The organism is Nocardioides zeae (assembly GCF_030818655.1).
GTDB classification, from domain to species: domain Bacteria; phylum Actinomycetota; class Actinomycetes; order Propionibacteriales; family Nocardioidaceae; genus Nocardioides; species Nocardioides zeae_A.
This window is the reverse complement of sequence record NZ_JAUTAN010000001.1, coordinates 1,481,662-1,943,034: the sequence shown is the minus strand read 5'-3', so window position 1 is coordinate 1,943,034 and position 461,373 is coordinate 1,481,662. Positions and strand designations below refer to the sequence as shown.

General features: G+C 73.5%; 424 protein-coding genes, 3 tRNA genes, 3 rRNA genes, 7 pseudogenes and 3 riboswitches (2 of these 440 cut by a window edge). Of the genes and pseudogenes, 296 read left to right on the top strand and 141 right to left on the bottom strand.

Going from position 1 to position 461,373, the window contains the following annotated elements:
- The 3 genes in view from QE405_RS09235 to QE405_RS09225 are tightly spaced (at most 35 nt apart) and all read right to left on the bottom strand, a layout consistent with a single transcriptional unit that may run on beyond the window.
- On the bottom strand, nt 1–974 hold the 5' portion of the coding sequence (locus QE405_RS09235) for a PP2C family protein-serine/threonine phosphatase (RefSeq protein ID WP_307199975.1). 382 nt of this gene lie to the left of the window's left edge; the window shows 974 of its 1,356 coding nt (coding positions 1–974); the start codon lies at nt 972–974; its stop codon lies off the left edge, out of view.
- Complete coding sequence (locus QE405_RS09230) at nt 971–1,384, bottom strand: ATP-binding protein (protein ID WP_307199973.1); 414 nt, start codon at nt 1,382–1,384, stop codon at nt 971–973. The genes QE405_RS09235 and QE405_RS09230 overlap by 4 nt, the downstream gene beginning before the upstream one ends.
- Before the next feature lie 35 nt (nt 1,385–1,419).
- Nucleotides 1,420–1,728 carry an STAS domain-containing protein gene (locus tag QE405_RS09225; protein WP_307199971.1) on the bottom strand — a complete coding sequence of 103 codons (309 nt, stop codon included), beginning with the start codon at nt 1,726–1,728 and terminating at the stop codon, nt 1,420–1,422.
- 124 nt (nt 1,729–1,852) lie between these two features.
- Between QE405_RS09225 and QE405_RS09220 the strand changes: the two genes are divergently transcribed.
- The 8 genes and pseudogenes from QE405_RS09220 to rplQ all read left to right on the top strand — a co-directional run.
- Nucleotides 1,853–2,914, top strand: a complete 1,062-nt coding sequence (locus tag QE405_RS09220) for an LLM class flavin-dependent oxidoreductase (RefSeq protein WP_307199969.1) — start codon at nt 1,853–1,855, stop codon at nt 2,912–2,914.
- A gap of 295 nt (nt 2,915–3,209) precedes the next feature.
- Nucleotides 3,210–3,431: a translation initiation factor IF-1 gene (gene infA / locus QE405_RS09215; protein WP_028473450.1), complete on the top strand. Its 222-nt coding sequence runs from the start codon at nt 3,210–3,212 to the stop codon at nt 3,429–3,431.
- A gap of 32 nt (nt 3,432–3,463) precedes the next feature.
- Nucleotides 3,464–3,577 (top strand): 50S ribosomal protein L36, encoded by a 114-nt coding sequence (rpmJ, locus tag QE405_RS09210; RefSeq protein WP_277501359.1) that lies wholly within the window; start codon nt 3,464–3,466, stop codon nt 3,575–3,577.
- A 180-nt stretch (nt 3,578–3,757) separates the two neighbouring features.
- Nucleotides 3,758–4,132 carry a 30S ribosomal protein S13 gene (gene rpsM, locus QE405_RS09205; RefSeq protein ID WP_163772482.1) on the top strand — a complete coding sequence of 125 codons (375 nt, stop codon included), beginning with the start codon at nt 3,758–3,760 and terminating at the stop codon, nt 4,130–4,132.
- A gap of 62 nt (nt 4,133–4,194) precedes the next feature.
- Entirely contained in the window at nt 4,195–4,602 is a 408-nt protein-coding gene (gene rpsK / locus QE405_RS09200) for a 30S ribosomal protein S11 (protein ID WP_163772483.1), read from the top strand.
- 30 nt (nt 4,603–4,632) lie between these two features.
- Complete coding sequence (rpsD, locus tag QE405_RS09195; protein WP_163772484.1) at nt 4,633–5,241, top strand: 30S ribosomal protein S4; 609 nt, start codon at nt 4,633–4,635, stop codon at nt 5,239–5,241.
- Nucleotides 5,242–5,359: 118 nt separating this feature from the next.
- Nucleotides 5,360–6,376 (top strand): DNA-directed RNA polymerase subunit alpha, encoded by a 1,017-nt coding sequence (locus tag QE405_RS09190; protein WP_307199963.1) that lies wholly within the window; start codon nt 5,360–5,362, stop codon nt 6,374–6,376.
- A gap of 113 nt (nt 6,377–6,489) precedes the next feature.
- Nucleotides 6,490–6,810 (top strand): annotated as a pseudogene (rplQ, locus tag QE405_RS20935) (50S ribosomal protein L17); the annotation flags it as partial.
- Here rplQ and QE405_RS20930 read toward each other — a convergent pair.
- The gene (locus tag QE405_RS20930; protein WP_373459502.1) at nt 6,801–7,016 is read right to left on the bottom strand and encodes a hypothetical protein; all 216 of its coding nucleotides are present in this window, start codon (nt 7,014–7,016) and stop codon (nt 6,801–6,803) included. The pseudogene rplQ and the gene QE405_RS20930 overlap by 10 nt on opposite strands.
- A gap of 143 nt (nt 7,017–7,159) precedes the next feature.
- On the opposite strand from QE405_RS20930, the gene QE405_RS09180 reads away from it, so the two are divergent.
- A complete protein-coding gene (locus QE405_RS09180; RefSeq protein WP_307205976.1) occupies nt 7,160–7,408 on the top strand; it encodes a hypothetical protein in 249 nt (82 codons plus the stop codon).
- 158 nt (nt 7,409–7,566) lie between these two features.
- Here the strand turns inward: QE405_RS09180 and QE405_RS09175 are convergent, their stop codons facing one another.
- Nucleotides 7,567–7,923: a GntR family transcriptional regulator gene (locus tag QE405_RS09175; protein WP_373459453.1), complete on the bottom strand. Its 357-nt coding sequence runs from the start codon at nt 7,921–7,923 to the stop codon at nt 7,567–7,569.
- 59 nt (nt 7,924–7,982) lie between these two features.
- On the opposite strand from QE405_RS09175, the gene QE405_RS09170 reads away from it, so the two are divergent.
- The 3 genes from QE405_RS09170 to QE405_RS09160 are packed head-to-tail and all read left to right on the top strand — an operon-like array spanning nt 7,983 to nt 10,372.
- Nucleotides 7,983–8,924 (top strand): PfkB family carbohydrate kinase, encoded by a 942-nt coding sequence (locus tag QE405_RS09170; protein WP_307199961.1) that lies wholly within the window; start codon nt 7,983–7,985, stop codon nt 8,922–8,924.
- Between the two features lie 10 nt (nt 8,925–8,934).
- Nucleotides 8,935–9,768, top strand: a complete 834-nt coding sequence (truA, locus tag QE405_RS09165; protein ID WP_307199959.1) for a tRNA pseudouridine(38-40) synthase TruA — start codon at nt 8,935–8,937, stop codon at nt 9,766–9,768.
- Entirely contained in the window at nt 9,761–10,372 is a 612-nt protein-coding gene (locus tag QE405_RS09160) for a class I SAM-dependent methyltransferase (protein ID WP_307199957.1), read from the top strand. The genes truA and QE405_RS09160 overlap by 8 nt, the downstream gene beginning before the upstream one ends.
- 108 nt (nt 10,373–10,480) lie before the next feature.
- Here the strand turns inward: QE405_RS09160 and bla are convergent, their stop codons facing one another.
- Complete coding sequence (gene bla / locus QE405_RS09155) at nt 10,481–11,437, bottom strand: class A beta-lactamase (RefSeq protein ID WP_307199955.1); 957 nt, start codon at nt 11,435–11,437, stop codon at nt 10,481–10,483.
- Nucleotides 11,438–11,558: 121 nt separating this feature from the next.
- Between bla and QE405_RS09150 the strand changes: the two genes are divergently transcribed.
- Together QE405_RS09150 and QE405_RS09145 are read left to right on the top strand one after the other, a co-directional pair.
- Nucleotides 11,559–12,440 (top strand): LysR family transcriptional regulator, encoded by an 882-nt coding sequence (locus QE405_RS09150; RefSeq protein ID WP_307199953.1) that lies wholly within the window; start codon nt 11,559–11,561, stop codon nt 12,438–12,440.
- Nucleotides 12,437–13,378 (top strand): serine hydrolase, encoded by a 942-nt coding sequence (locus tag QE405_RS09145; protein WP_307199951.1) that lies wholly within the window; start codon nt 12,437–12,439, stop codon nt 13,376–13,378. Before QE405_RS09150 ends, QE405_RS09145 begins: the two co-directional genes overlap by 4 nt.
- Nucleotides 13,379–13,458: 80 nt before the next feature.
- On the opposite strand, the gene QE405_RS09140 is transcribed toward QE405_RS09145, so the two are convergent.
- From QE405_RS09140 to trhA, 4 genes are read right to left on the bottom strand one after another with little or no spacing between them, the layout of a single operon-like run.
- A complete protein-coding gene (locus QE405_RS09140) occupies nt 13,459–13,908 on the bottom strand; it encodes a PaaI family thioesterase (RefSeq protein WP_307199949.1) in 450 nt (149 codons plus the stop codon).
- Between the two features lie 5 nt (nt 13,909–13,913).
- Nucleotides 13,914–15,005: an FUSC family protein gene (locus QE405_RS09135; protein WP_307199947.1), complete on the bottom strand. Its 1,092-nt coding sequence runs from the start codon at nt 15,003–15,005 to the stop codon at nt 13,914–13,916.
- 23 nt (nt 15,006–15,028) lie between these two features.
- On the bottom strand, nt 15,029–15,775 hold the full coding sequence (locus QE405_RS09130) for a hypothetical protein (protein ID WP_307199945.1): 747 nt from the start codon (nt 15,773–15,775) through the stop codon (nt 15,029–15,031).
- A gap of 58 nt (nt 15,776–15,833) precedes the next feature.
- Nucleotides 15,834–16,598 carry a PAQR family membrane homeostasis protein TrhA gene (gene trhA, locus QE405_RS09125; RefSeq protein ID WP_307199943.1) on the bottom strand — a complete coding sequence of 255 codons (765 nt, stop codon included), beginning with the start codon at nt 16,596–16,598 and terminating at the stop codon, nt 15,834–15,836.
- A gap of 99 nt (nt 16,599–16,697) precedes the next feature.
- Between trhA and QE405_RS09120 the strand changes: the two genes are divergently transcribed.
- The 3 genes from QE405_RS09120 to QE405_RS09110 all read left to right on the top strand — a co-directional run bounded on the left by QE405_RS09120 (nt 16,698) and on the right by QE405_RS09110 (nt 20,016).
- Nucleotides 16,698–17,477 (top strand): isoprenyl transferase, encoded by a 780-nt coding sequence (locus tag QE405_RS09120; RefSeq protein WP_307199941.1) that lies wholly within the window; start codon nt 16,698–16,700, stop codon nt 17,475–17,477.
- Nucleotides 17,478–17,781: 304 nt separating this feature from the next.
- Nucleotides 17,782–19,116, top strand: coding sequence for a PhoH family protein (locus tag QE405_RS09115; protein ID WP_307199939.1), 1,335 nt, complete (start codon nt 17,782–17,784; stop codon nt 19,114–19,116).
- 162 nt (nt 19,117–19,278) lie between these two features.
- Nucleotides 19,279–20,016: a lytic transglycosylase domain-containing protein gene (locus QE405_RS09110; protein WP_307199937.1), complete on the top strand. Its 738-nt coding sequence runs from the start codon at nt 19,279–19,281 to the stop codon at nt 20,014–20,016.
- Nucleotides 20,017–20,034: 18 nt separating this feature from the next.
- On the opposite strand, the gene QE405_RS09105 is transcribed toward QE405_RS09110, so the two are convergent.
- Nucleotides 20,035–21,462, bottom strand: coding sequence for an AMP-binding protein (locus QE405_RS09105; protein ID WP_307199935.1), 1,428 nt, complete (start codon nt 21,460–21,462; stop codon nt 20,035–20,037).
- A gap of 99 nt (nt 21,463–21,561) precedes the next feature.
- Between QE405_RS09105 and QE405_RS09100 the strand changes: the two genes are divergently transcribed.
- A complete protein-coding gene (locus tag QE405_RS09100) occupies nt 21,562–21,843 on the top strand; it encodes a DUF1490 family protein (RefSeq protein WP_307199933.1) in 282 nt (93 codons plus the stop codon).
- A gap of 4 nt (nt 21,844–21,847) precedes the next feature.
- Complete coding sequence (locus tag QE405_RS09095) at nt 21,848–24,064, top strand: heavy metal translocating P-type ATPase (protein WP_307199932.1); 2,217 nt, start codon at nt 21,848–21,850, stop codon at nt 24,062–24,064.
- Here QE405_RS09095 and QE405_RS09090 read toward each other — a convergent pair.
- The 3 genes from QE405_RS09090 to QE405_RS09080 are packed head-to-tail and all read right to left on the bottom strand — an operon-like array spanning nt 24,009 to nt 26,625.
- Nucleotides 24,009–25,409, bottom strand: coding sequence for a class II fumarate hydratase (locus QE405_RS09090; protein ID WP_307199929.1), 1,401 nt, complete (start codon nt 25,407–25,409; stop codon nt 24,009–24,011). The genes QE405_RS09095 and QE405_RS09090 overlap by 56 nt on opposite strands.
- A gap of 46 nt (nt 25,410–25,455) precedes the next feature.
- The gene (locus QE405_RS09085) at nt 25,456–26,127 is read right to left on the bottom strand and encodes a spermidine synthase (protein ID WP_307199928.1); all 672 of its coding nucleotides are present in this window, start codon (nt 26,125–26,127) and stop codon (nt 25,456–25,458) included.
- Nucleotides 26,128–26,136: 9 nt separating this feature from the next.
- Entirely contained in the window at nt 26,137–26,625 is a 489-nt protein-coding gene (locus QE405_RS09080) for a hypothetical protein (protein ID WP_307199926.1), read from the bottom strand.
- A gap of 239 nt (nt 26,626–26,864) precedes the next feature.
- On the opposite strand from QE405_RS09080, the gene QE405_RS09075 reads away from it, so the two are divergent.
- Nucleotides 26,865–27,344: a DoxX family protein gene (locus tag QE405_RS09075; protein ID WP_307199923.1), complete on the top strand. Its 480-nt coding sequence runs from the start codon at nt 26,865–26,867 to the stop codon at nt 27,342–27,344.
- A gap of 88 nt (nt 27,345–27,432) precedes the next feature.
- On the top strand, nt 27,433–28,950 hold the full coding sequence (locus tag QE405_RS09070) for an HNH endonuclease signature motif containing protein (protein WP_307199921.1): 1,518 nt from the start codon (nt 27,433–27,435) through the stop codon (nt 28,948–28,950).
- Between the two features lie 35 nt (nt 28,951–28,985).
- On the opposite strand, the gene QE405_RS09065 is transcribed toward QE405_RS09070, so the two are convergent.
- Nucleotides 28,986–29,204 (bottom strand): hypothetical protein, encoded by a 219-nt coding sequence (locus QE405_RS09065; protein ID WP_307199919.1) that lies wholly within the window; start codon nt 29,202–29,204, stop codon nt 28,986–28,988.
- Nucleotides 29,205–29,294: 90 nt separating this feature from the next.
- On the opposite strand from QE405_RS09065, the gene QE405_RS09060 reads away from it, so the two are divergent.
- Entirely contained in the window at nt 29,295–29,870 is a 576-nt protein-coding gene (locus tag QE405_RS09060; protein WP_307199917.1) for a DUF1990 family protein, read from the top strand.
- A gap of 63 nt (nt 29,871–29,933) precedes the next feature.
- Here QE405_RS09060 and QE405_RS09055 read toward each other — a convergent pair whose 3' ends face one another.
- A complete protein-coding gene (locus QE405_RS09055; RefSeq protein ID WP_307199914.1) occupies nt 29,934–31,658 on the bottom strand; it encodes a fumarate hydratase in 1,725 nt (574 codons plus the stop codon).
- A 121-nt stretch (nt 31,659–31,779) separates the two neighbouring features.
- A riboswitch (TPP riboswitch) is annotated at nt 31,780–31,890 on the top strand.
- Here QE405_RS09055 and QE405_RS09050 point away from each other — a divergent pair.
- The 8 genes from QE405_RS09050 to QE405_RS09015 all read left to right on the top strand — a co-directional run bounded on the left by QE405_RS09050 (nt 31,888) and on the right by QE405_RS09015 (nt 38,654).
- Complete coding sequence (locus tag QE405_RS09050) at nt 31,888–32,529, top strand: thiamine phosphate synthase (RefSeq protein WP_307199912.1); 642 nt, start codon at nt 31,888–31,890, stop codon at nt 32,527–32,529. (Overlaps the previous riboswitch by 3 nt.)
- A complete protein-coding gene (locus tag QE405_RS09045) occupies nt 32,529–33,755 on the top strand; it encodes an FAD-dependent oxidoreductase (RefSeq protein WP_307199910.1) in 1,227 nt (408 codons plus the stop codon). The genes QE405_RS09050 and QE405_RS09045 overlap by 1 nt, the downstream gene beginning before the upstream one ends.
- A complete protein-coding gene (gene thiS / locus QE405_RS09040) occupies nt 33,730–33,930 on the top strand; it encodes a sulfur carrier protein ThiS (RefSeq protein WP_307199908.1) in 201 nt (66 codons plus the stop codon). The genes QE405_RS09045 and thiS overlap by 26 nt, the downstream gene beginning before the upstream one ends.
- Nucleotides 33,927–34,700, top strand: coding sequence for a thiazole synthase (locus QE405_RS09035; protein WP_307199906.1), 774 nt, complete (start codon nt 33,927–33,929; stop codon nt 34,698–34,700). The genes thiS and QE405_RS09035 overlap by 4 nt, the downstream gene beginning before the upstream one ends.
- Nucleotides 34,697–35,299 carry a thiamine phosphate synthase gene (locus QE405_RS09030; protein ID WP_307199903.1) on the top strand — a complete coding sequence of 201 codons (603 nt, stop codon included), beginning with the start codon at nt 34,697–34,699 and terminating at the stop codon, nt 35,297–35,299. The genes QE405_RS09035 and QE405_RS09030 overlap by 4 nt, the downstream gene beginning before the upstream one ends.
- Nucleotides 35,296–36,153, top strand: coding sequence for a bifunctional hydroxymethylpyrimidine kinase/phosphomethylpyrimidine kinase (gene thiD, locus QE405_RS09025; protein WP_307199901.1), 858 nt, complete (start codon nt 35,296–35,298; stop codon nt 36,151–36,153). The genes QE405_RS09030 and thiD overlap by 4 nt, the downstream gene beginning before the upstream one ends.
- The gene (gene thiC / locus QE405_RS09020; RefSeq protein ID WP_307199899.1) at nt 36,150–37,919 is read left to right on the top strand and encodes a phosphomethylpyrimidine synthase ThiC; all 1,770 of its coding nucleotides are present in this window, start codon (nt 36,150–36,152) and stop codon (nt 37,917–37,919) included. Before thiD ends, thiC begins: the two co-directional genes overlap by 4 nt.
- Before the next feature lie 45 nt (nt 37,920–37,964).
- Nucleotides 37,965–38,654: a DUF1707 SHOCT-like domain-containing protein gene (locus QE405_RS09015; protein ID WP_307199897.1), complete on the top strand. Its 690-nt coding sequence runs from the start codon at nt 37,965–37,967 to the stop codon at nt 38,652–38,654.
- 491 nt (nt 38,655–39,145) lie between these two features.
- Here the strand turns inward: QE405_RS09015 and QE405_RS09010 are convergent, their stop codons facing one another.
- The 12 genes and pseudogenes from QE405_RS09010 to QE405_RS08960 all read right to left on the bottom strand — a co-directional run bounded on the left by QE405_RS09010 (nt 39,146) and on the right by QE405_RS08960 (nt 48,834).
- Nucleotides 39,146–40,351, bottom strand: a complete 1,206-nt coding sequence (locus tag QE405_RS09010; RefSeq protein ID WP_307199895.1) for an ABC transporter ATP-binding protein — start codon at nt 40,349–40,351, stop codon at nt 39,146–39,148.
- Between the two features lie 2 nt (nt 40,352–40,353).
- Nucleotides 40,354–41,199: a carbohydrate ABC transporter permease gene (locus tag QE405_RS09005; protein WP_307199893.1), complete on the bottom strand. Its 846-nt coding sequence runs from the start codon at nt 41,197–41,199 to the stop codon at nt 40,354–40,356.
- 3 nt (nt 41,200–41,202) lie between these two features.
- Nucleotides 41,203–42,162, bottom strand: coding sequence for a carbohydrate ABC transporter permease (locus QE405_RS09000; protein WP_307199891.1), 960 nt, complete (start codon nt 42,160–42,162; stop codon nt 41,203–41,205).
- Complete coding sequence (locus QE405_RS08995; protein ID WP_307199889.1) at nt 42,159–43,469, bottom strand: extracellular solute-binding protein; 1,311 nt, start codon at nt 43,467–43,469, stop codon at nt 42,159–42,161. Before QE405_RS08995 ends, QE405_RS09000 begins: the two co-directional genes overlap by 4 nt.
- 131 nt (nt 43,470–43,600) lie before the next feature.
- Nucleotides 43,601–44,635, bottom strand: coding sequence for an alpha/beta hydrolase (locus QE405_RS08990; protein ID WP_307199887.1), 1,035 nt, complete (start codon nt 44,633–44,635; stop codon nt 43,601–43,603).
- A gap of 40 nt (nt 44,636–44,675) precedes the next feature.
- Nucleotides 44,676–45,722, bottom strand: coding sequence for a class II fructose-bisphosphatase (gene glpX / locus QE405_RS08985; RefSeq protein WP_307199885.1), 1,047 nt, complete (start codon nt 45,720–45,722; stop codon nt 44,676–44,678).
- Between the two features lie 51 nt (nt 45,723–45,773).
- Complete coding sequence (locus tag QE405_RS20925) at nt 45,774–46,163, bottom strand: TOBE domain-containing protein (RefSeq protein ID WP_373459486.1); 390 nt, start codon at nt 46,161–46,163, stop codon at nt 45,774–45,776.
- A 138-nt stretch (nt 46,164–46,301) separates the two neighbouring features.
- Nucleotides 46,302–46,697 (bottom strand): annotated as a pseudogene (locus tag QE405_RS20920) (ATP-binding cassette domain-containing protein); the annotation flags it as partial.
- A gap of 59 nt (nt 46,698–46,756) precedes the next feature.
- The gene (locus QE405_RS08975) at nt 46,757–46,975 is read right to left on the bottom strand and encodes a hypothetical protein (RefSeq protein WP_307205723.1); all 219 of its coding nucleotides are present in this window, start codon (nt 46,973–46,975) and stop codon (nt 46,757–46,759) included.
- Nucleotides 46,976–47,087: 112 nt separating this feature from the next.
- Nucleotides 47,088–47,564 (bottom strand): annotated as a pseudogene (locus QE405_RS08970) (molybdate ABC transporter permease subunit); the annotation flags it as partial.
- Nucleotides 47,565–47,598: 34 nt separating this feature from the next.
- Nucleotides 47,599–48,375: a molybdate ABC transporter substrate-binding protein gene (gene modA / locus QE405_RS08965; protein WP_307199883.1), complete on the bottom strand. Its 777-nt coding sequence runs from the start codon at nt 48,373–48,375 to the stop codon at nt 47,599–47,601.
- Nucleotides 48,376–48,435: 60 nt separating this feature from the next.
- Nucleotides 48,436–48,834: a TOBE domain-containing protein gene (locus QE405_RS08960; RefSeq protein WP_444939682.1), complete on the bottom strand. Its 399-nt coding sequence runs from the start codon at nt 48,832–48,834 to the stop codon at nt 48,436–48,438.
- A gap of 98 nt (nt 48,835–48,932) precedes the next feature.
- Between QE405_RS08960 and QE405_RS08955 the strand changes: the two genes are divergently transcribed.
- Both QE405_RS08955 and QE405_RS08950 read left to right on the top strand, forming a co-directional pair.
- Nucleotides 48,933–49,571 (top strand): DUF4245 family protein, encoded by a 639-nt coding sequence (locus tag QE405_RS08955; protein ID WP_307199880.1) that lies wholly within the window; start codon nt 48,933–48,935, stop codon nt 49,569–49,571.
- 88 nt (nt 49,572–49,659) lie between these two features.
- Nucleotides 49,660–50,883 (top strand): glycerophosphodiester phosphodiesterase, encoded by a 1,224-nt coding sequence (locus QE405_RS08950; protein ID WP_307199879.1) that lies wholly within the window; start codon nt 49,660–49,662, stop codon nt 50,881–50,883.
- Between the two features lie 13 nt (nt 50,884–50,896).
- Here the strand turns inward: QE405_RS08950 and QE405_RS08945 are convergent, their stop codons facing one another.
- A complete protein-coding gene (locus tag QE405_RS08945; protein ID WP_307199875.1) occupies nt 50,897–51,220 on the bottom strand; it encodes a hypothetical protein in 324 nt (107 codons plus the stop codon).
- Nucleotides 51,217–52,554 carry a PspC domain-containing protein gene (locus QE405_RS08940; RefSeq protein ID WP_307199872.1) on the bottom strand — a complete coding sequence of 446 codons (1,338 nt, stop codon included), beginning with the start codon at nt 52,552–52,554 and terminating at the stop codon, nt 51,217–51,219. Before QE405_RS08940 ends, QE405_RS08945 begins: the two co-directional genes overlap by 4 nt.
- 178 nt (nt 52,555–52,732) lie before the next feature.
- Between QE405_RS08940 and QE405_RS08935 the strand changes: the two genes are divergently transcribed.
- The 4 genes from QE405_RS08935 (at nt 52,733) to QE405_RS08920 (ending at nt 56,894) form a co-directional block, all read left to right on the top strand.
- Nucleotides 52,733–54,124, top strand: coding sequence for an ATP-binding protein (locus tag QE405_RS08935; RefSeq protein ID WP_307199870.1), 1,392 nt, complete (start codon nt 52,733–52,735; stop codon nt 54,122–54,124).
- 68 nt (nt 54,125–54,192) lie between these two features.
- Nucleotides 54,193–54,834, top strand: coding sequence for a LuxR C-terminal-related transcriptional regulator (locus QE405_RS08930; RefSeq protein ID WP_307205717.1), 642 nt, complete (start codon nt 54,193–54,195; stop codon nt 54,832–54,834).
- 108 nt (nt 54,835–54,942) lie between these two features.
- Nucleotides 54,943–56,427 carry an APC family permease gene (locus QE405_RS08925; RefSeq protein WP_307199868.1) on the top strand — a complete coding sequence of 495 codons (1,485 nt, stop codon included), beginning with the start codon at nt 54,943–54,945 and terminating at the stop codon, nt 56,425–56,427.
- Complete coding sequence (locus QE405_RS08920) at nt 56,424–56,894, top strand: universal stress protein (RefSeq protein ID WP_307199866.1); 471 nt, start codon at nt 56,424–56,426, stop codon at nt 56,892–56,894. Before QE405_RS08925 ends, QE405_RS08920 begins: the two co-directional genes overlap by 4 nt.
- Nucleotides 56,895–56,988: 94 nt before the next feature.
- Here the strand turns inward: QE405_RS08920 and QE405_RS08915 are convergent, their stop codons facing one another.
- Entirely contained in the window at nt 56,989–58,824 is a 1,836-nt protein-coding gene (locus QE405_RS08915) for an NAD(P)/FAD-dependent oxidoreductase (protein WP_307199864.1), read from the bottom strand.
- Between the two features lie 214 nt (nt 58,825–59,038).
- Between QE405_RS08915 and QE405_RS08910 the strand changes: the two genes are divergently transcribed.
- From QE405_RS08910 to pcrA, 3 genes are all read left to right on the top strand, one after another.
- Nucleotides 59,039–60,232: a GAF domain-containing protein gene (locus QE405_RS08910; RefSeq protein ID WP_307199862.1), complete on the top strand. Its 1,194-nt coding sequence runs from the start codon at nt 59,039–59,041 to the stop codon at nt 60,230–60,232.
- A gap of 48 nt (nt 60,233–60,280) precedes the next feature.
- Nucleotides 60,281–60,640: a hypothetical protein gene (locus QE405_RS08905; protein WP_307199860.1), complete on the top strand. Its 360-nt coding sequence runs from the start codon at nt 60,281–60,283 to the stop codon at nt 60,638–60,640.
- 62 nt (nt 60,641–60,702) lie between these two features.
- Entirely contained in the window at nt 60,703–63,243 is a 2,541-nt protein-coding gene (gene pcrA / locus QE405_RS08900) for a DNA helicase PcrA (RefSeq protein WP_307199859.1), read from the top strand.
- Between the two features lie 229 nt (nt 63,244–63,472).
- On the opposite strand, the gene QE405_RS08895 is transcribed toward pcrA, so the two are convergent.
- On the bottom strand, nt 63,473–64,660 hold the full coding sequence (locus QE405_RS08895) for a M23 family metallopeptidase (protein ID WP_307199857.1): 1,188 nt from the start codon (nt 64,658–64,660) through the stop codon (nt 63,473–63,475).
- Nucleotides 64,661–64,991: 331 nt separating this feature from the next.
- Here QE405_RS08895 and sucC point away from each other — a divergent pair, with 331 nt between their 5' ends.
- Together sucC and sucD are read left to right on the top strand one after the other, a co-directional pair.
- Entirely contained in the window at nt 64,992–66,158 is a 1,167-nt protein-coding gene (sucC, locus tag QE405_RS08890) for an ADP-forming succinate--CoA ligase subunit beta (RefSeq protein ID WP_307199855.1), read from the top strand.
- 29 nt (nt 66,159–66,187) lie between these two features.
- Complete coding sequence (sucD, locus tag QE405_RS08885; RefSeq protein ID WP_307199853.1) at nt 66,188–67,084, top strand: succinate--CoA ligase subunit alpha; 897 nt, start codon at nt 66,188–66,190, stop codon at nt 67,082–67,084.
- 192 nt (nt 67,085–67,276) lie between these two features.
- Here the strand turns inward: sucD and QE405_RS08880 are convergent, their stop codons facing one another.
- The 3 genes from QE405_RS08880 to QE405_RS08870 form a co-directional block, all read right to left on the bottom strand.
- The gene (locus tag QE405_RS08880) at nt 67,277–68,818 is read right to left on the bottom strand and encodes a hypothetical protein (protein ID WP_307199851.1); all 1,542 of its coding nucleotides are present in this window, start codon (nt 68,816–68,818) and stop codon (nt 67,277–67,279) included.
- Nucleotides 68,811–69,320 carry an RNA polymerase sigma factor gene (locus tag QE405_RS08875; protein WP_307199849.1) on the bottom strand — a complete coding sequence of 170 codons (510 nt, stop codon included), beginning with the start codon at nt 69,318–69,320 and terminating at the stop codon, nt 68,811–68,813. Before QE405_RS08875 ends, QE405_RS08880 begins: the two co-directional genes overlap by 8 nt.
- Nucleotides 69,321–69,445: 125 nt before the next feature.
- Nucleotides 69,446–71,287 carry a hypothetical protein gene (locus tag QE405_RS08870; protein ID WP_307199847.1) on the bottom strand — a complete coding sequence of 614 codons (1,842 nt, stop codon included), beginning with the start codon at nt 71,285–71,287 and terminating at the stop codon, nt 69,446–69,448.
- A gap of 137 nt (nt 71,288–71,424) precedes the next feature.
- Between QE405_RS08870 and QE405_RS08865 the strand changes: the two genes are divergently transcribed.
- From QE405_RS08865 to QE405_RS08800, 14 genes are all read left to right on the top strand, one after another.
- Nucleotides 71,425–72,657, top strand: a complete 1,233-nt coding sequence (locus QE405_RS08865) for a cell division protein PerM (protein WP_307199845.1) — start codon at nt 71,425–71,427, stop codon at nt 72,655–72,657.
- Between the two features lie 18 nt (nt 72,658–72,675).
- Nucleotides 72,676–73,338 carry a phosphoribosylglycinamide formyltransferase gene (gene purN / locus QE405_RS08860; RefSeq protein ID WP_307199841.1) on the top strand — a complete coding sequence of 221 codons (663 nt, stop codon included), beginning with the start codon at nt 72,676–72,678 and terminating at the stop codon, nt 73,336–73,338.
- Nucleotides 73,339–73,347: 9 nt separating this feature from the next.
- Nucleotides 73,348–73,416: riboswitch (ZMP/ZTP riboswitch) on the top strand.
- 35 nt (nt 73,417–73,451) lie between these two features.
- Nucleotides 73,452–74,996: a bifunctional phosphoribosylaminoimidazolecarboxamide formyltransferase/IMP cyclohydrolase gene (gene purH, locus QE405_RS08855; RefSeq protein WP_307199839.1), complete on the top strand. Its 1,545-nt coding sequence runs from the start codon at nt 73,452–73,454 to the stop codon at nt 74,994–74,996.
- 46 nt (nt 74,997–75,042) lie between these two features.
- The gene (locus tag QE405_RS08850) at nt 75,043–75,891 is read left to right on the top strand and encodes a bifunctional methylenetetrahydrofolate dehydrogenase/methenyltetrahydrofolate cyclohydrolase (RefSeq protein WP_307199837.1); all 849 of its coding nucleotides are present in this window, start codon (nt 75,043–75,045) and stop codon (nt 75,889–75,891) included.
- Nucleotides 75,892–75,925: 34 nt separating this feature from the next.
- A complete protein-coding gene (locus QE405_RS08845) occupies nt 75,926–76,186 on the top strand; it encodes a DUF3017 domain-containing protein (protein ID WP_307199834.1) in 261 nt (86 codons plus the stop codon).
- Nucleotides 76,183–76,950 (top strand): hypothetical protein, encoded by a 768-nt coding sequence (locus QE405_RS08840; protein ID WP_307199832.1) that lies wholly within the window; start codon nt 76,183–76,185, stop codon nt 76,948–76,950. Before QE405_RS08845 ends, QE405_RS08840 begins: the two co-directional genes overlap by 4 nt.
- Nucleotides 76,951–77,087: 137 nt before the next feature.
- A complete protein-coding gene (locus QE405_RS08835) occupies nt 77,088–79,298 on the top strand; it encodes an NADP-dependent isocitrate dehydrogenase (protein WP_307199830.1) in 2,211 nt (736 codons plus the stop codon).
- Between the two features lie 78 nt (nt 79,299–79,376).
- Nucleotides 79,377–79,811 carry a hypothetical protein gene (locus QE405_RS08830; RefSeq protein WP_307199828.1) on the top strand — a complete coding sequence of 145 codons (435 nt, stop codon included), beginning with the start codon at nt 79,377–79,379 and terminating at the stop codon, nt 79,809–79,811.
- 95 nt (nt 79,812–79,906) lie between these two features.
- Nucleotides 79,907–83,467 (top strand): ATP-binding cassette domain-containing protein, encoded by a 3,561-nt coding sequence (locus QE405_RS08825; protein WP_307199826.1) that lies wholly within the window; start codon nt 79,907–79,909, stop codon nt 83,465–83,467.
- A gap of 144 nt (nt 83,468–83,611) precedes the next feature.
- On the top strand, nt 83,612–84,886 hold the full coding sequence (locus QE405_RS08820) for an MFS transporter (protein WP_307199824.1): 1,275 nt from the start codon (nt 83,612–83,614) through the stop codon (nt 84,884–84,886).
- A gap of 62 nt (nt 84,887–84,948) precedes the next feature.
- The gene (gene trpS, locus QE405_RS08815) at nt 84,949–85,989 is read left to right on the top strand and encodes a tryptophan--tRNA ligase (RefSeq protein ID WP_307199822.1); all 1,041 of its coding nucleotides are present in this window, start codon (nt 84,949–84,951) and stop codon (nt 85,987–85,989) included.
- Nucleotides 85,990–85,999: 10 nt separating this feature from the next.
- Nucleotides 86,000–86,521 (top strand): 2'-5' RNA ligase family protein, encoded by a 522-nt coding sequence (locus tag QE405_RS08810; RefSeq protein ID WP_307199820.1) that lies wholly within the window; start codon nt 86,000–86,002, stop codon nt 86,519–86,521.
- A 23-nt stretch (nt 86,522–86,544) separates the two neighbouring features.
- A complete protein-coding gene (locus QE405_RS08805; protein ID WP_307199818.1) occupies nt 86,545–87,639 on the top strand; it encodes a YihY/virulence factor BrkB family protein in 1,095 nt (364 codons plus the stop codon).
- Nucleotides 87,636–87,863, top strand: a complete 228-nt coding sequence (locus QE405_RS08800; RefSeq protein ID WP_307199817.1) for an SCO4848 family membrane protein — start codon at nt 87,636–87,638, stop codon at nt 87,861–87,863. Before QE405_RS08805 ends, QE405_RS08800 begins: the two co-directional genes overlap by 4 nt.
- A 152-nt stretch (nt 87,864–88,015) precedes the next feature.
- Here QE405_RS08800 and QE405_RS08795 read toward each other — a convergent pair whose 3' ends face one another.
- From QE405_RS08795 to QE405_RS08780, 4 genes are all read right to left on the bottom strand, one after another.
- Nucleotides 88,016–88,759: a succinate dehydrogenase/fumarate reductase iron-sulfur subunit gene (locus tag QE405_RS08795; protein WP_307199815.1), complete on the bottom strand. Its 744-nt coding sequence runs from the start codon at nt 88,757–88,759 to the stop codon at nt 88,016–88,018.
- Nucleotides 88,756–90,807, bottom strand: coding sequence for a fumarate reductase/succinate dehydrogenase flavoprotein subunit (locus tag QE405_RS08790; RefSeq protein ID WP_307199813.1), 2,052 nt, complete (start codon nt 90,805–90,807; stop codon nt 88,756–88,758). The genes QE405_RS08795 and QE405_RS08790 overlap by 4 nt, the downstream gene beginning before the upstream one ends.
- A 15-nt stretch (nt 90,808–90,822) precedes the next feature.
- Nucleotides 90,823–91,536 (bottom strand): succinate dehydrogenase cytochrome b subunit, encoded by a 714-nt coding sequence (locus tag QE405_RS08785; RefSeq protein ID WP_163772556.1) that lies wholly within the window; start codon nt 91,534–91,536, stop codon nt 90,823–90,825.
- A 148-nt stretch (nt 91,537–91,684) separates the two neighbouring features.
- Complete coding sequence (locus tag QE405_RS08780) at nt 91,685–92,788, bottom strand: glycosyltransferase (protein WP_307199810.1); 1,104 nt, start codon at nt 92,786–92,788, stop codon at nt 91,685–91,687.
- Nucleotides 92,789–92,971: 183 nt separating this feature from the next.
- On the opposite strand from QE405_RS08780, the gene QE405_RS08775 reads away from it, so the two are divergent.
- Genes QE405_RS08775 through meaB form a run of 3 tightly spaced genes read left to right on the top strand, consistent with a single transcriptional unit; the run spans nt 92,972 to nt 97,982 of the window.
- The gene (locus QE405_RS08775; protein WP_307199808.1) at nt 92,972–94,810 is read left to right on the top strand and encodes a methylmalonyl-CoA mutase family protein; all 1,839 of its coding nucleotides are present in this window, start codon (nt 92,972–92,974) and stop codon (nt 94,808–94,810) included.
- A gap of 50 nt (nt 94,811–94,860) precedes the next feature.
- Nucleotides 94,861–96,981: a methylmalonyl-CoA mutase gene (gene scpA / locus QE405_RS08770; protein WP_307205710.1), complete on the top strand. Its 2,121-nt coding sequence runs from the start codon at nt 94,861–94,863 to the stop codon at nt 96,979–96,981.
- On the top strand, nt 96,981–97,982 hold the full coding sequence (gene meaB, locus QE405_RS08765) for a methylmalonyl Co-A mutase-associated GTPase MeaB (RefSeq protein ID WP_307199806.1): 1,002 nt from the start codon (nt 96,981–96,983) through the stop codon (nt 97,980–97,982). Before scpA ends, meaB begins: the two co-directional genes overlap by 1 nt.
- A 167-nt stretch (nt 97,983–98,149) precedes the next feature.
- Here meaB and QE405_RS08760 read toward each other — a convergent pair whose 3' ends face one another.
- Nucleotides 98,150–99,283 (bottom strand): IS30 family transposase, encoded by a 1,134-nt coding sequence (locus QE405_RS08760; RefSeq protein WP_307198779.1) that lies wholly within the window; start codon nt 99,281–99,283, stop codon nt 98,150–98,152.
- Nucleotides 99,284–99,630: 347 nt separating this feature from the next.
- Here QE405_RS08760 and QE405_RS08755 point away from each other — a divergent pair, with 347 nt between their 5' ends.
- The 8 genes from QE405_RS08755 (at nt 99,631) to QE405_RS08720 (ending at nt 109,142) form a co-directional block, all read left to right on the top strand.
- A complete protein-coding gene (locus QE405_RS08755; protein ID WP_307199804.1) occupies nt 99,631–100,821 on the top strand; it encodes an amidohydrolase in 1,191 nt (396 codons plus the stop codon).
- 114 nt (nt 100,822–100,935) lie between these two features.
- Complete coding sequence (locus tag QE405_RS08750) at nt 100,936–101,985, top strand: BMP family lipoprotein (RefSeq protein WP_307199801.1); 1,050 nt, start codon at nt 100,936–100,938, stop codon at nt 101,983–101,985.
- 195 nt (nt 101,986–102,180) lie between these two features.
- Nucleotides 102,181–103,746 (top strand): ABC transporter ATP-binding protein, encoded by a 1,566-nt coding sequence (locus QE405_RS08745; protein ID WP_307199800.1) that lies wholly within the window; start codon nt 102,181–102,183, stop codon nt 103,744–103,746.
- Complete coding sequence (locus QE405_RS08740) at nt 103,743–104,930, top strand: ABC transporter permease (protein ID WP_307199799.1); 1,188 nt, start codon at nt 103,743–103,745, stop codon at nt 104,928–104,930. Before QE405_RS08745 ends, QE405_RS08740 begins: the two co-directional genes overlap by 4 nt.
- Nucleotides 104,927–106,192, top strand: a complete 1,266-nt coding sequence (locus tag QE405_RS08735) for an ABC transporter permease (RefSeq protein ID WP_307199798.1) — start codon at nt 104,927–104,929, stop codon at nt 106,190–106,192. The genes QE405_RS08740 and QE405_RS08735 overlap by 4 nt, the downstream gene beginning before the upstream one ends.
- 68 nt (nt 106,193–106,260) lie before the next feature.
- Nucleotides 106,261–106,641: a cytidine deaminase gene (locus QE405_RS08730; RefSeq protein ID WP_307205690.1), complete on the top strand. Its 381-nt coding sequence runs from the start codon at nt 106,261–106,263 to the stop codon at nt 106,639–106,641.
- A complete protein-coding gene (locus QE405_RS08725; RefSeq protein ID WP_307199797.1) occupies nt 106,598–107,830 on the top strand; it encodes a cytochrome P450 in 1,233 nt (410 codons plus the stop codon). The genes QE405_RS08730 and QE405_RS08725 overlap by 44 nt, the downstream gene beginning before the upstream one ends.
- Nucleotides 107,831–107,858: 28 nt before the next feature.
- Nucleotides 107,859–109,142, top strand: coding sequence for a thymidine phosphorylase (locus QE405_RS08720; protein WP_307199796.1), 1,284 nt, complete (start codon nt 107,859–107,861; stop codon nt 109,140–109,142).
- A gap of 123 nt (nt 109,143–109,265) precedes the next feature.
- On the opposite strand, the gene QE405_RS08715 is transcribed toward QE405_RS08720, so the two are convergent.
- On the bottom strand, nt 109,266–109,718 hold the full coding sequence (locus tag QE405_RS08715; RefSeq protein ID WP_307199795.1) for a MaoC family dehydratase: 453 nt from the start codon (nt 109,716–109,718) through the stop codon (nt 109,266–109,268).
- 74 nt (nt 109,719–109,792) lie between these two features.
- Between QE405_RS08715 and QE405_RS08710 the strand changes: the two genes are divergently transcribed.
- On the top strand, nt 109,793–110,899 hold the full coding sequence (locus tag QE405_RS08710; RefSeq protein WP_307199794.1) for an adenosine deaminase: 1,107 nt from the start codon (nt 109,793–109,795) through the stop codon (nt 110,897–110,899).
- Here the strand turns inward: QE405_RS08710 and QE405_RS08705 are convergent.
- The 3 genes from QE405_RS08705 to QE405_RS08695 are packed head-to-tail and all read right to left on the bottom strand — an operon-like array spanning nt 110,871 to nt 114,650.
- Nucleotides 110,871–112,160, bottom strand: coding sequence for a hypothetical protein (locus QE405_RS08705; protein WP_307199793.1), 1,290 nt, complete (start codon nt 112,158–112,160; stop codon nt 110,871–110,873). The two genes, QE405_RS08710 and QE405_RS08705, sit on opposite strands and share 29 nt — an antisense overlap.
- Nucleotides 112,161–112,182: 22 nt before the next feature.
- Nucleotides 112,183–112,890 (bottom strand): deoxyribose-phosphate aldolase, encoded by a 708-nt coding sequence (gene deoC, locus QE405_RS08700; RefSeq protein WP_307199792.1) that lies wholly within the window; start codon nt 112,888–112,890, stop codon nt 112,183–112,185.
- 53 nt (nt 112,891–112,943) lie between these two features.
- A complete protein-coding gene (locus QE405_RS08695; protein ID WP_307199791.1) occupies nt 112,944–114,650 on the bottom strand; it encodes a phospho-sugar mutase in 1,707 nt (568 codons plus the stop codon).
- Between the two features lie 32 nt (nt 114,651–114,682).
- On the opposite strand from QE405_RS08695, the gene QE405_RS08690 reads away from it, so the two are divergent.
- Both QE405_RS08690 and QE405_RS08685 read left to right on the top strand, forming a co-directional pair.
- Complete coding sequence (locus QE405_RS08690; protein WP_307199790.1) at nt 114,683–115,657, top strand: GNAT family N-acetyltransferase; 975 nt, start codon at nt 114,683–114,685, stop codon at nt 115,655–115,657.
- Nucleotides 115,658–115,663: 6 nt separating this feature from the next.
- A complete protein-coding gene (locus QE405_RS08685; RefSeq protein WP_307199789.1) occupies nt 115,664–116,176 on the top strand; it encodes an SRPBCC family protein in 513 nt (170 codons plus the stop codon).
- 79 nt (nt 116,177–116,255) lie between these two features.
- On the opposite strand, the gene QE405_RS08680 is transcribed toward QE405_RS08685, so the two are convergent.
- The 3 genes from QE405_RS08680 to QE405_RS08670 are packed head-to-tail and all read right to left on the bottom strand — an operon-like array spanning nt 116,256 to nt 118,853.
- Nucleotides 116,256–117,272 (bottom strand): aldo/keto reductase, encoded by a 1,017-nt coding sequence (locus QE405_RS08680; RefSeq protein ID WP_307199788.1) that lies wholly within the window; start codon nt 117,270–117,272, stop codon nt 116,256–116,258.
- A 50-nt stretch (nt 117,273–117,322) separates the two neighbouring features.
- A complete protein-coding gene (locus QE405_RS08675; protein ID WP_307199787.1) occupies nt 117,323–118,141 on the bottom strand; it encodes an NAD-dependent epimerase/dehydratase family protein in 819 nt (272 codons plus the stop codon).
- Nucleotides 118,142–118,193: 52 nt separating this feature from the next.
- A complete protein-coding gene (locus QE405_RS08670; RefSeq protein WP_307199786.1) occupies nt 118,194–118,853 on the bottom strand; it encodes a biliverdin-producing heme oxygenase in 660 nt (219 codons plus the stop codon).
- A gap of 213 nt (nt 118,854–119,066) precedes the next feature.
- On the opposite strand from QE405_RS08670, the gene QE405_RS08665 reads away from it, so the two are divergent.
- The 7 genes from QE405_RS08665 to QE405_RS08635 all read left to right on the top strand — a co-directional run bounded on the left by QE405_RS08665 (nt 119,067) and on the right by QE405_RS08635 (nt 127,828).
- Nucleotides 119,067–120,197, top strand: a complete 1,131-nt coding sequence (locus QE405_RS08665; RefSeq protein ID WP_307199785.1) for a heme/hemin ABC transporter substrate-binding protein — start codon at nt 119,067–119,069, stop codon at nt 120,195–120,197.
- On the top strand, nt 120,194–121,285 hold the full coding sequence (locus QE405_RS08660) for a FecCD family ABC transporter permease (protein ID WP_307199784.1): 1,092 nt from the start codon (nt 120,194–120,196) through the stop codon (nt 121,283–121,285). Before QE405_RS08665 ends, QE405_RS08660 begins: the two co-directional genes overlap by 4 nt.
- Nucleotides 121,282–122,148 carry a heme ABC transporter ATP-binding protein gene (locus QE405_RS08655; RefSeq protein WP_307199783.1) on the top strand — a complete coding sequence of 289 codons (867 nt, stop codon included), beginning with the start codon at nt 121,282–121,284 and terminating at the stop codon, nt 122,146–122,148. The genes QE405_RS08660 and QE405_RS08655 overlap by 4 nt, the downstream gene beginning before the upstream one ends.
- Nucleotides 122,133–123,269: a hypothetical protein gene (locus QE405_RS08650; RefSeq protein ID WP_307199782.1), complete on the top strand. Its 1,137-nt coding sequence runs from the start codon at nt 122,133–122,135 to the stop codon at nt 123,267–123,269. Before QE405_RS08655 ends, QE405_RS08650 begins: the two co-directional genes overlap by 16 nt.
- Nucleotides 123,266–124,753: a hypothetical protein gene (locus tag QE405_RS08645; RefSeq protein ID WP_307199781.1), complete on the top strand. Its 1,488-nt coding sequence runs from the start codon at nt 123,266–123,268 to the stop codon at nt 124,751–124,753. Before QE405_RS08650 ends, QE405_RS08645 begins: the two co-directional genes overlap by 4 nt.
- Before the next feature lie 34 nt (nt 124,754–124,787).
- Complete coding sequence (locus tag QE405_RS08640) at nt 124,788–126,491, top strand: HtaA domain-containing protein (RefSeq protein ID WP_307199780.1); 1,704 nt, start codon at nt 124,788–124,790, stop codon at nt 126,489–126,491.
- Nucleotides 126,492–126,718: 227 nt separating this feature from the next.
- Nucleotides 126,719–127,828, top strand: a complete 1,110-nt coding sequence (locus QE405_RS08635; protein ID WP_307199779.1) for a hypothetical protein — start codon at nt 126,719–126,721, stop codon at nt 127,826–127,828.
- Here QE405_RS08635 and QE405_RS08630 read toward each other — a convergent pair.
- Both QE405_RS08630 and QE405_RS08625 read right to left on the bottom strand, forming a co-directional pair.
- Complete coding sequence (locus QE405_RS08630) at nt 127,815–128,003, bottom strand: hypothetical protein (RefSeq protein WP_307205975.1); 189 nt, start codon at nt 128,001–128,003, stop codon at nt 127,815–127,817. The two genes, QE405_RS08635 and QE405_RS08630, sit on opposite strands and share 14 nt — an antisense overlap.
- Nucleotides 128,004–128,409: 406 nt before the next feature.
- Nucleotides 128,410–129,231, bottom strand: a complete 822-nt coding sequence (locus QE405_RS08625; RefSeq protein ID WP_307199778.1) for a purine-nucleoside phosphorylase — start codon at nt 129,229–129,231, stop codon at nt 128,410–128,412.
- Nucleotides 129,232–129,407: 176 nt separating this feature from the next.
- On the opposite strand from QE405_RS08625, the gene lpdA reads away from it, so the two are divergent.
- From lpdA to QE405_RS08605, 4 genes are all read left to right on the top strand, one after another.
- A complete protein-coding gene (lpdA, locus tag QE405_RS08620) occupies nt 129,408–130,805 on the top strand; it encodes a dihydrolipoyl dehydrogenase (protein ID WP_373459452.1) in 1,398 nt (465 codons plus the stop codon).
- 11 nt (nt 130,806–130,816) lie between these two features.
- Entirely contained in the window at nt 130,817–132,244 is a 1,428-nt protein-coding gene (locus QE405_RS08615) for an NAD(P)H-quinone dehydrogenase (RefSeq protein ID WP_307205677.1), read from the top strand.
- Nucleotides 132,241–133,704 carry a phytoene desaturase family protein gene (locus QE405_RS08610; RefSeq protein WP_307199777.1) on the top strand — a complete coding sequence of 488 codons (1,464 nt, stop codon included), beginning with the start codon at nt 132,241–132,243 and terminating at the stop codon, nt 133,702–133,704. Before QE405_RS08615 ends, QE405_RS08610 begins: the two co-directional genes overlap by 4 nt.
- 132 nt (nt 133,705–133,836) lie before the next feature.
- Complete coding sequence (locus tag QE405_RS08605; protein WP_307199776.1) at nt 133,837–135,069, top strand: SpoIID/LytB domain-containing protein; 1,233 nt, start codon at nt 133,837–133,839, stop codon at nt 135,067–135,069.
- A gap of 15 nt (nt 135,070–135,084) precedes the next feature.
- Here the strand turns inward: QE405_RS08605 and QE405_RS08600 are convergent, their stop codons facing one another.
- The 7 genes from QE405_RS08600 to QE405_RS08570 form a co-directional block, all read right to left on the bottom strand.
- The gene (locus QE405_RS08600) at nt 135,085–136,230 is read right to left on the bottom strand and encodes an FHA domain-containing protein (RefSeq protein ID WP_307199775.1); all 1,146 of its coding nucleotides are present in this window, start codon (nt 136,228–136,230) and stop codon (nt 135,085–135,087) included.
- A gap of 28 nt (nt 136,231–136,258) precedes the next feature.
- Nucleotides 136,259–139,654, bottom strand: coding sequence for a pyruvate carboxylase (locus QE405_RS08595; protein WP_307199774.1), 3,396 nt, complete (start codon nt 139,652–139,654; stop codon nt 136,259–136,261).
- 68 nt (nt 139,655–139,722) lie between these two features.
- A complete protein-coding gene (locus tag QE405_RS08590) occupies nt 139,723–140,439 on the bottom strand; it encodes a hypothetical protein (protein ID WP_307199773.1) in 717 nt (238 codons plus the stop codon).
- The gene (locus QE405_RS08585; protein ID WP_307199772.1) at nt 140,436–141,665 is read right to left on the bottom strand and encodes a hypothetical protein; all 1,230 of its coding nucleotides are present in this window, start codon (nt 141,663–141,665) and stop codon (nt 140,436–140,438) included. The genes QE405_RS08590 and QE405_RS08585 overlap by 4 nt, the downstream gene beginning before the upstream one ends.
- Complete coding sequence (locus QE405_RS08580) at nt 141,662–142,918, bottom strand: hypothetical protein (RefSeq protein ID WP_307199771.1); 1,257 nt, start codon at nt 142,916–142,918, stop codon at nt 141,662–141,664. The genes QE405_RS08585 and QE405_RS08580 overlap by 4 nt, the downstream gene beginning before the upstream one ends.
- A gap of 154 nt (nt 142,919–143,072) precedes the next feature.
- Nucleotides 143,073–144,059, bottom strand: a complete 987-nt coding sequence (locus tag QE405_RS08575; RefSeq protein ID WP_307199770.1) for an LLM class F420-dependent oxidoreductase — start codon at nt 144,057–144,059, stop codon at nt 143,073–143,075.
- A gap of 142 nt (nt 144,060–144,201) precedes the next feature.
- Nucleotides 144,202–145,992, bottom strand: coding sequence for an acetyl/propionyl/methylcrotonyl-CoA carboxylase subunit alpha (locus QE405_RS08570; protein WP_307199769.1), 1,791 nt, complete (start codon nt 145,990–145,992; stop codon nt 144,202–144,204).
- Between the two features lie 198 nt (nt 145,993–146,190).
- Between QE405_RS08570 and QE405_RS08565 the strand changes: the two genes are divergently transcribed.
- Nucleotides 146,191–146,697, top strand: coding sequence for a GtrA family protein (locus QE405_RS08565; protein WP_307199768.1), 507 nt, complete (start codon nt 146,191–146,193; stop codon nt 146,695–146,697).
- On the opposite strand, the gene QE405_RS08560 is transcribed toward QE405_RS08565, so the two are convergent.
- Nucleotides 146,642–147,241 carry a Maf family protein gene (locus QE405_RS08560; RefSeq protein ID WP_307199767.1) on the bottom strand — a complete coding sequence of 200 codons (600 nt, stop codon included), beginning with the start codon at nt 147,239–147,241 and terminating at the stop codon, nt 146,642–146,644. The genes QE405_RS08565 and QE405_RS08560 overlap by 56 nt on opposite strands.
- A 118-nt stretch (nt 147,242–147,359) precedes the next feature.
- Between QE405_RS08560 and QE405_RS08555 the strand changes: the two genes are divergently transcribed.
- The 13 genes from QE405_RS08555 to pyk all read left to right on the top strand — a co-directional run bounded on the left by QE405_RS08555 (nt 147,360) and on the right by pyk (nt 164,662).
- Nucleotides 147,360–149,207, top strand: a complete 1,848-nt coding sequence (locus QE405_RS08555; RefSeq protein ID WP_307199766.1) for an ABC transporter ATP-binding protein — start codon at nt 147,360–147,362, stop codon at nt 149,205–149,207.
- Complete coding sequence (locus QE405_RS08550) at nt 149,204–151,054, top strand: ABC transporter ATP-binding protein (protein ID WP_307199765.1); 1,851 nt, start codon at nt 149,204–149,206, stop codon at nt 151,052–151,054. Before QE405_RS08555 ends, QE405_RS08550 begins: the two co-directional genes overlap by 4 nt.
- Nucleotides 151,055–151,095: 41 nt before the next feature.
- Nucleotides 151,096–151,440 (top strand): phosphoribosyl-AMP cyclohydrolase, encoded by a 345-nt coding sequence (gene hisI / locus QE405_RS08545; protein WP_307199764.1) that lies wholly within the window; start codon nt 151,096–151,098, stop codon nt 151,438–151,440.
- Nucleotides 151,437–152,024, top strand: a complete 588-nt coding sequence (locus QE405_RS08540) for a Trp biosynthesis-associated membrane protein (protein WP_307199763.1) — start codon at nt 151,437–151,439, stop codon at nt 152,022–152,024. Before hisI ends, QE405_RS08540 begins: the two co-directional genes overlap by 4 nt.
- A 21-nt stretch (nt 152,025–152,045) precedes the next feature.
- Nucleotides 152,046–152,306, top strand: coding sequence for an HGxxPAAW family protein (locus QE405_RS08535; protein WP_307199762.1), 261 nt, complete (start codon nt 152,046–152,048; stop codon nt 152,304–152,306).
- A 5-nt stretch (nt 152,307–152,311) separates the two neighbouring features.
- Nucleotides 152,312–153,112, top strand: a complete 801-nt coding sequence (gene trpC / locus QE405_RS08530; RefSeq protein ID WP_307199761.1) for an indole-3-glycerol phosphate synthase TrpC — start codon at nt 152,312–152,314, stop codon at nt 153,110–153,112.
- Nucleotides 153,109–154,353 (top strand): tryptophan synthase subunit beta, encoded by a 1,245-nt coding sequence (gene trpB, locus QE405_RS08525; RefSeq protein WP_307199760.1) that lies wholly within the window; start codon nt 153,109–153,111, stop codon nt 154,351–154,353. The genes trpC and trpB overlap by 4 nt, the downstream gene beginning before the upstream one ends.
- Nucleotides 154,350–155,174, top strand: coding sequence for a tryptophan synthase subunit alpha (gene trpA / locus QE405_RS08520; protein WP_307199759.1), 825 nt, complete (start codon nt 154,350–154,352; stop codon nt 155,172–155,174). Before trpB ends, trpA begins: the two co-directional genes overlap by 4 nt.
- Nucleotides 155,167–155,850 carry an SCO family protein gene (locus QE405_RS08515; protein ID WP_307199758.1) on the top strand — a complete coding sequence of 228 codons (684 nt, stop codon included), beginning with the start codon at nt 155,167–155,169 and terminating at the stop codon, nt 155,848–155,850. The genes trpA and QE405_RS08515 overlap by 8 nt, the downstream gene beginning before the upstream one ends.
- A gap of 18 nt (nt 155,851–155,868) precedes the next feature.
- Nucleotides 155,869–156,858 (top strand): prolipoprotein diacylglyceryl transferase, encoded by a 990-nt coding sequence (lgt, locus tag QE405_RS08510; protein ID WP_307199757.1) that lies wholly within the window; start codon nt 155,869–155,871, stop codon nt 156,856–156,858.
- A 226-nt stretch (nt 156,859–157,084) separates the two neighbouring features.
- Nucleotides 157,085–161,632: a glutamate synthase large subunit gene (gltB, locus tag QE405_RS08505; protein ID WP_307199756.1), complete on the top strand. Its 4,548-nt coding sequence runs from the start codon at nt 157,085–157,087 to the stop codon at nt 161,630–161,632.
- Nucleotides 161,625–163,091 (top strand): glutamate synthase subunit beta, encoded by a 1,467-nt coding sequence (locus QE405_RS08500; RefSeq protein ID WP_307199755.1) that lies wholly within the window; start codon nt 161,625–161,627, stop codon nt 163,089–163,091. The genes gltB and QE405_RS08500 overlap by 8 nt, the downstream gene beginning before the upstream one ends.
- A gap of 125 nt (nt 163,092–163,216) precedes the next feature.
- The gene (gene pyk / locus QE405_RS08495) at nt 163,217–164,662 is read left to right on the top strand and encodes a pyruvate kinase (protein WP_307199754.1); all 1,446 of its coding nucleotides are present in this window, start codon (nt 163,217–163,219) and stop codon (nt 164,660–164,662) included.
- Between the two features lie 11 nt (nt 164,663–164,673).
- Here pyk and QE405_RS08490 read toward each other — a convergent pair whose 3' ends face one another.
- Nucleotides 164,674–165,417, bottom strand: a complete 744-nt coding sequence (locus tag QE405_RS08490; protein ID WP_307199753.1) for a helix-turn-helix domain-containing protein — start codon at nt 165,415–165,417, stop codon at nt 164,674–164,676.
- 62 nt (nt 165,418–165,479) lie between these two features.
- Nucleotides 165,480–165,552, bottom strand: a tRNA-Leu gene (locus QE405_RS08485).
- Between the two features lie 112 nt (nt 165,553–165,664).
- Between QE405_RS08485 and QE405_RS08480 the strand changes: the two genes are divergently transcribed.
- Nucleotides 165,665–166,267, top strand: a complete 603-nt coding sequence (locus QE405_RS08480; RefSeq protein WP_307199752.1) for an ANTAR domain-containing response regulator — start codon at nt 165,665–165,667, stop codon at nt 166,265–166,267.
- Between the two features lie 156 nt (nt 166,268–166,423).
- On the top strand, nt 166,424–167,749 hold the full coding sequence (locus QE405_RS08475) for an ABC transporter substrate-binding protein (protein ID WP_307199751.1): 1,326 nt from the start codon (nt 166,424–166,426) through the stop codon (nt 167,747–167,749).
- Nucleotides 167,750–168,100: 351 nt separating this feature from the next.
- Here QE405_RS08475 and QE405_RS08470 read toward each other — a convergent pair whose 3' ends face one another.
- The 5 genes from QE405_RS08470 to QE405_RS08450 all read right to left on the bottom strand — a co-directional run bounded on the left by QE405_RS08470 (nt 168,101) and on the right by QE405_RS08450 (nt 173,099).
- The gene (locus QE405_RS08470) at nt 168,101–168,910 is read right to left on the bottom strand and encodes an ABC transporter ATP-binding protein (RefSeq protein ID WP_307199750.1); all 810 of its coding nucleotides are present in this window, start codon (nt 168,908–168,910) and stop codon (nt 168,101–168,103) included.
- Nucleotides 168,907–169,833 (bottom strand): ABC transporter ATP-binding protein, encoded by a 927-nt coding sequence (locus QE405_RS08465; RefSeq protein ID WP_307199749.1) that lies wholly within the window; start codon nt 169,831–169,833, stop codon nt 168,907–168,909. Before QE405_RS08465 ends, QE405_RS08470 begins: the two co-directional genes overlap by 4 nt.
- Nucleotides 169,823–170,791: a branched-chain amino acid ABC transporter permease gene (locus tag QE405_RS08460; RefSeq protein ID WP_307199748.1), complete on the bottom strand. Its 969-nt coding sequence runs from the start codon at nt 170,789–170,791 to the stop codon at nt 169,823–169,825. Before QE405_RS08460 ends, QE405_RS08465 begins: the two co-directional genes overlap by 11 nt.
- Before the next feature lie 10 nt (nt 170,792–170,801).
- On the bottom strand, nt 170,802–172,163 hold the full coding sequence (locus QE405_RS08455) for a branched-chain amino acid ABC transporter permease (RefSeq protein ID WP_307199747.1): 1,362 nt from the start codon (nt 172,161–172,163) through the stop codon (nt 170,802–170,804).
- Between the two features lie 138 nt (nt 172,164–172,301).
- Nucleotides 172,302–173,099 (bottom strand): DUF554 domain-containing protein, encoded by a 798-nt coding sequence (locus QE405_RS08450; protein WP_307199746.1) that lies wholly within the window; start codon nt 173,097–173,099, stop codon nt 172,302–172,304.
- 184 nt (nt 173,100–173,283) lie between these two features.
- Here QE405_RS08450 and QE405_RS08445 point away from each other — a divergent pair, with 184 nt between their 5' ends.
- Complete coding sequence (locus QE405_RS08445) at nt 173,284–173,850, top strand: GNAT family N-acetyltransferase (protein ID WP_307199745.1); 567 nt, start codon at nt 173,284–173,286, stop codon at nt 173,848–173,850.
- A 15-nt stretch (nt 173,851–173,865) separates the two neighbouring features.
- Here the strand turns inward: QE405_RS08445 and QE405_RS08440 are convergent, their stop codons facing one another.
- Nucleotides 173,866–174,315, bottom strand: a complete 450-nt coding sequence (locus QE405_RS08440) for a hotdog fold thioesterase (RefSeq protein ID WP_373459451.1) — start codon at nt 174,313–174,315, stop codon at nt 173,866–173,868.
- Between the two features lie 60 nt (nt 174,316–174,375).
- Here QE405_RS08440 and polA point away from each other — a divergent pair, with 60 nt between their 5' ends.
- On the top strand, nt 174,376–177,087 hold the full coding sequence (polA, locus tag QE405_RS08435; protein WP_307199744.1) for a DNA polymerase I: 2,712 nt from the start codon (nt 174,376–174,378) through the stop codon (nt 177,085–177,087).
- Here the strand turns inward: polA and QE405_RS08430 are convergent.
- On the bottom strand, nt 177,025–178,368 hold the full coding sequence (locus tag QE405_RS08430; protein WP_307199743.1) for a lipopolysaccharide biosynthesis protein: 1,344 nt from the start codon (nt 178,366–178,368) through the stop codon (nt 177,025–177,027). The genes polA and QE405_RS08430 overlap by 63 nt on opposite strands.
- Before the next feature lie 113 nt (nt 178,369–178,481).
- Here QE405_RS08430 and QE405_RS08425 point away from each other — a divergent pair, with 113 nt between their 5' ends.
- On the top strand, nt 178,482–179,327 hold the full coding sequence (locus tag QE405_RS08425; RefSeq protein WP_163772931.1) for a class I SAM-dependent methyltransferase: 846 nt from the start codon (nt 178,482–178,484) through the stop codon (nt 179,325–179,327).
- Here QE405_RS08425 and QE405_RS08420 read toward each other — a convergent pair.
- Nucleotides 179,321–180,070, bottom strand: a complete 750-nt coding sequence (locus QE405_RS08420) for a class I SAM-dependent methyltransferase (protein WP_307199742.1) — start codon at nt 180,068–180,070, stop codon at nt 179,321–179,323. The two genes, QE405_RS08425 and QE405_RS08420, sit on opposite strands and share 7 nt — an antisense overlap.
- Nucleotides 180,071–180,176: 106 nt before the next feature.
- Between QE405_RS08420 and QE405_RS08415 the strand changes: the two genes are divergently transcribed.
- From QE405_RS08415 to QE405_RS08405, 3 genes are all read left to right on the top strand, one after another.
- A complete protein-coding gene (locus tag QE405_RS08415) occupies nt 180,177–186,026 on the top strand; it encodes an alpha-(1->3)-arabinofuranosyltransferase domain-containing protein (RefSeq protein ID WP_307205668.1) in 5,850 nt (1,949 codons plus the stop codon).
- The gene (locus tag QE405_RS08410) at nt 186,023–187,876 is read left to right on the top strand and encodes a hypothetical protein (RefSeq protein ID WP_307199741.1); all 1,854 of its coding nucleotides are present in this window, start codon (nt 186,023–186,025) and stop codon (nt 187,874–187,876) included. Before QE405_RS08415 ends, QE405_RS08410 begins: the two co-directional genes overlap by 4 nt.
- Before the next feature lie 69 nt (nt 187,877–187,945).
- Nucleotides 187,946–188,110, top strand: coding sequence for a hypothetical protein (locus QE405_RS08405; RefSeq protein ID WP_163772926.1), 165 nt, complete (start codon nt 187,946–187,948; stop codon nt 188,108–188,110).
- Nucleotides 188,111–188,197: 87 nt separating this feature from the next.
- Here the strand turns inward: QE405_RS08405 and QE405_RS08400 are convergent, their stop codons facing one another.
- On the bottom strand, nt 188,198–189,307 hold the full coding sequence (locus QE405_RS08400) for a glycosyltransferase family 4 protein (RefSeq protein WP_307199740.1): 1,110 nt from the start codon (nt 189,305–189,307) through the stop codon (nt 188,198–188,200).
- A 92-nt stretch (nt 189,308–189,399) separates the two neighbouring features.
- Here QE405_RS08400 and QE405_RS08395 point away from each other — a divergent pair, with 92 nt between their 5' ends.
- Together QE405_RS08395 and QE405_RS08390 are read left to right on the top strand one after the other, a co-directional pair.
- Complete coding sequence (locus QE405_RS08395) at nt 189,400–190,158, top strand: class I SAM-dependent methyltransferase (RefSeq protein WP_307199739.1); 759 nt, start codon at nt 189,400–189,402, stop codon at nt 190,156–190,158.
- An 86-nt stretch (nt 190,159–190,244) separates the two neighbouring features.
- Nucleotides 190,245–191,150, top strand: coding sequence for a DUF3068 domain-containing protein (locus tag QE405_RS08390; RefSeq protein WP_307199738.1), 906 nt, complete (start codon nt 190,245–190,247; stop codon nt 191,148–191,150).
- A 78-nt stretch (nt 191,151–191,228) separates the two neighbouring features.
- Here QE405_RS08390 and QE405_RS08385 read toward each other — a convergent pair whose 3' ends face one another.
- Entirely contained in the window at nt 191,229–192,524 is a 1,296-nt protein-coding gene (locus tag QE405_RS08385) for an acyltransferase family protein (protein WP_307199737.1), read from the bottom strand.
- A 133-nt stretch (nt 192,525–192,657) separates the two neighbouring features.
- The gene (locus QE405_RS08380) at nt 192,658–193,491 is read right to left on the bottom strand and encodes a class I SAM-dependent methyltransferase (protein ID WP_307199736.1); all 834 of its coding nucleotides are present in this window, start codon (nt 193,489–193,491) and stop codon (nt 192,658–192,660) included.
- 230 nt (nt 193,492–193,721) lie between these two features.
- Between QE405_RS08380 and rpsA the strand changes: the two genes are divergently transcribed.
- The gene (rpsA, locus tag QE405_RS08375) at nt 193,722–195,188 is read left to right on the top strand and encodes a 30S ribosomal protein S1 (protein ID WP_307199735.1); all 1,467 of its coding nucleotides are present in this window, start codon (nt 193,722–193,724) and stop codon (nt 195,186–195,188) included.
- Between the two features lie 395 nt (nt 195,189–195,583).
- Here the strand turns inward: rpsA and QE405_RS08370 are convergent, their stop codons facing one another.
- The gene (locus tag QE405_RS08370; RefSeq protein WP_307199734.1) at nt 195,584–195,727 is read right to left on the bottom strand and encodes a hypothetical protein; all 144 of its coding nucleotides are present in this window, start codon (nt 195,725–195,727) and stop codon (nt 195,584–195,586) included.
- 93 nt (nt 195,728–195,820) lie between these two features.
- Between QE405_RS08370 and QE405_RS08365 the strand changes: the two genes are divergently transcribed.
- The gene (locus QE405_RS08365; protein WP_307199733.1) at nt 195,821–196,795 is read left to right on the top strand and encodes a helix-turn-helix domain-containing protein; all 975 of its coding nucleotides are present in this window, start codon (nt 195,821–195,823) and stop codon (nt 196,793–196,795) included.
- Nucleotides 196,796–196,898: 103 nt separating this feature from the next.
- Complete coding sequence (gene coaE / locus QE405_RS08360; protein ID WP_307199732.1) at nt 196,899–197,492, top strand: dephospho-CoA kinase; 594 nt, start codon at nt 196,899–196,901, stop codon at nt 197,490–197,492.
- Nucleotides 197,493–197,495: 3 nt separating this feature from the next.
- Here the strand turns inward: coaE and QE405_RS08355 are convergent, their stop codons facing one another.
- The 3 genes from QE405_RS08355 to QE405_RS08345 all read right to left on the bottom strand — a co-directional run bounded on the left by QE405_RS08355 (nt 197,496) and on the right by QE405_RS08345 (nt 202,458).
- Nucleotides 197,496–198,461: a sigma-70 family RNA polymerase sigma factor gene (locus QE405_RS08355; RefSeq protein ID WP_307199731.1), complete on the bottom strand. Its 966-nt coding sequence runs from the start codon at nt 198,459–198,461 to the stop codon at nt 197,496–197,498.
- A 205-nt stretch (nt 198,462–198,666) separates the two neighbouring features.
- Entirely contained in the window at nt 198,667–200,913 is a 2,247-nt protein-coding gene (locus tag QE405_RS08350) for a S9 family peptidase (RefSeq protein WP_307199730.1), read from the bottom strand.
- Between the two features lie 9 nt (nt 200,914–200,922).
- The gene (locus QE405_RS08345; protein ID WP_373459450.1) at nt 200,923–202,458 is read right to left on the bottom strand and encodes a DNA polymerase IV; all 1,536 of its coding nucleotides are present in this window, start codon (nt 202,456–202,458) and stop codon (nt 200,923–200,925) included.
- 113 nt (nt 202,459–202,571) lie between these two features.
- Between QE405_RS08345 and QE405_RS08340 the strand changes: the two genes are divergently transcribed.
- Both QE405_RS08340 and QE405_RS08335 read left to right on the top strand, forming a co-directional pair.
- Nucleotides 202,572–203,621, top strand: a complete 1,050-nt coding sequence (locus QE405_RS08340) for a DUF4192 domain-containing protein (protein WP_307199729.1) — start codon at nt 202,572–202,574, stop codon at nt 203,619–203,621.
- Nucleotides 203,622–203,672: 51 nt separating this feature from the next.
- Nucleotides 203,673–205,169 (top strand): glutamate-cysteine ligase family protein, encoded by a 1,497-nt coding sequence (locus tag QE405_RS08335; RefSeq protein ID WP_307199728.1) that lies wholly within the window; start codon nt 203,673–203,675, stop codon nt 205,167–205,169.
- A 26-nt stretch (nt 205,170–205,195) separates the two neighbouring features.
- On the opposite strand, the gene QE405_RS08330 is transcribed toward QE405_RS08335, so the two are convergent.
- On the bottom strand, nt 205,196–205,624 hold the full coding sequence (locus QE405_RS08330) for a hypothetical protein (protein WP_307199727.1): 429 nt from the start codon (nt 205,622–205,624) through the stop codon (nt 205,196–205,198).
- Between the two features lie 123 nt (nt 205,625–205,747).
- On the opposite strand from QE405_RS08330, the gene QE405_RS08325 reads away from it, so the two are divergent.
- A complete protein-coding gene (locus tag QE405_RS08325; protein WP_307199726.1) occupies nt 205,748–206,122 on the top strand; it encodes a universal stress protein in 375 nt (124 codons plus the stop codon).
- Nucleotides 206,123–206,173: 51 nt separating this feature from the next.
- Entirely contained in the window at nt 206,174–206,734 is a 561-nt protein-coding gene (locus QE405_RS08320; protein WP_307199725.1) for an HhH-GPD-type base excision DNA repair protein, read from the top strand.
- A gap of 73 nt (nt 206,735–206,807) precedes the next feature.
- On the opposite strand, the gene QE405_RS08315 is transcribed toward QE405_RS08320, so the two are convergent.
- On the bottom strand, nt 206,808–207,665 hold the full coding sequence (locus tag QE405_RS08315) for a sigma-70 family RNA polymerase sigma factor (protein WP_307199724.1): 858 nt from the start codon (nt 207,663–207,665) through the stop codon (nt 206,808–206,810).
- A 182-nt stretch (nt 207,666–207,847) separates the two neighbouring features.
- Complete coding sequence (locus tag QE405_RS08310; RefSeq protein WP_307199723.1) at nt 207,848–208,321, bottom strand: DUF6328 family protein; 474 nt, start codon at nt 208,319–208,321, stop codon at nt 207,848–207,850.
- A gap of 146 nt (nt 208,322–208,467) precedes the next feature.
- On the opposite strand from QE405_RS08310, the gene QE405_RS08305 reads away from it, so the two are divergent.
- Nucleotides 208,468–209,493, top strand: a complete 1,026-nt coding sequence (locus QE405_RS08305) for an iron-containing redox enzyme family protein (RefSeq protein ID WP_307199722.1) — start codon at nt 208,468–208,470, stop codon at nt 209,491–209,493.
- Nucleotides 209,490–209,747, top strand: coding sequence for a CDGSH iron-sulfur domain-containing protein (locus QE405_RS08300; RefSeq protein ID WP_307199721.1), 258 nt, complete (start codon nt 209,490–209,492; stop codon nt 209,745–209,747). Before QE405_RS08305 ends, QE405_RS08300 begins: the two co-directional genes overlap by 4 nt.
- Nucleotides 209,748–209,750: 3 nt before the next feature.
- Here the strand turns inward: QE405_RS08300 and QE405_RS08295 are convergent, their stop codons facing one another.
- Nucleotides 209,751–210,461, bottom strand: coding sequence for a class I SAM-dependent methyltransferase (locus QE405_RS08295; RefSeq protein ID WP_307199720.1), 711 nt, complete (start codon nt 210,459–210,461; stop codon nt 209,751–209,753).
- Nucleotides 210,462–210,511: 50 nt separating this feature from the next.
- Nucleotides 210,512–211,381 carry an SDR family oxidoreductase gene (locus tag QE405_RS08290; protein WP_307199719.1) on the bottom strand — a complete coding sequence of 290 codons (870 nt, stop codon included), beginning with the start codon at nt 211,379–211,381 and terminating at the stop codon, nt 210,512–210,514.
- A gap of 125 nt (nt 211,382–211,506) precedes the next feature.
- Here QE405_RS08290 and QE405_RS08285 point away from each other — a divergent pair, with 125 nt between their 5' ends.
- Together QE405_RS08285 and QE405_RS08280 are read left to right on the top strand one after the other, a co-directional pair.
- Nucleotides 211,507–212,109, top strand: coding sequence for a cysteine hydrolase family protein (locus QE405_RS08285; RefSeq protein WP_307199718.1), 603 nt, complete (start codon nt 211,507–211,509; stop codon nt 212,107–212,109).
- A complete protein-coding gene (locus tag QE405_RS08280) occupies nt 212,106–212,837 on the top strand; it encodes a GAF and ANTAR domain-containing protein (RefSeq protein WP_307199717.1) in 732 nt (243 codons plus the stop codon). Before QE405_RS08285 ends, QE405_RS08280 begins: the two co-directional genes overlap by 4 nt.
- Before the next feature lie 93 nt (nt 212,838–212,930).
- Here the strand turns inward: QE405_RS08280 and QE405_RS08275 are convergent, their stop codons facing one another.
- Nucleotides 212,931–214,112: an alcohol dehydrogenase catalytic domain-containing protein gene (locus tag QE405_RS08275; RefSeq protein WP_307199716.1), complete on the bottom strand. Its 1,182-nt coding sequence runs from the start codon at nt 214,110–214,112 to the stop codon at nt 212,931–212,933.
- A 199-nt stretch (nt 214,113–214,311) separates the two neighbouring features.
- On the opposite strand from QE405_RS08275, the gene QE405_RS08270 reads away from it, so the two are divergent.
- Nucleotides 214,312–215,838 (top strand): RNA polymerase sigma factor, encoded by a 1,527-nt coding sequence (locus QE405_RS08270; RefSeq protein ID WP_307199715.1) that lies wholly within the window; start codon nt 214,312–214,314, stop codon nt 215,836–215,838.
- Nucleotides 215,839–215,935: 97 nt separating this feature from the next.
- Here QE405_RS08270 and QE405_RS08265 read toward each other — a convergent pair whose 3' ends face one another.
- Both QE405_RS08265 and QE405_RS08260 read right to left on the bottom strand, forming a co-directional pair.
- Nucleotides 215,936–216,409 (bottom strand): DUF456 domain-containing protein, encoded by a 474-nt coding sequence (locus QE405_RS08265; protein WP_307199714.1) that lies wholly within the window; start codon nt 216,407–216,409, stop codon nt 215,936–215,938.
- Between the two features lie 102 nt (nt 216,410–216,511).
- Nucleotides 216,512–216,745, bottom strand: coding sequence for a DUF7455 domain-containing protein (locus QE405_RS08260; protein ID WP_307199713.1), 234 nt, complete (start codon nt 216,743–216,745; stop codon nt 216,512–216,514).
- Between the two features lie 264 nt (nt 216,746–217,009).
- Here QE405_RS08260 and QE405_RS08255 point away from each other — a divergent pair, with 264 nt between their 5' ends.
- Both QE405_RS08255 and QE405_RS08250 read left to right on the top strand, forming a co-directional pair.
- A complete protein-coding gene (locus tag QE405_RS08255; RefSeq protein WP_373459449.1) occupies nt 217,010–219,142 on the top strand; it encodes a DNA gyrase/topoisomerase IV subunit B in 2,133 nt (710 codons plus the stop codon).
- 89 nt (nt 219,143–219,231) lie between these two features.
- Nucleotides 219,232–219,699 (top strand): hypothetical protein, encoded by a 468-nt coding sequence (locus QE405_RS08250; RefSeq protein ID WP_307199712.1) that lies wholly within the window; start codon nt 219,232–219,234, stop codon nt 219,697–219,699.
- A gap of 172 nt (nt 219,700–219,871) precedes the next feature.
- Here the strand turns inward: QE405_RS08250 and QE405_RS08245 are convergent, their stop codons facing one another.
- Genes QE405_RS08245 through QE405_RS08230 form a run of 4 tightly spaced genes read right to left on the bottom strand, consistent with a single transcriptional unit; the run spans nt 219,872 to nt 225,476 of the window.
- Nucleotides 219,872–220,366 carry a beta-class carbonic anhydrase gene (locus QE405_RS08245; protein ID WP_307199711.1) on the bottom strand — a complete coding sequence of 165 codons (495 nt, stop codon included), beginning with the start codon at nt 220,364–220,366 and terminating at the stop codon, nt 219,872–219,874.
- Between the two features lie 11 nt (nt 220,367–220,377).
- Entirely contained in the window at nt 220,378–222,141 is a 1,764-nt protein-coding gene (locus QE405_RS08240; RefSeq protein WP_307199710.1) for an MFS transporter, read from the bottom strand.
- Nucleotides 222,138–222,941 (bottom strand): LppX_LprAFG lipoprotein, encoded by an 804-nt coding sequence (locus QE405_RS08235; RefSeq protein WP_307199709.1) that lies wholly within the window; start codon nt 222,939–222,941, stop codon nt 222,138–222,140. The genes QE405_RS08240 and QE405_RS08235 overlap by 4 nt, the downstream gene beginning before the upstream one ends.
- A gap of 6 nt (nt 222,942–222,947) precedes the next feature.
- Nucleotides 222,948–225,476 carry a DNA gyrase/topoisomerase IV subunit A gene (locus QE405_RS08230; RefSeq protein WP_307199708.1) on the bottom strand — a complete coding sequence of 843 codons (2,529 nt, stop codon included), beginning with the start codon at nt 225,474–225,476 and terminating at the stop codon, nt 222,948–222,950.
- Nucleotides 225,477–225,555: 79 nt separating this feature from the next.
- Here QE405_RS08230 and QE405_RS08225 point away from each other — a divergent pair, with 79 nt between their 5' ends.
- The 5 genes from QE405_RS08225 (at nt 225,556) to QE405_RS08205 (ending at nt 232,656) form a co-directional block, all read left to right on the top strand.
- The gene (locus tag QE405_RS08225; RefSeq protein WP_307199707.1) at nt 225,556–228,285 is read left to right on the top strand and encodes a bifunctional acetate--CoA ligase family protein/GNAT family N-acetyltransferase; all 2,730 of its coding nucleotides are present in this window, start codon (nt 225,556–225,558) and stop codon (nt 228,283–228,285) included.
- A gap of 81 nt (nt 228,286–228,366) precedes the next feature.
- Nucleotides 228,367–230,556 carry a hypothetical protein gene (locus QE405_RS08220; RefSeq protein WP_307199706.1) on the top strand — a complete coding sequence of 730 codons (2,190 nt, stop codon included), beginning with the start codon at nt 228,367–228,369 and terminating at the stop codon, nt 230,554–230,556.
- Nucleotides 230,528–230,845, top strand: coding sequence for a hypothetical protein (locus QE405_RS08215; RefSeq protein WP_307199705.1), 318 nt, complete (start codon nt 230,528–230,530; stop codon nt 230,843–230,845). Before QE405_RS08220 ends, QE405_RS08215 begins: the two co-directional genes overlap by 29 nt.
- 75 nt (nt 230,846–230,920) lie before the next feature.
- The gene (locus tag QE405_RS08210) at nt 230,921–231,508 is read left to right on the top strand and encodes a DUF5998 family protein (protein WP_307199704.1); all 588 of its coding nucleotides are present in this window, start codon (nt 230,921–230,923) and stop codon (nt 231,506–231,508) included.
- Nucleotides 231,508–232,656: an alkaline phosphatase family protein gene (locus QE405_RS08205; protein ID WP_307199703.1), complete on the top strand. Its 1,149-nt coding sequence runs from the start codon at nt 231,508–231,510 to the stop codon at nt 232,654–232,656. The genes QE405_RS08210 and QE405_RS08205 overlap by 1 nt, the downstream gene beginning before the upstream one ends.
- A 118-nt stretch (nt 232,657–232,774) precedes the next feature.
- Here the strand turns inward: QE405_RS08205 and QE405_RS08200 are convergent, their stop codons facing one another.
- The 3 genes from QE405_RS08200 to QE405_RS08190 all read right to left on the bottom strand — a co-directional run bounded on the left by QE405_RS08200 (nt 232,775) and on the right by QE405_RS08190 (nt 235,646).
- Nucleotides 232,775–233,464 (bottom strand): PepSY domain-containing protein, encoded by a 690-nt coding sequence (locus QE405_RS08200; protein ID WP_307199702.1) that lies wholly within the window; start codon nt 233,462–233,464, stop codon nt 232,775–232,777.
- Nucleotides 233,465–233,563: 99 nt separating this feature from the next.
- Nucleotides 233,564–234,967, bottom strand: a complete 1,404-nt coding sequence (locus QE405_RS08195; RefSeq protein ID WP_307199701.1) for an ATP-binding protein — start codon at nt 234,965–234,967, stop codon at nt 233,564–233,566.
- A 1-nt stretch (nt 234,968) separates the two neighbouring features.
- Nucleotides 234,969–235,646, bottom strand: a complete 678-nt coding sequence (locus QE405_RS08190; RefSeq protein ID WP_307199700.1) for a response regulator transcription factor — start codon at nt 235,644–235,646, stop codon at nt 234,969–234,971.
- Nucleotides 235,647–235,733: 87 nt separating this feature from the next.
- Between QE405_RS08190 and QE405_RS08185 the strand changes: the two genes are divergently transcribed.
- The 4 genes from QE405_RS08185 (at nt 235,734) to QE405_RS08170 (ending at nt 238,980) form a co-directional block, all read left to right on the top strand.
- Nucleotides 235,734–236,390, top strand: a complete 657-nt coding sequence (locus tag QE405_RS08185) for a thymidine kinase (protein ID WP_307199699.1) — start codon at nt 235,734–235,736, stop codon at nt 236,388–236,390.
- A 113-nt stretch (nt 236,391–236,503) separates the two neighbouring features.
- A complete protein-coding gene (locus QE405_RS08180; protein WP_163772883.1) occupies nt 236,504–237,004 on the top strand; it encodes a SigE family RNA polymerase sigma factor in 501 nt (166 codons plus the stop codon).
- Nucleotides 237,001–237,849 (top strand): hypothetical protein, encoded by an 849-nt coding sequence (locus tag QE405_RS08175; protein ID WP_307199698.1) that lies wholly within the window; start codon nt 237,001–237,003, stop codon nt 237,847–237,849. The genes QE405_RS08180 and QE405_RS08175 overlap by 4 nt, the downstream gene beginning before the upstream one ends.
- A gap of 78 nt (nt 237,850–237,927) precedes the next feature.
- The gene (locus QE405_RS08170; RefSeq protein ID WP_307199697.1) at nt 237,928–238,980 is read left to right on the top strand and encodes an NAD(P)-binding domain-containing protein; all 1,053 of its coding nucleotides are present in this window, start codon (nt 237,928–237,930) and stop codon (nt 238,978–238,980) included.
- A gap of 10 nt (nt 238,981–238,990) precedes the next feature.
- On the opposite strand, the gene QE405_RS08165 is transcribed toward QE405_RS08170, so the two are convergent.
- The 3 genes from QE405_RS08165 to QE405_RS08155 are packed head-to-tail and all read right to left on the bottom strand — an operon-like array spanning nt 238,991 to nt 243,619.
- Nucleotides 238,991–241,024 (bottom strand): SDR family oxidoreductase, encoded by a 2,034-nt coding sequence (locus tag QE405_RS08165; RefSeq protein WP_307199696.1) that lies wholly within the window; start codon nt 241,022–241,024, stop codon nt 238,991–238,993.
- Between the two features lie 40 nt (nt 241,025–241,064).
- The gene (gene sepH / locus QE405_RS08160; RefSeq protein WP_307199695.1) at nt 241,065–242,132 is read right to left on the bottom strand and encodes a septation protein SepH; all 1,068 of its coding nucleotides are present in this window, start codon (nt 242,130–242,132) and stop codon (nt 241,065–241,067) included.
- 59 nt (nt 242,133–242,191) lie between these two features.
- Entirely contained in the window at nt 242,192–243,619 is a 1,428-nt protein-coding gene (locus tag QE405_RS08155; RefSeq protein ID WP_307199694.1) for an MFS transporter, read from the bottom strand.
- A 100-nt stretch (nt 243,620–243,719) separates the two neighbouring features.
- On the opposite strand from QE405_RS08155, the gene QE405_RS08150 reads away from it, so the two are divergent.
- Nucleotides 243,720–244,295, top strand: a complete 576-nt coding sequence (locus tag QE405_RS08150) for a helix-turn-helix transcriptional regulator (protein WP_307199693.1) — start codon at nt 243,720–243,722, stop codon at nt 244,293–244,295.
- Between the two features lie 53 nt (nt 244,296–244,348).
- Nucleotides 244,349–244,990 carry a trimeric intracellular cation channel family protein gene (locus QE405_RS08145; protein ID WP_307199692.1) on the top strand — a complete coding sequence of 214 codons (642 nt, stop codon included), beginning with the start codon at nt 244,349–244,351 and terminating at the stop codon, nt 244,988–244,990.
- 485 nt (nt 244,991–245,475) lie between these two features.
- On the opposite strand, the gene QE405_RS08140 is transcribed toward QE405_RS08145, so the two are convergent.
- Nucleotides 245,476–246,798 (bottom strand): D-arabinono-1,4-lactone oxidase, encoded by a 1,323-nt coding sequence (locus QE405_RS08140; protein ID WP_307199691.1) that lies wholly within the window; start codon nt 246,796–246,798, stop codon nt 245,476–245,478.
- 11 nt (nt 246,799–246,809) lie between these two features.
- Entirely contained in the window at nt 246,810–248,039 is a 1,230-nt protein-coding gene (locus QE405_RS08135) for an MFS transporter (protein ID WP_307199690.1), read from the bottom strand.
- Between the two features lie 72 nt (nt 248,040–248,111).
- Here QE405_RS08135 and QE405_RS08130 point away from each other — a divergent pair, with 72 nt between their 5' ends.
- The 3 genes from QE405_RS08130 (at nt 248,112) to QE405_RS08120 (ending at nt 250,620) form a co-directional block, all read left to right on the top strand.
- On the top strand, nt 248,112–249,278 hold the full coding sequence (locus tag QE405_RS08130; protein ID WP_307199689.1) for a ferrochelatase: 1,167 nt from the start codon (nt 248,112–248,114) through the stop codon (nt 249,276–249,278).
- Nucleotides 249,275–250,186: an inositol monophosphatase family protein gene (locus QE405_RS08125; protein WP_307199688.1), complete on the top strand. Its 912-nt coding sequence runs from the start codon at nt 249,275–249,277 to the stop codon at nt 250,184–250,186. The genes QE405_RS08130 and QE405_RS08125 overlap by 4 nt, the downstream gene beginning before the upstream one ends.
- A gap of 143 nt (nt 250,187–250,329) precedes the next feature.
- Entirely contained in the window at nt 250,330–250,620 is a 291-nt protein-coding gene (locus QE405_RS08120) for a DUF4193 domain-containing protein (protein ID WP_163772874.1), read from the top strand.
- A 124-nt stretch (nt 250,621–250,744) separates the two neighbouring features.
- Here QE405_RS08120 and QE405_RS08115 read toward each other — a convergent pair whose 3' ends face one another.
- The gene (locus QE405_RS08115; RefSeq protein ID WP_307199687.1) at nt 250,745–251,077 is read right to left on the bottom strand and encodes a DUF4235 domain-containing protein; all 333 of its coding nucleotides are present in this window, start codon (nt 251,075–251,077) and stop codon (nt 250,745–250,747) included.
- Between the two features lie 71 nt (nt 251,078–251,148).
- The gene (locus QE405_RS08110) at nt 251,149–251,610 is read right to left on the bottom strand and encodes a DUF3093 domain-containing protein (RefSeq protein ID WP_307199686.1); all 462 of its coding nucleotides are present in this window, start codon (nt 251,608–251,610) and stop codon (nt 251,149–251,151) included.
- An 80-nt stretch (nt 251,611–251,690) separates the two neighbouring features.
- On the opposite strand from QE405_RS08110, the gene dut reads away from it, so the two are divergent.
- The 35 genes and pseudogenes from dut (at nt 251,691) to QE405_RS07935 (ending at nt 287,917) form a co-directional block, all read left to right on the top strand.
- Nucleotides 251,691–252,197: a dUTP diphosphatase gene (gene dut, locus QE405_RS08105; RefSeq protein ID WP_373459448.1), complete on the top strand. Its 507-nt coding sequence runs from the start codon at nt 251,691–251,693 to the stop codon at nt 252,195–252,197.
- Nucleotides 252,194–252,856: a DUF3710 domain-containing protein gene (locus tag QE405_RS08100; protein ID WP_307199685.1), complete on the top strand. Its 663-nt coding sequence runs from the start codon at nt 252,194–252,196 to the stop codon at nt 252,854–252,856. Before dut ends, QE405_RS08100 begins: the two co-directional genes overlap by 4 nt.
- Nucleotides 252,857–252,886: 30 nt before the next feature.
- Complete coding sequence (locus QE405_RS08095; protein WP_307199684.1) at nt 252,887–253,264, top strand: OB-fold nucleic acid binding domain-containing protein; 378 nt, start codon at nt 252,887–252,889, stop codon at nt 253,262–253,264.
- The gene (locus tag QE405_RS08090; RefSeq protein ID WP_307199683.1) at nt 253,264–253,989 is read left to right on the top strand and encodes a DUF3159 domain-containing protein; all 726 of its coding nucleotides are present in this window, start codon (nt 253,264–253,266) and stop codon (nt 253,987–253,989) included. Before QE405_RS08095 ends, QE405_RS08090 begins: the two co-directional genes overlap by 1 nt.
- Nucleotides 253,986–255,356 carry a replication-associated recombination protein A gene (locus tag QE405_RS08085; RefSeq protein WP_307199682.1) on the top strand — a complete coding sequence of 457 codons (1,371 nt, stop codon included), beginning with the start codon at nt 253,986–253,988 and terminating at the stop codon, nt 255,354–255,356. The genes QE405_RS08090 and QE405_RS08085 overlap by 4 nt, the downstream gene beginning before the upstream one ends.
- An 11-nt stretch (nt 255,357–255,367) precedes the next feature.
- A complete protein-coding gene (locus QE405_RS08080) occupies nt 255,368–256,021 on the top strand; it encodes a hypothetical protein (RefSeq protein WP_307199681.1) in 654 nt (217 codons plus the stop codon).
- Complete coding sequence (locus QE405_RS08075) at nt 256,018–256,380, top strand: DUF6167 family protein (RefSeq protein WP_307199680.1); 363 nt, start codon at nt 256,018–256,020, stop codon at nt 256,378–256,380. The genes QE405_RS08080 and QE405_RS08075 overlap by 4 nt, the downstream gene beginning before the upstream one ends.
- On the top strand, nt 256,380–259,076 hold the full coding sequence (gene alaS / locus QE405_RS08070; RefSeq protein WP_307199679.1) for an alanine--tRNA ligase: 2,697 nt from the start codon (nt 256,380–256,382) through the stop codon (nt 259,074–259,076). Before QE405_RS08075 ends, alaS begins: the two co-directional genes overlap by 1 nt.
- Before the next feature lie 7 nt (nt 259,077–259,083).
- Complete coding sequence (ruvX, locus tag QE405_RS08065; protein ID WP_307199678.1) at nt 259,084–259,542, top strand: Holliday junction resolvase RuvX; 459 nt, start codon at nt 259,084–259,086, stop codon at nt 259,540–259,542.
- Nucleotides 259,535–260,761, top strand: coding sequence for an endolytic transglycosylase MltG (gene mltG / locus QE405_RS08060; protein WP_307199677.1), 1,227 nt, complete (start codon nt 259,535–259,537; stop codon nt 260,759–260,761). The genes ruvX and mltG overlap by 8 nt, the downstream gene beginning before the upstream one ends.
- Nucleotides 260,727–261,611 (top strand): shikimate dehydrogenase, encoded by an 885-nt coding sequence (locus tag QE405_RS08055; RefSeq protein WP_307199676.1) that lies wholly within the window; start codon nt 260,727–260,729, stop codon nt 261,609–261,611. The genes mltG and QE405_RS08055 overlap by 35 nt, the downstream gene beginning before the upstream one ends.
- 1 nt (nt 261,612) lies before the next feature.
- On the top strand, nt 261,613–262,347 hold the full coding sequence (locus QE405_RS08050) for a prepilin peptidase (protein ID WP_307199675.1): 735 nt from the start codon (nt 261,613–261,615) through the stop codon (nt 262,345–262,347).
- A gap of 46 nt (nt 262,348–262,393) precedes the next feature.
- A complete protein-coding gene (gene aroC, locus QE405_RS08045; protein WP_307199674.1) occupies nt 262,394–263,593 on the top strand; it encodes a chorismate synthase in 1,200 nt (399 codons plus the stop codon).
- Nucleotides 263,590–264,114, top strand: a complete 525-nt coding sequence (locus tag QE405_RS08040) for a shikimate kinase (RefSeq protein WP_307199673.1) — start codon at nt 263,590–263,592, stop codon at nt 264,112–264,114. Before aroC ends, QE405_RS08040 begins: the two co-directional genes overlap by 4 nt.
- Nucleotides 264,107–265,228 carry a 3-dehydroquinate synthase gene (gene aroB / locus QE405_RS08035; protein ID WP_307199672.1) on the top strand — a complete coding sequence of 374 codons (1,122 nt, stop codon included), beginning with the start codon at nt 264,107–264,109 and terminating at the stop codon, nt 265,226–265,228. Before QE405_RS08040 ends, aroB begins: the two co-directional genes overlap by 8 nt.
- Nucleotides 265,229–265,252: 24 nt before the next feature.
- Nucleotides 265,253–265,699 (top strand): type II 3-dehydroquinate dehydratase, encoded by a 447-nt coding sequence (locus QE405_RS08030; RefSeq protein ID WP_307199671.1) that lies wholly within the window; start codon nt 265,253–265,255, stop codon nt 265,697–265,699.
- Between the two features lie 84 nt (nt 265,700–265,783).
- Nucleotides 265,784–266,347: an elongation factor P gene (efp, locus tag QE405_RS08025; protein ID WP_307199670.1), complete on the top strand. Its 564-nt coding sequence runs from the start codon at nt 265,784–265,786 to the stop codon at nt 266,345–266,347.
- The gene (gene nusB / locus QE405_RS08020; protein ID WP_307199669.1) at nt 266,347–266,748 is read left to right on the top strand and encodes a transcription antitermination factor NusB; all 402 of its coding nucleotides are present in this window, start codon (nt 266,347–266,349) and stop codon (nt 266,746–266,748) included. Before efp ends, nusB begins: the two co-directional genes overlap by 1 nt.
- A 127-nt stretch (nt 266,749–266,875) precedes the next feature.
- The gene (locus tag QE405_RS08015) at nt 266,876–268,168 is read left to right on the top strand and encodes a MinD/ParA family ATP-binding protein (RefSeq protein WP_307199668.1); all 1,293 of its coding nucleotides are present in this window, start codon (nt 266,876–266,878) and stop codon (nt 268,166–268,168) included.
- Between the two features lie 94 nt (nt 268,169–268,262).
- A complete protein-coding gene (locus tag QE405_RS08010) occupies nt 268,263–269,273 on the top strand; it encodes an NADPH:quinone reductase (protein WP_307199667.1) in 1,011 nt (336 codons plus the stop codon).
- Between the two features lie 171 nt (nt 269,274–269,444).
- Nucleotides 269,445–270,044, top strand: a complete 600-nt coding sequence (gene pyrR / locus QE405_RS08005; RefSeq protein WP_307199666.1) for a bifunctional pyr operon transcriptional regulator/uracil phosphoribosyltransferase PyrR — start codon at nt 269,445–269,447, stop codon at nt 270,042–270,044.
- Nucleotides 270,041–270,991, top strand: coding sequence for an aspartate carbamoyltransferase catalytic subunit (locus QE405_RS08000; RefSeq protein WP_307199665.1), 951 nt, complete (start codon nt 270,041–270,043; stop codon nt 270,989–270,991). Before pyrR ends, QE405_RS08000 begins: the two co-directional genes overlap by 4 nt.
- Nucleotides 270,988–272,338: pseudogene (locus QE405_RS07995) on the top strand (dihydroorotase). The gene QE405_RS08000 and the pseudogene QE405_RS07995 overlap by 4 nt, the downstream one beginning before the upstream one ends.
- Complete coding sequence (gene carA / locus QE405_RS07990; RefSeq protein WP_307199664.1) at nt 272,335–273,471, top strand: glutamine-hydrolyzing carbamoyl-phosphate synthase small subunit; 1,137 nt, start codon at nt 272,335–272,337, stop codon at nt 273,469–273,471. Before QE405_RS07995 ends, carA begins: the two are co-directional and overlap by 4 nt.
- Nucleotides 273,472–273,474: 3 nt before the next feature.
- Nucleotides 273,475–276,939, top strand: a complete 3,465-nt coding sequence (gene carB, locus QE405_RS07985; protein ID WP_307199663.1) for a carbamoyl-phosphate synthase large subunit — start codon at nt 273,475–273,477, stop codon at nt 276,937–276,939.
- Between the two features lie 165 nt (nt 276,940–277,104).
- Nucleotides 277,105–278,025 carry a quinone-dependent dihydroorotate dehydrogenase gene (locus QE405_RS07980; RefSeq protein WP_307199662.1) on the top strand — a complete coding sequence of 307 codons (921 nt, stop codon included), beginning with the start codon at nt 277,105–277,107 and terminating at the stop codon, nt 278,023–278,025.
- A 52-nt stretch (nt 278,026–278,077) separates the two neighbouring features.
- Nucleotides 278,078–278,923, top strand: coding sequence for an orotidine-5'-phosphate decarboxylase (gene pyrF / locus QE405_RS07975; RefSeq protein ID WP_307199661.1), 846 nt, complete (start codon nt 278,078–278,080; stop codon nt 278,921–278,923).
- Nucleotides 278,924–279,012: 89 nt separating this feature from the next.
- Complete coding sequence (mihF, locus tag QE405_RS07970; protein ID WP_163772848.1) at nt 279,013–279,333, top strand: integration host factor, actinobacterial type; 321 nt, start codon at nt 279,013–279,015, stop codon at nt 279,331–279,333.
- Nucleotides 279,334–279,337: 4 nt separating this feature from the next.
- Nucleotides 279,338–279,943: a guanylate kinase gene (gene gmk / locus QE405_RS07965; protein ID WP_307199660.1), complete on the top strand. Its 606-nt coding sequence runs from the start codon at nt 279,338–279,340 to the stop codon at nt 279,941–279,943.
- A gap of 31 nt (nt 279,944–279,974) precedes the next feature.
- Complete coding sequence (rpoZ, locus tag QE405_RS07960) at nt 279,975–280,304, top strand: DNA-directed RNA polymerase subunit omega (protein WP_163772846.1); 330 nt, start codon at nt 279,975–279,977, stop codon at nt 280,302–280,304.
- A 28-nt stretch (nt 280,305–280,332) separates the two neighbouring features.
- On the top strand, nt 280,333–281,580 hold the full coding sequence (gene coaBC, locus QE405_RS07955) for a bifunctional phosphopantothenoylcysteine decarboxylase/phosphopantothenate--cysteine ligase CoaBC (RefSeq protein WP_373459447.1): 1,248 nt from the start codon (nt 280,333–280,335) through the stop codon (nt 281,578–281,580).
- 137 nt (nt 281,581–281,717) lie between these two features.
- Nucleotides 281,718–282,920, top strand: coding sequence for a methionine adenosyltransferase (gene metK, locus QE405_RS07950; protein ID WP_307199658.1), 1,203 nt, complete (start codon nt 281,718–281,720; stop codon nt 282,918–282,920).
- Nucleotides 282,921–282,936: 16 nt separating this feature from the next.
- Complete coding sequence (locus QE405_RS07945) at nt 282,937–283,785, top strand: hypothetical protein (RefSeq protein WP_307199657.1); 849 nt, start codon at nt 282,937–282,939, stop codon at nt 283,783–283,785.
- Nucleotides 283,786–283,919: 134 nt separating this feature from the next.
- Nucleotides 283,920–286,013, top strand: coding sequence for a primosomal protein N' (locus QE405_RS07940; RefSeq protein ID WP_307199656.1), 2,094 nt, complete (start codon nt 283,920–283,922; stop codon nt 286,011–286,013).
- Nucleotides 286,014–286,618: 605 nt separating this feature from the next.
- The gene (locus QE405_RS07935) at nt 286,619–287,917 is read left to right on the top strand and encodes an HNH endonuclease signature motif containing protein (RefSeq protein ID WP_307199655.1); all 1,299 of its coding nucleotides are present in this window, start codon (nt 286,619–286,621) and stop codon (nt 287,915–287,917) included.
- 67 nt (nt 287,918–287,984) lie between these two features.
- On the opposite strand, the gene QE405_RS07930 is transcribed toward QE405_RS07935, so the two are convergent.
- A complete protein-coding gene (locus tag QE405_RS07930) occupies nt 287,985–288,515 on the bottom strand; it encodes a GNAT family N-acetyltransferase (RefSeq protein ID WP_307199654.1) in 531 nt (176 codons plus the stop codon).
- Nucleotides 288,516–288,587: 72 nt separating this feature from the next.
- Between QE405_RS07930 and def (QE405_RS07925) the strand changes: the two genes are divergently transcribed.
- The 3 genes and pseudogenes from def (QE405_RS07925) to QE405_RS07915 all read left to right on the top strand — a co-directional run bounded on the left by def (QE405_RS07925) (nt 288,588) and on the right by QE405_RS07915 (nt 291,656).
- Nucleotides 288,588–289,133 (top strand): peptide deformylase, encoded by a 546-nt coding sequence (gene def / locus QE405_RS07925; protein WP_307199653.1) that lies wholly within the window; start codon nt 288,588–288,590, stop codon nt 289,131–289,133.
- Between the two features lie 56 nt (nt 289,134–289,189).
- Nucleotides 289,190–290,133, top strand: a pseudogene (gene fmt, locus QE405_RS07920) (methionyl-tRNA formyltransferase).
- A gap of 62 nt (nt 290,134–290,195) precedes the next feature.
- Nucleotides 290,196–291,656 (top strand): RsmB/NOP family class I SAM-dependent RNA methyltransferase, encoded by a 1,461-nt coding sequence (locus QE405_RS07915; RefSeq protein ID WP_307199652.1) that lies wholly within the window; start codon nt 290,196–290,198, stop codon nt 291,654–291,656.
- 18 nt (nt 291,657–291,674) lie between these two features.
- Here QE405_RS07915 and QE405_RS07910 read toward each other — a convergent pair whose 3' ends face one another.
- Complete coding sequence (locus tag QE405_RS07910; protein WP_307199651.1) at nt 291,675–292,400, bottom strand: AAA family ATPase; 726 nt, start codon at nt 292,398–292,400, stop codon at nt 291,675–291,677.
- A gap of 78 nt (nt 292,401–292,478) precedes the next feature.
- Between QE405_RS07910 and QE405_RS07905 the strand changes: the two genes are divergently transcribed.
- From QE405_RS07905 to QE405_RS07890, 4 genes are read left to right on the top strand one after another with little or no spacing between them, the layout of a single operon-like run.
- The gene (locus QE405_RS07905; RefSeq protein WP_307199650.1) at nt 292,479–292,700 is read left to right on the top strand and encodes a hypothetical protein; all 222 of its coding nucleotides are present in this window, start codon (nt 292,479–292,481) and stop codon (nt 292,698–292,700) included.
- Nucleotides 292,701–292,757: 57 nt separating this feature from the next.
- Nucleotides 292,758–294,212, top strand: coding sequence for a 3' terminal RNA ribose 2'-O-methyltransferase Hen1 (locus tag QE405_RS07900; protein WP_307199649.1), 1,455 nt, complete (start codon nt 292,758–292,760; stop codon nt 294,210–294,212).
- Nucleotides 294,205–295,050: an AAA family ATPase gene (locus QE405_RS07895; protein WP_307199648.1), complete on the top strand. Its 846-nt coding sequence runs from the start codon at nt 294,205–294,207 to the stop codon at nt 295,048–295,050. The genes QE405_RS07900 and QE405_RS07895 overlap by 8 nt, the downstream gene beginning before the upstream one ends.
- Complete coding sequence (locus QE405_RS07890; protein ID WP_307199647.1) at nt 295,047–296,762, top strand: polynucleotide kinase-phosphatase; 1,716 nt, start codon at nt 295,047–295,049, stop codon at nt 296,760–296,762. The genes QE405_RS07895 and QE405_RS07890 overlap by 4 nt, the downstream gene beginning before the upstream one ends.
- A 6-nt stretch (nt 296,763–296,768) precedes the next feature.
- Here QE405_RS07890 and QE405_RS07885 read toward each other — a convergent pair whose 3' ends face one another.
- Together QE405_RS07885 and QE405_RS07880 are read right to left on the bottom strand one after the other, a co-directional pair.
- Nucleotides 296,769–298,166 (bottom strand): MFS transporter, encoded by a 1,398-nt coding sequence (locus tag QE405_RS07885; RefSeq protein WP_307199646.1) that lies wholly within the window; start codon nt 298,164–298,166, stop codon nt 296,769–296,771.
- Nucleotides 298,163–298,795 carry an ArsR/SmtB family transcription factor gene (locus QE405_RS07880; protein WP_307199645.1) on the bottom strand — a complete coding sequence of 211 codons (633 nt, stop codon included), beginning with the start codon at nt 298,793–298,795 and terminating at the stop codon, nt 298,163–298,165. Before QE405_RS07880 ends, QE405_RS07885 begins: the two co-directional genes overlap by 4 nt.
- A gap of 81 nt (nt 298,796–298,876) precedes the next feature.
- Between QE405_RS07880 and ligD the strand changes: the two genes are divergently transcribed.
- From ligD to QE405_RS07830, 10 genes are all read left to right on the top strand, one after another.
- A complete protein-coding gene (ligD, locus tag QE405_RS07875; RefSeq protein WP_307199644.1) occupies nt 298,877–299,875 on the top strand; it encodes a non-homologous end-joining DNA ligase in 999 nt (332 codons plus the stop codon).
- A gap of 11 nt (nt 299,876–299,886) precedes the next feature.
- Nucleotides 299,887–300,549: a ribulose-phosphate 3-epimerase gene (gene rpe, locus QE405_RS07870; RefSeq protein ID WP_307199643.1), complete on the top strand. Its 663-nt coding sequence runs from the start codon at nt 299,887–299,889 to the stop codon at nt 300,547–300,549.
- 92 nt (nt 300,550–300,641) lie between these two features.
- Nucleotides 300,642–300,771, top strand: a riboswitch (FMN riboswitch).
- A 103-nt stretch (nt 300,772–300,874) separates the two neighbouring features.
- A complete protein-coding gene (ribD, locus tag QE405_RS07865) occupies nt 300,875–301,939 on the top strand; it encodes a bifunctional diaminohydroxyphosphoribosylaminopyrimidine deaminase/5-amino-6-(5-phosphoribosylamino)uracil reductase RibD (RefSeq protein ID WP_307199642.1) in 1,065 nt (354 codons plus the stop codon).
- A gap of 1 nt (nt 301,940) precedes the next feature.
- Nucleotides 301,941–302,588: a riboflavin synthase gene (locus tag QE405_RS07860; protein ID WP_307199641.1), complete on the top strand. Its 648-nt coding sequence runs from the start codon at nt 301,941–301,943 to the stop codon at nt 302,586–302,588.
- Entirely contained in the window at nt 302,585–303,322 is a 738-nt protein-coding gene (gene pnuC, locus QE405_RS07855; protein WP_307199640.1) for a nicotinamide riboside transporter PnuC, read from the top strand. Before QE405_RS07860 ends, pnuC begins: the two co-directional genes overlap by 4 nt.
- A gap of 11 nt (nt 303,323–303,333) precedes the next feature.
- Nucleotides 303,334–304,740, top strand: a complete 1,407-nt coding sequence (locus tag QE405_RS07850; RefSeq protein ID WP_307199639.1) for a bifunctional 3,4-dihydroxy-2-butanone-4-phosphate synthase/GTP cyclohydrolase II — start codon at nt 303,334–303,336, stop codon at nt 304,738–304,740.
- On the top strand, nt 304,737–305,231 hold the full coding sequence (ribH, locus tag QE405_RS07845) for a 6,7-dimethyl-8-ribityllumazine synthase (RefSeq protein WP_307199638.1): 495 nt from the start codon (nt 304,737–304,739) through the stop codon (nt 305,229–305,231). Before QE405_RS07850 ends, ribH begins: the two co-directional genes overlap by 4 nt.
- A gap of 11 nt (nt 305,232–305,242) precedes the next feature.
- Nucleotides 305,243–305,506, top strand: coding sequence for a phosphoribosyl-ATP diphosphatase (locus tag QE405_RS07840; protein ID WP_163772826.1), 264 nt, complete (start codon nt 305,243–305,245; stop codon nt 305,504–305,506).
- A 43-nt stretch (nt 305,507–305,549) separates the two neighbouring features.
- Nucleotides 305,550–306,431 carry an ATP phosphoribosyltransferase gene (gene hisG / locus QE405_RS07835; protein WP_307199637.1) on the top strand — a complete coding sequence of 294 codons (882 nt, stop codon included), beginning with the start codon at nt 305,550–305,552 and terminating at the stop codon, nt 306,429–306,431.
- Nucleotides 306,415–306,867: a PH domain-containing protein gene (locus QE405_RS07830; RefSeq protein ID WP_307199636.1), complete on the top strand. Its 453-nt coding sequence runs from the start codon at nt 306,415–306,417 to the stop codon at nt 306,865–306,867. Before hisG ends, QE405_RS07830 begins: the two co-directional genes overlap by 17 nt.
- A 202-nt stretch (nt 306,868–307,069) precedes the next feature.
- Here the strand turns inward: QE405_RS07830 and QE405_RS07825 are convergent, their stop codons facing one another.
- From QE405_RS07825 to QE405_RS07815, 3 genes are read right to left on the bottom strand one after another with little or no spacing between them, the layout of a single operon-like run.
- Nucleotides 307,070–307,699, bottom strand: coding sequence for a 4-amino-4-deoxy-L-arabinose transferase (locus QE405_RS07825; protein WP_307199635.1), 630 nt, complete (start codon nt 307,697–307,699; stop codon nt 307,070–307,072).
- On the bottom strand, nt 307,674–308,912 hold the full coding sequence (locus QE405_RS07820) for an amino acid deaminase/aldolase (protein ID WP_307199634.1): 1,239 nt from the start codon (nt 308,910–308,912) through the stop codon (nt 307,674–307,676). The genes QE405_RS07825 and QE405_RS07820 overlap by 26 nt, the downstream gene beginning before the upstream one ends.
- A gap of 1 nt (nt 308,913) precedes the next feature.
- On the bottom strand, nt 308,914–309,387 hold the full coding sequence (locus QE405_RS07815; protein ID WP_307199633.1) for a hypothetical protein: 474 nt from the start codon (nt 309,385–309,387) through the stop codon (nt 308,914–308,916).
- Nucleotides 309,388–309,468: 81 nt separating this feature from the next.
- Here QE405_RS07815 and QE405_RS07810 point away from each other — a divergent pair, with 81 nt between their 5' ends.
- From QE405_RS07810 to QE405_RS07785, 6 genes are all read left to right on the top strand, one after another.
- Nucleotides 309,469–310,002, top strand: a complete 534-nt coding sequence (locus tag QE405_RS07810; protein ID WP_307199632.1) for an SseB family protein — start codon at nt 309,469–309,471, stop codon at nt 310,000–310,002.
- A gap of 292 nt (nt 310,003–310,294) precedes the next feature.
- A complete protein-coding gene (gene infC / locus QE405_RS07805) occupies nt 310,295–311,023 on the top strand; it encodes a translation initiation factor IF-3 (protein WP_307199631.1) in 729 nt (242 codons plus the stop codon).
- Between the two features lie 108 nt (nt 311,024–311,131).
- The gene (gene rpmI, locus QE405_RS07800) at nt 311,132–311,326 is read left to right on the top strand and encodes a 50S ribosomal protein L35 (protein ID WP_163772821.1); all 195 of its coding nucleotides are present in this window, start codon (nt 311,132–311,134) and stop codon (nt 311,324–311,326) included.
- A gap of 62 nt (nt 311,327–311,388) precedes the next feature.
- The gene (rplT, locus tag QE405_RS07795; RefSeq protein ID WP_163772820.1) at nt 311,389–311,775 is read left to right on the top strand and encodes a 50S ribosomal protein L20; all 387 of its coding nucleotides are present in this window, start codon (nt 311,389–311,391) and stop codon (nt 311,773–311,775) included.
- Entirely contained in the window at nt 311,772–312,635 is an 864-nt protein-coding gene (locus QE405_RS07790) for a TrmH family RNA methyltransferase (protein WP_373459485.1), read from the top strand. The genes rplT and QE405_RS07790 overlap by 4 nt, the downstream gene beginning before the upstream one ends.
- Nucleotides 312,636–312,661: 26 nt before the next feature.
- Nucleotides 312,662–313,723 (top strand): sensor histidine kinase, encoded by a 1,062-nt coding sequence (locus QE405_RS07785; RefSeq protein ID WP_307199629.1) that lies wholly within the window; start codon nt 312,662–312,664, stop codon nt 313,721–313,723.
- Nucleotides 313,724–313,752: 29 nt separating this feature from the next.
- Here QE405_RS07785 and QE405_RS07780 read toward each other — a convergent pair whose 3' ends face one another.
- Nucleotides 313,753–314,250 carry a MarR family winged helix-turn-helix transcriptional regulator gene (locus tag QE405_RS07780; RefSeq protein WP_307199628.1) on the bottom strand — a complete coding sequence of 166 codons (498 nt, stop codon included), beginning with the start codon at nt 314,248–314,250 and terminating at the stop codon, nt 313,753–313,755.
- 40 nt (nt 314,251–314,290) lie between these two features.
- Between QE405_RS07780 and QE405_RS07775 the strand changes: the two genes are divergently transcribed.
- From QE405_RS07775 to rrf, 16 genes and pseudogenes are all read left to right on the top strand, one after another.
- Entirely contained in the window at nt 314,291–315,298 is a 1,008-nt protein-coding gene (locus QE405_RS07775; protein ID WP_307199627.1) for a DMT family transporter, read from the top strand.
- A 78-nt stretch (nt 315,299–315,376) separates the two neighbouring features.
- The gene (pheS, locus tag QE405_RS07770; protein ID WP_307199626.1) at nt 315,377–316,486 is read left to right on the top strand and encodes a phenylalanine--tRNA ligase subunit alpha; all 1,110 of its coding nucleotides are present in this window, start codon (nt 315,377–315,379) and stop codon (nt 316,484–316,486) included.
- Nucleotide 316,487: 1 nt separating this feature from the next.
- Entirely contained in the window at nt 316,488–318,995 is a 2,508-nt protein-coding gene (pheT, locus tag QE405_RS07765; RefSeq protein WP_307199625.1) for a phenylalanine--tRNA ligase subunit beta, read from the top strand.
- 175 nt (nt 318,996–319,170) lie between these two features.
- A pseudogene (gene argC, locus QE405_RS07760) lies at nt 319,171–320,212 on the top strand (N-acetyl-gamma-glutamyl-phosphate reductase).
- On the top strand, nt 320,209–320,676 hold the full coding sequence (locus tag QE405_RS07755) for a hypothetical protein (RefSeq protein WP_307199624.1): 468 nt from the start codon (nt 320,209–320,211) through the stop codon (nt 320,674–320,676). Before argC ends, QE405_RS07755 begins: the two are co-directional and overlap by 4 nt.
- A 92-nt stretch (nt 320,677–320,768) precedes the next feature.
- Nucleotides 320,769–321,920 (top strand): bifunctional glutamate N-acetyltransferase/amino-acid acetyltransferase ArgJ, encoded by a 1,152-nt coding sequence (gene argJ, locus QE405_RS07750; RefSeq protein ID WP_307199623.1) that lies wholly within the window; start codon nt 320,769–320,771, stop codon nt 321,918–321,920.
- A gap of 29 nt (nt 321,921–321,949) precedes the next feature.
- Complete coding sequence (argB, locus tag QE405_RS07745; RefSeq protein ID WP_307199622.1) at nt 321,950–322,915, top strand: acetylglutamate kinase; 966 nt, start codon at nt 321,950–321,952, stop codon at nt 322,913–322,915.
- Complete coding sequence (locus QE405_RS07740) at nt 322,915–324,114, top strand: acetylornithine transaminase (protein WP_307199621.1); 1,200 nt, start codon at nt 322,915–322,917, stop codon at nt 324,112–324,114. The genes argB and QE405_RS07740 overlap by 1 nt, the downstream gene beginning before the upstream one ends.
- The gene (gene argF / locus QE405_RS07735; RefSeq protein ID WP_307199620.1) at nt 324,111–325,076 is read left to right on the top strand and encodes an ornithine carbamoyltransferase; all 966 of its coding nucleotides are present in this window, start codon (nt 324,111–324,113) and stop codon (nt 325,074–325,076) included. Before QE405_RS07740 ends, argF begins: the two co-directional genes overlap by 4 nt.
- A 58-nt stretch (nt 325,077–325,134) precedes the next feature.
- Entirely contained in the window at nt 325,135–325,656 is a 522-nt protein-coding gene (locus QE405_RS07730) for an arginine repressor (protein WP_307199619.1), read from the top strand.
- A gap of 74 nt (nt 325,657–325,730) precedes the next feature.
- Complete coding sequence (gene argG / locus QE405_RS07725) at nt 325,731–327,161, top strand: argininosuccinate synthase (protein WP_307199618.1); 1,431 nt, start codon at nt 325,731–325,733, stop codon at nt 327,159–327,161.
- A gap of 2 nt (nt 327,162–327,163) precedes the next feature.
- Nucleotides 327,164–328,609 carry an argininosuccinate lyase gene (gene argH / locus QE405_RS07720; RefSeq protein WP_307199617.1) on the top strand — a complete coding sequence of 482 codons (1,446 nt, stop codon included), beginning with the start codon at nt 327,164–327,166 and terminating at the stop codon, nt 328,607–328,609.
- A 37-nt stretch (nt 328,610–328,646) separates the two neighbouring features.
- Nucleotides 328,647–329,249, top strand: a complete 603-nt coding sequence (locus tag QE405_RS07715; RefSeq protein WP_307199616.1) for a DNA-3-methyladenine glycosylase — start codon at nt 328,647–328,649, stop codon at nt 329,247–329,249.
- Between the two features lie 463 nt (nt 329,250–329,712).
- Nucleotides 329,713–331,238, top strand: a 16S ribosomal RNA gene (locus QE405_RS07710).
- A gap of 472 nt (nt 331,239–331,710) precedes the next feature.
- Nucleotides 331,711–334,839, top strand: a 23S ribosomal RNA gene (locus tag QE405_RS07705).
- Between the two features lie 228 nt (nt 334,840–335,067).
- Nucleotides 335,068–335,184 (top strand): 5S ribosomal RNA (gene rrf / locus QE405_RS07700).
- The 16S, 23S and 5S rRNA genes sit together here, the layout of an rRNA operon.
- 107 nt (nt 335,185–335,291) lie before the next feature.
- On the opposite strand, the gene QE405_RS07695 is transcribed toward rrf, so the two are convergent.
- Nucleotides 335,292–336,404 carry a DUF1015 family protein gene (locus QE405_RS07695; RefSeq protein ID WP_307199615.1) on the bottom strand — a complete coding sequence of 371 codons (1,113 nt, stop codon included), beginning with the start codon at nt 336,402–336,404 and terminating at the stop codon, nt 335,292–335,294.
- Nucleotides 336,405–336,448: 44 nt separating this feature from the next.
- On the opposite strand from QE405_RS07695, the gene QE405_RS07690 reads away from it, so the two are divergent.
- From QE405_RS07690 to QE405_RS07585, 22 genes and pseudogenes are all read left to right on the top strand, one after another.
- On the top strand, nt 336,449–337,495 hold the full coding sequence (locus QE405_RS07690; RefSeq protein WP_307199614.1) for an HAD-IIA family hydrolase: 1,047 nt from the start codon (nt 336,449–336,451) through the stop codon (nt 337,493–337,495).
- Nucleotides 337,496–337,505: 10 nt separating this feature from the next.
- Nucleotides 337,506–337,712: a hypothetical protein gene (locus QE405_RS07685; protein WP_307199613.1), complete on the top strand. Its 207-nt coding sequence runs from the start codon at nt 337,506–337,508 to the stop codon at nt 337,710–337,712.
- 2 nt (nt 337,713–337,714) lie between these two features.
- Nucleotides 337,715–338,608 (top strand): TlyA family RNA methyltransferase, encoded by an 894-nt coding sequence (locus QE405_RS07680; RefSeq protein ID WP_307199612.1) that lies wholly within the window; start codon nt 337,715–337,717, stop codon nt 338,606–338,608.
- Nucleotides 338,605–339,562: pseudogene (locus QE405_RS07675) on the top strand (NAD kinase). Before QE405_RS07680 ends, QE405_RS07675 begins: the two are co-directional and overlap by 4 nt.
- Nucleotides 339,555–341,327, top strand: coding sequence for a DNA repair protein RecN (gene recN, locus QE405_RS07670; RefSeq protein WP_307199611.1), 1,773 nt, complete (start codon nt 339,555–339,557; stop codon nt 341,325–341,327). Before QE405_RS07675 ends, recN begins: the two are co-directional and overlap by 8 nt.
- Before the next feature lie 101 nt (nt 341,328–341,428).
- Nucleotides 341,429–342,628, top strand: a complete 1,200-nt coding sequence (gene steA / locus QE405_RS07665; RefSeq protein ID WP_307199610.1) for a putative cytokinetic ring protein SteA — start codon at nt 341,429–341,431, stop codon at nt 342,626–342,628.
- Nucleotides 342,625–343,557 (top strand): copper transporter, encoded by a 933-nt coding sequence (locus QE405_RS07660; protein WP_307199609.1) that lies wholly within the window; start codon nt 342,625–342,627, stop codon nt 343,555–343,557. The genes steA and QE405_RS07660 overlap by 4 nt, the downstream gene beginning before the upstream one ends.
- Nucleotides 343,558–343,637: 80 nt before the next feature.
- The gene (locus QE405_RS07655; RefSeq protein WP_307199608.1) at nt 343,638–345,374 is read left to right on the top strand and encodes a CTP synthase; all 1,737 of its coding nucleotides are present in this window, start codon (nt 343,638–343,640) and stop codon (nt 345,372–345,374) included.
- Between the two features lie 3 nt (nt 345,375–345,377).
- Nucleotides 345,378–345,977, top strand: a complete 600-nt coding sequence (locus QE405_RS07650; protein ID WP_307199607.1) for an NUDIX domain-containing protein — start codon at nt 345,378–345,380, stop codon at nt 345,975–345,977.
- 68 nt (nt 345,978–346,045) lie between these two features.
- Nucleotides 346,046–346,948, top strand: coding sequence for a tyrosine-type recombinase/integrase (locus QE405_RS07645; RefSeq protein ID WP_307199606.1), 903 nt, complete (start codon nt 346,046–346,048; stop codon nt 346,946–346,948).
- The gene (locus QE405_RS07640) at nt 346,945–349,626 is read left to right on the top strand and encodes a DEAD/DEAH box helicase (protein ID WP_307199605.1); all 2,682 of its coding nucleotides are present in this window, start codon (nt 346,945–346,947) and stop codon (nt 349,624–349,626) included. Before QE405_RS07645 ends, QE405_RS07640 begins: the two co-directional genes overlap by 4 nt.
- A 68-nt stretch (nt 349,627–349,694) precedes the next feature.
- Complete coding sequence (locus QE405_RS07635; protein ID WP_444939681.1) at nt 349,695–350,591, top strand: ParA family protein; 897 nt, start codon at nt 349,695–349,697, stop codon at nt 350,589–350,591.
- Complete coding sequence (locus QE405_RS07630) at nt 350,576–350,929, top strand: hypothetical protein (protein ID WP_307199604.1); 354 nt, start codon at nt 350,576–350,578, stop codon at nt 350,927–350,929. The genes QE405_RS07635 and QE405_RS07630 overlap by 16 nt, the downstream gene beginning before the upstream one ends.
- The gene (locus QE405_RS07625; protein WP_307199603.1) at nt 350,926–351,792 is read left to right on the top strand and encodes a segregation and condensation protein A; all 867 of its coding nucleotides are present in this window, start codon (nt 350,926–350,928) and stop codon (nt 351,790–351,792) included. The genes QE405_RS07630 and QE405_RS07625 overlap by 4 nt, the downstream gene beginning before the upstream one ends.
- On the top strand, nt 351,789–352,412 hold the full coding sequence (gene scpB / locus QE405_RS07620; protein ID WP_307199602.1) for an SMC-Scp complex subunit ScpB: 624 nt from the start codon (nt 351,789–351,791) through the stop codon (nt 352,410–352,412). Before QE405_RS07625 ends, scpB begins: the two co-directional genes overlap by 4 nt.
- Nucleotides 352,409–353,167 carry a pseudouridine synthase gene (locus tag QE405_RS07615; protein WP_307199601.1) on the top strand — a complete coding sequence of 253 codons (759 nt, stop codon included), beginning with the start codon at nt 352,409–352,411 and terminating at the stop codon, nt 353,165–353,167. The genes scpB and QE405_RS07615 overlap by 4 nt, the downstream gene beginning before the upstream one ends.
- 42 nt (nt 353,168–353,209) lie before the next feature.
- On the top strand, nt 353,210–354,340 hold the full coding sequence (locus tag QE405_RS07610) for a prephenate dehydrogenase (RefSeq protein ID WP_307199600.1): 1,131 nt from the start codon (nt 353,210–353,212) through the stop codon (nt 354,338–354,340).
- An 11-nt stretch (nt 354,341–354,351) separates the two neighbouring features.
- The gene (gene cmk, locus QE405_RS07605) at nt 354,352–355,092 is read left to right on the top strand and encodes a (d)CMP kinase (protein WP_307199599.1); all 741 of its coding nucleotides are present in this window, start codon (nt 354,352–354,354) and stop codon (nt 355,090–355,092) included.
- The gene (locus QE405_RS07600; protein ID WP_307199598.1) at nt 355,089–355,835 is read left to right on the top strand and encodes a lysophospholipid acyltransferase family protein; all 747 of its coding nucleotides are present in this window, start codon (nt 355,089–355,091) and stop codon (nt 355,833–355,835) included. Before cmk ends, QE405_RS07600 begins: the two co-directional genes overlap by 4 nt.
- The gene (gene der, locus QE405_RS07595; protein ID WP_307199597.1) at nt 355,832–357,235 is read left to right on the top strand and encodes a ribosome biogenesis GTPase Der; all 1,404 of its coding nucleotides are present in this window, start codon (nt 355,832–355,834) and stop codon (nt 357,233–357,235) included. The genes QE405_RS07600 and der overlap by 4 nt, the downstream gene beginning before the upstream one ends.
- Nucleotides 357,236–357,336: 101 nt before the next feature.
- A complete protein-coding gene (locus QE405_RS07590) occupies nt 357,337–358,002 on the top strand; it encodes a ClpP family protease (RefSeq protein WP_307199596.1) in 666 nt (221 codons plus the stop codon).
- The gene (locus QE405_RS07585; RefSeq protein ID WP_307199595.1) at nt 357,999–358,595 is read left to right on the top strand and encodes a ClpP family protease; all 597 of its coding nucleotides are present in this window, start codon (nt 357,999–358,001) and stop codon (nt 358,593–358,595) included. Before QE405_RS07590 ends, QE405_RS07585 begins: the two co-directional genes overlap by 4 nt.
- An 84-nt stretch (nt 358,596–358,679) precedes the next feature.
- Here QE405_RS07585 and QE405_RS07580 read toward each other — a convergent pair whose 3' ends face one another.
- Nucleotides 358,680–359,102, bottom strand: coding sequence for a helix-turn-helix domain-containing protein (locus QE405_RS07580; protein ID WP_307199594.1), 423 nt, complete (start codon nt 359,100–359,102; stop codon nt 358,680–358,682).
- 171 nt (nt 359,103–359,273) lie between these two features.
- Here QE405_RS07580 and QE405_RS07575 point away from each other — a divergent pair, with 171 nt between their 5' ends.
- Both QE405_RS07575 and QE405_RS07570 read left to right on the top strand, forming a co-directional pair.
- On the top strand, nt 359,274–359,903 hold the full coding sequence (locus tag QE405_RS07575) for a hypothetical protein (RefSeq protein ID WP_307199593.1): 630 nt from the start codon (nt 359,274–359,276) through the stop codon (nt 359,901–359,903).
- A complete protein-coding gene (locus tag QE405_RS07570) occupies nt 359,900–361,492 on the top strand; it encodes a DNA polymerase Y family protein (RefSeq protein WP_307199592.1) in 1,593 nt (530 codons plus the stop codon). The genes QE405_RS07575 and QE405_RS07570 overlap by 4 nt, the downstream gene beginning before the upstream one ends.
- Here QE405_RS07570 and QE405_RS07565 read toward each other — a convergent pair.
- From QE405_RS07565 to QE405_RS07555, 3 genes are read right to left on the bottom strand one after another with little or no spacing between them, the layout of a single operon-like run.
- Nucleotides 361,483–362,136: a GyrI-like domain-containing protein gene (locus tag QE405_RS07565; RefSeq protein ID WP_307199591.1), complete on the bottom strand. Its 654-nt coding sequence runs from the start codon at nt 362,134–362,136 to the stop codon at nt 361,483–361,485. The genes QE405_RS07570 and QE405_RS07565 overlap by 10 nt on opposite strands.
- A 42-nt stretch (nt 362,137–362,178) precedes the next feature.
- Nucleotides 362,179–362,844, bottom strand: coding sequence for a dTDP-4-dehydrorhamnose 3,5-epimerase family protein (locus QE405_RS07560; protein ID WP_307199590.1), 666 nt, complete (start codon nt 362,842–362,844; stop codon nt 362,179–362,181).
- Nucleotides 362,845–362,880: 36 nt separating this feature from the next.
- Nucleotides 362,881–364,371 (bottom strand): HNH endonuclease signature motif containing protein, encoded by a 1,491-nt coding sequence (locus QE405_RS07555; RefSeq protein WP_307199589.1) that lies wholly within the window; start codon nt 364,369–364,371, stop codon nt 362,881–362,883.
- 111 nt (nt 364,372–364,482) lie between these two features.
- On the opposite strand from QE405_RS07555, the gene QE405_RS07550 reads away from it, so the two are divergent.
- Nucleotides 364,483–367,842 (top strand): error-prone DNA polymerase, encoded by a 3,360-nt coding sequence (locus QE405_RS07550; RefSeq protein ID WP_307199588.1) that lies wholly within the window; start codon nt 364,483–364,485, stop codon nt 367,840–367,842.
- Nucleotides 367,843–367,898: 56 nt separating this feature from the next.
- Here QE405_RS07550 and QE405_RS07545 read toward each other — a convergent pair whose 3' ends face one another.
- Both QE405_RS07545 and QE405_RS07540 read right to left on the bottom strand, forming a co-directional pair.
- Nucleotides 367,899–368,279, bottom strand: coding sequence for a DUF1304 domain-containing protein (locus QE405_RS07545; protein WP_307199587.1), 381 nt, complete (start codon nt 368,277–368,279; stop codon nt 367,899–367,901).
- A 108-nt stretch (nt 368,280–368,387) separates the two neighbouring features.
- Nucleotides 368,388–369,419, bottom strand: a complete 1,032-nt coding sequence (locus QE405_RS07540; RefSeq protein WP_307199586.1) for an NADP-dependent oxidoreductase — start codon at nt 369,417–369,419, stop codon at nt 368,388–368,390.
- 64 nt (nt 369,420–369,483) lie between these two features.
- On the opposite strand from QE405_RS07540, the gene QE405_RS07535 reads away from it, so the two are divergent.
- Nucleotides 369,484–369,780: a Dabb family protein gene (locus QE405_RS07535; RefSeq protein ID WP_307199585.1), complete on the top strand. Its 297-nt coding sequence runs from the start codon at nt 369,484–369,486 to the stop codon at nt 369,778–369,780.
- 68 nt (nt 369,781–369,848) lie between these two features.
- Nucleotides 369,849–371,348 (top strand): MFS transporter, encoded by a 1,500-nt coding sequence (locus QE405_RS07530; RefSeq protein ID WP_307199584.1) that lies wholly within the window; start codon nt 369,849–369,851, stop codon nt 371,346–371,348.
- Here QE405_RS07530 and QE405_RS07525 read toward each other — a convergent pair.
- Together QE405_RS07525 and QE405_RS07520 are read right to left on the bottom strand one after the other, a co-directional pair.
- Entirely contained in the window at nt 371,345–371,965 is a 621-nt protein-coding gene (locus QE405_RS07525) for an LOG family protein (protein WP_307199583.1), read from the bottom strand. The two genes, QE405_RS07530 and QE405_RS07525, sit on opposite strands and share 4 nt — an antisense overlap.
- Nucleotides 371,966–371,976: 11 nt before the next feature.
- A complete protein-coding gene (locus tag QE405_RS07520) occupies nt 371,977–372,270 on the bottom strand; it encodes a helix-turn-helix transcriptional regulator (RefSeq protein WP_307199582.1) in 294 nt (97 codons plus the stop codon).
- Nucleotides 372,271–372,337: 67 nt separating this feature from the next.
- On the opposite strand from QE405_RS07520, the gene map reads away from it, so the two are divergent.
- A complete protein-coding gene (map, locus tag QE405_RS07515; protein WP_307199581.1) occupies nt 372,338–373,129 on the top strand; it encodes a type I methionyl aminopeptidase in 792 nt (263 codons plus the stop codon).
- Here the strand turns inward: map and QE405_RS07510 are convergent.
- Nucleotides 373,126–373,758, bottom strand: a complete 633-nt coding sequence (locus tag QE405_RS07510) for an alpha/beta hydrolase (RefSeq protein WP_307199580.1) — start codon at nt 373,756–373,758, stop codon at nt 373,126–373,128. The two genes, map and QE405_RS07510, sit on opposite strands and share 4 nt — an antisense overlap.
- 60 nt (nt 373,759–373,818) lie before the next feature.
- On the opposite strand from QE405_RS07510, the gene QE405_RS07505 reads away from it, so the two are divergent.
- Nucleotides 373,819–374,829: a cation diffusion facilitator family transporter gene (locus QE405_RS07505; protein WP_307199579.1), complete on the top strand. Its 1,011-nt coding sequence runs from the start codon at nt 373,819–373,821 to the stop codon at nt 374,827–374,829.
- A 19-nt stretch (nt 374,830–374,848) separates the two neighbouring features.
- On the opposite strand, the gene QE405_RS07500 is transcribed toward QE405_RS07505, so the two are convergent.
- Nucleotides 374,849–375,271 carry a hypothetical protein gene (locus tag QE405_RS07500; RefSeq protein WP_307199578.1) on the bottom strand — a complete coding sequence of 141 codons (423 nt, stop codon included), beginning with the start codon at nt 375,269–375,271 and terminating at the stop codon, nt 374,849–374,851.
- A 101-nt stretch (nt 375,272–375,372) separates the two neighbouring features.
- Between QE405_RS07500 and QE405_RS07495 the strand changes: the two genes are divergently transcribed.
- The 4 genes from QE405_RS07495 to QE405_RS07480 all read left to right on the top strand — a co-directional run bounded on the left by QE405_RS07495 (nt 375,373) and on the right by QE405_RS07480 (nt 377,288).
- A complete protein-coding gene (locus QE405_RS07495) occupies nt 375,373–375,537 on the top strand; it encodes a hypothetical protein (protein WP_307199577.1) in 165 nt (54 codons plus the stop codon).
- 9 nt (nt 375,538–375,546) lie between these two features.
- On the top strand, nt 375,547–376,437 hold the full coding sequence (locus tag QE405_RS07490; protein WP_307199576.1) for a DUF72 domain-containing protein: 891 nt from the start codon (nt 375,547–375,549) through the stop codon (nt 376,435–376,437).
- Between the two features lie 38 nt (nt 376,438–376,475).
- Nucleotides 376,476–376,549: transfer RNA gene (locus tag QE405_RS07485), tRNA-Pro, on the top strand.
- Nucleotides 376,550–376,862: 313 nt separating this feature from the next.
- Nucleotides 376,863–377,288: a hypothetical protein gene (locus QE405_RS07480; protein WP_307199575.1), complete on the top strand. Its 426-nt coding sequence runs from the start codon at nt 376,863–376,865 to the stop codon at nt 377,286–377,288.
- A gap of 63 nt (nt 377,289–377,351) precedes the next feature.
- Here the strand turns inward: QE405_RS07480 and QE405_RS07475 are convergent, their stop codons facing one another.
- Together QE405_RS07475 and QE405_RS07470 are read right to left on the bottom strand one after the other, a co-directional pair.
- Entirely contained in the window at nt 377,352–377,588 is a 237-nt protein-coding gene (locus tag QE405_RS07475; RefSeq protein ID WP_307199574.1) for a hypothetical protein, read from the bottom strand.
- Between the two features lie 68 nt (nt 377,589–377,656).
- On the bottom strand, nt 377,657–377,908 hold the full coding sequence (locus QE405_RS07470) for a hypothetical protein (protein WP_307199573.1): 252 nt from the start codon (nt 377,906–377,908) through the stop codon (nt 377,657–377,659).
- Between the two features lie 63 nt (nt 377,909–377,971).
- Here QE405_RS07470 and QE405_RS07465 point away from each other — a divergent pair, with 63 nt between their 5' ends.
- The 3 genes from QE405_RS07465 to QE405_RS07455 are packed head-to-tail and all read left to right on the top strand — an operon-like array spanning nt 377,972 to nt 380,156.
- On the top strand, nt 377,972–378,754 hold the full coding sequence (locus tag QE405_RS07465) for a DUF1206 domain-containing protein (RefSeq protein ID WP_307199572.1): 783 nt from the start codon (nt 377,972–377,974) through the stop codon (nt 378,752–378,754).
- A 13-nt stretch (nt 378,755–378,767) separates the two neighbouring features.
- Nucleotides 378,768–379,415 (top strand): hypothetical protein, encoded by a 648-nt coding sequence (locus QE405_RS07460; RefSeq protein ID WP_307199571.1) that lies wholly within the window; start codon nt 378,768–378,770, stop codon nt 379,413–379,415.
- Nucleotides 379,416–379,424: 9 nt separating this feature from the next.
- Nucleotides 379,425–380,156: an acyltransferase gene (locus QE405_RS07455; protein ID WP_307199570.1), complete on the top strand. Its 732-nt coding sequence runs from the start codon at nt 379,425–379,427 to the stop codon at nt 380,154–380,156.
- 15 nt (nt 380,157–380,171) lie between these two features.
- Here the strand turns inward: QE405_RS07455 and QE405_RS07450 are convergent, their stop codons facing one another.
- Both QE405_RS07450 and QE405_RS07445 read right to left on the bottom strand, forming a co-directional pair.
- A complete protein-coding gene (locus QE405_RS07450; RefSeq protein ID WP_307199569.1) occupies nt 380,172–380,549 on the bottom strand; it encodes a fluoride efflux transporter FluC in 378 nt (125 codons plus the stop codon).
- Complete coding sequence (locus QE405_RS07445; RefSeq protein ID WP_307199568.1) at nt 380,546–380,941, bottom strand: fluoride efflux transporter FluC; 396 nt, start codon at nt 380,939–380,941, stop codon at nt 380,546–380,548. Before QE405_RS07445 ends, QE405_RS07450 begins: the two co-directional genes overlap by 4 nt.
- A 126-nt stretch (nt 380,942–381,067) precedes the next feature.
- Between QE405_RS07445 and QE405_RS07440 the strand changes: the two genes are divergently transcribed.
- Nucleotides 381,068–381,715 (top strand): TetR/AcrR family transcriptional regulator, encoded by a 648-nt coding sequence (locus tag QE405_RS07440; RefSeq protein ID WP_307199567.1) that lies wholly within the window; start codon nt 381,068–381,070, stop codon nt 381,713–381,715.
- 63 nt (nt 381,716–381,778) lie between these two features.
- On the opposite strand, the gene def (QE405_RS07435) is transcribed toward QE405_RS07440, so the two are convergent.
- Nucleotides 381,779–382,399 (bottom strand): peptide deformylase, encoded by a 621-nt coding sequence (def, locus tag QE405_RS07435; protein ID WP_307199566.1) that lies wholly within the window; start codon nt 382,397–382,399, stop codon nt 381,779–381,781.
- Between the two features lie 94 nt (nt 382,400–382,493).
- Here def (QE405_RS07435) and QE405_RS07430 point away from each other — a divergent pair, with 94 nt between their 5' ends.
- Nucleotides 382,494–383,855: an acyl-CoA dehydrogenase family protein gene (locus QE405_RS07430; protein WP_307199565.1), complete on the top strand. Its 1,362-nt coding sequence runs from the start codon at nt 382,494–382,496 to the stop codon at nt 383,853–383,855.
- Between the two features lie 29 nt (nt 383,856–383,884).
- Complete coding sequence (locus tag QE405_RS07425; RefSeq protein WP_307199564.1) at nt 383,885–385,096, top strand: acyl-CoA dehydrogenase family protein; 1,212 nt, start codon at nt 383,885–383,887, stop codon at nt 385,094–385,096.
- A 368-nt stretch (nt 385,097–385,464) separates the two neighbouring features.
- Here the strand turns inward: QE405_RS07425 and QE405_RS07420 are convergent, their stop codons facing one another.
- On the bottom strand, nt 385,465–385,770 hold the full coding sequence (locus QE405_RS07420; RefSeq protein ID WP_307199563.1) for a YiaA/YiaB family inner membrane protein: 306 nt from the start codon (nt 385,768–385,770) through the stop codon (nt 385,465–385,467).
- A 70-nt stretch (nt 385,771–385,840) separates the two neighbouring features.
- Here QE405_RS07420 and QE405_RS07415 point away from each other — a divergent pair, with 70 nt between their 5' ends.
- The 4 genes from QE405_RS07415 (at nt 385,841) to QE405_RS07400 (ending at nt 390,277) form a co-directional block, all read left to right on the top strand.
- The gene (locus QE405_RS07415) at nt 385,841–386,632 is read left to right on the top strand and encodes a HemK family protein methyltransferase (RefSeq protein ID WP_307199562.1); all 792 of its coding nucleotides are present in this window, start codon (nt 385,841–385,843) and stop codon (nt 386,630–386,632) included.
- A gap of 54 nt (nt 386,633–386,686) precedes the next feature.
- The gene (gene glpK / locus QE405_RS07410) at nt 386,687–388,204 is read left to right on the top strand and encodes a glycerol kinase GlpK (protein ID WP_307199561.1); all 1,518 of its coding nucleotides are present in this window, start codon (nt 386,687–386,689) and stop codon (nt 388,202–388,204) included.
- Nucleotides 388,205–388,271: 67 nt separating this feature from the next.
- A complete protein-coding gene (locus QE405_RS07405; RefSeq protein ID WP_307199560.1) occupies nt 388,272–389,708 on the top strand; it encodes a GuaB1 family IMP dehydrogenase-related protein in 1,437 nt (478 codons plus the stop codon).
- Nucleotides 389,705–390,277, top strand: a complete 573-nt coding sequence (locus QE405_RS07400; RefSeq protein ID WP_307199559.1) for a nucleosidase — start codon at nt 389,705–389,707, stop codon at nt 390,275–390,277. Before QE405_RS07405 ends, QE405_RS07400 begins: the two co-directional genes overlap by 4 nt.
- Nucleotides 390,278–390,389: 112 nt before the next feature.
- Here the strand turns inward: QE405_RS07400 and QE405_RS07395 are convergent, their stop codons facing one another.
- Both QE405_RS07395 and QE405_RS07390 read right to left on the bottom strand, forming a co-directional pair.
- On the bottom strand, nt 390,390–392,276 hold the full coding sequence (locus QE405_RS07395; RefSeq protein WP_307199558.1) for a BCCT family transporter: 1,887 nt from the start codon (nt 392,274–392,276) through the stop codon (nt 390,390–390,392).
- A 91-nt stretch (nt 392,277–392,367) separates the two neighbouring features.
- Nucleotides 392,368–392,964 carry a LysR family transcriptional regulator substrate-binding protein gene (locus QE405_RS07390; protein WP_307199557.1) on the bottom strand — a complete coding sequence of 199 codons (597 nt, stop codon included), beginning with the start codon at nt 392,962–392,964 and terminating at the stop codon, nt 392,368–392,370.
- 101 nt (nt 392,965–393,065) lie between these two features.
- On the opposite strand from QE405_RS07390, the gene QE405_RS07385 reads away from it, so the two are divergent.
- The 4 genes from QE405_RS07385 to QE405_RS07370 all read left to right on the top strand — a co-directional run bounded on the left by QE405_RS07385 (nt 393,066) and on the right by QE405_RS07370 (nt 396,168).
- Nucleotides 393,066–393,836, top strand: a complete 771-nt coding sequence (locus tag QE405_RS07385; RefSeq protein ID WP_307199556.1) for a hypothetical protein — start codon at nt 393,066–393,068, stop codon at nt 393,834–393,836.
- A gap of 72 nt (nt 393,837–393,908) precedes the next feature.
- Nucleotides 393,909–394,544 (top strand): SatD family protein, encoded by a 636-nt coding sequence (locus QE405_RS07380; RefSeq protein WP_307199555.1) that lies wholly within the window; start codon nt 393,909–393,911, stop codon nt 394,542–394,544.
- Nucleotides 394,545–394,606: 62 nt separating this feature from the next.
- Nucleotides 394,607–394,691: transfer RNA gene (locus tag QE405_RS07375), tRNA-Leu, on the top strand.
- 130 nt (nt 394,692–394,821) lie between these two features.
- Complete coding sequence (locus tag QE405_RS07370) at nt 394,822–396,168, top strand: M20/M25/M40 family metallo-hydrolase (RefSeq protein ID WP_307199554.1); 1,347 nt, start codon at nt 394,822–394,824, stop codon at nt 396,166–396,168.
- A 15-nt stretch (nt 396,169–396,183) separates the two neighbouring features.
- On the opposite strand, the gene QE405_RS07365 is transcribed toward QE405_RS07370, so the two are convergent.
- Nucleotides 396,184–396,408, bottom strand: coding sequence for a DUF5703 family protein (locus tag QE405_RS07365; RefSeq protein ID WP_307199553.1), 225 nt, complete (start codon nt 396,406–396,408; stop codon nt 396,184–396,186).
- Between the two features lie 24 nt (nt 396,409–396,432).
- Nucleotides 396,433–397,413 carry an aldo/keto reductase gene (locus QE405_RS07360; RefSeq protein WP_307199552.1) on the bottom strand — a complete coding sequence of 327 codons (981 nt, stop codon included), beginning with the start codon at nt 397,411–397,413 and terminating at the stop codon, nt 396,433–396,435.
- 103 nt (nt 397,414–397,516) lie between these two features.
- On the opposite strand from QE405_RS07360, the gene QE405_RS07355 reads away from it, so the two are divergent.
- Nucleotides 397,517–398,344, top strand: a complete 828-nt coding sequence (locus QE405_RS07355; protein WP_307199551.1) for an undecaprenyl-diphosphate phosphatase — start codon at nt 397,517–397,519, stop codon at nt 398,342–398,344.
- Between the two features lie 12 nt (nt 398,345–398,356).
- On the opposite strand, the gene QE405_RS07350 is transcribed toward QE405_RS07355, so the two are convergent.
- Complete coding sequence (locus QE405_RS07350; protein WP_307199550.1) at nt 398,357–399,334, bottom strand: magnesium and cobalt transport protein CorA; 978 nt, start codon at nt 399,332–399,334, stop codon at nt 398,357–398,359.
- Nucleotides 399,335–399,397: 63 nt separating this feature from the next.
- Between QE405_RS07350 and QE405_RS07345 the strand changes: the two genes are divergently transcribed.
- The 4 genes from QE405_RS07345 to mshC are packed head-to-tail and all read left to right on the top strand — an operon-like array spanning nt 399,398 to nt 402,744.
- Nucleotides 399,398–400,126: an MSMEG_4193 family putative phosphomutase gene (locus QE405_RS07345; RefSeq protein ID WP_307199549.1), complete on the top strand. Its 729-nt coding sequence runs from the start codon at nt 399,398–399,400 to the stop codon at nt 400,124–400,126.
- Nucleotides 400,127–400,136: 10 nt separating this feature from the next.
- On the top strand, nt 400,137–400,715 hold the full coding sequence (locus tag QE405_RS07340) for a DUF3090 family protein (RefSeq protein ID WP_307199548.1): 579 nt from the start codon (nt 400,137–400,139) through the stop codon (nt 400,713–400,715).
- Nucleotides 400,712–401,479: an SCO1664 family protein gene (locus QE405_RS07335; RefSeq protein WP_307199547.1), complete on the top strand. Its 768-nt coding sequence runs from the start codon at nt 400,712–400,714 to the stop codon at nt 401,477–401,479. Before QE405_RS07340 ends, QE405_RS07335 begins: the two co-directional genes overlap by 4 nt.
- A 26-nt stretch (nt 401,480–401,505) precedes the next feature.
- Complete coding sequence (gene mshC / locus QE405_RS07330) at nt 401,506–402,744, top strand: cysteine--1-D-myo-inosityl 2-amino-2-deoxy-alpha-D-glucopyranoside ligase (RefSeq protein ID WP_307199546.1); 1,239 nt, start codon at nt 401,506–401,508, stop codon at nt 402,742–402,744.
- A 132-nt stretch (nt 402,745–402,876) separates the two neighbouring features.
- Here mshC and QE405_RS07325 read toward each other — a convergent pair whose 3' ends face one another.
- Nucleotides 402,877–403,725, bottom strand: a complete 849-nt coding sequence (locus tag QE405_RS07325; RefSeq protein WP_307199545.1) for a PAC2 family protein — start codon at nt 403,723–403,725, stop codon at nt 402,877–402,879.
- 143 nt (nt 403,726–403,868) lie between these two features.
- Here QE405_RS07325 and metH point away from each other — a divergent pair, with 143 nt between their 5' ends.
- The 7 genes from metH (at nt 403,869) to QE405_RS07290 (ending at nt 414,115) form a co-directional block, all read left to right on the top strand.
- Nucleotides 403,869–407,597 carry a methionine synthase gene (gene metH / locus QE405_RS07320; RefSeq protein WP_307199544.1) on the top strand — a complete coding sequence of 1,243 codons (3,729 nt, stop codon included), beginning with the start codon at nt 403,869–403,871 and terminating at the stop codon, nt 407,595–407,597.
- A 2-nt stretch (nt 407,598–407,599) separates the two neighbouring features.
- A complete protein-coding gene (locus QE405_RS07315; protein ID WP_307199543.1) occupies nt 407,600–408,274 on the top strand; it encodes an HAD family hydrolase in 675 nt (224 codons plus the stop codon).
- A 129-nt stretch (nt 408,275–408,403) separates the two neighbouring features.
- Complete coding sequence (locus QE405_RS07310) at nt 408,404–410,038, top strand: ABC transporter substrate-binding protein (RefSeq protein WP_307199542.1); 1,635 nt, start codon at nt 408,404–408,406, stop codon at nt 410,036–410,038.
- A gap of 12 nt (nt 410,039–410,050) precedes the next feature.
- A complete protein-coding gene (locus QE405_RS07305) occupies nt 410,051–411,055 on the top strand; it encodes an ABC transporter permease (RefSeq protein WP_307199541.1) in 1,005 nt (334 codons plus the stop codon).
- A complete protein-coding gene (locus QE405_RS07300) occupies nt 411,052–412,005 on the top strand; it encodes an ABC transporter permease (RefSeq protein WP_307199540.1) in 954 nt (317 codons plus the stop codon). Before QE405_RS07305 ends, QE405_RS07300 begins: the two co-directional genes overlap by 4 nt.
- A 5-nt stretch (nt 412,006–412,010) precedes the next feature.
- On the top strand, nt 412,011–413,093 hold the full coding sequence (locus tag QE405_RS07295) for an ABC transporter ATP-binding protein (protein WP_307199539.1): 1,083 nt from the start codon (nt 412,011–412,013) through the stop codon (nt 413,091–413,093).
- Entirely contained in the window at nt 413,093–414,115 is a 1,023-nt protein-coding gene (locus tag QE405_RS07290; RefSeq protein WP_307199538.1) for an ABC transporter ATP-binding protein, read from the top strand. The genes QE405_RS07295 and QE405_RS07290 overlap by 1 nt, the downstream gene beginning before the upstream one ends.
- Nucleotides 414,116–414,228: 113 nt before the next feature.
- Here the strand turns inward: QE405_RS07290 and QE405_RS07285 are convergent, their stop codons facing one another.
- Nucleotides 414,229–415,065 carry a RecB family exonuclease gene (locus tag QE405_RS07285; RefSeq protein WP_307199537.1) on the bottom strand — a complete coding sequence of 279 codons (837 nt, stop codon included), beginning with the start codon at nt 415,063–415,065 and terminating at the stop codon, nt 414,229–414,231.
- A gap of 95 nt (nt 415,066–415,160) precedes the next feature.
- Between QE405_RS07285 and QE405_RS07280 the strand changes: the two genes are divergently transcribed.
- From QE405_RS07280 to QE405_RS07205, 16 genes are all read left to right on the top strand, one after another.
- Nucleotides 415,161–416,321 (top strand): site-2 protease family protein, encoded by a 1,161-nt coding sequence (locus tag QE405_RS07280; protein ID WP_307199536.1) that lies wholly within the window; start codon nt 415,161–415,163, stop codon nt 416,319–416,321.
- Between the two features lie 10 nt (nt 416,322–416,331).
- Complete coding sequence (locus tag QE405_RS07275) at nt 416,332–417,339, top strand: tRNA (adenine-N1)-methyltransferase (protein WP_307199535.1); 1,008 nt, start codon at nt 416,332–416,334, stop codon at nt 417,337–417,339.
- Between the two features lie 92 nt (nt 417,340–417,431).
- Nucleotides 417,432–419,081 carry a proteasome ATPase gene (gene arc / locus QE405_RS07270; protein WP_307199534.1) on the top strand — a complete coding sequence of 550 codons (1,650 nt, stop codon included), beginning with the start codon at nt 417,432–417,434 and terminating at the stop codon, nt 419,079–419,081.
- 49 nt (nt 419,082–419,130) lie between these two features.
- A complete protein-coding gene (gene dop, locus QE405_RS07265) occupies nt 419,131–420,639 on the top strand; it encodes a depupylase/deamidase Dop (protein WP_307199533.1) in 1,509 nt (502 codons plus the stop codon).
- A gap of 106 nt (nt 420,640–420,745) precedes the next feature.
- Nucleotides 420,746–420,943, top strand: coding sequence for a ubiquitin-like protein Pup (locus QE405_RS07260; protein WP_307199532.1), 198 nt, complete (start codon nt 420,746–420,748; stop codon nt 420,941–420,943).
- Between the two features lie 3 nt (nt 420,944–420,946).
- On the top strand, nt 420,947–421,849 hold the full coding sequence (gene prcB / locus QE405_RS07255; protein ID WP_307199531.1) for a proteasome subunit beta: 903 nt from the start codon (nt 420,947–420,949) through the stop codon (nt 421,847–421,849).
- Entirely contained in the window at nt 421,846–422,589 is a 744-nt protein-coding gene (prcA, locus tag QE405_RS07250) for a proteasome subunit alpha (RefSeq protein ID WP_307199530.1), read from the top strand. Before prcB ends, prcA begins: the two co-directional genes overlap by 4 nt.
- 96 nt (nt 422,590–422,685) lie before the next feature.
- Nucleotides 422,686–424,047: a Pup--protein ligase gene (gene pafA / locus QE405_RS07245; protein WP_307199529.1), complete on the top strand. Its 1,362-nt coding sequence runs from the start codon at nt 422,686–422,688 to the stop codon at nt 424,045–424,047.
- Nucleotides 424,048–424,134: 87 nt separating this feature from the next.
- A complete protein-coding gene (locus QE405_RS07240) occupies nt 424,135–425,286 on the top strand; it encodes an FKBP-type peptidyl-prolyl cis-trans isomerase (protein WP_307199528.1) in 1,152 nt (383 codons plus the stop codon).
- Between the two features lie 27 nt (nt 425,287–425,313).
- Nucleotides 425,314–426,345 (top strand): helix-turn-helix transcriptional regulator, encoded by a 1,032-nt coding sequence (locus QE405_RS07235; RefSeq protein ID WP_307199527.1) that lies wholly within the window; start codon nt 425,314–425,316, stop codon nt 426,343–426,345.
- Nucleotides 426,342–427,346 carry a helix-turn-helix transcriptional regulator gene (locus tag QE405_RS07230; protein WP_307199526.1) on the top strand — a complete coding sequence of 335 codons (1,005 nt, stop codon included), beginning with the start codon at nt 426,342–426,344 and terminating at the stop codon, nt 427,344–427,346. The genes QE405_RS07235 and QE405_RS07230 overlap by 4 nt, the downstream gene beginning before the upstream one ends.
- 48 nt (nt 427,347–427,394) lie before the next feature.
- On the top strand, nt 427,395–427,682 hold the full coding sequence (gene tatA / locus QE405_RS07225) for a Sec-independent protein translocase subunit TatA (RefSeq protein WP_307199525.1): 288 nt from the start codon (nt 427,395–427,397) through the stop codon (nt 427,680–427,682).
- Nucleotides 427,683–427,699: 17 nt separating this feature from the next.
- On the top strand, nt 427,700–428,539 hold the full coding sequence (tatC, locus tag QE405_RS07220) for a twin-arginine translocase subunit TatC (protein WP_307199524.1): 840 nt from the start codon (nt 427,700–427,702) through the stop codon (nt 428,537–428,539).
- A gap of 7 nt (nt 428,540–428,546) precedes the next feature.
- Nucleotides 428,547–429,413, top strand: coding sequence for a diacylglycerol/lipid kinase family protein (locus QE405_RS07215; protein WP_307199523.1), 867 nt, complete (start codon nt 428,547–428,549; stop codon nt 429,411–429,413).
- Nucleotides 429,414–429,424: 11 nt separating this feature from the next.
- Complete coding sequence (locus QE405_RS07210; protein ID WP_307199522.1) at nt 429,425–432,298, top strand: DEAD/DEAH box helicase; 2,874 nt, start codon at nt 429,425–429,427, stop codon at nt 432,296–432,298.
- Nucleotides 432,299–432,302: 4 nt separating this feature from the next.
- Nucleotides 432,303–432,887 carry a GNAT family N-acetyltransferase gene (locus tag QE405_RS07205; protein WP_307199521.1) on the top strand — a complete coding sequence of 195 codons (585 nt, stop codon included), beginning with the start codon at nt 432,303–432,305 and terminating at the stop codon, nt 432,885–432,887.
- On the opposite strand, the gene QE405_RS07200 is transcribed toward QE405_RS07205, so the two are convergent.
- Both QE405_RS07200 and QE405_RS07195 read right to left on the bottom strand, forming a co-directional pair.
- Nucleotides 432,868–433,527 (bottom strand): SDR family oxidoreductase, encoded by a 660-nt coding sequence (locus tag QE405_RS07200; protein ID WP_307199520.1) that lies wholly within the window; start codon nt 433,525–433,527, stop codon nt 432,868–432,870. The two genes, QE405_RS07205 and QE405_RS07200, sit on opposite strands and share 20 nt — an antisense overlap.
- 282 nt (nt 433,528–433,809) lie before the next feature.
- Entirely contained in the window at nt 433,810–434,748 is a 939-nt protein-coding gene (locus QE405_RS07195; protein WP_307199519.1) for a 5'-3' exonuclease, read from the bottom strand.
- A gap of 85 nt (nt 434,749–434,833) precedes the next feature.
- On the opposite strand from QE405_RS07195, the gene QE405_RS07190 reads away from it, so the two are divergent.
- Nucleotides 434,834–435,271 carry an Lrp/AsnC family transcriptional regulator gene (locus QE405_RS07190; protein WP_307199518.1) on the top strand — a complete coding sequence of 146 codons (438 nt, stop codon included), beginning with the start codon at nt 434,834–434,836 and terminating at the stop codon, nt 435,269–435,271.
- 21 nt (nt 435,272–435,292) lie between these two features.
- Here the strand turns inward: QE405_RS07190 and QE405_RS07185 are convergent, their stop codons facing one another.
- Nucleotides 435,293–436,690, bottom strand: a complete 1,398-nt coding sequence (locus QE405_RS07185; protein ID WP_307199517.1) for a KamA family radical SAM protein — start codon at nt 436,688–436,690, stop codon at nt 435,293–435,295.
- A 166-nt stretch (nt 436,691–436,856) separates the two neighbouring features.
- Here QE405_RS07185 and QE405_RS07180 point away from each other — a divergent pair, with 166 nt between their 5' ends.
- From QE405_RS07180 to QE405_RS07150, 7 genes are all read left to right on the top strand, one after another.
- Nucleotides 436,857–437,978, top strand: a complete 1,122-nt coding sequence (locus tag QE405_RS07180; protein ID WP_307199516.1) for an L-erythro-3,5-diaminohexanoate dehydrogenase — start codon at nt 436,857–436,859, stop codon at nt 437,976–437,978.
- The gene (locus QE405_RS07175) at nt 437,975–439,552 is read left to right on the top strand and encodes a lysine 5,6-aminomutase subunit alpha (protein ID WP_307199515.1); all 1,578 of its coding nucleotides are present in this window, start codon (nt 437,975–437,977) and stop codon (nt 439,550–439,552) included. The genes QE405_RS07180 and QE405_RS07175 overlap by 4 nt, the downstream gene beginning before the upstream one ends.
- On the top strand, nt 439,549–440,373 hold the full coding sequence (locus QE405_RS07170) for an OAM dimerization domain-containing protein (RefSeq protein ID WP_307199514.1): 825 nt from the start codon (nt 439,549–439,551) through the stop codon (nt 440,371–440,373). The genes QE405_RS07175 and QE405_RS07170 overlap by 4 nt, the downstream gene beginning before the upstream one ends.
- Nucleotides 440,370–440,798, top strand: a complete 429-nt coding sequence (locus QE405_RS07165) for a hotdog domain-containing protein (protein WP_307199513.1) — start codon at nt 440,370–440,372, stop codon at nt 440,796–440,798. The genes QE405_RS07170 and QE405_RS07165 overlap by 4 nt, the downstream gene beginning before the upstream one ends.
- A 473-nt stretch (nt 440,799–441,271) precedes the next feature.
- Nucleotides 441,272–442,930 carry an apolipoprotein N-acyltransferase gene (gene lnt / locus QE405_RS07160; RefSeq protein ID WP_307199512.1) on the top strand — a complete coding sequence of 553 codons (1,659 nt, stop codon included), beginning with the start codon at nt 441,272–441,274 and terminating at the stop codon, nt 442,928–442,930.
- A 117-nt stretch (nt 442,931–443,047) separates the two neighbouring features.
- Entirely contained in the window at nt 443,048–443,689 is a 642-nt protein-coding gene (locus QE405_RS07155) for a polyprenol monophosphomannose synthase (protein ID WP_307199511.1), read from the top strand.
- Nucleotides 443,686–444,240: an FxsA family protein gene (locus QE405_RS07150; RefSeq protein ID WP_307199510.1), complete on the top strand. Its 555-nt coding sequence runs from the start codon at nt 443,686–443,688 to the stop codon at nt 444,238–444,240. The genes QE405_RS07155 and QE405_RS07150 overlap by 4 nt, the downstream gene beginning before the upstream one ends.
- Nucleotides 444,241–444,261: 21 nt before the next feature.
- Here QE405_RS07150 and QE405_RS07145 read toward each other — a convergent pair whose 3' ends face one another.
- From QE405_RS07145 to QE405_RS07115, 7 genes are all read right to left on the bottom strand, one after another.
- Nucleotides 444,262–444,630, bottom strand: a complete 369-nt coding sequence (locus QE405_RS07145) for an RNA polymerase-binding protein RbpA (protein WP_163771969.1) — start codon at nt 444,628–444,630, stop codon at nt 444,262–444,264.
- Between the two features lie 127 nt (nt 444,631–444,757).
- Nucleotides 444,758–446,131, bottom strand: coding sequence for an MFS transporter (locus QE405_RS07140; protein WP_307199509.1), 1,374 nt, complete (start codon nt 446,129–446,131; stop codon nt 444,758–444,760).
- Nucleotides 446,128–446,955, bottom strand: a complete 828-nt coding sequence (locus QE405_RS07135; protein ID WP_307199508.1) for a glycerophosphodiester phosphodiesterase family protein — start codon at nt 446,953–446,955, stop codon at nt 446,128–446,130. The genes QE405_RS07140 and QE405_RS07135 overlap by 4 nt, the downstream gene beginning before the upstream one ends.
- A gap of 69 nt (nt 446,956–447,024) precedes the next feature.
- Nucleotides 447,025–448,581 carry a helix-turn-helix domain-containing protein gene (locus tag QE405_RS07130; protein ID WP_307199507.1) on the bottom strand — a complete coding sequence of 519 codons (1,557 nt, stop codon included), beginning with the start codon at nt 448,579–448,581 and terminating at the stop codon, nt 447,025–447,027.
- A gap of 79 nt (nt 448,582–448,660) precedes the next feature.
- A complete protein-coding gene (locus QE405_RS07125) occupies nt 448,661–449,326 on the bottom strand; it encodes a methionine ABC transporter permease (RefSeq protein ID WP_307199506.1) in 666 nt (221 codons plus the stop codon).
- A complete protein-coding gene (locus QE405_RS07120; protein WP_307199505.1) occupies nt 449,326–450,354 on the bottom strand; it encodes a methionine ABC transporter ATP-binding protein in 1,029 nt (342 codons plus the stop codon). The genes QE405_RS07125 and QE405_RS07120 overlap by 1 nt, the downstream gene beginning before the upstream one ends.
- An 84-nt stretch (nt 450,355–450,438) precedes the next feature.
- Entirely contained in the window at nt 450,439–451,353 is a 915-nt protein-coding gene (locus QE405_RS07115) for a MetQ/NlpA family ABC transporter substrate-binding protein (protein WP_307199504.1), read from the bottom strand.
- Between the two features lie 165 nt (nt 451,354–451,518).
- Here QE405_RS07115 and QE405_RS07110 point away from each other — a divergent pair, with 165 nt between their 5' ends.
- Nucleotides 451,519–452,010: a phosphoribosyltransferase gene (locus tag QE405_RS07110; RefSeq protein ID WP_307199503.1), complete on the top strand. Its 492-nt coding sequence runs from the start codon at nt 451,519–451,521 to the stop codon at nt 452,008–452,010.
- A 49-nt stretch (nt 452,011–452,059) separates the two neighbouring features.
- Here QE405_RS07110 and QE405_RS07105 read toward each other — a convergent pair whose 3' ends face one another.
- The gene (locus QE405_RS07105) at nt 452,060–453,070 is read right to left on the bottom strand and encodes a hemolysin family protein (protein ID WP_307199502.1); all 1,011 of its coding nucleotides are present in this window, start codon (nt 453,068–453,070) and stop codon (nt 452,060–452,062) included.
- Entirely contained in the window at nt 453,067–454,527 is a 1,461-nt protein-coding gene (locus tag QE405_RS07100) for a hemolysin family protein (RefSeq protein WP_307199501.1), read from the bottom strand. Before QE405_RS07100 ends, QE405_RS07105 begins: the two co-directional genes overlap by 4 nt.
- A 210-nt stretch (nt 454,528–454,737) precedes the next feature.
- On the opposite strand from QE405_RS07100, the gene QE405_RS07095 reads away from it, so the two are divergent.
- The 5 genes from QE405_RS07095 to QE405_RS07075 all read left to right on the top strand — a co-directional run bounded on the left by QE405_RS07095 (nt 454,738) and on the right by QE405_RS07075 (nt 459,273).
- Entirely contained in the window at nt 454,738–455,298 is a 561-nt protein-coding gene (locus QE405_RS07095; RefSeq protein ID WP_307199500.1) for a DinB family protein, read from the top strand.
- A gap of 28 nt (nt 455,299–455,326) precedes the next feature.
- Nucleotides 455,327–456,019: an aspartate/glutamate racemase family protein gene (locus QE405_RS07090; RefSeq protein ID WP_307199499.1), complete on the top strand. Its 693-nt coding sequence runs from the start codon at nt 455,327–455,329 to the stop codon at nt 456,017–456,019.
- 304 nt (nt 456,020–456,323) lie between these two features.
- The gene (locus QE405_RS07085; RefSeq protein WP_307199498.1) at nt 456,324–457,793 is read left to right on the top strand and encodes an HNH endonuclease signature motif containing protein; all 1,470 of its coding nucleotides are present in this window, start codon (nt 456,324–456,326) and stop codon (nt 457,791–457,793) included.
- A 178-nt stretch (nt 457,794–457,971) separates the two neighbouring features.
- Complete coding sequence (locus QE405_RS07080) at nt 457,972–458,562, top strand: hypothetical protein (RefSeq protein WP_307199497.1); 591 nt, start codon at nt 457,972–457,974, stop codon at nt 458,560–458,562.
- Between the two features lie 90 nt (nt 458,563–458,652).
- Entirely contained in the window at nt 458,653–459,273 is a 621-nt protein-coding gene (locus tag QE405_RS07075; protein ID WP_307199496.1) for a nucleoside deaminase, read from the top strand.
- A 21-nt stretch (nt 459,274–459,294) separates the two neighbouring features.
- On the opposite strand, the gene QE405_RS07070 is transcribed toward QE405_RS07075, so the two are convergent.
- A complete protein-coding gene (locus QE405_RS07070) occupies nt 459,295–460,887 on the bottom strand; it encodes a methyltransferase domain-containing protein (RefSeq protein WP_307199495.1) in 1,593 nt (530 codons plus the stop codon).
- A gap of 137 nt (nt 460,888–461,024) precedes the next feature.
- On the opposite strand from QE405_RS07070, the gene QE405_RS07065 reads away from it, so the two are divergent.
- Nucleotides 461,025–461,373 carry the 5' portion of a Pr6Pr family membrane protein gene (locus QE405_RS07065; RefSeq protein ID WP_307199494.1) on the top strand. It continues 305 nt past the right edge of the window, so 349 of the gene's 654 nt are visible here — the first part of the coding sequence; the start codon lies at nt 461,025–461,027; its stop codon lies off the right edge, out of view.

The window sequence follows — 461,373 nt, the reverse complement described above, 5'->3', positions numbered from 1 at the left end:
TCCTGGCGCCGCAGTCGCCCGCACACCGCCGTGGCGAAGCTCTCGACGGGCGACTCGGCCTCGTGCACCAGCACCTGGTTCGTCAGGGTGAGGACCCGGTCGGGGGAGCGGTCGACGAGGGCGGCGGTGCGCACCGACGTGCGGATCCGCTTCGCGGCGACCGCTGCGCCGACGCCCTTGCCCACGGCGTCGCCGAGCAGGAGGGTCAGGTCGGTCTCGGCGCCGTGGAGGTCGATGAAGTCGCCGCCGACGGTCACCTCCTCCTGCGCCACGCGGTTGTACGACGCGACGTCGAGCCCCGCGCTCGCCGGCAGCGGCGGCGGGAGCAGCGCCGTGCGCAGCGTGCTCGCCGCGTGCCGGTTGTCGGCGACGACGATGGTGACGTCGAGGGCGACGGCGAGCCGCTGGGCCACGTCCTCGAGGAACAGCACGTCGTCGGCGGTCAGGTCGCGGCCCCGCGCACGGGCGAGGGTCAGCAGGCCGATGCCCCGCCCGCGCGCCACCAGCGGCAGGCTCAGCACGGAGGCGGCGTCCAGCTGCGCCAGCTGGGCCACGAGCGGGCTCTCACCGAGCAGCTGCGTCAGCATGGCCTCGCGCTCGGGCGTCTCGGGCGGCAGGAGCCAGTGCTCGGGCGCCTGGCGGGACAGGACGTCCCGCACGGCCTCCGCCTGGCGGCGGCCGATCGGTCGGTCGCGCTCGCCGACGAGGTCGTGGCCACGGGTGCGGCCGACCGACATCCAGCCCTGGTGGCTGTGGAGGGCGACCTGGGCGAAGTCGACCGCGTGGTCCACGAAGGTGTCGACCGTCAGCTCGAGGGCCCGCGCGGGGCGGTGCACCGCGCCGAGCACCTCGCCCAGGTGCTGCTGGAGGGCCTCGCGCTCGAGGAGCACGGTGGCCCGGAGGTCGGCGTCGAGGTCGGCCTCGAGGTCGGCGTCGAGGTCGGCGCCGAGGGGTCGGCTCCCGGTGTCGGTCACAGGGCGATCCTGGCCGTGACCGTGGTCCCCGTGGCGCGGGTGACGCTCCAGTCGTCGCAGATGGCGGCGACCATGGCGAGCCCGCGGCCGCGCAGGCCGTCGTCGGAGACGGGCTGCACGGTGATGGCGGGCCCGGCGCCGCCGTCGGTCACGCGCAGCACCACGTGGGACGGCTCCACGCTCCAGGCCAGCTCGATCTGGTCACCGGGTCCGGGGGAGCCGTGCTCGACGGCGTTGATGACGAGCTCGCCCGCGACGATCACCGCGTCGTTGAGCACGTGCGTCGGGAGGTGGAGCGCCTCGAGCGCCCCCCGGACCACGTCGCAGGTCCGCCGGGCGGCCTCGTCGGAGTGGGGCACGTCGACGACGTGCCAGCCCGGCGGCGGGGAACTGAGGGGGCTCGTGGTCATGGGGGCGTCCGAGGGGGATCAGCGGGCGTGGGCCCTCAGGCGTCGACCTGCTGGAAGGGGATCTTGCAGACCGTGAGCACGCGCTGCGGCACGCTGCCCTCGGCGGCGACCAGCGTCACCTGCGCGCCGTTCTTCTTCGCCAGCACGGTGGCGCGGGCGAGGACGCCGACGATGATGCTCGGCAGGAACGTCACGGCGCGGAGGTCCACCGTGAGGTTCTGCGTGAACGTCTCGCTGGCCTGCTCGATGAGGTCGTTGAGGGCGCGGTGGTCAGCAGCGTCGATGTCTCCCGACAGGACGAGGCTCCCCGGCGCCGACGTGGCGGAGAAGGAGGTAGCGGTCACGGGGGCACTGTACGTGAGGCCCCGGAACGCCCTCGGGACCCCGGTCGCGCCGCTCACCCCGACGGGTGCCGCAACCGCGGAGCAGGCGGGAATATCCTGGCCCCCGGCGACGCTGCGCCGGACGATGTCCGAGACCACTGCCGCCCGCCCCCGCCTGTCCGTCCTCGACCTCGTGCCGGTACGGCGCGGGCAGTCCACCGGCGACGCCCTCGCCGCCTCCCGCTCGCTCGCCCGGGTGGCGGACGCCACCGGGTACGAGCGCTACTGGGTGGCGGAGCACCACAACATGCCGGCGGTCGCGGCCACCAACCCGCCCGTCATCATCGCGATGCTGGCGGCGGCCACGGAGCGGATCCGGGTGGGGTCCGGCGGCGTGATGCTGCCCAACCACGCGCCGCTCGCCGTGGCCGAGCAGTTCGCGCTGCTGGAGGCGGCCCACCCGGGGCGGATCGACCTGGGGATCGGACGCGCGCCGGGCTCCGACCCCGTGACGAGCTTCGCGCTGCGGCACGGCGGCCCCGCGGGCGGTGACGACGAGGCGGTCGCGCGCTTCGCCGAGCACGTGGGCAACGTCGTCGCGATGATGTCGCCCGCCGGTGTCGGCCTGCAGCTGCAGGGGCGCACCCACGAGCTCCGTGCCACGCCGGTCGCGACCTCGGTGCCGCAGCTGTGGCTGCTCGGCTCCTCGGACTACTCGGCGCACCTGGCGGCCCAGAAGGGCCTGCCCTACGTGTTCGCCCACCACTTCTCCGGCGAGGGGACGGAGCGCGCCCTGGAGATCTACCGCCGGGAGTTCCGGCCCTCCGAGGCGCTCGAGGCGCCCCGCACCTTCCTCACCGTGAACGCCGCGGTGGCGGGCACGGAGGACGAGGCGCGTCGACGGGCCCGGCCGCAGCAGCTGATGATGCTCGCACTGCGCACCGGGGCACCGCTGGGTCCCCAGCTGAGCGTGGAGGAGGCGGCGGCGGTCGAGCTGCCCCCGTCGCACCAGGAGTTCGTCGACGCCATGCTCGCGACGTGGGTCGTCGGTGACGCCGCGGCCGCGCGCACCCAGGTGGCGGCGCTGGCCGCGACGTACGGGGTGGACGAGGTGATGGTCCACCCGGTCGACGGGGCGACGGACGGCACGCCGACCAGCGCGTCGCCGGCGCGCGAGGAGACGCTGCGGCTCCTCGCCGCGGTCTGAGGGGACCGCTCGGGGAGCAGCTCCGGGGCTGTCCGGCCCGATTAGGAATTGTTGGGCCGTTTCCCTAGACTCGTGCGTCGGCCCAACGTGGGTCTGCTTCGCCGTGTCCCGCGGCTGCCCGGCTCGCCGGGATGGGACGCGACGGGCGGCTGCACGAGGTCCACTGGACTGCCCTCCCCGGAGGGCCCCAGGCGGTTCCCGGGCCAGCCGTTCGACCACCACTGGTCGAGCGGTGCACGACACGGTAGACGAGACGACCAGCACCGGTCAGCCGGTACGACGGATTGTGGAGGACATGGCCAAGAAGGAAGGCGTCATCGAGATCGAGGGCTCCGTCATCGAGGCTCTCCCGAACGCGATGTTCCGCGTGGAGCTGAGCAACGGGCACAAGGTTCTCGCGCACATCAGCGGCAAGATGCGCCAGCACTACATCCGGATCCTCCCCGAGGACCGCGTGGTGGTGGAGCTGTCGCCGTACGACCTGACCCGCGGCCGCATCGTCTACCGCTACAAGTGACATCAGCCGAGACACGTTGAAAGGACCTCCTCGTGAAGGTCAAGCCGAGCGTCAAGCCCATCTGTGACAAGTGCAAGGTGATCCGTCGCCACTCGCGCGTCATGGTCATCTGCGAGAACCCGCGTCACAAGCAGCGCCAGGGCTGACGCACCGGGCCGGTCCGCCGGCCACCAGCACCACCCCCACCCACGTGATCGCTCAACCCGCCGCACGGCGGGGGATGCACCTCCGGAGCAGAGGCCGGAGCCCGTGGTCGACCAGCCGGTCGACCGTCCGGGAGGCGACACGACCGAGACCTCTGTGCACATCGAAGGGAAACGCCATTCATGGCACGCCTCGTTGGTGTTGACCTCCCGCGCGACAAGCGCGTCGAGATCGCACTCACCTACATCTACGGCATCGGCCGTACCAGCTCCCAGCAGATCCTCGCGGCGACCGGGGTCGACCCGAACGCCCGCGTGCACACGCTGGGTGACGAGGAGCTGGTGAAGCTCCGCGACGAGATCGAGGCCAACTACAAGTTCGAGGGTGACCTCCGACGCGAGGTCCAGGCCGACATCCGCCGCAAGATCGAGATCGGCAGCTACCAGGGTCGCCGCCACCGCATGGGCCTCCCGGTCCGCGGTCAGCGCACCAAGACCAACGCGCGCACCCGCAAGGGCCCGAAGCGCACGGTCGCCGGCAAGAAGAAGGCCCGCTGATCCCGCTTCGCGGATCAACGGTCCACTCGTCACGAGCTCACCAGACTTTCAGGAGATAACGCATGCCCCCCAAGGGACGCGCTGCGGCTGGCGCCAAGAAGGTGCGCCGCAAGGAGAAGAAGAACGTCGCCGCCGGCGAGGCTCACATCAAGAGCACGTTCAACAACACCATCGTCACCATCACGGACCCCACCGGTGCCGTGATCTCGTGGGCCTCCGCCGGCACCGTCGGCTTCAAGGGCTCGCGCAAGTCCACGCCGTACGCCGCGCAGATGGCCGCCGAGGCCGCTGGTCGTCGGGCGATGGAGCACGGCATGAAGAAGATCGACGTCTTCGTGAAGGGCCCGGGCTCGGGCCGCGAGACGGCGATCCGCTCGCTGGGTGCGATCGGCCTCGAGGTCGGCACCATCCAGGACGTCACGCCGCAGCCCCACAACGGATGCCGGCCGCCCAAGCGCCGCCGCGTCTGACCGACACCAGAGACCTAGGAGACTGATCAGATGGCCCGTTACACCGGCCCCATGACCAAGAAGTCGCGCCGTCTCGGTGTCGACCTCGTCGGTGGCGACGCCGCGTTCGAGCGTCGCCCCTACCCGCCCGGCATGCACGGCCGCGCGCGGGTGAAGGAGAGCGAGTACCGCGCCCAGCTGCAGGAGAAGCAGAAGGCGCGCATCAGCTACGGCGTGCTCGAGCGCCAGTTCTACAACTACTACGTCGAGGCGTCGCGCCGCACGGGCAAGACGGGCGACAACCTGCTCCAGCTCCTGGAGTGCCGTCTCGACAACGTGGTCTACCGCGCCGGGTTCGCCCGCACGCGTCGCCACGCCCGCCAGCTCGTGAGCCACGGCCACTTCCTGGTGAACGGCAAGAAGGTCAACATCCCGAGCTACCAGGTGGCGCAGTACGACGTCATCGACGTGCGGGAGAAGTCGCTCGAGACGACGCCGTTCATCGTCGCGCGCGAGACCCACGGCGAGCGCGTCGTCCCGGCGTGGCTCGAGGCCGTCCCGAGCCGCATGCGGATCCTGGTGCACTCGCGCCCGGTCCGTGCGCAGATTGACGTGCCCGTCCAGGAGCAGCTGATCGTGGAGTTCTACTCCAAGAAGTGACCCAGCGGTGCGGGGTTCCCGGCTCCTCGAGCCGGGTGCCCCGCACTGTCGTTCGACCTTTCCTTCCATCACGTTCGGGCCCATCAAATAGTGGGTGAGCCCGGAAAGGAACCAACCAGTGCTCATCGCTCAGCGCCCGACCCTGGACGAGAACGCCGCCGGGGACTACCGGTCCCGGTTCGTCATCGAGCCCCTGGAGCCGGGCTTCGGCTACACGCTCGGCAACTCCCTGCGCCGCACGCTCCTGTCCTCGATCCCGGGCGCCGCGGTCACCAGCATCAAGCTCGACAACGTGCTCCACGAGTTCTCGACGGTCGAGGGCGTCAAGGAGGACGTCACCGAGATCATCCTGAACCTCAAGGGTCTCGTCGTCTCCTCCGAGCACGACGAGCCGGTCACCATGTACCTGCGCAAGTCGGGTGCCGGTGACGTCACCGCCGCGGACATCGCCCCGCCGGCCGGCGTCGAGGTCCACAACCCCGAGCTGAAGATCGCCACGCTGTCCGACAAGGGCCGCCTGGAGATGGAGCTCGTCGTCGAGCGTGGCCGTGGCTACGTCTCGGCCGTGCAGAACAAGGGTGCCGACAACGAGATCGGCCGCATCCCGGTCGACTCCATCTACAGCCCCGTGCTGAAGGTGACCTACAAGGTCGAGGCCACCCGTGTCGAGCAGCGCACCGACTTCGACAAGCTGATCATCGACGTCGAGACCAAGCCCTCGATCCACCCCCGCGACGCGCTCGCCTCGGCGGGCAAGACGCTGGTCGAGCTCTTCGGCCTCGCCCGCGAGCTCAACGTCGAGGCCGAGGGCATCGACATCGGCCCGTCGCCCGTCGACGAGCAGCTGGCCGCCGACCTGGCCCTGCCGGTCGAGGACCTGCAGCTCACGGTGCGGTCCTACAACTGCCTCAAGCGTGAGGGCATCCACACCGTGGGCGAGCTCATCTCGCGCTCGGAGCAGGACCTGCTCGACATCCGCAACTTCGGCGCGAAGTCGATCGACGAGGTGAAGGCCAAGCTCGTCGAGATGGGCCTCTCGCTCAAGGACAGCGCGCCCGGCTTCGACCCCGCCACGGCCCTCGCGGCCTACGGCGACGACGAGGACGACGCGTTCGTCGAGGACGAGCAGTACTGATCCACCCCTGCTCGGGCGGCCGACCGGCCGTCCGAGCCCGCCCCTGGGGTCGCACCGCGACCCCGTGTCTATCCCGGTACCTGGTACGGCCGGGAAGAAGGTAGAGATCTGCGATGCCCACCCCCAAGAAGGGTCCCCGCCTCGGCGGCAGCCCGGCCCACCAGCGCCTGATCCTGTCGAACCTGGCCACCCAGCTGTTCGAGCACGGCCGCATCGTCACGACGGAGTCGCGTGCCCGCACGCTCCGCCCCGTCGCGGAGAAGCTCATCACCAAGGCCGTCAAGGCGTACAAGGCGGAGCAGGCCGACGAGGCCGTCGTCTCGCTCCACCAGCGTCGCGAGGTCCTCAAGACCGTCCGTGACAAGAGCATCGTGCACGTCCTCTTCACGGAGATCGCGCCGACGTTCGCGGAGCGCCCGGGCGGCTACACCCGCATCACGAAGCTCGGCCCCCGCAAGGGCGACAACGCCCCCATGGCGGTCATCGAGCTCGTGACGGAGGAGTACGTCGCCAAGGCCGTCACCAAGCCCGCCGCGCCCGCCGCGCCGGTCGAGGAGCCCGCCGAGGAGACCCCCGCCGCCGAGGAGACCACGGACGAGGCCACCGAGGCCCCGGCCGAGGAGACCACGGAGGAGACCACGGACGAGGCCCCCCGAGGCCGAGGCCGAGGGCACCGACGAGGCCAAGGCCTGATCGGTCGGCTCCCGCAGCACCGCGCACGGTCCGCCACCCTCCGGGGTGGCGGACCGTTCCGCATTTCGGGGGCCTCCCTACGGTGGGCCCATGAGCACCGACAAGTCTCCCGCGGAGGAGCTGCGCACCGAGGACCCCACGACCGAGCCGACCCTCGAGGGCGATGCCCGCGAGGCCGAGGCGGGCCAGCCCGTCGCGGGCGCGGAGGAGGAGCCGGACGGCGGTGACGACCCGACGCCGGGCGCCGCCGACGTGGCGCCGACGACGGACGCCCCCGACGCCGCAGCCGCCCTCGAGGAGTCCGCCGGCGAGCACATCATCGAGGCGCGCCAGGACTGACCTCCCGTCGAGTTGGGTCGGACGGCGCGGCGTGCGCGTCGAGTTGGGTCGGACGGCGCGGCGTTCGCGTCGAGTTGGGTCGACGGCGCACTGCGCGGTCGCCACAAGTCCCATCTCGGCGCATCTGCCGCGGCGTACGACCCAACTCGGCGCGGGGGTCAGGGCCAGGCGCGGTCGAGCGCGTTGTGCGCCTCGGCGCGGGTGAGGCCGGCGCGGCGGGCGGCGGCGGCGTACGTCGCGGCCGCCGCTCCGACGTCACCCTCGCCTGCGGCGGCAGACTCGGCCACGAACGTGCCCGCCCGGCCGCGGGTCTCGACGACGCCGTCGGCCTCCAGCTCCCGGTAGACCCGGGCGACGGTGCCCGCGGCGAGGCCGAGCTGCTCGGCGAGACCGCGCACGGTCGGCAGGCGTTCCCCGGCGGCGAGGTCGCCCCCGGCGACGAGGGCCGCCACCTGGGCCCGCAGCTGCTCGAACGGGGGCGTGGCCGACGTGGGGTCGGGCGGCTGGATCGTCACCGGCAGCACGGTAGCCGCCCGCGCTCGCCGCGGCGTACGGCGTGTGATGAGGTGGCCCCGTGGCACAGGAGCAGCAGGTGGCGCTGGTGGTGGGCGAGGCCCTCGTGGACGTGGTGCGTCGCACCGACGGGGGCACCGACGAGCGGGCCGGTGGGAGCGCGGCCAACGTCGCCGTCGCGCTGGCGCGGCTCGGCCGCCCGACGTGGTTCGCCACCGCGATGGCGGACGACCGGTACGGCGCCATCCTCGCCGCCCACATCGGGCGCGACGGCGTGCGGCTGGCCGCCGATCCCGAGACGATCGAGCGCACCTCGTCGGCGGTCGCGACCATCGCGGCCGACGGTGCCGCGTCGTACGAGTTCGACCTCGAGTGGCGCCTCGGTGACGTCGCCGTGGGGGAGGGCGTGCCCGGCTGGGTGCACGTCTGCTCGATCGCGGCGGTCCTGCCCCCGGGGTACGAGGACGTCCTCGCCGTCGTGCGGCGGGAGCGGTCGCGCGCGCTGGTGAGCTACGACGTCAACGCCCGGCCCGCCATCACGGGGACGGGGCCCGAGGTCGTCGCGCGGGTCGAGGCGCTGGTGGCCGCGTCCGACGTCGTGAAGGCCTCCGACGAGGACCTGGCGGCGCTGTGGCCGGCGCTGACGGAGAGCGACGCCGTCGCGCGGCTCCTCGAGCTGGGCGCCCGGCTGGTCGTCGTCACGCGCGGCGCGGCCGGCGCGGAGTGCCACCGGACCGACCTCGTGGCCGGGGTCCCGGCCGTGACCGACCTCGGCGTCGTCGACACGATCGGTGCCGGCGACACCCTCGCCGCCGCGTTCGTCGACGCGCTCTGGGACCTCGGTGTCGTGGGGGCGGAGGCCCGGGAACGGCTCGACGACCTGGCGCCGGAGGAGGTCGGGGCGGCCCTCGCGTGGGCGGTCCGCGCCGCGGCGCTGACGGTGTCGCGGCCGGGGGCGGACCCGCCGTACCTCGCCGAGGTCGGCCCGCGCGACCGCTCGTAGGATCCTCCGCGTGCGCCTGCGGATCGACCTCGCCTACGACGGCACCGACTTCCACGGCTGGGCCACCCAGCCGACGCTGCGCACCGTGCAGGGCGAGCTCGAGCGGGGCCTGGCGACCGTGCTGCGCCTGCCGGAGCCGGTCTCGGTGGTCGTCGCCGGCCGCACCGACGCCGGGGTGCACGCGCGGGGCCAGGTGGTGCACGTCGACCTCGACGACGAGCGGGTCGCCGCGTCGGCGAGCCGGGGTGTCACCGACCCCGTCCCTGCCCTGACCCGCAAGCTCAACGGGGTGCTGCCGCCCGACGTCCGGGTCCACCGCACGGGCCTCGCCCCCGTGGGCTTCGACGCGCGGTTCTCGGCGGTGTGGCGCCGTTACGCCTACCGCATCGCCGACCGCACCGAGGTGGTCGACCCGCTCGAGCGGCGGCACGTGCTGGCCTGGGGGCAGCCCGTGGACGAGGCGCTCATGAACGCCGCCTCCGCCGACCTCGTCGGCGAGCAGGACTTCGCCGCCTTCTGCAAGAAGCGCCCGGGCGCCACGACGATCCGCACCCTGCTGGACCTGCACTGGGTACGCCGCGGGGACGGCCTCCTCGAGGGCACCATCCGGGCCGACGCGTTCTGCCACAACATGGTGCGTGCCCTCGTCGGGTGCCTGCTGGCCGTGGGGGAGGGCCGGCGATCGCCGGGCTGGGCGCGCGACGTGCTCCTCGCCGGCGTGCGGGACCCGTCGGTGCAGGTCGTGCACGCGCACGGCCTGGTGCTCGAGGAGGTCGGCTACCCCGACGACGCCGCGCTCGCGCTGCGCGCGGAGGAGACCCGGAAGGTGCGCACCCGTGACTGAGCAGCCCGACGAGCACTACTTCACCGCGGACCCCTCGGTCCCGTTCACGCGCGAGCGGATCGAGGTCGAGGTCTGGGACGAGCGCCTGCGGCTCGACACCGGGTCCGGCGTCTTCGCCCGCGGCCGGCTCGACGTGGGCACGGCGGTGCTGTTCCGCGAGACCGACCCGCCGACCGAGGTGGAGCGGGTGCTCGACCTCGGCTGCGGGTACGGGGTCATCGGCCTCGCGCTTGCCCGGTGCCTCCCCGACGCGCGGGTGACGGCCGTCGACGTCAACGAGCGGGCGTTGCTGCTGGCGCGGGAGAACGCGGCGGGCCTCGGTGTCGCCGACCGCTACGAGGCGCTCCGGCCCGACGAGGTGGCGCCGGACGCGACGTACGATGAGATCTGGTCCAACCCGCCCATCCGCATCGGGAAGGCGGCGCTCCACGAGCTGCTGCTGACGTGGTTGCCGCGGCTGGCGCCGGGCGGCCGTGCGGTGCTGGTCGTCGGTCGCAACCTGGGCGCCGACTCCCTGCAGCGCTGGCTGGGCGAGCAGGGCTGGCCGACCGAGCGCATCGCCAGCGCCAAGGGTTTCCGCGTGCTCGAGGTGCGCCGGGGCTGAGAGCCGCGGGAGGCGCGGCACTTTCCCCGGTCGACCGGGGAACACGCCGCTTAGACCATCAACATTGATGGTCTAAGTGACACCTTCCCCGGTCGACCGGGGAAAGTGTCACCCCGCGCGACCCACCCCCAGGCCCGCGAACGCGACGCGGGTGGCGTCGGCGACGAGCGCGTCGTGGGTCGGGTCGTCCACCTCGTCACCGCTGGTCAGCACGGCGATGACCACGGGCGAGCGGTCCGAGCCGGCGGGCGGCCAGGCGACGGCGATGTCGTTGCGCGTGCCGTACGACGCCGACCCGGTCTTGTCGCCGATCGTCCAGCCGTCGGGGGCTCCGGCCCGCACGAGGGCGTCGCCCGTCGTGTTGCGCACGAGGAGGTCGACGAGCTCCGCGCGGCGGTCCGGGGCGAGCACGCAGCCGAGCGTGTACGACGCGAGCGAGCGCGCGAGGGCGCGCGGGGTGCTCGTGTCGCGCACGTCGCCGGGGACCGCCGTGTTGAGGTCCGGCTCCTCGCGCACCGAGGTGGTCGTGGTGTCGCCGATCCGCCGGAGCTCGGCCGTCAGCCCGGCCGGCCCGCCGAGCTCGTCGAAGAGCAGGTTGGCCGCCGTGTTGTCGCTGTAGCGGACCGCGGCGTCGGCGAGCTCGCGCACCGTGAGGCCGTCGGCGACGTGCTGCTCGGTGACGGGGGAGTAGGTGACGAGGTCGTCCTCGGTCCAGCGCACGGTCCGGTCGAGGTCGGCGTCGCTGGCCGTGCGGAGCAGGGCGCCGACCTGCAGCGCCTTGATGGTGGAGGCGAATGCGAAGCGCTCGTCGGGCCGGTGGGCGACGACCCGGCCCGTGTCGACCTCCAGGGCGACGACGCCGAGACGCGCGTCGTACCGGCGCTCCAGCGCGGAGAACCGCGCCTCCGTGCTGCGTTCCGACGGCACCCCGGCCGCGGGCGCGGCGACGGCGACGGAGGGGGCGACGGAGCTGGCGGGGGTGGGTGCCGCGGACGCAGCGGGGGCGACGAGTGCTGCGCCGAGGACGGCGGCGAGGAGCACGGAGCGGGTGGGCAGGAGACGCATCGGTCGGACCTTCCGCGTGAGGGACGGGGACGGACGGCACTCTGCGGCCTCCCGACCCATGCCGTCCAAGACCGGATCGCGCCGAGCCATGCTCGACCGGCATGGGTGGCACACTCCTCCCGTGGACCTCGTCGCGGCGTGCCGGGTGCTGGTGCAGGTGGGCGAGCAGGGCAGCGTCACCCGGGGCGCGGCCGTGCTCGGCGTGCCGCAGTCGGTCGCGAGCCGACGCCTCGCGGCCCTCGAGCGCACCCTCGGCGCGGACCTCCTCGACCGGCGTGCCCGTCGGGCCCGGCTCACCCCCACCGCGCAGGACCTGCTGCCGCTGGCCCGGCGGCTCGTCCGCACGGCCGACGAGCTCGGGGTCGCCGCGGAGCGGGCCGGCAGCCGGCCGCGGTCGCTGCTCGTCGGTGCGGGTCCCCTCGTGACGCCCCGGGCCCTCGCCGACGTGGTCGCGGCCGGGCGCGACGCCGAGCTGCGCCTCGAGGTCGACGTGCAGGACGCGAGCGCGCGCCGTACCGCCGTCGACGAGCGCGTCGCCGACGCCGCCGTGGTGCCGGTGCCGCCCGACCGGGCGACGTGGCGCGTGCCCCTCGGGGTCGCGGAGGACGCCGTCGGCCCCGGCGCCCGGGTGCACCTCGCCGCGCTGCGGGTCGTGCGGGGCGCCGAGGGCGTACGCCGCGTCCACCTCCTCCCCGAGGACGACGTGCCCCACGTGCGCGACCCGCTGCTGCGCCTGCGTGACGCCCTCGGCCTGCGGCCCGGGCAGGTCGCCGTCGCGACCTCCGACGCCGCGGCGACCGCCGCCGTGCTCGCGGGCGACCTCGTGGTCTGCTCCGCCGCCGAGGCGCGGGCGCTCGACCTCCGCTGGCGCCCACTCGGCGAGCTGGCCGACGGCACGTGGGCGCGGGGCCACACCCTCGTGACCGGCGATAGGGGCGAGCAGGCGGCGCTGGGCGCAGCGCTCGCCGTGCCGCTCCGTCGCCTGCTGGGGGTGCCCGCGTGACCGTGCCCACCGAGGACCTGCGGGTGCGCCGCCTCCGCGCCCGCCTCCAGGAGGCCGGCCTGGCGGGCTCGTTCCTGGTCCGCGACCTCCGCACCGGGCGGCAGCTGGCGATCGACCCGCAGGAGCGGTACGCCGTGGCCTCCCTCGTGAAGGTCCCGTTGGCGATGGCCGTGCTGGAGCGGGTCGCGACCGGCGAGATCGACCCGGCCCGACGGCTGCGGGTGGGGCCGGGCGACCCCGCCCTCGTCGACCGGCCGGGACCGCCGGGCACGGGCCGCTTCCGGCACGCCGTGGATGTCGCGGTCGAGGACCTGCTCTACCTCGCCGTCGCGCTCAGCGACTCGACGGCCGCGGACGCGCTGTTCGGGCTCGTGCCGCCAGCGGACGTCGGGGCCTACCTGGCCGCGGTCGGGGTCGAGGGCATCGAGGTGCGGCACCCCGTGGGGGACCTGAACGCCACGCCGGCCGAGCGGCTGGACGCCGCGGAGGGCCACCTCGCCCACCGGCTGGCCATCGGGACCGGCACGGCCGACGGGGGCCACGCCGTGGCGCAGCTCGACCTCACCCGCGCCTCCACGGCCACCGCGACGGCGCTGGCCGACCTGCTGGAGGCCCTGTGGGCGCCCGTCGCGGGGTCGGCCGGTGACACCGCGGTGCGACCGGAGGTGGCGCTGCGCGTGCGCTCGCTCCTCGGCCTCAACGTCATGCGGCAGCGGCTCGCCACCGAGCTCGCCAGCGACGCGGCGCGGTGGTCGTCGAAGACCGGGACCCTGCTCAACGAGCGCCACGAGGCGGGGGTCGTCGAGCACGACGACGGGGGCGTGCTCGCCGTCGTCGCGCTCACGCGGTCACGGGTGCCGGCGGTCGTGCAGCCGGTCGCCGAGGCGGAGATGGCCGCCGTCGCCCGCGGTCTCCACGACGTGCTCCGGGCGGGCTGAGCGGCTCCGGGGCCGCGGACGTCATGCGTGCCGCGGGCCCCGGGCACCACGCCGCACGACGTCCCGGGGGTACGGCGCGGTCAGCGCGCCCGCCACCGCTTCCAGAGCGCGTCGGCCTCGGCGCGGACCTTGCCGTCGTGCTCGATCCGGACGTGGGCCGTGATCTCGTCCCGGCTCGCCTCGCGCACCTCGGCGACCAGCGTGAGCGTGGCCCGGAGCGGGGTCGGCCGGCGGTAGCGCACGTCGAGGCCCGCGGTCACGTAGGGCAGCGGGACACCCGGGTCGGCCGGCCATCCGCGCTCGTGCGCGGCGTGGGTGACGGCGGCGGCGGAGTGGCAGTCGAGCACGGTGGCGATGATCCCGCCGTTGAGGAAGCCCAGCCCGTTGTCGTGCTCGGGCCGCGGCGTGAAGGACGCCGTCACGCGGTCGCCGTCGACGAAGCTCTGCAGCTGCAGGCCCAGCGCGTTCGCCGGTCCGCAGCCGAAGCACGGCAGGTCGGGGAAGTAGGTCTGCTGGAGGCTGGTGTCCACCGCGCCTACCCTGCCACCTCGTCCGTGCCTGCCGCACCGGTCCCGTGCCCGGGTGGGTGCCCGGTCCCGTGCCCGGGTGCGGGGAGCGCGCCTCGCTCGCGCGTGGCCGCTGCGACGAGCATGCCGAGCAGCGTGCCGAGCAGGGTCTCGAGCAGACGGTCGAGGACGAGGCCGCCCACCGGCAGGGGAGCGGCGAGCTGCCCCATGAGCAGGGCCAGCGGGGTGATGAACACGAGCGCGGCCGCGTAGTTGCGGACGACCAGGAGCTCCGTCAGCCCCTGGAGGGCGGCGGCCAGCAGCACCGCGGCCAGCGGCGGGAGGTGCAGCGAGAGCAGCACGAAGGCCAGCCCCACGCCGAGCACCGTGCCGACCGCCCGCTGGGTGCCGCGCGTGACCTGGGCCCGCAGCACCGGGGCGCTGAGGGGCGCGACGGCCGCGACCATCGCCAAGTAGGGGTGGCCGATCCCCGATGCCGTGGCGGCCCCGCCCGCCAGGAGGACCGCGACCGCCACGCGCGCCACGTGCAGGCGGTGACGCTCGAGGTCGTGGGGGAAGGGGACGCGCCCGTGGTGCGGTTCCCGGGGCACCCGGGCGCGGCGCTCGTCGACCAGTCCGAGCGCGACCGCCAGGGCCGCCGTGCCCGCGGCGACGCCGAGCGCGGCCAGCAGGTCGCCGGGGCGGCTCGGGTGGGCCGCGCAGGCGCCGACGGCGAACACCCCGAACAGGGGGCCGGGCGGGACCCACCGCCGGCGGTCGGAGACGGCCGTGAGCACCGCGCCGGCGGCCGCCGCGGCCGGCACGACCAGCCAGGCGCGGTGGGGGCTGATGCCGATCGCGGTGCCGAGGAGGGTGGCGCCGACGAGCAGGGCGCCCGCGTGCACCTGGATGCGCCAGCGGCCGGTGAAGGGCGTGCCGCCGCCGTACACCGCGGCGAAGCCGCCGAAGACCGCGAAGAGCCCCCACGCCAGGTGGTCGACCGCCCAGAGGGCGAGGAGCGGGACGAGCACGGTCAGCGTGGCCCGCAGCGCCACCACCCGCGTGCCGCTCGCCGGGTGGAACCTCAGCACGTCCCTCAGGTGCGCACCGAACCGTTCCACCCGAGGATGGTGCCAGGTCCCTCTCAGGCCTCGACGCGCAGGTCCCCGTGGCCGAGGAGCGGGAGCGTGCGACCGAGCGCGCGGCCGAAGGCGGCGTACACGGGGTCGTCGAGCACCGGCTCCGCGCTGCTCGACGGCCCCGCGACGACGGCGCGCACGTGGACCGTCAGGTCCTCGCCGTCGGGGAGCGCGAGCACCCCGCCGTCCTGGCGGGTGGTCGGCGTCCAGCCCTGCGCGTGCCAGAGCACCGCGTCGGCGACGAGGTACGCCGCGAGCCCCGCGGGCGCGTCCGCGAGGAGGGCCGGCAGGGTGACCTCGTAGACGGGGTTGCCCGTGAGCGCCGCCATCGTCTCGGCCTGCTCGGCGGGCACGAGGCTGCTCCCGCCGTCGGTCCGGAAGCGGGTGCGGTGACCTCCGCGCCGGAGGCGGTCGTTCACGGCCTCGGCACCGCCCAGCAGCGCGACGAGGGTGGCGAGGGCCTGGTCCGGCGAACCGCTCGTGGGCCGCGCGGCGCGGGCGGACGCGTCGAGGACGGTCGCGAGGTCGGGGGCGTCGTCGGCGCCAGCCGCTGCGCCGAGGTCGACCGCCTGGGCGAGGAGCAGCGGGGTCGCGGCCCCGGCACCCGGGCCGGGACGGAGGTCGCCGTGGTTGAGCTCGACCTCGGGGCTGGAGAGCAGGAGGGACCACTCCCGTGCGACGGGCGTGAGCTCCGCGCGCCACACGTCGAGCACGCGCTGCGGCGTGCCGACGCGGTCGGGGTGAGTGGTCACGACTGATGGAACCACTTCCCGGGGGCCCGGAGAGGGCGAACGGCGAAGGTGGTGCCGCTCAGCGGAGCGCGTACGTCGCGAGCGAGACCCCGACGTAGTGCGTGGCGAACGCGAGGATGGTGAACGTGTGGAACACCTCGTGGAACCCGAACCACCGCGGGGACGGGTTGGGGCGCTTCAGGGCGTACACGACCCCGCCGATCGTGTAGAGCCCGCCGCCCGCGCAGATGAGCACGAAGACCGCGACGCCGATGCCCGTGCCGTACTGGTCGACGGCCCCGGAGGCGAAGTCGGGGATGAAGAACACGGCGGCCCAGCCGAGCGCGATGTAGATCGGCGCGCTGAGCCACCGGGGCGCACCCGCCCAGAAGACCTTCATCAGCACGCCGGAGACCGCACCCGTCCACACGACCGCCAGCAGGGCCTCCCGCTTCCACCCGTCGAGCAGGAGCAGCGTGAACGGGGTGTAGGAGCCGGCGATGAGCAGGAAGATGTTGGAGTGGTCGAAGCGCCGCAGGAAGGTCCACACGCCGTGGGACCACGTGCCGCGGTGGTAGACGGCGGAGACCGTGAACAGGAGGAGCGCCGACGCGGTGAACACCGTCGAGCCGATCCGGGTCGTCGCGTCCGGTGAGAGGACGATGAGCACGATGCCGGCGGCCAGCGTCAGCGGCGCGGTGCCGAGGTGGAGCCAGCCCCGCAGCTTCGGCTTCACCTCGTCCAGCGCGTCCCGCACGTGCTTGCTGGCGGCGTCGATGCGGTGGCCCGCCGAGTCGCGCAGGTCAGCGATGCTCTCGGAGAGGCGCTGGGTGGGGGCGTTCATGCCCCCCAATGTAAGCGCTCCGGGACCGCTCGCCGCCTCCGCCGGCATGAGTTCACCCACGCTGCGGCGCTCCGTCTCCGAGCCACTAGCATCGCCCGGGTGACCCGCAGCTGGAGGACCGTGGTGCGCCGTGCGCTCTACCCGGTCTACGAGGCACGGATCGAGAAGCACCTCGACCCGGCCGCCCTCCCCACCCACATCGGCGTCATGCTCGACGGCAACCGGCGCTGGGCCCGCGCGGTCGGTGCCGACACCGCCCACGGCCACCGCGCAGGAGCGGCCAACATCGAGCCGCTGCTCGGCTGGTGCGAGGAGATCGGCGTCCAGGTCGTGACGCTGTGGCTGCTGTCCACCGACAACCTGCACCGCGAGCCCGCGGAGCTCGAGCCGCTGCTCGAGATCATCGGGGAGGCCGTCGACAGCCTCGCCGTGCAGCGCCGCTGGCGCCTGCACCCGGTCGGTGCGCTCGACCTGTTGCCCGCCGCCGTGCGCACCCGCCTCAAGGACGCCGAGGCGGCGACCGCCGACGTCGACGGCTTCCTCGTCAACATCGCGGTCGGCTACGGCGGGCGGCAGGAGATCGCCGACGCCGTGCGCTCCCTGCTCGCGGAGCACGTCGAGCGCGGCACGCCGCTGGAGGAGGTGGCCGCCACCATCGACGTCGACGCGATCGGTGCGCACCTCTACACGAAGGGCCAGCCCGACCCGGACCTCGTCATCCGCACCTCGGGCGAGCAACGGCTCGGCGGGTTCCTGCTGTGGCAGAGCGCGGGCAGCGAGTTCTACTTCTGCGAGGCCTTCTGGCCCGACTTCCGGAAGGTCGACTTCCTGCGCGCCGTGCGGGCCTACGCCCAGCGCGAGCGGCGCCACGGGCGCTGACCCCGACGCTGACCGGGGCACGCCGTACGGCGGTGTCGTCGACGCTTAAACACAGCGTTCACGAACGACTTCCCCGACCTCCCGTGTCGTGCTGGCGAGCAGGAGTAGCGTCCCCGGCATCGGCGGGTGGGGAAGCCCGCCGAACTCGAGGAGGCCCGTTCGTGATCGTTCACGACCGCACCGTGTGGCGCTGCCGCCGCGCGGGAGGAGGCGGGCACTCCCGTCTTCGGGCGTGCCTGGAGTCCAACCGCTGGAGCTAGGGCCGGGACGACGAGTGCGCGTGCCGGTTCGTGAGGGGTAGACCGTGGCCTCGAACCCGACGCGCACCACGTCCGTCCGCACCTACGTTCTCGACACCAGCGTCCTGCTGGCGGATCCCGGCGCGTTGCGCCGCTTCGACGAGCACGAGGTCGTCCTCCCGGTGGTGGTCATCACCGAGCTGGAGGGCAAGCGTCACCACCCCGAGCTGGGGTACTTCGCGCGCACCGCGCTCCGCACCCTCGACGAGCTGCGCGTCGCCAACGGCCGGCTCGACGAGCCGGTACCGGTCGGTTCTCTCGGGGGCACCGTCCGGGTGGAGCTGAACCACACCGACCCGCAGTCGCTGCCGTCGGGCTTCCGCCTCGGTGACAACGACACGCGGATCCTGGCGGTGGCCCGCAACCTCGCCAACGAGGGCCACGCGGTCACGCTCGTGTCGAAGGACCTGCCGATGCGGATCAAGGCCTCCGCGGTCGGGCTCGCCGCGGAGGAGTACCGCGGCGAGGCCATCTCCGACTCCGACACCGGCTACACCGGCATGGCCGAGCTCGACGTCACCGCCGAGCTGCTCGACGACCTCTACGACGCGGGCGTGGTCGACGTCCCGACCGTCGACGGGGTGCGCCCCGACCTCGTGTGCCACCAGGGCCTCGTGCTCCTCTCCGACCGCGGTACGGCGCTGGGTCGCGTCGGCGCGGACAAGCGGATCCACCTCGTGCGCGGTGACCGGGAGGCGTTCGGCATCCACGGTCGCTCGGCCGAGCAGCGGATCGCGCTCGAGATGCTGCTCGACCCGGAGGTCGGCATCGCCTCCCTCGGGGGACGCGCCGGCACCGGCAAGTCGGCGCTCGCACTGTGCGCCGGGCTGGAGACGGTGCTGGAGCGGCAGCAGCACAAGAAGGTCGTGGTCTTCCGCCCCCTCTTCGCCGTGGGCGGCCAGGAGCTCGGCTACCTGCCGGGCAGCGAGAGCGAGAAGATGTCGCCGTGGGCCCAGGCGGTCTTCGACACGCTCGGCGCGGTGACGTCGCGCGACGTGATCGAGGAGGTGCTGGCCCGCGGGATGCTCGAGGTGCTCCCGCTGACGCACATCCGCGGCCGCTCCCTCCACGACGCCTTCGTGATCGTCGACGAGGCGCAGTCGCTCGAGCGCAACGTGCTCCTGACGGTGCTCTCCCGCATCGGCGCGAACTCCAAGGTGGTGCTGACGCACGACGTCGCGCAGCGCGACAACCTCCGGGTGGGTCGGCACGACGGCGTCGTGGCGGTGGTCGACAAGCTGAAGGGCCACCCGCTCTTCGCGCACGTGACGCTCACCCGCTCCGAGCGCTCGCCCATCGCCGCGCTCGTCACGGAGATGCTGGAGAACGTGGTGCTCTGACCCGGTCCCCATCCGGTCCCCGTCCGTGCTCCATGGTGGCGGCGGGGATCCCCGGGACCTGTCCGATCGGGCAGGTCCTGGGGATCCCCGGTTTGCCTCCTGCGGGGGCATCGGGCACGCTGGCTCGCGGTCCACACGTCCCCTCACGTGAGAACTCAGCTCTTGACGAAGCCCGAACCGAAGCACCGCAAGGCCAAGCACCGCGCCCCCGGGCGGGCGGTGCTGCCCGTCGACCCCGCGAAGGCGCTCCGCTCCGGCGTGGTCCTGACGTCCGTCGCCGCCGCGACGACCGGCGTGGTCGTGGGGGGCGGCGTCCTCGCGTCGGGCGCCTCCGGCGAGACCGCCGACGGCCGGCTGGCTGCGGCGTCCGCCGCCGAGGCGGCCGACTCCGCCGGCTCCACGGACTCCACGGAGTCCCCGGAGTCCCCGGAGTCGGGGGCGGCCGCCCGCGACGCCGAGGTCGAGGCCCTGCTGGCCGACCGCGACGCCGACGCGACCGTGTCGCGCTCCGACACCCGCAGCGCCACCGACCCGACCAAGGCCGTGTCCCTCTCGGTCGAGGCCGGCCCCGCCGTCACCCAGCAGGAGAACGGCTCCGACCTCGCCCCGCGCGAGCTGGGCCAGCTGCTGCTCGCCGAGGCGGGCTTCGGCCAGGACCAGTGGAGCTGCCTCGACTCGCTGTGGACGAAGGAGTCGGGCTGGCGCGTGGACGCGGACAACCCGTCCTCGTCGGCCTACGGCATCCCGCAGGCGCTGCCGGGCTCGAAGATGTCGTCCGAGGGCGCCGACTGGGCGACCAACGCCGTCACCCAGATCCGGTGGGGCCTCGGCTACATCGAGGACCGCTACGGCACCCCGTGCTCGGCCTGGGCGCACAGCCAGGCCAACAACTGGTACTGAGCCGCACGCCCGACCGGCTCACCCGGCGCTGAGCGCCGCCTTCTGCACCTTGCCCAGCGCGGTGCGGGGGAGCCCCGCCACGAACCGCACCTCCCGCGGCCGCTTGTGCCCGTTGAGCTCCGTGCCGACGTGGGCGACGAGCTCCGCGGCGAGGGCGTCGCCCGCGGCGTACCCGTCCCGGAGCACGACGTGGGCCACGACCCGCTGCCCCAGGTCGGGGTCGGGGACGCCCACGACGGCGACCTCGGCGACGGCGGCGTGCCCGAGCAGCACGGTCTCGACCTCGCCGGCGCCGATCCGGTAGCCGCCGGACTTGATGAGGTCGACGGAGGCACGCCCGACGATGCGGTGCCACCCGTCCGGGTCGACGACGGCGACGTCGCCCGTGCGGAACCAGCCGTCCGCCGTCCAGGCCTCCGCGTCGGCGTCGGGTCGTCCGAGGTAGCCCTCCAGCAGCGACGGGCCGCGCACCTCCAGCTGGCCGACGGACTCGCCGTCGTGCGGCACCGGGTGCCCGTCCTCGTCCCGCAGCCGTGTCGCGACGCCCGCGACGGGCACGCCGACCCAGCCGGCCCGCGGCTCCGCGTCGGCGCGCGTCGCCAGGGTCACGAGCGTCTCGGACATGCCGTACCGCTCCACCACCCCGTGCCCGCTCAGCTCCCGCAGGCGGTCGAAGACGGGCGCGGGGAGGGGTGCGCTGCCCGAGACGAGCAGGCGGGCGGGCCGCAGCGCGGCGGCGTCGTCGGGCGAGGCGGCGATCCGCGACCACAGGGTCGGCACGCCGAAGAGCACGGTCGCCCCCGAGCGGACGGCGTCGGCGTACGCCGCGGGCGTCGGCTTGCCGACGTGCAGCAGCCCGCAGCCGAGGCGGAGGGCGCCGAGCACCCCGAGCACGAGCCCGTGGACGTGGAAGAGCGGCAGGCCGTGCGCGAGCGTGTCGCTCGCGTCCCAGTCCCAGGCTCCGGCGAGCGCGTCGAGCCCGGCGGCCACGGCCCGCCGCGACAGCACGACGCCCTTCGGCAGGCCGGTGGTGCCCGACGTGTAGACGACCATCGCGGTGGCGTCCTCGGCCACGTCCCGCGGCTCGTGACATGCGTGTGCGCCGAGGTCGAGGTCGACCACCGGGAGGCCGGAGACGCGGTCGTCCGGCACCGGACCGGCCCACGCCTCGGCCGCGGAGTCGGTGAGGAGGTGGGCGAGCTCGCTCCGTCCGGCATCGGGCGGCACCGGCACCACCTCGACCCCGGCGAGCACGGCGCCGACGACGGCGAGCACGGTCGTCGCGGAGGGCGTGGCGTGGACGGCGACGCGGCGGTACGGCGCGAGCAGGGGCCCCGCGGCCGCCGCGGCGCCGAGCAGCTCGTCGTACGTCCACGTCGTGGTGGCGACGTGCACCCGCGCGGTGGCGTGCACGCCGCTCGTCAGCCCGGTCAGGAGATCGCTCACGGGGGTGACCGTATCGATCTACGATGCGTGGTGGGCGCCACGTCGCCTCCTGAGAACCGTTCCCGCTAAGGTGGCGGCTCCCGACTCGAGAGGACCTCAATGATCGCGCTGCTGGGCAAGGTGGGCTCGACCCTCGTCACCGGACTGGTCGGTGCGGCCGCCTGGGACGGGGTGAAGAAGGCCGCCGACTCCGGTGCCGTGCGCGAGGGCGCCGTCGGCGCCGTCGCGCTGGGCCTCAAGGGCAAGCGTCGTCTCGAGGCCGGCGCCGAGCGCGTGCGGCTCACGACGGGCGACATCGTCGCCGAGGCCCGTGAGCGGGTGGGGGAGCAGGCGCCCCCGCCGGGCTCCGACCTCGGTCACGGCCACGACCACGACCACTGAGCGCGTGACGGACCGGAGCGGCGCCCCGGCGTCGACGGTGGAGCAGGTCGCCCTGGCGGCCGGCGCAGGTCGGGTCCGCTTCGCGGTCGCCGGCATCCGGCACTCCGACGCCCGTGCCGTGGCGGTCGAGAACGCCGTCGACCTCGTCGAGGGCGTCCGCGCGGTCCACGCCTTCCCGCGCACGGGCGCGGTCGTGGTGTGGTTCCGACCGGGTCGCTGCGACCTGGCGGCGCTGGCCCGCGCCATCGGTGCGGCGGCCGTCGCGTCGGCCCCCGCGGTCCCCGCGCGCCTGCCGCGCTCGGCGGAGGTCTCGAACGGCGACCTGGCCCGCATGGTGGTCGGCGGCGTGGCGCTGCTCCTCCTCGGGGGCCGCCGCTACGTGCTGCGCCGGCCGCCCGTGCTCGGACCGACGAGCCGCACGTTCGCGACCGGCGTCACCATCTTCACGGGCTACCCGTTCCTCCGCGGCGGCCTGCGCAGCCTCGCCGGTGGGCGCGCCGCCGGCACCGACGCCCTGGTCTCCGCCGCCACGCTGGCGAGCCTGGTGCTGCGGGAGAACGTCGTCGCGCTGACGGTGCTGTGGCTGCTCAACATCGGTGAGTACCTGCAGGACCTCACGCTGCGCCGCACCCGCAACGCCATCCGTGACCTGCTGACCGGCACCCAGGCGGACGCGTGGGTGCGGGCGGCGGACGGCACGGAGACGCTGGTCGACATCGACCGCCTCGCGGTGGGCGACGAGGTCGTCGTGCACGAGCACGTCGCCATCCCCGTCGACGGCGTCGTCGTCGAGGGTGACGGGGTGCTCGACCAGTCCGCCATCACGGGCGAGACGCTGCCCGTCTCGGTGGCGACGGGCGCGCGCGTCCACGCGGGCAGCGTCCTCATGAAGGGCCGCCTCGTCGTGCGTGCGACCGCCGTGGGGCGCGACACCGCCATCGGGCGCATCATCACGCGCGTCGAGCTGGCGCAGGAGGACCGCGCGCCCATCCAGACGGTCGGCGAGAGCTTCTCGCGCCGCTTCGTGCCCGCGTCCTTCGCGCTCGCGGGGGCGACGTTCCTGGTGACCCGCGACGTACGGCGCGCCATGACCATGCTGCTCGTCGCGTGCCCCTGCGCGGTCGGGCTGGCCACCCCCACCGCGATCAGCGCCGCCATCGGCAACGGGGCGCGCCGCGGGATCCTGGTCAAGGGCGGGTCGCACCTCGAGGCCGCCGCCCGGGTCGACGCGGTGGTCTTCGACAAGACGGGCACGCTCACGGTGGGCCGGCCGGTCGTCACCAACGTCGTGTCCTTCGACGAGGAGTGGTCCCCGGAGCAGGTGCTGGCCTACGTGGCGAGCTCCGAGATCCACTCCCGCCACCCGCTGGCGCAGGCGGTGGTGCGCTCCACGGAGGAGCGCCACATCGCGATCCCCGAGCACGAGGAGTGCGAGGTGCTGCTCGGCCTGGGCATGCGCACCCGGGCCGACGGGCGCACGCTCCTGCTCGGCAGCGACACCCTGCTGGCCCGCGAGGGCGTGGCGGTCGGGGAGGACGCAGCACGCTGGGTGGCACGGCTGCAGCGCGAGGCGGAGACCCCGCTGCTGCTGGCCGTCGACGGGCGCCTGACCGGGCTCGTCAGCCTGCGGGACACGGTGCGTCCCGAGGCGCGCGACGTCGTCGAGGCGCTCCGGGCCGACGGGGTCGAGCGCATCGTCATGCTGACCGGTGACCACCCGCAGACGGCGGCCGCGGTCGCCGCGGAGCTGGGCATCACGGAGTGGCGCGCCCAGGTCATGCCCGAGGAGAAGCAGGACCTGGTCGGCGCGCTCAAGGCGGAGGGCTACACGGTCGCGATGGTCGGCGACGGCACCAACGACGCCCCGGCCCTGGCGCTCGCCGACGTGGGCATCGCGATGGGCCTCGGGGGCACCGACGTGGCACTGGAGACGGCGCAGGTCGCGCTGGTCGGCGACGACCTGCACCGGCTGCTCGACCTGCGGGACCTCTCGCGGCGGGCCGTCGACGTGATCCAGCAGAACTACGGGATGTCGATCGCGGTCAACGCCGTGGGCCTCGTGGTCAGCGCGGGAGGCGGGCTCTCGCCCGTCCTCGCCGCGCTGCTCCACAACGCGTCGTCGATCGCGGTGGTGGGCAACTCCTCGCGGGTCACCCGCTACCGGATCACGGGTGGGTCATCGACTCCAGGTCCAGCGCCGCGTCCAGCTGCTCCTCGGTGAGCTCGCCCCGCTCGACGTAGCCCAGCGCGAGCACCGTCTCGCGGATCGTCGCGCCGTCGGCCAGGGCCTTCTTCGCGACCTTCGCGGCGGCCTCGTAGCCGATGTGCTTGTTGAGCGGGGTGACGACGGAGGGCGAGGAGGCGGCGTACCGGAGCATGCGGTCGGCGTCGGCGGTGATGCCGTCGACGCAGCGCTCGGCGAGGAGCACCGACGAGGTCGAGAGCAGGCGGATCGACTCGAGCACGTTGCGCGCCATGACGGGCAGCATCACGTTGAGCTCGAAGTTGCCGGACAGACCCGCGACGGTCATCGCGGCGTCGTTGCCGATGACCTGGGCGGCGACCATGAGCGTGGCCTCGGGCAGCACCGGGTTCACCTTGCCCGGCATGATCGACGACCCGGGCTGCAGGTCGGGCAGGTGGATCTCGGCGAGGCCCGTCGTGGGACCGGAGCTCATCCAGCGCAGGTCGTTGCAGATCTTCGTGTAGCCCACCGCGATGGTGCGCAGCACGCCGGACAGCTCGACGAGCGAGTCGCGCGTGCCCTGGGCCTCGAAGTGGTCGCGCGCCTCGGTGAACGGCTGGCCGGTCGCCTCGGACAGGGTGGTGATGGCAGCGGCGGCGAAGCCGGGGGGCGTGTTGATCCCGGTGCCGACGGCGGTGCCGCCCAGCGGCAGCTCGCGCACGCGGGGGAGCACCGCGCCGAGGCGCTCGGCGGCGTAGCGGACGGTCGCGGCGTACCCCCCGAACTCCTGCCCCAGCGTCACCGGGGTGGCGTCCATGAGATGGGTGCGGCCGGACTTCACGAGGCCCGCGAACTCGCCCGCCTTGACCTCGAGCGAGGTGGCGAGCACGTCGAGCGCGGGGACGAGGTCCTCGACGACCGCGAGCGTGGCGGCGACGTGGATGGACGTCGGGAAGACGTCATTGCTGGACTGGCTGGCGTTGACGTGGTCGTTGGGGTGGACCTCGACACCGGAGCGGGCGGCCAGCGAGGCGATGACCTCGTTCGTGTTCATGTTGGAGCTGGTGCCCGAGCCCGTCTGGAACACGTCGAGCGGGAAGTCGGCGTCGACGTCGCCCGAGGCGATGACGGCAGCGGCGCCCTGGATCGCCTCCCCCTGCTCCGGGGTGATGACGCCGAGGTCGACGTTGACGGCGGCGGACGCCGCCTTGACGAGCGCGAGCGCCTGGATGTGGCGGCGCTCCAGCGTGGTCCCGGAGATCGGGAAGTTCTCGATCGCCCGCTGCGTCTGGGCCCGCCAGAGCGCGGTCCGCGGGACCTTCACCTCGCCCATGGAGTCGTGCTCGACACGGAACTGGTCCTGATCCTGGTTCTCAGCCATGCTGCCGAGGCTACGCCCGTCGCGGTGGGGGCAGGCGCCGCCCGTCTCAGCGGCGGGCGAGGTGGAGCCAGTAGCTGCCGACCCGCCCGTGGGCGGGCACCTCGACCTCCCGCTCCTCCGCCGCGCCGACGACGTCGGTGAGGGCGGTGGTCAGCGCGGGGGAGCGCGTGGCCGACCAGACGACGACGGTGCCGCCGGGCCGCAGCACGCGGGCGACGACGCCGAGCGCCGGGGCGGTGTAGAGCGCCGCGTTCTCGCCGTGCACCAGGTTGTCGGGGCCGTTGTCGACGTCGAGGAGGACGAGGTCGTACGACGCGTCCGGTGCCTCCTCGAGCACGGTCGCCACGTCGGCCTCGACCACCCGGAGGCGCGCGTCGGCGAGCAGGGCCGGCCCGTGGGGGATCGTGCCGTCCCGCATCCAGGCGGCGACCGCCGGCTCGATCTCGACGACGTCGAGGTGCGCCACGCGCCGGTCGGCGAGCACGGCGTGGGCGGTGTAGCCGAGCCCGAGACCGCCGACGAGCACCCGCTCGGGCGCCTCGACCTGGGCGAGCGCCGCCTCCGCGAGGAGCCGCTCGCTCGTCGTCTCGACGGTGTCCATGACGAAGACGCCGTTGACGCGCAGCTCGTACGCGCCGTCCTCGCGACGGCGGAGCACGACCTCGCCGCGGGGGGAGGTGGCGCGGGCGACATCTCCGGTGTTGTCGGTGGGGGGCACGGGGCGAGCCTAGGGGTGGGGGTCAGGGGGTGACGTGCCGGTGCTGCGGGGTGGGGTCGGGTGCCCGAAGCGCTGGATGGCTGCGAGGTAGCGCCCGCCGAAGCTGACGCGCTCGATCCGCGCCAGTGCGCGCCGTCCGGGCCCCGCGGCCCAGGTCCCGTCGCCGGCGATGGCGTGCAGCACGAGGTGCTTCTTGCCCACGCTGAGGATGTTGCCGACCTCGACCTGGACGTAGTCAGGGGCCACCCGCTTGTCCAGCATCACCAGCTCGCCCCGTTCTGCGATCTGCCGCAGCAGGGTGGTGAGGGTCGCGTCCGGCGCGGCGTCGAAGGTCGCGACGGGCACCCCGAGGCCGTCGACCACGCGTCGGGTGAAGTCGGGGACCGGGTCCTTCGACACACGTTCGAGGTCCTGCAGGCGGTGGAGCGCGACCTCGTCGAGGTAGTAGCCGTCCGTGAGCACCTGCACGACCACCCAGGTGTCGGTGAGGGCCAGCACGTATCCCCACGTGGGTCGCCAGCGTCCGCGGAATCGGAGCCGGACGGCTCCGTCCCGCTCACGTGCCCGTGCGAGTCGACGAACGACCTTGGCGGCAGGCTGACCCATGACCGCACCCTGCCCGACCGGACACCTGCTGATCGAACGCCTTTACGCGGCCGTTACCCAGCGGGGCGTCCCGAGTTGGGACCGGCCGCTAGCGTAATCGCTTGAACTGTCAACCTATCTCGGAGGTTCTCGTGTTCCGCAGTCTCGTCACGCCCGCACCTGCCGTCGTCCAGGACGCCGTGCTCCTGCTCGTCCGCCTCGTCACCGGTGTCGTGCTCATCGCCCACGGTTGGCAGAAGGTGTCGACCAACGGGCTGGACGCTACCGGCCAGGGGTTCGACGCCCTGGGGGTACCGGTGCCCGACGCCGCCGCCACCTTCACGGCCGGGGTCGAGCTCGTCGGGGGCGCCCTGTTGCTGCTCGGTCTCCTCACCCCGGTCGCCGGGGTGCTCGTCGCCCTCGTGCTCGCGGGTGCGTTCTGGTTCGCCCACCGCGGCACGACCGTCTTCGTCGGTGAGGGCGGCTGGGAGCTGGTCGCGGCCCTCGGTGCGCTGGGTCTCGTGCTGGCCGCTGTCGGTCCGGGCCGGCTGTCGGTCGACGCAGCCCTTGCCGGCGCTCGTCGCGGCGCCCGTGCCGAGACCGCCGTGCGGGAGGACGCCGGCGTGCGCTGAGCTCGTGTCGGGGTGCTCGTCCACAGTCGGACGTCCGGTCGGCCGGGGGCGCCCAGAACTGTCGGTGGGCTCGGGTTGAGTGGTCGCCATGACGGGGGTCAGCTCTTCTGGTGACGCCGATGGCGTCGGGCCACCGGTGCCGGAGCCGCCTGCCGACTTCCTGGTGGACCCACCGGAGCCGGACTGGTTGGAGCACGCGTTCGCGACGGGTGAGTGGCCCGTCGAGGCGACGCGCGGGTGCCGGGTCGTCGCGCGCGGTGAGGAGCAGTACGACGCGCCTCAGCCCGCGGCGGAGCCGGAGCCCGGGTGGGTGGTGCCGGGTGTCTCGTCGGATCCGGGCACTGCTGCGGTCGACGTGGCGCATCCGTTGCTGGAGGCGATCCGGGTGGCCACCGACGTGCTCGCTGTTGACGGTCGCGCGGGGCTCGGCTGGTTGAGCGCCCCGCAGACCGGCATCGCGCTGGTCGACGCCCATCGGCTCGTCGGGCGGGCCTCGGCGCTGGTGGCGGTGCTGGTGCAGCACGCCGAGAAGGTCGAGCTCCACCGGAGCAACGGGGCATCCACCTCGGCCGTGTGGCTGGCGAACGCGACGGCGAGCACCCGGCGCGACGCCTACCGGTTCGCGCGGATCGGTGACGCAGTCGCCGCGGACACGGGCCGCTATCGGACTCACCTGGCAACGGCGTGCGAAGCCGGGTCGGTGAGCACCGAGCAGACCGACGTCATCGTGAAGGCCCTCGACGCGCTGCCCGAGGACCTGGCTCCTGAGCTGCGGCTGGAGGCGGAGAAGACCTTGGTCGGGTTCGCCGTCGACCACGACGCCCGTGCCCTCCGCGCCATCGGAAAGAGGATCCTCACGGTCATCGCTCCCGAGGTCGGGGAGGCGCACGAAGCGGCGCTGCTCGAACGCGAAGAACGCGAGGCCCGGGCCGCGTCACGATTCTCGATGACGTCGGACGGCCACGGCACGGTGCACGGACGGTTCACCCTGCCCGAGCTCCACGGGGCCATGCTCCGCAAGGCCCTCGACGCCTATGCAGCCCCGAAGCACCTCGGCACCGCCGACGACCCCGCGCAGCGCTTCGTTGCCGGGCGTCCGACGCCGGAGCGGTACGGCCAGGCGTTCCAGCGCCTGCTCGAGATGCTCGACCAGAAGGACCTCCCGAGCACCGGCGGCACGGGCGCGACCGTCGTCGTCACCATGACCCTGGAGTCACTCCTCGGCGGCCTGGCGGCAGCGTCCCTCGACAGCGGCGGCGCCATCAGCGCGGCCGAGGCGCGACGGCTGGCCTGCGAGGCTGGCCTGATCCCCGCCGTCCTCGGCACGACGAGCGAGGTCCTCGACCTCGGGCGCATGGCCCGCTTCCACACGAAGGCGATGCGCACCGCCATGGCCATCAGGGACGGTGGCTGTGCCGCCGAGGGCTGCGACCGACCACCCCACCAGACCCAGGCCCACCACCTCACCGCGTGGTCAGCCGGCGGCCACACCAACGTCGACGACGGTTGCCTCCTCTGTGACCAGCACCACCGCTTGGTGCACGACCCGCTCTACCTCGTGGAGAGACTCGGCACCGGCAAGCTCCGCTTCACCCGGCGAACGTGACGAGACCGGTCAGGACAGGAACGCCTCCCCTGAGGTCAGCCGGCGAGCCGGCTCCGCGCGGCGCCGACCTGGGAGGGCTCGACGCCCTCCGTTGCGGCGAGCGTGTCACGCAACGCGCCTAGCAGGCGGTGCAGCGCGGTCGGCTCACCGTCGAGCAGCAGTCCGTCGAGCGCATCGGAGTCGTTCCACCGGCGCAGAGCAGCCCACACCACCAGCGCCTCGTCCTGGGTGAGCGTCACCGTCACGTCGTCCACGGGTGGACCCTACGGCCGGGTGCGCCGGCACCGGGTACGCCGGCCGGCGACACCACCCAGCAGCACCACCCCCGTGGCACCATCGCAGGCGTGTCTCCCCGCGCGCGCACGTTCCGACCGCTCGACGAGCCCGAGGCCGCCCGCCTGCGTGCGGCCGAGCTGACCTACGTCGCCGACAGGCTCGGCACGACGCTCGACGGCGAGGAGCCACCCCCCGGCTACCAGCGCCTGCGGGCCGCACGGGTGGTCGGCCACGGTCGTGACCACTTCGAGGCGGCGGTCGCGGCGCTCGACGACTGGCAGGTGCAGCGGCGGTCGGGTGCCGCCGTACGGGCGGACGGCGGCAGCCTCACCGTCGGGACCGTGGCGGTCGTGCGTCTCGCGCTGCCCGTCGTGGGCTTCGTCGGCGTCGACGCCCCGGTGCGCATCGTCGACGTCGCGGACGAGGACGACCGTCGCGGCTTCGCCTACGGGACCCTGCCCGGGCACCCGGAGGAGGGCGAGGAGTCGTTCGTGCTGTCGATCGCCGACGACGGCGTCGTCCGCTTCACCGTCGACGCGTTCTCCCGCCCGGCGTCGCGCCTGGCGCGCCTCGGCGGTCCGCTCACGTCGACGGCGCAGGCGATCATGACCCGCCGCTACCTCGCCGCGCTCGAGACGCCCTGAGACCCCTGGGACGCCCTGAGACCCCTGCGGGGCCGCACGCCGTCGAGCGAGCCGGACAGCCGCTCACTTCTCCCGCGAGCGCACCCGGATCCCGCTCAGCGGCACGGTGACCGCGCCCGACGGGTCGGTGAAGAAGTCGTTGCCCTTGTCGTCCACCACGATGAAGGCGGGGAAGTCCTCGACCTCGATCTTCCAGACGGCTTCCATGCCGAGCTCGGGGTACTCGATGATCTCCTGGCTCTTGATGCAGTCCAGGGCGAGGCGGGCCGCGGGGCCGCCGATGGAGCCGAGGTAGAACCCGCCGTGCTCGTTGCACGCCTCGGTGACCTGCTTCGAGCGGTTGCCCTTGGCGAGCATGACCATCGACCCGCCCGCGGCCTGGAACGACTTCACGTAGGAGTCCATGCGCCCCGCCGTCGTCGGACCGAACGAGCCCGACGCCATGCCCTCGGGCGTCTTCGCCGGGCCGGCGTAGTAGACGGGGTGGTTCTTCAGGTAGTCCGGCATCTCCTCGCCGGCGTCCAGGCGCTCCTGGATCTTCGCGTGCGCGATGTCGCGCGCCACGACGAGCGGACCGGTCAGGGACAGGCGCGTCTTGACGGGGTACTGCGACAGCTGCGCCAGGATCTCGCTCATCGGCCGGTTGAGGTCGACCGCGACGACCTCGCCGCCCTCGATGTCCTCGGCGGTGCCGGCGTCGGGCATGTACTGGGCCGGGTCCGTCTCGAGCTGCTCGAGGAACACGCCGTCGGGCGTGATCTTGCCGAGCGCCTGGCGGTCGGCGGAGCACGACACTGCGATCGCGACGGGGCAGGACGCACCGTGGCGGGGGAGCCGGACGACGCGGACGTCGTGGCAGAAGTACTTGCCGCCGAACTGCGCGCCGATCCCGAAGCCCTGCGTCAGCTTGAAGACCTCCTCCTCGAGCTCCGTGTCGCGGAACCCGTGGGCGGCCATCGAGCCCTCCGTCGGGAGGTCGTCGAGGTAGTGCGCCGAGGCGTACTTCGCCGTCTTCAGCGCGAACTCCGCGCTCGTGCCGCCGATGACGACGGCGAGGTGGTAGGGCGGGCAGGCGGCCGTGCCGAGCGAGCGGATCTTCTCGTCGAGGAACTCCAGCAGCCGCTTCGGGTTGAGGATCGCCTTCGTCTCCTGGAACAGGAACGACTTGTTGGCCGAGCCGCCGCCCTTCGCCATGAAGAGGAACTTGTACTCCGGCTTGCCCTTGCCGTCGGGACCGACGGCCTGCGGCGTCGAGTAGACCTCGATCTGCGCCGGCAGGTTGGTGCCGGTGTTCTTCTCCTCGTACGTCGTCAGCGGGGCGAGCTGCGAGTAGCGCAGGTTCAGCTGCGTGTAGGCGTCGTACACGCCCGCGCTGATGGCCTCGCCGTCGTCGATGCCCGTGAGCACACCCTCGGACTTCTTGCCCATGACGATGGCCGTGCCGGTGTCCTGGCACATCGGCAGCACGCCGCCGGCGGAGATGTTCACGTTCTTGAGCAGGTCGAGCGCCACGAAGCGGTCGTTCCCGCTGGCCTCGGGGTCGTCGATGATCTTCCGCAGCTGGGCCAGGTGCGCCGGCCGCAGGAAGTGCGAGATGTCGTGCATCGCCTCGGCGGTGAGCCGCCGGATCGCCTCCGGCGCGACCTTGAGGAAGGTCTGCCCGTCGACCTCGATCGTGCTGACTCCCTCGGTCGTCACGAGCCGGTACGGCGTCGTGTCGGGCCCGATCGGGAGGAGGTCGGAGTAGCGGAAGTCGTCGCCCGGGGCGGGGAGTCCGGAGGTGCTCACGGACACGCACCGTAGCCCCGCCGTCCGGTCGGCAGTTGGTAAGGCTCACCTCACCTGCCGGTGCGCCGGGCTCGGACATGGGCCCTTGACAGCCCGCGGGACGACCCGCGTACGGTGGCGGGCATTCCACCACGGGAGTCCACGGCAGTGGGCTGAGATGGGGCTGAGGCCGCTCCGACCGTCGAACCTGATCCGGGTCATGCCGGCGCAGGAAGTGAGGAGCGTTCTCGTGTCCGCTGTGCGCAGCGGCGCGGCCACCGGAGTGCCGCGCCTGACCATCATCGTCGCCCCGTCCGACCAGCTCGAGCTCGTCGGCGACCTCGCCGCCCTCGGTCCCACGGGAGCCGTCGGCTTCCAGGTGCGGGCCAAGGAGGCCACCACCGCCGAGCTCCTGGCCCTCACCACCGCCGTGCTGGCGGCCACCCGAGGGGCGGGCGCTCCCGTGCTGGTGAACGACCGGCTCGACGTCGCCCTCGCGGCCGGGGCCGACGGCATCCACCTCGGCGCCGACGACCTACCCGTGGCCCGTGCCCGCGCGATCGCCGACCGCGCCGCCCCGCCCGGCTTCCTCGTCGGGGCCACCTGCCGCGACCGCGACGCCGTGGTGGCGGCACGGGCGGCCGGCGCGGACTACGCCGGCTTCGGCCCGGTCGCCGCCACCACCTCGAAGCCGGGCCTGCCCGACCCGCTCGGCGTCGACGCGGTGGGCCGCGCCGCCGGCGTGCTCCCGCTCGTCGCCATCGGCGGGATCGGCCCGGACCTCGCCCGCGGCGCGGTGGCCGCCGGCGCCCACGGCGTCGCGGTGATCGGCTCCGTGTGGCGACAACCCGACCCCATCGACGCCGCGGAGGCCCTGCTCGGAGCCGTCTGATGAGCGCGCAGGGCCGCAGCGGCACGCGCGTCCTCGTGCGCGGCGCCGGCATCGTGGGGCTCGCGGTCGCCGACGAGCTGACCCGGCGCGGTCACGTCGTCCGCGTCGTCGACCCGTCGCCGGGCTCGGGCGCGTCGTACGCCGCCGCCGGCATGCTCAGCCCCTCCGCCGAGGTGTGGTGGGGCGAGGAGGTGCTCCTCGACCTCGGCGTGCGGAGCGCGGGGGAGTGGCCCGCCTGGGCGTCGCGTCTCGGCGTGGACCTCCACCCCCGCGGCACGCTCCTCGTCGGTCACGACCACGGCGACCTCCAGCAGGTCGAGCGCCAGGCGGCGCTCCTCGCGCGTCTCGGCCGGGCCGCCGAGCCGTGGACGGCCGCGGACGTGCGCCACCACGAGCCCACCGTGGGACGGGTGGCCGGCGGTCTCCACCTCCCCGAGGACCACGCCGTCGACCCGCGGGCCGTCGTCGCGGCGCTCCTCGCCCGCGTGCCGGTGGCCGCCACCGTGGCCGCCACGGTGTCCGACGGGTTCCGGCCCGACGTCGAGGTCGTCGCCACCGGCGCCGTCCTGCCCGGGCCGTGGGCGCCCCTGGTGCGGGGGGTGCGCGGCGAGGTGCTGCGCCTGCGCACCGACGACCCGCCGACGCGCGTCCTGCGGGGCTGGGTGCGGGGGGAACCGGTGTACGTCGTGCCGCGCGGCCCCGCGGACCGGCTGCGGCCGGTGGACGCGTGCTCGAGGACCGCGCCCGCCGCGGTGGAGGTGGTCGTGGGAGCGACCTCGGAGGAGCACGACGCACCGCCGGTCGTGACCGTCGGCGGCGTGGCACGCCTGCTCGATGCCGTCCGCACGCTGCTGCCCGGCCTCGAGCGGGCCGAGCTCGTCGAGGCCACCGCCCGTGACCGGCCCGCCACCCCCGACCACCTGCCGCTCGTGGGCCCGGCCCCCGGTCACGCCGGACCGGGAGCCCCCCGCCTGCTCCTCGCCGCCGGGCTGTTCCGCCACGGCGTGCTGCTCGCCCCGCTGGTCGCCCGCCTCGTCGCCGACCAGGTGGAGCACGACGTCCCGCCCGAGCCCGCGCTCGACCCCCGTCGCCTCACGCACCTGCTCGCCCCCACCGACCGGCCCACCGACGGGCCCACCGACCGGCCCACCGACCGGCCCACCGACGGGCCCACCGCATCCCGCACCGAAGGAGACACCCGTGCCCCTGCTCGCGCTCAACGGTGAACCCACCCCCACCGAGGCGACCACCGTCGCCGCCCTCGTCGCCGTCACGGTCGGCGACCCCGCCGGCCACGCCGTCGCGCTCAACGGTGTCGTCGTGCGGCGCGCCGACCACCACGACACCCCGCTGGCCGACGGCGACGTCGTCGAGATCGTGACGGCGGTGCAGGGCGGATGAGCGACCTCGTCGTCGCCGGGACCGTGCTGTCGTCCCGGCTCCTCCTCGGCACCGGAGGCCTGCCGCACCCGGCCCTCCTCGACCCCGTCCTCGACGCGGCCCGGCCCGGCATGGTGACGGTGAGCGTGCGCCGCACGTCGTCCCGGGCGGAGGCCGGGCTGCTCGCGGCGATCGTGCGCCGCGGCGTACCGGTCCTGCCCAACACCGCCGGCTGCCGCAGCGCGCGGGAGGCGGTGCTCACCGCCGAGCTGGCCCGGGAGGCGCTCGGCACCGACCTGGTGAAGCTCGAGGTCGTCACCGACGACGCGACGCTCCTCCCCGACGTCGTCGAGCTCGTCGACGCCGCCGCCCAGCTCGTGGGCCGCGGGTTCACGGTGCTGCCCTACACGACCACCGACGTCGGGGTCGCGCGGCGGCTCGTCGACGTGGGCTGCGCGGCCGTCATGCCCCTGGGGTCGCCCATCGGCTCGGGGATGGGTGTCGTCGACCCCGGTGCCGTCGAGGCCGTGGTCGCCGCCGTCGGCGGCGCCGTGCCGGTCGTGCTCGACGCCGGCATCGGCGCGCCCAGCGACGCCGCCCTGGCCCTCGAGCTGGGGTGCGACGCCGTGCTCGCGGCCTCCGCGGTGACGCGGGCCGCCGACCCCGTGGCGATGGCCGGCGCGCTGCGCCTGGCGGTCGAGGCGGGCCGGGCGGCGTGGGGCGCGGGGCGGATCCCGCGCCGTACCGTCGCCCGCGCGTCCAGCCCCACCCTCGGGCGGGTGAGCGCGTGAGCGGCGACCTGGTGCTCCTCACCGACCGCGCGCAGCTGCGCCTCGGACGGGGGTTGGTGCGGACCGTCCGCGAGTGCGCGGCCGCGGGGCTGCGCACCGTCGTCGTGCGGGAGCACGACCTCGCCCTCGCCGAGCGCGCCGCCCTCGTCGCGCGCCTCCGCGACGTCGCCGGGCTCACGGTGCTGGCCTCCCGCACGCTGGTGCCGGGCGCCCACGGCGTGCACCTGGCGGCCGGCCAGCCCGGCACCGGCGTCGGCCGTTCCTGCCACGACCTCGCCGAGGTGGCGACCGCCGTGGCGGCCGGCGCCTCCTACGTGACGCTGTCACCGTTCGCGGCGACGGCGAGCAAGCCGGGCTACGGACCGGCCCTCCCGCCGGCGACGTACGCCGCGGCGCGGCGCCTCACCGCCGGCTCGGCCACCCGCGTGCTCGCGCTCGGGGGCATCGACGCCCGCACCGCCGTGGCGGCCACGACGGCCGGTGCCCACGGCGTCGCGGTCATGGGGGCGGTGATGCGGTCGGCGGACCCCGCCGCCGAGGTGGCCGCCCTGCTCGCGGCCCTCGCCCGTCCGCGGGAGCCCCGAGGGGCGGCGGCGTGAGCGCGTCCCGGCACGTCTCCGCGACGGGCACGCCGCCCGTCGTGCTCAGCGTGGCCGGCACCGACTCCGGAGGAGCCGCCGGCACCGCCGCCGACCTCACGACGTTCGCGGCGCTCGGCGTGCACGGGGCCTGCGTGGTCACGGCGGTCACGGCCCAGGACACGACGGCCGTCCACGCCGTCCACCCGGTGCCCCCGGCGGTGGTCGCGGCCCAGGTCGACGCCGTGCTCGGCGACCTCCCGCTGGCCGCGGTGAAGACCGGCATGCTCGGCTCGCCCGCGGTCGTCGCACTCGTCGCGGAGCTCCTGGCCGGGTCGCCGTCGCGTCCGCTGGTCGTCGACCCCGTCCTGGTCGCGACGAGCGGCGCGGTGCTGGGCGACGCGGCGGTGGTCGCGGCGTACGTCTCCTCGCTGCTCCCCGTCGCCACCGTCGTCACGCCCAACGTCGACGAGGCGCGGGCGCTCCTCGCCCGCCCCTCCGACGACCGCACGCCCGCGCGGGACCTGGCCGGCGAGCTCGCCCTGCTGGGCGCGGCGGTGCTGCTCACCGGCGGCCCCGATCCGCGCCACGACGAACACGCGCGGTGCTGCACCGACTGGCTCGCGCTGCCCGGCGCGGAGCCGCGCGCCCTGCGCCATCCGCGCGTCGCGACGCGCAACGACCACGGCTCGGGCTGCACCTACGCGTCCGCCCTCGCCGCCCACCTCGCCCGGGGCGAGGGCCTCGCCTCCGCGGCCGACCGCGCCGCGGCGTACACCACCCACCAGCTCGTGCGCTCCGCACCCTGGCGCCTCGGACGGGGCCGCGGCCCCGTCGCCCACGTCCAACCCGACCCGGCAGGAGAACCCGCATGACCAGCCAGCCCGTCCACCCCGCCCACTCCCGCGTGCTCGTCGACGGCCCGCCCGGCCCCGACGGCACCAGCGTGCAGGTGCCCGTCACCCGCGTCGCGCTGACGAACGGCGAGACCTTCGACCGCTACACGACCGCCGGTCCCGGCTCGGACCCCGAGGTCGGCCTGCCGCCGCTGCGCGCGACGTGGATCGTCGAGCGGGGCGACACCGAGGAGTACGCCGGCCGCGCCGCCCGGCTCAGCGACGACGGCCGGGCCGCGGTGCGGCGCGGAGAGGCGAGCGCGGCGTGGCGCGGCGAGCGGCGCACGCCGCGGCGTGCAGTCCCGGGGCGTCGGGTCACCCAGCTGCACTACGCACGGGCGGGTGTCGTGACCCCGGAGATGCGGTACGTCGCGGCGCGCGAGAACTGCGACGTGGAGCTCGTGCGGAGCGAGGTGGCCGCCGGGCGCGCGATCATCCCGCTCAACGTCAATCACCCCGAGGCCGAGCCCATGGTCATCGGGCGGCGCTTCCTCGTGAAGGTCAACGCCAACATCGGCAACTCGGCGGTCACCAGCTCGATCGCCGAGGAGGTCGACAAGCTCACGCACGCCGTGACATGGGGCGCCGACACCGTCATGGACCTCTCGACGGGCGACGACATCCACACGACGCGCGAGTGGATCCTGCGCAACGCGCCGGTCCCGATCGGGACCGTCCCGATCTACCAGGCGCTCGAGAAGGTCGACGGCGAGGCCGACCGGCTGTCGTGGGAGGTGTTCCGCGACACCGTCGTCGAGCAGTGCGAGCAGGGCGTCGACTACATGACCATCCACGCGGGCGTGCTCCTGCGCCACGTGCCGCTCACCGCCGAGCGCGTCACGGGGATCGTGTCGCGCGGCGGGTCGATCATGGCGGGCTGGTGCCTCGCGCACCACCGCGAGAACTTCCTCTTCGAGCACTACGACGAGCTGTGCGCGATCCTCGCGGCGTACGACGTCAGCATCAGCCTCGGCGACGGCCTGCGGCCGGGGTCGGTGGCCGACGCGAACGACGCCGCGCAGCTCGCCGAGCTGCGCACCCTCGCCGACCTGACGGTGCGCGCGTGGGAGCACGACGTGCAGGTCATGGTCGAGGGGCCCGGCCACGTGCCGCTCGACCTGGTCGAGGAGAACGTGCGGCTGCAGCAGGAGTGGTGCCACGGCGCGCCGTTCTACACGCTGGGGCCTTTGGCGACGGACGTCGCGCCGGGCTACGACCACATCACCTCGGCCATCGGCGCGGCGACGATCGCGATGCACGGGACCGCGATGCTCTGCTACGTGACGCCGAAGGAGCACCTCGGGCTCCCGGACCGCGACGACGTCAAGACGGGCGTCATCACCTACAAGCTGAGCGCCCACGCGGCCGACGTCGCGAAGGGGCACCCCGGGGCGCGCGCGTGGGACGACGCGCTGTCGAAGGCGCGGTTCGAGTTCCGGTGGCGCGACCAGTTCGCGCTGTCGCTCGACCCCGTGACCGCCGAGGCGTTCCACGACGAGACGCTGCCGGCCGAGGCGGCGAAGACGGCGCACTTCTGCTCGATGTGCGGCCCCAAGTTCTGCTCGATGCGGATCAGCCAGGACGTGCGCGACCGGTTCGGGGCGGGCGGCGGGGAGGCCGCCGAGGAGGCCGCTGAGGAGGCCGCCGCGGGCATGCGCGCCAAGGCGGCGGAGTTCGTCGAGCTCGGCGGCACGGTGTACGTCGACGGTGCGGTCGGCGCCGGCCGTGCGGTCGGGGGTCGGTGACAGACGTCAGTATGCCGCGGGTCGCGGGTTGCCTAGGCTGGGTCCATGACGACCGACCCGTCGCAGCTGCGCATCTCCGACGCTGACCGGCACAAGGTGGCCGAGCTGCTCCAGGGGGCCGCCGGTGAGGGGCGTCTCGAGACCGACGAGCTCGAGGAGCGGCTCGAGGCGACCTACGCGGCGAAGGTCTACGCGGACCTCGTGCCGATCGTGGCCGACATCCCCGGCGAGGCGCCGACCTCGCCGGGGACGCCGGTGGTGCCCTACGGCGTGTCGGGGGCTCCGACGCGTCCGGCGCCGGTCTCGTTCGAGAAGGCTGCGGCGGGGTCGGCGGTGCCCGTCGTCCACTACCCCTCGAGCGTGGCCATCATGGGCGGCGTCGAGCGCAAGGGGGTCTGGGAGATCGGGGCCACGCACTCGGTCTTCACGCTGATGGGTGGCGCGGAGATCGACCTGCGCGAGGCGAGGTTCGCGCAGCGCGAGGTCACCATCCACGCGAACACGTGCATGGGCGGCGTCGAGATCACGGTGAACGCCTGGACCCACGTCATCGTCGACGGCGTCGGCATCATGGGCGGCTTCGCGCAGGACCGTGACCGCGTCGAGGCGCAGCTCGACCAGAACTCGCCGATCGTGCGGGTCAAGGGCGTCGCGCTCATGGGCGGCGTCTCCGTCGTCCGCAAGCCCATGCCCGGCGAGCGCAAGCGGAAGCGGAAACCGCTCGGCGGCCGCTGATCGTCGCGTCGAGTTGGGTCGTACGGCGCGGCGTCGGCGTCGAGTTGGGTCGAACGGCGCGGCGTCGGCGTCGAGTTGGGTCGAACGGCGCGGCGTCGGCGTCGAGTTGGGTCGAACGGCGCGGCGTCGGCGTCGAGTTGGGTCGAACGGCGCGGCGTTCGCATCGAGGTGGGTGAAACGCCCCGGTGGGCGTGACCGCGGGCCGGCTCGGCCCGTCGGGCACTTCGTGCAACTCGACGTATCCGCCGCGCCGTACGACCCAGCTCGAGGGATCTGCCGCGCCGTACGACCCAACTCGAGGGATCCGCCGCGCCGTACGACCCAACTCGAGGGATCTGCCGCGCCGTACGACCCAACTCGACGCACCTGCCGCGGCGTACGTGACAACTCGACGCACCTGCCGCGGCGTACGACCCACCTCGACGCGCATGACGAAGCGGGCCGCCCCCGACGACGTACGTCGAGGACGGCCCGCTGCGGTGCCGGGTGGGTCAAGCGGGGACGCCCGACTCGCGCGCCGGGATGCGGCCCGCGTTGGCGAGGTCGACCGTCAGGTTCTCGCCGGTCGCCGGGTCGAAGAGGTGCATCTTGGACGTGTCGACCCAGATCTCCGCCTGGTCGCCCTCCCGGACGCGGCTGGCGCCGTCGAGGCTGATGACCAGCTGCGTGCGGAGCGAGTCGCCGTCGAGGTCCTTCTCCAGCTGCTCGAGCTGCTTCTGGACCTCCGGCGGCGCCTCGAACGGCAGGTAGGCGTAGGTCTCGCTGCCCAGCCACTCGACGAACTCGACCTTGCCGGAGAACGTCGACCCACCGGCGCGGGCCTCGTCGACGAGCGACGCGTCCTCGAACGCCTCCGGCCGGATGCCCGCGATGAGCAGGCCCTTGCCGGCGGCCTTCTCGGCCTTGTCCGCGGGGATCTCGACCGTGCCGAAGGGCAGCTTGACGCTGGTGCCCTCGACCTCGGCCGGCAGGAAGTTCATCGGGGGAGACCCGATGAAGCCCGCGACGAACAGGTTGCCCGGGTTCTCGTAGAGCTCCCGCGGCGAGGCGAGCTGCTGGAGCACGCCCCGCTTGAGCACCGCGACGCGGTCGCCGAGCGTCATCGCCTCGGTCTGGTCGTGCGTCACGTAGACCGTCGTGATGCCCAGCTTCTTCTGCAGCCGCGCGATCTCGCTGCGCATCTGGCCGCGGAGCTTGGCGTCGAGGTTCGACAGCGGCTCGTCGAAGAGGAACGCGTCGGCGTCGCGCACGATCGCGCGACCCATCGCCACCCGCTGGCGCTGACCACCGGACAGGTTGCCGGGCTTGCGCTGCAGGTGCTCGTCGAGCTCGAGCGTCTTCGACGCCTCCTTGACCTTCGCGTCGACCTCGGAGTCCGAGGCGCCGGCCAGCCGCAGCGGGAACGCGATGTTCTCGTAGACGGTGAGGTGCGGGTAGAGCGCGTAGTTCTGGAACACCATCGCCAGGTTGCGGTCGCGCGGCGCGAGGTCGTTGACGCGCTTGTCGCCGATGATCATGTCGCCGGAGGTGATGTCCTCCAGGCCCACGATCATCCGCAGCAGCGTCGACTTCCCGCAGCCCGACGGGCCGACGAGGATGACGAACTCCCCGTCCGCGATGTCGATGGAGACGTCGTTGACGGCCGGGAAGCCGTCGCCGTACTTCTTGACGATGTTCTTGATCTGGATGCCGGCCACGATTACCCCTTCACTGCGCCGGAGGTGAGACCGGCGACGATCTTGCGCTGGAAGGCCAGCACGATGACGATGATCGGCAGCGTCGCGATGACGGCACCGGCGGCCAGCAGCGACGCGGGCCGGTTGAACGGGTCGCTCCCCACGAAGAACGACAGGGACGCCGGGATCGGTCGCGCCGCCTCGGTCGAGGTCAGCGAGATGCCGAACACGAAGTCGTTCCACGCGAAGAAGAACGTCAGGATCGCGGCCGTGAACACGCCCGGGGCGGCCAGCGGCACGATCACCTTGCGGAAGGCCTGCCACGACGTCGCGCCGTCGACCTGGGCCGCCTGCTCCATCTCCCACGGGATCTCCCGGAAGAAGGCGGCCAGCGTCCAGATCGCCAGCGGCAGCGTGAACGACATGTAGGGGATGATCAGGCCGGGCCACGTGTCGTAGAGCCCGATCGCCCGCCACATGTCGAACAGCGGGCCGACCAGCGACACCACCGGGAACATCGCGATGGCGAGCGCCGTCGACAGCACGAGCTTCTTGCCCTTGAACTCCAGCCGCGCGATCGCGTACGCCGCGAGCGTGGCCACGATGACGGAGAGCACCGTCGCGATGAGCGAGATGCCGATCGAGTTGAAGATCGCCCGACGGAACTGCTCGTTGTCCCAGGCCGCGACGTAGTTGTCCCAGCCGGCGAACCCGCCCTCGGACGGGAAGAAGCCGGGGGAGCCGTTGGTGACGGACTCCTGGGACTTGAAGGACAGCGAGATGATCCACGCGACCGGCAGCAGGCACCAGACGAGGATCAGCGCGGCACCGAGCACGATGCCGACCTTGCGGAGCGGAGTGTTACCCATCGCTCATCCCTCCTGCCGGGCCGCGGCCAGGTCGACACGGAACAGCTTGACGATGCCGAAGGCGATGACGAGCACCGAGAGGAACAGGAGCACCGACAGCGCGGACCCCATGCCGATCTGGAACTGCTCGATCACCTGGCGGTAGGTGAGGAACGAGACGGACTCGGTGTTCACCGCACCGCCCGTCATCACGAAGATGTTGTCGAAGATGCGGAACGCGTCGAGCGCGCGGAACAGGATCGCGACCATGATCGCGGCCCGCATGTTCGGCAGGATCACCTTCCACATGCGCTGCCACCAGGTGGCGCCGTCGACCTTCGCGGCCTCGATCATGTCCTCGCTGACCTGCGCGAGACCCGCGAGGAGCAGCAGCGACATGAACGGGGTCGTCTTCCAGATCTCGGAGACGCAGATGGCGAACAGGGCCGGGAACTGCTCCCCGAACCAGTTGAAGTTGTCCTCGACGAACGGCAGCCAGGCGTTGACGAAGCCGTTGGTCGAGGAGAACGCGAACTGCCAGGCGAAGCCCGACACCACGGTGATCACGCCGTAGGGGATGAGGATCGAGGTGCGGATGATGCCGCGCGCGAAGATCACGCGGTGCATCACCAGGGCGAACACGAACCCGATGACGAGCTCGAAGAACACCGTCACGACCATGATCCCGACGGTCACCAGCATCGTGCGCCAGAACAGCGGGTCGCTCAGCGCGGTGACGTAGTTCTGCGCGCCGACGAAGGAGCGGTCGTCAGGTGCGGTGAGCGCGTAGTTGGACAGGGACAGCCAGAGGGCCTGGAGCATCGGGAACGCGGTGACGAACAGCATCACCACGAGGGCCGGTGCGACCAGCTTCATGCCGAGACGGTTCTCGGCGACCGAGCGGTCGCTGGCGGCCCCCGCCCCGGCCTTCTTGGACTTCGGGGTCTTCGCGACCCCGGCGGGTGCGGTCGTCGTCGAGCTCACAGCAGTGCCTTCCCCTGCAGGACGTCACGGATGAACTCGGCCGACTCGCGCGGCGTCTTCTCGGGATCCACCGAGGCCGGCGGGTGCCACGTGCTCTGCACCGCTCCCGAGATCTGGTTGTAGAACGCGCTCTTCGGTCGGGTGCCGCCCGCCTCGATGCTCTCGCGGTAGAGGTCGAGCAGACCCGCGTCGTATGCGTCCACGAGCTCCTGCTCCTCGTAGACCGAGGCCCGGGCCGGCATGAGGCCGTCGTTGACGGCGAGCTGCAGCTGCGCCTCGGGGTCGGTGACGCACTGCGCGGCCTCGAGCGCCCAGTCGGGGTGCTCGCTGAAGGCGCCGACGCCGATGTCGATGCCGCCGACCGGGGGAGCGGACTCCTCGCCCTCGACGGTGCGCGGGTAGCGCGCCCAGGCGAGGTCGGCGAACTCCTCCTCGGAGACCGTGCCCTCGTAGTTCTTGTAGACGAACGTCCAGTTCGTCATGAACTCGCCGGGGCCGTCGCCGTACATCGCACCCAGCGAGGTGCCCTCGCGCGAGACGGAGAGGTCGGACTGCGCGGCGGGGGAGTCGGCGAGCTGCTGGACGACCGCGGCGGCGGCACGACCCGCGTCGGAGTCGATGTCGACCTGCGCGTCGACGCCCGCCTCGGTGTCGCTGACGATGTCGCCGCCGGCGCCCTGGACGAGCGAGTTGATCCACACCATGTAGGCCTCGTAGCGGTCCGCCTGGACACCGACGGTCGCACCGTTCTCGGAGGCCGCCTCGATGACCTGCGACCACGTGGCCGTGCCGTCCTGCAGGGCGTCGGCGATGCCGGCCTGCTCGGCGAGCGACTGGCGGTACCAGAGCACCTGCGTGTTGGCCCACTGCGGCGCCGCGTAGACCTTGTCGTCCCACTGCACCGTGTCGGCGGGGCCCGACAGCACGTCGTCGTCGACGACGGCGTCGGCCGCGTCGCCCTCGAACTCCGCGAGCCAGCCGGCGTTGGCGAACTCCGCGACGAACACCGGGTCGAGGCTCATGAGGTCGGTGGACGAGTCGTTGGCCGCGAGCCGCCGGGCGAGCTGGGTGCGCTGGTCGGTGGCACCCGTGGGGAGGAGCTGGATCGCGATGTCGTAGTCGTCGGTGCTGCACCGCTCCGCCAGTGACGTGAGCGTGGCCTGACCGTCGGGGTTGATGTACCAGTTCAGCGTCGGCTTCCCGTCGCTGCTACAGGCGGAGAGCGTGCCCGCGGCGAGCACGAGGGCGGCACCGATGCCGACCCTCCTCACCACGGAGCCCGCCACACGCCCTTGGGGGTCACCCATCTGCCACTCCCTCTCCATTGAGTTGTGTGCACCACAGGTCTAGACCGTGGTGCTGACAATTGCAAGGAGTCCGACCGCGTCGCGCCACGTCAGACGGGGTGTGACGGGTTTCGACGAGGTCGGGCCGGGCGTCACCCTGCCCGGGTGGCGGTGCGGCTAATCACGTCCACGAAGAGCGGCCAGAGACCGGCGGGGAGGTCGTGGCCCATGCCCTCGACGAGGGTGAGGCGGGCGCCGGGGACGGCGGCGGCGGTGGCGCGACCGCCCGAGACGTGGACCATCCGGTCCTGCTTGCCGTGGACGACCGCGACCGGGATGCGCAGGTCGCCGAGCGCGCGCGTGCGGTCGGGCTGCGTGAGGATCGCCAGCATCTGCCGCAGGATGCCGCTCCCGCTCACGCCGCGACCGTGGGTCTCCACGGCGCGGGCCCGGATCCCCTCGGGCGTGTCCGCGTAGGCCGGCGAGCCGATGAGGCGGGCCATGAGGGCGGTGCTCGCGACGTACGACTCCAGGTCGGGGCGCCGCGGCGACAGCAGGGACGGGAGGAGCCGGGGGTGCTGCCAGCCCACGCGACGGTTGCCGGTCGTCGACATGATCGACGTCAGGGACAGCACGCGGTCGGGGTGGTCGACGGCGATGGTCTGGGCGATCATGCCGCCCATCGACACGCCCGCGACGTGCGCGCGGTCGATGCCGAGGTGGTCGAGGAGGAGCACGCCGTCCTCGGCGAGGTCGGCCATGGTGTACGGCACGGAGACCGGCCGCCCGAGGAACGCCTGCACCACGCTGGCCTTGCCCACGCGGGAGCGGACGCGGGTGGACCGTCCGACGTCGCGGTTGTCGTAGCGGACGACGTGGAAGCCCTCGAGCGCGAGCATCCGGCACATCCGGTCGGGCCACCAGGTGAGGTGGCCGCCCAGCCCCATCACGAGGAGCACCGTCGGGTCGTCCGGGTCGCCGTAGGTCTGGTAGCAGAGCTCGACGTCGGCCCGGACCGGCGCGAACAGCTCCTCCGACCGCGGCACCGCGGCCAGCTCGGGCGAGAGGTCGGGCGGCAGCCCGCCCTCGCCGACGCGCTCCTCCTGCGGGGGCGCCAGTCCGGCGTCGAGGCCGCCGTCCAGCAGGGCCTCGGGGTCGGTCGCGCTGGGACGGTCGCTGCTCGCCATGAGCCCCATTATGGGGAGGCCGCCGAGGGCGGTCCCGGGCTCAGCGCTCGAAGTCGATGGCCGAGTAGGCCCGGAGCTTGCTGAGGCGGTGCTCGGAGGTGACCTGGCGGATGGTGCCGCTGCGCGAGCGCATGACGAGCGAGTCGGTGATCGCCCCGCCGCCCGAGTAGCGCACGCCCTTCATGAGGTCGCCGTCGGTGATGCCGGTCGCCACGAAGAAGCAGTCGTCGCCCTGGACCAGGTCGTCCGTGCCGAGCACGAAGTCGCGGTCGAGGTTGTGACCGGCGTCGAGGGCACGCTGGCGCTCGTCGTCGTCGGTGGGCCAGAGGCGGCCCTGGATGATGCCGCCGAGGCTCTTCATCGCGCAGGCCGCGATGATGCCCTCCGGCGTGCCGCCGATGCCGAGCAGCAGGTCGACGCCCGAGCCGGAGCGCGCGGCGGCGATGGCGCCCGCGACGTCGCCGTCGGAGATGAACTTGATGCGCGCGCCCGTCGTGCGGATCTCCTCCGCGAGCTGCGCGTGGCGCGGCCGGTCGAGCAGCACGACGGTGACGTCCTCGGCCGCCGACTTCTTCGACTTGGCGACGCGGGCGATGTTCTCCGCGACGGGCAGGCGGATGTCGACGGAGTCGGCGGCGTCGGGGCCGGCGACGAGCTTCTCCATGTAGAAGACGGCGGAGGGGTCGTACATCGAGCCGCGGGGCGCGACCGCCAGCACGGCGATGGCGTTGGACATGCCCTTCGCCGTGAGGGTCGTGCCGTCGATCGGGTCGACGGCCACGTCGCACTCGGGGCCGGTGCCGTTGCCGACCTGCTCCCCGTTGAAGAGCATCGGGGCGTCGTCCTTCTCGCCCTCGCCGATGACGACGACGCCGTTCATGCCGACGCTGGAGATCATGACGCGCATCGCGTTGACCGCGACGCCGTCGGCGCCGTTCTTGTCGCCCCGCCCGACCCAGCGCCCGGCGGCCATGGCCGCCGCCTCGGTGACGCGGACCAGCTCGAGCGCGAGGTTGCGGTCGGGCGCCTCCGGCTCGACGCGCAGTCCGGCGGGAAGGTCGGTCACCACGGAGGGGTCAGTCGCCATGGCCGGATGGTAGCGGGACGCGCGGGCCGGCGGTGGACCAGTCCGGCCACCTCACACCTCGACGGGGTAGCGCACGACCGCCGTCTCCTTCGTGCTCGCCCACACCGGAGCCCCCGGACGGAGCAGCAGCTCCGCCACCGCGGCCGCGGTGACGTCCGCGATGAGGTCCTGCCCGGCGGGCGTGCGCACCCCCACGCGCACACCGTCGCCGTACGGCGTCAGCTGGCTCACCTGCCCCGCCCACCGCAGGCGGGCCGACCCGCTGGGCTCGGTGGGCGACAGCGTCACCGCGCTGGGCCGGAACGCCAGCAGGCTCGCGCCGTCGGCGGCGGTGACGAGGTTGAGCCCGACGAGCCGCGCGACGTGGTCGGTGCGCGGCTGCGCCGCCACCTCGGCGGGCGTGCCCGTCTGGGCGACACGACCGTCCTCGAGCACCACCATCCGGGTGCCGAGCGTCAGGGCGTCGACGGCGTCGTGGGTGACGAGCACGGCGACCCCGTCGTACGACGCCAGGTGGCGCGCCAGCTCGACGCGCAGCGTGGCGGCGACGCCCACGTCCAGACCGGTGAACGGCTCGTCGAGGAGGAGCAGCCGCGGCTCGGTGACGAGCGCGCGGGCGATGGCCACCCGTTGCGCCTGCCCCCCGGAGAGCTGGTGGGGACGGCGGTCGGCCAGGGCGCCGACCCCGAGGCGCTCCAGCTCCGCGGTGGCCCGGGCGCGCGCCGTACGGCGGTCGACGCCACGGGCCCGCAGGCCGAACGCGACGTTCTCGCGGGCGCTGAGGTGGGGGAAGAGGTCGCGACCCTGCACGACGTGACCGACGCGGCGGTCACGGGGCAGCACGTGCGGGGCGGACCACGACCGGCCGTCGACCGTGAGGTCGCCGGCGTCGGGCAGCAGGCCGGCGAGGCAGCGCACCAGGGTGGTCTTCCCCGCCCCGTTGGGGCCGACGACGGCCACGACGTCGCCGGCGTCCGCCGTCAGGGCGGCGTCCAGCCGACCGGGCACGCGGAGCCGGGCCTCCAGGAGGGCGGTCACGCGGCCGCTCCCGGGGTGAGCCAGCGGTTGCGCAGGAGCAGCAGCACGCCGACCGAGGCGAGCAGCAGGATCATCGCGAGCGTGCGGGCCGCGGCGGGGTCGTCGAGGTAGACGGCGTAGATGCGCGACGGCATCGTCTGCGTGGTGCCCGGGTAGTTGCCGGCGAACGTCACCGTCGCCCCGAACTCGCCGAGCGAGCGGGCCCACGCGAGCACCCCGCCCGCGACGACGCCGGGCAGCGCCAGCGGCAGGGTGACGCGGCGGAAAGGTGTGCCACCGGGTGGCGCCCAGCACCGCGGCCGCCTCGTCGTAGGCCTCGCCCGCGCTGCGCAGCGCCCCCTCCACGCTGATGACGAAGAACGGGAGGGCCACGAAGGTGTGGGCGAGCACGACGGCGGCCGTCGTGTAGGGGAGGGTGAGCCCGGTCGCGTCCCGCAGGGGGGCGCCGAGGAGGCCGCTGCGGCCCAGTGCCGCGAGGAGCGCGACGCCGGCCACGACCGGCGGCAGGACGAGCGGGACCGTCACGAGCGCTCGCACCAGGCCGCGTCCGCGGAACTCGACGCGCGCGAGCACCCACGCCAGCGGGGTGCCGACGAGGGCGCAGGCGACGACCGTGGCCAGCGACGTGCGCAGGCTGAGCCACAGCGCGGCGCGCACCTCGGGCGTCCGCAGGTCGTCGAGGAACGATCCCCACGGAGTGGCGAGCACGAGGGCGACGAGCGGGACGACGAGGAAGACCACGGCCACGAGCGCCGGCACCCAGAGGAGGGCCGGCGCTCGTCCGAGGGGGGACCGCGCGGTCATGGGGAGAGTCTGCGGGTCGGGCACGTGGTCGGGCTCAGGGCGTGCCGAACCCCGCCGCGGTGAGCACGTCGGCGCCCGCGGTCGAGAGCACGAAGTCGATGAACGCCCGGGCCACCGCCGCGTTGCGGCTCTGGTCGAGGAGGACGATCGGGTACTCGGTCGTCAGCCGCTCGGGCAGGTCGATCTCCTGCACGTCGTCGCCCGCGGCCAGCGCGTCGGTGCGGTAGACGAGCCCGGCGTCGGCCTCGTCCTCCACCACGCGCGACAGCGTCGCCTTCACGTCGGGCTCGAGGCTCGCGGGCTCGCGCTCGACCCCCGCCTCGGCCAGCGCCTCGGCGGCGAGACCACCGCACGGCGCCGTCTCGACGCAGACGACGTAGGTGACGTCCGCGCCGTCGAGTGAGTCGATGCCCGTGACGTCGGCCGGGTTGTCCGCGGGCGTGACGAGCACGAGGTCGTTGGTCGCGAAGACGACGGGCTCGTCGGCCTGCGCGTCGGCGGCGCGCTCCATCGAGCGGAGGTCGGCCGTCGCGAGCACGTCGCCGGGCGCACCCTCGGCCGCCTGGTCGGCCAGCGTGCCGGAGGAGTCGAACACGAGGTCCACCTCGACGCCGTCGTGCTCGGCCTCGAACTGCTCGGCGAGCTCCTCGAACGTCTCGGTGAGCGAGGCGGCGGCCGCGACCGTGATGGAGCCGCTCAGCTCACCGTCCGCGCTTCCCGCGTCGGCGTCGTCGTCGTTGCCGCAGGCAGCGAGGGGGAGGAGGGCGAGGAGCAGGACGGGGGCGGCGGTGCGCAGGGTCGGGCGGTTCACGGTGCTCCTCGTGGGTGGGGAGGGGGCGGGGTCAGGGTGGGGACGGTTCGGCGGCGGGGGTCAGGGACGCTCGACGACGACGGTGGTCGACTTCACCGACGCGACGGCGCGGGCGCCGGGCGCGAGGCCCAGCTCGGCGGCGGCCTCGGCGCTCATGAGCGAGACGACGCGGTAGGGGCCGCACTGCATCTCGACCTGGGCCATGACGGTGTCGGCCACGACCCGCGTCACGATGCCCGGCAGCCGGTTCCGGGCGCTGACCGAGCGGGCCCGGGCGTCGGTGGGGGCGTCCGCCTCCGCCGCGAGGTACGCCGCGAGCTCGGCCCCGTCGACGACCGTGCGCCCGCCGTCGCGGCGTGCGGGCAGGCGCCCGGCGTCGATCCAGCGCCGCACGGTGTCGTCGCTGACGCCCAGGAGCTCGGCGGCCTCGCTCACGCGATACGTGTCCACCTGCGACATCATGCCTCATGTGCGGTAGTCATGGGCATGGAGAGCCGCATCTGCGGTGTCGAGACCCGCCCGTCGCCCGGCCTCCGCGGGGTTGAGACACTGGGGACGTGTCGCAGACGTCCCCGCCCGCCGGTCGGCCCGGTCGCTACAACCGCAGCTTCAGCGGCCTTGTCGTCTCCATGGTCGTGCTGGTCCTGGCGGTCGTCGCCTTCGTGGTCGTGCGCGACTTCGTGCGCTCCGACCCGGACATGCCGGTCGTCGAGGTCGACTACGTCGAGGCCGTGCGGGCCGGGCAGGAGGCGGGCTTCCCGGTCGTCTACCCGCCCTCGCTGCCGGACGGCTGGGTCGCCACGTCGGCCCTCTTCCCGCTCGGCCCCAACCCCGAGTGGACGCTCGGGATCCTCGTGGACGGCGACGACTTCGTCGGCGTCAAGGTCGTGCGGGGCGACTCCGGCGCCGTCCTCGACCGGGTGCTGGGCGACCCCTACGACGTCGACGGCAGCATCGACGTCCCCAACGACGACCCCCTGCTGTCCGGCGACTGGTCGGCGGCGAGCGAGGGCAAGGACGAGGCGCTCTACACCCAGGCCGAGGTCGCCGTGGCCGGGCCGGAGGGGGAGACGGCCGCACCCGGCGCCGAGCCGCAGACCGAGACCGCCGTGGTCGTGGTCTACGGGACGGTCGGTGAGGACCGGCTCGTCGACTTCGCCCGCACGCTGACCTCCGCGACGCTGCCCGCGCGCTGACCCGGTTCACCCGCCGCTGGGCCGGGCGTCACCCCCGAGCCACGCGCGGGACCGCGGGGCGTCGCCCGCGTCGGTTTCGGTGGCGCGCATGACCTCTCGGACCCCGTCGTCACCCCGCGCCCTCACCGTCGCGCTCACCTCCGCCGTCGCGACCTGCCTCGGCGCCGGTCTCCTCGCCCCGGCCGCCGCTACGGCGAGCCCGGCGAGCCCGGCCGCCCCCGTCGTCACCGGCGACCGTGGACCCGGTCCCGGCCACGGCCACGGCCACGGGCACCACGCGCAGCCCGAGGTGATCGCCCACCGCGGCGCGTCGGGGTACCGGCCCGAGCACACGCTCGCGGCGTACGAGCTCGCGGTCGCGCAGGGCGCCGACCTGATCGAGCCCGACGTCGTGGCGACGAAGGACGGGGTGCTGGTCGCCCGTCACGAGAACGAGATCTCCGGCACCACCGACGTCGCCGACCACCCCGAGCTCGCCGACCGCCGCACGACCAAGGTGATCGACGGCCGCGCCGTCACCGGCTGGTTCACCGAGGACCTCACCCTCGCCGAGCTGCGCACGCTGCGCGCCGTGGAGCGGCTGCCGCAGGTGCGGCCGGGGAACACGGCGTACGACGGGCTCCACCCCGTCCCGACCCTGGAGGAGGTGCTGGACCTCGCCGCCGAGCTGTCCGAGGAGACGGGCCGCGAGATCGGCGTCGCCCCCGAGACGAAGCACCCCACCTACTTCGACTCGATCGGGCTCAGCCTGGAGGAGCCGTTGGTGGAGCTGCTCGACGCCCGCGGCCTCGACGACGAGCGCGACCCGGTGGTCGTGCAGTCCTTCGAGGTCGGCAACCTCCGGGAGCTCGACGAGCTCACCGACGTGCGGCTCGTGCAGCTGGTGGACGCCGCGGGCGCGCCGTACGACCTCGTGGCCGCCGGCAGCGACGTCACCTACGACGACCTGCTGACGCGGAGCGGCCTGCGGGCGGTCGCGCGGTACGCCGACCAGCTCGCCCCGCACAAGGACCGGGTGCTGCCCCGGGACCCGGCCACCGGCGCCACCGGCCGACCCAGCGGCGTCGTGCGCGACGCCCACCGCGCCGGGCTCGAGGTCGTCGTGTGGACCCTGCGCGCGGAGAACCAGTTCATGGCGACGAACTTCCGCGTCGGGACCGACCCCGCCGCGCACGGTGACCTGGCCGCCGAGGCCACGGCGTTCCTCGACGCCGGCGTCGACGTGCTGTTCGCCGACCACCCGGACGTCGTCGTCGCGGCACGCGACGCGTGGGTCGACGAGCGGCGTCCGGGACGCGGCCACGGTCGCTGATCAGTGGGGCCGGTCAGCGGGCCGGCCGCCGCCAGACGGTGGCGGCCAGTCCCGCGGCGCCGGCGGCGAGCCACGGGATCGGCAGCAGCCAGCGGGTGTCGCTCGCGTCCGCGGCGCCCGACGCCAGCAGGGCCCAGACCCCGGCGAGCCCGAGGAAGGCGATGCCCATCACGAGGTGGCCGACGTTGACCGGGTGGAGGCCGGCGGCCCAGCCCGACGGGGTGGGCCGGTCCGCCAGGGGAGCGGTGTCGGGGTCGTGCGCGGGGTCGTGGTCCTGCATGGTGTCCTCCTCGGGCGTGCGGCGCGTGATCGGTGCGGTCGGCTCGTGCTCGGTCATCGGGTCACCACCACGACCTCGCCCAGCCCGAGCCGGACGTCGAGGGTCAGTGCCGTCAGCTCGTCGACGCCGGGGGTGGTGCCGGGCGCGTCGTACGCCTGGTTGAGCGACAGCCCCGGACCCTCGCCGGACCGGTCGAGCAGCCGCACGGAGCCGAGGCCCACGTCGGTGTGCACGGCCGCGTCGAGGCCCTCGGGCAGCACGACCTCGATCCGGCCGACACCGCCCTCCACCGTCAGTCGGCGTCCCTCGAGCCCGGCGACGTCGTGGACGTCCCCGAGGTCGACCACGGTCTCCCCGGCCCCTAGCACGTAGCGGTCGTCGAGGGTGGACGCCTGGGTGGGCCGCACCTCCAGGCGCGCGCCGGCCACGTTCTCCACGACCAGCGCCAGCGCGACGGCGGGGACGAGGGCCAGCCCGAGCAGGACCAGGCCGCCGGGGCGGCCGAAGAAGGAGCCGACGACGAGCACGGCGCCGACGACGGCGAGGGCGAGGGCCGGGTACGCCGAGGCGACGACGTCCGCGCCGGCCAGGTCGACGACGGCGAGCAGGCCGACGCCGAGGGACGCGAGCGCGAGGGTGAACCAGAAGAGGATCGGGCCCGGCTTGCGGGGGCGACGGACCGGGGGCACCGGGGGCACCGGTGGCACCGGCGGGACCGGGGCGTCGTGCTCCTTGGTGAGGGGCACGGCGGGCGGCGCGGCGTAGGGCGAGGTGGGCCCGTACGGCGAGGTGGGCCCGTAGGGGGAGCCGGGCGCGTAGGGCGAGCCGGGTGCCGCAGCTGCCTGAGCGGGGTCCGCCACGGGCGGCGTGGTGGGCACGTTCGGCATCGCGTAGGACGCCCAGTTCCGGGCCCGTTCCTCGGAGCGGCGCTGGTGCTGGCCCACGACGAGCGCGACGACGAGGCCGAGGAACAGCAGCGGCCAGGGCACCCAGCCGCTGACGAGGTCGCCGAGGAGGGCGAAGCCGGCCAGCGCGGCGGCGATGAGCAGCGCGACGTTGCGGCTGCGGTCGTCGAGGTGGACGACGGCCTCGTCGGTGTCGTCCACCGGGACCAGGAGCCAGAGCGCGCCGTAGAGCAGCAGCCCGCTGCCCCCGAAGAGCACCAGCACGGCGAGCGCCACCCGGGGCACGACGGGGTCGACGTCGAAGTGGCGGGCCAGGCCGCCGGCGACGCCCGCGACGTACCGGTCGCCGCGCGTGCGGCGCAGCCGCTGCAGGTCGCGCATCTCCGCACCGCCCACGCGGGGGCCGCCGGCGGACGGGCCGGGGGACGGGCCGGGGGAGTGGCTGCTGTCGGGCCCCGCGCCGGGCCCGTCCTGTGTCGTCATCATGGGATCCAGCGTGGTCGCAGGGGCGGCTCCCCACCATCGGGGACGCCCCTGATCCTGCCCCGGTCCGGGGTCGGCCGGGAGGAGGGGGCGGGCGGACCCGGTCGTGGCGGGACTCGGGGGCGGCTCGGGGTTCGTCCCGATGTGCGCGGCCGTGCGGGCGTGTGACGATGGCGGCACCATGACGACCACCGGCCCGACGACCGCTGCGCCCCCGGCGCCACGACGCGCCGGCCGCGACCTCGAGCGCGGTCTCGTCGGCGGCGTGGCCGCGGGCCTCGCCGACCACCTCGGGCTCCCGGTCCTGCCGCTGCGGATCGGCTTCGTGGTCGCGACGGTGCTCGGGGGTCTGGGCGCGGTCCTGTACGGCGCGTACTGGCTCTTCCTGCCCGCGGCGCCCCTCGGGGACGGCGCCGACCGCGCCGGCGCGGCGCCGGGCCTCGCCGGTGCGGCGCGGGACGGCCGGCGCCCCCGCGGCCTGCTCGGCCGGCCCGCCGGACGCACGGGCGACGCGGTCGTCGTGGGGGTGCTGTCGGTCGGCATCGTCCTCGCCGTCGAGGCCGTGGTGGGACGGGGTGCCCTCGTCTGGGCCGTGGCGCTCGTCGCCGGCGGCGTGGCCCTCCTGTGGCGCCAGGCCGACGAGGTGCAGCGCGAGCGCTGGGTCGAGCGCACCGAGCGGATGGATCCCGTCGGCATGGTGCTCGGGTCGGGCGGCTGGGCGGCGTGGACGCGCCTCGCGCTCGGCGCCGTCCTGCTCGGCACCGGGCTGGTGCTGCTGGGGTTCCGGGACGGCGGGATCGGCGCCGCGCGCGAGGTGGTGCTGGCCGTGCTCCTGGGCATCGGCGGCCTCGCCGTGGTGGTGGGACCCTGGGTCGCGCGCCTGGTGCGCGACCTCGGCGACGAGCGCACGGAGCGGATCCGCAGCCAGGAGCGGGCCGACGTCGCCGCCCACCTCCACGACTCGGTGCTCCAGACGCTCGCCCTCATCCAGAAGAACGCCGGGGACGCCGCGACCGTGGCCCGGCTGGCCCGCGCCCAGGAGCGCGACCTGCGGGCCTGGCTGTTCGCGGAGGAGCGACCGGGGTCCCCGGGCGCGGGCCGCGGCGCCGCCCCCGACACCCTGGCGGCGGCCGTGCGCGCCGTCGCCGCGGTCGTCGAGGACGACCACGGCATCGAGGTCGAGGTCGTCGCCGTGGGCGACGCGCCCTGGTCGGAGCGGGTGCAGCCCGTGGTGGCCGCGGTGCGCGAGGCCGTCGTCAACGCCGCGAAGCACGCGGGCACGGGCCGCGTCGACGTCTACGTCGAGGTGCTGGGCGGGGCGGTGGACGTCTTCGTCCGCGACCGGGGCGCCGGGTTCGACCCCGACGACCTGCCGGCCGACCGGCACGGCGTGCGCGGCAGCATCGTGGACCGCATGCTCCGCCACGGCGGTACGGCGCGGATCAGGTCCGCACCGGGCGAGGGCACCGAGGTGCGGGTGCACCTGCCCGCGCCGGACGAGCAGGCCCAGCAGGCCCAGGACGCAGACGACGGCGTCGGGAGCACCGACGCCGCAGGGAGGGGAGCGCAGTGAGCGGCGCAGGACGCGACGTACCGGGTCAGCCGGGGCCGACGGGCGAGCCGGGAGGAGCGGCACGGCCGGTGCGGGTCGTGGTCGTCGACGACCACCACATGTTCCGCACCGGGGTGCGGAGCGAGCTCGCGGCCGCGCCCGCGGCGGTGACGGTGGTGGCAGAGGCGGCGGACGTGGACACGGCGGTCGCCGCGGTGGAGCGCGAGCGTCCCGCCGTGGTGCTGCTCGACGTGCACCTGCCGGGCGGCGGCGGGGTCGAGGTCATCCGCCGCACGCAGACGACCGCGCCGGGGACGCGCTTCCTCGCGCTCAGCGTCAGCGACGCCGCCGAGGACGTCATCGGCACGATCCGCGGCGGGGCGCGGGGCTACGTCACCAAGACGATCAGCGGCACGGAGCTCGTCGACGCCGTCGGCCGCGTCGCCGACGGGGACGCGGTGTTCTCGCCGCGGCTCGCCGGGTTCGTGCTCGACGCCTTCGCCGGCGCGATCCAGGTGGCGGAGGTCGACAGCGACCTCGACCGGCTCTCCGAGCGCGAGCGGGAGGTCATGCGGCTCATCGCGCGGGGGTACGCCTACAAGGAGGTCGCGAAGGAGCTCTTCATCTCGGTGAAGACCGTCGAGACCCACATGTCGAGCGTGCTCCGCAAGCTGCAGCTGTCCTCGCGCCACGAGCTCACGCGCTGGGCCTCGGACCGCCGCCTGCTCTGAGGCACGGTTGACACCGGCTCGGCAGGTCGGTTCAGTGGCCGGTCTGCGGACGGGTGCACGCACCCGTGGTGGGTACCTCCCCGCCAGCAGCCTCTCGGAAGGCAGGACATGGCCGACCCCGCGCACGACCCCCTGCACGACCCGCTGACCAAGGCCGCGCACGCGGCCTCGACGGAGCTCGACGACGACAACCTGCAACGGTCGATCTCCGGCCGGCTGCTCTTCTTCTACGTGCTGGGCGACGTGCTCGGCTCGGGCATCTACGTGCTCATCGGCGCCGTCGCGGCGGCGGTCGGCGGTGCCTTCTGGCTGGCCTTCCTCGCGGGCGTCACGGTCGCCACGCTGACGGGTCTGGCCTACGCGGAGCTGGTCACGAAGTACCCCCAGGCGGCCGGTGCGGCGCTCTACGTCAGCAAGGCCTTCCGGAAGCCGTTCCTCACCTTCATCATCACGATCTGCATGCTGTCGGCGACCTTCGCGGCGGCGGGGTCGCTGGCGACCGGCTTCTCGTCGTACTTCGCGCAGGTCTGGGAGCTGCCGCCCCCGCTGCTCATCGCCGTCATCTTCGTGGCGTCGCTCGCGGTGGTGAACTTCATCGGCATCACCGAGTCGGTGGTCGCCAACATGGTGATGACGTTCGTCGAGGTCGCCGGCCTCGCGGTCGTCGTGCTCATCGGGATCGTCTACGTGAGCCGCGGCGAGGCGGACTTCTCCGTGCTCCTGCAGTTCGACACCGACGGCAGCCCGGTCTTCGCCGTGGTGGCGGGTGTCGCGCTCGCGTTCTTCGCGATGACCGGCTTCGAGAACGCCGCCAACGTGGCCGAGGAGACCGTCGACCCGTCCCGGAACTTCCCCCGCGCCCTCATCGGCGGCATGGTCGGCGCGGGCATCATCTATGTGGTCGTGGCCATGACGGCGGCGCTGACGGTGCCCGTCGACACGCTGGCCGAGTCCGACGCGGCCCTGCTCGAGGTCATCAAGGCCGACATCATCCCCGTGCCCGTCGGGGTGATGACGACGATCTTCGCGATCGTCGCCATGGTCGCGATCACCAACACGACGCTGGTCGCGCTGGTGACCCAGTCGCGCATCCTCTACGGCATGGCCCGGGAGGACGTCGTGCCCGGCGTCTTCGCGAAGGTGCACGCCGCGCGCCGCAGCCCCTGGGTGGCGCTGATCTTCTCGGCCCTCGTCGTGACGACCCTGCTCGTCGTCGGCCACACGCTCGACGCGGCCGGCATCGGCGGCTCCGACGGGGTGGTGGAGCGCCTCGCGACCGTCACGGTGGTCTTCACCCTGTTCATCTACGCCCTCGTCATCGTCGCGGCGTTCGTGCTCCGGCGCGACGAGCGACCGGCCGACACCTTCCGGGCACCGACGGTCCTGCTCGGTGTCGGCGTCGTCGGCAACGCGGCCCTGCTGGTCTACGTCGTCGTCGACGACCCGACGTCCCTGCTCTGGTGCGCGGGTCTCCTCGCGCTCGGGCTGCTCCTGTACGTCGCGGAGCGGGCCTTCGGACGCCGGGGCGAGACCCGGCCGCCGCCCGGCACGGCGGCTCGGACCGGTGACGCGACGACGGAGGAGCACCGATGAGCATGCACGTCGTCGTCGCCACGGACGGCTCGAAGCAGTCCCTCGCCGCCGCCCGGCACCTGCGGGCCCTCGCCGCGCCGGAGGCCCTGAGCGCCATCACGGTGCTCGCGGTCGTGCGCCCGCTCGCGGCCGTGTCCTTCGTCGACGAGCTCTCCGAGGCGGGCCGGGAGGACGCGGCGTCCTCCGTCGCGGGCTTCCGCGACGCGGCGAAGGCGTCGATCGACGTCATCGCCGCCGTCTTCGACGGCTGGGGGCCCAAGGTCCACCGCAAGGTGCGGTCCGGCTCGCCGGCCAACGAGATCATCAAGGTGGCCGAGCAGGTCGACGCGGGGCTCGTGGTCGTGGCCAGCGGCGGCCGCGGGCTGAGCGACCGGGTGCTGCTGGGCAGCACCGCCCAGCGGGTGCAGCAGTACGCGCCGTGCCCGGTGCTCGTCGTGCGCCCGGCCCCGAAGCGCCGCCGCACCTGACCGGCCGGGGCGCGCGCCCCTGAGGCACCGGGGGTACGACGCGGGTCGCTCCGCGTCGTACCCCCGGCTCCTCGGTCGGCTGGGCGGCCGGGGGTCAGGACCGGTGGTGCACCTCGGCCTGGCCGAACACCGGCGTCGCGATGCCCTCGAACCGCGCCTTGAGCTGGAGCGCCAGGTAGAGCGAGTAGTGCCGGGACTGGTGCAGGTTGCCGCCGTGGAACCACAGCCCGGGCTGCTGGGTGGGCTTCCACATGTTGCGCTGCTCGCCCTCCCACGGACCGGGGTCCTTCGGGGTGTCGGAGCCGAGGCCCCACACCTTGCCGACCCGGTCCGCGACCTCCGGGCTGATGAGGTCGGCGGCCCAGCCGTTCATCGAGCCGTACCCCGTCGCGTAGACCACGAGGTCCGCCGGCAGCGTCGTGCCGTCCTCGAGCACGACGGCGTCCTCGGTGAGGCGCGCGACATCGCCCTTCGCCAGCTTCACCTCGCCGTCGGCGACGAGCTCGGCGGCACCCACGTCGATGTAGTAGCCGGAGCCGCGGCGCAGGTACTTCATGAACAGCCCGGAGTCGTCGGCCCCGAAGTCGAGGTCGAAGCCGGCGGCCTCCATGCGGGCGTAGAAGTCGGCGTCCTGCTCGCGGATCCGGTCGTAGAGCGGGATCTGGAACTCGTGCATGATCCGGTAGGGGAGCGAGGCGAAGACGAGGTCCGCCTTCTCCGTCGTCATCCCGGCGGCGAGCGCGCGCTCCGAGTAGAGGTCGCCCAGCCCGATCTCCATGAGCGACGCGCTCTTGACGATGTGGGTCGAGGACCGCTGCACCATCGTCACGTCGGCGTCGTTCTCCCAGAGGGCCCCGCAGATGTCGAAGGCGGAGTTGTTGGAGCCGATGACGACGACCTTCTTGCCGCGGTAGGCGTCGGGACCGGGGTGCTGGGACGAGTGCTGCTGCTCCCCGCGGAAGACGTCCTGGCCCTCGAAGGTCGGCCAGTTCGGCTTGCCGGACATGCCGGTGGCGAGCACCAGCTCGGTCGGCCGCAGCGTGAGCGACTGCCCCTCCCGCTCGACCTCGACGGTCCAGGTCCCGGTCTCCTCCGAGTAGGAGGCGGAGGTGGCGGTGGTCGACGACCAGTACGGCACCTCCATGACCTTCGTGTAGAACTCGAGCCAGTCGCCGACCTTGTCCTTCGGCGCGAAGACCGGCCAGTTGTCGGGGAACTTCAGGTAGGGCAGGTGGTCGTACCAGACCGGGTCGTGCAGGCACAGCGACTTGTAGCGGCTGCGCCACTGGTCGCCGGGGCGCGGGTGCTTGTCGATGACGAGGCTCGGCACCCCGAGCTGGCGCAGCCGCGCGCCCAGGGCGATGCCGCCCTGGCCGCCGCCGATGACGAGCACGTGGGGCTGCGTCGTCGAGCCCAGCGACGCCGCCTCCTCCTGGCGCTTCTCGCTCCAGGTGCGACGGTCGCGCTGCGCGCCGTGCTCGGCGCCCATCGGGCGGCGGGTGCCGCGCGGCTCCTCGTGCCCGGTGAGCTCGAAGAGCGTCGTCAGGAACGTCCACGCGACGAGGCGGCCGTCCTCGTCCCGCAGGCGGGCCAGGCCGCGGCCGCGGCCGGTGGCGGTCGTGAACTCGAACCACGCGGTGACGACGCCGTCGTCCTCCGTCGCGTCCTCGCTGAGGCGGAAGTCGTGGGGGTCGGTGCCCTCGAGCGTCGCGGTGAGGAGGTCGGCGACCCCCGCGCGGTCCTCGACGGTCGTCAGGTTCCAGCTGAAGGCGACGAGGTCGCGCCAGAAGCTCGTCGTCGCGAACTGCTCGACGGCCCCGGCGACGTCGCGAGCGCGGAGAGCGGCCTCGAAGCGGTCGAACCAGGCGGTCGCGCGGGCCGTGGGGTCGGTCGGGCCCGTGGCGGTGGGCCGTTCGGCGATCTGGGTCATGGTGTTCCTTCCGATCAGGTGTGACCCAGGACACGCCCCGCGGGATCGGCCGCGGAAGCGTTGCGACGCGTTGCACCCCTCCCGCCGGTCGCGGCCCGTCACCCGGCGTCGAGCAGCGTTGCACGACGTTGCACCGTGACCCCGGTCACGGCGCGGGCCTATGCTGCCGGGGTCCGTACGACGCGGTGCGGGCCACGCGGCAGCGGGAGGCGGCATGGGGTTCAGCGCGGTGGCACCCGGCACCGACCTGACGGTCCACGCGCGCGAGCTGCGCCGCGTGCACGACGCGGTGCTCGGCGGCACCCGGCTCGCTCCCGGTGCCCGTCCCCGGGCGGTGGTGGCCCGGTCGTGGCGCCGCATGCTCGACCTCGGGCTCGACCCGGACGGAGCCGGCGCCCGCGACCCGCTGTCGTTCGCCGAGGTGGAGGCACGACGCCGGCGCTCACCGCTGTCCGACGTCATCGACGACCTGCGCCGCGCGCTCACCAGCGTCGCCGACGCGTCCCGCTTCCTCCTCGTCGTCACCGACGCGGACGGGATCATCCTGTGGCGCGAGGGGGCGAGCGCCGTGCGACGCCGGGCCGACAGCCTCGGCTTCGGCGAGGGTGCGCTCTGGTCGGAGTCGCAGGTCGGCACCAACGCGATCGGCACCGCGCTGGCCGAGCAGGCGCCGGTGCAGCTCTTCTCGGCGGAGCACTTCGAGGCGCAGCAGCACCCCTGGTACTGCACCGCCATGCCGCTCCACGACCCCCGCACCGGCGACCTGCTCGGCGTCGTCGACGTGAGCGGCCCCGCCCTGACCATGCACCCCGCCATCACCGCGCTGGTCGAGACGGCGGTCCGGCTCGCGGAGGCCCGGTTGGCGCAGCTGCACGCGGAGCGCCTCGACCGGCTGCGCCGCTCGTGCGACCACGTCATCGGCACGTCGACGGGCCCCCTCCTCGTCGTCGACGACGACGGCTGGGTGGCCCACCGCTCCGGCATCGCCGTGCGGGACCGCATCGCCGCGCCGCGGGCCGCGACCACCGTCGCGGTGCCGGGCCTCGGTGTCTGCCTGCCGGAGCGGCTCGACGGCGGCTGGTTGGTGCGTCCCGCCGCGGCCGAGCGGCGGCTGCGCATGCGCCTCGACCTCCGGGGCGAGCCGCTGCTGGAGGCCACCTCGGGCGGGGAGCAGTGGCGGCGCGCCCTGAGCCGACGCCACGCCGACATCCTCGTGCGCGTGGCCGCCGCGGGCCCCACCGGGCTCACGCCCGCGGCCCTGAGCCGCGACCTGTTCGGGGACGACACCCACGAGGTGACCGTCCGGGCCGAGGTCTCGCGCATGCGGCGCGTGCTGGGGGCGGTGCTCGGCACGGCGCCGTACCGCCTCGCCCCCGAGATCGAGCTCGAGGTCGTGCCCGCGGGCTGAGCGCCGCGCGTGGCCCTGCCCGCGGCGTACGCCGTAGGGTCCCGTCCCGTGGAGATCCTGCGGCTCGTCCTCCTGCTCCTGCACGTGCTCGGCTTCGCCGCGCTCATCGGCGGCCTCCTCGCGCAGGTGCGCGACGAGGAGAAGCGGATCACGCCCCCGGTGCGCGACGGCATCGGCACGGCCTTCGTGGCCGGGCTGCTGCTCGTCGGGGTGCTCGAGGCGGGGGACGCCGACGTCGACCACGTGAAGATCGCCGTGAAGTTCGCGATCGGGCTCGTGCTGCTCGTGCTCGTGATGGCGAACACGCGGAAGCCGCGCATCCCCGACGGCCTGTTCTTCGGGCTGCTGACGCTGACCATCGTGGAGGTCGTGGTGGCGATCTTCGTCTCGCCCGTGCACACCTCCTGACTCCTCCGGCCGTGGTCGCCGAGGCCAGGACCGTCGGCGCTCGGACGTACGCTTGTCCGACGATGAGCAGCTCCTCCATGATCCCCGGCCTCGAGCACCTCCTGCCCCCCGCGCCGTCCCCGTCGACGCCGTCCACGGACCGCGCCGCGACGGACGGGTCCGGCGGGGCCGGCGCGTCGGACCGGCCGAGCGGCACGGGTGCCGAGGCGCTCCTCGAGGGGCTCAACGACCCGCAGCGCGAGGCGGTCGTCCACGCGGGCGCCCCGCTCCTGGTGGTGGCCGGTGCCGGGTCGGGCAAGACCCGGGTGCTGACCCGCCGGATCGCGTGGCTGGTGAGCCAGCGGAAGGCCCACCCGGGCTCGATCCTGGCCATCACGTTCACCAACAAGGCCGCCGCCGAGATGAAGGAGCGCGTGGAGGCCCTCGTCGGTCGCCGCGCCCGCGTCATGTGGGTCTCGACGTTCCACTCGGCCTGCGTGCGGATCCTGCGCAAGGAGATCGAGCGGCTGGGGTTCTCCTCGAGCTTCTCGATCTACGACGCGGCCGACTCCCAGCGGCTGATGACCCTGGTGCTCAACGACCTCGACCTCGACCCGAAGCGCTACCAGCCGCGTGCCGTGCTGGCGTGGGTGTCCAACGCGAAGAACGAGCTGAAGGACGCCGAGCAGGCGGCCGCCGAGGCCGACAACGGTGTGGAGCAGGCCTACGCGTCGGCGTACGCGGAGTACCAGAAGCGGCTGCAGGCGGCCAACGCGCTGGACTTCGACGACCTCATCATGACGACCGTGCACCTCTTCGCGGCCTACCCGGAGGTCCGGGAGGTCTACCGGCGACGGTTCCGGCACGTGCTGGTGGACGAGTACCAGGACACCAACCACGCGCAGTACGCGTTGATCCACCAGCTCTGTGCCGACGACCCCGAGGCGGCCCGCGACTCGGTGCTGGCGGGTGCCGAGGCGCCCGGCGACGCCGGCGGGTCCGGCGGGGAGCGCGTCCCCCCGAGCGAGCTCATGGTGGTGGGTGACGCCGACCAGTCGATCTACGCGTTCCGCGGCGCCAACATCCGCAACATCCTCGACTTCGAGCAGGACTTCCCCAACGCGTCGACCGTGCTGCTCGAGCAGAACTACCGCTCGACCCAGACGATCCTCACGGCCGCCAACGCGGTGATCGGCAACAACGAGGGCCGCAAGCCGAAGCGGCTCTGGTCCGACGCGGGCGACGGGGATCCGATCGTGGGCTACGTGGCCGACGACGAGCACGACGAGGCCCGCTTCGTCGCCGACGAGATCGACAAGCTGAGCGACGAGCACGGCGTGCGCGCCGGTGACGTCGCGGTGTTCTACCGCACGAACGCCCAGTCGCGCGTGTTCGAGGAGATCTTCGTGCGGGTCGGCCTGCCCTACAAGGTGGTGGGCGGTGTCCGGTTCTACGAGCGCAAGGAGGTCCGTGACGCGCTGGCCTACCTGCGGCTGCTCGCCAACCCGGCCGACGAGATCTCGCTGCGCCGGGTGGTCAACACCCCCAAGCGCGGGATCGGTGACCGGGCCCAGGCGTGCGTCGCCGCGCTGGCGGCGCGGGAGGGCACGACCTACTGGGAGGCCCTGCGGGTCGCGCACCGGGCCGACGGGATCGCGTCGCGCTCGGTCAAGGCCATCCGCGGCTTCGTCGACGTGGTCGAGGAGCTGCAGCAGATGGTGGAGGCCGACGAGCGCCCCGACGTGATCCTCGAGGCGGCGCTCGACCGGTCGGGTTACCTGGCGGAGCTCGAGGAGTCCGACGACCCGCAGGACCACACGCGCGTGGAGAACCTGGCCGAGCTGGTCGCGGTCGCCCGGGAGTTCGCCGACGACCCCCAGGCGGGTCCGTCGGCCGACCCCGACGACGTCGAGGCGGGCACCGTGCAGCCGGGCCTGCGGGACTTCCTCGAGCGGGTCGCGCTGGTGGCCGACGCCGACCAGATCCCCGACGACGACGGTGGCGACGGCGTCGTCACGCTGATGACGCTCCACACCGCCAAGGGGCTCGAGTTCCCGGTGGTCTTCCTCAGCGGCATGGAGGACGGGGTGTTCCCCCACATGCGGGCCCTGGGGGACCGCAAGGAGCTGGAGGAGGAGCGCCGGCTCGCCTACGTGGGCCTGACCCGCGCCCGCGAGCGGCTGTACCTGTCCCGCGCGGTCGTGCGGTCCGCCTGGGGTGCGCCGTCGCACAACCCGGCCTCGCGGTTCCTCGACGAGCTGCCGGCCACGCTGGTCGACTGGCGACGCACCGCCGCTGCGATGACGACGTGGAACCGTCCCGACCTGGGCTCGTCCTGGGGCGGCTCGTCGCGGTCCGGCTCCACGCCCCTCGGGGCGCCCACCCCGGCCGGACGTCGGAACTTCTCGGCGGCCGCCGCCCGGGCCGACGCGGCGGCGAAGGCGAAGAAGACCCGCGAGGTGCCCCACCTGGCCCCCGGTGACCGGGTCGTCCACGACACGTTCGGGATGGGCACGGTCGTCACCGTCGACGGCGTGGCCGACAAGGCCATCGCCTCGATCGACTTCGGCAGCAGCGGCGTGAAGCGCCTGCTGCTGCGCTACGCACCGGTCGAGAAGCTCTGACGAAGCGAAGCGCGCGCCGGGATCCCTCCGTGGGGCCCCCGGGGGTAGTCCCTGACGTTCCGCACCGTGTCGCGTGCGTCGGCCGGCGTGTCGGGTGCAGAACGTCAGGGACCACGACGGCGGTACGGCGGGGGACGCACCCCTGACGAAGCGAAGCGCCCGCCGGGATCCCTCCGTGGAGGGTCCGGCGGGCGCTGTCGGCCGTGGTCAGGCCCCGGTCAGCCCTCGGTCAGGGGGTGACGCCGTTCTGCTGGAGCGCGGCGTAGGGGTCGACGGGGTCGCCGGCACCGGGGCGCACCTCGAGGTGGAGGTGGGGACCGGTGCTGTTGCCGGTCGAGCCGACGTAGCCGATCACGTCGCCCGCGGCGACCGTGTCGCCGACGGAGACGGCGATGGACGACTGGTGGGCGTACCACATCTCCGTGCCGTCCTCGAGGGTGATGACGGTCTTGTTGCCGTAGCTGCCGTTGTAGCCCGCCTGGGTCACGCGACCGCCGGCGACGGCCTTGATCGTCGTGCCCGACGGGGCGGCGAAGTCGAGGCCCGTGTGGTAGCCCGACGCGTAGTAGGACTCCGCCTGGCCGAACCGGTTGGTGAGCCGGTAGCTCGCCACGGGCAGCACCCAGGCGTTGGCGGCGACGCGCTGCGCCTCCTGCTCGGCCGCCTGGCCGAGCTCGCTGTAGGCCGTGCTGAACTGCTGGGCCATCGCCTCGGTCTGCTGGAGGTCGGCCTCGTCGACCGTGTCCTCGAGGGCGTCGCGCTCCGAGTCGCGGCTGACGGCCCGGTTGCGCTCCGTGAGGAGGTCGCCGCTCGAGGCCATCGTGGTGCCGGACATCGCGCCGCTGGCCGCGACCTGGGTCGTGGCCTCGTCGACGTCCGTGGTGGTGCCGGTGCCGCCGGCCGTGAGGGCGCCGCCGGTCGAGATCGCGAGCACCGCCACACCCGCGAGGACGGGGCCGGAGGGACGGACGGGGATGCGGAAGCCGGTGCCGGTGGAGGCGGGCTTCTGCTCCTTGACCGCGCGGCGACGTCCCGGCTCGGCGGAGCGGGCGGCGGCGGACTGGGCGCGGGCCTCGGCCTTCGCCTCCGCGCGGGCCTGCGCCGCGTAGCCACGCACGTCGTACGTCGTGGGGGCGGGGACGCTCGCGGTGACGGCGGGGAGCGTCAGCGTCGTGTCCTCGAACCGGGTGCCCTGGTGCGCCGGGCGGAGGGGTGCCGCCGGGGCGGGGCTCGTGGGGACGGCGTGCTCGATCGTGGGGGTGCTGCTCTCGGCGGTGACGCTCCGCTCGACCGTCGTGGCACGGCGGCGCGGCTCGGGGCGGGCCGCGCGCTTGCCTCCGACGGGGCGGGCTGCGTCACCAGAGGTCGATCCACCGAGGCGGCGGGAGCCGCGGTGATCTGCTCGGTGGTTGCCCATGTACCTCTTGATCCTCGTTCTTCTGCGGGGCGCGGGGGCACCCTGCAATCGGTCCTCGGGAAGTCAGCGCCCGACTGTAACGGACGTCGGAGCCCGCTGGAAATCGCGACACCGCGGTTTCTGTGGAGAAGACCCGTCCGATCGGACAGGTCCGGACGTCGTCCTCACCTCGTCTCCCGTGGCGCCCGCACGGCGCGGTCGCCCGTGCTTGTGACTGCCGTCACAAGGGTACGGCGAGGAGAGGACCCGTGTGTCGGCACGGGGGACGCGGGTCTATCGTGCGCCGAGGAATCCGGACTCTCACCCTCACTACCAAAGGAATGGTCGGATCGTGGACCTGATGGAGTACCAGGCGAAGCAGCTCTTCGCCAAGCACGGCGTGGCGACCACGCTCGGCACCGTCGTCGAGACGGCCGAGGCGGCGAAGGCTGCGGCCGAGGAGATCGGTGGTGTCACCGTGATCAAGGCGCAGGTGAAGGCCGGCGGTCGCGGCAAGGCCGGCGGCGTGAAGATCGCCAAGACCGCGGACGACGCGTTCGAGCACGCCTCGAACATCCTCGGCATGGAGATCAAGGGCCTCACGGTCAACCGCGTGCTGGTCACGCCCGCGACCCCGCCGGAGGAGGAGTACTACTTCTCGTTCCTGCTGGACCGGTCGAACCGTCAGTACCTCTGCATCGCGTCCGTCGAGGGTGGTGTCGAGATCGAGGAGGTCGCGAAGACCAATCCCGAGGCCGTCCGCCAGATCCCCGTGGACCCGGGCACCGGCGTCGACGAGGCCAAGGCCCGCGAGATCGCGACCGACGCCAAGTTCCCCGAGGCCGTGTTCGAGCAGGCCGTGGAGATGATCCAGGCGCTCTACAAGGTCTTCGTCGAGGAGGACGCCACGCTCGTCGAGGTCAACCCCCTCGCGCGCCTGGCCGGCGACAAGCTCGAGGCGCTCGACGGCAAGGTCTCCCTCGACGAGAACGCGTCGGAGTTCCGCCACCCCGAGCACGCCGACTTCGAGATCCGCGAGGAGGCCGACCCGCTCGAGGCGAAGGCCAAGGACCTCGGCCTCAACTACGTGAAGCTCGACGGCCAGGTCGGCATCATCGGCAACGGCGCGGGCCTCGTGATGAGCACCCTCGACGTCGTGGCCTACGCCGGCGAGGCGCACGGCGGCGTGAAGCCCGCCAACTTCCTCGACATCGGTGGCGGCGCCAACGCCCAGGTGATGGCCAACGGCCTCGACGTCATCCTCAACGACCCGCAGGTCAAGAGCGTGTTCGTCAACGTCTTCGGTGGCATCACCGCGTGCGACGAGGTCGCCAACGGCATCAAGGGCGCGCTCGAGCTCCTCGGTGACTCCGCGACGAAGCCGCTGGTCGTCCGCCTCGACGGCAACAACGTCGAGCAGGGCCGGGCGATCCTGGACGAGCTGGCCCACCCGCTCGTCACGCAGGTCGACACCATGGACGGTGCGGCCGACAAGGCCGCCGAGCTCGCCAACGCCTGAGCCGGGGAAAGAAAGAGACGAGAGAAGCAATGTCGATCTACCTGAACTCCGACTCCAAGATCATCGTCCAGGGCATCACGGGTGGCATGGGTGCGAAGCACACCGCCCTCATGCTCGACTCGGGCGCCTCGATCGTGGGCGGCGTGAACGCGCGCAAGGCCGGCACCACGGTCACCCACAAGGACGCGGACGGCAACGACGTGGAGCTGCCGGTCTTCGGCAGCGTCGCCGACGCCATCAAGGAGACGGGCGCCAACGTGTCCGTCCTCTTCGTGCCGCCGCCGTTCACCAAGGACGCGGCCATCGAGGCCATCGACGCCGAGATGCCGCTCATCGTGGTCATCACCGAGGGCGTCCCGGTGCAGGACACGGCCGAGGTCTGGTCCTACCTGCAGGGCAAGTCCACCCGGATGATCGGGCCGAACTGCCCCGGCATCATCACGCCGGGCGAGTCGCTGGCCGGCATCACGCCCCACACCATCACCGGCAAGGGCCCGGTCGGTCTCGTCTCCAAGTCGGGCACGCTGACCTACCAGATGATGTTCGAGCTGAAGGACTTCGGCTTCTCCACCGCCATCGGCATCGGCGGCGACCCGATCGTCGGCACGACGCACATCGACGCGCTCCAGGCTTTCGAGGAGGACCCGGAGACCAAGGTGATCGTCATGATCGGCGAGATCGGCGGCGACGCCGAGGAGCGGGCCGCGGCGTACATCAAGGAGAACATCAGGAAGCCGGTCGTCGGCTACGTGGCGGGCTTCACCGCGCCGGAGGGCAAGACCATGGGTCACGCCGGCGCGATCGTGTCCGGCTCGGCCGGCACGGCGCAGGCGAAGAAGGACGCGCTCGAGGCCGTCGGCGTCAAGGTCGGCAAGACGCCGTCCGAGACGGCGGCGCTCGCGCGGGAGATCCTGCAGAGCCTCTGATCCACGCACGACGGCGCCGGTCCCGCTCAGCGGGGCCGGCGCCGTCGCCGTTCTCGGGGATGGGCGGGCCGCGACCCGCCCGCCACCATCGACGTGTAACGCGGTGTCCGGGCTACTGGAGCAGCGGTCGACCACCGCACAGGTAGCACGAACACCGCGTTACACGAGGTGGGGGAGGGGGCGGCGGGAGCCTCAGCCCTCCAGCCCGTACGCCGCCTTCTGGACCGCCGCGGTGAAGATGGCGTCCATGCGGTCGTCCATCCCCTCGAGCTCGAGGGGGCCGGCCAGGTCGCGGTAGGAGACGAGCACGACGTAGGTGCCCACCAGCGCCGCGCCCTGGTGGTCGAACCACGCGGCGTCGCAGTCGTCCTCGGGGCAGGCCTCGGGGGCCAGGTACGACGTGGCCCACCAGTACCCCTCGGCCCCGTCGGGCACGACGATCGTCGGCTCGCGGTCCTCGACCGTGATGTCCTGGCCGCGGACGGGTGCGTCGCACGCGGAGATCCACGACGCGACGGTGTCGTACGCGGCGTCGGCCTCCTCCCGCGAGTCGAAGGCGAGCACGGCGGAGTTGATCGCCGAGTCACGCAGCTCGGGCACGTCCGGGTCCGGCGTCGTGCCCGGCTGCTCCGTGATCGGCGCGGTGAACTCGGCGTACGCCGCGTTCGCGAACCCGAGCACCTGGAGCGCCTGCGGTTCGCAGGCGAGCGTCGGCTCGTCCGACGGCTCGATCTTGGCCCACGGGTCGCTGCGCTCCGGCGGCGCCGGCAGGTCGGCCGTCGTGAGCAGCTGACCGGGCGCGACGGTGACCTCCGGGCCCGTCGTCCCGCCCTCGTCGCCCCCGTCGGGATCGACGGGGTCGGCGCCCGAGTACGACGGCAGGTCCTGCCCGGCGTAGTAGCGCATCGCCAGCACCGTCGGCACGTCGAGCTCGAACCCGTCCGACGTGAGCGCGTCCAGGTCCGACGGGCCGGCCGAGGCGTCCCAGTTGCTGCTGACGAGCACCGCGTTGGCGACCCGGTAGAAGCGGACGCTCCCGGCGCCGAACTCCAGCGCGTCCTCCGGCCCGTCGGTCGCGTAGGACTGCACCTGGAAGGTCTCGTCGAGCGGAGCGGCCGCCTCCGGTTCGCCCGCGACGACGTCGTCCATCGAGGAGGCCTCGTGGGCCTCGCCGCCCGCGAAGGGACACCGCGCGAGCGTGGTGCGGACGTCGTCGACGAAGGCCGTGGCCGCGTCGGCGTCGGCGAAGGTCGCGACGGAACGCGCGTACGCCAGCGGCTCGCCGTCGGCCTTGGCGATGGTGGACGCCCAGTCCACCACGCCGTCGGCGGAGACGAGTCCCACCTGCTCGTCGCAGGCGTAGAACGCCGTCGCGTCGAGCTCGTCGTCCCTCGCGCCGCCGGGCACCACCTCGAGGCCAGCCTCGAGCGGGAAGTCCTCGGGCACGTCGGTGCGCACGTCCGACGCCACGGAGGGAGCCGGCGTGGGGCTGTCGGCCGGGCCGGGCTCGTCCCGGTCGGACAGCATGTCGCCGAGGGCCACGCCGCCGGTGCCGACGACGCCGACGACCACGAGCGTGGCCGCGGCGGCCATCGCCCGGGCGCGACGGCGACGGCGGTCCCCACGACGGCGGACCTCCTCGGCGGGCAGTGCAGGCATGGGACGTCCTGAGCGGGAGAGCGAGCGGAGCCGGTCGAACGGGTCGCCGGAGGGGTCGGGGATCTGGTCAGGCATGGGTGGTTCCCTCCCGGAGGTCGGGGGTCTCGTCGGAGAGGAGGGTCACGAGGGCGGAGCGCCCCCGGGACAGGCGGGCCTTGACGGTGCCCTCGGGCGACCCGGTCTCGCGGGCGACCTGGGCGACGGGGAGGTCGCAGACGTGGTGGAGCACGAGGGCCTCGCGCTGGGCCGCGGGGAGCCGCCGGAGGGCGGCGACCACCGCGACGTGGTCCTCCGAGGGACCGTCGGCGGTCGTGGCGGCGCCGAGCGCCCGGTCCGGGTCGCGGCGGGACCGCGACGTACGCCGCCAGCGGCTCACCGCAAAACGGTGGGCCACGGTGCGCACCCAGGCCTCCGGGTGCTCGACCTTCGCCAGCTTGCGCCGGTGGGCCCAGGCCCGCACGAAGGCCTCCTGCACGCACTCGTGCGCCTCGTCCCTGTCGCCGATCATGGCCGACAGCTGGTTGACGACACGTTGGAACGACGCCTCGTAGAACGCGTCGAAGTCGGCCTCGTCCATCTCACCTCCCCGAGATCGTCCGGCCGGGGTGCCCCCGGCCGATCCGTCGGGGAGAAGACGCCCCGGGTGCCCGCCCGGTTGCACCGGCGGCCGAGATTCTCGCCGTCGGTGCCGACGGGCGGGGATCAGCCGGCCGGATCGGCGATGAGGAGGCGCTCGCGGGCGCGCTGCACGAGCGCGACGAAGGTGTCGTCGTCGAGGTCCGCGTCCCCGGCCGGCACGAAGGCGACCTGGGTGACGAGGTTGCCGGCGCGGGCCACGCCCATGAGCACGCGGACCGTGCTCTCCTCGTCGACCCGCACCTCGAGCTCCCAGGCGATCATGCGGCCGGACGCGTCGTCGCCGCTGCCGATGACCTCCGCCGAGGTGACGAGGTCCTGCTCGACGCAGGCGGCCAAGCGGTCCGCGATGGTGCCGACGAAGCCGTCGGCGACCTGCTGGTCGCTGAGGCGGCCGCTGGTCTGGGCGAGGCCGAAGGTCGCCGGCAGGCCGGCGTCGGGGATCACGAAGGTGCGCGTGGTCGGGTCGGTGAAGCCGTCGGTGAACCCGGCGCGGTCGCACACGGTCGCCGCGGGGTTGTCCTCGGGCGTCGTCGGACGCGTGCCCGACCACGGCAGCTCGATGCCCGGCACGGGCGGGAGGTCGACGGGGTCGAGCAGGGTCGGGGCGTCGCCCGTCGGCACCGGGAGGCGGGGCTCGAGCGCGGGCGAGGTCGAGCAGGCCCCGCCGGCCTCGGACTCGCAGACGCGGTCGACCGCGCTGGCGAGCAGCTCGACGACCGGCTCCCGGGCGTCCGACTCGGTCGAGGCGGCATCGGCGACCACCACCGTCGTGATGTCACCGGTGCGCGCGATCGCCGCGGTGACGAGCGACTGCGGTGGACCGCCGACCCGCACGGTGAAGGCCAGGGCCGTGTCGCCCACGCCGGTCACGTCGTAGGTGCCGAGCACCTGCGCACGCGGCTCGTCGCAGCCGCCGAACCACGAGGCCCAGGACTGCAGCGTCGCGGTCGCGGACTCCGGGTCGCGGGACAGCTCGCTGGCCTGGAACGCGCGCAGGGAGGCGCCCTCGGGGGTCGTCGCCCGGTGGGCGCTCACGAACCCGGCCAGGCCCTCGGCATCGGCGTACCGCGACTGCTGGCAGGGGAGCACGAGGCCGTCGCCGCTCGTGTTGTCGCTCGTCGTGCTCGTCCAGGCGCTGTCGGGGGACAGGAGCTCGATCTCGCTGGTGGGCAGCAGCTGCGCGGTGGTGAAGCTCTCGGCCAGCTCGGGGACCGGCCCGAGGACCGGGGTCTCTGCCGGCGCCTCGCGGTCCACCGAGCGCGCCAGCGAGGTCGCGGTGCCGTCGGCGTCGTGCACGACGGCACCGGAGACGACCAGGGCGAGGCACGCCAGCGCGACGCCGCCGACCGTGTGGACCCGGCGACGCCGCTGCCCGGCACGCCGCACGATCGACGGGCGGGGCCAGCGGACGTCGACGAGCGTCGCGGTCACGGCCGAGAGCGCGCCCTCCACCTCCTCGGGCGTCGTCAGCCCGCGGTGCTCGGCGAGCTCGGCGCGGCCGACGGCGAGGTGCTGCGCGCCGTCCTCGACGGTGACCCCGACCTCGCGGGAGGCCTCGGCCAGGGGGAGCCGGGCGACCTCGGAGGCCACGAGCATGCGGCGTGGCGCCCAGTCGAGGTCGCCGAGCACCTCGAGGGTGCGGGCGACCTCCGGGTCGATGTCCTTCTCGCGGTGCCACGGGCGCGTCGTGGCCCGTCGGGAGGCGTTCGCCCAGGCCCGGGGGCGCACCTCGGCCTCGGGCTCGCCCCGCGCGTTGACCTTCGTCCAGTGGTGCCAGCCGACGACGAACGCCTCGCGCACCGCGCTGCGGGCGGCCGGCAGGTCGCCCGTCAGCAGGTAGGTCTGCGCGAGCAGTCGGTCGCGCGCGTCCTTGTAGAACGCGTCGAACTCATCGGGGTCGGCCATGGCGGCGACCACGGTAGCGGACCTCCACGGGCCCGGTCGCCTCGCCGGCGGAGGCACGGGTCACGCCCGCCGGGGGCCCGGCGTGTCGGCGGGAGGCTCCGGGGAACGGCCCTCCGCCGCGGCGAGGATGGGCGGCGATGACCTCCGTGCTGCCCTCGTTCCGTCCCACCGCGCCGCCTCCCGGCGGCCAGCGGGGGCTCGTCCTGCTCGCCTCCGCCGGGGGTGCGGTGGCGGCCCTCGCGACGCTCGTCGTGTGCCTCGGCGTCGCCGTCGTCGGCTGGTTCGCCACCGACGCCGGCGCCCACGGCCGCCCCGTGGGGGCGATGCGGGTCGGTGCCCTCGGCTGGCTCGTCGGCCACGGCTCGGGGTTCCGCGTCGAGGGCACGTCCGTGACCCTCGTGCCGCTCGGCATCACGCTCGTCTGCGCCGCCGTCTGCTGGCGCTGGGGCCAGCGGGTGGGGGAGCGGCTCGCCGGCCACGGCCCCGATGCCGCCGCCCTCGGCCGGGGCGAGCGCGACCTCGTCGTGCCGACCGCGGTGGCGCTCTTCACGGCCGGGTACGTCGTCGTGGCCGTCCTCACCGCCGTGCTCGTGCCCGACCCGGAGGAGGGCGTCTCGCTCGTCCGGGTGCTCCTGGCCTGCCTGCTGCTCGCGGGCGGGGTCGGCGGGGCGGGGATCGCGGTCGGGTCCGGGCGGGCCGCGGTCTGGACGCCGCAGGTGCCGCAGGAGGTGCGGGACGGCCTCGTGGCCGGTGTCGCCATCGTGCTGGCCTGGACCGCCGTGTCCGGTGTCCTGCTGGCCGTCGGGCTGGGCCTCCGCTTCTCCGAGGCGGCGTCGGTGCTCTCCCGCTTCCAGACCACGCCGGGCGCGACGATCCTGCTCGCGGGGGTCGCCCTGCTGCTCGTGCCCAACGCGCTCGTGCTCGCCTCGTCCTACGGCCTGGGCGGCGGCTTCGCGCTCGGCACCGGGACGGTCGTGGCGCCGTCCGCGGTGCTCCTCGGGCAGGTGCCCCTCTTCCCGCTCGTGGCGGCGGTGCCCGACGCCGCCCTGCCGTCCTGGGCGGTCTCCTCCCTCGCGGTCGTGCCGTTCGTCGTCGCCGCGGCGGTGGTGGCGCTCGTGCAGCGCCACCGTCCCGTGCTGGCCTGGGGGACCGCGGCGGCGCGCGCAGCCGGCGCCGGAGCGGGCGCGGCCGTCGCCGTGGCGGTCGTGGCGGCGCTCGCCGGGGGTGCGATCGGCCCGGGCCTGATGGCGGACGTCGGGCCCCTCGTGGGCGACGTCGCGATGCGCGCCCTCCTGGCGTTCACGACGGGCGGGGTCGTCGGCGCCCTGCTGACGACCTGGCACCAGCGCCGCACCTCCGCCGGCGACTGAGCCCTAGACTCCCGCCCCGTGCCTGCTTCCCCCGCCGCCAGCCCGTCGCCGGAGACCGCGCCCGCTCGGCTGGTGGTCCTCGTGTCCGGCTCCGGCACCAACCTGCAGGCGCTGCTCGACGCCCACGACGACCCGGCGTACGGCGCGCGCGTGGTCGCCGTCGGCGCCGACCGCGACGGCATCGAGGGCCTGGCGCGGGCCGAGCGCGCCGGCGTACCGACCTTCGTCGAACGGCTCGGCGACGCTCCCGACCGGGCCGCGTGGGACGCCTCCCTGACGGCGGCCGTCGCGGCCCACCGACCGGACTGGGTCGTGCTGGCCGGTTTCATGAAGCTCGTCGGGACCACCTTCCTCACGACCTTCGACCAGCGGGTGGTCAACACCCACCCCGCGCTGAGCCCCGCGTTCCCCGGCATGCACGGCCCCGCCGACGCCCTCGCGCACGGCGTGAAGGTCAGCGGCGCGACGCTCTTCGTGGTCGACGCCGGCGTCGACACGGGCGTCATCGTCGCCCAGGTGCCGGTGCCGGTGCTCGAGGACGACGACGTCGCCGCGCTCCACGAGCGGATCAAGGTGGCCGAGCGCCGCATGCTCGTCGACGCCGTCGGCCGGCTCGCGCGCGACGGCCTGGTGGTGGAGGGCCGCACGGCGCGGTTCGGCCGCACCGCCGACGTGCACTAGCCTCGGGGGCACACGACTGGCGCAGGTGGGAAACCACCAGGGAGTGAAACGAGCGCATCGACCGCCTGGGTGCGCCTCGAGTCCGCTGCACCACCCCCCGCGAGGAGTCACCCGTGAGCACCGACCAGATCCCCGTCCGTCGCGCCCTCGTCTCGGTCTACGACAAGACCGGGCTCGAGGACCTCGTCCGCGGCCTCGCCGACGCCGGCGTCGAGCTCGTCTCGACCGGCGGCTCGGCCGCCCTCATCGCCGGTCTCGGCCTGCCCGTCACCAAGGTCGAGGACCTCACCGGGTTCCCCGAGTGCCTCGACGGCCGCGTGAAGACGCTGCACCCCCGGGTGCACGCCGGCATCCTCGCCGACCGCCGCCTCGACTCCCACGTCGCGCAGCTCGCCGACCTCGGCGTCGAGCCCTTCGACCTGGTGGTCGTCAACCTCTACCCGTTCACCGCGACCGTCGCCTCGGGCGCCACGCCCGACGAGTGCGTCGAGCAGATCGACATCGGCGGACCGTCGATGGTGCGCGCCGCCGCCAAGAACCACCCCTCGGTCGCGGTGCTCACGTCCCCGGCGGCGTACGACGCGGCCCTCGCCGCCGTCGCCGCCGGTGGCTTCACGCTCGAGGCCCGCCGCGCGCTGGCGGCCGAGGCGTTCGCGCACACGGCGGCGTACGACGTCGCCGTCGCCTCCTGGTTCGCGCAGCAGGCCGCGCCCGGGGGCTTCCCGGCCTTCGCCGGGTCGACCCGGCGCCTCAGCACGCCCCTGCGCTACGGCGAGAACCCGCACCAGCACGCGGCGCTGTACGTCGACGGCTCGGGCGGGCTCGCCGAGGCCGAGCAGCTGCACGGCAAGGAGATGTCCTACAACAACTACGTCGACACCGACGCGGCCCGCCGGGCGGCCTACGACTTCGACGCCCCGGCGGTGGCGATCATCAAGCACGCCAACCCGTGCGGGATCGCGGTCGGCGCCGACGTGGCCGAGGCCCACCGCCGTGCCCACGAGTGCGACCCGGTCTCCGCCTTCGGCGGGGTCATCGCGACCAACCGCCCGGTCTCGGTCGCCATGGCCGAGCAGGTCGCCGAGGTGTTCACCGAGGTCGTCGTGGCGCCCGACTACGAGGACGGCGCCGTCGAGGTGCTGGCCCGCAAGAAGAACATCCGCATCCTGCGCTGCCCGGAGGCGCCGGCCGCGCCGTACGAGTTCCGCACGATCTCCGGCGGCGAGCTGGTGCAGTTCCGCGACGCGATCGACGCCGAGGGCGACGACCCGGCCAGCTGGACGCTGGCCACCGGCGAGGCCGCCTCGGACGAGGTGCTCGCCGACCTCGCCTTCGCCTGGCGGGCCGTGCGGGGCGTGAAGTCCAACGCGATCCTGCTGGCGAAGGACGGCGCCTCGGTCGGCGTCGGCATGGGCCAGGTCAACCGCGTCGACTCGTGCAAGCTCGCCGTCGAGCGGGCCGGTGACCGGGCGCGTGGCTCCGTCGCCGCGTCCGACGCCTTCTTCCCCTTCGAGGACGGTCCCCAGATCCTCATGGACGCCGGCGTGACCGCGATCGTGCAGCCGGGCGGCTCCGTGCGCGACGAGCTCACGATCGAGGCCGCGAAGGCGGCGGGCGTGACGATGTACTTCACCGGCACGCGCCACTTCGCGCACTGATCGCACTCCCTGCGATCCCCGACGACCTGGTCACGAGAGGACGAACATGACCGCGCAGAAGCTGGACGGCACGGCCACCGCGAAGGCCATCAAGGGCGAGGTGGCGGCCCGCGTGGCCGCGCTGGCCGCGAAGGGTGTCGTGCCCGGGCTCGGCACCGTGCTCGTGGGCGACGACCCGGGCAGCCGGTGGTACGTCAACGGCAAGCACAAGGACTGCGCCGAGGTGGGCATCGCCTCGCTGCGCGTGGAGCTGCCCGCGACGGCCACGCAGGAGGAGATCGAGGCCGCCGTCCGCGAGCTCAACGCCGACCCGGCCTGCACGGGCTACATCGTGCAGCTGCCGCTGCCGAAGGGCATCGACGAGAACCGCGTGCTGGGCCTCATCGACCCGGCGAAGGACGCCGACGGCCTCCACCCGACCAACCTGGGGTGGCTCGTGCTGGGCGAGGACGCGCCGCTGCCGTGCACGCCCTTCGGCATCGTCGAGCTGCTGCGCCGCCACGACGTCCCGATCGCGGGTGCCGAGGTCGTCGTCGTCGGCCGCGGCGTCACCGTCGGCCGGCCCATGGGCCTGCTGCTGACGCGGCGCAGCGAGAACGCGACCGTGACGCTCTGCCACACCGGCACGCGCGACCTCGCGGCCCACGTGCGCAGCGCCGACATCGTCGTCGCGGCGGCGGGCGTGCCCGGCATCATCGCGGCCGACATGGTCAAGCCGGGGGCGGCCGTGCTCGACGTCGGTGTCTCCCGCGTCGACGGCAAGATCGCCGGCGACGTCGCCGACGACGTCTGGGACGTCGCGGGCTGGGTCTCGCCCAACCCCGGCGGCGTGGGCCCCATGACGCGGGCCATGCTGCTCGCCAACGTGGTCGCGCTCGCCGAGTCGCGGGCCTGACGTGAGCGGGCGGCGGCGCATCCTCCCGGCCCGCGTGGGGGGCTACGTCTACCTCGTGGTCGCCGCGGTCTGCGCCGTCGCGCTCTGGGTGGCGGTGCAGGACGACTGGCGTGCCGGCATCCGGTGGTTCTCCCTCGCCCTCGTGGCCGGCGGGGCCGCGCGTCTCGTGCTGCCGGAGAGCCAGGCCGGCATGCTCGCCGTCCGCAACCGCTTCCTCGACGCGGGCGTGCTCGTCGCCCTCGGGGTGACGCTGTTCGCGCTCGCCACCGACATCCCCGAGCAGCCGGGCGCATGAACCGTCGGCGCGGGTCGTCGACCGCCCCCGCCCTGGGGGCGGTCGCCCTCGCCCTCGCCCTGCTCGCCGGGTGCGGCACCGGCCCGGAGACCATCGGGCCCACGGGCGTCGACGAGCTCGTCGTGCCCTCCCCGAGCCCCGACCCGGCGGACTTCGTCGCCGACGTCGACAACGCGTGGTGGCCGCTCGTGGGCGGCTCCACCACGACGTACGACGACGGGACCGGCCGCCTCCTGCGCCGTACCGTCGCGACGGCGGCGGAGCGCGTCGGCGGGGTGCAGGCGGTCGCCGTGCGCACCGAGGCCGTCGCCGCCACGTGGGGCGACGACGCGCTCCCGGTGCCGCGCACCGAGTGGTTCGCGCAGGACCGACGGCGGAACGTCTGGCTCGTCGGAGGAACCCTCGCCGACGGCTCCCGCTGGGAGGCGGGTGTCGACGGTGCCGCAGCCGGCCTGGTGGTGACGGGCACGCCGCGCACCGGCGACGGCTACGTCCGGCGCGCGGCGCCCGGCCTGGCCGACGTGCGGGTGCGCGTGCTCGAGGTGGGGGAGACGACCACGGTCGGCGGCGAGGAGGTGGAGGTCGCGCGCCTCGAGGTGACGACCGCCGGCGCGACCGCGGCGGAGGCCGAGGCGGCGGAGGGCGGGCGGCCGAGCGCGGGACGCACGCGTGCCGAGCAGGTCGGCGAGGAGGTGCTGGCGCGGGGCGTCGGGCCCGTGCGCCTCACGGGTCCGCTGGGCGACTGGGTGCTGGTCGCCCCCTGATCGGCCGGTGACCCCCGTGACACCCGAGGGCCGACCTGCCAGGCTGTCCCAGGCGTCAACGGCCACCGCGGATCAGGTATCTTGACGTCGAGATTTCCGCCCGAACGCCTCGAAGAGCCCAGGAGTCGACCTCACCCATGGCCAAGATCATCTACACCCACACCGACGAGGCGCCGCTGCTCGCGACGTACTCCTTCCTCCCGATCATCGAGGCCTACGCCTCCACGGCGGGCGTGGACGTGGAGACCCGGGACATCTCCCTCGCGGGCCGCATCATCGCGCTCTTCCCCGACCTCCTCACCGAGGAGCAGCGCCTCGACGACGCGCTCGCCGAGCTGGGCGAGCTCGCGAAGCAGCCCGAGGCCAACATCATCAAGCTCCCCAACATCTCCGCCTCCATCCCGCAGCTCAAGGCCGCGGTCAAGGAGCTGCAGAGCCAGGGCTACGCGATCCCGGACTACCCGGAGAACCCGCAGACCGACGAGGAGAAGGCGACCCGCGCGAAGTACGACAAGGTCAAGGGCTCCGCCGTCAACCCCGTGCTGCGCGAGGGCAACTCCGACCGCCGCGCGCCCGCGTCGGTGAAGAACTACGCGAAGGTGCACCCCCACCGGAACAAGGCGTGGTCGGCCGACTCGAAGACCTCGGTCGCCACCCTCGGCCACGACGACTTCAAGACGAACGAGAAGTCCGTCGTCATCGGCGACGCCGACACGCTGACGATCGTGCACACCGCCGCCGACGGCACCGAGACGGTGCTCAAGGACGGGCTGGCCGTGCAGGCGGGCGAGGTCGTCGACAGCACCTTCCTGTCGGTGGCCGACCTCCACACCTTCCTCGCCGACGCCCTGGCGAAGGCCAAGGCCGACGACGTGCTGTTCTCCGTGCACCTCAAGGCCACGATGATGAAGGTCTCCGACCCGATCATCTTCGGCCACGTCGTGAAGGCGTACTTCGCGGACGTCTTCGCGCAGTACGGCGACGACCTCGCCGCCGCCGGCCTCAACCCCAACGACGGCCTCGGCTCGATCCTCTCCGGCCTCTCCGCGCTGCCGAACGGCGCCGAGATCCAGGCGGCGTTCGAGGCCGCGCTCGCCGAGGGCCCGCGCCTGTCCTACGTGAACTCGGACAAGGGCATCACCAACCTGCACGTGCCCTCCGACGTCATCATCGACGCGTCCGTCCCCGCGCTCATCCGCAACGGCGGCAAGCTGTGGGGCGCCGACGGCGGCGAGGACGACACGCTCGTCGTCATCCCCGACTCGTCCTACGCGGGCGTCTACTCCACGGTCATCGAGGAGAACAAGAAGAACGGCGCGCTCGACCCCGCCACGATCGGCAGCGTGCCCAACGTCGGCCTCATGGCGCAGGCGGCGGAGGAGTACGGCTCGCACGACAAGACCTTCGAGGCCCCCGCGGACGGCACCATCGAGGTGCGCGACTCCTCCGGCGCCGTGCTGCTCGAGCACGCGGTGCGCGCGGGCGACATCTGGCGCGCGACGCAGACCAAGGACGTCCCGATCCGTGACTGGGTGAAGCTCGCGGTCACCCGCGCCCGGGCGACCGGCGCGCCGGCCGTGTTCTGGCTCGACGAGGAGCGCGCCCACGACGCGAACCTCATCGCGAAGGTGAAGGAGTACCTGCCCGAGCACGACACCGAGGGCCTCACCATCGAGATCATGGCGCCGGACGAGGCGACGGCGTACTCGCTGGAGCGGATGCGTCGCGGCGAGGACACGATCTCGGTGACGGGCAACGTGCTGCGCGACTACAACACCGACCTGTTCCCGATCCTCGAGCTCGGCACGAGCGCGAAGATGCTCTCGGTCGTCCCGCTCATCAACGGCGGTGGTCTCTTCGAGACGGGCGCCGGCGGCTCCGCGCCGAAGCACGTGCAGCAGCTCGTCGAGGAGAACTACCTGCGCTGGGACAGCCTCGGTGAGTTCTTCGCGCTGGCGGCGTCGTTCGAGCACCTCGCGACCACGACGGACAACGCGCGGGCGCAGATCCTCGCCGACACCCTCGACCGGGCCACGGGCACCTTCCTCAACGAGGACAAGTCCCCGACCCGTCGCGTCGGTGGCATCGACAACCGCGGCTCGCACTTCTACCTCGCGCTCTACTGGGCCGAGGAGCTCGCGCAGCAGACGGAGGACGCCGACCTGGCGGCCGCCTTCGCCGCGCTGGCGGGCACGCTGCGCGAGAACGAGCAGAAGATCGTCGACGAGCTCGTCGCCGTGCAGGGCAAGCCGGTCGACATCGGCGGCTACTACCGTCCGGACGGCGCGAAGGCCGACGCCGTCATGCGCCCGAGCGCCACGCTCAACGAGGCACTCGCCTCCCTCTGAGCCCTCGCTCCTCCGCACCGGGTGCGGTCCGTCGTCGCGACGGACCGCAACCGGTGTGCGTTCCGGCATCATGGAGAGGTGAACCCGCGACGTACCCCCGCCTCCCGCTCGCTCCCGGCCCTCGCTGCGGCGGCCCTGTCCCTCGGCGCGCTCGTCGGCTGCTCCGAGGTGGAGGACGCCGTGCGCGACACCGCCTCGGAGGCGGGCTGCCAGGTGGCCCAGGAGGCCGTCGACGGCATCACGGGCGAGGCGCGCCAGGCCGTCGACGACCTGGGTGCCGACCCGGCCGCCGCCGAGCAGGAGCTGCGCAACCTCCGTGACGCGGTCGCGACCGCCGCCGACGGGCTGTCGGGCGAGGTCGGGACCCACCTGGAGGAGGCCGAGGCCGCGCTGGACGACCTGGTCGCCCAGGCCGAGGCCGCCGCCGACGGCACCCAGGTCGACGAGGCGGTCGTGCAGTCGGCGGAGAGCGAGCTCGACACCGCCGTCGACGAGCTGACGCAGGTCTGCTGAGGCCACCGGTCCGCGTCGGGTGAGGGGGCGTCGGGCGGGCCGGTGGAAAATGGGGCGCACATCGTCGGTGGGTGCACCTAGCGTGGTGCCTCGCCATGAGCGACACCTCCACCCTCTCGGACCCCTCCACCGCCCGCGACCGCGCAGCGGCGGAGCGCTCGGCGCGCGCCGCTGCGGACGGGCGGCAGCGCATCGACTGGCGACGCCTGCGCGGGCCGGCCGCGACGGTCGCGCTCGTGCTCTCGTTCCTCGGTGCGCTCGGCGAGACGCTGGGCACGGTGGTGGCCGGTCGCCTCGCGGCAGGCCCGTCCGGCCTGCTCGTCGGCGTGCTGGCGGCCTGCGTCGTCGGCGGCGCCGTCGTCGACGCCGTCGGGCGGGTCGTCTGGGCCGGGGTGGTCGACCGGGCCGAGGGGCGCCTGCGCGACGACCTCCTCGACGCGGCGCTCGACCAGCCGCTCGCCGCCCTCGGCGAGCAGGGCGTGGGGGAGATCCTCGACCGGGTCGACGACGACACCCACGACGTGGGCACGCTCGCCCGGCGCCAGGTGTGGAGCGCGTTGCGCACCGTGTTCGCGGCGCTGCCGATGTGGATCGTCGCGGGCGTCACCTGGTGGCCCGCCTGGCTGCTGTTCCCGGTGATGGCCGTGGTGGTCGGGGCGGCGGTCCGCCCCCTCCTGCCCGACCTCACCCGGCGGAAGATCGTCGAGGAGGTGGCCTGGACCGACCACGCCACGGCCTTCGAGGAGGGCATCGCCGCCCGGGACGACCTGCGCACGTCCTTGGGGCAGGCCTACGTGCTGCGGCGCGTCAGCGAGCTCGCCGCCGTCGTGCACGCGCGCCTGCGCTCGGTGGTGCAGCGCCAGATCCAGGTCACCTACCGCACGGGCCTCCTCCTCCACGCCCTCCTGGCGGCGGTCGGCGTCGTCGGCGTCGCGCTCGTGCTGCAGGACGACCTCACGGTCGCGCGGCTCGTCACCCTCTTCCTCGTCACGACCCTGTTCGTGGGCCAGGTCGAGGAGATGGCGCGCCACCTGCCCGACCTCCAGGCCGGCCTCGGTGCCCTCGTGCGCCTGCGCCAGCTCCACGAGGCCGAGCGGGAGCCCACGGACGGCCTCGCCGTCCCGGGCGGGGCCGTGGAGGTGCGCTTCGCGGGCCTGGACTTCACGTACGCCGAGGGCACCTTCCGTCTCGTCGTCGACGACCTGGTGGTGCCGGCCGGCGAGACGTTGGCCCTGGTCGGGCGCTCCGGGTCGGGCAAGTCGACGCTGGCGGCCCTGGTCTCCCGCGCCCAGGAGCCGCCGCGGGGGAGCGTGCTCCTGGGCGACGCGGACGTGCGCGATCTCGACCTGCAGGCCCTGCGCCGCACGGTCGGAGTCGTCACGCAGCGCACGGAGCTCGTCGCCGGCACGCTCGCGGAGAACATCGCCCTCTTCGGGGACGCGCCGCCGGGCGCCGTCGAGGCGGCTGTCGACGACCTCGGGCTGGGTCCCTGGGTCGCGGGCCTGGAGCACGGGCTGGACACCCGCCTCGGCCCGGGCGGCACCACGCTGTCGGCGGGCGAGGAGCAGCTGGTGGCGTTCGCCCGTCTCCTGGTCCGCGACGTGCAGGTGGTCGTGCTCGACGAGGCCACGGCGCGCATGGACCCGCGCACCGAGATGCTCGTCGTGCGGGCGGCCGACCGGCTCCTGCGCGGCCGCACGGGGCTCCTCGTCGCCCACCGGCTCTCCACGACCGAGCGTGCCGCGCGGGTCGCGGTGCTCTCCGACGGGCGCGTGGTGCAGCAGGGCGCCCGCGCCGTGCTCGCCCGGCGGCCCGGGCCGTTCCGCGACCTGCTCGACGCCGCCGACGAGGTCGAGGCGGCCGACGAGGTCGAGGCGGCCGCGGCGGATCCGTCCACGACGTCCGCTGACCCGACCGGGATCGGCGCGGTCCGCCGTCGGGGCGAGCCCCCGCAGAGCCGCGACCCCGGGCCGGGACCGAGCCTCGCCCGCGGGATCGTCAACGCACTGATGGTGCGCCCGTGGTGGGGCCTGTTCGCGACGGCCCTGTTCCTCGCCTCCGCGCTGGCGGGCGCCTTCGGTGCCGTCTCCGCGTTCCTGTGGGGGCGCATCGTGCAGCAGGTCGCTGCCGGCGACGCCGCCGTGGGGCTGCTCGTGGGCCTCGTCGTCAGCCTCCTGCTCGGCCCGGTGCTCCTCAACGAGGCGATGCGGCGCTACCCGCGGTGGTGGATCGAGATCCTCCTGCGGGTGCGCACCAACGTGCTGGTCGCCCAGACCGACCAGCGTCGGCTGCCGCGCGACCCGGCCGGGGAGATCGCGGCGCGTGCCATGGACGCGGACCGCTTCGCGCGGTACGCCGATCGCTGGGTCGACTTCACCAACGCGGCCTTCATCGTCGTCGTGACGACGGTCCTCGGCGGGAGCCTCCTCGCCGGAGGCGTGCTGCTCGCGGTGATGGTGGGAGCCGCCGCCGCGTCCGCGCTGGGCCGACCGGTCGCCGGTCGGTCGGCGGCCACCGCCGCGACGGCGCGGGCCGGCTTCGGGCGCGCGCTCGTGTCGGTGCTCGACGCGGCGCGCACGGTCAAGCTGGCCGCGGCCACCGACGACGTGCGGGCCCACCTGCGGCGGGTCGACGCGGGCCGGGTCGACGCGGCGGTGCGCGAGCACCGGGTGCAGGCGGCGCTCGACGGCGTGCCGCTCGTGATCGTCCAGCTCGGGGTGGTGACGGCGTGGGGCGTCTACCTCGCCGGGGGCTGGGACCTGGCGACGGCGCTGCTCGTGGCCGCGGCGGTCACCGGGTTCGACTACTTCGGCCTCGTCGTCGGCTGGGTCATCACCGAGGCGCCGGGCACCCGTGCCTGGCAGCGGGCCACGGCCACCTTCGCCGGGGGGCGCGACCTCACCAGGCTGCCGCGTGGCGTCGACCTGGTCGCCGGCACCGCGCCGGCTCCCGTGGTCCCGGAGCCCGTCGAGCCGCTCGAGGCGCTGCACCTGCGTGGCCTCACCGCCGTCCACGACGACGGCACGATCGGCGTGGAGGGGGTGGACCTCGACGTACGCCGCGGTGAGCTCGTGCTGCTCCTCGGTCAGGTCGGGTCGGGCAAGTCGAGCCTGCTCGGCGCCGTGGCGGGTCTCGTGTCGCACCGCGGGGAGCTGCGGTGGAACGAGCGGGCGGTCGACGACGCCGAGACGTTCCTGCGACCGTCGCGCGTGGCCTACGTGGCGCAGGTGCCCCGGGTGCTGTCGGGCACCTTCGCCGACAACCTCCGGCTCGACCACCCCCGCGAGATCGGGGTCGCGGCGCGCACCGCCCGCCTGGAGCGGGACCTGGCGGCCGCCGGGGGGCTCGACGCGATCGTCGGTCACCGGGGGGTGCGGCTGTCGGGGGGACAGGTCCAGCGCGTGGCGCTCGCCCGGGCCCTGGCGACCGAGGCCGACCTCCTCGTGGCCGACGACGTGTCCAGCGCCCTCGACGCGACGACGGAGCTCGAGCTGTGGCGGGCCCTCCGCGACCGCGGCACGACGGTCCTGGGCTCCACCTCGAAGCGGTCGGCGCTGGCCCGGGCCGACCAGGTGGTCGTGCTCGTCGACGGCCGCATCGCCGCCACGGGTCCCTGGAGCGAGCTGGCCCCGTCGTGGGGACACCTCGCGGGCTGAGGCCCACCCCGGACGTCATGCGTCCCGGCGGCCGGGGCGGCCGCCCCGCACGACGTCCCGGGTGGGAGCGGCCCCCTGTTGCCCCGGTCACGCCCGCTGCGCGGAATGGGTCCGACGCGGTCGGTCGTTGCAGGATGAGTGCCGATGACGACCTCGACCCCCGTGCCCCCGACCGACGGTGCCGTCCCGCCTCCCGTCGCCCCGACCGGCCCGACCGGTCCGACCGGAGCCCCCGTCTCGGGTGCGCGGGTCGCCCTGGCGATCGTCGCGCTCGCGCTCGGCAGCTTCGCGATCGGCACGACCGAGTTCGTGACGATGGGACTCCTGCCCGACATCGCGGAGGGCATCGACGAGTCGATCCCGACGACGGGGCACATCATCACGGCTTACGCCGTCGGCGTCGTCGTCGGGGCCCCGCTCATCGTGTCGCTGGGGGCGCGCCTGCCGCGGCGCGAGCTCGCGGTCGGGCTCATGCTCGCGGTGGCCCTCGGCAGCGCCGCCACGGCGCTCGCGAGCGGCTACCTGCCCGTGATGCTGGCCCGTCTCGTCGCCGGGCTGCCCCACGGCGCCTACTTCGGCGTCGCCTCGCTCATCGCCGCCTCCCTCGTGCGCCCGGAGGCGCAGGGACGCGCCATCAGCGGCGTCATGGTGGGTCTGTCGGTGGGCACCGTCGCCGGCGTCCCCGCGTCCACCTGGCTCGGCCAGGAGGTGGGCTGGCGCTCGGCGTACTGGATGGTCGTCGGTGTCGGCGTCGTCGCCGCCGTCCTGGTGCTGCTCGCCGTCCCGCATACGCCGGGCGACCGGACCGCGACCGTACGACGCGAGCTCACCGCCCTCCGCCGTCCTCCGGTGCTGTTCGCGTTCGGCACCGGCATGATCGGGTTCGGCGGCATCTTCGCGATGTACAGCTACGTGGCGCCGCTCCTCACCGACGAGACGGGCCTGGCGGAGAGCGCCGTGCCGGCGTTCCTCTTCGTCTTCGGGGTGGGTTCCGTCATCGGGTCCTGGCTGGCCGGGATGCTGGCCGACTGGAACATCGGGCGCACCGTGGTCGGGGGCTTCGTGGTGTCGATCGTGGCCCTCGCCCTCGTCGTCCCGCTGGCGGGCATCCCGGTGGCAGTGGGCGCGATCGTGTTCACGGTCGGGATGCTCGGCTCCGTCCTCGCGATCGCGCTGCAGGTGCGGCTGATGCGGGCGGCCGGCGACGCGCAGATGCTCGGCGCCGCGCTCAACCACTCGGCGCTCAACATCGCCAACGGCCTGGGGGCCTTCCTCGGCGCCATCGTCATCGACGCGGGCTACGGCTACCGGGCTCCGAGCGTCGTCGGGGCCGGTCTGGCCGCCGCGGGTCTGCTCGTGTTCCTGGTCTCGCTGGCCGTCCAGCGGCGCACGGCGTCCGCCGCGTCCGTCCCGGCCTGATCGCCGACCGCAGGCCGGACCCGTCCGTGGCGGCGGGGGAGCGGCCTGGAAGAATCCGAGCCATGTCCGAGCAGGCTTCCTCCGCACCGACGGGTGCGCCGCGGCAGCGGGTCCTCTCCGGGATCCAACCCACGGCCGACTCGTTCCACTTCGGCAACTACCTCGGTGCGCTGCGGCAGTGGGTGAGCCTCCAGGACGAGCACGAGCCGTTCTACATGGTCGTCGACCAGCACGCGATCACCGTGGAGCAGGACCCCAAGGTGCTGCGGGAGCGCACCTACCGCTCGGTCGCCCAGCTCGTGGCGATGGGCGTCGACCCGGAGCGCTCGGCGATCTTCGTGCAGTCCCACGTGCCCGCCCATGCGCAGCTCGCCTGGGTGCTCAACTGCATCACCGCGTTCGGCGAGGCGCGCCGCATGACCCAGTTCAAGGACAAGTCGGCGAAGGGCGGGGAGGGCGCCGCCAGCGTCGGCCTCTTCACCTACCCGATCCTCCAGGCGGCGGACATCCTGCTCTACCGCCCGGCCTACGTGCCCGTGGGCGAGGACCAGCGCCAGCACCTCGAGCTCACGCGCGACCTGGCCCACCGGTTCAACACGCGCTACAAGAAGACCTTCCGTCTCCCGGAGCCCTACATCCTCAAGGAGACCGCGAAGATCTACGACCTGCAGAACCCGACGGCGAAGATGTCGAAGTCGGCGTCGTCGCCGGCCGGCATCATCGACCTGCTTGACGACCCCAAGGTCAGCGCGAAGAAGATCCGCTCCGCCGTCACCGACTCCGACGCGGTCGTGGCGTTCGACCCCGCGGCCAAGCCGGGGGTCTCCAACCTGTTGTCGATCTTCGCCGCGCTCACCGGTCGTCCGGCCGAGGAGATCGCCGGGGACTACGCGGGGCGCGGCTACGGCGACCTCAAGGGCGACCTCGCCGACGTCGTCGTCGCGTTCGTGACGCCGTTGCGCGACCGCGCCCTGGCCCTCCTCGAGGACCGCCCCGCCCTCGACGAGGTGCTGGCCTCCGGCGCCGAGCGCGCACGGGCCGTCGCCGACCGCACCCTCGCGGACGTGTACGACCGCGTCGGCTTCGTTCGGCCGCTCCGCTAGGGTCGAGCGCGTGCCCACGATCGGAGTCGCCCTGGCCCTCCCGGAGCCCTGGGCGGAGGAGCTCCAGAGCTACCGCCGGTCCCTCGGTGACGCGACGGCCGACCTGATCCCGACGCACATCACGCTGATCCCGCCGACCGAGGTGCCGGAGCCCGAGCTCCACGTCGTGCGGGAGCACCTCGACCTGGTGGCCGGGAAGCACACGGCGTTCCGGATGCACCTGCGGGGGACGGGCACGTTCCGCCCCATCTCGCCGGTCGTCTTCGTGACCGTCGCCCAGGGGATCGGCGAGTCGGAGCAGCTGGCCGAGGACCTGCGCAAGGGTCCCCTCGAGGTCGAGCTCGTCTTCCCCTACCACCCGCACGTGACGGTGGCGCACCACCTCGGCGACGACCTGCTCGACCGCGCCTTCACGGAGCTCGCCGAGTTCGACTGCGCCTTCGAGGTGGACCGCTTCCACCTCTACGTCCACGACGAGGTGGCGGGCTGGCGCCGTACCGACGACTTCCCCCTGCAGCCCGCTGCCGGTTGACCCGAGGACGAGGAGGTCACGACGTGGCTGGAGCAGCGGAACGCGCGAAGGTCTGGTTCGCCGAGCAGCGGACGGCTCGGCCCTGGCTCGACCACACGGTGCGCATGCAGCAGCACTACGGCTCCGTGAAGGGCAACACGCAGGCCGGGGCGGTGACGTTCTTCGGCTTCCTGTCGTTCTTCCCGCTGCTGGCGCTGGCCTTCTTCGCGATCGGTTGGATCGCGCGGGTCTACCCCGACGCGCAGCAGCAGCTCGTGGACGCCATCACCGGCATCTTCCCCGGCATGATCGGCTCCGGTGAGGGCGAGATCTCGATCGACGACCTCGAGGGCGCGGCGAGCACCGCCGGCATCATCGGCCTCGTCGGCGTGCTCTACTCCGGGCTCGGCTGGCTCTCCGGCATGCGGGAGTCGCTGCTGGTGGTCTTCGACGAGCCGGCCGACGAACAGCCGAGCTTCGTCAAGGGCAAGCTGCGCGACCTCACCGCGCTCGTGGCGATCGGGGCCGTGCTCTTCACGAGCGTCGCCGTCTCGTCCGTCCTCAACGCCTTCTCCGCGGACGTCCTGGCGTTGGTCGGCCTCGGCGACGAGCTCGCCTGGCTGCTGCGGATCCTCACCATCTTCGTCGGCATCCTGGCCAGCTCGGTGCTCTTCACCGTCATGTTCCGTCTCCTGGCCGAGCCCGACATCCCGCGGATCGACCTGTGGAAGGGAGCCCTCCTCGGCGCGGTCGGCTTCGAGGTGCTCAAGCAGGTCGCAGGCCTCCTCCTGGCCTCGACGAAGGGCCAGCCCGCGTTCCAGGCCTTCGGCATCGCGCTGATCCTGCTGGTCTGGATCAACTACTTCTCCCGCGTCGTCATGTACGCCGCGTCCTGGGCCCACACGTCCACCTCGGCCCGGCTGCGCCGCGAGCAGGCGGCCGCCGAGGAGGAGGTGCGTCTCGCCGCGCTCCGTGTCGACCTCGACAAGCCCGAGGACGAGGTGATCACCGTCAACCAGGCGCGCGGCGCGGTCGTTCGCGCTGGGTGCGGCCACCGTCGTGGGCTTCGGCTGGCTCTTCCGTCGGGGCTGACCCGCCGTACGCCGCGAGGGTGCCCCGTGGGACGATGGCGCCCGTGAAGCTCGAGCGCAAGCACGCTGTCCTCCTGCTGGCGGTGGCGGTCTGGAACGTGGTGACCTTCGGCAACTTCGCGAAGAACCTCTACCAGACGTACGACGCGGGGGAGGAGCGCGCGACGGGCTACTGGGTGGCCCACATCGTGTTGATCGTCGTGAACTTCGTCATCGCCGGCGTCCTCGGCCGGCTGGGCTGGAGGGCCTTCCGCGCGACGCGTCCCGAGTGACGCCCGGTGGCCTCCGGCCGCCCTGCGAGCCGGCCGGTCACCGTGACCTTCGCGTGACCTTTTCGTGATCCGCCGTGACCATGCACCACCGGCCGCCACCCCGAGGGGTGGCGGCCGGTGGCGTCAGCGGCAGGTGCCGCCCACGAGCTCGGTCAGAAGCCCTTGAACATCGCGGTCCGCAGGTCCTTGTTGAGCTGGCTGATCACGTCGAGCGGGATCTCCTTGGGGCACGCGGCGGCGCACTCGCCGATGTTCGTGCACCCGCCGAAGCCCTCGTGGTCGTGCTGGGCGACCATCGAGGTCACGCGGCCGTAGCGCTCCGGCTGGCCCTGGGGGAGCTCGCCGAGGTGGGTGATCTTCGCGCCGAGGAACAGCGAGGCGGACCCGTTGGGGCACGCCGCCACGCAGGCGCCGCAACCGATGCAGGTGGCCACGTTGAAGGCGCGCTGCGCCTTGTCCCGCGGAGCCGGCACCGAGTTGGCCTCGGGCGCGGAGCCCGTGTTGGCGGAGATGAAGCCGCCGGACTGGATGATCCGGTCGAACGCCGAGCGGTCGACGATGAGGTCCTTGACCACGGGGAACGAGTCCGCGCGCCAGGGCTCGATCGTGATCGTGTCGCCGTCGGAGAACGAGCGCATGTGCAGCTGGCAGGTCGTGGTGACCTCCGGGCCGTGCGCCTGGCCGTTGATCATGAGCGAACAGGTGCCGCAGATGCCCTCACGGCAGTCCGAGTCGAACGCGACCGGCTCCTCGCCCGTGGTGAGCAGCTGCTCGTTGAGCAGGTCGAGCATCTCGAGGAAGGACATGTCCTGCGAGACGCCGTCGAGCTCGTAGGTGTGCACCGCGCCCTCGGCCGAGGCGTTGGCCTGGCGCCAGATCTTGAGGGTGAGCTTCACTTGTACGACCTCTGCTTCATCTCGATGGCGGTGTAGATCAGGTCCTCCTTGTGGAGCACGGGGGAGCCGTCCTCGCCGCCCCACTCCCAGGCCGCGACGTACGCGAACTCGTCGTCGTGGCGCAGCGCCTCGCCGTCCTCGGTCTGCGACTCGGCGCGGAAGTGTCCACCGCACGACTCGCGCCGGTTGAGGGCGTCGATGCACATGAGCTCGCCCAGCTCGATGAAGTCGGCGACGCGGCCGGCCTTCTCGAGGTCCTGGTTGAGGGACTCGGCGGAGCCGAGCACCTTCACGTTGCTCCAGAACTCCTTCTTGAGGTCCCGGATGAGGCCGATGGCCTTGATGAGGCCCTCCTTCGAGCGCTCCATCCCGCAGTACTCCCACATGATGTGGCCGAGCTCGCGGTGGAAGGACTCGACCGAGCGGGTGCCGTTGACCGACATGAACTGCTGGATGCGGGCCTCGACCTCGGCGCGCGCCTCGAGCACGGCCGGGTGGTCCTCGGCGATCTTCTCGAACGGTCCGTCCGCGAGGTAGTCGCGGATGGTGTTCGGGAGCACGAAGTAGCCGTCGGCGAGACCCTGCATGAGGGCCGAGGCGCCGAGGCGGTTCGCGCCGTGGTCGGAGAAGTTGGCCTCGCCCGTGCAGAACAGGCCGGGGATCGAGGTCTGCAGCTCGTAGTCGACCCAGAGGCCGCCCATCACGTAGTGGACCGCGGGGTAGATCCGCATCGGCGTCTCGTACGGGTCCTCGCCGGTGATGCGCGCGTACATGTCGAGGAGGTTGTCGTACTTCTCCTCGATCTTGTCCCGGCCGAGGCGCTCGATGGCGGCCCCCAGGTCGAGGTAGACGCCGCGGCTGACGAGGCGCTCCTCGCCGTCGGGGCCGATCTCCTTGACCTTGGGGCCGACGCCGCGGCCCTCGTCGCACATGTACTTCGCCGCGCGGGAGGCGATGTCACGGGGCACCAGGTTGCCGAAGGCCGGGTAGATCCGCTCGAGGAAGTAGTCGCGGTCCTCCTCGGGGATGTCCCGCGGGTCCTTCTCGCAGTCGGCGGCGTTCTTGGGCACCCAGATCCGGCCGTCGTTGCGCAGCGACTCCGACATGAGGGTCAGCTTCGACTGGTGGCTGCCCGTCACCGGGATGCAGGTCGGGTGGATCTGCGTGTAGCAGGGGTTCGCCATGTAGGCGCCCTTGCGGTGCGCGCGCCACGCGGCGGTGACGTTGGAGCCCATCGCGTTGGTCGACAGGTAGAACACGTTGCCGTAGCCGCCGGTCGCCAGCACGACGACGTCGGCGAGGTGGGTCTCGATCGCGCCCGTCACCATGTCGCGCGCGATGATGCCGCGGGCACGACCGTCGGCGACGACGACCTCGAGCATCTCGTGGCGGGTGAACTGCTCCACCGTGCCGGCCGCGACCTGGCGCTCCATGGCCTGGTAGGCGCCGAGCAGCAGCTGCTGGCCCGTCTGGCCGCGGGCGTAGAACGTGCGGGACACCTGCACGCCACCGAAGGAGCGGTTGTCGAGCAGGCCGCCGTACTCACGGGCGAACGGGACGCCCTGCGCGACGCACTGGTCGATGATGTTCGCGCTGACCTCGGCGAGGCGGTAGACGTTCGACTCGCGGGCGCGGTAGTCGCCGCCCTTGACCGTGTCGTAGAAGAGACGGAACGTCGAGTCGCCGTCCTCCTTGTAGTTCTTGGCCGCGTTGATGCCGCCCTGGGCCGCGATCGAGTGGGCGCGGCGCGGGGAGTCCTGGTAGCAGAAGGACTTGACGTTGTAGCCCGCCTCGCCCAGGGTCGCGGCGGCCGCGCCACCGGCGAGGCCGGTGCCGACGATGATGATGTCGAGCTTGCGGCGGTTCGCCGGGTTGACGAGCCGGTTCTCGAACTTGCGGGTCGTCCAGCGGTCCTTGATCGGACCGGTGGGCGCCTTGGCGTCGACGAGCTTCTCGCCGAGCGTGTAGTACCCGGCCGCGTCGTCCGAGGTCTGCTCGGGCGCGGCGTTCAGCGGGGTGAGACCGTCGTGGAGGGTGCTGCCAGCCATGGTGTCGTGGCTCCCTTACTTCTCGATGATTCCGGTGAGCACGGCCAGGGGCACGAGCGAGTAGCCGCCCGCGATGACGATGGCCAGCAGCCAGCCGGCCTGCTTCGCACGAGCCCGCGACGAGGCGGTGTTCGTGTAGCCGAGGGTCTGGATGGAGCTCCAGGTGCCGTGGTGGAGGTGGAACGCGAGGGCGAGCATCGCGACCAGGTAGATGATCGTCATCCACCAGACGCTGAACGTGTCCACCAGGAGCGAGTACGGGTCGCCGGCGGCGTCGCCCGTCTCACCGGTCTGCGGGTTGACCTTGCCGGCCGTGAAGTTGATCAGGTGCCAGATGATGAAGATCAGCAGCGTGGCGCCGCCCCAGCGCATCGTGCGCGAGGAGAGCGACGAGGCCACGTTGCGCTTCACCTGGTACTTGTCCCGGCGGGCCGCACCGGCGCGCCGGGCGAGGATCACCGCGGCGGTCACGTGGGCCACCAGCGCGACCAGCAGGCCCACGCGCGTGATCCACAGGAAGCCCTCGTAGGGGAGGATCGGCTCACCGAGCTCGCGCAGGTGGTGCGCGTAGTCGTTGAACTTCTCCTGGCCTGAGAACGCCTTCAGGTTCCCGTACATGTGCACGAGCGTGAAGGCGATGAACAGCAGGCCGCTGACGGCCATGACCAGCTTCAGTGCAATGGTCGAGCGTGTCGACCGGGGCGTCTTGACGAGAGTCGGGGTTGCCACGGGCGGCACGGTACCCCTCCGGCTGTCCAGGTCGTAATGAAGGTGAACCTCACCTGGTGTGACATATCCCCGGTTACCGCTGGGTTACAGGATCGACCGGTCCTGCCGCGGCGACCGACCTCGCACTCAGCGCCGTCTCAGTGCCCTCTCAGCCCGCGGCGGCCAGCGGAGACGCCGCTGGAGCAGGGGCCAGGACCGCCCCGTAGTGCACCTCGACCAGCTCGTCGACGGCGTCGCGCCACGTGCGCTGCTCGGCCAGGCCGCGTCCGTGGGCGCCCAGCAGGCCACGGCGACGGTCCGCGACGACCGCCCCCACGGCGTCGGCGAGGGCGCGCTGATCGGTGACGTCGACGAGCAGGCCCGACTCCAGGTGGTGGACGACGTCCCGCGCACCGCCGGTGCGCGCCGCCACGACCGGTACGCCGGACGCCCCGGCCTCGCGCAGGGCGTGGGCGCAGGTGAGCTGCTCACCGGGGTGGACGAGCACGTCGAGGGAGGCCACGGCCGTGGCCAGGTCCCCGGCCGCGAGGGGGCCGGCCAGCTTCCCGGACCCGGCCACGCCGGTGATCCGGTGGGCCAGCCAGTCGTGCTGCGTCCCCTGGCCGACGACGACCAGGCGGACGCCCGGCAGCGCGGCCAGGGCGGGCAGGCGACGTACGCCGTGGTCCTTCTCCAGCGCGCCGACGTAGCCCACGACGACCCGCGGTCCGCCTCGCGCGCGTGCGCGCGCCCACGAGTTGTGCAGCCACGTGTCGCGCAGCGCGGGGGAGAAGGCGGCGGTGTCGACGCCGGGGGACCAGAGCGCCGCGTCGACGTCGAGGGCCGCGAGGCGCTCCTGCATCCAGCGCGCGGTCACGAGCACCCGGTCGGCACGCTCGGCCACCTTCGCCTGCCACAGCGGCGCGGCCAGGTCGCTCACCGGCGTCTGCTGCACGACGAGGGTCGGCACGCCGAGGCGGCGCGCGTGCTTCAGCGCCTTCCGGCCGATGGTCGGTCCGAGCTCGAGGGACGACGTCACGTGCACCAGGTCGGGCGCGAAGCCCTCGAGGGCCGCGCGCACCTGGCGCCCGGGCTTGTCGAGCGCCCGGACCCGCACGATCTCGACGCCGCGGTAGGACGTCAGGCCCGGCGCCGGCGCGACGAGGCGCACGGTGTGGCCGCGGTCGACGAGGCGGTCGACGAGGTTGCGGACCGTCGTCGTGGTGCCGTCGGTCGCGGGGTAGAAGGACTCGGTCACGACTGCGATGCGCACGGACGCCACGGTGCGCCGTCCGGTCGTCCGCGGTGTGGCCGCGAGGTGGCCGGCGCGTGAAGGGCCGGAGCGCACGGCGTCCCGGCGGGGGGACCTCGGTGTGAGATATGTCGCCGACCGATCGCTCGGTTCCGGGCGGGGGCCGGGGCGTCCACCCGGGCGACCTCCCCTATATTGCGGCTCATGAGCGAAGTCGAAGGCGGGCTCGACGAGCCGACCGAGCTGCAACCCGACCAGGGTGCACTCGCCCTCGCCGACCCCGAGACCGACGCCTGGGTCCAGGCGGACTGGGAGGCCGAGACGGCGCGCGTGCTGCGCAAGAGCCGACGGTTGACCGACGAGGACCCCGACGCGTCGGTGTGGGACAAGCTGACCCGGTCCACGCTCGACGGGATCGCGGTCGCGCCCATCGGTCGGCCGCAGGACGCCGATCACCTGACGGCGGGTGTCCTCCGCCCGTCGCGCACTGGCGGCTGGGACGTCCGGGCCCATCTCGGCGCCCGGTCCGTGCCGGCGAAGGACGCCAACGAGACGCTGCTCGTGGACCTCGAGGGCGGCGTCACCTCGCTGTGGCTGCGCGTCGACGCGAGCACCGACCTCGACGCGGTCCTGAAGGGCGTCTACCTCGACCTCGCTCCCGTCGTGCTCGAGGCGCCCCGGGAGCCCGGCGCCGGCGTCGCGGCGGCGCAGGCGTTCCTCGCCCACCTCGAGGCGACCACGCCCGCTCCCGGCACGAACCTCGGCGTGGACGCCCTCGCGCCCGCCGCGGACCTCGTCGCCGTGGCCCGCCTGGCCCTGGACGCCGGGGTGCTCGGCATCGTGGTCGACGCGACGACCGTGCACGACCGGGGTGCCTCCGACGCGCAGGACCTGGCCTACGCCCTCGCCGTCGGGGTGCGCGCGCTCCGCGTGCTCACCGCCGCGGAGGCGGACGGAGGGGCCGGGCTCGACCTGGCCACGGCTGCCGGTCTGCTGGAGTTCCGCATCGCCGTGACCGACGAGCAGTTCCCCTCGATCGCGAAGCTGCGCGCCGCCCGGCGCCTGTGGGCGCGCGTGCTGGAGCTGAGCGGTGGCGCCGGCGGGGTGGAGCAGCGGCAGCACGCCGTCACCAGCCGCCCGATGACGAGCCGCTTCGACCCCTACGTCAACATGCTGCGCACGACCGTCGCCGCCTTCGCCGCGGGCGTCGGCGGCGCCGACTCCGTCACGGTGCTCCCCTTCGACGCGCCCCTGGGACGTCCGGAGGTGCTCGGCCGACGCGTCGCCCGCAACATCTCGCACCTCCTCATCGACGAGGCGCACCTCGGCAAGGTCGGCGACATCGCCGGCGGCGCGTACGCCGTGGAGCGGCTCACCGACGACCTGGCGGTCGCGGCGTGGTCGGTCTTCACGGAGACCGACGGCGAGGACGACCTCGACGCCGCCTTCGCACCCCTCGTGGACGCGACCGTGGCCGCCCGCGAGAAGCAGGTGGCGACGCGCCGGCGCCCGCTGACCGGTCTCTCGGAGTTCCCGAACCTGGCCGAGGAGCTGCCCGAGCGGGTGCGCGACGCCGACTGGCACGCCGAGTGGGGCGCCGTGCGCCCCTATGGCGCCAGCTTCGAGGCGCTGCGGGACACCCCCGCCGACCGGCCGGCCTTCCTCGCCACGGTGGGCACGGTGGCCACCCACACGGCGCGCGCGACGTTCGCGACCAACCTCCTCGCGGCGGGCGGCGTGGCGGTCGAGCCCGCCGGTGCCACCGACGACGCGGAGGCGCTGGCCGCGGCGTACGAGGCGGCCGTCGGGACCCACGGCCCGCTGCCGGTGGTCGTCCTCGCGGGCGCGGACGCGACGTACGGCGCGTGGGGAGCCGAGGCCGCGGCGGCGCTGCGCGCGGCCGGCGCGCGGCACGTGGTGATCGCGGGCAAGCAGACGGACTACGCCGACGACGCGTGCGCGATGGGGGTGGACGCCCTCGCGTTCCTCGGTCGCACCCGCGCGGCGCTGGGACAGGCGCTGGGACAGGAGAGCCAGGCATGAGCGTTCCGAAGAGCTTCCGCGGGGCCGAGCTGCGCGGCCCGGACTGGACGATGGGCTGGGACGACGCCGCTCCCGAGCCGTGGCAGTCGCCCGAGGGCATCCCGATCAAGCCGCGGTACGACGCGGCCGACGTCGAGGGCCTCGACGCCCTCGACACGTGGCCGGGCCTCAGCCCGTTCCTGCGCGGGCCCTACCCGACGATGTACACGACCCAGCCGTGGACGATCCGCCAGTACGCCGGGTTCTCGACCGCGGAGGAGTCGAACGCGTTCTACCGGCGCAACCTGGCGGCCGGGCAGAAGGGCCTCTCGGTGGCCTTCGACCTGGCGACGCACCGTGGCTACGACTCCGACCACCCGCGCGTGCGCGGCGACGTCGGCATGGCGGGCGTGGCCATCGACTCGATCTACGACACGCGCACGCTGTTCGACGGCATCCCGCTCGACGAGATGTCGGTGTCGATGACGATGAACGGTGCGGTGCTGCCCGTGCTCGCGCTCTACATCGTCGCGGCCGAGGAGCAGGGGGTGAAGCCGGAGCAGCTCGCGGGGACGATCCAGAACGACATCCTCAAGGAGTTCATGGTCCGCAACACCTACATCTACCCGCCGTCGCCGTCGATGCGGATCATCTCCGACATCTTCAGCTACACGTCGGCGCGGATGCCGCGGTTCAACTCCATCTCGATCTCCGGCTACCACATCCAGGAGGCCGGGGCGACGCAGGACCTCGAGCTGGCCTACACGCTGGCCGACGGCGTCGAGTACATCCGCGCCGGGCTCGAGGCCGGCATCGACATCGACAAGTTCGCCCCGCGCCTGTCCTTCTTCTGGGCCATCGGCATGAACTTCTCGATGGAGGTCGCGAAGATGCGCGCGGCCCGCGCCCTGTGGGCCCGGCTCGTGCGGCAGTTCGACCCGCAGAACCCCAAGTCGCTCTCGTTGCGGACGCACTCGCAGACCTCGGGATGGTCGCTGACGGCGCAGGACGTCTTCAACAACGTCGGGCGCACGGCGATCGAGGCCATGGCGGCGACGCAGGGCCACACGCAGTCGCTGCACACCAACGCGCTCGACGAGGCGATCGCCCTGCCGACCGACTTCTCGGCCCGCATCGCCCGCAACACGCAGCTGCTCCTGCAGCAGGAGTCGGGCACGACCGGCACGATCGACCCCTGGGCGGGCTCCTACTACATCGAGCGCCTCACCCACGACCTCGCCGAGCGGGCCTGGGGCCACATCACCGAGGCGGAGCAGGCCGGCGGCATGGCGGCGGCGATCGAGCAGGGCATCCCGAAGATGCGCATCGAGGAGGCGGCGGCCCGCACGCAGGCCCGCATCGACTCGGGTGCGCAGAAGGTCATCGGCGTCAACACCTTCCGGCTCGCGGCCGAGGACAAGCTCGACGTGCTCAAGGTCGACAACGACGACGTCTACCGGCGCCAGGTCGCGAAGCTCGAGCGCCTGCGCGCCGAGCGCGACGACGACGCCGTACGACGCTCGCTGGAGGCGCTGACGAGCTCGGCCGAGCGTGGCCCCGCGAAGGGGTCGCTCGACGGCAACCTGCTCGCCCTCGCCGTGGACGCCGCCCGGGCGAAGGCCACGGTCGGGGAGATCTCGGACGCGCTGGAGAAGGTGTACGGCCGGCACCAGGCCGTCATCCGTACGATCTCCGGCGTGTACCGCGACGAGTCCGGCCAGGGCGCCGACGGGGGGACCCTCGTGCAGCAGGTCGTCGACGCGACCGAGGAGTTCGAGGAGGCGGAGGGCCGGCGGCCCCGCATCCTCGTCGCCAAGATGGGCCAGGACGGTCACGACCGCGGCCAGAAGGTGATCGTCTCGGCCTTCGCCGACATGGGCTTCGACGTCGACGTGGGGCCGCTGTTCTCCACCCCGGAGGAGGTCGCCCAGCAGGCGGTTGACGCCGACGTCCACCTCGTGGGTGTCAGCTCGCTCGCGGCCGGCCACCTCACCCTGCTCCCGGCGCTCAAGCGGGCGCTCGCCGAGCAGGGCCGTGACGACATCATGGTCGTCATCGGAGGCGTCATCCCGCCGGACGACGTCCCCACGCTGCTCCAGATGGGTGCCGCGTCGGTGTTCCTGCCGGGCACCGTCATCGCGGAGTCCGCGCTCGACCTGCTGGCCAAGCTGCGGGAGCAGCTGGGTCACTGATGGCGGCTCCCACCGTCGAGGACCTCGTCGAGGGCGTCCGGGCCGGGCGGCGCGCCGCCGTGGCCCGGGCGATCACCCTCGTCGAGTCCTCGCGCCCGCAGCACCGGGCCCAGGCCCGGGAGCTGCTGACCGTCCTGGCGGCGCTGCCCGACGCGGGCGTGCAGTCCCGCGCCGTGCGCGTCGGCATCTCGGGCGTGCCCGGCGTCGGGAAGTCGACCTTCATCGAGGCGCTCGGCTCGCGGCTCACCGCCGCGGGCCACCGCGTCGGCGTGCTCGCGGTCGACCCGTCGTCGGTGCGCACCGGCGGCTCCGTGCTGGGCGACAAGACCCGCATGGGGCGGCTGTCGGCCGACCCGGGCGCCTACATCCGGCCGTCGCCCTCGGCAGGCACCCTCGGCGGCGTCGCCCGCGCGACCGTGCAGGCGATGGCGGTGCTCGAGGCCGCCGGGTACGACGTCGTGCTCGTCGAGACCGTCGGCGTCGGCCAGTCGGAGATCACCGTCGCGGGCATGGTCGACACCTTCCTGTTCCTGACGCTGGCACGCACCGGCGACCAGCTCCAGGGCATCAAGAAGGGCATCCTCGAGATCGCGGACGTCGTCGCCGTCAACAAGGCGGACGGCGACCGCGAGCTGGAGGCGCGGTCCGCGGCGCGCGAGCTCGCCGGCGCGCTGCGGCTGGTGCGGGGGAGCGCGGCGTCGGGGGAGTGGGCGCCTCCGGTCGTCACCTGCTCGGCCCTCACCGACGTCGGTGTGGACGACCTCTGGGAGCGCATCCTCGGCCACCGCGACCACCTCGGGCCCGAGGGCCTCGGCGCCAAGCGCGCCGAGCAGCAGCTGGAGTTCACCTGGGCGCTCGTGCGTGACGAGCTCGAGCAGCGCCTGCGCCACTCGGCCGGCGTGCGCGCCGTCCGCGACGACATCCGCACGGCCGTGCTGGCGGGCGACCTGCCCGCCACCGTGGCCGCCGACCGCGTGCTCGAGGCGTACGACGCGGGGTGAGCCGCGGCGTACCGGCGTGCGTGCGCGGGTGAAGAAAACGCGGACGGGCTGCGGGCCGGGGAGATGAGCGTGCGCCCCGGGCCGAGGAAAGTGCGCCCCGGGCCGAAGGAAAGTGCGCCCCGGGCCGAGGAAAACGCGGACCGCATCCCTGCCGGGATCGGGCGGCTTCAGGTGGTCGGTGCAACGTTGAGTAGTTGTTGGAGCCTATCGGCGGGGGTGTCCCAGTTGAGGGTTTGGCGGGGGCGGATGTTGAGGAGGCGTTCGGTCTCGGTGATGTCGGCGTCGCTGACGTGGTTGAAGTCGGTGCCCTTGGGGTGGATGTCGCGCACGAGTCCGTTGGTGTTCTCGTTGGTGCCGCGTTGCCAGGGGCTGTGGGGGTCGGCGAAGTAGACGGGGCATCCGGTGGCCAGGGTGAAGGTGGTGTGCGCGGCCATCTCGCTGCCCTGGTCCCAGGTCAGCGAGCGGCGCAACGACTCGGGCAGGTTGGTCATCATCGTGACCAGGGCAGCTGCGACGGTGGTGGCGTCGTGGGTCAGCGGCAGCCGTCGGATCAGGGCGTAGCGGGTCGAGCGTTCGACCAGGGTGATCAACGCCGAACGCCCGCCGGCGCCGATGACGAGGTCGCCCTCCCAGTGCCCGGGTACGGCGCGGTCGGCGGCTTCGGGTGGGCGGTGGCTGATGTGGGCCTCGGCACCGATCCAGGACCGGTTGGACCGTGGGGGCAGCGCCGAGCGGGGCCGACGGCTGGTGCGGCCGCTGCGCAACGCTTTCTCGACCTTCAGCTCCTCACGCAGCGATCCCTTGCCCTGCACGTAGAGCGCTTGGTAGATCGTCTCGTGGCTCACCTGCATATCGTCGCGCCCCGGATAGCACCGCCGCAGATCCTGGCTGACCTGCACGGGTGAGAACCGGTTGTTCAACCGGACCAGCACCGCTGCGCGCAGCACCTCACCGGCACCCCCATCCACACCCGCATCCACACCCGCATCCACGCCGGTGTCTGCACGAACTGCGAGCTTGGACGGGCGGGGCCGGGGCCGGCGCTGCTCGGTCATCACCTGCGCTGCAGCAGCGTGGTAGCGACCCAGGCGGGTGTTGCGGGCCAGTTCGCGTCCCACCGTGCTGCGGTGCACCCCGAGCTCGGCAGCGATCCGTGCTGGACACCGTCCCTCGCTGCGACGGATCTGGATCAAGGCCCGCCCGGCCTGGCTCAACCGGCCGTGCTCATCGACCCAGTCACCGTCCAGCGGGGGTGGATGGGCACCGACAACACCGCCGTGGCGGCCCTTGCGCAGTCGCATGCCAGCGACTGTGGCCCATGAAGCCACCGTGTCTCGATCCCACCCCAGCAACTCGGACACCTGCTTCGCCGGGACCCCGGCCGCCAACAGCCCCAGACCCCGCGCACGCGCCGCTTCTTGATCCCGCAACACAACCCCCACAGCCGTGTTGCACCGACCACTAGAAACCGCCTCGGCGTGTCGCGGGGTCGGGTCCGCGTTTTCTTCTCCCCGCCCTCGGGCCGGTCCGCGTTTTCCTCCGACCGGCGCCGCGCCCCCCGCACTCTCCCTCGCCGGGTGACGCGGACGGCCGGGGCCGGGGTCACCGGCCGCCCGACCCGGACGGCACTTCGCTAGGGTCAGCCCTCGTGCACGCCACCTCCGAGATCCTCACCGCGCTCGCCGACGAGCTGGTGGCCGTGCGCCGCGACCTCCACGCCCACCCCGAGCTGGCCTGGACCGAGACCCGGACCACCCGGCTGCTCGCGGAGCGGCTCCGGGCGGCGGGCATCCGCGTGCGCACGCTGAGCACCACGGGGCTCGTGGCGGAGGTCGGCACCGAGGACGACGGCCCCGTCGTGGCGTTGCGCGGCGACATCGACGCGCTGCCGCTCGACGACCGCACCGGGCTGGCCTGGGCGAGCACCGTGCCGGGGGTGGCCCACGCCTGCGGCCACGACGTGCACGCCAGCGCGCTCCTCGGGGCGGCGCTCACCCTCCAGCAGCTGCACGAGCGGGGGGCGCTGCCGGGCCGGGTGCGCCTGCTCTTCCAGCCCGCCGAGGAGGTCATGCCCGGTGGTGCCCTCGAGCTCATCGCCGCCGGGGCGCTGACCGACGTCTCGTCCGTCTTCGCCCTGCACTGCGACCCCTCGCTCGACGTCGGGGAGGTCGGTCTCCTCGAGGGTCCGATCACCGGCGCCGCCGACCACCTCGTCGTGCACCTCTCCGGCCGTGGCGGCCACACCTCGCGCCCGCACCTCACGGAGGACCTGACGTTCGCGCTCGGCAAGCTGCTCACCGAGCTGCCCGCCGTGCTCTCCCGCCGCATCGACCCGCGCGCCGGCGTCAGCGTCGTCTGGGGCCAGGTCGAGGCCGGCGTCGCGCCCAACGTGATCCCCGCCGAGGGCCGGATGTCGGGCACGGTCCGGATGCTCGACGCGGACGCCTGGGCGGTCGCCGAGGACGTCGTGCGGCGCGCGGTCCAGCTGCTCGCCGAGCCCTACGGCGTCGAGACCGTCGTGCACTACACGCGCGGCGTACCGCCCGTCGTCAACGCGGCCAGCGCCACGTCCGCGCTGCGGCGTGCGGCCCTGACGGTGCTCGGGCCCACGGGGGTCGCGACGACGCGGCAGAGCCTCGGTGGCGAGGACTTCGGGTGGTACCTGCAGCAGGTGCCGGGGGCCTTGGCGCGCCTCGGCACCCGCACCCCGGGCGGACGCACCTACGACCTCCACCAGGGCGACCTGGTGGTCGACGAGCGGGCGGTCACCATCGGTGCCGCGCTGCTCGCGGAGACCGCTCTCGAGGCGCTCGCAGGGCCTGCCGTCAACGCTAGGTAACAGTTCGATGGAGAACGACCAGATCGACGTGACGCCCCGATCCGCGCCGTTAGTGTGAGCGCGTTGCGCCCGACCAGTGGCGCTCCCGAGCACGATATTTCTTGAGGAGGCTTCGTGAGGCGCACGAAGTTCGCCGCGGTCCTTGCCGCGGGTGTCCTGGCCCTGGCCGGCTGCGGTGACAGCGGCAGCAGCAGCGACGACAGCTCGAACGGCGGTGGCGGCGACGGCGCCGGCTCCGACATCAAGGTCGGCCTGGCCTACGACGTCGGCGGCCGTGGTGACCAGTCGTTCAACGACTCGGCGGCCGCGGGTCTCGACCAGGCGATCGAGGAGTTCGGCGTCGAGTCGCAGGAGTCGGAGGCCGAGGACGGCGAGGCCGAGTCGGCCCGCGAGGAGCGCCTGCGCACCTTCGCCGACGCCGGCTACAACCCGATCGTCGCGGTCGGCTTCGCCTACGGCCAGGCGGTCGCGAAGGTGTCGGCGGAGTACCCCGACGTGGAGTTCGCGATCATCGACGACTCGAGCAACGACCTCGACAACGTCACCAACCTCGTGTTCGCCGAGGAGCAGGGCTCGTTCCTCGTCGGTGCGGCCGCGGCCCTCAAGACGGAGACCGACCACATCGGCTTCGTCGGCGGCGTCGAGACCCCGCTGATCCAGAAGTTCCAGGCGGGCTACGAGGCGGGCGCCGAGGCGGTCAACCCGGACATCCAGATCGACGTCACCTACCTGACGCAGCCGCCGGACTTCTCCGGCTTCGCCGACCCGGCGCGCGGCAAGACCGCTGCGCAGGGCATGTACGACGCGGGTGCCGACATCGTCTACCACGCGGCCGGCGGCTCGGGTGGCGGCGTGTTCGAGGCGGCGTCCGAGTCCGACAACCGGGCGATCGGTGTCGACTCCGACCAGTACAACACCGCCGACCCGTCGGTGCGTGACGCGATCATGACGTCGATGCTGAAGAACGTCGACGTGGCGGTCTACGAGTACCTGTCCGACATCGTCAACGGCGAGGAGGTCGGTGGCACCGTCACCTACGACCTCGCGGCCGACGGCGTGGGCTACTCGACCAGCGGTGGCTTCGTCGACGACATCGTCGACCAGCTGGACGACTACAAGCAGCAGATCATCGACGGCGACATCACGGTCCCCACGACCCCGTGACGTCTCCGGACCGAGCGGGCGGGGGACGCCCCCGCCCGCTCGGGCCAGGTCGTGCGCCCGGTCCCGACCGGGCACGCCGGTGTCTCCTACAGTGACGCCGGTGAGCACGCCAGTGACACAGCATCCAGTGCAGCGGGCCCGAGGACGACGCGTCGTCGTCCCCGGGTCCGTCGCCCGTTCGGGAGGTCCCCGCTCGTGACCACGCACCCCCAGGAGGCCCCCGTCGAGGGCGCGCCCCTGGCCGTCCGCCTCCGCGGCATCGGCAAGCGCTTCCCCGGTGTCATCGCCAACGACGACATCAACATCGACGTCCGCCGCGGCACCATCCACGCCCTCGTGGGGGAGAACGGCGCCGGCAAGTCGACGCTGATGAAGATCCTCTACGGCGTGCAGCCGCCCGACTCGGGCACGATCGAGGTCGACGGCCGCGAGCTGCGCCTGTCGTCCCCGGCCGACGCCATCCAGGCCGGCATCGGCATGGTCTTCCAGCACTTCATGCTGGCCGACAACCTGACGGTGCTGGAGAACGTCGTGCTCGGCGCCGAGAAGCTCCACGGCATCGGGGGCAACGCCCGCACGAAGATCCGTGAGATCTCCGACGCCTACGGGCTGGGCATCGACCCCGACCGCCGTGTGGAGGACCTGGGCGTCGGGGCGCGCCAGCGCGTCGAGATCCTCAAGGTGCTCTACCGCGGTGCGCGCACGATCATCCTCGACGAGCCGACGGCCGTGCTGGTGCCGCAGGAGGTCGAGGAGCTCTTCGACAACCTCCGCGAGCTCAAGCGCGAGGGCCTCAGCGTCATCTTCATCTCGCACAAGCTCGACGAGGTCCTGTCCGTCGCCGACGACATCACCGTCATCCGTCGCGGCACGACGGTCGCGACCGTCGAGCCCGCGTCGGTGACGTCGCGCCAGCTCGCCGAGCTCATGGTCGGCAGCGAGCTGCCGACGCCGCAGACCGAGGCGTCGACCGTCACCGACCACGTGCTCCTCGACGTCGTCGACCTGCGCCTGGACGACCCGGCGGGCGGCCGTGCCCTGCTCTCGGACGTCAGCTTCCGCATCCACCGCGGCGAGGTGCTCGGCATCGCGGGCGTCGAGGGCAACGGCCAGTCCGAGCTCGTCGAGGCCATCATGGGCATGCGCCCGGGGCTCACCGGCCGCATCCTGCTCGACGGGCAGCCCATCGGCCGGCTCAGCACCCGTGCGCGCCGCGAGGCCGGGATCGGGTACATCCCCGAGGACCGCCACCGCCACGGCCTGCTGCTGGACGCCCCGCTCTGGGAGAACCGCGTGCTGGGCCACCAGACCCGCCGGCCGAGCGCCCGGGGCGGTCTCATCGACGCCCGCGCGGCGCGCGCCGACACGCGGCGGATCGTCGAGAACTACGACGTGCGCACCCCGGGCATCGAGGTGCACGCCCGCGCGCTCTCCGGCGGCAACCAGCAGAAGCTCATCGTGGGCCGCGAGATGAGCGGTGACCCGGTGCTGCTCATCGCCTCCCACCCCACCCGCGGCGTCGACGTCGGCGCGCAGGGTGCCATCTGGGACCACATCAAGACCGCACGACGGGCCGGGCTCGCCGTGCTGCTCATCTCCGCCGACCTCGACGAGCTGATCGGGCTGTCCGACCGCATCGAGGTGATCCTGCGGGGCCGCCTCGTCGGTGAGTTCGACCCCGCGGCCGTGACGCCGCAGCAGCTCGGCTCGGCCATGACGGGTGCGGGCCAGGACTCCGCCGGGAAGGAGACGGACGCGTGAACGTCCGACTGACCAAGCTGCTCCTGGGGCTGGCCGCTCCGCTGCTCGCCCTGGGGCTGGCGTTCCTCATCACGAGCCTCGTGCTCGTGCTGGCCGGTGACCCGGTCGGAGCGGTGTGGGGCCAGCTGCTGCAGTGGCCCGAGCCGCGCAACCAGATCAACATCCTCAACAACGCGATGGTGCTGTTCCTCTCGGGCCTGGCCGTCTCCATCGGCTTCCGGATGAACCTGTTCAACATCGGCGTCGACGGTCAGTACCGGGTGGCGGTCTTCGTGGCCGCCGTCGTGGCCGGCGAGGCGTGGCTCCCGGGCTACGCCAACACCGCCCTCGCGATCGTCTGCGCGATGCTCGCCGGCGCCCTGTGGGCCGGCATCGCCGGTGTCCTCAAGGCGACCCGCGGCGTCAGCGAGGTCATCGCGACGATCATGCTCAACTTCATCGCGACCTCGCTCGTGGCGTACCTGCTGGCCAAGGCGGCGGTCCGCGAGGAGGGCAGCAACGTCATCGGCACCAAGGTGATCCCGGAGTCCTCGTGGATCCCGGGCATCCAGGTGTGGAGCGACGTGGCGACCGAGCTCTACGGCTTCGTCGTCATCACGGTGCTCGCGGGTGTGGGCTACTGGTTCGTGCTCAACAAGACCCGCTTCGGCTTCGAGCTGCGGGCCACGGGCCAGTCGACGACGGCGGCCGTGGCGAGCGGTGTCTCGGCCAAGCGCATGACCGTCGCGACGATGATGCTCTCGGGTGCCGTCGCCGGCCTCGTGGGCCTGCCGATCCTCTTCGGCGACTCCCACAGCTACGGCTCGACCTTCCAGTCGGGGCTCGGCTTCGCCGGCATCGCGATCGCCCTCCTCGGCCGCAACCACCCGATCGGCATCGCGCTCGGCGCCCTGCTCTTCGCGTTCCTCGACGAGCAGTCCAACCCGCTGCAGATCCTCGTGGGCGTCTCGCCCGACATCGTCGCCATCACGCAGGGCGTGATCGTGCTGACCGTGGTGGTGTCCTACGAGCTCGTCCGCCGCTACGGCGCGCGCCTGGAGCAGCGGCGCGTGGCCGCCGAGCTCGCCGCGGGCGTCACCGTGGCGCCGACCAGCGCCACCACCGACACCGACCCCTCGGCACCGGACGGGTCCGGCCGACCCGGCGACGGTGACGTCGACCTCTCGAAGGAGACGACGCGATGACCATGCCCTCGCTCGGCGCCGCCAGGCCCGGCCGCGCCCCGGCGTCGTCGAGGACGCGCCGCTGGCGCTGGATCCTCATCGGCTTCCTGCTCGTCATGCTCGCGCTCTCGCTGCTGCAGCTCGTGACCGGCGCGAACGACCTCACGTCGTCCGGCGCGTTGGCCGCGACCCTCGTCGCGATCATGCCGATCCTGCTGGCCGGTCTCGGCGGTCTGTGGTCGGAGCGCGCCGGCATCGTCAACATCGGCCTCGAGGGCATGATGATCCTCGGCACCTACGGCGCCGGGTTCTTCGGCTACCACTACGGAGCCGTGGCCGGCATCCTCGGCGCGGTCCTCATGGGCATGGTCGGCGGTCTCATCCACGCCGTCGCCACCGTGGTGTTCGGCGTCGACCACATCATCTCGGGCGTCGCGATCAACATCATCGCGCTCGGTGCGGTGCAGTACCTGGCGTCGCTGACCTTCGTCGGCCTCCCCGGCGGCGGGCAGACCCAGTCGCCGAAGATCGCGGACGTCCCGTCCCTCACCATCGGCCCCCTGAGCGACGCCTTCGGCACGGTCGAGGGCAAGGACATCTTCTTCGTCTCCCAGGTCGCGGCGCTCCTGCGGGCCCTGACGACGAACCTGTCCGTGCTCGTGATCGTCGGCTTCCTGCTCGTGCTGCTCACGTGGTGGCTGCTGTGGCGCACGTCGTTCGGCCTGCGCCTGCGCTCCTGCGGCGAGAGCCCGGCCGCGGCGGAGACGCTCGGTGTCGCGGTGCTGCGCTACAAGTTCATCGCCGTCCTCGTCTCCGGCGGCCTCGCCGGCCTCGCCGGCGGCTTCCTCGCGATCGTCGCCTCGAGCAACTACCGCGACGGCCAGACCGGCGGCCGCGGCTACATCGGCCTCGCGGCGATGATCTTCGGCAACTGGCGTCCGGGCGGCCTGCTCGCCGGCTCCGGACTGTTCGGCTACACCGAGACGCTGGGCCTCCGCCAGGGCGGCTCGTCCGTCCACGCGCTCCTGCTCCTCGTCGCGGTCGCCGCCATCGCCTTCGCGGTCTGGCAGGCGCGTCGCGGTGCCTCGTGGCAGCTGGTCGGCGGGCTCGTCCTGGCCGGTCTGCTCGTTGGCGCGCTGTACTTCTCGATCGACGAGGTGCCCGGCGACTTCACCCGCATGACGCCGTACGTCATCACCCTCGTGGTGCTGACCGCCGCGGCCCAACGGTTGCGGGCCCCGGCGGCGGTGGGTCTGATCTACCGCAAGGGCTCAGCCGGGTGACGGCCACGTCGTCCCCTCAGTCCCCCCAGCCCCCCGCGGGCCGGGGGGCCTGGGAGGGCTGGGCCGACCTGCAGGCCGCCGCGTCGACGGCGGCGGGGCGGGCGTACGCGCCCTACTCCGGGTACGCCGTCGGCGCCGCCGCGGTCGTCGACGACGGCCGCCTGGTGACGGGCTGCAACGTGGAGAACGCGTCGTACGGCGTCGGGCTCTGCGCCGAGTGCGGCCTGGTCTCCCAGCTCCACCTGACCGGCGGCGGCCGGCTGACCCACTTCGTCTGCGTCAACGGCGCGGGCGAGGTGATCATGCCGTGCGGCCGCTGCCGGCAGCTGCTCTTCGAGAACGGCGGCAGGGACCTGCTGCTGATGACGGTCGCCGGTGTGCGACGGATGGACGAGGTGCTTCCCGATGCGTTCGGTCCCGACGACCTCTCTCGACCTCACGGCGCCTGACCTCGTCGCGAACCCGTACCCGCTGCTGGCGGCGGAGCGGGAGCAGCACGCGGTGGCCTGGCACCCCGGCCGCGAGACGTGGTTGACGTTCGACCACGCCGCGACCAGCGCGGTGCTCCGCAACCGCCGGCTGGGCCGCATCTGGCGGGACCGCGAGCCGACGGACTACCTGGAGCCGTTCAACCTCCTCCACCGCAACCAGATGATGGAGAACGAGCCGCCCGACCACACGCGGCTGCGGCGGCTGGTGGCCGGCGCCTTCGCCCGCGGGCACGTCGAGCGGCTGCGGCCCCGGGTGCAGGAGCTCGCGGCCGAGCTCCTGGGCGAGGTCGACCCGGACGGCTTCGACGTCATCGGCGCCTACGCCGAGCCTCTGCCGGTGCTGGTCATCGCCGAGCTGCTCGGCGCTCCGACCAGCCTGGCGCCCGAGCTGCGGGACTGGTCGCAGGCGATCGTGCGGATGTACGAGCCGTCGCCGTCGGCCGAGGTCGTGGAGGCCGCGGTGCGGGCGGCCGAGGCGTTCGCCGGCACCGTGCGCGAGCTGGCGCGCGACCGTGCGGAACGCCCGGCCGACGACCTGCTGAGCGACCTGGTCGCGGCCCGGGAGGGTGACCAGCGGCTGAGCGAGGACGAGGTCGTCGCCTCGGCGGTGCTGCTGCTCAACGCGGGTCACGAGGCCTCCGTCAACGTCTTCGGCAACGGCCTCGTGGCGCTCCTGCGGTCGCCCGCGGCCGCCGACGTACGCCGCGCCGCCGCCACCGGCGACGTGAGCGTGGTGCCGACGCTGGTGGAGGAGATGCTGCGCTTCGACTCCGCGCTCCACCTGTTCGAGCGGACCGCCACCGCCGACGTGGAGCTCCCGAGCGGCGACGGCACGGTCGTGGTGCGGGAGGGGGAGCGCATCGCGGCCCTCCTGGGGGCCGCCAACCGCGACCCCGCGGTGTTCGCCGACGCGGACACGTTCGTGCCGACCCGTGACCCCAACGCGCACGTCGCCTTCGGCGCCGGTCTCCACTTCTGCCTCGGGGCACCGCTGGCGCGCATGGAGCTCACCGAGTCGCTGGGGCTGCTGCTCACCCGCATGCCGGGCCTCGAGCTCGCTGCCGAGCCGGTGTCGCGGGGCACCTTCGTGCTGCGAGGCTACGAGTCGGTCACGGTCGCCGCCGGAGCGGGCGTCGCGGCTCCCTGAGCACCCCCGCCGTGCGTAGGCTGCCCCGGTGAGCGCACACGACGTCATCGAGGTCATCACCACCAAGCGGGACCGGGGCACCCTGAGCGACAGCCAGATCGACTGGGTGGTCGACGCCTACACGCGGGGGCAGGTGGCCGACGAGCAGATGTCGGCGCTCGCCATGGCGATCCTGCTCAACGGCATGGAGCGCGCCGAGATCGCCCGCTGGACCGCGGCGATGATCGCGTCGGGGGAGCGGATGGACTTCTCGTCCCTCTCGCGCCCCACGAGCGACAAGCACTCGACCGGCGGGGTCGGCGACAAGATCACGCTGCCGCTCGCCCCGCTCGTGGCTGCCTGCGGCGTCGCCGTACCGCAGCTGTCGGGTCGCGGACTCGGCCACACCGGCGGCACGCTCGACAAGCTGGAGTCGATCCCGGGCTGGCGGGCGTCGCTGAGCAACGCCGAGATGCTGGCGCAGCTGGAGTCGGTGGGCGCGGTCATCTGCGCCGCGGGCGACGGTCTGGCGCCGGCGGACAAGAAGCTCTACGCCCTGCGGGACGTGACCGGCACGGTCGAGGCGATCCCGCTCATCGCGAGCTCCATCATGAGCAAGAAGATCGCGGAGGGCACGGGAGCGCTCGTGCTCGACGTGAAGGTCGGCTCCGGCGCGTTCATGAAGACCGCGGAGCGGGCCCGTGAGCTCGCCGAGACCATGGTGGCCCTCGGCACCGACGCCGGCGTGCGGACGGTCGCGCTGCTCACCGACATGGCGACGCCCCTCGGGCTCACCGCCGGCAACGCGATCGAGGTGCAGGAGTCGGTGGACGTGCTGGCGGGCGGTGGTCCGGCCGACGTCGTCGAGCTGACCCTCGCCCTGGCCCGCGAGATGCTGCAGGCGGCCGGCCGCGACGACGTCGACCCCGCCGACAAGCTGGCCGACGGCTCCGCGATGGACGTGTGGCGCGCCATGATCTCGGCGCAGGGGGGCGACCCCGACGCCGCGCTGCCCGTCGCGCGGGAGCGTCACGTCGTGACCGCACCCACGTCGGGCGTGCTGACGCGGCTCGACGCCATGGCCGTCGGTCTCGCCGCCTGGCGCCTCGGCGCCGGCCGGGCCCGCAAGGAGGACCCGGTGCAGGCCGGCGCCGGCGTCGTCTGGCACGCCCGCCCGGGCGACCGGGTCGAGGCGGGCGCGCCCCTGTTCACCCTGCTCACCGACACCCCGGAGCGCTTCGACCGCGCCCTGGCGGCGCTCGAGGGCGGGTACGACGTCGGTGACGCCGCGGCGTACACCGCGTCCCCGATCGTCATCGACCGGATCGCCTGACGCACCCATCCGCCCTCCGGGTCGTGGTGCAAGGCCTGCGGGAAGTGCAGGCCTCCCACCACGACCCGGAGTGGGACGGGGTGCCGGGACCGGGGCGGTGGCTCAGGCCTCAGGCCTCAGGCCTCAGGGCAGGAGCAGGACGACCGTCTCCGCGACGCAGGCGGGCTTCGCCTCGCCCTCGATCTCGATGGTGTAGCGGACGTGCACCTGCTTGCCGGCGGGTAGGTCGGCGACATCGCCCAGCGCGACGTGCGCCCGCACGCGGCTGCCCACCAGGAGCGGCTGCGGGAAGCGGACCTTGTTGACGCCGTAGTTGAGCTTGGCGCCGGGGGTGTCGAAGCCGAAGACCAGGCTGCCGAGCCACGGCACGAGGGAGAGCGTCAGGTAGCCGTGCGCGATCGTGCCGCCGAAGGGGCCCTCGGCGGCGCGCTCGACGTCGACGTGGATCCACTGGTGGTCACCGGTGGCGTCGGCGAACGTGTTGACCCGGTCCTGGTCGATCTCCACCCAGTCCGAGACCCCGAGGTCCTCGCCGGCGGCTGCCGCGACCTCGTCGAGGGACGTGAACGTGCGCATGGTTGCTCCTTCTCCCGGCCCGGAGCCGGTGCGTCGATTACCGCTGCGGACCCTACCGACTGCGAAGATGGACCATGGTCGAGACCACCCCTTCCGCCGCTCCCGCAGACCTCTCCCGCGAGCTCATCCGCCGCGTGCCCAAGGTGCTGCTCCACGACCACCTCGACGGCGGTCTGCGCCCGCAGACCATCGTGGAGCTGGCCGCCGAGATCGGGCACCCGCTGCCCGCCGCCGACGCCGCGGGCCTCGCCGACTGGTTCGCCGCGTCGGCCGACTCGGGCTCGCTGGTGCGCTACCTCGAGACGTTCTCCCACACCGTCGCGGTGATGCAGACCGTGCCGGCGATCACGCGGATCGCGCGGGAGTGCATCGAGGACCTCGCCGCGGACGGCGTGGTCTACGCCGAGGTGCGCTACGCCCCGGAGCTGATGACCGACCAGGGGCTGACCCCCGACGCCGTGGTGGCCGCCGTGCAGGCCGGGTTCGAGGAGGGCATGGCGCTGGCCCGCGAGGCCGGCACCCCGATCGTCGCCCGCCAGCTGCTCACCGCCATGCGGCACCAGGCGATGTCGCGCGAGATCGCGGAGCTCGCCGTCTCCTGGCGCGACCGGGGCGTGACGGGCTTCGACATCGCGGGCGCCGAGGCGGGCTTCCCGCCCACCCGCCACCTCGACGCGTTCGAGTACCTGCGCCGCGAGAACGCCCACTTCACCATCCACGCCGGTGAGGCCTTCGGGCTGCCGTCGATCTGGGAGGCGCTCCAGTGGTGCGGCGCCGACCGGCTCGGTCACGGCGTGCGGATCATCGACGACGTCGAGGTCGGTCCCGACGGCCAGGTGCGCCTGGGTCGGCTGGCCAACTACGTGCGCGACAAGCGCATCCCGCTGGAGATGTGCCCCAGCTCCAACGTGCAGACCGGCGCGGCCCCGTCGATCGCGGAGCACCCCATCGGCCTGCTCGCCGACCTGCGCTTCCGGGTCACGGTCAACACCGACAACCGCCTCATGAGCCGCACGTCGATGTCGCAGGAGATGTGGCTGCTCCACACCGAGCTCGGCTTCGGCCTCGACCGGCTCGAGTGGCTGACGACGAACGCGATGAAGTCGGCGTTCACCCACTACGACAAGCGCTACGCGCTCATCACCGAGGTCATCAAGCCCGGTTACGCGGCGTTGCGCTGAGCCCCGGCGCGAGCGCCCGCCGCCCGCGCGGCGAGCGCTCGCGCCGGGTCGTGCAGCGCGTCGGCACGGCGGTCTCGGCCGGCAGCACGCCGCCCCACACGCGCGGCCAGCCGAGAGCGCGGGCCTCGTGGCGGGTGACCTCGCCGCGCGTGACCCGCACGGTCCCGCCGCGCCCCGGCTGGTAGGCGACCAGGTGGTCGTCGCCCGCCTCCAGCACGAGCACGACGTGCCGGGGGAGGAGCCGCGTGCCGACGTACAGGGGCACGGGGTGCCCACCCGCGACGGCGGACACCAGCTGTTCCCAGAAGTCGTCGCGGCGCCGCACCCAGACGTACCCGGTGCCCGGCCGCCCCGAGACCAACCGCAGGTGGCGGGCGAGGGCCCAGGGCGCGGTGCCCAGCCGCCGCGGCCACGGCGCCTGCGTCTCGCCCGCGAGCCGCAGGCCGTTGGTGGCGGTGTGCACCGCGAGCGCCTCGTGGCGCAGTCGTGCCGTGACGTCCGGGTCCCCGAGCACGGCGGCGGCGTACGCCGCGGAGTGGTGCAGGTGCGCCACCACGAGGCAGCACGAGCCGCAGGTCGTGGGGTCGGGCTGGCGGAAGCCCTCGATCGCGGCGGCCAGCGACGACGGCGTGCGGCGGGGCCGCGACTCGACGTCCGCGGCCAGGTCGCGCAGCGCGGCGAAGGCGTCGTGGGTGGACGCCGGCACGCAGCCCACCGCGACCGCCCGCTCGACGATGCCGCGCTGGGCGCGGGCGAGCGCCGCGCCGCGGCGTACCAGCACGAGCGGGGGCTTGCGGTGCTCCCGGAGGTCGCGGGTGAGCCGCCGCCAGAAGGTGACGGTGGGCGGCTGGGTGAGGCAGTACGCCGCGGCCAGGAGCCCCCGCGCAGCGAGCTCCTCGACGACGTCGGTGGCGAAGATGCCCTCCGTCACCACGAGCGGTGACCCGCCCAGGTCGAGCACCCGGGAGCCGGTGCGGCCGTTGGCGGCGATCTCGTAGGTCGGCACCTCGACGCGGCCGGAGCGGCAGACCTCCTCCAGCGCCGCCAGTGCCTCGTCCCGCAGCCAGGAGCCGGAGTGGTCCCAGTCGACGATCCCGGCGTTGGGGCCGGACGCGATGCGTGGCAGGGCCGGGTCATCGCCGTCGCGGTAGAAGTCGTCGAGCCGCAGCACGGGCAGGCCGAGGCGCTGCGCGAGGCGGGACTTCCCCGACCCGGACGGGCCGGCGAGGACGATGACGCGAGCGGCGAGCGGGGTCGTCATGGGACCGGCGACGGGCGGGGGCTCAGTAGCCGCCGGCGGCGGGACCGCCGCCGAGCAGGGCGCGCGAGCCCGACACCCCGAGGCGGGTGGCGCCGGCCGCGACCATCGCGCGGGCCTGCTCGAGGGTGCGGACGCCGCCCGAGGCCTTGACGCCCAGCGCGGGCGCCACGGTCTCGGCCATGAGCCGGACGGCGTGCTCGGAGGCGCCACCGGCCGGGTGGAAGCCGGTGGAGGTCTTGACGAAGTCCGCGCCGGCCTCGGCGGAGGCGCGGCTCACGGCCACGATCGCCTCGTCGGACAGGGCGGCGGACTCGATGATCACCTTCAGCACCGTCGGCGCCGGGACCGCGGCCCGGACGGCGGCGATGTCGGCCTGCACGTCGGCGTACCGACCCTCGATCGCGGCCCCCACGTCGATGACCATGTCGATCTCGTCGGCGCCGTTCGCGACGGCCTCCGCGGCCTCGGCCGCCTTGACCGTCGAGGTGTGCTTGCCGCTGGGGAAGCCGCAGACGACGGCGACCTCGAGGCCCGCGGGGACGGTCAGCGGCAGCATGTTCGGCGAGACGCACACGGAGTAGACGCCCAGGTCGGCCGCCTCGGCGACGAGCGCCTCGACGTCGGCCCGCGTCGCCTCGGGCTTGAGGAGGGTGTGGTCGATGAGACGGGCGACCTCGGCCACCGTCGGCTCGTCGGCGGGCGTGGGCTCGGGGGTCTGCGCGTCGGTCACCGCGCCAGCATAGGAGGCGTCGGGCGGGACGGGGCGCGCAGGTTCGCCCCGCCTCAGAGGCCCGCCGCCGCCTTCACGCCGAGCTTGAGCGCGTCGAGGCGCTGGGCCGCGACGATGCGCGCGGCGGCGACGCCCCCGGCGTCGCCGTCCGGCCCGGCGTCCTCGTCCTCCACCGGCACGACGACCTCGAGGTAGCACTTGATCTTGGGCTCCGTGCCGCTCGGCCGCACGATCACGCGCGCGCCGTCGGCGAGGCGGTAGCGCAGCCCGTCGGTGGGCGGCAGGTCCGCGGTGCCCTGCGCGAGGTCCTCGGCGGTGAGCACCTCGAGACCGCCGAGCTCCGTCGGCGGGGTCGCCCGCAGGCGGGCCATCGCGTCGCGGATGACCTGGAGGTCCGCGACGCGCACCGAGAGCTGGTCGGTGGCGTGCAGTCCGTGCGTGCGGGCGATGTCGTCGAGCGCGTCGAGCAGCGTGCGTCCCTCGGCCTTGAGCGCCGCGGCCTGCTCGCACAGCATCAGCAGCGCCGACACGCCGTCCTTGTCGCGCACCGAGCCCGGGTCGACGCAGTAGCCCAGCGCCTCCTCGTAGCCGAAGGCCAGTCCCTCCACCCGCCCGATCCACTTGAACCCGGTGAGCGTCTCGAGGTGCGGCTGGCCCGCGGCCTCGGCGATCCGGCCGAGGAGCGACGAGGAGACGATGGAGCAGGCGAAGATGCCCGCGGCGCCGCGGTCGAGCAGGTGGGTCGCGAGCAGCGCGCCGACCTCGTCGCCGCGCAGCATCCGCCAGCCGGCCGGGTCGCCCGCGTCGGCCCCCGGCACCGGCACGGCGGCCGCGCAGCGGTCCGCGTCGGGGTCGTTGGCCACGACGAGGTCCGCGCCGGTGCGGGCGGCGAGCGCGATCGCCGCGTCCATGGCGCCGGGCTCCTCGGGGTTGGGGAACGCGACGGTCGGGAACGTGCCGTCCGGCTCCTCCTGCTCCGGCACCACCGAGGGCTCGTCGAAGCCGGCCGTCTCCAGCACCTGGCGCACCGGCACGCCGCCGACGCCGTGGAGCGGGGTGTAGACGACCCGCAGGTCGCGCGGGCCGTCACCCGCGAGCGCCGCGACGGTGTCGAGGTAGCGGTCGACGAGCTCGTCGTCGAGCACGGTGCCGGCGTCGCCGCGCGGCACGTCGGCGAACGCGCCGACCGCGGCGATCCGGGCGGAGATCTCGGCGTCGGCGGGCGGCACGATCTGGCAGCCGTCACCCAGGTAGACCTTGTAGCCGTTGTCCTCCGGCGGGTTGTGGCTGGCGGTCACCATGACGCCGGCGACGGCCCCGAGCTCACGCACCGCGTAGGCCAGCAGCGGGGTCGGCAGCGGCCGGGGGAGCACGTAGGCCCGCAGGCCCGCGCCGGTGACGATCTCGGCGGTGTCGCGAGCGAACACGTCGGAGTCGCGCCGCGCGTCGTACCCGACCACCACCGCGGCACCCGGCCCGGCGCCGTGGTCCCGCAGGTACGCCGCGAGCCCGGCCGCCGCGCGGGACACCACCACCCGGTTCATGCGGTTGGGACCCGGCCCCAGCGCGCCGCGGAGGCCCGCCGTGCCGAACTCCAGGGTGCCGTCGAAGCGGTCGGCGAGGTCGGCCAGCGCGGCGGGGTCGCCGGCCTCGACGGCGGCGAGGACGTCCGCCAGCTCCGCACGCGTGCGCGGATCGGGGTCCTCGGCCATCCAGTCCCGTGCCGACGCGATCAGGGCGCTGGTGTCCGTGGTGCTCATGCCGCTCACGGTAGTGGGTGCAGGATGGGGCCGTGCCCTCTCCGACCCCTGTCGACGACCTGGTGGGCGGCGCCCCGGACACCGCCGGCCTCCTGGCCCGGCTCCACGACGCCCACGTCGAGCGTCTCGCCGCGGTCGACCCGCTCGTCCGTCCCGCCGTGCCGAGCGCGGAGGAGGCCGACCGGCTCCTCGTCAGCGGTGACGTGGGGGGCCTGGCCACGGTGCGCGACAGCGATCTGCTCTGGGTCGCCCGGCGCGCGCACGTGCTCACCGTGCGGGCCGCGGCGCCCGACGCGCCCGCGTGGGCGGCGGTGCTCGACCGGTGGCTCGCGCGGGTGGGCGACGACCCGGCGGCGACCGACGCCGAGACGTCCGCGACGGTGGCGGTGGCCAGTCGCGACGTCGACCTCGTCGCCCCGCTCGTCGCCCGGCACTTCGGACCGGCCTCGGTCCTCGCGCTCCGCGCCCTCGACCGGCCGGACCCCGACGTCTGGCGGCGCCCGCCCCCCGGCGTACGCATCCGCCCGGCGGGGCGGGCGGACCTGCCCTGGCTGCTGGACCGGTCCGTCGACCTGCACGCCTGGGAGAGCCGGTTCGGCTACGTGCCGCCGCGGCCCGACGCGCGCGCCTCGCTCGAGGCCGAGCTCGGCGAGGCGCTGGAGCGCGACGAGGGCTGGACGTGGCTCGCGGAGCTCGACGGCGAGGCCGTCGCCTTCTGCCAGGTCAACCCGCCGGAGTCCGCCGCGTGGGTCAACGGGGCCACCTGGCTGGCGCCCGCCGGCTACCTCGTCCAGGCCTACGTCGAGCCGGTCCTGCGCTCGGGCGGCCTCGGTCGCGTCCTCGCGGCGGCGGCCCACGCCCGGGCCGCCGAGGAGGGCTGGGCGGCGATGCTGCTCCACCACTCCGGCGTCAGCGGCTGGTCCACCCCGTTCTGGGCCTCGATGGGCTACCGGCCGCTCGTCACGTCGTGGATGCGCCGGCCGGCGTTCCGCTCCGCGGTGGGCTGAGGGCGCGTGGCGGCGTACGTCTTCACCGAGCGCTGGGTCCTGCCCCACCCGCCCGACGTCGTCGCGGCCGTGCTGCTCGACCTCGCGGCGTACGTCGACTGGTGGCCGCAGGTCGTCGCCGTCGGCCGGCTGGGCGACGACGACGCGCTGGTGCTCTGCCGCTCCACGCTGCCCTACGACCTCGAGCTGCACCTGCGCGCCACGGAGCGGCGGCTCCCGACGCTGGAGGTGGCGATCGACGGCGACCTGGTGGGTACGGCGCGGTTCACCGTCGTCGAGGACGGCGCCGGGTCGCGGCTCGACTACCGGCAGGAGGTCGACCTGGGCGGCTGGTTCGGCCGGGTCCCCGCCCCGCTGCTGCGCCTCGGCGACCCGCTCCTGCGGTGGAACCACGCCCGGATGATGGCCGGGTGCGTGGCGGGCCTGCGGGCGCGGCTGGTGGAGCTCGCCGACCCCTCCCGGACGTCATGCGGAGTCGCGGCCGGAGCCACCGCTCCGCATGACGTCCGCGAGGGGTGAGCGGGGTCCCTATCCGGACGTCATGCGGAGCGGCGGCCGGGGGCACCGTCGCGCATGACGTCCGCGAGGGGTGAGCGGCTCAGGCGTCGATGCTCGACATGTCGCCGTACCGGCTGCCGACGACCGCGTCCCGCGGGACCGCGGCCTCGAGCTCGGCCAGCACGTCGTCGTCGAGGGTGAGGGCGCCGGCGCCCACGTTCTCCTCGAGGTAGGGGATGCGCTTCGTCCCGGGGATGGGGGCGACCCCGACGCCGTCGCGACCGGACCGGGCGAGCACCCAGGCGAGGGCGAGCTGGCCGGGCGTGGCCCCGAGCCGGTCGGCGATCGCCCGCACCCGGGCGACGAGGTCCAGGTTGGCGTCGAGGGCCTCGCCCTGGAAGCGGGGGAAGTACGCCGAGCGGCGCGAGTCGCCCTCGGCGAGGTCGGCCTCCGTCGTGATCGCGCCGGTGAGCAGGCCGCGGCCGAGGGGCGAGTAGGGGACCAGCCCGATCCCCAGCTCCGCGAGGACCGGCCAGATGGTGTCCTCCAGGTCACGGGTGAACAGCGAGTACTCCGTCTGCAGCGCCGTGACGGGGTGCACCGCGTGGGCGCGTCGAACGGTCTCCGCGGCGGCCTCGGACAGGCCGAGGAAGCGGACCTTGCCCGCCGTGACGAGCTCGGCCATGGCGCCGACGGTCTCCTCGATGGGGACGTCGGGGTCCACCCGGTGCTGGTAGTAGAGGTCGATGACGTCGACGCCGAGCCGTTCGAGGGACGCGTCGCACGCCCGGTGCACGTAGTCGGGGCGGCCGTTGATGCCCACGCGGGTGCCGTCGGGGAGGCGCTCGTTGCCGAACTTCGTGGCCAGCTGCACGCCGTCGCGGCCCTGGGCGCTCGAGGCGATCGCGGCGCCGACGAGCCGCTCGTTGGTGAAGGGTCCGTACATGTCGGCCGTGTCGAGGAAGGTGACGCCGAGGTCGAGCGCGCGGTGGATGACGCGCGTCGCCTCGGCCTCGTCGCCGGTGCCGTAGAACTCGCTCATGCCCATGCAGCCCAGGCCCTGGGCGGAGACGGTCAGGGGCGCGGCGGTGCCGAGGGTGGTGCGGGGGATCGTCATGACCCCAGTGAAGCGCGGCGACCCGAACGACCACGCGCCCCCTGAGCGCCTCAGAACGCCGGGCGCCAGAAGTCCTCGGTCGCGAACGGTCCGCCGACCCGGGCGTCCTCCACCTCGTCCTCGGCGCGGGGGGCGATGCCCGCGGCGTACGTCTCGGCGTCGTCGACCGGCTCGAAGCCGAGGGCCCGGCCGGGGGCCAGGTCCCACCAGCCGCGGGTGTTGGCCGACACGCCGTAGAGCGTGGCGAATCCCGGGGCGGGCACGGTGAGTGCCGCCAGCACCATGCGCACGCAGTCGCCGGGGGAGAGCCAGGTGGCGAGGTGCCGCTCGGTCGTCGGCTCCTCGAGGAACGACCCGATCCGGCAGGCGACGGCGTGCACGCCGTGCCGGTCGGCGAACAGCTGGAGCACGGCCTCCGCAGCGACCTTCGCCACGCCGTAGTAGGTGTCGGGACGCGGCGGGGTGGTCACCGGCAGGGGGTCGGCCGGCGACCACGACGCGTGCGGCGTGCCCCCGACCGCGTGGTTGGAGGACGCGTAGACGATGCGGTCGACGCGGTGCACGAGCATCGCCTCGAGCAACGCCGCCGTCGTGACCGTGTGGGACGTCAGCGAGTCCGCCAGGCTGCCCTCGCCGGGGTTGCCCGCCAGGTGCACGACGGCCTCGAGAGGGGCGCCACCGGCCGCCTGCTCGGCGAAGACGGCGGCCACGTCGTCCGGGTCGGCGCAGTCGGCGGTGTGCCACGGCACCGTCCAGCCGGTCGGGGCGGGGGCCCGGTCGAGGCCGACCACGTCATGACCGGCGTCGAGCAGCCCGGCGACGACGACCTGGCCGAGGGACCCGGCGGCGCCGGTGACGAGAACGCGCATGGCCCGACCCTAGTGGGCCTCGACGGCGACGGGTGCCGGCGCGGGCCGAGGCTCAGCGGCGGTAGCGGTCCAGGTCGGCGCTGAGCTCGGCGAAGAGCGCCTGGTTGAGGGTGAACGCCACCTTCACCTCGTCGACGACGCGGGACTTCTCCGCGGCGGTCAGGGCGAGCGCGTCGAGCCGCGCGCGGTAGCCGTCCTTGTAGGGCTTCGGCTTGGGGATCTCGGCGAAGTCGTAGAACGCCACGCCCACGCCGTCGGTGAGGCCGAACTCGCGGCTGAGGATGCGGCCGATGGCCTGGCCGCCCGAGAGGTCGCCGAGGTAGCGCGTGTAGTGGTGCGCCACGAACAGCGGCGCCCACACGGTCGCGGACGCGATCCGCTCCGCGTACGCCGCGGCGGCGGGGCTGTCCACGCCCGTCGCCCCGGGGGCCCAGTGCTCGAGGTCGGCGTCGATCGCGGCGAGGCGCTCGAGGGCGGGGTCCGCCACGGCCGCCACGGCCGGCTCGGCGCTCAGGGCCCGGGCGGTGGCCTCCAGCGCGGCGTACACCTGCCGCAGGCGCAGCAGGTACGCCGCGTAGCCGGCCTCGCTGATCCGGCCCGCCAGCAGCTCCGTCATGAAGGACGAGCCCTCGGCGGCGGTGTGCTCGGCCTGCGAGCCCTCACGCATGACGGTCGAGAGCGGGGCGTCGAGGTCGTGGGCGAGGACGGTCATGGGGGCTCCCGGGGTGGGTCGGGTGGGGCGGGGGGGCGTGGCGGGCCGTGCGGTTTCTTCTCGACAAAGTGTCGACATCTTCTCGACAGTCTGTCAAGATGCGTCCCGACCCAGGTTAGCCTAGCCTGAGTTTGATTAGGCTAACCTAAGTCCGCCCGCCGGTGTCACGACCGCCGAGCCCGACGCGCCCGACGAGAACGAGAGAACCCACGCATGCTCCGCACCGCTCCCCGCCCCCCGCAGCGGCGGCGTGCCTCCGTGCTCGTCGCCGGCGCCCTCGCCCTCGTGCTCGCCGGCTGCGGCCTCGACGGCGTCGGTGGAGCGGCGGAGGAGGGCCACGGCGGCGGTGACGGAGCGGTGGCGCCGCCGCTGGCCGACGTGACGGCCCTCGACGACGTGCGCGACTGGGAGGGCGAGGTGTCCGCCGTGCTGCCCAGCACGCCGGTCGAGCCGGTCGCCGACCCGACGCCGGAGCTCCCCGTCACCGTCACCGACGCCCAGGGCACCGAGGTGACGATCACCGACGTCGACCGGGTGCTCGCCCTCGACGTCTACGGGACGCTCTCGCGCACGGTCTTCGAGCTCGGTCTCGGCGACACGCTGATCGGCCGCGACGTCAGCACGCAGTTCCCCGAGGCCGAGGACCTGCCGCTCGTCACGCAGAACGGGCACGACCTGAACGCCGAGGCCATCCTCGAGCTCGACCCGACGCTGATCCTCACCGACACGTCGCTCGGCCCGTGGGACGTCATGCTCCAGATGCGCGACTCCGGCATCCCCGTGGTCGTCGTGGACTCCCACCGTGGCCTCGACAACCTGTCGTCGCTCACCGCCGAGGTCGCCGCGGCCCTGGGCGTCCCCGACGCCGGTACGGCGCTGGCGGAGCGCACCGAGGCGGAGGTCGCCGAGGTGGTCGACGCGATCGCGCAGGTCGCGCCCGCCGACGAGGGGGAGCGGCTGCGCACGGTGTTCCTCTACGTGCGGGGCACCTCCGGGATCTACTACATGTTCGGCGAGGGCTCGGGCGCCGACGCGCTGGTGCGGGCGATCGGCGGCTACGACGTCGCCGGCGAGATCGGGTGGTCCGGGATGCGTCCGGTGACGGACGAGGGCCTCATCGCTGCCCAGCCGGAGCTGGTGCTGATGATGACCGACGGCCTGGCCTCCGCCGGCGGCGTGGACGGGCTGCTCGAGCGGCTGCCCGCCCTGGCGGCCACACCGGCGGGGGAGCACCGCCGGTTCGTCGACATGGCGGACGCGCAGATCCTCGGCTACGGACCGCTCACCGCCGGGGTGCTCAACGCGCTCGCGGTCGCCGTCTACGCGCCCGGGGCAGTCTCGTGAGCCTGGCCGCGGGGGCACGCCCCGCACCGGTGGCGCCGCGGCGCCGGTTCGCGGCGTGGGCGGTCGGGCCCGGCCTGCTGCTCCTGCTCGCGCTCGCCCTGGTCGTGGCGTTCGTGGCCTCGGCGGCGACCGGTCAGTTCCCCATCCCGCCGAGCGAGGTGCTCGGCTCGGTCCTCCACCGCGTCGGGCTCGACGTCGGGCCGCTGCCGTCGCACCCACGGGCGGAGGACAGCCTGTGGAACGTCCGGTTCCCCCGCGCCACCATGACGCTCCTCGTCGGGGCGGCGCTGGCGACGGCGGGCGCGCTCATGCAGGGCGTCTTCGGCAACCCGCTCGCGGAGCCGGGGGTCGTCGGTGTCTCCTCGGGCGCGGCCGTCGCCGCGGCGGCCGTCATCGTCTTCTCGCTGGACTTCGCCGGCTCGTGGACGATCGCGGTCTGCGCCTTCGTCGGGGGACTCCTGACGACGATGCTCGTCTACGTCATGTCCCGCGACAACGGGCGCACCGAGGTGGTCACGCTGGTGCTCACCGGCATCGCGGTCAACGCGGTGGCCAGCGCCGGACTGTCGTTCCTGCTCTTCCTCGCCACCACCTCCTCCCGCGAGGAGATCGTCTTCTGGACCCTCGGCAGCTTCAACGGCAGCCGCTGGCCCGAGGTGCAGGTCGTGCTCCCGCTCGTCGCGGTCGGGATCGTCGCCGCGCTCGTGCTCGCGCGCCAGCTCGACCTCCTCGCCCTCGGCGACCGTGCCGCGCGGCACGTGGGCGTGGACGTCGAGCGCCTCCGCCTCGTCTGCATCGTCCTGGTGGCGCTGCTGACCGCCGCCGGTGTCGCCTTCTGCGGCGTCATCGCCTTCGTCGGCCTCGTCGTGCCCCACCTGGTGCGGCTCGTCGCCGGCCCGGGTCACCGGCTGCTCGTGCCGGCGAGCGCGCTCGGTGGTGCCGTCCTGCTCGTGCTCGCCGACCTGTGGGCGCGGACGGCCATCAGCAACGCCGACCTGCCGATCGGCATGCTCACGTCGCTCGTCGGCGGCCCGTTCTTCTTCTGGCTGCTGCGGCGCGCGCGGCGCACGGCGGGAGGGTGGGCATGAGCCCCCGCCACGTCGCGCCCGCGCTCGTCGCCCGGGCCGTCGGCGTCACCATCGAGGGTCGCGCCATCCTCGACGGGGTCGACCTCGACGTGCGTCCGGGCGAGGTGCTCGTGCTCGTCGGCCCCAACGGCGCCGGCAAGTCCACCCTGCTCGGCGTCCTCACCGGGGACCTCGAGCCGTCATCCGGGTCGGTCGAGGTCGACGGGCGGCCCGTCGGCTCCGTCCGGCCGCGCGAGCTCGCCCGGGCCCGGGCCGTGCTGCCGCAGCAGCAGCGGCTCGCCTTCGGCTTCCGGGCGCGCGAGGTCGTCGAGATGGGGCGGGCCCCGTGGCACCGCACGCCGGCCGCCGCCGACGACCTGGCCGTCATCGCGGCAGCCGAGGAGCGGGCCGACGTCACCCACCTCGCGACCCGGCTCTTCCCCACCCTCTCGGGCGGCGAGCAGGCCCGGGTCTCCTTCGCCCGCGTGCTCGCCCAGGCCACGCCCGTCCTGCTGCTCGACGAGCCCACCGCGGCCCTCGACCTCCAGCACCAGGAGGCCGTGCTCCGGGTCGCCCGTGACGAGGCCGCCGCCGGTGCCGCCGTCGTGGTCGTGCTGCACGACCTGTCCCTGGCCGCGGCGTACGCCGACCGCGTCTGCGTGCTCAGCGACGGCCGCGTGCGCGCCGTCGGACCGCCCCGGGAGGTGCTCACCGCCGCGCTGCTCACCGAGGTCTACGAGCACGCGGTCGACGTGATCGAGCACGCCGGCCACCTCGTCGTCGTCCCGGTGCGCGCGCCGCGCGCACCCGACCCCACGCCCGACCTCACGCCCGACCCCACGTCCAGCCCCCGTCCCGAGGAGGACCCGTGCCCGGCCGTCTGAACGCACCCAGGGCGAGCGCACTGCTCGTCGTCCTCCTGGCGGGCCTGCTCGTGCCGGTCGGTCTCGTCGCCACGGCGCCCGCCGCCCAGGCCGCGGCCCGCGTCAGCATCGCGAACCCCGACGGGGACGCGGTCGTCGACCCGACCTACGCCACGACGCTCACGGTGCGCGGGTCGGGCTTCCAGTCGATCGAGGGCGGCCACGGCGGGGTCTACGTGTTCTTCGGGACCGTCGGGTCCGGGTGGCAGCCCAGCGGCGGCGGTCGCACCGGGGTGGACTACTTCTACGTGCCCGACTCCGAGTCGGCCGACAACCAGGGCTTCCAGAAGTACGTCGCGTTCCCCGGCTCCGACACCGCCTCCTCGGCCAACGGCGGCCTCATGGACTCCGACGGCTCCTGGTCGACGACCGTCACGGTGCCCGGCGCGGTGTTCACCGCCTACGACCGCTCCAGCAACGAGCGCACCGTCGACTGCCGCGAGGTGACCTGCGGGATCATCACCGTCGGCGCCCACGGCGTCGCCAACAGCAGCAACGAGACCTTCACGCCGGTGCGCGTCGCCGACCTGTACGACGAGGACGACGCCCCCGCCGAGTCCGGTGCCGGCACCGCGAGCGGTGCGACGCCCACGACCGCGGCGCCCGGGGCGACCGGGTCGTCCGGGACGGCCCCCGCCGCCGAGGCGCCGGTCGCGGCCGGTCCGGCGACGCTCGAGGTCGACCGGGCGGGTGCGGTCGCCGGACGGGTGCTCCCGTTCCGTGCGACCGGCCTGCCGGCGGGGCAGCAGCTGAGCGTCACCTTCGACGACGGTGCGGCGGCGGCCGGGCCGTTCCAGGTGGCCGCGGACGGCACCATGGCGGGGGTCGTCAGCATCCCCGTCGACACGAGCGCCGGCACCCACGAGCTGCGGGTGTTCGGGCTCGAGGAGGAGCTCGCCGTCCGGTTCGCGGTGCAGGCCGACGGTTCCGCCGCCGACGACAGTGACGCGACCGAGGCGGTCGCCGCCTCCGCGGGGGCCCCGAGCCGGTACGCCGTGGCCTTCGTCGTGGCCGCCGGTCTGGTGGTGCTCGCCGCGGTCGCCCGGCTCCTGCTGGCGCGGCGCAGGGCGGTGCTCCGGTGACGCGCGCGTCCCGCGCCGCGGTGCTCGCGGTCCTCGGCGTCACGGTGGTGTGCCTGCTGGCGGTCGCCGCGGTGCTCGGCGTGCCCGGTGCGCGACCGGCGGGAGCGGCCGAGGTGGTGACGACCGGCGCGACCGGGTCGACGGTGCCGACCGCGACGTCCACCGCGACGTCCACCGCGACGTCCACCGCGACGCCCACCGCGACGACGGACCCCACCGGCCCGACGAGCGCACCGACGACGACGGGTCCCACCACCGACCCGACGGGCGAGCCGACCACGGAGCCCACGAGCGAGCCCACGAGCGAGCCGACCGACGGCCCCGTCGCGGTCGACGACGCCGTGCTGCGCTGGGGGCTGTCGAACGAGTCCAACAACGCGGCCCACGAGCCCGGCTCCTTCAACTTCTTCTCCGCCGGCAAGGTGCTCCCGGGCCTCGGGGCGCTGCTGCGGCAGGACCAGTGGCGGGCCTCCGCGGGCGACGTGAGCGTGGAGAAGTGGGACGGCTCGGCCTGGCGCACCACGGTCTGGAACGGCTGGCGGACGACCAGCGAGGGGACTCCCATCACCAACCCCGGCGCCGGGACGTTCAGCAACCACCAGGTCGTCGTCCGCGGCGGCACGGGCACCGTCGACCGCGCGACCGGCACGGCCCGCATCACCTGGGAGGGCACCTTCACCGTCCTCTACTACTCCGGCCGCTCGTTCTTCTACGTCACCGATCCCCGGCTCGACGTCGCCGCCGACGGGACGGGCACGCTCACCGGATCGATCAGCGGCTACGCCTCGTCCCGCGACGACCCGACGCAGCGCACCGAGGTCCCGGCCCGGGAGGTCGTGCTGGCGGACCTGCCGTCGGTCGACCTCGACGACCCCAGCGGGTTCACCGCGACCCCGGCCTACCGGGGCGTGCGGGTGACCGGCACCAGCCAGCGCACGGACGTGCCCGACGCCGGGTCCTTCCCGCAGTCCTACGTGACGATGATGGAGGAGCTCGGGACCGGACCGTTCTGGTACTCCAGCGGCGCCTCCACCGACCCCTTCAAGGTCGCGCTGCCGCTGACGGTGGCGTACGACGCGTCCGTCCCCGCCCCGGTGCCGACGCCCGCACCCGTGCCGAGCGCCGTGCCGACCGTCCCCGAGAACACGGCCCTCGCGCCCCCGGCCCGCTCGTCCTCGGGCACCGGTGGCTCCTCGACCCCGGTCCGGGCGACGCCCAGGGCCACCGCGCCCGCGGCCCTCGGCGTACCCGTGGCGGAGGCCGCCGTCGCGGCCCAGCCCCTGCCGGCCAGCCAGGACCTCGTGGCCGTGTCCGCGGAGTCCGGTGGCGACGCACCGTCCGGTCCGGACGACGCCCTGTGGTGGCTCGGGGGCGGGCTGCTCCTCGCCGCCGCCGCGCTGCTCTCCATCCCGCAGGACCGCCTGCTCCTCCGCCGCTCGGGCGGCGCTCCCACGGCACCCGCGGGTGCCGACCCCCTGGTCTGACGCACCCGGCGTCCGTCCCCGAGAAAGGAACACCATGTCCACCCTGACCCGAACGGGCGCCCGCCGCGGCGCCCGCGCGAGCGCGGCGCTGACGGTCGCCGCACTCGTGACCGCCCCGCTGGCCCTGGCCACCGCACCGGCCCAGGCGGCCGACGAGACCGCCGTGCCGCTCTCCCTGCAGTGGGAGATCTCCGAGCGCTTCGACAGCCACCTGTCCACCCACGTGCTGGGCGACGGCGCCACCGAGGACGCGTCGACGGGCGTCATCACCTTCCCCGGCGGCGTCGGCACCTACGACCCGACCACGAACGAGGCGTCGGTGGCCTACGAGGGTTCCGTCGCGGGGTCGTTCGCCTTCGGTGGCACGACCTACTACACCGTCACCCTGGCCGACCCGGTCGTCACGGTCGACGCCGACGGCGCGGGCGAGATCAGCGCGGTGGTCTCCGCGTGGAACACCAGCACCGGCCCCAGCAGCCCCGAGGCCAGCACCGACCCGACCCGGGTCGTCGTCACCACGTTCGACGCCGGCGACGGCTGGGTGGACGGCGAGGGTGTCGGCACGCTCGCGGCCACGCCCGACTGGGCCGGCGTCCTGCCGGCGGGATCCGCGGAGGCCACCGCGCTCGGGATCCCCTCGGGCCAGCCGGTGGACGGCCAGTCCTTCAGCGCGGACTTCCTCGGTGCGCTGACCCCGGGCGTCCGCGCCCACTTCTACGCGTCGGGTGCGGGCAGCGACAGCCAGAAGGACCCCTCGCCGTTCGTCGCGGAGGCGGCTCCGGTCGCCCCGCCGACGGTGAGCTACACGACCGTGGGTGCGAACCCGACCGAGGGCCTCACGCTCTCCGTCAAGGGCCAGGGCTTCCGCGCCGTCACGAAGCCGGGTGACAACGGGGTCTACGTCGGTCTCGCCGAGGCCGGCGGGCTGCCGCCGGTGGACGACCGCGAGGGCCAGGACGCCTTCGCCGCCGTCGACTGGATCACCCCCAGCCGCATCTCGGAGGGGGCGTTCTCGTCGGTGCTGAACGCGCCGACCGACGAGCTCGACCCGGCGAAGCAGTACGCGATCTACACGTGGCAGGCCCACACGCACTCGAACGAGAGCCAGGACACCGAGACCGCGGTCGAGATCGACTGGTCGCAGCTCGAGGCGCCGACGCCCGCGACCCTGACCTTCGCCGGCGCGGTCGCCCAGCGCTACGCCACCACCAACTGGGTCGGCGTGTCGGTCGACGGTGTCGAGGACGGCGCGGGCACGGTCACGCTCACCGGCGTGGGTGCCACCCAGACGGCGACCATCGAGTTCGGCCGGGCCGCGTTCCGCGTGCCCGCCAGCCTCAAGCCGGGCTCCTACACGGCGCGGTTCTCGCTGGCCACCGAGGGTGCCGACCCGGTCGTCCTGACGAAGGCCTTCACCGTCTACAAGGGCCAGCCGGTCCTCGGTCACTCGCTGAGCACCACCCCGTCCCCGTCGCGCACCGGCAACCTGCTCGTCGGCGTGTCCCACGCGGGCAACGGCGCGGGCCAGGTCGCCCGCCCGGCGGGCCAGGCCGTCGTGCGGCTCTTCACGTCCGCCGGCCGCGGCGTCTGGTACTCCGGCGTCAAGGTGCTGTCCAACGGCACCGTGCGGCTGCAGCTGCCCAAGCTGGCGAAGGGCAGCTACCGCCTCGACATCTCCTACGGCGGCAGCAGCCTGACCCTCGGCGCCTCCCAGCAGCGCACCTTCACGGTGCGCTGACGCGGCTCGTCCCGCACTGAGGGTCGTGGTGCGTCGAGTTGTCACGTACGCAGCGTCGCGTCACGGCGTACGTGACAACTCGGCGTCCGATCCACGGCGTACGTGACAGCTCGGCGCCAGCGTCGGCGCTGCCCATTCGTGACCGTCCCGTGGTGGTCGCGGTGTCGCGCCCGGGCTTAGGGTCGGCGGACGCGGTTCACCGACCTGATTCTCGGAAAGGTTCAGCCATGACCGACGCCCCCGTCACCCCTGCGCGCCCCGTCCGCCCGACCCGGAGACGTCTCGCGCTCGCGCCGGTGCTCGCCCTCGCGCTCGGCGGGCCGGCGCTCGTCGCGCCGGTCGCGGCCCACGCGGCCACGGCGAGCGCACCGGCGGTGACGGCGCGGGTGGCGGTGGCCGAGGCGTCGGCCACGGAGCTCGGGTCCCTCGACCACCGCATCCTGCGGCAGAGCAACGCCGAGGGCCTCGAGGTGCTCGCCACCGTCCGCGGCATCACGCTCCCGGCGGAGACGCCGGTGCACCTCGCCGTGGCGCCGGCCGGCACCGACGTGCTCACCGTCGATCCGACGACCCTCCCGGGCCACACTGTGATCCCCGCCGAGGACGTCGCGCCGGACGGAGCCAGCGAGACCGGCGTCGCGACCGACACCGTGCGGGCCGAGGCCGCGAGCCTGCGGCGGGGCACGACGTACGCGGTGTTCGCGTGGACCGACGACGGCTCGGTGCTCGAGTCGGCGCTCGACCTCGACTTCGACGCCCTCGAGCCGGGTGCCTCCATCGGGATCGAGGGGTCGAGGACGCAGCGGTACGCGACGACGTCGCGGATCTGGGTCGCGGTCCGCGGCAGCGAGGGAGCGTCGGTGACGCTCTCCGGGCTGGGGGCGCCCCAGACCAAGCGCGTCGTCGACGAGCTGGCCCGCTTCGACGTGCCCCCGGGGGTGCCGGTGGGCCGGTACGTCGCCGAGCTCTCCGTCAGCGCCGACGGTCCCGGCGACGGTCTCGTGGCGTCGTGGGACTTCCAGGTGACGCAGGGACTCACGCAGACGGGGGCCTCGGTGCAGCTGACGCCCACCCCGACGCGTGCGGGCCGGATCAAGATCGGCGCCTGGACGAACAGCTCGGCCGTCGCGCCGCCGCAGGGGCGGGCGACCGTCAGCATCTACACGTCGGCCGGCCGTGGGGTCTGGTACTCGGGCCAGGTGCAGCTGGCCGCCGACGGCACCCGGGTCACCGGCCTGCCGGTGCTGCCGCGCGGCAGCTACCGGGTCGACGTGCGCTACAGCGGCTCGCCGCTGTTCCACGCCTCGAGCCTCACGCGCACCCTCACGGTGCGCTGAGGGGGGCGCCGACGCCGCCGAGCACGAAGGCGACGACCGACTCCGCGGGGACCTGGCGGGGGTTGAGGCAGGCGTGGACCAGCGGCAGCACCGCGTCCACGTCGGTGAGGGCGAACTCGCCGTCGGCCACCCCGTCCTCCAGGATCCCGCGGAGCACCGCCTCCACGGCGACCACGTGCTCCCGGATCTCGCGGAGGGGACGCGTCGGAGAGCAGGCCGTAGACCTGCGGTCCCAGCCCGAGGTGGAACTGTTCGCCCTCGGCCAGGTGGTGCCGCACGTAGCGCCGCAGCCGCTCGGTCGGGGAGCCCGCGTCGTCGAGGACCTCGTGGAGCTTCTCGAGGTAGCGGTTGGTCTCGTGGGAGGCGAACGCCACGACGACCGCGTCCTTGTCGGGGAAGTGGTGGTAGATCGTCGTGCGACCGACCCCGGCCCGCGCCGCGAGCTGCGCCATGGTGACGGCGTCGAAGCTGCGCTCGCCGATCAGGTCGACGAAGGCCGAGAAGACCCGCTCGCGGATGTGCTCGCGATGGGCCGACAGGGACTCCCCGGTGATCTTCGGCAAGGGCCGGCTCCTAGACGCTCACAGGCGCGGGACGACCGCGCCGAGCAAGGATCCCATCCGGGTGGCGGCGGAGCGACCCGCCTCCAGCACCTCCGCGTGGTCGAGCGGCTCGCCGCTGATGCCGGCGGCGAGGTTGGTGACGAGCGAGATGCCGAGGACCTCGAGGCCCGCCTGGCGGGCGGCGATCGCCTCGAGGGTGGTGCTCATGCCCACGAGGTGGCCGCCGATGGCCCGCACCATGCCGATCTCGGCGGGCGTCTCGTAGTGGGGGCCGGGGAACTGCACGTAGACGCCCTCGTCGAGGTCGGGCTCGACCTCGCGGCACAGCGCGCGCAGGCGCGACGAGTAGAGGTCGGTGAGGTCGACGAACTCCGCGCCCTCGATGGGGGAGCGGGCCGTCAGGTTGATGTGGTCGCTGATGAGCACGGGGGTGCCGGGCGACCAGGTCTCCTTGAGACCGCCGCACCCGTTGGTGAGGACGATGGTGCGGCAGCCCGCGGCCGCGGCGGTGCGCACGCCGTGGACGACCGCGCGCACGCCCTTGCCCTCGTAGAAGTGGGTGCGGCTGAGGAAGACGAGCACCCGCCGGTCGCCGGCGCGCACCGAGCGGATCTTGCCCGCGTGGCCTGCGACCGCGGCGGCGCTGAAGCCGGGGAGGTCGGTGGTCGCGATCTCCGCGACGGTCTCGCCGAGCATGTCGACGGCGGGGAGCCACCCCGATCCCAGCACGACGGCGACGTCGTGCTGCTCGACACCCGTCAGCTCGGCGAGGCGCGTGGCGGCGGCCTGGGCGTCCTCGGCGGCGGTGGAGGTGGGGGCGGCGTGCTGGGCGGCGTTCACCCGGCGGACTCTAGGGCAGCCGCCCGCGCCGGAGCGCGGGAAATCCCGCGCGGCGGGCCGGTCGTAGCCCATTCGTGACCTCGCGCCGGTCGGTGTCGGCGACGTCACCCGGGTCCTACCCCCGGGTACGACCCGCGCGGTCGGGAGCGCCCGTCCGAGTGGCTAGGCTGGGGGTCGTGACCCACTTCGATGTCCTTGTCCTTGGTGCCGGCCCCGGTGGTTACGTCGCGGCGATCCGAGCTGCACAGCTCGGCAAGTCCGTCGCCGTCGTGGAGGAGAAGTACTGGGGAGGTGTCTGCCTCAACGTCGGGTGCATCCCCTCGAAGGCCCTGCTGAAGAACGCGGAGCTCGCGCACACGCTGACCCACGAGAAGGCGAAGTTCGGCATCGAGGGCGACGCCACGATGTCCTACGGCCCGACGCACAAGCGCTCGCGCCAGGTGAGCGCCGGCATCGTCAAGGGCGTCCACTACCTGATGAAGAAGAACAAGATCACGGAGATCGACGGCTGGGGCACCTTCACCGGTCCCAAGACGATCGACGTGAAGGGCAAGGACGGCGAGGTCTCCACCCACACCGCCGACAACGTCATCATCGCCGCGGGCGCGAAGGTCCGCACCGTGCCGGGCGTCGAGATCAGCGAGAACGTGGTGACCTACGAGGAGCAGATCCTCGACGAGAACCTGCCGTCCTCCATCATCATCGGCGGCTCGGGCGCGATCGGCGTCGAGTTCGCCTACGTGATGAAGAACTTCGGGGTCGACGTCACCATCGTCGAGTACCTCGACCGCATCGTGCCGACCGAGGACGCCGACGTGTCCAAGGAGCTCCTCAAGCACTACAAGAAGCTCGGCGTGAAGATCCTGACCTCGACCGCCGTCAAGGGCGTCGAGGACACGGGCTCCGGCGTGAAGGTGACGGTCGCCCCGGCGGCCGGCGGCGACGAGCAGGTGCTTGAGGCGGACAAGATGCTCGCGGCGTTCGGCTTCGCGCCCCGCACCGACGGCTACGGCCTGGAGGCGACCGGCGTCGAGCTCACCGAGCGCGGCGCGATCGCGATCGACGAGTACGGCCGCACCAACGTCGACGGCGTCTACGCGATCGGCGACGTCACCGGCAAGTTCATGCTCGCCCACGTCGCGGAGGCCATGGGCATCGTCGCCGCCGAGGTCATCGCCGGCGAGGAGACCATGCCGGTCGAGTTCGACTTCGTCCCCCGCGCGACCTACTGCCACCCGCAGATCGGCTCGTTCGGCTACTCGGAGCAGCAGGCGAAGGACAAGGGGTACGACGTCAAGACGGCCACCTTCCCCTTCAGCGCCAACGGCAAGGCCCAGGGCCTCGGCGAGGCCGTCGGCTTCGTCAAGGTGGTCGCCGACGCGGAGCACAACGAGATCCTCGGCGCCCACATGATCGGCCCGGACGTCACCGAGCTCCTCCCGGTGCTGACGCTGGCGCAGAAGTGGGACCTGACCGCGGACGAGATCGGGCGCAACGTGTTCGCGCACCCGACGCTCACCGAGTCGGTCAAGGAGGCCATCCACGGCATCTCCGGCCACATGATCAACCTGTGAGCCCCGCCACCATGGCCGATCGCTCCGACCGCGTCGTCATCGTCGGCGGCGGCCCCGGCGGCTACGAGGCGGCCCACGTGGCCGCCAACGCCGGGGCCGACGTCACGATCGTCGACACGGACGGCCCCGGTGGTTCCGCGGTCCTGACCGACTGCGTGCCGAGCAAGACGCTGATCGCGACGAGCGAGCTGATGGGCGAGCTGGCCGGGTCGGTCGAGCTCGGGGTCAGCTTCCTCGACCACGAGGGAGACGCCGCCACGGCGATCCGCGTCGACCTCGGCCGGGTCAACGCCCGGGTCAAGCAGCTCGCGGCCGACCAGTCGGCCGACATCGAGCGCCGCCTCGAGCGGGACGGCGTGCGCATCGTGCGCGGCCGTGGCCGCCTCGACGGGCCCCAGCGGGTCGTCGCCGAGCTCGCCGGCGGCGGCACGGAGACGCTCGACGCGGACGCCGTGCTGATCGCCACCGGGGCGGCGCCCCGCGTGCTCGACAGCGCGCTGCCCGACGGCGAGCGGATCCTGACCTGGGAGCAGGTCTACGACATCACGGACGTCCCCGAGAAGGTCGTCGTGGTGGGCTCCGGAGTCACCGGTGCGGAGTTCGCCTCGGCGTACCTCTCCCTCGGCATCGACGTCACCCTCGTCTCCTCGCGCGACCGGGTGCTCCCGGGCGAGGACGCCGACGCGGCGGCCGTGCTGGAGGAGGTGCTGACGCGCCGGGGCATGAACGTGCTGAGCCGCTCCCGCATGGAGTCGGTCACGCGCGACGGCGACGTCGTGACGGTGCGACTCACCGACGGCACCGAGGTCGAGTGCTCCCACTGCGTGCTGGCGCTGGGCTCCGTGCCCAACACGGCCGACCTGGGCCTCGCCGAGGCCGGGGTCCTCGTCGACGACGGCGGCTTCGTGCGGGTCGACCGCGTCTCGCGCACGACCGCGCGGGGCGTGTACGCCGCGGGCGACTGCACCGGCGTGCTGATGCTCGCGTCGGTGGCGGCCATGCAGGGCCGGATCGCCATGTCCCACCACCTCGGTGACGCCGTGGCGCCGCTGGACCTGAAGAAGGTGTCGTCCAACGTCTTCACGTCGCCCGAGATCGCGACGGTGGGCTGGACCCAGAAGGCGGTGGACGCCGGCGAGATCGCGGCCGAGACCGTGCTGCTGCCCCTCTCGGGCAACCCGCGGGCGAAGATGCAGGGCGTGCGTGACGGCTTCGTGAAGCTGCTGTGCCGGCCCGGCACCGGCATCGTCGTCGGTGGTGTGGTCGTCGGCCCCCGGGCCTCCGAGCTCATCCACCCCGTCGCCGTCGCCGTGGGGGAGTCCCTCACCGCCGACCAGCTGGCGAGCGTCTTCACCGTCTACCCGTCGATGTCGGGCTCGATCGCGGAGGCGGCACGCCGGCTCCACCGGTCCGACCCGGCCGCCCGACGCCTCCCGTGACCCGTTCCGCTGCCGGCACGACCGCGGTCGTCGTCGGCAGCGGGCCGGGCGGGCTCGCCGCGGCGGTCACCCTCGCCGCGGCCGGGTGCGACGTCACCGTCCTCGAGGCCGCCGCCACGGTCGGCGGCGGCCTCCGCTCCGGCGAGCTGACGCTGCCGGGGCTCGTCCACGACCACTGCGCGGGGTTCCACCCGCTCGCGGTGGACAACGCCTTCACCGGCGGGCACGACCTCGCGGGCCACGGCCTGGCCTGGGCGCGTGCCCCGATCGAGATGGCCCACCCCCTCGCCGACGGCACCGGCGCGGTCGTCGAGCGGGACCTCGCGACCACGCTGGCGGGGATCGCCGCGCTGTCGCCGCGCGACGCCCGCACGTGGCAGCGGCTCTTCGGGCCCGCCGCCGCCCACTGGGACGCGGTGCGCGCCGAGATCGCGCAGCCCGTCGTCCACCTCCCGCGCCACCCGCTGACGCTGGCGAGCTTCGGCGTCCGCGCCACGGCCCCCGCCGCCCTCGTGGCGCGCGCGTTCGAGGACCCGCGCGTCGCGGCGCTCTGGCTGGGCATCGCCGCGCACGGCTTCCGCCCGCCGTCCGAGCCCTTCACCTCCGCGGCAGGTCTCGCCCTGGGCACGGCCGCGCACGTCACCGGGTGGCCGGTGGCGGTCAGTGGCTCGCAGCGGTACGCCGACGCACTGGTCGGCGTCCTCCGCGCCCACGGCGGACGCGTCGAGACCGGACACCGGGTCACCTCGCTCGCCGAGCTCCGGGCCGGCACGGGCGCCGACCTCGTCCTGCTCGACACCTCGCCCCGCGACGCCGCGCGGATCCTCGGCGACGCGCAGCCCGACCGGCTGCGCCGGCGCTACGCCGGTTGGCGCCACCTCGTCGGGACGTTCGGCGTGAGCCTCGCCGTGGAGGGCGGGATCCCCTGGGCGCACGAGCCCAGCCGGCGCGCCGCGGTGGTCCACGTCGGCGGCACCCCCGAGGTCCTCGCGGCGTCGGCGCGCGCCGTACGGGCCGGTCGGGTGCCCGCGCACCCGTTCGTGCTCGTGGGGCAGCAGGCGGTCGCGGACCCCGGCCGCGGCCGGGACGGCGTCGTGCCCGTGGACGCCTACGCCCACGTGCCGGCGGGCCACGACGGCGACCTGACGGCGCTCGTCATGGCCGAGCTGGAGGCGCACGCGCCGGGGCTGCGCGACCGCGTCCGGGCGGTCGTGCCCCGCACGCCGGCGGAGACCGAGCGCGAGGGCATCAACTTCGTCGACGGCGACATCTCGACGGGCGCGGTCGACGTGCGCCAGCTGCTGCTCGGTCCGCGACCGGGCCGCTCGCCGTACCCGACCGGGGTCCCCGGGGTCTACCTCTGCTCCGCGGCCACCGCGCCGGGTCCCGGCGCCCACGGCCTCACCGGGTACGGCGCGGCTCGACGCGCGCTCGCGGACCTGGCGGGCGGCCGCGCATAACTACTCATCTGTAGTTCGCGCGAACCGATTGCACCCGCAACGACCGTGTGTTCGGATCACACGAACCCCACGCGTCCCCGCACCACCTCGAGTCACCTCCCGTCACACCCGTCTCGGCCCAGGAGTTCCCCCATGTCCCCCCGCTCCACCCGCGCCCGCCTGCTCGCCGTGCTCGCCGCCGTCGCCACCGGACTCGGGGTGACCTCGGTCGTCACGAGCAGCCCGGCGACCGCCGTGCCGGTGAACCAGACGTGGACCGTGCCCGCCAACGCCGCGATCACCGTCGACGGCCGGGGCTTCGGCCACGGCACCGGCATGTCGCAGTACGGCGCGCTGGGCGCCGCCCGGCAGGGCCTGACCTACAGCGAGATCCTGCGCTTCTACTACCCCGGGGTCTGGGCGGGCACGGCCACCGGCACCATCTCGGTGCGCATCACCGCCGACGACGACGGCGACGTGATCGTGCAGCGCCGCGGCGGCCTCACGCTCATCGACCGGGGCACCGGCAAGAAGACGCCGATCCCGCAGGACCTGGGCACGGGCGGGTGGCGGCTGAGCTACGGCGGGAGCGACACGACCATCGTCAGCTACTACGGCAACAAGAAGTGGAACTACTGGACCCGCACCCAGGGCGAGGCGGTGTTCTACGCCAACGGCGGCGAGATGACGCTGCACCGCAAGGGCGGCACCGCGAAGTACCGCGGCACGCTCCGCGCCACGATCCCCACGCCGGGCTCGACCCGCCGCGACACGGTCAACGCCGTCACGCTGGAGCACTACCTGCGGGGCGTCGTGCCCAAGGAGATGCCGTCGAGCTGGACGGCGGCCGCCGTGCAGGCGCAGTCCGTCGCCGCGCGCACCTACGCCGCGCAGGCGCGCACCACCCCGCAGGCGCGCACCTACGACCTCTGCGACACGACCAGCTGCCAGGTCTACGGCGGGTTCTCCGCCGAGGAGAGCGGCTCGAACGCCGCGATCGACCGCACGAAGGGCCAGATCCTCACCAACCGGGGCCAGGAGATCGCGTTCACGCAGTTCTCCTCCTCCAACGGTGGCTGGACCAACGCGGGCAGCAAGCCCTACCTCGTCGCCAAGCAGGACCCCTACGACGGCAACTCGGCGAACAAGAACCACACGTGGAGCGTCGCGATCACCGACCGCACCATCGAGGCCGCGTGGCCGCAGATCGGCAACCTGACCTCGATCGCCGTCACCGACCGGACCGGCAACGGGGAGTGGAGCGGGCGCGTCAACAGCGTCACCTTCCGCGGCTCGAAGGGCAGCGTGACCGTCACGGGTGCGACGGTGCGCTCCAAGCTCGGCCTGAAGTCGAGCTGGTTCAACTTCCGGGTCGCCGCGCGCTGACCCGGCGCGCTCCGGTCAGGCCGGGAGCGCGCGGAACGTCACGTGCGCGCCGTGGCCGAGGTCGAGGACGTCACCCGGCACGAGCTCGCGCGGCGTCTCCGTGAGGCGCTCGGGCGGGTGTCCGCGACGGTGCAGGTAGGTGCCGTTCGTCGAGCGGCGGTCCACCGCGAGCACCGACCACTCGCGCAGCCGGAGCTCGAGGTGCACCGCGGAGACGTGGGCCGCGGGCAGGACGACCAGCCGACCGGCCGGGCCGGCACCGGGTCGCTCCGCCCGGGGGGCGCGTCCGACGACGGTGTCGTCGGTGAGGTCGACCACCTCGCCCGTGCTGACGACGAGCTGACCGAGCGCCGGGCGGGGCACCGCCGTGGGGGGACCGGCCAGCGGGACGCCGCAGCGGGCGCAGTGCACGGCGTCCGGCCGGTTGGCGTGCCCGGCGTCGCACAGCAGCCCGGGCACCACCGGCCGCGGCCCGCGCGCGGGGGGACGCGCGGCCGGTCGGAACCGGCCCAGGCCGAGGGCGGGACCGGCGGGACGCAGCAGCGTGTCCGTGGGCGCGGCGTCGGTGGAGGGGTCCTCCGCAGCCCCCCGGGCCACCTCGGCCTCCGGTCTCGGTGCGTCGGGGCGTGCGCGCAGCCACCCGGCGGTCTGCAGGCGCTGGGCGGGCAGCACACCGCCGACGAGGGGCAGGGCTGCGGCGGGGGTCGCGGGGGCGGGCACGGAGGCGCCGCCGATGTCGGACGTCGGGTCACCCACGGCCCGCACCGTGAAGCGGATGGCGGCGGCGACCTCGCGCTCGTTCCAGCGCGCGGCCCCCGCGCCCGCGACGGACTGGTCGGTCGCGGCGCTCGCGCTCGCGACGTACCGCCCGCGCGCAGCGAGGTGCACGTCCACCGCGGCCCCGTCGGCGGGGGCGTCGGTCGCGAGGGCCAGGGCGAAGCCGGGCAGGCGGTCGGCGGGTCGTCCGGCCCCGAGGTGCTGCGCGAACGAGGTCACGTCGCCGCCCTCCGCCATGAGGTGCCAGAGCCGCACGGCGAGGTCCGGGTCGACGCCGGGCTCGAGGAGGGCGAGCCCCCGCGGCCAGGCCAGGCCGAGGCCCGCCCCCGGCACGCAGAGGTACGGCGCGGACCCGCGCCCGTCGGAGCCGTTCGTCCCGCGCACCGCAGCCCCAGCCCTCGCCCCTCGGTCCTCAGCCGATCACGACCACGAGGTCCCCGCCCTCCACGGCCCGGGTGCCGTTGACGGCCAGGCGCCGCACGGTGCCGGCGCGGGGAGCCGTGATCGAGGCCTCCATCTTCATGGCCTCGATGGTGGCGAGGGTGGCACCGGCCTCGACCGTGTCGCCCTCGGCGACCACGACGGTGAGCACGCCCTGGAAGGGGGCCGCGACGTGGCCGGGATCCGTCGGGTCGGCCTTCTCGCCGGCCTGGTCGTCGGCCTCGATCGAGCGGTCGCGGACGGCGATGGGACGGAGCTGGCCGTTGATGGTCGCCATCACGGTGCGGTAGCCGCGCTCGTCGGCGTCGCTGACGGCCTCGAGCCCGAGGATGAGCGTCTTGCCCTCGGCGAGGTCGACGAGGTGCTCCTCACCCTGGCGCAGCCCGTGGAGGTAGTCGCTGGTCGCGAGGCGCGAGACGTCGCCGTACTGCTCGCGGGCGGCCTCGTACTCCCGCGTCGGGCCGGGGAACAGGAGCCGGTTGAGCGCGGCGCGACGGGTCGGTCCGGTCTCCGTGAGGAGGGCGGCGTCCTCGGCGGCGAGGTCGGCGTCGGGCGCGGTCCAGGCGCGACCGGCGGGAGAGGAGAGCGCCTTGGTGCGGAAGGGCTCGGGCCAGCCGCCGGGCGGGTCGCCGAGCTCGCCGTGGAGGAAGCCGATGACGGAGGCGGGCAGATCGTAGGAGCCGGGGTCGTCGGCGAAGGCCTGCGGGTCGACGCCCTGGCCGACCAGGGCGAGGGCGAGGTCGCCGATGACCTTGGACGAGGGCGTGACCTTGGGGACGTTGCCGAGGATGTCGTTGGCGGCGGCGTAGGCGTCCTCGACGGCCTCGAACTTGTCGGCGAGGCCGAGGGCGATCGCCTGCTGGCGCAGGTTGGAGAGCTGGCCGCCGGGGATCTCGTGGCGGTAGACGCGGCCGGTCGGGGAGGCCAGGCCGGACTCGAAGGGGGCGTAGACGCGCCGCACGGCCTCCCAGTAGGGCTCGAGCGCGGAGACGCCGGCCAGCGACAGCCCGGTGTCCCGGGGGCTGTGGTCGGTGGCCGCGACGAGCGCGGTCAGCGAGGGCTGGCTGGTGGTGCCGGCCATCGTCGCGGTGGCCGCGTCGACGGCGTCGACCCCGGCGTCGATCGCGGCGAGGAGGGTCGCGAGCTGGCCGCCGGCCGTGTCGTGGGTGTGGAGGTGGACCGGCAGGTCGAAGCGCTCGCGGAGCGCGGTGACGAGGGTGCGGGCCGCGGGGGCGCGGAGCAGGCCGGCCATGTCCTTGATGGCGAGCACGTGGGCGCCGGCCTCGACGATCTCCTCGGCCAGCCGCAGGTAGTAGTCGAGGGTGTAGAGCCGCTCGTCGGGGTTCGACAGGTCGCCGGTGTAGCACAGGGCGACCTCGGCCACCGTCGTGCCCGTGGCGCGGACGGCGTCGATCGCGGGGCGCATCTGGGCGACGTCGTTGAGCGCGTCGAAGATGCGGAACACGTCGATGCCGGTCGCGGCCGCCTCGGCGACGAACGCGTCGGTCACGGCCGTGGGGTACGGCGTGTAGCCGACCGTGTTGCGGCCGCGGAGCAGCATCTGGAGGTTGACGTTCGGCACCGCCTCGCGCAGCTTCGCGAGCCGCTCCCAGGGGTCCTCGGACAGGAACCGCAGCGCGACGTCGTAGGTCGCGCCGCCCCAGGCCTCGATGGACCACAGCTCAGGGAGCAGCCGGGCGGTGGGCGCGGCGGCGGCCACCAGGTCGCGGGTGCGGACCCGGGTGGCGAGCAGCGACTGGTGGGCGTCGCGGAAGGTGGTGTCCGTGACCGCCACCTGCGTCTGGGCGCGCAGCCGTCGCGCGAGCTCCTCGGGGCCCAGGTCGGCCAGCAGCTGCCGGCTGCCGTCGGGCGCCGGGGCGTCGAGGTCGACCTCGGGGAGCTTGAGCGCCGGGTCGAGCACCGCGACGGGGGAGCCGTGCGGCTTGTTGACCGTGACGTCGGCGAGGAAGTTGAGCAGCTTCGTGCCGCGGTCGCTCGACGACTTCGCGGTCAGCAGCTCCGGGTGCGTCTCGATGAAGCTGGTGGTGATGGCGCCGCCGGCGAAGTCGGGGTCGGCGAGCACGGCCTGCAGGAACCCGATGTTGGTCTGCACGCCGCGGATGCGGAACTCGGCGACCGCGCGGCGGGCCTTCTCCACCGCGAGCTCGAACGTGCGGCCGCGGCAGGTGAGCTTGGAGAGCATCGAGTCGAAGTGGGGGCTGATCTCGGCGCCGGCGTACGTCGTGCCGCCGTCGACGCGCACGCCCGGGCCGCCGGGGGAGCGGTACGTCGTGATCTTGCCCGTGTCGGGCCGGAACCCGTTGGCGGGGTCCTCGGTGGTGATGCGGCACTGCAGCGCCGCGCCGCGCAGCCGGATCGAGTCCTGGCTGAGCCCGAGGTCCTCCAGGGTCTCCCCGGCGGCGATCCGCAGCTGCGACTGCACGAGGTCGACGTCGGTGACCTCCTCGGTCACCGTGTGCTCGACCTGGATGCGGGGGTTCATCTCGATGAAGACGTACTCGCCGTCGGGGTTGAGCAGGAACTCCACCGTGCCCGCGTTGCGGTAGCCGATCGCCCGCGCGAACTTCACCGCGTCGGCGCAGATCCGGTCCCGCAGCGCGGGGTCGAGGTGCGGCGCCGGCGCGATCTCGACGACCTTCTGGTGACGCCGCTGCACCGAGCAGTCCCGCTCGAAGAGGTGGATCACGTTGCCGGCGCCGTCGGCCAGGATCTGCACCTCGATGTGGCGCGGTTCGACGACGGCCTGCTCCACGAACACGGTGGGGTCGCCGAAGGCCGCCTCACCCTCGCGCATGCAGGTCTCGACCGCCTCCCGGAGGTGCGCCGGATCGTCCACGCGACGCATGCCGCGCCCGCCGCCACCGGCGACCGCCTTGACGAAGAGGGGGAACGGCAGCGCTCCGGCGGCCTCGACGATGGCGTCGACGTCGGTCGACGGGTCCACGGACGCCAGCGTCGGGACACCCGCCGCCTTCGCCGCCGCGATCGCACGCGCCTTGTTGCCCGTCAGCTCGAGGATGTCGGACGAGGGGCCGACGAAGGTGATGCCCGCCTCCGCGCAGGCCTCGGCCAGCGCGGGGTTCTCCGAGAGGAACCCGTAGCCCGGGTAGATGGCGTCGGCGCCCGCGCGCACGGCCGTCTCGACGACGAGCTGCGCGTCGAGGTAGGTGCGCACCGGGTGGCCGGGCTCGCCGATCTCGTAGGCCTCGTCGGCCTTCAGGCGGTGCTCCGACCCACGGTCCTCGTGGGGGAACACGGCGACGGTCCTCACGCCCAGCTCGTACGCCGCACGGAACGCCCGGATCGCGATCTCGCCGCGGTTGGCCACCAGCACCTTGGAGAACATGGCCAGACCCTAGCGATCGATCGGGGGGCGTGGTGGCAGGGTCCCCCGCTCGTGGACCGGGGGTGGGGTCAGGAGCGTTTGCGGAGCTCGACCGGGCGACGGGACGTCGGCCGCCTGGGCGCGCGGGCGAGGAAGCCGCGGCCCGCCCGCATCCGGACGAGCCCCGCCAGCACCCACACGGCGGCGACGATCGGTAGACCGACGAGGAGGCCGAAGGCGATGCCACCTCCCGGACCGCCGTAGTAGTCCGACGTCGACCGCTCCTCGAGGATGTCCGGTGGGACCGAGCCGAGCCACTCCGTCAGGGAGAGGCCGGCATCCCCCAGGAAGGTCGGCTCCCGCTCGAAGCTCTCCTCGTAGTCGGGGAACCGGTTGTTCCACCCGTCCGTGGTCGCGACGCTGCTGTCGTCCGGCCCCTGCCAGAGCACCAGGACCGTCGGGTCCGTCAGGCCGTCCAGGATCTGTTGGGCGGGCGAGAGGGTCGGGTGGTCGTACCCGGCCTTGGTCGACGGTTGCCACACGACGATGCGCACCGGGAGGTCGCGGTCCTCGATGAGCTCCTCCAACGCCGCCTCGTCGCGCTCGCTCAGCATGCTGCGCCCGTCGGGACTGACGTAGACCGGGCCATCGGCAAGAGCCGCGACCGCAGCCTCGACGCGGTCGCCGGGTTCCGGGACCGAGAACGGCTCGGCCCCCGCCATGCGCAGCACGACGACGGCCGCGGCCGCCGCGCCGAGCAGCAGGGCGACCGCGAGGTGCGCGAACGGGGAACGAAGCATCCTCATCGCGTCTCCCTGAGGTGGTCGAGCACCTGGAAGGGCAGGTCGTCGACGACCGCGCCGTACCCCGTGCGCGCCCAGACGGTGTCCCGTTCGTAGTACGGCCGCCGCCCGTCCCGCAGCGGCGCGATCGTGGCGAGCTCCCGGCGTGCGCAGATCGAGCAACAGGCCACGTCGAGGGAGGTGTCGGCCACGGGCACGCGGCGACGCTTCACGCCGCGGCCGTGCCGTGGGTCGAAGAAGCACGGGCGGTACGGCGCGTTCCGCCCGCGGGCGTTCTCGAGCGCGAACGACGCGCTCCGGGCCAGGACGAGTGCGCCCACCAGGTCCGGGACGTCGCGGTCGCGGGCGTCGACGCGCGCCAGCACCAGGCGGGCCGCCTCGTCGGACGCGTCGATGCGGGCCCACCGTGCCTCGTCGAACGCCCCGCGGTCGAGGGTCGCGCGCTGCTCCGCGACCGCGTCCAGCTCCTCCTCGACCCGTGCCCGCAGGGCCACCGGCGAGAGCGTGGTCGACTGGTCGCGCAGCCGCTGCTCGGGCACCGGGCGGTCGGCGAGCGTCGGGCGCGCGCCCCACGTGGCTGCCTGTCGTGCGAGGACCCAGGTCGCCCCGGCGGCCACCACGAAGGCCATGGTCCCGAACGCCCAGTAGGCACCGGGGTCGGGAGGCTGGTGGTCGTAGGAGCTCTCCCACCGCGGCGGCGACGCCCACGGGCTGGTCCGTGCGTAGACGTCGTACTCGTCCTGGCCGAAGCCCTCGCCCTCGCGGAGCTGGATGTCGAGGGCCATGGCCAGGTTGCCGGCGTCCGACGGGAGCAGGCTGCCGTCGTAGGTGCCGTTCGCGTAGGTGTCGGGGGCGAGGCCCTCGACCGTCCCGTAGACGGGGGTGTCCGGCACACCGATCGCCACGACCTCGCCGCTCGTGTGACCCGGGTCGACGTCGATGACGTAGTAGCCGTCGCCGAGCCCCTCCTGGCTGGACAGGAGGAGGGCGAGGTCGCGCTCGGGATCGTCGCCCGCCGAGGGAGGCATCGGCACCATCACGACGAAGACCTGGTGCTCGGTCTGGCCGACCAGCTCCCTGAAGCCGTCGCGCACGGCCTGCGTGGCCCCGTTGCCGAACATCGGATCGACCAGCACCGGGTCCGCCCGCAGCGCCTCGGCGACCTCCGTGGGCGTGGGCGGGTAGGGGAGCCCTGTCCCGAGCACCCCGGCGTCTCCCTCGGCCGTCACCCTCGACTCCTGATCAAGGTGAGCAGGTCGGGCTGCAGCGCGCCGTACCCCGTCGATGCCCACGGCTCGCGGTTCGTCTCGAAGTAGTGCTCGGCGCGTCCGTGCTCCACCACGTCCAGGATGTCGGGGCGACGACCCGCCTTCAGGTCCGCGTGGCAGCGGTCGCACACCGGCGCGTCGACCCGGAACCGGCCGTGCGTGACGGTGTCCTGGCGACGCCCGGTCCCGTGCAACGGGTTGAGGAAGCAGGGGGTCGTGAACACCAGCCCCTTCCGGCGCCGCGTGGCCGCCAGGGCCTGCTCGCCACGGTCGGCGAGGACGATGGCCCCGACGGCGTCGAGGACGTCGGGCTCGCTGCCGTCGTCGGGCACCAGACGTCCCGCGGCCTCGTAGTGGTCGAGGGCGCTCTGCCACGTCTCCGCGTCGTCGCGCGGACCCAGCTTCGCGCCGTCGATGCGCTCGCCGAGCACGACGACCGCGGAGCGAGCCCGCCGGCGCAGCTCGTCGGCCTCCGCCTCCCGCACGCGGGACAGCACCGAGTCGGGGAGGGCGAAGGTACGGCGGGATCCCCGGCGGCGGGACGCGGCGACCACGACGGCCACGACCACCAGGGCGGCGACGACGCCGCCGACGAGGGGGAGGGACGGCCCGTCGCCCTCGCCCGCTGCGCCCGGTGCGCTCGACGTGGAGCTGGCGTTCGTCTCGTTGGCCCGGTTCAGACCGTCGGACCCGTCGTCCCGGATCGTGGCCGCATCGCCCTCGGCGAGCCTGTCGGCCAGCTCCTGCAGACCGGCGGCCAGCTCGAAGGGTGTGCCGTCGCCGCCGCCGTGCCCGTAGGACAGGAAGAGCTCCGCGGGGAACTCGAGGTCGTCCGCGCCGTACTCGCTCGACAGCTGCGGTGAGACGTCGCCCCACTGCTGGAAGGCCAGCCGGAGCTCCGCTGTCTCGGTGTAGGGGTCGTGGGGGTCCTCGTCGCGCGGGCCGACGTAGTCGACCCCGACGTAGAGACCGGCGGAGTCGACGCCCGCGCGGTCCCGAGCCTGCTTGACCAGGGTGAGCAGGTCTGCACCGTGGTTGCTGGTCGAGGCGGGCGGCACCTCGAGGACGACGAAGAGCCCCAGGTCGTTCTCGGTGATCGTGGCCGCGAGGTCCGCGGCCGCCGCGTCGCTCAGCCATGCCTCCGTGCCGGGGGCGCGGTAGACGGGACTGGTCTCCAGCGCCGCCGCGATCTCCGCCGGGTCGTCCTCCGCCACCTGCTGCCCCCTCGCCCGTTCGTCCGCCTGCCGGCCCGCCGTCCCTTCCCGGCCGGTCAGCGCGGGACACCCATCCTCGACCACCGGTCTGGACCAGCGCGCAACCGGGTCCGGCCCCCGAGGGGACCGGACCCGGACGGAGGCCGGCGAGCGCTCAGGCGGAGGCGGCGCGCAGCTTCTCGAGCAGCGGCTCGGCGGCCTCGTCGAGGAACCGGTCGACCGAGTCGCCCCCCACCTGCACGAGCGCGACGTCGGTGAAGCCCGCCTCCCAGAACGGCTTGACCGCCTCGACGATGGCGTCGAGGTCGGGGCCGCACGGGATGTTCTCGGCGACGTCCTCGGGCCGCACGAACTGCGTGGCGCCCGCGAAGCCGGCCGTCGTCGGCAGGTCGGCGTTGACGGACCAGCCGCCGGCGAACCACCGGAACTGCTCGTGCGCCCGCTCGACGGCGGCGTCGCGGTCGGGGTCCCAGCAGATCGGGATCTGGCCGATGGCACGACCGGGCGAGCCGATGGTGGGCGCGCCGTCGGTCGCGTCCCACGCGGACAGCAGGTCGGCGTCCGGCTCGGTGGCGACGAGGTGGTCGGCGAGGGGTCCGAAGCGGCGTACCGCCTTCTGCCCACCCACCGCGACACCGATCTGGACGGGCTCGTCGGGGAGGTCCCAGACCCGGGCCGAGTCGATGCGGAAGTAGTCGCCCTCCCACGTCGTCAGCTCGCCCGTGTGCAGGGCCCGGATGATCTCGATGGCCTCGACGAGCATGTCCTGCCGCGCGTCGACGCTCGGCCAGCCCTGGCCGACGACGTGCTCGTTGAGGTTCTCGCCCGCGCCCAGGCCGAGGGTGAAGCGCCCGTCGGAGAGCAGCCCGAGGGTCGCCGCCTTCTGGGCGACCACCGCGGGGTGGTAGCGGATCGTCGGGCACGTCACGTAGGTCATGAGGTCCACCCGCTCCGTCGCGTGGGCGACGGCGCCGAGCACGGACCAGGCGTACGGCGCGTGGCCCTGCGCCGACAGCCAGGGGAAGTAGTGGTCGCTGGCGACCTCGAAGTCGAAGCCGATCCGCTCCGCGGCGACGGCGTGGCGCACGAGGTCCTTCGGGCCGGACTGCTCGGTCATGAGGGTGTATCCGAATCGCGTCATGCCGTCAGCGGACCACCTCGCCCCAAAGGGTGGGGCGACGGCCACGCCCGCCGGGGTCACGGCCGACGGTGGAGCACGGCCACGAACGCCACGAGGCCGGACCCCGCTGGGGGTCCGGCCTCGCGTCAGACGCGGTGCGGGGTCAGTCCTTGAGCTCGCACACGACGGCGCCGTTCGCGACCGTCGCGCCGACCTCGGCGGCCAGGCCGGTGACCGTGCCGGCCTTGTGGGCCTTCAGCGGCTGCTCCATCTTCATCGCCTCGAGGACGACGATCGTGTCGCCCTCGGCGACCGTCTGGCCCTCCTCGACGACGACCTTGACGATGGTGCCCTGCATGGGGGAGGCGACGGCGTCGCCGGACGCCGCGGCGCCGGCCTTCTTGCCGCCCGAGCGCTTGGGCTTCTTGGCGCCGCCCGCGGCGGGACCGGCGGCGATCCCGCCGAGACCGGCCGGGATGACGACCTCGAGGCGGCGACCGCCGACCTCGACGACGACCTTCTGGCGCTCGCCCTCGTCGTCGGCCTCACCCGGCGTGCCGCCGAAGGGCTCGATCTGGTTGTCGAACTCGGTCTCGATCCACTGCGTGAACACGGTGAACTCGCCCTCGCCGGATGGGGTCGACGAGCCGACGTACGCCGGGTCGTTGAGCACCGTGCGGTGGAAGGGGATCACGGTGGGCATGCCGTCGACGACGAACTCGTCGAGCGCGCGGCGCGAGCGCTCGATCGCCTGCGTGCGGTCGCGGCCCGTGACGATCAGCTTCGCGATGAGGGAGTCGAACGAGCCCGGGATGGTCTCGCCGTTCTCGTAGCCGCCGTCGACGCGGACGCCGGGACCCTGCGGCGGGTTCCACGCCGTGAGGGTGCCGGGGGCCGGCATGAAGTTGCGGCCGCCGTCCTCGGCGTTGATGCGGAACTCGATGGAGTGCCCACGGATCTCGGGGTCGCCGTAGCCGAGCTCCTCGCCCGCGGCGATGCGGAACATCTCGCGCACGAGGTCGATGCCCGTGACCTCCTCCGAGACGCAGTGCTCGACCTGGAGGCGGGTGTTGACCTCGAGGAAGGAGATGGTGCCGTCCTGGGCGACGAGGAACTCGCAGGTGCCGGCGCCGTAGTAGCCGGCCTCCTTGAGGATGCGCTTCGACGACTCGTAGAGCTCGGTGAGCTGGGCGTCGGTGAGGAACGGCGCGGGGGCCTCCTCGACGAGCTTCTGGTTGCGGCGCTGCAGCGAGCAGTCGCGGGTCGAGACGACGACCACGTTGCCGTGCTGGTCGGCGAGGCACTGCGTCTCGACGTGGCGCGGCTTGTCGAGGAACTTCTCGACGAGGCACTCGCCGCGGCCGAACGCCGTGACGGCCTCGCGGACCGCCGAGTCGTAGGCGTCGGGGATCTCCTCGAGCGTGCGGGCGACCTTCAGTCCACGACCGCCACCGCCGAAGACCGCCTTGATGGCGACCGGGAGGCCGTTCGCCTTGGCGAACTCGACGACCTCGTCGGCGTCGGCGACGGGGTCCTTGGTGCCGGGGGCGAGGGGTGCGTTCGCGCGGGCGGCGATGTGCTTGGCCTTCGCCTTGTCACCCAGGGCCTCGATGGCGGCCGGCGGCGGGCCGATCCAGGTGAGACCCGCGTCGATGACGGCCTGCGCGAAGTCGGCGTTCTCGGCGAGGAAGCCGTAGCCGGGGTGCACGGAGTCGGCGCCCGACTTCTCGGCGACGGCGAGGATCTTCGCGATGTCGAGGTAGGAGTCCGCCGGGGTCGCGCCCTCGAGGGAGTGGGCCTCGTCGGCCAGTCGCACGAAGAGGGCGTCGCGGTCGGGCTCGGCGTAGACGGCCACGCTGCCGATGCCGGCGTCCTTGCAGGCGCGGATGACGCGCACCGCGATCTCACCGCGGTTGGCGATGAGCACGCGACGCAAGGGCTTGATCTCGGGCACGGTCACTCCTCGAGGGTCTCGGTCGCGGTGCCACACCCGGGCACCGCCGGAGGGGAGTCTAGGGGCAACCGAGCGAACGATCGCCACGGGATCCGGTCCGTGGTACCTACTCCTTGGTACGGCGTACCACCTGGCTCGGGCGGCCGACACGGTGGGCGACCTGCGAGCGCGGGGCGACACGCGGATAACCTCCTGCCCATGGGGAGACGCTGGCGACGCCTGGCCGCCGAGGTGGGCAAGTTCAGCCTCGTCGGTCTCGTCGCCACGGCGGTCGCGGTCGTCCTCTTCAACTGGCTGCTCCACGGCTTCCTCCAGGGCGAGGCGCTGCTGGAGGACCGCCCCCTGTCGGCCTACGTGCTGGCCAACACCATCGGCATGCTCATCAGCTACGGCGGCACCCGCCGCTGGGTGTTCAAGCACCGCGCCGCGGCCACGGCGGACGGCGGGTTCACGGCGTACGTCGTCATCAACGTCGCGACGATGTCGCTGCCCGTCGCGTGCCTCTGGTTCAGCCGCACCGTGCTCGGGCTGACGGACCCGGTCGCCGACAACGTGTCCGCGAACGTCATCGGCCTGACGGCCGGCTTCGTCGCGCGGTTCTACCTCTTCCGCAGGTTCGTGTTCAGCACCCCGGCGCAGCCGCTGGCGGTCACCGCGACCACAGGTCCGTCCAGCGGTGCCCCATCTCGGCGAGCACGGTCCTGAGCAACGGCACGCTGACGCCCACCACGTTGTGCGGGTCCCCCTCGACGCCGCGCACGAACGCCGCCCCGAGGCCCTCGAGCGTGAACGCGCCCGCCACGTGCAAGGGCTCCCCGGTCGCGACGTAGGCCCGCACCTCCGCCTCGTCCACCTCCGCGAACTGCACGGCGGTCGTGGCGACCCGGGTACGCCGCTGGCCGGTCGCCGTGTCGACGAGCGCGTGCCCCGTGTGGAGCAGGCCGGTGCGGCCGCTCATCCGGGCCCACCGCGCGACCGCGTCCTCGGCGTCACGGGGCTTGCCGTGGGCGACCCCGTCGAGCTCCAGCACCGAGTCGCAGCCCAGCACGAGGGCTCCCGCCGGCACGTCGGGGCGCACCGCGACGGCGTCGCGCTTCAGCTCGGCGAGCGTCCCGGCGAGGTCCGTCGGCGCCAGGTGCTCGAGGCCCGACTCGTCCACCCCCGAGACGATCACGACCGGTTCGACGCCCGCCGTCCGGAGCGTGCGCAGGCGGGCGGGGGACGCGGAACCGAGGACCAGGGTGGGCACGGGCGCCAGCATGGCAGGGGATGTGAGGAATGTCGGTGGCTCCACCTACGTTGGCTGCACGGACCAGTCGGGCCGATCGGGCGAGCCCGGTCCGTCAGATCGAGGAGGAGTCGCGCGCGTGGCACCAGGGGAGACCGCACGACCGTCGGCGACACGGGCGGGCCTGCGGGTGCTGGGGGTCGCGATCCGGCGGGAGCCGTGGGTCTTCACCCTCGCGACCCTGGGCAGCGTCCTGTTCGGCGCGCTGACGGTGGCGGACGCCTGGGTGCTGGGGTGGTCGACGGACCACGTCGTGCTCCCCGCGTTCCGCGACGGCGAGATCGGCGCGGGCCTCCTCGTCGTGGTGGTCGCGCTCTTCGTCGGCGTCGCGATCCTGCGAGCCGTCGGCATCGTCGCCCGTCGCCTCGGCGCGGGGATCATGCAATACCGCATGGAGGCGCACGACCGGCGTGCGGTGACGCGGCAATACCTGGCGCTGCCCATGTCGTGGCACCACCGCCACCCCACCGGCGTGCTGCTCTCCAACGCGAACGCCGACGTCCAGGCCGCCTGGGGTCCCGTCGCGCCCCTGCCGATGGCCGTGGGCACCGTGGCGATGATGGTGATCGCCGTCGTGCAGATGGTGGTGACGGACCTCGTGCTGGCCCTCGTCGGCCTCCTCGTCTTCCCGGCCGTCATCGTCGTCAACCTCTGGTTCCAGCGCGTCACGTCGCCGCTGATGACGCGCGTGCAGGAGCTGCGCGGCGTGGTCAGCGAGATCGCCCACGAGTCGTTCGACGGTGCCCTGGTCGTGAAGACCCTCGGCCGCGAGTCCGAGGAGACCGAGCGGTTCCGGCAGCGCAGCGAGGAGCTGCGCGACGTCGCGATCCGCGCAGGGCGGCTCCGGGCTGCCTTCGACCCGATCCTCAACGCCCTGCCCAACGTGGGGGTGCTCCTCGTGCTCGTCGTGGGCGTGGCCCGCGTGCTCGACGGGTCCAGCGAGCCCGGCGCCGTCGTGACGGTGGCCTACCTGCTGACCGTCGTCGCGTTCCCCATCCGCTCCATCGGCTGGCTCCTGGGCGACCTGCCGCGCAGCGTCGTGGGCTACGACCGCGTGCGGCGCGTGCTGCACGCCGAGGGTGGCCTCGACTTCGGCGACGACCGTCTCGCGAGCCCCGGCCCCGGTGCGCGGCTGGAGGTCGAGGGCGTCCGCTTCGGGTACGCCGCGGACGCGCCCGTGCTCAGCGACGTCAGCTTCACGGTCGAGCCGGGGCGCACCGTCGCGGTCGTCGGGCCGACGGCCGCCGGCAAGAGCACGCTGACCTCTCTGCTGACCCGCCTCGTCGACCCGCAGGCGGGAGCCTTGCGGGTGGACGGCACCGACCTGCGCGACCTGGCCTACGGCGCGCTCGCCGACGCCGTCGCCGTGGTCCAGCAGACCGCCTTCCTGTTCGACGACACGGTGCGCGGCAACGTGGCGCTGGGTCTCGACGTCGACGACGCCGAGGTGTGGGCGGCGCTCGAGACCGCGCAGGCCGCCGACTTCGTGCGCCGGCTGCCCGCCGGTCTCGACACCGAGCTGGGGGAGCGGGGCACCACCCTGTCGGGCGGCCAGCGGCAGCGCCTCTCCCTCGCCCGGGCGCTCGTGCGGCGCCCCCGCCTGCTCGTGCTCGACGACGCGACCTCGGCCGTCGACCCGGAGGTGGAGGCGCGCATCCTCGCGGCGCTGCGCAGCGACGACCCGGAGCACGACGCGCCCGCCGCGGGCACCACGCTCGTGGTGGTCGCCTACCGCAAGGCCACCATCGGCCTCGCCGACGAGGTCGTCTTCCTCGACGAGGGCCGCGTCGTCGACCAGGGGCCGCACGACGAGCTCCTGACGCGCAACGCGGCCTACGCGCGGATCGTGACCGCCTACGACCACGACCCCGAGGCGCCGGACTCACCGGACCGCGCGTCGAGCCCCGCCGAGGAGGCGCTCCGATGAGCACGACGACGCCCGGTCCGGCCAGCGCCCCGACCCCGGGCTCGGCACGCGCCCGGGCCGCCACCGCCGTCGTCTCCGGCGAGGAGATCGGCGCGATCGCGACCATCCGACGCGGGGTGCGGCACTCGCCGGAGCTGGCCCACGGCATCCGGGTGACGCTGCTGCTCGCCGTCCTGGCCACGGCCGGCCAGGTCGTCGTGCCCGTCGCCGTGCAGCAGACGCTCGACCGGGGCATCAACGCCCCCGGCGGCACCGACGTCCGGTTCACCGTCGTGATGGCGCTCCTCGCCACCGTCGCCGTGGTCGCGACGGGCGTGGCGTCCTACCTGATGACCTACCGCCTCTTCCGCGCCGCCGAGACGGGGCTCTCGTCGCTGCGGGTCAAGGCGTTCCGCCACGTGCACGACCTGCCGCTGGGCACGCAGGACACGGAGCGGCGCGGGTCCCTGGTGTCCCGGGTGACGAGCGACATCGACCAGGTCAGCCAGTTCATCGTGTTCGGCGGCGTGCTGCTCGTGGTGAGCGTCGGCCAGGTGGTCGTCGCGACGATCGTGATGGCGGTCTACAGCTGGGAGCTGACCCTCGTGGTCTGGCTCTGCTTCGCGCCCCTCTTCCTGTCGCTGCGGTACTTCCAGCGCCGGCTCTCGGAGGCGTACGGCGTGGTCCGCCGCCAGGTGGGGCTCATGCTCTCCGCGATCGCCGAGCCGGTCGTGGGCGCCGCGGTGGTGCGGTCCTACGCGGTCGAGGGGCGCACCCAGGCCCGCATCGACACCGCCATCGACACCTACCGGGCAGCCGCCGTGCGCGCCCAGGGCTTCACCGCGGTGTCGTTCTCCCTCGGCGGCATCTCCGCCGGCCTCGCCAACGCCGGCGTCATCGTCATCGGCGTGCTGCTCGGCATCGCCGGTCGGATGACGGCGGGCGAGATCCTGGCGTTCGCCTTCCTCGTCACGCTGTTCGTCGGCCCCGTGCAGATGGGCACGCAGATCCTCACCGACGCCCAGAACGCGATCGCCGGGTGGCGTCGCGTCATCGGCCTCCTCGACACCCCGGCCGAGCTCGTCGACCCGGGTCCGGAGGGCGCGAACCTCCCCGACCGGGCCGTCGACGTCGAGCTCGACGACGTCTGGTTCGCCTACCCGGGCGGCGAGCCGGTCCTGCGCGACGTGTCGCTCTCGATCGCCGCCGGACGCCGCGTGGCCGTCGTGGGCGAGACCGGCTCGGGCAAGTCCACCATCGCCAAGCTGCTCACGCGGCTCGTCGACCCGACGTCGGGGTCCGTCCGCCTCGACGGCCTCGACCTGCGCGAGGTGCGCGGATCGTCGCTGCGCCGTCGGGTCGTGCTCGTGCCGCAGGAGGGGTTCCTGTTCGACGACACGGTGCTCGCCAACGCACGCTACGGCGACCTCTCCGCTGACGAGGCGCGGGTGCTCGCCGCCGCCGCCGAGATCGGGCTGGACGACTGGATCGCCGGCCTGCCCGACGGGGTGCACACCCGGGTGGGCCAGCGGGGCGAGTCCCTCTCGGCGGGGGAGCGGCAGCTCGTCGCGCTGCTGCGCGCGCACCTGGCCGACCCCGACCTCCTCGTGCTCGACGAGGCGACGAGCGCCGTCGACCCGGCGCTCGAGATGCGCATCAACCGCGCGCTGGAGCGCCTGATGGCCGGACGCACCGCCATCACGATCGCCCACCGGCTCTCGACGGCGGAGAAGGCCGACGACGTCGTCGTCGTCGACGCGGGTCGCATCGTCCAGCACGGGCCCCACGCGGAGCTCGTGGCCGAGGAGGGGTCGGTCTACGCCCGGCTCCACGCCTCCTGGGTCGCACAGCGGGCGGTGGCCTCGTGAGCGGGGTCGGGACCACGACCGCCAGCGGGGATACTGGACCGGTGAGCAGCCTGGCCCCCGAGATCGCCGCCCGTCTCAAGCGCACCGCCGACGGGCTCGTCCCCGCCGTCGTGCAGCAGCACGACACCGGCGAGGTGCTCATGCTCGGCTGGATGGACGACGAGGCCCTCGCCCGCACGCTCGGCACCGGTCGCGCGACGTACTGGTCGCGCTCGCGCCAGGAGTACTGGGTGAAGGGCGAGACCTCCGGCCACCGCCAGTGGGTGAAGGACGTGCGGCTCGACTGCGACGGCGACACCCTGCTGGTGAAGGTGGACCAGGAGGGCGCGGCCTGCCACACGGGCGACCGCACGTGCTTCGACGCCGTGCGGCTGGGTCCGGCATGACGGGCGACGCACGACGGACCTTCGGCCCGGTCGTGCTCCTCGGCCTGGCGGCGAGCGGTCTCGTCGCCTTCGGTGGCACCCGGGCGTGGGTCGACACCGGCGGTGCGACCGGCGGCGTGAACGGGCTCGGCCAGAGCGGCATGGCCACCACCGCCGACCTCGGCACGTCCCCGCTGGCGGGCGCCCTCGGCCTCGTGCTGCTGGCGTGCTGGGGCGTCGTGCTGGTGACGCGCCGCTGGTTCCGGCGCGCCGTCGCCGTGCTGGCGGTCGTCACCGCCCTCGGGGTCGTGGCCACGGTCGTCACGGGCGCACGCACGCTCCCCGACGACGTCGCCGCCCAGCTGGCGAGCACGGGCCAGTCGGTCGAGCCGACCCTGGCGCCCTGGCTGTTCGTGACCGGCGCGGCCGCCGTCGTCGTCGCGCTGGCCGCCGCCGCGGCCGTGCGCCTGGCTCCGGCCTGGCCGGAGATGGGGTCGCGGTACGACGCGCCCGCCGACGCCACCGAGGCCGCCGCCGTCGAGCAGCCCCGCACGTCGCTCGACCTGTGGAAGGCGCTCGACGAGGGGCACGACCCCACGCGCTGAGCCGCCCGCCGCGGCTCTAGGATGGACCCCGGGCCGCACGGCTCGCCCGACCGCTCGAACCCGATCACCGAGGAGCACACGATGGCCAACAACCACGGCAACACCCCCGCGGCCTGGACCGGGGTGTCGGTGGCGATGGTCGGCTTCGTCGTGGGTGCCGTCGGCCTCATGCTCGACCCCATCAGCCTGCCGGTGTTCTACGTGGGCCTGGCGCTCGCCGTCGGCTCGTTCTTCCTCTTCCTCGTGATGGCCAAGATGGGCCTGCACGAGGAGAAGCACTGACCCTCGTGACCGTCCTCGACGACATCGTCGCGGGGGTCCGCGAGGACCTCGCCCGGCGCGAGGCCGCCCTGCCGCTGGCGGAGCTGCGGGCCCGTCTCGCCGACGTGGCTCCCGCGCTCGACCCGATGCCGGCGCTCGCCGCCCCCGGGTCGAGCGTCATCGCGGAGGTCAAGCGGCGCAGCCCCAGCAAGGGGCACCTGGCGGACATCCCCGACCCCGTGGTGCTCGCCTCGGCGTACGCCGCGGGGGGTGCGGCCGCGATCAGCGTGCTCACGGAGGAGCGGCGGTTCGGCGGCTCGCTGGCCGACCTGGCGGCGGTGCGGGCCGCGGTCGACGTGCCCGTGCTCCGCAAGGACTTCACCGTGACGGACTACCAGATCGTCGAGGCCCGGGCGTGGGGCGCCGACCTCGTGCTGCTCATCGTGGCCGCGCTGGACGACGACACCCTCCGCCGGTTGCACGACCTGGCCCGCGAGCTCGGGATGACCGCGCTCGTCGAGGTGCACGACGAGGCCGAGACCGAGCGGGCCGTCGCGCTCGGGGCGCCGCTCGTGGGCGTCAACGCCCGCGACCTCAAGACCCTGGCCATCGACGCCGACGTGTTCGGCCGCCTCGCGCCGCTCGTCCCCTCCGACCGGGTGCTCGTCGCCGAGTCCGGTGTGGGCGGGGTCGGCGACGTCGAGCGCTACGTCGCCGAGGGCGCCCGCGCGGTGCTCGTCGGCGAGACCCTGGTGAAGGACGGCGACCCCACGGCCGCCGTCCGCGCGATGAGCGGCCTCGTGGCCGCCGGAGGAGCATCCCGATGACCTCGACGAGCCGGTACGACGCGGACGACCGCGGTTACTTCGGCGAGGGCGGGCAGTGGGGTGGCCGGTTCATGCCGGAGGCCCTGCTCGCCGCCCTCGACGAGCTGACGGCCGCCTGGACCGAGGCGATGGCCGACCCGTCGTTCATCGGCGAGTTCGAGGCGATCCTGCGCGACTACGCGAACGTCCCGAGCGCGCTCTACGAGGCCACGCGCCTCTCCGAGCAGGTCGGCTGCCGCGTGCTCCTCAAGCGGGAGGACCTCAACCACACGGGCGCCCACAAGATCCGCAACGTGCTCGGCCAGGCGCTGCTGACCAAGCGGATGGGCAAGAAGCGCGTCATCGCCGAGACCGGCGCCGGTCAGCACGGCGTGGCCAGCGCGACGGCGGCGGCCTACCTGGGGCTCGACTGCACCGTCTACATGGGCGCGGTCGACACCCGGCGGCAGGCCCTCAACGTCGCCCGCATGCAGCTGCTGGGCGCGGAGGTCATCGCGGTCGACACCGGCAGCGGCACGCTGAAGGACGCGATCAACGAGGCGTTCCGCGACTGGGTCTCGAGCGTGGACCACACGGCGTACCTCTTCGGCACGGCCGCCGGTCCGCACCCGTTCCCGACGATGGTGCGCGAGTTCTGCCGCGGCATCGGTGACGAGGCACGGGCCCAGGTGCTGGAGCGCTACGGTCGCCTGCCCGACGCGATCGCCGCGTGCGTCGGCGGCGGTTCCAACGCGATCGGCCTGTTCGCGGGCTTCCTCGACGACGAGGAGGTCGCGATCTGGGGCTTCGAGCCCGGCGGCGACGGGGTCGAGACGGGCCGGCACGCGGCCACGATCACGGCGGGCGGCTCGGGCGTCCTCCACGGGGCGCGCACCTACCTGCTCCAGGACGAGGACGGCCAGACGGTCGAGTCGCACTCGATCTCGGCGGGCCTCGACTACCCGGGCGTCGGTCCGCAGCACTCGCACCTGGCGCACATCGGTCGGGCGCGGTACGCGCCGGTCACCGACGCAGCCGCGATGGAGGCCATGGCGCTCCTGGCCCGCACCGAGGGCATCATCTGCGCGATCGAGTCGGCGCACGCCGTCTCGGGCGCCCTCGACGTGGCCCGCGAGCTGGCCGCGACGAAGGGGCCGGAGGCGATCGTGCTCATCAACCTCTCGGGCCGCGGCGACAAGGACATGGGCACGGCCATCGAGTGGTTCGGGCTGGGCGACGCGCAGAAGGACGTGGAGGCGTGAGCACCACCCCCGCCTTCGAGCGCGCCCGGTCGGAGGGCCGCGCCGCCCTCATCGGCTACCTGCCCGCGGGTTTCCCCGACGTCCCCGGCGCCGTCGACGCGCTGCACGTGATGGTCGACGCCGGGTGCGACGTCATCGAGATCGGGCTGCCCTACAGCGACCCGGTGATGGACGGCCCCACCATCCAGGCCGCGGCCCAGCAGGCCCTGGACGCCGGCTGCCGCACGACCGACGTGCTCCGCACCGTCGAGGCGGTCGCGGCGACGGGCACGCCGACGCTCGTGATGACGTACTGGAACCCCGTCGAGCGCTACGGCGTCGAGCGGTTCGCCGCCGACCTCGCCTCCGCGGGCGGCGCGGGCCTCATCACGCCCGACATCACGCCTGACGCGGGCGACGCGTGGATCGCCGCGGCCGACGCGCACGACCTCGACAAGGTCTTCCTCGTGGCTCCGTCGTCCACCGACGAGCGGGTCGCGATGACGACCGCGGCGTCGCGCGGGTTCGTCTACGCGACCGCCGTCATGGGCGTGACCGGGGCCCGCACCACCACGAGCGACCTCGCGGGTCCGCTGGTCACCCGGGCCCGGGCCCTCCAGCCGAAGGATGCCCACCTCCCGGTGGGTGTCGGCCTCGGCGTCTCGAACGGCGACCAGGCAGCGGTGGTGGCGGCCTACGCCGACGGCGTCATCGTCGGCTCGGCGTTCGTGCGCACGCTGCTCGACGCCGGCACCGACCGGGCCGCCGGACTGGCCGCGCTGCGCACGCTCACGGAGGACCTCGCGGCCGGCGTACGCCGTGGGGACGCCGGCGGTGCCTGACCCCCGCCCCGCCGTGCGGCTGCGCCGCCGCTGCGCCGCGGTGGCGGGGTCGCTCGTGCTCGCGGTCCTCGCCGCGTGCGGCGGGCAGTCCGAGCCGCTCAACCCCATGGTGGGCGCCGACCTGACCGACGACTCGATGTACGGCCTGGTGCTGGACCAGCCGTACACGGTGGCCGGCCCCCCGCTGGTCTCGACCCGGGGGAGCGCGCCGGAGGGCACGCCGTTCTCGCTCACCGAGGACACCGATGCCGACCTCACGCTGGTGTTCTTCGGCTACAGCAACTGCCCGGACATCTGCCAGATGGTCCTCGCCAACATCGCCAACGCCCTGGCGCGGCTCGACGAGGCCGACCGCGAGCGGGTGCAGGTGCTCTTCGTGACGACCGACCCCGCGCGGGACGACGTGACGACGCTGCGCACCTACCTCGAGCGCTTCGACCCCGGGTTCGTCGGCATCACCGGCGACCTGGCCTCCCTGCAGACGGCGGCCCAGAGCTTCCACGTCTACTTCGAGGAGGGCGTCCGGCTCGCCAGCGGCGGCTACGACGTCACCCACAACGACCAGGTCAACGCCGTCGACGCGGACGACACCGTCCCGATGCTGTGGCTGCGGGACACCTCCCCCCACGACCTCGCCGTGGACCTCGCCACCCTGCTGAGCCGTCCGGCCTCCTGACCCGCCATGATGGGCGCCATGCTGAACGCCGCCCTCGGCTCGCTCCTGGCCGTGCCGCTGTCGATCCCGAGCCCGTCCGAGGGGGTCTGGCACCTCGGTCCGGTGCCGCTGCGCGGGTACGCGCTGTGCATCATCCTCGGCGTCGCCGCCGCCATCTGGATCGGCGAGAAGCGGTGGGTCGCCCGCGGGGGCACGGCCGGCGAGGTCATGGACATCGCCATCTGGGCCGTGCCGTTCGGCATCGTCGGCGGGCGGCTCTACCACGTGGCCACCGACTGGGAGCTCTACTTCGGGGAGGGCCGGCGCCCGATCGAGGCGCTCTACGTCTGGAACGGCGGTCTCGGCATCTGGGGCGCGATCGCCCTCGGCGGCGTCGGTGCCTGGATCGGCGCGCGCAGCCGCGGCATCCGGTTCCTGCCCCTGGCCGACGCGCTCGCCCCCGGCCTGCTCGTGGCGCAGGCCATCGGGCGCTGGGGCAACTGGTTCAACCAGGAGCTGTTCGGCAAGCCCACCGACCTCCCGTGGGGCCTCGAGGTCAGCGACGCCGTCGCCCGCGCCGCCGGCTTCGCGCCCGGCACGACGTTCCACCCCACGTTCCTCTACGAGTGCCTGTGGAACCTCGCCGCCTTCGCGGTGCTGATCGTGCTCGATCGGCGCCTCCGGCTCGGTCACGGTCGGGTGCTCGCGCTCTACGTGGTCGCCTACACGACGGGCCGCGTCTGGAACGAGATGCTCCGGATCGACGACGTGCAGCTGGAGAACGTGCTCGGCCTCCGCTGGAACGTCTGGACCTCGATCATCCTGTTCGTCGGCGCCGTGGCCTACCTGGTCGTCACGCGCGGCCGGGGACGCGAGGAGGAGGTGTACGTCGACGGGTTCGAGCGGCCCGCGACGGTGGCCGACGGGAAGGCCGACACGAAGGCCGACACGAAGGCCGACGCGAAGACCGACGCGAAGACCGACACGGGGGCCGACGTCGAGCCGGGGGCCACGACCGAGCGGGAGTGACCCGCGCCCTACCCCCGTCGCGTGCCCGGAACGCGACCGAACTGTTTCACGGTGGTAACCTCAGCGCGCGCAGGGCCAACGTCGTCCCTCCCGCGGATCCCGGAGGTCATGCAGCCCGAGCGAACGCAGTCGTTCGCCGGGCCTTCCCCCGCGGCCCGCTCCAGCACCACTGATCGTCCGGCCCGCGCTCCTCGCGTGCCGGACCCCGACGACGGGAGACGCATCCGTGCCCATCTCGCACGCGATCCCCGAGGCCCAAGGGCTCTACGACCCCAGGTTCGAGCACGACGCCTGCGGCGTCGCCTTCGTGGCCACGATGACCGGTGAGGCCAGCCACGACATCGTGGCCAAGGCGCTCCAGGCGCTCCGCAACCTCGACCACCGCGGCGCCGCCGGCGCCGAGGTCAACTCCGGCGACGGCGCCGGCATCCTCCTGCAGGTGCCGGACGCCTTCCTGCGCTCCGTCACCGACTTCGAGCTGCCGGCCGCGGGGTCGTACGCCGTGGGCATGGGCTTCCTGCCGGCCGACGCCGACGACCTGGCGAAGACGCGCACGACGATCGAGGAGATCGCGGCCGCCGAGGGTGCCCGTGTGCTCGGGTGGCGCGACGTCCCGGTGGAGCCGAGCGTGCTGGGCTCGATGGCGCTCGGTGTCATGCCGACGTTCAGCCAGCTGTTCATCGCCCCGGCCGACGCGTCCGTGACGGGCCTCGCGCTCGAGCGCCTCGCCTTCTGCGTGCGCAAGCGGGCCGAGCGGCAGACCGAGGCCTACTTCGCGTCGCTCTCGAGCCGCACCACGGTCTACAAGGGCATGCTCACGACGGACCAGCTCGACCACTTCTTCCCCGACCTCCGCGACGAGCGGATGGCGTCGGCGATCGGTGTCGTGCACTCGCGCTTCTCCACCAACACCTTCCCGAGCTGGCCGCTGGCCCACCCGTTCCGGTTCATCGCGCACAACGGCGAGATCAACACGGTCATGGGCAACCGCAACTGGATGCGGGCCCGCGAGGCGCTCCTGGCCTCGGACGTCATCCCCGGCGACCTCGACCGGCTGTTCCCGATCTGCACCCCGGGTGCGTCGGACTCCGCGTCGTTCGACGAGGTGCTCGAGCTGCTCCACCTCGGTGGTCGCAGCCTGCCGCACTCGGTGCTGATGATGATCCCCGAGGCGTGGGAGAACCACGGCGAGATGGACGACGCCAAGCGCGCGTTCTACGAGTTCCACTCCTCGATGATGGAGCCCTGGGACGGCCCCGCCTGCGTCGTCTTCACCGACGGCACGCAGATCGGCGCCACGCTCGACCGCAACGGCCTGCGCCCCTCCCGGTTCTGGGTCACCGACGACGGTCTCGTCGTCCTGGCCTCCGAGGTCGGCGTGCTCGACATCGACCCCGCCACCGTCGTGCGCAAGGGCCGCCTGCAGCCCGGCAAGATGTTCCTCGTCGACACCGCGGAGCACCGCATCGTCGAGGACGAGGAGATCAAGTCGACCCTCGCGGCGGAGCAGCCCTACGCCGACTGGCTGGCCGACGGCCTCCTCCACCTCAAGGACGTGCCCGAGCGCGAGCACATCGTGCACACGCACGCCTCGGTGACGCGTCGTCAGCAGATCTTCGGCTACACGGAGGAGGAGCTCCGCGTCCTCCTCACCCCGATGGCGAACACCGGCGCCGAGCCCATCGGCTCCATGGGCACCGACACGCCCATCGCCGCGCTCAGCGAGAAGCCGCGGATGCTGTTCGACTACTTCTCGCAGCTCTTCGCGCAGGTCACGAACCCGCCGCTCGACGCCATCCGCGAGGAGCTCGTCACCTCCCTCAACGGCTCGATCGGCCCCGAGGCCAACCTGCTGGCCCCCGGCCCGGAGTCGTGCCGCCAGATCGTGCTGCCGTTCCCCGTGATCGACAACGACGAGCTCGCCAAGATCCGTCACATCAACCGTGACGGCGACCGGCCCGGCTTCGTCACCCACGTCGCCCGCGGCCTCTACGAGGTCGAGGGTGGCGGCGCGGCCATGGCCGACCGCATCGCGGAGATCTGCGCCGAGGTCAGCACGGCGATCGCCGAGGGGGCCCGCATCATCGTGCTCTCCGACCGCCACTCGACCAGCGAGCTCGCGCCGATCCCGTCGCTGCTGCTGACGGGCGCGGTCCACCACCACCTCGTGCGGGAGAAGACGCGCACCCAGGTGGGCCTCCTCGTCGAGGCCGGCGACGTCCGCGAGGTGCACCACGTCGCGCTGCTCGTCGGGTACGGCGCGGCCGCGGTCAACCCGTACCTCGCCATGGAGTCGGTCGAGGACCTGGCCCGGGCGGGCTACTACGTCTCCGCCGACCCGCAGGTCGCGGTCAAGAACCTCGTCAAGGCGCTCGGCAAGGGCGTCCTCAAGGTCATGAGCAAGATCGGCGTCTCGACGGTCGCGTCCTACACGGGTGCGCAGATCTTCGAGGCCGTGGGCCTGTCCCAGGACTTCGTGGAGCAGTACTTCGCCGGCACCACCTCGAAGCTGGGCGGCGTCGGCATCGACACGATCGCCCAGGAGGTCGCGCTGCGTCACGCCGCGGCGTACCCGCGCACCGGCGTCGCCCCCTCGCACCGCGAGCTGGCGATCGGCGGCGAGTACCAGTGGCGCCGCGAGGGCGAGCCCCACCTGTTCGACCCCGAGACGGTCTTCCGCCTCCAGCACGCCACGCGGGCGGGGCGGTACGACGTGTTCAAGCAGTACACGTCGCGCGTCGACGAGCAGTCCGAGCGCCTCATGACGCTCCGGGGCCTGTTCCGTTTCAAGAGCGCCGAGCAGGGCGGCCGCGCGCCGATCTCCATCGACGAGGTGGAGCCGGTCGAGGCGATCGTCAAGCGCTTCTCGACGGGTGCGATGTCCTACGGCTCGATCTCGCAGGAGGCGCACGAGACCCTCGCCATCGCCATGAACCGGCTCGGCGCGAAGTCGAACACCGGTGAGGGCGGCGAGGACCCGGACCGGCTCTACGACCCCGAGCGCCGCAGCTCGATCAAGCAGGTCGCCTCCGGCCGCTTCGGCGTCACGAGCGAGTACCTGACGAACGCCGACGACATCCAGATCAAGATGGCGCAGGGCGCGAAGCCCGGCGAGGGCGGCCAGCTGCCCGGTCACAAGGTGTACCCGTGGGTCGCGAAGACCCGGCACTCGACGCCGGGCGTGGGCCTCATCAGCCCGCCGCCGCACCACGACATCTACTCCATCGAGGACCTGGCGCAGCTGATCCACGACCTCAAGAACGCCAACCCGAGCGCGCGCGTGCACGTCAAGCTCGTCTCGGAGGTCGGCGTCGGCACGGTCGCGACGGGTGTGTCGAAGGCCCACGCGGACGTCGTGCTCATCTCCGGCAACGACGGCGGCACGGGTGCGTCCCCGCTGACGTCGCTCAAGCACGCGGGCGGTCCCTGGGAGCTCGGCCTCGCGGAGGCGCAGCAGACGCTGCTCCTCAACGGGCTGCGCGACCGGATCGTCGTGCAGGCGGACGGCCAGCTCAAGACGGGTCGCGACGTCGTCATCGCCGCGCTCCTGGGCGCCGAGGAGTTCGGCTTCGCCACCGCGCCGCTCGTCGTGTCGGGCTGCATCATGATGCGGGTCTGCCACCTCGACACCTGCCCGGTCGGCGTCGCGACGCAGAACCCGGTGCTGCGCGAGCGCTTCAGCGGCAAGGCGGAGTACGTCGTCAACTTCTTCACCTACATCGCCGAGGAGGTGCGGGAGCTGCTCGCCGAGCTGGGCTTCCGCAGCATCGACGAGGCCGTCGGCCAGGTCGGTGCCCTCGACGTCGAGCGCGCGGTCGACCACTGGAAGGCCTCCGGGCTCGACCTGGCGCCGATCCTCCACGTGCCCGACAACGCGATGTTCCCCGACCAGGACCTGCGCTGCACGAAGACGCAGGACCACGGCCTGGAGAAGGCGCTCGACAACGAGCTCATCGCGATCGCCGCGCCCGCGCTGGAGAGCGGCGAGCCCGTGCGCGCCCAGCTGGAGGTGCGCAACGTCAACCGCACGGTCGGCACGATGCTCGGCCACGAGGTGACGAAGCGCTACCGCGGCGAGGGCCTGCCCGAGGGCACGATCGACATCACGCTCACCGGCTCCGCCGGCCAGTCGTTCGGCGCGTTCGTGCCGCGGGGCATCACCCTGCGTCTCGAGGGCGACGGCAACGACTACGTCGGCAAGGGCCTCTCGGGCGGTCGCATCGTCATCCGCCCGGACCGCGCGGCCACGTTCCGCTCCGAGGAGCAGATCATCGCCGGCAACACGATCGCGTACGGCGCGACGTCCGGCGAGATCTTCATTCGCGGTGGCGTGGGCGAGCGGTGCTGCGTGCGCAACTCGGGTGCCCTGGTCGTGACCGAGGGCGTGGGCGACCACGCGCTCGAGTACATGACCGGCGGCCGTGTCGTCGTGCTCGGCAAGACCGGCCGCAACCTGGCGGCGGGCATGTCGGGCGGCATCGCGTGGGTGCTCGACCTCAAGCAGCAGCGGGTCAACGGCGAGCTCGTCGACCTGCGTGCCGTCGAGGGCGACGCCGTCGAGGAGCTGCACGGCTACGTCCGGGCGTTCTTCGAGGAGACCGGGTCGGAGGTCGCCGAGCAGCTGCTCGCCGACTGGCCGGCCGCCGTGGCTCGCTTCACCGAGGTGATGCCGCGTGACTACAAGCGGGTGCTGGACGCCCGCGCAGAGGCTGAGGCCGAGGGACTCGACGAGGACCAGACGGCCGCCCGGATCATGGAGGTGCTGCATGGCTGACCCGAAGGGCTTCCTCAAGGAGGGCCGCAAGGTCGCGACGCGTCGCCCGGTCGACGAGCGGGTCAACGACTGGAACGAGGTCTACCCCGACGGGATCGGCCGCGCGCTGCTGCCGATCATCACGCCGCAGGCGGGTCGCTGCATGGACTGTGGCATCCCGTTCTGCCACCAGGGCTGTCCGCTGGGCAACATCATCCCGGAGTGGAACGACCTGGTCTGGCGCGACGACTGGAGCGACGCGATCGAGCGCCTCCACGCGACGAACAACTTCCCGGAGTTCACCGGTCGCCTCTGCCCGGCGCCCTGCGAGACCGCCTGCGTGCTGGGCATCAACCAGGACCCGGTGACCATCAAGAACGTCGAGGTCTCGATCATCGACCGGGCCTGGGAGTCCGGCACCGTGGCGCCCCAGCCGCCGGAGTGGCTCTCGGGCAAGACCGTCGCGGTCATCGGCTCGGGTCCCGCGGGTCTCGCCGCCGCCCAGCAGCTGACGCGCGCCGGCCACACGGTGGCCGTCTACGAGCGGGCCGACAAGATCGGCGGCCTGCTCCGCTACGGCATCCCCGAGTTCAAGATGGAGAAGCGGCACATCGACCGCCGCCTCGACCAGATGCGCCGCGAGGGCACCATCTTCCGGGCGGGCGTCGAGGTCGGCGTCGACGTGACGGGGGAGCAGCTCAAGGCGCGGTACGACGCGGTCGTCGTCGCCACCGGTGCCACGGTCCCGCGCGACCTCCAGGTGCCCGGCCGCGAGCTCGCCGGCATCCACCAGGCCATGGAGTTCCTGCCGCAGGCCAACCGGGTGGCGCTCGGCGAGACCGTCGAGGGCCAGATCCGGGCCGACGACAAGCACGTCGTCATCATCGGCGGCGGTGACACCGGCGCCGACTGCCTCGGCACGTCGATCCGCCAGGGTGCCGCGTCGATCACGCAGCTCGAGATCATGCCGCAGCCCGGCGAGAGCCGTCCGTCGGCCCAGCCGTGGCCGACGTACCCGATGCTGTTCCGCGTCTCCTCGGCCCACGAGGAGGGCGGCGACCGCGTCTACGGGGTCTCCACCAAGGAGTTCATCGGTGACGAGGACGGCAACGTCCGGGCGCTCCGTCTTGTGGACGTCACCTTCGAGGGCGGCAAGCTCGCGGAGATCGAGGGCACCGAGCGGGAGATCCCGGCCGACCTCGTGCTCTTCGCCATGGGCTTCACGGGCCCGGAGACGAACACGGTCGTCCAGCAGCTCGACCTCGAGCTGGACGAGCGGGGCAACGTGCGCCGCACCCCGACGTACCAGACGTCGGTGCCCGGTGTCTTCGCCGCCGGCGACGCCGGCCGCGGTCAGTCGCTCATCGTCTGGGCGATCGCCGAGGGTCGCGCGGCGGCCGCCGCGGTGGACGAGTACCTGACGGGCTCGACCTCCCTGCCGGCCCCGATCAAGTCGACCGAGCGGCCCCTGGTCGTCTGAGCGGAGCTCCGTCAGACGGGCCGGCACCCCTCGGGGTGCCGGCCCGTCGGCGTCCTCGGGAAAGATTGTTGGAACGTTCAAGGTGCGGTGCCACGGGGGCGAGCCGGGAGCAGTAGGGTCGTCCTGTGCGCCGAGCGAAGATCGTCTGTACGTTGGGGCCGGCAACGGCCGGGGCCCGCCGCATCCAGGAGCTGGTGTATGCCGGCATGGATGTCGCGCGTCTCAACATGAGCCACGGCACCCACGCCGACCACGAGGAGAACTACCGGCTGGTCCGGCAGGCCTCCGACTCCAGTGGTCGTGGCGTGGGCATCCTGGCCGACCTCCAGGGGCCCAAGATCCGCCTGGAGACCTTCTCGGAGGGCCCGGTCGTGCTGCGCCGGGGCCAGAGTTGGTGCATCACCACGCGTGACGTCGACGGTGACGCCTCGATCTGCGGCACGACCTACAAGGGCCTGCCCGGCGACGTGAAGCCCGGCGACCCGCTCCTCATCGACGACGGCAAGATCAAGCTGCGCGTCGTGTCGAAGACGGACACCGACGTCGAGGTCGAGGTGCTGGTCGGCGGCAAGGTCTCCGACCACAAGGGCATCAACCTCCCCGGCGTCGCGGTGTCCGTGCCCGCGCTCTCGGACAAGGACATCCAGGACCTGCGCTGGGCGCTCCGCATCGGCGTCGACTTCGTCGCGCTGAGCTTCGTGCGCAACGCCGCCGACGCCGACGACGTGCGGGCGATCATGGCGGAGGAGGGCCGCACGGTCCCGATCATCGCCAAGATCGAGAAGCCCCAGGCGCTCGAGAACCTCGAGGACATCGTCCAGGCCTTCGACGCGTTCATGGTCGCGCGCGGCGACCTCGGCGTGGAGTGCCCGCTCGAGGACGTGCCGTTCCACCAGAAGCGGATCGTCGACCTGGCGCGCACCAACGCGAAGCCGGTGATCGTCGCGACCCAGATGCTGGAGTCGATGATCACGGCGCCCGCGCCGACCCGCGCGGAGACCTCCGACGTCGCGAACGCCGTGCTCGACGGCGCCGACGCCGTGATGCTGTCGGGGGAGACCAGCGTCGGCGACTACCCCGTGACGGCCGTCGAGACGATGGCGCGCATCATCGAGAGCGCCGACCGCCACGCGGCCAGCGACATCCGCGCCCTCGACTGGGACCCCCACACCAAGGGCGGCATCATCGCGCTGGCCGCGGCGCAGGTCGCCGAGCGGGTCGGGGCGAAGTACCTCGTCGCCTTCACGCAGAGCGGCGACTCCGCGCGGCGCGTGGCGCGCTACCGCGGCCCGATCCCCATCCTGGCCTTCACGCCGTTGGCGTCGACCCGGTCGCAGCTGGCGGCGGTGTGGGGCGTCGAGACCTTCAAGACCGCTCCCGTCGAGCACACCGACGAGATGGTGCGCCAGGTCGACGAGGCACTGCTCCGCATCCAGCGCGTCAAGGAGGGCGACCTCGTCGTCATCATCGCCGGAGCGCCCCCGGGCATCCCGGGCTCCACCAACGCGCTGCGCGTGCACAAGATGGGCGACGCGATCAACGAGGTGGCGCCCGCCTACCGCCGGGGCTGAGCCTCGACGCATCACCGCTTCTCCCCGATGAGCGTGTCGAGACGGGCCACCGCGGCCCGTCGCGACACGCTCATCGTCGTCACGGACGACCTCCGCCACGGCACCTCGACCAGGTCCAGCGCCCAGCCGCAGAGCCCCAGGATGTCCTCGGAACGGTTGGTGAACTGCCACCGCGCGTAGTCGTGCCGGCGGACCTCCCCGGTGGCGGCCACCCGGCGGCTCGCCCAGTTGCGCACCCGGGAGCCGTCCGAGTGGAACAGCCCCCGGAGGAACGCGCCGGGGTGCTCCTCGACCAGCGACCGTTGCCAGGGCTCCAGCACGATCCGGCGGTCGTGCTTGCGCCCGGGGCCGTGCTGGGGGAAGAGGCAGGGCCAGTGTTTCCAGGACGACTGCACGACCGTCGTCCCCGGTGCACGCACGTGGAAGCAGGGCCGGGACGGGTGGACGGCGCGCACCGTCCGGGTCACGTCCGCCACGATCCCCGGCAGGGATGCGTCGCAGCTGATGCGGAGGGCGGTGGTGCGCTCCAGCACGGAGAGGCACCCGTCGCCTAGATAGAAGCCCAGCAGGGCCGCGTACTCCGGCTGGGGGAGGTCCCCGGATCCGCACCGCGGGCACGGAGCGGGCGCCGGCGCGTGGTCCCGCCACGTGCGGATGGTCGACCGGGCCACCCCGGTGCGACGGGAGACCTCGGACAGCGTCATCCCCGTGGACAACAGCTGGAGGGCGTCGCGTCGACGAGCGTCGTCGTACATGGGCTCATCGTCGACGTCACCACCGACGGTTCCGCTCGACCGACGCGTGTGCTGTGGAGAAGTGCCCCGAGTGGGATTCGAACCCACACTGAATGGTGTTTGAGACCATCGCCTCTGCCGTTGGGCTATCGGGGCGCCGACGGCTGCGCCACCGTAGCGGATCCCGTGACCAACGCGACGCACCGCCCGACGCCGGCGTCGCACGCCGAGGCCGCGCCGACGGACGGCGCGGGCTAGCCTTCCCCCTGTGAACGAGCGCGCACTGGCCCCCCGACGTGTCGTCATCGCCGAGGACGAGGCGCTGATCCGCATGGACCTGGCCGAGATGTTGGCCGACGAGGGCTACGAGGTCGTGGGGGAGGCCGGTGACGGCCAGCGTGCCATCGAGCTGGCCGAGGAGCTGCGTCCCGACCTCGTCGTGCTCGACGTGAAGATGCCGGTGCTCGACGGGATCGCCGCCGCGGAGCGGATCGCGGCGCAGCGGATCGCCCCCGTCGTCATCCTCACGGCCTTCTCCCAGCGCGAGCTCGTCGAGCGGGCCCGCGACGCCGGTGCGATGGCCTACCTGGTGAAGCCGTTCTCGGCGAGCGACCTCGTCCCGGCGATCGAGATGGCCGTCAGCCGGTTCGCCGAGCTCAGCCAGCTCGAGGCCGAGGTCGGCGACCTCACGGAGCGGCTCGAGACGCGCAAGCTCGTCGACCGCGCCAAGGGCGTGCTCCAGGAGGACCTCGGGCTCACGGAGCCGGACGCATTCCGCTGGATCCAGAAGACCGCCATGGACCTGCGCCTGTCGATGAAGCAGGTCGCCGAGGGCGTCATCACCCACGGCCCGGGCGCCGGCGGCGCCTGACAGCCCCGCCCGGGGCGTCCGGGATCACGGGACCGGCGGCCGAGGTCACAAGTTGGCAACGGCCTCGGAAGCGGGGCTCGTGAGCCTCCGTCGAGGACTACGTTGACGCAAACGTCGGCGTGGTGCCGACGTGGGAATCCGATTGACGGAGGCTTGATGAAGCGTTCCAGCACCCTGGTCCGACTGGGGGTCGCGATGCTCGCGACGTCCCTCGTCGCCGCTGGTTGTGGCGGCGGAGACGGTGACGGCGGCAACGACAGCGACGGCGGCAACAGCAACGACAACGCGTCGTCGGCGCCCTCGTGGTACTTCGTCGACGGCAACACCGCCGACTACAGCGCCGACTTCGACGAGGGCACGCTCGAGGGCGTCCGCGCGACGTACCCCGGTTCCGAGCTCGGCGACGAGTTCCGTGATCGCCTCCTCGGCGTCAACCCCGACCTCGCCGACTTCACCTACGGCGCGGAGTCCTACGACGCCGTCGTCGTCGCGGCCCTCGCCGCGATCGCGGCCGGCAACGACTCCGGCACGGCGATCGCCAGCGAGCTGCAGAACGTGTCCGCCGAGGGCGAGAAGTGCACCGACTTCGCCGCGTGCGCCGAGCTGCTCGCCGCGGGCACCGACATCGACTACGACGGCGTGTCCGGCCCGATCGACTTCAGCTCGACCGGCAGCCCGACGTCGGCGACGATCGGCATCTTCCAGTACGGCGCGGACAACACCTACACGCCGCAGGAGTTCATCACCGGCGAGATCCCCGACTCCGACCCGGTCGAGGGCCAGGAGCTCCCGGCGATCGAGGACGGCGACGGCGTCTTCACCGTGGGCGGCCTCCTGCCGACCTCCGGTGACCTCGCGTTCCTCGGCCCCCCGGAGATCGCGGGCGTCGCGCTCGCGGTGCAGGAGATCAACGAGGCCGGCGGCGTGAACGGCGCCGACGCCGTCGCCCTGCCGACCGCCGACTCCGGTGACGGCACGCCGGACATCGCCGGCACGTCCGTCGACCAGCTCCTCGCGAACAACGTCGACGTCATCGTCGGTGCGGCCTCCTCGTCGGTGTCGCTCAGCGTCATCGACAAGATCACCAGCGCCGGTGTCGCGCAGATCTCCCCGGCCAACACGTCGACCGCGTTCGACACCTACGCCGACCAGGGCCTCTACTTCCGCACCGCTCCCTCGGACGTGCTGCAGGGCCAGGTCATGGCGTCGACGCTGAGCGGTGACGGCAAGCAGAACATCGCCATCCTGGCGCGCCAGGACTCCTACGGCGAGGCTCTCGCGGAGAACGTCCGTGACTTCTTCGAGCAGTCGGGCGGCTCCGTCGTCTCCTACCAGCTCTACTCGCCGGAGGCGGCGACGTACACCGCCGAGGTCGAGGCCATCAAGGCCGAGGACCCCGACGCGATCGTCCTGATCGCGTTCGACGAGACGAAGAAGATCGTCCCCGAGCTCGTCGAGGCGGGTCTCAACGGCAACAACTGATGCCGTGACACCACCGGGCACCCGCCCGGCCGCACGTCCCCCAGGCCCCCGGAGAGCTGCGCTCCGGGGGCCTGGGGCTTCTCTGTGCCCCGGGCTCCCACACTTCTCCCCCCGGTCGTGGTGTGAGGCCGTCGCTTTTCGGGGGTCTCGCACCACGACCGCAGGGGTACGGCGCGGGGCGAGTGGCGGCGTACCGGAGGTGCTTCCTCCCGGTCGTGGTGCCAGGCCAGCGGAAACTGGCGGCCTCACACCACGACCCGCCTGGACCGGTAGAGGGGGGAGGGTGCACCGACGACGAAGGGCCCGCCGGCAGTCAGCCGGCGGGCCCTTCGCGCAGGGTGGAGCGGTGGATCAGGTGTTCTGCTTCGCCAGGGTGCCGAGGTAGAGCTCGATGACCTTGGGGTCATTGGCGAGCTCGCGACCGGTGGCCGTGTAGGCGTTGCGGCCGTGGTCGAGCACGTAGCCGCGGTCGCAGATCTGCAGGCAGCGGGCCGCGTTCTGCTCGACCATCACGACGGACACGCCCGCCTTGTTGATGTTGCGGGTCTGCACGAACACCTCGTCCTGCATGGCGGGGGAGAGCCCCGCCGAGGGCTCGTCGAGGAGCAGCACCGACGGCTCCATCATGAGCGCGCGACCCATCGCGACCATCTGCCGCTCGCCGCCCGACAGCGAGCCGGCTCGCTGGTTCCGGCGGGTGCCGAGGGCCGGGAAGATCCCCGTCACGAAGTCGAACCGCTCGGCGAACTTCTTGGGCGCCTGGTAGCAGCCCATCTGCAGGTTCTCCGCGATGGAGAGGCTGGGGAACACGTTGTTGGTCTGCGGCACGAAGCCGATCCCCTTGGTGACCAGGCTGTCCGCCCGCTGGTTGGTGACCTCCTCGCCGCGCAGCGTGACCGTGCCGGTGTGGATCTTGACCAGGCCGAAGAGCGCCTTGAGCAGCGTCGACTTGCCGGCGCCGTTGGGGCCGATGATGCCGACGAGCTCGCCCGGCTGGCAGTAGAGGTCGGCCCCGTTGAGGATGTTGACCCCGGGCAGGTAGCCCGCGATCAGGTTGTCCGCCCGCAGGACGGCGCCGTCGGCGGCGGCGAGGTGCGCCCGGCGGGCGGCCTCGGCTCGCTCGTCGGCGCCCCCGGCGGCCTTGCTCAGGTCGGCGTTCACGCGTTGCCCTCCTTCTCGGCCTCGATCTCGGCCTCCGCCTCGGCGAGGATCTCCTCGGGGTCGAGCTCGCTGATGTCGGTGTCGTGGTGGGCGCCCAGGTAGGCGTCGATGACGCGCTGGTCGCTCATGATGCTGTGCGGCGGGCCCTCGGCGATGACGGCGCCCGCGGCCATGACGACGACCCAGTCCGAGATGTCGCGGACCATGTCCATGTCGTGCTCGACGAAGAGGACGGTCATGCCCTCGTCGCGCAGCGACTTCACGTGACCCAGCAGCGACTGCTTGAGCGCGGGGTTCACGCCGGCCATCGGCTCGTCGAGCATGACGAGCTCGGGCTCGACCATGAGGGCCCGGGCCATCTCGAGCAGCTTGCGCTGGCCGCCCGAGAGCGATCCGGCGAAGTCGTCCTCCTTGGCGTCGAGCTTGAACCGCCGCAGCAGCTCGCGGGCGCGCTCGGTGTTGGCCTTCTCCTGGCCGCTCCACAGGAACGCCAGGGGACCGGCCCAGAACCGCTCGCCCCGCTGGCTGGTCGCGCCGAGCCGCATGTTCTCCAGCACGGTGAGCTTGGACAGCACCTTGGTCAGCTGGAAGGTGCGGACCATGCCGAGCTTGGCGACCTTGTACGCCGCCACGCGCTTCAGCGACTTGCCGTTGAGGTAGCGCTCACCCGTGTCGGGGGTGTCGAACCCGGTGAGGAGGTTGAAGAAGGTCGTCTTGCCGGCACCGTTGGGGCCGATCAGCGCGGTGATGACACCACGCTGGATCTCCAGGTGGCCCACGTCGACGGCCTTGAGGCCGCCGAACTGCCGGGTGATGTTGTCGACGACGACGATGGGGTCGGGCTTGGCTGCGCCCGGCTCGTGCGCGACGTCGGCCAGGACGGCCGCGGCCGCGGCGCGGGACTTCTCGAGGTCAGCGGGCATCGATCGCGAGCTCCTTCTTGTCGCCGAAGATCCCTTGCGGGCGGAAGATCATGAGCAGCATCAGCACGAGGCCCACGATCATGAACCGCACGTTGCCGGTCTGGTCCGGGTTGAGGAGCCACCCGGGCACGAAGCCGCCGTCGCCGGTGATGCGCTTGAGCAGCACGTCCATGAAGGTCAGCAGGAACCAGAAGAGCACGGCACCCACGACCGGCGACATCACCCGGGCGGCACCGCCGAGGATCAGCATGGTGAAGGCGATGAACGTGAAGTCGGTGTTGAAGCTGTCCGGCTGCACGGAGCCCTTGCCGAGCGCGCCCACGAAGCCGCCGAGGGCGCCGATGACGCCACCGAGGATGAGGGCCTGCAGCTTGTAGCTGTAGACGTTCTTGCCGAGCGACCGCACGGCGTCCTCGTCCTCGCGGATGCTCTTCAGCACGCGGCCCCAGGGGCTGCGCATGAGCAGGAACACGAAGCCGAGCACGAGGGCGACGAGGATCCAGCCGACGGTGATGACCCAGAGGTCGTTGCGGCTGAAGCCGAGGGCGCCGTCGCCGTACGGGTTGAGGGCGCGGAAGTCGGCGGTGAAGCCCTGCACGCCGTCACGGGCGTTGAAGTACTGCTTGAACGACGTCGAGAAGATCAGGCGGGCGATCTCGGCGACGGCGATGGTGACGATCGCCAGGTAGTCGGCGCGGAGCCGCAGGGTCGGCAGACCCATGACCAGCGCGAGCAGGACGGCGCCGACGAGGGCCAGCAGCAGCGCCGGCACGAGGGGCACGTCGAACGACACGATGAGCACGGCCATGCCGTAGGCGCCGACCGCGGCGAAGGCGGCCTGGCCGAAGTTCAGCAGGCCCGTGTAGCCGAAGTGGATGTTGAGGCCGATGGCGGCGAGCACGTACGAGATCGCGATGGGCGCGAACGCGTCGTGGAGCGGGGTGGTGAGCAGGTCCATGAGATCCCTTTCAGCCGATCCGCTCGCGGCGGCCCAGGAGGCCCTGCGGTCGGACGAGAAGGATGATGACGAGGAGCAGCAGCGCACCGGCGTTCTTGAGGTCCGGCGGGATCACCAGCGCGGAGAGCTCGATGAGGACACCGATGATGAGGCTGCCGACGAGCGCGCCCCACACCGACCCGAGACCGCCGACGCAGCACGCCGCGAAGAGCAGCAGCAGGACGAGCTGCCCGATCTGGTAGGTCACGCCGAGCTGGAACGCCAGGAACGTGCCCGCGAGCGCAGCGAGGGCGGTGCCCACCATCCACACCGTGGAGACGACCCGGTCGACGTTGATGCCGGTGGCCGCGGCCAGCGCGGGGTTGTCCGCCACCGCCCGGGTCGCCCGACCGAGGCGGGTGTAGGACAGGCCGGCGATCACCAGGGCGAGGACGACGATGCAGACGCCGGCGATGACGATGTCGCGCGTCGTGTAGGTGAACAGCCCGGCGAAGTCGGAGCCGGCGCCGGTGGCGTACTCGTCGTACACCTCCGTGCGGGACCCCGTGATGTAGGCGAAGAAGTTGCGCAGGAAGAACTGCAGACCGATCGAGACGATCATCATCGCGATCAGTCCGATGCCGCGGTGCCGCAGCGGGGCCCACAGGAACCTGTCCTGGAGCCATCCGACGCCGACGGCGGCCACCACCGTGATGGGGACGGCCAGCAGGAACGGCACCCCCAGCGACGTGTTGAGCAGCATGGTGCAGACCGCGCCGAAGGTGACGAGCTCGCCGTGCGAGAAGTTCGTGAGGCCCGTGGTGCCGAACACCATCGAGAGCCCCAGCGCCGCCATCGCCATGATCAGGCCGAACAGCAGGCCGTTGTAGATGCTGGCGGGGACCCGGTCCCACTTCGTCATGACGTTGCGGTTGTCCTCGCCGATGAGGAACGTGACGCCGACCGTGGAGATGTTGAGCGTCACCGTCTGCTCGGCGGGAGCGCCCTCGCGCATGGCGGCGCCGTCCGGCAGCGTGCTCTCGTCGAGCTCGACGAGGACCGTGGCCCCCTGGAACTCGGCCGGGATCTCGAGCACGGCGCGTCCGTCGGCGTCGGTGGTGGCCTCGATGGCCTCACCGCCCGTCGGTGTCGCGGTGATGTCGACGCCCTCCACGGGGGCGTTGTCGTTGCTGGTGTCGCGGAGGTTCACGGTGACGCGGTAGCCGTCCTCGGCCGCAGGAGCGGCCTGGGCGGACGGCGCGACGCCGAGGATGACCAGCGCGAGCAGCAGGGGGGCGAGGAACCGGAGCACCGAGCGGTGGCTCGGGATGCCTCCGCGTCCCCGGGTCTGTGGCCGCGGCGGGGTGTCCGCGGCTCGGGTGCCGATCTGCATGGGGCTCCTGTTCGAGCTCGGCGCGTCAGGGCATGACGCATGTGGGGTGGAACGCTATGACGCTCGGCACGGTCGCGTCGTCCGTTGAGGTAACGAAGCGGGAACAATCGGTGCTCGTTGACGCGGCACCGCGGTGGCTCACCGCAGCCGCACGACCGCCTCGACCAGCAGGGGCGCCACCACCAGCGCCGGCAGCAGGGACGCCACCGCCACCTGCGCGACGTCGAGCAGCCGCAGCGCGACGCCGACGAGGAGCACGCCACCCACCGCGCTCAGGGCGGCGACGTGGGCCGCGGGCAGCACGTCGCCCACCACGAGCCCGACGAGGGTCAGGCTGCCCTGCACCACGACGACGGTGACCGCCGACGCGGCGACGCCCCAGCCGAAGGTGGCGGCGAAGGCCACGGCGGCGAACCCGTCGAGGGTCGCCTTGAGGTAGAGCTGCTCGGCGCCGTTGCCCAGTCCGTCGTTGAGCGAGCCGAGCACGGTCAGCGGGCCGGTGCAGAACACGAGGGAGGCAGCGACGAAACCCGCGGTGAAACGGTCGGTGTGCTCGCTGTGCTCGGTGTCGCTCGCCCCGGGAGCCGCCCCGTCGCCGGTCGCCGCGTGAGGTGGCCGTCGCGCCAGGCGCCGCTCGGCCCAGCCGCCGAGGGCGACGAGGCGCCCGTCGAGGTCGAGCGCCGCGCCCACGATGCCGCCCAGGAGCACCGCGCCGAGCACGATCAGCAGGGGCGCGCCGGCGCCGGTCGCCGCAGCCAGCGCGGGGTCGAGCACGTCGGCCGCCGCGACCGCCGCCACGAGCAGCGTGACGAGCCCCAGACCGTCGACGACCACGCGCCGTACGCGCTCGGGGAGCCGGGCGCCCAGCGCGACCCCCAGGCCGGAGCCCACCAGCACGGTGACGACGTTGAGGAGGGTGCCCGATCCGACGAACAACAGCGCTCCCTCAACTTTTGCCCGGCTCCCGTGCCAGCGCGGCTGCGGCGAGCGTAGGGTGACGACCGGCGCACCGTGGGGGCGGGTGCCGCAACGGTGATCGAAGTGCGTGGGCCCCTGGTCCGCGCGTGGCCCGAGGCGGAGGACACATGGCGACGGCAGTGACGCGGGCGGTGTCCCCCTGATGGCAGCCCCTCTCACCCTGCGCGCAGCGGCGCTCTCCGACATCCCCGCGCTCACGGCGCTGTGGTCCGAGTCGCTCCGCTCCCCGGAGGAGGGTGCGTCCGACGTCGCCCGCCTCGTCGAGGCCTCCTTCACGGGGGAGTCCCACCGGATCGTGGTGGCCGAGTACGGCGGCGCGTTCGCCGGCGCCGTGCTGCTGCGGATGATCACGGTCTCGCCGCTGGACCCGACGCCGATGGTGCACCTCGCCTCGCCCACCGTCCTGGCGGAGTTCCGCCGTCGCGGGGTGGGCCGGGCGCTCGTCGAGGCGGGCGTGGCCTACGCCGAGGAGCACGACGTGCCCCAGGTCTCGACGGCCTCGGCGAGCACCTCGCGCGACGCCAACCGCTTCATGGCGCGACTGGGCCTCGCGACGCGGGCGTCGTTCCGGGTCGCGCCGACCGCGACCGTGCGGGCCCGCATCACGGCGATGCGCCCGACGATGGCGCGGCCGCAGCGCCAGCAGCTCACGAGCGTGCTCGCCGCCCGCCGCTCGATGCGGCGGACGACGACGCAGCGCGCGGGCTGAGCCCGCGCTCGCGGGTCAGCCGGCGGACGGGACGCGGTCGACGGGGATCAGCGAGCAGGTGATCCGAGCGGTGCAGACCCGCTTGCCGGCCTCGTCGGTGATGACCACCTCGAAGCTGGTCGAGCTGCGGCCCAGGTGCACCGGCGTGGCGACGCCCGTGACGACGCCGGACGTCGCGGAGCGGTGGTGGGTGGCGTTGATGTCCACCCCGACCGCGGCACGGTCGGGGTGCGCGTGGAGCGCCGAGCCGACGGAGCCGAGGGTCTCGGCGAGCACGACGGACGCGCCGCCGTGGAGCAGGCCGTAGGGCTGCGTGTTGCCCTCGACGGGCATCGTGGCCACGATCCGCTCGGGAGAGACCTCGACGAGCTCGATGCCCATCTTCTCGTTGAGGGCGCCCGTGTGCTCCGCCATGTACGCGACGAGCTCGTCGAGACCGGGCACGGTGGTGGTGTCGTCATCCATGCGGTCATTCTGCTCCCGGCCGCGCCCGACGTCGTCGGTGGTCACGGTTAGGGTCGGTACGTGCCTCAGCCGACGACCTCCGCCACCGTCTCGCCCGACGCCGAGGGGCGGCGGCGCCTGCTCCTGCTCGACGGCCACTCGCTGGCCTACCGGGCGTTCTTCGCGCTCCCGGTCGAGAACTTCTCGACCACGACGGGGCAGCACACCAACGCCGTCTACGGGTTCACGTCGATGCTCGTCAACGTGCTGCGCGACGAGCAGCCGACCCACGTGGGCGTCGCCTTCGACGTCTCGCGGCAGACGTTCCGCCTGGAGCAGTACGCGGAGTACAAGGCGAAGCGCAACAAGACGCCCGGCGAGTTCGGCAGCCAGCTGCCGATCATCGAGCAGGTCCTCTCCGCCTTCGGGATCACCTTCCTCAAGAAGGAGGGCTTCGAGGCCGACGACATCATCGCGACGCTGACGACGCAGGCCCTCGCGGACGGCATGGAGGTGCTGATCCTCACGGGTGACCGCGACTCGCTGCAGCTCGTGACCGATCGCTCGACGGTGCTCTACCCGATGCGCGGCGTCTCCGACCTGGCGCGGATGACGCCGGCGGCGGTCGAGGCGAAGTACGGCGTCCCGCCGCACCGCTACCCCGAGCTGGCGGCGATCGTGGGGGAGACCTCCGACAACCTGCCGGGCGTGCCCGGGGTGGGCCAGGGGTTCGCGGCGAAGTGGATCAACCAGTACGACGGGCTCGACAACGTCATCACCCACGCCGACAAGATCACCGGGAAGAAGGGCGAGGCGCTCCGCGAGCACCTCGGCGACGTGATCCGCAACCGCCAGCTCAACGCCCTCGTGCGCGACCTCGACCTCGAGAAGCTGCCCGAGCAGCTCCTCCTCGCGCCGTGGGACCGGGCGGCCGCGCTGACCCTCTTCGACGAGCTCGAGTTCCGCGGCGAGCTGCGCCAGCGCACCATCGACACGCTCAGCGTCGAGGAGGAGCAGATCGTCGAGGAGGGCGGGTTCGAGCTCGCGGGCCGGCAGCTGGAGCCCGGCGAGGTGGCCGCGTTCCTCGACGGGCTCGGCGGGCAGCACGTCGGGGTCCACGTGCGCGGCACCTGGGGCTCCGGCACCGGGACCGTCGAGGGCGTCGCCCTCGCCGACGCGACCGGGCTGGCGGCGTACGTCGACGTCGCGAGCCTGACACCGGAGGACGAGGCCGCGCTGGCCGGGTGGCTGGCCGACCCCGCGCGCCCGAAGGTGCTCCACGACGCGAAGGGGCCGCAGCACGCGCTGAGCGCCCACGGCTGGACGCTGGCGGGCCTGGTCAGCGACACCGCGCTGGCGGCGTACCTCGTGCAGCCCGACCAGCGCTCGTACGCGCTGGCCGACCTGACGCTGCGCTACCTGCGGCGCGAGCTGCGCACGGAGACCAGTGGCGAGCAGGAGGCCCTGTTCGACCACGGCGACGAGGTCGCCGACACGGCCATGCTCCACGCGCGGGCCGTCATCGACCTGGCGGAGACGCTCGACGGCGAGGTGGAGGCCGTCGGCGGCGCCCGCCTGCTCGCCGAGGTGGAGCTGCCGCTCATCCAGCTGCTCGGTCGGCTCGAGCGCACGGGCGTCGCCGTCGACACGGGACGGCTCGAGGAGCTCGAGGCCCACTTCGCCGAGGAGGTGCGTCGCGCCGCGGAGGACGCGTTCGCGGTCATCGGCAAGGAGATCAACCTCGGCTCGCCCAAGCAGCTGCAGGTGGTGCTCTTCGACGAGCTCGGCATGCCGAAGACGAAGCGCACGAAGACCGGCTACACGACCGACGCCGACGCGCTGCAGTCGCTCTACGTGAAGACGGAGCACCCGTTCCTGCTGCACCTGCTGCGCCACCGCGACGTCGCCCGCCTGCGGCAGACCATCGAGGGCCTGCTCAAGACGGTGCAGCCCGACGGGCGCATCCACACCACGTTCAACCAGATGATCGCGGCCACGGGCCGGCTCTCGAGCACCGATCCGAACCTGCAGAACATCCCGATCCGCACCGAGGAGGGACGCCGCATCCGCGAGGCGTTCGTGGTCGGCCCGTCCTACGAGTCGCTGATGACGGCCGACTACAGCCAGATCGAGATGCGGATCATGGCCCACCTCTCGGAGGACGACCTCCTCATCGAGGCCTTCCGCTCGGGCCGCGACTTCCACTCCATCACCGCGGCCCGCGTCTTCGACGTCGCGCCCGACGCGGTGACGGTCGAGATGCGGGCCAAGATCAAGGCGATGAACTACGGACTGGCCTACGGACTGTCCGCGTTCGGTCTGGGCCAGCAGCTCGGCATCGAGCCCTCCGAGGCCCGCGGGCTGATGGACGAGTACTTCGAGACCTTCGGCGGCATCCGGGACTACCTCGCCGGGGTCGTCGTGGAGGCTCGGAAGTCGGGGTTCACCGAGACGATCATGGGACGGCGGCGCCAGCTGCCCGACCTGACGAGCGACAACCGGATGCGGCGCGAGGCCGCCGAGCGGATGGCGCTCAACGCGCCCATCCAGGGCTCGGCCGCCGACATCATCAAGGTCGCGATGCTCAACGTGCAGCACGCCCTCGAGGAGGAGGGCCTGACGTCACGGCTCCTGCTGCAGGTGCACGACGAGCTCGTGCTCGAGGTGGCGCCGGGGGAGCGGGACCGGCTGGAGGCCCTGGTGCGGGAGCAGATGGCCTCCGCGGCCGACCTACGGGTGCCGCTCGACGTCTCCGTCGGCACGGGCGTCAGCTGGCACGCCGCCGCGCACTGAGGTCGGGGCGGGCCCGGTCTCGGGACCGGGCGCCGTCCCACCGGGCGCGCCGGGCGCGCCCACCCCGGGCACGGCCGGCGGTCGGTGGCCGCGGCCCTGCAGCACCGCGACGAGCAGCAGCGCGACGAGCACGGCCGCGTTGACGGTGATGACGACGGAGATGAGACCGGTCGCGGTCGCCGCGACGGGCACGACGACGCCGAGCACGGCGAGCCCCGCCCACACGGCGTACACGGCGCCGCGGTGCTGGCGGGCGACGACCTCGTAGACCATCACCTGGGTCATCGCGAACAGCGTGCCGAGCAGCGCGAAGAGCCACAGCTGGTGCTCGATCTCGGCGTACTCAGCGCCGCCCACGAACTCGACGACGAGCGAGCGGCGGGTGTCGCCGGAGCCGACCACCACGAGCTCGCCGACGGCCCAGGCCCCGGCCGTGGCCACGACGCCGATGCCGCCGACGAGGGCGACGCCCTTGAGGTACATCCGCTGCGCGCCCTCCGAGGCCATCGCCGGGAAGGCGATGACGACGACGAACTGGGGCAGGAAGAGCACGGCCTTCGCGAGGATGAGCCCGCCCGCGTAGAGACCGGCGTCGTGGGCGTCGAGGGTGATGCGCGCGAGCACGACGTCGGCGTTGGTGAGCGCGAAGAACGCCAGCAGGGCGTGCGAGTTGTGGGCCACCTCGCGCAGCACGGTGCGCATCGGGGCGGGGCCGGGACCCTCGCCGCCGCGCCGGCGGCGCAGCGCCCAGCCGCCGATGAGCACGGGCACGAACGCGCCGAGCAGCACACCGGCCATGGCGCCGGTCGCGTCGGGCCGCACGGCGACCCCGAGCGCGCCGAAGCCCAGGCGACCGAGGCCCATGCCCAGGTAGATCGCGGCGAGCGGCGTCCACTTCTTCTCGCCCTGGAAGATGCCGGCCTGGCCGCCCATGACGGTGAGGGGCACGGCGATCGCGGCGACGAGGAGGGCGGGCAGGAAGGAGCCCAGGTCGAGCGCGATGGTCACGAGGGGGCTGAGCAGGAGGCACAGCAGGCCGAGCGCCCAGGCGGAGCGTCGGGAGGTGACGAGGATGCGGTTCTCGATGCGCTCGCGGTGGCTCGGGTCCGCGGCGACCTGCCGGGCGCCCGTGGCCTGCAGGCCGACCGACAGCACGTTGACCACCAGCAGCAGTCCCATGAGCGCGGCGACCGCGCCGTACTCCTTCGGGCCGAGCATGCGCGCCGCCACCAGCGTGAAGCCGTAGGTGCCGACGTTCATCACCGCCATGGCGATCGCCACGCCTGCTCCTCCGCGGAGCATCTCCCGTAGCGTGCCCTTCGATCCACTCACCCGCGGGAGCCTAGAGGACGCCTCGGCAGGAACCGCATCGAGCGCCCTGACACAATCCCGGCATGTCCGTGCTCACCCAGCTGCGTCTCTTCGCCGAGCGGCGGCTCTCCTTCCCGGTCGACGACGACGCCCTGGTGCTCGACGTCGGCAGCGGCGACAAGCCGTCGTGGCGCGCGGACGTCCTGCTCGACCGGTACGTCGACGCTCGCTTCGGCGGGCAGCGCTCGGGTCGGGAGGAGGCCCGGGTGACCCGGCCGCTCTTCGAGGCGGACGCCGCGGACATGCCGTTCGCGGACGGGGCGTTCGACTACACGATCTGCTCCAACCTCCTCGAGCACGTGCCGGATCCGGGCGCGGTGATCGACGAGCTGGTGCGGGTGTCGCGGGCGGGGTACGTCGAGGTGCCCGACGCGCCGAGCGCGAAGATCGTGGACTTCCCGAGCCACGTTTGGTGGTGCCGCCTCGAGCCAGCAGCGGACGGCGCCCCCGGCACTTCCGGCACTCCCGGCACGCTGGTGCTCACCGCGAAGACGACGCCGCACGCCGACCCGGAGGTGGCGGCGTACCTGGACCGCACGGGACTGCGGCGCGGTGTCGAGAAGGTGCTGGACTCGCAGTTCGAGTCGCGGGTGCTGATGCTGCACTGGCGCGACCGGCTGGACTACCGGGTCGAGGGCGAGGTCGACCCCGCGCTCATGGCGTGGGCCCTCGAGCAGCCCGGCCACCCGCGCACGGCCGTGGCCGGTGCCATCGCTGCGGCGACCGACGTCGTCACGTGGCGGCGGCAGCGTCGCATGGCGCGACGCCCGATCCGCTTCGACGACGTGGTGAAGCCCGAGCTGCGCCGTGGTGACGGCACGCTGCTCGAGCGGCGGGTCTACCGCCTGGGCGAGCCCGCGGCTCAGTAGGGGTCGTACGGCGAGTCGTGGCCGACGAGGCGGGCGACGGGGCGCAGCCGCAGGCGCAGGAGCACCTTGATGCCGACGTTGCGGATCCACCACGGCATCTCGGCGAGCACCCGGCCGCGGTCGGCCAGGCTGGGTCGGCCGACCCGGAAGAGCGCGAGCGACCCGGCGCGGCGCTCGTAGCGCAGCGTGCGGGAGAACAGCACGTGGCGGAGGATCGCGAGGGTCACGCCGATGGAGGAGTAGCAGTCGTGCACGAGCACGGCGCCGCCCTCGGGGAGGTGCACGGCCCACATCAGGTCGTCGCCGGCCGTCCAGTAGTCGTGCTTGCCGTCGACGTAGAGCAGGCTGAGCGGGGTGCTCCACGAGGCCCGCTCCTTCGTCGAGTAGGCCATCCGCAGGTCGATGACGTCCCGCACGCCGGCGGTCGCCATGTTCTTCTCGAAGATCGTGCGCGTCGCCGCGCCACCGAAGAGCCGGCCGTCGACGAACGGGTCGAGCGCGACGAGCCGACCCCCGCGCGCCCGGCGGGCGTGGGCGAGCACGGCCGTCGAGCGACCCTGGTGGGAGCCGATCTCGAGGGCGTCCGTGGTGCCGGGTGCCGCGAGGGCCTCGGCGTGGAGGAGGCGCGCCTGCGCCTCGGTGAGCCAGCCGGTGAAGTGCTGGGCGGTCGCCCAGACGTCGTCGAACGACGCGTCGCGGTGCGCCTCCGCGTCGGCGGGCTGGTCGGGTCGCGATGACGACAAGCGGGGGCACCTCTCACGGTCGGTCGGGGACTCGTGGCACATTACTTCACGTGAGGTGCGGCACGCGGCGGACGGGAGGTGTTCCTTGGGCGCTCGCGCGTTGACCGTGCGAGCCGCGACGTGGGCCTTCTTCGGGGTGCTCTCCTTCGTGCAGCTCCCCGGGCGCACCACCTTCGACACGAAGCTCGACCTCACCGACGACCCTCTCGCCTTCCTCGGGCGGGCCCTCCACCTGTGGAACCCGGACGGCTCCTTCGGCGAGCTGCAGAACCAGGCCTACGGCTACCTGTTCCCGCAGGGCGCGTGGTTCGCGGGCGCCGACGTGCTCGGCGTGCCCGACTGGGTCGCGCAACGCCTGTGGACCGCCCTCCTGCTCGTGCTCGCGTACGAGGGTGCCCGCGGCCTCGCGCGCGCCCTGTCCCTCTCGTCGACGGCGGCCGTGCTCGCGGGGCTGTCCTACGCGCTGGCCCCCCGCCTGTTCGGTGCCGTGGGCGTGCTGACGGGCGAGCTCCTGCCGGCCACCTTCCTGCCGTGGATGTGCTGGCCGCTCGTGGCGTGCCTGCGGGGTCGGGTCCCTCCGGTCACGGCGGGCCTGCTGTCGGGCGTCGCCGTGCTCTGCATGAGCGGTGTCAACGCGACCGGCACGATCGCGGTGCTCCCGGCGGCCCTGGTGCTGCTCGCGACGGGGCTGCGGCACCGCACGGGTCGCCTGCTCGCTGCGTGGTGGGCCGTCGGCTGCCTCGCCGCGAGCCTGTGGTGGCTGGGTCCGCTCCTGCTGCTCGGCCGCTACAGCCCCCCGTTCCTCGACTACATCGAGACGGCGGCGGCGACGACCTCCACGACCGCGTGGGCCAACAGCGTGCGCGGGGCCGACCACTGGGTCGCCTACTACGCCGTCGACGGCCAGCCGTGGTGGCCCGCGGCCCACACCCTCGTGACGACGGGCCCGCTCGTCGTCTTCGCCGGTGTGGTCGCCGCGCTGGGCTGCTACGGGCTCACGCGTCGCGACATGCCGGCCGGTCGTCTCCTGGGTGCGATCGCCCTCGTCGGGCTGCTGTGCCTCGTCGCCGGCAGCGCGGCGCGGGCGGGCTCCCTCGTCGACCCGTTCGTGCGGGACCTGCTCGACGGTCCCCTCGCCCCCCTGCGCAACGTGCACAAGGTCGACCCGCTCGTCCGTCTGCCCCTGGCCCTCGGGGTGGGGCACGGGGCGGTGGCCCTGGCGGCCGCGTTCCGGAGCCGCTTCCGCGACCGTCCCGACGTGGCCGGGCCCGGCGCGCGGGGCATCCTCGTGCTGGCCGCCACGTTCGTGCTCGTCGGGGCCTCGCCCGCGGTGGGTGCGGGCATGCGCACGCCGGGCTGGGAGGCGAAGCCCGCGGCGTGGACGGAGACCGCGACGTACCTGCAGGAGCAGCCCGGTTCCCGTGCGCTCGTGGTGCCCGGCGCGGGCTTCGGCCTGCAGACCTGGGGCTGGACGATCGACGAGCCGCTGCAGGGTGAGGGAGCGTCCTGGGTCTCGCGCAGCCAGGTGCCGCTCACGCCCGGTCCGACCGCCCGGGTCCTCGACGGCCTGGAGCAGCGCTTCGCCTCGGGCGTCGGTCTGGCCGGCCTCGGCGACTACCTGGCGCGCATCGGTGTCACCCACGTGGTGCTGCGCCGCGACCTCGACCCGGCCCTCTCCGGGGGCGCCGACCCCGACCGCACGGAGCACACCCTCGCCACGAGCGCGGGGATCGAGCGGGTGGCGCGGTTCGGTGACAGCGGGGTGCCGGGGCGTGCCCTCATCGACGTCTGGGAGGTCGAGGGCGCGGCGGCAGCGGCAGCCGCGGCGCGCGTCACGGAGGGCGGTGCGACCGAGCTGAGCGGAGCGCCTGAGGACGTGCTCGGTCTCGTCGATGCCGGGATCGTCGCCACGGACGACCCGGTGGCGCTCACCGGCGAGCCGGGGGAGGGGGGCGTCGTCACCGACGGCTACGTGCGCCGCGAGCGGCAGTTCGGCCGCGTGCACCGTGCCGTCGGGCAGACGATGGCGGCCGACGACGCCGAGCGCGACGGTCGCCGCGAGACGGACTACGCCGGGGCGCCCGGGGTCCCGCTGGCGACGACGGAGTACGTCGCGGGCGCCTCCGTCACCGCGTCGAGCTCGCGGGGGTACGTCGACGTGCTGGGCCCGGTCGACCCCCGGCGTGGTCCGGCCGCCGCGGTCGACGCCGACGAGTCGACCTGGTGGGAGTCGGACCCCCTGCGTCCGGCGGAGGGCCAGTGGCTCGACGTCGACCTCGACGCGCCGTCCCGCGGCGGGGTCGTCGAGGTCGCCTTCCTGACGGGCCCCGGCGACGGCCTGCGGGAGGTGGAGCGGGCCCGCCTCGTCGTCGACGGGAGCGCCGAGGTCTACGGCGTGCCCGCCGACGGCCGGTTGCGGGTGGTCCTCCCCGCGTTCCGGACGTTGCGGGTCGAGGTCGTGCAGGCGAGCGCCAGCACCGCGGAGACGGGCAGCGTCGGCGTGCGGGAGGTGACCCTGCCGGGAATCGCGCCGGGGCGCACCCGGGTGCTGGCGACGCCGGTCGGTGCGAGCACCACCGTGCTGCTGCAGCAGCCGCCCGTCACGCGGGCCTGCGTCCAGCTCGACTGGGGACTGACCTGCGACGAGGACGCGGTGCTGCTCCCTGAGTCGGCGACGATGGACCGCACCTTCACGACCACCGAACCGGGCAGCTGGCGGCTGCGGGGCACCGTCTCGCCCCGCCCGGGGCCGGCGGCCGCGCGGCTGCTCGACCCGGTGGGCGGCGCCGCCACCGTCGTCGCCGACTCGGTGTACGCCGAGGACCCGCTCGCGGCGGGTGTCTTCGCCCACGACGGTGACCCCGACACGGCGTGGCGGAGCGAACCCGGCGCGGAGGAGGCGACCTTGACGTTCACGTGGCCGGGGCGGCGCACCCTGACGAGCGTCACGGCCCTCGGGGCCGCGACCGGTGGGCTGCCGGACGTGGTCACGCTCCGCACCGCCGACGGGGAGTCGCGGCGCGTGCCCCTCGGGCTCGGCGCCGCCGAGATCGAGCCGCTCGCCGCCGACGGCGGTGTCGTGGTCGAGCTGGAGCGGAGCGACGGTCTTGGTCCGATGACGCTGGCCGAGCTGGGTCTCGGCGGGGTGGGCGACCTCCGCCACGCGCCGGATCCGGCGGCCGTGACCGGAGCGACCTGCGGGCTCGGCCCCGACGTGCTCGTCGACGGCGTGCGGGTGCCCACCCGGGTGGACGGCACGGTCGGTGACGTCCTCGCCGGGACCCCGCTGACGTGGGAGGCGTGCGGTGACGCCGTCGACCTCCGCCCCGGCACCCACCGCGTGGTCGCGGCGCCCACGGCCCAGTTCCTGGCCACCACCCTCGCCTGGACGCCGGTCGGGGGCGCGGCGTCGTCGGGCGCGGCGAGCGCGACGACCGCGACGACCACGGCGCGTCCGGCCACCGTCGACGCCCGGGACCGCACGTCCTGGGAGATCGCGGTCGGCGCCGGCGACGAGTCCGTGCTCGCCCTGCCCATGAACGCCAACCCCGGCTGGAGCGCCACCCTCGACGGACGCGACCTCGACCGGGTGGCGGTCGACGGGTGGCGGCAGGGCTTCGTCGTGCCGGCCGGCGTCGACGGGCGCGTGCTCGTGGAGTTCGCGCCGGACCGGGCCTACCGGCTCTTCCTCGTCGGTGGCGGTCTGGCCGCGGGCGTGCTCCTGCTGGCGGCCGCGACCGCGGTCGGGCGGCGGTGGCCCGGCTCGGGCCGCGACCTCCTCCTCGTGGTCGACGGCCCCGTCCCGCTGCCCGAGCACCGGCCCGTCCGCGCGCCTGCCCATCTCCGTGCCCGCCGGACGCCGCCCCCGCTCGCCGCCGTGGTCGTGCTGGCGGTGACCGTGGCGGGCGGCCTCGTCGCCGCTGCAGGCCTCGTCCTCGGGTACCGCTGGCCGGGCAGAGCGCGCACGCTGGGCGGCGGTCGCCCTCGTCGGCGCGTCGGGCGTCGCGTCCGCGCTGGCCGAGCGCGCGGCGTACCCGGGTCTCGCGTCGGACGGCCTGGCCGCGCTCGGCGTCGGCTGGCTGGTCGGCATCGTGCTGGTGCGTGGGCGTGGGCGTGGAGGTGGGGGATGAGCGCGACGGTGGATCGTGCCCGGTCAGCGGTCGCGGCGCTCGGTGGCCGCCTGCCGCAGGTGGGCGTGTGGCACGTCGGGCTCGGGCTGGTGGCGCTGCAGACCCTGCTCCGCGCCCTCACGGTCCCGGGGTCCTACTTCTGGCAGGACGACTTCCGGCACCTCGAGCTCGCCCGCACGCTGGGCCTGAGCCGCGAGTTCCTGGTGCGCGACTACAACGGCCACCTCGAACCGGGGCAGTACGCCGTCTACTGGGTCGTCAGCCACCTCGCCGACACGTCTTTCCTGCCCGCCGCGATCTCGCTGGTGGCGCTGCAGCTGGTCGCCTCGCTCCTGCTCCTGGCGGTGCTGCGGGCCCTCTTCCCGCCCAGTCCGTGGCTGCTGGTGCCGTTCGCGGCGTACCTGTTCACGCCCCTGGGGCTGGCGACGTCCCTCTGGTGGGCGGCCGGGCTCCAAGCCCTTCCGCTGCAGGTGGCCCTGCTCGCGGCCCTGCTCGGCCTCGTGCTCCACGCGCGCACGGGCCGACGCCGCTGGGCGGTGCTCTCGGTGCTCGCCCAGGTGCTGGGCCTGGTGTTCTGGGAGAAGGCGGCCCTCGTGCTGCCGCTGCTGCTCGCGGTGCACGTGCTGGTGCTGGGCGCGGGCCTCGGCTGGCGCGCGCGGGTGGTCGAGGTGCTGCGGTTGCGGTGGCTGTGGCTCGCGCACGCGCTCGTCTGGGGCGCGTACGTCGCGGCCTACCTCACCCTCACCGACGGTGATGCCCTCGGCACCGCCTCGGACGACCAGAACCGGTGGCTGGCGGCAGGTCGGGTGCTCTTCCAGGTGCTCCTGCCCGGTGTCGTCGGCGCGCCGTGGAGCAGCGACGGCGCGATCAACACGGTGTACGCCGTGGTGCCGGTCCCGCTCGCCGCGCTCGTCAGCGCGGGCTTCGTCGTGCTCGTCGTGGTCAGCCTCCGCCGCCGTCGGGGCGCCTGGCAGGCGTGGCTGGTCGCGGTGGGGTACGTCGCCGCCGACGTGCTGCTGCTCGTCGTCGGGCGCGCGGACGCGCTCGGCCTGGTCGCCCGGGACCCCCGCTACATCACGGACGCCCTGCCGGTGCTGGTCGTCGCTGTCTGCGCGGCGTTCGCGCCGGTGCGGTCCCGGGCCGTCGACGAGCCGCCGGTGCCGGTCCCGACGAGCCCGGCGCCCCCCGCACCGTTCGCGTGGTCGAGCCCCGCCGTGCTCGTGACGACGGTGGTGGCGGCGAGCTGCGTGCTCACCACCCTGCTCCTCGTGCCGGTGGTGCAGCGGGAGTACTCCCGCAACTACGTCGACGGTGCCCTGCGTGCGCTGGACGAGGACCCCGCCGCGCCGCTGCTGTCGCTGTCGCCGCCGCAGGACATCGCGGTCAGCACCGACCTGGCGGGGATCCTCACCGCCGTCGGCCGCGAGCAGGCGCTCGACCGCCCGGGGACGCAGCTGCTCGCGCTCGACGGTCTCGCGCGCCTGCGCCCGGTCGGGCTCACGGCCGTGACCGACCAGGCGACGGGCCCCGACCCCGGCTGCGGGTGGGCGGTCTCGGGGCCCCGCGTCCACGTCCTCGACCGTGGCCCGGACGACGGCATCATCCTGCGCCTGGGGGTCGTCGCGGGGGCGGAGTCCTCCCTGGTGGTGCGGGTCGGGGACGCGCTGGGCCAGGTCGTGACCGTGCCGGAGGGCGTCGGGTACGTGTGGTTCGTCGTCCGTGACGAGGGCTCGGTGCTCGTGCAGCCGGCGCCCGGCGCCCCGCCCGTGTGCGTGACCGACGCCGCCCTCGGCTCGCCGGACCTCACCGGCGCACCGGTCTCGTGACCGTCGACCCCGGCCCCGCGTCCTCGCCGGGCGCCGTCGCGACGCCGGCGGTCGCGCGGCGTACCGCCCTCCTGCTCGACGCCCTCGCCGTCCTGGTCGCGGTGGTCCTGCTCGGTCCGGCGCTGCTGCCGGGTCTCGTCCTGTCCTACGACATGGTCTGGCTGCCGGACCTGTCCGTGACGCAGGCGGGCTGGGGCCTCGTCGACGGCGCGCCGCGCGCGGTGCCGTCCGACCAGGTCGTCGCACTGCTCGACGAGCTCGTCGGTGGGGTGGTGCTCCAGAAGGCGGTGCTCCTCGGCTCCCTCGTCGCGGTCGGGAGCGGCGCCCACCGGGTCGTGCGCACCGCGCCGGCGGGGCTGCGGGCCGCGGCGGTCGTGCTCGCGACCTGGAACCCGTACGTCGTCGAGCGGCTCCTGCTCGGGCACTGGACCATGCTGCTGGCCTACGCCGTGCTGCCGTGGCTCCACGTCGCCGGGCGGCGCGCGGCGCGCGGACGTCCCCTCCCGGCGGGCTGGCTCCTCCTGCTCCCGATCGGCTCGCTCAGCGGGTCCGCCGGCGTCGCGACCGCGCTCGCCGCAGTGCTGCTGGTGGGGGTCGTGGGTCGCGCCGGGCCGCGCCGCTGGGCGCTCCTCGTGGCGGCGCTGGCGGCGGCGAACGCCCCGTGGGTCGTCGCCGGGCTCGCGGCGCCGGGGAGCGAGCCGCCCACGGCCGCTGCGGCGCGCACGGCCGCGGAGGTCTTCGCCGCGCGGGGCCCCGACGGGGTGCCCGCACCGGTCGCCGTGCTGGGGCTCGGCGGCATCTGGAACACCGACGTCGTCCCCGCCTCCCTCGCGGGGCCGTGGGCCTGGGCGTGGGCCGCGGCGGTCGTCGGCCTGCTCGTCGTGGCGTCCCGGGCCGTCGCGGGAGGCCCGCCGGTCCGCGAGCGGGTCGCCGTGCTCGGGCTCGCCGCGGCGGGGCTCGGTCTCGGACTGCTCACGTGGTGCTGGCCCGCCGCGTCCGCGGCGGTCGCCCTCGCCGTGCCGGGAGGTGGGCTGCTCCGGGACGGGTCGCGCCTCGCGGGCCTCGCGCTGCCGGCGCTGCTCGTCGGGGCCGCGACCGCGGCGGCCCGGGCGACCGGGGCGACCCGGGCGACCCGGGCGGCCCTGGCGCGCGGCGCCCGCGGCGCCCGCCGCGGCGTCGTGCTCGCCCCGGCCCTGGTGTGGGTGCTGCCGCTCCTCCCGGTGGCGGCGCTACCGGACGCCGCGCTCGGGGTGCAGCAACGGCTCGAGGCGGTCGCCGTCCCGGACGACCTGGCGCGCGCCGCCGACGCGCTCGCCGACGACGACGTGCCCGGCGCGGTGGTGGTGCTGCCGTTCGCGACCTATCGTGCGCCGGCCTGGAACGGCGGTCGCCCCGTCCTCGACCCGACCCCGCGGGCCCTGGGGGCCTCCGGTCGTGAGGTCGTCGCGGCCGACGACCTCTACGTCGACGGTCGCCGCCTGCTGGGGGAGGACGTGCGCGGTCGCGCGGTGCTCGCCGCGCTGGCCCTGCCTGACGCCGACGCCCGCACCGACGCCCTGCTGCGCCTCGGCGTCAGCCACGTCGTCGTCGACCGCGGACCCGACGTCGCCGACGCCCCCGCCGAGCTGGTCCCCGGCCTGCGCGCGGAGCCGCTGCTGACGACCGACGGCTGGGACGTACGGCGCCTCGAGGGCCGCGTCGCCGCGCCGCCGCCGGCGTCGACCGGCCGGGTCGTGGTGCTCGCCGGTGCGTGGGGGGCGTTCGCCGTGCTGGTGGCCGCGGGAGGCCTCGGGGCCCTTCGCGCGGCAGTGGTGTCGGCCCGCCGGTGGGACCGGCGCACGCACCGCTGACGTGTCGTGGAGATCCACGTCACGAAAGGCGGTTCCCGCTGCTACAGTCACCCCCGGAAAGGGGTGGTCATGGGCACCGGTCTCATCGGAACTCTGGTCTCGCTGGTCGTGGGCGGCACTGTCGCTGCCGTATCGGTGGTGGGGGTGGTGAGCTCGCAGACGAGCGCGCCGTCGACCTCGCCCGGCGACTCCCAGGCGCCAGCGGCGTCGGTCATCGACTACGGGTCGAACTGAGCCGCGGCGGGCCTTGCCCGCCGCGCGCCAGCTCCCCCGCACGCCCCGTCGGACCATCGGTCCGACGGGGCGTTCGCACGTCGGGGGTCAGGTGCCCTCGACCGTCGCGCGGAGCACGTCGGCGAACGCCTTCTCCGTCGCGATCCAGTCGAGCTCGGCACTGACGGCCCGGGCGCCGTCGGAGAGCCGGCGACGCTCGACCGGGTCCGTGAGCACGCGGCGCAGCGCCTCCACGAAGGCTGCGCGGTCGTCGGCCAGGATCCCGGACTCCCCGTCGTGCACCGACTCGGTGGTACCGCCCGCATCGGCGTAGGCGACGGTGGGCACGCCGTGGGCCCCGGCCTCGCTGACGACGATGCCCCAGCCCTCCTTGAGCGACGGCAGGGCCATCACCCAGCTGGCGGCGTACACCTCGTGCTTGGTGCGCTCGTCGACGTACCCGAGGAAGTCGACCGCGTCCGTGATCCCCCGCTGCTCGGCGAGGTCGACGAGCTCGTCGCTCCACCACCCGTCGCCGACCACGACGAGCCGCAGGTCGGGGAGGTCGGGACGGAGGGCGGCGACGGCCTCGATCGCGTGCTCGACCTGCTTGTGCGGCACGAGGCGGCCGACGACGCAGACCAGCGGCGTCGGTGACCGCCCGGTGGTGACGGCGAGCGGAGGCTCGCAGCCGTTGCGGACGATGTCGATGCGGGAGTCGTCGACGCCCATGCGGACGAGCTCGTCCCGGGTCGCCCGGGAGACGGTGACGTACCGGTCCCGCCGGTAGACCCACGGCGAGAGCCGGCTCTCGATCCACCAGCCGAGGCGCCACGCGAGACCCGGGAAGATGACCGGCCACTGCTCGCGGTGCACGTGGTGCACGAGCACCACCACGGGACGTCGCGTGACGAGCCGCGCAAGGAAGGGGATGCCGTTCTGCACGTCGACGACCACGTCGGGCCGTCCGAGGCGCCCCCGCAGCAGGGCCCAGAGGCCGTGGAGGTAGACCGTCGTCCGGGTCCCCGCACGCACGAGGCGGACCCCGTCGACGGTCTCCGCCGTGGGGCGGCCGGGGGTGGCGGCGCTGAAGACGGTCACGTGCGCACCGCGCTCGGCGAGACCGGCCGCGACCTGCGTGAGGTAGCGCTCGGCGCCCCCCGCCTCGGGATGCGTCGCGTCGCGCCAGCTCAGGAAGACGACGCTCGTGCCGTGCACCCGGACCCTCCCGCCCACCTGCGGCGACACCCCTCCCGGTGCTGCTGCGGCGCGAGGTTACCGCAGAGTTCGGTTTCGACTAGCCTGCGCTGGTGCACCGACCGACCGCGCCTTCCGGCTACCGTCCCGGGCTCCGCCGATCCGTGCGCCTGGTGAGGGCGTTCCGCAAGGAGCAGACCGAGCCCGACGTCTTCTACGGCGCGCTCGCCGCGGACTCCGCGGAGCAGCTGCGCACCATGACCGACCTCGACGGGGCCCTGCTCCTCGACGTCGGCGGCGGTCCGGGGTACTTCCGCGAGGCGTTCGAGGCGCGCGGGGCGACCTACGTCGCCCTCGACGCCGATGTGGGCGAGCTCGCCGGGCGCGGTGACCCCGACGCGCGGACCATCATCGGGAGCGGCACGGCACTGCCGGTCGCCGACGGCGTGCTGGACGTCTGCTACTCCTCCAACGTGCTCGAGCACGTCGACCGTCCGTGGGTGATGGCGGAGGAGATGCTGCGCGCGACCCGACCCGGCGGGACGGTGTTCCTGTCCTGGACGGTGTGGTGGGGGCCGTGGGGAGGCCACGAGACGGCGCCCTGGCACTACCTGGGTGGCGCCTACGCGCGGCGTCGCTACGCCCGGCGTCACGGGCGGGAGCCCAAGAACCGGTTCGGCGAGTCGCTCTACGCGGTCACGGTGGCGGACGGGCTCCGCTGGCTGGAGCGCCAGCAGGGCGGGGAGGTCGTCGCGGTGTTCCCGCGCTACCTGCCGCGCTGGGCCTGGTGGGTCCTGCGGATCCCGGTGCTGCGCGAGGTGGTCACCTGGAACCTCGTGATCGTGCTGCGGCGACGCGCCGAGAAGGTGTGAATTGGCGCACAGCAACGGGCTGTGTGCTGCTACGTTGAGCCGCCGCGACGGGGATCGTCGTGTCGGAGGGAACGAGGGAGTTGGTCGTGCGCAGGCTGGCAACGTGGGCGTTGTTGTTCGTCGGGTCGTTCCTGGTGGTGGCGGCGTTGGTCGCCCGCCTGTGGGGACTGCCCAACGCGGAGAAGACACCGCTCGACACCGACTCGGACACGCGTCTCTCGGGTGAGGCGAGCGGTCTGGTGGTGCTCGGTGGCTCCGACACCCCGGAGCCGGTGAAGGTCCAGAACATCACCAAGGCCGACTCGGAGCGCTCCGACGACGACGTGATCGTGTTCGTGGCCTACACCTGCGTCGCGGTCGACGAGGACCTCCCGGCGGACGACTACTGCCTCGAGGGCGACGACGAGCGGATCGTGACGATCTCCGAGCCCGACGTGTTCGCGACCGACCGCCACACCGCGGAGGCCGTGGAGAACGGCGACTACGTGCCGGCCGGCACCGACCAGAAGGTCGGCCTCGTCAACAAGTGGCCCTTCAACGTGGAGCAGAAGGACTACGAGGTCTGGGACAGCGTGCTGGGCGCCACCGTCACGGCCACGTTCGAGGGTCGCGAGAAGATCGAGGGCCTCGACACCTACAAGTTCGAGTACACGGTGACCGACCAGCCCGCCGAGATCGCCTCCGGCGTGCAGGGCAGCTACTCGACGGCGAAGGTCTACTGGATCGACCCGACGACGGGCGCGATCATCAAGCAGACGCAGGACGAGCAGCGCACCACCGAGGACGGCACGGTCGCGCTCGACCTCAACGTGGGCTACACCGACGAGACCGTCCAGGCGAACGTCGACGCGGCGGAGTCCAACGGCCGCACGCTGGCGCTGCTCGGCACCTGGGTGCCCCTCGTCGGCGGCATCCTCGGCGTCGTGGCGCTCCTCGTCGGCGCGCTGCTCCTCATCGGTGGCGGCGGCCGCCGACGGGCCGACTCGGCCTGACGCCCCGGCGTCCTGACGCTCCGGCGTCCCTGCTGACCCGTCGCACCGGTGGTGCGGCGGGTCGGCTGCTCTCCGGGGTCAGCGGCGTCGGCGGGCGATGCGCATCGCCGGTGCCTCGACGAGCCGGTGCGCCACCTCGGCGGCGACCAGCGAGATGCCCAGCACGACGGGCAGGAGCACGTGCAGCGGCGCCTCGCCGTGCTCCCAGCCCGCGTTCTGCAGCACGAGGTGCAGCACGACGAGGTGGAGGCAGAACACGCCGTACGAGAGCGTGCCGAGCCGCCGCAGGACCGGGTGGGCGAGCAGCCGGGTGTAGAGGCCCGGTCGGGTGAACACGCCGGTGAGCACGACCAGCGAGGCGACTACGAGGTAGACGACCGTCTTCAGGGCGTGCTCGTCGGGGGTCACCCGGGAGAGGGTCGGGAGGCCGAGCACCGGCGAGGCGCTCCACCACATGAGCGCCGCCGCCAGCGCCAGGCAGACGGCGGGCCGCACGGCGAGCGCCTGCGTCCAGGCGAGAGCGCGGCTCCGGCGGCCCGCGCGGACCAGCTCGTACGCCGCGGCGAGCGCCACCCCGCCCGCGAACCACGCGAGGTAGCCGGGGAGCCAGAGCTCCGGCTCGCCGTGGGCGAGCACCGAGCCGGTGATCGTGTCGCCGAGGGGGAGGGTGCCTCCCGGGGCGTCCCGGTGCGGCAGCACGAAGAACCAGGCCACGCTGATCGCGACCATTCCCGCCACCAGGGCGGCGATGCGGGCCGGACGCAGGCCCGCGCGACCGCCGCGTCCGACCGCGAGCACCATCACGGCGGGCAGCAGCGCGTAGAACGCGACCTCCGTGGTCAGGCTCCAGAGGTGGGTGAGGCCGCCCGGGAAGCCCGTCTCCACGACGTACGTGCTGGTCAGGGTGAGGGCCGCGATCCGCTCGGTGGTGGTCAGGCCGTGGTTGCCCTCGAGCAGCACGAACGCGAGGAGCACGGTGAGGACCGCGAGCGGGGCGATGCGCCAGATCCGGTGGCGCACGTAGGTGCCGAGCGCGGGCGCCGCGGTCCCGGCACGCGCGGCGGCGAAGTGGGGGCGGGCGAGGAGGAACCCCGAGAGCACGAAGAAGAGGGCGACGCCGACGTCGAGGCGGGCGAGCAGCCAGCCCGTGCGGGTGTCCTCGTAGGCACCCGCCCAGTAGGCGCAGTGGGTGGTGACGATGGCGATGGCACCGACCCCGCGCAGGGTGTCGAGCACGGGGAACCACGGCGCCCGGGGCGACCGTGCGTCGGAGGGTGCTGACGCCGCCGACGTCGACGACGTCGACGACGTGGTGCGCACCGTCGCGGGCGCGGGCGTCGCCGTGGCGACGCCGGTCGGGGACTCCTCGTTCACGCGCTCGACCTCCGTCCGGGGACCGCTCTGCCGACCCCCCGGTCGAGGCCGGCAACGACCCGGCCATCGAATGTACGGAAGGGGTGGTGACGGCCTGGGCCACGTCGGGGCCGCCGTCGGCTCGGGGAACGGCTCAGGCGAGGTCCGCGACGAAGACCGCCGTGCCCGGGAGGACGCGCCCCCGGGTGGGGGACCAGCCCGCCCACACGTGCTCCGCGCCGGCGGGCCACTCCGGCTCGACCAGGTCCGCCAGGTGGAAGCCGTGGGCGTGCAGCAGGCGCACCCACTCGCCCAGGGTGCGGTGGTGCTCGACGTAGCGGACCGCGGCGTCGGCGGTCGGGTCGTCCGCGTCGGGGTCGACCTCGACGTACGGCCGGGTGTCCCAGTAGCTCGACGACGCGACGAGGCCGTCCGGGCCGGGGTCGTCGGGGAAGCACCAGCGCACGGGATGGGTCACGGAGAAGACGAGCCGGCCGGGGCGGCGCAGCACCCGGGCGCTCTCGGCGAGCACGGCGCCGGCGTCCGCGACGAACTGGAAGGCGCCGTAGGACGCGAAGACCACGTCGAACGTCCCGTCGGCGAACGGCAGGGAGGTGGCGGTCGCCTGCACGGCGGGGACCGGGGTGCCGGCGTCGTCGTCGATCCGGCGGGCGTGCTGCAGCTGCCGACCCGACAGCTCGAGCGCGACGGCCCAGGCGCCCTGCCGGGTGAGCCAGCGGGCGCACTGCGCGGCCCCCGCCCCGAGCTCGAGGAAGCGCCGGTCGGGGAGGGAGGCCGCGTCGCCGAGGAGGCGCGCGTCGTCCTCGCGCAGCCCCTCGGGTCCCCAGACGAAGCCCGCGTCGCCGAGGAACGCACCGTGCTCGGCCTGGTAGTCGTCCGCGTGCTCGTCCCAGTCGGCGCGGTTCGCCGCGCGCACGACCGCGTCGTCGACGTGGCGGCGCGCGGGCTCGGTGCTGTCGACCTCCATGGCGCGGACCCTAGTGGGCCCCCGGTGGCCCCGTGTTGGACGCCTGATGGGCGGCGGCGTAGGGTACTCGGAGCGCCAGAGGTCTGCCTGCGTCCCGGACGGAGTGGACCCGTGCTCGCTATCCGCCCTCCAGCGGCTCGTCCGCGGTGAGGGGCTCCACCCTCGGTAGTGAACCAGGACCCTGGCGTGCCCGCACGACTTCTGCCCACCGCAAAGGTTCCTCCTTCCACATGACGAGCACCATCCCCACCATGTACGACGCGCCTCAGGTCGCCATCAACGACATCGGCTCCGAGGAGGACTTCCTCGCCGCTATCGACGCGACCATCAAGTACTTCAACGACGGCGACATCGTCGAGGGCACGATCGTCAAGGTCGACCGCGACGAGGTCCTCCTCGACATCGGCTACAAGACCGAGGGCGTCATCCCCTCGCGCGAGCTGTCGATCAAGCACGACATCGACCCGTCCGAGGTCGTCGAGGTCGGCGACAAGGTCGAGGCCCTGGTCCTCCAGAAGGAGGACAAGGAAGGCCGCCTGATCCTGTCCAAGAAGCGCGCGCAGTACGAGCGCGCCTGGGGCACGATCGAGAAGGTCAAGGACGAGGACGGCGTCGTCGAGGGCACCGTCATCGAGGTCGTCAAGGGCGGCCTCATCCTCGACATCGGTCTCCGCGGCTTCCTCCCCGCGTCGCTCGTGGAGATGCGCCGCGTGCGCGACCTGCAGCCCTACGTGGGCCAGACGCTCGAGGCGAAGATCATCGAGCTCGACAAGAACCGCAACAACGTGGTCCTGTCGCGCCGTGCGTGGCTCGAGCAGACGCAGTCCGAGGTCCGCCAGGGCTTCCTCACGCAGCTGCAGAAGGGCCAGATCCGCAAGGGTGTCGTGTCCTCGATCGTCAACTTCGGTGCGTTCGTGGACCTCGGCGGCGTCGACGGTCTCGTCCACGTCTCCGAGCTGTCGTGGAAGCACATCGACCACCCGTCCGAGGTCGTCACCGTCGGTGACGAGGTCACCGTCGAGGTCCTCGACGTGGACATGGACCGCGAGCGTGTCTCCCTGTCGCTGAAGGCGACGCAGGAGGACCCGTGGCAGCACTTCGCCCGCACCCACCAGATCGGCCAGATCGTGCCGGGCAAGGTCACCAAGCTGGTGCCCTTCGGCTCGTTCGTCCGCGTCGAGGAGGGCATCGAGGGCCTGGTGCACATCTCGGAGCTCGCCGAGCGCCACGTCGAGATCCCGGAGCAGGTCGTCCAGGTCAACGACGACGTCATGGTCAAGATCATCGACATCGACCTCGAGCGTCGCCGCATCTCGCTCTCGCTGAAGCAGGCGAACGAGACGGCGGCCGCGGCCGACGCCGACGACTTCGACCCGACCCTGTACGGCATGACCGCGTCGTACGACGCCGAGGGCAACTACATCTACCCCGAGGGCTTCGACCCCGAGACGGGTGAGTGGCTCGAGGGCTTCGACGAGCAGCGCGCGGCCTGGGAGGAGCAGTACGCCAAGGCGCACGCTCGCTGGGAGGCGCACGTCAAGCAGCAGGCCGAGGCCAAGCAGGCCGACGCCGAGGCCGGCGAGGCGACGTCGTACTCCAGCGGTGGCGACGAGGTCGCCGGCGAGGAGGAGGGCGGCTCGCTCGCCTCCGACGAGGCGCTGCAGGCGCTCCGCGAGAAGCTGACCGGCGGCGCGTGAGCCGCTGAGGTCGGCCGCTCCGGCTGAACGCACGAAGGGCGCCCATCCCCGCGAGGGGGTGGGCGCCCTTTGCTGTTCCCGGCCCGGCAGGGGTCACGGGTGGTCGGCCGCTGGCTGCGGTCGGGTCGGGTCGGGCCGGATCGAGGTCGGGGCCGGGGCCGGGGCCGGGGCCGGGGCCGAAGTGTGCGGCTGGGACAGGCCCGCCACGGCCTGAGCTGCACCATGTGCACAGTTCCGGTGTTCCTCCCGTGCCCGTGTAGCGGACGCCTGTCCCCGGCCCACCCGAAGAAAACGCGGACCGGGGGCCTGGAGGAGTCCGCGTTTTCCACGTCCAACCCGGGACCGGTCCGCGTTTTCTTCCTGCGGAGGGGGCCGCCCCACGGGGCGGGGCGACCTCAGTGCAGCTCGCGACGCGGGCTGAAGGTGTCGTCGGGGTGGGACCGGGGCGGGGTGTTGCCGCGGTCGTCGAGGAGGGCGCGGTACGTCGCGGCGAACCAGGCGACGCCGATGAGGGCCAGGAGCAGGACGATGATGGTCATGGCAGAGATCCTGCTATCAGTTCTTTCCTGCCACGAGTGGCTCGGATGCCGGGGTCCATCGATTTCCTGCCACACCTGTGGCACGCTGGTCCGGTGCTGACCAACGTGGTGTGCCTGGCCGTCGACGGGCTGGCGCCGTTCGAGCTCGGTGTCGTCTGTGAGTCCTTCGGCCTCGACCGCACCGCCGACGGCGTCCCCCTGCTCGACTTCGCCGTGTGCACCCCGCGGCCCGGGCAGATGCGGACGTCGATCCCGGGTTTCAGCGTCGCCGTCGAGGACGGCCTGGAGCGGATGGAGTCGGCCGACCTGGTGGTCGTCCCCGCGGTGCCCCGCGGCACCACGACGGAGCCGGCCGTCCTCGAGGCGTTGCGCGCGGCGTACCAGCGCGGGGCGCGCCTGCTCTCCGTCTGCTCGGGCGCGTTCGCGCTCGGCGAGGCCGGCCTGCTGGACGGTCGGGAGTGCACGACGCACTGGATGTACACCGGCGAGCTGTCCGCGCGGTTCCCCGAGGCCCGCGTGGTGCCGGAGGTGCTCTACGTCGACGCGGGCCAGGTCGTGACGAGCGCCGGGACGGCGGCCGGCATCGACGCCTGCCTCCACCTGTGGCGGCAGGAGTACGGCGCGGGGATCGCCGGTCTCATCGCGCGGCGCATGGTGGTCCCGCCACAGCGCGAGGGCGGTCAGGCGCAGTTCATCTCGCGGGCCGTGCCCGAGTGCACGGGGGAGACCCTCGGTCCGCTGCTGGGGTGGGTGCTGGAGAACCTGGCGGCCGACCACTCCGTCGAGCAGCTGGCGCGACGTGCGGTGATGTCGCCGCGCACCTTCGCGCGGCGCTTCCGCGACGAGACGGGCACGACGCCGCACGCGTGGGTGACCGCCCACCGGGTGCGTGCCGCCGAGGAGCTGCTGGAGCGCACCGACCTGTCCGTCGACCGCATCGCCGCCGAGGTGGGCTTCGTCAACGCGGCCACGCTGCGGCTGCACTTCACCCGTGCCCGCGGGGTGAGCCCGCAGCAGTACCGCCGCACGTTCACCCTCGCGCCCGAGCCGCAGCGCGCCGCGGGCTGAGGGGGCACCGAGCGTCGGGGCCGACGGTAGGGTCACGGCGAGACCGGTGGTCCGCAGGACTGTCGCCACCGCCACCCCCACCACCCCACGGAGGAGCCCTGACATGCGCGTCGGCCTGACCGGAGGCATCGCCTCGGGCAAGAGCACCGTGGCGGCGGTCCTGCGGGACCTCGGAGTCGTCGTCATCGACGCCGACCAGCTGGCCCGCGAGGTCGTCGAGCCGGGCACGCCCGGCCTGGCGGGGGTCGTCGAGGAGTTCGGCACCGAGGTGCTCGCCGAGGACGGCAGCCTCGACCGCCCGGCGCTCGGCGCCATCGTGTTCGCGGACCCGGAGCGCCGTGCGGCGCTCGAGCAGATCCTGCACCCGCTCATCCGCGCGCGGAGCGCCGAGCTCGAGGCGGCCGCCGGAGCGGACGCGATGGTCGTGCACGACATCCCGCTGCTGGTCGAGACCGGCCAGCAGGACCGGTTCGACGCCGTGGTCGTCGTCGACGTGCCCGAGGACGAGCAGGTGCGCCGCATGGTCACCGACCGCGGCTGGACCGAGGAGGACGCGCGTGCCCGCATCGCCGCGCAGGCCACCCGGGACGAGCGGCGGGCGGCCGCGACGTACGTCGTCGAGAACACCGGGACGCGCGACGACCTCCGTCACCGGGTGACGGAGGTCGTCGCGGAGCTGCGGGCGGGCGCTCGCTGAGGGTCAGGCAGCGAGGTCCGGGTCGGCGAAGCCGCGGAGCTTCTGGAGCGCCTCCCGCTCCAGCTGCCGGACGCGCTCGGCCGAGATGCCGTGCTTGGTGCCGATGTCGGCCAGCTTGTGCTGGCGGCCGTCGGAGAGGCCGTAGCGCGAGCGGATGATGTCCGCCGACCGGGTGTCGAGCAGCTGGACCAGGCTGTTGAGGCGGTCGCGCGACTCCGTGTCCAGGACCGTCAGATCCGGACCCGGGGCCGTCTCCTGCGCCATGAGGTCGCCCAGCGAGGTGTCGCCGTCCTCGTCGACGGGCGAGTCCAGGCTGACGTGCTCGCGGCCCCACGACATGAGGTCGGCGACGCGCTCGACGGTCATGCCGAGCTCCACGGCGATCTCCTCGGGCTCCGGGTCGCGGCCGAGCTGGCGCTCGAGCGTGCGGCGGGCGCCGCTCACCTGGTTGAGCTCCTCGACGACGTGCACGGGGAGGCGGACGACGCGCGCCTGCTGGGCGATGCCGCGGGTGATGGCCTGGCGCACCCACCAGGTGGCGTACGTCGAGAACTTGAACCCCTTGGCGTAGTCGAACTTCTCGACCGCGCGGATGAGGCCCGTGTTGCCCTCCTGGATGAGGTCGAGCATCGGCATCTGCGAGCGGCCGTACTTGCGGGCGATCGAGACGACGAGGCGCAGGTTGGCCTGGATGAAGGTGTCGACGGCGCGCTCACCCTCCTCGACGAGCCACTCGAGCTCCTCGCGGGTGGCGGACTTCGGCGCACCGCCCTTGCGGCGTCCGACGCGGCCCGTCTCCAGCAGGTGCTGGGCGTAGAGACCGGCCTCGATCGTCTTCGCCAGCTCGACCTCCGTCACGGCGTCGAGCAACGGCGTCCGGGCGATCTCGTCCAGGTAGAGCCCGACGCTGTCGCGACCCTCGATGTCGCGGTCGCCGGTGGCTCGTGCGGTCATGGTGCGTGTGGACATGTGACCCGCCCTCCTCGTCGGTGCAGCGCCGGGGTGGCGCGCCGCACGTGTGGTGTAACTGCTTCGGCACCACGGGGATTCCCGATGGGTCCCGGTCACGACCGGTTCCCCGTGGTGCCTCTCGTCAGACCCAGACGTGCAAGAACTCCGCAGAGTTGCCGCTGGAGGCGAATCTCAGGGACTTCTCAGTCCCCGGGGAGACGTCTCAGGAGCGAGCCCCCGCGGACGCCTCCGGAGGGGTGGCCTGCGTGCCCGATCCGGCGCCGGACCGGGTGGGCTCGACCTCGGCCAGACCCATGCGGTCGAGGATCCACGCGAGGCTGAACGCACGGTCCTTCCACGCCTGGTAGCGGCCCGAGACGCCGCCGTGGCCGGCCGCCATCTCCGTGCGCAGGAGGACGTCGCGCCGCCCGACCGCACGGGCCCGGAGCCGGGCGACCCACTTGGCCGGCTCGACGTAGAGCACCCGGGTGTCGTTGAGCGACGTCTCCGCCAGCACCGGCGGGTAGTCGACCGCCGCCACGTTGTCGTACGGCGCGTAGCCCGCCATCCGCTCGTACGCCGCGGCGTCGGCCTCGGGGTTGCCCCACTCCTCGTACTCGCCCACGGTGAGCGGGAGCGTGGAGTCCAGCATCGAGGTGAGGGCATCGACGAACGGGACGTTCGCGACCACCCCGCCCCAGAGCTCGGGCGCCTGGTTGAGCACGGCCCCGACGAGCAGGCCGCCGGCGCTGCCGCCCTCCGCCACCATGCGCTCGGGCGTGGTCCACCCGGTGGCGACCAGGTGGCGGCCGCAGGCGATGAAGTCGGAGAAGGTGTTCTGCTTGTGCTCCATCTTCCCCTGGTCGTACCACCGGCGACCCATCTCGCCGCCGCCCCGCACGTGGGCGATCGCGAAGACCGCGCCGCGGTCGAGCACCGACAGCCGGGCGATCGAGAAGTAGGGGTCCATCGAGGCCTCGTAGGAGCCGTAGCCGTAGAGGTGCAGCGGGGCGGGGGAGCCGGAGGCGACGGCCTCGGCGACCTCGCGCCGCGCGACCAGCGAGATCGGCACCCGCTCGCCGTCCTCGGCCTCGGCCCACAGGCGCTGCTCGACGTAGTCCGACGGCTCGTAGCCGCCCAGCACCGGTGTGCGGCGGAGGAGGTGCAGCGACCGGTCGCGCACGTCGTAGTCGTAGACCGACGACGGCACCGCGAGCGTCGTGTAGCCGACGCGGACGGTGGGCTGGTCGAAGGCCGGGTTGCCCCCGGACTCGATCGTGTAGAGCTCGTCGTCGAAGGAGACGAGGTAGTCGTCGCCGAGGCCGGTCGCCGAGGTGGGCTCGGCGGGCAGCTCGATGATCCGCAGCTGCGTGAGCCCCTCGCTCCGCTGGTGGACGACGAGGTGCCCGGCGAACGCGTCGACCGCCTCGAGCCGCACGGCGGGGTCGTGCGGGACGAGCGGCTCCCAGCGGTCGGAGGTGGTCGGCTCGACGGCGGCGACGCCGATCTCGAAGTCCGGGCCGGTCACGTTGTGGAGGACGAGGAAGACGTCGCGCCCGGCGATGCGGGCGTGCTCGATCCCGTACTCCACCCCGTCGACCCGCTCGGCGAAGACCTGGAAGCCGGCGTCCGGGGCGTCGAAGTCGAGGAAGCGGCACTCCGTCGTGGTCTTGGAGCCGCTGACGACCATGAGGAACCGGTCGCTGCGCGACCGGCCGATCCCCGTCCAGTAGCGCGCGTCGGTCTCGTGGAACACCAGCTCGTCGTCGGCCTGCGGCGTGCCGAGCACGTGGCGCCACACCTTGTCGGGGCGCCAGGTGTCGTCGACGGTCGTGTAGTAGCAGCTCGTCGAGTCGCGGCTCCACGTCACGCCGCCGAGCACGCCGGTGAGCTCGTCCTCGAGCAGGTCGCCGGTCGTGAGGTCCTTGAAGCGCACCGTGTAGCGCTCGTCGCCGACCGTGTCGGTGGCGTAGGCCAGCAGGGTCGTCGTCGGGCTGATCGACGAGCCGCCGAGGGAGAAGAAGTCGTGGCCCTCGGCGAGGGCGTTGAGGTCGAGGAGCAGCTCCTCGCCGGGCAGGGCCGGCTCGTCGGGCGAGCAGTCCGCGGCGGGCTGCGGCGGCGTCCAGTCGGGGGCGTCGACGACCGGGACGCGGCAGGACGCGCCGTACTCCCGCCCCTCGAAGGAGCGCGAGTAGTACCAGTACCCCCGGTTGCGCGTGGGGACCGAGAGGTCGGTCTCCTGCGTGCGGGCCCGGATCTCGTCGAAGATGGCGGCGCGCAGGTCGGCCAGGTGGGCGGTGCGCGCCTCGGTCCACGCGTTCTCCGCCTCGAGGTAGGCGATCACCTCGGGGTCGTCCTTGTCGCGCAGCCAGTCGTACTCGTCCGTGCGCTCGTGGCCGTGGTGGACCGTCGTCACGGGACGGGCGGGGGCGACGGGGGGCTGAGCAGGAGCGCCTTCGTTCTCGACCATGCCGCGAGGCTAGGCCATGCCGCCCGACGGCTCCCGGGGCTCCTCCACCGGCACCACGGGATCGACACCCTCCGGGACGGCCAGCGGGTCCAGCGGGTCCGCGACCGGCACCGGACGCACCCAGGGGCGCAGCGCGGGGTCGTCGGCGCGGAACGAGCGCACGGGGCCGGGCGGGGTCGTCGCGGTCTCGAACCGCACCGTCACGACCCCCCGCCCCGCACCCCACACCCAGCCGCGGCCGTGCTCGTCGTGCTCGACGTCCGCGCCCGCGGCCCACTCCCGCGGCGGTTCCGGCGCAGGGGCACCGGGCGGCACGTCCGCCGTCGTGGGCTCGTCCGTCGAGGCGTCCTCGCCCGGGTCCGTCCCCGTCGCGACGGCGGCCTCCGCCTCGAGCACGCTGAAGAGGTCGTCCTGCACCCAGTCGGCGAGGCCGGACACCCCCACGCCGAGGAGACGCACGCCGCTGCGCACGTCCCGCTCCGCGGCGCCGACGAGGTCGCCCAGGAGGGTGCGCGCGACGCGCGCGATCGGGCCGGCGGCGTCGACGGGCGCCGGGAGCGTGGCCGACCGGTTGAGCGTGGTGAAGTCCGAGAACCGCACCTTGATGGTCACGGTGCGTCCGGACAGGCCCGCCGCGGCCAGCCGGGTCGCCACGCCCGTCGCCTGCCGGGTCAGCACGTCGGCCATGACGGCGGGGTCGGTGATGTCGTGCTCGTAGGTGCTCTCGACGCTCACCGACTTCGCCTCGCGCTCCGCAACGACGGGCCGGAGGTCGTGGGCCCGGGCCAGCTCGTGCAACGAGCGGCCGTGGGCGGTGCCGACCTGGCGGACGAGCTCGTCGACGCTCAGCGACTCCAGGTCGGCGACCGTGCGCACCCCGGCGCGGCGCAGCCGCTCGGCCGTCGCAGGGCCGACGCCGGGGATGACGGTCACCGCCATCGGACGGAGCAGCTCCTGCTCGCCGCCGGGCGGCACGAGCACCAGGCCGTCCGGCTTGTCGAGGTCGCTGGCGATCTTGGCGACGAGCTTCGACGTACCGATCCCGACCGACGCGGTCAGGCCGCCGGTCGCCTCGTGCACCCGGGCGCGGAGCGCCTCGGCGAAGGTCCGCACCGTGGCTGGCTCCAGGTCGGGCAGCAGCGGGTCGTCGGCCGCGGCGAGGTCCACGAAGGCCTCGTCGAGCGAGAGGGGCTCGACCATCGGGGAGACGGAGCGCAGGATGCCCATCACGACGCCGCTCGCCTCGCGGTAGGCGTCGAACCGCCCCCGCAGGTACGCCGCGTGGGGACACCGCGCCCGGGCCTCCCGCGTCGACATGGCGGAGCGGACGCCGAAGGCGCGTGCCTCGTAGGAGGCGGTGGCCACCACGCCCCGCCCGCTCGTGCCGCCGACGACGACCGGCTTGCCCCGCAGCGACGGCTTGTCCCGCTGCTCGACGGCGGCGAAGAAGGCGTCGAGGTCGAGGTGGAGGATCGACGCGTGCGCCCGGTGGCCCACCGCGCCCGCCGCGGAGGGCGGGGGGATCGCGGGCGTCGGGGGTGGCACCCGACCACGGTAGTCGGCCCCCTCGTCGTCCACAGGTCGCCGGTACGGCGCGGTCGTCCCCAGCGGCCCGGACCGGCCGGGAGCGGGTGGCGCCGGCGGGGGAGAGCACCTCCATGACCACCGACGACCCCACGTCCGCACCCGACCCGTCCGCGCCCGACCCCTCGCCGCTGACCCTCCGCCTGCGGACGCCCGACGACCTGCTCGCCACCGTCCCCGTGGTGCTCGGCTTCGAGCCCCACCACTCGCTCGTGCTCCTCAGCTTCGGCGTGGGCGGACGCTCCTCCCACGACGGGCCCACCGGCCGGGGTGCCACCGGACCGCACCTGAGGATCGGGCTCCCCGGTCCCGACGACCCGCCGACGGTGCTCGGCGAGGTCGTCGAGGCCGCGGTCGCGCCCTGCCGTCGCCACGGGGTCGCGTCCGTCGCGGCCGTGGTCTACACGCGGGACCCCCGTCTCGGGGCGGCCACCGCCGCGCACCTCGAGGCGTCGTGCGCGGCCGCGGGCATCGCCGTCATCGCGCTGCTGCGGGCCGACGGGCAGCGCTGGTACGCCGCGGGGGACGCCGACGTCGCCGGCGGCGGGTCCGCGCCGTACCGGAACGAGAGCCACCCGGTGCGGGCCGCAGCGGTGCTGCACGGCCGGGTCGTGCTCGGCAGCCGTGAGGAGCTGGCGGAGCTCCTGGCGCCGGCGGCGGAGGACGCGCGCGCCGAGGTGGCCGCCGCCGTCGAGCGCCGAGGGAGTCCGCGGCCGGGTCCGGCGGAGTCGCGGTGGGTGGCGGAGACCGTCGCCCGGGCGGCCGGCTCGGGGACGCCGCTCGGGACGGAGGACGCCGCGCGGCTCGTCGTCGCCCTGCGGCTGGGCCGGCACCGCGACGCGGCGTGGGCCGGCGTCGGTCGTGAGGAGGCCGCGCGCCACGTCGAGGTCTGGCTCGACCTCGTGCGGCGCGCACCCGAGGGCTGGCGGTCGGGGCCGGCCGCGCTCGCCGGCCTGACCGCCTGGTTGGACGGGTCGGGTGCCCTGGCGTGGTGCGCCGTGGACGTGTGCCTCGCGGAGGAGCCCGGCCACCCGCTCGGTCGGCTGGTGCGCGACTTCCTCGAGGCTGCCGCACCGCCGTCGTGGTGGGAGGACGTGACCGCGGCGCTCGGCGACCCGGCCTGAGCCGTCGTCGCGGCGGGCCCGGCGTGGGGACCGGGCCACTACGCTGCCGACATGGGCGAGGAGGTCGATCACCAGGAGTTCTCGCGTGCCGATCGCACGCGGCACCGTGAGAAGGTCCGTCGTTCGCTGGACGTGCTCGCCAGCATGCTGCGCGAGCCGGCGTTCGCGGCGGAGGACCCGATGACGGGGCTCGAGGTCGAGCTCAACCTCGTCGACGCGCACGAGGAGCCGTCGCTGTCCAGCGCGGAGGTCCTCGACGCGGTCGCCGACCCCGACTTCCAGACGGAGCTCGGGCAGTTCAACATCGAGATCAACGTGGCGCCCGCCCGGCTCCGCCCCACCGGCCCCGGTGCTCCCGGCGGGCTCACGGTGTTCGAGGAGTCGCTGCGGCGCAGCCTCAACGACGCCGAGGCCGCCAGCGCCCCGCTGGGCGCGCACCTCGTCATGATCGGCGTCCTGCCGACGCTGGGCCACGGCCACATGACGCCGGCGTCCCTCAGCCCCAACCCGCGGTACGCGCTGCTGAGCGAGCAGATCCTCGCGGCGCGCGGCGAGGACATCGTCATCGACGTCAAGGGCGTCGAGCGCCTGGAGACCGCGACCGACTCGATCGTCCCCGAGGCGGCGTGCACGAGCACCCAGCTCCACGTGCAGACCTCCCCGGAGGACTTCGCGGACTACTGGAACGCGTCCCAGGCCATCTCGGGCATCCAGCTCGCGCTCGGCGCCAACTCGCCGTTCCTGCTGGGCCGCGAGCTGTGGCGGGAGACGCGGATCCCGCTCTTCGAGCAGGCGACCGACACCCGCAGCGAGGAGCTGAAGGCGCAGGGGGTGCGGCCGCGGGTGTGGTTCGGGGAGCGTTGGGTGACGTCGGTGTTCGACCTGTTCGAGGAGAACGTGCGCTACTTCCCGGCGCTGCTCCCGATCGTCGACGACGAGGACCCGGCGGCCGTGCTCGCCGAGGGCGGCGTGCCGTCGCTGGCGGAGCTGCGGCTCCACAACGGCACGATCTACCGCTGGAACCGCCCCGTCTACGACATCGCCGACGGGGTCCCCCACCTCCGGGTCGAGAACCGCGTGCTGCCCGCGGGGCCCACGGTGGTCGACACCATGGCGAACGCCGCCTTCTACTTCGGGCTCGTGCGGGCCCTCGTCGAGGAGGACCGGCCCGTCTGGTCCCGCATGTCGTTCAGTGCCGCCGAGGAGAACTTCCACCTCGGGGCGCGGCACGGGATCGAGGCCGAGGTCTACTGGCCGGGCGTCGGCCAGGCCGCGGCGACCGAGCTCGTGCTGCGCCGGCTCCTGCCCCTCGCCCACGAGGGCCTGCTGGCCTGGGGAGCCGAGACCGCCGAGGCCGACCGCCTGCTCGGCATCATCGAGCAGCGGTGCCTGCAGGGCACCAACGGCGCGGAGTGGTTCGTGCGCCGCGTGCACGCCGAGGCCTCGCTCGAACGCCCCGAGGCGCTGCGCCGGGCCCTGCGCGACTACCGCGAGCACATGCACTCGAACGAGCCCGTGCACACGTGGGAGGTGCCCGCCGCGCGCTGAGCGACGGGACGGTGGCCCGGCCGCCCTCAGTGCGGCCGACGGTCGCGCAGCCGCCGCCAGGTGCGTCCGTGACCGTGCGCCGGGTCGGCCCACCCGTGCCGGGTCACCACGACGAACGGGGTCGGTCGGCCCGTCTCGGCGGACGCCGCCCGCACGGCGCGCGACCACGCCTGGTCGCCGTCCTCCACCACGGGCTCGCCGGGCCGGGTCAGCCACACCAGGGGTGCTCCGTCGGTCGACGCCAGGAGCGTCGCGAGCACGTCGGTGCGCAGCGCGTGGTCGTCGAGCTCGGCGGCCGCGAGCGACCGGTGCCGGCCGGGCCGACCGACGTGCACCAGCGACGGGAAGGTGCGGTGCCGGCCCTGGGCGATCAGGTCGAGGACCAGGCGGCGCAGCTCGGCGGAGGACGTGCTGGCCGGCACCTCCGCGGCTCCTGCTCCCGTCGTCGTCCCCACCCGCACAGCCTGCCGCCACGCCGCGTCCGGCGCGAGCCGTTCTCCACAGTGCCGCGATCGGCTAGCGTGCGAGCAGGTGGTGCGGGGTCCCGCGCTCGCCGCCGTCGAGCCGAGGAGGTCGCCGTGACGACGATCGTGGTGGGATACGTCCCCAAGCCCGAGGGAGAGGCCGCGCTCGGCCGCGCGCTGGAGGAGGCCGCCCTGCGCGACGCCCGCATCGTGCTCGTGAGCTCGACCCGGGGCGACCACGTCGACACGGACGTCGACGCTGCCCGTGCGCGCCTGGAGTCGGCCGGGGTCGACCACGAGGTGCGGGTCAGCACGAGCGCGTTCGACCCGGCGGAGGACCTGCTCGCCGTGGCCGAGGAGGTCGGCGCCGACCTCATCGTCATCGGGCTGCGCCGCCGCACGCCGGTGGGCAAGCTCCTGCTCGGCAGCAACGCCCAGCGGATCCTCCTCGACGCCCACGCTCCCGTGCTCGCGGTCAAGGTCGCCTGAGCCCCCGGGAGAGCCGAGGGGGTACGTCGCGCGACGTGGCAGCATGCCCCCATGGCCATCCAGATCACCGGTGACGCCGAGGCCGACCAGGTCCTCGACTCCGACCCGTTCGCGCTGCTCGTCGGGATGATGCTCGACCAGCAGTACCCGATGGAGCACGCCTTCCGCGGCCCCGCGAAGGTGCTCGAGCGGTTCGGCACGCTCGAGCCCGGGCGGATCGCGGCGGCGGACCCCGACGAGTTCGCCGCCCTCTGCTCCACGACCCCGGCGATCCACCGGTTCCCCGGCTCGATGGCCGCCCGCCTCCAGGAGCTCGCCCGCATCGTCGAGGACGAGCACGGCGGCGACGCCTCCCGGATCTGGACCGAGGCGAGCTCGGGCAAGGACCTGCTCAAGCGCGTCATGGCCCTGCCCGGCTTCGGCAAGCAGAAGGCGCAGATCTTCGTCGCGCTGCTGGCCAAGCAGCGCGACGTCCGCCCGGAGGGCTGGGAGGCGGTGGTGGGGGACTACGCGCTCGACGGCCACCGCTCCGTCGCCGACGTCGTGGACGCCGACTCGCTGCAGAAGGTGCGCGACTTCAAGAAGATGAAGAAGGCAGCCGCCAAGGGCTGAGGCCCCCACGACGACGCCGGCCAACGCTCCCGGGGGAGCGGTGGCCGGCGTCCGTGCGTCGTGCGGGCGACCGTCAGGCGGCCGTGCCCACGGCGTCCCGCAGCTGCTGCAGGATGCCCGAGAGCAGGCGCGACACCTGCGTCTGGGTCACGCCCAGCTCGTCGGCGATCTCCTGCTGGGTGCGGTCCTGGAAGAACCGCATCACGAGGATGCGGCGCTCGCGGGCGTCGAGACGCCGCAGGGCCGGCTGCAGCGTCGTCCGCATCTCCACGACCTCCTGCTCGCGCTCGTGGTCGATCGCCGTCTCGGCAGGACCGGCCTGGCCCACCGGCAGGGGGGCGTCGAGCGACACGGGCCGGAAGCAGCCCTCCGCCCGGAGCGCCTGCTGGACGACCGCGACCGGGATGTCGAGGTCACGGGCGATCGCCTCGTCGGGCACCCGGTCGCCGTGGTCCCCGGCGAGCCGGTCGCGGGCCCGGATCACGGCGGACTGGTTCTCCTGCACGTCCCGCGGCGGGCGCACCATCCACCCCAGGTCGCGGAAGTGGCGCCGCAGCTCTCCGCGGATGCAGGGCACGGCGTAGGTCAGGAAGTCCTTGCCCTGGCCGGGGTCGAAGTGGCTGGCGGCCCGCACGAGCGCGAGGTAGGCGACCTGCTCCAGGTCCTCGAGCGGGATGCCGCGGTTGCGCTGGCGGGCGGCGAGGGCGCGGGCGACGCCCATGTTGGCCACGACCACCTCGCGCAGGGCCTCGTCGCGCGACGCCTCGTCGGGGGCGACCTCCGCGGCATGGAGGTGGGTGGTGGTGGCGGCCCGTCGTACTTCTCGTTCGTCGCGCCGGGGGGTGGCGGGACGGGGGGCTGTCGGCGCCGGGGTGCTGCCGGTGCCGGTGGACGGAAGGAGCGCGATGGTGGAGCTGTTCTGCGTGAGCATCCTGAGTCCTGGTTCACTCGGGTGCTGTCCAGCCGCTGGCTTGAGCTGGTGTGGAGGTGCCGAGACACCGCTCAGACGAACGTAGCGGTCTCCGGTGGTCCAGACCAGGAATATCAACAAGAATTTTTCATCTTGTTGAGGGGGCGGGTCGATCGACGGCCCGCCCGTTCCGTCAGGCCGGGTCAGCGGGCGTGCCGACCCGCCAGCAACGGCGCCAACGTCCAGGTGCCCAACAGCACCGCGAGGACGGCGAGCGCGAGGACCAGCCCCGGTCCGCGACCGATCACGAGGTCCCCGACGAAGTGCACGACACCCGCGCAGACGAGCGCCAGGAGGAGCAGGCCGCCGCGGGCGAGGTTGTCGGCCGCGGCGACGAGCCAGGGGCGCCGGCGCTGCCGGAACAGGATCCGGTGGTAGGCGACCGGCGCGACGAGCAGGCCCGTCGTCAGCACCGAGCCGACGAGCAGGACGACGTAGAGCCCGCGCTGGTAGTCGTCGAGCCCCGCGAACCGCTCGGTGAACGGGATCGTCACGAGGAAGCCGGTGAGGAGCTGCACGCCGGTCTGCACGACCCGCAGCTCCTGCATGAGCTCGCTCCAGTTGCGGTCGAGCATCGCCTCCGTCACCGGGTGTCCGGCGTCCTCCTCGTGCACCACGCGACCTCCTCGACCCGGTTCCCGGACCGGTACCCCGCCTCGGCCCGCACCGTACGACGCGACCGTGCGCCAGCGGGAGGTCTGGACCTCCGGGTCGGGGGTACCGGCGCCGCGCCCGGCGAGCCCGTCCGACAACAGGAGTGCGCATGCAGCTTCCCCGCCCCCGTGGACCCGTGAGCGCCGCCGTCGTCGGCGCCCTGCGCGGCGGTCCGTTCGACGCCGCGGCCACCACCGCCGCGACGACGGCGGCCGACCTCCGGGAGGCGGACGTCCAGCTGGCCCTGTGGACGGCCTACGAGCTGGGCTACCGCGGCTTCGAGGACGCCGATCCCGACGCCGAGCGCGACCTGCGGGTCCTCGCGTGGCGGAAGGTCGCCGAGGACCTCCTCGAGCAGGACCTGCGGGCCCGCACCGCCACCGCGGTCGAGGAGGCCCGGGCGTCGGGCCGCTCCGTCGCGGACCGCATCTCCGCGCTCGTGCGCGAGGCGCCCGGCGCGCCCCTGACCCGTCACCTGCAGAAGCACGCGACGCGGGAGCAGTTCCAGACCTACCTCGCCGACCGCAGCATCTACCACCTCAAGGAGACCGACCCCCAGGTGCGGGTGCTCGGCTGGATCGACGGGCCCGCCAAGGTCGCGCACGCCGAGCTGCTCTACGACGAGTACGGCGGGGGTCGGCCCGAGCGGCTGCACTCCCACCTCTTCGCGGAGGCCATGCGCGCGGCCGGGCTGGACGCGTCGTACGGCGCCTACCTCGACACCGTCGAGGCCCCCACGCTCCTCTCCAACAACGTCATGTCCCTCTTCGGGTCGCAACGACGCCTGCGCGGGGCGGCGCTCGGCCACCTGGCGGCGTTCGAGGCGACGAGCACCGACCCGTGCCGCCGCATCGCGGCCGGCGCCGAGCGGGTGGGCCTCCCGGACGCGGTGGCGGCCTACTTCCACGAGCACGTGGAGGCCGACGCCGTCCACGAGCAGGTCGTGCTGGGCGACATCTGCGGCACCGCGGTGGCCGCGGACCCGACCATCGAGGACGACGTGCTCCTCGGCGCGGCGACCTGCCTCCTCGTCGACGCGGAGGCGGCGCAGGCGCTCCACGACCGGTTGGTTGCCGAGGAGCAGCGGCTGGCCCCGTCCCTGCGCGTCGTCGCCGACGAGCGGGCGGCGTCGTGACCGGCCCCCGCGCGGCGGACGCCCCCGACGAGCGTCCCGCTCGGACCGCTCGGGCCGGTCGTCCCGCGGACCCCGTCCGGGTGCGTCTGTGCCCGGGAGGTCCGCTGCTGGTCCGTGGTGCCCAGGAGGTGCTCGACGCGGACGGGGTCGCGCACCCCGTGGAGCGGCCGGTGGTGGCCGTGTGCGCCTGCGGCGCGACGGGACGGGCGCCGTGGTGCGACGGGACCCACGCCCGCATCAGCCCCCGGCGGTGAGGGTCAGTCCGCGGCGGTGAGGTGGGCGAGGAGTCCCCGCTCGAACTCGCGGGCCTCCGCGAAGACGAGCCGACCGTCGAGCACGGCCGCGTGCTGGTTGAGCGGCGGCAGGTGGTGGACCCCGCCGACCTGGATGACGACGCTCCCGCCCGGGAGCAGCACGTCGGCTGCGACGTCGAGGCAGGCCAGGGCGAGATCGATGCCGTCGGGCCCGCCGTCGATGGCGGTGACGGGGTCGAGCGGGAACGTCCCGACGTCGCCGCTCGGCACCCACGGCGGGTCGGCCACGACCAACGGGTAGCGCTCCCCGCGCACCGCCTCGCGCAGGTCGCCGCAGCGCACCTCGGTGGTGATCCCCGCGGCCTCCGCGTTGCGGCGGGCGTAGTCGCACGCCACCGGGTCGGCGTCCACCTGCACCAGGTCGCGGCGTGCCAGGCGGGCGGCGAGGAGCCCGATGTGACCCGCTCCCGAGCACAGCTCGAGCAGCGGGCCGAACGGCGCCTGGTCGGCGATCTTCGCCGCCCACGTCGACTGCGCGGCCGTCCACGGACGCGGCTCCAGCACGCGGGGGTCCCACCGGATGGCCAGGCCGTCGAAGTCCGTCGTGCGCGCGCCGTCCGCGCCGGGGTCGTCCCGCGGGACCTGGGGGAGCAGCGGCACGCCGCCCCGGTGGTCGGTGGGCAGGCCGGCAGGGCGGCCGGGGTCGTCGGTCACGTGCTGCCGGTACCCCGACCGCCCGGGGGCAGTCCCCGAGGGCCGGCAGGTCAGAAGACCGGCTTGCCCCCGGTCACGCCCAGCACCGTCCCGGACACGTACGACGCGTCGCGGGGCGAGGCGAGGAAGACGAAGGCCGGGGCGACCTCGGCCGGCTGGCCCGCACGCCCCAACGGTGTGTCGGAGCCGAACTGCTCGATCTTCTCGGCCGGCTGGGTGGCGGGCTGCAGCGGCGTCCAGATCGGTCCCGGGGCGACCGCGTTGACCCGGATCCCGTCGGGCCCGAGCTCGGCCGCGAGGTTGACGGTCGCGTTGTTGATGGCCGCCTTCGTCGCCGCGTAGTCCACCAGGCTCGTCGAGGGCTCGTAGGCCTGGATCGAGGTGTTGTTGATGACGCAGCCCCGGCTGGCCCGCAGGTGCGGCACGGCCGCCCGCACGGTCCAGAAGAGGGCGTAGAGGTTCGTCTTCAGGGTCCGGTCGAGGTCGTCGTCGTCGAGCGAGGCGATGCCTCCGCCGCGGGCCATCTGGTAGCCGGCGTTGTTGACCAGGACGTCGAGGCGGGCCAGCTCCTCGACGGTCCGCTCCACGACGGAGCGGCACGTCTCCGAGTCGCGCAGGTCCACCGCGAGGGGCAGGACCCGTCGGCCGGCGTCGGTGACGAGACGCACGGTCTCGTCGGCGTCCGGCTGCTCCTCGGGGAGGTGGGTGAACGCGATGTCGGCGCCCTCCCGCGCGTAGGCCAGCGCGACGGCGCGGCCGATCCCGGAGTCGCCGCCGGTGATGAGGGCGACGCGCCCCTCGAGACGCCCGTGGCCCACGTAGGTGTCCTCGCCGTGGTCCGGGACCGGGTCCATCGCGGCGGTCAGCCCGGGCGGGTCCTGGCGCTGTGCCGGGAAGGTCTCGGGTAGGGCGTCAGCCATCGTCGTCTCCTCTGCTCGGGGGTTCGTGCGGACCGCGGCCGGTACCCCCGTCCTTGCGGGTGACACCCGCCGCTCGACGTACGCCGCGGATCATGCGCCCTGACGGCCGCGGGTACCGGACGTCCATGGCCCCCACCACGACGGCCCTCCTGGTCATCGACCTGCAGGAGGGCTACTTCTCCGCTCCCGAGCTCGCCGCCATCCGTGACCGGGTGGTCGCCGGCAGCATCGAGGCGACGGCCGCCGCCCGTGCGGCCGGCGCGCTGGTGGTCGAGGTCCGCACGGTCCACTCGGAGGATCCGACCACCTGGGCGCTCAACATGCGGGAGGACGAGTGCCCGTTCATGATCCGTGGCACCGACGACGTCCGACCGGTCGGCGAGCTCGACGCGGTGCGACCCGACGGACCCGGCGACGACTGGGTCGTCGTGGAGAAGACGCGGGACAGCGCCTTCCACGGCACCGACCTGCTCGACCTGCTCCGCTCGCGAGGCGTCGAGCGGATCGCGCTCGCGGGGATCTCGACCGAGTCGTGCGTGGCCGCCACCGCCGCGGACGCCTACGCGCACGACTTCCGGGTCCTGCTCGTCGAGGGCGCGGTCCTGACGCCGGACGCCGAGCGCCACCACCACAGCCTGCGGCACCTCGAGGACCTCTACCGGCAACCCGCGCTGCCGGTGGCGGAGATCGCCTTCGCGGCGCCGAGGGGCGGAGGCGGGTCGTCGTGAGAGAGGCCGACGGGCCGCTCGAGGTCGCCGGCTTCCTCGCTCGGGTCGCCACGGAGCTGGCGGCGGCCTCCGACGAGGTCGAGCTGACGCGGTGCGCGGCCCGCCGTGCGACCGAGCTCCTCGTCGGCGACGGCGCGGCCGTCGTCGCGCGCCGTCGCCGCGGGCGGCTCGAGACGGTCGCCGCCACGGACGGGGTCGCGCGTCGGGACGAGGAGCTGCAGCGCGAGCTGGGGACCGGTCCCACCCTGACGGCGGTGCGGCACCCGGACGGCCTCGTCGTCGAGGACGCCGTCCGCGAGCCGCGGTGGCCCGGATGGGGCGGACGTCGGGACGCGTCGGGACCGCGCTCGCTGGTGTGCGTCCAGCTGATGCCCACGGGCCTCCACGACCGGCACGAGCCGCTGGGCGTGCTGGCGGTCCACGCGCTGCGTCCGCGCGCCTTCGGTCAGGAGGACCTGGAGGCCCTGCTCCTCCTCGCCGTGCACGTCTCGGCGGCGTGGGCGGCGCTGCGCCGTACGGTCACGCTCGCCGAGGCCGCGGAGTCACGCCACCTGATCGGGGTGGCGCAGGGGATGCTCGCCGCATCGGCACACGTGCCGGTGGACGCGTCGTTCCCGCTGCTGCAGGGGTGGGCACGCGCCGGCAACGTCCGGGTGCGCGACCTGGCCGAGCGGATCATCGCCACCGGAGGGGTGCCCGACGACCTCGAGCTCCCCGACACCCCCTGACGAGCACGGCCGCGCCGGCGCGCCGCACGTGGGTTCCCGACCGCCCCGTACGGCGCGGGTCGAGGTCGTCCCACGTGCGACCGCCGGCCGTGCTCACGGCTGGAAGACCACCTTCACCATCCCGGGCGCCTTGTCGCGGAACGCCCGGTAGGCCTCGGGGGCCTCCGACAGCGGGAGGTGGTGGGTGGCGAACCCGTCGGTGCCGAGCGGGTCGTCGTCCTGCTCGAGCAGCGGCAGGATCTCGTCGGTCCAGGACCGCACGTTGGCCTGGCCCATCCGCAGCTGGAGCTGCTTGTCGAACAGGGTGACCATCGGCAGCGGGTCGGTCGCGCCGCCGTACACCCCCGAGATGGAGATGGTGCCGCCGCGGCGTACCAGGTCGATGGCCGAGGTGAGCGCGCCGAGCCGGTCGACGCCCGCCTTCCGCATGAGCGGCTGGGCCAGGGCGTCGGGCAGGAGGCCGGCGGCCTTCTGGGCCAGGCCGGCGGCGGGGGTGTCGTGGGACTCCATCCCGACGGCGTCGAGCACGGCGTCGGGCCCGCGCCCGCCGGTCATGTCGCGCACCAGGTCGCCGAGGTCCTCGCGCGGCTCGGAGGACAGCACCTCGATGCCGCGCGCCGCGACCCGGTCGCGACGGTCCTGCTCGGGGTCGACGACGATGGTGCGTACGCCGCGGTGCTGCGCGATCCGCGCGGCCATCGAGCCGATCGGTCCGGCGCCGAGGATGACGAGCGAGTCGCCGTCGCCGACCCCGGCGTACTCGACCCCCTGCCAGGCGGTGGGGAGGACGTCGCTGAGGAAGAGGAAGCGGTCGTCGGACGGCCCGTGCGGGACCTTGACGGGCAACGTGTCGCCGAAGGGCACGCGCAGCAGCTCGGCCTGGCCGCCGGGCACGCTGCCGTAGAGCTGGCTGTAGCCGAAGAGGCTCGCCCCGGTGCCCTGGTCGCGGTTCTGCGTGGTCTCGCACTGGCTGTTGAGGCCCTGGCGACACGTCCAGCACTCCTGGCAGCTGACGTTGAACGGCACGACGACGCGGTCGCCGGGGGAGAGGGACGAGACCGCGGAGCCCACCTCCTCGACCACCCCCATGGGCTCGTGCCCGACGATGTCGCCCGCGGTCATGAACGGGGACAGCGGGCCGTACAGGTGGAGGTCGGAGCCGCACAGGCCGGTGGAGGTGATGCGCACCAGCACGTCGGTGGGCTCCTGGATGCGCGCGTCCGGGACCTCCTCGTAGCGCATGTCCTGCGGGCCGTGCCAGGTGACTGCCTTCATCGAGGTCTCCTCGGGGAGGGGAAGCAGGGACGAGGACCGGTACCCGCGCGGTCCGCCACGACCCCGGGGGCTCCCCGAGGGCGGCCGGCAGGTCCCGCACCCTGCCGAAGGTGGAGACGCTTCGGCGGCGTGGCATCATTGCCGGAGCGGCGCTTGACAAGATCCTGGCTCTGCCGCGCCCGGAAGTAGTTGACGAGAGGTGTTCGTGGCTTCGATCACGCGCAAGAAGCTCCCCGCAGAGGTGCTCGCCCACCCCGCCGTGACCGCACTGGTCGAGCAGGGATCCGCCGCGGGGGTGGTCTCCCCCGAGGCCGTCCGACAGGCGAGCGAGGACGCGGCGATCGAGCCGGCGCACCTCAAGGCGCTGCTGGCCCACCTGAGCAGCCACGGCATCACCGTGGAGCTCTCGGCCGCCGGCACCCGTGCCGTCGCGGCGTCGACGGCCCGCAAGACCACGAGCGCCGCAGCCAAGAAGGCGGCGGCGAAGAAGCCGGCCGCCAAGAAGGCCGCGCCCGCGAAGGCGGCCGCGAAGGCGGCGCCCGCCGCCGACGAGCCTGCCGACGAGCCCGAGGACGTCACGGACGAGGTCGAGCTCGAGGAGGTCGACCTCGGTGAGCTCGACGCGGGCGACGACGCGGCCCAGCCGGCCGAGATCGGTCCCGACGGCAAGAAGGTGCTGCCCGACATCCCGGACGACCAGTTCGAGAAGGACGTCGCGGCCGACCCGACGATCAAGCAGGACGAGAAGGAGGCGTCGTTCGTCGTCTCCGCGGCGGACGACACCGACGAGCCCGAGCAGCAGGTCATGGTCGCGGGCGCCACGGCCGACCCGGTCAAGGACTACCTGAAGCAGATCGGCAAGGTCCCCCTCCTCAACGCGGAGATGGAGGTCGAGCTCGCCAAGCGGATCGAGGCCGGCCTCTTCGCCGAGGAGAAGCTCGCCAAGGGCGGCAAGATCACGCCCAAGGTGCTCGAGGAGCTCGAGTGGATCTCCGACGACGGTCGTCGCGCGAAGAACCACCTGCTGGAGGCCAACCTCCGTCTCGTCGTCTCCCTGGCCAAGCGCTACACGGGTCGCGGCATGCTCTTCCTCGACCTGATCCAGGAGGGCAACCTCGGTCTGATCCGTGCGGTCGAGAAGTTCGACTACACGAAGGGCTACAAGTTCTCGACGTACGCGACGTGGTGGATCCGTCAGGCCATCACCCGCGCGATGGCCGACCAGGCGCGCACCATCCGCATCCCGGTGCACATGGTCGAGGTCATCAACAAGCTCGCCCGCGTCCAGCGCCAGATGCTGCAGGACCTCGGCCGGGAGCCCACCCCGGAGGAGCTCGCCAAGGAGCTCGACATGACGCCCGAGAAGGTCGTCGAGGTGCAGAAGTACGGCCGCGAGCCCATCTCGTTGCACACGCCCCTCGGTGAGGACGGCGACTCGGAGTTCGGTGACCTCATCGAGGACTCCGAGGCGATCGTGCCGGCCGACGCCGTGTCGTTCACCCTCCTGCAGGAGCAGCTCCACGCGGTGCTCGACACGCTCTCGGAGCGCGAGGCCGGCGTCGTCTCGATGCGGTTCGGCCTCACCGACGGCCAGCCGAAGACGCTCGACGAGATCGGCAAGGTCTACGGCGTGACGCGCGAGCGCATCCGTCAGATCGAGTCGAAGACGATGAGCAAGCTGCGCCACCCGTCGCGCTCGCAGGTCCTGCGCGACTACCTGGACTGACGCACCCCGTCGTACGCCGCGGCGCCGTTCCCCCGCGGGGGAGCGGCGCCGCGGTGCGTCCGGGGCCCGAAGGCCTCGCCCGGCAGGTCGGTCGGTGTCAGAGGCGGAACGCGGCGACCAGCCAGATGCTGCTCGCGACGACGGCGGCGGTGGCCTCGATGGCCATGCTGAGGCCGACGGCCTTCAGGGCGTGGACCGTCGAGGGCCAGGCCTCCTCGCGTCCCACCCGGGAGGTTTCCGCGAGGTAGACGCCGAGCACGAATCCGATGACGAGGCCCACCACCGGCACCACGAAGAACCCGACCACGCCGAGCACGCCACCGACGAGCAACGTGCGGGTGGGGATGCCGGCGGCCTTGAGGCGCTTCCCGGGCACGGCGTACTGCACCACCGTGCCGACGAGCAGGACGACCACGATCGCAGCGAACCACCACCAGGCGGCGCCGCCGGTGAGGACGGCCCACACGAGGAGCGTGCCGGCGATCAGGATGGTGCCGGGCAGGATCGGCACGACGATCCCCACGATGCCCACGAGGAGGAGCAGGGCCACGACGGCGTCGGTCCAGGTCACGCACGCATCCTCTCGGACGTGCGACGGCCCCGGACCTGTGGGTCCGGGGCCGTCGTGGTGGTCGGGGTCAGCTGCTGCTCGGGCTGCTGCGGGGGTTGCTGGTCAGCGCTCGTCCGCCGGCGCGTTCCCAGGGGTCGACGACAGCTTGTGCGTCTCGTCCTGGACGTTCGCGGCCACCGAACGCAGCGCGTCGCCGTGCTGACGAGCGTGGTGGGCGCAGAACAGGAGCTCGCCGCCGCTGGCAAGCTCGACACGCAGGTAGGCCTGGGCGCCGCAGCGGTCGCAGCGGTCCGACGCGGTCAGTGCCGGGGTGTTGGGGGCAACTGCAGTGGTCACATCGGCCTCTTTTCTCTCGGTGCCTGGCCCAACCTAGCCGTCGGGGAAAACATTCCCGTGGTGCTGTGGCGGGGATGACATGTCGAATCCCATCACGTGGTGCCCTACCCGTTCGCGACCGGCCCACTCCTGGATGGGTCGGGCTGGCCCGGTCGTGGTTCCATCCTCGACCTCCCACCCGCCCCAACGGAGCATTTCGCGACAAGTTCCGGCCCTGGGTCGAGATGGCCCGGTCCCACGCCCGCCCGGTCCACGGAACTGTCCGTGCCCGCCGGTAGATTGCGGTCCACGGCGCCGTCGACCGATGCGCCGCGTCGCACGAGGAGCCTCACCATCGACACGAGCTACAACGCCGCGAACCTCCTGGTCCTCGAGGGCCTCGAGGCCGTGCGCAAGCGGCCGGGGATGTACATCGGGTCGACCGACACGCGCGGTCTCATGCACTGCCTGTGGGAGATCATCGACAACGGCGTGGACGAGGCCCTCGGCGGTCACGCGAGCGCCATCGAGGTGGTGCTCCACGCCGACGGCTCCGCCGAGGTCCACGACGACGGCCGCGGCATCCCGGTCGACGTCGAGCCGCGCACCGGCCTGCCGGGTGTCGAGGTGGTCTACACCAAGCTCCACGCGGGCGGGAAGTTCGGCGGCGGCTCCTACGCGGCGTCCGGTGGCCTCCACGGCGTCGGCGCGTCTGTCGTCAACGCCCTGTCGACCCGGCTCGACGTCGACATCGACCGGCCCCCGGCCCGCCAGGGCATGTCCTTCCGCCGCGGCGTCCCCGGCGTGTTCGACGGCGAGGGTCCCGGCGTCGAGTTCGAGCCACGCTCCGGGCTGACCCGCAAGGGCCCGCGCGTCACGGCCAAGTCGACGACCGGCACGCGCGTGCGCTTCTGGCCCGACCGCCAGATCTTCACGAGCGACGCCACCTTCGTCGTCGACGACCTGATCACGCGGGCCCGCCAGACGGCCTACATCGTGCCGGGCCTGGAGATCAGCGTCCGCGACCTGCGGGGGGAGGAGCCGCGGGAGGAGGTCTTCCGCTACGACGGCGGGATCGCGGAGTACGTCGCGTTCCTCGCCCACGACGAGCCCGTGACCGACGTGCTGCGCCTGCAGGGGTCGGGCCGGTTCACCGAGACGGTGCCCGTGCTGGACGAGCGCGGCCACATGACGCCGCAGGAGGTCGAGCGCGAGCTCGTCGTCGACGTCGCCGCCCGCTGGGGCCACGGCTACGAGACCGAGCTGCGCTCCTACGTGAACGTCATCGCCACGCCCAAGGGCGGCACGCACGTGCAGGGCTTCGAGCGCGCCGCGGTCGACGTCTTCAAGGACGTCATGCGCGCCAGCAAGGTGCTCAAGAACAACGACGACGACCCGATCAAGGACGACGTGCTGGAGGGTCTGACCGCCGTCGTGACGGTCGGTCTCGCCGAGCCCCAGTTCGAGGGCCAGACGAAGGAGATCCTCGGCACGCCGGCCGCCCGCTCGGTCGTCAACAAGGTGGTGGCCGGCGAGCTCCGCGCGTTCCTCACCAGCACCAAGCGCGAGGAGAAGGCCCAGGCCCGCCTCGTCATGGAGAAGGTGGCCGGTGCGACGAAGACGCGCCTCGCCGCCCGGCAGCACAAGGAGACCCAGCGCCGCAAGAACGCCCTCGAGTCATCGGCGTTGCCCGCCAAGCTGGCCGACTGCCGCTCGGGCGACACCGAGCGCAGCGAGCTCTTCATCGTCGAGGGTGACTCGGCCCTCGGCACGGCCAAGCTGGCGCGCAACTCGGAGTTCCAGGCGCTCCTCCCCATCCGGGGCAAGATCCTCAACGTGCAGAAGGCCTCCGTGGCCGACATGCTGAAGAACGCCGAGTGCGCCTCCATCATCCAGGTCGTCGGCGCCGGCAGCGGGCGCACGTTCGACCTCGACGCCGTGCGCTACGGGCGCATCATCTTCATGGCGGACGCCGACTCCGACGGTGCCCACATCCGGTGCCTGCTCGCGACCCTGTTCTTCCGCTACATGCCGGGACTGATCGAGTCGGGCCGGGTGTTCTCCGCGGTGCCGCCCCTGCACCGCATCGAGCTGTCCAACCCGCGCAAGGGGCAGGACAAGTACGTCTACACCTACTCCGACGCGGAGCTGCAGCGGAAGCTGGCCGAGCTCAAGCGCCGCAACCAGAAGTGGCGCGACCCCGTGCAGCGCTACAAGGGCCTGGGCGAGATGGACGCCGACCAGCTGGCGGAGACGACGATGGATCCCCGGCGCCGCACGCTCCGGCGGCTCACCGTCGACGACGCCGCCATGGCGGGCGAAGTCTTCGAGCTGCTCATGGGCTCCGACGTCGCGCCCCGCAAGGAGTTCATCATGGCGGGCAGCTACAGCATCGACCGCGAGGCCATCGACGCGTAGACCTGCGACGGAGTGCCGCACGGACCGTGTGGCATCTGTCGCCGTGTCGCGGACGCGGCCTCGCCGCGCGCCTGTGTGATGCTGGAGCAATGGTGGAGCGAGACGACACGTCGCTGTTCGAGGACATCCTCGACGACGACCGCGACCCCCGTGACCCCGTGGACGCCGACGTCGACGTCGACCACGACGAGGGCCACCGCTTCGGCGCGTCGCGTCGCCAGTGGCTGGTGCTGCTCGGCGGCTTCGTCGTCTTCCTGGTCTGCGTGATCGCCGCCCTGCTGCTCGTGCGCAACGCCTTCGGCGGTGACGACGAGGGCAACGCCGTGCCGTGGCGGGACCCCGTCGTGGAGGGCAGCACCGTGACCGTGACGTTCGACCGCTCTCCCTGTGCGCGCACCGGGGAGACGACGGTCGAGGAGGACGCCGACGAGGTCGTCGTCACCGTGCGCGAGGTGCCCCGCCCGACGCTGTGCTCGTCGCCGGGCGACGTGGCGGAGGAGACCGTCGAGCTGGACGCCCCGCTCGGCGACCGGGCGTTGGTCGACGGGTCCTACTGACCCCGGCGCGGGCGAGCCCGGAACTGTGCGGCTGGGGTGGTCCGGACCGCTTGGGACGTGCCCCAGGTGCACAGTTCCCGACCCCGACCCCGACCCCGACCCCGGCCCGGGGCCCCGGGCTGCCGACACCCGCTACGGGCGGGGGCTCACCGCCCCCGGTCGGCGCGCCGGATCAGACGACCTGCTCGAGCAGGCCCGTGTCGACGTCGTAGACGAACCCGCCGACCTTGACCGACGCCGGCACGAGCGGGTGCGAGGTGACCTTGTGGACGTCCTCGGTCAGCGTCGCCCGCTGGTCCGTGACGACCGGGAAGCCCTGCCACGCGGCGTCGACCCCGGCGGAGGTGCTGACCTTCTGGCGCAGCTCGGCCTCGGTGTTCGACGCCACGGCGCAGCGGGTGTGGGGCACGACCAGCACCCGGTCGACGTTGAGCAGGTGCACGGCCAGCACCAGGGCCTCGAGGGCCTGGGGGGTGACCCGGCCACCCGGGTTGCGGAAGATCTTCGCGTCGCCCGCCTTGAGGCCGAGCATGGCCAGGGGGTCGATGCGGCTGTCCATGCAGGTCACGATGGCGACGCCCGCATGGGCGATGCCGTCGAACCCGCTGAGGCCGAAGTCGTCGGCGAAGACACGGTTGGCGTCGAGGAGGTCGTCGAAGTCGCTCACAGCTGCGCAACCTAGCCGATGAGCAAACCGCGGTTGCCGACCTCCCTGGTGTCGGAGCCGCGCAGCAGCACGAGGGCCAGCACGGCCGCCACGAGCGCGCACACCGCGGCACCCGCGAAGATGAACTGCTCCTGGGTGAGGGCGGCGTCGAGCTGCAGCCGGATGTACGCCGAGCATCGGGACCCCTCGTCCCCGCAGACCTCCGCGGGAGCGGGGATGTCGCGCTGCGCGGCGTAGAAGGCGCGGAGGCCGAGGGCGGTCAGGGCCGAGATGCCGACGAGCATCCCGACCATGCGCGCCACGACGGTCATCGCGGACGCGAGGCCGTGGACGTCGTCGTCGGTGGCGGCGAGCACCGCCGCGTTGACGGGCGCGAGCGCGAGGCCGAAGCCCAGCCCGGTGACGAGCAGCGGCACGGTGGACACGACGTGCTCCAGGCTCTCGGCGTCCCAGCTCGCCATCCAGACGAAGCCGGCCGCGGCCAGGAGCATGCCGCCACCCGCGATGACACCGGCGGGCAGGCGCCGCAGCAGCCAGCCACCGAGCACGGCGCCCACCGGCAGCGCGACGAGCAGCCGCACCAGCACGAGCGAGGCCGCGACCTGGGAGTCCCGGTGCACGGTGAGGGCCGCGAAGATCGGGATCGACACCACGGCGGCGATGAGCGCGGACCCGACGAAGAAGCTGACCAGCAGGCCGCCCCAGGCGTTCCGGTGCGCGAGGGCCCCGCGCGGCACGACGGGGTCCGCTGCCCGACGCAGGTGGACCACGAAGAGCACGGCGGCGACGGCGGAGCCGAGGAGGTACCACGGGCCGGCGGGGGAGAAGACCTGGATGGCGGGGTCGCCGGTGCCGAAGGCGAGGACGATGCCGCCGAGCGCCGCGGCCAGCAGCAGGGCGCCCGGCAGGTCCGCGGCGGAGAACGCCCGCCACCAGCGACGGAGGTCGAGCAGCGGGTGCGCGGTGGCGAGGGACCACACCACGAGGGCCACGAGCGCCAGCACGGCGACGAGGCCGACGGGGGTGAGCCAGCGGTGGGTGCCGACGTAGGACACGAAGAACTGGCCCCAGAACAGGTCGCGCACGATGCCGGGCGGGCGGAGCGCGTTGAGCGCACCGGCCACGGACAGCACGAGCAGGAGCAGCCAGGAGACGACGTCGCGCCCGGCCGCACGGCGGGCCGTGGCGGCCGCGTCCACGACGTCCGAGCGCCGGGCCGCGCGACCGACGGCGACGAGGAGGACCGCCGCGGCTGCGAGGTTGAGGGCGAAGATCCCGCGCCACGTGGCCACGGCCAGCACGAGCGCGCCGGCGACCGGGCCGAGCACGCTGCCGAACTCCTGCACCGCCGAGACCAGGCCCAGCGGCAGTCCCCGCCGCTCCTTCGGGTAGAGGTCGGCGACGAGCGCCATCGTCGCGGGCACGAGCCCCCCGCCGCCCACGCCCTGGAGGAACCGGCCGACCACCATCCCGGGGAGGTCGTAGGCGAGCATCGTCACCGCGGACCCGGCCGCGAACACGGCCAGGGCCAGGAGCAGCACCGGCACCCGACCCTCGAGGTCGGCGACGCGGCCGATGAGGGGGAGCATCGCGACGTACCCGAGGAGGAAGCCCGAGATGATCGGGGCCGAGCGCTGCAGCTCCAGGGCGTCGAGGCCCGCGGCCGCGCTCATGTCGGGCAGGGCGAGCACGACGACGTACGTGTCGGCGGCCGCGATGGCGATGGCGACCGCGGCGAGCGCGAGGAGGGTGCGGTCGGCCGGGCGGAGCGTCACGGCGCGGTGATCTCGATCGTCTCGCCGTAGTCGGAGAACGTGATGACGTAGGTCATGGCGTCGGTGCCCGGGTAGAAGACGCCGCGCAGGCGCGCGGAGAGCAGGTTCTCCTCGTCGTCCACCTGGTAGGTCACGGCGAAGTCGCCGTCGTCGGCGCCCGGGATGATGCGGCGCACGACCGAGGCGTCGAGCGTGCCCGTGTAGGTCGTGGCGACGCCCTCGTTGTTGGGTCCCACGCGCTCGGTCTCGCCCTGCTCGATGTCCTGCGTGGCCGTCAGCAGGCCGGAGACGCCGTTGTCGGGGTCGATGAGGGCGCCGGGGTCGGGGGCGTTGAAGTCCTCGGGGTCGACCTCCGCCCAGCTCGGGAAGATGACGAAGCCCTGGGCGTAGGACTGGCCGTCCACCGAGAGGATGTCGCCGGAGGCGTCGCGCCCCAGCACGCGCACGATCATCTCGCCCGAGAACCCGTCGGGGCGCACGGCGGTGCCGTCCAGGCTGACCAGGGCGGCGTCCGCGTCGGCGAGGTCCTCGCTCGAGACGGCGATCCGCACGCCCTCGGCGTCGTCGAAGTTCTCCTTGACCTCCTTGAGCACGTCCTCGGGTGCGGCGTCGGGGCGCTCGAGGCCACGGTCCTTGTTGCTGAGGAAGAGCGTCGGGACGAGCGCGGCGGCGATGAGCGCCACCACGATGACCGCGCCGATCACCCACCCGCGGCGGCTCGGCCGTCGGGTGGTGTCGTCACCGCCGGGCTCGTGGTGGGAACCGTCGGTGGGCTGGTCGCTGGGGAGGGGGGCGTCCATGGGCGGTCAGCCTTCCACATCGGGGGTCGGGCGGGGCCCGTTCGAGCCGGGCTGCAGGGCGAGCACGGGGGAGCCGATGCCCGCGACGGGCTGGGGCAGCGGCGTACCGGAGCCGTCGCGGCGACCCTGCGCCGACGGCAGGGGGACGGGGCTGCCCGATGCCGCCGCCGCGCGGGCCGGGCCAGGCCCGGCCCAGGCGAGGAGCAGGGCGTCCTCGCCCTTGAGGAACCGGTGGCAGCGGACGCCGCCGGTGGCGCGGCCCTTGCCGGGGTACTCCGAGAAGAGCGTCACCTTGGCGGTGCCCGTCTCGGTGCCGGGCAGGGCGGTCGAGGAGCCGCCGATGGTCACGACCACGGGGGCGTGCGGGTCGGCCGCGCCCCCCGACGGGCCGTCCGGGTCGAAGGCCGAGAAGTGCACCACGCGCGCACCGGGCGCGAGCTTGATGCCCGCGACGCCGCCGCCGGCGCGTCCCTGCGGACGGACGCCGCTCGCCGGGAACCGCAGCAGCTGGGCGTCGGAGGTGATGAAGCAGAGCTCCTCCTCCCCGGTGCGCAGCTCGACGGCGCCGACGACCTCGTCGCCGTCGCCGAGGCGCACGACCTCCCAGTCGTCGCGGTTCGGCACCTCGGGGTTGACCCGCTTCACGACACCCTCGCGGGTGCCGATCGCCAGCCCCGGGCCGTCCGTGCGCAGCGAGGTCAGGCACAGCACGCGCTCCGTGCCCTCGAGCGCGACGAACTCGGCCACGGGGTGACCACCGGCCAGGTGGGGGTCGGCCGCCGTGTCGGGCAGTGCGGGCAGGTCCAGCACGCTGAGGCGCAGCACGCGACCCGCCGTGGTCACGACGCCGACCTCGTCGCGGGCGGTGGTGCGGACCGCGGAGACGACGACGTCGTGCTGCACCCGTGACGCGTCGTCCGCCTCGCTCGAGCCCGCGAGCTCCGCCGTGCGCGTCCGGGCGAGGAGGCCGGTGGAGGAGAGCAGCACCCAGCACGGGTCGTCCGCGACCTCGAGCGGCACCGCCGCGGTGGCCGGCAGGTTGGCCGACTCCAGCAGCACGGTACGGCGCGGGGTGCCGTGCTCGCGGGCGACCTCGGCGAGCTCGTCGGAGACCACCGCGCGGAGCCGGGCGTCGTCGCCCAGGATCGCGTCGAGCTCCTCGATGGTGCGGCGCAGGTCCTCCTGCTCCTTCTCGAGCTCGAGGCGGCTGAAGCGGGTCAGGCGGCGCAGCGGCATGTCGAGGATGTACTGCGTCTGCACCTCGGACAGGTCGAACACGGTCATGAGCCGGTCGCGGGCGGCGGCCGAGTCGTCGCTCGTGCGGATGACCTGGATGACCTCGTCGATGTCGAGGAGCGCCAGGAGGAGGCCGTCGACCAGGTGGAGGCGGTCGGCGGCCTTGCCGCGGCGGAAGGCGGACCGGCGCCGTACGACGTCGTAGCGGTGGGCCAGGAAGACCTCGAGCATCTCCTTGAGACCCAGCGTGCGGGGCTGGCCGTCGACGAGGGCGACGGCGTTGATGCTGAAGGAGTCCTCGAGGGGCGTCAGCTTGAAGAGCTGCTCGAGCAGGGCCTCCGGGTGGAAGCCGTTCTTGACCTCGATGACGAGGTGGAGGCCCTTCTCGCGGTCGGTCAGGTCCTTGATGTCGGCGATGCCGAGGAGCTTCTTCGCCTGCACCAGGTCCTTGATCCGCGTCATCACCTTCTCGGTGCCGACGCCGTAGGGCAGCTCGGTGACGACGATGCCCTTGCGACGCCCCATCGTCTCGATGCGCGTGGTGGCGCGCATCTTGAAGGAGCCCCGGCCGGTCTCGTAGGCGTCGCGGATGCCGTCGAGACCGATGATGCGACCGCCGGTCGGCAGGTCCGGGCCCGGGACGAAGCGCATGAGCGCCTCGAGGTCGGCCGACGGGTCGCTGATGAGGTGGCGCAGCGCGGCGACGGTCTCGCCGAGGTTGTGGGGCGCGCAGTTCGTCGCCATGCCCACCGCGATCCCGGTCGCACCGTTGACGACGAGGCTCGGGATGGCCGCGGGGAGCACGCTCGGCTCGAGCTCGCGGGAGTCGTAGTTGGGCCGGAAGTCGACGGTGTCCTCGTCGATCGACGCCGTCATCGCGATGGCGCCGGGCGCCATCCGGCACTCCGTGTAGCGCATCGCGGCCGGCGGGTCGTCGGGGGAGCCGAAGTTGCCGTGGCCGTCGATCATCGGCAGCCGCATCGACCACGACTGCGCCTGGCGGACCAGCGCGTCGTAGATGGCGCCGTCGCCGTGCGGGTGGAGGCGACCCATCACCTCGCCGACCACGCGGGCCGACTTCACATGCCCGCGGTCGGGCCGCAGGCCCATGTCGTTCATGGTGTGGAGGATGCGGCGCTGCACCGGCTTGAGGCCGTCGCGGGCGTCCGGCAGTGCGCGGGAGTAGATGACCGAGTAGGCGTACTCCAGGAACGAGGTGCGCATCTCGTCCGAGACGTCGATGTCGAGGATGTGCTCCTCGATGTCGTCGGGCGGCGGGGTGGTGGTGCGACGGGCCATGGGGCGCATTCTTTCCTGCCGCCCCTCCGCGTCGGACGGGGCACGCCGGGACCGGCCCCCTCGCGATAGGTTGGGGCCCGTGAGCTCCGCCCCCGAGACCCCCGCCTCCGAGGAGCCCGACGAGCCCGGGGTGCCCGAGGCCCCCCGGCACTGGGAGGCGGACGTGCTGCTGCGCGACGGCCGCACCGCGCACATCCGGCCGATCGGGCCGGAGGACGCCGAGCTGCTCGTCGACTTCTACGCACGGGTCTCCGACCAGTCGAAGTACTACCGGTTCTTCACCCCGATGCCGCGCCTCTCGCCGCGCGACGTGCTGCGCTTCACCAACGTCGACCACGACCGACGGGTGGCGTTCGTGCTGACGGTGGGCGAGGACATGATCGCGGTGGGCCGGTACGACGCGTACGACGACCGTCGCGCCGAGGTCGCCTTCCTCGTGCAGGACGAGCACCAGGGCCGCGGGATCGCGCAGGTGCTGCTCGAGCACCTCGCGCAGGCCGGTCGCGAGCGGGGCATCGAGGTGTTCTCCGCCGACGTGCTCCCCGACAACCAGCGGATGATCCAGACCTTCCGGGACGCGGGCTACAAGGTCGCCTCGGGCTTCGAGGACGGTGTCGTCACCCTCGAGTTCGAGATCGACCCCACCGAGACCGCCATCGGCGTCATGCAGCAGCGCGAGCACCGGGCGGAGTCGGCGTCGATCGAGGCGTTCTTCAACGCCCGGTCGGTCGCGATCATCGGCGCCAGCCGCCGCCAGGACACCGTCGGCCGCACCCTGGTGCGCAACCTCGTCACGGGCGACTACACCGGACGGGTCTACGTCGTGAACCCGTCGACGGAGGCGGTGGCCGGGCTGCCGTCGTACGCGTCGGTCGGCGAGATCCCCGGTGACGTGGACGTCGCGGTCGTGGCGGTGCCCGCCGAGTCGGTGCAGGACGTCGTGCTCGACTGCGCCGCGAAGGGCGTGCACGGCCTCATCGTGATCTCGTCGGGCTTCGCCGAGACCGGCGAGGAGGGCCGGCAGCGGCAGCGGCGCCTGGTCGGGCTCGCCCGCAGCTACGGCCTGCGCCTGATCGGTCCCAACTGCCTCGGGATCATCAACACCGACCCGGCGCACCAGCTCAACGCCTCGCTGTCGACGGTCATGCCGCCCCGCGGCCGCGCCGGCTTCTTCTGCCAGTCGGGCGCGCTCGGCTCGGCCATCCTCGAGAAGGTCAACAACCGCGGGCTGGGCCTCTCGACCTTCGTCTCGGCCGGTAACCGCGCGGACGTGTCCGGCAACGACCTGCTGCAGTACTGGGAGGAGGACGCCTCGACCGAGGTCGTCCTGCTCTACCTGGAGTCGATCGGCAACCCGCGCAAGTTCTCCCGCATCACGCGGCGCGTCTCGCGCCGCAAGCCCATCGTGGCCGTGCGGTCGGGTCGCAACACCCAGGGCGTGCCGATGGGCCACGCGGTGCGCACGATCGGCGCCCCGCCGGAGGCGGTCGACGCGATGTTCGCGCAGTCCGGCGTGATCCAGGTCGACACGCTCGACGAGATGTTCGACGTCGCCCAGCTGCTCGCGCACCAGCCGCTGCCGCGCGGCCGGCGGGTCGCGGTCGTGGGCAACTCCGACGCGCTGGGCCTGCTCGCCACCGACGCGGCGGTCTCGGTCGGCCTCGTCGTCAACAAGTCCGTGCAGCTCGGCGCCGACGCGGGCGCGGAGGACTTCGAGGACGCGCTCGACGCCGCCATCGACGACCCGGACGTCGACGCCGTCGTGGCCGTCTACATCCCGCCGCTCGACGTCTCGGGCGAGGACGTGGCGAACGTGCTGGCCGCGGTGGGGGAGCAGTCCGACAAGCCGCTCGTGTCCACCTTCCTCGGCGCCGAGGGCGTCCCCGAGCTGCTGCGCGTCCCCGACGTCGCCGGCTCCACCGCCGGCCGGGGCTCCGTGCCGTCGTACCCCGCGGTCGAGGCGGCTGTGCGCGCGCTCGCGCGCGTGGTCTCGTACGCCGTGTGGGTGGGCAAGCAGGACGCCGACGAGGACGACGACGAGATCGACCCGACGCCCGCCAAGCGGTTCGTGAACGAGGTGCTGCTGCGCCACCCGGACGGCAAGGTGCTGTCGCCCGACGAGCTCGTCGAGCTGTTGCGCTGCTACGGGATCGACCTGTGGGCGGCGGTGCCCGTCAGGTCCCGCGAGGAGGCGATCGCGGTCGGCGAGCGCCTCGGCTGGCAGGTCGTGCTCAAGGCGACGGCCGAGCGGTTGCGCGAGCGACCCGACCAGGCCCACGTGTGGCGCAACATCGACGACGCCCGCGAGATGGAGGACGCCTGGGACTTCCTCACCGGCGTCATCTCCGACCCCGAGTCGGCCGGGTTCGTCGTGCAGCGCGTCGCGCCTCCGGGCGTGCCCGTCTCCATCGGCTCGGTGGAGGACCCGCTGTTCGGGCCCGTCATCTCGTTCGGCATCTCGGGGCCGCTCACGGAGCTGCTCGGCGACCGCGTCTACCGCATCCCGCCGCTGAGCCGCGTCGACGCCGCCGAGATGGTGCGCGAGATCAAGGCCGCGCCCCTCCTGTTCGGCTACCGGGGCGGGGACGTCGCGGACGTCGAGGACATCGAGCGGCTCGTGCGGCGCGTGGCGCAGCTGCAGAACGACATCCCGCAGGTGCGGACGCTCGACCTCGCGCTCGTGCTCGCCGGGCCCGGAGGGGCCACCGTGCTCAACGCGTCGGCCAAGGTGGAGCCCGTCGCCGACGCCCGGTCGGACTGGTTCGTGCGACGGCTGACGGCGATGGTGGGGGACACGCTCCCGGAGTAGCGGCCTGTGGACGACGGCCGCCGGGGCCGCTCGGATCCCGCTAACGTCAGCGGCAACGGTCCGCCGATCTCGGGAGTCGTCATGCCGTCCGTTCTGCGTCGTGCCCTCGCCAGCTCCGTCAGCCTCCTCTGCTGCGTCGTCCTCGTCGCCTGCGACGATGCGCCGTCCGACGAGGAGCCGAGCGTCCCGCCGCCCCGGGCAGACCTGGCAGCGCCTGCTGCCGATGAGCTCGCCGACGGCGTCGAGCCTCCGTCGTTGCGGGAGGCGGCGATCAACGACGCCGAGGTGGTCGGCGATGTCGTGGTGCTGGCCGGTGCCCAGGAGCAGGGGGGCGGACTCCGGCCGGTCGTGCTCGTCAGCGACGACGGCGGGGCCGGATTCGCTGCGGCAGAGGTGGAGAGCAGCGGGCCGTGGGCCCGTGTGGAGCACGTGGCGGGCGGGCCGGACCGGTGGTTCGCCAGCGGCTGGGACGGCGGCGACGTCCCGGCCCTGTGGACGAGCCGTGACGGTCGGGAGTGGGAGCAGGTGCCCGCGGACTCGCTGCCGTGGGCGGCGGGCGACGAGGTCGACGACCTGGTCCTGGTCGAGGGCGTCCTGGTGGCGGCGGGTCGCACGGCCAGCCGCGCGGGCGACGACGGCGTCGCTCGCCTCGCGCAGACGACGGTGTGGTCGAGCTCCGACGGCGCGCAGTGGGAACGCACCGATGTGGGCGCGCCCGCGGACCCGGCCGAGCAACCGGCCGAGCCCGTCGGTGTCGTGGCCGAGGCGGACGGACTCTCCCTCGCGGTCGAGGTGCCCGGCGGCTCCGACGAGGGTTCCGCCGGCCGCGTGGCGTTCTGGCGCTCCACGGACGGCGGCCGTTCGTTCGAGCAGGAGGGTACGCCGTCCGTGCTGGACGGGGTCGGCGACGTGCGCGCCCTGGGGATGTCCGTGGACGCCGACGGTCGGGTGCTGCTCGCCCTGCAGGGCCCGCCGCGCGACCCGGCGGACACGTCGTGGGCGGGGATCGTGCTGCGCCGGACCGCTGAGGGGTGGGACCTCCTCGAGGCCCGCGCCTGGTCCGACCCGCAGCGCGACGAGGGTCTCGTCGACGTGCTCAGCTCCGACGGCGGGCTCGTCGCGGCCGGCGCCCGCGACGTCGACGGTCAGGTCGACGCGGTGCTCACGGTCGGGCGCGACGCGGTGCCGGTCGAGCACCCGGTGCTGACGGGGGCGGGGGACCAGGAGGTCCACCGGGTCGTGAGCACGTCGCGCGGCGTGCTCGCCGTGGGGCGGTCCCTGGTCGGCGGCATCATGCGACCGTTCGCCCTGCTGCTCGACGAGGACGGGACGCACGAGGTGGCCCTGCCCCTGGCGGACGAGGACGTCCCCGAGCCGACCGACGTCGGGGTCCTGGTGCCGGGCGCCACGGCGGGCGCGGAGGGAGACGACGACGGGCCGGTGGTGCTCGGCGGTGCGGCCGGCTCACCGGTGGCGTGGTCCCGGGTCGGCGGCCGTTGGCAGGCGAACGGCCTGCCCTGGGTGACGGATGCCTGGACCGCCTCGAGTGCGACGGTGCGCGACGCGGTCCGGGTGGGCGGCACCATCGTCGCCGTCGGCGACCTGGAGCGCGCGGGGCCGTCGCGGGGTGCCGTCTGGACGCGGGGGTCCGAGGGGGAGTGGCGGTTGCGGATCCCCTCGGCGCTGCACGCGTACGGGAACGGGTACGGCTCGACGACGATCGAGGCGGTCGCCGTCCGGCCGGGAGCGGACCCGACGCTGGTGGTGGTGGGATCTGCCTCCGTCAACGGGCAGCAGCAGGCCCTCGTCGCGCGGTCCACCGACGGCGGCCGGTGGTGGCAACGCGCCGGCACCGGCGCCCGGCGCGAGGCGACGCTCGACGAGACGCTCCGAGGTCACGTCGCCGACGCGGGCTTCGTGGCGCCACCCGGCGGGAGCATCAGCGTCGACGCCGTCGAGGCGACCGCGGAGGGGTGGATCGCCGCCGGTTCGCGGTCCGAGGCGGGCGGGCCCAGACGCGCCGTGTTCTGGGAGAGCGAGGACGGGCAGCGGTGGACGGCTCCCCAGGAGCTCACGACCCCGGCCCACCCCGACGGTCTGCCGCTCGATGCGGCCGTGACGAGCATCGCGGTGCGTGGCGGCGAGGTCGTGCTCACCGGCAGGCTGCAGGCCGGCGTGGGGAGGAGCGAGGGCTGGGTGACGTGGCGACGGTCGGCGGACGGTTCCTGGGCCACGGGAGGACGTGGTCGGGGGTCTGGAGGAGGGCGCTGAGGGCACGGCGCTCGCCGCCGACGTGGTCGCCCTGGAGGAGGGGTGGCTCGTCGTCGGCCGGTCGGGATCGTTCGCCGACGGTGACGCGGCCACGTGGACGAGTGGCGACGGCCTGCGGTGGGAGATGCACGACCTCGGCGTGGGACCGCCGGCGACGGGCGGCGCCCAGCAGCACCTCGCTGCCCACCGCGAGGACGACCGGGTCGTGCTCGTCTCGTCGGACGTCCGCCGCGACGGTGCGGGGGTCAGCGTGGTCGAGACCGACGAACCGAGCGTCGGCGGCCCGTGACCGGCCCCGCCGGGCGGTGGGGTCGGATGTCCACCGACGCGGGTCTCCGGCCCGCGCCGTGCCACACTTCGAGGCATGCACAGCCGCTTCACACGCCCGGCGGATCCGGCCGCCGCCCTCCGCACCGCCATCGAGCGCACCGGTTACTACCCCGAGGTCGTCGTCGACGGCGTCGAGGGAGCGATCGGCGGGGAGGAGGTCGTCGCGTTCTACGTGCACCACGAGCCGACGATCGAGCGCGACGAGGTGCGGCGGCACATCACCGTGGCCGTGCTGACGACCAGCCGGCTGATCCAGGTCCACACCGACGAGCACGCCGGCGACCAGATGCTGCCGCAGCCCTACACGTCGACCTCCTCGGAGGCCGTGGCCCTCTCGGCCGTGAAGTCCGTCGTCGTCACCCGCATGACGACCAACCCCACGAAGGGTGCCAGCTTCCCCGCGGAGGCCGTCCTCACCATCGGCTGGGGCGGCGTGAGCCGCATCGAGCTGATGCCCGCGAGCTGCGACGACCCTGAGTGCGACGCCGACCACGGCTACACCGGCGACCTGCTGAGCGAGGACTTCTCGCTCCGGGTCTCAGCGGCGGCCGACGGCAAGGAGGCCGTCGTCAACCTGCTGGCCTTCGCCGACGCGCTCTCCGCCCGCACCCGACCCGCCTGATGACGACCACGCCGGGTGGGGCCGACGGCTTCGTCGCGCCGGCGTACGGCGCCCGCTCCCTCGGCGACGTCGTGCCCGCGGTCGCCCGCGCGCTCGGCCACGGCCACGCCCTCACCGGCGACGGCCCCAGCGACCTGGTGCTGCCGGACGCGCCGGCGTACGTCGTCTTCCTCATCGACGGTCTCGGCGCCCGGTTGCTGGAGCGCCACGCGGATGCGGCGCCGTTCCTCTCGGCGCTCGCGGCCGGGGCGGCCCACGGCACGGCGGGGGTGCCGTCGACGACGGCCACCAGCCTGACCTCCCTCGGCACGGGCCTCGCGCCCGGCACGCACGGCCTCGTCGGCTTCACGAGCCGCATCCCCGGCACCGACCGCCTCCTGCAGGCCCTGCAGTGGGACAAGCGCGTCGACCCGGTGGAGTGGCAGCCCCACCCCACCCTGTTCGAGCGTCTCGCGACCAGCGGGGTGCACGTGACGAGCGTGAACAAGCGGGAGTACGCCGGGTCGGGACTCACGCTGGCGGCGCACCGGGGCGCGGCGTACGTGGGCGCCGACCGCGTCGGCGAGCGGATCGCGGCGGTGCAGGCGGCGACGTCGCGGCGTCCGTCGCTGACCTACGTGTACGACGCCGACCTCGACTGGACGGGTCACCGCCACGGTGTCGCCTCGGCGGCCTGGGTGCAACAGCTCGCGATGATCGACGCCGAGGCCGAGCAGCTGCGGGACGCGCTGACGCCCGGCGCCCGCCTCGTCGTGGTCGCGGACCACGGCATGGTGGACACGGGCCCGGCGCACCGGATCGACGTCGACGACCACCCCGAGCTCACCGACGGTGTGTGGCTGTTCGGCGGAGAGGCCCGCCTGCGGCACCTCTACTGCGCCACCCGCGCCGTCCCCGACGTCGTGGCCACCTGGCGCGAGACGCTGGGCGGGCGCGGCGTGGTGCTGACCCGCGAGGAGGCGCTCGAGCGGGGCTGGTTCGGCGAGACGACCGACGCCGTGCGTCCCCGCCTCGGCGACGTGGTGGTCGCGGCGACGGGGAGCACGGCGGTGGTGTCGCGGAGCAGGTTCTCCTACGAGACGGGCCTCATCGGCCTGCACGGGTCGCTCACCCCCGACGAGATGGACATCCCGATCCTCGTCGGTTGAGGCGTGCGGCGACACTTTCCCCGGTCGACCGGGGAACACGCCGCTTAGACCATCAACATTGATGGTCTCAGTGACACCTTCCCCGGTCGACCGGGGAAAGTGCCACGGCCAGCGCACCTCAGTCGCGCACGGCGCTGATGACGGTGAGGTCGGGGGCGAGGGTGACGTCCCACTCGAGGCCGTCGGCCCCGCGCACCTCGACCTCGTAGCCCTCGCCCGGGTCGTCGCTGCGGTCGACGTCGGCCGCGGTGCCACCGCCCTCGACGGCGGCCTCGGCGACGGCCACGACCTGGGCGCGCTCGTCGTCGGTCAGGGGCGCGTCCTCGTCGACGGTCTCGCCGTAGAGGTCCGTCGTGGTGTCGCGGCCCGTGGGCGCCGAGCCCTGCGACGTACCGGCGGCGTCCGAGCTGGCGGCGCCGGGGGCCGTGCGGTCGTCGTCCCGGTCGTCCCGGTCGTCCCGGTCGTCCCGGTCGCCGGCTCCGTTGGAGCCGTCGCGCTCGGTGACCAGCACGGCGTAGTCGTCGTCGAGCGTCACGTCCCAGCGCTGACCGTCGCCGTCGACGACCTCGACCTCGTAGACCCGCTGCCCGCCCTCGTCGGTGTCGTCGTCGACGTCCACCTCGAGCACGCGGCCGCCGCCGACCTCGTCGAGCGCGGCCTGCTCGGCGCTCGAGCGCTGGTCGCCGCTGAGGCGCTCGTCGCGGTCGTCCATCACGGCCCAGGCGGTGCCGCCGATGCCGACGAGGGCGATCGCGGCGACGGTGGGGACGATGATGCGCTTGCTGCGGACGCGGTCACGGATGCTCATGGGGTGCTCCTCGGTGTCGGGTCCGGGCTCCTCGCCCGGCGGTGGCACCACCGTGCCTGACGGTCCCTGAACCCAGCCTGAAGCCGTCTGAAAGCCCGTTCAGGAAGCGTCCGCGACGGCCGGCAGGCGCACGACGAACCGCGCGCCCCCGAGGTCGCCGGCCTCGACCCGCGCGTCGCCGCCGTGGGCGCGGGCCACCTCGCGCACGATCGCCAGGCCCAGCCCGCTGCCGCCGTCGTCGCGGGCGCGCGCCTCGTCGAGCCGCACGAAGCGCTCGAAGACCCGCTCGCGGTCGTCCGCGGGCACGCCGCTCCCGTCGTCCTCCACCACGACGTCGACGTGCCCCGACGCGCCGTCCTCCAGGGACAGGCGCACCGTCCCCGCCGCGTGCCGCGCGGCGTTGTCCGCGAGGTTGCGCACGACCTGTGCCAGGGCGGGTCCGTCGCCGTGCGCCCGGGCCGGTACGACGCGCGAGGAGTCCACCGCGAGGTCCGATCGCAGCCGGCGCAGGCGCGTGGCCTCGGCCAGGAGCAGGTCGTCGAGGTCGACGTCGCCCTGGCGGCGTCCTCCGCCGCCCTCCGCGGTGCGGGTGAGCACCAGCATCTGCTCGACGAGGTGCTGCATGCGGGCCGTCTCCTCGAGCACGGCCTCGACCAGCTCGGCCTGGTCGATCGCGGCGGGGTGGGAGCGGGCCACCTCGGCGGTCTGCCGGAGCCCGGCCAGGGGCGAGCGGAGCTCGTGGGACGTGTCGGACACGAAGCGGCGCTGCTGCTCGGCGGAGTGCTCGAGGCGCTCGAGCATCCCGTTCATCGTGGTGGCGAGTCGGGCGACCTCGTCGCGCGACGGGGGCACGGGCACGCGGGCGGCCAGGTCGTCGCCGCCGATCGACGCGACCTGCGCACGGATCGCCTCGACGGGGCGCAGCGCCCGCCCCGTCACGACCCACGTCGTGGCGCCGACGAGCAGCACCGCGACGGGCAGACCCACCGCGAGCAGCGGCACCAGGGCGGTCACCGAGTCGCTGGCGTCGTCGAGCGACACCGCGACCGCGACGTCGTACCTCGTGCCCTCGTGCTCCACGTCCTCGACGGCCACGGTGTAGCGGTCGCCGTCGAGGCGCGTCGTGCCCTCGCTGCGGGGCAGTGAGCGCCCGCCGGTGCCGGAGGACGCGACGAGGCTGTCGCCGGTGGTGACCTGCCAGGCGACGTCCTCGACGTCGTCGTCCTCGTCGTCGTCGCTCGGCTCGGGATCGTCGGCGCCCGGGTCGAGCACGCCCGGTCCCGACCGCTCGACCTGGGCCGCGATCTCCTCGGCCCGCTGCTCGGCGGTCGACGCGGCCTGGTCGGACAGCGACCGGCCGAGCGCCAGGGCGAGCAGGAGCCCGCCGAGCGCGAACGCGATCGCGACGACGACCGTCGCCGCGACGGTCGTGCGGACCCGGACGCCGGCGCGCCCGCGCCGTACGGGGGTGGCAGGGGCAGGGGCAGGGGTAGTGGGCGCCACGTCAGCCCCCGTCGCTCGCGAGGCGGTAGCCGGCGCCACGCACGGTCTGGATCGCGGCGCGGTCGTAGGGCCGGTCGATCTTGTTGCGGAGGTGACGCACGTAGACCTCGACGATGTTGGGGTCGCCGTCGAAGTCGTCGTCCCAGACGGAGTCGAGCACCTGGCGCTTGGAGACGACGTCCCCGGCGTGGCGCATCAGGAACCCCAGCAGCGACAGCTCCCGGGAGGTCAGTGACAGCTCGTCGTCGCCGCGCCAGGCGCGGCGAGCGGCGGGGTCGAGGCGCAGGTCACCGGCCTCGAGCACCGTGGGCCGCTCCCGGGTGCCGCGGCGGGCGACGGCGCGCAGCCGGGCGACGAGCACGGGGAAGGAGAAGGGCTTCGTGAGGTAGTCGTCGGCGCCGGTGTCGAGCCCCTCGACCTGGTCCCACTCGCCGTCCTTGGCGGTGAGCATGAGGATCGGGGTCCAGTTGCGCTCGTCGCGCAGGGTCGAGCAGACCCGGTAGCCGTTGACGCCCGGCAGCATGAGGTCGAGCACGATGGCGTCGTAGGTGTTCTCCCGGGCGAGCCACAGCCCGTCGGTGCCGTCGTGGGCGACGTCGACGGCGAACCCCTCCGCCTCGAGCCCCAGCTTCAGGGAGCGCGCCAGGCGCACCTCGTCGTCGACCACCAGCACGCGCATGGGCGCCATCGTGCCCCAGGCCTGCTGAACGCAGGCTGAACGCCGCGCGGTCGGTGGGAGCCCGTCGGCGTGGGAGGATGCCTCCTCGTGGCTGAACTGCACTTCTTCACCGGCACCATGGACTCGGGCAAGAGCACCCTCGCCCTGCAGACCAACCACAACCACGCGTCCCGGGGGCGGGTCGGGCGGATCTACACGAGCCACGACCGCGCCGGGTCCGCGACGATCTCCTCCCGGCTCGGTCTGTCCCACGGCGCGACCGAGGTGGCCGACGACCTGGACTTCTGGCAGACCGTCGTCAGCGCGCTCACGCAGGGCGCGCGGATCGACTACCTCATCTGCGACGAGGCCCAGTTCTACACGTCCGAGCAGATCGAGCAGCTCGCGAAGATCGTCGACGAGCTGCAGATCGACGTCTTCTGCTTCGGCATCCTCACCGACTTCCGCACCCGCCTGTTCCCGGGCGCCGCCCGGCTCGTCGAGCTCGCCGACCGCATGCAGGTGCTGCAGGTGGAGGCCCTGTGCTGGTGCGGCCAGCGTGCCACCCACAACGCCCGCACGGAGGACGGCGTCATGGTCACCGAGGGCGACCAGGTCGTCGTCGGCGACGTCGACCAGACCGGCCAGCCCCCCGCGGAGGTGGCCTACGAGGTGCTCTGCCGCCAGCACCACCGGCGTCGCCTCACCGCCGCCCGGGCGCAGGCCGTCTCGCTCGTCCCGGAGCCGCTGCCCTTCGGGGAGTGAGCGTTCCCCTGCGACGCGTCCGCCGTCGTGGGAACCTCGGGGCACCCCCGCCGCGTCTCCTCGCGAGAGCGGTCGAGCGACCGCTGCCGACGGGCGGGGCGCGAGGGGGTGGGATGGAGCGGTACGACGAGTTCAGCGACTTCGTCGCCACCCGCTGGCCCCGCCTGGTGCGGTCGGCCGTGCTGCTCGGATGCTCGCCCGCCGAGGCCGAGGACGTCGTGCAGACGGCGCTCGAGCTCTGCCTGCGCAAGTGGTCGCTCGTGCGGGGGGCCGACGACCGCGACGCCTACGTCCACCGCGTGCTCATCAACACCTTCACCTCCTCCCGTCGTCGCCGGTGGGTGGGGGAGCGGCCCACGGCCGTGCTGCCCGAGGAGCACGGTCCCGACCGCGCCGACGAGGTCGACCTCGCCGACGCCGTGCTGCGTGCCCTGCGCACCCTGACGACCGAGCAGCGTGCCGTCGTCGTGCTCCGCTACTACGCCCACCTCTCCGAGAAGCAGACCGCCGAGGCCCTCGGCGTCGCTCCCGGCACCGTCAAGAGCCGCCTGTCCCGCGCGTTGCGCGTGCTGGCCGGCGACCCCGATCTCGTCGAGCTGCGAGGTGCTCCGTGACCAGACCCGACCGCCCTGACCGCCCCGACCGTTCCCTGCTCCCCGGGGACGTCCACGACGAGGACCACCTCCGGCGGCTCCTCGAGACCGCCGCCGACACCACCCCCGTCGGACCGCCGCCGGTGGCGACGATGCTGCGCCACCACCGCGTACGTCGCCGCTCGCGCCTGCTCGTCGCCGCCGCCGTCGTCGTGGCCGGCGCCGGGGTGGGCCTGGCGACGTCGGTGTCGTTCGACGGTGACCCCGGTGGTGGCCCGGGGGTGACGGCGGCGACGGAGGAGTCCGCGGCGGAGGAGCCCGCCACCGAGGACGTCGACGCCACGCTCGACGGCGTCGTCCGGCAGGAGGCTGAGGGAGACGCCGCCGCCGACCGCGCGGAGGGTGGCGAGATGCCGGCGGGTGTGTCGGGGCGCGGCGGCGCCATGCCCTTGGGCGGGTGGACCACCGCTGACCTCGCCGGCACGTGGTCCGTCGTCCGGGACCCGGCGCCGGCCAGCGCCGCCGCCGACCAGGACGTCCAGGGGCTCAACTACAACGGCGCGCTCCTCGAGGGCCTGTCCGGCCGCCTCTCCACCGCGCCGGCCGCCGCCACGCTCTACTTCGCCGACGACGGCACGGTCACGGCCTGGACCGGCTGCGAGGCCGGTGCCGGCGCCTGGTCCGTCGAGGACGGCGTGCTCAGCATCGAGCTGACGCGCGGCGTACCGCTCTGCGACGACGGGACCGGTCTGCTCGCCCTGCTCGCCGACGACCTCCGGTCCGTGCGGGCGGTGGACGGGGGCGACGGCACCCGTACCCTCCTCGGCGAGGACGGCCGCGTCCTCGGCGTGCTGCGCCGACCCTGACCCGCCCCGCCCCGGCCCGCCCCGCACCGCTCGGGGCGCCGCGGGCATAACCGGACCGCAGTCCGGGTTGCGACGGTCATGGAGAGCAGCCTGCACGAGGCGATCGTCGTGGGAGCGGGGCAGGCCGGGCTGTCGGCCTCCCACCACCTGCGTCGTCTCGGCATCGACCACCTCGTGCTCGACGCCAACCCCACCCCCGGCGGGGCCTGGCAGCACCGGGCCCACTCGTTGACGATGACCGACGTGCACGGCGTCGCCGCTCTCCCCGACGAGCCCCTCCCGGAGGCCGACCCCGCGGCTCCCGCGCGCGACGTGGTGGCGGCCTACTTCGCGGACTACGAGACGCGCCACCGCCTCCCCGTCGTCCGCCCCGTCGAGGTGCGGGCCGTCCGCGACGACGACGGCCTCCTCCTCGTCGAGGCCGCCGACGGCCGCAGCTGGCGGACGCGGACGCTCGTCAACGCGAGCGGCACCTGGCGTCGACCGTTCGTGCCCCACGTCGCCGGGATCGGGGACTTCGCCGGCGAGCAGCTCCACTCCTCGGCCTACGACGGGCCCGCGCCGTACGCCGGCCGCACCGTGCTCGTCGTCGGTGGCGGGGCGTCCGCGGTGCAGGTGCTGGGCGAGATCGCGCCCGCGGCGCGGACGCTGTGGGCGACCCGGCGCGAGCCGCTGTGGCGGGACCCCGAGACGGCGCCGTTCGACGGCCGGGCGGCGGTCGCGCTGGTGGAGGAGCGGGTACGCCGCGGACTGCCCCCGGCCAGCGTCGTCAGCGTCACCGGGCTGCACCTGCGTCCGCAGGAGCACGAGGCGGCCCGGCTCGGGGCCTACACGCGCCTGCCGATGCCGGTGCGGTTCGACGCGGACGGCGCGACGTGGCCCGACGGCACCCACCGTGCGTTCGACGTGGTGCTGTGGGCCACCGGGTTCCGCCCCGACGTCGCCCACCTGGTGCCGCTCCACCTCCGCGGACCCGGCGGCGGCATCGCGCTGGACGGCACGACCGCCGTGGCGGACCCGCGGGTGCAGCTCGTGGGCTACGGCCCCTCGGCCAGCACCATCGGCGCGAACCGCGCCGGCCGTGCCGCCGCCGTGGCGGTGCGCGACCTCCTGAGGAGCGCCGCCGCCTGAGGCGTCCCGCTCACCAGTGCACGCCGCGGAAGAGGCGCGCGAGCATGAGCTGCTCGCTCTGCGTCCCGCCCGCCTCGGCCCCCGCGGGGGCCGGGACGCCGGGCGCGGCCGTGCCCTTGGCCGCGGCGGAGTCCGGGAACACGTGGTAGGCCATGTTGAGCACGCGGAACGCCAGCTTCGGCGCCACGGTGTGGGCGATGGCGCCCGCGTTGCCGAGCGGCGTGTTGATCTCGTGCGGCCGCTCGACGAGCGCCTTCACCACGAGGTCCGCCGCCTGCGCGGGCGAGATGGTGGGGAAGCGGTCGTAGAGCTTCGTCGGCGCGATCATCGGGGTGCGCACGAGCGGCATGTGGATGCTGGTGAACGTGATGCCCTCGCCGACGAGCTCCGAGGCCACGACGTTGCTCCAGGAGTCCAGCGCGGCCTTGGACGCGACGTACGCCGAGAAGCGCGGCGGGTTGGTCTGCACCCCGATCGAGGACACGTTGACCACGTGGCCCCCGGAGCCCGTGCGCATGATGGGGATGAGCCCGATGACGAGGCGGATCGCCCCGAAGTAGTTGAGCTGCATCGTGCGCTCGAAGTCGTGGAAGCGCTCCTGGGAGAGCCGCAGCGACCGGCGGATGGAGCGTCCCGCGTTGTTGACGACCCCGTCCACGCTCGGCAGCTCGCGGATGAGGGCACCGCAGAGGTCGTCGATGGCGTCCAGGTCGGAGAGGTCGCACGGGAAGACGTGGGCCTGGCCGCCGGCGCGCTCGATGTCGCGGCGCAGCGCGTCGAGCTTCTCCTTGCCGCGGGCCACGAGCACCGGGATGCCGCCCGCCTGCGCCACCTTGAGCGCGGTCACGCGGCCGATGCCCGACGACGCCCCGGTGATGACGATGTGCCGACCCTCGAGGGCGGCGCGCTTGGCCGGGTTGCGTCCCGTGCTGGTGTCGAGGTGCTCCTCCCAGTAGCTCCACAGCGTCGCGGCGTAGGACTCCAGGCGCGGGACGGTGATGCCCGACCCCGCGAGCGCCTTGGACGTGCGGCGCGCGTCGAAGACGGTGGGGAAGGAGGTGTGGGCGAGCACCGAGGCCGGGATGCCGAGCCGCCCCACGGTCAGGTCGAGCAGCGCCTGGGCCGGGGCCGAGCCCAGGAGCGTCGACGCGAGGTCGGCCGGGCGCAGCCCGCGGGGGAGCAGGCGGCGCTCGATCGGCAGCCGACCGCGCGCACCCGAGCCCACGAGCTGCGGCGCGCCCGCCGCCGCGCAGAACGCGTTGATCATCTCCAGCACGGGCTGCGGCTCGGGGTCGACGAGGTGGAACGTCTCGCAGTCCCGGCCCGGCAGGTGTGCGAGGTGGTCGAGCGCGCCGGCCACGAAGTCGACCGGCACGACGTTGGTGTCGCCGAGGTCGATCCCCACCAGGGGCGTCCACGCCGGCAGGGTGTCGCGCACCTTCTTGATGAGCGGGAAGAAGTAGTAGGGCCCGTCGACCTTGTCCATCTCGCCCGTCACCGAGTCGCCGACGACGATCGCGGGGCGGTAGATGCGCCACGGCACGGCCGCCTCCGTGCGCACGACCTGCTCGGACTCGAACTTCGTGCGGTGGTACGGCGAGGTGAAGCGCTGACCGACGTCGGCGTCCGTCTCGGAGAACGTGCCGTGGTGGTCGCCGGCCGCGGCCACCGACGACACCTGGTGGAAGCACCCGACGTCGAGCGCGGCGGCGAGCTGGAGGGCGTGGCGCGTGCCGCCCAGGTTGAGGAGCTGGTTCGTCGCGTCGTCCGCGGCCATGTCGTAGCTCGCGGCGAGGTGGAAGAAGTGGTCGATCGTGCCCGCGTGCTCCGCGATCCACCCGGCCTCGACCCCCAGACCCTCGGCGTCGAGCGCACCGATCACCGGTCGCACCCGGTCGGTGCCCCACTCCTCGACGAGCTGCTCGAGCCGGGGCAGCGAGGAGCCGCGCACCAGCACGTGGACCTCGCCCTCGCGCTTGCGGAGGAGCTCGGTGACGAGGAACCGCCCGATGAACCCGGTCGCGCCGGTGACGAAGTAGGCCATGCGCCGCAGCGTAGTGGCCCAGGTCACCCCCGGGGAGGGGTCACTCCGCCTTGCCTCCACCGAACATGATCTCGTCCCAGCTCGGCACCGAGGCCCGACCGCGGCCCTTGCGGGCCGGGCGCCGCGGCGTACGGGTGGGGGCCGGGGCGGGCTCGGGCTCGGGCTCGGGCGCGTCCTCGGCGGCGGCGGGCGCGGGGGCGTCGTCCGTCGGTGCTCCCGGGGTCTCGGTGCTACCGGGGGTCTCGGGGGTCTCGGCAGGCTCCGAGGCGTCCGTCGCGCGCAGGGCCTCGCGCACCTCGCCCAGGTCAGCCGTCGGCTCGTCGCCCGTCGGGGTCGACGTCGGGGTCGAGGTCGGCGTCGGCGTCGGCGTCGGCGTCGGCTCGGAGACGAGGTCGATCGCCTGGTCGATCGGGTCGCCGGTCCCGGTGTCGGTCTCGAAGGGCAGGTCGAGCAGCACGTCCGCGATGCGCTCGCGGGCCGCGCCCGCCCGACGGCGACGTGCCTGCTGGAGGTCGTCGCGGACGGCCGCCGGGGCGGGGGCGTCGCCCACCAGCCAGCGCGCGTCGTCGTCGTCCGCGACGACGTAGCTGCCCCGCATGTCGTAGGTGAAGTGGCCCCGTCCCGTGCGGGCGTCGCTCACGAACGACGCGGCGAGCGTCCAGCGGCCGTCGTCGCGCCGCCAGGAGTCCCACTCGACCGCGTCGGCGCGCAGGGGACCCGTGGAGAGGTGGGTGGCCACCGCCTCGCCCAGGGTGCGGGCGCCGGTGCCGCCGGTCTCCCGGCGCAGCGAGGCGCTCTGCGCGCGCTCGGCGACGTGCGCACGTTCCGCGAGCACGGGCGCGACGAACGACATGATGCGGTCGAGGGTGGTCTGCGCGGCGTCGGCGACCTCGTCCGGACTCGCCCCCGCCCGGATCCTCGCCTGGATGTCGCGGGGACGGAGGGTCGATTCCATGGTGATCTCCAACTGACCGAGTCGATCTGTCTCGCCGCGCAGCGCGGCCTGGAGCCGCCGGTCGATGTCGAGCGTGAACTCGACACCGGCGTCGCTGACCAGCAGGAGACGGCGCTTGTCCTGGCTCACACCGGCGAGCGTCAGGTGCACCATCGAGCGGTCGGCTCCTGCCTGGTCGTCGTTCGCGGGACGGGTTCCCGTGAGGACCGAGCCTACGCTCCCCGGTCCCGTGACCGGGGCAGGACCGACGCGAGCCCGGCGACGATCGCGCCGCAGGTCAGGACGAGGGCCCAGATGCCGGGGACCACATCGGCGGTCGTGGCCTCGCTCCCGACCGCCGCCCGGGCCAGCACCGCCCCCGCTGCGGCGATGCCCAGCGCTGCGCCGAGCTGTCGGGCGGCGGAGGTGATACCGCCGGCCACCCCGGCGCGCTCCGGCGGGAGGCTGCTCACGGCGGTCGTGGTGATGGGGGCGTTGGCCAGGCCGAAGCCGATCCCCAGCACGAGGAGCCCGATCGCCAGGCGGCCGGGGGTGATGTCGTCCGGTCCGAACCGGAGGAGCGCCCCGGCCAGGGCGAGCAGCCCGCCCGCGGCTGCGAGCGGGCCGCGAGGTCCGCACCGGCCGACGAGCACCCCGGAGACGGGTGCGACCAGCGTCGCCGCGAGCGCCAGCGGCAGGGTCACTGCGCCGACGGCGGTCGGCGAGGCCCCCCGTCCGTCCTGCAGGTGCAGGCTGGTCGCCAGGAGAGCGGCGTTCAGCGCAACGAAGACCGCGATGGCCGCCACCACCGCGCCGGCGAACGCCGGGACCCGGAGCAGCCGGGGGTCGAGGAGCGGATCCGTACGGCGCAGCTCCACCCCGACCAGGAGCACGACCGCGATGAGCAGTGCGCCCGCGCCCATCAGGACGGCGGGCGACGTCGCTCCGCGGTGGGGTGCCTCGATGAGCAGGGCGACCGCGCCTCCGACGACGGCGGTGAGGAGGACCTGTCCCGGGAGGTCCAGGCGGCGCGGGTGGTCCACGCGCGACTCCGGCACGACGCGCACGGTCAGGCCGAGCGCCAGCACGGCGACGGGCACGACGATGCCGAACACCCAGCGCCACCCGGCGAGGTCGACGAGCGCGCCCCCCAGCAGCGGTCCGACGGCCATGCTCGCTCCGAAGACGCCGGCCCAGGCGCCGACCGCCCGGGCGCGCTCGCGCGCGTCGGGGAAGACGCCCACCACGATCGCGAGGCCCACCGGGCTGAGCATCGAGGCACCGACGCCCTGGACCGCCCGGGCGGCGACGAGGAGGCCCGGCGTCGGGGCGAGGGCGCACAGCGCGGACGCGGCGGCGAACAGGACGAGACCGGCGCGGAGCAGTCGCCGGCGCCCGAAGCGGTCGGCGAGGGCGCCGGAGGAGATCAGCAGGCTCGCGAGCACGAGCGTGTAGGCGTCGACCACCCACGGGAGCGCCGCCGGCGCGATGCCGAGGTCGGCGCCGATGGCCGGGAGGGCGACGTTGACGGCCGTCGTGTCGAGCCCGACGAGGAAGAGGGCCAGGCAGCAGGTGGCGAGCACCGCCCAGCGCCGGGGGTCCGGGTGGTGGAGGGGCTGGACGGGCTGGGCGGGCTGGGCAGGAGCGAGCGGCTCGGTCACGCGGGGTCGCCTTCCGGTCGGACGGGACGGGGTCGGTGACGAGGCTGGGGCGGGCGGCGTCGCGGGCCCAGGGAAGTTGCGGAAACTGCAAAGATGAGGCGTGACCTCCGCCGACGACGCCGCGCTGATCGAGGCCGTCGGCCCCCGGGTGCGCAGGCTCCGGCGCTCACGTGGGTGGACCCTCGAGCAGGTCGCGGCCGCCTCCGGCATCTCCGTCAGCACGCTGTCGCGCCTGGAGACCGGGCGACGCAGCCCGTCGCTCGACCTGCTGCTCCCGCTGGCCCGGACGTTCCGCGTCGCGGTCGACGAGCTCGTCGGGGCACCGGAGACGGGTGACCCGCGGGTGCACCTGCGCCCCTTCCGCCACCGCACGGGATCGGTGCTGGTGCCGCTGACCGACTACCCGGGCCGGCTCCACGTGTTCAAGCAGGTGCTCCGCCCCCGCCCGCAGCGCCTGACGACGCACGACGGACGGGCCTGGTTCTGCGTGCTCGCCGGCACCGTGCGGCTGGTGGTCGACGAGGACGAGAGCCTGCTGCGGCCCGGTGACGTCGCCGCCTTCGAGGCGACCCGGCCGCACTGGTTCGGGCCGGCCGACGACGAACCCGTCGAGCTCCTCCACCTCTTCGGCCCGCACGGGGACCGGCCGCGGTTGCCCGGCGTCGACCAGGGGTGACCGTCCCCGACCATCCCTCACCGGGCCCGACCGCCCGGCGATAGGCTCCCGCGGTGCCGCACTGGGACCTGGAACCGACGACCCTGCTGGTCGTCCTCGACCTCGTCGGCATCTTCGTCTTCGCGATCTCCGGAGCCCTCGTCGCGGTGCGCAAGGAGCTGGACCTGTTCGCCGTCCTCGTGCTCGCGGGCACGACCGGTCTCGGCGGGGGGTTCCTGCGCGACGTGCTCATCGGCGCGACGCCGCCGGCGGCGCTCGCGGACTGGCGCTACCTGCTCGCACCCGTCGGCGCCGGGTTGCTCACCTTCTTCTTCCACCCCACGCTCGGGCGGCTCGAGCGGCGGGTCACCGTCTTCGACGCCTTCGGTCTCGCGGTCTTCTGCGTGGCGGGGGCGGTGAAGGCCCTCGAGTACGGCCTCGGCCCGCTGCCGGCCGCCCTCCTCGGCATGGTCACCGGCATCGGTGGCGGCATGGTCCGCGACGTGCTCGCCGGCCGGGTGCCCGTGGTCTTCCGCGGCGAGCTCTATGCGACCCCGGCCCTCGCCGGCGCGGGGGTGGCCGTCGTGGGGCTCGAGCTGGGCGCCCCGCTCCTGCCGGTCGCGGTCGCCGGCGCGGCGGTCTGCCTGGTGTGGCGCCTGCTCGCGCTGTGGCGCAACTGGCAGGCGCCGAAGCCGACGGGGCCGGCCAGCGTCTGACGCGCCTGCCTGGGTCGCGCAACTGTGCGGGTGGGGCGGGTCCGGCTCGATGCGCGGCTCACCAGGTGCACAGTTCGGGTGGGGGTGTGGCGCTCGTCGGGCGTGCTGGTGTCGGGTCGCGCTGGTCGCGCCGTCCTGGGGTCGCGCAACTGTGCGGGTGGGGCGGGTCCGACTCGATGCGCGGCTCACCAGGTGCACAGTTCGGCGGGTGGGGGTGTGGCGCTCGTCGGGCGTGCTGGCGTCGGGTCCGCTGGGTCGCGCCTGCCGGGGTCGCGCAACTGTGCGGATGGGGCGGGTCCGACTCGATGCGCGGCTCACCAGGTGCACAGTTCGGGTGGGGGTGTGGCGCTCGTCGGGCCTGCTGGCCTCGGGTCGCGCTGGGTCGAGCCGTCCTGGGGGCGCGCAACTGTGCGGATGGGGCGGGTCCGACTCGATGCGCGGCTCACCAGGTGCACAGTTCGCGCCGGCCGGGGACCGGCCGCCCCTCAGCTCCCGAGCACCCGCCGCAGGTAGTCGTTGGCGAAGACGCGCTCGGGGTCGAGCCGGTCGCGGAGGGCGAGGAACTCCTCGAACCGCGGGTACGCCGGGGCGAGGTCGGCGGCCGTCCGCGTGTGCAGCTTGCCCCAGTGCGGCCGCCCGTCGTGGGCACGGAGGATCGGTTCCACGCCGGCGAAGTAGGCCGTGTGGTCGACCGCCGCGGGCACGTGGAAGGCCAGGTAGAGCGAGTCGCGGCCGTAGCCCGTCGACAGCGCCACGTCGTCCGCGCGGGCGGAGCGGATCTCCACGGGGAAGCTGAGGTTCCAGCCGGACGCGTCGATCACGCGTCGTACCTCCGTCAGCACCTGCACGCCGACCTCGCGGGGCACGGCGTACTCCATCTCGCGGAAGCGGACCCGCCGCGGGGACGTGAGCACGCGGTGGGCGACGTCGGAGAACGTGCGGGCCGAGAGCACGCGCGAGGTGAGCTGGTTCATCCGCGGCACCACGGCCGGGCGCCGGTTGCTGGCCGCCACCAGGGCTCCGAACGCGCCGTTCGCCAGCAGCTCGTCGTCGACGAAGCCGCGCACCCGGCCGAGCGGGCGGGCATCGGCGAGCGGCGCGTCGAGCCGGTTGTTGCGCTTGGTGAGCAGCCGGTCGGTGTGGGGGAACCAGTGCAGGTCGACGTGGTGGTTCTCGTCGAGCAGCGCGTCGAGCGAGCCGATGGCCTCGTCCCAGGTCATCGGCTGCTCGACGGCCTCGAGCAGGAAGAGCGGCTCGACGGCGAACGTCAGCGCCGTGACGACCCCGAGGGCGCCCAGGCCGACGCGGCCGAGCGCGAGGACGTCCGGGTTCTCGTCCGGTGTCGCCCGCAGGACCTCCCCGGTGCCGGTGACGAGCTCGATGCCGACGACCTGCGGAGCGAGCCCCGCGAACAAGCCGCCGCTGCCGTGCGTGCCCGTCGCGGTCGCGCCTGCGAGGGTCTGCTCGGCGATGTCGCCCATGTTGTGGAGGCTCAGGCCGAACCGCTCCAACGTGCTGTTGAGCTCCCTGAGCGGGGTGCCCGCCAGCGCGGTCACCGTGAGGGCGTCGTGGTCGACGTCCACCACGCCGGTCAGGCCGTGCGGCAGGAGCAGCTCGCCGTCGGTGACGGCGATGTCGGTGAAGCTGTGGCCGGTCCCGACCATGCGGGTGGTCGACCGCTCGGCCCGGGCCCGCTGGACGGCCGCCACGACGTCGGCGACCGAGGCCGGGGTGCTCGTGCGCCGTGGCCGCGCCGTCGCCGTGCCCGCCCAGTTGCGCCACGTCGAGTCGACCTGCGTGCGTCCCATGGCGGGGGAGCCTACGGCGCGGGGACCTCGCTCGGCACCGGCTCCGAGCGGGTGTCGCCCGCCGGGGCGAGCCAGGCCGCGGTCACCGCGATGACGCCCGAGACCACCGGCACGACGTACGCCGCGTGGGCGCCCCAGGTGTCGATGCACAGGCCCGCGAGGGCCGCACCCGGGGCGATCCCGGCCGCCATGCCGGTGTGCAGGACCGCCATCGCCTCGGTGACCCGCTCCCGGGGCGCCGCCTGCTCGATGAGGCTCATCGTGCTGATGAGGGTGGGGGAGATGGCCGCGCCCGCGACGAGGAGCACCAGGCCGAGCACCCAGACGGACGGCGCCACGATGAGGGGCGCCATCGCGAGGGTGAGCGCCGCCGCGGACCACCGCATGCGCACGGCGGGGCCGACCCGCCACACCACGGCGCCGACGACCACGCCCGCCGCGAGGCTGCCGAGTGCCCACAGCGCCAGCAGCACGCCGGCCCAGGCCTTGGCGTCCTGCTCCTCGGCGAAGGCGACGGTCGCGACCTCGGTCGCGCCGAAGATGCTGCCGAGGCCGAAGCAGAGCGCGGTCAGCGCCGCCATGGTGGCCAGGGGCAGCGGGGGGCGGGCGCCCGTGCTCGCGTCGTGCGGGGTGACCGGCGGCTGGGTGCGGCGCTGGGCGGTCAGCGCCAGCGTGCCGACGAGCCCGGTGACCACGGCGGTGAGGATGCCTGCCGCGGGGTGCCACAGCGTGGCGAGGAACGTGACGATGATCGGTCCGGTGATGAAGACGGCCTCGTCGACGACGGCCTCGAGGGCGAACGCCGTCTGCACGCCGGGCGCGTCGCCCCGCAGCACGTGGGCCCAGCGGGCCCGCACGCACGACCCGACCTGCGGCAGCGCTCCACCGGCGACGGCCGCCGCGGCGTACGTCGTCCACGTCGGGGCGCCGGAGGTCACGGTCACGACGACGGCGATGCCGGCGACGCCGAAGACGGCGATCGCGGGACCGAGGGCGCGCGCCTGGCCGAGGCGGTCCGCCAGCCGTCCGTGCACCACGGCCAGCAGCGCGTTCGCGAGCACGTAGACCGCCGAGATCGCGCCGGCCAGCCCGTAGGAGCCGGTCTGCTGGGAGACGAGCAGCACGATGCCGAGGGAGACGGTGGAGATCGGGATGCGGGCCACCAGCCCGGTGGCCGAGAAGGCCAGCGCACCGGGGGTGGCCAGGATCCGCGCGTAGGGCGAGAACGCGGAGGACAGCACCGCAGGAGCCTAGGGCGCGCGGGCCGTCCGGGCCGCATCGGACGCCCATCGGGGCGTCCCTACGATGGGCGCATGCCCGCTGACGTGACCCCCGCCGCGGCTCCCGGACCCGCGCCCGGAGCCGCACCCGATGTCTCGCCCTACGACGCCCTCCTCCTCGTCGGCTTCGGCGGTCCCGAGGGCCCGGACGACGTCGTCCCGTTCCTCGAGAACGTGACGCGCGGTCGCGGCATCCCGCGGGAGCGCCTCGTCGAGGTCGGCCAGCACTACCAGCTCTTCGGCGGCCGCTCGCCGATCAACGACCAGAACCGGGCGCTGCTCGCGGCCATCCGGGAGGACCTCGCCGCGGCGGGCATCGACCTGCCGGTCTACTGGGGCAACCGCAACTGGGACCCCTACCTCGACGACGTGGTCACCGAGATGGCACGCGACGGGGTGCGTCGCGCGGCGGCGTTCGTGACGTCGGCGTACTCGTCGTACTCCTCCTGCCGGCAGTACCGCGAGAACCTCGCCGGTGCGCGGATCGCCGCGGAGGAGGCCGGGCTGGAGCCGCCCGTCCTCGACCGGTTCCGGGTCTACTTCAACCACCCCGGCTTCGTCGGACCCAACGTCGAGGCGGTCCTGACGGCGCTCGAGGAGCTGCCCGCCGAGGTGCGCGACGCGGCCCGACTGGTCTTCGTCACCCACTCGATCCCGACGTCGATGAACGACGTGAGCGGCCCCGAGGGCGACGCCTACCGCACGCAGCACCTCGACCTCGCCGAGGTGATCGTGGCCGAGGTCGCCGCCCGCACGGGCGTCGAGCACGGCTGGGACCTCGTCTACTGCTCGCGCTCCGGCCCGCCGCAGGTGCCGTGGCTGGAGCCCGACGTCAACGACCACCTCGAGGCGCTGCACGCCGACGGCGTGCCGGGCGTCGTCATGGCCCCCATCGGCTTCGTCTCCGACCACATGGAGGTCATCTACGACCTCGACACCGAGGCGCTGGAGACCGCCCGCGAGCTGGGCCTGCCGGCCACCCGGGCCGGCACGGCGGGCGTGCACCCCGACTTCGTGGCGCTGGTGCGCGACCTCCTGCTGGAGCGCGCCGCGGTCGAGCGGGGCGGGTCGCCGGAGCGGGCCGTGTGCGGTGCCCTCGGACCGCGCTGGGACCGCTGCCAGCCGGACTGCTGCGCCAACGCCCGCCGCGACCTCCCCGTCGTCGGGTCCGCCGCCCCGCGCCCGGGGTTCGACAAGTGAGCGCCCCGCGTCCCGGCGTGGCGCCCGACGGCACCTCCTTCGCCGACCTGCGCGACCTGGCGTCCGGCGTCGCCCTGCAGGCGGCCGGGCTCGTGCGGCGCGAACGGGCGGTGGGCGTCGAGGTGACCTCCACCAAGACGAGCTCCATCGACATCGTCACCGCCACCGACGGCGCCAGCGAGGCGCTCGTGCGCGACCTGCTCGGACGCCTGCGACCGGACGACGGCGTCGTGGGGGAGGAGGACGACCCCCGCACGGGCACGAGCGGCGTGCGCTGGGTGGTCGACCCCATCGACGGCACGGTCAACTTCCTCTACGGCATCCCGCAGTACGCGGTGTCGCTCGCCGCGCAGGTCCCCGACGAGGACAGCCCGCTCGGTGACGGGTGGCGCACCGTGGCCGGCGTCGTCGTGAACGTGGCGACGGGCGAGCTCTTCGAGGCGGTCGAGGGCGGCGGGGCCCGTCGCGGCGGCGTCCCGCTGGAGGTGCGCCGCACGGTCCCGCTCGCGCAGCGGCTCGTGCTCACCGGCTTCTCGTACGACGCGGAGCAGCGCCGCCAGCAGGCGGAGGCCCTCGTCGGGCTGCTGCCGCAGGTGCGCGACATCCGTCGCATGGGGTCGGCGGCGCTGGACCTCTGCTCCGTCGCCGCGGGCCAGGCCGACGCCTACCTGGAGGAGGGCACGCGGCTGTGGGACCACGCCGCCGGTGTGCTCGTCGCCAGCGAGGCCGGTGCCCGCTGGGAGCTGCTGCCGGGCGTCGGCGGTCGTTCGCTGCTGCTGTGCGCCCCCGCGCGGGGGTACGACGAGATCCACGCCGCCGTCGTCGGGGCCGGGTTCACGGCGGCCGAACCGGGTACCGAGCGGGCGGCCGACCAGCCGGTCGACCAGCCGGTCCCGCCGACGGAATAGCCCGTCGTCCCGCGCTGTTGTCGCGCCGGTGCCCCTGGATGGGGCACCGGTGTTCGGCGGCCGGGAGCGATGGTGCACAATCTGGCGCGCCCGGCACGGGCCCGCAACACCGCACGCAGCGACTTTTCCGGGGATGGGGACTGATGGCAACCGACTACGACGCACCTCGCAAGAACGAAGAGGACCAGAGCGAGGAGAGCATCGAGGAGCTCAAGGCGCGTCGGCACGACAAGAACTCGGGCAAGGTCGACGAGGACGAGACGGAGGCCGCGGAGTCGTTCGAGCTCCCCGGTGCCGACCTCTCGCACGAGGAGCTCGCGGTGGAGGTGAAGCCGCGCCAGGAGGACGAGTTCACCTGCATGAGCTGCTTCCTGGTGCACCACCGCAGCCAGCTCGCCGACTCGACGCGGCTCATCTGCCGCGACTGCGTCTGAGCGCAGGAGCAGCACAGCAGGAGCACCGCCGCCCGGGACCGGGCGGCGGACACGACAGGCGCCGATCACCCGCGGGTGACCGGCGCCTGTGTCGTTCGCGGGCCCCGGGTCCCGGGGCTGACCCTCAGTGGGCGGGGGCGGACGCCTTGCTCGCGTCCTGGCCGTCCTTCTGCAGCTCGGGCGGCAGGTGGCCGGTCGAGCGCGCGTAGTACTCCGCCGTCTTGCGCGCCGCCAGCATGCGGGCGAGCGCCATCACGGTGCCGGACGCGACGGCCCAGGCCACCGCCTCCCACAGCTCCACGTCGGGGTCGGCGGGGTTGGCGGGCGGGTTCTTGCCCGTCGAGGCCCGCCACGCCGTGGTGAGCGCGGTCTTCGCCGCCATGCCCGCCGCGATCGTGGCCAGTGCGGTGCCGGCGGAGAAGACCTTCGGGTTCTTGGCCTTCTTCTTCTTGGACATCGTGCGCCTCCTCGGGCGGTGGTTCGTCCGGTGGTCCTCCGGGCCCGTGGTCTCCGGGCGTGCGGTCAACCTTAGGGTCGTGGCCCCAGCGCGGCGGCGAGGGCCGCGGCGACCTTCTCGGGGCGCCGGCAGCTCACGAGCCAGTACGGCGTGGGGTCGGCCGGGTCGGTGATGGTCACCTTCACGCTGCGGCGCAGGTAGGGCCGCAGCAGCAGGAACGCGCGGGCGTCCGCGTCGCGGCCCGCGACGAGACGGGTCTGCTCCGCGTCGAGGGCCACGACGTCGCCGACGTGCTCCAGCCCCACCTCCGCCGGGCCGGCCACCAGCGTGCGCCGCTCGGTCACGGCGACCTGCACCCGGCCGTACGAGGTGAGGGCGAGACCCAGGAGCCCCAGCACCACGGCGGTCACGAGGGTGGGGACCCACCAGAGGTGGGCGGGGAAGGCGACGATCGCCGCCAGCCAGAACGTCGCGACCAGCATCGTGCCCTGGACCCACCACCGCAGGGGGACGGTGAGACGTTCGGCGTACACGCGGACGAGTTTCCCATCCGGCACGACGTGCGCGGCCACCGCCCCACCGGGGCCCCGCGGGCCGCGTAGATTGCGCCGACGTGACCACCCCACCCGTCCCGTCCACCGTCGACGTCGAGATCCACCTCCTCGACCGCGGCCTGGAGCCGCCCGCCTACGCGCACCCCGGTGACGCCGGCGCCGACCTCCGCACCACGGAGGACGTCGAGCTCGCCCCCGGCGAGCGGCGCCTCGTGCCCACGGGGGTGGCGATCGCCCTGCCGGAGGGGTACGTCGCGCTCGTCCACCCGCGCTCCGGCCTCGCCCACCGGCACGGGCTCTCCATCGTCAACACGCCGGGGACGGTCGATGCGGGCTACCGTGGCGAGATCAAGGTGCTCCTGGTGAACCTCGATCCGGCGACCCCGGTGCGGCTGCAGCGCGGCGACCGGATCGCGCAGCTCGTGGTGCAGCGCGTCGAGCGGGCGCGGTTCGTCGCCGTCGACGACCTGGCGCCGTCCGTGCGGGGCGTCGGGGGCTACGGTTCTACGGGTGGATTCGCCGGGGCCCCCGGGGCCGACCGGCCGGAAGAGGAGAAGTTGAGTTGAAGTTCCGTCGCAAGCGTCCTGCGGGCGGCCCGGCGAGCGCCGACCAGGGAGTGGCCGGGCCCACCGCGCTGACGCCGTCGTTCGGTGACCCCGAGCGCGTCGAGCAGGTGACGACCGGTCCGTTCGACGTCAAGGACGTCGACCTGGAGGACGGCGTCGAGCGGGTCGACCTCGGCTCCCTCCTCATCACCCCCGGCGAGGGCCGGGACGTGCGGCTCCAGGTGGACCAGAAGACGAACCGCGTGCAGGCCGTGCTCATCGCGAGCCCCGAGGGCGCGATCGAGCTGCGTGCCTTCGCGGCGCCCCGCAACGGCGACCTCTGGGGCGAGACCCGGCCCCGGATCGCGGCGGAGACGACGCGTCGCGGCGGCACCGCCGAGGAGCAGGAGGGCCCGTTCGGCACCGAGCTGCGCGTCCAGACCACCGTCAAGAAGCCGGACGGCACCACCGCGGTGCAGCACTCGCGGGTCGTCGGCATCAACGGTCCCCGGTGGCTGCTGCGGGCGACGTTCCTCGGCACGCCCGTCGTGGACGAGGCCGCGGGCGCCGCGTGGGCCGCGGTGCTCGAGCAGGTCGTCGTACGCCGCGGCGACGCGGCCATGGCCGTGGGGGACGCGCTCCCCATCACGGTGCCCGAGACCGCCCGCCGGGTGCAGTGACCCCCGGATGACCACCGCATCGGACACGCGATGAGCACGGGGCACGGCGAGCGTCGGCGCTCGCTCTTCCGGGGTCGCGGGCGCGACGGGCAGCTGGTGGACCAGCACATCTCCGACCTGCGGCGCGACCACGGCGCGATCGGGCGCGTCACCATCGCCGAGGCGCCCGACCGGGAGCCCGTCGAGCTGTTCGGCACGCTGCGCGCCGTCACGCTCGCGCCGCGCGGTGGCGCGCCCGCCCTCCAGGCGGAGCTCAGCGACGGCACCGGTGTGCTGACGCTCATCTGGCTGGGTCGCCGGTCCATCCGCGGCATCGCCGCCGGGCGGAGCATCTCCGTGTCCGGGCGCGCCGGGGTCCAGGACGGCGTGCGCGTCATGTTCAACCCGCGCTACGAGCTGAGGCCCTGATGTCCTCCGCGCAGCCGGTGAGCGTCGACACGGTCGAGGCGCTGGTCCGCAAGCAGCTCTCCGACGCCTTCGGCGGGGTGCGCGGGTTCGCGGAGGCGGCGGTGCCGACGCTCCTCTTCACGATCCTGTGGCTCTCCACGCGCGACCTGCAGCTCGGGCTCGTGGTCAGCGTCGCCGCCACCGTCGTGCTGCTGCTGGTCCGTCTCGTGCAGCGGTCGACGGTGCAGTACGTCGTCAACGCCCTCGTCGGCATCGGCGTGGGCTGGCTCTTCGTGCACCTGTCGGCCCGCTCGGGCGGCTCGGAGGACGACCAGGCCCTGGCCTACTTCCTGCCCGGCATCCTCTACAGCGCGGGCTACACGGTCGTCGTGGGCGTGAGCTGCCTCGTGCGCTGGCCCCTCATGGGCTTCCTCATCGGCACGGTCACGGGGGACCTCACGGCGTGGCGCGCCAACGACCAGGTGGTGCGCCTGTGCACCCGCCTGACCTGGCTGCTGGTGCTGCCCGGCGCGATCGGCGTGCTGCTCCAGGGACCGGTCTGGGTCGCCGGGCACTCGGGGGCCATCGGCGCGGGCACGGCGGTGGCGCTGCTCGCCGCCCTGCGGCTCGGTCTCGGCTGGCCGCTGCGGATCGCGTCCTTCGCCGCCATGATCTGGCTCCTGTCCCGCGACCGCACGCCGCTGGCCGCCGACGAGGGCACCCCGAGCACCCCGACCGCGACGTGAGCGACGGTCTCTTCGACCTCCCGGGCGGCGGCAGCGCGCCGGCCGCACGCGGTGGTGGGTCGCTCAGCGCCGCCCAGCACGCGGCCGCGCCCCTGGCGGTGCGGATGCGGCCGCGCACGCTCGACGAGCTGGCCGGCCAGGACCAGCTCCGCGCCCCCGGTTCGCCCCTGCGCCAGCTCATCGAGGGCGACAAGTCCCTCAGCCTCCTGCTGTGGGGACCGCCCGGCACGGGCAAGACCACCATCGCCTCGATCGTGTCGCAGCAGACGCAGCGCCGCTTCGTCGAGGTGTCGGCGGTCTCGGCGGGCGTCAAGGAGGTGCGGGCGGCGATCGAGGCCGCGCGCTCCGACCTCGTGCGCACGGGCACCGAGACGGTCCTCTTCGTCGACGAGGTCCACCGGTTCTCCAAGGCCCAGCAGGACGCGCTGCTGCCCGGGGTGGAGAACCGCTGGGTGACGCTCGTGGCCGCCACGACCGAGAACCCCTACTTCTCGGTGATCTCGCCCCTCCTGTCGCGGTCGCTGCTGCTGCGGCTCGAGTCCCTGACCGACGCCGACGTCGCCGGCGTGATCGACCGCGCGCTGACCGACGAGCGCGGGCTCGGCGGCGCGCTCACCATCGACGACGACGCCCGGGCCCACCTCGTGCGCATGGCGGGGGGCGACGCCCGGCGCTCGCTGACCTACCTCGAGGCGGCGGCCGGCGCGGCGCTGGCCCGTGAGGCCACGGTCATCGACCTGTCGACGACGGAGACCGCCGTGGACCAGGCCGCCGTGCGCTACGACCGGCAGGGCGACCAGCACTACGACGTCATCAGCGCCTTCATCAAGTCGGTGCGCGGCTCCGACGCCGACGCCGCCCTGCACTACCTCGCCCGCATGGTCGAGGCCGGGGAGGACCCGCGCTTCATCGCCCGCCGCCTCGTCATCCTCGCGAGCGAGGACATCGGCCTCGCCGACCCGACGGCGCTCACGACGGCGGTCGCCGCGGCCCAGGCGGTCCAGCTGATCGGCATGCCCGAGGCGCGGCTCAACCTCGCCCAGGCCACGGTGGCGCTGGCGGTCGCCCCCAAGTCCAACGCCGTGTACGCCGCGATGAACGCCGCCCAGGCCGACGTGCGCGCCGGGAAGATCGGCACGGTCCCGCCCCACCTGCGCGACGCGCACTACGCGGGGGCCGCGAAGATCGGGCACGGCGAGACCTACGTCTACGCCCACGACGCGCCCTACGGCATCGCCACGCAGGTCTACGCCCCCGACGTGGTCGCCGACCGCACCTACTACGTGCCGACGGCCAACGGCGCCGAGGCCGGGGTGGGGGAGCGGTGGGCCCGCATCCGCCGGATCGTGCGCGGCGAGCCGCGATAGGGTCGGGGCCCATGAGCGACGAACTGACGACGCCCGTCGTGCTGCTGGGCGTCGTGCTCGCAGCGCTCGTCGCCGTCGCGCTCGTCGTCGGCCTGCTGGCCCTGCGCCGGCAGCGGCGCACCGCCGCCGCGCTCGACCGGGCCCACGCGGAGGCCGCCGCGCTGCGCTCCGAGATCGATGCCGTGCGCCGCGCGGTGACGGCCGGGACGGAACCGGATCCCGCCACGGGGCACGAGGAGGCGGGTGCCGTCCTGCCGCGCGACGCCGCCCGCGAGGCCCGCGCTCGGCACGCCCCGGCGCCGCCGAGCTACGTCATCACGCGCCTCGGTGGCGACGTGCCCGAGGCCGTGGGGACCCACGGCGAGGGTCCGACGGCGGGCGGGCCGCGCCGTACGGTCGAGGTCGCGGGCCGCGTCGACGGCAAGCTCTTCGCCGACCTCCTGCTCCGCGAGACCCTGGTGCGGGTCGGCGCCGTCGCGCACGGCGCGCGCCGCGCGCTCGCCCCCGAGACGCGCCACCGCATCCGCTTCGAGATGCGCCGCGAGGTCAAGCGCTCGCGCAAGGAGCGCCGCGCCGAGGTGCGCCAGGCCCGCCGGGAGCTGCACGCCCGCCAGCGCCGCGAGGCGCAGGGTGTCGGCGAGGGCCTCGAGAAGGGCGTCGCGTGAACCGGGCGGTGTGGTTCGCCGCCGGCACGGGCGTCGGCGTCTACGCCGTCGTGCGCGCCCGCCGGCTCGCCGAGGCCCTGACCCCGGACGGCGCCCGTGACCGACTGGCGGGCCTGCGCCTCGGTGCGCGCCTCATGGCGGAGGAGTTCACCGCGGGCGCGGCGGAGCGGGACGCCGAGCTCCGCGACCGTCTCGGTCTCGTGCCCCACGGCGTGCCCGAGCTGGCCGCGGGAGCCACCCCGCGTGCCACCGGCGCCGGGGTGCCTGGCACGATCGCCGCTCCTGAGCACCCCGATCGGCATTCCCACCCCCGAAGCCCCGGTGCGGGCGACCGCGCCACCGAGGAAGGCACGAGCTGATGGACACCGCGGAGATCCGCCGCCGGTTCACGAACCACTTCGCCCAGAACACCACGGTGGGCGAGCACACCGTCGTCCCCTCGGCGTCGCTGCTGCTCGACGACCCCAACCTGCTGTTCGTCAACGCGGGCATGGTGCCGTTCAAGCCCTACTTCCTCGGCCAGGAGACCCCGGGCTACCCGCGGGCCACGAGCATCCAGAAGTGCGTGCGCACCCTCGACATCGAGGAGGTCGGCAAGACGACCCGCCACGGCACCTTCTTCGAGATGTGCGGCAACTTCTCCTTCGGCGACTACTTCAAGGAGGGCGCGATCACGCTCGCCTGGGAGCTGGTCACCAAGTCGATCGCCGACGGCGGGTTCGGGTTCGACGAGTCCCTGCTCTACCCGAGCGTCTACGAGGACGACCCGGAGGCCGTGGCGCTGTGGAAGCGCATCACCGGCCTGCCCGACGACCGCATCGTGCGCCTCGGCAAGTCGGAGAACTACTGGTCGATGGGCGTGCCGGGCCCCGGCGGCCCGTGCTCGGAGATCCTCATCGACCGCGGCCCGGCCTTCGGTGCCGACCGTGACTGGGACGCGGGCGACCGCTACCTCGAGTTCTGGAACCTCGTCTTCATGCAGGACGAGCTGTCGGCCGTGCGGAGCAAGTCGGACTTCGACATCGCCGGCTCCCTGCCGCACAAGAACATCGACACGGGCCTCGGCCTGGAGCGGGTGGCCTACCTGCTCCAGGGCAAGGACAACATGTACGAGATCGACGTCGTCTTCCCCGTCATCGAGCGGGCGCAGGAGCTCACGGGCCGCCGGTACGGCGCGGACCCGGTCGACGACGTGCGCTTCCGCGTGGTCGCGGACCACGTGCGCTCGTCGATGATGCTCATCAACGACGGCGTCACGCCGGGCAACGAGGGCCGCGGCTACGTGCTGCGCCGCCTGCTGCGCCGCGCCGTCCGCTCGATGCGCCTCCTGGGCTACGGCGACCCCGCGCTGCCCGAGCTGCTGCCGGTCAGCCGCGACAAGATGGCCGAGGGCTACCCGGAGCTGCGCAGCAGCTGGGACCGCATCAGCCGCGTCGCGTTCGCCGAGGAGGAGGCGTTCCGCAAGACGCTGCAGGCCGGCACGCAGATCTTCGACCTCGCCGCCGGTGAGGTGAAGCAGTCGGGCGGCACGCAGCTGTCCGGCGCGAAGGCGTTCGCGCTGCACGACACCTACGGGTTCCCGATCGACCTCACCCTGGAGATGGCCTCCGAGGCCGGCCTCGCCGTCGACGAGCAGGGCTTCCGCGGCCTCATGGCCGAGGCCCGGGAGAAGTCCAAGGAGGACGCCCGCCGCAAGAAGGGCCAGCACGCCGACACCACGGCGTACCGCGGCATCCTCGACGCCAACGGCCCCACGGAGTGGCTGGCCTACGAGACGCTCGAGACCGAGTCCCGGCCGCTGGCGCTGCTGAGCGGGGGAGCCCCCGCCGCGGTGCTCGGCACCGGCGAGGTCGGCGAGCTGGTCCTGGACCGCACGCCGTTCTACGCCGAGTCGGGCGGCCAGGCCGCCGACGCGGGCACCATCGAGTTCGACGGCGGGCGCCTCGAGGTGCTCGACGTCCAGCGCCCGGTCAAGGGCCTCGTCGTGCACCAGGTGCGCGTCGTCGACGGCGAGTTCGCCCTCGACGCCGCCTCCTCGCGCGCGCTGCAGGCGCGGGTGGACCCGGAGTGGCGCATCGGCGCCCGGCAGGCCCACTCCGGAACGCACGTCGTGCACGCCGCGCTCCGCGAGGTGCTCGGCCCCTCCGCGCTCCAGTCGGGCTCCTACAACCGCCCGGGCTACCTGCGTCTCGACTTCGGCTGGACGCAGGGCCTCACTCCGGCCCAGGTGCGGGACGTCGAGCAGGTCTCCAACCAGGCGCTGCGGGCGGACCTGCCCGTCGGCTGGCAGTACATGTCCCTCGAGGACGCCCGCGCCTGGGGCGCGGTCGCGCTCTTCGGCGAGACGTACGACGAGACCAAGGTCCGCGTCGTGGAGATCGGCGGCCCCTGGTCGCGCGAGCTCTGCGGTGGCACCCACGTCGACCACTCGTCGCAGATCGGCACCATCGTGGTCACCGGCGAGGCCTCGGTCGGCTCGGGCAACCGCCGGATCGAGGCCTACACGGGCGTCGAGGGCTTCGCCTACCTGGCGCGGGAGCGCGACGTGGTCGGGCAGCTGACCGGTCTCCTCAAGACCAAGCCCGACGACCTGGTCGGTCGCGTCAGCGACCTCGTCGAGCGGCTGCGCTCGGCCGAGAAGGAGATCGAGCGGGCCCGCGTGGCCCAGCTCCTCGCCGCGGCCGGTGAGGTCGCCGCGGCGGCGGCGCGGGTCGGGTCGGCCAACGTGGTCGCCCACCGGGTCGACGGCGCTGCCGGCGGCGACGTGCGCACGCTCGCGCTCGACGTCCGCGCGCGGCTCGCAGCGACCGACCCGGGCGTCGTCGTCGTGCTCGGCGTGGCCGACGGCAAGGTGTCCGTCGTCGCGGCGGTCAACGACGCCGGCCAGGCGGCCGGGCTCTCGGCGGGTGCGCTCGTCAAGGCCGTCGGTCCGCTCGTCGGCGGCAAGGGCGGTGGCAAGGCCGACGTCGCGCAGGGCGGTGGCACGGACGTCGCCGGCGTCGACGCGGCGCTCGCGGCGGTCAGCGCCGAGGTCGCCCGCGTGGTGGGGGCCTGAACCCCCGATGACTGGAGTGCGGCTCGGCATCGACCCGGGCGACGCCCGGATCGGGGTCGCGCGCTGCGACGCCGCCGGCATCCTCGCGACGCCGGTGGAGACCGTCCGCCGGGGTCGTGGCGACCTCGACCGGATCGCGGAGCTCCGCGAGGAGCACGAGGCCGTCGAGGTCGTGGTGGGCCTGCCGCGCTCCCTCTCCGGCACGGAGGGGCCGGCGGCGGCGAAGGTGCGCACCTTCGCCCGCAAGCTGGCCCGCCGGCTCGGCGACGTGCCCGTGCGGCTCGTCGACGAGCGCCTCACGACCGTGTCGGCGGAGTCGATGCTCCGCGCGAGCGGTCGCACGGCGAAGAACCAGCGGTCGGTCGTCGATCAGGCGGCCGCCGTGCTCATCCTGCAGCACGTCCTGGACACCGAGCGCCGTACGGGGGCAGCGCCTGGCCAACTCCTCGAGGAGACCGATGTCTGACCTCCACCCGTCGTCCGGACCCGCGGGCCACGACGACGACTCGCTCCTGCCGGGGGACCCCGATCCCTACGCCACCGGCGAGCAGCCGGCCGTCGGGCGGCGGGCTGCGGGCGGCTCGCGCCGGGCGCCGAAGAAGAAGCGCGGCAAGGGCCTCGGCTGCCTCGTGATCGCCCTCGTGCTGATCGCGGGCGTCGTCGGGGGTCTCTACGTCGGCGTCAGCTGGCTCGCCGACCGCATCAACGGCAGCGGTGAGCCCGAGGACTTCGAGGGCGTCGCCTCCGTCGAGGAGTGCGCCACCGCCGGCGACGTGGAGATCACGGTGCCGGCGGGCTACAGCGCCGGCCAGATCGGCAGCCTCCTCGCCGAGCAGGGCGTCGTGGCCTCCTCCGGTGCCTTCACGGCCGCCGTCGCCAACGACAGCGTCCGTGACGGCACGCGCTCGATGTGCGAGGGCATGACGGGCGCCCAGGCGGCGGAGCTCATGACGAACGCCGACTACATCGGTGCAGGCGGCGGCATCACCATCACCGCCGGCTACACCAAGGCCCAGACCTTCGACCTGCTGGCGGGGGCCACGGACATCTCCGTGTCCGACTTCGAGGCCGCGGCCGAGGACCCGTCGCTGCCGCTCCCCGCGGAGGCCGAGGGTGACGTGGAGGGCTACCTCTACCCCGACAGCTACGACTTCGGCTCCGACCCGACGGCGGTCTCGATCCTGACGCAGATGATCGAGCGGTGGAGCGAGGCGGCCACCGAGGCGGGCCTCGTCGACGACGCGGTGCCGGGCTTCACGCAGCACCAGCTCCTGACGCTGGCGAGCATCATCCAGAAGGAGGTGCTGCTGCCGGAGGAGCGTCCCCAGGTCGCCGAGGTGATCTACGACCGGCTGGCCGACGAGTGCGCCGGGGTGCCCGCCGGGATGCTGCAGATGGACTCGACGATCAACTTCATCCTGGGCAGCGACACCGGCACGGCCTTCACCACCGAGGAGGACCGGCAGATCGACAGCCCCTACAACACGTACCGCTACCCGGGCCTCCCGCCCGGTCCCATCGGCGCGCCGAGCGAGGCCAGCATGGAGGCCGCGGTCAACCCGAGCTCCGAGGGCTACTGCTACTTCGTCGCCGCCGGCGACGGCTCCAACTCGTCCTACTTCGCGGCCGAGTACGCCGACCACCTCGACAATGTCGACCGCGCCCGGGCCAACCAGAACGGCTGAGCCGACCCGACGCTGCGCCGTCGTCGGGGACCCGGTCGAGCACTCGCTCTCACCGGTGCTCCACCGCGCGGCGTACGCGGCCCTCGGCCTCACCGACGTCACGTACGACGCGGTGCGCGTCCCCGCCGGGGGCCTGACCGCCCACGTCGCGGGGCTCGGGCCGGCGTGGCGCGGGCTCTCGGTGACGATGCCGCACAAGCGCGAGGCGCTGGCGCTCGCGGACGTGCGCACGCCGCTCGCGGTCGCGGCCGGGGGAGCCAACACCCTCGTGCTCGGCCCCGACGGGGTGCGCGCCGACAACACGGACGTGCCGGGGGCCGTGGCGGCGCTGCGCGAGCGCGGCGTCACCGCGGTGAGCCGGGCGACGGTGCTGGGCGGTGGCGCCACGGCGGCGTCCACGGCGCTCGCCTTGACCGAGCTGGGCGTCCGCCACCTCACCGTGCTGGTGCGTTCGCCGGAACGGGCCGCCGAGGCCGTCGCCGCGGTGCGCGCCCACCCGTCGGCCCCGCACGTCGAGGTCGTCGCCACCGGCGCCGTACCGGTCGGGCTCGAGGTCGGGGACGTGGTGGTCGCGACGATCCCCGTCGCGGGCCAGACCCCGGACCTCGTCGCCCTGCTCGCCTCGGCACCGGTGGTGTTCGAGGTGGTCTACGACCCCTGGCCGACACCGCTCGCCGCTGCCGCCGCGGCGGCCGGCGCGACCGTCGTCGACGGCCTCGACCTCCTCGCCCACCAGGCGCTGCTCCAGCTGGAGCAGTTCACGGGCGCCAGCGTCGCGGTGGCGGTCATGCGCGACGCCGGTCGTGCCGCGCTCGCCGCGCGCACGGCGGGCGCTGGAACCGGGGCCTGACGTGGCCGTCGAGCTCGGCGCCGTCCTCGTCGCGGCCACCGTCGGGGCGGCTGCGAGCGCGGTGATGCCGGCCGTGCTCGCGCGCGTGCCCGACCCCCCGTCGTACGAGGACGAGGACGGACCCGCGCCGGAACCGGATCCGGGCCGCCCGACGTACCCCACCTTCGGCGAGCTCGCCCGACGCCCCGGCCTGCCGCTGGGGTTCAGCGTCGCGGGGGCGGTCACGGGCGCCCTCGTCGGCGCCTACGCCGGTTGGAGCTGGCCCCTGGCGTGGCTGCTCGTGCTCGTACCGGTGGGGGTGCTGCTCAGCTACGTGGACTGGCGGACGCTGCTGCTGCCGACGCGGGTGATCTACCCGGCGTACGCCGCGGTGGCGACCCTCATGGTCGTCGCGGCGCTGGCCACGGGGGCGACCGACGACCTGCGGCGCGCGGGCATCGCGGCCCTCGTCGGTCTCGTCTGCTACTGGCTGCCGTGGCGCATCAGCGCCAGCTGGATGGGGTTCGGCGACGTGCGGCTCTCGGGGCTGCTGGCCGGTGTGCTCGGCTGGGCCGGGTGGGCCGAGGTCGCGCTCGGGCTCTACCTGCCGTTCCTGCTCGGCGGGGTCGTGGCCGGTCTCCTCATGCTGCTGCGGCTGGTGGCCCGCGGTGCCTACCCGCTGGGGCCCTTCATGTTCGTCGGCACCCTGGTGGGCCTGTGGTGCGGCCCGCTCCTGCTCCCCGGCCTGTCCGCGTAGGAGACCGCGGGCCCGGCAGCACCGCGTGCGTGGAACAATCCGCCCCATGCTCCGATGGCTCACCGCCGGCGAGTCGCACGGCCCCAGTCTGGTCGCGATCCTCGAAGGTCTCCCCGCCCACGTCCGTGTCACCTCCGGTGACGTCGCCGACGCCCTCGCCCGTCGCCGCCTCGGCTACGGCCGCGGGGCGCGCATGAAGTTCGAGCAGGACGAGGTGCGCTTCATCGGCGGCGTCCGCCACGGCGAGACGCAGGGCGGGCCCGTCGCCATCGAGGTGGGCAACACCGAGTGGCCGAAGTGGGAGAAGGTCATGGCGGCCGACCCCGTCGACCCGGCCGAGCTCGCGAGCAGCGCGCGCAACGCCCCGCTGACGCGCCCCCGCCCGGGGCACGCCGACCTGGTGGGCATGCAGAAGTACGACTTCGACGAGGCCCGACCCATCCTCGAGCGGGCGTCGGCCCGCGAGACGGCGGCGCGCGTCGCGCTCGGCACCGTCGCGGCGGCGTTCCTCGAGCAGACCACCGGCGCCCGGATCGTCTCGCACGTCGTCGAGCTCGGCGGCGTGCCCGCGCCGAAGGGCAGCGTCCCGTCGGCCGACGACGTCGAGCGGCTCGACGCCGACCCCGTGCGGTGCCTCGACCCCGACGCGAGCAAGCAGATGGTCGAGCGCATCGACCAGGCCCACAAGGACGGCGACACCCTCGGCGGCGTCGTCGAGGTCGTCGTGCACGGCCTGCCGCCGGGCCTCGGCTCCCACGTGCACTGGGACCGGCGGCTCGACGCGCGGCTGGCCGGCGCCCTCATGGGCATCCAGGCCATCAAGGGCGTCGAGGTGGGCGACGGGTTCGAGCTGGCAGCCACCCCCGGCTCGCTGGCCCACGACGAGATCGTCGCCGACGCGCCGGGCTCGGCCGGCGACGCGCTCGGGCTGCGCCGCGCCTCGGGCCGCGCGGGCGGCACCGAGGGCGGCATGTCGACGGGCGAGGCGCTCCGCGTGCGGGCCGCCATGAAGCCCATCGCGACCGTGCCGCGCGCCCTGCGCACCGTCGACGTCGCCACCGGTGAGCCGACCGCGGCCCACCACCAGCGCTCCGACGTGTGCGCCGTGCCGGCGGCCGGGATCGTCGCGGAGGCGATGGTCGCCCTCGTGCTCGCCGACGCCGTCACCGAGAAGTTCGGGGGCGACTCGGTCGGGGAGACCGCCCGCAACGTCGAGAGCTACCTGGCTGCGCTGAGGTTCCGGTGACCCCCACCCGCCCGCGGGTCGTGCTGATCGGCTCCATGGGGGCCGGCAAGACGACCGTCGGCGAGCTGCTGGCCGAGCGGTGGGACGTCGGGTTCCGCGACACCGACGCCGACGTGGTCGCGGCCGAGGGCCGCGCGATCGCCGACATCTTCGTCGAGGACGGCGAGGCCCACTTCCGCGCGCTGGAGCGCGAGGCCGTGCGGACCGCGCTCGTCGAGCACGCGGGTGTGCTCGCGCTCGGCGGCGGGGCCGTGCTCGACCTCGACACCCGCGCGCTGCTGGCCGACCACACGGTCGTGTTCCTCCAGGTCGGCCTGGCGGACGCGGTGCAGCGGGTCGGCCTGGGCACGTCGCGGCCGCTGCTGCTCGGCGGCGTGCGGTCGCGCATCAAGGCGCTGCTCGACGAGCGCACCCCGATCTACACGGAGCTCGCCACGCTCGTCGTGCCGACCGACGGCCGCGCGCCGGCGGAGGTCGCGGCCACGATCGAGGCCCGGCTGGAGGAGGACGCCCGTGCCTGAGCACGACGGACCGGTCGAGATCCACGTCGGGGGCGCCGCGCCGTACGACGTCGTCATCGGCCGCGGCATCGGTGACCGGGTGCTCCCGATGCTCGGGGACGGGGTACGGCGCGTGGCCGTGCTGTTCCCCGACGGGCTGCGCCACCTGGCGGAGCCGGTCGTCGCGGACCTCGGGGCGGCGGGTCTCGCGGTGCTGGAGCTGCCCCTGCCCGAGGGCGAGGGCGCGAAGACCGCCGCCGTGGCGGTGGCGGCGTGGGACGCCCTCGGCGAGGCGGGCTTCACCCGCTCCGACGCGGTCGTCACCGTCGGGGGCGGCGCCACGACCGACATGGGCGGCTTCGTCGCCGCGACCTGGCTGCGCGGCGTGCCCGTCGTCCACGTGCCCACCACGCTGCTCGGCATGGTCGACGCGGCCGTCGGCGGCAAGACCGGCATGAACACCGCGGCCGGCAAGAACCTCGTCGGCTCGTTCCACGAGCCCGCGGGCGTGGTCTGCGACCTGGCGACCCTGGCGACCCTGCCGCACGACGAGCTGGTCAGCGGGCTCGGCGAGGTCGTCAAGTGCGGCTTCATCGCCGACCCCGAGATCCTCCGGCTCGTGGAGGAGGACCCGGCGGGCGCGGTCGACCCCGCCAGCCCGGTGCTCGCGGAGCTCGTGCGGCGGTCGGTGCAGGTGAAGGTGGACGTCGTCGTCGGCGACCTCAAGGAGACGGCCGGGTTCGCCGGTGGGGGAGCGGGACACCCCGGTCGGGAGGCGCTCAACTACGGCCACACGATGGCGCACGCGATCGAGCGGGCGGAGGACTACACGATGCGGCACGGCGAGGCCGTCGCCATCGGCATGGTCTTCATTGCCGAGCTCGCCCGGCGCACGGGGCACCTCGACGACGCGACGGCGGCGCGGCACGCGTCCACCCTCGCGGCGGTCGGCCTGCCGACGTCGTACGACGGGGCGCCCTACGAGGAGCTGCACGCGGCCATGAAGGTGGACAAGAAGTCGCGCGGCGACCAGCTGCGGTTCGTCGTGCTCGACGGCCTGGCCCGGCCGCGGGTGCTGGCCGGGCCCGCCGACGAGGACCTGCGGGCCGCGTACGAGAGGATGCGCGGCGCCTGATCGGCGCCGCGGAGGAGAGCGGTCATGGCACTGACGAAGGTGCTCGTGCTCAACGGGCCGAACCTCGGCCGGCTCGGTCGGCGGCAGCCGGAGATCTACGGCACGACGACCTACGCGGACCTCGTCGAGCGCTGCCGGTCGTGGGGCGCGGGGCTCGGCCTCGACGTCGAGACGCGGCAGACCAACCACGAGGGCGAGCTCGTCGACTGGCTGAACGCGGCGGCCGACGAGCGGGTGCCGGTGGTGCTCAACGCGGCCGCGTGGACGCACTACTCCTACGCCGTGTACGACGCGTGCGCCCAGCTCGAGGCGCCCCTCGTCGAGGTGCACCTCTCCGACCCGGAGACGCGTCCGGAGGTCTGGCGCCACACGTCGGTGGTCACGCCGCACGCGGCGGCGGTGGTCACGGGCAAGGGCGTGGACGGCTACCGCGAGGCACTGGAGTTCGTCGCCGCGACCGTCGCTGGATAGACTCCTCCGTCGGCGCGCGCCCCGGGGCTGCGCCCGCACCTTCTCGATCCGCTCCATCGACGACTCTGTGAGGCTGACCCGCGCATGGCATCCACGAACGACCTGAAGAACGGCATGGTTCTCAACCTGGAGGGCCAGCTCTGGTCCGTCGTCGAGTTCCAGCACGTCAAGCCCGGCAAGGGCCCGGCGTTCGTGCGCACCAAGCTGAAGAACGTCGAGTCCAACAAGGTCGTCGACAAGACGTTCAACGCCGGCACCAAGGTCGAGACCGCGACGGTCGACCGCCGCACGATGCAGTACCTCTACAACGACGGCTCCAACTACGTCTTCATGGACACGGGGACCTACGACCAGCTCGAGGTCGCCCCGGAGATCGTCGGCACCGCCAAGAACTTCCTCCTGGAGAACCAGGAGGCCATCGTCGCCACCAACGAGGGCCGCGTGCTCTTCGTCGAGCTCCCCGCGTCGGTCGAGCTCCTCATCACCCACACCGACCCGGGCCTGCAGGGCGACCGCTCGACGGGCGGCACCAAGCCGGCCACGCTCGAGACCGGCCACGAGATCCAGGTGCCGCTGTTCCTCAGCTCCGGCGAGAAGGTCAAGGTCGACACGCGCGACTCGTCCTACCTGGGCCGCGTCAAGTCCTGATGGGAGCCCGCACCAAGGCCCGCAAGCGGGCCCTCGACGTGCTGTTCGCCTCCGAGATGCGGGGGCAGAGCGCGGTCGAGCAGCTCGAGGCGGACATCGCCGGGGGCGAGGGGCCGACCAACCCCTACTCGGCCGTGATCGTGCGCGGCGTCGTCGAGCACCAGTCCGAGATCGACCAGCTCCTCCGCGACAGCGCCGACGGGTGGAGCCTCGAGCGGATGCCGGCGGTCGACCGCAACGTCCTGCGCATCGCCGTGTGGGAGATCCTCCACGCGGACGACGTCGACGCGGCCGTCGCCGTCAGCGAGGCCCTCGTGCTCGTCGGCGACCTGTCGACCGACGACTCCCCGGGGTTCGTCAACGGCGTGCTCGGCGCCATCGTGCGGGGCCAGCGGGCCTGAGGGGCTCCTCACCCGAGGGTTTGTCACGCTCGCGGGCGGGGTAACGGCGCAGGCCGTGCCCCGCCCGCGGCCGTTCCGGCCGGGGAGGGGCACCGGTCCTGTCCCCGCCCCTCCCGGAGGCCTCTCGGTGAACGTGCCCCCCGACCACCCCGGTGTCGGCCCGCTGCCCGACTCGACCAGCGAGCGGCTCTACACCACGGACGAGCTCGACGCCTACGCGGCGCAGCAGGACGAGCGTCGCGCAGCGGCGGCCCCCGGCTGGCTCGGGGACGACGACACCCGGGTGGTCCCGCCCGTGCCCGCCGTTCCGCCCGCCGCCACGCCGGCACCCGCCGCCGGGCGCCGTCGCGCCGACGTGCCGCTGCCGGCCCAGCCCGCGGCGTACGGCGCCCTCCCGCCCCGCCCGGCCGCCGCGGCGCCGGCGGTCCACCCGGCCGGGGCGCCGGTCGGTCCCGGGGTGCCGGCGGAGCAGAGCGTGCCGCGGTTCATGACCGCCACCGACTTCCTCGACCGCCGGGTGGGGGAGGAACCGTTCGGGCCCGCGACCTGGGGCTGGCGCGGGGCGCTCAACCGCTGGAGCGGAGGAGCGCTGAAGACGTCCATGGGGCGCGCGGAGCACGAGCACGAGCTGCAGCGGCGGGCGGTGCAGCGCGACCTCGACGGCCCGCGCACCGTCGTTTTCCTCAACCCGAAGGGCGGGGCGGCGAAGACGACGGGCGTGCTGATGGCGGGCTACACGTTCGGCACCGTGCGGGGCGGCGGGGTCGTCGCCTGGGACAACAACGAGACCCGCGGCACGCTCGGCATCCGCGGCGTGCGGGGCGAGCACCGCAACACGACGCGGGAGCTGCTCGAGGACCTCGAGAAGTTCAACGACGTCTACCAGTCGCGCATCGGCGACCTCGGCGCGTTCGTGCGCTCCCAGGGCGACGCCCACTTCGACGTGCTGGCCTCGGACGAGCGGCCCGACGTGAGCGGCACCATCCGCGCCGACGACTTCCGCTCGGTGCACGCGCTGCTGCAGCGCTTCTACCGGCTCGTCATCGTCGACACCGGCAACAACCTGAGGGCCGAGAACTGGCTGGCCGCCGCCCACGCGGCCGACCTGCTCGTCGTGACGAGCACGGTGCGGGAGGACACGGGCTACAGCGGCCTGTGGATGCTCGACGCGCTCGCCGACGCCGGGTACGCCGACCTCCAGCGCCGCACCGTCACCGTGCTCTCCGACCCGTCGCCGAAGGTCGACGAGCAGCTGGCCTCCGACCTCGTGGGGGTCTACGAGCAGCGCACGCGCGCCGTCTACCGGGTGCCCTACGACCCGGTGCTCGTGTCGGGGTCGGTGGTGCCCTACGCGCGGCTGTCCACGGCGACCCAGCGGGCCTGGCTGCGTGCCTGCGCGGGGATGGCCGAGGCGCTCTAGAGATCGTCGTGGCCCCAGCGCCCCGTTTCCCGACGCGCTGAGGCCACGACTCCGCCCCCGGGAACACCCCCGACGGCCGCCGGGTTGCCCCACCATGCGAGCAGTCGTCTACACCGAGACCGGTCCGTCCTCCGTCCTGCGCCTCGTCGAGCGCGACGCCCCCGAGCCCGGTCCGGGCGAGGTGCGGGTCCGCGTCGTGACCGCCGGCGTCAACCCGACCGACTGGAAGTTCCGCGCGGTCATGGGGCCGACGCACGACGAGGTCGCCCCCGGCCAGGACGGTGCCGGGATCGTCGACGCCGTGGGCGAGGGCGTCGACCACCTGGCCGTCGGTGACCGGGTCTGGCTCTACCTCGCGCAGCACGAGAAGGGCATCGGCGCCGCGGCCGAGCTGACGGTGCAGGCCGCGGACCGCGTCGTACCGCTCCCCGACGGCGCGTCCTTCGACCTCGGGGCGAGCCTCGGCGTCCCCGCCGTCACGGCGCACCGCGCGCTGACCTCGGGTGACGTCACCCGTCTCGCGCCCGGTGCGCTGGCGGGCACCACCGTCCTCGTCGCGGGCGGGGCTGGTGCGGTGGGCAACGCCGCCATCCAGCTCGCCGTCTGGGCGGGCGCGACGGTCGTCACGACCGTGAGCAGTCCCGCGAAGGCCGCCCTGGCGCGCGCGGCCGGCGCCCAGCACGTCGTCGACTACCGCACGGAGGACGTCGTCGCCGCGGTCCGCGAGATCGCCCCGGACGGCGTCGACCTCGTCGTCGAGGTGGCCCCGGCCACCAACATCAGCATCGACCTGGCGGTCGTGCGCAACCACGGCACGGTGGCCTACTACGCCAACGACGGCGGCGACGAGGTCACCCTCCCCGTGCGGCAGGCGTTCGCGAAGAACCTGCGCCTGCAGGGCGTGTTCCTCTACCAGGTCGCGCCGCCGCTCCTGCGTGCCGCGGCGGAGGACGTCACGGCCGCGGTCGCCGCCGGCGCGCTCCGCGTGGGCGACGACGCGGGTCTCCCGCTGCACCACTTCCCGCTCGCGGAGCTCGCCGCCGCCCACGACGCCGTCGAGGGCGGGACCGTCGGCAAGGTGCTCGTGCAGGTCACCGAGGCCTGAGGAGCATCACCTCGGACCCGCGCCGAGCCGGTACGCCGCGGGCGGGCGTCCACGTGACGAGCACCGCCCGCGGCACACGTCGCAGGAGGGTCGGGCTGCTGCTAGAGTCCGGGCCGTTCGACATCCTTTAACGAGCCGTCCCGTGAGGCGGAGAAGGAGGTCACTGCAGGCATGCCTGCGACGACTGAGCCCGCCGTCGGCCCACCCGGCCGCACCGTCCTCGACGCCCGTGACATCGCCCGGGCGCTCACCCGCATCTCCCACGAGATCCTCGAGCGGAACAAGGGCCACGAGGGCCTCGTCCTCCTCGGTGTCCCGACCCGCGGCGTGGGCCTCGCCCAGCGCATCGCGGCCCGCATCGCGGAGACCGAGGGCGTGACGATCCCCGTCGGAGCCCTCGACATCACGCTCTACCGCGACGACCTGCGCCGCCACCCGGCCCGGGCGCCGCAGCCCACCGCGATCCCGGCGGGCGGCATCGACGGCAGGACCGTCGTGCTCGTCGACGACGTCCTCTACTCGGGGCGCACCGTGCGGGCCGCGCTCGACGCGCTCGCCGACATCGGCCGTCCGGCCGTCGTGCGGCTCGCGGTGCTCGTCGACCGCGGCCACCGCGAGCTGCCGATCCGCGCCGACCACGTCGGCAAGAACCTGCCGAGCGCCCGCAGCGAGCGGGTGATGGTGCGTCTCGAGGAGACCGACGGCCTCGACGTCGTGCGCATCGCCGACAGCCCGGACGCCGCGCGCCCGACCGAGGAGGTGGCCCGATGAAGAAGCACCTGCTCTCGTCCGAGGACCTGACGGCGGACGACATCGCGACCCTCTTCGCCACGGCGGCCGAGATGCACGACGTGCAGCGGCGCGAGGTCAAGAAGCTCCCGGCCCTCCGCGGCCGCACGATCATCAACCTGTTCTTCGAGGACTCCACCCGCACGCGCTCGAGCTTCGAGATCGCCGGCAAATGGCTCTCCGCGGACACGATCAACATCACCGGCAAGGGCTCCTCGGCCTCCAAGGGCGAGAGCCTGCGCGACACCGTGCTCACCATCGCCTCGATGGGCGTCGACGCGGTCGTCATGCGCCACGGCGCGAGCGGCGCGGCCCAGCAGGTGTCGCAGTGGATCGACGCGGCCGTGGTCAACGCCGGGGACGGCACCCACGAGCACCCGACGCAGGCCCTGCTCGACGCCTACGCGCTGTCCCGCCACTTCGGCGGCGACGGACGGCTCGGCAGCCTCGAGGGGCGGCACGTCGTGCTGGTCGGCGACCTCACCCACAGCCGGGTCTTCCGCAGCAACGTCATCACGCTGACGCGCCTCGGCGCGCAGGTGACGGTGGTGGCCCCGCCGACGCTCATGCCGTCGGGCATCGCCAGCTGGAGCGCCGCGGCGGGGTTCGCCACGTCGTACGACCTCGACGAGGTGCTCCCGAAGGCCGACGCCGTGATGATGCTGCGCGTCCAGAAGGAGCGGATGAGCGGCGGGTTCTTCCCGACCAGCCGGGAGTACACGGTCGGCTACGGCCTCACCCGGGATCGCCTGCGGGTGCTCGGGCCCGAGGTGCCGATCTGCCACCCCGGCCCGATGAACCGCGGCCTCGAGATCGCGGCCGACGCCGCCGACGCGGCGCAGTCGCTCATCCTCGAGCAGGTCTCCGCCGGCGTCGCCGTCCGCATGTCCGTCCTCTACCACCTGCTCGCCGGGGAGGGAACCGCATGACCCACCAGCCAGTCCTCGTGAGGGGCGCCTCGCTCCTGGGCGAGCAGAGCGCCGACGTCCTGCTGGTCGACGGCGTCATCGCGCAGGTCGGTACGGCGCGTGTCGACGCCCCCGCCGACACGCGGGTGGTGGAGGCCGACGGCCTCGTGCTGCTCCCGGGCCTCGTCGACCTCCACACCCACCTGCGCGAGCCCGGCCGCGAGGACGCGGAGACGGTCCGCACGGGCTCGGCGGCCGCGGCGCGCGGCGGCTACACCGCCGTCCTGGCGATGGCCAACACGAGCCCGGTGACCGACACGGCGGAGGCCGCGGAGCGCGTGCACGCGCTCGGCCGCGCCGCCGGCATCGTCGACGTGCAGCCGGTCGGTGCCGTCACCAAGGGCCTGCGGGGCGAGGAGCTCGCCGAGCTGGGGCTCATGGCCCGCAGCCGCGCCGGGGTCCGCGTGTTCTCCGACGACGGGAAGTGCGTCGCCGACGCCCGCGTGATGCGCCGGGCGCTGGAGTACGTGAAGGCCTTCGGCGGCGTCGTCTCCCCAGCACGCCCAGGAGCCCACGCTGGCCGGTGCGACCGCCTGCTGCCACGAGGGGGAGCTGTCCGGCCGCCTCGGGCTGCCGGGCTGGCCGGGGGTCGCGGAGGAGGTCATCGTCGCCCGCGACGTCATGCTCGCCCGCCACACCGGCAGCCGCGTGCACGTCGCCCACGCCTCGACGGCCGGCACCGTGGAGGTGCTGCGCTGGGCCAAGAGCCTGGGCATCCAGGTCACGGCGGAGGTCACGCCCCACCACCTGCTGCTGACGACCGACCTGCTCGGCGGCTACGACCCGACCTTCAAGGTCAACCCGCCGCTGCGTCCCGCGGAGGACGTGGAGGCGCTGCGCGACGCGCTGGCCGACGGCACGATCGACGCCGTCGCCACCGACCACGCCCCCCACGCGCGGCACGACAAGGAGCACGCCTTCGTCGACGCGGCCTTCGGCATGCTCGGCCTCGAGACCGCCCTCGGCGTGGTCGCCACGGTGATGGTCTCCTCGGGCCGGATGGGCTGGGGCGACGTCGCCCGGGTCATGTCGACGCGTCCGGCGGAGATCGCCGGGCTCGCGGGTCGCGGCAACCAGGGCCACGGACGGCCCGTCGCCGTCGGCGAGCCCGCCAACCTCACCCTCGTCGACCCGGCCGCCTCGGTCGTCGTCGACCGCGACGACTCGGCGTCGCTCTCCCGCAACAACCCCTGGCACGGCCGCACGCTCACCGCGGCGGTCCGTGCGACGTTCCTGCGCGGCACCCCCACCGTGCTGGACGGACAGCTCGTCGAGATCGGCGCCACCACGGAAGGAAGCCTCACATGAGCACCCCCGCCCTGCTCGTCCTCGAGGACGGACGCACGTTCCACGGCGAGGCCTACGGCGCGACCGGGGAGACCTTCGGCGAGGCGGTCTTCTCCACCGGCATGACCGGCTACCAGGAGACCCTCACCGACCCCTCCTACCACCGCCAGGTCGTCGTCATGACGGCCCCGCACGTCGGCAACACCGGCATGAACGACGAGGACCAGGAGTCGGCCCGCATCTGGGTCGCGGGCTACGTCGTGCGCGACCCCGCCCGGGTCTCGTCGAGCTGGCGCAGCCGGCGCACGCTCGACGACGAGCTGCGCGAGCAGGGCGTCGTCGGCATCTCCGGCGTCGACACCCGCGCCCTCACCCGCCACCTGCGCGAGCGCGGCGCCATGCGCGTCGGCATCTCCACGACCGAGACCGACCCCGCCCGCCTCCTCGAGCGCGTCCGCACCTCGGGCGAGATGGCGGGCACCGAGCTCTCCGACGAGGTCACGACCACGTCGGCGTACGTCGTGCCCGCGGTCGGCGAGAAGCGCTTCACCGTCGCCGCGGTCGATCTCGGCATCAAGGCCAACACGCCGCGCATGATGAGCGAGCGCGGCATCGAGGTGCACGTGCTGCCCGCGACCGCGTCCATCGACGACGTGCTGGCGGTGGGGGAGGACGGGCCCGACGGGCTCTTCTTCTCCAACGGCCCCGGCGACCCGGCGGCCACCACCGACCAGGTGGCGCTGCTGCAGGAGGCGCTCGGGCGCGACCTGCCGTACTTCGGGATCTGCTTCGGCAACCAGCTGTTCGGGCGGGCGCTCGGCTTCGGCACCTACAAGCTGAAGTACGGCCACCGCGGCATCAACCAGCCCGTCATGGACCGCACGACCGGCAAGGTCGAGGTGACGGCGCACAACCACGGCTTCGCCGTCGACGCCCCGCTCGAGGGCACGACCACGACCCCGTACGGCGCGGCGAGCGTCAGCCACGTCTGCCTCAACGACGACGTGGTCGAGGGCCTCGAGCTGCGCGACGGCGAGGGCGGGGCGCTCAAGAGCTTCTCGGTGCAGTACCACCCGGAGGCCGCCGCGGGGCCGCACGACGCGGCGTACCTGTTCGACCGTTTCCTCGACCTCATGAACGACCGGAGGGCCTGAACCATGCCGAAGCGCGACGACATCACGAGCGTCATGGTGATCGGGTCCGGCCCGATCGTGATCGGCCAGGCGTGCGAGTTCGACTACTCGGGCACGCAGGCGTGCCGGGTGCTCAAGGCCGAGGGGCTCCGGGTCGTCCTCGTGAACTCCAACCCGGCGACGATCATGACCGACCCCGAGTTCGCCGACGCGACCTACGTCGAGCCGATCACGCCCGAGTTCGTCGAGCGGGTCATCGCCAAGGAGCGCCCCGACGCGCTGCTCCCGACGCTGGGCGGCCAGACGGCCCTCAACGCGGCGATCGCGCTCCACGAGCGGGGCGTGCTGGAGAAGTACGGCGTCGAGATGATCGGCGCCAGCTTCGAGGCCATCCACCGCGGCGAGAACCGCGAGCAGTTCAACGCCATCGTGCACAAGGTGGGCGGCGAGGTCGCGCGCAGCATCGTCTGCAACGGCGAGGCGCTGGGCCCGGACGCCCCGAAGTCCGCGAAGGAGAAGCACGCCCTGGAGCGGGCCTTCGAGGCCGCCGAGCAGCTCGGCTACCCGGTCGTCATCCGCCCGTCGTTCACGATGGGCGGCACCGGCTCGGGCATCGCCTACGACGCCGACGACCTGGTGCGCATCGCCGGCTCCGGCTTCTCCGCCAGCCCGACGACCGAGGTCCTCATCGAGGAGTCGATCATCGGCTGGAAGGAGTACGAGCTGGAGGTGATGCGCGACAAGGCCGACAACGTCGTCATCGTCTGCTCCATCGAGAACCTCGACCCGATGGGCGTCCACACCGGCGACTCGATCACCGTCGCCCCGGCCATGACGCTGACGGACCGGGAGTACCAGCACCTCCGCGACCTCGCGATCGACATCATCCGCGAGGTCGGGGTCGACACCGGCGGCTGCAACATCCAGTACGCGGTGAACCCCGCCGACGGCCGCGTGATCGTCATCGAGATGAACCCGCGGGTCTCGCGCTCCAGCGCGCTGGCGTCGAAGGCGACGGGCTTCCCGATCGCGAAGATCGCGGCGAAGGTGGCGATCGGCTACACCCTCGACGAGATCCCCAACGACATCACCGCCGAGACGCCGGCGAGCTTCGAGCCCGCGCTCGACTACGTCGTCGTCAAGGTGCCGCGGTTCGCGTTCGAGAAGTTCCCCGGCGCCGACCCGCGCCTCACCACCCACATGAAGTCGGTGGGCGAGGCGATGGCGATCGGTCGCAACTTCACGGAGGCGCTGCAGAAGGCGCTGCGCTCGCTCGAGAGCAAGGACGCCGCCTTCGACTGGAGCCACCAGTGGGTGGACCTCGACAAGGAGGCCCTGCTCGCCGAGATCGCGGTGCCCCACGACGGCCGGCTCAGGAAGGTCATGGACGCCCTGCGGGCCGGTGCCACGCCCCAGGAGGTGGTCGAGGCCACGGGCATCGACCCGTGGTACGTCGACCAGCTCGTCCTCATCAACGAGGTCGCGGGCGAGATCGCGGCCGCGCCCGAGCTGACCGCGGCCGTGCTCCGCCGCGCCAAGCGCCACGGCTTCTCCGACGTGCAGATCGGCCGGATCCGCAACCTGGCGCCCGCCGTCGTGCGCGGGGTGCGCCACGCCCTGGGCGTGCGGCCGGTCTACAAGACGGTGGACACCTGCGCGGCCGAGTTCGCCGCGCGGACGCCCTACCACTACTCGTCCTACGACGAGGAGACCGAGATCGGGCCGCGCGAGCGGCCGGCCGTCATCATCCTGGGCTCCGGCCCGAACCGGATCGGTCAGGGCATCGAGTTCGACTACTCGTGCGTGCACGCGTCCCTGGCGCTCAGCGCGGCCAAGGACGGCGCGGGCCTGCCCGCCGGCGGCTACGACACGATCATGGTCAACTGCAACCCGGAGACGGTCTCGACCGACTACGACACCTCCGACCGGCTCTACTTCGAGCCGCTGACGCTCGAGGACGTCCTCGAGATCGTCCACGCCGAGCAGCAGGCCGGCCCCGTCGTCGGCGTCATCTGCCAGCTCGGCGGCCAGACGCCGCTCGGCCTGGCCCGCGGCCTGGAGGAGGCCGGCGTCCCGATCGTCGGCACGCAGCCGGCGGCCATCGACCTCGCCGAGGAGCGGGGCGCGTTCGGTCGCGTGCTCGCCGCCGCGGGGCTCACGGCCCCCAAGCACGGCACCGCGACGTCGTACGCCGAGGCGGAGGCCATCGCCGCCGAGATCGGCTACCCGGTCCTCGTCCGCCCGTCCTACGTGCTCGGCGGCCGCGGCATGGAGATCGTCTACGACGACGCGTCGCTCGAGGCCTACCTCGAGAAGTACGTCGCGGCGGGCCTCATCAGCCACGCGGCGCCCGTGCTCGTCGACCGGTTCCTCGACGACGCCATCGAGATCGACGTCGACGCGCTCTTCGACGGCGAGGAGCTGTTCCTCGGCGGGGTCATGGAGCACATCGAGGAGGCCGGCATCCACTCCGGCGACTCCTCCTGCGCGCTGCCGCCGATCACGCTCGGCGCCCGGGAGATCGGGCGGATCCGCCGGGCCACCGAGGCCATCGCGCGTGGCGTCGGGGTGCGGGGCCTCATCAACATCCAGTTCGCGCACGCCTCCGACATCCTCTACGTCCTCGAGGCGAACCCGCGGGCCTCCCGCACCGTCCCGTTCGTCTCCAAGGCGACGGCGACGCCGCTGGCGAAGGCCGCGGCGCGCGTGATGCTCGGCGAGTCGATCGCCGACCTGCGCGCGGCGGGCGTGCTGCCGGCGACCGGTGACGGCGGCACGCTGCCCGACGGCTGCCCGATCGCGGTCAAGGAGGCGGTCATGCCGTTCAACCGGTTCAAGACCCCCGACGGCCAGTTCGTCGACACGGTGCTCGGTCCGGAGATGAAGTCCACGGGCGAGGTGATGGGCTTCGACGCCGACTTCGGCACCGCGTTCGCGAAGTCCCAGGCGGCGGCGTTCGGGTCGCTGCCCAGCGGCGGCAAGGTGTTCGTGTCGATGGCCAACCGCGACAAGCGCGCCATGGTGTTCCCCATCAAGGTGCTCGCCGACCTCGGCTTCGAGATCGTCGCCACCCAGGGCACCGCCGAGGTGCTGCGCCGCAACGGCGTCGCGGCCACCGTCGTGCGCAAGCAGCACGAGGGGCCCGGTCCGAACGGGGAGCCCACCACGGTGCAGCTCATCGACGACGGCGAGATCCAGCTCATCGTCAACACCCCGTACGGCGCGGCCGGAGCCGAGTCGCCCTCCGGGGGTGGCGACGAGCCGGCGCTCGGGACGGGCGGGCAGGTGCGTCTCGACGGCTACGACATCCGCACCGCCGCGATCAAGGCCAACGTCCCCTGCATCACGACCGTGCAGGGCCTCGGCGCCGCGGTCCAGGGCATCGAGGCGCTGCGCCGGGGCGACATCGGCGTGCGCAGCCTGCAGGAGTGGGCCGCCGTGCTGCAGCCCTCGGCCGGCTCGGCCGGCTCGGCCGGCTCGGCCGGCTGAGGGGGCGCACGGTGGGCACCTACGACCTGCTCTTCGACAAGGTCCTGACCCGCACCGACCCGGAGCAGGCGCACCACGCCTCGTTCCCGGGCGATCCGGGCGGCGGGCCCGGCCCTGCGCGCGGCGCGCCTCGCGCCGCGTGCGGGCGCGGGAGCCGTCGAGGTGATGGGGCTGCGCTTCCCGCACCGGTTCGGCCTCGCTGCCGGCTTCGACAAGAACGCCGTCGGCATCGACGCCCTCGGGGCGCTCGGCTTCGGGCACGTCGAGATCGGGACGGTCACGGCGCTCGCCCAGCCGGGCAACCCCACCCCGCGCCTGTTCCGGCTCACCGAGGACCGGGCGATCCTCAACCGGATGGGCTTCAACAACGACGGCGCCGCGGCGGTCGCGCAGCGGCTGGCGGTGCGGGCCGAGAAGCTCGACCGGGCCGGGCGCCGCCCCGAGCTGGTCCTCGGCGTCAACATCGGCAAGTCGAAGATCGTGCCGGAGGACGACGAGGCGGCGGTGCTGGCCGACTACGGCTCGTCGACGCGTCTCCTCGCGCCCTACGCCGACTACCTGGTCGTCAACGTCTCCTCCCCGAACACGCCCGGTCTGCGCACCCTGCAGGCCGTCGAGCGGCTGGCGCCCCTGCTGGAGCACGTGCGGCGCACGGCGGACACCGCCAGCCCGGACCGCCGGGTGCCGCTCGTCGTGAAGATCGCGCCCGACCTCGCCGACGAGGACGTGCTGGCGGTCGCCGACCTCGCCATGGCCCAGGGCCTCGACGGGGTGATCGCCACCAACACGACCGTCCGCCGCGACGGGCTGCGCACGCCCGCGGCCGAGGTCGAGGCGCTCGGCGCGGGCGGGATCTCCGGGGTCCCCGTGGCCACGCGCTCGCGCGAGGTCCTGCGGCTGCTCCGCGAGCGGCTCGACGGGCCGGCCCTCGTCTCCGTCGGGGGCATCGACACCCCCGCGGAGGCCCTGGCGCGGGTGCAGGCCGGCGCCGACCTCGTGCAGCTCTACACGGCGTTCGTCTACGGCGGGCCGCTGCTGCCGCAGCACATCGCCCGACGGCTCGCCGCGTTCGACGCCGCACGCTGAGCGCGACCCGCCCCACCGCCGTACCCCTGCCCCTCGACACCAGGAGCGCTCCGTGACCTCTGCCCCTCCCTTCGGGACCCGCCTCGCCGCCGCGGTCGCCGACCGCGGCCCCCTGTGCGCCGGCATCGACCCGCACCCGCGGCTCCTCGAGTCGTGGGGGCTGGACGTCACCCCGGCGGGCCTGGAGCGGTTCGCGAGGACGGCGGCGGAGGCGCTGGGCGGCACGTGCGCCGTGGTGAAGCCGCAGTCGGCGTTCTTCGAGCGGTTCGGCAGCGCGGGCATCGCCACGCTCGAGCGCACGATCGCCGACCTGCGGGCCGGGGGAGCGCTGGTGCTGCTCGACGTGAAGCGGGGCGACATCGGCTCGACGTCGCAGGCGTACGCCGACGCCTACCTCGACCCGGCGTCGCCACTGGCGTGCGACGCCATCACGGCGAGCCCCTACCTGGGCTTCGGCTCCCTGCGGCCGATGGTGGAGACCGCCGAGCGGTTCGGGGCCGGGCTCTTCGTGCTGGCGCTGACGTCCAACCCGGAGGCGTCGACGGTGCAGTCCGCGCAGCGGCGGGGACGCTCGGTCGCCGCGGAGGTGCTGGAGGAGCTGCGCGTGCTCAACGCCGGGGCGGAGCCGCTCGGCTCCTTCGGCGCGGTCGTGGGGGCCACCATCGCCGGCGTCGACGCCGCCGCGGGGGAGTCGCTGGCCATCAACGGCCCGCTGCTCGCGCCCGGCGTCGGGGCCCAGGGCGGGACGGCGGCGGACGTGCAGCGGATCTTCGGCGACGAGGTGCGGCGGGTCCTGCCGAGCTCGTCGCGGGAGGTGCTCGCCGCCGGACCCGGCCCGCGGGCGCTCGCCGACGCGGCCCGTCGCTTCAACGACACCTTCCGCGCCGCCTGGTCCTGAGGCCGGTCCGGCGCCGATTGCCACCCGCGCGGGCGCGTGGCTAGATTGGCGCTTCGTTCCACGACCCATCTCGACGCGAGGATCCGCCCGTGGCCCTGCCCCCGCTCACCCCCGAACAGCGCCAGGCTGCCCTGGCCAAGGCCGCAGCGTCGCGCCGTGAACGGGCCGAGGTCAAGAATCGTCTGAAGACCGCGGGGGCGACGATCTCCGAGGTGCTGCGGGACCGCGAGGGCAACGAGGTCATCGCCAAGATGCGGGTCTTCGACCTGCTGCAGTCGATGCCGGGCGTCGGCAAGGTGCGCGCGAAGCAGATCATGGAGCGCCTCCAGATCGCGGAGAGCCGCCGGGTGCGCGGGCTCGGGGCCAAGCAGGTCGCGGCGCTCGAGGCCGAGTTCGCCCCGGGCGACTGATCCGGTGGTCCATCCTCTCGACGGCCCGGCCGACGGCTCCGCCGGCCGCTCCCGCCTCGTCGTGCTCGCCGGTCCCACCGCGGTCGGCAAGGGCACGGTCGCGGCCCACGTGCGCGCCCACCACCCCGAGGTCTGGATCTCGGTGTCGGCGACGACGCGCAAGCCCCGCCCCGGCGAGGTGCACGGGGTGCACTACCTCTTCGTGAGCGACGAGGAGTTCGACCGGATGGTCGAGCAGGACGAGCTGCTCGAGTGGGCGGTCGTGCACAAGGCGGCGCGCTACGGCACACCGCGTGGCCCCGTCGAGGCCGCCCTCGAGGCGGGTCGCCCCGCCATGCTCGAGATCGACCTGCAGGGCGCGCGGCAGGTGCGCCGCACCGCGCCCGACGCCTACTTCGTGTTCCTCAAGCCGCCGAGCTGGGAGGAGCTGGTGCGCCGGCTCGTCGGTCGCGGCACCGAGACCCCGGAGGAGCGGGAGCGCCGGCTCGAGACGGCCCGCACCGAGCTGGCCGCCGAGGCGGAGTTCGACCACACCATCGTGAACACGGAAGTTCCGGCCGCCGCCGAAGAGTTGGTACGATGCATGACTGCGCCTGCTCAGGCGCGCTGATCCAACCCCGACCGACTTGTGAGGCTGTTGCGTGTCTGCCCCTGAAATCGCCGCCGTGGGCGTGACGAACCCGCCGATCGACGACCTGCTGACGAAGACCGACAGCAAGTACCAGCTGGTGCTCTACGGTGCCAAGCGCGCGCGGCAGATCAACGCGTACTACTCCCAGCTGGGCGAGGGCCTGCTGGAGTACGTGGGTCCGCTCGTCGACACCCACGTGCAGGAGAAGCCGCTGTCGATCGCGCTCCGCGAGATCAACGCCGACCTCCTGACCTGCGAGGACGTCGACCCGGCCGAGCTCGCCGCGGAGGAGGCCGCCAAGAAGGCCGCCGCCGTCGAGTCGCCCTTCGGCGCCGAGTGACCTCCGGTCACACCCCCTGCTGAATCCGATGCCGCCGTCCGACCCGAGCCCGTCCGTGCCCAAGCCGCGCGTGGTGCTCGGCGTCGGGGGCGGCATCGCGGCGTACAAGGCCTGTGAGGTCCTGCGCCGCTTCTCCGAGTCCGGCCACGACGTGACGCCGGTCCCGACCGCGAGCGCGCTCGAGTTCGTCGGTGCGCCGACGTGGGCCGCCCTGTCCGGCAAGCCCGTCGCGAGCGACGTGTGGAGCCAGGTGCACGAGGTGCCCCACGTGCGCATCGGCCAGACGGCCGACCTCGTCGTCGTGGCGCCGGCCACGGCGGACCTTCTGGCCAAGGCCGCCCACGGCCTGGCAGACGACCTGCTCACCAACACGCTGCTGACGGCGCGGTGCCCCGTCGTCATGGCGCCCGCGATGCACACCGAGATGTGGGAGCACCCCGCGACGCAGGCCAACGTCGCGACGCTGCGCTCGCGCGGCATCGTCGTGCTCGACCCCGCCGAGGGTCGGCTCACCGGCAAGGACACCGGCAAGGGTCGGCTCCCCGAGCCCGTCGAGATCGTCGAGGTCGCGCTGGACGTGCTGACGCGGTCCCGCACCGGGGCGGCGGTCGCCGACCTGGCGGGACGGCGCGTGCTCGTGTCGGCCGGCGGCACGCGGGAGTACCTCGACCCCGTCCGCTTCCTCGGCAACCGCTCGTCGGGCCGGCAGGGCTACGCGCTCGCGCGGGCCGCCGTCGCCCGGGGCGCCGAGGTCACGCTCGTGGCGGCCAACGTGGACCTGCCCGACCCGGCCGGCGTCACCGTCGTGCGGGTCGAGACCACGGAGCAGCTGCGGGACGCCGTCGTGGCGGGCGCCAAGGACGCGGACGCCGTCGTCATGGCCGCCGCGCCGGCCGACTTCCGGCCCTCGTCCTTCAGCGACGCCAAGATCAAGAAGCGCGCGGACGGGTCGGCCGCCCCGCTCGAGCTCGTGCAGAACCCGGACATCCTCGCGGCCATCTCCCACGAGCGGGCCCGCGTCGGCTCCGTCGTCGTGGGGTTCGCCGCCGAGACCGGCGACGCCACCGGCTCCGTGCTCGACCTCGGTCGCGCCAAGCTCGCCCGGAAGGGCTGCGACCTCCTCGTCGTCAACGACGTCAGCGGGGGAGCCGTCTTCGGCAGCACCGAGAACGAGGCGGTCATCCTGGCCGCCGACGGTGCCAGCGTCGAGGTGCCGCGGGCAGCGAAGGGCGTGCTGGCCCACGCCATCTGGGACCAGGTCGCCGCGCGGCTCTGAGACCGGGCCGCCGGCGCCGGCGATGTCCACGCGTCGGGACGCCTGCCCGGATGCTGGCGCTCGCCCAGCGCGCGACTATGGTTTCGGCGGGCGCGACCGCGCGCCCGGACAGCCTCGTCGAGTGGGAGTGAGTGACCGTGCCTGGACGTCTCTTCACGTCGGAGTCGGTGACCGAGGGTCACCCGGACAAGATCGCTGACCAGATCAGCGACACCGTCCTCGACTACCTCCTGGCGAACGACGACGACAAGCGCAACCTCCGGGTCGCGGTCGAGACGCTCCTGACGACGGGTCTCGTCGTCGTGGCGGGCGAGGTGCGCACGAACGCCTACGCCCCCGTCGCCGACCTCGTGCGCCGCAAGATCCTCGAGATCGGCTACGACTCGTCGGAGAAGGGCTTCGACGGCGCGTCCTGCGGCGTGCAGGTGGCCATCGGCGGTCAGTCCGCCGACATCGCCCAGGGCGTCGACGACGGCCACGAGTCCCGCGTGGGCTCCTCGACCGACGAGCTCGACAAGCAGGGCGCGGGCGACCAGGGCCTCATGTTCGGCTACGCGAGCGACGACACCCCCGAGCTCATGCCGCTGCCCATCACCATCGCGCACCGGCTCTCCGAGCGCCTCTCGGCGGTGCGCAAGGACGGCACGCTGGCCTACCTGCGTCCCGACGGCAAGACCCAGGTGACGATCGAGTACGACGAGCAGGACCGCCCGGTACGCATCGACACCGTCGTGCTGTCCACGCAGCACGCGCCCGACGTCGACCTCGCCCGGCTCGAGGCCGACATCAAGGAGCACGTCATCGAGCCCGTGCTGGGCTCCTTCGACATCCCGTCCGACGGCTACCGCCTGCTCGTGAACCCGACCGGCGTCTTCGTCGTCGGTGGTCCGATGGGCGACGCCGGCCTGACCGGCCGCAAGATCATCGTCGACACCTACGGCGGCATGGCCCGCCACGGCGGCGGCGCCTTCTCGGGCAAGGACCCGTCGAAGGTGGACCGCTCCGCGGCGTACGCCATGCGCTGGGTCGCCAAGAACGTCGTCGCCGCGGGCCTGGCCCGTCGCGCCGAGGTGCAGGTGGCTTACGCGATCGGCAAGGCGCAGCCCGTGGGCGTCTTCGTGCAGACGTTCGGCACCGGTGTCGTCTCCGACGAGGTCATCCAGAAGGCCGTCCTCGAGGTGTTCGACCTCCGTCCCGCCGCCATCATCCGCGACCTCGACCTGCTCCGTCCGATCTACTCGCTGACCTCGGCGTACGGCCACTTCGGTCGGGAGCTGCCCGAGTTCACCTGGGAGCGCACCGACCGCGCCGACGCGCTGCGCGCGGCGGCGGGCATCTGAGCACGCTGGACTCCTCGTGAGTGACGGGGGCGGGCACGACGCGTACGGCGGCGGCCTGCCCCCGTCGCACGTCACGGGCCCGTCGGTCGCCGCCGCGGACGAGCTGCGGGAGGGGGCGCCGCGGCACGCCCGTGGCTTCGCGACCTGGATGCCGGACGGCACCACGGTGCCGTGGCTGGGGCTCGAGGTGGCGGCGTACGGCCGGCACCCCGCCGTCCAGGACGCCCTCGACCCGCGGCGCCGCTGGCGACGGCGGGCGGACGCGCTGCCCGTGGCCGGGCTGTGGGCGCTGACGCTGCTCGCCGTGCTCGGTGCGGTCCTGACGGGCACGCTGCTGGGCGGCGAGGCCGGGTACGGCGCGCCCTCGGCCGCCGTCGCCGACCGGTGGGCCGCGGTGGCGGCGACCGTCGGCGGGCTGGCGCTGCTCGCGCGCACGGCGAGCTGGGTCGTGACACGGGCCGCGGGTCGGTGGCCCCGGGCGTACGACCTCGTGGTGGCGGTGGTGGCCGTCGTCGCGCTCCACGGCCTGGTGTCGCTCGGGTGGATGGTGAGCACGCAGCGGTGGACGCCCGCCGTGGTGGTGCCGGTGGCGCTGTCGCTGGCGCTGGCGGTGGTCGCCGGGGTGCTCGTGGGCACGGGGCGGTCACCGCTCGACGGGCCGGCGTCCGCGCCCGGTGATCCGCGGCGTCTCGCGGCGGCGCTTCCCGAGCGTGAGCAGGTCCGGGTGCGCCGCGACCTCGACGCCGCGCTCGACGAGCTGGAGCGGCGGGGGCTGGCCAGCCCGGCGACCCTTGCGCGGGCCCGTGCGGCCGAGCTCGGCGGGCTCGCCGACGCGGCGTTGCGGCGGGGCCGCGGACGCCGCTGAGCCGTGCCGGGGTCGCCCTGGGTCGTGGCCCCAACGAGCCGTTTTCCGTGGCGCTGGGGCCACGCCGCCGGTCATCCCCAGGGAGAGCCGCCCCACGCTGCGGACTGTCGGCGGCGCACGGTAGACCTGTCCCCGTGACCGCCGACGCCCACGAGCAGCCCGAGCAGGGCTCGTTGCTGCCCGAGCTGCGGGAGACGGTGCGGGAGGCCCGTACGGCGACGCAGCGCGCGGCCGCGAAACGGCGCACCGAGGTGGAGCCCTCCGAGGTCGATCCGGTTGCCCAGGTGCTGGTCGACGTGCCGCTGGCCCACCTCGACCGGCCGTTCGACTACCTGGTGCCCGCCGGGATGGCGGAGACGGCACAGCCGGGCGTGCGGGTGAAGGTCCGCTTCGCGGGACAGGACGTCGACGGCTTCGTCGTGGCCCGTCGCGCGGAGTCCGAGCATCCGCGACTGCTGCCGTTGCGCCGGGTCGTGAGTCCTGAGCGGGTGCTGCTCCCCGAGGTCGCGGCGTTGACGGCGGCGGTGGCGGAGCGGTACGCCGGGGCGCGGGCCGACGTGCTCCGCCTGGCGGTCCCGCCGCGCCACGCGACGACGGAGAAGGCGCCGCCGGGTGCGGTGCCTCCGGCGTTGACGTCGGCTGACGGCGAGCGGCGCCTCGCAGCGGCGACGGCGGCCTGGGGCGACCACGAGCACGGTGCGGTCTTCTGCGAGCACCTGGCGCGCGGCGGCTCGCCGCGCGCCGTGTGGACGGCAGGCCCGGCCGTCGACTGGCCGGCGCTGGTCGCGCACGCGGCGGCGGTCGTCGAGGCGTCCGGTCGCGGGGTGATCGTCTGCGTGCCGGACGGACGCGACCTCGACCGGGTCGACGCTGCCCTCACGGCGCTGCTCGGCGAGGGCCGCCACGTGGCGCTGCGGGCCGACGCCGGCCCCGCTGCCCGCTACCGGGACTTCCTCGCCGTCAGCCGGGGCCAGCGGCGGGTCGTCGTCGGCACGCGGGCGGCGATCTGGGCCCCGGTCCACGACCTCGGCCTCGTCGTCGTGTGGGACGACGGCGACGACCTGCACGCCGAGCCGCGGGCGCCGTACCCCCACGTCCGCGAGGTCGCCGCCCTCCGCGCCGAGCGTGCCGGTGCGGCGGCGCTGATCGGGGCGCACGCGTGCTCGGTGGAGGCCCTGGGGCTGCTGCGGAGCGGCTGGGCGCGGCCGATCGCGATGACCCGGTCGACCCTCCGGGAACGTGTGCGTGTGAGCATCGCGGGGGCGACCGACCGCGAGCTGGAGCGGGACCCGTTCGCGCGGAGCGTCCGCGTGCCCACGGCGGCCCGCGACCTCGTCCGGCGTGGCGTCGCCAGCGGGCCGGTGCTGGTGCAGACGCCGCGGTCGGGGTACGCCGCGGGGCTGGCCTGCGAGCGGTGTCGCACGCCGGCGCGGTGCGCCGCGTGCACGGGTCCGCTGCACCAGTCCTCGCCGACCTCGCCCCCGTCGTGCCGGTGGTGCGGCACGCCCGAGCCGCGGTGGGCGTGCGGTGTCTGCGGTCATCGCGGCCTCCGCGCCCCGGCCGTCGGGCAGGAGCGCACGGCCGAGGAGCTGGGGCGTGCCTTCCCCGGCGTCACCGTGCGCACGTCGGCGGCCGACCACGTGCTGGCGGAGGTCGACGGCAGCCCGGCGATCGTCGTGGCCACCCCGGGGGCCGAACCGGTCGCGGAGGGCGGCTACGCCGGGGTGCTGCTGCTCGACACGTGGCTCGCACTGGCGCGGGTCGACCTGCGCACGGGGGAGGAGGCCCTGCGCCGCTGGCTCAACGTGGCCGCCCTCGTGCGGCCGGGGGGCGAGGTGGTCGTGGTGGGTGACGCTGCGCAGCCGGCGTTGCAGGCGCTGGTGCGCTGGGACCCGCTCGGCTTCGCGGAGCGCGAGGCGGCCGAGCGGGCCGCCGCCCACCTGCCGCCCGCGGCCCGGCTCGCGACGGTGACGGGGGAGGAGGCGGCCGTGGCGGCCTATCTGGAGCACCTCGCCGTCCCGCCCCCCGTCGAGGTGCTCGGCCCGGTCCCGGTGCCCGGTCGGCCGGGCGCGCCGGTCGGGGACGACCCGCCCGAGGTGCGCGCGGTGGTGCGGGTGCCGGCCCGGGACGGCGCGGCCCTGGCCGCCGGGCTGGGGGCAGCGTCCCGCGAGCGCTCGGCGCGCAAGCTCGACGCCGTCCGCGTCCAGGTGGACCCCCCGTCGCTCTAGCCCGGCTTGCGTTCGTGCGTCGAGTTGGGTTGGACGGCGCGGCGGGTGCGTCGAGTTGGGTTGGACGGCGCGGCGGGTGCGTCGAGTTGGGTTGTACGGCGCGGCGGGTGCGTCGAGTTGGGTTGGACGGCGCGGCGGGGGCGTCGAGTTGGGTTGGACGGCGCGGCGAGCGCGTCGAGGTGGGTCGGACGGCGCGGCGGGTGCGTCGAGTTGGGTCGGACGGCGCGGCGGGTGCGTCGAGGTGGGTCGGACGGCGCGGCGGGTGCGTCGAGGTGGGTTGGACGGCGCGGCGGGTGCGTCGAGGTGGGTCGGACGGCGCGGCGGGGGCGTCGAGTTGTCAGTACGCCGCGGTGCAGCCGGGAGCTCGTCGCTGCGTACGTGACAACTCATCCACAGATCACCACCGAGAGGTGGTTATCGCACACATGTTCGACTAAAGTGGGGCCATGGATCGGGGGACCCAACACACGGCGACTGCGTTGATCGACGCGGTCCGCGAGCGCACACACGCTGCTCGTGTGGCGGAGGCGGCTGCGTTCGTCGCGGTGGGTGACTGGGCTGCGGCGCACACCTCTGAGGAGGTCGTAGGGGATCCGATCACGGCGTTGGGTGAATGGCACGACGAGTCCTACGCCGAGGCCCTGGCTGGTGACCACTTCCTCGAGCTCGGCGGCCCCGGGGCGCCGGTGGTGGCGGAGTTCTGCATCGGCGAGGTGGCCGCTGCTCGGGGGTGTTCGTTCGACGCGGCCCGGCGGTTGGTGGGGGATGCGGTGGAGCTGCGCTACCGCTTGCCCCGGGTGCACGCCCGGATCGCTGCGGGTGAGGTCGACGTGTGGCGGGGACGGCGGATCGCCCAGACCACGCGGACGTTGACGTTCGAGGGCGCGGGGTTCGTCGACCGCCACGTGGCGTACGTCGCGGCCAAGGCCACCGGTCCCGAGGTCGACCGGCTGGTGGCGGAGGCCGCGGCTCGGTTCGACCCCGAGACCTCCGAGGCGGAACGGGCCGAGGCCGACGGCGGCCGGCACCTGACGATCGAGCTGGGCGACGTCGCCTACGCGGACCCGCTCAGCGGCACCCTGCGCGGCACCGTCGACATCCACGGGACGCTGGACCTGGCTGATGCGCTCGACCTGGAACGCACCGTCGCGCACGTCGCCCGGCAACTGACTGACCTGGGCTGCGACCAGGACCACGACGTCCGCCGCTCCATCGCTCTCGGTGAGATCGCGCGGCGCTGCGACGGGGTGGCGACGTTGGAGTACGACGCGGACCAGCCGCCCACGCAGCCGCCCACGCCGGCGCGGACACGGCGGGAGGTGGTGCTCTTCGTCCACCTCGACCAGGCCGCCATCACCGGCGTCACCACCGGGTTCGGTCCGGGGATCGACGCCTGCACCGGCACGACCGGCATCGACCTCGCCCGCCTCGACACCCCCGGCGCACCGCGTGGAGCGGTGACGGTCGAGCAGGTCCAGGCCTGGTGCGCCAGCCCCGACACCACCGTCACGATCAAGCCGGTCATCGACCTCAACCAACACGACGCCGTGAACGGCTACACCCCACCGGACCGCATCGCCGACCACGTCAGAGCCCGCTGGCCCCGCTGCGTCTTCCCCTACTGCACCCGCTCATCGAGAACCGCCGACCTCGACCACTGCCGCGCCTACGAGGACAACGGCCCACCCGGCCAGACCTCGACCAAGAACCTGTACCCGCTGTGCCGGCGTCACCACCGCATGAAGACCCACCGCGAGATGACCACCGGCAACAAGTGGACCTACCGCCCCACCCATCCAGACAACGGCGAACCACCCAACGCACTCATCTGGACCAGCCCGACCGGCCTGCGCTACCTCGTCGACCGAGACGGCACCCGCCCCTGGCCACCAACGACCACCTAGCGCCGCCCACGCCTCACCGCCGCCCGCCCACACCCGTGGCCGGGCGGCGCAGCATGCCCCGGGGGCGTCAGACGTCGGCGACCGACCCCGCCCCGGCGCGCCCCGGCACCACCCGTGCTCTCCACACCACATCGAGCTCGGGCCGTCCGGTGGCGCTGCGGTCGACCCGCTCCACCGCGAACCCCTCGCGCTCGTAGAACGCCCCGGCCCGCGCGTTGCCGGCGAAGTGCTCGATGAGGAGACGGGCCACGTCCGGTGGAAGTGACGCGACCACGGCCTCGATCAACCGTGGCCCGAGGCCGTGCCCGCGGCGCGACGGGTCGACGTACAGCTTGTAGATCACGACGTCGACGCCCTCCCGCGCGTGCTGGGCCACTCCGACGATGCGGTCGTGCGCGACGGCCACGAGCAGCTGTCCGGCCGTCACGGCGGCGCGGATCTGCTCCGGCCGCCACCAGTCGGTGACCTGCTGACGCGCGGCGTCGGCGCCGATGAGCGGCGTGTAGTGCGGCGGGACGTGGGCCTCGCCGAAGGCGCAGACGGCGTCGACGTCGTCGACCCGGGCCGGCCGCACGACGACGTCCTCGGAAGTGCTCACCGTGCCGATGATGGCGAACGGGCGTGGACGCGGCAACCGACGTGGTCGACGCTCCCGCGTACGATCGCGGACGTGGCGATCCAACCCATCCGGCTCTTCGGCGACCCCGTCCTGCGCAGGCGCGCGACCGAGGTGGTCGACTTCGACCGCGAGCTGCGCCAGCTCGTGGCCGACCTCACCGACACGATGCTCGACGCGCCTGGCGCCGGCCTGGCCGCGCCCCAGATCGGTGTCGGGCTGCGGGTGTTCACCTGGAACGTCGGGGGCGAGCTGGGCCACCTGGTCAACCCCACGCTCGAGCTCTCGGAGGAGGAGCAGCTCGACCTCGAGGGCTGCCTCTCGCTGCCCGAGCTGACCTACGAGTGCCGGCGTGCGCTCTCGGTGGTGGCCCGCGGCTTCGACATGCACGGGGAGCCCGTGACGATCAACGGCTCCGAGCTGCTGGCGCGCGCCATCCAGCACGAGACGGACCACCTCGACGGCGTGCTCTTCATCGACCGCCTCGACGACGCGGCCCGCAAGGCCGCGATGCGGGAGATCCGGGAATCGGAGTGGTTCGGCCTGGAGAAGCCGACGGTCAAGGTGTCCCCGCACCCGACGGGCCCGTTCGGACGCTGAGCGGCGTAGGCTCTCCCGGTCCCGCTGCCGTCCCGACCAGGAGCAACCACCCCCTCATGCGCGTCGTTTTCGCCGGCACCCCCGAGGTCGCCGTACCCGCCCTCAACGCGATCGCCGACTCCGCCCACGAGCTCGTGGGCGTCGTCACCCGACCGGACGCCCCGGCCGGTCGAGGTCGCAAGCTGGTCGCGAGCCCCGTCGCGCAGCGTGCCGAGGAGCTCGGCGTCCCGGTCCTCAAGCCCGAGCACCCGCGCGACCCGGAGTTCCAGGAGGCGCTGAAGGCGCTGCGTCCCGACTGCTGCCCGGTGGTGGCGTACGGCGCGCTCCTGCCCCAGTCGGCCCTCGACATCCCCGAGCACGGCTGGGTGAACCTCCACTTCTCGGTGCTCCCCGCGTGGCGCGGCGCCGCGCCGGTGCAGCACTCGGTCTGGGCCGGTGACGAGGTCACGGGCGCGACGACGTTCCGCATCGTGAAGGCCCTCGACGCCGGTCCGACGTTCGGCGTCATGACCGAGCGGATCCGCGCGACGGACACGTCCGGCGATCTCCTGGCCCGTCTCGCCGAGGGCGGTGCCGGCCTCCTCGTCGCCACCCTCGACGGCATCGCCGACGGGTCGCTCGAGGCCCGGGAGCAGCCCGAGGACGGCGTGTCGTTCGCGCCGAAGATCCTCGTGGAGGACGCCGAGATCGACTGGAGCGAGCCCGCCGTTGCGGTCGACCGCCGCGTGCGCGCCTGCACGCCCGCGCCCGGTGCCTGGTCGACGCAGGTCGTCGACGGCGAGACGCAGCGCATCAAGATCGGCCCGGTCACGATCGCCGACGACCGCGACCGCCTCGCCCCGGGCGAGCTCGAGGTCACCAAGAACGCGGTCTTCGTCGGCACGAGCACCGTCCCCCCGTGCGGCTCGGCGAGGTCAAGGCCTTCGGCAAGAAGCAGATGCCGGCCGCCGACTGGGCCCGTGGCGTCCGGCTCGAGTCGGGCACCCGGTTCGGCGCCTGACGTGCCGGGGACCGGCATGAGCGACGAGCCGGTCGGCTCGGCGCCGCGCACCGGGGCCTCGCATGGCTGACCCCCGTCGCCGCGGCGGTCGGCCCACCGGAGCCCGCTCCGGGGGGCGTCCGCCCGCCGCGCGCCGCTCCGCCGACCCGGCCCGGCTCGCGGCGTACGACGTCCTCCGCGCCGTCCGCGTCGACGACGCCTACGCCAACCTCGTGCTGCCCGACGTCCTGCGCAAGCACGGACTGGGCGGGCGCGACGCCGGCTTCGCGACCGAGCTCGCGGCGGGCACGATCCGTCGGCAGGGCACGTACGACGCGGTCCTCGCCACCTGCGTCGACCGGCCGCTCGTCAAGGTCGAGGCCAAGGTGCTCGACGCGCTGCGCCTCGGCGCCCACCAGCTGCTCTCCATGCGGGTGCCCGCCCACGCGGCGATCAGCACCACGGTCGACCTCGTGCGTGCACGGGTCGGGCAGGGGCCGGCCGGCTTCACCAACGCCGTCCTCCGCAAGGTCGCGGCCCACGACCTGCCGGCCTGGGTGCGTCGTGTCGCCCCCGACCCGGGCACCGACCCGGTCGGGTTCGGCTCGGTCGCGCACAGCCACCCCCGATGGGTCGTCGCGGCGTTGACCGACGCTCTGACCGCCTCCGGACGCCCCGACGACCTCGACGCCCTGCTGGCGGCGGACAACGAGGCCCCGGGGGTCACGCTGGTGGCCCGTCCCGGTCGCATCGACCGCGACGGGCTCGTGGTGCAGGCCGAGGGCGAGCCCACGGCGTACTCGCCCGTCGGCGTCAGCCTGCCCGGCGGCGATCCCGGGGCCCTGCCCGCCGTCGCGGCCGGCGACGCGGGCGTGCAGGACGAGGGCTCGCAGCTCGTCGCGCTCGCCCTCGCGGAGGCTGCGGAGGGCGGCGCCGGGGAGCGGTGGCTCGACCTCTGTGCCGGTCCGGGCGGCAAGGCCGCGCTGCTCGCCGCCCTGGCCGCCCAGCGGGGCGCCCGGCTCACGGCCAACGAGGCGCAGGAGCACCGCACCGCGCTCGTACGGCGCGCCCTCAGCCTCGCGGACGGCTCGCTGGCGCCGGGGGTCGAGGACGTGGTGACCGGCGACGGCACCGCTCCCCGCTGGGACGCGGGCACGTTCGACCGGGTGCTCGTGGACGCGCCGTGCTCCGGGCTCGGCGCGCTGCGGCGGCGGCCCGAGTCGCGCTGGCGGCGCCAGCCCTCGGACCTGCGCACGCTCGTCCCCCTGCAGGAGCGGCTGCTCGGCGCTGCCCTCGACCTCGTGCGTCCGGGCGGGACCGTGGTCTACGCGACGTGCTCGCCGGTGCCGGCGGAGACCGTCGGCGTGGTCGACGCGGTGCTCGCGGGGCGCGACGACGTGGAGGCGGTGGACGCGACGGCGGTGCTGCCGGAGGTGCCCGACGCCGTCGGCCCCACCCTGGCGACGGGCGCCGTCACGCTGCAGCTGTGGCCGCACGTGCACCGCACCGACGCGATGTTCGTCGCGGTGCTGCGCCGGCGCTGAGCCGGCGTACCGGCGCTTTCAGTCCTCGACGACGTGCCGCAGGTAGCGGCCCGGGGCGTCCATGAACCGGCGCCAGTGCTGCACCAGCTCGAGCTCCTCCCAGCTCGTCTCGCGGAGCCCCCACGGGCCGACCTCGAGGATGCGGGCGCCGGGGAGCGAGGCGAGCACGGGGGAGTGGGTCGCGCACACGACCTGGCCGCCCTCCGCTGCGATCGCGTGGAGGTGCCCCACGAGCGCCAGGCTGGCGGAGAAGGAGAGCGCGGCCTCCGGCTCGTCCAGGCAGTAGAAACCCGGTCCGTCGATCCGGTTGCGCGCCACCTCGAGGAACGACTCGCCGTGGGACAGCTCGTGGAAGACCGGGTCGCGGCGGTTGCCACCGGTCTGCTCGACGAACGTGTACCAGCTGTGCATGGTCTCGGCGCGCAGGAAGAACCCCCACCGTCCGGACCCGATCCCGCGCTGGACCTCCAGCGCCCACCCGAGGCGCGACTCACTGCGCCTTGTCTCCTGACCGCCGTTGCGCGAGCCGCCCTCGACCGGCAGCCCGTACGCCTCGGCCAGTCCCTCGACGACCGTCGACTTGCCCGAACCGTTCTCGCCCACGAGGAACGTCACTCCCGGTGCGGGTTCGAAGCCCTCGCGGACGACCTGGGCCACCGCCGGCACGGTCATGGGCCACTGCTGCTGCGGGAGGCGACGCTCGTCGACGTACATCCGGACCACGGGAGGTTCGTCGAAGCGCACGTGGCGAACCTACGACCTCCCACCGACACTCGCTCGGGTGGTGCGGCTACGGGCCCGCCGACCGGTTACCGGGCGCGCATGAGCGAGCACCCCGACGACCAGGTCCCCACCGAGCCCAACGAGGTGGTGTCGTCCGACGCCGCTCGCGACCCCGACGACCCCGCGACGACGGGCCCCTCCGACGACGCGATCCCCTCCGCCGACGGGGACGACGTCGAGGACGTCGCCCACGGCCGCACCGAGCGCGATGGTCCCGGCCCGTCCGACGGCGCGACCCCGGGGAGCAACCGCACGGCCTGAGGGCCGTCCGCCGAAAATGCGGACGCGGCGGCGCCCGACCCTGGCAGGATCGGCGGGGTGCTCCTGACCGTCTCGACCACCCACCGGCCCGCGACCGACCTGGGGTACCTGCTGTTCAAGCACCCCGACCGCGTGCAGGAGTTCGAGCAGTCCTTCGGGTCGGCGACGGTCTTCTACCCGGAGGCGACGGAGGAGCGGTGCACGGCAGCGCTCGTGCTCGACGTCGACCCGGTGCGCCTCGTGCGCTCCCGTCCGCAGGGCACGCCGGACTTCTCGCTGGCGCAGTACGTCAACGACCGGCCCTACGCGGCGTCCTCCCTCCTCGCCGTCGCGATCCGCCGGGTGTTCAGCACGGCCCGCAGCGGCCGGTGCGACGCACGCCCCGAGCTCGCGGGCACGCCGATCCCGCTGGAGGTGCGCCTGCCCGCGGTGCCCTGCCGCCCCGGCGGTGAGACGGGACGCGAGCTGCTGCGCCGCATCTTCGAGCCCCTGGGGTGGGAGGTGGACGCGCGCGACGTGCCGCTCGACGAGACGATCCCGGACTGGGGACCGTCGCGGTACCTCGACCTGACCCTGCGGGGCCGGGTCGTGCTCGCCGACGCGCTCAACCAGCTCCACGTGCTGCTGCCGGCGCTCGACCAGGCGAAGCACTACTGGCAGGCGCCGGACGAGGTCGAGAAGCTCCTCCGCTCGGGCGGCGACTGGCTCGCCACCCACCCGGAGCGGGACCTCATCACCCGGCGCTACCTGGGTCGGCGGCGGGCGCTGGCGCGCGAGGCGCTCGCGCGGCTCGAGGAGCTGGACGGCCGGGCCGCGGCCGAGGTCGAGCCCGAGACCGACGAGAGCGGGCGGCCGGAGGGCCAGGGCAAGCGGGCCCGCCCGCCCCTCAACCAGCTGCGCCGCGAGGCGGTGCTCGGCGTGCTCGACGAGCTGGCCGCGGCCGGCGCCACGAGCGTCGTCGACCTGGGCTGCGGCGGCGGACAGCTCCTGGCGGACGTGCTCGCCCGCCCGGCGTACGCCGTCGTGGCCGGCACCGACGTCTCCGCCGTCGGTGTGCTCGCCACGCAGCGCCGGCTCCGGGTCGACGAGCGCTCCCTGCGGCGCACCCCGGACCGCCAGGCCGAGGCCCTCCGCGCCCGCATCAGCGTCTTCCAGGCCTCGGTCACCTACACCGACGAGCGGTTCGCCGGGTACGACGCGGCCGTGCTCATGGAGGTCGTGGAGCACCTCGATCCCGAGCGGCTGCCCGCCCTGGAGCGTGTCGTCTTCGGCGAGGCGCGCCCCGGCGCGGTCGTGGTGACCACCCCCAACGCCGACCACAACGTCCGCTACCCCGGCCTGACCGGGTTCCGGCACCCCGACCACCGGTTCGAGTGGTCGCGCGAGGAGTTCGCCGCGTGGTGCGACGGCGTGGCCGCGCGCACCGGCTACACGGTCGAGCGCCGCTGGGTCGGCGAGGTCGATCCCGAGGTCGGCGCGCCCACGCAGATGGGGGTGTTCCGCCGTGGCTGAGCCTCGATCCCTCGGTGTCCCCGCCGCGGGTCTCGTGCTGCTCGTCGGCGCGTCCGGCAGCGGCAAGTCGACCTTCGCCGCGCGCCACTTCGCCCCGACCGAGGTCGTCTCGTCCGACACCTGTCGCGCGCTCGTCGCCGACGACGCGGAGGACCAGTCGGCGACGCCCGACGCGTTCGACCTCCTGCAGCACCTCGTCGGCATCCGCCTGCGCCGGGGCCTCCTGACGGTCGTCGACGCCACCAACGTGCAGTCGGATGCCCGCGCACAGCTGGTGTCGCTGGCGCGCAGCCACGACCTCCTCGTCGACGCGATCGTGCTCAAGGTCCCCGCCCGGGTCGCCGTCGAGCGCCACCGCGCGAGCGGACGGACCTTCGGTCGCGTGCCCGTCGAGCGGATCGTCGAGCGGCACGACCGCGACCTTCGCCGTTCGCTGCGCGGGCTGCGCCGCGAGGGCTTCCGCCGGGTCCACGTGCTCGACGGCGTCGAGGAGGTCGACGCCGCCACGATCGTGCGTGAGCGCTCCTGGAACGACCGGCGCGAGCTCACCGGACCGTTCGACATCGTCGGCGACGTGCACGGCTGCGCCAGCGAGCTCCGCACCCTGCTCGAGCGGCTCGGCTGGCGGCTCGAGCGCGACGACGCGGGGCGGGCCGTCGGCGCCCACCACCCCGAGGGCCGCACCGCGGTGTTCGTCGGCGACCTCGTCGACCGCGGCCCCGACACCCCGGGCGTGCTCCGGCTCGTGTCCGGCATGGTCGCGGCGGGCACGGCCCTCTGCGTCACGGGCAACCACGAGGACAAGCTCGTCCGGGCGCGCTCCGGGGCCGCCGGGTGACGGTGGCGCACGGCCTCGAGGAGTCCTTGGCCCAGCTGGCGGAGGAGACCGCCGAGTTCCGCGAGCGGATGACCGCGTTCATGGACGGCCTGGTGGCGCACTACGTGCTCGACGAGGGCCGGCTCGTGGTCGCCCATGCGGGCCTCAAGGAGGCCTACCACGGCCGTTCCTCGCGGCGGGTCCGCGCGTTCGCGCTCTACGGCGACACCACCGGCGAGACCGACGACTTCGGCCTTCCCGTGCGCTACCCCTGGGCGCAGGACTACCGCGGGAGCGCGACGGTCGTCTACGGCCACACGCCGGTCCCGACCGCGGAGTGGGTCAACGGCACTATCTGCCTCGACACGGGCGTCGTCTTCGGTGGAGCCCTGACGGCGCTGCGCTACCCCGAGCGTGAGCTCGTCGACGTACCGGCGGAGCGGGAGTGGTACGCGCCCGCCCGCCCCCTCGTGCCCACGGTCCCGGAGCGCGAGCCCGGGGCGCTGGCCGCGGCCGACGTCCTCGGCACGCGCTGGCTGGACACGACGTTCGGCCCGCGCGTGAAGGTGCCGGAGGAGAACGCGGCCGCCGCGCTCGAGGTGATGAGCCGGTTCGCGGTCGACCCGCGCTGGCTCGTCCACCTGCCGGCGACGATGGCGCCCGTCGCCACGTCGACGCTCGACCGCTTCCTCGAGCACCCGGACGAGGCGTTCGAGGAGTACACCCGCGCGGGCGTCACGACCGTCGTGTGCGAGGAGAAGCACATGGGCTCGCGGGCCGTCGCCGTGCTCGCGCGGGACGCGGCGACCGCCGAGCGCCGCTTCGGGATCGCCGACGGCTCGACGGGCCAGGTCGTGACCCGCACGGGCCGTGCCTTCTACCCGGGCGAGCTCGGTCGTCGCCTCGTCGCCTCCCTCACCGAGGCCGCGGCGCCGCTTCTCGAGCGCCTCGGCACCGACTGGCTCGTCCTCGACACCGAGCTGCTGCCCTGGTCGGCGAAGGCGGGGGAGCTCATCCGTGAGCAGTACGCCGCGGTCGGCGCCGCCGCCTCCGTCGCCCTGCCCGCCACCCAGGAGGCGCTCGACGCCGCCCTGGCCCGGGGCCTCGACGCGCCGGCGCTGACGGCCCTCGCGGACCGCACGCGTCGTCGTACCCACGCCGCTGCGGCCTTCCGCGACGCCTACCGCGGCTACGTGCGCCCCACCGACGGGCTCGACGGGGTCACCGTGGCGCCGTTCGCGGTGCTGGCGGGCGAGGGGGAGGCGTACGCCGCGACGCGGTCCCACCGCTGGCACCTCGAGCAGGTCGCGACGATGCACGGTCACCCGCTGGTGACGCCGACCCGGCACCGCTTCGTCGACCTGGCGGACGCCGGGCAGCGCGCTGCTGCGACCCAGTGGTGGCTGGACCTCACCGCAGCGGGCGGCGAGGGCATGGTCGTCAAGCCGGCCGACGACGTGCCGGTACCGGGTGACGGCCGGCGCGTGCAGCCGGGCGTCAAGGTGCGCGGGCGGGAGTACCTGCGCATCATCTACGGCCCCGACTACCTCGACGCCCTCGACGTGCTCCGCCAGCGGCACCTGGGGCGCAAGCGCGACCTGGCGCTCAAGGAGCACGGGCTCGGCCTCGACGCGCTCGTGCGCTTCGTCGCGGGGGACCCGCTGTGGGAGGTGCACCAGCGGGTGTTCGCCGTGCTGGCGCTCGAGTCGGAGCCGGTGGACCCGCGGCTCTGAGGCCCCTCAGGCAGCGGCCTCCTCCGCAGCACGCAGGTGCACGGTCCGCAGCCGGGTCAGCACGATCGGCACCATGACGAGGTAGGCGGCCGCCCCCAGCAGGTACGGCGCGCGCAGCGCCGTCTCACGACCGACCTCGGGCTCGAGGAGGTGGATGACGAGGGCACCGAGGGGGGCGCCGAGCGCCATCATCCCCCAGCCGAAGAACCGGTAGGCCGCGTTGACCCGGCCCAGCAGGTGGTCGGGGATGATGCGCTGGCGCAGGGAGACGGTGACCACGTTCCAGAGCACGACCGTGAGGCCGGTGACCAGCTCGATGCTCCAGAACAGCCAGGGCGACGACGACAGCCCGGCGGCCGCGAGGCCGAGGCCCATGCCGGCGACGGCGAGCAGGAGCGTGGGCCCGGGGGACAGACGCCGCACGATCCGCTCGCTGACGAGTCCCGCCACGACCGACCCGATCGCCGATCCGGTGAGCACGAGGCCGAAGGCCCAGCCGTCGAGCACACCGAGCACCTCCTGCACGAACAGCACGACGGCGGCGAAGGCGGCGGCGCCCATCAGGTTCATCACGCCGAGCATCAGTGCGAGCGTCCGGAGGAGGCGGTGCCGCCACAGCCAGGTGATGCCCTCGGCGAGGTCGGCGCGCCAGGACCGCGCCGTCGGCAACGATGCCGCCACGGCGCTCGCGTCGTCCGCCCCGGGGTCGACGGGTTCGGGCGCCTCCGCCGGCCGCGCCCGGTAGAGCCCGCTCATCCCGAGCAGCAGCACGGCGCTGAGCCCGAGCAGGCCGGCGTTGAGCAGGAACGGCAGGGCCACCGCGATGCCCACGAGCACCCCGCCCAGCGGTGGACCGACGAACTGGTTGGCGCTGATCTCGGCGCTCCACAGACGCGCGTTGGCCTTCTCGAGCTGCGGTCGCTCGACCAGGGCGGGCAGGAGCGTCTGGGCCGCGTTGTCCCGCAGCACCTCGGCACAGCCGAGCACGAGCGAGCTGAGCGCGAGGAGCCCGATGAGGAGGCCCGCGGCCGCGGGCGCGTCGGCGCCGGCGGCCAGCGCGGCGGGGGAGGGCAGGTCCGACTGCACGATCACCACGACGAGCCCGAGCAGCAGCACGGTGGCGCACCGCACGGCGTCCATCGCGACGACGAGCCGGCGTCGGTCGACGCGGTCGACGATGACGCCGGCGGGGAGGCTGAGCAGCAGCCAGGGCAGCCGGTTGGCGAGGCCGATGAGGGCGATCGCGGCCGGTTCGCGCGTGATCGACGACGCCAGCCACATGAGCGCGACCGTCATCAGGCCGTCGCCGAGGTTCGCCGCGGCGGCGGAGACGAGGAAGCGGCGGAACCGCGGGCCCAGGGCCGCGGGCGCGGCCGTCGCGGGAGCCAGCTCGCCTCCGCTCACGCCGTCCCCTCCGGCGACGGCTCCGGCGACTGCTCCGCCGGCTGCTCCGCCCGCTGCCCCGGTCGCAGGCCGGGTGCGGGGTGGAGCCCGACCACGAGCGCGTAGGTCACGTCGCCCTCCGCGGGCTCCTCGAGGAACTCGTCGATGAGGGCCGCCAGCCGCTCGTGCCAGGCGTGGGCACGCTCGGCGGGGATGCGCGCCTGGCGCAGGTAGGCGAACGGCGGCTGCATGCCCGCCTCGCGGGCGGCCACCTCGTCGGTCCCGGCGGCCTGCTGCGCCGCCCGGGTCAGGGTGCGGGCGGCCTCGCCGCGGGCCTCGGCGACGTGGTCGTACCAGAACACCCGGGCCGTGCGTCCGTAGTAGCGCGCCTCCAGGGCCCGCACCCGCTCGGTGCGCACGACCCGCACCAGGCCCGCGTCCTCGAGGACCTTGAGGTGGTGACCGACCGTGCCCTTCGGCTTGCCCAGCACCTCGGCGAGCTCCGTGGTCGTCGCGGCGCGGTCGAGCAGGAGCGTGACGATCCGCGCTCGCGTGTCCTCGAAGAGGGCGCGGTACTGCTCCGGCCGCTCGACGGCCAGCTCGTCGGCGAGGTCGTAGTCGGGTGAGCGGGGCGGCGTACGGTCGGTCATGGTCGTATGGTCGGCGGAAGCCGTACGTTTCGCAAGTGCCGACCATCGGTGACCCGCCCGCCCCGTCACTAGGGTGGTCACGTGCCGTCGAAGCCGCCCGCCGTGGAGATCGAGGTCGAGGACCGCGTCGTGCGGATCTCCAACCCCGACCGCGTCTACTTCCCGGAGTCGGGCGCCACCAAGCTGGATGTCGTCGAGTACTACCTCGCCGTCGCCGACGGGATCACCGGCGCGCTGCACGAACGACCGTGCATGCTGCACCGCTTCCCGAAGGGCCTCGCGGGCGACAAGGTCCACCAGAAGCGCCTGCCCGCCGGCGCGCCCGACTGGGTCGAGACCGTCGAGCTGTTCTTCCCGCGGTGGAAGCGCACCGCCGACGAGCTGTGCGTGACCGAGCCGGCCGCCGTCATCTGGGCGGTCCAGATGTCGACCGTGGAGTTCCACCCCTGGAACAGCCGTCGGGGTGCCGTGGAGCAGCCCGACGAGTGGCGCATCGACCTCGACCCCGGCCCGGGCTGCGACTACGCCACGATCCGTCGCGTCGCCCATGTGGCGCACGAGGTGCTCGACGAGCTCGGCGCCGTCGGCTACCCGAAGACCAGCGGGAGCAAGGGCCTCCACGTCTACGTCCGGATCGCCGCCGAGCACGGCCACGGCGACGTACGCCGCGCGGCGCGCGCCTTCGCCCGCGAGGTCGAGCGGCGTGCGCCCGAGCTCGTGACGACGGCCTGGTGGCGCAAGGACCGCGACCCCGCCGCGGTCTTCGTCGACTTCAACCAGAACGCCCGCGACCACACGATCGCCAGCGCCTACTCCCTCCGCGGCCTGCCCGACGCCCGTGTCTCCACCCCGATCCGCTGGGACGAGGTCGACGACGCCGACCCGCGGGACCTCACGATGTTCACGGTCCCGGCGCGGTACGCCGAGCTCGGCGACCTCCACGCCGGCCTGCACGCCGACGAGCACGTCTTCGACATCGCCCCGCTGCTCGCGTGGGCCGAGCGCGACGAGCGCGACGAGCCGGACGAGCCGGACGAGCCGGACGAGCCGGACGACCCGGGCGGGGAGCCCACGGCCTAGGATCGCCGCCCGTGGGCATCCAGATCACGCCGAGCATCCTCAACGCCGACTTCGCGAACCTCGGGGCGGAGGTGGCGCGCATCCCGAGCGCGGACATGGTCCACGTCGACGTCATGGACAACCACTTCGTCCCCAACCTGACCTTCGGGCCGACGATGGTCGAGGCGCTCGCGCGCTCCACCGACATCCCGCTCGACGCGCACCTCATGATCGAGGACCCCGACCGCCACGCCCCGACGTACGTCGAGGCGGGGTGCGCCTCCGTGACCTTCCACGTGGAGGCGGCCCGTGCCCCCGTGCGCCTGGCGCGGGAGATCCGCTCGGCCGGTGGCCGGGCGAGCATGGCCCTGCGTCCGGCGACGCCGGTGGAGCCCTACGAGGACCTGCTGCCCGAGCTCGACATGCTGCTGCTCATGACCGTCGAGCCCGGCTTCGGCGGCCAGAAGTTCCTCGACCTCGTGCTGCCCAAGCTCCGCCGCGCCCGCGCTATGGTCGAGCGGCACGGTGTCCGGACGCTCCTCCAGGTCGACGGCGGCGTCTCGCTGGAGACGATCGAGCGCTGCGCCGAGGCGGGCGCCGACGTGTTCGTCGCCGGCAGCGCGGTCTACTCCGCCGACGACCCCGACGCGATGATCGCCGCGCTGCGCGCGAAGGGCGACGCCGCCCGCGCCTGAGCCCGTGCGCGGGTCACGGGGGTCCACGGAGCGGGACCCCCGCCGACCGCCGGTGCCGTGTGCTTCAATTCCCACCAGACGAGTTGACCAACTCGCGTGCACTGGGGTCGGTGAAATTCCGAGCCGGCGGTGAGAGTCCGCGACCCGTCCGCAGCCAGCGGACGGTTGACCAGGTGGAATTCCTGGACCGACGGTCAGAGTCCGGAAGGGAAGCGCACGCAGGACGGTCGTCCTCGTGCGGCCTCCGCGGCAGCACGCGCACGACCCGCCCCGCCCGAGCATCCCGCAGCGCCCCGGCGCCCGCGACGTAGCCGGGAAGCAGGGCATGACGCACACCGCGAGCACGACGAGCGCCGAGCGCGACGCCATGGAGCGCGCGCTGCTCCTGGCGCGCGTGCACGGCGTCCCCGGCCCGAACCCCCGCGTCGGCTGCGTCCTGCTCGCCCCCGACGGCGCGGTGCTGGCGGAGGGCTACCACCGGGGCGCCGGTACGCCGCACGCCGAGGTGGACGCGCTCTCCCGGGCGGCCGCGGCGGGAGCCGAGGTGCGGGGTGCGACCGCCGTCGTGACCCTCGAGCCCTGCAACCACACGGGCCGCACCGGGCCCTGCGCCCAGGCGCTCCTGGCAGCCGGCGTCGCCCGCGTGGTCGTGGGCCAGGCCGACCCGAACCCGCTCGCGGCCGGAGGAGCGACGACGCTCCGGGAGGCGGACGTCGAGGTCGTCGAGGGCGTGCTCGCGGGCGAGGCCGCGCAGCTCAACCGGGCGTGGACGTTCGCGGTGACCCACGGCCGCCCCTTCGTGACCTGGAAGTTCGCCACGACGCTCGACGGACGCAGCGCCGCCGCGGACGGCACGAGCCGCTGGATCAGCTCGCCGGCGGCGCGCCGCGACACCCACCGGCTCCGCGGGGAGTGCGACGTCATGCTCGTCGGCACGGGCACGATCGTGACCGACGACCCGCTCCTCACCGTGCGCGACGCGGACGACCAGCCGCTCCCCGTGCAGCCGCTCCGCGTGGTCATGGGGGAGCGCGACCTGCCCGGCGACGCCCGGGTGCTCGGTCCGGACGCGGAGACGCTGCACCTGCGGACCCGGTCGCCCCGCGAGGCCCTCGAGGCGCTCCACGCCCGCGAGGCCCGCCACGTGTTCCTCGAGGGCGGCCCCACGCTGGCGGCCGCGTTCGTCGCGGACGGGTTCGTCGACGAGGTGGTCGTCTACGTCGCGCCCCTCCTGCTCGGCGCCGGCCGCAACGCGGTCGCCGACCTGGGCATCACGACGATCACCGATGCGTTGCACCTGCGCGTCGTCGACGCCGGCGTCGTCGGCGAGGGCGACGAGACCAACGTGCGGCTGGTGCTCCGGCCGCCGACCCGCGAAGGAGAGGCCTGAGATGTTCACCGGCATCGTGGAGGAGCTCGGCTCGATCGCCGCGATCGAGGACCAGGGCGACGCCGTACGGCTCGTCGTGGAGACCGCGGTCGTGCTCGAGGACGCGCACCTCGGCGACTCGATCGCGGTCGACGGCTGCTGCCTGACCATCACCGAGCACGACGGCACCCGCTGGACCGCCGACGTCATGGCCGAGTCCCTGCGGCGCACCACCCTCGGCGAGCGCACGCCGGGGGACCGCGTCAACCTCGAGCGCGCGGTCCGCGCCGACCAGCGCCTCGGCGGCCACGTCGTGCAGGGCCACGTCGACGGGGTCGGGCGGGTGCTCGACCGGCGCCCGAGCGAGCACTGGACCGTCGTGGAGATCGGCTACCCGGCGGAGCTGGCCCGCTTCCTCGTCGAGAAGGGCTCCATCACGGTCGACGGCATCAGCCTGACGCTGGTGGAGGTCGGCGAGAGCAGCTTCACGGTCAGCCTCATCCCGGAGACCCTCGCCCGCACGACGCTGGGCTTCCGCGCGGTCGGCGAGCCCGTCAACCTCGAGGTCGACGTGATCGCCAAGCACGTGGAGCGTCTCGTCGTCGGCGGCTACGCGGACGAGGCCCTCGCCCGCATCGCCGCCCGCCAGGCGGAGGGCGGAGCGGCATGAGTCCCCTCGAGTGGCTGCTGCACGGCCACGTCGCCGTCGGCTCGGGCTACCTCTCGGTCCCCGAGGTCGTCGGCAACCTCTTCGGCCTCGCGAGCGCCCTGCTCGGCATGCGCCGCGTCGTCTGGGCGTGGCCCGTCGGCCTCGTCGGCAACGTCCTGCTCTTCGGCGTCTTCGCGTGGGGCGAGCTGAGCAACGTCGTCGCGGACCCCCTGTGGGGCCAGGCCGGCCGCCAGGTCTTCTTCGCTGCCGTCGGCGTCTACGGCTGGTGGCGCTGGCGCGCCGCCCGCCGGGCCGGTGGCGCCCCGGACGGCGGGGCCGTCGTGCCGCGCTGGGCCGGCGTCGCCGGCTGGGTCCAGCTCGTGCTCCTCGGCGTCGTGGGGTACGCCGCGGCGTACGTCGTGCTCCAGCGGCTCGGCTCCTGGGGACCCGCCACGGAGGCGTGGATCCTCGCGGGCTCGATGCTGGCGACCTACGGCATGGCGCGCGGCTGGGTGGAGTTCTGGCTCGTCTGGCTCGCCGTCGACGTGGTCGGCGTGACGACCCTGCTCGAGGCGGGGTACTACCCGACGGCGGTCATGTACCTGGTCTACGCCGGCTTCGTCGTGCTCGGCTTCGTGACCTGGCTGCGGGCCGAGCGTCGGCTGCGTCCCCTCGAGCAGTCCCTCGGGCACCCCCCGATCCACCCCGCCACCCCCGATCCCACCGGCACGGCGCCCGAGCCGGCCGCACGTTGAGGAGAACCACCATGAGCGAGAGAGTCCGTCTCGACTCCGTCGAGCGCGCCGTCGCCGACATCGCCGCCGGCAAGGCCGTCGTCGTCGTCGACGACGAGGACCGCGAGAACGAGGGCGACATCATCTTCGCCGCCGCGAAGGCGACGCCGGAGCTGATGGCCTTCACCATCCGGCACTCCTCGGGCGTGATCTGCGCCCCGATGCCCGGCGACATGCTCGACCGGCTCGAGATCCCGCTCATGACGCCCCACAACCGCGACCCGCTGCGCACGGCGTACACGATCTCCGTCGACGCCCGCGACGGCACCACGACCGGCATCTCGGCGGCCGACCGCGCCCGCACGGTGAAGGTGCTCGCCGACTCCGCGACCGAGCCCTGGGAGCTGACGCGCCCGGGCCACGTGTTCCCGCTGCGCTACCGCGAGGGCGGCGTGCTCGTGCGGCGCGGCCATACCGAGGCCGCGGTCGACCTGGCGCGCATGGCCGGCCTCACGCCCGCCGGCGTGCTGGTCGAGATCGTCAACGACGACGGCACCATGAAGCGCGCTCCGGAGCTGCGGGCCTTCGCCGACGAGCACGACCTCGCGATGATCTCGATCGAGGACCTCGTGCGCTACCGCCGCCGCACCGAGCAGCACGCGGTGCGGGTCGCCGAGACCCGCCTCCCGACGGCGCACGGCGAGTTCACCGCCGTCGGCTACCGCATCACGATCGACGGCAGCGAGCACGTCGCCCTGGTCCACGGGGACATCTCGGACGCGAGCGAGGCCGACCCGGTGCTGGTGCGCGTGCACTCGGAGTGCCTCACCGGCGACGTCTTCGGCTCGCAGCGCTGCGACTGCGGCCCGCAGCTCGACGAGTCGCTGGCCCGCATCGTCGAGGAGGGCCGCGGCGTCGTCGTCTACCTCCGCGGCCACGAGGGCCGGGGCATCGGCCTCGTCGCCAAGCTGCAGGCCTACCAGCTGCAGGACGGCGGCCGCGACACCGTGGACGCCAACCTCGACCTCGGCCTGCCCGCCGACGCGCGGCACTACGGGACGGCGACGCAGATCCTCCGCGACCTCGGCGTCTCCTCGGTGCGCCTGCTCACCAACAACCCGGAGAAGACGTCGAACCTGGAGGAGTACGGCGTGCACGTCACCGAGCGCGTGCCCCTCGCCCCCCGGCCGAACGACCACAACATCGCCTACCTGCGCACCAAGCGCGACCGCATGGGCCACCAGCTCGACGGCCTCGACGCCTACGTGGCGCGCATCGCCGACCCGCACCTGCGGGACGCGGCCCTCGCCGACGAGGCCGACCTCGTGGTCGACCCGCCCCGCGTGGACGCGGTGACGCACGACCCGAGCGGCAACGCGACCATCCCGAACGTGCACGACGACCGGCACGCCCACGACCTCGAAGGAGACCGCCGATGAGCGGCCACGGAGCCCCCGACCAGCGTCCCGGTGACGCGTCCGACCTGTCCGTCGCCGTCGTCGCCGCGAGCTGGCACGACGTCGTCATGGACGGCCTGCTCGCCGGCACCCACCGCGCGCTGGCGGACGCGTCGGTGACCGCGCCCACCGTCGTACGGGTGCCGGGGACGTTCGAGCTCCCCGTCGTCGCCGCCGCGCTCGCGGCGACGCACGACGCCGTGGTGGCCCTCGGCGTGGTCATCCGGGGCGGCACGCCGCACTTCGAGTACGTCTGCTCCGCGGCGACCGACGGGCTCACCCGCGTGGCGCTCGACAGCGGCACGCCCGTCGGCTTCGGCGTGCTGACCTGCGACACCGAGGCGCAGGCCCTCGACCGCGCCGGGCTCGAGGGCTCGGCGGAGGACAAGGGCTACGAGGCGACGTCGGCGGCCCTGGCGACCGCGCGGCTGCTGAAGGACCTCGCGGTCGGGAGCACGGCGGCGACGCCGTAGGCTGAGCGCCCGTGAAGACGTTCGAGGAGCTCTGGGTCGAGCTCGAGGACAAGGCCCGCACGCGTCCCGACGGCTCCGGCACGGTGGCCGAGCTGGACGCGGGCGTGCACGCCATCGGCAAGAAGCTGGTCGAGGAGGCCGCGGAGGTCTGGATGGCCGCCCGCTTCGAGTCGAAGGAGCAGGTGGCGCTCGAGGTGAGCCAGCTGCTCTACCACGCGCAGGTCATGCTGCTCGCGAGCGGCGTGACGCTCGACGACGTCTACTCCCATCTGTGAGCGCCCCGGTCCCGTCCGTCCGCTCACCCAGGAAGTCCCCGAGATGACCATCCCCAGCACGACCGACCTGCTCCGCGTCGCGGTGCCCAACAAGGGCGCCCTCTCGGTCGCCTCGGCCGAGATCCTCTCCGAGGCCGGCTACAAGCAGCGCTCCGACTCCAAGAAGCTCACGCTGGTCGACGCCGAGAACGGCGTCGAGTTCTTCTACCTGCGGCCGCGCGACATCGCGCTGTACGTCGCGGACGGCACGCTCGACATCGGCATCACCGGCCGTGACCTGCTGCGCGACTCCGGCGCGAACGCGGCCGAGCTGCGGCCGCTCGGCTTCGGCCGCTCGCGGTTCTTCTTCGCCGGCCCCGCCGGTCGGTACTCCGGCCCCGAGGACCTCCACGGCCTCCGGATCGCGACGTCGTACGCCGGCGTGGTGCAGGCCTACCTCGACGAGAACGGCATCGACGCCACGGTGACCCGGCTCGACGGTGCGGTGGAGACCAGCATCCAGCTGGGTGTCGCCGACGTCATCGCCGACGTGGTGGAGACGGGCTCGACGCTGCGCCAGGCCGGGCTCGCCACCTTCGGCGCGTCGCTCCTGGAGTCGGAGGCGGTGCTCATCGGCCGTCCCGACGACGAGCGCACGGCCGAGCAGGCGGGCGCGCTCCGCGTGTTCCGGCGGCGCGTCGAGGGCGTCCTCGTGGCGCGCAGCTACGTGATGATGGACTACGACATCGCCGAGACCGACGTCGCCGCCGCGACGGCCGCGGCGCCCGGCATCGAGTCGCCGACGATCTCGCCGCTGCAGCGCGAGGGCTGGGTCGCGGTGCGGGTCATGGTGCCCCGCGCGAACGCGCAGCGGCTGATGGACGAGCTCTACGACCTGGGCGCGCGCGGCATCCTCATGACGGAGATCCATGCCTGCCGCCTCTGAGCCCGGTCGGCCGGCGCTGCCCCGCACGTGGCGCCCGCTGGGCACCTCGATCGCCGCGGGCTTCTCCAGCGCGACGGTCCTGGTGGCGATGCTGGCCGCGTGGTTCCTGCTCGACGCCGAGGTGCGGGACAACTTCTCCTGGTACCAGCGCATCACCATGCTGCTCCTCCTCGCCGGTGCCGGCGCGGTGCTCTGGGGCGTGGTGCGCTGCCGCGTGACGGCGACCACCGACGGTCTCGTCGTGGTGAACGGCTACCGGCGGTACTCCTACGAGTGGGCGCAGGTCGTCGCGGTGCGGATGCCCGACGGCGCCCCGTGGGCCACGATCGACCTGTCGGACGGCACGGCCCGCCCGGCGATCGGCATCCAGGCCTCCGACGGCTCCCGCGCCCGCACCGCCGTCCGCGAGCTGCGCGAGGTCATCGACGCCGCCTGACCTGCGTCGAGTTGGGTCGGACGGCGCGGCGTTCGCGTCGAGTTGGGTCGGACGGCGCGGCGTTCGCGTCGAGTTGGGTCGTACGGCGCGGCGTTCGCGTCGAGTTGGGTCGTACGGTGCGGTGTTCGCTGATCCGAGTTCAACCGTTCGACCAAACTCGACGGTTCTGCCGCGACGTACGACCAAACTCGACGTCAACCCCTCAGCGGACCACCCGACCGTGCGCGTCGAGGCGCACGTCGGCGGCGGCGCGGGTGCCGTGGGCGCCGAAGTGCACGGTCTCGGCACGCGACCAGGCCCGCAGGTGCTCCGCCGCGGCCTCCCCGTCGCGCTCGATCCCGCGGCGCAGCCGCAGCGCCGCGGGCGCCTCGACCCACACCAGCACGCTCCGGTACGCCGCGAGCGGCGCCGCTCCCGACCCGACGCCCTCGAGGACCACGACGCCACGGGGACCGACCGCCGCCACCTCGTGCTCCTCGGCGAAGGCCCCGGCGTACCAGTCGTAGCGCCGGTACCGCCCCGCTCGTCCGTCCGCCAGCGGCTCCACGACGTCCCGCGCCACCCGGCCGGGCGCGGCACCCAGGCCGTCCCACCCGTCGTACTGGTCGTCCATGTGCAGCTCGACCACGTCGTGGCTCGCGGCCGCGAGCGCCCGCGCGAGGGCGGCGGCCGCCGTGGTCTTGCCGGATCCCGACGGGCCGTCCACGCAGACGAGCCGGCCGGCACCGAGCCGGGCCGGGGACCGGGCCACGAGCCGCAGCAGCACCTCGAGCGTCCCGGCGGGCAGGGCCTCCGCCGGGGGCAGCTCAGCCGAAGGCCTGGCCCGCGCCACGGTAGGTGGGGACGGTCTCGGTGATCCGGTCGCCGGCGAGCAGGTGCGCGACGTCGGTGTGCTCGAAGAGCTCCCCCGACTTGGCGTGCCGGAACCACACCAGCTCCCCGATGCGCAACAGGTCGGCGCCGGGGCCGACCAGCGGCGTCTGCACTTCGCCGGCCGCCTCCAGCGCCGTCAGCTCCAGCCCGGGCGGCGCCCAGGGGAGGACCTGGCGGTCGGGTCCGGCGGGACCGGACGCCGTGTACCCGCCCCCGTGCACCGTCGCGACCCCCGGACCCGGACGGCGCGTCACGGGCACCCCGAAGTACGCCGCGGGCCGCGGCGCGAAGGAGCGGTAGTGGTCGAACAGGCCGGGGACGAGCAGGCCGGAGCCGGCCGTGACCTCGGTGACCGACGGGTCGGCGGCGGACTCGGCGATCGAGCCGGAGCCGCCGGCGTTGAAGAAGGAGAGGTCGGCCAGCTCGGCAATCCCGGTCGCCACGGCTTCCCGACGCTCGCGCAGCTGCGCCAGGGACGCCTGCTTGATGCGCCGCACGACGGCCATCCGGGGCGCCTGGCCCGGCACCCGGTCGGGCACCCCGGCGACCTGTCCCTCGTAGGTCATGACCCCCACCAGCACGAACCCCGGCCGCTCGACGACGGCCCGCGCCAGCGCCAGGGTGGCCTCCGCGCTGCGCAGCGGCGAGCGCTTCGGCCCGACGTGCACGCCTCCGGGTGCCTGCAGCCCGGCGTCCACGTCGATCGCGACGCGCACGGGCACGGCCTTGGAGGACCGCACGCTGTCGACGACGTCGAGGTGGGCGAGGTCGTCCACCATGATCGTCACCGCGCCGGCGGCCGACGGCGAGGACGTGAGGCGCCGCAGTGCGGGGAGGTCCACGGTGGGGTAGGCGACGACGACGTCGTCACTGATGCCCTCGTCGACCAGCCACAGCGCCTCGCGCAGGGTGTAGCCCAGCACCCCGGCGAAGCCGTCCCGCGCGAGCGCGCGCTGCACCAGCGCGGGGACGCGCAGCGACTTCGAGGCCACCCGGATCGGCGTCCCGCCGGCCCGCGCGACGAGGTCGTCGGCGTTCGCGTCGAAGGCGTCGAGGTCGACGACGGCGCACGGCGTCGCGGGCGCGGGGTCGAGCCGGGAGACGGCGGTGCCCAGCCGGGCGGCGAGGCGGTGCCGCTCGACGAGCGCGGGGACGGACCGGCGGCCCGCCACGTCAGCTGATCCCTCGGCGGCGCAGGATCGCCTCGATGTCGTCGAGGTCGTCGTCGCCGCTCGCGCGGCCACGTCCGGCGGGCGGAGCCGCCGGCGCACGGCGGTCCGCCGGGGCCACGGCCGGACGACCGGCCCCGTCCTCGACCTGCCGCGGAGCAGCCGTGCGCGGGCTCGTCCCCACGCCGCGCGCGGCGAGCGCGCCGCCGAGCAGCACGAGCAGCACGCCCGCGCCGGCCAGCGCGATGCCCGTCCACACGACGGGGGAGAACACGAGGCCGCGGGCCCAGTCGCCGACGTCGACGGCGATCTCCCCGGCCAGCTCGAGCGTGCCGGTGAGGTACGCCGCGGGCGCCAGCAACGTCAACCCGGCTCCCCGCACGGCGGCGGCCACGCCCCGCGTGCGCCAGGCCACGACGGTCCAGATGGCCCCGATGGCGGAGAGCACGACGGCGAGGGCGAGCCAGGTTGCGTCCACCCCTCCACCCTAGGCCGTCCGGGGTGGGGGAGCGGGTGCACCGGTTCGGTCGGCGGCGGCGCGGCTGGCATCATGGCGCGGGTGAGTGGACCCCTCGCCCCGCAGGACCGCTTCGCCGGACGCGTCATCCCGACGTCGGCCTTCGGCGACGACACCGGCGAGGCCCCCGAGGCCCTGGCGGCCGTGCTCGCGGCGTACGCCGCGGGGGAGGCCGACGACGCCGACGTGCTCGCGGTGCTGGGCGAGTCCCGGCTGCTCGTGCCCGTCGTCGCCGTGCTCGGCGAGGTCGAGGTCGACGAGAACGGGCTGGCCCACGACAAGAGCAGCGACATGGCCACCGTGCTGGTGACGGGCCGCGACGGCCGTCGGGCCCTCCTCGCCTTCACCGGCCAGGAGGCGCTGACCCGGTGGCGAGCCGACGCCCGCCCGGTGCCCGTCGCGACGCAGCTCGCCGCCGCGTCGGCGCTGCAGGACGGCGCGGCGGCCATCGTCGTCGACATCGCCGGCCCCGTGCGCTTCGTCGTGCCCGGCGACGACCTCGGCGCGCTCGCGCGCGGGTGGGAGCTGCGCCGCGTGGCCGGCGGCCACGCGTGGATTGGCGTCGAGGCGGAATAGTCCACTACTGTCTCCCGTTGACCGATCAGTGGTGAGCTGCGCCTGCAGCGATCCGCCGATCTCCAAGCGGAGACCAGCAGCAATCCCGTCTCCCACCCGCACCGGCCGCCAGGTCGTCGGGTCCGGTCGAGGCGGCGCCCCGCGTGCGGGGTCGTCGGCTCACGCGTCGCTCGACGCCCTCCTCCGGGAGGTGTCGTGGTGGCGTGGCGACGTGGTCGCGACTGGCTTCCGCTAGGACACCCTTGTCAAGCGGGAGCCTTTTTTCGTTCTCCGGCCCGGTCGCTCCGGGCGGGTGCACGCGGGCCGGTTCCCGTCCGCCGTACCCCCAGGAGGACACATCAGCACCGAGCTGCGCATCAACGATCGGATCCGGGTCTCCGAGGTCCGACTTGTCGGTCCCAACGGCGAGACCGTCGGCATCGTCCCCACGGGCGACGCACTTCGACTCGCGCAGGAAGCCGGCCTCGACCTCGTCGAGGTCGCGCCCATGGCGCGTCCGCCGGTCTGCAAGCTCATGGACTACGGCAAGTTCCGCTACGAGACCGCCCAGAAGGCCCGCGAGGCCCGACGGAACCAGTCGAACGTGATCATCAAGGAGATGAAGCTCCGGCCGAAGATCGACTCGCACGACTACGAGACCAAGAAGGGTCACGTCGTGCGGTTCCTCAAGGCCGGAGACAAGGTCAAGATCACGATCATGTTCCGCGGTCGCGAGCAGCACCGCCCCGAGCTCGGGTTCCGGCTGCTGCAGCGCCTCGCCGACGACGTGGAGGAGCTGGGCTTCGTCGAGTCGTCGCCGAAGCAGGACGGCCGCAACATGATCATGGTGCTCGGGCCCCACAAGAAGAAGGCCGACGCTCGCGTCGAGGCCGAGGCCGAGAAGGCGTCGCGCGCCGCGGAGCGGGCCGAGGCCGTGGCGGAGGAGCGCGCCGAGCGCGACGCCGCCCACGCGGCCGGGCCGGTGGCGCAGAAGAAGGAGCGCCGCCGCTCGGAGAACCTCGACCCCGAGATCGAGGCCTGAGCAGCACCACCGACGTCCCACGGCGGCGGGCGAGACGTCCGCCGCCGGTTGTCGAACGCGCCACCCGTCCGCCGGCGGGTGGCACCGAAGAAGAGAGTTGAGTCAACGATGCCGAAGAACAAGAGCCACTCGGGCGCCGGCAAGCGGTTCCGGGTGACGGGCAGCGGCAAGATCCTGCGGGAGAAGGCCGGCAAGCGCCACAACCTCGAGAAGAAGCCCTCGAAGGTCACCCGCCGCATGACGGGCACCGTCGAGGTCGCCGCGGCCGACGTGCCGCGCGCCAAGAAGCTGCTGGGTCGCTGACCCTCCCACCCCCCTCGGGAGTCGAGCACGACCCCGCACCATCCTCGATCTAGGAGATTCACGTGGCACGCGTCAAGCGGGCGGTCAACGCCCAGAAGAAGCGCCGGACGACCCTCGAGCGCGCCAGCGGCTACCGCGGCCAGCGCTCGCGCCTCTACCGCAAGGCGAAGGAGCAGGTCACCCACTCGCTGGTCTACAGCTACAACGACCGCCGCAAGAACAAGGGCAACTTCCGTCGCCTGTGGATCCAGCGCATCAACGCCGCGGCGCGTGCGCAGGGCATGACCTACAACCGCTTCATCCAGGGCCTCGGCCTCGCGGGTGTCGAGGTCGACCGCAAGATCCTCGCGGAGCTCGCGGTCAACGACACGGCCGCGTTCAACGCGCTCGTGGAGACGGCCCGGGCCGCGCTGCCCGAGGACGTCAACGCGGAGAAGGCCTCGGCCTGACCAGCAGCACCCCCGCCGCACCGGACCCGGCGCTCCTCACCACGAGGAGCGCCCGGGTCAGGGAAGCGCGGAAGCTCAGCCGCCGCTCGGTGCGAACCGAGCGGCGGCTGTTCGTCGTGGACGGCCCGAAGGGCCTCGAGGCCGCCCTCGAGACGCCCGGCCGCGTGCGGGAGGTCTTCGTGACCCCCGCTGCCGCGGAGCGGTACGGCGCGCTCATGGCCACCCTCGCCCGCACCGTGCCCGCCGTGCCCGTGCACCGGGTGGACGGCCCGGCGATGGAGGCCCTCAGCGATGCGGTGACCCCCGCCGGCGTGGTCGCGGTGTGCACGCCCCTCGACGTGCCCTTGGCCGAGCTGCTCGCCCCCGGCCCGCGCCTGGTGGCCCTCTGCGCCGACGTGCGCGACCCGGGCAACGCCGGCACCGTCGTCCGGTGCGCCGACGCGGCGGGCGCCGACGGGGTGGCCCTCCTCGGCAACGCCGTGGACCTGCACAACCCGAAGACCGTGCGGGCGAGCGTCGGGAGCGTCTTCCACCTGCCGATCGCCGTCGAGACGGACGTCGCGTGCGCGGTGGCCGCGGTGCGCGCCGCCGGGCTGCGGGTGCTGGCCGCCGACGGCGGCGGTCGGCTCGACCTGTTCGAGGCGGAGGCGTCGGGCCTGCTGGCCGAGCCCACCGCGTGGCTGCTCGGCAACGAGGCCTGGGGCCTGCCCGAGGAGGTCGCGGCCCTGGCGGACGACGTCGTCAGCATCCCCATCCACGGCCGGGCGGAGAGCCTCAACCTGGCGACCGCCGCCGCGCTCTGCCTCTACGCCTCGGCCCGTGCCCAGCGGGCGGCAGGCGCCGCGGCACCCCGCCCCTAGGGGCGCGCCCGCCTAGGATCGCCGGCATGGACGCGACGGGGCCCCGCACCGACGACCTGACCGTCTGCGACCTCGTCGACGCGCTGCCCGACGGTGTCGTCGTCGCGGACGCTGACGGGCTCGTCACGCACGTCAACGCCGCGGCGGCCCGCTGGCTCCACGTCCCGGCGGCCGAGGCGCACGGACGACCGTTGGCCGAGGTGCTGGTGCTGCTCAACACCGAGGGCTGCGACTGGGTGCGCTACAACGCGCCGTACGGGGGTCTGCGCACCCGCGTCGGCGTCCCCGAGCAGTCGTGGCTGCTGCCCGACGGTCACGAGGTGCTGACGGCGGCGCGCATCGTGCGCGACGCGGACGGTGTCGTCGTCCGGGTGGCGGTGACGCTCCGCTCGGGACGCGGACGGGAGCGGCTCGACCGCGAGCGCTCCGACCTGGTCGCCACCGTCGCCCACGAGCTGCGCTCGCCGCTGACCGGGGTCAAGGGCTTCGTGCAGGCGATGCTGAACCGCTGGGACGTGCTCAACGACGAGCAGAAGCGGCTCATGCTCACCACGGTCAACGCCGACGCCGACCGCCTGAGCCGGCTCATCACCGAGCTCCTCGACGTGGCGCGCATCGACACGGGGCGGCTCTCGCTGCACCGCCGTCCGTGCGACGCCGCCGAGCTGGCCGGGCGGGTGGTCTGCTCCGTGGGAGCGGGCACGTCGCGCACCATCTCCCTCGAGGCCGACGCCGGGCTGGCGCCGGTGATGGCCGACCCCGACAAGTTCACCCAGGTGCTCACCAACCTGGTGGAGAACGGGGTGCGGCACGGCGAGGGCACCGTGCTGGTGCGGCTCGCGCCGACCGCCGACGGCGACGCGGTCCGCATCACCGTCGACGACGAGGGCCGGGGGATCCCGGAGGAGATCCGGCGCCGCGTGTTCACGAAGTTCTGGCACTTTGGCCAGGCGGGCGGGTCCGGGCTGGGCATGTACCTCGTCGGCGGCCTGGTCGGCGCCCACGGGGGCACCACCGAGATCGGTGAGACCGCGGACGGCGGGGCGCGCGTGGCCGTGACCTGGCCGGTCGCGCGCGACGACGGCTGAGGCGCCCGGCCCGCGGGACGAGACGTCCCTCAGGCGTCGAGCGACACCGCCCAGCGGCGCAGCAGGTGCTCGAGCTGGGCGCGCTCGTCGGCGTCGAGCCCGGCGACGAGCCGGTGCTCGTTCTCCATGTGCTCGGTGTAGGCCCGGTCGATGAGGCGGCGTCCCTCCGCGGTGAGGCCGATGACGCGGCCACGGCCGTCGAGGTCGCTCGGCTGGCGGCGCACGAGGCCGGCCGCCTCGAGCCGGTCGAGCCGCTTCGTCACGGCGCCGCTGGTCACCATGGTGGTCTGCGCCAGCACGCTCGGGGTCAGCTCGAACGGGTCGCCGGCGCGCCGCAGGGTCGCCAGCACGTCGAACTCGCCCTGGCCGAGGCCGTGCCGCCGGTAGACGACCAGCAGCTCCTCCATCAGCCGGTCCGCGAGCCGGTGCGTCCGGCCGATGAGCCCCTGCGGTGACGTGTCGAGGTCGGGACGCTCGCGGGCCCACTGCTCCTGGATGCGGTCGACGTGATCGAGGTCTCGGTCCACGAGTGGGAATATACCTTCCCCGGAAGGCATTTTGCCTTCCGTGGAAGCGAAACTCCGTTGGACCCTCGTCACCGCGATCGCCCCGATCGCGTGGGGCAGCACCTACGTCGTCACCAAGCACGCCCTCCCGGCCGACGCGGCCGTCTGGGGTGCGGCCTTCCGCGCCGCGCCCGCGGGGCTCCTGCTCCTGCTGCTCGCGCGGCGCCTGCCGCACGGCGCGTGGTGGGGGCGCGCGCTGCTGCTCGGCACGACGAACGTGGGTCTCTTCTTCTGGCTCGTGTACGTCGCGGCGCAACGCCTGCCGTCCAGCGTCGCCTCCGTGGTGATGGCCGGCGCGCCGCTGGTGATGCTCGCGATGGCCTGGGCCATCGACGGTGACCGTCCGCGCCTGCAGGGCGCGCTCGCCTCGGTGGTGGGTCTGGGCGGGGTGGTGCTCGTGGTCGGGGGAGCGGTCGGCGCTCCCGACGGCTGGGGGCTCGCCGCCTCCGGTGCCGCGCTCCTCTCCTCGAGCGTGGGCTTCGTGCTCGCCCGCCGCTGGAACCGGATCGATCCCGTGCCGGTCGTCGCGTCGACCGCGTGGCAGCTCGTCGCCGGTGGTGCGGCCCTGCTCGTCGCGGCCCCGCTCCTCGAGGGTGCGCCGCCGGCGGTGGACGTCCCGGCGGTCGCGGGCTACGCCTACCTCTCGCTCGTCACGACGGCATTGGCCTTCGTCTGCTGGTTCAACGGCCTGAGCCGCCTCGGCGTCGTCGAGGTCGGTGTCATCGGCCTGCTCAACCCGGTGACGGGCGTGCTGCTCGGCACGGCCGTCGGCGGCGAGCACCTGGGCCTCGTGCAGGCCCTCGGGATCATGGTGGTCCTCGGCGCCGTCGTCGTCGCCAACCGGCCCCCGCGACCGGTCGCCCCGACGGTCGCCCCGACGGCTGCCGAGCCGCCGACGCGCCCCGCGTCCCGGCCCGTGGCCGCCGCCCCGGTGGCCCGGCGCTCCGAGGAGGACCTCGTGTGCGCCGTACCCGTAACCGGTTCGCCCCGCGCCCGCGCCACTTCCTAGACTGGCCCGCGGCCCGTCGGCCGCGTGCGCGCGACCACGGCGCCCTCCTGCTCGTTCGACCACCGCGGAAAGGCCCCGATGTCCGGCCCCAACAACGAGTTCGATCCCGTCGAGGTGACCCCGCTCAAGGCCGAGGAGGTCGCGGCGATGACCGAGGCGGCCCTCGCCGCGGTCGCCGCCGCGAGCGACCTCGACGCGTTGAAGCAGGTGCGCATCGAGCACACCGGCGACCGTTCCCCGCTGGCCCTGGCCAACCGCGAGATCGGGGCGCTGCCGCCGCAGGCGCGCAAGGACGCCGGCCAGCGGGTCGGCAAGGCCCGGGGCGCCGTCAACCAGGCGCTCGCCGCGCGGCAGACGGTGCTCGAGGCCGAGCACGAGGAGCGGATGCTCGTCGAGGAGACCGTCGACGTGACGGTGGCGGTCGACCGGCGTCCCCGGGGCGCCCGGCATCCCCTGACGACGGGCGCCGAGCGCATCGCCGACGTGTTCGTCGCCATGGGCTGGGAGATCGCCGAGGGGCCGGTGCTCGAGGCGGAGTGGCTCAACTTCGACGCCCTCAACCTGGGCCCCGACCACCCGGCTCGCACGATGCAGGACACGTTCTGGACCGACCCGGCCGAGAACCACGTCGTGCTCCGCACGCACACCTCGCCGGTGCAGGCGCGCACCATGCTGACGCGCACGCCGCCGATCTACGTCGCCTGCCCGGGCCGCGTGTTCCGCACGGACGAGTACGACGCGACGCACTCCCCGATGTTCCACCAGGTGGAGGGCATCGCGATCGACGAGGGCATCACGATGGCCCACCTCAAGGGCACCCTCGACCACTTCGCCGCCGCCATGTTCGGCGAGGGCATCTCGACGCGGTTCCGGCCGTCGTTCTTCCCCTTCACCGAGCCGAGCGCCGAGGTCGACCTCGTCTGCTTCGTCTGCCGGGGCACTGCCGTGGACGCCGACGGCGCCACCTGTCGCACGTGCCGGGGCGAGGGCTGGATCGAGTGGGGCGGCTGCGGGGTCATGAACCCGCGCGTGCTCGTCGCCTGCGGCGTCGACCCGGAGCGCTACACCGGCTTCGCGTTCGGCATGGGCATCGACCGCACCCTGATGTTCCGCCACGGTGTGGAGGACCTCCGCGCCTTCTTCGAGGGCGACGTCCGCTTCGCCACGGCCTTCGGAACGGAGATCTGAGATGAAGGCACCCGTCTCCTGGATCCGCGAGCACGTCGACCTGCCGGCCGACGCGACGACGGAGGAGCTCGCCCGCCGGCTCACCGACCTCGGCCTCAAGCTCGAGGCCATCGAGCGGCCGGGCCACGACATCACCGGCCCGCTCGTCGTCGGTCGCGTGCTCACGAAGTCGCCCGAGCCGCAGAAGAACGGCAAGACGATCAACTGGTGCACCGTCGACGTCGGTGACGCCAACGGCACCGGCGAGCCCCAGGGCATCGTGTGCGGCGCCCACAACTTCGAGCCCGGCGACCTCGTCGTCGTCGTGCTCCCCGGTGGCGTCCTGCCGGGCGACTTCGCCATCTCGGCGCGCAAGACCTACGGGCACCTCTCCGCCGGCATGATCTGCTCCGCGGCCGAGCTCGGCCTGCCCGCCGGGTTCGGCGGCGCGAGCGACGGCATCATCGTGCTCCCGGCCGACGCCGGTGCGCCCGGCGACGACGCCTTCGCGCTGCTCCCGCTCCGCGACGAGGTCATCGAGTTCGAGATCAACCCCGACCGGGCCTACGCGCTCTCCCTGCGCGGCGTGGCACGGGAGGCGGCGCTGGCGTTCGACGCGCCGTACGCGGACCCCGTCGACCGCCCCGTCCCCGCCGCTGACGGCGCGGGCCACCCCGTGGTCGTCGACGACCCCGACGGCTGCCCCGTGTTCGTGGCGCGCACCGTCTCGGGCTTCGACCCGACCGCTCCGACGCCCGACTGGATGGCACGACGCATCCAGCTCGCCGGCATGCGACCGATCTCGCTCGCGGTCGACGTGACGAACTACGTGATGCTCGAGACCGGACGCCCGATCCACGGGTACGACGCCGACAAGGTCACCGGCGCCCTCCGCGTCCGCCGGGCGACGGCGGGGGAGCGGCTCACGACGCTCGACGGCACCGATCGCGCGCTCAGCCCCGAGGACCTCGTCGTCACCGACGACTCCGGGATCATCGGGCTGGGTGGCGTCATGGGCGGGGAGACCACGGAGATGTCGTCGACGACGACCCGGGTGCTCGTCGAGGCGGCCCACTGGGACGCCGTCTCCATGTTCCGCACCGGTCGCCGCCACAAGATCACCTCGGAGGCCGGCAAGCGCAACGAGCGCGGCGTCGACCCGACGATCTGCGAGGCCGCGGCCGACCGCGTCGTCGAGCTGCTCGTCGCCCACGGCGGCGGCACGGCCGACGCGGGCGTCACCGTGGTCGGCACACCGCCGGAGCCCACCACGGTCACCGTGGCCGCCGACCTGCCGGCCCGGGTCTCGGGCATCGACATCGACGCCGCCACCACCCGCCGCCACCTCGCGGCGGTCGGCTGCCGGGTCGACGGCGACGACGCCGCGCTGCAGGTCGTCGTGCCGCCGTGGCGCCCCGACCTCACCGACCCCTTCGACATGGTCGAGGAGGTCGTCCGCATCGTGGGGTACGGCGCGGTCCCGTCCGTGCTCCCCACGCCCACCGCGGGACGTGGCCTGACCCGCGAGCAGCGCCTGCGCCGCCGGGTCGGCCGCGCGCTGGCCGGTGCGGGGCTCGTCGAGGTGGTGAGCTTCCCGTTCACCGGCGAGGCCGGCCTCGACGCGCTCGAGGTGCCGGCGGACGACGAGCGGCGCCGTACGGTGCGGCTCGCCAACCCGCTGTCGGCGGAGGAGCCGGCGTACACGACCACGCTGCTCACCGGGACGCTGGCGGCGGCTGCCCGCAACACGGGCCGCGGACTGCCGGGGGTCGCGCTCTTCGAGACCGGCACGGTCGCCTTCGCGTCGGACGTGGCGGCGCCGCTCCTCGGCGTCGACCGGCGCCCGACCGACGACGAGCTGGCCGCACTGCTCGCGGCCCTGCCGCGCCAGCCGCTGCACCTCGCGGTCGTCCTCGGCGGGCAGCGGGAGAACCCCGGGTGGTGGGGTGCCGGCCGGGACGCCGACTGGGTCGACGTCGTCGGCGTCGTCCGCGACCTCGCGGGGGAGCTCGGCGTCGAGGTACAGGTCGAGAACGCCCAGCTCGCGCCCTGGCACCCGGGTCGGTGTGCCGAGGTCGTGCTGGTGGGTGCCGACGGCACCCGTACGACGCTGGGCCACGCCGGCGAGCTCCACCCCCGGGTGGTCACGCGCCTCGGCCTGCCGCCGCGCACCTCGGCGGCGGAGCTCGACCTCGACCTGCTGCTGGCCGCCGTGCCGGACACGGTGCGGGGACCGGTGTTCTCGACGTACCCCGTCGCCAAGGAGGACGTCGCCCTCCTCGTCGATGCCCCGGTGCCCGCGGGCGACGTCGAGGCGGCCCTCCGCGAGGGAGCCGGCGAGCTGCTGGAGTCGCTGCGCCTGTTCGACGTCTACACCGGCACGGGTGTGCCCGACGGCAAGAAGTCGCTCGCGTTCGCGCTGCGGTTCCGCGCCCTCGACCGCACCCTGGCCGAGGGCGAGGCGGCCGCCGCGCGCGACGCCGCCGTCGCCCTCGCCACCGACCGCACCGGCGCCACCCTCCGCGCCTGACCCCGGATGGTCATGCAGGCGGCACTTTCCCCGGTCGACCGGGGAAAGTGCCGCTTTGACCATCAATATTGATGCGCTAAGTGGCGTGTTCCCCGGTCGACCGGGGAAAGTCGCGGCGGCTCGCCACGCCCAGAACGCAATCAATTCGCACGCTCATGCATCACCATGTATGTTCATGCACATGACGTCTCCCTTCTCCGTCGCTGTCGCCGGGGCGAGCGGGTACGCCGGTGGTGAGGTCCTCCGGCTCCTCCTCGGCCACCCGGACGTCCGCATCGGCGCCCTCACCGGCGGCTCCAACGCCGGCCAGTCGCTCGGCGCCCTGCAGCCGCACCTGGTCCCGCTTGCCGACCGGGTGCTCGAGGAGACCACCCCGGAGACGCTCGCGGGCCACGACGTGGTCTTCCTCGGTCTTCCGCACGGCCAGTCCGCCCCGATCGCGGAGGCCCTCGGCGACGACACGGTCGTCATCGACTGCGGCGCCGACTTCCGGCTCGTCGACGGCGCCGACTGGGAGAAGTTCTACGGTTCGGCGCCACGCCGGCACGTGGCCCTACGGCCTCCCCGAGCTCGCCGGCCAGCGGGAGCAGCTGCGCGGCGCGCGGCGCATCGCGGTCCCCGGCTGCTACCCGACCATCTCGACGCTGACCTTCGCGCCCGCCGTGGCCGCGGGCCTCGTCACCGACGACCTCACCGTCGTCGCCGCCTCCGGCACGTCCGGTGCGGGCAAGGCCCCGAAGCCCCACCTCCTCGGCAGCGAGGTCATGGGCAACGCGAGCGCCTACGGCGTCGGTGGCGTCCACCGCCACACCCCCGAGATCCGGCAGAACCTGGGCCGGCTCACCGACGCGGACCTGAAGGTGGGCTTCACCCCGCTCCTCGTCCCGATGGCGCGGGGCATCCTCGCCACCTGCACGGCACCCCTGACCGGCGACGTCACGGCCGAGGACGCCTACGAGGTCTACGCGAAGGCCTACGCCGACGAGCCCTTCGTCCACGTGCTGCCGCCCGGGACGTGGCCCGCCACGCAGTCGGTCCTCGGCTCCAACGCGGTGCACCTCCAGGTCACCGTCGACGAGGCGGCCCACCGCCTCGTGGCGGTGGGCGCGGTGGACAACCTCGCGAAGGGCACGGGCGGCGCCGCCGTGCAGTGCATGAACCTCGCGCTCGGCCTCGACGAGACGACCGGCCTCTCGACCGTGGGACTGGCCCCGTGAGCGCCCCGGAGAGCGCCCCGGAGAGCGCCCCGGAGAGCGCCCCCGAGAGCGCCGGGCAGGAGCCCGCGGCGTACGAGCTCGCCCGCTTCCCCGAGACCCTCGCGATCGTGCGCCTCGGTCCGGGCGCGTCGATCCCGGCGTGGGCCGAGTCCTCCTCCGTCTTCCAGATCACGGCCACGGCGACGGAGACCACCGTGCTCTGCGCGGCGCGCAACGTGCCGACGAAGGCGCGCAGCGTGCGGCCGCTCACCGCGTTCCAGCTCGGCGGCGAGCGCACCGTCGCCGAGAGCGCCGCCCTCGTCCCGGACCTCCTCGCGCCGCTCGCGGACGAGGGGATCGCCGGGATCCCGCTGACGACGTACGACGCGCTCTGGGTGCTCGTCCCGGGTGCCGAGGCCGATGCGGCCGAGGCGGCGTGGCGACGACGAGGGCACGCGGTCGGCGCCGCCGTCCCGGCGAGCTGAACCGCACCGCCCCGCGCCCCGTCCCGCCCGGCCTCCCGCCGGGCTCCCCGCCCCACCGCCGCCCGACGGGCGGCCGTGCCCCAGGAGCACCCATGACCGTCACCACCCCCGCCGGCTTCCGCGCCGCGGGCGTCCCCGCCGGACTGAAGTCGACCGGCGCCAAGGACGTCGCGCTCGTCGTCAACGACGGCCCGCGCTTCGACTCGGCGTCCGTCTTCACGTCGAACCGCTGCAAGGCCAACCCCATCCTCTGGAGCCAGGAGGTCGTCAAGGACGGCGTCGTGCGCGCCGTCGTCCTCAACTCGGGCGGCGCCAACTGCTACACCGGCGCCGAGGGCTTCCAGACCACCCACGCGGTCGCCGAGCGCGTGGCCGACCGGCTGGGCATCGGCGCGATCGACGTCGTCGTCTGCTCGACCGGCCTCATCGGCCTCGCCAACCCGCGCCAGAACCTCCTCGACGGCGTCGACGCGGCGTACGACGCGCTCAGCGCCACCGGCGGCGAGGAGGCCGCGCAGGCGATCATGACGACCGACTCGGTGCACAAGCAGGTCGTCGTCGAGGGCGCCGGCTGGAGCGTCGGCGGGATGGCGAAGGGCGCCGGCATGCTGGCCCCGCAGCTCGCGACCATGCTCGTCGTGCTCACGACCGACGCGGTCGTGGAGGCCGCCGACCTCGACCGCGCCCTGCGCGCGGCGACGCGGGTCAGCTTCGACCGCCTCGACTCCGACGGCTGCATGTCGACCAACGACACGGTGACCGTCATGGCGAGCGGTGCCAGCGGCATCACCCCGACGCTCGACGACTTCACCGACGCGCTCACCCAGGCGTGCACCGACCTGGCGATGCAGCTGCTCAAGGACGCCGAGGGCGCCGACCACGAGATCGCCATCACGGTCGTCAACGCGGCGAGCGAGGACGACGCGGTCGAGGTCGGCCGCAGCGTCGCCCGCTCCAACCTGTTCAAGGCGGCCGTCTTCGGCAAGGACCCCAACTGGGGCCGGGTGCTCGCCAGCATGGGCACGACGCAGGCGGCGTTCGACCCCGCGGACCTCGACGTCGCGATGAACGGCGTCTGGGTGTGCCGGGCGTCGACGCCGGCGGAGGACCCAGCGGGCGTGGACCTCAGCCCGCGCGAGGTCAGCGTGACGATCGACCTGAAGTCCGGCGACGAGCGCGCGACGGTGTGGACCAACGACCTCACCCACGCCTACGTCCACGAGAACAGCGCGTACTCGTCGTGACCGGCGGCAGCAGCAGCGAGGAGAACCCCGTGAGCACGGAGACCGGGACGACCGACGAGGTCCACTACAAGCCGAAGGTCGACACGGCCAAGGCCGCGACGCTGGCCGCCGCGCTGCCGTGGTTGAAGGCCTACAACGGCAAGATCATCGTCATCAAGTACGGCGGCAACGCCATGACCGACGACACCCTCAAGCAGGCGTTCGCCGAGGACATCGCGTTCCTCCGCTACGCCGGGTTCCACCCGGTCGTCGTCCACGGCGGCGGCCCGCAGATCAGCACGATGCTCAAGCGCCTCGACATCTCCTCGGAGTTCCGCGGCGGCCTCCGCGTCACCACGCCGGAGGCGATGGACGTCGTGCGCATGGTGCTCGTGGGGCAGGTCCAGCGCGAGCTCGTCGGCCTGCTCAACAGCCACGGCCCGATCGCGGTCGGCCTGTCGGGCGAGGACGCCGGCCTGTTCACCGCCGTGCCCGCCACGACGGTGGTGGACGGCGAGGAGGTCGACCTCGGCCTCGTGGGCGAGGTCGGCTCGGTGCGCCCGGAGGCGGTCCTCGACCTCGTCCACGCCGGTCGCGTCCCGGTGATCTCGAGCGTCGCGCCTGACGCCGACGGCGTCGTCCACAACGTCAACGCCGACACCGCCGCGGCGGCCCTGGCGGCGGCCCTGGGCGCCGAGAAGCTGCTCGTGCTGACCGACGTGGAGGGCCTCTACCGCGACTGGCCCAACAGCCCCGACCTCATCGGGGAGATCAGCCCCGAGAGCCTCGAGGAGCTGATGCCGAGCCTGGCCAGCGGCATGGTCCCGAAGATGACGGCCTGCCTCAACGCCGTGCGTGACGGCGTGCCCCGGGCCACCGTCGTCGACGGCCGCGAGCCGCACGCGGTGCTGCTCGAGATCTTCACCGACGAGGGGATCGGCACGCAGGTGCTGCCGGGCGTTCCCACCAAGATCCGCACCGCGAAGGTGCCCCCGAAGCCGAAGGACGAGATCTGATGACGACGAGCGGGTGGGGCGAGCGGTACTCCGACGCCCTGATGAACACGTTCGGCCCCCCGAAGACCACGCTGGTCTCCGGCTCCGGCGCGCGGGTCACCGACGCCGATGGCAAGGAGTACGTCGACTTCCTCGGCGGCATCGCCGTCAACACGCTGGGCCACGGCCACCCCGCGCTGGTGCGCGCGGTGAGCGAGCAGGCCGCGCGGCTCGTCCACGTCTCGAACTTCTTCGCGACGCCGCCGCAGGTCGAGCTGGCCGAGCGCCTCCTCGGCCTGCTCGGCTGCGAGGGCCGCGTGTTCTTCGCGAACTCGGGCACCGAGGCCAACGAGGCGGCGTTCAAGCTGACCCGGCGCACCGGCCGCACCCGGATCGTCGCCGCCGCGGGCGGGTTCCACGGCCGCACGATGGGCGCCCTCGCGCTCACCTCCAAGGAGGCGTACCGCACGCCGTTCGCGCCGCTGCCCGGCGACGTGACCTTCGTCGAGTACGGCGACGCCGCGGCCCTCGAGGCCGCCGTCGACGACTCGGTGGCCGCGGTCCTGCTCGAGCCCGTGCAGGGCGAGGCCGGCGTCGTCGTCCCGCCGAGGGACTACCTGGTCCGCGCCCAGCAGGTCGCCCGTGACGCCGGCGCGCTGCTCTGGCTCGACGAGGTGCAGTCCGGCATCGGGCGCACGGGCACGTGGTTCGCCCACCAGAACCCCGCGCTCGTCGACGGCACGGTGGTGCCCGACGTCATCACGCTCGCCAAGGGCCTGGCCGGCGGCGTGCCGATCGGCGCCTGCATCGCCACGGGCGGCAGCGGCAAGCTGTTCGACCCGGGCAACCACGGCACGACCTTCGGTGGCAACCCGCTGGCGACGGCGGCCGCGCTGGCGGTCCTCGACACCGTGGAGTCCGAGGGCCTGCTCGAGCGCTCGCGCACCGCCGGTGCGCGGCTGGGGGAGCTCCTCGCCGCGGACGCACGCGTCACCGAGGTGCGCGGCGCCGGGCTGATGGTCGGCATCGACCTGTCGGAGCCGTACGCCGCGGAGACCGTGGCCGCGGGCCAGGACGCGGGCTTCGTGCTCAACGCCCCCAGCCCCACGCGGATGCGCTTCGTGCCGCCGCTGGTGGTGACCGACGCTGACCTCGACGCGCTGGCCGCGGCCTGGAGCGGCATCCTCGACACGGCGTACGCCGCGGGCGGTGCCGCATGAGCGCCGTGCAGGCCGGCACGGTCCGGCACCTGCTGCGCGACGACGACCTCACCCCGGCCGAGCAGGCCGAGGTGCTGGCGCTCGCCGCGGCGTACAAGAAGGCGCCCTACGCCGCGAAGCCGCTCGCCGGTCCGCGCACCGTCGCGATGATCTTCGACAAGCAGACCCTGCGCACGCAGGCGTCGTTCGCCGCCGGCATCGCCGAGCTGGGCGGGCACCCGCTCGCGATCGACGGCAAGCTCGCCGCCATCGGCGACCGTGAGTCGGTCGCCGACGTCGCCCGGGTGCTGGGCCGGCAGGCGAGCGCGATCGTGTGGCGCACCTACGAGCAGTCCAAGCTCGCGGAGATGGCGAAGTGGAGCGGGGTGCCCGTCGTCAACGCGCTCACCGACGACTTCCACCCCTGCCAGCTGCTCGCCGACCTGCTGACGGTCCAGGAGGCGAAGGGCCGGCTCGAGGGGCTGATGGTCGCCTTCCTCGGCGACGCCGCCTGCAACATGGGCAACTCCTGGGCCATCGCCGGCGCGATGGCGGGGATGGACGTCGTCTTCGGTGCCCCGGAGGGCCACTGGCCGGCGACCGAGGTCCAGGACCTCGTGGCGACCGCGCCCTGGCCGGGCACGATCCGCACCCTGGCCGACCCCGTCGAGGCGGTCCGCGGCGCCGACGTGGTGGTCACCGACACCTGGGTGTCGATGGGCAAGGAGTCCGAGGCGGCCGAGCGCGCGCGCATCTTCGGCGGCTTCTCCGTCACCGAGGAGCTGCTGGCGCACGCGAGCCCCGACGCGGTCGTCCTGCACTGCCTGCCGGCCTACCGCGGCAAGGAGATCAGCGCCGAGGTCCTCGAGGGACCGCGCTCGCTGGTCTGGGACGAGGCGGAGAACCGCCGCCACGTCCAGAAGGCCCTGCTGGCCTTCCTCATGCAGCGCTCCGGCGTGCTGGAGGAGGACGTCGTCGTCTGAGACGACGCGCCCGCGACGAGCACCACGAGCACCACGAGCACCACGAGAGGAGGACACGATGAGCGAGACCGCCATGACCCCGCTGACGAAGAACGCCCGCCAGCGGCGCATCACCGAGCTGCTCGAGCAGCACGAGGTGCGGTCGCAGACCGAGCTCGCCGAGCTGCTCGCGGCGCGCGGCGTCCACGTCACCCAGGCGACGCTCAGCCGCGACCTCGTCGAGATCGACGCCGTCAAGGTGCGGGCGCTGTCCGGGGCGATGGTCTACGCCGTGCCCGCCGAGGGCGGCGACCGCACCCCGACCCACCTGCGCGAGTCCGCGTCCGCGAGCGCGCGGCTCTCGAAGCTGTGCGCCGAGCTCCTCGTCAGCTCGGAGGCGGCGGGCAACCTCGTGGTGCTGCGCACGCCGCCCGGTGCGGCGCAGTACCTGGCCAACGCGATCGACAAGGCCGACCCGGCCGACGTCCTCGGCACCATCGCGGGCGACGACACCGTGCTCGTGATCGGGCGCGACCCCGACCGGGGGGACGACCTCGCCCGACGATTCACGGCGCTGGCCGACGGTCACGCCGGGGGCTGACCCCCGGCGGCCGTGAGCCCGCGCCGTACCCCACACTCTGCTGCGAAGACCCACGACGAAGGAAGACATCACACGTGAGCAAGGTCCTGACCTCCCTTCCCGCCGGCGAGCGCGTCGGCATCGCCTTCTCCGGCGGCCTGGACACCTCGGTGGCCGTCGCCTGGATGCGCGAGAAGGGCGCGGTCCCGTGCACCTACACCGCCGACATCGGGCAGTACGACGAGCCCGACATCGACGGGGTGCCCGGACGCGCACTGGCGTACGGCGCGGAGCTGTCCCGCCTCGTCGACTGCAAGACCCAGCTGGTGGAGGAGGGGCTCGCAGCACTCGCGTGCGGCGCCTTCCACATCCGCTCGGCGGGCCGCACCTACTTCAACACCACGCCCCTGGGCCGGGCCGTCACCGGCACCCAGCTCGTGCGCGCGATGCACGAGGACGGCGTCGACATCTGGGGCGACGGGTCGACCTTCAAGGGCAACGACATCGAGCGTTTCTACCGCTACGGCCTGCTGGCCAACCCGGAGCTGCGCATCTACAAGCCGTGGCTCGACGCGGATTTCGTGACCGAGCTCGGCGGCCGCGCGGAGATGAGCCAGTGGCTCTCGGAGCGCGACCTGCCCTACCGCGACAGCAAGGAGAAGGCGTACTCCACCGACGCCAACATCTGGGGCGCCACCCACGAGGCGAAGACGCTCGAGCACCTCGACGTCTCACTCGAGACCGTCGAGCCGATCATGGGCGTCCGGTTCTGGGACCCGTCCGTCGACATCGCCACCGAGGACGTGACCATCGCGTTCGAGGGCGGCCGTCCGGTCGCGATCAACGGCCGCCGGTACGACGACGCGGTCGCCCTGGTCCACGAGGCGAACCTCATCGGTGGTCGCCACGGCCTCGGCATGTCCGACCAGATCGAGAACCGGATCATCGAGGCGAAGTCGCGCGGCATCTACGAGGCGCCGGCGCTCGCGCTGCTGTGGATCGCCTACGAGCGCCTGCTCAACGCGATCCACAACGAGGACACGGTCGCGCAGTACCACAACGAGGGCCGCAAGCTCGGCCGCCTGCTCTACGAGGGCCGGTGGCTCGACCCGCAGGCGCTCATGGTGCGGGAGTCCATCCAGCGCTGGATCGCGTCCCTCGTGACCGGTGAGGTGACGCTGCGGCTGCGCCGGGGCGAGGACTACTCGATCCTCCGCACCGACGGTCCCGCGTTCTCCTACCACCCCGACAAGCTGTCGATGGAGCGCACGGAGAACGCCGCCTTCGGTCCCCAGGACCGCATCGGCCAGCTGACGATGCGCAACCTCGACATCGCGGACTCGCGCTGGAAGCTCGAGGCCTACGCGGCGCAGCCGCTCGACCAGGGCCAGGTGCTCGTCGAGAACGGCACCCTCTTCGGCGAGATCGAGACGGGCGGGGCGGAGCGGATCGCCGACAACCCGTCGACCGAGGGCGTCGAGGCGGAGGCGCTCGACGCCGCCGCCATGGAGTTCGGGACGGACTGACGATGGGGGAGCAGCACGCCGCGGGGCCCAAGGACGAGGCGACCAACACCGGGAAGCTCTGGGGCGGTCGGTTCGCCGGCGGCCCCAGCCCGGAGCTCGAGGCGCTGTCGCGCTCGACGCACTTCGACTGGCGCCTGACGCCCTACGACCTCGCGGGGTCGCGGGCCCATGCCGGTGCCCTGCACCGCGCGGGCCTGCTGACCGCCGCCGACCACGCCGAGCTGGTGCGCGGCCTGGACGTCCTGGGGGAGCGGTACGCCGCGGGCGACCTCCGGCCGGACCCGTCCGACGAGGACGTGCACGGCGCCCTGGAGCGGCTGCTCCTCGAGGAGGTCGGACCGGACGTCGGCGGCCGGCTGCGAGCCGGTCGCTCGCGCAACGACCAGATCGCGACGCTCTTCAAGATGTTCCTGCGCGACCACGCCCGGGTGGTGGCGGGCCAGGTGCTGGACCTGGTCGACGCCATCGCGGGGCAGGCGGAGCAGCACCTCGGCGCCATCATGCCGGGGCGCACACACCTGCAGCACGCGCAGCCCGTCCTGCTGAGCCACCACCTGCTCGCCCACGCCTGGGCCCTGCTGCGCGACGTCGACCGGCTCGCGGACTGGGACGCCCGGGTGGCCGCTGACTCGCCGTACGGCTCCGGCGCCCTGGCGGGTTCCAGCCTCGGCCTCGACCCCGCCGGCGTCGCCGCCGAGCTGGGGTTCACGGGCTCGACGGCCAACTCCATCGACGGTACGGCGGCGCGCGACTTCGTCGCCGAGCTCGCGTTCGTGGGGGCGATGGTGGGTGTGGACGTCAGCCGGCTCGCCGAGGAGGTCATCCTCTGGTCGACCGCCGAATTCCGCTTCGTGCGGCTCCACGACTCGTGGTCGACGGGGTCGAGCATCATGCCGCAGAAGAAGAACCCCGACATCGCCGAGCTCGCCCGCGGCAAGGCGGGCCGCCTCATCGGGGACCTGGCCGGCCTGCTCGCGACGTTGAAGGCGCTGCCCCTGGCCTACAACCGGGACCTGCAGGAGGACAAGGAGCCGGTGTTCGACACCGTCGACACCCTGGAGGTGCTGCTGCCCGCGTTCACCGGGATGGTGGCGACGCTCGGCTTCGACACCGACCGGATGGCGGAGCTCGCCCCCCAGGGGTTCTCGCTCGCGACCGACGTCGCGGAGTGGCTCGTGCGGGAGGGGGTCCCCTTCCGGGTGGCGCACGAGGTGGCGGGGGAGTGCGTGCGGCGCTGCGAGGCCGCGGGCATCGACCTCCCCGACCTCAGCGACGCCGATCTCGCCGACATCCACCCGGCCCTGCACGCGGGGGTGCGGGAGGTGCTGACCATCGAGGGTTCGGTGGCATCGCGGGACGGTGTGGGGGGTACCGCCCCCGTGCGGGTCACCGAGCAGCTCGGCCAGGTGCGGGACCGCGCGTCCCACCTGCGGGAGCGGCTGGCCTGACCGCACCGCGGCAGCCCCGACGACGAGGAGCAACGACGTGAGCGACCTGTTCGACCGCCTGACCGGGCCGGTGGAGCAGGTCGCTCCGTCGTTGCTGGGGTGCGAGCTCGTCACCCCCGAGGTGCGGATCCGCATCACGGAGGTGGAGGCGTACGACGGCGAGCACGACCCCGCGTCCCACGCGTGGCGCGGGCGTACCGCCCGCAACGCGACGATGTTCGGGCCGGCGGGGCACGCCTACGTGTACTTCACCTACGGGATGCACCACTGCCTCAACGTGGTGACCGGGGTCGCGGGGGTCGCGAGCGGGACCCTCGTCCGGGCCGGCGAGGTGGTGGGGGGAGTGGAGACCGCCCGGGTACGGCGCGGCGGCGTCCCCGACCGGGACCTGGCGCGGGGACCGGCCCGGCTGTGCCAGGCGCTCGCCGTGGACCGCTCGTACGACGGCGTCCCCCTGTTCGCGGAGGGGAGCCCGATCCGGTTGGTGGAGGGCGACACGCCCGACCCCGAAATGATTCTCGAGGGCCCCCGGGTGGGGGTCAGTCGCGAGGCGGAGCGGCCGTGGCGGTTCTGGATCGCGGGCGATCCGACGGTGAGTGCGTACCGCCCTGCGGTCCCTCGGCGACGCACAACGCGCTGACCTGCGGAAACGCCTCTGGAGCCGATCCGATTTGCACGTGCCGCCAGACAGCCCCTAATGTTTTCCATGTCGCCGCGAGCGGCTCCCGCCGGAAAGGCCGAAAGGCCCGTCCAGTGGTGCGCCAGGAAAGCGATGCAGAACGAGTCAGTCCGAGTTGACAAGCTCGAATCGGTCCGGTAAGTTTCTGCGGGTTGCCCCGAGGGGTTCGGAGAGATCCGGACCAAGCGGTGCGCGTGTGATTCTTGAGAACTCAACAGTGTGTCATATAAGTCGACGAATTAGTTTGTTTGTTTTTGCCTCGTCGGCTCTGCTCTTCGGCTGGCCTATGGCTGGTTGTGGGGTGGGGTTGATGTTTCTTTGGTGGAGACGATGATATCGATGTCTATATGGATGTCGGTGTTTGTTTCTGTCAGGAAGATGGCTCTGTTTATTGGTGAAGCACGGGTTTTCTCGTGTTTTGTTTTCAATGGAGAGTTTGATCCTGGCTCAGGACGAACGCTGGCGGCGTGCTTAACACATGCAAGTCGAGCGGAAAGGCCCTTCGGGGTACTCGAGCGGCGAACGGGTGAGTAACACGTGAGTAATCTGCCCCTCACTCAGGGATAACCGCGGGAAGCTGCGGCTAATACTTGATATGACCACGTCTCGCATGGGGTGTGGTGGAAAGCGTTTAGTGGTGAGGGATGTGCTCGCGGCCTATCAGCTTGTTGGTGAGGTAGTGGCTCACCAAGGCTTCGACGGGTAGCCGGCCTGAGAGGGTGACCGGCCACACTGGGACTGAGACACGGCCCAGACTCCTACGGGAGGCAGCAGTGGGGAATATTGGACAATGGGCGAAAGCCTGATCCAGCAACGCCGCGTGAGGGATGACGGCCTTCGGGTTGTAAACCTCTTTCACCTCTGACGAAGCGAAAGTGACGGTAAGGGGAGAAGAAGGACCGGCCAACTACGTGCCAGCAGCCGCGGTAATACGTAGGGTCCGAGCGTTGTCCGGAATTATTGGGCGTAAAGGGCTCGTAGGCGGTTTGTCGCGTCGGGAGTGAAAACCAGGTGCTTAACACCTGGCTTGCTTCCGATACGGGCAGACTAGAGGTATGCAGGGGAGAATGGAATTCCTGGTGTAGCGGTGAAATGCGCAGATATCAGGAGGAACACCGGTGGCGAAGGCGGTTCTCTGGGCATTACCTGACGCTGAGGAGCGAAAGTGTGGGGAGCGAACAGGATTAGATACCCTGGTAGTCCACACCGTAAACGTTGGGCGCTAGGTGTGGGATCCATTCCACGGGTTCCGTGCCGCAGCTAACGCATTAAGCGCCCCGCCTGGGGAGTACGGCCGCAAGGCTAAAACTCAAAGGAATTGACGGGGGCCCGCACAAGCGGCGGAGCATGCGGATTAATTCGATGCAACGCGAAGAACCTTACCTGGGTTTGACATACGCCGGAAAGCTGCAGAGATGTGGCCTCCTTTTGGCCGGTGTACAGGTGGTGCATGGCTGTCGTCAGCTCGTGTCGTGAGATGTTGGGTTAAGTCCCGCAACGAGCGCAACCCTCGTCCTATGTTGCCAGCACGCCTTTCGGGGTGGTGGGGACTCATAGGAGACTGCCGGGGTCAACTCGGAGGAAGGTGGGGATGACGTCAAGTCATCATGCCCCTTATGTCCAGGGCTTCACGCATGCTACAATGGCCGGTACAAAGGGCTGCGATCCCGTGAGGGGGAGCGAATCCCAAAAAGCCGGTCTCAGTTCGGATTGGGGTCTGCAACTCGACCCCATGAAGTCGGAGTCGCTAGTAATCGCAGATCAGCAACGCTGCGGTGAATACGTTCCCGGGCCTTGTACACACCGCCCGTCACGTCACGAAAGTCGGCAACACCCGAAGCCGGTGGCCTAACCCCTTGTGGGAGGGAGCCGTCGAAGGTGGGGCTGGCGATTGGGACGAAGTCGTAACAAGGTAGCCGTACCGGAAGGTGCGGCTGGATCACCTCCTTTCTAAGGAGCTTTTATCAGTCACACGTCTGCTGCTTGCACCAACAATGGTGTGGGGGCTCTTAGTTGTGTGGCGGCTCTTTTGTGGAATCGTCGATGAAGGACTTGCCTGTTTCTCTGGTTGTCCTGCGCTAGTACTGCAGTGCTCTTGGTTTTGCTGGGGGTGTTGTGTGGAGGGTGTGGGTTGTCGGGGTGGGGGTTTGTCTGTGTGGCGCACTGTTGGGTCCTGAGGGATCACGCGAGTGATACTTCAGTACCAAGGGCTCTGCCCCCTTCGTGGGTGGGGTTGCCTCCTTTGTCCCGTCATCTGGCCGGTTGGTTGGTGGTGGGGGGTTGGTGGGTGTGTTGTTTGAGAACTGGACAGTGGACGCGAGCATCTTATTAATAGTGCTTGGTAGTTTGCGATAGATTTTGCAGCGTTTCTTTTCGCAGCGCATGCCCTTTGATTGGGGGTTGTGTTGTGTTGTGGTTTGTTTGACAAGCTATTAAGGGCACATGGTGGATGTCTTGGCACCGAGAGCCGATGAAGGACGTTGGAGCCTGCGATAAGCCCTGGGGAGTTGGCAACCGAGCGTTGATCCGGGGATGTCCGAATGGGGAAACCCAGCTGGAGTCATGTCCAGTTACCCGCACCTGAATATATAGGGTGTGTGGAGGGAACACCGGGAAGTGAAACATCTCAGTACCGGTAGGAAGAGAAAACAACAGTGATTCCGTGAGTAGTGGCGAGCGAAAGCGGAAGAGGCTAAACCATGTACGTGTGATACCCGGCAGGGGTTGCGTATGTGGGGTTGTGGGGTGCGTTTTGATCGGTCTGCCGGCCGGTCGCACAGTAAGAAACCAGAGTCGAAGTCGAAGCCCATTGGAAAGTGGGGCCGTAGAGGGTGATAGCCCCGTAGACGTAAAGCTCTGGCTGTGTGGACGTATTCCCAAGTAACACGGAACCCCTGAAATTCCGTGTGAATCTGGCGGGACCACCCGTTAAGCCTAAATACTCCTCGGTGACCGATAGCGGACAAGTACCGTGAGGGAAAGATGAAAAGTACCCCTGGCGGGGAGTGAAATAGTACCTGAAACCGTGTGCCTACAATCCGTTAGAGCCTTGAATTCGTTCGGGGTGATAGCGTGCCTTTTGAAGAATGAGCCTGCGAGTTTGCGTTGTGTTGCGAGGTTAACCCGTGTGGGGAAGCCGAAGCGAAAGCGAGTCCGAATAGGGCGTCTGAGTAGCACGATCAAGACCCGAAGCGGAGTGATCTATCCATGGGCAGGTTGAAGCGTGGGTAAGACTGCGTGGAGGACCGAACCCACTTCAGTTGAAAATGGAGGGGATGACCTGTGGATAGGGGTGAAAGGCCAATCAAACTCCGTGATAGCTGGTTCTCCCCGAAATGCATTTAGGTGCAGCGTTACGTGTTTCGCCACGGAGGTAGAGCACTGGATAGCCGATGGGCCCGACCAGGTTACTGACGTTAACCAAACTCCGAATGCCGTGGCGTGAGAGCGTAGCAGTGAGACTGCGGGGGATAAGCTCCGTAGTCGAGAGGGAAACAGCCCAGACCATCAGCTAAGGCCCCTAAGCGGTGACTAAGTGGAAAAGGATGTGGAGTCGCAGTGACAACCAGGAGGTTGGCTTGGAAGCAGCCACCCTTGAAAGAGTGCGTAATAGCTCACTGGTCAAGTGATTCCGCGCCGACAATGTAGCGGGGCTCAAGTCATCCGCCGAAGCTATGGCATTCACATCCTCTTGAGTGAGGAGCCTTAACGGGTGTGTGGATGGGTAGGGGAGCGTCGTGTCGCGGGTGAAGCGGCGGAGTGATCCAGCCGTGGATGCGACACGAGTGAGAATGCAGGCATGAGTAGCGAATCACGTGTGAGAAACACGTGCGCCGAATGATCAAGGGTTCCAGGGTCAAGCTAATCTGCCCTGGGTAAGTCGGGACCTAAGGCGAGGCCGACAGGCGTAGTCGATGGACAACGGGTTGATATTCCCGTACCGGCGAAGTAGCGCCCATGACGAACCTGGTGATGCTAACCGTCCGAAACCCGTGTGACTGATCCCTTCGGGGTGAGGCGCGCGGGCGTAGCGCGGGACCCGAGCTGGTAGTAGTCAAGTGATGGGGTGACGCAGGAAGGTAGTCGGACCACGGCGATGGTTGTTCCGTGGCTAAGAGTGTAGGGAACCACTTAGGCAAATCCGGGTGGTTGTGTTTGATCACGATCCTGAGACTTGATGGGGACCCCGTATGGGGGAAGCCGATGATCCTATGCTGTCGAGAAAAACCTCTAGCGAGTTACGAGCCGCCCGTACCCCAAACCGACTCAGGTGATCAGGTAGAGAATACCAAGGCGATCGAGCGAACCATGGTTAAGGAACTCGGCAAAATGCCCCCGTAACTTCGGGAGAAGGGGGGCCGGATCCGTGACACCACTTGCTGGTGGTAGCGGTGATGGCCGCAGAGACCAGGCCCAAGCGACTGTTTATTAAAAACACAGGTCCGTGCGAAGTTGTAAGACGATGTATACGGACTGACTCCTGCCCGGTGCTGGAAGGTTAAGGGGACCGGTTAGACGCCTTGTGTGTCGAAGCTGAGAACTTAAGCCCCAGTAAACGGCGGTGGTAACTATAACCATCCTAAGGTAGCGAAATTCCTTGTCGGGTAAGTTCCGACCTGCACGAATGGAGTAACGACTTGGGCGCTGTCTCAACCGTGGACTCGGCGAAATTGCACTACGAGTAAAGATGCTCGTTACGCGCGGCAGGACGGAAAGACCCCGGGACCTTTACTATAGTTTGGTATTGGTGTTTGGTTCGGCTTGTGTAGGATAGGTGGGAGACTGTGAAACCTCGACGCCAGTTGGGGTGGAGTCAACGTTGAAATACCACTCTGGTCGTACTAGATGTCTAACCTAGGTCCATTATCTGGATCAGGGACAGTGCCTGATGGGTAGTTTAACTGGGGCGGTTGCCTCCTAAAATGTAACGGAGGCGCTCAAAGGTTCCCTCAGCCTGGTTGGCAATCAGGTGTTGAGTGTAAGTGCACAAGGGAGCTTGACTGTGAGACAGACATGTCGAGCAGGGACGAAAGTCGGAACTAGTGATCCGGCGCTGGCATGTGGAAGCGGCGTCGCTCAACGGATAAAAGGTACCCCGGGGATAACAGGCTGATCTTCCCCAAGAGTCCATATCGACGGGATGGTTTGGCACCTCGATGTCGGCTCGTCGCATCCTGGGGCTGGAGTAGGTCCCAAGGGTTGGGCTGTTCGCCCATTAAAGCGGCACGCGAGCTGGGTTTAGAACGTCGTGAGACAGTTCGGTCCCTATCCGCCGCGCGCGTAGGAAACTTGAGAAAGGCTGTCCCTAGTACGAGAGGACCGGGATGGACGAACCTCTGGTGTGCCAGTTGTTCTGCCAAGGGCACGGCTGGTTAGCTACGTTCGGGAGTGATAACCGCTGAATGCATCTAAGCGGGAAGCACGTTTCAAGATGAGGTTTCCCACCCACTTGATGGGTTAAGGCCCCCAGTAGATGACTGGGTTGATAGGCCGGAGGTGTACAGCAGTAATGCCTAGCCGACCGGTACTAATAGGCCGAGGGCTTGTCATACAAGCCATCATCACCACACAAACCCGACACCGGTAGCACTGGTGGGGTGTTGTGAAGAGGACATGCAGAATCTGTGTGTGCTGCCGAAGCGTTATTGAGAAACTTTTTGTGAGTGTTCGCGTCCACTGTCTGGTGTCTGAGACAACACACCAACATCCGAACCATCCAGTTGACCCCCTAGCGGGGCTGCCTGGGGTGGTGTGCGGGTGGGTGTCAAGTCAATAGAGTTACGGCGGTCATAGCGAGAGGGAAACACCCGGTCCCATTCCGAACCCGGAAGTTAAGCCTTTCAGCGCCGATGGTACTGCGACCGAGAGGTCGTGGGAGAGTAGGACGCCGCCGGACATTTCTTCTAGTAGGGGTTGTCGTGACCTTCGGGTCACGACAACCCCTACTTTCATTTCTGCAGCTCTCGATCGACGCGCCACCGCTGGCGGACGCCAATCCGATCGTCAGAGCACCCGCATCATGGCGCCGATGCTGGGCTTGGGCTGGAAGGACGTGGCCTTCTCCGGCAGGAGGCGTCCTTCGGCGACGGTGCGGGCGAACGCGTCGTACCCCACCGTGGGGACGAGGACCACGAGCCGCGGCTCGTCCTGGCGCGCCGGCGACACGAGACGGGCGAGCGCGCTGTCGGCGGAGTGGTGGTGCTCGACGGTGTGCGTGGGGACGGCGCTCAGTAGGTCCCGGTGGAGGACGTCCACGGGAAGCACACCGTCGTGCACGTCGACGGCCCAGGAGCGCTCCCCGTCGGTGACCACCATGGTGTGCGGTCCGAGGGCACGGAGCTGCTGGTCGGCCGTCAGGTCCCGGACCCCTGCGGTCGGCGCGGTGCGCGCCGCCTCGACCAGGGTCGCGGCGTCGATGCCGCGCACCACCCGGTGGATGGCGCCCAGGAAGAGGGGAGTGGCCGTCTGATCGACGATCATGACGAGGCCGTGCTCCCACCCCGTGCCGGGCTCGGTCCGCTGCAGCTGCTGGTAGGCCGCCAGGCGGTGGTGCCCGTCGGCGACGACGAGGTCGGCGTCCCGGTGGGTCGCCACCAGCCGCGACTGCAGCTCCGGGTCGGTGACGCGCCAGTACTGGTGACGCTGCCCGGCCCGGTCCACGAAGTCGACGTCCGGCTCGCGGTCCGTGGCGCCGTCGATGGCGGCGCGCGCCTCCGGTGTGCCGCGGTGGACGAGGAGCAGGGGAGCGGGGTTGACCCGCATCGCGCGCATCCGTCCGGCCAGCTCGACCGCCTGCTGGCGGTCGACGTGCTCGTGGGGGCGGATCGCCGGCGTACCGGGTCCGGGCACCAGGTCGGCGAGGCCGACGAGGGCGCGGACGGTCAGGCCCTGGCTGCTGTACTCGTGGACGTACAGCGCCGGAGCGTCGTCCTGCGTGAGGTTGCCCAGGCGCCGCCACCGCTGGATGCGCTCGCTGACCGCCCGGTGGGGGCGCGCGAGGAGGCGCGCCGAGGCCGGGTCGCCGACCCGGGCGGGCGACAGTCGTGTGGCGCCGAAGGGTGCGAGGTCGAAGGGCCCCCGGACCGCGTGGGCGGCGGTCTCGTCGGCTGGGTCCACTGTCGCATCGTAGGGTGCAGCGGCAAGGTCGTCGGAAGGGGTGCGTGGTGCTGGAGTCGACTTCTGGTGCGTTGGCCGAGGAGCACGACGTGGTCATGCTCGACCTCGACGGCGTGGTCTACGTCGGGCGTGCGGGTGTGCCCGGGGCCGCGGCGTACCTGGGTGAGGCGCGCGAGCGTGGCGCCCGCCTCGCGTTCGTGACCAACAACGCCTCCCGGCCCCCGAGCGCGGTCGCGGCGCACCTCGCCGAGGTGGGCGTCCCGGCCGAGGAGGCGGACCTCGTCACCTCGGCGCAGGCGGCGGCGCGGGTCCTCCGGGAGCGGTACGGCGCGGGAGCGCGCGTGCTGGCCCTCGGGGCGCAGGGCCTGCTCGAGGCGCTGGCGGCCGAGGAGCTCGTGCCCGTCGGCGTCGAGGACGACGCGGTCGCGGCGGTGACCGGGTACGGCCCCGACGTGCTGTGGCGGGACATCATGGCCGCCTCCGTGCGGATCCGCGACGGGCTGCCCTGGGTCGCGTCGAACACCGACCACACCATCCCCACGCCGATGGGGGTCGCTCCCGGGCACGGGGTGCTCGTCGACATGGTGCAGCGCTTCACGGGGGTGACCCCGACGGTCGCCGGCAAGCCGGAGCGTCCCCTGCTCGACACCACGACCGCCCGCTGCGGTGCGGCACGCGCACTCATGGTCGGCGACCGGATCGACACCGACATCGTCGGGGGTCGTGCCGTCGGCGTACCCACGTTGCTCGTCATGACCGGGGTGACCGGTGCGGCCGAGCTGGCGGCGTGCCCGGCGGAGGAGCGGCCGACGTACGTCGCGGCGGACCTCGGCGGTCTGCTCGAGGCGCAGCCCGCGGTCGAGGCCGGTGTCGTCGACGGCGACGCGACCGGTCGCTCGGCCGTGGGTGGCTGGACGGCGCAGGTGCGGGGGGGCCGGCTGGACGTGGACGGCGACGGCTCGGCCTCCGACTGGTGGCGTGCGGTCGCGGTCGCCTGCTGGCAGCACCTCGACGCCACGGGCACGCCGGCCGACACGACCGCTGTCCACAGCCCGGTGGCGCCGTCCGCGCCGGGGACGACCGACCGGTAGCCTCGGACGCATGCCGGAGAACCCAGGTGCGCCCGACGTCGATCTCGACGACCGCGCGGCACCCGTGGCGCCGACGCCGACCGGCCACGACGCCGTGGACGCCCTGCTCGTCGAGGTCGCGAACCTCGCCGGCACCCCCGTGGCGGAGCACGTCGCCGTCTTCGAGCGGGTGCACCTCGGGCTGCGCGGGGTGCTCGACGCCACGACGGCGGGCTGAGCGTGCCTCCCCGACGACTGCGCCTCGACGCCGAGCTGGTGCGGCGCCAGCTCGCCCGTTCGCGGGAGCACGCCAGCGAGCTGATCGCGGCGGGCCGCGTGCGCGTGTCCGGCGCGGTGGCCACCAAGCCCGCGACCGGGGTGACGACGGACGTCGCCATCGTGGTCCGGGACGACCCCGGACGTCCCGACTTCGTCTCCCGCGGCGGGCACAAGCTCGCCGGGGCGCTCGATGCCTTCGCCGCCCGCGGCGGGTTGACCGTCGACGGCCGGCGGTGCCTCGACGCGGGCGCGTCGACCGGCGGGTTCACCGACGTCCTGCTGCGTCGGGGCGCGGCGGAGGTGGTGGCGGCCGACGTGGGCTACGGCCAGCTGGCCTGGAGCATCCGCCAGGATCCGCGCGTGCTGGTGCGCGACCGCACCAACATCCGTGACCTCACGCTCGAGCACACCGCGGGACCCGTCGACGTCGTCGTCGGCGACCTGTCCTTCATCTCCCTCACGCTCGTGCTCGACGCGCTCGTCGCGGTGACCGATCCTGACGGGGACCTGTCGCTCATGGTCAAGCCGCAGTTCGAGGTCGGCAAGGAGCGGGTCGGCAAGGGCGGCGTGGTGCGCGAGCCCGAGCTGCGCGCCGAGGCCGTCGCGACCGTGGCCGCTGCGGCGGCGGGCCGGGGCTGGGGTGCCGTCGACGTGGTGACCAGCCCCCTGCCGGGCCCCTCCGGCAACGTCGAGTTCTTCCTGTGGCTGCGCCGCGGGCCGGCGCGCATCGGCGTCGCCGAGATCGAGGCCGAGGTGGAGCGCGGGTCGGCGGGTGACGCAGCGGTCGACGCGGCGCAGGACCCGGCGCAGGACCCGGCGCAGGACCCGGCGGAGACCCGGGAGGCCACGTCATGACGGAGCCACGTCGCCGCGTGCTGGTGCTGACGCACACCGGTCGCGAGGACGCGCGTGGCGTCGCCGAGGAGATGGTGCGGGAGCTCGCGCGCGGGGGACTGGACGTCGTGGTCCCGGCGGACGAGGCGCCCGACCTGGAGCTCGCGAGCGTCCCCGGTCCCGTCCACGTCGCGGAGGACCACGAGCTGCCGGACCTCGGGCTCGAGCTCGCGGTGGTCATCGGCGGGGACGGCACGATCCTGCGCGCCGCGGAGCGCACCCGCGCGGCCGGGACGCCGCTGCTCGGGGTGAACCTGGGGCACGTCGGGTTCCTCGCCGAGGCGGAGTCGGACGCCGTCGCGACCACGATCGACGCGATCCTCGCGCGCGCCTACGACATCGAGGAGCGCCTCGCGCTCGCGATCACGGTGTTCCACGACAAGGGAGGTCGTCGCGCGGACGTTCGCGCTCAACGAGGCCTCCGTCGAGAAGGCCTCCCGGGAGCGCATGATCGAGGTCGTGGCCGAGATCGACGGGCGGCCGTTGTCGCGCTGGGGCTGCGACGGGGTCGTGCTGGCCACGCCGACCGGGTCCACGGCGTACAACTTCAGCGCCGGGGGACCGGTCGTCTGGCCGGAGGTCGAGGCCCTGCTGATGGTGCCGATCTCGGCCCACGCGCTGTTCGCGCGCCCCATGGTCGTGGCCCCGACCTCGGTGCTCGCCGTCGAGCTCGTCACGCCGGGCGTCGGCGCCGGCGTGCTCTGGTGCGACGGGCGCCGCACGGTGGACCTGCCCCGCGGCGCCCGCATCGAGGTGACCCGCTCGGACGACCCGGTCCGGCTCGTGCGCCTCCACGCGGCGCCCTTCGCCGACCGGCTGGTCGCGAAGTTCGGGCTCCCGGTCGAGGGCTGGCGCGGTGCGGCGGAACGACGACGCAACGAGCGCGAGGCGCGGGACGGAGGTCGTGGTGCTTGAGGAGATCCGCATCAGCTCCCTCGGGGTCATCGACTCCTCGACGTTGCAGCTGGGACCAGGCCTGACGGTCGTCACGGGTGAGACCGGCGCCGGCAAGACCATGGTCGTCACGGCTCTCGGCCTCCTCCTGGGCGGCCGCGCCGACTCCGGCGCGGTGCGCACGGGGGCGCGGGCGGCCCGGGTGGAGGGCGTCGTCGACGTGTCCGGCCTCGGCGGCTTCGCGGAGGCCGTCGAGGACGCCGGTGGCGTCGCCGAGGACGACCGGGTGGTGCTGGCCCGCAACATCGCGGCCGAGGGCCGCAGTCGCGCGTTCGCGGGTGGTGCGTCCGTGCCGGTGGCGGTGCTCGGCGAGCTGGCCGGTCCGCTCGTGGCGGTCCACGGACAGTCCGACCAGCACCGCCTGCTCCGGCCGGTGGCCCAGCGCGAGGCCCTCGACCGCTTCGGCGCCGCCGACGTCGGGGGGCTGGTCGCGGCGTACCGGACGGTCTTCGACGAGCTCGTCGCCGTCGAGCGCGAGCTCGCGGACGTCGTGACCCACGCGGCGGAGCGCGCCCAGGAGGCGGACCTGCTCCGCTTCGGGCTCGAGCAGGTCGCGGCCGTGGAGCCCCAGCCGGGTGAGGATGACGAGCTGGCCGCGGAGGAGTCGCGGCTGGGGTACGCCGACGAGCTGCGCACCGCTGCCGAGCGCGCCCGCGAGGCGCTCTCGAGCGAGCAGGGCACACCGGACGCCCTGGGCGCCGTCGCCGCCGCGCGGCACGCCCTCGACGGCGTGGTCGAGCACGACCCGGCGATCGCGGCGCTCGCGCAACGCCTCGCCGAGGTGGGCTACCTGATGACGGACGTCGCCGCCGACGTGGCGTCCTACGCGTCGGGCGTCGACACCGACCCGCAGCGGCTCGCCGCGGTCTCGGAGCGGCGGGCGGCGCTGACGGCGCTGACGCGGAAGTACGGCGCGACCATCGACGAGGTGCTGGCCTGGAGCGAGCGGTCGGCGCGGCGGCTCGCCGAGATCGACCTCGCGGACGACAGCGTCGGGGAGCTCGAGGCCCGGCGGGCGGAGCTGCGCTCCCGTCTCGCCGCGGCAGGGCAGGCGCTGAGCGCCGCACGCGCGACGGCGGCGGCCGACCTGGGCGCCCGCGTCGAGGAGGAGCTGGCCCACCTCGCCATGCCCCACGCCCGGTTCCGCATCGCGGTGCGCCAGGTCGAGGTGGCGCCCGGCGACGGCGAGGGCGAGCGGGAGCCGCTCGAGGTCGACGGCCGACGGCTGCGCTTCTCGGCCCACGGCCTCGACGAGGTCGAGATGCTGCTGGCGGCCAACACCGGCAGCGAGCCGCGGCCCCTGTCGAAGGGCGCCTCCGGCGGCGAGCTCTCCCGGGTCATGCTGGCGCTCGAGGTCTCGCTGGCCGCCACCAGCCCCGTGCCGACCTTCGTGTTCGACGAGGTCGACGCGGGCGTCGGCGGCAAGGCGGGCATCGAGATCGGGCGGCGTCTCGCCGCGCTCGCGGTGCACAAGCAGGTGCTGGTGGTCACCCACCTGCCGCAGGTCGCGGCGTACGCCGACACGCACGTGGTGGTGCGCAAGGAGAGCGACGGGTCGGTCACCAGCTCGGGCCTCGACGTGCTCGACGACGCCGCCCGGGAGCACGAGCTCTCGCGGATGCTGGCCGGCCTGGAGTCCTCGGACACCGCGGTCGCCCACGCCCGGGAGCTGCTCGCCACGGCCGCCGCGAGCCGCTCGCAGCGCCCGCGCACCCGCGCTGGCTGACCCGTCGGGCGCCGGCCGGGACCTCGTGTCCGGTGCCACCCCGACGCGCCCGGCGCGGGGTGCGCGATCCGGGGCTCCGTCGCTGTCACCATGGTCGGGCCATGAGACTCCGCACGCGCTCCGACGCCACCGACGTCCTTCCCGGCCACCGCGGCACCGTCCGTGTCGGTCGCCGGGTCTCGAACCTGTTGCCCCGCATCCGCAGCGGCGACGTCGCCTGTGTCGACCTGGTCGACATGGACACGAGCACGGCGCAGGCGCTCCTCGACGCGGGTGTCTCCGCGGTGCTGAACGTGCAGCCCATGATCTCGGGGCGCTACCCCAACCGGGGCCCCCAGCTGCTCGTCGACGCCGACGTGCTCGTCGTGGACTCGCTCGGCGAGGAGGCGCTGACGGCCATCCGCGACGGCGCCGACGTCCGGGTCCACGAGGGTGCGGTGCACGCCGCCGACAAGGACGGTGCACTGCTGGCACAGGGCCGTCCGGTCGACGGACCGCTCGTGCAGCGCCTGCTGGCGAGCGCCCGGGAGGGCCTGACCAGCCAGCTCGACACGTTCACCCACAACGCGAGCGAGTTCCTGCGCCGTGAGCAGGACCTGCTGCTCCACGGCCAGGGCGTGCCCGAGATCGAGACGGCCATCGAGGGCCGTCCGGTCGTGCTCGTCGTCCGCGGGGAGAGCTCCGCCGCCGAGCTGGGCGACCTGCGCCGCTTCATGGCCGAGCAGCGCCCCGTCGTGATCGGCGTGGACCGCGCGGCCGACGACCTCCTCGAGGCGGGACACCCGGCCGACGTCGTCGTGCTGAGCAGCGGCGTCGACTCGTCCCTGCCGTCGACCAAGGCGCTGAAGGCCGCGACCGACGTCATCGCCGTCGTGCCCGAGGGCATCAGCCGCGAGGCCACCGCCCAGCTCGACCGCCTCGGCGTGCGTCCCGACAAGGTGCAGACCCAGGCCACGGCGGAGGACGTCGCCCTCCTCGTCGCCGACCGCGAGCAGGCGTCCGTGATCGTCGGCGTCGGTGTCGGCGCGACGCTGCCCGACTTCCTCGACCGCCAGCGCTCCGGCCTGGCCAGCACCTACCTCACCCGGCTCAAGGTCGGCCGTCGCCTCGTCGACGCCTCGACCGTGCCGACCCTGTACTCCGGGCGCCTGCGCCCCGTGCACCTGCTCCTGCTGGTGCTCGCGGGCTTCGTCGCGCTCGTCGCCGCCATCGCCGTGACGCCGGCGGGCCAGCTGTGGGGCGAGGACATCGCCGCCTGGTCCCGCGACGTCGTCGACTACCTCCGAGGACTCCTCCCGTGATCTCGTTCCGCCACCACGTCGCCTCCCTCGTCGCCGTCTTCGCCGCCCTCGCCGTCGGCGTGGTGCTCGGCGGCGGCCCGCTCTCCGAGCTGGGCCGCGACGACGACGAGCCAGCCCCGCAGCAGGTCTCCGACTCGTCCGCCCACGCGACGTACGGCGACGAGTTCGCCGAGGCGTCGGCCTCGACGCTCTACGGGGAGCGCCTGAGCGGCCAGCAGGTCGCGGTGCTCTCCCTCGCCGGGGCCGACACGGAGATCACGGACGGTGTGGTCACGCAGCTCGAGGCGGCCGGCGCCCAGATCGCGGGCCGCTACGAGGGGCGCACCAACCTGACGAGCCCCGACCAGCAGGGCATGGTCGACTCGCTCGCCACCCAGCTGACCGAGGACCTCGACCTCGGCGACGCCGTGCCCAGCGACCTCTCCTCGCACGAGCGCATCGGGCGGCTCCTCGGCCGGGCGGTCGTGAGCACCCAGCCCGAGGGCGAGGCCGCCGACACGACGTCGGGCACCATCCTCGACGTCATGGAGACGGGCGAGCTCGTCACGGCCCCCACCGAGCGCGTCGGCCGCGTGCCGTTCCTCGTCGTGGTGATGGGGGAGGAGCGCGACGACGCGACCGCCACGGCGCTGCTCACGGGCCTCGTCAGCGGCCTGGGCACGGCCGCCCTGGGCGAGGTCGTCGTGGGCTCCACCGACTCGGGCGACGACGGCGACCTGGCCCGGCTCCGGGCGGAGGACCTCGGCGACGTGGCGACCGTGGACGGCGGCGAGACGCTGGTGGGCCAGGTCAGCGCGGTGCTGGGCCTCGCCGCGGTGCGTGACGGCGTCGCGGGCGCGTGGGGTGCCTTCGGCAACGACGGCGCCGTGCCGGTCGTCGCCGCGAGCACGTCCGGCGGCACCGGCGACGACGCCGCCGACGACGAGTGACCTCCTCGGGGCGGTCGACACGTGCCGCTCCGAGGACGCCTGGACCGACCACGACGATTTCTCCGGTAGGGTGGAAGCCCGTGAAGAACCCGACCCCCACGAAGCACGTATTCGTCACCGGGGGCGTCGCCTCCTCGCTCGGCAAGGGGCTCACCGCCTCCAGCCTCGGCAGCCTGTTGAAGGCGCGCGGGCTCACGGTCACGATGCAGAAGCTGGACCCCTACCTCAACGTGGACCCCGGCACGATGAACCCCTTCCAGCACGGTGAGGTGTTCGTCACCGACGACGGCGCGGAGACCGACCTCGACATCGGTCACTACGAGCGCTTCCTCGACACCGACCTCAACCAGATCGCCAACGTCACCACGGGGCAGATCTACTCGACGGTGATCCAGCGCGAGCGGCGCGGCGACTACCTGGGCGACACCGTGCAGGTGATCCCCCACATCACGAACGAGATCAAGGACCGCATGCTCGCCATGGGCGGCGACGGCGTCGACGTGGTGATCCACGAGATCGGCGGCACGGTCGGCGACATCGAGTCCCAGCCGTTCCTCGAGTCGGCGCGTCAGGTGCGACACGAGGTCGGCCGTGGCAACGTCTTCTTCATCCACGTCTCGCTGGTGCCCTACATCGGGCCGTCGGGGGAGCTGAAGACGAAGCCGACGCAGCACTCGGTCGCGGCGCTGCGCTCGATCGGCATCCAGCCCGACGCCGTCGTGTGCCGTGCCGACCGCGAGCTGCCGCAGTCGATCAAGAGCAAGATCGCGCTCATGTGCGACGTCGACGAGGAGGCGGTCGTGACGGCCGCCGACGCCCCGTCGATCTACGACATCCCCAAGGTGCTGCACCGCGAGGGGCTCGACGCCTACATCGTGCGCCGCCTCGACCTGCCCTTCCGCGACGTCGACTGGACGACCTGGGACGACCTGCTGCGGCGCGTCCACCACCCGGCCGACGAGGTCACGGTCGCGCTCGTGGGCAAGTACATCGACCTGCCCGACGCCTACCTCTCGGTGGCCGAGGCGCTCCGCGCCGGCGGGTTCGCCCACGCGGCCAAGGTGCACCTGCGGTGGGTGCCCTCCGACGAGTGCGCGACGCCGGCCGGTGCCGCCCGCGCCCTGGAGGACGTCGACGCGGTCTGCATCCCGGGTGGCTTCGGCGTGCGTGGTCTCGAGGGCAAGCTCGGCGCCCTCACCCACGCGCGCACCAACCGCATCCCGACGCTCGGCCTGTGCCTGGGCCTGCAGTCCATGGTCATCGAGTTCGCCCGCAACGTCGCCGGCCTCGCCAGCGCCGACTCGACCGAGTTCGACCCCGCGACGCCGGAGCCGGTGATCGCCACGATGGCCGAGCAGGCGGCGTACGTCGAGGGGGCGGGCGACCTGGGCGGCACGATGCGCCTCGGTCTCTACCCGGCGGACCTGGCGGAGGGCTCGACGGTGCGGCGGGTGTACGGCGCGGCACAGGTGCACGAGCGGCACCGGCACCGCTACGAGGTCAACAACGCCTACCGGGAGCGTCTCGAGCAGGCGGGCCTCGTGTTCTCCGGGCTGTCCCCGGACCACGAGCTCGTCGAGTTCGTGGAGCTCCCGCGCGACGTGCACCCGTACTACGTCTCGACGCAGGCGCACCCCGAGCTGAAGTCGCGCCCGACCCGGCCGCACCCGCTCTTCGCGGGCCTGGTCGAGGCGGCGCTGGTGCGCCAGCGCGAGCTGCTCATCCCGCTGCGCGAGGACGGCACGGACGGCGGGAACGTGGCGTCGGACGCCGCCGAGCCGGCTGCCGAGCCCGCCGTCGCCGCCGAGGGGGCCTGAACCGTGGCCGAGCTGCGCGACGAGCCGGCCTCCTGGCCGGTCACGGCGTCCGAGGACCTGCACCGCGACGGCTGGGTCGTCGCCCTGCGGGCGGACCGCGTCGCGCGGCCCGGCGCGGACGACGAGGCGCCGTTCCGCCGCATCGTGCTCGAGCACCCCGGGGCGGCCGTGATCCTGGCGCTCGACGCCGAGGACCGGGTGTTCTGCCTGCGGCAGTACCGGCACGCGGCGCAGATGCGGTTCGTCGAGCTGCCCGCGGGCCTGCTGGACGTCGAGGGCGAGGACGCGCTCAGCGTGGCGCAGCGTGAGCTGCGCGAGGAGGGGGCGCTCGTCGCCGAGCGCTGGACCCACCTCGTCACGACCTACCCCTCGCCCGGCATCAGCAGCGAGAAGGCGTCGATCTTCCTGGCCGAGGGGCTCACGGAGACCGATCGCGGCGACTTCGTGCTCCGCCACGAGGAGGCCGACATGGAGGAGCTGTGGGTGCCGTTCACGGACCTCCTCGACGGGGTCCTCGACGGTCGCATCACCGACGCCCCGGTCGTCATCGCGGTGCTCACCCTGCACGCCCGCCGGGCGCGCGGGGCGGGGGAGTCGTCCTGACGACCGTCGACGCGGGACCGCCGCCGGCCCTCGACGCCCCGAGCGGCGCGAGGGGTGTCGGGAGTGCCGTGGCGGACGCCGTCGCGGCGTACCTCGACCACCTGCGCACGGCGAGGGGCGCGGCCGGCAGCACGCTGGCGTCCTACCGGCGCGACCTGCGGCGCTACCGCGCGTTCCTGGCGGGGCACGGCGTGCACGACCTCACCGCGGTGACGCCGGCGCTGCTCGCCGGTCTCGTGCCGGCCCTGCAGGCCGGCGACGGCGACCACCCCGCGCTCGGTGAGGCGTCGGTCGCCCGCACGCTCGTCGCGGTGCGCGGCCTGCACCGCTGGGCCCGGGCCGAGGGGCTCACCGCCGGTGACCCCGCCGCCGACCCCGCCGCCCCCCTGCGCGCACCTGTGCTCGCCCGTCGTGCTCCGCGGTCGCTCACCGTCGCCGACGTCGAGGCGATCCTCGGGGCCGCCGGTGCGCCCGGCACGCTGCTCGCCCGACGCGACCGCACGCTGCTCGAGGTGCTGGCGACCACCGGCGCCCGGATCTCCGAGACCGTCGGGCTCGACCTCGCCGACGTCGACCTGGACGGCCGCACCGTGCGGCTGCGGGGGCCGGGTGGCCGCGACCGCGTCGTACCCCTGCCCGCGTGGGCGACCGCGACGCTGCGCTCCTACCTGGCCGAGGTGCGGCCCGTCCTGGCGCACCAGGCGACCGCGGTCTTCGTGAACGCCCGCGGTGGCCGGCTCTCGCGCCAGAGCGCGTGGACGGTGCTCGCGCGCGCCGCGGAGCGGGCCGGCGTGAGCGAGCACGTCTCACCCCACACGCTCCGCCACTCCTTCGCCGCGCACCTCGTCGAGGCGGGCGTCGACGTGCGCGAGGTGCAGGCGCTCCTCGGGCACGCGTCGACGGCGACCACGCAGCGCTACGCGTCCGAGCAGGGGCCCGACCAGCGACCCGACCAGGCGGCCGGGCGGTGACGGCGGACATCGCGACCGGTACGGGCCCCCTCCTCGCCGTCGCGGACGTCGGCGCGGACCCGGACGCGCTCTACGAGGGCTTCGCGGCGTGGGCCGCGTCCCGCGGCACCGCGCTCTACCCCCACCAGGACGAGGCCGTCATCGAGCTGCTCGGCGGCGCCAACGTGGTGCTCGCGACGCCGACGGGCTCGGGCAAGTCGCTCGTCGCGGCGGCGGCCGTGACCGCGGCGCTGGCCGAGGACCGGGTCAGCTTCTACACCGCCCCGATCAAGGCGCTGGTGAGCGAGAAGTTCTTCGACCTGTGCGCCCTCTTCGGCGCGGACAACGTCGGCATGCTGACCGGCGACGCGGCGGTGAACGCGGACGCGCCCATCATCTGCTGCACGGCCGAGATCCTCGCCAACCTGGCGCTGCGCGAGGGCGAGCGCACCGACGTGGGCCTCGTGGTCATGGACGAGTTCCACTACTACGGCGAGCCCGACCGCGGGTGGGCCTGGCAGGTGCCGCTGCTGACCCTGCCGCACGCCCAGTTCCTGCTGATGTCGGCGACGCTCGGCGACACGACGCGGCTGCGCGAGGACCTGACGCGGCGCACGTCCCGACCGACGGCCCTCGTCGACGACGCGCCCCGGCCGGTGCCGCTCGACTTCCGGTGGTCGTTGACGCCGCTGTCGGAGACGCTCGAGGAGCTCGTGACCACGCGGCAGACGCCGGCGTACGTCGTGCACTTCACCCAGGCGGCCGCCGTCGAGCACGCGACGGGGCTGCTCGGCTCCGGCGGGCTGACCGCGCTGACCGGCCGCAAGGACGAGGCGTGGAAGGAGCAGAAGGCGCGCATCGCCGAGCGCATCGGCGACTTCCGCTTCGGCGCCGGCTTCGGCAAGACCCTGTCGCGCCTCCTGCGCTCCGGGATCGGGGTGCACCACGCGGGGATGCTGCCGCGCTACCGCCGCCTCGTGGAGCAGCTCGCGCAGGAGGGCCTGCTCGCGGTCATCAGCGGCACCGACACGCTGGGCGTCGGCATCAACGTGCCGATCCGCACGGTGCTGTTCACGGGCCTCGCCAAGTTCGACGGCTCGCGCCAGCGCATCCTGCGCACGCGCGAGTTCCTCCAGATCGCCGGTCGGGCGGGCCGGGCGGGCTACGACACGATGGGGTACGTCGTCGTGCAGGCCCCCGAGCACGTCATCGAGAACGAGCGCGCCAAGGCGAAGGCCGAGGCGAAGAACGCCGCCAACCCGAAGAAGAAGAGCAAGGCGCAGCTGAAGAAGCCGCCGGAGGGCGCCGTCGTCTGGTCGGAGCAGACCTACGACAAGCTGGTGGCGGGCGCTCCGGACCCGCTCGTGCCCCGCATGCGGGTCACCAACGCCCTGCTCCTCGCGGTGCTCGCACGCGAGGAGGACGCCTTCGACGTGCTCCGCGCGCTCCTGCTCGACAACCACGAGGACCGGCGCACGCAGCTCAAGCTGGCCCGCCGCGCCCTGCGCCTCCTCCGCAGCCTCGTCACGTCCGGCGTCGTGCGGCGGCTGGACGAGCCCGACGAGCACGGGCGCCGCTACGTCCTCACGGAGGCGCTGCCCGCCGACTTCGCGCTCAACCAGCCGCTGGCGCACTTCGCGCTCGCGGCCCTCGACGTGCTGGACCCGGAGTCGGAGACCTACACGCTCGACGTGCTCTCCGTCGTCGAGGCCGTGCTCGACTCGCCGCGGCAGGTGCTCGCCGCCCAGCAGTTCACGCTGCGCGGGGAGGCGGTCGCGGAGATGAAGGCCGACGGGCTCGAGTACGACGAGCGCATGGCCCTCCTCGAGGAGATCACCTGGCCGCAGCCCCTCCGCGAGCTGCTCGAGGCGCTCTACGAGACCTACCGGGCCGCCCACCCGTGGCTCCCCGAGGACGCCCTGGCGCCCAAGTCGATCGTGCGGGAGATGTTCACGCAGGCGATGGGCTTCACCGACATGGTGAGCCGCTACGGCCTCGCGCGCTCCGAGGGCGTGCTGCTGCGCTACCTCTCCGACGCCTACCGCACGCTGCGCCACACCGTCCCGGAGCGGCACCGCACGCCCGAGCTCGACGAGATCGTCGAGTGGCTGGGGGAGACGGTGCGCCAGACCGACTCCAGCCTCGTCGACGAGTGGGAGGCGCTCACGGCGGACGATCCCGAGGCCGTACGCCGCGCCGCGGCCGAGCGTGCCGCAGGCGGCTCGCCGGTGCCCGGGGGCGGTCGGCCGCTCTCGCAGCAGCCGGCCTTCCGCGTCATGGTGCGCAACGCCGTGTTCGCGCAGGTCCAGCGGTTCGCGCGGGACGACCTCGACGGCCTGGTGCGGGCGGAGCGGCTCGCCGCCGACCGGGTCGAGCCGCCGCGCGCGGTGCAGGTGGGGCGCTCGGTGTGGGACGCCGCGATCGAGGACTACTTCGCCGAGCACGACGAGCTCCGCACCGGGGCGGACGCGCGGGGGCCGGCGCTGCTCTCCGTGGTCGAGGACCGCGGGCCCGCACCCGGCTGGCCGGACGGCCCGGGCGACGACGCGCCGCCCGAGGTGCGCCGGCTCCGGGTCACCCAGACGCTCGACGACCCCGAGGGCCACCACGACTGGGTGATCGAGGCGCTGGTGGACCTCGACGCGTGCGACGACCTGGGCGAGCTGGTGATGCTCACCACCGGGGTCCGCCGGTTGTAGAGTCGCGGCGTACGCCGAGTCGCCGTGTCGACATTCACCAGCGCTGCACCCGAGGAGCCGAGGAACGCGTGACCGACCCCCTGTTCGACACCGCACCGGCGGTGACGCCCACCGTCCCCGTGGGCGACCTGGGACCGACGGGTCGCCCGATGCCGTCCTTCCCGGAGCCGCCGCCCGTGACCCACCACGGCGGGGCGCGCGTCGTGGCGATGTGCAACCAGAAGGGTGGCGTCGGCAAGACGACGACGGCGATCAACCTGGGCGCGGCGCTCGCCGAGCTGGGGCGCACGGTGCTGCTCGTCGACTTCGACCCGCAGGGGTCGCTCTCGGTGGGCCTGGGGCTCAACCCCCACGAGATGGACCTGTCGGTCTACAACCTGCTCATGGAGCCCGACGTCACCATCGACGACGTCGTGGTCGAGACCGGCGTGCCGGGGATGGACCTGCTGCCCTCCAACATCGACCTGTCGGCCGCCGAGGTGCAGCTCGTGCACGAGGTGGCCCGCGAGCAGACGCTCTCGCGCGTGCTGGCGCCGGCGGTGGAGCGCTACGACGTCATCATCATCGACTGCCAGCCCTCCCTCGGCCTGCTGACCGTCAACGCGCTCACCGCGGCCGACGGCGTGATCGTGCCGCTGGAGTGCGAGTACTTCGCGCTCCGCGGCGTCGCCCTGCTCAAGACGACGATCGACAAGGTGGCGCAGCGGCTCAACCCGCGCCTCGTCATCGACGGCGTGCTCGGCACGATGTACGACGGCCGCACCCTCCACGGCCGCGAGGTCATGGAGCGGCTCGTGCAGGCCTGGGGGGACACCGTCTTCCACACGGTCATCCGCCGCACGGTGAAGTTCTCCGACTCGACGGTCGCGGGCGAGCCGATCACCAGCTACGCCTCGAAGTCGACCGGTGCCGACTCCTACCGCCAGCTCGCCCGGGAGGTGCTCGCCCGGTGGCCCGGCGCGTGAGCCTGCCGTCGGCGGACGACCTGTTCCGGCCGACGACCGAGCCCGCGCCCCAGCCCGTACCGGGGCCCGCGCCCGCGCCCGCCCCGGCCGCACCGCCGGCGGAGGCCGCCCCGCGCCGTACGAGCGGGCGGGTGAAGCACGACGAGAAGATGACCGTCTACGTGACGTCGGCCGAGCTGCTCGAGCTGGAGTCCGCCCGGCTGCGCCTGCGCGCCGAGCTGGGGACGGCGGTGGACCGGGGACGGCTCGTGCGCGAGGCCGTCGCGCTGGCGCTCGCGGACCTCGACGAGAACGGCGCGGACTCCGCCATCGCGCGCCGACTGAGCGGCGAGGGATGACCGCGCCGGCACCCGAGGCCGTCGCCGGCGGGTCGGCGTTCGCCGTGCGGCTCGACAACTTCGAGGGGCCGTTCGACCTGCTCCTCACCCTCATCTCCAAGCACAAGCTCGACGTCACCGAGGTCGCGCTCTCGCAGGTCACCGACGAGTTCATCGCCCACGTCAAGGCCGGGGGACCGGTGTGGGACCTCGAGCAGACCACGTCCTTCCTGCTCGTCGCCTCCACCCTGCTCGACCTCAAGGCCGCGCGGTTGCTGCCGTCGGCCGAGGTGGAGGACGAGGAGGACCTCGCCCTCCTCGAGGCGCGGGACCTGCTGTTCGCGCGGCTGCTGCAGTACAAGGCCTACCGCCAGGTCGCCGGCGTGCTGGAGCGGCGCCTCGCGGACGAGACCCGGCGGCACCCGCGCGCGGTCGGTCTCGACGAGCGCTTCGCGACGCTGCTGCCCGAGGTGCTGATCGGGATCGGGCTGGAGGAGTTCGCCCGGCTCGCCGCGGCGGCGATGGCACCGAAGGTCGCGCCGGAGGTGTCGCTGACCCACATCCACGCGCCCGCCGTGAGCGTGCGCGAGCAGGCAGCGCTCGTCGTGACGGTGCTGCGGCGCCAGGGCACGGCGACGTTCCGCACGCTGGTGGCCGACGCCCCCGACCGGCTCACGACGGTCGCCCGCTTCCTCGCCCTGCTGGAGCTGTTCCGCGAGGGGCTCGTCGCCTTCGACCAGGTGGTCGCGCTCGGCGAGCTCAGCGTGCGGTGGACGGGCGAGGACGTCGGTGTCGACGGCGACGCCGCGGACGTCCTCGACGGGGTGGACGAGTTCGACGGCGCGCCGGCGGCCCCGGCGAACGGTCGGGAGGAGGGCGCGTGAGCGACACCGAGGGACCGGACCCCGAGACCCCCGCCGAGACCCCCGCCGAGACCCCCGCCGAGACACCCGCGGCGGTGCCCGCGGCCGAGCTGCGGCCCAGCCTCGAGGCCCTCCTCATGGTGGCCGACCAGCCGCTGCCCGCGGTCGTCCTGGCCTCCGCCGTCGGGCGGGGCACGGCCGAGGTGGAGGCGGCGCTGCGCGCCCTGGAGGCGGAGTACGCCGCCGACGGCCGCGGCTTCGAGCTGCGGAACGTCGCGGGCGGCTGGCGCTACTACACGCGCGAGGCCCACGCGGCGGTCGTGGAGCGCTTCGTGCTCGAGGGGCAGTCGTCGCGCCTGACGCAGGCCGCCCTCGAGACGCTGGCGATCGTCGCCTACCAGCAGCCGGTGTCGCGAGCGCGCATCTCGGCGGTGCGGGGCGTCAACGTGGACGGCGTCATGCGCACCCTGCTCGCCCGCGGACTGGTGGCGGAGTCGGGCCAGGACCCGGTGACCGGCGCCCACCTCTACCGCACGACGTCCTACTTCCTGGAGCGCATCGGCATCACGAGCCTCGAGGACCTGCCCGAGCTGGCGCCCTACCTGCCCGGGCTCGACGAGATGGAGGAACCCCCGGCATGACGATCGAGACCGACGACGAGGGCCTCATCCGCCTGCAGAAGCTGCTCGCGCAGTCGGGCGTGGCCTCGCGCCGCAAGTGCGAGGAGCTGATGCTGGACGGTCTCGTCACCGTCGACGGCGAGGTCGTCACGCGCCTGGGCACCAAGGTCGACCCGCGCACGGCGGTGATCCGCGTCGACGGTCAGCGGCTGCCGCCGATCTCGCCCCACGTCTACCTCGTGCTCAACAAGCCCCTGGGCGTGGTGTCGACGATGAGCGACCCCGAGGGCCGGCGGAACCTGGGCGACCTCGTGGCCGACCGACCCGAGCGGCTCTTCCACGTCGGACGGCTCGACACGGACACCTCGGGACTCATCCTGCTGACGAACGACGGCGACTTCGCGCACCGCATGGCGCACCCGTCGTTCGAGGTGGACAAGACGTACGTCGCCGAGGTCGAGGGCCAGGTGGGCCGCGAGACCCTGCAGGAGCTGCGCGACGGTGTCACCCTGGACGACGGTCCGGTGACGGTCCGGTCCGTGAAGATCGTCGAGAAGGGCGCGGGCGGGGCGACGGGTCGCACCATCGTCGAGCTCGTCATCCACGAGGGCCGCAACCGGATCGTGCGTCGCCTCCTGCAGCACGTCGGCCACCCGGTGCGACGGCTGACCCGCACGAAGATCGGCCCCGTCGAGCTGCGCGGGCTGCGGGGCGGCGGGCTGCGGGACCTCACGCGCGAGGAGCTCGGCGCGCTCCTCGACCGCGCCCAGCTCTGAGGCGGGCCCGGCCGCGGCGTACGGCGCCGCTATCCTCGCCCGGTGCCCGATGAGCCCGCCGGTCGAGAGCCGCACCCCAGCGCCCCCCGGGCCGGAGCCCCGACCACGGGCCCGGTCCTCGTCGTCGGCGTCGGCCTGATCGGGACGTCCGTGGCCCTCGGCCTCGCCGCGGCCGGCCACGACGTGCTGCTGCGGGACCGCGTCCCGGAGAACGTCCGCACGGCCTCCGGGCTCGGCGCGGGACGAGCGGCGACCGAGGCCGACGACGCGGAGGTCGCGCTCGTCGTGGTGGCCGTGCCCCCGGACCTCGTCGGCAGCGTCGTCTCCGAGGCCCTGCTGCGGCACCCGCGCGCGGTGGTCACCGACGTCGGCTCGGTCAAGGAGGCGCCGCTGCGCGAGGTCCTCGCGGGGCCGGCCGGTGCGCACGCGGAGCGGTACGTCGGCTCGCACCCCATGGCGGGCAGCGAGCGCTCGGGCCCGCTGGCCGCCTCGGCCTCGCTGTTCGAGGGACGGCCCTGGGCCGTCACGCCGCACCCCCGGTCCGAGCCGGACGCGGTCGAGCTCGTCGAGTCCGTCGTGCGGCTGTGCGGGGCGACCCCCGTGTGGCTGACGCCCGAGGAGCACGACCGCGCGGTCGCGCGGACGTCGCACGTGCCGCACCTGGCGTCGGGGCTCGTCGCCGGGCTGCTCGACGGTGCGCCCGAGCAGCACCTGACGCTCTCGGGTCAGGGGCTGCGCGACGTGACGCGCATCGCGGCCGGTGCGCCGGGGCTCTACGGACAGATCGTCGCGGGCAACGCGGAGGCCGTCGTCGAGCTCCTCGGCGAGATGCGCCAGCAGCTCGACGTGCTCATCGCCACCGTCGCCTCCGGCGACCGGGCCGGTCTCGAGGAGATCCTGCAGCGGGGCGTGCGGGGCACGCGGGCGATCCCGGCCAAGCACGGCGGGCCGCCGCGCCCGATGCGCTCGGTGTGGGTCTCGGTGCCCGACCACCAGGGCGAGCTCGCGCGCCTCTTCGGCGACGCCGTGGCCAGCGGCGTCAACATCGAGGACATCCGGATCGACCACGACCCGGGCCGCCCCGTCGGCCTCGTGGAGCTCGTGGTCGAGGAGGTCCGCGCGGAGCACCTGCTGACGTCGCTGGAGGAGCGGGGCTGGGTCACGCACCGGTAGGGTGCTCGCCCGTGAGCACTCCGACCACGCCGACCTCCGCCCGCCCCGACAGCGCTCCCGCGACCCTCGTGATCGCGGTCGACGGCACCTCGGGCTCGGGCAAGTCGAGCACCTGCCGGGGCGTCGCCGACCGGCTCGACCTGGCCTACCTCGACACCGGTGCGCAGTTCCGCGCCGTCACCTGGTGGATGCTGCGGGCCGGGGTGGACGTGCACGACGCCGAGGCCGTGGCCGCCCGCGCCGACGAGCCGCAGCTCGTCTCGGGCACGGACCCGCTCGCCCCGACCATCGTGGTCGACGGGGAGGACGTCTCCGGTCCGATCCGCTCCGACGAGGTCAACGCCGCCGTCAGCCCGGTCGCCGTCGTCCCCGCCGTGCGGGCGCGCCTGCTGGAGCTGCAGCGCGGCATCATCGCGGCGACCCTCGCCGAGGGTCGCGGCATCGTCGTCGAGGGCCGGGACATCGGCTCGGTCGTGTGGCCGGACGCCCCGGTGAAGGTGTACCTGACCGCCGACCCCGCCGCCCGGGCCGCCCGGCGCGCGGCCGAGGAGGGCGGCTCGGACGTCGCGGCGACCGAGCAGTCGCTGCTCGCCCGCGACGCGATCGACTCGGGCCGCACCACGGCCCCGCTCGTGCGGGCCGACGGGGCGGTCGAGATCGACACGACGCCGTACACCCTGGAGCAGGTCGTCACGCAGGTGGCGGCCCTCGCCGCGGACGCGCGTGCCGGGGTGGTCGAGGCACGGTCGTGACGCCGGGCACCTCCTCGCCCGTCCCCCTGCCGTCGCGCTGGTTGCTCCACGGCGGTCGGCCGACGTCGCGGTTCCTCATCCGGCGGCGCTTCGCCGTGCGGGTCCACCACGCGGGGAACGTGCCGCGGCGGGGCGGCGTCCTGCTCGCGGCCAACCACATCGGCGTCGCCGACGGCCCGCTGCTGGCGATCTTCAGCCCGCGTCCGGTGCATGCCCTGACGAAGGCGGAGATGTTCACCGGTCCGCTCGGCGCCTTCCTCCGGACCTGTGGACAGGTCCCGCTCGACCGTTTCCGCGTCGACCGCGCCGCGATCCGCACCTGCCTGCGCGTGCTGGAGCGCGGCGGGGCGGTGGGCATCTTCCCCGAGGGACGCCGGGGGCCGGGCGACCTGTCGCGGTTCCACCGCGGGGCCGCGTACCTGGCCCTCGTGGCCGGTGTCCCCGTCGTTCCGGTCGCGATCCTGGGGTCGCGGGAGCCCGGCGGACGGAGCAGCGACCTGCCGCGACGTGGTGGAACGGTCGATCTCTACTACGGTGAGCCCCTGCGGCTGCCGCAGCAGCCGTGGCCCCGCACCCGGGAACAGGTGGAGGAGGCCTCGTTGTTGCTGCGACGCCACATGTTGAGCACGATCGACGCCGCGCGTGCGGCGACCGGGCGCGAGCTGCCCGGTCCGCTGGCGCCCGACGACCTCGACGAGGACCCGTACACGGGGCTCGTCCACCTCGAACCAGGAGCACCATGACCGAGCACGACGACCAGCCCGCCCTCCCCGACGACGCCTCCGGGCTCGAGGGGTCCGCGGGGTTCGAGCACGACGGTCCCGTCGCCCCCGTGCCGGTCCTGGCGATCGTCGGCCGCCCCAACGTGGGCAAGTCGACCCTGGTCAACCGCATCATCGGCCGCCGCGAGGCCGTCGTCGAGGACCGGCCGGGCGTCACGCGCGACCGGGTGTCCTACGACGCGGAGTGGAACGGGCGCGCCTTCACCGTGGTCGACACCGGCGGGTGGGACCCCGACGCCCGCGGCCTGGCCGAGCGCATCCGCGAGCAGGCAGAGATCGCGGTGTCGCTGGCCGACGCCGTGCTCTTCGTCGTCGACGCCACGGTCGGCATCACCGACGCCGACGAGGCCGTGGTGCGGGTGCTGCGCCGGGCGGAGAAGCCCGTCGTGCTCGCCGCCAACAAGGTCGACGACCAGCGCACCGAGACCGAGACCTACGGCCTGTGGAACCTCGGCCTCGGCGAGCCCCACCCCGTCTCCGCGATCCACGGCCGCGGATCGGGCGACCTGCTCGACGCCGTGCTCGAGGTGCTCCCCGAGCCGCCGCCGGTGCAGCCCACCGAGGTGGGCGGGCCGCGCCGCATCGCGATCGTCGGCAAGCCGAACGTCGGCAAGTCGTCGCTCCTCAACAAGCTCGCCGGCGAGAACCGCGTCGTCGTGGACGACGCCTCCGGCACGACGGTCGACCCCGTCGACGAGCTCATCGACTTCGGCGGCCGGGCCTGGCGCTTCATCGACACCGCCGGCATCCGCAAGCGGGTCAAGGAGGCGTCGGGGCACGAGTACTACGCCTCCCTGCGCACCACCACCGCCATCGACCGGGCCGAGGTCGCGGTGCTCGTCATCGACGGCGGCCAGTCGATCTCGGAGCAGGACCTGCGGATCGTGCAGACGGTCCGCGAGGCCGGCCGCGCGCTCGTCATCGCCTTCAACAAGTGGGACCTGGTCGACGAGGAGCGTCGCTACTACCTGGAGCGCGAGATCGAGCGCGAGCTCGTCCAGGTGCAGTGGGCGCCGCGGATCAACGTCACGGCACGCACCGGTTGGCACATCGACCGGCTGGTCCCGGCGCTCGACCGGGCGCTGGAGGGCTGGGAGACGCGCGTCGGCACCGGTGCGCTCAACTCGTTCCTGGGGCGTCTCGTCGCCGAGCACCCGCACCCGGTCCGGGGCGGCAAGCAGCCCAAGGTCCTGTTCGGCACGCAGCCGTCGACCGCGCCCCCGACCTTCATCCTCTTCACGTCGGGCAAGCTCGACGCGTCGTACGAGCGCTACATCGAGCGTCGCCTGCGCGAGGAGTACGGGTTCGTCGGGACGCCGATCGTGATCCAGCAGCGCGTGCGGGAGAAGCGCAAGCGCTGATCGGTCCCCACGGCTCCGCCCCGGTTCTGCCCGGGGCGGAGCCGTTCTGCTGCCCGCAGCACCGGCTCGTCGGGGAAGGCCCTGCCCCGCAGGCTCGGACCATGAGCGACGACCGACCGCCCCTGCTGGGCAGACGCACCGCCGAGGAGCTCCTCGCGCAGCGCGTGCTGCTCCTCGACCGACCCCTCGACGACGAGAACGGCAGCCAGCTGTGCGCGCAGCTCGTGCTGCTCGCCGACGAGGACCCGACCACCGACATCAGCCTGTGGATCCACTCGCCGGGCGGCTCCGTGCCGGCCATGCTGGCCATCCGCGACACGATGCGGCTCCTGCCCACCGACGTGGCGACCGTGGCGCTGGGGATGGCCTACAGCGCCGGGCAGTTCCTGCTGTGCAGCGGCACGCGGGGCAAGCGCTTCGTGATGCCGCACGCCAAGGTGCTGATGCACCAGGGCTCCGCCGGCATCGGGGGCTACGCGCCCGACATCGAGCTGCAGGCCGAGGACCTGCGCTCGGTGCGCGACACGGTGCTCGCGATCATCGCCGAGGAGACCGGGCAGCCGCTCGAGCGCGTCTTCTCGGACTCCCTCCGCGACCGGGTCTACACGGCCGAGGAAGCCGTCGCCTACGGGTTCGCCGACGCGGTGGTGAGCGACCTCGCGCAGCTGCGCCCCGGCGTACGCCGCTCGATCGGCGTCACCGCGCGGGCGGGGGTCCGGGGTGCGGGGGTCCGGGGTGCGGGGGCCTCCGCGGGGTCTGCGCGATGAGCGGCTACGTGATCCCGAACGTCGTCAACCGCACGCCGCGGGGCGACCGGGTGACGGACGTCTACAGCCGGCTGCTCGAGGAGCGGATCGTCTACCTCGGGACCGAGCTCGACGACGGCGTGGCGAACGCGCTGATCGCGCAGGTGCTGCACCTCGAGGCCGAGAACCCGGAGCTCCCCGTCAACCTCTACATCAACTCGACGGGCGGCTCGCCTGCTGCGGTGCTGGCGGTCTACGACACGCTGCGGTTCGTGCGCGCGCCGGTGGCGACGACGTGCGTCGGGCAGGCCTTCTCCTCCACGGCCCTGCTGCTGGCGGCGGGCGACCCGGGACAGCGGGCGGTGCTCCCGCACGCGCGGGTGCTGCTCCACCAGCCGGCCGGGCAGGGCCGGGGGACGATCCCCGACCTCATCCTCGCGGCCGACGAGATCCTCGCCGTGCGGGCGGAGCTCGAGGAGGCGCTGTCGCTGCACACGGGGCAGGACGTCGCGACCCTGCGGCGCGACACCGACCGCGACCGGATCCTGCGGGCCGACGAGGTGGTCGCCTACGGCCTGGCCGACACGGTGATCCGGTCGGACGTGCCGGTCTGAGGCCCGTTCCTGCCGCCCATCCGGGTCGTGGTGCGAGGCCTGCGGAATCCGGCGGGCTGGCACCACGACCCGGGGAACGGGGGGTCAGGCGACGAGGGCCAGGGGGGCGTGGGCCCGGGCGTCCGTGCCCGTCGCCGGCCCGCCGACCGGCCGGGGCGCGGCGACGGGCAGCGGGCGGGGGCCGGTGGGGGCGGGGGCCGCGAGGTGCCGGAGGTCGCGGGCCACCTCGGCCGCCAGGTCGAGCAGCGTGAGGTCGAGGGCGCCGGCGACGGCGGCGAGGATCTCCGAGGAGGGGTCCTTGCGCCCGCGCTCGACCTCGGAGAGGTACTGCGTCGACACCCCGGCCCGCTCCGCCGTCTCGGTGAGCCGCTCCCCGCGCTCGTGGCGGTGGCGGCGCAGGACGCGGCCGGTCAGCTCACGCCACAGGGGCTCGGGGCGGGTGGGCGCGGTGGGCGCTGTGGGCGCGGGGGAGGTGGGGAGGGTGGTCGCACGGGTGAGCTGGCCCATGCCGCGATGCTAGGCCCGGGAGGTCGTGCGGGTGCTCCCGTTCTGCTCTGGGCGGAACGGGCGGTGGGTCTCGGGTGGGGTGTTCGATGGGTCTCGGGTGGGCTCTTCGGGGGTGTTCGAGGGTGGGGACACCGGCTTGCGCGAGTCGAACAAATGTTCGATCATCGAGAGGTGTCCGTTCCCGCTCTCGCCCCCGCCTCGGCGCCCGGTTCGGCCGACGACGTCGTGGCCCGGCTGCGGCAGAAGGTCGCGGCCCTCGAGGGCGGGCCCGCGCGGCTGACCGTGCCCACCCACGCGTCGCTGGGCGGCCTGGTGCAGCTGCGGGCGGGGGCGGTCTACGGGGTGGACTCGGCGCGGCTGGCGCTGCTCCTGATGGCCGGTGCGTCCGCGGCGGGAGAGTGGACGGCGGTCGTCGGCTGGCCCGACCTCGGCGTGGAGGCGGCCGTCGAGCTCGGGGTCGAGCCGTCCCGCACCGTGCTCGTCCCCGACCCCGCCGACCTGTGGCTGGAGGCGACCGCGGCGCTCGTCGACGTGGTGCGGCTCGTGGTGCTGCGACCCCGCACACGGGTGGACGCGCGGGCGGCGAGCGTCGTCGAGGCGCGCCTCCGCAAGCGCTCCGCCGTGCTCGTGGTGTGGGGCGACTGGCCACGCTGCGAGGCGCGGCTCGAGGTCGAGGAGAGCCGGTGGTCCGGGCTCGACCACGGCGACGGTCGGCTGCGGGAGCGGCAGATGCGTGTCGCCGTACGACGCGGAGCGGCCCCGCCGCGCCACGGCGAGCTGCAGCTGGGGAGGGCGGGATGAGCGGCTCGGGCCGGGTGCTCGTCGTCTGGTGCCCGGACTGGTCGGTGGTCGCGGCGCTCACGGAGGAGGGGCTCTCGACCGCCGTGCCCGCCGCGGTGCTGGGCCGCAACGTCGTCGAGGTCTGCAACGACGCGGCGCGCGCGGAGGGCGTGCGCCGGGGGATGCGACGACGCGACGCCCAGGCGCGGTGCCCCGAGCTGGTGCTGCTCGACGCCGACCCCGACCGCGACGCGCGCGCCTTCGAGACGGTGCTCGGGGTGGTCGAGCGGCTGCGGCCCGGGGTCGCGCCGCTGCGACCCGGGTTGATGGCGGTGCGGGCGCCGGCGAGGTTCGGGGGCGGGGAGGCGCACGCGGCGGCGCTCTACGCGGAGATGCTGGTCGAGGCCGGCGTGTGGGACGTGCGGATCGGCATCGCCGACGACGTGTTCACCGCGGAGCAGGCGGCCCGTCGGGCGGGGGTGCAGGCCCACGAGGTGGTGGCGGCCGGTGGTTCCCCGGCCTACCTGCGGGGGCTCGCGGTCGACGCCCTCCTCGCCGACCCGGAGGCGGACGAGCTCGTCTCGCTGCTCCACCGGCTCGGCCTGCGCACGCTGGGCGAGCTCGCCGAGCTGGCCCCCGGTGACGTGTCGCGGCGCTTCGGTGCCTACGGGCTGCAGGTGCACCGACGGGTCCGCGGGGAGACGGCCGGCCCGCTCGCCGCGCGCACCCCGCCGCCCGAGCTGGCGTGCGAGGTCGCCTTCGAGCCGCCGCTCGACTCCGTGGAGGCGATCTGCTTCAGCGTCCGCACGACCGCGGAGCGGTTCGTGGCCGGGCTCGCCGAACGCCAGCTCGTCGGCACGGCGGTGCGCGTCGAGGCGTCCTGCGCCGGCCCGCGTGGCGAGGACGTCGTCGTCTCGTCGCGGGAGTGGCTGCACCCCCGCCACTTCTCGGCCCGTGACCTGGTCGACCGGGTGCACTGGCAGCTCCAGGGCCAGGCGCAGGGATCGGTGCGCAGCCGCCGTGCCGTGGTGGCGGTGACCGAGCCGGTCACCCGCGTGCGCTTCGTGCCGGCGACCGCCGAGCCGGCCGCCGCCCATGCGGAGGGCCTGTGGGGCGGTGGTGCCTCCGAGCTCGTCGAGCGGGGGATGGCGCGGGTGCAGGCGTTGCTGGGGTACGACGCGGTCCGGGTCCCCGTCGCCCAGGGAGGCCGCACGCCCGCGGCGCGGCAGACCTCCGTGCCGTGGGGCGAGCGGACCCGGGTGGTGCGCTCGCCGCAGCAGCCGTGGCCCGGGCAGATCCCCGGTCCGGCACCCGCCCGGGTCTTCGCCGAGCCCCTGCCCGGCGAGCTGATCGACCATGCCGGGCTGCCCGTCGAGGTCGACGAGCGGGGATGGGTGAGCGCCGAGCCGGCGACCGTGCGGGTGCCCGACGTGGGCTGGCTGCCGGTCGACGCCTGGGCCGGCCCGTGGCCCATGGACGAGGCGTGGTGGGAGGAGGCCGGCTCCCCGCTGCGCCGTGCCGCCCGGTTCCAGGTCGTCGGCGTGGACGGCCGGGCGTGGCTCCTGGCCTGCGTCGACGGCGGGTGGTGGATCGAGGCGGGCTACGACTGAGGCCCGGGCTGCTCCGTCTGGGTGGTCGGCTCGATCGGCTCGATCGGCTGGCGCAGGATCGTGCGCAGGCGCTCGGGTGCGGTCTTCCGGGCGTCCGACAGGTAGATCTCGTGGTGCGCACCCCGCGGTCGGTAGCCGTGCTGCGGCATGAACTCGTCGTGCATCTGCGCGATGGTCGGGCCCTCGGCGTCGTAGGGACCGACGTGGAGCGTCTGGACCGCGAGACCCTCGGTGACGGTGGTGAAGGTGACCCGGTCGCCCTCCGCCAGGTCCCGCCTGCTCCGGGCGCGCTCGATGCCGGCGGTGACGAGGTCGTCCGTCACCCACGCGGGCTGGGCCATCATCATCTGCCAGTGCCACGCGTCCTTGTCGCGAGCCGAGAAGACCCGCAGGTCGTCGGCCCACCACAGCCCCTCGAGCGGGGCGACGGTGTGCTTGCGGCCCAGCTCCGCCATCGCGACCGCCCGCACGCCGTACGACGACGCGTAGAGCGCCTCGACCACGTCCGCGTAGAGCCGTGACGTGTTGGGATCGCCCTCGCCCACGGCCGCGAGGAACGCGATCGCCGGCACGTCGACGACCTCGATCCTCGTCGTCGCGCGGTAGGGCAGCCGGGGGTCCTTCTTGAGGTCGTGGTTGTCCATCGGTGTGCGTCCCCCTGTGTCTCCGGTGCTTGTGCTCCGGTGTCAGCCGCGCTCGGTGATGCGGGCGCGCCAGTCGGCCCAGGTGGGGAGGCGGGAGGACTTTCGCAGGGCGGCGAGCAGCGGCGCGTCTGCGCCCTCGGGTGGGAGCGTGAGGGCGGAACGGCCGCCGGTCGCGCCGGTCGCGCCGGTCGCGCCGGTGTCGATCGGCCACGGCAGCCGCAGGGTCGGATCGAAGGCGTGGACCAGGCGGTCCTTCTCCGGCCGACGCCCCCGCGGGCCGAGGTGCGTGAGCACGCTGTCGTCGACGAGGGCCGTGAACCCGTGGGCGAGGCCCGGTCCGACGTAGAGCCCGGCCAGGGGCGCCGATTCGGTGGTGTCGGGGGTAGCCGTGCCCGGCTCGCCGGGAGCAGTCGAGAGGCGTACCTCCCGGTGCCGACCGAACGACGGCGACCCCACGCGCACGTCCACGACGAGCACGAGCACCTCGCCGCGACTGCAGGTCAGGTACGCCCAGTCCGCCGGCCCCGGCAGCGGCGAGAACCGCAGCCCGTGGACCACGCCGAGCATGCCCTGCACGTGGTGGATGTGCCCCACGTCGAGCGAGTGGCCGACGGCCGCCTCGAGGTCGGCCGGGATGAGCGCCGTCGTGTCCGACGTCGCCTCGAGCGGCAGCTCCCAGAGCCCGGGAAGGGCCTCGCGCGCAGTCACGCGCCCAGGCTAGTCGTCGAGCGAGGCGTGCTGCTCTCACTCGCGGCGGGTGAAGCGGAGCTTGCCGGTGCCGAGTCGTTCGACGAGGTAGAGCGGGTCGTGGATCTGGTGGTGGTGCTGGTCGCAGAGGAGGCAGCCGTCTCTGGTGTTGGTGTGGCCGCCGGCTGACCAGGCGGTGAGGTGGTGGGCGTGGCACTGGTGGGGTGGTCTCGTGCAGCCCTCGGCGACGCAGCCCTTGTCCCTGACAGCCATCGCGGTGCGCATGGCCTTGGTGTGGAAGCGGGCGGTGCGGCCGAGGTCGAGGACCTCGCTCCTCGTGCCGAGGACCGCGGGGACGAGCCCGGCGTCGCAGGCGAGGCGTCTTGCTTCGGCGGCGCTGATCTGGCCGCCGGTGTCGAGGGACGCTGTCGCCAACCCACCGAGGAGTGACTCGAGGGTCATCGTGACGACGACGGTCGCGCCCGTGCCGCCGGCGTTGGGGAGGTCCTTCTGGTCGAGCATCTCGAGCACCTGTTGGAAGGCGTGTCCGTAGCGCTCGGGTGTCGACCGGTCCCGTTGGAAGCGTCGCTCGGGGTCGTCGGCGGTGTTGAGGTGCTGCGGGGCGGCGTAGGCGTCGAGGGCTTTGCGGAGCATCGCGCCGTGGAGCTCGGGGATCACGAACCGGCCCCACACGCGACCGAGGCCGTCGGAGACCATGCTGAGCCGCGAGGTGCCACGGGCCTCTCGCTCCTCGCGCTCCAGCAATGCCGCCTCGTGGGCCTCGCCCACCTCGGGAGCGATCACGGTGAGGATCCTCTTCCCCAGCGCTCGCAGGGCCCGGGCGTCGTGGTCGGCCGCGAAGCCCACCATCGCCTCCTCGGCCTGCAGCCGCAGCTCGGCCGGCAAGCCCTGGGGGAGCGCGTCGAGGGCCTTGACGATGACGTCGGCCTGCTCGGTATCCACCGCACCGGTCTCACACGCCGGCGCGAGGTGAGCCCGGTAGCGGCTCGTGTCGCCGGTGATCGCCTCACCGATCCGCGCGAACCGGTAGGCGTCCCGCCGGGTACTCGCCGTGGCGTTCGCAAGCCACACCGCTGCGGTCGAGGCGCCGTTGCTCCGGTGAAGCTCGATCTCCTCGACATGCTGCACCAGCACGGCCACCAGCGCGGAGGCCCGCGCAACCAGCCGATGGGCGTCGATCAGCGCGATGCCGGTCTGCGGTGCGCTCAACCAGCCGAGGCCCGTACGCCCGTCGGCAGCGAGCACGTCCGTCGCCGTCCGGATCGCCTCCAGCAACGGGTGCCCCACGTCGACACCCGGCACCGTCCATCCGGGCTCCGATTCCCTCGGGGACTCAGACGCGTCGTACCGCTCCTCGTCGCTCGCGACGATCCGGCAACCCAGCGTCGCCTCGACCGGCCACTCACCCGTGGCGAAGGCATGCTCCAACCAGTCCGGCTCCGGCGCATCGACCAAGAACTCGGCAGGGGGTTCCGGCACCGGTGGCCCGAAGCCACCGGCGTCCCCAGAAGAGCTGACCCCCGTCATGGCGACCACTCAACCCGAGCCCACCGACAGTTCTGAGGAGGGGCGGGAGCGACGCCGTACGGCTGTGGACAAGAAACTACGACCCGAACACATGTTCGATAAAGTGGCGGCATGGGATGGAACAACCCGGCGGTGCCGTGGAGCGAGCTGGAGCGGCGGCTCTCGGCGCGCCCCGGTGCCGACGACGCGCCGATCTCGCGTCGACGGCGCCGCCGTCCGGAGGCCGTCGCGGTGGAGGCGCCGGTGGGTGCGGTGCCCTACGCGGAGCTGCACTGCCACAGCCACTACAGCTTCCTCGACGGGGCGAGCTCGCCGGAGGAGCTGGTCGTCGAGGCGGCTCGGCTCGGGCTCCACGGGATCGCGCTGACCGACCACGACGGGTTCTACGGGGCTCCGATGCTGGCCGAGGCAGCCGCGGCGGTGGAGGGTGGCGCCCTGCGGACGGTGTACGGCGCGGAGCTGTCCCTCGGGTTGAGCGGTCCGCAGAACGGGGCGGCCGATCCGGAGGGCGCCCACCTGCTGGTGCTGGCCCGCGGGGTGGAGGGCTACCACCGTCTGGCGGCCGCCATGACGGACGCCCACCTGCGTGGCGACGAGAAGGGACGCCCGGTCTACGACCTCGACGAGCTCGCGGAGCGGGGGCGGGACCACTGGATGGTGCTGACCGGTTGCCGCAAGGGCACGGTGCGCACCGCCCTCGCCGCTGGCGGGCCTCGCGCCGCGAGGGCGGAGGTCGACCTGTTGGTCGAACGGTTCGGTGCGGACAACGTCACCGTGGAGCTGTCCCACCACGGGCGCCCGTCCGACCGCGAGACCAACGACCTGCTGGCCGCCGTCGCCGCCGCGGTCGGTCTCCCGGTCGTGGCCACCAACAACGTCCACCACGCGACCCCGGCGGGGCACCGGCTCGCGGGGACGATGGCGGCGGTGCGAGCACGACGCAGCCTGGGCGACATGGACGGCTGGCTCCCGGCGGGTCCGGCGGCCTACCTGCGCAGCGGGGCCGAGATGATGCGGCTGCTGGGGCGGTACGACGGGGCGGTCGCCCGCAGCGTGACCCTCGCCGACGAGCTGGGCTTCGACCTCCAGAAGGCGAAGCCTCGACTGCCGACCCGCGGCATCCCGGCCGGGCACACGGCGGCGAGCTGGCTGCGGGAGCTGGTGGACCAGGGGTTCGCCCGGCGGTACGCGGGTCGCGACGTCGAGCACGAGGCGCGGGAACGCATCGAGCGGGAGCTGGGCGTCATCGAGGACAAGGGCTTCAGCGGCTACTTCGTGATCGTCCACGACATCGTCGCGTTCGCGCGGGATCAGGAGATCCTCTGCCAGGGGCGGGGGAGTGCCGCCAGCTCGGCGGTCTGCTACGCGCTGGGGATCACGGCGGTGGACGCGGTGTTCTACCGGCTGCCCTTCGAGCGGTTCATCTCCGTGCACCGCGACGAGGAGCCCGACATCGACGTCGACTTCGACTCCGACCGTCGCGAGGAGGTGATCCAGTGGGTCTACGAGACCTACGGGCGGCACAACGCGGCGCAGGTCGCCAACGTCATCACCTACCGACCGCGGATGGCGGTCCGTGACGCCGCGAAGGCGCTGGGGCACTCCACGGGCCAGCAGGACGCCTGGAGCAAGCAGGTCGACGGCTGGGGCCGGGAGGTGGACCGCAGCCTCGACATCCCCACCGCCGTGGTCGACCTGGCCGAGCAGCTCGTCGGCGCTCCCCGCCACCTGGGCATCCACTCGGGCGGCATGGTGCTCACCGAGCAGCCCATCGGCGAGGTGGTGCCGATCGAGCGGGCACGGATGGACAAGCGCACCGTCATCCAGTGGGACAAGGACGCCGCGGAGACGATGGGCCTGGTGAAGTTCGACCTGCTCGGCCTCGGCATGCTGGGCGCGCTCGACCACATGATGCGTCTCGTGCACGAGCACACCGGGGTGCGCTGGCGCCTCGACACCGTGCCGCGCGAGGAGCCCGAGGTCTACGACATGTTGTGCCGCGCCGACTCGATCGGGGTGTTCCAGGTCGAGAGCCGGGCACAGATCGGCACGCTCCCGCGGTTGCAGCCCCGCTGCTTCTACGACCTGGCGATCGAGATCGCCCTCATCCGCCCCGGGCCGATCCAGGGCGGGGCCGTCCACCCCTACGTGCGACGGGCGACGGGCAAGGAGCCGGTGTCGTTCGACCACCCCGACCTCGAGCCCGTGCTCGAGCGCACGCTGGGCGTGCCCCTGTTCCAGGAGCAGCTGATGGCGATGGCGGTCGCGATCGGTGACTGCAGCCACGACGACGCCGACCTGCTGCGCCGCGCGATGGGGTCGAAGCGCGGCGTGGAGCGCATCGAGTCCGTGAAGGGGAAGCTCTACGCGGGGATGGAGCGCCGGGGCATCACGGGCCGCAAGGCCGACGCGATCTACGCCCAGATCCTCTCGTTCGCGAACTTCGGCTTCGCCGAGTCCCACGCGCTCAGCTTCGCGCTGCTGGTCTACCACTCGTCGTGGTTCAAGCTCCACCACCCGGCGGCGTTCCTCGCGGGACTCCTGCGCAACCAGCCGATGGGGTTCTACTCGCCGCAGTCCCTCGTCGCCGACGCCCGGCGCCACGGGGTCAAGGTGCTCCGGCCCGACGTGCTGCGGTCGTCCGCGCAGGCCGACCTCGAGCGGCTCGCCCCCGACGCGGAGGTGCCGACGACGGCCTTCCCCGAACAGGTCGAGCACCGCCTCGACGGTGACTTCGCCGTGCGCCTCGGCCTCGACGAGGTGAAGGGCATCGGGCTCGACGTGGCGCGACGGATCGTCGCGGAGCGACGGGCGGCGCCGTACCGGGACGTCACCGATCTCTCGCGACGCGTCGACCTCACGACGACGCAGCTCGAGGCCCTGGCGACGGCGGGTGCGCTGAGCGGGTTCGGGCTGAGTCGACGCGAGGCGCTGTGGGCGTCGGGGTACGCCGAGAGCGGCGACCACCTGCCCGGCACGACACCCGCGCCGGCCGCGCCGGTGCTGCCGGGCATGACCGAGGTGGAGGAGACGCTCGCCGACCTCTGGGCCACGCGCATCTCACCGGAACGGCACCCGGTCGAGCACCTGCGGGAGCTGCTGCGCGACGCGGGGGTGCGGGCGGTCACCGACCTCACCGGACCAGTCGAGACGGGCGGCGTGGAGCACGGACGGCGCGTGCACGTAGCGGGGTTGATCACCCACCGGCAGCGTCCGGGCACGGCGCAGGGCATCACGTTCCTCAACCTGGAGGACGAGACGGGGATGCTCAACGTCGTGTGCTCGGTGGGCGTGTTCACCCGCCACCGGCACGCGGCCCGCAACCGGGTGGCCGTGGTGATCCGGGGCGTGGTGGAGCGCAACGACGGGGTCACCAACCTCGTCGCCGACCGCATCGAGGCGATCGACGTCGTCGTGCCCGGGGCGGGCCAGGTGCTCCAGGCCCGGGCCCGCTCCCGGGACTTCCGATGAGATGCGCCCCGGCCAGCCCGGCCAGCCCGGCCAGCCCGGCCAGCTCGGGCGCGGCCTCAGAGCAGGTCGACCACGAGGAGGGCGCCACCGATCAGCGGCGGGGTCAGCTGGACGAGTGCGGCACGGGCCTTCGCCGGCGAGCTCAGCACCAGCACCAGCCCGGCGGCCACCATCGATGCGGCCCCGAACAGCACGAGCGTCAGTCCGACCGTGCGCTCGTCGAGCGCCACCAGCACGGTCCCGACCCCGATCCCGACGGCGAGGAACAGGTTGTAGAAGCCCTGGTTGAACGCCATCTCGGCGGTCTGCTCCGCCTGCTCCGGCGTGGTGCCGAAGACCTGGCGGGCGCGGGACCGCCACCACACCGACTCCAGCAGGAAGATGTAGACGTGGATGAGTGCTGCCACACCCGTCAGTGCCAGCCCTGCCACCAGCATGCCGATCTCCCTCCCGCCAGCGGCGCGCTGCCCCCGGGCGTCGCATCAAACCGCAGACGCTCCCGCTGGGTCCAGCGCGCCGGGGCCGCGGAGGTCGCCCGTGGCGGCTCAGCCGCCGGTGCGGACGACCATCTTGCCGACGTTCCCGCCGCTCATCATCGAGCGGAACGCCTCGACGGCGTTCTCGATGCCGTCCACCACGGTCTCGTCGTGGGTGATCCGTCCGTCCGCGAACCATCCCGCCATCCGCTCGCCGAACTCGCCGGAGAGGTGGCCCCAGTCGCCGAGCGTGAAGCCCTTGAGGGTCAGGCCCTGCGTGATGATCCGGAACATGTTGCGCGGACCGGGCACGGGCTCCGCGGCGTTGTAGCCGACGATCGCGCCGCACAGCGCTGCGCGTCCGCCCCGGTTCATGGCCCCGAGGGCAGCCTCGAGGTGGTCACCGCCGACGTTGTCGAAGTAGAGGTCGATCCCGTCGGGCGCAGCCGTGGCGAGCTGCTCGGCCACCGGCCCCGCCTTGTAGTCGATGGCCGCGTCGTAGCCGTAGCGCTCCGTCAGCAGACCGCCCTTCTCGGGGCCGCCCGCGGACCCGATCACGCGTCCGGCGCCGAGCAGCCGGGCGAGCTGGCCCGCCGTGCTGCCGACTGCCCCGGCGGCGCCGGAGACGAAGACGGTGTCGCCCTCGCGGATCCCGGCGATGGCGGTGAGGCCGACGTAGGCGGTCAGTCCCGTCATCCCGAGGACGCCGAGGTGCACCGACAGCGACGTGCCCGGCACCTCCGTGACCGGGCGGAACGAGGCGGCGGGCCCCTGGGCGACGTCGCGCCAGCCGAGGTCGTGCCCCACGGCGGTGCCGACCGGGAGGTCGTCCGACTGCGAGGCGACGACCCGGCCGACCGCGCCGCCCGTCATGGTCTCGCCGAGCACGAACGGGGGGATGTAGCTCTTGCCCTCGTTCATCCGCCCCCGCATGTAGGGGTCGACGGAGATGAACTCGTTGGCCACGCGCACCTCGCCGTCGCCCGGCGGTGGCAGCTCGACCTCGACCGTGCGGAAGTCGGCGTCGTCGGGCCAGCCCTGGGGGCGGCGGACGAGCTGCACCTGGGTGCTGCGGGCGGTCGTGGACGTGGCGTCGGTCATCGGTTCCCTTCCTCGAGCGAGACCGGCAGGCCCGATCCGGGGCACTGCCGGGCAGCATGGCTGCATGATCCGCAACGTCGTCGTGGGTGTCGTTCATCCGGGTGTGACCACCGACAAGGTCGAGGAGGCACTGCAGGCGCTCCGCGACCTGCGGGTGGACGGGCTCGAGCTCCGGCTCGTGGCGGGGCAGGACCGCGGGCTACGGCCGGGGAACGCCTCCTACGCGCTCACCGTCGACTTCGCCAGCGACGACGACTACCGGCGCTACGACCGGGACCCCGAGCACAACCGCATCCGCGAGGAGCTGTTCGCGCCGATCTCGTCGTCCATCCAGCGCATCCAGTTCGAGCTCCCCGACTGAGGCCCCAGTGAGATGGCGCCCCGCTAGGACGGCGCCGAGGCGTTGGCCCCCGGCGCTAGCGTGACCGGGTGACGGACACGACCCCGGCGACCAGCGCCGAGCACGGAGCAGGAGCGGCGGTCGAGACCGACGACCAGGAGCAGCCGGACCCCCAGCGCTGGCGCGTCCTCGGGGTGAGCCTCGTCGTGGGGTTCATGGTGCTGCTCGACGTGACCATCGTGAACGTCGCGGTGCCCTCGATGCGCTCCGGGCTCGACGCGGCCCCGGGTGCGATCCAGTGGGTCGTCTCGGGCTACGCCCTCGCCTTCGGCCTCACCCTCGTGACCGGCGGCCGCCTCGGCGACGCCTACGGTCGCCGTCGCCTCATGGTCATCGGCCTCCTGGGCTTCGTCGCCTCGAGCGCCGCCGCGGGGCTCGCCCCCGACGCCACCTGGCTCGTCGTCGCCCGTCTGGTCCAGGGCGCGTCGGCGGGCCTGCTGACGCCGCAGAACTCCGGGCTCATCCAGACCCTCTTCCGCGGGCGGGAGCGCGGGGTCGCGTTCGGCACCTTCGGCCTGGTCGTCTCCGTGTCCTCGGCGCTGGGCCCCGTGCTGGGCGGCCTCATCATCGCGATTGCCGGCACGGAGGACGGGTGGCGCTGGATCTTCCTCGTCAACGTCCCCATCGGCCTGGTGCTGCTCGTGCCCATCCTGCGCCTGGTCCCCGGTCGCGACCCGTCCGCCGGGACGGGCCGCGTGCATCTGGACCTCCTCGGGGCGGTGCTGCTGGGCGCGACCGTCCTGGCGGTGCTCGTCCCGGTGGTCAACGTGGAGGGCGGCACGGTGACCCTCCTGCCGCTCCTCGTGCTCGTCCCCGTCTTCGCGCTGGCGTTCGTGCGGTGGGAGCACCGCGTCGTGCGCCGCGGGGGAGCCCCGCTGCTCGACGTGGGCCTCCTGCGCCGCACGCCCGGCTACGCGAGCGGCGTCACCATCGGGGCGCTCTACTTCACCGGCTTCACCGGGGTGTTCCTCGTGCTCAGCTTCTTCCTGCAGGAGGGGCGCGGCCTGACCGCGCTGGAGGCGGGTCTGCACCTGTGCACGTTCGCGATCGGTTCGGCGGTGGCGGCGCCCATCGCCGGACGGATGGTGGACCGCGTCGGTCGCGTGCTCACCGTCGGCGCCCTCGTCGTCCTGCTGGGCGCACTCGTCGTGCTGGCCCTCGTCGCGCCCGCGGGGCTGCCCCTGTGGCTCGCCCTGTCGGTGCCGCTGCTGGTGGCGGGTGTCGGTGGCGGAGCGGTGGTGTCGCCGAACATGACGCTCTCCCTCGCGGACGTGCCGACCCGGATGGGCGGTGCCGCGGGCGGTGCCCTCCAGACCGGCCAGCGGATCGGTGCGGCCATCGGTGCCGCGGTGACGATGACGGCCTACCAGGTGGCCATCGAGCGGCTCGACGACCCGGACCAGGCGCTGCGCTGGGGCATCGGCACCTCGGTCGCCCTGCTCCTCGCGGCTCTCGCCGCGGCGGTGTGGTCCTGGCGGGCCGAGCCTCACCCGGGGGCCGAGGCGTCCCCGGCGAGCAGCAGCCGCTAGACGGGCGGCGGCACCTCGCGCGGCGCCCCCCACTTGTCGGACCAGGTCGGCGGCGAGGCGAGCGTCGCGAGCAGGCGGTCGAGGTCGTCGTCGAACGCCACGATCTCACCCTGTGCGGGGCGCACGAACCCACGCTCGACCATCCGGTCCCGCATCTCGCGCAGCGGCGCCCAGAACCCGTCGACGTCGAGGAAGCCGCTCCGCTTGGCGTGGATCGACAGCTGCGCCCAGGTCCACTGCTCGGCCACCTCCTCGAGCGTGCCGGCCCCTCCGGGCAGCGTGAGGAACGCGTCCGCCCGCTCCGCCATGAGTGCCTTCCGCTCGTGCATCGTCTCGACGACGAGCAGCTCGGTGCAGCCGGTGTGGCTGAGCTCGCGCGCGTCGAGGGCCCGGGGGATGACGCCCACGACGTCGCCCCCGGCCGCGAGCGCGGCATCGGCGACCGCGCCCATCAGCCCGACCCGACCCCCGCCGTACACCACGGTGATGCCACGCTCCGCGAGCGTGCGCCCGACGAGGCGGGCGGCCTCCTCGAACGCGGGGGAGTCGCCGAACGACGATCCGCAGAAGACGGCGACGGCACGCAGGGACGAGGAGGAGGGCGGGGGAGTGGGCACGGGCCGGGAGGCTACCCGGCCGCGCGGCCGGGCTCGGCCACGGACCCGCCCGCAGCGTCCTCCGGCTCCGTGACGCTCGCCCAGAGGTCGTCCAGCGACAGCCCGAGCACGTCCGCCAGTGCGGCGATCGTCGGGAACGACGGCGTCGCGACGCGCCCGGACTCGATCTTCCGGAGCGTCTCGGGCGAGAGCCCGGCGGCCAGCGCGGTGTGCAGCATCGAGCGTTCGCCGCGGGCACGGCGGAGAGCCGACCCGAGGCGGCGGCCGCGCGCGACCTCCGCGGGACTGAGGGGGAGCCTGACCATGACCGGATCATAATCCCGGGATAACCTGACCGGGATTGTTATCCCACTAGAACGTCAGGACGACCGCGTGATCGAGATCCTCAGCCCGGCCAAGCTCGAGCAGGCCCGTGTCAGCGGCGCCCTCGTCGGCGACATCCTCGCCACGCTGCGCGCGCGCACCGCCGTCGGCACCAACCTGCTCGAGATCGACGCCTGGGCCCGTGGGCTCATCGAGGAGGCGGGAGCGACGTCCTGCTACGTCGACTACGCCCCCTCGTTCGGCCGCGGGCCGTTCGGCCACCACATCTGCACGGCGGTCAACGACGCGGTGCTGCACGGCCGTCCCCACGACCGGACGCTGGCGGACGGGGACCTGCTCACCCTCGACCTCGCCGTCCTCACCGGAGGTGTCGCGGCGGACGCCGCCATCAGCTTCATCGTCGGCGAGGAGCGGCCCGCCGAGAGCGTCGCGCTGATCGAGGCGACCGAGCGCGCCCTCGCCGCGGCGATCGCCGCGGCCCGGCCGGGAGCACGGGTGGGCGACCTCTCCCACGCGATCGGCACCGTGCTGCGGGAGTCGGGCTACCGCGTCAACACCGAGTTCGGCGGCCACGGCATCGGCTCGACCATGCACCAGGACCCGCACGTGGCGAACACGGGCCGTCCGGGTCGGGGCTACCGCCTGCGCCCGGGGTTGCTGCTCGCCCTCGAGCCCTGGGTCATGGCCGACACCGACGAGCTCGTCACCGACGCGGACGGCTGGACCCTGCGCAGCGCGACCGGCTGCCGCACCGCCCACACGGAGCACACGGTCGCGATCACCGCGGACGGTGCCGAGGTGCTGACCCTCCCCACGGCGCGGCGGGTGGCAGCGGGCTAGAGCAGCACGCCCGCGACGAAGCGCGCCAGGTCGCGCGCCTCGGTGGCGGAGATGGTGTGCCCGAGGCCGGGGTACGACGCGGTGGTGGCCGTCGCGTGCTCCGGCAGCCACGCGTCGGTGCGGGCCACGGCGTGCGGCGCGATGACCGTGTCGGCCTCGCCCCGGCCGGAGAAGACGGGCGGCCGGGTACGCCGCAGGACCGTGTCGCCCGCGACCGCGCCCTGCAGCACGAAGCCGCCGAGGAGGCCGGCTCCGGCGTACCGCTCGGGCCGGGTGCGCAGCAGCTGCGACGCCACGAGCCCGCCCTGGGAGAACCCGACGGGCAGCACCGTGGTCGCGGCCGGGACGTGCGCGTCGACCCAGGCGTGCGCGGCGTCGACGCCGGGCGCGACGTCTTCCGGGTCGGGGGTGCCCGGCGTCGAGAGGGGGAACCACGCGTGGCTGCCGGGCGCGAGCGTCAGGGGCGCCTGGAGGGAGGCCCAGGCGACGCCCTCGGGCAGCAGGCGTGCGAGGCCGACGAGGGCGCTCTCGTGCGCGCCGTACCCGTGCGCGAGCACCACGGTCGGGCGGCCGTCGTGCGCGTCCTCGCCCCAGCTCGTCGTCGCCGTCGTCACGTGAGGGGTGGTCATGATGGTTGAGGCTACAACTATCGGACGGTGTCCGCTGGACCTCGGTGGCAGAGTGAGCCCGTGGCGGATCCTGACCAGCACGAGAGCGACCCCACCGCGGCAGCCGTCCGTTCGGTGCCACCACCGGGGCAGGGCGGGGAGTCGCTGGTCACCGTGCTCGTCGCCCTCGCCGCCAACGCCCTCATCGCGGTCGCGAAGTCGGTCGCGGCGGGCATCACCGGGTCGGCGTCCATGGTCGCCGAGGCCGCGCACTCGTGGGCCGACACCGGCAACGAGGTGGCACTGCTCGCCGCCGAGCGGCGGGGCGGTCGCCCGCGCGACGCCGCACGTCCGTTGGGCTACGGGCGCGCGGCGTACCTCTGGTCCCTGGTCGCGGCCTTCGGTCTCTTCACCGCGGGCTCCGTGCTCTCGCTGTGGCACGGCGCGACCTCGCTCTGGGACTCGCTGCAGGGCACGGCGGAGGCCGAGGCGACGGCGTACACGCTGAACTACGTCGTGCTCGGCGTCGCCTTCGCGCTCGAGGGCATCTCGTTCCTGCAGGCGCTGCGGCAGGTCCGCCGCGAGTCGGCCCGCTGGCACCTGCGGCCGCTGTCCTTCGTCTACCGCACGTCGGACCCGACCCTGCGTGCCGTGTTCCTCGAGGACTCCTCCGCCCTCGTCGGTCTCGCGCTGGCGGGGGCGGGCGTGCTCGCCCACCAGCTCACCGGCGACCCGGTGTGGGACGCGCTGGGCTCCATCGCCGTCGGGGTGCTGCTCGGCGTCGTCGCGCTGTTCCTCATCCGCCGCAACATGGACTACCTGCTGGGCGAGGGCGTGCCGCCGGCGCTGCGGTCCTGGCTGCTGGACCAGGTGCGCGGCCACCGCGAGGTGGCGCGGGTGACCTACCTCCACCTCGAGTACGTCGGGCCGCGACGGGTCTTCATGGTCGCGGCCGTCGACCTGGTCGGCGACGCCCCGGAGCCCGAGGTGGCGCGCCGCCTCCGGGCGCTCGAGGCCGAGCTGGAGCGCAGCCCGATGGTCGAGGAAGCCGTGCTGACGTTGGCGACGACGGATGAGCCGGACCTCGCCTGAGTCGCCCCGGCGGGCCGGGTCAGAGGTGGTCGGGCACGATCAGCGCGTCGGGATCCTGGCGCACGGGCATCGCCGCGACCGCGATGCGCAGCACGGCCGCACCGGCCGCGACGGCCTTGCGGCGCTTGCGCTCCGCGGTGCCGTCCCAGGAGCCGGGCTCGCTGCGGTCCGCGCGCTGGCGGAGCGCCTCCTCGGCCGCGGCCTCGTACTCCTCGTCCGTGAAGGTCGGCGTCGCCCCGACCGTGGGACGCTCCGGGAGCGCCGTGAGCGCCGGCAGCACGAGGTCGCCGGACGCGGCGAGCAGGGGGTAGCGGTCGCCCTTCGAGAGGGTGTCCCACGAGGTGCCGCCCGCCCGGCTCCGCAGCAGCCGGGGGAGCGCCTCGAACGACCGCGCAGCCACGGCCTCGACGGCGACGGTCATCTCGCGCTCGGTGAACTTCACGGGTCTCCTCTGCTCGTGGCGCGGGTGCCGCGGGTCGGTTCCGGTGCCGGGAGCCACCGTACGGCGCGGGTCGCGCCCGGGTCGCGGGGTACCGGGCCCGCATGACCAGCGACCCGAACGAGCGCCCCGTGCAGGCCGACCCCGCGGACGACCACGACCAGGACGCGGAGCCGCCCACGCCGGACGGCCAGGAGCCCGACACGAGCCAGCTCGACCCCGACTCCGAGCCCGCCAGCGACCCGGACCCGGCCCCCGGCGACGCCTGAGGGGTCCGGATGACGGAGCCCACCGCCGTACGCCGCGGGAGGGTGCGCGTCGGGGTCTCCGGCTGGCGCTACCCCCGGTGGCGGGGAGACTTCTACCCGAAGGGGCTGCCCCAGCGGCTGGAGCTCGCCTACATCGCCGAGCGGATGGACACCGTCGAGCTGAACGGGTCGTTCTACTCGCTGCAGCGCCCGACGAGCTACCAGCGGTGGCGGACCCAGGTGCCCGCCCACGTGGTGCTGGCGATGAAGGGGTCGCGCTACATCACCCACATGCTGCGCCTGCGCGAGGTGGACCAGGCCCTGGCCAACTTCTTCGCCTCCGGGGTGCTGGCGCTCGGCGACCAGCTCGGGCCCGTCCTCTGGCAGCTGCCCGAGCGCCACGAGCTGGACGTCGAGCAGCTCACGCGCTTCCTCGGGGCGCTGCCGCGGACGACCGGTGAGGCGCTCGACCTCGCACGCCACCACGACGCCCGGCTCGACGACCGGGCCTGGCTGGAGATCGACGACGACCGTCCGCTGCGTCATGCGTTCGAGCCGCGGGCCCTGTCGTTCGTGTCGCCCGTGGTCGACGACCTGCTCCGTGAGCACGGGGTGGCCCTCGCGGTCGCGGACACGGCGGGCCGGTGGCCGATGTTCGGGCAGGTGACGGCCGACTTCGTCTACGTGCGCCTGCACGGGTCGACAGCGCTCTACGCGAGCGGCTACACGCCGGAGGAGCTCGACGCCTGGGCGGCGCGGATCGAGGGCTGGGCGACCGGTGCGAGCACGCCCGACGGCCGCCCCCGCGACGTCTACGTCTACTTCGACAACGACGCCCGCGGATTCGCCCCGCACGACGCCGTGGGCCTCGCCGCACGCACCCGCGGACCCGATTCGGGGGGCGCCCCGGGGCTGGGGTAATGTTCCGACCGCTCCGCCCGGTGATCCTGGGCGGGCTTCGGGCTGTGGCGCAGCTTGGTAGCGCACTTGACTGGGGGTCAAGGGGTCGCAGGTTCAAATCCTGTCAGCCCGACCGAAGAACGAGCAGGTCAGAGGCCGTCTCCGCGGAATGCGGGGGCGGCCTCTTCTGTGTCGTGGGGAGAGAACGCTTCTCTGTTCGCCTCGAAGGCCTCGGGAACGGGGAGCAGCTCCGGTCAGATCGTCTGGCGCGGCTGGTTGCGCAGTCCACGCCCGGCGGTCATCGCCCCGAGGACCAGGAGTGCGGCCGTGCCTCCCGGTCCGCGGGCGTCGCTCCATCCGTAGGAACGGATTGACTACGCTGACGCTCACCGAGACGACGCGAAGCGCGTCGGCGGTGGGCGCGGAGTGAGGCCAGGGGCGGATCGGTGCACGAGAATCCAGAGGCAAGTAACAACCGTCGCGTGACGGTCGTCGTGGTGCTGCAGCTGCTGGCGGCGTCCCTCCTCATCGGCAGCGTCGTGCGAGCGGTGGTGGACGATCGCGCGGCTCTCCCCACAGCTGTCGAGGTCGGCCTCGCCGCCCTCGTCCTCGCTGCCGTCGTCCTCCATCGGCGTCGCCGGGGAGAGCGACTGTCCGTCGGCGGATCACTCATCGCGAAGGTCGTCTTCGCTGTCGTCGTGGTCGGACCGGCCGTCTGGTTCGTCGGCGTCGCGGCCGGCTTCGTCCTCGGCGCGACGTCCATCCTGGTTCTTCTCGTCGTGGTGCTGGCGGGCCTGGTCGTCGAGGCGGCGGCAGGCGGTCCCGTGCGGGGGCGCTGGGCGCCAGGAGCGGACGGACGCCGAGCGCCGTAGCGCGGTGGATCGCTGAGCCGACGGGTGCTCAGCGATCCACCGCGCTGTCGAGCCGGCCGAGGGTCAGCCCCGCGTCGACGGGTCCCGCCACGGCGCGGGGTCGTCGAACCACACCGCGACGCTCGCCGTACGCGGGATCCAGCGGATGTGCTCGGTGGCCGCGCCGACGTCGAAGGTCATCCACGTCCCGCCGTCCGCCACGAAGTTCTGGTTGACGACGCGCAGCTGCGTGCCGAGCTCGGGGTCGGTGCCGCGCACGGTGAAGACGCGGCCGTCCAGCGAGATCTCCATCTTGGCCATCGGGCATCTCCTCGGGGTGCGAGCGCGGGGTCACGCCGAGCGCCCGGTACCCGGCCGCCGTGTCGAACCTAGACCGCGTCCGGTCCGGGATCGTCGCCGCGTCGGCGTCGAAGCGAGCGCACTGCGTCCTCGGCGAGGCTCAGCGCGACGAACACGGTGAGGTGGACGAGCGGGACGGCCACGACGAACGCGAGCAGCGCCAAGCACCACGCCCACCAGGAGAGCTGCGGGGACCAGCTGGCGAACCAGGGGATGCCGATCGCGAAGACGGCGATGGTGACCCACGAGTCCGTCCTCCGCGGCGTCACCCAGGTGCTCACCCGAGGAGACTAGGCGGTCGCGGGGCGGTCGGTGTCGGTTCCCAGGAGTTCTAGGCTGACCGGATGCGCCCCACCACCGCCGACCGCGACCACCTCGCCCGTGCGGGGCTCGTGGCCTACGGCGTCGTCCACCTCCTCCTCGGCTGGCTCGCCCTCCAGCTCGCGCTCGGCGACCGCGAGGGCGAGGCGTCGACGACCGGCGCGATCCAGCAGCTCGCGGAGCAGCCCTTCGGCGGCGTCATGGTCGGCGCTGTCGCCGTCGGCATGGTCCTGCTCGCGCTCTGGCAGGGCGCGGAGGCGGTCCTCGACCACCGCACGGAGGACACGAAGGACCAGGTCCGGCACCGCGGCCGGGCGGCGGCCAAGGCGGTGCTCTACGCCGCGCTGGGCGTCACGGCCGCGCGCATCGTGCTCGGTGCCGGCAGCAGCAGCCAGGAGGGCCAGGCCGACACCCTGACGGCGAAGCTGCTCGGCCTGCCGTTCGGCCAGGTCCTCGTGGGCATCGTCGGCGTGGTGATCCTCGGCGTGGGCGGCTACCACGTCTACAAGGGCGTCACCGACCGGTTCCTCAAGGACCTCCGCCACAGCGGGCAGGGGACCGCGGGCACGGCGTACACGTGGTGCGGGCGCGCCGGCTACACCGCCAAGGGCATCGCGATCGGGGCGGTCGGGGTGCTCTTCTGCTTCGCTGCGATCGACCACGACCCGGACGAGTCCGGCGGCCTCGACGCGGCGCTGCTCACGGTGCTCCAGGCACCGGGCGGTCCGGTCCTGCTGGGCGCGATCGGCGTCGGCATCATCGGCTTCGGCCTCTTCTGCTTCGCGTGGGCGAAGCACGTGGACTGAGAGCACGCCCGCCGTGCGCTACGCCTGGACCACGCCCGCCTCCGCGCCGTACCTCGCCGGCCCCACGAGCGCCCGGCTCGCCGAGGCCGACCGTGCCGTCGCCGCCTTGCGGGGGGACGCCGAACGGTGGTCGCGCTGGTGGCTCGGGACCGGGGCCTTCGTGGCGGCCGTCGTGGGCCTGTTCGTCAGCGCGGGCGTGGTCGGCGCCATCGTGGACCTGGGGCGCGCGGCGGTCCTCGACGTCGTCGTCGTGCTCGTCGCCCTCGCGCTCGCGCTGGCAGGGCTCGCTGTCCTCGTGAGGCTCGCCCGGTCCGGGCGCCGGATCACTCGCGCGGCGGCGGCGTGGCTGCGCGCGCCGTACGCCGCGGGTCTGCGGTCGCCCGACGCCGCCGGCTGGGTGCGGGCGCGCACGGTGAACCTGGAACCCCGCGTGCTCGCCCGGCTCGTCACCGCGACCTTCGCGCTCCTCGTCGGCGTCGCCGGGGTGGCGCTGGCCGCGCGCGACCTCGTGCAGGGAGCCACCGCCCTCAGCGGGGCCGCGGCCGCGATCGGCGTCCTGGGCCTCGTGTGCGGGTGCGGTCAGGTCGCGGGGGTGCTCCGGATCGTGGCCGCACTGGGCGCCGCGGACCCGCTCCGGGTCCGCCTCCGTGGCCGCCGCTAGCCTGCCCCGATGCCCGTCCGACTCCCGCACGCCGTCCACCGCCTCGTCGGCGCCGCCGTCCACGGGGTGCGTCGTCGCGTGGAGTGGTACGGCGCGATCTCGCCCGGCACCGTCGCCGGCGACCGGTTCGGGTCGCTGGGGGAGGGCGCGTGCATCGCGTTCCCCCAGGCCACGATCGTCGGCGAGGCGGGCATCCACGTCGGCCGCGGCACGCTGGTGGGACGCTCCTGCACCCTCACGGTGGGCTACGTCGGACCCGACGACGTGCCGCCGGAGCGCGGGCTCGTCATCGGCGACCGGTGCGTCGTCGGGGCGCGCAGCACCATCACGGCCCACGAGTCGGTCACGCTCGAGGACGACGTGTGGTGCGGCCAGGGGGTCTTCATCTCCGACGCCAGCCACGGCTACCAGGACCCGGACACGCCGATCGGCCGTCAGCTGGGTCGCCACCAGCCGGTGCGGATCGGCGCCGGTTCGTGGATCGGGCACCACGCGATCGTGCTCCCGGGCACGACCATCGGTCGCAACGTCGTCGTGGCCGCCGGCTCCGTCGTGCGGGGCGCGGTGCCCGACCACAGCGTGGTGGCCGGCGTGCCCGCGCGCGTGGTCCGCCACCTCGAGCCCGGTGTCGGGTGGGTCGGCCGGCACGCCGACGACGTCCGTCCCGTGACGAGCGCGGCGCAGGTCGCGGCGTACCTCACCGGCTACCAGGAGCCCGACCGCCCCACCGGCACGGCCTGACACCGCGACCGGGGCTCAGGTGCCGAGCCACCACCCGGCGCCGGCCGCGACGACGCCGAGCAGGAGCATGCCTCCCGCGTGGAGCGCCGCGGCCGACCAGCGACGCCCCTCGAGCAGCACGACGGCCTCGACGCTGGCGGTGCTGAAGGTCGTGTAGCCGCCGAGCAGCCCCGCGCCCAGCACGGTCGCCAGGGCCGTGCCGAGGTGGTCGCTCACCAGCAGGCCGGTGACCAGCCCGAGGAGGAACGCGCCCGAGACGTTGATCACCAGCGTCCCCAGCGGGTAGCCCGGCACGGCCCTCCGCGCCGCCGTGTCCACCCCGTAGCGCACCGCCGCGCCCACGCCGCCCGCGACGGCCACGCCCGCCACCACGCCGGGGTCGAGGGCGCTCACGCGCGGGCCCGTCCACGCCGACGCTGGGTGAGCGCGACACCCGACGCTGCCGCGACGAGCCCGAGCAGCACGCTCCCGACGCCGTACGCCGCGGCCAGCGCCGCGTCGTCCCGAGCGAGCCGCACGCTGTCGACGGCGAGCGCGCTGTAGGTCGTGAATCCGCCGAGCAGGCCCGTGCCCACGAGCAGCCGCAGGTGCGGCCGGCCCGTGAGGGGCCCTCCGCGCAGGCCGCCGAGGAGGACTCCCAGCACGAACGCTCCCAGGACGTTGACGGCACCGATGGTCAGGGGGACGCCCCCGACCGGGGGCACGAGCTCCGCGAGGAGGTGGCGGGCGAGGGTCCCGACGGCGCCGCCGAGGAACACGAGGGGGAGAGCGACGGGCAGGCGCACGACCGGAGGGGAGTGCGGCGCGACCACGGTCGAGAACCGTACCCGCCCGGTCCGCCACCTCCCTTGTCACGGGCGGCTATTCTGCGCCGGTCGGGGGACAGGATTCGACACGAAGAAGGTCTCGAGTTGCCGAAGGACCCCGACCGTCCCCGACGTCGCTACGTCTCTCCCGTGCGGGAGGCGGCCCTCGCCGCCACCCACGGCCGGATCGTCGACGCCGCTGCGGAGCTCTTCTCCAGCGAGGGATACCGCTCGACGACGCTGGCCGCGATCGCGGCCCGCGCCGGCGTGTCCGTGCCGCGCGTCAACCTCTCCGGCTCCAAGCCGGCCCTCCTCGTGGAGGCCTACCAGCGCCGCGCGGGCACGACGCCGGAGCAGCCGATCAGCGAGTCGCCCGAGCTGCAGGAGCTCATGAAGCTGCCGGCTGACGAGGCGTTGCCGGCGTACGCCGCGTGGTTGAGCCAGGTGCACGCACAGTCGGTGGGGCTGTGGTTCGCGCTGCGCGAGGCCGCCGCGACCGACCCGGAGGCCGCGACCGCCTTCGAGGCCGTCGAGCGCTCGAACGACGAGGCCTGCCTGTCCGCGGTCGCCTGGGCCGACGGCCTGGGGCTGCTGACGGGCGACGTCCCGACGGAGGAGCGCGCGGCGACGTGGGCCCAGGTCGCCGGCGCCGAGCCCTTCCGCCACTTCGTCGTGGAGCGTGGCTGGAGCGCGGAGCGCTACCAGCAGTGGGTACGGCGCGCGATCGAGCGCCTCGTGCTCGACCCCGCCTGACGGAGGGTGGCCGGGGGCCCCGGGGGTCGTCCCCGGTCGTCACCGGCCGCCCCCCGGGGCGCGTCAGGCCGGCCAGTCCAGCGGGTAGTCCTCCGCCGCCTTGTCGTGCTGCTTGGCCAGCTTCTTGCGCGCCTTCGTGCCGATCCGGTCCCCGAAGACCGTGCCGAGGGTGTGGTCCGTCTCGTGCTGGAGGCAGCGGGCGAGCAGGCCGTCGCCCTCGAACCGCACGGGGGTGCCGTCCAGGCCCACCCCCACCACGGTCGCCCGGTCGGGGCGCGCGCAGTCGACGAAGGCGCCCGGGTAGCTCAGGCACCCCTCCTCGCTGTCGTCGAGGCGTCGCTCGCTGCCCTCCGGGGTGGTGACGTCGGGGTTGCACACGACCCCCGCGACCCGGCGCCCCGATGCGTCGGGGCAGTCGAAGACGAAGACGGCCAGGTCGACCCCGATCTGGCAGGCGGCCAGCCCGACGCCGTCCGCGGCGTACATCGTCGCCGTCATGTCGGCGACCAACGCCCGCAGGTCGTCGTCGAACGCCGTGACGCGGCGCTGGGGCGCGTGCATCACCGGTGTGCCCCAGCGGGTGATCGGGCGGACGGTGCCTCCGGTCGGCAGCGCGCCGTACGGCGTCTCGTCGGGCCCGTCGGGCGTCTCGGCGGAAGCGGGTGCGGCGGCTGCGTCGGACATGTCCCGATCGTAGGAGAAGCGTGACGGGGGCGACGCGCCGCGTTCTCGGAGGAAAGTGTGGCGCTGTGTGTAACTGCGAGTTACATTAGGTGGCATGTCCCTGACGAACAGCCTCAGGCCGGGCGGGCGCAACGGCCTCGCACGCAAGGAGAGCCGCGACCCGATCGGCTACGCGGTCGCCGCTCTCAACGTGGTCGCCCAGAGCGACCTCATCGACCGGCTCGGTCTCCGCAAGAAGACCGAGCAGGCCGTGTTCACCTCGACCCGGGGTGGCTTCGCGGTCGCCACGAAGGCCGGTCGCACGTTCGCGAAGCGCGGTGCCACGAAGCCGGGCGTGCGCGTGCCGACGGCCGGGGCGAGCGGGGTCTTCGACCTGACGCCCACCGAGGACGAGCAGATGCTCGTCGACGTCGTCGGCGAGTTCGCCGCCGAGGTCGTGCGCCCCGCCGCCACCGAGGCGGACGAGGCGTGCGAGGCGCCGGTCGCCCTGCTCAAGTCGAGCCTGGAGATCGGCCTGCCGATCCTGGGGGTCCCCGAGAAGCTCGGTGGGATCTCCGAGGAGCGGTCGGCGGTCGCGGGCACGCTCGTGGCCGAGGCGCTCGCGAAGGGCGACATGGGCCTCGCGGTCGCGACGCTCGCTCCCGGTGCGGTGGCCACGGCCCTCTCGCTGTGGGGCACGGACGCCCAGCAGGCGACCTACCTGCCCGCCTTCACCGGCGACGACGTCCCCGCCGCGGCGCTCGCGCTGAGCGAGCCCACGGTCCTCTTCGACGTGCTGCAGCCGGGAACCACGGCGGTACGCCGCGGCGACCGCTACGTGCTCAACGGCGTCAAGGCGGGTGTCCCGCGCGGCGGCGACGCCGAGCTGTTCGTCGTGGGTGCCTCCCTCGGGGGCAAGCCGGTGCTGTTCCTCGTCGAGGCGGGCACCGAGGGCCTCCGCGTCGAGGCCGACCCGTCGATGGGCGTCCGCGCGGCGACGCTCTCCAAGCTGCACCTCACCGACGTCGAGGTGCCCGCCGACGCCGTCCTCGGCGAGACGGACGGCACGACGTACACCGAGTGCGTGCGTCTCTCCCGGCTCGCCTGGTGCGGCCTCGCGATCGGTACGGCGCAGGCCGTGCTCGACTACGTGACGCCGTACGTGAAGGAGCGCGAGGCGTTCGGCGAGCCCGTCGCCCACCGCCAGTCGGTGGCCTTCATGGTCGCGAACATCGCGATCGAGCTGCAGGCGATGCGGCTCGTCACCTACAAGGCGGCGTCCCGCGCCGCCCAGGGCAAGGACTTCGCCCGCGAGGTCGCCCTCGCGCGCAACCTCTGCGCCAGCAAGGGCATGCAGATCGGTCTCGACGGCGTGCAGCTGCTCGGTGGCCACGGCTTCGTCAAGGAGCACCCGGTGGAGCGGTGGTACCGCGATCTGCGGGCCCTCGGCGTGATGGAAGGAGGCGTCCTGGTCTGAGCCCTCGGGCTCCGGACGGACGACACACCATGATCAATCTCGAGACCCCCAAGAAGCACCGCGCCCTGGTCGACCAGGCGCACCAGGTCGCCATGAACATGCTGCGACCGATCTCCCGCAAGTACGACCGTGCCGAGCACTCCTACCCCAAGGAGCTCGACATGCTGGCCGCGATGATCGACGGCCTGTCGGAGTCGGGCGCCGCGGAGGGCGCCGGCGCCACCGGCGTGCGTCGCGACGAGAAGAAGGACGACGGCGGCGTTCGCAACGGCTCCAACCTCGCCTCGGTGATGTCGATCGCCGAGATGTGCTGGGGCGACACCGGCCTGCTGCTGTCGATGCCCCGCCAGGGCCTCGGCAACTCGGCCATCGCCTCGGTCGCCAACGAGGAGCAGCTCGAGCGCTTCAAGGGCACCTGGGCCGCGATGGCGATCACGGAGCCCGGCGTGGGCTCCGACTCCGCCAACATCACGACCACGGCCCGCCTCGACGGCAACCACTACGTGATCAACGGCGAGAAGATCTACGTCACGTCGGGCGACCGGGCCGACTCGGTCGTCGTCTGGGCGACGCTCGACAAGTCCCTCGGCCGTGCCGCCATCAAGTCCTTCGTGGTGGAGAAGGGCACGCCCGGCATGCGAGTCGAGCGTCTGGAGCACAAGCTCGGCATCCGGGCGTCCGACACCGCGGTCATCATCTTCGAGGACTGCCGGGTGCCTGCCGAGAACCTCCTCGGCTCGCCCGAGGTCGACGTCAAGCAGGGCTTCGCAGGCGCCATGGCGACCTTCGACAACACCCGGCCCCTCGTCGCGGCGATGGCCGTGGGGTGTGCCCGGGCCTCGCTCGACCTCACCCGCGACCTGCTCGCCCAGGCGGGCGTCGAGGTCGACTACGACCGCCCCGGTCACCTGCAGTCCGCCGCAGCGGCGAAGTTCCTCCAGCTCGAGGCGGACTGGGAGGGCGCCCAGCTGCTGACGATGCAGGCGGCGTGGATGGCCGACAACCGCAAGCCCAACTCGCTCGAGGCCTCCATGGCGAAGGCGAAGGCGGGTCGCGTCGGCTCCGACATCACCCTCAGCTGCGTCGAGCTCTGCGGCACGCTCGGCTACAGCGAGTCCGAGCTGCTCGAGAAGTGGGCCCGCGACTCGAAGATCCTCGACATCTTCGAGGGCACGCAGCAGATCCAGCAGCTCATCGTGGCCCGGCGCATCCTGGGCCTGACGAGCGCGCAGCTCAAGTGATGCAGGGGGCTCACCTCAGTCCGCTCAGATGAGGTGAGGCCCGCTCGGACAGGGTGGTTCGCCACCCCAGACCACCCCAGTCCACCCCGGTGACCGGCCCCAGCGGTCACCGGGGTGGTTGCTGTTCGGGGGCAGCTCCGGGGCGGATCCGGACGGGCACCGCGCCGCTCCGGGACGTCATGCGGCGCGGTGCCCCGGGCCCGCGGTTCGCATGACGTCCGGGGTGGGGACGCGACGGGGGCTCAGGCGGGCAGTGGAACTGTGCGTCCGGGGCGGTCCGGATCGCCTGGGATCTGCCCCAGGTGCACATTCCTCTGAGCCGGTCGGGCCGGCTCTCGCCCGCGTCGCCACCGTCTGGCGCAGGCCCGTCACGCCACGCTGCGGAACGGGTCGTGCTCCGACAGGATGCGGTCGACGCGGGCCTGGTCGAGACGCGCGACGACCTGGGTGGTCTCCTGGGCGTCGCGGATGCACTTGGCGAGCGTGAACGACGAGGTGACGAGGAAGAGGGTCCCGAGGGCGAGGAACGCCCGGATCCACGGGTCGACCGGGACGAAGATGATCGCGACGACCATCGTGAGGAGCGCGACGCCGAAGGCGAGGCCAGCCTGCAGGAAGAACGCGTTGGTGTTCTTGGTGGAGGGGCCGGCCGGGAGAGGAGGAGGAGTGCTCATGACGAGAACCCTGCCCGGGGACGGTGCCCCCCGGCCTCCGTCCGCGTACTCAACTGCGCCTGAGGTCCCCGTGCCGGTCACGCTGGTCTCCGACCTCCGGGCAGCGGGATGCGTCTTCGCCGAGGAGGAGGCTGCGGAGCTCGTCTGCGCCGCGCAGCGAGCCGGCCGTGGCGCGGCGTGGCTCGAGCGGGCCGTCGCCGAACGGGTCGCGGGCCGTCCGCTCGAGCTCGTCGTCGGCGAGGTCGTCTTCGGCGGTCTGCGGCTCGTGGTCGCGCCCGGCACCTTCGTGCCCCGGGTGCGCACCGAGCTGCTGGCGGAGCTCGCCCTCGAGATGCTGCCTGCCGGCGGCCGCGTGCTCGACCTCTGCGGCGGGGTCGGCGCCGTCGCGGCCGTCGTGGCCGCTCGCCGCCCGGACGTCACGGTCGTCAGCGCCGACCTCGACGAGCGCGCCACGGCCTGTGCGCGGGCGAACCTGGCGCCGTACGGGAGCCGCGCGCAGGTGCACACCGGCGACCTGTACGCCGCGCTCCCGCCCACGCTGCACCGGGCGTTCGACGTGGTGGTCGCGAACGCGCCGTACGTGCCGACGGAGCGGATCGCCGCGATGCCGCGGGAGGCGCGCGAGCACGAGCCCCGCGTCGCGCTCGACGGCGGCGCCGACGGCACGGTGCTCCAGCAGCGGGTCGTCGCGGGCGCGCCCGACTGGCTGGTGGGGGACGGCCGGGTCGTCGTCGAGTGCGCACCGGCGCAGCTGCCCGTTCTGCGCGACGCGCTGGGCCGTGCCGGCTTCACCGCCGAGCCGCGCGAGGACGACGAGCGCGGCGCGCACGCGGTCGTCGGCCGGGGCGGCATGATCGGGTAGTCCGCACCACCCACCCCGCGTCCCCCGGGCGCACACCCGTCGAGGAGGAGCCGCGTGGCCGAGTTCGTGGGAGCCGTCGACCAGGGCACGACGAGCACGCGGTTCATGATCTTCGACCACGACGGGGCCGAGGTGGCCCGCCACCAGCTGGAGCACGAGCAGGTGCTGCCCCGCGCCGGGTGGGTGGAGCACAACCCCGTCGAGATCTGGGAGCGCACGAGCTCCGTCGTGCAGACCGCGCTGGGCAAGGCCGGTCTCTGCGCAGACGACCTCGCCGGCGTGGGGATCACCAACCAGCGGGAGACGACCGTCATCTGGGACCGCCGCACCGGCCGGCCGCTCCACAACGCGATCGTCTGGCAGGACACCCGCACCGACCGGATCGCGACCGCCCTCGACCGCGACGGGCGCGGCGACGTGATCCGCCACCGCGCCGGGCTGCCGCCCGCGACGTACTTCGCCGGCGGCAAGATCCAGTGGATCCTCGAGAACGTGCCGGGGGTCCGCGAGGCCGCGGAGCGGGGCGACGCGCTCTTCGGCACGACCGACACCTGGCTGCTGTGGAACCTGACGGGCGGCCGGGACGGGGGCCTCCACCTCACCGACGTCACCAACGCGAGCCGCACGATGCTGATGGACCTCGAGACCCTCGACTGGGACGAGGAGCTGCTCGGGTTCTTCGGGGTACCCCGCGCGATGCTGCCGGAGATCCGGCCGTCGTCGTCCGCGGAGGCGTACGGCGCGACCCGCGCCAGCGGACCCTTCGCCGGCGAGGTGCCCATCACCGGCATCCTCGGAGACCAGCAGGCGGCGACCGTCGGCCAGGTCTGCTTCGCGCCGGGGGAGGCCAAGAACACCTACGGCACCGGCAACTTCATGCTGCTCAACACCGGCACCGAGATCGTGCGGTCGCAGGCCGGGCTCATCACGACGCCGGCCTACCAGCTGGGGGACGAACCGTGCGTCTACGCGCTCGAGGGCTCCATCGCGGTGACGGGGTCCGCGGTGCAGTGGTTGCGCGACCAGCTCGGCATCATCGCCGGCGCCGCGGACTCCGAGCACCTGGCGAGCCAGGTCGAGGACAACGGCGGCGTCTACTTCGTGCCGGCCTTCTCGGGGTTGTTCGCGCCGTACTGGCGCAGCGACGCCCGCGGGGCCATCGTCGGCCTGTCGCGCTTCAACACCAACGCCCACGTCGCGCGCGCGACCCTCGAGGCGATCTGCTACCAGAGCAAGGACGTCGTCGACGCCATGGAGCAGGACTCCGGCGTGCGGCTCGAGGTGCTGCGGGTCGACGGCGGCGTCACCGCCAACGAGCTGTGCATGCAGATCCAGGCCGACGTGCTCGGCGTGCCGGTGAGCCGGCCGGAGGTGGCGGAGACGACGGCGCTGGGTGCGGCGTACGCCGCGGGCCTGGCCGTCGGGTTCTGGAAGGACACCGACGAGCTGCGCGCCAACTGGCATGAGTCGCGGCGCTGGGAGCCGACCTGGGACGACGCGCAGCGGGCCGAGGGGCACGCCGGCTGGCGCAAGGCGGTCGACCGCACGCTCGGCTGGGTGGACGTGGACTAGGTCGCCCCGAGGGTGACCGGGGCCGAGAGGGGGCGCACGGCGCGTCGGACGGCTATCGTGGCTCCACGTGCGTTTCCTCCATGACCGCGTGCCTCCGCACGAGCTGACCTACGACGACGTCTTCATGGTGCCGCGCCACTCCACCGTGGCCAGCCGCTTCGACGTCGACCTCACCACGACCGACGGCACCGGGGCGACCCTGCCGATCGTCGTGGCCAACATGACGGCCGTCGCCGGCCGCCGGATGGCGGAGACGGTGGCGCGGCGGGGCGGCATCACGGTCATCCCGCAGGACATCCCGCTCGACGTCGTGCGCGAGGTGGTCGGCTGGGTGAAGGCCCGCCACCACGTCTTCGACACGCCGATCGAGCTCGCGCCGACCCAGACGGTGGGCGACGCGCTCGCCCTCATCCCCAAGCGCTCGCACCGCGCCGCGGTGGTCGTCGAGGACGGTCGCCCCGTGGGCGTCGTCGCGGCCGACGACTGCGTCGACGTCGACCGGTTCACCCAGGTGCGCGACGTCATGTCGACCTCGCTGGTGACCCTGGGCGCCGACACCGACCCGCGCCGTGCCTTCGACCTGCTCGACCGGGCACGGGTGCGGCTCGCGCCCGCCGTCGACGGCCAGGGCCGCCTCCTCGGCGTCCTGACGCGCACGGGGGCCCTGCGGGCCACGCTCTACACCCCGGCGGTCGACGCGCGGGGCGGGCTGCGGATCGCGGCGGCGATCGGGGTCAACGGCGACGTGGCGGGGCGGGCCGCCGCGCTGCTCGACGCCGGCGTCGACGCGCTCGTCGTCGACACGGCCCACGGCGACCAGGACCGCATGGTCGAGGCGCTCAAGGCCGTGCGGGCGCTCGACCCGCAGGTGCCGGTGGCTGCCGGCAACGTGGTGTCGGCGGAAGGCACGCGCGAGCTCGTCGCCGCGGGCGCCGACATCGTCAAGGTCGGTGTCGGCCCGGGCGCGATGTGCACGACGCGGATGATGACGGGCGTCGGGCGACCGCAGTTCTCGGCGGTGCTCGAGTGCGCCGAGGCCGCGCGCGCCGAGGGCGCCCACGTGTGGGCCGACGGCGGCGTCCGGCACCCGCGCGACGTCGCGCTCGCCCTCGCCGCGGGTGCCTCGTCGGTGATGGTCGGCTCCTGGTTCGCCGGCACCCACGAGTCGCCGGGCGACCTGCAGGTCGACTCCGACGGCCGCGCCTACAAGGTGTCGTTCGGGATGGCCTCCGCCCGCGCCGTGGCGCACCGGACGTCGACGGAGTCGGCCTACGACCGGGCACGCAAGGGCCTCTACGAGGAGGGCATCTCGTCGTCGCGGATGTACGTCGACCCGGCCCGTCCCGGGGTCGAGGACCTCGTCGACCACATCAGCGCCGGGGTGCGGTCCGCCTGCACCTACGCCGGCGCCCGCAGCATCGCCGAGCTGCACGAGCGCGCCGTCGTGGGCGTGCAGTCGGCGGCCGGCTTCCACGAGGGCCGGCCGCTGCCGGCGGGCTGGTGAGCGCCGCCCCGCGGCGTACCGACGTCCTCGTCGTCGCCGCGACCCGCGCCGAGGCGGCGGGGGTCCCCGAGCACTGCCCACTGCTGGTGACCGGCATCGGGAAGGTGCCGGCGGCCGCCGCGGTCGCCGCGGCACTGGGTCGCATGCCCGACCCGACGGCCGTGCACGTCGTCAACGTGGGGACGGCCGGCGCGCTGCGACCGGGGGTGACGGGCCTGCACCTGCCCGGCACGGTGCTCAACCACGACCTCAGCGCGGACGCCGTGCGCCAGCTCGGGCACGACCCGCACGAGCTCCTGGCCCTCGGCACCGGTGACCCCGGCACCGTGCTCGCGAGCGGGGACGTCTTCGTCACCGACCCGGCCGTCCGCGACGCCCTCGCGCAGCGGGCGACGCTGGTGGACATGGAGGGGTACGCCGTGGCGTGGGCCGCGCACGCCGCCGGCGCCCGCGTCACGCTCGTCAAGCACGTGTCCGACACCGCCGACGACTCTGCCTGGGACTGGCCGGCGCAGGTCGCCGCCAGCGCTGCCGTGCTGGGGGAGTGGCTCGAGGGCGCCCTGGGCTGACGCCCACCTCGTGTAACGCGGTGTCCGGGCTACTGGAGTGGTGGTCGACCACCTCCATGGACGCACGGACACCGCGTTACACGCGGGGCGGGGCGGGGCTCCTGCTGCCGGATCAGCCCTTCGGCGGCTTCGGGGCGCCGGCGACGCCGGTGCTGCCGGGGGCGGCCTGCACGGACGAGGGCTGCGCCTGGGCCGGGCCGTTCGCGATGTAGTCGCCGAGGCCCGCGCCGGGCTCCGTCGACTCGACGCTGATCACGAAGTCGTCCCCGTGCTCGGTGACACCGGCCAGGACGGCCTGCTCGACCGCCTGCGCGGCGTAGACCTTCCGGACGACGACGGGGTCGGACCGGAGGTCGCGCACGAGGGCGACGCAGAGGCCGATCATGACGAGCACGAACGGCACGGACGCCGCGATCGTGATGTTCTGCAGTCCCGTGAGCGCGTCGTTGCCGCCGACGATGAGCATGACGGCCGCCACGGCACCGGTGGCCGCGCCCCAGAAGATCACGGTGAAGCGGCGCGGCTCGGAGGCGCCGCGCTCCGAGAGCGTGCCCATGACGATCGAGGCCGCGTCGGCGCCGGACACGAAGAAGATCGCGACGAGCACCATCACGACGACGCTGGTGACGGTCGCGAACGGGAAGTTGTCGAGCACCGTGAAGAGCTGGGACTCGATGCCGGCGGCGCCGGCGATGTCGCGGCCCGCCTCCTCGAGGTGGATCGCCGCGCCACCGAAGATCGCGAACCAGACGAGGCTCACCGCGGTCGGCACCAGGAGCACCCCGGCGACGAACTGACGGATGGTGCGACCGCGCGAGATGCGGGCGATGAAGAGCCCCACGAAGGGGGTCCAGGAGAGCCACCAGGCCCAGTAGAAGACGGTCCAGTTCGAGAGCCACGCAGCGGTGGTCTGCTCGGTCCCGTCGGGCAGCACGGTGGTGGCCTGGTCGGATGGCACGCGCGCCGCCATCTCGCCGAGGTCGCCCGCGTAGGTGGCGAGCATGCTCGGCAGCATGTCGAGGATGAACACCGTCGGGCCCGCGACGAAGACGAAGACCGCGAGGCCGATGGCGAGCACCATGTTGATGTTGGCGAGCCACTGGATGCCGCGGGCGATGCCCGACACGGCCGACGCGATGAAGGCCGCCGTCAGGCCCGCGATGATGGCGACGAGCACGCCGTTGCCGATCTCGCCGACGCCCGCGACGATCTGGAGCCCGCTGCTGATCTGCAGCGCCCCGAGGCCGAGCGAGGCGGCGGAGCCGAAGAGCGTGGCGAAGATGGCCAGGATGTCGATGACGCGACCGGCGGGCCCGTGGGCGTGGCGGCCGAGCAGCGGCTCGAAGGCCGCGCTGACGAGCTGCAGGCGGCCCTTGCGGTAGACGCCGTAGGCCACGGCGAGGCCGAGGACGGCGTAGATCGCCCAGGGGTGCAGGCCCCAGTGGAAGATCGTGGTGGCCAGCGCGGTCTTCTGGGCCTCCTCGCCGCCCGTGCCCGGCGGCGCGGTGGCGAAGTGGGAGACGGGCTCGCCCACGCCGTAGAACATGAGGCCGATGCCCATGCCGGCGCTGAACATCATGGCGATCCACGACGTCGTCGAGAACTCGGGCTGCTCGTCGTCACGCCCGAGCGGGATCGAGCCGAACCGGCTGAGCGCGAGCCACAGCACGAAGACGACGAAGCCGCTGGACGACACGACGAACAGCCAGCCGAGGTTGTCGATGATCCAGCCCAGGGCGGAGGAGGAGGTGTCGCGGAGGCTGTCGGTGCTCGCGAACCCCCAGACGAGGAACGCGACGGCGATGACGGCGGTGACGCCGAAGACGACGGGGTCGAGCGTGGACGTCGGGGGCCGGCTCTCGACGGGTGGGGGCACGTCGAGGGCGGGGTGGCCGCCCGTGTCGGTGGTGGTCGACGAGGCCTCGGTCGGGGCGGCGGGCGCCTCGGGGGTCTCGTCGGGATGCGCGTCGACGGGGTGCTTCGGGTCGAGTGCGGTCACGTGTTCCTCTCGGTTCCGGTGCCGTGCCGGCCGAAGGAGGACCGACACACAACCGTTCGACCCTGCCGCAGGGTGGTTGCGTTCTGCAACTTCAGCCGCGGCTGCTGCGGGCCGTGCGGCCCCGCGTGATGCCCACCATCTCCTGCGTCGCGTCGTCGTCCCGCTCCGCCAGCCACACGAGCGCGACGGTGGTCGGCGGCAGGTCGACGACCGGCCGGTGGACGGCGTCCTTGCGGTGCAGCACGCGCGCGACGGACTCGGGCAGGACGGCGACACCGGCCCCGCTGGCGGCCACCTCGACCGCGTCGCGGTCGGTCATCGCGGGCCAGTCGAGGCGCTCGGCGCGGGCGACCCCGTCCCACCCGGGCACCCGGGCGGGGTCGGTGACGAGCTGCTCGTCGGCCAGGTCGGCGAGCTCGACCTCGTCGACCGCGGACACGACGTGCTCCCGGTCGACGACGACGACCTGCGCCTCGTCGTACAGGCGCACGACGAGCAGGCCGGTCGTGTCGACGGGGAGGCGGGCGAGGCACATGTCGACGGCGCCCTCGCGGACCACCCGTTCCTGGTCGGCCTGCTCGACGGGGACGAGCTCGAGGCGGTCCTTCGGGTGGCGCTCGCGCCACCGTGCCGCCCACTTGTCGGGGGTGGCTCCGGTGACGAACGCGAGACGGAAGGTGGTGGGCACGGGGCCAGCACATCACGTCGCCGCGCCGTTCCCGGCGTGGCCCAGGACTGTCGGCGGCGTGCGGCAGGGTGGACCCCGGTGATCTCGGGAGGAGTGGTGACGTGGCCGGTGTCGCGTGGTGGTTGCTCGTGGTGGGCCTGTGCGACCTGTGTCGCGCCGACGGCGACCTGACGAGCCGGGCGCGGCGGTGGTGGCTGACCCTCGCGGGGCTCGCGGCCGTGCTGGTCGGAGCCGTGCTCGCCGACCCGACGGGGCGTGGGTGGTGGGGCTGGGGGCTCGCCGCCCTGGCCGCCGCGGTGTGGGTCCCGGCGTCGTCCTCCGCCCTGGCCTGGGGCCAGGTGCAGCCGGCGGGGCGTCCGTTGCGTGACGGGCGGGGCCGCTTCGCGGTGGCGTACGGCGCGTTCGGGCTCGGCGTGGTGGCGACCTTGCTGTGCGGTCCGGCGATGGGCACGCCGGGCGTGGTGGAGCGCGTCGCCGGCGCGAGCGTGGTGGCGCGCGTCGACCCCGGCCTGCTCCTCGTCGTGCTGGCCGTCGCGGTGGCCCAGCTCGCGACGGCCAACATCCTGGTGCGGCTGCTGCTCGACCTGGTGGGCGTCCCGGCGCACGACAACGAGAAGCAGCTGCGAGGCGGCCGGGTCCTGGGGCCGATGGAGCGGCTCCTCGTGGTGGGACTCGGGGGTGCCGGCAGCCTGACGGGTGCCTCGCTCGTGGTCGCGGCCAAGGCGCTGCTGCGCTTCCCGGAGCTGCGCGCGCCGCGGGACGGCGCATCGGGCCTCGGTGGCCCGAGCGACGTGACGGAGTACTTCCTGGTCGGCAGCCTGGCGAGCTGGTCCGTGGCGCTCGCGGGCGTCGGTCTCATCGCGCTGGCGTGAGCCCCGTGCGCCCCCGCCTCTGAGTTCAGCGATACGCTTCATTTCCGTGAAGTGAAGGCATATGCTTCAGCAATGACGGTCTACGCCCTCATCGGCGACCTCGTGGGGTCCCGGCGCTCGGCAGATCGCCGTGCCGTGCAGGACGCCCTGGCGGACGCGCTCGCCGAGGCCGACCGGCGCGTGCCCTCGGTCGACGGCCTCCACCCGACGGTAGGGGACGAGTTCCAAGGGGTCTACCCGTCCCTCGGGGCGGCCCTCCGGGCCACGCTCGTCGTGCGTCTGCTGCTCCGTCCCGTGGTGGACACGCGCTACGGCATCGGCCTGGGTGAGCGGGCGGTGCTCGACGGCAGCCGCACCCCTGCGCTCGAGGACGGGTCCGCCTGGTGGAGCGCACGCGCGGCGATCGACGAGCTGGGCCGGCCGGCGACCCGCCGGCGGCGCACGTGGTACGTCGCGGCCGACGGCGCCACGTCGCCCTGCCCGCCCGACGTCGTCAACGCGCTGCTGCTCTGCCGGGACGCCCTCGTCGACCGCGTCGGCCCGACCGCCCACCCGATGCTCCTGGCGGGTCTCGACGGCTCCTCGCAGCGCGAGGTGGCGGCCGCCGTGGGGGTCAGTGCGTCGGCGGTCTCGCAGCAGTACGCGCGGGGCCTGGGCGCACTCCGCGACGCGCAGGCCCTGCTCGACGAGGCCTTGGGTGGCGGGTGACGCGGCGCCGACCCCCGATGCGGTCGTTCCGGCCGACCCCTGCTACTGTTTCACCCGCACTCGTCCGGGTGGCGGAATTGGCAGACGCGCTAGCTTGAGGTGCTAGTGCCCTTATTGGGCATGGGGGTTCAAGTCCCCCCTCGGACACCGATCGGCCCCGAGTTCCTGCAGGTCAGGGACTCGGGGCCGCAGTGCTTCTCCGTCCGGTTCCACGCTGTGGCGGGCTCGCCGCGCGGGCGCCCGGCGCCGGTGCCGCCGCGTTTGCCAGGATGGGCCCATGAGCGACGACACGAGCACTCCGGGAGCCGACGCCGCACGTGGCGAGGGGCCGGCCTACGACCCCGCCGCCGAGGTCGTCGAGCTGTGCCGCGACCTCATCCGCATCGACACCTCCAACTACGGCGACGACTCCGGGCCGGGGGAGCGGAAGGCCGCGGAGCACGTCGCGGCGCTGCTCGACGAGGTGGGCATCGAGTCGCGGCTCTACGAGAGCTCGCCGGGGCGCACGAGCGTCGTGGCCCGCTGGGGCGGCACCGAGGGTGACCCCCTCCTCGTGCACGGCCACCTCGACGTGGTGCCCGCCGCCGCCGAGGACTGGCAGGTGCACCCGTTCTCCGGCGAGATCCAGGACGGCTACGTCTGGGGCCGGGGCGCCGTCGACATGAAGGACTTCGACGCCATGCTGCTCTCGGTCGTGCGCGCCCGCACGCGCGCCGGCGTCCTGCCGAAGCGGCCCGTGGTGCTGTGCTTCACGGCCGACGAGGAGGCCGGCGGCCACCAGGGCGCCGAGGTGCTGGTCGAGGAGCACCCGGACGAGCTCGCGGACTGCACCGAGGCGATCGGCGAGGTCGGCGGCTTCAGCGCCACGGTCCGCGGCCGCCGCGTCTACCTCATCGAGGCCGCCGAGAAGGGCATGGCCTGGATGCGGCTGACCGCCCGGGGCCGCGCAGGCCACGGCTCGATGGTCAACACCGAGAACGCGGTCACCGACCTCGCCGGCGCCGTCGCCCGCATCGGTGCCCACGAGTGGCCCGTGCGCCTCACCCCGACGATGGAGGTGCTCCTCGCGACCATCGGCGAGCTGGCCGGCACGGCGGCGACCCCCGAGAACGCGCCCGCCCTCGTCGAGGAGTTCGGCGGCGCGGCGCGGATGCTGGGCAACGTCATCCGCAACTCGACCAACCCGACGATGCTGAACGCGGGCTACAAGGTGAACGTGGTCCCGACCGAGGCGACCGCGCACGTCGACGGCCGGTTCCTGCCCGGGTTCGAGGACGAGTTCTTCGCGACGCTCGCCGAGCTGACCGGGGAGAACGTGGAGATCGACTTCGTCTCCCACCAGCAGCCGTGGGAGACGCCCTACGACGGGCACCTCGTCGACGCCATGACCCGCAGCCTCCTGGCCGAGGACCCGGGGGCGCTCGTGGCGCCGTACCTCATGAGCGGCGGCACCGACGCCAAGCACTTCCGCAAGCTGGGCATGCGCTCCTACGGCTTCGCGCCGCTGCGCCTGCCCGCCGACCTCGACTTCACCGCCCTCTTCCACGGCGTGGACGAGCGGGTGCCCGTCGACGCGCTCGAGTTCGGGGCGCGGGTGTTCGACCGGTTCCTGGGCGACGCCTGAGGGGTCGCCCGGGCGTCAGCTCGCCCAGAGCGTCGCGCGCTGGCGGATGATCTTGCGGCGCACGATCACGCGCCGCACGCCGTCGTTGCCGATGCGGAGCCGGTCGAGCTCCCAGCCGCCGTGCTCGGCCATCTCGACGAGGGCCTGGCGCACGGCGTTGCGGGACAGGTGCCGCGAGAGCACCACGTCACGGAACTCCCACTCGACGCCGCGGGACAGGGCGGTGCGGTTCCTGCTCATCGGATGCCACCTCCGGGGAACGGGTCAGTCGACCGCCGAGACGTCGTCCAGCGCGTCGGCGATCTCGATGGGGAGGGCCTTCTCCTCGACGCTGAGGAGGGCCCGGAGCTGTGCGGCCGTCCGCGCCCCGACGACGGGCGCGGCGATGCCCGGACGGTCGCGCACCCAGGCCAACGCCACCTCGGCCGGAGTCCATCCCAGACCGTCGGCGGCCTTCACCACGGACTCCACGATCCCGTGGGAGCGCTCGTCGAGGTAGGGCTCCACGAACGAGGCCAGGTGGGACGTGGCCGCGCGGGAGTCGGAGGGCGTGCCGGTGCGGTACTTGCCCGTCAGCACCCCGCGGCCCAGCGGCGACCAGGTCAGCACGCCCATCCCGAGCGCCTCGGCGGCCGGGAGCACCTCGAGCTCGACGTTGCGGTTGAGCAGCGAGTACTCGACCTGCGTCGACACCAGCGGCGCCCGGCCGGGGACGGCGCGCTGCCAGGTCGCGGCCTGCGCCGTCTGCCAGCCGGTGTAGTTGGAGATGCCGACGTACCGCGCCCGCCCGGTCGTCACGACGTGGTCGAGCGTGGCCAACGTCTCCTCGAGCGGGGTGGCGTCCGACCACACGTGCACCTGGAGCAGGTCGACGTGGTCGGTGCCGAGCCGCCGCAGCGAGCCGTCGAGCGACGCGAGGACCGACCGGCGCGACGTGTCGCGGGTGGCGCCGCGCTGCGCGGACGCACCGGGCTTGCCGGTGGAGCGCCGCTGGCCCAGCCCCGCCTTCGTGGCCAGCACCACGTCCTCGCGGGCGACCACGTCGCCCAGCAGGCTGCCGATCAGCTGCTCGGAGACCCCGTCGCCGTACGCCGCGGCGGTGTCGAGCAGCGTGCCCCCGGCGCCGACGAACGCGACCAGCTGGTCGCGGGCCTCGTGCTCGTCGGTGTCGCGCCCCCACGTCATGGTGCCGAGCCCGAGGCGAGAGACCCGCAGGCCGCTGGCCCCGACCGATCGCTGCTGCATGCGGGTCAACCTAGCGGCCGGCCGCGGACGTGTCGCACATCGCGCGGGCGTGGCGGGCCGTCCTGGCCCTCGGCACGGTGGCGGTGGCCTATTGTCGGCGCCCGTGTGGGACTACCTCCAAGCCGTCGTGCTCGGCGTGATCCAGGGCCTCACGGAGTTCCTGCCGATCTCCTCGAGCGCCCACCTCCGCATCTTCCCCGAGCTGGTCGGCTGGGAGGACCCGGGCGCCGCGTTCACCGCCGTCTGCCAGATCGGCACGGAGGTGGCGGTCCTCCTCTACTTCCGCAAGGACATCTGGCGCATCGCCCTCGCGTGGCTGCAGTCGCTGGTCAAGCCGGAGCTGCGCGGCAGCCTCGACGCGCGGATGGGCTGGTTCATCATCGTCGGCTCGCTGCCGATCGTGCTGCTCGGCCTGCTCTTCGAGGACGCGATCGACAGCGCCCTGCGCAGCCTGTGGGTGGTCGCCTCGACCCTGGTGGTCATGGGCATCGTGCTCGGTCTCGCCGACCGGTACGGCGCGTCCTCGCGCACCTTCAAGGACCTCACCCTCCGCGACTCGGTGCTCATGGGCCTGGCCCAGGCGGCGGCGCTCGTGCCCGGCGTCTCGCGCTCCGGCGCGACCATCTCGATGGGCCGTGCCCTCGGCTACGAGCGCGAGGTGACGACGCGCTACGCCTTCCTCCTGGCCATCCCCGCCGTCGTCGGCGCGGGCGTCTACAAGCTCAAGGACGTCCCCGGCGGCGACAACCCCCACGGCTGGGGACCGACGATCGCCGCGACGGCGGTGGCCTTCGTGGTGGGCTACGCCGTCATCGCGTGGCTGCTGCGCTACGTCTCGACCCGGTCCTACCTGCCCTTCGTGACCTACCGGGTCGTCCTGGGCCTCGGCGTCATGGGCCTGCTCGGCGCGGGCGTGCTCACGGCGACGTGAGCCGACCGGGCGTCACAACCAGCCCGAGCGCTTGAAGAACCACCACAGCCCGCCCGAGCAGAGCACCATCAGCAGCAGGGCCATCGGGTAGCCGAGCGTCCAGTGCAGCTCGGGCATGTGGGTGAAGTTCATGCCGTAGATGCCGGCGACCAGCGTCGGACCCGCCACGAGCGCCACCCCGGCGGAGATCTTCCGCATGTCCTCGTTCTGCTGGACGGAGATGCGCGCCACCTGCGCCTCGAACGCCGCCGCCAGCAGGTTGTCGAGGCCCTCGACGATCTCCGCGACGGAGGCGAGGTGGCTGGCGACGTCGCGGAAGTACGGCGCGGAGCGCTCCGGCACGCCCGGCACGTCGCCCGCCGCCATGCGCCGCATCGGCTCCCGGAGGGGCAGCACGGCGCGCCGTACCTCCGTCAGCTCCCGCTTGAGCCGGTAGATCCGGGGCGAGTCGTCGCTGCGGGCGGGGGAGAACACCGACGCCTCCACCTCGTCGACGTCGATCTCGAGGCTGGCCGCCACCTCGCCGTACGCGTCGACGACGTGGTCGGCGATCGCGTAGAGGACCGAGGACGGGCCGTGCGCCAGCACGGTCGGGCGGGACTCGAGGTCGGTGCGCACGACGCGGATGTCGCAGCCCTCGCCGTGGCGCACGTGCACGACGAAGCCGGGACCGAGGAAGATCCCGATCTCGCCCGTCTCGACGTCGTCGGAGGCGTCGACGTACCAGAGCGTCTTGAGCACGCAGTAGAGCTGGTCGCCGTAGCGCTCCAGCTTCGGCCGCTGGTGGGCGTGCACGGCGTCCTCGACCGCGAGGTGGTGCAGCCCGAAGTGCTGCGCCACCGAGTCCATCTCCGCGGCGGTGGGCTCGAACAGCCCGACCCACACGACGTCGCCCTCGCGGCGCGCGGCCAGCACGCCCGCCAGGTCGTGGGACGCACAGCCCGGGTCGACCCGGCGCCCGTCGCGGTAGAGCGCGTTGTCGACGATCACGGGTGCAACATAGACGCCGCCGGGGCGCGGGAGCCCGCGACGCCACGCCGTACGCTCGGGCCCATGGCCACCGTGATCCTGCAGCGCCACGGGCGCACCACCGCCAATGCCGGCGGCGTGCTCGCCGGACGCCTCCCCGGCGTCCGCCTCGACGAGACCGGTCAGGGCCAGGCCCGCGACGCCGCCGCCCGCCTCAGCGCGGTGCCGCTCGTCGCGATCGCCTCCAGCCCGCAGGAGCGGTGCGCGGAGACCGCGGCGTACGTCGTCGAGGCGTTCGCCACCGGCGGCCGCGCGCTGACGGTGGAGACGGAGGAGCGCCTCGCGGAGTGCGACTACGGCGACTGGCAGGGCCGGCTGCTCAAGGACCTGGCGGGGGAGGACCTGTGGAAGGTCGTGCAGCGGCAGCCCTCGGCGGCCGCGTTCCCGGGCGGTGAGTCGCTGCGCACCATGCAGCGCCGGGCGGTCGACGCGGTGCGGGAGCGCGACGCGGCGGTCGAGGCGCAGCACGGGGAGAACGCGGTGTGGCTGGCCGTCACCCACGGCGACATCGTCAAGGCCGTGCTCGCGGACGCGCTGGGGATGCACCTCGACCTCTTCCAGCGGCTCCACGCCGACCCCGCGTCGCTCACGATCATCCGCTACGGCGACACCCGTCCCGTCGTGCTGCAGGCGAACTCCCACGCGGGCGATCTCTCGTGGCTCGACCGGCCCCCGGCCGGCGGCGACGTCGGGGGAGGCGCGGGCCCGGGCGGCCCGGCCGCCCCGGCGGGACCGGCTACGGCGACCTCCTAGGCTGTCGACCATGCCTCCCGTCGTGCACCGCTTCGACCCGCCGGACCGCTTCGTCGTGGGGACCGTCGGCGAGCCCGGGTCGCGGGCGTTCTTCCTCCAGGCCCGCTCGGGTGCCCGTCTCGTCTCGGTCGGCGTCGAGAAGCAGCAGGTGGTCGCGCTCGCCGAGCGCGTCGACGAGCTGCTCGACGAGGTCATGGAGACCGAGCAGCACTCCGACCTCGTGCCCGCGATCGCCCCGGTCGACCTGCGCGACGACGCGCCGCTGGAGCAGCCGATCGAGGAGGAGTTCCGCGCCGGCACGATGACGCTGTCGTGGGATCCCTCCGACGACCGGGTCGTCGTCGAGGTCTTCCCCTTCACCGAGGAGGCCGTGATCACCCCCGGGCAGCCCGAGGAGGAGATCGAGGAGCCGGAGCCCGACGAGATCTTCCTCGTGCGCATGGGCGCGGGCGTGGCGCGGGCGTTCGTGCACCGTGCGCTGGCCGTCGTCGAGGCGGGGCGGCCCTCCTGTCCCTTCTGCGCCCAGCCCATCGATCCGGACGGCCACCTCTGCGTGCGCGCCAACGGGTTCCGCCGGCGGGATCCGTGACGGACCCGGCGGCGTTCGCCCGGGGCGAGCTCACCCTGCGGGGCCGGGTCATGCCGGCCTCCAACGCCACCTTCGTCGGCGACGTCGACGGGTTCGAGGTGGTCTACAAGCCGATCCGGGGCGAGCGGCCCCTGTGGGACTTCCCCGACGAGAGCCTCGCGGGGCGCGAGGTGGCGGCCTACGAGCTGTCCGTGGCCACGGGGTGGGACGTCGTGCCCCCGACGATCCTGCGCGAGGGTCCGCACGGCCCCGGCATGGTGCAGCTCTGGCAGCACACCGACCCCGAGCAGTCCGCGGTCGACATCGTGCCCGCCGGCGAGGTGCCGTCGGGGTGGTGCCACGTCTTCGACGGGCTCGACGCGCAGGACCAGCCGGTGGCGCTGGTGCACGAGGACACCACCGCGCTGCGCCGCATGGCCGTCTTCGACGTCGTGGCCAACAACGCCGACCGCAAGGGCGGGCACGTGCTGGAGATGGCCTCCGGACACCGGTACGGCGTCGACCACGGCCTCACGTTCCACACCGAGCCCAAGCTGCGCACGGTGCTCTGGGGCTGGGCGGGGCAGCCGCTCGTCGCCGACGAGGTCGCCGTGCTGGAGCGCCTCGTCGTGGAGCTCGGCGGCGCCCTGGGCGACCGGCTGGCGGAGCTCGTCACCGACGAGGAGGTGGCGGGCACGGCGGACCGCTGCCGCGCCCTCCTGTCGGCCGGGGAGCTCCCCGTGCCCTCGGGGGAGTGGCCCGCCATCCCCTGGCCGCCGTTCTGACGTGAGGGTTGGCTAGGCTCGGGCCCATGCGCGCCTGGTCCGCCCCCGACGTCCCGTCCCTCCCCGTCCGGGGCCCGCAGGTGTCGCTCCACGACAGCGCCACCGGCCGCCTCGTGCCGACGGACCCCCAGGGTGCGGCCCGGCTCTACGTCTGCGGGATCACGCCCTACGACGCGACGCACATGGGCCACGCGGCGACGTACGTCGCGTTCGACCTCCTCGTGCGCGCCTGGCGCAACGCCGGGCACGAGGTGACCTACGTGCAGAACGTCACCGACGTGGACGACCCGCTCCTGGAGCGGGCCGCCAAGGTGGGCACCGACTGGGTGACGATCGCCGAGCGGGAGACCCAGCTGTTCCGTGACGACATGGAGTCGCTGCGGGTGCTCCCGCCCGCGCACTACGTCGGCGCCGTCGAGTCGATCCCGTGGGTGGTCGAGCTGATCGAGCGTCTCGCCGAGACCGGCGCGATCTACCACGTCGACGACGACCTCTACTTCTCGGTCGCGTCCGACCCGACGTTCGGCTCGGTGTCGAACGCCGACCGCGAGACGATGCGGCAGATCTTCGGCGAGCGGGGCGGCGACCCGGAGCGTCCGGGCAAGCGGGACCCGCTCGACTGCCTGGTCTGGATGGCCGAGCGTCCGGGCGAGCCGTCCTGGGAGAGCCCCTTCGGTCGGGGCCGTCCCGGTTGGCACATCGAGTGCACCGCGATCGCGCTGCGGCACCTCGGGTCGGCCTTCGACGTGCAGGGCGGTGGCAGCGACCTCGTCTTCCCCCACCACGAGATGTGCGCCGCCGAGGCGCAGGCGGCCGTGCCGGACCAGCGGTTCGCCAGGGCCTACGTGCACGCCGGGATGGTGGCCTACGACGGCGAGAAGATGTCGAAGTCGAAGGGCAACCTCGTCTTCGTCTCGCAGCTGCGCTTCTCCGAGGTCGACTCGATGGCGATCCGTCTCGTGCTGCTCGGCCAGCACTACCGCTCCGACTGGGAGTGGACCGACGAGCTCCTGTGGGCCGCCGGCGAGCGGCTCGACCTGCTCCGCAAGGCCGTCTCGCTCGGTGCGGGCGCCCCGTCGGGCCCCGTCGTCGAGCAGGTGCTCGCGGCGCTGGCCGACGACCTCGATGCCCCGACCGCCCTCGCGTCGGTGCAGGCCTGGGCCGAGGCGACCCTGGGCTCGGCCGGCCTGGCCGACACCTCCGACCCGGACGCGGGCCGCGTCGTGCGGGAGCTCGTCGACGCCGCCCTCGGCCTGCAGCTCTGACCTCTGGTTGAGATTTCAACCCCAACTTTCCCCGGTCGACCGGGGAACACGCCGCTTAGACCATCAACATTGATGGTCTAAGTGACACCTTCCCCGGTTGACCGGGGAAAGTGCCAGGACCGGCGACAGCGCTCAGGCGTCGTCGTCGCGGCGCTTGAGGTACCGCTCGAACTCGCGCGCGATGGCCTCGCCGCTCGCCTCGGGCAGGTCGGCGGTGTCGCGGCTCTCCTCGAGCGCGCGCACGTAGTCCGCGATCTCCTCGTCCTCCTCGGCGAGCTCGTCGACCCCACGCTCCCAGGCGCGGGCGTCCTCGGGGAGGTCGCCGAGCGGGATGGAGACGCCGAGGAGGTCCTCGAGGTGGCCGATCAGGGCGAGGGTCGCCTTCGGGCAGGGCGGCTGCGCGACGTAGTGGGGGACCGCGGCCCAGTACGACACCGACGGCATGTCGAGGCGCTGGCACGCGTCCTGGATGACGCCGACGATCCCCGTCGGGCCCTCGTAGGTCGACTCGTCGAGCTTGAGCCGGTCCATGAGCTCCGGCTCCGTGGCCGTGCCGGTGACCGGGATGGGGCGCGTGTGGGGCGAGTCGGCCAGGAGGGCGCCGAGGGTGACGACCATCGTGGCGCCGAGCTCGTCGCAGGCGGCGAGCAGCTCGCCGCTGAACTGGCGCCACCGCATGTTCGGCTCGATGCCGCGGACGAGGATGACGTCGCGGTCGAAGCCCGGGGGAGAGGCGACGGCGATCCGGGTGGTGGGCCAGGTGAGCTGGCGCATCCCGTTCGCGTCCGTGCCCACGACGGGCCGGTTCACCTGGAAGTCGTAGAAGTCCTCGGGGTCCAGGGCCCCGACCACGCGGGCGCTCCAGACGTCCATCAGGTGGTCGACCACGCCGCTCGCGGCATCGGCGGCGTCGTTCCAGCCCTCGAAGGCCGCGATGACCACCGGGTCGACCAGACCCTCCACGTCGTCGAACTCGATCACCGCTCCAGCCTAGTCCGCGGTCCCGCGCAGCCGGACCGGGTACCGCCCACCGGTGCGTCGCGGATTTCGGTCGGGTCGGCGCCGAGTGTCACGATCTGACACAGGTGTCCGCAAACCGGACAGCGAGGAGGAGAGTGGATTCCGTGCCGGACCGTCAGCACCGCCCCGACAGCACCGCCGAGCTCACCCGCGCCCTGCAGGAGCGCATCCTCGTCATCGACGGCGCCATGGGTACGGCGATCCAGCGTGATCGCCCCGACGAGGCGGGCTACCGGGGGGAGCGCTTCGCCGACTGGCCCAGCGACCTCGTCGGCAACAACGACCTGCTGACGCTGACGCAGCCGGCAATCATCGAGGGCATCCACCGGGAGTACCTCGAGGCCGGCGCCGACATCATCGAGACCAACACGTTCAACGCGAACGCCATCTCGCTGTCGGACTACGGGATGCAGGAGCTCGCCTACGAGCTCAACCTGGAGTCGGCGCGGCTGGCCCGTGCCGCCGCGGACGCGCACACGACGCCCGAACGGCCGCGCTACGTGGCCGGCGCGCTCGGCCCGACGTCGCGGACGGCCTCGATCAGCCCCGACGTCAACGACCCCGGCGCGCGCAACGTCACGTGGGACGAGCTGGTCGCGGCCTACACGACCGCCACCCACGGGCTGCTCGACGGCGGCTCCGACATCGTCATCATCGAGACCATCTTCGACACGCTCAACGCGAAGGCCGCGATCTTCGCTGTCGAGACGGTCTTCGAGGAGCTGGGCCGACGCTGGCCCGTCATCATCTCCGGCACCATCACCGACGCCTCCGGGCGCACCCTGTCGGGGCAGACCACCGAGGCGTTCTGGTACTCGGTCAAGCACGCCCAGCCCCTCCTCGTGGGCCTCAACTGCGCCCTCGGGGCCAAGGAGATGCGGCCGTTCCTCGCCGACCTGTCGCGGGTGGCGGGCACCTTCGTCTCGGCGTACCCGAACGCCGGCCTGCCCAACGCCTTCGGCGAGTACGACGAGGCGGCCGAGGAGACCGCCGCCATCGTCGCGGAGTTCGCGGAGGCGGGCCTCGTCAACCTCGTCGGCGGGTGCTGCGGCACGACCCCGGCCCACATCGGTGCCATCGCCCGCGCGGTCGCCGGCAGCACGCCCCGCGAGGTGCCGGCACCGCGGTCCGCCCTGCGGCTCTCCGGCCTGGAGCCCCTCGTCGTCGACGAGGACAGCCTCTTCGTCAACGTGGGCGAGCGCACCAACGTCACCGGGTCGGCGCGCTTCAAGAAGCTCATCAAGGACGGCGACTACGACACCGCGCTGTCGGTGGCCGCCCAGCAGGTCGAGAGCGGCGCCCAGGTCGTCGACGTCAACATGGACGAGGGCATGCTCGACGGCGTCGCGGCGATGGAGCGCTTCCTCAAGCTCGTCGCCTCCGAGCCCGACATCAGCCGGGTGCCGCTCATGGTCGACTCCTCGAAGTGGGAGGTCATCGAGGCGGGCCTCAAGTGCGTGCAGGGCCGCGCGATCGTCAACTCGATCTCCATGAAGGAGGGCGAGGAGGCGTTCCGCCAGCAGGCGCGCCTGGTGCGCCGCTACGGCGCCGCCGCCGTCGTCATGGCGTTCGACGAGGACGGCCAGGCCGACACCCTCGAGCGCCGCAAGCAGATCTGCTCGCGGGCCTACCGGATCCTCGTCGACGAGGTTGGCTTCGACCCCGACGACATCATCTTCGACCCCAACGTCTTCGCCGTCGCCACGGGCATCGAGGAGCACGCGACCTACGGCGTCGACTTCATCGAGGCCGTCCGCTGGATCCGCGAGAACCTGCCCGGCGCGCACGTCTCCGGCGGCATCTCCAACGTCTCGTTCTCGTTCCGCGGCAACAACCCGGTGCGTGAGGCGATCCACGCGGTGTTCCTCTTCCACGCCATCCGCGCGGGCCTCGACATGGGCATCGTCAACGCCGGTGCGCTGGTGGTCTACGACCAGGTCGACGAGCGGCTCCGCGAGCGCATCGAGGACGTCGTGCTCAACCGTCGCCCCGACGCCACCGAGCGGCTCCTCGAGATCGCCGAGGAGTACCGCGGCTCCGGCGAGGTCGCCGAGGCGGCGGTCGACGAGTGGCGATCGCTCCCGGTCGGGGAGCGGATCACGCACGCCCTGGTGAAGGGCATCGACGCCCACGTCGAGTCCGACACCGAGGAGCTGCGCCAGCTCATCTCCGACCGCGGCGGTCGCCCCATCGAGGTGATCGAGGGCCCGCTGATGGACGGCATGAACGTGGTCGGCGACCTCTTCGGGGCGGGCAAGATGTTCCTGCCGCAGGTGGTCAAGAGCGCCCGCGTCATGAAGAAGGCGGTGGCCTACCTCATCCCCTTCATCGAGGAGGAGAAGGCCAACGACCCGGCGCTGGCGGCCACCAAGGACACCAACGGCACGATCGTCATGGCGACGGTCAAGGGCGACGTCCACGACATCGGCAAGAACATCGTCGGCGTCGTGCTGGCCTGCAACAACTACGAGGTCATCGACCTCGGCGTGATGGTGCCGGCCCAGAAGATCCTCGACGCGGCGAAGGAGCACCAGGCCGACATCATCGGCCTGTCGGGCCTCATCACGCCGAGCCTCGACGAGATGGTCGGCTTCGCGACCGAGATGCAGCGCCAGGGCCTCGACATCCCGCTGCTCATCGGCGGCGCCACCACGTCGCGGGCCCACACGGCCGTCAAGGTCGACCCGCGCTACGACGGTCCGGTGGTCTGGGTCAAGGACGCCTCCCGGTCCGTGCCCGTCGCGGCGGCGCTCCTGCACCCGACCCACCGCGACAAGCTCCTGGGCGAGGTCAAGACCGACTACGACGCGCTGCGCACCCGGCACGCCGGCAAGCAGGAGCGCAAGCTGCTACCGCTGGAGGACGCACGCGCGCGCCGTACGCCGCTGGACTGGTCGACCTTCGAGCCCGTCGCGCCCGCGCAGCCGGGCGTCCACGTGCTCGACGACTACCCGATCGCCGAGCTCGTCGAGTTCATCGACTGGCAGCCGTTCTTCAACGCGTGGGAGATGAAGGGGCGCTTCCCCGACATCCTCAACAACCCGGCGAGCAGCGAGGCCGCGCGCCGGCTGTGGGACGACGCCCAGGCGATGCTCGGCCGGATCATCGAGGAGAAGTGGCTGACCGCCCGCGGCGTGCTGGGCTTCTTCCCGGCGGCCGGGCGCGGGGACGACACGGTGCTGTTCACCGACGAGACCCGCACCACCGAGCTCGCGGTGCTGCACCACCTGCGCCAGCAGGGCGACCACCGCGAGGGCGTGCCCAACCGGTCGCTCGCCGACTTCGTCGCGCCCGAGGAGACGGGGCTGCCCGACCACGTCGGCGCCTTCGCCGTCACCGCCGGCATCGGGCTCGAGGAGCGGGTGAAGGCCTACAAGGACGACCTCGACGACTACAACGCCATCCTCATCGAGGCGCTGGCCGACCGGCTCGCCGAGGCGTTCGCCGAGCGGCTGCACCAGCGCGTGCGCACCGAGCTCTGGGGCCACGTCGACGACGAGCAGCTGACCAACGAGGACCTCATCGCCGAGCGCTACTCCGGCATCCGACCCGCGCCGGGCTACCCCGCGTGCCCCGAGCACACGGAGAAGCTGACCCTCTGGGACCTGCTCGACGTCGAGGCGACGACCGGGATCACGCTCACGGAGTCGATGGCCATGTGGCCGGGCGCCGCGGTGTCGGGGTGGTACTTCGCGCACCCCGCGTCGCAGTACTTCGTCGTCGGTCGGGTCGGCCGCGACCAGGTCGAGGACTACGCGGCGCGCAAGGGCTGGACGATCCCCGAGGCCGAGCGCTGGCTGTCGGCCAACCTCGGCTACGACCCGGAGGACTGAGGGTGAGCACGGAGCCCGGCCCCGGGGAGCGGCCGGCCGCCGTCCTGTGGGACATGGACGGCACGCTGGTCGACACCGAGCCGTACTGGATCGAGACCGAGTTCGCCATGGCGGAGCGGTACGGCGCGACCTGGACGACCGAGGACGCGCTGCAGCTCGTCGGGAACGACCTCCTGGTGTCCGGCGAGTACATCCGCACGCGGATGGGTCTCGAGCTGTCGGCGGCGGAGGTCGTGGAGCAGCTGCTCGACGGCGTCGTCGCCCGCATCACGGAGGCGATCCCGTGGCGGCCCGGTGCGCGGGAGCTCCTCGCCGACCTGCGGCGCGCGGGGATCCCGTGCGCGCTCGTCACGATGTCGTACCGCCGGTTCGCCGCGCCCGTCGTCGCCGCCCTCGAGGAGGGCAGCTTCGAGGCCGTCGTCACCGGGGACGAGGTGGAGCACGGCAAGCCGCACCCGGCGCCGTACCTGCGGGCCGCGTGGCTGCTCGGGGTGGAGCCGGGCGACTGCGTGGCGATCGAGGACTCCTCGACGGGGGTCGCCTCGGCGGTCGCCGCCGGGTGCCGGACGCTGGCGGTGCCCCACCATGTGCCCGTGCCGCCGGGGCCGGGCCACGTGCAGGCGGCGAGCCTGGAGGGCCTCGACGCGACCGCGCTGTGGGACCTCGTCCGCCCCTGACTCACGATCGTTGCCGTATCGCGACCTCCCCAGGGCCGTCTGCCTGGTGACGTGGGCACGTCCCGGCGGCTAACTTGCGCGGACGCTCTGCCGAATCGGGTCGGCAGAGGTGATGTCATGAGGTGAGACGTGCGTTCGACGAGCATTCGTCGGACCGGCGCGGGCGTGGCAGCGGTGCTGCTCGTCGGCTCGGTCCTGGCCGGTTGTGTGGAGAGCGAGCGGGACGGCAAGGACAACACGTTCGTGTTCGCCGCCTCCGCCGCCCCGAAGACCCTGGATCCCTTCTACGCCTCCGACGGCGAGACCTTCCGGGTCACGAGACAGATCTACGAGGGCCTGGTCGGCACCGAGCCCGGCACGGTCGAGCCGGCGCCGCTGCTCGCCGAGTCGTGGACGCAGTCCGACGACGGGCTGTCCTACACGTTCGACCTGAAGGACGGGGTCACGTTCCACGACGGCACCCCGTTCGACGCGGAGGCCGTCTGCGCCAACTTCGAGCGGTGGGCGGCCACGCCGGAGGTCAACCAGACGGACGACAAGGCGTACTACTACGGCAAGCTCTTCCGCGGGTTCGCGACCGGCCCGGCGGCCGAGAGCGCGATCTACGGGGGGTGCTCCGCCGACGACGAGCTCACCGCCACGATCACCCTGGACGCGCCGTTCGCCGGCTTCATCGCCGCCATGTCGCTGCCGGCCTTCGCGATGCAGAGCCCGGCGGCGCTGGAGGAGTACCAGGACGACGCGTCCCCGTCGGTGCTCACCTCCGCCTACGGCACGGAGCACCCGACCGGCACCGGCCCGTTCGAGCTCACCTCGTGGAACCAGGGCAGCGGCGAGGTGCGCCTGGCGCCGTACGACGACTACTGGGGCGAGGCCGCCAAGGTCGACGAGGTGGTCATCGTCGAGATCGACACCGCCCGCGGGCGCGCGGAGGCCCTGCGCAACGGCGAGATCGACGGCTTCGACCTCGTCGGCCCGGCCGACGTGGAGTCACTGGCGGAGGACGGCTTCACCATCGAGAACCGGCCCGCGTTCAACATCCTCTACCTCGCCTTCAACCAGGCGCAGGCCCCGTTCGACGACGTCCGGGTGCGCCAGGCCATCGCGCACGCGATCGACAAGGAAGCCGTGATCTCGGCCTCCATGCCGGACGGCACCGAGCCGGCCGACCAGTTCGTCCCCGAGCTCGTGGACGGGTACGCCGCGGACGTGCCCACCTACGAGTACGACCCGGAGTTGGCCCGCCAGCTGTTGGAGGAGGCCGGGGTCGCCGGGACGACCATCACGTTCGACTACCCGACGAACATCAGCCGGCCCTACATGCCGCAGCCGGACGACACGTTCAACATCGTGCGGAGCCAGCTGGAGGCGGTGGGCCTGACGGTCGAGCCCGTCGCCGCGGAGTGGACGGACTACCTCGAGCAGGTGCAGAACACCCCCGACCACGGCATCCACCTGCTGGGGTGGACGGGTGACTACGACGACCCGGACAACTTCCTGGGCGTCTTCTTCGGCCAGCAGAGCCTCGAGTGGGGCTTCGACAACGCCGAGCTGTTCGCCGAGGTGGCGGCGCCCCGCGCCCTGACCACGACGGACGAGCAGCGGCCGCTCTACGAGCAGGTCAACCGGGACGTCATGGAGTTCCTGCCCGGCGTCCCGCTCGCCAGCCCGGTGCCGTCGCTGGCGTTCGCCGAGAACGTGGAGGGCTACGAGGCGAGCCCGGTGCAGGACGAGGTCTGGAACATGGTCGAGATCGCCGACTGACGGTTCGCGACCATGCTCCGCTTCGTCGCCCGGCGCCTGCTCCTCATGGTGCCCGTGCTGGTCGGGCTGTCCGTGCTGCTGTTCGCGTGGGTGCGCGCGCTCCCCGGGGATCCCGCCCGGGCTCTCCTCGGGGAGCGTGCCACCGACGCCGGCGTCGCCCGCGTCAACGAGCTCTACGGCTTCGACCGGCCGGTCCTCGAGCAGTACGGGGTCTACGTCGGCGCGCTCCTCCGGGGTGACCTCGGCACGTCCATCCAGACCGGGCGCCCCGTCACGACGTCGTTCCTCGAGTACTTCCCGGCGACCCTCGAGCTCGCGGTTGCGGCGCTCCTGTTCGCCGTCGTGCTCGGCGTCCCGCTGGGCTACCTCGCGGCGCGGCACCGGGGCGGGCTGGTCGACAGCGCCGTCGTGTCGGGCTCGCTGCTCGGGGTCGTCACGCCCGTCTTCTTCCTCGCGATCCTCCTCAAGCTGGTGTTCGCGAACTGGCTGGGCTGGCTGCCCTCGGGGCTGCGCCAGGACCCGCGGCTGGACGCCACCCACGTGACCAACTTCTACGTGCTCGACGGTCTGCTGACGGGCGAGTGGGACGCCGCGTGGGACGCGCTGGTGCACCTCGTGCTGCCCGGCATCGCGCTGGGCACGATCCCGCTCGCCATCATCGTGCGCATCACGCGGGCCTCGGTGGCGGAGGTCCTCGACGAGGACCACGTGCGCACGGCCCGGGCCAAGGGCCTCGCCGCCGGCACGATCTCGCGGCGCCACGTGCTGCGCAACGCCCTGCTGCCGGTGATGACCACCATCGGCCTGCAGGCCGGCCTGCTGCTCTCGGGGGCCGTGCTCACGGAGACGGTGTTCTCGTTCAACGGCATCGGGTCCTACCTGTTCAGCGCGATCACCGACCGGGACTACCCGGTGCTGCAGGGCTTCATCCTGTTCATCGCCCTCGTCTACTGCCTCATCAACCTGCTGGTCGACGTGCTCCACGGCGTCGTCGATCCCCGAGTGAGGGTCTCGTGAGTCTCCCCGTCCCGTCCGCGACCGGTGCCGACCCGGTCGCCGTCGGTCCCGTCGCCCCCGAGGAGGCCGGCGTCAGCCTCGGCCGCGCGACGTGGCGCCGGCTGCGCCGCACCCCGACCGCCTGGGTGGGCGCCACGATCATCGGCCTCTTCGTGCTCGTCGCGATCGCCGCGCCGCTCCTGACGCCCTACGAGCCGGCCAGCACCCGGTGGGCCTCGGAGGTCAGCACGACGAACGTGCCCGGACCGTCGGCCGAGCACTGGCTCGGGCTCGACCGGTACGGCGCCGACATGGCCACCCAGCTGGTGTACGGCGCGCGCACCTCGCTGCTGTACGGCGTGGTGTCCACCCTCATCGGGCTCCTGGCCGGCACCGCGCTGGGCGCCCTGGCGGGCGGGGCCGGCGCCGTCGGCGGCCGCGTCGGCGCGTGGGTCGACGCCACGATCATGCGGCTCGTGGACGTCATGCTGGCGGTGCCGAGCCTGCTCCTGGCCGTCAGCATCGCCGCGGTGCTGGGCACGAGCGGCACGGCGATCGTCGTCGCCATCGGCGCGGCCCAGGTGCCGGTGTTCGCCCGCCTGCTGCGCAGCTCGATGCTCGCCCAGGCCGGTGCCGACTACGTGCTGGCGGCGAACGCCCTGGGGCTGCGGCGCTCCCGGATCGTGATGAGCCACCTCCTGCCCAACTCCGTCGGGCCGACGATCGTGCAGGCCACGCTCAACCTCGCCACGGCCATCATCGAGGTGGCCGCGCTGTCCTACCTGGGCCTCGGCACGCCGGAGGTCGCCAGCGCCGAGTGGGGCCGCATGCTCGTCGCCGCCCAGGAGCGCTTCGACGAGGCGCCGCGCCTCGCGCTCCTGCCCGGCATCGCCATCGCCGTCACCGCCCTGGGGTTCACCCTCCTCGGGGAGGCGCTCCGCGAGGCCCTCGACCCCCGGTCCCGGAGGTGACCCCCATGAGCCCCACGAGCCCCACGACCCCGACGACCGCCACCGACCCGTCCCGCGGCGTACCGGAGGAGGAGCCGCTGCTCTCCGTGCGTGACCTGCGGGTGCGCTTCCACAGCCGCGACCACGACGTCGTTGCCGTGGACCAGGTGTCGCTCGACGTGCCGGCCGGCCGCAACGTGGCCCTCGTCGGCGAGTCCGGCAGCGGCAAGTCGGTGACCTCGCTGGCGATCATGGGCCTGCTGCCCCGTCGCGGCGTCGAGGTGACCGGGGAGGTGCGCTACCGGGGCCAGGATCTCCTGACGACGGGGGAGCGGCAGCGCGAGGCGCTCCGCGGGCCCGAGATCGCCATGGTGTTCCAGGACCCGATGACGTCCCTCAACCCCGTCGTCACGATCGGGGTCCAGCTCGACGAGGTGCTCCGACGCCACTTCGACCTGTCGCGCCGCGAGCGCCGGGAGCGGTGTGCCGACCTGCTCGCACGCGTCGGCATCCCCGACCCCGTGCGGCGCCTGAAGGAGTACCCCCACCAGCTCTCCGGCGGCATGCGCCAGCGGGTCCTCATCGCGATCGCGCTCGCCTGCGAGCCGCGGCTGCTCATCGCCGACGAGCCGACCACGGCGCTGGACGTCACGATCCAGGCCCAGGTGCTCGACGTGCTGGCCGCGCTGGTCGCCGACAGCGACGCCGCGCTCCTGCTCATCACGCACGACCTGGGCGTCGTCGCCGGGGTCTGCGACGAGGTCAACGTCATGTACGCCGGACGGATCGTGGAGTCCGCGCCGCGCCGGCCGCTCTTCGCGGCGCCCGCCCATCCCTACACGGTGGGCCTGCTGGGCAGCATCCCGCGGCTCGACACCCCACGCGGCACGCCGCTCGTGCCGATCCCCGGCTCGCCCACCCAGACCGTGCCGTGGACCGGTGCCTGCGCGTTCAGCCCCCGGTGCGCCCGCGCCGACGACACCTGCCGGACGACGTCCCCGGACCTGGAGCCGGACCTGGAGCCCGGCCCCGGGGCCGGCGGGCCGGATCGCCGTCGGCGCTGCTTCCACCCGGTGGAGGCGCCGGCGCCCCGCGAGAAGGAGCTGTGATGACGACCGAGGTGCTGCTCGACGTGCGCGACCTCGCCGTGCACTACCCGCTGCGGGGCCGACGGGGCACGGTCCGGGCCGTCGACGGCGTCGACCTCACCGTCCCGTCGGGCCGCACCGTCGGGCTCGTCGGCGAGTCGGGGTGCGGCAAGTCGACCCTGGGTCGCGCGATCCTGCGGCTGGCCCCGGTCACCCGCGGTGAGGTGCGCGTGGACGGCACGGACCTCGCCACCCTGAGGGGCGAGGAGCTGCGACGCCGGCGCCGCGACCTCCAGATGGTGTTCCAGGACCCGCTGGCGAGCCTCAATCCCCGGCAGTCCGTGGAGACGATCCTCACCGAGCCGCTGCGGGCCCACGGGCTCCCCGCGGGCGGCGACCGGGTGGCCGAGCTGCTCGACCAGGTCGGGCTGCCGCGGGCGGCGGGGCGTCGCTACCCCCACGAGTTCTCGGGCGGCCAGCGCCAGCGGATCGGGATCGCGAGGGCGCTGGCGTTGCGGCCGCGGCTGATCATCGCCGACGAGCCCGTCTCGGCCCTCGACGTGTCGATCCAGGCGCAGGTGCTCAACCTCCTGGCCGACCTGCAGGCCGAGCTGGGGCTCACCTACCTGGTCATCGCCCACGACCTCGCCGTCGTCCGGCACGTCTCCGACGAGGTGGCGGTGATGTACCTCGGAGGGATCGTCGAGCGCGCCGGCGCCGACGAGCTCTACGACCGTCCGCTCCACCCCTACACGCGGGGGCTGATGTCGGCCGTGCCCGTCCCCGACCCCGAGGTCGAGGACCGCCGCGAACGCATCCTGCTGCGCGGCGACCTGCCGTCGCCGGCGGACCCGCCGAGCGGCTGCCGGTTCCACACGCGCTGCCCCTTCGTGCAGGCCGACCGCTGCCGGGACGAGCGGCCCCTGCCCCGCGCGGTGGACCTGCCCGGGGTGCCCACCGACCACGTGGTCGCCTGCCACCACGCCGAGCGGATCGCCACGGGCGCGATCACCACGGTGCAGCCGGTCGGCTCGTCGGGATAGTCCCTGACGTTGTGCACCCCGCTGGCCCGCCGAGCCGGCGTGTCGCGTGCAGAACGTCAGGGACTACGCGGGTTGACGCCCGTTCGCCGTCGGGTTCGCCGTCGGGGCAGCCGTCAGTCGGCCGGCAGCGGCGGGGGAGTCCCGCCGTACGCCGGGCAGAGCGCCTGGTGGGAGCACCACCCGCAGAGCTTGCCCGGCCGCGGCTCCCAGCGGCCCGACGCGCGCGCGGTGCTGATCGCCTCCCAGACCGCCTCGACCTTGCGCTCGGTCGCCCGCAGGTCGGACTCGTCCGGCACGTAGCGGATGATCTCGCCGCTGCCGAGGTAGATCAGCTGGAGCATCGCCGGGAGGACGCCCCGCGTGCGCTGCAGCACGAGGGCGTAGAACTTCATCTGGAAGAGCGCCCGGCCCTCGAAGCCGACACCGGGGGCGCGACCCGTCTTGTAGTCCACCACGCGCAGCTGGCCGTCGGGCGCGACGTCGAGCCGGTCCACGAAGCCGCGCAGGAGGAGACGGGTGTCGGTGAGCGTCTCCACGTAGAGCTCCCGCTCCGCCGGCTCGAGCCGCGTCGGGTCCTCCAGCGCGAAGTACCGCGCAAGCACGGTGCCGCACGTGCCGAGCCACGCCTCCTCGGTGGTGCCGGTCGCGGCGAACTCCGCCTCCACCGCCGGCTCGCGCTCCCGCACCTCGGCCCACGCGGCGGGCACCATGCCCGCCGCCCGCTCCGGGGTGCGCTCGACCGCGGGCAGGTCGAAGAGCAGCTCGAGCACCCGGTGGACGACCGTGCCGCGCACCGCGTCGAGCGAGGGGCGCTCGGGCAGCCGGTCCACGTGGCGGAACCGGTAGAGCAGCGGGCAGGTGAGGAAGTCACCCGCCCGGCTGGGGGACAGGGTGCCGAGCACCTCCTCCGACGCGGCGAGCGTCGTGGCGGCGTCGGCGGGCGAGGACATGCGGGTCACCCTAGGACAGACCACCGACAGCCCACCGGGAGGACGGGGTCGGGCCGACGGCGCCCCCGCGTGGGCGCGACGGATAGCCTCGGCACGTGGACCGAGCCGACCGCGACGCGACCGACGAGCCGCCCCGCGCTCCCCGTCCCCGCGGCACGTTCCGCGTCGGCCGCATCGCCGACAGCGACGTGCTCGTCTCGGGCTCCTGGTTCCTCGTGGCGGGTCTCATCGCCGTCGTCCTCGCACCTCGCATCGAGCAGGTGCAGCCGGGGCTCGGCGCGGGCAAGTACGTCGCGGGCCTCGCCTTCGCCGTGCTGCTCTACCTCTCGGTGCTGCTCCACGAGGCGTCGCACGCCGTCGCCGCGCGGCACTACGGCTACCGCGTCACCTCCATCACGCTGCACTTCCTCGGCGGCATGACCGCGGTGGAGACGGAGGCGCGCCGACCCCGCGACGAGCTCGTCATCGCCGTGGTCGGGCCGCTCACGTCGATCGCCGTCGGCCTCGGCGCCGTCGGACTGTGGTTCGTCACGCCCGACGGGCTGCTCCGCATGGCCGTCGAGGCGCTCGCGGGCGCGAACATCCTCGTCGGCGTGCTCAACCTCGTGCCCGGGCTGCCCCTCGACGGCGGCCGGGTCATGAAGGCCGGGGTCTGGCGCCTGACGGGCGACCCGCTCCGCGGCGCGATCGCCGCCGGGTGGAGCGGGCGCGTCGTCGCCGTCCTGTCGCTCGGGTGGCCCCTGCTGCTGGCCGCGGTGCTCGACACCCAGCCCCGCCTCATCGACTTCGTCCTCGCCGGCGTGGTCGCGGCCTTCCTGTGGACCGGCGCGAGCGCCGTCATCGGGAACGCCCGGCTACGCCGCCGCCTGCCCCGGCTCGCCGCCCGGCCGCTCGCCCGTCGCGTGGCCCTCGTGCCGGCCGACGTCTCCGTCGCGGAGGCCGTACGGCGCGCGCAGGAGCAGGAGGCCGGGGGCATCGTCACCGTCGGGTCCGACGGCACGCCGGTCGGCATCGTCAGCGAGGCCGCCCTGGCCCGCATGCCGGTCGAGCGTCGCCCCTGGGCGGCCGTGGCGACGGTGGCCCGCACGCTCGACGCCGGCCTCCGGCTGCCCGTCGACGTGGCGGGCGAGGAGCTCATCGACGCGCTGCGGCGCCGGCCCGCGGCGGAGTACCTCCTCGTCGGGGCCGACGGCGCGCCGTACGGGGTCCTGACGGCCGGCGACCTCGATCGGGCCCTGCGCGCCGACGACCGATAACCTGCGCCGCATGTCCGACGCAGCCCCCGAGATCGACGCCCCCGCCGTGGCCCCGGCGACCGACGCCCCCGACGTGCCCCCGGAGGCGTGGTCGGGCGTCCACCGCGGACCGCTGCGCGAGGGCGAGTGGGTGCGCCTGACCGACCAGAAGGGCCGCCGCCACAACTTCTGCCTCGAGGCCGGCAAGCGGTTCTTCAGCAACCGCGGCCACCTCGACCACGACGACCTCATCGGCCGTGATGAGGGCTTCACGATCCCCTCGTCGGCCGGCGGGGAGTACCTGGTCTTTCGCCCGCTGCTGTCCGAGTTCGTGGTCTCGATGCCGCGGGGCGCCGCGGTCGTCTACCCCAAGGACTCGGCGCAGATCGTCGCCCTCGCCGACATCTACCCCGGCGCGCGGGTCGTCGAGGCGGGCGTCGGCTCCGGCGCGCTCACGTGCTCGCTCCTGCGCGCGGTCGGCCCCTACGGCACGGTGACGAGCTACGAGCGGCGCGAGGAGTTCGCGGACGTCGCGCGACGCAACGTCCACCAGTTCTTCGGCGCCCCCGAGGGGGGCTCGCACCCGTCCTGGACGCTCCGCCTCGGCGACCTCGCCGAGGAACTGCCGCGCCGCGGCGAGCGGGCGGACCGTGTGATCCTCGACATGCTCGCGCCCTGGGAGTGCGTCGACGCGGTGGCCGACGTGCTCAGTCCCGGCGGCATCGTCTGCGCGTACGTCGCGACGACGACCCAGCTGAGCCGGGTCGTCGAGACGCTCCGTGCCCACGGCGGCTTCACGGAGCCGCAGGCGTGGGAGTCGCTCGTGCGTGACTGGCACGTCGAGGGTCTCGCGGTGCGGCCGGGCCACAAGATGATCGGGCACACCGCCTTCCTCGTCACGTCGCGGCGGATGGCGCCGGGCCAGCGCCCTCCGGTCAAGAAGCGGCGTCCGGCGCCGGGCGCCTACGGGCCCGACTACAGCGGTCCGCGGCCGGGCGACCTGCCCCCGGGCATCGAGCTGGAGAGCACCGACCTCTGAGCGCAGGACCTCGATCACTTGGTGGTCGGTTCCCTTCCATCGGCGCGTCGCGCGAGTAGGGTCGGGATCACCCTCAGGAGGTGGTGACGACCATGTCGACATCCGACGACCGCGGCCTCGAGCTCCGGCTCGCCGACACCCAGCGCTCGCTCGCTGCTGTCACGAGCCAGAACGAGCGCCTCGCGAGCACGCTGCGCGATGCCCGCGACCAGATCACCAGCATGAAGGAGGAGATCGACCGTCTGGCGCAGCCGCCGGCCGGTTTCGGTGTCTTCCTCCAGCGCAACGACGACGACACCATCGACATCTTCACCGGCGGGCGGAAGCTGCGGGTGTCGGTGAGCCCGGCGGTGGACGTCGAGACGCTACGGAAGGGCCAGGAGGTCCTGCTCAACGAAGCCCTCAACGTCGTCGCCGCGTTCGACTTCGAGCAGGTCGGCGAGGTGGTGATGTACAAGGAGCTGCTCGCCGACGGTGAGCGCGTCCTCGTCATCGCCAACGCCGACGAGGAGCGCGTCGTGCGGCTGGCGCAGCCGCTCATCGGGCATCCCCTGCGGGCGGGCGACTCGCTCCTCCTCGACTCCCGGGCGGGCTACGCCTACGAGGTCGTGCCGAAGTCCGAGGTCGAGGAGCTGGTGCTCGAGGAGGTGCCCGACATCGCGTACGAGTCGATCGGCGGCCTCGGTGCGCAGATCGAGGCGATCCAGGACGCGGTCGAGCTGCCCTACCTGCACCCCGACCTGTTCCTCGAGCACGAGCTGAAGCCGCCGAAGGGCATCCTGCTCTACGGCCCGCCCGGCTGCGGCAAGACGCTCATCGCGAAGGCGGTCGCCAACTCGCTCGCCAAGAAGGTCGCGGCGAAGACGGGAGAGGACTCGGACGCGCGGGCGTTCTTCCTCAACATCAAGGGCCCCGAGCTGCTCAACAAGTACGTCGGCGAGACCGAGCGCCACATCCGCCTCGTGTTCCAGCGGGCGCGGGAGAAGGCGAGCCAGGGCACGCCGGTCATCGTGTTCTTCGACGAGATGGACTCGCTGTTCCGCACGCGCGGCTCGGGCGTCTCCTCCGACGTCGAGAACACGATCGTCCCGCAGCTGCTGAGCGAGATCGACGGCGTCGAGACGCTGGAGAACGTGCTCGTCATCGGTGCCTCCAACCGCGAGGACATGATCGACCCGGCCATCCTGCGGCCCGGCCGGCTCGACGTGAAGATCAAGATCGAGCGGCCCGACGCGGAGTCGGCCCGCGACATCTTCAGCAAGTACCTGACGACCAACCTGCCGTTGCACCTCGACGACCTCGCCGAGTTCGGCGGCGACCGCCAGGCCTGCGTCGACGGCATGATCCGCGCCACCGTGGAGCGCATGTACACCGAGAGCGAGGAGAACCGCTTCCTCGAGGTGACCTACGCGAACGGTGACAAGGAGGTCATGTACTTCAAGGACTTCAACTCGGGCGCGATGATCCAGAACATCGTCGACCGCGCGAAGAAGATGGCGATCAAGGACTTCCTCGAGCTCCAGCAGAAGGGGCTGCGCGTGCAGCACCTGCTGCAGGCCTGCGTCGACGAGTTCAAGGAGAACGAGGACCTGCCCAACACGACCAACCCCGACGACTGGGCGCGGATCTCCGGCAAGAAGGGCGAGCGGATCGTCTTCATCCGCACGCTCATCACCGGCAAGCAGGGCACGGAGCCCGGCCGCTCGATCGACACGGTCAGCAACACGGGCCAGTACCTCTGATCCACCCTCGCCGAGGAGGACCGTCCCCGGCCCGGCGTACGCTCGCCGCATGAGCGTGCGCCGGGTCATGGGCTCCGAGGTGGAATACGGCATCAGCGTGGTCGGGCAGCCGACCGCCAACCCGATGGTCGCCTCGTCGCAGGTCGTGAACGCCTACGCGTCGTCGGCGCTGCGCGCCCGCCGCGCCCGGTGGGACTTCGAGGAGGAGAACCCGCTGCGGGACGCGCGCGGCTTCGACCTCTCCCGCGGCCAGGCCGATCCCTCGTTGCTCACCGACGAGGACCTGGGGCTGGCCAACAGCATCCTCACCAACGGCGCGCGGCTCTACGTGGACCACGCCCACCCGGAGTACTCGAGCCCCGAGGTCGTCACGCCGCTCGACCTCGTGCGCTGGGACAAGGCGGGGGAGCGGATCATGCTCGAGGCGACCCGGCTCGCGGCCGGGCTCCCGCAGGGCCAGGCGATCGTGCTCTACAAGAACAACACCGACAACAAGGGCGCGTCCTACGGCGCCCACGAGAACTACCTGATGCGGCGCTCCACGCCGTTCGCCGACATCGTGCGCCACCTGACGCCGTTCTTCGTCTCGCGGCAGGTCGTCTGCGGCGCCGGCCGAGTGGGGATCGGCCAGGACGGCCGCACCCACGGGTTCCAGGTCAGCCAGCGAGCCGACTTCTTCGAGGTCGAGGTCGGGCTCGAGACGACCCTCAAGCGCCCGATCATCAACACGCGCGACGAGCCGCACGCGGATCCCGACCTGCACCGTCGGCTCCACGTCATCATCGGCGACGCCAACCTGGCGGAGGTGTCGACCTACCTCAAGGTCGGCACGACCGCGCTGGTGCTGGCGATGATCGAGGACGGCTTCATCGACGCCGACCTGTCGGTCGACGGGCCCGTCGCGGCGCTGCGCGCCGTCTCCCACGACCCGTCGCTCACCCACCTCGTCACGCTGAAGGACGGACGCCGGCTCACGGCCGTGCAGCTCCAGCGGGTCTACCTGGAGCTCGCCCACGCGTACGTCGACGAGCGGCTCGGCGGCGACGTCGACGCGGCGACCAAGGACGTGCTGGTGCGCTGGGGCTCCGTGCTCGACCGCCTCGAGCGCGACCCGTTCGAGTGCGCGGGCGAGCTCGACTGGGTGGCGAAGTACGCGCTGCTGCGGCAGTACCAGGAGCGCGACGGGCTCGACTGGGACGACGCGAAGCTCCACCTGATCGACCTGCAGTACTCGGACATCCGCCCGGAGAAGGGGCTCTACCACCGGCTGGTGGCCGCCGGTCGGATCGAGCGGCTCCTCACCGACGAGCAGGTCGCCGCGGCGATCCACGAGCCGCCGGAGGACACGCGGGCCTACTTCCGCGGGCGCTGCATCGAGAAGTTCGGGGACAGCGTCGCGGCCGCCTCGTGGGACTCGGTCATCTTCGACCTGCCCGGCCGGGAGTCGCTGCAGCGGATCCCCACGACAGACCCGCTGCGCGGCACGCGGGCCCACGTGGGTCGGCTGCTCGACGGCTGCGCTTCGGCCGAGGACCTGTTCGCGGCGCTGACCGGCTGACGCCGGACCAGCCCCCTCGGCCGCCGTCGAGTCGGTAGGGTCGTCACCACGGCTCGACGTCGGGGAGTCCCGGCGCCCGAGAGCCCGTCGATGAGGAGGTGCGGTCGTGGCACAGGAGCAGAAGCAGCCCCGGTCCTCGAGCGAGGAGACCGACGAGGTCACCGCCGAGGCGAGCAACGAGGTCGCGGAGCGCAAGGAGGCGCTCGACGACGACGTCGACTCGATCCTCGACGAGATCGACGAGGTCCTCGAGCAGAACGCGGAGGACTTCGTGAAGTCGTTCATCCAGAAGGGCGGGCAGTGACGCGTGACTGAGTCCCACCACGGGCCGGCCCAGGGTCTCGGTGCCCGGCTCCCCGCGGCGTACCTGACGCCCGGTTCCTCGTCCTTCTCCGACTTCGTCGCGGCGCAGGCGCCCGACCTCCTGCCGGGTCGGCGGGCGCTGCCCGCCGGCTCGGCCGGCGACCTCGCGCCGCACGGCACGACGATCGTCGCGCTCACGTTCCCCGGAGGCGTCCTCATGGCGGGCGACCGCCGGGCGACGATGGGCAACATCATCTCCAGCCGCGACATCGAGAAGGTGTTCCCGGCCGACGAGCTGAGCTGCGTCGGCATCGCCGGCACCGCGGGTCTCGCGGTCGAGATGGTGCGGCTCTTCCAGCTCGAGCTGGAGCACTACGAGAAGATCGAGGGCACGACGCTCTCGATGCAGGGCAAGGCGAACCGGCTCTCCGCCCTCATCCGCGGCAACCTCGGCCTGGCCATGCAGGGCCTGGCCGTCGTGCCCTTGTTCGCGGGCTTCGACGTCGACAGCGGTGAGGGACGCATCTTCAGCTACGACGTCGTCGGCGGCCGGGGTGAGGAGAACGGGTTCCACGCGGTGGGCTCCGGCTCGCTGTTCGCGCGCGGCTCGCTCAAGAAGCTCTACCGCACCGACCTCGACGCGCGCACCGCCGCGCTCGTGGCGCTGCAGGCGCTGTACGACGCGGCCGACGACGACTCCGCGACCGGGGGCCCCGACCTGACCCGGCGCATCTTCCCGATCGTCCACGTGATCACGGCCGACGGCGGTGCCCGGCTGCCCGAGGCCGAGGTCAACGCCCTGGCCGAGGAGGTCGTCGCCGGGCGGCTCACCCAGCCGAACGGTCCGCTCGCCCGGGTGGAGCAGCCCGGCGCCGGCGCCGGCACCGCAGAGGAGGACGCCCGATGAGCATGCCGTTCTACGTCTCGCCCGAGCAGCAGATGAAGGACCGGGCGGACTTCGCGCGCAAGGGCATCGCGCGCGGTCGCTCCGTCGTGGCGGTGCAGTACGCCGACGGCATCCTCTTCGCCTCGGAGAACCCGTCCCAGGCGCTGCACAAGGTCTCGGAGATCTACGACCGCATCGCGTTCGCCGCGGTGGGTCGCTACAACGAGTTCGAGTCCCTCCGCATCGCCGGCGTGCGCCTCGCCGACATGCGCGGCTTCTCCTACGACCGGCGCGACGTGACCGGCCGCAGCCTGGCGAACGCCTACGCGCAGACCCTCGGCGCGATCTTCTCCTCCGGTGGCGAGAAGCCCTACGAGGTGGAGATCTTCGTGGGCGAGATCGGCGAGTCGGCGGGCGCCGACCAGCTCTACCGGCTGACCTACGACGGCCAGGTGTTCGACGAGCACCGCTACGCGGTCATGGGCGGCGCGGCGGACGTCGTGGGGGCCTACCTGGAGGAGCACTACCAGGAGGGGGCGGACCTGGCGAGCGCGCTGGGCGTCGCCGTGGCCGCCCTCGGGCACTCCCGCAACGAGCGGGGCGAGGAGGCCGACCGGTCCATCGGCGTGGAGCAGCTGGAGGTGGCCGTCCTCGACCGCACCCGGGTGCAGCCGCGCAAGTTCCGGCGCCTGCGCGCCACGCAGCTGGAGACGCTGCTCGGCCCCGAGGGCGTGCCGCAGGGCTCGCCGCAGGACGCCTGACCTGGGCCTTCCACCCCACGGGCTCGCAACGGGGGCGGCGCGACGGAACTCGTCGTGTCGCCCCCGTCGTCACCACGGGCGCCGTATCGTTCGGTCATGGACCGTCGCATCTTCGGCATCGAGAACGAGTACGGGGTCACCTGCACGTTCCGCGGGCAGCGACGGCTCAGCCCCGACGAGGTGGCGCGCTACCTCTTCCGCCGCGTCGTCTCCTGGGGCCGCAGCAGCAACGTCTTCCTCCGCAACGGGGCCCGGCTCTACCTGGACGTCGGCAGCCACCCGGAGTACGCGACGCCCGAGTGCGACGACATCGCGGAGCTGGTGGCCCACGACAAGGCCGGGGAGCGGGTGCTCGAGGGCCTGCTCGTCGACGCCGAGCAGCGCCTCCACGACGAGGGCATCGCCGGCGACATCTACCTCTTCAAGAACAACACCGACTCCGCGGGCAACTCCTACGGCTGCCACGAGAACTACTTGGTGAGCCGGGCGGGGGAGTTCAGCCGCCTCGCGGACGTCCTCATCCCGTTCCTCGTCACCCGGCAGATCGTCGTCGGTGCCGGCAAGATCACGCACACGCCGCGGGGTGCGACGTACACCGTCAGCCAGCGGGCGGAGCACATCTGGGAGGGCGTCAGCAGCGCGACGACGCGCAGCCGCCCCATCATCAACACGCGGGACGAGCCGCACGCGGACGCGGAGCGGTACCGCCGCCTGCACGTCATCGTCGGCGACTCCAACATGAGCGAGACCACCACGATGCTGAAGGTGGCCAGCTGCGACCTGGTGCTCCGGATGATCGAGGAGGGGGTCGTCATGCGCGACCTCACGCTCGAGAACCCGATCCGTGCGATCCGCGAGATCTCCCACGACCTGTCCGGCCAGCGACGGGTGCGGCTCGCGAACGGGCGGGAGGCGAGCGCGCTGGAGATCCAGTCGGAGTACCTCGCGAAGGCGCGTGACTTCGTCGACCGCCGCGGCATCTCGACCCCGCTCATCGAGCGGGTGCTCGATCTCTGGGAGCGCGGCATCAAGGCCGTGGAGTCGGACGACCTCGGGCTCGTCGACACCGAGATCGACTGGGTCATCAAGTGGAAGCTCATCGAGGCCTACCGCGCGAAGCACGGGCTGCCGATGAGCCACCCCCGCATCGCCCAGCTGGACCTGGCCTACCACGACATCCGGCGGGACCGCGGGTTGTTCTACCTGCTCCAGAACCGCGGCAAGGCGGCCCGCGTCACCACCGACATCGAGATCCTGCAGGCCAAGTCGGTGCCGCCGCAGACCACGCGGGCCCGCCTGCGCGGCGAGTTCATCAAGAAGGCCCAGGAGCGCCGCCGCGACTTCACGGTCGACTGGGTGCACCTCAAGCTCAACGACCAGGCCCAGCGCACCGTCCTGTGCAAGGACCCCTTCCGCTCGGAGGACGAGCGCGTCCAGCGCCTCATCGACGGGATGTGACCGGAGGGGGTACGCCGCCCGAGCGACGCCACCCGGGTCGGTAAGGTGACCGCGGTTCCTTGCCGATTCGAGACGAAGGGTGACCTCGTGCGCACTTCCCGGTCCGTCCGCCGTGTGTCCGGCGCGTTCCTCGCCGCGGTCCTGCCGCTGACCGCGCTCGCCGCGTGCGGCGACTCCGACGACCAGGACGCGGGCCTCGACCAGGTCACCGTCAGCGGGGAGCTCGGGCTCGCGCCCGAGGTCGAGATCGACGGGGAGCTGTCGCCCGAGGGGTTCGGCTCGAAGACCGTGATCGAGGGCGACGGCCAGACCGTCGAGGAGGGCTCCGACGTCGTCCTCCAGGCGTGGATCGGCAACGGCATCACGGGCCAGGAGGCCTTCTCGACCTACGAGTTCGGTGACCCGGGCATCGTGCCCGTGTCCTCCGAGGCGCCGTCCACCACGGTCGCTGCCGCGCTCCAGCAGACGGCGGCGTCCCTGCTGCTCGACCCGCTCACGAACGCGATGCCGGCGTCGATCGCCGACAGCCTCGAGGGCGTGAAGGCCGGGTCGCGGGTCGTCGTGGTGTCGGACTACGAGAACGCGTTCGGCGGCGACGGCCAGGCGAACATCGGCATCGGCAACCGCGACCCCGTCGTCTACGTCATCGACGTCCTCGCCGTGGCCCTCGACGGCCCGGAGGGCACCGAGGAGGCCGCCCCCGAGGGTCTGCCGACCCTCGTGGAGAGCGGCGACGAGGTCACCGGCTTCGACTTCGAGGGAGCGGCCGAGCCGACCGACGAGCTGCAGGTCGCCACGCTCGTCGAGGGTGACGGCCCCGTCGTCGAGGAGGGTGCGCTGCTGGTCGCCAACTACCTCGGTCAGACCTTCGGCGGCGAGGCGCCCTTCGACGAGTCCTACTCGGGCGGTCTGCCGCGCGCCTTCGTGGTGGGCGGACCGAACGCCGGTGTGATCGAGGGCTGGAACGAGGCGCTCGTCGGGCTCAAGGCCGGCACCCGCGTCGTGCTCGGGATCCCGCCGGAGCTCGGCTACGGCGAGGCGGGCAACGAGCAGGCGGGCATCTCGGGCACCGACACGCTCTACTTCGTCGTCGACGTGCTCGGATCCGTCGTGCTCCCCGAGGCGCCTGCCGAGACCGAGCCGACCGACCCGGCGGCCACGGACCCGGCTACCACGGACCCGGCCGCCACGGAGTCGACCGAGGCGCCCGTCGACCCGAGCGCGCCGGCCACCGAGTGACGCGACGCGCGATCCGATGACCCGGCCATGAGCGGACGGCGCAGCGAGCGGCTCATGAAGCTGCTCATCATGCTGCTCGTGCAGCGGGGCTTCGTCTCCAAGGCACGGATCCGGGCGGAGCTCTACGCCGACCTCGGCGACGCGGCGTTCGACCGCGCCTTCGAGCGCGACAAGGACGAGCTCCGCGGGCTCGGCGTACCGGTCGAGGTCGGGTCGTTCGACCCGCTCTTCGAGGACGAGCTGGGCTACCGGGTGCCGGCCGCGGAGTTCGCGCTGCCGGAGATCGCCCTGGAGCCGGACGAGGCGGCGGTGCTCGGTGTCGCGACGCAGGTCTGGCAGAGCGCCCGGCTGTCCGACGCCGCACGCACCGGTCTGCGCAAGCTGACGGCAGCCCGGCGCGGATCGGAGGGCGATCCCGAGACCGAGGCGGCCGAGTCGATCGACGCCGCCGACCTCGGCGTCGCCGTGCCGCGCGTCGGTGCGGAGGAGCCCTCGTTCGAGGTGATGGTCGAGGCCGTGCACTCCCGCACGGCGGTCGAGTTCGACTACCGGGGACGTCGCGACGCGACGCCGACCCGCCGTCACCTCCAGCCGTGGGGCCTCGTGCGCTACGGCAGCCGCTGGTACGCCGTCGGTCTCGACACCGACCGGGACGCCGAGCGCGTGTTCCGGCTGTCGCGCATCGTCGGCACCGCGCGCGCCGTGGGGCGCCGCGACGCCTTCGTGCCCCCCGCCGGCGTGGACGTCTCCGAGGTCGCCCGGCGGCTGCGGCCCGCGCCCCCGACGGGGGACCCCGCGGTGCTGCTGGTACGCCGCGGGGTCGGGTTCGCGCTGCGGCGCGACGCCACGAGCACCGAGCCCGGCGTGCTCGGGCCGGACGGCACCGACGGGTGGGACCGCGTCACGCTGCCCTGGTCGGGTCCCGTCGCGCTGCGGCTCGTGCTCGAGCACGGACCCGACGTCGTCGTCGAGGGCCCGCCCGCCCTGCGTGACGACGTCGTGGCGGCCCTGCGCGCCGCGCTCGACCCGACGGACCGTCCCGAGGAGGAGCCCGCATGAGCACCACCGGCACCGGCGCCCGCGAGCAGGTCGGCCGCATGCTCGCCCTGGTGCCCTACCTCAACGCGCGCGGCACCGTGCACGTCGAGGAGGCGGCGCGGGACCTCGGGCTGACCCCGCAGCAGATCGTCAAGGACCTCCACGTCCTCTTCATGTGCGGCCTGCCCGGCGGCTACCCGGACGACCTCATCGACGTCGACATCTCGGCGCTGGTGCAGCCGGACGGCGACCGGCTGATCCGCATGTCGAACGCGGACTACCTGGACCGCCCGCTGCGGCTCTCGCCGACCGAGGCCTCCGCCCTCGTGGTGGCGCTCCGCGTCGTACGCGGGTCAGCGGAGGCCGACGCCCGGGACGTCGTGGACCGGGTGCTGCACAAGCTGGAGGCCGCCCTCGGCGACGAGGCGGCGATCGACGCGGGGGAGGACGGCTCGGGCGTGGACCCGGCCGCCGACGTGCGGGCGCAGCTGGAGCAGGCGGTGGCCGCCGAGCGGCAGGTGCTGCTGCGCTACCACGTGCCGTCGCGCGACGAGGTCGTCGAGCGCACGGTCGACCCGCACCTCGTCACCGAGCACGGGAACGTCGCCTACCTCGACGCCTGGTGCCACGCCGCCGACGCGCCGCGCACCTTCCGCGTCGACCGCATCGTCGAGGCCCGCACGCTCGACTCGGCCGTGCGCGTCCGGGCCGACGCCACCGCGACGGGCGCCGGGGCGACGCAGGCGGAGGCCACGTTCGAGCCGTTCGTGCCGCCCGCCGACAGCCCGCTGGCGACGCTGCTCCTCGACGCCGAGGTGCGCTGGCTGCCCGACTACCTCCCCGTCGTCGCGCAGCGCGAGCGCGCCGACGGCCGGTCGGAGGTCGACCTCCACGTCGTCGACCCGCGGTGGCTGGTGCGGCTGGTCTCGCGGCACGCCCCGCACGTGTCGGTGCTGGCCCCCGCCGAGCTCGCCTCGGCGTTCACCGCCCGTGCACAGGAGACGCTCAGCCTGTACGCCTGACGTCGCGTACAGTGGACGAGCCGTCTCCGACAGTCTGTGAGGAACATCGTGGTCCAGCCACTCATCGCCATGCCGGGAGGGTGGGAGCTCGTCCTGATCATCCTGGTGATCGTGCTGCTCTTCGGCGCCAAGAAGCTCCCCGAGCTCGCCCGCGGCACCGGCCAGGCGCTCCGCATCTTCAAGTCGGAGACCAAGGGTCTGATCGACGACGACGACGAGAAGGACGCGAAGGACCGCGGCACCGCCGCCGACCCCGCCACGCGCCCGCTCGAGGCCCGCCAGGTGGAGGACGCCGAGGCCGTGCGCCAGGAGCGTCGCGACACCACCAACGGCTGACCTCCGCACCGTCCTCCGTGGCTATCAAGGGACTCCTGCGCTTCTACTCGGTCCGCCCGGTCCACTCCGTCGGCGACGACGGCCGCATGGCGCTCTCCGACCACCTGCGGGAGCTGCGCGGTCGCGTGATGCGCGCCGTCACCGCCTGGGTCGTGGCTCTGGTCGTCGCGCTCTTCTTCTTCGACCAGATCTTCGCGCTCGTCTTCGACCCCTACAAGCAGGCGGCGGAGCGGCTCGGCGGTGGCACCGACACCCAGGCGACCATCGCCGGCGTCGGTGGGCCGCTCGTGCTCTACCTCAAGCTCTGCGGCATGGCCGCCCTCGTGGTGACCAGCCCGTACTGGCTGCACCAGATCTGGTCGTTCATCCTCCCGGGGCTGCACGCCCACGAGCGCAAGTGGAGCCGCGTCTTCGCCGCGTTCGCCGGTCCGCTCTTCATGATCGGCGTGCTGGTGGGCTACCTGACGCTGCCCAAGGGCCTCGAGATCCTCATCGGGTTCACCCAGGCCGACCTCACCAACCTGGTCGAGTTCGGTGACTACTTCTCGTTCCTGGTGCGCACGCTGCTGGTCTTCGGGATCTCCTTCGAGATCCCGGTCTTCCTCATCCTGCTCAACCTGACCGGCCTGCTGCCGGGGCGGGTCATCGGGCAGTACCGGCCGTGGTTCGTCATCGGCATCTTCGTCTTCGCGGCCATCGCCACGCCCTCGACCGACCCGTTCACGATGCTCTTCCTCGCGCTCCCCATGTGTGCCCTCGTCGGCGTCTCGGAGGTCATCGCGCGGGTCCTCGACAAGCGCAAGGCCGCGCGGTCGCCGTACTCCGGGCTGTCGCCCGACGAACCGTCGCCGATCTGAGGCGGCGGTGCGGCGGATCGCCCTCCTGACCCACCCCGGCGCGGGTCGCGGCCGGGGCGCCCGCGCGCGCTCGGTGGTCCTGCCCCGCCTGCGCGACGCCGGGTTCGACGTCGTGGACCTGGTCGGTCGCGACGTCGACGAGGCACGGCGTCTCGCCGGCGCGGCCGTCGCCGACGGCGTCGAGGCCCTCGTCGCATGCGGCGGCGACGGGACGGTCCACCTCGCGCTGCAGCACGTCGTGCCGGCGGGCATCCCGCTCGGGGTCGTGCCGGCCGGCACGGGCAACGACCTCGCGCGCGAGCTCGGCCTGCCGACCGCACCGGTGGCGGCGGCGGACCGGATCATCGCGGGCCCGCGCCGTACGCTCGACGTCGCGCGGGTCGGTGACCGCTACGTCGCCACCGTCGTGGCGTGCGGCTTCGACGCCCTCGTCGCGGAGCGGGCCGACGCCATGACCTGGCCGCGGGGGCCGCTGCGGTACGTCGCGGCGACCGCCGTCGAGCTCCGCAGCCTCGCGCCGCGGCGGTACACGCTCGAGCTCGACGGGCGCGTGCGTACGGTGGAGGGCGTGCTCGCGGCCGTCGGCAACACCTCGTCGTTCGGCGGTGGGCTGCGCATCACCGAGGGCGCGGAGCCCGACGACGGGCTGCTCGACGTCGTGGTCGTGCGCTCGCTCGACCGCCGCGGTCTCGTGCGGGCGTTCCCGCACCTCTACCGCGGCACCCACACCACCCACCCGGCCTACGAGCACCACCGGGTCCGGTCGGCGACGATCGCCGCCGCCGACATCACCGCCTACGCGGACGGGGAGCCCTTGGGCTCCCTGCCGCTGACCGTGACCGCCGTTCCCGCGGCGCTCACGGTGATCGCCTGAAGGGGCTGCCCATGACCGACCGGTCCGACACCGCCGAGCCGAGCGCCGCCGAGCGGTACGCCGCGTTCCGCAAGTCCCAGTCGCACCCGCTGCTCCACGACTTCGCGGCGGGCTTCTCGTTCGGCCTCGACGACTTCCAGCTGCGCGCCTGCCGCGAGCTGGAGGACGGCCGCGGCGTGCTCGTCGCGGCCCCGACCGGCTCCGGCAAGACGGTCGTGGGCGAGTTCGCGGTGCACCTGGCGCTGGCCGAGGGCCGCAAGTGCTTCTACACGACGCCCATCAAGGCGCTGTCGAACCAGAAGTACAACGACCTCGTCGACCGGTACGGCGCGGACCGCGTCGGTCTGCTCACCGGCGACAACGCGGTCAACGGCGAGGCGCCGATCGTCGTCATGACGACCGAGGTGCTGCGCAACATGATCTACGCCGGGTCGCGCACGCTGTCCGAGCTCGGCTACGTGGTGATGGACGAGGTGCACTACCTGGCCGATCGCAACCGCGGTGCCGTCTGGGAGGAGGTCATCATCCACCTCCCCGAGTCGGTGGTGGTGGTCTCGCTGTCGGCGACGGTGTCCAACGCAGAGGAGTTCGGCGAGTGGCTCGCCACGGTGCGCGGCGACACGACGACGATCGTCGAGGAGCGCCGTCCCGTCCCGCTCTTCCAGCACGTCATCGTGGGGCGGCAGCTGCACGACCTGTTCGCGCGGAGCGACGAGGCGGCCAGCGCCGGTTTCGCCGGCGACGGCGCGAAGGTCAACCCGCACCTGCTCAAGATCGCCCGGGACGACTGGGCGAGCAGCCGGATCCGCGACCGCCGCACGCCCAAGGGCCAGCGCCACGGCGGCAGCCAGGGCCGCGGGGGCGCGGGGCGCGGCCGCGACGTCGGGAACGGCCGGCGCATGTGGATCCCCAGCCGCGCCGAGGTGGTCCAGCGCCTCGACCGCGAGGGGCTCCTGCCCGCCATCACCTTCATCTTCAGCCGGGCCGGGTGCGACGCGGCCGTCTCGCAGTGCCTCGACGCCGACCTCTGGCTCACCGACGCCGAGGAGCAGAAGGAGATCCGCGCCTACGTCGAGGAGCGGTGCGCCGACCTGCCCCGCGCCGACCGCCAGGTGCTGGGCTACGCGACCTTCCTCGAGGGGCTGACCCGCGGGGTCGCGGCGCACCACGCCGGCATGCTCCCGACCTTCAAGGAGTGCGTCGAGGAGCTCTTCGTCCGCGGCCTGGTGCGGGCGGTCTTCGCCACGGAGACCCTGGCGCTGGGCATCAACATGCCGGCCCGCACCGTGGTCCTCGAGAAGCTGGTGAAGTGGAACGGCGAGGCGCACGCCGACATCACGCCGGGGGAGTACACCCAGCTGACGGGCCGCGCGGGTCGCCGCGGGCTCGACGTCGAGGGCCACGCGGTCGTCGTCTGGCAGCAGGGCATGAACCCGACGGACGTCGCCGGCCTGGCGTCGACCCGCACCTACCCGCTCCGCTCCTCGTTCCGGCCGTCCTACAACATGGCCGTCAACCTCGTGCACCGCTTCGGCCGCGACCGCTCGCGGCAGCTCCTCGAGAGCTCGTTCGCGCAGTTCCAGGCCGACAAGGCGGTGGTGGGCCTCGCCCGGCAGCTCCACAAGAGCGACGAGGCGCTCGCGGGCTACGCCGAGGCCGCGACCTGCGACCGCGGCGACTTCATGGAGTACGCCGCGCTCCGCCGCCGGGTGTCGGAGGCCGAGAAGGAGGGGTCCCGGGCGCGCCGGAGCGACCGGCGCGAGGACGTCGTGGGCTCGCTGACCCGGCTCAAGGTCGGCGACGTCATCAAGGTGCCGGGCGGCAAGTTCGCCGGTTGGGCCGTGGTGACCGATCCCGGCCTGGGCCGCGACGAGCCCCGGCCCTCGGTCGTGACCGTCGGCCGGCAGTCGCGGCGCCTGGGTCTCATCGACTTCCCGGAGCCCGTGCGCGCCGCCAGCCGCATCCGTATGCCCAAGAACTTCGACGGCCGCAACCCCCAGCAGCGGCGCGACCTCGCGGCGTACCTCACCAACCACGTGCGCGACCTGCCGCCGCCCCCGCCGGTCGAGCCGGCCCGGGAGGGCCGGTCGGGCCGTGCCGGTGGGACGGCCGGGGCCGACGGCCACGGGACCGGGCCCGAGCGCGTGGCCGCCGAGGTCGAGCGCCTGCGCGCCGAGATGAAGGCGCACCCCTGCCACTCCTGTCCCGACCGCGAGACCCACGCGCGGTGGGCGGAACGCTGGTTCAAGCTCGACCGGGAGGCGACCACCCTGCGGCGGCGCATCGAGTCGCGCACCAACACCATCGCGCGGCAGTTCGACCGGGTCAGCGACGTGCTCAAGGCGCTCGACTACCTCGACGGCGAGACGGTCACGGACCGTGGGCGCGCGCTCATGCGCATCTACTCGGAGCTCGACCTCGTCGCGGCCGAGGCGTTGCGCCTCGGCGCGTGGGAGGGGCTCGACGCACCCGACCTCGCGGCGGCCCTGTCCGTGCTGGTGTTCGAGGCTCGGCGCACGGACGACGGTCGCGGGCCGCGGCTGCCGTCGGCGAAGGTGTCCGAGGCCGTCAGCCTGACGCGTCGGCTCTGGGCCGACCTGTCCGTGCTGGAGAAGCACCACAAGCTCGACCAGCTGCGCGAGCCGGACGCCGGGTTCGCCTGGGCGGCCCACGCGTGGGCGCGGGGCGACGACCTCGACGACATCCTGCGGGCCACCGGCATGCCCGCCGGCGACTTCGTGCGCGTCGTCAAGCAGCTCCTCGACGTGACCGACCAGATCGCCGCCGCGACGACGAGCACCACCCTGCGTCGTACGGCGCGGGAGGCGGGCGACCTGCTCAACCGCGGGATCGTGGCCTACACGACGGTCGCCGCGGAGATCTGAACCGGTGGGGGACCTGCTGCTCCGCCCCTGGCGGCGCGAGGACGCCGAGGCGGTGCTCGAGATCTTCGCGGCGTCGTCGGACCTGGACACGCAGTACCCGTGGCCGGTGCGGACGCTCGCCGATGCGGCGGCCTGCCTCGAGCGGATGCTGGCGTGGCAGCCGGACCCGGCGGCGGGGGAGCAGTACCCGCTCGCGGTGGTCGCGGACGGCGTGCCGGTCGCGAACGTGGCGCTCACGTCGGTGTCGCGGCGGCACGGCACGGCGTGGGTGTCGTACTTCAGCTCGGGGGCCGCGCGCGGCCGGGGCCACGTGCGGCGGTCGCTGGCGGCCGTCGTGGAGTGGGCCTTCACCGACCTCGACCTGTTCCGCCTCGAGCTGGGGCACCGCACGAACAACCCGGCGTCGGGGGCAGTGGCGGAGGCGGTGGGCTTCGTGCCGGAGGGCGTCGAGCGGGCCAAGCTGCGCTACGGCGACGAGCGGTTCGACGTGCGCACGATGGCGCTGCTCGCGACGGACCCCCGCCCGGCGGCTCGGCCGGGCGAGGGTCGCATGGAGCTGGCGGTCGGGCTCAGGCGGTCGCGGACCTGACGGCGTCGACGATCGCGGTGGTGCCGCCGACCAGCTCCCACTGGTGGCCGACGGAGGTCGGCTCGTCGAGCACGGTGGCGACGACGGCCGCGACGTCCCCGCGGGTGACGTCCCCCCGCTCGACCTCGGGGGCGAGGGTCACGGTGCCGGTCGGCGGGTCGTCCGTGAGGCGGCCCGGCCGGATGATCGTCCAGTGCAGGCCGGAGGCGCGGAGCGCCTTGTCGGCGTCGCGCTTGGCCGCGACGTACTCCTTCCACACCGGCTCCGCGTCGTCGGGGACCGTCTGGTCGACCCCGATCGCGGAGATCTGCACGAAGCGCTCCACGCCGGCCTGACGCGCCCCGGCGATGGAGCCGAGGGAGCCGCCGAGGTCGACGGTGCGCTTGCGCTCGGCGTTGCCGTCGGGTCCGCCGCCGGCGGCGAAGACGACGGCGTCGGCGCCCTCGAACGCGGCCGCGTAGTCGTCGGGCCGGCTGTTCTCGATGTCGAGGATGCCCACCTCGGCGCCGAGCGCCTCGAGGTCAGGGGCGTAGGACGCCGTGCGCACGAGCGCCACCGGCGTGTGCCCCGCCTGCACCAGCAGGGGGTGCAGCAGCCGGGCGATCTGACCATTTCCTCCGACGATTGCGATGCGTGCCATGCGCTCCACCGTACGGACGCCCTCTAACTCCGCGCCGAGTTGTCACGTACGCCGCGGTTGGGTCGTCGAGTTGGGTCGAACGCCGCGGCAGGATCGTCGAGTTGGGCTTTCCGGCTGGATCAATCCGTGCGTACGACCCATCTCGACGCCTGAGCCGCGGCGTACGACCCATCTCGACGCCTGAGCCGCGGCGTACGACCCATCTCGACGCCGGAGCCGCGGCGTACGACCCATCTCGACGCCTGAGCCGCGGCGTACGTGACAACTCGACGGAACCCGGGGTCAGGCGTCGAGCGCCCCGAGCACCTCGGTGAGGCGGGTGGCGCTGGTGCCGAGGTCCCAGCGCTCGGTGAGCGCCGCGGCGGCGTCGGGGTCCGCCGGCGCGGGCGGCAGCGTCAGGTCCACGTCCCGCACGGGGAGGTCCCGCACGACGGCGACGACGGTCGGCGCCACGTCGAGGTAGGCCGCGGCGTCCTTCACCTTCGCCCGCACCCCGGGCGCCATGTCGGCCGTCGGGTCCTCGGCGGCGGCGCGGATGCCGGCGATGTCGCCGAACCGGCCGAGCAGGGTGGCCGCCGTCTTCTCCCCGACGCCCTTGACGCCCGGCAGGCCGTCGGAGGTGTCCCCGCGCAACGTCGCGAAGTCGGCGTACTGGTCGGCGCGCACGCCGTACTTCTCCAGCACCACCGCCTCGTCCACCCGCTCGTGGCGGCCGACGCCCCGGGCGGTGTAGAGCACCCGCACCTCGACCGCGTCGTCGACCAGCTGGAACAGGTCACGGTCGCCGGTCACGACGTCGACGGGCATCCCCGCCCCGGTGGCGAGGGTGCCGATCACGTCGTCGGCCTCGTGCTCCGGCGCACCGACGACGGGCAGCCCCCACGCCGCGAGCACGTCGCGGATGATCGGCACCTGGACCTGCAGCGGGTCGGGCACCTCCTCGACGTCCGGGTCGGCGGTCCGCTCCTCCACCACGCGGTGCGCCTTGTAGGTCGGCAGCAGGTCCACGCGCCACTGCGGGCGCCAGTCGTCGTCCCAGCAGCAGGCGAGATGGGTGGGCCGGTACTCGTCCGTCAGCCGCGAGACGAAGTCCATGAGCCCGCGCACGGCGTTGACCGGCGTGCCGTCCGCCGCCCGCATCGAGTCGGGCACCCCGAAGAACGCCCGGAAGTAGAGCGAGGCGGTGTCGAGCAGGAGCAGGCGCGGGGTTCGGGTCGGCACGGCGCGATCCTGCCACGGACCAGCGGGCCGTGCGCGCCCCGCGCGCCCCGGGGCATCCGGGCCGCGATGCCCTAACGTGTCCGCCGTGGAAGAGACGGACCGGAAGATCCTCGCCCTCCTGGCCCAGGACGGCCGGATGTCCTTCACCGACCTCGGGCGGGCGACGGGGCTGTCCACCTCGGCGGTCCACCAGCGGGTCAAGCGCCTCGAGCAGCGCGGGGTCATCAAGGGGTACGGCGCGACCGTCGACTACGAGCAGCTCGGTCAGCCGCTGACGGCCTTCATCTCGATCCGGCCCATCGACCCCTCGCAGCCCGACGACTCCCCGGAGCGCCTGCGCGGCATCGGCGAGATCGAGTCGTGCTGGTCGGTGGCGGGGGAGGAGTCCTACATCCTCAAGGTGCGCACGGCGACCCCTGCCGAGCTGGAGGTCCTCCTGGCCCGCGTGCGGGCGGCCGCGAACGTCTCGACGCGCACCACCATCGTGCTGACGACCTTCTACGAGAACCGCACGGTGTCCTGACGGACCACGCCCGACGCGGTCTCAGACCGGGAGCGACGCCGCCACCTGGGCCCGCCACCACTCCTGGCCCTCGACGGGCAGCGTGTGGATCGGGTCGTAGTAGGAGTAGTGCCGCTCCAGCGCCTCGGGGTCGTCCTGCTCCAGCGTCGTGCGGTAGTTCTTCGTCCAGCCGCTGATGCCCCGCACCTCGTCGTACGACGCGACCTGGTGCACCCAGCGCTTGCCCACGAACGGCACGTCGCAGACGATGCGCGGCGTGGCGAAGCCCGGCAGGTAGCCCATGATCGCCGACTGGAGCCGCTGCGCGTCCGCGACGGAGACCCGCCAGTGCTCGGCGAACGGGATCATGTCGCACATGTAGAAGTAGTAGGGCGTGATGCCGGCCCCGTCGAGCAGCCGGAAGCAGAGGTCGAGCAGCGCGTGGGGATCGGCGTTGACGCCGTCGAGGAGCACGCCCTGGTTGCGCACGTCCCGCAGGCCCGCGTCGAGCATCGCCCGCGTGGCCTCGGCGACGAGGGGCGTCACGGATGCCGCGTGGTTCGCGTGGGTGTGCATCGCCAGCGCGACGCCCCGGTCCCGCGCCGTACGGGCGACGCGCTCGACGCCGGCGCGCACGTCGTCGCCCAGCCAGTGCTGCGGCATCCCCACGAGCGCCTTCGTCGCGAGCCGGATGTCCCGCACGTTCTCGATCTCGAGCAGGGCCGCCAGGAACGCCTCGAGCCGGGGCCAGGGGAGGTTGGCCACGTCGCCGCCGGAGACGACGACGTCACGCACCGACGGCGTACGGCGCAGGTAGTCCAGCATGTCCTCGAGCCGGTCCGCGGGCTTGGCCGCGAACTTCAGCTTGGTGATCGTCGGCGTGGAGTTGCCGACCAGGTCCATGCGGGTGCAGTGCCCGCAGTACTGGGGGCAGGTCGGCACGACCTCCGCCAGCACCTTCGTGGGATAGCGGTGCGTCAGGCCCTCCGTCGCCCACATGTCGTGCTCGTGGAGGGAGTCGCGGCTCGCCTGCGGGTGGGAGGGCCAGTCGGCCCGGCGGTCCGAGAACACGGGCAGCATGTAGTGCCGCACGGGGTCGCGCAGCCAGGCCTCCGTCAACGAGCCCGGACCGGCGGGCGCCACGTCCGGCGCGATCGTGTTCACCATCTGCGGCGGCAGGAGCATCGACATCGTGGCCCGCTCGGCCTGGTCGCGCTCGAGGTCGGTGAAGAACGACGCGTCGAGCAGGTCGCCGACGAGCTCCCGCAGCTGCTTCACGTTCTTCACGCAGTGCACCCGCTGCCACTGCGCGGAGCGCCACTCCGCCTCGGTCACGTCCCGCCAGCCGGGAAAGCGTCGCCAGTCCGGCTCGACCAGCGCGGCGCGCCGGTAGGGGTACGGCTGCCCGGTCGCCAGGGTGATCGAGGTGTCGACGCTCATGGCACTCCTTCGGTGGTGGGCGACGTGAGCGCGGATCTCGCGGCGTCGCGTCGGCGCGGACGATTGCCCGCGTGGCGTGAACCATGCCACAGTAGGTGGAGGTTCTGCGTCATGTCGACACCGCGACCGCAAATCCTTCGGTCGAGGGCAGCCCAGAGGAGAAGGAATGACCGTTCCCGTCGTGCAGGCTCCGGTCGAGAGCGAGGTGAGCGCCGGGACCGCCGATCCGGTCGGCGTCCACCGCGTGCTCGACCGCCCGCTGGTGCTGCCGCAGGCCGCGCACCGGCTCGACGCCCGCGCCGACCTCTGGTCCGACGAGGTGCGCCTGCGGGTGGAGCGCCTCAACCTCGACGCGGCGTCCTACCGCCAGCTGCGCGAGCAGCACACCGCCGACGGGCAGGACGGCCGGGGCGTCCTCGACGTCGCCGCCCTCCGCGCCACGGTGCTCGCCATCGTGGGGGAGCGCGGGAAGATGCAGAACCCGGTCACCGGGTCCGGCGGCATGCTGCTCGGCACGGTCGAGGAGGTCGGGCCCGACTCGCCCCTCGGCCTCGCCGTCGGCGACCGCGTCGCCACCCTCGTCTCGCTGAGCCTCACCCCGCTGACCCTGACCGACGGGCTCGAGCGGTGGGACGGCGCCGGCGAGCAGGTGCCGACCGCGGGCCACGCCATCCTCTTCGGCCGGTCGGTCGTGGCGCGCCTGCCCGCGGACCTGCCGGCCGCCCTGGCGCTCTCGGTGCTCGACGTCTGCGGTGCGCCGGCCCTCACCCGGCGGATGGTGGAGCAGCACCTCGCACGGCACGGCGCCCCGCCGGTCGTGGCGGTCGTGGGCGGCGCGGGCAAGTCCGGCTCGCTTTCCCTGGCCGCCGCCCGCGAGTCCGGGGCGGGGCGCACCATCGGCGTCGTCCCGCACGCCGCGGAGCAGCAGGCGCTGGAGGCGAGCGGTCTCGCGGACGCCGTCGTCGTCGCCGACGCACGCGACCCCCTCGCCCTCCGGGACGCGGTGACGTCCGGCGGCGGGCCAGCCGACGTCACCGTCGTCTGCGTCGACGTCCCGGGATGCGAGGGGGGTGCCGTGCTCGCCACCGCCGACGGCGGCACCGTCGTCTTCTTCTCGATGGCGACGTCCTTCACCGCCGCCGCCCTGGGCGCGGAGGGCCTCGCCGCCGACGTCACGATGCTCATCGGCAACGGCTACGTGCCGGGACACGCGGCGTACGCCCTCGACCTCGTGCGCCGCCACCCCGCGGCGCGCGCCCTCGTCGAGGCCCGCGGGGGCCACCGGTGACCGGCAAGCTGGGCCTCCCCGAGGAGACCGTACGGCGCGCCCGGGCCTTCGCCGCGCGCGTCGGCGCACCGGTGGTCGAGCTCGCGAGGGCGCACACGACCGTGGCGGTCGAGCGGGCCACGCTGCGTCTCGCCGGCCTGGCCGGCGCGGACCCCGACGGCACGCCCTGGGCGAACCTCCTCCTCGACGCGGTGCAGGCCGACCTCGGCGACGACGCGCTCCCGCACGGGGTCGCGCTGCCCGTGTGGGACGCCCTCGTGCGCGGGGAGGCGGACGACGTGGGCGTGCTGGCGCAGAAGGCGGCGGCGGGCTCCGTGCGCTTCCGGCTGCCGACCGGACCCGAGGCGGCGCGGGCACGGGCGGCCGCGCGCCAGCAGGTCGGCCGCGGCCTGGCGCGCGTCGACGCCCGCCGGGCCGAGCGCGACCACCTGCTGGCGACCATCGGCGACGCACCGCGCCAGCCGTGGATCTACCTCATCGTCGCCACGGGCGACATCCACGAGGACATCCCCCAGGCGCAGGCCGCCGCGCGCGAGGGCGCCGACGTCATCGCCGTCATCCGGAGCACCGGCCAGAGCCTGCTCGACTACGTCCCCGAGGGCGCCACGCGGGAGGGCTTCGCGGGCACCTACGCGACGCAGGAGAACTTCCGGCTCATGCGCGCCGCGCTCGACGAGACCAGCCGGGAGCTGGGCCGCTACGTGCGGCTGACGAACTACGCGAGCGGGCTGTGCATGCCGGAGATCGCGGTGCTGGCGGGCCTCGAGCGGCTCGACATGATGCTCAACGACTCCATGTACGGGATCCTCTTCCGCGACATCAACCCGGTGCGCACCTTCGTGGACCAGCGCTTCAGCCGCCAGGTCCACGCCCGGGCCGGCATCGTGATCAACACCGGTGAGGACAACTACCTGACGACGGCCGACGCGATCGAGGCCGCGCACACGGTGACGACGAGCCAGCTGCTCAACGAGTACTTCGCCCGGGAGGCCGGGCTCTCCGACGACCTGCTGGGCCTCGGCCACGCGTTCGAGATCGACCCGGCGGTGCCGGACTCGTTCCGGCTCGAGCTGGCGCACGCCCTGCTCGCACGCGAGCTGTTCCCCGACGCGCCGCTCAAGTGGATGCCCCCCACGCGGCACATGACGGGCGACGTGTTCCGGGGATACCTGCTCGACGGGTTCTTCAACCTCGCGGGCGCGCTCACCGGCCAGGGGATCCTCCTCGTCGGCATGATGACCGAGGCCGTCGTCACCCCGTTCCTCTCCGACCGCGACCTCGCGCTGCAGAACGTCCGGTACGTGATGGAGGCCGCCGGCCGGCTGCACGAGGACTTCCACCCGGCGCCCGACGGCGTCATCGTGCGGCGCGCGCACCAGGTGCTCGACGAGTCCATCGACCTCATGGAGCGCATCTGCGACCACGAGCACGGGCTGCTCGACGCCATCGCCGACGGCACGTTCGGTCTCATGCGGCGACCGGCCGACGGCGGCCGGGGGCTCGACGGCGTCGCCGAGCGGGCCGCGGACTACCACAACCCCGCCACCGAGCTGCTCGAGGAGGAACCCGCATGACGCAGCTGTCCGCCCCTGTCCCCGCCGCCCCTGTCCCCGCCGCCCCCGTCCCCGCCGCACCTGCCCCGGGCGCGGCTCCCGCACGGGAGGGCCGCCTCGTGCGTCCCTACGGCGACACCACGGGTGACGGCATGGTGCAGGTCTCCTTCACCCTGCCGCTGCCCCACGACAAGGTCGCCGAGGGAGCCGCCGAGCAGCTGGCCCGGAAGATGGGCATGGATCCCGCGATGGTGGTGCACGCCAAGCCCATGGGGCCCGACTTCACCTTCTTCGTGGTCTACGGCAAGGTCCGCCACCTCGTCGACACCGGCGCCGTCGAGGTCGTCGAGCGTGACTACCCGCTGCTCGGGTCGAAGGAGGTCGACCTGGCGATCCGCGAGCGCCTGCGCCGTCGCCTCGTCGTCGTCGGCGCCTGCATCGGCACCGACGCCCACACGGTGGGCATCGACGCCATCCTCAACATCAAGGGCTTCGCGGGGGAGAAGGGCCTGGAGTACCACCGTGAGATCAAGGTGGTGAACCTCGGCGCCCAGGTCGCGGTGCCACGCCTCGTCGAGGTCGCCCTCGCCGAGCAGGCCGACGCGGTGCTCGTGTCGCAGGTGGTCACCCAGCGCGACGCCCACCTGCTCAACACCCGTGAGATGTCGGCGGCGTTCCGCGAGGCGTGTGCTCCCGAGCGGCGGCCCCTCCTCGTCGTCGGCGGTCCCCGCTTCGACGAGCGGATGGCGGACGAGCTCGGTGTCGACCGCATCTTCGCCCGCGGCACGACCCCGGCCGAGGTGGCGAGCTACCTGGTCCACCACGTGCGGAGCGCGGCGTGAGCGGCCGGGTCGACGCGGTCGCGGGGGAGGACCCCCGGGTCGGCACCCTCGTCGTCCACCGGCGCTACGTCGACCACGGCCACGCCCACTACGCCGGAGGCCTCGTCGACGGTGCGTTCGGGCTCGCGTTGTTCGGCGACGTGGCCACGGAGATGTGCATCCGCACCGACGGGGACGAGGGGCTCTTCGCGGGCTACGCCGACGTGCGCTTCCACGCCCCGGTGCGGGCCGGCGACGTCGTCGAGGTGCGCGCCGAGCTCGTGCGGGTCGGCCGACGCTCGCGAGATCTCGACCTCGTGCTGAGCGTCGTCGCGCGCGGCGAGCCGACGGCCGAGCGGCCGGGGGCGAGCCGGCCCGTGGACCCGCCGCTCGTCGCGACCACGGCCCGGGGCACGGTCGTCGTGCCCGGCCCCGACCCCGCCTGACCGACAGTGGTCGGAGGGTTAGCGCATCTGTGCGGCGTGTCGTGGCACGACACGCCGATCGCCCGGAAATTCGTCCGCTGAACTGCGAGCCCAGCGCATGCTCGCTGACCTGCGATGACACCTCGTCGTCGCAGGTCAGCCCCAGGTTGACACCACCCGTCGGTCACCGGGAGGCTGGCCCGCGTTCACCTGAGCAGCACGCGCGTGGGGTCCTGGAGCGCGAGCGGGTGGGCCGACGGGTCGCGCACCACTTCCCGGTCGGTCCGCACGGTCACCAGGGAGCTGCACCGTGGTGGTGGATGCGGAGGGGGTCCGCGGTCCGTAGACAACTTCGTGAGCCTGGCATCCGGTCGGGACCACGTCGGTCCGAAGGCCGTGGCGACCCCCTCCGTCCTGCTGGAACCCCCGGCGAGCCCCGCGATGGGCCCCGGTCGCGATGCCCACCGGTGCGTCCCCTGGGCTACGTTCTCCTCGTGGTCGTCTCCTTCCGCCGTCGCGCGGGTCTCGCCGCGGTCGCGGGCGCCGTGACGACCTGCATGTTCGCCCCGGTCGGCCTGGTCCTGGCCGGACCGCTCGCCCTCCTCGGCCTCACGCTCGCGCTCCGCGGCGTACGCCTGCCGGCCGCGGCGGCGCTCGGCGTGGTCTTCGGCGGCGTGTTCTCCTTCTCCCTGCTCTGGTGGATGCGGGCGGTCGGGACCGACGCCTGGATCGCGCTGTCGCTCATCGAGACGGCGTACTTCCTCCTCCTCGGTCCCGTCGTGGCCCTGGTGCAGCGCCTGCCCGGCTGGCCGGTCTGGGTGGCCGCCGCCTGGGTCTCCTACGAGGAGCTGCGGGCCGGGTGGCCCTTCGGTGGCTTCCCGTGGGGCCGGCTGGCGTTCGGCGTCATGGACACGGGCTTCGCGCCGCTCCTGCCCTACGTCGGCACCGCCGGCGTCGGGTTCGTCGTGGCCCTGCTCGGCACCCTGACGGCCTGGGTGGTCGTGCGGGTGGCGGAGCTGCGCCGTACCGGCCGGACCGCCGCCCTGCGGGACCGACGGGTCGTCGGGGGACTGGTCGCGCCGTACCTCGCCGTCGGCGCCGTCGTGCTGCTCGCCGCGGTGCGCCCCTACGAGGTGCCGCAGGACGGGGAGGTCGTCGAGGTCGCCGCCGTGCAGGGCGACGTGCCGGGCGCCGGGGACGACGTGGTGCCGGTGCACCGCGAGGTGACGCAGAACCACGTCGACACGACCATCGAGCTCGGTGCCGCCGTCGACGCCGGGGAGGAGCCGGAGCCGCGGTTCGTCGTCTGGCCCGAGAACTCCACGGCCGTCGACCCCTTCCTCGACGGCCGCACCCGCACCGAGATCGACGCCGCGGTGTCCGCGGTGGGCGTGCCGGTGGTCGTGGGCGGCATGGTCGACGCGGTCGACGACGAGCAGGTCCTCAACCAGGGCATCGTGTGGGACCCGACGACCGGTCCGGGGGACCGCTACGCCAAACGCCACCCCGTGCCCTTCGGCGAGTACATCCCGTTCCGCAACGCCTGGTTCACCTCGGTGGTCGAGGACTTCGACCTCATCCCCCGCGACATGCTCTCCGGCCAGCGCACCACACCGCTCGACGTCGCCGGAGTGGAGGTGGGCAACGCGATCTGCTTCGACGTCGCCTACGACGACGGGTTCCGCGCGCAGGTCGGTGCGGGCGCCGAGATGCTCATCGTGCAGACGAGCAACGCGATGTTCATCCGCACCCACCAGGTGGACCAGCAGTTCGAGATGACGCGGATGCGGGCGCTGGAGTCGGGCAAGTACCTCGTCGTGGCCGCCATCAACGGCGTCAGCGGGATCATCCGCCCCGACGGCTCGGTCGCCGGCACCATCGACCGGCGCACCCAGGGTGTCGTCGCCGGCGAGGTCGTGCTCAACGACGCGGTCACGCCGGCGATGCGGTACGGCGCGGGGATCGCGCTCGTGCTCGGTGCCACCACGGTCCTCGCCGCCCTGGGTGGGCTGCTCCGGGGCCGGATCCGGCGACGTAGCATGACGCCTTCCGGCGGACAGGACCCCGCCGGCGAGGCCCCGGACGAGCGGGCCGACGCGCACGACGCCGCGGGGGCGGGTCCCGCGACGACCACGAGGGAGAGAGTCGGATGACCAACGGCGGTCTCGGGCGAGGAGTCATCGTCGTCCCCACCTACAACGAGGCGCTCAACATCGAGCGGATCGTCGGTCGGTTGCGCGCCGCGCAGCCCCGACCTCGACGTCCTCGTCGTGGACGACGGCTCCCCGGACGGCACCGGACGCCTGGCCGACGAGCTGGCCGCGGCCGACCCCGCCGTCACCGTGGTGCACCGCACGGCCAAGGAGGGCCTCGGCGCGGCGTACCTGCACGGCTTCGCCGTGGCGCTCGAGCGCGGCTACGACGTGATCGGTGAGATGGACGCCGACGGCTCCCACCAGCCGGAGCAGCTGGGCCGCCTGCTCGGGGCGCTGGAGAGCGCGGACCTCGTCATCGGCTCCCGCTGGGTGCCGGGCGGCTCCGTCGTCAACTGGCCGCGGTCGCGGATGCTGCTGTCGCGCGGCGGCAACCTCTACGTCCGGCTGCTGCTGGGGATGAAGGTGCGCGACGCGACGGCCGGCTACCGCCTCTTCCGGCGCACGACGCTCGAGAAGATCGACCTCGCCTCGGTGGAGTCGACGGGCTACGTGTTCCAGACCGACCTGACCTGGCGCACCGTGAAGAACGGCCTGCGGGTCGTCGAGGTGCCCATCGAGTTCGTCGAGCGCGAGCGCGGCGACTCCAAGATGACGGGCTCCGTGGCTTCCGAGTCGCTGTCCCGCATCACCCGCTGGGGCCTGCGCGAGCGTCGCAGCCAGCTGCGCCGCTTCCGCGACCGTCGCCGCGCGTCGTGAGCCACCCCCTGGGGGCCGGGCCCGACCCCGCCCACGGACCCGGTCCGGCGGCGGGGCAGGACCTGCCGCCCGGCACCGTGCGACGGGCGCGCCTGCGGGCCCTGAGGCTCACGCTCCCGCTGCTGGTCGGCGTCGTCGTCGAGGTCGGTGCGTTCCTGCTGGTGGCCGACCTCGTCGGGGTGCCCCTCGCCGTGCTCCTCGTGCTCGGCTCGACCGTGCTCGGCTTCGTCATGCTCGCCCGCGCGGGGCGTCGCTCCTGGCAGGCGGCGATGGCCGCGACGCGCGAGGGCCGCCCGCCCGCGGACGAGCTGCTCGACGGCGTCCTCGTCTTCGTCGGTGCCGTGCTGCTGATCCTGCCGGGACTCGTCAACGGGCTCGTCGGGCTGCTGCTCGTGCTCGGACGGCGTCTCGTACGCACGCCCGTGCGGGCCCTGCTGATGCGACGAGCCCGTCGGTACGGCGTACCGACGGGCTCGTGGCCCACCACCGGGCCCGGCCGGAGGCCGGACGGTCGTGGGGACGTCGTGCAGGGCGAGGTCGTCGAGGACTGATCCGCGACGCCCGCCGGGGGCTCAGCCCTTGCGGGTGCGGTGCAGGTGCGCCGGGCCGATCTCGCCGCCGCGCAGCAGCTCGAGACGCTCGGTGAGGATCTCCTCGAGCTCGGTCTCGGAGCGGCGCTCCAGCAGCATGTCCCAGTGCGTGCGGGCCGGCTTCTCGGCCTTCTCCTCCGGCAGGATGCCGGCGGTGCTCAGGCCCTCGGACCCGCAGCGCGGGCACTCCCACACCGCGGGGATGTCCGCCTCGACCGACATCGTGATCTCGAACTCGTGGCCCTGCTTGCAGCGGTACCCGACCTGCTGGCGGGCGGCGAACTCGATGCCGCGCTCGTCCTCGAAGCTCTGACCCCCCAGTCGTGCCCCTCGCAGCGTGCGCTCAGCCATGCGGCACCTCCACCTCTCCGGTCCTCGTTCGGGGTGACGCATTGCTGCGCCAAGTTGTCAACGGTACTGGCCGCGCGACGATTCCCGAAACTCGCCGCGGACCGGCGCCCCGCCGGCCGGGACCGTCTCAGGCCGTCGGGCGCGGCTGCCCCGGCTCGGGTGCCCGGACCGGCAGCAGCAGGAGCAGCCCGGCGAGAAGCACGACCAGGATCCCGAGGATCCCGGCGTACTGCACGTCGTCCGCGGACCGCCCCGTGACCCCGGCGGCGATGGTGAGCGCCAGGGCCCACGCGGTGGGGGCGAGGAAGCTGGCGGCGCGGCCCGTGGTGGCGTAGAGGCCGAAGACCTGGCCCTCGCGGCCCTCGGGGATGAGGCGGGCGAGGAGCGACCGCGAGGCCGACTGGGCGGGGCCGACGAAGATGCAGAGCACGAGGCCGAAGATCCAGAAGACGGTGCTCCCCCCGTCGTGCAGCACGAACAGCACGAGCCCGGCGACGCACATCGCGGACAGCGACCCCACGATGACCCGCTTGGGACCGATGCGGTCATCCAGCAGCCCGAACAGGATCGTGGCGATGCCCGCGACGACGTTCGCGGCGACGCCGAAGATGATGACGCCGCCGGCGGAGAACCCGAAGCTGCCGGCCGCCAGCACGGCGCCGAACGTGAACACGCCCGCGAGGCCGTCGCGGAAGACGGCGGAGGCACCGAGGAAGTAGACGGTGTTGCGGTCGGAGCGCCACAGGTCGGCGACCGTCGCGAAGAGGTGCCGGTACGACGCGACGATCCCCGTCCGGGGGCCGGCGACCCGCTCGGAGGCGCCCCGGGGGGCGTCGCGGATCGTCAGGATCACGGGGAGGGAGAAGACAGCGGTCCAGATGGCGCAGGCCAGCATGGTCACCCGGACGTCGAGGCCGTCCTCGCCGGTGACGCCGAACAGCCCGACCTCGGGGTTGATGAACCCGAAGTAGACGAACAGCAGCAGCACGATGCCGCCGAGGTAGCCCAGGCCCCAGCCCAGGCCTGAGATGCGCCCGACGGTCGCCGGGGTCGAGATCTCGTTGAGCATCGCGTTGTAGTTGACCGAGGCGAGCTCGAAGAAGACGTTGCCCGCGGCGAGCAGGAGGAGGCCGAGCCACAACATGCTGGGCTCGGGCGTCACGAGGAACATGAGGGCGGACGCGACCACGACGACGCCGGTGTGGACCGCGAGCCAGAACGTGCGGCGGCCCGAGCGGTCGGCGCGCTGGCCGGTCAGCGGGGCCAGCAGGGCGATGAGCAGGCCCGCCGCGGCGAGCGCCCACCCCAGCTTGGTGTCGACGCCGGAGCCGAAGAGCGGCTCGCCCGCGTCGTCCTCCGCCGTGAGGTACACGGTGAAGACGAAGGTCGTGATCACGGCGTTGAAGGCCGCCGACCCCCAGTCCCACAGGCCCCAGGCGGCGACGGGCCAGCGGCGACCCGCGTAGGGGCTGCTCACCGCAGGTGCCTCGGTGGTGGTCATCGGTCCTCCTCGCCGGGCCACGCGCCACGCTCCTCGAGCACGGCACGCAGCAGGTCGGTGCGGTCGGTCATGAGGCCGTCGACCCCCAGGTCGAGCAGCCGTCGCATCTCCGCGGGCTCGTCGACGGTCCACACGTGCACGTGGAGCCCGGCGGCATGGGCGCGACGGAGGAGACGGGGCGTGACGACGGGGAGCACGCGGCGTACCGGCACCTGCAGCGCGGCCGGACGGCCCGGCGTGGCCCAGCGGGCGAGCCGGGCGGGCAGGGCGAGATAGGCCAGGATCTCGCCGCGGTGGGCGGCCGTCGGCACCCGCCGCTGCGTGCGACGGCGGAACTCCGCGATGCGCCGGCGGGCGAAGGAGCCGACGAGCACGCGGTCCCAGAGGTCGTGCTCGGCGACGAACGCGGCGAGGGCCGCGGGGGAGCGGTCGCACTTGAGGTCGATGTTGAAGCGCACCGTGGGGAAGCGCTCGACGAGCTCGGCGAGCAGCGGCACGCGCCCGCCGGCCCCGACGTGCAGGGCGGCCACCTCGGCGGCGGTGAGCTCGCCGATCGACCCCGTCGTGCCGGTGACGCGGTCGAGCATCGTGTCGTGGAACGCCACGAGCTCGCCGTCCGCCGTCACCTGCACGTCGGTCTCGAGGTAGCCGTAGCCGAGCTCGACCGCGTGCTCGAAGGCGCGCAGCGTGTTCTCGAGACCGCGCAGGTCGGGGTGCTCGGCGCCGCCTCGGTGGGCGAACGCGAGGGGACGGGCGCGGTGCTCGCCGTGGGGTCCGTCGAGATAGGCGTACCCCGTGGCCGGCCGCGACGCTGAGGGGCTCACGGCGTCACCCTAGACCGGGCGGACCGCGCGGTGGGGCACACCGGCGGTCTTCGCCCGGTCGTCGGGGGATCAGATGTCGCGGAACGTCTCGATGGTGGCGCCGAGCTGGTTGAGCCGCTCGGCCAGGTCCTCGTAGCCACGGTGGATGACGTACGTCGAGCGCAGCACCGACGTGCCCTTCGACGCGAGCATCGCCAGCAGGATCACGACCGCCGGACGCAGCGCCGGCGGGCAGATCAGCTCGGCGCCCGAGAAGTGCGTCGGGCCCTCGACCAGCACGCGGTGCGGGTCGAGCAGCTTCACGTTGCCGCCGAGCTTGGTGAGCTCCGTCAGGTAGATGGCGCGGTTCTCGTAGACCCAGTCGTGCAGCATCGTCTGGCCGTTCGCCACCGCACCGATGACCGCGAAGAAGGGCAGGTTGTCGATGTTGAGGCCCGGGAACGGCATGGGGTGGACCTTGTCGCGGGGGGCCTGCAGCTCCGAGGGGTGGGTCGTGAGGTCCACCAGCCGCGTGTGGCCGTTGAGCGCGACGTACTCCTCGGAGCGGTCGTAGCGCAGGCCCATGCCCTCGAGCGTGGCCAGCTCGACCTCGAGGAACTCGATGGGCACGCGACGGATGGTGATCTCCGACTCCGTGACGATGGCGGCCGCGAGCAGCGACATCGCCTCGATCGGGTCCTCGCTCGGTGCGTAGTCGACGTCGACGTCGATGCGCTCGCGACCCGTGACCGTCAGCGTCGTCGTCCCGATGCCCTCGACGTCCACGCCCAGCTTCTGCAGGTAGAAGCACAGGTCCTGGACCATGTAGTTGGACGACGCGTTGCGGATGACCGTCGTGCCCGGGTGCAGGGCCGCCGCCATCAGGGCGTTCTCCGTGACCGTGTCGCCGCGCTCGGTGAGCACGATCGGCTTCGCCGGACCGATGCCCCGGCCGACCGCCGCGTGGTAGGCCCCGTCGGTCGCCTTCACCTCGAGCCCGAAGTGGTGCAGCGCCGTCATGTGCGGCTCGACGGTGCGCTCGCCGAGGTTGCAGCCGCCGGCGTAGGGCAGCTCGAACTCCTCGAGCCGGTGCAGCAGCGGGCCGAGGAACATGATGATCGACCGGGTGCGGCGTGCCGCCGCGGCGTCGATGTTCGAGAGGTCGAGCTGCTCCGGCGGCACGATCTCGAGGTCGTTGTCGGCGTTGAGCCAGCGCGTGCGCACACCCAGGCTCTCGAGCACCTCGAGCAGGCGGTTGACCTCCTCGATGCGCGCGACCTTCCGCAGCGTCGTGCGGCCCCGGTTGAGGAGGCTGGCGCAGAGCAGCGCGACGCCGGCGTTCTTCGAGGTCTTCACGTCGATGCTGCCCGAGAGCGTCGTCGGCCCGGTCACCCGCAGGTGGGTGGGGCCGGAGCCGATCGCGACGATCTCGGAGTCGAGCGCGGCGCCGATGCGCGCCACCATCTCGAGCGAGAGGTTCTGGTGGCCGCGCTCGATGCGGTTGATCGCGCTCTGCGAGGTGGCGAGGAGGTCGGCGAGCTGCGCCTGGGTGAGCCCGCGGTGGATGCGGGCGTCGCGGATGAGCTTGCCGATACGACGCTTGTAGTCCGCCGCGTCGGCGAGCTCGGTCGTCGGGGTGACAGTCATGCCCACCAAGGTATCTCAGATATGAGATAAGGCAATTCCCTGTCGGTACGGCGTGTCCCCGGCCCCGACGACCCTCCCGTCAGCGCCGCAGCACCTTGCGCGCCAGGACGTTGCCGATGAGCTGGCCGAGCTGCACGATCACGACGATGATGAGGACCGTCGCCCAGGTCACGACCGGGTCGAACTGCCGGAAGCCGTAGCGGAGGGCGAAGCTGCCCAGGCCGCCGCCGCCCACCACGCCGGCGATGGCGGAGGCGTCCACGATGGCCACGAACGCGAAGGTGTAGCCGAGGATCAGCGACCCGAGGCCCTCCGGCAGCAGCACGGTGAACACGACGCGCGCCCGGCTCGCCCCCATCGCCCGCGCCGCCTCGACGACGCCGGGGTCGACGGAGAACAGGTTCTGCTCGACCACGCGGCTGATGAAGAACCCGGCCGCGAGGGCGAGCGCGAAGATCGCCGCCTCGATGCCGAACCCCGTGCCGACGACCACCCGGGCGAGGGGCTGGGCCGCACCGATGAAGATCACGAACGGGATCGGGCGGAAGAAGTTGACGAGGAAGTTGAGCACGACGAAGACGGGACGGTTGGCGTAGAGCCCGCCCGCGCGCGTCGTGTAGAGCGCCAGGCCGATCAGCGTGCCGAGCAGCACGCCGAAGAACAGCGCGATGGCGACCGTGCCGAGGGTCTGGCCGAAGGCCTCCCAGAGGTCCGGCCCGAGCTCGAAGAGCCGGGTGTCACCCATCAGTGCACCTCCTGCACGTCGGCGTGGGCGGCGACGGCGGCGAGCGCCGCGTCCACCTCCGCCGGGTCGCCCTCGAGCGACAGGGTCAGGTTGCCGAACGTGCGGCCCTGGATCTCCTCGATGCCGCCGTAGACCAGCTCGAAGGCGATCCCGCGGCGTACGAACTCGGAGAAGACCGCGGACTGCCCGCCGCCGGACTCGCGGAGCGCCACGGTCACGAACCGTCCCGCGTGGCGCTCGCGGAGCGCCGCGAGCGTGCGCTCGTCGGGCGTGCCGTCGACGAGCGTGGAGACGAAGCGGCGGGTGGCCGCGTGGCGGGGCGACGAGAAGACGTCGTAGACCGGGCCCTGCTCGATGATCCGGCCGGCCTCCATGACCGCGACGCGGTGGGCGATCGTGCGGATCACCTCCATCTCGTGGGTGATGAGGACGATCGTGATGCCGAGCTCCTCGTTGACCCGGCGGAGGAGCGCCAGCACCTCCTGGGTCGTCTCCGGGTCGAGCGCGCTCGTCGACTCGTCGGCGAGCAGGAGGCTCGGCGACGTCGCGAGGGCACGCGCGATGCCGACGCGCTGCTTCTGGCCGCCCGACAGCTGGTCTGGGTAGTGCCCGGCCTTGTCGACGAGGCCCACGAAGGACAGCAGCTCCGCGATCCGCGCGTGCCGCTCGGCCTTGGGCACGCCGGCGACCTGCAGCGGGTAGGCCACGTTGTGGTAGACGGTGCGCGACGAGAACAGGTTGAACTGCTGGAAGATCATCCCGATGTCGAGCCGCGCCTTGCGCAGCTGCTTCTCGGGCAGGCCGGTGATCGTGGTGCCGCCGACCACGATGGTGCCCTCGGTGGCCACCTCGAGGGCGTTCACGAGGCGCACGAGCGTCGACTTGCCGGCGCCGGAGTAGCCGACGATGCCGAAGATCTCGCCCTTCTCGATGTCGAGGTCGACGCCGTCGATCGCGACCACCGGCTCACCGCCGCGCTTGCTGGGCGGGAACACCTTCCGGACCCCACGGAGCTCCACGAGCGCCATCGATCCTCCTCCTTGTCTCGGTCTGCACACCAAGGGTGGGACAGGACCGTGGTCCTGCCCCACCCGTCTCAGCTGAGCGGTGCGTCAGCTGTTGGCCTCGGTCTCCTCGACCGTCTCCCGCAGGGACTGCTCGAGGTCGGCCTGGGGGATCTTGACGAACTCGGCGGTGCCGCCGGCGGCCTCCTGCACGCCGTCGAGGACCGACTGCGTGTCCTGGTAGATCTCGACGAGCTTGAGGTAGTCCGCGTTGTCCTTGTCCTCGCCGCGCACGGCGAAGATGTTGACGTAGGGGATCGCGTTGGGGTCGGCCGGGTCGTCCTCGGCGATCGCGTCTTCGGGGGTGAGCCCGGACGGCTCGAGGAAGTCGTTGTTGATGACCGCCGCGGCGATGTCGCCGAGGGAGCTGGCCGTGAGGTCGGCCGCCGCCTCGGTCACGGTGACGCGGGAGGCGTCCTCGTCGACGTCGGAGAGGTCGGAGAAGATCGAGCCGCCGTCCTGGAGCTCGATGAGCCCGGCGGACTGCAGGATGAGCAGGGCGCGGGCCCGGTTGCTCGGGTCGTCCGGCACGACGATCTCCGCACCGTCCGGGATGTCCTCGACGCTGTCGTACTGCGTCGAGTAGAGGCCGAGGGGGTAGATCGCCGTCGACCCGATCGGGACGATGTCCGAGCCGCTGGACGCGACGTACTCACCCAGGAACACGATGTGCTGGAACTGGTTGATGTCGATGGCGCCCTCGTCGAGCGCGGGGTTCGGCAGGGTGTACTCGTCGTAGTTGACGATCTCGACGTCGAGGCCCTCGTCCGCAGCGGCCTCGACGAAGGTGTCCCAGTAGGGGTCGGAGTCGTCGACGACACCGATCCGGATCGTGTCGCCGTCGGCGTCGTCGCGGATGAAGAGGAAGTAGGCCCCGACGGCGAGCAGGAGCACCAGCACGACGGCGATCGCCGTGTACAGGGGCGTGCGCGACTTCGGCGCCTCGAGGATCTGGTCGGACATGCTCAGCCTTTCGCACGGTGGTGCAGGATGGTCGTCGCGGGTGCGCTCGATCGATGCGCCCCGCGTGGACCACGAAGGCTAAAGACCAGTAACACCACCGACACAATTGTCTTACGTGTCGGTTGCGTCACGTGGTCGTCGTCGGGAGCCCGTATCATCCGCCGGATGGACGAGCGCGAGACCTTGACCTGGGAGACCTACGGCGTCGCGGTGAGGGAGCTCGCGCAGCAGGTGGCCGATGCGGGCTTCGTGCCCGACGTCGTGCTCGGCATCGCGCGCGGGGGACTCATCCCGGCCGGCTCCATCGCCTACGCGCTGGACTGCAAGAACCTCTTCACGATGAACGTGGAGTTCTACACCGGCGTGGGCACCACCCTCGACGTACCGACGATGCTGCCGCCGTACCTCGACGCCTCCGAGCTCGACGACACCCGCGTGCTCATCGTGGACGACGTGGCCGACTCCGGGCGGACGCTGGAGATGGTCGACGCCTTCGTCCGCGGGCACGTGGCGGAGGCCCGCACGGCGGTGATCTACGAGAAGCCGCGCTCCGTCGTGAAGGGCGACTTCGTGTGGAAGCACACCGACCGGTGGATCAACTTCCCCTGGTCGACGTTGCCCCCGATCACCGACCGCTCCGGCGTGCGCGACGCCTGACGGCGACCGCGGCGCACCTCCGGCGAGGAGGTACGCCGCGGTCGGTGCGTCACGCCGGGACGCGCTCCGGGAAGAGGCCGCGGAGCATGTCGGCGAACGACACGACGCCGAGGAGGCCGTCCGTGTCCTGCACGACGGCGAGCTGCGCGCTCGCCTGACGCATCTCGGCCAGTGCGGCGAGCACGGTGACGTCCGGCGCGAGCGTGTGCACCGGACGCACCATCGGCGCCAACGGGGCGGCGCGGTCCTCCGTCAGCGTGTCGCGGACGTGGACGAGCCCGGTCGGGGCGTCGGGGGAGCCCACGAGGATCCGCAGGTGCCCCGTCGTGCGGCTCGCGTCCTGCACGTCACCGACCGTGGCGTGCTCCGGTACGGCGACGGGTCGCCTCGGCTGCACCAGCTCGCGCACCTGCACGTGACCGAGGTCGAGGGCGCCCGAGAGCTGGACCGAGTAGCTGGCGTCGAGGGCCCCGACGTTCGCCGAGTGCTGCACGAGCTGGCGCAGGGTGTCGGGGTCCGTGCCCGCACCCAGCTCGTCCACCGGGTCCACGCCGACCCGGCGCAGGCACCAGTTGGCGCCGTTGTTGAGGGCGTGGATCGCCGGTCGGGTCAGCCACATGAAGCCCCGCATCGGCAGGGCCAGGAGCGTCGCCGAGCGCTCGGGGTGGGCGATGGCCCACGACTTCGGCGCCATCTCGCCCACCACGAGGTGGATGAAGGTGACGACGACGAGCGCCAGCACGAAGCCGGCGACGTCGGCCAGCCACAGTGCGACACCCCACGACTCGAACAGCGGGGTCAGCCAGTGGTGCACGGCCGGCTTGGTGATGGCACCGAGCGCCAGCACGCAGAGCGTGATGCCGAGCTGCGAGCCCGCGAGCAGGACCGAGAGCTCCGAGGCGCTGCGGAGGGCTGCGCGACCGGCACGGCTCGTGGCCGCGGCGTCCTCGAGACGGTGCTTCTTGGCGCCGATGAGGGCGAACTCGATGGCCACGAAGAACGCGCTGGCCGCGATGATCACGACCGTCGCCACGAGGACGACGACAGGGTTCTCCATCATGCCTCCACCTCCGTGCGGGAGCCGCTCGTGCCGGGGCCGTCGGGGCCGTCCGTGCGCATCGGGTCTCCGCCGTCGTCCTCGTCGTCATCGGTCGCCTCGACCACCTGCACGTGCAGGGAGGACGGGACGTACTGCTCGATCTCGAGCACCTCGACCGCCAGGTGGCGCACGACGGGCTCGTCGCTGCCGGCCAGGTCGCCGGGGTCGTCGGGCAGGCGCACGAGCAGGGACGTGCCCGGCTCGGGGAGCGCACCGTGCTCGGCGATGACCAGGCCCGCGAGGGTCTCGAAGTCACCGGTCGGCAGGTCGTGCTCGATCACCCGCTCGACCTCGTCGACGGGCAGGTCGCCGCGCATCTCCCACCCGCCGCGGACGGCGTCGACGCTGAACTCCGGCTCGGCCGGCTCGTCGTGCTCGTCGCGGATCTCGCCGACGATCTCCTCGACGAGGTCCTCGATCGTGACGATGCCGGCGAGGCCGCCGTACTCGTCGACGACACAGGCCATCTGCTCCTTGGCCTCCGCGATGGTGCGGAGGGCGTCGGGCATGGCCATGAGCTCGGGCAGCACGATCGGCGGCCGCAGGGCCGTCGTGACCGGCTTGGACCACGGGTCGTCCCCGTCCAGGGCGCCGAGGTCGAGCAGGTCGACCAGGTGGACGATGCCGAGGATCTCGTCGTCCTCGCCGAGCACGGGGTAGCGCGAGTGGCCGGTGCGCATGAGCTCGCGGACCTCGCCGAGCGTCGCGTCGGAGTCCACGGAGTCCACGCGGCTGCGGGGGACCATCGCGTGCTCCACGTCGTGCTGCGGGAAGTCGAGGACGCGGTCGAGCAGCACCGACATCTCGGCGGTGAGCTCACCGGACGCGCGCGACTCGGCCACGATGTGCTCGAGGTCGCGGGCCGTCGCCGAGCTCTCCACGTCGTGCACGGGCTCGATCTTCAGCGCGCGCAGCAGCAGGTTGGACGACTGGTCGAAGAACCAGATGAGCCATCCCGTGATGGCGAGGTAGCCCAGCGTCGAGCGGGACAGCCAGCGAGCCACGGGCTCGGGGCGGGCGATCGCCAGGTTCTTGGGGAAGAGCTCGCCGAACAGCATCTGCACGACGGTCGCGAAGGCCAGGGCGAGCAGGGTGCCGATCGTGACGCCCAGGGCGGTCGGCACGCCACCCAGCGCGAGCAGGTCGCCGAAGGCGGACCCGATGAGGGGCTCGGCGACGTAGCCGACCAGGAGGCCGGTCACGGTGATGCCGAGCTGGGCGCCGGAGAGCATGAAGGAGGTGCGGCCCGTCACCTTGAGCGTGCGGGCGGCGGTCGTGTCCCCGGCCTCGGCCTTGGCGCGCAAGGTCGAGCGGTCGACCGCCATGTAGGCGAACTCCTGCGCCACGAAGTAGCCGGTCGCCGCCGTGATCAGCAGCACGACGACCACCCCGAGCAGGAGCGAGAGCAAGATGGTCACCTGCCGCGCACCTCCCCTCGAGCGGGAGAGCGGCGTGCGTGCGCGCGCCGGGTGTGGGGTCTACAGGGTTCGTCTGTCGGCCCGGTCAAGTCCTGTCCTCGTGTCGATCTGGTGCCGACGGGTGTCGGCTCGAGACGTTCAACGACGGGTGCGCGCCGGAGGTTCCCGCGACACGCCAGGAGTGTCGGTGCTCGCGCCTAGCGTGCCTCCATGGACACGGACACGGACACGGACACCGACACCGCCACGACCGGCGAGCGGGCGGACCTCCTGGAGGCCCTCCGCAAGCACCGCGACCTCTTCCTGCGTGCCCTCGACGGCATCGCGGACGACCAGGCGCGCCTGACGCCCACGGTCAGCTCCCTCAACCTCGGCGGCCTCGTGAAGCACGTGACCGCGACGGTGGGGGAGTGGAACCGCTTCGTCGAGCACGGCCCCGAGGAGCAGGCAGCCATCGACTGGGAGCACATCGACTGGTCCGATCCGCCGGCGGAGGTGCTGGCGTACCACCAGCAGTTCGTGCTGCTGCCGGACGAGACGCTGGAGGGGGTGCTGGGTGAGTACGCGGCGGCGGCCGCCGCGACCGAGGCCCTGGTGACCTCCGTCGACCTCGACGCCACCCAGCCGCTGCCGGAGGCGCCGTGGTTCGCGCCGGGGGAGCGGTGGAGCGCGCGGCGCACCTTCCTCCACGTGCTCGCCGAGACGGCGCAGCACGCGGGCCACGCGGACATCATCCGGGAGTCGATCGACGGGGCGAAGACGATGGGCTGATCCGCCGGGGCCTGCTCTACTGGGGCTCATGCGGATGATCGGGATGATCGGCGGGATGAGCTGGGAGTCGACGGCGGAGTACTACCGCCTCGCCAACGAGCTGGTGCGGGAGCGGCGGGGCGGTTTCCACTCGGCGCGCGTCGTGCTCACCTCCGTCGACTTCGCCGACGTCGAACGTCTGCAGATGGCCGGCGACTGGGAGGCCGCGGGGGAGCTGCTCGCCGTCGAGGCCCGGCGCCTCAGCGCGGCCGGCGCCGACCTCGTGGTCCTGTGCACCAACACCATGCACAAGGTCGCCGACGTCGTCGCGGCGGCCATCGACGTGCCGTTCCTCCACCTCGCCGACACCACCGCCGACGCGGTGCGCGAGGCCGGCGTGCGGCGCGTGGGCCTGCTCGGCACGCGCTTCACGATGGAGCAGGCGTTCTACCGCGACCGGCTGGCGGACCACGGGCTCGAGGTGCTCGTGCCCGACGAGGCCGGCCGCGACGTCGTGCACCGGGTGATCTACGACGAGCTCGTGCACGGGGTGGTCCGGCCGGAGTCGCGCGCGGCGTACGTCGCGGTGATGGCGGGTCTCGTCGAGCGCGGAGCCGAGGGCATCGTGCTCGGGTGCACCGAGATCGAGCTGCTGGTGGGCGCCGCGGACACGACCGTGCCCGTCTTCCCCACGACGCGCCTGCACGTCGAGGCCGCCGTCGCGGCAGCGCTGGGGGAGTAGGGCCGCGCGTCGAGTTGTCACGTACGCCGCGGCTCATGCGTCGAGGTGGGTCGTACTGCGCGGCGGGTGCGTCGAGTTGGGTCGTACGCCGCGGCGGGTGCGTCGAGTTGGGTCGTACGCCGCGGCGGGTGCGTCGAGTTGCATGAAGCGCGCGAGCTGGTCGCGCCGAGTTGTCACGTACGCCGCGGCGCGGGCGGGGAGGCGTCGCCGCGTAGGTGACAACTCGGCGCCGACCTCGGAATGGTCATCCACAGATCACCACGCAGAGGTGGCGTTCGCACACGTGTTCGATTAAAGTGGGATCATGGATCGGGGGACCCAGCACGCGGCGACTGCGTTGATCGACGCGGTCCGCGAGCGCACGACGGCGGCTCGCGTGGCGGAGGCGGCTGCGTTCGTCGCGGTGGGTGACTGGGCTTCTGCGCACACCTCGGACGAGGTGGTGGGTGACCCGATCACGGTGCTGGGCGAGTGGCACGACGAGTCCCATGCCGAGACGCTGGCGGGCGACCACTTCCTCGAGCTCGGTGGTCCCGGGGCACCGGTGGTGGCGGAGTTCTGCATCGGCGAGGTCGCGGCCGCCCGTGGGTGCTCGTTCGACGCCGCACGCCGGCTGGTCGGTGACGCGTTAGAGCTGCGCTACCGGCTCCCACGCGTGCACGCCCGTGTCGCGGCCGGTGAGGTCGATGTCTGGCGCGGACGCCGCATCGCGCAGAGCACGCGGACGCTGACCTTCGACGCGGCGGGGTTCGTGGATCGCCACATCGCGTACGTCGCGGCCAAGGCCACCGGTCCCGAGGTCGATCGACTGGTGGCCGAGGCGGCAGCCCGGTTCGACCCCGAGACCACCGAGGCCGAACGGGCCGAGGCCGACGGAGAGCGCCATCTGACGATCGAGCTGGGCGACGTCGCCTTCGCGGACCCGTTGACCGGGACACTGCGCGGCACCGTCGATGTCCACGGGACGCTGGACCTGGCTGATGCGCTCGACCTGGAACGCACCGTCGCGCACGTGGCCCGGCAGCTGGTCGACCTGGGCTGCGATCAGGCCCTCGACGTACGCCGCTCCATCGCCCTCGGTGAGATCGCGCGGCGCTGCAACGGCGTGGCGACGTTGGAGTACGACGAGGACCAGCCACCCACGCAGGCGCGGACTCGCCGCGAGGTGGTGCTGTTCGTGCACCTCGACGAGGCCGCGATCACCGGCACCCTCAACGGATTCGGTCCCGGGATCGACGCCTGCACCGGCAGGACCGGTATCGACCTCGCACGCCTCGACACCCCCGGCGCGCCTCGCGGCGCCGTCACGGTCGAGCAGGTCCAGGCCTGGTGCGCCGCACCGGACACCACCGTCGTCGTCAAGCCGGTCATCGACCTCAATACCGAGGACGCCGTGAACGGCTACACCCCACCCGACCGGATCGCCGACCACGTCAGGGCCCGCTGGCCGCGCTGCGTCTTCCCCTTCTGCACCCGCAGCTCACGCACCGCGGACCTCGACCACTGCGACGCCTTCGACCAGCACGGTCCAGCCGGCCAGACCTCCACGGCCAATCTGTTCCCGCTCTGCCGACGCCACCACCGCTTGAAGACCCACCGTGAGATGAGAACCGGGAGACGCTGGACCTACCGGCCCACCCACCCGGACGACGGTGAACCACCGAATGCCCTCATCTGGACCAGCCCGATGGGCCTCACCTACCTCGTCGACCGCGACGGCACCCGACCCTGGCCACCACCACGACCAGCGCCAGAACCAAGCGACGAGACCTGAGCCGCAGCACCGCCAGCCCGACCGCCAGCCCGACCGCCAGCCCGACCGCCAGCCCGGCGGCCGGGCTGCGGAGCGTGCCCACCACAGCAACTTCACAGCGTCCGTCGACCCCGTCCACGGGAAGCAGGACGAGGCTGGCGGTGTTCATCCCGCACCACGTCCCTGTCCGGAGGTTCCCATGTCGGTGTCACCCGTCTCCCGTTCGCGTCGCCGTCTGGTCGGCCTCGCTCCTGCCGCGGCGGCGATCGCCGTGCTGGTCGCCGGTGGCGTCGGTGTCCTCCTGGCCGGCCCCGAGCACATGGCCGAGGTCGCCGGTGTCGTCGCCCTGCTGACCCTCGCCGGTGCGGCCGCTGCCGTCACGTCGTTGTCGCTGATGGCTCGTCGTCGCCTGGCGGAGCTGCAGCACCTGCCCGACCTGGGGCGCCGTTTCGTCACCCACCACGAGCACGGTCGCGTGACGCGGGTGACGGAGGGCCAGGGCCACCTGGTGGTGCACCTCGCGAGCGAGCAGGTGCAGACGATCGTGCTCGACGAGGCCGGCGCACCCGACCACATGACGCCCGGAGCGGCCGAGACGTCGAGCTGGCGGATGTCGACCGCGCGGCTGTCGCCGCCGCAGGTGGCCGCACTCAAGGAGAAGCTGACGACCGGCGACGAGATCACGGTCGTGTCGTCCGGTGTCGTCGCCCTCACCGGGCCCGTCGAGAAGTCGTGGCGCCTGACGAGCAGCAACGGTCTGGTCGTCTCCTCGGGCCGCGCCTCCGGGTGATCGCGCGTCACGTCCTCGTCACGCTGCCGTGACGTGGATCGGGTCCTCTTGCTCCCGGACGCCCACCGGGGCGTCCGGGAGGGGAGACGCATGGACCTGACCGACCCGTCGCTGGTGGCTCGCCTGCTCGAGGTGGTCGAGCACGACGTCGTACCGCTGACGCGGGCGGGGGTCGAGGAGGGCAACAAGCTGTTCGGGGCCGCGATCCTGCGGCGGGAAGACCGTTCGCTGGTCCTCGCCGCCACGAACGCGGAGACCCGGAACCCGCTGTGGCACGGCGAGGTGCACGCCATCAAGCTCTTCCACGAGCTGCCGGCCTCCGACCGTCCGGATCCGGGTGACTGCTTGTTCCTCGCGACCCACGAGCCGTGCTCGTTGTGCCTCTCGGCGCTCGCGTGGTCGGGGTTCGCGGACGCGGCGTACCTCTTCAGCCACGCCGACTCCGCCGACGCCTTCGCGATCCCGCACGACATCGCGATCCTCAAGGCCGTCTACGCCGTGCCCGATCCCGACCGCGACGCGCCCGCGCCCGGCCGCGACCTCTACAACCGCAGCAGCCCGTTCCTCACCACGGCCGACCTCGCCGCAGCGGTGGCGACCTCCGACGACCCCGCCGCCGCGGACGCCGTGGTGCGCCTGCGGACGACGTACGACGCGCTCTCGGCGACCTACCAGCAGTCGAAGGGCGGAGCGGGCATCCCGCTCCCGTGACGACCAGAGCGCCGAACGTGCTCAGCCCAACGGCCGTCGCGCCACGGTGAGCACGTGGGTGACCGGCCAGGGGAGAGGCGCACCGGTCCCGGCGTCGGCGAGCTCGGCCACGGGGGAAAACCGATGCTCGGCCAGCCACTCGTTGCGCCAGGCCGCCGAGGTGGGGTCGAGGGTGAACCCGGCGTCCGTCAGCACGGTCCGCCAGTCGGCGAAGCTCAGCCCGCAGAACGACTCGTGGCACTCGCTGAGCCAGTTGTCGGCGTAGTCCTTCGTCGTGAGGAACTCCATGGCGTCGCCGAGCCGCAGCTGGTACGTCGCGGTGCCGTCGTCCGTCGGCAGCCGCTCCGCGGCGAACGCGGTCCCGGAGAGCCGGGGGAAGTCGTGCGCGAACTGCACGAGGCGCCCGGCGGTCGACAGGCACTCGACGTACGCCGCCACCTCGGCGGGTGCCAGGTCGTCCAGCTCGCGGTGGGGCTCGACGGGCGTGACGCCGTCGTCGGTCCGCAGGGTCAGCCGCACCAGCCGGTCCGGCTCGTCGGGACCGAGGACGTCGGAGTTCACCCAGACCCCGCCGATGCGCGTGTGCTCGTGGACGCGCCGGGCGAACGCCTCGACGTCGGCGCGACCCGCGCCGTACGAGAACACCTCGTGGGTGAGCGCCACGGTGACGGTGGAGTCGATCGAGGCGGCGGGCATCACCGGGCCGGAGAGGATGTTGGCGCGCACGAACCAGATGTTGGGGTTCGCGAAGACGCCGGTGGCCTTCTTGTGCTCGGCCTCGTCGAGCAACGGCCGCGCGATGTCGACGCCGAACAGGTCCGACTCGGCGAACCGCGGGTCGGCGGCGATGCGCTCCAGCAGCCCACCGGTGGCACAGCCGACGTCGACGACCCGACCGGGCTCGAGGAGCGGTCCGACCTGCTCAAACTTGCGGTCGGAGGCGGTCTCGAAGGACGCGGCGTAGGTGCGGTAGTCGCGCGTGGTCGTCAGGTCGCCCTCGCTGGAGACCACCGGGTCGGCGAAGAGGTCGGCCACGAGGCGGGGCACGTCGTACCGCTCGTAGAACGCCACCGTCTCCGGGTGCGCGATCAGCCGCCAGGACGCGTCGCCCTCGGCGAGCCGCTGCACGACCTCCCAGGGGCGCGCGGGCTGGTCCTCGGGCGCGGTCTCGACGGCGTCCTCGACGCCGACGACGGCGAAGCCGAGGGCTCGGTACGACGCGGCGACCGCCGGCGTCGAGCAGGCGACCAGGGTGTGCTCGGGCGACGGCGCCGGTCGGTGGCCCAGCGCCGTGGCGACGGTCGTCACGACGAGCTCGGCGAACCGGGGGTGCTGCGGCACGTCGGGCACCGGCACGACGAGGCTCGGCAACCCGGAGGCAACCGAGACGCGTTCCACGAGGGCCTCGCGGCGGTGGCCCGGCAGCGGGTTGCGTCGCGTCCAGGCGTGGTTGGCCGACGTGACCGGCCAGATGACGACCGCGTCGTCGGCCACGGCGATCGGCTGGTCGGATGCGTCCGTGACCTCACCGGCGAGCAGCCGGTGCAGGTACTCGACCTGGAACGCGGTGACCGCGTGGTGGCGGCCGGGGAACAGCACCTCGGAGTACGTCACGGCGCCACTGTGGCAGGTGCACGCCACTTCCCCGTCGCTACCTGACGTGTCACTGCGTATTACGGTGAAAGAACGTAGTACGAACCGTCTCCCCGCGCGACCACCGGATACCCAGCCCGACCCCTAGGGTTGCCGGCATGGACCTCGACACCACGCACCGTCGCGTCGCGATCGCCGTCGGCACGGCGCGCGTGGCCGTGTCGGCGGTCGTCGTCGTGCTGCTGATGCTGACCTACGTCGAGCGCATCGCCGTCGGCGACAGCAACCCGTTCGACTACTTCGGATACTTCACGAACCAGACGAACCTGCTGATGAGCGTGCTCCTGGGAGGCGCGGGCGTGCTGATGCTCCTCGGGCGCCCCGCGCCCGCGTGGCTGGCGACCGCCCGTGGCGTCGCCACCGCGTGCCTGTTGGTCGTCGCGGTCGTCTACAACAGCCTGATCCCCGGCACGGGCACTGCGCCGGCGTGGGTCAGTGCGGTGCTGC

Coding starts and splice junctions, on each gene's coding strand:
- QE405_RS09230 (WP_307199973.1), bottom strand. CDS start 1,384: ATGACCACGAGCCCCCTCAGTTCCCCGCCGCCGGGCTGGCACGTCGTC.
- QE405_RS09220 (WP_307199969.1), top strand. CDS start 1,853: ATGTCCGAGACCACTGCCGCCCGCCCCCGCCTGTCCGTCCTCGACCTC.
- infA (WP_028473450.1), top strand. CDS start 3,210: ATGGCCAAGAAGGAAGGCGTCATCGAGATCGAGGGCTCCGTCATCGAG.
- rpsM (WP_163772482.1), top strand. CDS start 3,758: ATGGCACGCCTCGTTGGTGTTGACCTCCCGCGCGACAAGCGCGTCGAG.
- rpsK (WP_163772483.1), top strand. CDS start 4,195: ATGCCCCCCAAGGGACGCGCTGCGGCTGGCGCCAAGAAGGTGCGCCGC.
- rpsD (WP_163772484.1), top strand. CDS start 4,633: ATGGCCCGTTACACCGGCCCCATGACCAAGAAGTCGCGCCGTCTCGGT.
- QE405_RS09180 (WP_307205976.1), top strand. CDS start 7,160: ATGAGCACCGACAAGTCTCCCGCGGAGGAGCTGCGCACCGAGGACCCC.
- bla (WP_307199955.1), bottom strand. CDS start 11,437: ATGCGTCTCCTGCCCACCCGCTCCGTGCTCCTCGCCGCCGTCCTCGGC.
- trhA (WP_307199943.1), bottom strand. CDS start 16,598: ATGAACGCCCCCACCCAGCGCCTCTCCGAGAGCATCGCTGACCTGCGC.
- QE405_RS09100 (WP_307199933.1), top strand. CDS start 21,562: ATGATCGCGCTGCTGGGCAAGGTGGGCTCGACCCTCGTCACCGGACTG.
- QE405_RS09090 (WP_307199929.1), bottom strand. CDS start 25,409: ATGGCTGAGAACCAGGATCAGGACCAGTTCCGTGTCGAGCACGACTCC.
- QE405_RS09070 (WP_307199921.1), top strand. CDS start 27,433: ATGACGGGGGTCAGCTCTTCTGGTGACGCCGATGGCGTCGGGCCACCG.
- QE405_RS09045 (WP_307199910.1), top strand. CDS start 32,529: ATGAGCGCGCAGGGCCGCAGCGGCACGCGCGTCCTCGTGCGCGGCGCC.
- QE405_RS09035 (WP_307199906.1), top strand. CDS start 33,927: ATGAGCGACCTCGTCGTCGCCGGGACCGTGCTGTCGTCCCGGCTCCTC.
- thiC (WP_307199899.1), top strand. CDS start 36,150: ATGACCAGCCAGCCCGTCCACCCCGCCCACTCCCGCGTGCTCGTCGAC.
- QE405_RS09015 (WP_307199897.1), top strand. CDS start 37,965: ATGACGACCGACCCGTCGCAGCTGCGCATCTCCGACGCTGACCGGCAC.
- QE405_RS09005 (WP_307199893.1), bottom strand. CDS start 41,199: ATGGGTAACACTCCGCTCCGCAAGGTCGGCATCGTGCTCGGTGCCGCG.
- QE405_RS08995 (WP_307199889.1), bottom strand. CDS start 43,469: ATGGGTGACCCCCAAGGGCGTGTGGCGGGCTCCGTGGTGAGGAGGGTC.
- QE405_RS08990 (WP_307199887.1), bottom strand. CDS start 44,635: ATGGCGAGCAGCGACCGTCCCAGCGCGACCGACCCCGAGGCCCTGCTG.
- glpX (WP_307199885.1), bottom strand. CDS start 45,722: ATGGCGACTGACCCCTCCGTGGTGACCGACCTTCCCGCCGGACTGCGC.
- QE405_RS20925 (WP_373459486.1), bottom strand. CDS start 46,163: ATGGTGGTGCTCGAGGACGGTCGTGTCGCCCAGACGGGCACGCCCGCC.
- QE405_RS08960 (WP_444939682.1), bottom strand. CDS start 48,834: ATGTCGCAGGTGGACACGTATCGCGTGAGCGAGGCCGCCGAGCTCCTG.
- QE405_RS08950 (WP_307199879.1), top strand. CDS start 49,660: ATGACCTCTCGGACCCCGTCGTCACCCCGCGCCCTCACCGTCGCGCTC.
- QE405_RS08945 (WP_307199875.1), bottom strand. CDS start 51,220: ATGACCGAGCACGAGCCGACCGCACCGATCACGCGCCGCACGCCCGAG.
- QE405_RS08940 (WP_307199872.1), bottom strand. CDS start 52,554: ATGATGACGACACAGGACGGGCCCGGCGCGGGGCCCGACAGCAGCCAC.
- QE405_RS08935 (WP_307199870.1), top strand. CDS start 52,733: ATGACGACCACCGGCCCGACGACCGCTGCGCCCCCGGCGCCACGACGC.
- QE405_RS08925 (WP_307199868.1), top strand. CDS start 54,943: ATGGCCGACCCCGCGCACGACCCCCTGCACGACCCGCTGACCAAGGCC.
- QE405_RS08920 (WP_307199866.1), top strand. CDS start 56,424: ATGAGCATGCACGTCGTCGTCGCCACGGACGGCTCGAAGCAGTCCCTC.
- QE405_RS08915 (WP_307199864.1), bottom strand. CDS start 58,824: ATGACCCAGATCGCCGAACGGCCCACCGCCACGGGCCCGACCGACCCC.
- QE405_RS08910 (WP_307199862.1), top strand. CDS start 59,039: ATGGGGTTCAGCGCGGTGGCACCCGGCACCGACCTGACGGTCCACGCG.
- pcrA (WP_307199859.1), top strand. CDS start 60,703: ATGAGCAGCTCCTCCATGATCCCCGGCCTCGAGCACCTCCTGCCCCCC.
- QE405_RS08895 (WP_307199857.1), bottom strand. CDS start 64,660: ATGGGCAACCACCGAGCAGATCACCGCGGCTCCCGCCGCCTCGGTGGA.
- sucD (WP_307199853.1), top strand. CDS start 66,188: ATGTCGATCTACCTGAACTCCGACTCCAAGATCATCGTCCAGGGCATC.
- QE405_RS08880 (WP_307199851.1), bottom strand. CDS start 68,818: ATGCCTGACCAGATCCCCGACCCCTCCGGCGACCCGTTCGACCGGCTC.
- QE405_RS08875 (WP_307199849.1), bottom strand. CDS start 69,320: ATGGACGAGGCCGACTTCGACGCGTTCTACGAGGCGTCGTTCCAACGT.
- QE405_RS08870 (WP_307199847.1), bottom strand. CDS start 71,287: ATGGCCGACCCCGATGAGTTCGACGCGTTCTACAAGGACGCGCGCGAC.
- QE405_RS08865 (WP_307199845.1), top strand. CDS start 71,425: ATGACCTCCGTGCTGCCCTCGTTCCGTCCCACCGCGCCGCCTCCCGGC.
- QE405_RS08850 (WP_307199837.1), top strand. CDS start 75,043: ATGACCGCGCAGAAGCTGGACGGCACGGCCACCGCGAAGGCCATCAAG.
- QE405_RS08840 (WP_307199832.1), top strand. CDS start 76,183: ATGAACCGTCGGCGCGGGTCGTCGACCGCCCCCGCCCTGGGGGCGGTC.
- QE405_RS08835 (WP_307199830.1), top strand. CDS start 77,088: ATGGCCAAGATCATCTACACCCACACCGACGAGGCGCCGCTGCTCGCG.
- QE405_RS08825 (WP_307199826.1), top strand. CDS start 79,907: ATGAGCGACACCTCCACCCTCTCGGACCCCTCCACCGCCCGCGACCGC.
- QE405_RS08820 (WP_307199824.1), top strand. CDS start 83,612: ATGACGACCTCGACCCCCGTGCCCCCGACCGACGGTGCCGTCCCGCCT.
- trpS (WP_307199822.1), top strand. CDS start 84,949: ATGTCCGAGCAGGCTTCCTCCGCACCGACGGGTGCGCCGCGGCAGCGG.
- QE405_RS08790 (WP_307199813.1), bottom strand. CDS start 90,807: ATGGCTGGCAGCACCCTCCACGACGGTCTCACCCCGCTGAACGCCGCG.
- QE405_RS08775 (WP_307199808.1), top strand. CDS start 92,972: ATGAGCGAAGTCGAAGGCGGGCTCGACGAGCCGACCGAGCTGCAACCC.
- scpA (WP_307205710.1), top strand. CDS start 94,861: ATGGGCTGGGACGACGCCGCTCCCGAGCCGTGGCAGTCGCCCGAGGGC.
- meaB (WP_307199806.1), top strand. CDS start 96,981: ATGGCGGCTCCCACCGTCGAGGACCTCGTCGAGGGCGTCCGGGCCGGG.
- QE405_RS08760 (WP_307198779.1), bottom strand. CDS start 99,283: ATGCGACTGCGCAAGGGCCGCCACGGCGGTGTTGTCGGTGCCCATCCA.
- QE405_RS08735 (WP_307199798.1), top strand. CDS start 104,927: ATGACCATGCCCTCGCTCGGCGCCGCCAGGCCCGGCCGCGCCCCGGCG.
- QE405_RS08725 (WP_307199797.1), top strand. CDS start 106,598: ATGCGTTCGGTCCCGACGACCTCTCTCGACCTCACGGCGCCTGACCTC.
- QE405_RS08715 (WP_307199795.1), bottom strand. CDS start 109,718: ATGCGCACGTTCACGTCCCTCGACGAGGTCGCGGCAGCCGCCGGCGAG.
- QE405_RS08710 (WP_307199794.1), top strand. CDS start 109,793: ATGGTCGAGACCACCCCTTCCGCCGCTCCCGCAGACCTCTCCCGCGAG.
- QE405_RS08705 (WP_307199793.1), bottom strand. CDS start 112,160: ATGACGACCCCGCTCGCCGCTCGCGTCATCGTCCTCGCCGGCCCGTCC.
- QE405_RS08695 (WP_307199791.1), bottom strand. CDS start 114,650: ATGAGCACCACGGACACCAGCGCCCTGATCGCGTCGGCACGGGACTGG.
- QE405_RS08680 (WP_307199788.1), bottom strand. CDS start 117,272: ATGACGATCCCCCGCACCACCCTCGGCACCGCCGCGCCCCTGACCGTC.
- QE405_RS08675 (WP_307199787.1), bottom strand. CDS start 118,141: ATGCGCGTTCTCGTCACCGGCGCCGCCGGGTCCCTCGGCCAGGTCGTC.
- QE405_RS08670 (WP_307199786.1), bottom strand. CDS start 118,853: ATGACCGTCCTCGCCCACGACCTCGACGCCCCGCTCTCGACCGTCATG.
- QE405_RS08665 (WP_307199785.1), top strand. CDS start 119,067: ATGCTCCGCACCGCTCCCCGCCCCCCGCAGCGGCGGCGTGCCTCCGTG.
- QE405_RS08655 (WP_307199783.1), top strand. CDS start 121,282: ATGAGCCCCCGCCACGTCGCGCCCGCGCTCGTCGCCCGGGCCGTCGGC.
- QE405_RS08640 (WP_307199780.1), top strand. CDS start 124,788: ATGTCCACCCTGACCCGAACGGGCGCCCGCCGCGGCGCCCGCGCGAGC.
- QE405_RS08635 (WP_307199779.1), top strand. CDS start 126,719: ATGACCGACGCCCCCGTCACCCCTGCGCGCCCCGTCCGCCCGACCCGG.
- QE405_RS08615 (WP_307205677.1), top strand. CDS start 130,817: ATGGCCGATCGCTCCGACCGCGTCGTCATCGTCGGCGGCGGCCCCGGC.
- QE405_RS08605 (WP_307199776.1), top strand. CDS start 133,837: ATGTCCCCCCGCTCCACCCGCGCCCGCCTGCTCGCCGTGCTCGCCGCC.
- QE405_RS08595 (WP_307199774.1), bottom strand. CDS start 139,654: ATGTTCTCCAAGGTGCTGGTGGCCAACCGCGGCGAGATCGCGATCCGG.
- QE405_RS08590 (WP_307199773.1), bottom strand. CDS start 140,439: ATGAGGATGCTTCGTTCCCCGTTCGCGCACCTCGCGGTCGCCCTGCTG.
- QE405_RS08575 (WP_307199770.1), bottom strand. CDS start 144,059: ATGACGCGATTCGGATACACCCTCATGACCGAGCAGTCCGGCCCGAAG.
- QE405_RS08565 (WP_307199768.1), top strand. CDS start 146,191: ATGGGGAGACGCTGGCGACGCCTGGCCGCCGAGGTGGGCAAGTTCAGC.
- QE405_RS08550 (WP_307199765.1), top strand. CDS start 149,204: ATGAGCACGACGACGCCCGGTCCGGCCAGCGCCCCGACCCCGGGCTCG.
- QE405_RS08540 (WP_307199763.1), top strand. CDS start 151,437: ATGACGGGCGACGCACGACGGACCTTCGGCCCGGTCGTGCTCCTCGGC.
- QE405_RS08535 (WP_307199762.1), top strand. CDS start 152,046: ATGGACCCCGGGCCGCACGGCTCGCCCGACCGCTCGAACCCGATCACC.
- trpB (WP_307199760.1), top strand. CDS start 153,109: ATGACCTCGACGAGCCGGTACGACGCGGACGACCGCGGTTACTTCGGC.
- lgt (WP_307199757.1), top strand. CDS start 155,869: ATGCTGAACGCCGCCCTCGGCTCGCTCCTGGCCGTGCCGCTGTCGATC.
- QE405_RS08500 (WP_307199755.1), top strand. CDS start 161,625: ATGGCTGACCCGAAGGGCTTCCTCAAGGAGGGCCGCAAGGTCGCGACG.
- QE405_RS08490 (WP_307199753.1), bottom strand. CDS start 165,417: ATGTACGACGACGCTCGTCGACGCGACGCCCTCCAGCTGTTGTCCACG.
- QE405_RS08475 (WP_307199751.1), top strand. CDS start 166,424: ATGAAGCGTTCCAGCACCCTGGTCCGACTGGGGGTCGCGATGCTCGCG.
- QE405_RS08465 (WP_307199749.1), bottom strand. CDS start 169,833: ATGCCCGCTGACCTCGAGAAGTCCCGCGCCGCGGCCGCGGCCGTCCTG.
- QE405_RS08460 (WP_307199748.1), bottom strand. CDS start 170,791: ATGGACCTGCTCACCACCCCGCTCCACGACGCGTTCGCGCCCATCGCG.
- QE405_RS08455 (WP_307199747.1), bottom strand. CDS start 172,163: ATGCAGATCGGCACCCGAGCCGCGGACACCCCGCCGCGGCCACAGACC.
- QE405_RS08445 (WP_307199745.1), top strand. CDS start 173,284: ATGGCAGCCCCTCTCACCCTGCGCGCAGCGGCGCTCTCCGACATCCCC.
- QE405_RS08440 (WP_373459451.1), bottom strand. CDS start 174,315: ATGGATGACGACACCACCACCGTGCCCGGTCTCGACGAGCTCGTCGCG.
- QE405_RS08425 (WP_163772931.1), top strand. CDS start 178,482: ATGTCCGTGCTCACCCAGCTGCGTCTCTTCGCCGAGCGGCGGCTCTCC.
- QE405_RS08405 (WP_163772926.1), top strand. CDS start 187,946: ATGGGCACCGGTCTCATCGGAACTCTGGTCTCGCTGGTCGTGGGCGGC.
- QE405_RS08380 (WP_307199736.1), bottom strand. CDS start 193,491: ATGGAGGTCGACAGCACCGAGCCCGCGCGCCGCCACGTCGACGACGCG.
- rpsA (WP_307199735.1), top strand. CDS start 193,722: ATGACGAGCACCATCCCCACCATGTACGACGCGCCTCAGGTCGCCATC.
- QE405_RS08370 (WP_307199734.1), bottom strand. CDS start 195,727: ATGACCATCATCGTCCTGCTCCTGGCCCTCATCGGCGTCGCCTGGTTC.
- coaE (WP_307199732.1), top strand. CDS start 196,899: ATGCGCGTCGGCCTGACCGGAGGCATCGCCTCGGGCAAGAGCACCGTG.
- QE405_RS08355 (WP_307199731.1), bottom strand. CDS start 198,461: ATGTCCACACGCACCATGACCGCACGAGCCACCGGCGACCGCGACATC.
- QE405_RS08350 (WP_307199730.1), bottom strand. CDS start 200,913: ATGGTCGAGAACGAAGGCGCTCCTGCTCAGCCCCCCGTCGCCCCCGCC.
- QE405_RS08340 (WP_307199729.1), top strand. CDS start 202,572: ATGACCACCGACGACCCCACGTCCGCACCCGACCCGTCCGCGCCCGAC.
- QE405_RS08335 (WP_307199728.1), top strand. CDS start 203,673: ATGGGCGAGGAGGTCGATCACCAGGAGTTCTCGCGTGCCGATCGCACG.
- QE405_RS08320 (WP_307199725.1), top strand. CDS start 206,174: ATGGCCATCCAGATCACCGGTGACGCCGAGGCCGACCAGGTCCTCGAC.
- QE405_RS08315 (WP_307199724.1), bottom strand. CDS start 207,665: ATGCTCACGCAGAACAGCTCCACCATCGCGCTCCTTCCGTCCACCGGC.
- QE405_RS08305 (WP_307199722.1), top strand. CDS start 208,468: ATGCAGCTTCCCCGCCCCCGTGGACCCGTGAGCGCCGCCGTCGTCGGC.
- QE405_RS08290 (WP_307199719.1), bottom strand. CDS start 211,381: ATGGCTGACGCCCTACCCGAGACCTTCCCGGCACAGCGCCAGGACCCG.
- QE405_RS08285 (WP_307199718.1), top strand. CDS start 211,507: ATGGCCCCCACCACGACGGCCCTCCTGGTCATCGACCTGCAGGAGGGC.
- QE405_RS08275 (WP_307199716.1), bottom strand. CDS start 214,112: ATGAAGGCAGTCACCTGGCACGGCCCGCAGGACATGCGCTACGAGGAG.
- QE405_RS08250 (WP_307199712.1), top strand. CDS start 219,232: ATGGTGGAGCGAGACGACACGTCGCTGTTCGAGGACATCCTCGACGAC.
- QE405_RS08235 (WP_307199709.1), bottom strand. CDS start 222,941: ATGGACGCCCCCCTCCCCAGCGACCAGCCCACCGACGGTTCCCACCAC.
- QE405_RS08230 (WP_307199708.1), bottom strand. CDS start 225,476: ATGGCCCGTCGCACCACCACCCCGCCGCCCGACGACATCGAGGAGCAC.
- QE405_RS08220 (WP_307199706.1), top strand. CDS start 228,367: ATGCCGTCCGTTCTGCGTCGTGCCCTCGCCAGCTCCGTCAGCCTCCTC.
- QE405_RS08210 (WP_307199704.1), top strand. CDS start 230,921: ATGCACAGCCGCTTCACACGCCCGGCGGATCCGGCCGCCGCCCTCCGC.
- QE405_RS08205 (WP_307199703.1), top strand. CDS start 231,508: ATGACGACCACGCCGGGTGGGGCCGACGGCTTCGTCGCGCCGGCGTAC.
- QE405_RS08200 (WP_307199702.1), bottom strand. CDS start 233,464: ATGAGCATCCGTGACCGCGTCCGCAGCAAGCGCATCATCGTCCCCACC.
- QE405_RS08190 (WP_307199700.1), bottom strand. CDS start 235,646: ATGCGCGTGCTGGTGGTCGACGACGAGGTGCGCCTGGCGCGCTCCCTG.
- QE405_RS08180 (WP_163772883.1), top strand. CDS start 236,504: ATGGAGCGGTACGACGAGTTCAGCGACTTCGTCGCCACCCGCTGGCCC.
- QE405_RS08170 (WP_307199697.1), top strand. CDS start 237,928: ATGGAGAGCAGCCTGCACGAGGCGATCGTCGTGGGAGCGGGGCAGGCC.
- QE405_RS08165 (WP_307199696.1), bottom strand. CDS start 241,024: ATGGCCTACTTCGTCACCGGCGCGACCGGGTTCATCGGGCGGTTCCTC.
- sepH (WP_307199695.1), bottom strand. CDS start 242,132: ATGGTGCACCTGACGCTCGCCGGTGTGAGCCAGGACAAGCGCCGTCTC.
- QE405_RS08140 (WP_307199691.1), bottom strand. CDS start 246,798: ATGGGACGCACGCAGGTCGACTCGACGTGGCGCAACTGGGCGGGCACG.
- QE405_RS08130 (WP_307199689.1), top strand. CDS start 248,112: ATGCCCGCTGACGTGACCCCCGCCGCGGCTCCCGGACCCGCGCCCGGA.
- QE405_RS08120 (WP_163772874.1), top strand. CDS start 250,330: ATGGCAACCGACTACGACGCACCTCGCAAGAACGAAGAGGACCAGAGC.
- QE405_RS08115 (WP_307199687.1), bottom strand. CDS start 251,077: ATGTCCAAGAAGAAGAAGGCCAAGAACCCGAAGGTCTTCTCCGCCGGC.
- QE405_RS08095 (WP_307199684.1), top strand. CDS start 252,887: ATGAGCACGGGGCACGGCGAGCGTCGGCGCTCGCTCTTCCGGGGTCGC.
- QE405_RS08090 (WP_307199683.1), top strand. CDS start 253,264: ATGTCCTCCGCGCAGCCGGTGAGCGTCGACACGGTCGAGGCGCTGGTC.
- QE405_RS08080 (WP_307199681.1), top strand. CDS start 255,368: ATGAGCGACGAACTGACGACGCCCGTCGTGCTGCTGGGCGTCGTGCTC.
- alaS (WP_307199679.1), top strand. CDS start 256,380: ATGGACACCGCGGAGATCCGCCGCCGGTTCACGAACCACTTCGCCCAG.
- ruvX (WP_307199678.1), top strand. CDS start 259,084: ATGACTGGAGTGCGGCTCGGCATCGACCCGGGCGACGCCCGGATCGGG.
- mltG (WP_307199677.1), top strand. CDS start 259,535: ATGTCTGACCTCCACCCGTCGTCCGGACCCGCGGGCCACGACGACGAC.
- QE405_RS08055 (WP_307199676.1), top strand. CDS start 260,727: ATGTCGACCGCGCCCGGGCCAACCAGAACGGCTGAGCCGACCCGACGC.
- aroC (WP_307199674.1), top strand. CDS start 262,394: ATGCTCCGATGGCTCACCGCCGGCGAGTCGCACGGCCCCAGTCTGGTC.
- QE405_RS08030 (WP_307199671.1), top strand. CDS start 265,253: ATGGCACTGACGAAGGTGCTCGTGCTCAACGGGCCGAACCTCGGCCGG.
- efp (WP_307199670.1), top strand. CDS start 265,784: ATGGCATCCACGAACGACCTGAAGAACGGCATGGTTCTCAACCTGGAG.
- nusB (WP_307199669.1), top strand. CDS start 266,347: ATGGGAGCCCGCACCAAGGCCCGCAAGCGGGCCCTCGACGTGCTGTTC.
- QE405_RS08010 (WP_307199667.1), top strand. CDS start 268,263: ATGCGAGCAGTCGTCTACACCGAGACCGGTCCGTCCTCCGTCCTGCGC.
- pyrR (WP_307199666.1), top strand. CDS start 269,445: ATGCCTGCGACGACTGAGCCCGCCGTCGGCCCACCCGGCCGCACCGTC.
- QE405_RS08000 (WP_307199665.1), top strand. CDS start 270,041: ATGAAGAAGCACCTGCTCTCGTCCGAGGACCTGACGGCGGACGACATC.
- carA (WP_307199664.1), top strand. CDS start 272,335: ATGAGCACCCCCGCCCTGCTCGTCCTCGAGGACGGACGCACGTTCCAC.
- carB (WP_307199663.1), top strand. CDS start 273,475: ATGCCGAAGCGCGACGACATCACGAGCGTCATGGTGATCGGGTCCGGC.
- QE405_RS07980 (WP_307199662.1), top strand. CDS start 277,105: ATGGGGCTGCGCTTCCCGCACCGGTTCGGCCTCGCTGCCGGCTTCGAC.
- coaBC (WP_373459447.1), top strand. CDS start 280,333: ATGCCGCCGTCCGACCCGAGCCCGTCCGTGCCCAAGCCGCGCGTGGTG.
- QE405_RS07915 (WP_307199652.1), top strand. CDS start 290,196: ATGGCTGACCCCCGTCGCCGCGGCGGTCGGCCCACCGGAGCCCGCTCC.
- QE405_RS07905 (WP_307199650.1), top strand. CDS start 292,479: ATGAGCGAGCACCCCGACGACCAGGTCCCCACCGAGCCCAACGAGGTG.
- QE405_RS07880 (WP_307199645.1), bottom strand. CDS start 298,795: ATGACCGACCGTACGCCGCCCCGCTCACCCGACTACGACCTCGCCGAC.
- ribD (WP_307199642.1), top strand. CDS start 300,875: ATGACGCACACCGCGAGCACGACGAGCGCCGAGCGCGACGCCATGGAG.
- QE405_RS07860 (WP_307199641.1), top strand. CDS start 301,941: ATGTTCACCGGCATCGTGGAGGAGCTCGGCTCGATCGCCGCGATCGAG.
- pnuC (WP_307199640.1), top strand. CDS start 302,585: ATGAGTCCCCTCGAGTGGCTGCTGCACGGCCACGTCGCCGTCGGCTCG.
- QE405_RS07850 (WP_307199639.1), top strand. CDS start 303,334: ATGAGCGAGAGAGTCCGTCTCGACTCCGTCGAGCGCGCCGTCGCCGAC.
- ribH (WP_307199638.1), top strand. CDS start 304,737: ATGAGCGGCCACGGAGCCCCCGACCAGCGTCCCGGTGACGCGTCCGAC.
- hisG (WP_307199637.1), top strand. CDS start 305,550: ATGACCATCCCCAGCACGACCGACCTGCTCCGCGTCGCGGTGCCCAAC.
- QE405_RS07830 (WP_307199636.1), top strand. CDS start 306,415: ATGCCTGCCGCCTCTGAGCCCGGTCGGCCGGCGCTGCCCCGCACGTGG.
- rpmI (WP_163772821.1), top strand. CDS start 311,132: ATGCCGAAGAACAAGAGCCACTCGGGCGCCGGCAAGCGGTTCCGGGTG.
- QE405_RS07785 (WP_307199629.1), top strand. CDS start 312,662: ATGGACGCGACGGGGCCCCGCACCGACGACCTGACCGTCTGCGACCTC.
- pheS (WP_307199626.1), top strand. CDS start 315,377: ATGTCCGGCCCCAACAACGAGTTCGATCCCGTCGAGGTGACCCCGCTC.
- pheT (WP_307199625.1), top strand. CDS start 316,488: ATGAAGGCACCCGTCTCCTGGATCCGCGAGCACGTCGACCTGCCGGCC.
- argJ (WP_307199623.1), top strand. CDS start 320,769: ATGACCGTCACCACCCCCGCCGGCTTCCGCGCCGCGGGCGTCCCCGCC.
- QE405_RS07740 (WP_307199621.1), top strand. CDS start 322,915: ATGACGACGAGCGGGTGGGGCGAGCGGTACTCCGACGCCCTGATGAAC.
- argF (WP_307199620.1), top strand. CDS start 324,111: ATGAGCGCCGTGCAGGCCGGCACGGTCCGGCACCTGCTGCGCGACGAC.
- QE405_RS07730 (WP_307199619.1), top strand. CDS start 325,135: ATGAGCGAGACCGCCATGACCCCGCTGACGAAGAACGCCCGCCAGCGG.
- argH (WP_307199617.1), top strand. CDS start 327,164: ATGGGGGAGCAGCACGCCGCGGGGCCCAAGGACGAGGCGACCAACACC.
- QE405_RS07685 (WP_307199613.1), top strand. CDS start 337,506: ATGCCGGAGAACCCAGGTGCGCCCGACGTCGATCTCGACGACCGCGCG.
- steA (WP_307199610.1), top strand. CDS start 341,429: ATGAGACTCCGCACGCGCTCCGACGCCACCGACGTCCTTCCCGGCCAC.
- QE405_RS07625 (WP_307199603.1), top strand. CDS start 350,926: ATGACCGCGCCGGCACCCGAGGCCGTCGCCGGCGGGTCGGCGTTCGCC.
- QE405_RS07615 (WP_307199601.1), top strand. CDS start 352,409: ATGACGATCGAGACCGACGACGAGGGCCTCATCCGCCTGCAGAAGCTG.
- der (WP_307199597.1), top strand. CDS start 355,832: ATGACCGAGCACGACGACCAGCCCGCCCTCCCCGACGACGCCTCCGGG.
- QE405_RS07590 (WP_307199596.1), top strand. CDS start 357,337: ATGAGCGACGACCGACCGCCCCTGCTGGGCAGACGCACCGCCGAGGAG.
- QE405_RS07585 (WP_307199595.1), top strand. CDS start 357,999: ATGAGCGGCTACGTGATCCCGAACGTCGTCAACCGCACGCCGCGGGGC.
- QE405_RS07580 (WP_307199594.1), bottom strand. CDS start 359,102: ATGGGCCAGCTCACCCGTGCGACCACCCTCCCCACCTCCCCCGCGCCC.
- QE405_RS07570 (WP_307199592.1), top strand. CDS start 359,900: ATGAGCGGCTCGGGCCGGGTGCTCGTCGTCTGGTGCCCGGACTGGTCG.
- QE405_RS07565 (WP_307199591.1), bottom strand. CDS start 362,136: ATGGACAACCACGACCTCAAGAAGGACCCCCGGCTGCCCTACCGCGCG.
- QE405_RS07555 (WP_307199589.1), bottom strand. CDS start 364,371: ATGACGGGGGTCAGCTCTTCTGGGGACGCCGGTGGCTTCGGGCCACCG.
- QE405_RS07550 (WP_307199588.1), top strand. CDS start 364,483: ATGGGATGGAACAACCCGGCGGTGCCGTGGAGCGAGCTGGAGCGGCGG.
- QE405_RS07545 (WP_307199587.1), bottom strand. CDS start 368,279: ATGCTGGTGGCAGGGCTGGCACTGACGGGTGTGGCAGCACTCATCCAC.
- QE405_RS07540 (WP_307199586.1), bottom strand. CDS start 369,419: ATGACCGACGCCACGTCCACGACCGCCCGCAGCACCCAGGTGCAGCTC.
- QE405_RS07535 (WP_307199585.1), top strand. CDS start 369,484: ATGATCCGCAACGTCGTCGTGGGTGTCGTTCATCCGGGTGTGACCACC.
- QE405_RS07520 (WP_307199582.1), bottom strand. CDS start 372,270: ATGGTCAGGCTCCCCCTCAGTCCCGCGGAGGTCGCGCGCGGCCGCCGC.
- QE405_RS07510 (WP_307199580.1), bottom strand. CDS start 373,758: ATGACCACCCCTCACGTGACGACGGCGACGACGAGCTGGGGCGAGGAC.
- QE405_RS07495 (WP_307199577.1), top strand. CDS start 375,373: ATGACCAGCGACCCGAACGAGCGCCCCGTGCAGGCCGACCCCGCGGAC.
- QE405_RS07490 (WP_307199576.1), top strand. CDS start 375,547: ATGACGGAGCCCACCGCCGTACGCCGCGGGAGGGTGCGCGTCGGGGTC.
- QE405_RS07475 (WP_307199574.1), bottom strand. CDS start 377,588: ATGGCCAAGATGGAGATCTCGCTGGACGGCCGCGTCTTCACCGTGCGC.
- QE405_RS07465 (WP_307199572.1), top strand. CDS start 377,972: ATGCGCCCCACCACCGCCGACCGCGACCACCTCGCCCGTGCGGGGCTC.
- QE405_RS07455 (WP_307199570.1), top strand. CDS start 379,425: ATGCCCGTCCGACTCCCGCACGCCGTCCACCGCCTCGTCGGCGCCGCC.
- def (WP_307199566.1), bottom strand. CDS start 382,399: ATGTCCGACGCAGCCGCCGCACCCGCTTCCGCCGAGACGCCCGACGGG.
- QE405_RS07430 (WP_307199565.1), top strand. CDS start 382,494: ATGTCCCTGACGAACAGCCTCAGGCCGGGCGGGCGCAACGGCCTCGCA.
- QE405_RS07425 (WP_307199564.1), top strand. CDS start 383,885: ATGATCAATCTCGAGACCCCCAAGAAGCACCGCGCCCTGGTCGACCAG.
- QE405_RS07420 (WP_307199563.1), bottom strand. CDS start 385,770: ATGAGCACTCCTCCTCCTCTCCCGGCCGGCCCCTCCACCAAGAACACC.
- QE405_RS07380 (WP_307199555.1), top strand. CDS start 393,909: ATGACGGTCTACGCCCTCATCGGCGACCTCGTGGGGTCCCGGCGCTCG.
- QE405_RS07370 (WP_307199554.1), top strand. CDS start 394,822: ATGAGCGACGACACGAGCACTCCGGGAGCCGACGCCGCACGTGGCGAG.
- QE405_RS07365 (WP_307199553.1), bottom strand. CDS start 396,408: ATGAGCAGGAACCGCACCGCCCTGTCCCGCGGCGTCGAGTGGGAGTTC.
- QE405_RS07360 (WP_307199552.1), bottom strand. CDS start 397,413: ATGCAGCAGCGATCGGTCGGGGCCAGCGGCCTGCGGGTCTCTCGCCTC.
- QE405_RS07345 (WP_307199549.1), top strand. CDS start 399,398: ATGGCCACCGTGATCCTGCAGCGCCACGGGCGCACCACCGCCAATGCC.
- QE405_RS07340 (WP_307199548.1), top strand. CDS start 400,137: ATGCCTCCCGTCGTGCACCGCTTCGACCCGCCGGACCGCTTCGTCGTG.
- mshC (WP_307199546.1), top strand. CDS start 401,506: ATGCGCGCCTGGTCCGCCCCCGACGTCCCGTCCCTCCCCGTCCGGGGC.
- QE405_RS07305 (WP_307199541.1), top strand. CDS start 410,051: ATGCTCCGCTTCGTCGCCCGGCGCCTGCTCCTCATGGTGCCCGTGCTG.
- QE405_RS07295 (WP_307199539.1), top strand. CDS start 412,011: ATGAGCCCCACGAGCCCCACGACCCCGACGACCGCCACCGACCCGTCC.
- QE405_RS07290 (WP_307199538.1), top strand. CDS start 413,093: ATGACGACCGAGGTGCTGCTCGACGTGCGCGACCTCGCCGTGCACTAC.
- QE405_RS07285 (WP_307199537.1), bottom strand. CDS start 415,065: ATGTCCTCGCCCGCCGACGCCGCCACGACGCTCGCCGCGTCGGAGGAG.
- QE405_RS07275 (WP_307199535.1), top strand. CDS start 416,332: ATGTCCGACGCAGCCCCCGAGATCGACGCCCCCGCCGTGGCCCCGGCG.
- arc (WP_307199534.1), top strand. CDS start 417,432: ATGTCGACATCCGACGACCGCGGCCTCGAGCTCCGGCTCGCCGACACC.
- dop (WP_307199533.1), top strand. CDS start 419,131: ATGAGCGTGCGCCGGGTCATGGGCTCCGAGGTGGAATACGGCATCAGC.
- prcA (WP_307199530.1), top strand. CDS start 421,846: ATGAGCATGCCGTTCTACGTCTCGCCCGAGCAGCAGATGAAGGACCGG.
- pafA (WP_307199529.1), top strand. CDS start 422,686: ATGGACCGTCGCATCTTCGGCATCGAGAACGAGTACGGGGTCACCTGC.
- QE405_RS07235 (WP_307199527.1), top strand. CDS start 425,314: ATGAGCGGACGGCGCAGCGAGCGGCTCATGAAGCTGCTCATCATGCTG.
- QE405_RS07230 (WP_307199526.1), top strand. CDS start 426,342: ATGAGCACCACCGGCACCGGCGCCCGCGAGCAGGTCGGCCGCATGCTC.
- QE405_RS07210 (WP_307199522.1), top strand. CDS start 429,425: ATGACCGACCGGTCCGACACCGCCGAGCCGAGCGCCGCCGAGCGGTAC.
- QE405_RS07200 (WP_307199520.1), bottom strand. CDS start 433,527: ATGGCACGCATCGCAATCGTCGGAGGAAATGGTCAGATCGCCCGGCTG.
- QE405_RS07185 (WP_307199517.1), bottom strand. CDS start 436,690: ATGAGCGTCGACACCTCGATCACCCTGGCGACCGGGCAGCCGTACCCC.
- QE405_RS07180 (WP_307199516.1), top strand. CDS start 436,857: ATGACCGTTCCCGTCGTGCAGGCTCCGGTCGAGAGCGAGGTGAGCGCC.
- QE405_RS07170 (WP_307199514.1), top strand. CDS start 439,549: ATGACGCAGCTGTCCGCCCCTGTCCCCGCCGCCCCTGTCCCCGCCGCC.
- QE405_RS07145 (WP_163771969.1), bottom strand. CDS start 444,630: ATGGCTGAGCGCACGCTGCGAGGGGCACGACTGGGGGGTCAGAGCTTC.
- QE405_RS07140 (WP_307199509.1), bottom strand. CDS start 446,131: ATGACCACCACCGAGGCACCTGCGGTGAGCAGCCCCTACGCGGGTCGC.
- QE405_RS07130 (WP_307199507.1), bottom strand. CDS start 448,581: ATGACTGTCACCCCGACGACCGAGCTCGCCGACGCGGCGGACTACAAG.
- QE405_RS07125 (WP_307199506.1), bottom strand. CDS start 449,326: ATGGGTGACACCCGGCTCTTCGAGCTCGGGCCGGACCTCTGGGAGGCC.
- QE405_RS07120 (WP_307199505.1), bottom strand. CDS start 450,354: ATGGCGCTCGTGGAGCTCCGTGGGGTCCGGAAGGTGTTCCCGCCCAGC.
- QE405_RS07115 (WP_307199504.1), bottom strand. CDS start 451,353: ATGTCCGACCAGATCCTCGAGGCGCCGAAGTCGCGCACGCCCCTGTAC.
- QE405_RS07110 (WP_307199503.1), top strand. CDS start 451,519: ATGGACGAGCGCGAGACCTTGACCTGGGAGACCTACGGCGTCGCGGTG.
- QE405_RS07105 (WP_307199502.1), bottom strand. CDS start 453,070: ATGATGGAGAACCCTGTCGTCGTCCTCGTGGCGACGGTCGTGATCATC.
- QE405_RS07095 (WP_307199500.1), top strand. CDS start 454,738: ATGGACACGGACACGGACACGGACACCGACACCGCCACGACCGGCGAG.
- QE405_RS07090 (WP_307199499.1), top strand. CDS start 455,327: ATGCGGATGATCGGGATGATCGGCGGGATGAGCTGGGAGTCGACGGCG.
- QE405_RS07085 (WP_307199498.1), top strand. CDS start 456,324: ATGGATCGGGGGACCCAGCACGCGGCGACTGCGTTGATCGACGCGGTC.
- QE405_RS07080 (WP_307199497.1), top strand. CDS start 457,972: ATGTCGGTGTCACCCGTCTCCCGTTCGCGTCGCCGTCTGGTCGGCCTC.
- QE405_RS07075 (WP_307199496.1), top strand. CDS start 458,653: ATGGACCTGACCGACCCGTCGCTGGTGGCTCGCCTGCTCGAGGTGGTC.